This window comes from Fertoeibacter niger, from assembly GCF_009380135.2.
In the GTDB taxonomy this organism is placed as follows: Bacteria; Pseudomonadota; Alphaproteobacteria; order Rhodobacterales; family Rhodobacteraceae; genus Fertoeibacter; species Fertoeibacter niger.
On record NZ_WHUT02000002.1, the window covers coordinates 1 to 442,308 of the forward strand.

Here is a 442,308-nt window from a genome sequence, read left to right on the forward strand (position 1 = left end):
AGTCCTCAAGACGGTCCGGAAACAGCGTCACCTGATCCCGGTCTACCCCTTCAATGAAACCTGACATAAATGCACTCCTGTATCGCAGGAAGCATACCATATCTGGAGGTTTTCACACAGCCTCGGCTCTTTGCTACATGCTGATCACCGCTGTTCATCCGATCCTCTGGAACCCTGCATTTTGTCTGTGTCGGCGGGGTCGCCTCCTCAAGCCCCCCTCTTTTTCCCCCCGCCCCCCTCCTACCCCTCTTAGTTTGGCTCGATTTGCTGGAACTTTGCTTCGATCACCGTGGGCGGGCTGTCTCCACCGAGATTGATGCTGATCGACACGCCGCCTGTCGGCGTCGACGGGCTGTCGCCCTGCGCGCGGTGGTCCTGCTTCTTTGTGAACCCTGCTCTATCCAGCAGGTCAGCCGCTGCAAGCTGCCGCACATTCTCGCTTTTCGCCTTCTGCGCGAGCTCTATCATCGTGTGCAAAGCGATCCGTGCAGCGGGTAATAAGTGCTGTCTGAGGCAGGCTTCCACCCCAGCCCGTCCCTTTGCCGATTGCAGAAACCCTCGCACGCTTGAGCCGCTTGCGTATCCGGCTTGGACTGCGATCAGGTCGAAAGACATGTGCTGTTCGGTTGCGTGCAGATATGCGGCGATTGACTGCGCTTGCGAGAGTTCTGTGCCATCGTGCAGGGTGATCTGATCGACTGTGACGGCTTCGCGCTGTTCATCTGTGATGATTGCGGGCTGTCTGCTGGTTTTTCTGGTCATATGACGGGCTGTCCTTTAGTGAGCAATGCGGGCCATGGAGGCGTACCTCTGTTGCCGCGTCGGTGCTGTGATGCTCATTTCGGGCAAGCCTCCGAAAGCTGCGCTTCTCAAGCTTGTGGGGCCGCAGGCCCCCCCCAACCCCCAAGGCGTGAGCTAGATTTCGCGAACCTGTCAATTCGGTTTTTTCGCCACAATGACGATTATTCGTCCCATGTGCCTTCGGGCCGGGGCAGCTTTGCGGCCTGATCGGCATTGGCGGGGCGGCAGAGCTGGCCGAAGTCGGCCTTGGTCATGTCGGCTGCGGATGTGACCACATCTTCCAGCACGGCTTGCACCAGGGCTATGCCTTTCAGAGCTTCGGCGCTGTGAGCCATGGCCTCGCGGGCGACGTTGATGGACCGTGCAATGTCCTCGGCTTCTTCGCGTGTCATGTGGGCTTCCTTCTTTGGCTAGAGGCAAGACAATGAACGCTTTTCACCGCCTTGCGCAAGCATTCCGCCATGGCTGCGTGCCCGCGTCCAGTAGGGCGCGGTCCCTTGCGCGATCTTCCGCCATCACACCCGGCCCTGCGTTACGGGCTGCGCTGGCCTGCGCCCTGGCGGGCTTGTCTGCATCTTGCCCTGCACTTCGGACCTCACCCGCTCGGTCGCTATGCCGCTCCCTCGCTAGGACGCTTGCGCCTGCGGCGGCGCGTGTCATGCATTCCCCAGCCGGGCTTGTGACCACTCCGATCCTGCTGTGCGCTGGCGCGCGCAGGATGCGTCGGGGCCACGCCCTGCCGTTGGACACACACACACATGAACCCCCGTGGGCAGGATAACCTCCGGTATGGCCCCCGAATAAGCCCGCCTCAAGGACTGCGGCCCATCATCGAAAAGCCCTGCGTGCTTTTAGACAATGGGCCTTGCGGGCTGTGCCCGCGCCTGCGGCGTCCTTGACCCGGGCTCATTCGGTGTCCGTGTCAACGGCATCCGCCACAGGTGCATGTGCGCGGATTTCACCCTCACCGCAGAAAGGACAGACCATGCAGATGCGTGACGCCTACGCTTACGAATCGTCCCAATGCCTGGCCCCGTTGCCATTGAACGGCTGCTGCACCACGAACTCGGCAGGGACACGCCCGTCGATCTGGCCGTTGTCGCACGGGCTGCGGCAGGGAAAACACCTGCGGAAATCGTCGGGGCGATCCGCAAAGCAAAAGCTGCGGCGCGGACGGGCACCCTGCCGCTCGGCACCGACCAGATCACCGCCATCCTGAAGGGAAAGGTCGTCAACCTCGGGCCGTTGGCGTGGAGGATTGCGGTGCATGAGGCAGGCCATGCCCTCTATGCCCACATCGCGGGGATGGGTGAGGTCATGTCCATGAAGATCCAGGGCGGAGGGGGAGAAATCCTGCTCGATCGTCATGCCAATGAGGGGAAGGTGTCGGACTATGAGAACCAGATTGCATACACGTTGGCCGGTCGCGCCGCAGAAATCCTGACCCTCGGCACTCCATCCGCAGGCGCGGGCGGCCCGGCGAACTCCGATCTTGCCATCGCAACGAGGCTCGCCCTGCAGATCGAACGCTCGACAGGGCTCGGTCGCAACGGTCTAGTGTGGGAGCCTGATGACTACGGCGGGCTGATCGGTCAAGCAGAGCGCCAGAGCGTCTCTGCACGTCTGGAGGCGCAGGCGGAACGCGCGAACACCCTGCTTGAGCCACATCTGCAGATATTGGAGAATCTCGCCCGGGCGCTTCTTGATTGCGGGCATTTGTCACGGAAAGATATCGAATACCTGCTTTCAGGTCCGGATTGCGCTATCCGGCAAGCCTCGGTCGCAGCATAGCAATGCAGCTTGCGCAAGATGTGTTGCCGATCCACTTTTCGGTTGGCAACACATATGATTTTGGTATCTTTCAGGCCGACGCTGTCCGATCAAAAATCGGCGAGAGTACTCCACCGGTACTCCACCAGAAAAAAAACCTACCCAACCCCTTGAAAAACAAGTGATTATTCAGACCGCCGTCCAATCCATCATCGGGGCGACGGACAGCTTGTGAGCGTTGTCTTTATTGGTTTTCTCTGCTGTTCTGCTCACTTCGCCGCACCCCGTCTCGATTCCATTTCCGGAGAGCTTTCAATGGTTTGCGCTTTTTCCGATTTTCGAGTTGCTACAATGTAGCAAAATATCGGGGGCTTGTTCGCAGACCATGGGCACGATCACCGGACGCCGCAGGAAGCACGGCAGCACGTCCTATACCGCACAACTGCGGATCATGCGAGACGGCAGCGCGGCATCCGTTGCCCCAACCTTCAAGCGGCGCGCGCGGTGGTGATGGGCGGGACGCTGGGCGATGACATCACCACATACATCTGCGAGAGCGAGAGGAAGATTGGCAGCACCAAGGCGCAGGTGCTGAACACAGTGCCCGGCCATGATATCAGCCGAGGCTACACACGAAGCAACAGAATAGGGATCATGTTCAGGCGCCTGAAGAACTGGCGCATGGTCGCAACCCGCGACGCCGATGGCCGAAGGTCTTCGATTCCGCCGTCGCTTTGGCTGCCACAGTCATGTTCTGGCTATGAACCGGGAACGGGCCCTTACCCTGGGCGCGCGAAGTCTTGCGGGATGAGCGCGTATTGAGACAATGCACCATGTGGTCCACCCGCCCCGATTGAGCAGCTTTCGGCACAGGAGTGACGCGGGGGTGAGTCTTAGTCCTGCAAAGACACTGGCCGAAGCACAGCTCTCACAATAATGGAATAAAAATCAATGCAGTGCGCGCCATTCTGAAGGCGACACTTGAAGGGGCTACAGCATGACACGACAAGACCGCGTCTTACGCCTCGTCCTTCCGGCTACCCGATTGGCCAAGGCCAGGCGATTCATCGCGACCTTCGCCAAGCTGACGCGCCCCACACGCCACGTCGCGGGGCGCGCGTATGCGCCCCGCCTCTTGTGACACCGGCTTCCGGCGTGCGGCCGGTCTGGTAGCCGCGCCGTTCCTCAGGCTGCCGGTGCAATGGCGCAAGCCGCCAGCCCTGCTACCAATCCACATCGTCCATGCCGCCGCCCTCATCAAAGCCGGGCTCGTCTTCCGGTGCCGCCTCTTCGGCAGCTGCCGGGCCTGCCAACATCCCGCCAAGCACATTGGCCAGCATCATGCCGCCCGCAACCCCCATCGCGGTCTGCGCAGCGCCGGCCAGAAACCCGCCCGGGGCACCCTGCCGCATCGGCTGGGCCGCGGGTGTGGCCTGCCGGGGCGCGGCACCGGCACCGAACAGGCCCGACAGGAACCCACCGCCCTGTGGCGCTTGGCGCGCCCCGGCAAGCTCTGCCTCCAGTTCTTCGATGCGCGTCTGCGCCACGTTCAGCGCATGTTCCTGCACCACCACCGTCTGCGCCATGTAATAGGGCGCGCCCGGCTGCCGGGCGATGGCGGCATTGATGTAGTTCTCCGCCTCGGCATCGCGTGCGGGCATCTGCCGCTCGACATTGGCGAGCTTGTCGAAAAGGTTGCGGATCGCCTGCTGGTCGTTGGTATCCATGTCTGGCTCCTTGGTCTGACACAGATCCACAGATAGGATCGGCCAGCCCCTTGCGAAAGGGCCGGGCACAATGCGGTGGTGGCGAAGGTCCATGGCCTGACCCGCGCCGGATCAGCCACGAAACGCCCGCAACAGCGACAGCGCGACATCCCACAGATCGAAGGTGCGGGGCAGCAAATGTTCCTGCGCGGCAAAGGGTGTGGCGCGGGTGCCGTCCATTTCCGCATCCAGTGTGGCGAACAGGCGTTCCAGCCTGCGGCGATGGATGCCAAGCCGCACCTGCACCGGATCGGCCAGCACGCCGGCAAAGGCGGCGACCACCGACCCCACGAGCATCAGCACGGCAACGGTGGCGGCAACAAGCCCCGGCGACGGCCCGACGGGAAATACCCCATACCATACCCCGCCCAGACCCCGCCCCAGCGGGAAATCCGCAACGGCATTGCCATGTGACACCGCCTCTGCAACGCCGGGGGCCATCGACATCATGCCCGGGGTCAGCGCCTGGAACACGATGGCCCCGATGGCGAGTGTGACGAGGCCCGTGGTGAACTCGGCGATCGAGGATCGCGTGGCGGTGTAATCGCCCACCGCGCCAATGATCCGCTCCGCCGTAGCCTCGGCCGCGGCAACAGTGCCCCGGCTGCGCATCATCTCGCGGAACCGTGGCGCTGCCAGGATGGCCCGCGCCATCGACGCGCGGTCGGGGATCGCGCGGCCGGGGGCAAGCGAGACATCCAGCAGATCGGTCAGTATGGCAGCCTCGACCCGCGCCGACACGGCCGTCCGCAGCAACAGCCGCAACGCCAGCAACCTCTCGGCCACGCGCGGCATGCGCAGCTTTCGGCACATCCACGCCACGCTCCGCACCAGCACAAGCACGGGCGACAGCATAACATTGACCGGGGCCCGCAGAATATCCCAGCCGAAGGCGGCGCCATGCAGATGCAGCGTTCCCGGCCAGGTGAAATGACGCCGCGCGAAGGCATCCACCCGCGCGCGCCGCGCAGCCCGGTCCGGTTGATCCGCGGGCCGTTGTGACTGACGCGCACGGTGTCTGGCGGGTTCCGCTGTCAGGAGCCGCACTCCGATCCTGTTGATTTGCTTTCGCAAACGATGGTTTTCATGGCAGTATGATCATGTTCCGATCGCATCAGCCTGCGCAAAGGGCTTTGCCCGGGGGCCGACACAATCCCCTTTCCGGCAATGTAGGGTGCACCGGCGCGCCTGAAAACCCGTCCACCCCCGCAAGGGCACCCGATCAGCACAACTTTCAGCAGTCGGTCCGGCGGGCGCATGCCGGCAAATCGTCAGCAGGTGCGACAAAGCCCTGCCTGCCGGACGTTTCGCCCCTCTGCACCGCAAAGACGCAAAGGGAAACGGGTGGCCGCCGGCCACCCGCCCCGTGTTCAGTCGTAGCGTTTGATCTCGCTGTAGGCACCGCTGACGCGCAACGTCACGGTGACGGGGGGCGTCGCCACGGTTGCGCCAGAACCAGCCATGGTTGCCGGTGAAGGCGGCCGTCAACTCGCCCGCGTCGGCGGGAACGGCGCGGCCCTTTTCATAGCTGATGCTGTTGCCTGATCCGTCGCCGTGGGTGTCCTTCATCTTGTAGAGAAAGAAGATCACACCCAGCAGGAACAGGATGTGGTCGTATCCGGTCACCATGTGCTTGGCCCCCAGATAGATGAACGGGATGGGCAGGAAGCCGGAAACCTCCTGCACGTAACCGGCGTCGCCTTCGGTCACGTTATGGGCCAGTGCTGCACCCGCCAGCAGCAGGGAAGGCAGCAGCGTGGCAAGAACTATCCAGATACGCGCTGGCATCCGGTCGGATCGGGCATGATATGTGGTCCTGTCAGGAAAGTCTCTGTTCTGGCCGCGCGCCCGGGGGCGAGGGCCGGTTCAGGCCGTCAGGTCTGCGGCTCGCGGCGGGCGTCGCGGCCCGTCGCGGATCACACCCGCCATCTGTGACAGCTTGGCCGGCTCGACAGGCGCCACGATTTCAACGCGCGTCGCATCGCGGCTTTCCAGAATGGCGGGCGAGGCGTGATCATGAACGGAGGCATCGTGATGTGTGTGGTCGGCGGCCGACCAGTGCCCGCCACGCTCGGCATGGAAGGCCGCGTGTTCGGCCTCGGCCACAAGGGTGGCGGGGCCATGCGTGACCGCATCCGTCACCGGCGCGATAGCCAGTGACAGCAGCAGCATAAGTGCGGCCAGCGCCTGCATGATCCTGCCGAAACCCGGCATCTGCCCCTTTCAGGCGCGGCACGCCGCGCCGCCAACTTGATTTATCCCCCTAGGGGGGTTACGCCTTGTCTATGTCAGAACCCCATACCCATGCAAGCCACCCCGCCATCGCCGCCCGGCTGAAACGCGCCGAGGGGCATCTGCGCCGGGTCATCGCGATGATCGAGGAAGGGCGCCCCTGCGTGGACCTCGCGACTCAGTTGCACGCCGTCGAACGCGCGGTGGCCGAGGCGAAGCGGGCGCTGATCCACGATCACATCGACCATTGCGTGGCCGCCGGTGGCGCGCAGGATCTGGCCGAAATCAAATCCCTGACGAAGTTGCTGTAAATGCTGGGCACCCTGCGCAACACGACCTTCCGCCACCTGTTCGCCGCGCAGATCGTGGCGCTTCTGGGCACGGGCCTTGCCACTGTGGCGCTGGGGCTGCTGGCCTGGCAGCTTGCGGGTGACAATGCGGGCGCGGTGCTGGGCACGGCACTGGCGATCAAGATGGTGGCCTATGTGACACTGGCCCCGGTGGCCGCAGCCATTGCCGAACGCCTGCCGCGCCGGGCCTTTCTGGTGGCGCTGGACCTGATCCGTGCAGGTGTCATCGCCTGTCTGCCGTTTGCCGATCAGGTCTGGCAGATCTACGTACTGATCTTCTTTCTGCAAGCCGCTTCGGCGGGGTTCACCCCGGCGTTTCAGGCGGTGATCCCGGATGTGCTGCCGGACGAGGACGATTACACCAACGCCCTGTCGCTGCTGCGGCTGGCCGAGGATCTGGAACAGCTGGCCTCGCCCATGCTCGCGGCGCTGCTGCTGACGGTGGTCAGCTTTCCGGTGCTGTTTGCGGGGACGGTGCTGGGCTTTGCCGCATCCGCCCTGCTGGTCCTGACCACGCGCCTGCCGGACAGGGCTCGGGGTGAACCGGGGCGGTTCTGGGCCGACGTGACCAAAGGCATCCGCATCTATGCCCGCACGCCGCGTCTGCGCGGGCTGATGGTTATGGAGGCTGCCGTCGCCGCTGCAGGGGCGATGGTCTATGTCAACACCGTGGTTCTGGTGCAGGCCCGGCTGGGTCTGGGCGAGGAATCGGTGGCGCTGGCCTTTGCGGGTTTCGGGGCAGGCTCGATTCTGGCGGCGTTTCTGCTGCCCCGCATCCTGGCGCGGCTGACCGACCGCCCGGTGATGATCGGGGGCGCAGGCCTGATGGTGGCGGGCGTGGCGCTGGTGCCGCTGGTGGGAAGCCTTGTGGGTCTGGTGGCGCTCTGGGCGCTGATCGGCTTCGGGTTTTCGCTGACGCAGGCCCCCATCGGCCGCATCATCAACCGTTCCGCCCGCAAGACCGACCGGGGCGCCGTCTTTGCCGCGCAATTCGCGCTGAGCCATGCCTGCTGGCTTGTGACCTATCCGCTGGCCGGATGGATCGGGGCTGGGGCGGGGCTGACTGCCGCCGCGCTGGTGCTGGCCGCCATTGGCGCTGCGGGGCTGGTGGCCGTGCTGCGCCTTTGGCCCACACGGGATGCCGCTGAACTGCCACATGACCACGCCGATCTGCCACCGGACCACCCGCATCTGGCAGACCATGGCCCACGCCATGCCCATGCCTTTGTCATCGACGACCTGCATAGCCGCTGGCCGCGCGCCGCCTGAGCCGCAGAGCCGGCCCTCAGACATGTCGGCGTCGCGCAGGCCATTGTGCTGCGCGTAAGGAATCGCAGGGCAGCGGCCAAGCCCACCCCACGGGCCAACCGTTCGCACGCCACCTGATCGCGCGCAGGCATCTGGCTTTCCCCCGGAAAAGCCACGGCGGAAGCGCCATCTTTGGCTGGCCCCCCGTGGGGTGGCTGCGCGCCCCCCTTGCCACGCATCGCAGATTCTGACACCACCCGTCGGGGACAGGGCGGCTGCACAACCCAAGCGCGAACAGCGCGCAGCGCGCGGCCCCCCGAAGCTGTGATCGTGGCAAATCACCTTAAAAAAGCCACAATCTGCCCCAATTTCCGCCTGTTCCTTGCAGCAACTGTGCTAACGAACGGTTCAAACACGGCGGCATCATGATGAACACAGCTGGCGATTACTCTGCCCTCTTCGAAGCCTTCCGCGATGCGCGGACGGCCTATGTCCGTCTGTCGGAAAAGGGGCATGGCCGGTCTGACCGTGATCTGGCACGCGACCCCGACTACATCCAGCTGTATCGCTCGGGCGTGCAGATTGCGGTGATCGGCGGACAGGCCGCCATTGCGGGGGCCATCGACTCGCTGTGTGAAACGGATGCAGCGCCGCGCGAGGCGACACGGGCGGAATTGCAGCGCTTCTGGTCCGGCATGGGCACCTGGCAGCAGACGGCGGGCCAGCGGCTGATGTGACCCGGGCGGGCAAGCGCCCGCCGATGTTTCACAAATCGAGCGGATCGCGCTTGCCATTTTCCGGCGGTGGCGCACCTATGGGGCCGCGCCGCAACCTGCCGGAGACTTCCATGACCCGCATTACCCTTGCAACGCTGGCGCTTGGCCTTGCCGCCACGGCTGCCAGCGCCCAGACCGCGATCGACCGCACCCGCCCCGATGCACCCGCGCTGGCCGCGTTCGGCCCTTACGGCGTGGGCGTGCGCGAGATGGTGTTCACCCGCCCCGACCAGATCAATGTGGCCCATGCCACCGCTGACGATCTGCCGCGCTATGACCGGCGGCTGACGGTGGAAATCTGGTATCCTGCGGCCGAGGGGGCCGAGCCGGGCATCGCCTACCGCACCCTGCTGCGCGACGGTGTGACGCCGGTGGCGCTGGTGGGCCGGGCCACGCGCGATGCCGCCCCCAGCGATTCCGGCCCGTTCCCGCTGGTGGTTCTGTCGCATGGCTATCCGGGAAACCGCTTTCTTCTCAGCCATCTGGGCGAGAATCTTGCGTCAAAGGGCTATGTGGTGGCGTCCATCGACCACCCCGACAGCACCTATGACGACCAGACGGCTTTTGGCTCCACCCTCTACAACCGCCCGCGCGACCAGACATTCGTGGTGGAACAGATGGCGGGCCTTGCCGATGCCCTGCCCGACATGGCGGGCGTGGTGGATGCCGGCAATACCGCCGTCATCGGCTATTCGATGGGCGGCTATGGCGCGCTGATCCTTGGCGGCGCAGGCGTGACCGAGGCCGCCGTGGCGCTGGATTATGCCCCGCCGCAGCGCCTGCTGGCCGAGCATCTGGCGGGCAGCGCCAGCCACGCCGCCCTGCCCGACCCGCGCATCAAGGCGATCATCGCCATCGGCCCCTGGGGCCGCAACACCGGCTTTTGGGATGCGGGCGGGCTGGCGGGCGTGCAAACGCCGCTGATGCTGATTGCGGGCAGCGTGGATGACGTGTCGCAGTATCCGGCGATACGCCAGATATTCGCGGAAACCACCGGCACAACGCGGCACCTTCTGACCTTCACCAACGCCAACCACAATGCCGCCGCCCCGATCCCCGCGCCGCTGGAAGGGTGGAAAGTGTCGGAAACCCTGGGCTGGGCCCCGTTCGACCAATACGCCGATCCGGTCTGGGATACGCTGCGCATGAACAACATCGCCCAGCATTTCGCCACGGCCTTTCTTGACCTGCATCTGAAGGGCATGGCGGACCGGGCAGATTACCTGAACCTCGTGCCCGACGCGGCCGAGGGGGTCTGGTCCATGGCCGAGGATGGCACGCAACAGGCCGACCACAGCTATTGGCGGGGCTTCCAGAACCGCACGGCGGTGGGGCTTTTGTTCGAGACGCTGCCTGCCGAGTAGAATGCGCCACTGTCACCTGGCTATTCTTGCTGGCACAAGTATCCCACGGGGGTCTGGGGGTGTGAAACCCCCAGCCGCCAGCCGCCAGCTCCCGGCTAGCTGAACAGCTCCTGCCCGATGGCCCAGACGAACCGCGCCGAGACCAGCAGCAGGAAGATGCCAAAGCCCAGCTCCAGCCGCCGGCGCGACAGGTTATGCGCCAGCCGCACCCCAAGCCCGGCGGTCAGCAGCGTGGTGGGCACGAACAGCGCCACGCCCAGCAAGGACACGAAACCGATGCTGCCGGGCGGAATGTCGCCGCGCCCCAGCCCGGCGAACACATAGCCGATGGCCCCGGGCACCGAGATCAGCACACCGATGCCCGCCGATGTGGCCACCGCGTTCAGCATGCTGCGCCCGTGCAGCGTCATGATGATATTGGCGATCTGCCCGCCGCCGATGCCCATCAGCGACGACAGAAGCCCGATCACCGCGCCATAGGCCCGCAGCGCCCAGCCGCCGGGCAGTTCGGTGCCGATGTTCCACTTCACCGTGCCCGAGATCAGCTTGACCGCGTTTACCCCCGCCACCACCACAAAGATGCCCTGCATCAGCAATGTGGGCGCGAAACGCGCGATGCCCGCCCCCACCAGCACGCCCAGCACGATCGGCACCGCCCAGGCGCGCAACAGCGCGTCATCCACCGCCCCCCTGGCCCGGTGCGCCCGGTAGGACCGGATGGATGTGGGGATGATGATGGCCAACGAGGTGCCCACCGCCAGCGGCATGCGCACCTCTTCGGCATAGCCCATGAAGCCGAAGGTTTCATACAGCACCGGCACCATCAGCGCGCCGCCACCCACGCCGAACACGCCCGCCAGCACGCCGGTCAGCGCGCCCGCGACCAGCAACAGCCCGGCCAGCAGCAAAAGTTCGGGGGTCAGTTCCATCATGCTCTCCCTTGGTGCAACCGGCCCGCCTTGTTCGCCCGCCTGCCTGCCAAGAGCAAGGGCTTTCGCCTTGCGCGCTTTACGCCCGGCCCGCCCTCGTCTAATCAGGGGGCACCAGCAAGCAAAGGCGGCTTCATGCGCATTCTGATCACCAATGACGATGGCATCAACGCCCCGGGGCTGGAGGTGCTGACCGCCATCGCCACCGATCTGGCTGGGCCGGAGGGCGAGGTCTGGACCGTGGCCCCCGCGTTCGAGCAATCGGGCGTGGGCCATTGCATCAGCTACACCCATCCGATGATGATCGCCAAACTGGCCCCGCGCCGCTTTGCCGCCGAGGGCAGCCCGGCCGATTGCGTGCTGGCGGCACTCTATGACGTGTTGCAGGGCGCGAAGCCCGATCTGGTGCTGTCGGGCGTGAACCGGGGCAACAACGCCGCCGAAAACGTGCTTTATTCCGGCACCATCGGCGGCGCGATGGAGGCGGCCTTGCAGGGCCTGCCCGCCATTGCCCTGTCGCAGTTCATGGGCCCCGACACCGCCGAACTGGATGACCCGTTCGAGGCCGCCCGCGTGCACGGCGGGGCCGTGATCCGCGCGCTGCTGGACAAGGGCCTGTGGGACACCGAGGATTACCGCTTGTTCTACAACGTGAATTTCCCGCCCGTCGCGGCGGCGCAGGTCGCGGGCACCCGGGTGGCCCCGCAGGGTTTCCGCCGCGACACCGCCTTTTCGGTGGAACCGCACATGTCGCCTTCGGGCCGCAAATTCCTGTGGATCAAGGGCGGCCCGCAACAGTCGCCCACCCTGCCCGGCACCGATGCGGCGGTGAACCTGCAAGGCTTCATCTCGGTCACGCCGATGCGCGCCGATCTGACGGCGCATGACCGGCTGGCCGAACTGCAAGCGGCGCTGGGATGACGGCAGGCGCATCGGGCGACAGTATCGCGGAACGCAAGATGCGCTTTCTTTATGCGCTGCGCTCGCGTGGCGTCACCGATGCCCGGGTGCTGACGGCAATGGAAAAGATCGACCGCGGGGCCTTTGTGAAAGGCCTGTTCGCCGACCGCGCCTATGAAGACATGCCCCTGCCCATCGCCTGTGGCCAGACCATCAGCCAACCCTCGGTCGTGGGGCTTATGACGCAGGCGCTGGCCGTCACCCCGCGCGACAAGGTGCTGGAGGTGGGCACGGGATCAGGCTATCAGGCGGCGATCCTCAGCCAGCTTGCCCGCCGCGTCTATACGGTGGACCGTCACCGCCGTCTGGTGCGCGAGGCGAACGAGGTGTTTCAGCGCCTTGCCCTGCCCAATATCACGGCGTTTTCCGCCGATGGCAGCCGCGGCCTGCCCGATCAGGCCCCGTTTGACCGCATACTTGTGACCGCCGCCGCCGAAGACCCGCCGGGCCCCCTCTTGGCGCAGTTGCGGATCGGCGGTATCATGGTGTTGCCGGTGGGCCAGAACGATGCGGTGCAGAACCTGATCAAGGTGACACGGATCGAGGACAAGGTGACACCGGCGCAGGGTGACAAGCCCGAAAAGCGCGAGCCGCGCTATGATTACGAGGAACTTCGCCCGGTGCGTTTCGTGCCGCTGGTCGAAGGCATGGCCGCCGACTGACCGGCCGATGATGACAGAACCGGGGCCAACCCGGACAAGACAATGAGGCCGAGCCATGACCAATGCCCCCCTGCGCCTGCGCGCCGTCACGCTGACTTCGGTGCTTGTGCTGCTGTCGGCCTGCGGCGGTGGCCCGATCACCGACTGGGATCTGCGCCGCTCTGGCAGCCTGAACACATCCGAGGCGGCACGGCAGGCCACGGCGGACCGCCCGCAGGCCGACCAGCGCGGCGTGCTGTCCTATCCCGGCTATCAGGTGGCGGTGGCGCAGCGCGGCGATACGGTGGCCACGCTGGCGCAGCGCGTGGGGCTGAATGTCGATGAGGTGGCCCGCTTCAACGCGCTGATACCGACGGATACCCTGCGCCCTGGCGAGGTTCTGGCCCTGCCCAGCCGCGTGGCGGCGGCCCCCGCGGCGGCCAGCCCGGCACCTGCGCCGGCGGCCGGCGGGCTGGATGTGGGGGCCATCGCAACTACCGCGCTGGACCGCGTGCCCGCCAGCGCCGCCCCGGCCCCGGCAACCCCCGGCGTGGCCGAACCCGTGCGGCACCGCGTGGCGCGGGGCGAAACCGCCTATTCCATCGCCCGCACCTACAATGTCTCGGCCAAGGCGCTGGCCGACTGGAACGGGCTGGCAGGCGATCTGGCGCTGCGTGAGGGCCAGTATCTGATCATCCCGGTGGCCTTGCCCGGCCAGCCCGCACCCGCAGCCCCGGTAGCGCCGCCAGGCAGCGGCTCACCCACGCCCGAGCCGCCCTCGGCCGCCCGCCCCCTGCCGGATGAACAGCCCGAGATCGCCGCCGCCCCGGTGAAGAACACCCCGGCCTCGCCCGATCTGGGGGCCAGCCGCACGGCGGCCTCGGCGGCGAAAATGGCCTTTCCGGTGCAGGGCTCGATCATCCGCGGCTATGCGCCGAAAAAGAACGAAGGCATCGACATTGCCGCCGCAGCGGGCACCCCGGTGCAGGCCGCCGCCGATGGCACGGTGGCGGCAATTACCGTGGATACCGATCAGGTGCCCATCGTGGTCATCCGCCACGCTGACAACATCCTGACCGTCTATGCCAATATCGACGGCATCACGGTGGCCAAGGGGGCACCGGTGAAACGCGGCCAGACCATCGCCGTGGTGCGCAACGCCAACCCGGCTTTCGTGCATTTCGAGGTGCGCAAGGGCTTTGACAGCACCGATCCGATGCCGTTCCTGCAATAATTGCACTGGCGATTTTTCTGCGAAAAATCAGGCAACTGCGGCAGGTTTCTGACGCGCCACATGAAGATTTGCCGGATTTTTCGCAGAAAAATCGCCGCCTAAATCCGCACGCCCTGCCGCGCCGCCAGATCGGTGAAGAATTGCCAGGCCACCCGGCCTGACCGCGCGCCGCGTGTGGCCTGCCACTCGATCGCCTCGGCGCGCAGCACATCCTCGGCCACAGCTACACCATAGGCCTCGCAATAACCCGCGATCATTGCCAGATAGTCATCCTGCGAACAGGGGTGAAAGCCCAGCCACAACCCGAAACGGTCGGACAGCGATACCTTTTCCTCTACCGCCTCGGACGGTGAAATTGCGGTGGAGCGTTCGTTCTCGATCATGTCGCGCGGCATCAGGTGGCGGCGGTTCGACGTGGCATAAAGCACCACATTCGCGGGCCGCCCCTCGATGCCGCCATCAAGAACGGCCTTCAAAGCCTTGTAATGCTGGTCATCATGGCTGAAGCTGAGATCGTCGCAGAACAGCAAAAACCGCGCATCCGACCCGCGCAGCAGGTTCAACAGCCGCCCCACCGAGGGCAGATCCTCGCGGCTGAGCTCCACTATCTTCAGATCATGGCCCTCTGCGCGAACAGCGGCATGCACAGCCTTGACAAGGCTTGATTTTCCCATGCCCCGCGCGCCCCAGAGCAGCGCGTTGTTGGCCGGCAGGCCCGCCGCGAAATGCCGGGTGTTTTCCAGCAGCGTATCGCGAGAGCGGTTCACCCCGATCAGCAAGCCGATATCCACCCGCGACACCTGCGCCACAGGTTCCAGCCGGTCAGGGCCGGTGTGCCAGACAAACGCCTCGGCGGTGAAATCGGGCGGCGGCGGCGCGGCCGGGCTCATCCGCTCCAGCGCCGCCGCGATGCGGTGCAATGCGTCGCTCATGCCTTTGCGTCTTCCTCGTCGTCTTCGTCCTCGTCCACCCATAGGCCCTGGGCCCGCAGTTCCGCCTCGCGCTTTTTCTCGATGCGCGAGATCAGCAGGATCGACACTTCATACAGCGGGTAGACCGCCGCAAACAGGATAAGCTGCGACATGACATCGGGCGGCGTGACCACGGCGGCCACCAGCAAGATCAGCACGACGGCGTATTTGCGCATGCCTTTCAGCCCGCGCGACGACACAAGCCCCGCCTTGCCCATCAGGGTCAGCAGAACCGGCAACTGGAAACACAGGCCGAAGGCGATGATCAGCTTCAGCGAAATATCCAGCGTTTCGTTGACCTTGCCCTGAAAGACGATTGCAATCCCCTCGCTGTCGGCGGGTGGTGCCAAAGTATCAGCCGGCACCTCGCCAAGGTTCGGCAGCAAGGCGGCCACGATCGAGGACGCATCGGCAAAGCCCAGGAAAAAGGTCATCGCCATCGGGGTCACGATGTAATGCGAAAACCCGGCCCCGGCCAGAAACAGCGCGGGCGACGCCAAGAGGAACGGCAGGAACGCCGCCTTTTCGTTGCGGTAAAGCCCCGGCGCGATAAAGCGCCACATCTGATAGCCGATCACCGGAAAGGAAATCGCCAGCCCCGCCACCACGGAAATCCGCACCAGGGTAAAGAAATATTCCTGCGGTGCGGTGTATTGCATCACAGGGTTCGGGTCGCCCAGCCCGCGCATCGCCTGCTCGATCGGCACCAGCAGGAAATTCAGGATCGGTTCGGCCACCACGAAACACAGGATCATGCCCACCAGAAAGGCAGAAACCGCCCAGAGGATGCGGGTGCGCAGTTCGGCCAGATGCTCGATCAGCGGGGCAGAGCTGTTGTCGATTTCATCGGTGCTCATGCGTCATCCTTTTTCGCAGCCTTGCGCGTGGCCTTTTTCGGGGCCTCGGCTGCGGGCGATTTGGCGGCTTTGGCTGCCTTGGTGGCTGTGGTCTTGGCGGGCGCAGATTTGGCGGGTTTTGCCGCAACGTCACTGGCAGCCTTTGCCTTTGCGCCGCCGGGCTTGGCTGCGGCAGGCGGCGGGGCGGCAGGCGGCGGGGCGGCAGGCGGCGGAGAGGCGGCGGGCGGCGGGGCGACATGTTCCGGCGGCACCGGTGCCAGTATCACCGGGTCGGCGGGCACAGCCGCGGGTTCTGCAAGCGGGGCGGCATCAGCAACCGCGGCAGGGGCGGCCTGCGCCACCGGTGCCGGGTCAGCGGCCGCCTTCTTGGCCGCCTGCGCATCGGCCAAGGCCTGCGTCGCCGGGCCTTTCGGCAGCGTGGGGCGCGATTTCAGCGGATCCCAGCTTTCGAATTTGGTCGCGGCATCCTTCACCGCATCCAGCCCCATGCCTTTGGCCGAGGTGGCGGCCTTCAGATCCTTGGCCACATCCTTCACACCGGCCTGGTCGGCCGCATTGTCCATGGCGCGCGAAAATTCGCGGGCCATGCCACGCGCCTTGGCCGTGAACCGGCCCAGCGTGCGGAACATTTCCGGCAGATCCTTGGGGCCGATGACGATCAGCGCCACCACCCCGATCACCAGAAGCTCGGACATTCCGATATCAAGCATGTGCGGGGCACTCCGTCGGCGTCAGCCCTGTCACACCTTGTCTTTTTCGGTGCCCGGCATTGCGGTTCCGGGCGTCACATCGCGCGTGGCGACATCCTGTTCGATCGTGGTGGTTTCTTCCTTCACGCCTTTCTTGAAGGCGGTAATGCCCTTGCCGACCTCGCCCATCAGCGAGGAGATCTTGCCGCGCCCGAACAGCACCAGCACGACGACAGCGATAAGCAGAAGGCCCGGCAGGCCGATATTGTTGAGCATGATAGTCTCCCTCGGCGGGGCGGCGGGTCGCCGCGTTATGGTTCATGCCTCACTTAAGGCCTACGCGCCGGGCGTTCAAAGGCAGAATCGCCTTGGCCCGCGCGCAACTGACAGTATTTTGTCAGTAAGTCCGGCTTGACCCTGCCACCGCCGCCCCGCAGGCTGTGGCCATGAAACGCGATGACCGGCTGTTCGACCTGATCCAGATGATGCGCGACGGGCGGCTGCACACGGCTGCCGAACTGGCGCGCGCGCTGGGGGTATCAACCCGCACGATCTGGCGCGACATGGCGGTGATGGCGGCCACCGGCCTGCCGGTGACGGGCGAACGCGGGCTGGGCTACATCCTGCGCTCGCCCATCGTGCTGCCGCCGATGATGATGACGCATGACGAGCTGGAGGCGCTGGCCGAGGGCTTGCGCCACGTGGGCGAGGATGAGGCCAACCCCCGCGCACGCGCCGCAAAAAGCCTGCTGGTGAAGGTGACAACCCTGCTGCCGCAAGCGGGAATAGAGGGCGAAGGCTGACCCAGAGCATGTCCGATGCTGATAGAAGCATCACACATGCTCTGGTTCTTTGTTTGTCGCCTGTCTTTCGACAAAACCGGCTTCCACTTTTGTCGGACAGGCTCTACCGCCCTGCCGGAAACACGAAACAGCGGTCGCGGCGGATCATCAGCCACAGCGCGGTGCCCGGTTTGGGCAGGAACACGTTGGGCACCGAGGCGGTCAGCCGTGATCCGTCGAAATCCATCGCGAAATCGACCAGACTTTCGCGGCCCAGAAAACGCGCGCGGGTGACAGTGCCGCGCGCCGCCGTACCATCCTGCGGCGTGGGGTTGGGGCCACGGCCCGCGCGGTCAAAGTCGATCTTGAGATGCTGCGGGCGGATCACGATTTCCACCTCTGCGCCCTCGGCATGGCCGGGGGTCAGGAAGGCGCCAAAGGGCGTGTTGGTCAGCGCACCGCGCGACGTGCCGCGTATCACGTTGATGTCGCTGAAGAACGCCGCCGCTGCCCGGTCCACCGGCGCGTTGTAGACATTGTAGGGCGAGCCGCGCTGCACGATGCGGCCCGCGCGCATCAGGGCGATTTCATCACCCATACGCAAAGCCTCGTCGGGTTCATGCGTCACCAGCAGCACGGCGGTTCCCTCGTCCTTCAGCACCTCCAGCGTGGTGTCGCGGATGCCGTCGCGCAGCCGGTTGTCGAGGCCGGAAAACGGCTCGTCCATCAGCATGACACGGGGGCGCGGGGCCAGCGCACGGGCCAGCGCCACGCGCTGCTGTTCCCCCCCCGACAGTTGATGCGGGTGTTTGGGGCCAAAGCCGGTCAGGTTCACCCGCTCCAGCAGCGCATCCACCCGGCGGGCCTTGTAATCGCGCGCGTCGCGCAGGCCGAACCCCACATTCTGCGCCACGGTCATGTGCGGAAACAGCGCGAAATCCTGAAACATCAGCCCGACAGACCGGGCCTCGGGCGGCAGATGCAGGCCCTGGTCAGCCACCACGCGCCCGTCGATCACCACCCGGCCATTGTCCAGCGGCTCTACCCCCGCGATCATGCGCAGCGTGGTGGATTTGCCGCAGCCCGACGGTCCGAGAAGGCACGTCACCTGCCCCGCCGCAATCGTCAGTGACAGGTCATCCACCACCGGCTGCCCGCCAAAGGCGCGGGTCAGGCCGGTGACATGCAGGCGGACAGGCGGGGGCGACATGGCAGGCCTTCAATTCTGACGGAAAGCATCGGCTATCAGCCGCCGCTTGTGCCGCCATTCACCGGCAAAGGCAAGGCTGCGGCACCGTTGTGCCCGCCCGGATGCCCTGCCCCATCGCAAGACCGGTCGCGCATCAGAGGGTGACCATCGAGGCCCCGCCATCCAGCAGGATGTTCTGGCCCACGATGAACCCGGCATGCTGCGAGCAAAGGAAAGCGCAGGCCGCACCGAATTCGGCCGCCGTGCCATAGCGGCGGGCGGGAATGCCGGCCTCGCGCTGCTTGCGCGCCTCGTCCAGCGTGATGCCCTGCGCCTTGGTCACGCCGGTATCCAGCGACAACGCGCGGTCAGTGTCATGGATGCCTGGCAACAGGTTGTTGATATTCACACCCAGCGGGGCCACTTGCCGCGCCGTGCCCGCCACATAGCCGGTCAGCCCGGCGCGGGCCGCGTTCGACAGGCCCAGTTGCGGGATCGGCGATTTCACCGATTGCGAAGTGATGTTCACCACCCTGCCCCAGCCGCGGTCGATCATCCCCGGCATCAGCGCGGTCATCAGCGCGATGGGGGTCAGCATGTTGGCATCCAGCGCGCGGATGAAATCATCGCGCGTCCAGTTCTGCCAGGTGCCGGGGGGCGGGCCACCGGCATTCGTCACCAGAATATCCACCGCGCCCGCCGCCGCCAGAACCTCGGCCCGGCCTGCCTCGGTGGTGATGTCGGCGGCTGCCGTGGTCACCTGCACGTTCCAGCGGCTGCGGATCTCGGCGGCCGTCGCCTCCAGCGCATCAACCCCGCGCGCGTTCAGCACCAGATCGACGCCCGCCTCGGCCAGTGCCATGGCGCAACCGCGCCCCAGACCCTTGGAGGCTGCCGTGACCAGCCCCCGTTTGCCGCGAATTCCCAGATCCATGCCCATCCCCTTTGCCGGTTGCAGCCATGGCATACCAGCCCGCGCGACCGGGCGAAAGCCGACCCTCCCGCGCGGCACGGCGATTCGCCCCGCAGGGGTTCGGCCTTGGCCATCGCCCAAGCGAGAAACAATACCGGCTGCCGGGCCGGCCCGTTTCCGGGTGCTGCGCAGTCGGCGGCATTGCTTGACGGACCAATCAATTTCTTGCTAACCGTTTTCAGGCTTGGTGGGGACCGGGCTGTCGGGTAACGACGGCCTGTATCGCTTTCCCGGATCGCCCCGCATGAAGATCGACACCGCATTGACCGACAACGCCAACCTTCCCGGACATGCCTGCCAGCTGTTCCGGGCGGAAGACATCTATGTCTGCGCCGGGGCCAACATGGGCGATGTGCTGGGCGAGGCCGATGATGTCTGCCCGGGTGACAGTTACGAGCTTGCCGACGATGCCAGCCCGCAGCGGCTGGTGGTGGCATGGACGCATGACAGCGGCACCCCCCGCGTGGCCCAGCAATCCGGTATCGGCAGCCCCGGCGACCCTGTGACGCTGTCGGGCCGTTACACGCTGATGGCCCCCGATGGCGACAAGGTGGAACTGGTGCTCTTGCGGCTGGAAGGGGCGCGCGGGGGCCTCTATGTGCTGCCGCTGTCGCCGATGGGCGCGCGCACCGAATACACATTGCTGAAGGTGGAGGAGGCTCCCAGCGCCACCCGCCTGTCTGATCTTTTGTGCGTGTCCTTTGCACGCGGCACGATGATCACCCTGGCCGATGGCAGCCAGCGCATGATCGACACGCTGGAGCCGGGGCAAAAGCTGCTGACCCGCGACCATGGCGCGCAGCCGATCCGCTGGGTGGGGCGGGCGACCCTGCGCGCCGTGGGGGCTTTTGCCCCAGTGGTGATTTCACGCGGGGCTTTGGGCAATGCGGGCGACCTGATCGTCAGCCAACACCACCGGATGTTCCTTTACCAGCGCGACCGGCTGGTGGGGCAGCGCACCTCTGAACTGCTGGTGCAGGCCAAGCATCTGGTGAACCGCGACACGATTTTCCTGCGCGAGGGCGGGTTTGTCGATTACTTCAGCCTGGTGTTCGACCGGCACGAGATCATCTATGCCGAGGGCATCCCCGCCGAAAGCCTGATGGTGAACGACGCGACGGTGTCACGCCTGCCCCCCGAGCTGGCGGATGAGGTAAAGGCCCGCTTCCCTGGCCTCAGCCAGAACCAGCATTTCGGAACGGAAGCGACGCGGCAGTTGCTCGACATGATCTGGGCAGCCCCGACGCGGCAGTTTGGAAGGGGTGGGGGGCGGTAGAGGGCTTTCTGCCTGAGCGCTATTCGCCGTCGTCAAATGCACCCTCGAAAAAGGTGCCTTTAGTCCCCGTTTCTTTCCGCGTGCACAAAAAAGACTCGCGGGTTCTCACGATCCTACCGCTAACTTGGCTGGGCTTGTCAGTGAAAATCTGTAATTCGCTTTTGTTGTATGCTTTAATAGCGGCGAGGCAAGCCTGCATTGTCGCAAATTCACCTCTACGCCAATCTGCATGGGCAGTTCCCGCAAGCGCAGCAAGCCCAATCAGCGCGGCAACCATCACAATAAAAATCCGATCCATAATGATCCTAAAGGTTTTCGCCATTTGAAAGACGGTCAATAGTAGAATGTAGCCCCGTTTATGTCCTATGTCGCGTTAAAAAGTTTAATTGGCTGAGATTCCTGTCGTATAGTAACTGTTCAATTAACTAACGGTGTTGTCCCCCCTTCACCCCGGCAACGTCACCACAATCGCCCCCCGGTCCGTCGCCACCACCGTATGCTCATACTGCACCACCGGCGCGGGCGGGTCGCTGTAAAGCGTCCAGTCGTCGGCCCCGCCCCTCGCCCAGACCCCGCCGCGCGAGAGGAAGGGTTCCACCGTCAGCACCAGACCCCGGTGCATGCGGCGTTTGTCGCCGCGGGTGGGCCAGGTGGGCACCTCTGCCGGGTCTTCGTGCAGCGCGCGGCCGACGCCGTGGCTGGCGAGGTTCCGGATCAGCGTATAGCCCTGCGCCTGTGCGAACCGCCCGATGGCATGGCCGATGCCTGCCAGCGGCCTGTCATGGCCCACCTGCGCAATGCCGATCTGCATGGCGCGCTTGCCATCCCGGCACAGCCGGTCAAGCGAGGGGCGCACTGGCCCCAGCCGGAATGTGGCCCCGGTATCGGCGAAAAAACCGTCCTTGCTGGCCGACACGTCGATGTTCACCAGATCGCCCACCGCAAGAACGCGGTCGCCCGGAATGCCATGGGCAATCTCCTCGTTCACGCTGATGCAGGTGGCGCCGGGGAAATCATAGGTGGCCTCGGGCGCAGACACCGCGCCCTCGCGCTCCAGCAGCGCGCGGCCGATGTCATCCAGTTCCCGCGTGGTCATGCCGGGCTCCATCGCGCGGGCCATGGCCTGCATGGTATTGGCCACGATGCGGCCAATGGCGCGCAGCCCGTGCAGTTCGTCGTCATGGTTGATCGTCATTCCCGGCCTCGTCGCAAAAGCAGCAGGCTGGCTGCATACCATCATCGCGCGGGATTGTCCCGCACAACCAAGGCCATGCACCACCCCCCGAATCACAGCCCGTTCCTGAACATGCAAACGGGCAGCCCTGCCAAGGCTGCCCGGCACTGTGGGTTCATGCGGCGAAGCGATCAGTTGTAGAAAAATTCCTCACGCACGATCTTGCCGTCCTTGACGTGGTAGATCGCCACTTCGTGCATGCTGAAGGGCTTGTTGTCGGCCTTGCTGATGCCCTCGGCGGTGAAGATCACGGCAAAGCTGCTGTCCCCATGCAGGAACGGCCCTTCAACCGTGCCGCCGGTCATGGTGTTTTCGTCATCCCACCACTGGTGCTTGGCGTCGATCCCGGCAAGGCCATGGATTTCGCGACCATCGCCCATATCGATCGCCTCGACCGAAACGGCATCGGCGGCATAGAGTTTCTGCAGATTGGCGCGGACGCGGCCCTCGCGGCAACCCGCGACCAGTTCATTGGCGATTTCTGAAAGTGTCATGTGAACCTCCATTGATGTTCCGTTAATGTTCTCATGCTACCCTTGTCAGATAACGGTTTCAAGACAGTTGGCAGAGTTGCGCAGAAAGTTGCGCCGCCCTATACGACGCGCATGCTTGACAACCGCCCCCCCCTGCCGCCCGAGATTGCCCGCCGCCGGACCTTTGCGATCATCTCGCATCCCGACGCCGGGAAAACCACGCTGACCGAAAAGTTCCTGCTGTTTGGCGGCGCGATCCAGATGGCGGGCCAGGTGCGCGCCAAGGGCGAGGCGCGGCGCACGCGGTCAGACTTCATGCAGATGGAAAAGGACCGGGGCATTTCGGTGTCGGCCTCGGCCATGTCGTTCGATTTCCGGCAGTATCGCTTCAATCTGGTCGACACACCCGGCCACAGCGACTTTTCCGAGGATACCTATCGCACGCTGACCGCCGTGGATGCCGCGATCATGGTGATCGACGGGGCCAAGGGGGTGGAGAGCCAGACGCGCAAGCTGTTCGAGGTCTGCCGCCTGCGCGACCTGCCGATCCTGACCTTCTGCAACAAGATGGACCGCGAATCGCGCGACACGTTCGAGATCATTGACGAGATCCAGCAGAACCTGGCCATCGACGTGGCCCCGGCCTCGTGGCCCATAGGCACGGGCCGCGAGTTCATCGGCTGCTATGACATCCTGCATGACCGGCTGGAACTGATGGACCGCGCCGACCGCAACCGCGTGGCCGAAACCATCGCCATCAACGGCCTGGCCGACCCCAAGCTGGCCGAACACATCCCCGCCGACCTGTTGGCCAAATTGCTGGAGGATCTGGAGATGGTCAGCGCCCTGCTGCCCGCCTTCAACCGCCAGAGCTTCCTTGAAGGGCACATGACGCCGATCTGGTTCGGTTCTGCCATCAATTCCTTCGGTGTGAAGGAACTGATGGACGGTATGGGCGAATACGGCCCCGAACCGCAGGTGCAAAAGGCCAAGGAGCGCGGCGTGGCGCCCGAGGAGGAATCCGTCACAGGCTTCGTGTTCAAGGTGCAGGCCAACATGGACCCCAAGCACCGCGACCGCGTGGCCTTCGTGCGCCTGTCGTCCGGGCATTTCGAGCGTGGCATGAAGCTGGTGCATGTGCGGTCAAAGAAACCCATGGCCGTCAGCAACCCCGTGATGTTCCTGGCCGCCGACCGCGAACTGGCCGAAGAGGCCTGGGCGGGTGACATCATCGGCATCCCGAACCACGGGCAATTGCGCATCGGTGATGCGCTGACCGAAGGCGAGGCGCTGCACTTCACCGGCATTCCGTCTTTCGCGCCGGAACTGTTGCAAAACATCCGCGCGGGCGACCCGATGAAGGCCAAGCATCTGGAAAAGGCGCTGATGCAATTTGCCGAGGAAGGGGCCGCCAAGGTGTTCAAGCCGATGATCGGCTCGGGCTATATCGTGGGGGTCGTGGGCGCGCTGCAATTCGACGTGCTGGCCAGCCGGATCGAACTGGAATATTCGCTGCCCGTGCGGTTCGAGGGGTCAAACTTCACCTCGGCCCGCTGGGTGACGGGTCCGCGCGCGGCGGTGGATGCGTTCATCAACGTGAACAAGGGCCACATCGCGCAGGACAGCGATGGCGACACCGTGTTCCTGACCCGCCTGCAATGGGATATCGACCGGGTGGGCCGCGACCACCCCGAGGTGCGGCTGACGGCGACGAAAGAGATGATGGTGTAACGTCGGGCTTCAGCGGGCGTTAAGACAGCGGGGCGTAACGTGAACGGGCGGGCGATTCTGCCCCCCGCCACCGGACTGCAACCGTGACCGCCGATCTTGCCAGCCCTGCGCCTTTTGCCGCCGTGATGCCCCGCTGGCGGCAGCGCCGCAGGCTGCTGGGGTTGGCGCAGGGCGAGGCTTTGCCGGCCATCACAGCCGATCTGGCCGCTCTGGCCCGGCAACGCGTGCCGGTCACGATCGCGCCCCTGCCCCGTCCCGCAAGCGGCCACGCGCGCAAACAGCACGAACTGATGGTCGAATTCGCCGGGCAGAGCGAACTCGCGCTGCTGAACGGGCTGCTAGTGGCGCATCTGCGCAAGCGGCGGCAGCCCGCCCATGCGGCGCGCCTGTTCCAGCGGATCTGGGCGGAACAGGGTGTGTTGCTGCGTGGCGAATTGTCGGCGCGCTGGCTGATCTCTTCTGTCGTCACCTTTGCCGACCATGGCGTGACCGAACGCCAGCGGCGCATCGGCCAATCACTGAACATGCTGTTCGGGCTGATCAAACTTTATGAAACCGAACGTTTGTATTCCGGTCTTGCCCCCGACAGGCCGTTTCAGCGGCGGCGGCCCAGCACGGCCCCGCTGCCGCTTGATCTGGCAAAATATTCGCTGCGGGATGGCGGAATCGAGGTGAACCTGCTGGCCCCGCTGTGGGTGCTGGCGCAGCGCGATGCCGTTGCGGGGCCGCTGGCTTGCCACCTTCTTGAACGGCTGGCCGCAGATCCCGCCGGTTTGTTTCACCGACTGGCGCTGATGCGCGCCGCGCGGGCAGAGTGGCACGCCCCTGCGCCACCCCGGGGCAGCAACCTTGACCCTCCGGCCAATATCCTGTAACGCCTGTTCAGGCTTTCGGGCCAAGACGCCGGGACGCCCGGTATGATCAGCGTCCCCTTTTCTTACATGCGGTCCGATACCGCATTCACAGGACGCAGATGACCAAATTTTCCGACCTCGCGCTGGACCCCCGCGTGCTTCAGGCCGTGCTCGAAGCTGGCTACGAAACCCCCACACCGATTCAGGCACAGGCGATACCGCATGCGCTGGAAGGCCGCGATGTGCTGGGCATTGCCCAGACCGGCACCGGCAAGACCGCCAGTTTCGTGCTGCCGATGATCACATTGCTGGGCAAGGGCCGCGCCAAGGCGCGCATGCCGCGTTCACTGGTGCTGGCCCCCACGCGCGAACTGGCCGCACAGGTGGCCGAAAACTTCGACACCTACGCCAAGCACACCAAGCTGACCAAGGCGCTGCTGATCGGCGGCGTGAGTTTCGGTGAACAGGACAAGCTGATTGACCGCGGCGTCGATGTGCTGATTGCCACGCCGGGCCGCCTGCTGGACCATCACGAGCGTGGCAAGCTGCTGTTGACCGGCGTGCAGATCATGGTGGTGGACGAGGCTGACCGCATGCTCGACATGGGGTTCATCCCCGACATCGAACGCATCTTCAGCCTGACCCCGTTCACCCGGCAGACGTTCTTCTACTCGGCCACCATGGCACCCGAGATTGAGCGGATCACCAACACCTTCCTGTCGAACGCGGTGAAGATCGAGGTTGCGCGGCAATCCACCACCTCGGCCACCATCGAACAGGCGCTGATCCAGATCACCCCCAGCCGCAAGGACCGCAGCTTTGCCGACAAACGCTCGGTCCTGCGCGCGCTGATCCGGCAGGAAGGCGAGGCCTGCACCAACGCCATCATCTTCTGCAACCGCAAGATGGATGTGGATGTGGTGGCCAAGTCGCTGAAACAGCACGGTTTCAACGCCTCGCCGATCCATGGCGACCTTGACCAGTCGGTGCGCACCAAGACGCTGGACGGCTTCCGCGACGGGTCGGTGCATCTGCTGGTGGCGTCAGACGTGGCGGCGCGCGGGCTGGATATTCCCGCCGTCAGCCATGTGTTCAACTTTGACGTGCCATCGCACCCTGAGGATTATGTGCACCGCATCGGCCGCACGGGGCGCGCCGGGCGCAAGGGCAAGGCCTATACCATTGCCACGCCCTATGACGAAAAATACCTTGCGGCGATCGAGGCACTGGTGAAACAGCCGATCCCGCGCGGTTCGGTGCCCGAGGGCTTCACCCTGACCGAAGGTGATGATGCCCCCGCGCCGCGCGGCGAGCAGCGTGGCGAGCGGGCCGAGCGTGACGGCAAGTCCAGCCGCAGCCGCAGCCGTGGTGGCCGCAGCGGCTCCGCCAGCCCGCGCGAGACCGCCCCGCGCGAGGCGATGCCGCGAGAGCCCGTGGCCCCGGTGATCGAGCTGGAAGATGACGTTGTGGCCGAGGCACCCGCCGCAGCGGTGCGCGAGGAGCGCGCGCCCTATGTGCGCCGCGATGACCGGCGAGACGACCGCCGCGATGAGCGTGGCCCCCGCCCGCAGGCACAGCGCGACTATGGCCGTGACCGCCGAGACAATGACCGTGTGCTGGGTCTGGGCGACCATGTGCCCGATTTCATCCTGCGCAGCTTCAACTTGGCCAGCCTTGGCAACACCACGGATGATGCCGAAGAGGCGATGGACAGCGCCGAGGGCTGAGACACCCGACTTTCCAGCAGAAAGGGGGCCAACCGGCCCCCTTTTTCATGGCACAGCCGTGCCGATGCGGCACACCGGGGGGCGGCCCCCCCGGCACGCCGGGCGAATCAGCCCTCTTGCAAGCGGCTGACCACCACTGTCACCTCGGGCTTCTTGCCGATCTCTTCCATGGCGACCTGCCGCACGATGCGGCGGATCGCCTCTTCCAGCTTGTCGTCATCGGCCAGCACCTTGGTTCCGGCGCGGCCCAGATAGTCGCCCAGCTCCGCCTCCAGCGTTTCGGCCAGAACGGCGCCGGTCTTGCCACGCTCGGGCAGGCCCATCAGTTCCACCCAGGCATCGCCCATCACATCATCGGATTCGTCCAGAATGAGGGTGGCCAGCGCATGCCCGTTCAGCCCCATGCGGATACGGTCGCGCACCACGCCATCCATTGCGCCGATCAGCACCGACCCATCCAGATAGGTGCGGCCAGTCTCGATGTATTCGCACACGTCGATGCTGTTGCCGCTGAGGTCGATCATCATGCCATTGGTCACAACCTCGGCCCCGATGCCCTTGGACAGGCCGATGCGGGCATGTTCGCGCAGGTGGCGATGCTCGCCATGCATCGGGATCAGAAAGCTGGGCTTCAGCAGGGTATGCACCGCCTCCAGATCGGGGCGGTTGGCATGGCCGGACACATGGTAAAGGCCGCCCGCATCATCCTGCACATCCACGCCCATCTCGCTGAAGGCGTTCATGATCTTGATCACGCCGCGTTCATTGCCGGGAATGGTCTTGGACGAGAACAGGAACAGATCGCCCTCCTTCATCTCCAGCCCCAGATATTTGCCGCGCGCCAGTTGGGCACTGGCCGCACGGCGTTCGCCCTGCGATCCGGTGACGATCAGCATCAGATTGCCGCGCGGCACCTCCAGCGCCTGTTCCGGGCTGACGATGGGCGGGAAATCCTTCAGCACGCCCGATTCCTGCGCCGCCGCCACCATGCGCCGCATCGCCCGGCCCAGAAGGCAGACCGACCGTTCGGCGGCACGCGCCGCCTCGGCCAGCGTTTTCAGCCGCGCCACGTTTGACGCGAATGTGGTGGCCACCACCATGCCGCGCGACCGCATGATCAGGTCGCGCAACGGCTCGCCCAGCGTGGCCTCGGACCGGCCCTGATGGGTGGAAAACACGTTGGTGCTGTCGCACATCAGCGCCTTGACCGGGCGTTCTGCGGCGATGTCGCGGAACATCTCGTCATTCCACGGCTCACCCACCACCGGGCTGCGGTCCAGCTTGAAATCGCCGGAATGCACGATGCGGCCCGCCGGCGTGTCGATCACGAGGCCCGAGCTTTCGGGCACCGAATGCGCCACCGGGATGAACTGCACCTTGAACGGCCCGGCCTCGACGGTTTCCGGGCGCGGGGCCACCACGGTAATCGCATCGGCGGGGTGGCCGAATTCGTCGAACTTCAGCCGCCCGATGGTCGCGGTAAACCGGCGCGCGTAGATTTTCGATTTCAGCTTGGGCCACAGATGCCCCAGCGCGCCAATGTGATCCTCATGCGCATGGGTGATGAAGATCGCCTCGATCCGATCTTTGCGCGCCTCCAGCCACGAAATGTCGGGCAAGATCAGATCGACGCCGGGCGTCGTATCCATGTCGGGGAAGGTCACGCCCAGATCGACGACGATCAGCCGTTCCTTGTCCACCGGGCCATAGCCGTAGACATAGCAGTTCATCCCGATCTCGCCCGCGCCGCCGAGGGGGAGGTAGATCAGACGGTTCTTACTCATACCGTTTCCAGTTCCTTGTTGTAACGGTGGATAAGGACGAGACCATGCATGGTCAGATCGTCCTCCACCTTGTTGAAAAGATTAAATCCCTGGTCGAAAAGGGCGGCCAGTCCCCCTGTTGCGATGACCTTCATCGGGCGTTCGCGCTCCAGCCGGATCTGGCGCACGATGCCTTCGACAAGGCCGATGTAGCCCCAATACACGCCCGATTGCATGCAGGCCACCGTATTCGTGCCAATCGCCGACTGCGGTTTCGTGACATCGACGTGAGGCAGGGCGGCGGCGGCCATATGCAGCGCCTCCAGCGAAAGGTTCACGCCGGGGGCGATGACGCCGCCGATATAGGCCCCGTCGATATCCACCACGTCAAATGTGGTGGCGGTGCCGAAATCCACCACGATCAGATCGCCGCCGTGCCGGTCAAACCCCGCCACCGTGTTCACCAGCCGGTCAGGGCCCACCGTGGTGCCCTGATCCACGCGGGGGGCCACCGGCAGGCGGCATTCCGGCTTGCCCACCACCAGCGGGCGGCAGTCGAAATAACGGCTGCACAGAACCCGCAGGTTGAACACCACCCGCGGCACGGTGGAGGATATGATCGCCTCTGTCACATGCGCCTCGGTCTTCGTCAGCATCATCAGGGATGACAGCCAGACGAAATACTCGTCCGCCGTGCGCTTGTGGTCGGTGGCGATGCGCCAGGTGGCAATGAAGCGCGCGCCATCCCAGATGGAAAACACGGTGTTGGTGTTGCCGCAGTCGATGGCCAGAAGCATGCCCGCCCCCCTAAAAGAATACCTCGGCGGCGGGGATCGCCACGCGCCCCGCAGCCGTCATCAGCACCAGCGCGCCCTGCGCATCCACGGTTTCAAACATGCCTTCGCGCGTGTGGCTACCGCTGCGCGCGGTGATAGGTTCGCCCAGACGCGCAGCATGGGCCAGCCATTCCGCCCGCAAGGGGGCAAAGCCCTGCGTGGTGAACACAGCCTCCCACCGCGCATAGGCCGGGGCCAGCGTGTCGAGAAAAACCGAGGGTTCGATGCGCTTGCCGGTTTCGGCCAGCAGGCTGACAGGGCGCAGCGCACCGGGTTCCACCGCGTCAGGCTCGGGCGCACCGATCAGGTTCACCCCGATGCCGATGGCCAGATGCGACACACCACCACCCTGCCCCGCGCTTTCCAGCAGTATCCCGGCCAGCTTGCCGCCGTTCACCAGCACATCATTGGGCCATTTCAGCGCAAAGGCCCCGGGCAGGCCGGTCAACGCGACACAGGCCTCGCGCAGCGCCAGCGCGGCGGCAAAGGACCGCAGCGCCACCACCTCGGCCCGCTCGGTGGGCCGCATCACATAGGTGCCATAAAAGTTGCCGCGCGGGCTGCGCCAGTCGCGCCCGCGCCGCCCCTTGCCCGCCGTCTGTTCCGCCGCCACGATCCATGCCGGGCCGGACAGCCCCCGGGCCAGCCGGGCGGCGTGGGCATTGGTGCTGTCCACACTGTCCAGCAGGTGCCGGGCGACGCCCAAAGGCCAATCAGCGGACAAGCGTTTCCGCCGCCACCGCCGCCAGCGCCTCGATCCCGAACAGGTTCACCACGCCCAGCAGCATCACCGCCGCAGCGCCCATCAGCATCACCCATTGCGCCACGGGCATGCCGCTGTCCAGCGCCTCGGATTCCTTGCCGAAATACATGTAGAACACGATGCGCAGGTAGTAATAGGCCCCGATCACCGAAGCCACCACCCCCGCCACCGCCAGCCAGACCATGTTGGCATCGACGGCGGCCTTCAGCACATAGAACTTGCCAAAGAACCCCACCATCGGCGGCACGCCCGCTAGGCTGAACATCAAGACCAGCATGGCCAGCGCCTTCAGCGGCTCACGCTTGGCATACATGTTCAGCGAGTCGATGGTGGTGACGGGCCGCCCGTCGCGGCTCATCGACAGGATGAAGGCGAAGGTGCCCACGTTCATCGTCACATAGATGGCCATGTAAACCAGCATGGCCTGCACGCCACCCGCGTTGCCCGCCGCCAGCCCCATCAGCGCAAAACCCATATGCGCGATCGAGGAATAGGCCATCAGCCGCTTGATGTCGCGCTGCCCGATGGCGGCAATGGCACCAAGGAACATCGAGGCCACGGCCAGCGCCGCCAGAACCTGGCTCCAGTCGCCCGGAATGCCGCCAAAGGCGTCATGCACCAGCCGCGCAAACAGCGCCATCGCCGCCACCTTGGGCGCGGTGGCGAAGAAAGCGGTCACGGGGGTGGGCGAGCCTTCATAGACATCCGGCGTCCACATGTGGAACGGTGCCGCCGACACCTTGAAGGCCAGACCGGCCAGCATGAACACCAGCCCGAACAGCAGGCCCAGCGGCACGCCATCATTTAGTGTCGAAAGGATGCCCGAAAACAACGTGGTCCCGGCATAGCCATAGGTCAGCGACGCGCCATACAGCAGCAGCCCCGACGACAACGCGCCCAGCACGAAATACTTCAACCCCGCCTCGGTGGATTTTGCCGAGTCGCGCCGCAGGCTGGCCACCACATACAGCGCAAGGCTTTGCAGCTCCAACCCCATATAAAGCGCCATCAGGTCGCCCGCCGACACCATCATCATCATGCCGATGACCGACAGGGTGATGAGGATCGGGTATTCAAAGCGCAAAAGATCGCGCCGGGTCATGTAATCCTGGCTCATCGCCAATACGGCGGCGGCCGACAGCAGGATCGTCACCTTGGCGAACCGCGCGAAAGGGTCATCGGTGAACATGCCGCCAAAGGCGGTGCGCGCACCCGTGCCACCGGTGCCAATCCACAGCGCGGCCAGCACGAAGGCCGCCACCGTGGCCCAGAGCATCATCGGGGCGGATTTGTCCTTGCCGGTGTAGACGGCGGCCAGCAGCCCCGCCATGGCAAAGATGGCGAGGGCCAGTTCGGGAAAGACGGCGGAGAAATCGGCGGAGGTCATCGGTCGTCCCTCATTCCATGGCCAGTTGCGTATCGCCCGAAACGGGGATCGCGGCCTGATAGTCGGCGGTCAGCTGGGCCACGGAGGGCCCGATGATATCGGTCACAAGGCTGGGGTAAATGCCCAGCAGCAGGGTCATGGCCACCAGCGGCGCAAAGATCGCGCGCTCGCGCCGGTCCATGTCGGTGATGCTGCGCAGGCCTTCCTTCACCAGATCGCCGAACACGACGCGGCGGTAAAGCCACAGCGCATAGGCAGCTGACAGGATGACGCCACTGGTCGCCACGGCGGCGACCCAGGTGTTCACCTGGAAAATCCCCATCAGCGTCAGAAATTCGCCGACAAAACCCGAGGTACCCGGCAGGCCCACATTGGCCATGGTGAAGAACATGAAGATCAGCGCATAGGCCGGCATCCGGGTGACAAGGCCGCCATAAGCGTCAATGTCCCGCGTGTGCATCCGGTCATAGATCACCCCCACGCACAGGAACAGCGCGCCCGAGATGAAGCCGTGGCTGATCATCTGGAAAATCGCGCCGTCGATGCCCTGCTGGTTGGCGGCAAAGATGCCCATGGTGACGTAACCCATGTGGGCCACCGAACTGTAAGCGATCAGCTTTTTCATGTCCTGCTGCGCCAGTGCCACCAGCGAGGTATAAACGATGGCAATCGCCGACATCCACAGCACCAGCGGGCTTAGAAGATCCGCCCCGACCGGGAACATCGGCAGGCTGAAGCGCAGGAAGCCATAGCCCCCCATCTTCAGCAGGATCGCCGCCAGAACCACCGACCCGGCGGTCGGGGCCTGAACGTGGGCATCCGGCAGCCAGGTATGCACCGGCCACATCGGCATCTTCACCGCAAAGCTGGCAAAGAACGCAAGGAACATAAGCGTCTGCATGCCGCCCACAATCTGGAAGCCCGCGAGGTTCAGCGTCTCCGATGCGAAATTGTGTTGCAGCAGCACGGCAATGTCGGTGGTGCCTGCGTCGAAATACATGGCGATCATCGCCACCAGCATCAGCACCGACCCCAGGAAGGTGTAGAGGAAGAACTTGAAGCTGGCATAGATCCGCTCCTTGCCACCCCAGATGCCGATGATCAGGAACATCGGGATCAGGCCGGCCTCGAAGAACAGGTAGAATAGCACCAGATCCAGCGCGCAGAACACGCCCAGCATCAGCGTTTCCAGCACCAGAAACGCGATCATGTATTCCTTGACGCGGCTTTCCACGCCCCAGCAGCTTGCGATGGTGATCGGCATCAGGAAGGTGGTCAGCATCACGAACAGCACCGAGATGCCATCGACGCCCATCTTGTATTTCAGCCCGACGATCCAGTCATACTCCTCGACAAACTGGAATCCGGTATCCGACGGATCGAACCCGGTCAGGATGGCCAGTGACACAAGGAACGTGGCCGAGGTCGCCAGCAGCGCCACCCATTTGGCGTTGCGCTGTGCGGCGGCATCCTCGCCCCGCAGGAACAGCGCCAGAATGGCCGCCGCGACCAGCGGGATGAAGGTGACGATGGAGAGAAGGTTATCCATTATTCCGCTCCTCCGCCGAGCGACATCCAGGTGACGAGGATCGCGATCCCCAGAACCATGGCAAAAGCGTAGTGGAAGATGTAGCCAGACTGCGCCCGGCCAGCCAGCCGCGTCAGCATCGGTATCAGACCCATCGCCACGCCGTTGATCGACCCGTCGATGACATTGCCGTCACCGCGTTTCCACAGGAAGCCCCCCAGCCATTTGGCGGGCTGCACGAAAATCACGTCGTAAAGCTCGTCGAAATACCATTTGTTCAACAGGAACAGGTAAAGCGGGCGCTGCTGTGCGGCGAGTTTGCCCGGCAGGTCGGGGCGGCGGATATAGAACTGGAAGGCCAGTGCAAGGCCCAGGATCATGGCGATGAAGGGCGATACCTTGACCCATTTCGGCACCTCATGCGCGGCGGCGATGATGGTGGTCGGCTCGTGATGGCCCTCGCCCTCGACATAGCCGATACGCTCTTTCACCAAGGCCAGTTCCTCGGGGCCGTAGGGCAGGATGCTGACGGCGCCCTTGTGCGGGGCGGCGGCGGCAAGCGGTGCTACCTCTGCCCCGGCGGCGGTTTCTGGTGCGGGTGCATCAGCGGTCGTCGCGGCCTGACCTTCGGTCGTGGTGGCCGCGTGATCATCGTTGGCCCCTGCCGCGTGATCTCCGGCTTCGGCATGCCCCGCGTCGCCGTGATGGGCGGCGGCGGTTTCCATACCGAACCAGTCGTTCATCTTGGCTTCGTCGCCGAAGAAGCTGTCATACCAGATCATCCCGGAAAACACCGCACCCAGCGCCAAAGCGCCCAGCGGGATCAGCATCACCCTGGGGCTTTCATGCGGCTCGTGGTGGCCATGATTGTCATGCCCGTGACCATGGGCATCAGGCCCGTGCGCTGCATGCCCGTGTGCCGCGTGACCGTGATCATCATGGCCATGCGCGGCATGCCCGCCCGCCCGGCTTTCCCCGTAAAACGTCAGGAACATCAGCCGCCAGGAATAGAACGAGGTCATGCAGGCCGCGATGACCAGCAGCCAGAAGGCATAGTTCGACCCGACATAGGCGCTTTCAATAACCGCGTCCTTCGACAGGAAACCGGCAAAACCGATATGCGTCAGCGGAATGCCCACGCCGGTAATGGCCAGCGTGCCGATCATCATCGCCCAGAAGGTCAGCGGGATTTTCTTTCGCAGGCCGCCATAGTTGCGCATGTCCTGCTCGTGATGCGTGGCGTGGATCACCGAACCCGCGCCAAGGAACAGCATCGCCTTGAAGAACGCATGGGTGAACAGGTGGAACATGGCCACCGGATAGGCCCCCACCCCTGCCGCCACGAACATGTAGCCAAGCTGCGACATGGTGGAATAGGCGATCACGCGCTTGATGTCGTTCTGCACAAGGCCGATGGTCGCCGCGACAAAGGCGGTGGTGGCCCCGATGACGGTTACGAAAACCATCGCCTGCGGTGCATATTCCATCACCGGCGACATGCGGCAGACCAGAAACACTCCGGCAGTCACCATGGTGGCCGCATGGATCAGGGCCGACACCGGCGTGGGGCCTTCCATCGCGTCGGGCAGCCAGGTGTGCAGCCCAAGCTGGGCCGATTTCCCCATCGCACCGATGAACAGCAGCACGGCCACCAGATTGGCGGCGTTCCATTCCGTCCAGAGGAACGAAAGCTGCGTCTGCGCCAATTCGGGTGCTGCGGCGAACACATCGTCAAAGCGGATCGAGTCGGTCAGGAAGAACAGCGCAAAGATGCCAAGCGCAAAGCCGAAATCGCCCACCCGGTTGACAATGAACGCCTTCATCGCGGCGGCATTGGCCGATGGTTTCTTGTAGTAGAACCCGATCAGCAGATACGACGCGACCCCCACACCTTCCCAGCCGAAGAACATCTGCACCAGATTGTCGGATGTCACCAGCATCAGCATGGTGAAGGTGAAGAACGACAGATAGGCAAAGAACCGCGCCTTGTAATGCTCGCGCGCGGTCCAGTTGTCGTCATGCGCCATGTAGCCAAAGCTGTAGAGGTGAACCAGCGCCGATACCGTGTTCACCACCACCAGCATGATGGCGGTCAGCCGGTCCAGCCGGATGGCCCATTCGGTGCTGAGCGAACCGGATTCGATCCAGCGCATCAGGATGATCTGTTCGGTCACGCCGTCATGGGTGAAAAAGATGATCCACGACAGGAAGGCGGCCAGAAACACCAGCCCGGTGGTGATGACCTGCCCGGCAAATTCGCCGATCAGACGCCAGCCGAAGCCGCAGATCAGCGCGCCGATAAGCGGCGCGAAAAGGATGATCGTTGCCATGGCTTCAGCCCTTCATCACGTTGACGTCTTCGACGTCGATGGTCCCGCGGGTGCGGAAGAAACTCACAAGGATGGCAAGGCCGATGGCCGCCTCGGCGGCTGCCACGGTCAGCACGAACATCGTGAACACCTGCCCGGTCAGATCGCCAAGGAAGCTGGAAAAGGCGACAAGGTTGATGTTCACCGCCAACAGCATCAGCTCGATCGACATCAGGATGACGATCACGTTCTTCCGGTTCAGGAAGATGCCGAAGATGCCAATGACAAAAAGCGCCGCCGCCACCGTCAGGTAATGTTCAAGTCCCACCATCGTCGTTCCCTCCGGGTCGTTGCCCGTTTTCGTTCCGTTTGCCCGTCGCTTTCCGCTGCGCCGGGCTGTCTTTGCCGCCTTAGTGCAAGGCGGGATAAAATGTCTTGCAGGCGCAGCCGAGGCCAAAGGTCTGCGTGACAGGGCGCGCGGCACCCGCCGGCCGGATGCTGCCCACCGTGATGCGCGAGCGCGTGGTCAGCGCCACCACACCCGCCGGGTCCACCGCCTGCGCCAGCGCGGTGATCGCGTCAATTGTCATCGGCTGGCCTGCTGCCGCAGCCTTTGCGACCCGGTTGGCCAGTTGTTCAACCGGGTCGGGGGGCGTATCGGCAAGCATAGGGTCATGCAGGGCAGAGCCCAGAACCACCGCCCTGCCGGTGTTGCAATCCATGATGATCGGATCATGGGTGCTGGTGCAGCCCGCGCTTTCATAGGCGTCCTGCCGGACAAGACCGTGGCCCAGATCCTTCGCCTTTGACAGGCCGATCCTGATGAAATCCGTGGCCTGATAGACCACGCCACATTGCGCCATGCGCTGCGGCACGGGTGAAGGAGTTCCGGGCACAAGCTCGCAGGCCAGCGCCGGCGCCCCCCACATCACACAGACCGCTGCCAGGGCGCGTTGCATCAGAGCCCCTGCCCCGGTTTCACGTCTTTCAACTCCATCGCCTCGGCCGGGTCGCGCCACATCTGGTGCAGGATGTTCTGGCGTTTCACGTTGGTGCGGTGGCGCAGGGTCAGCACGATGGCCCCGATCATGGCGACCAGCAGGATCAGCCCCGAAAGCTGGAACAGCAGGATGTATTTGTCATAGATCAGCAGCCCCAGCGCGCGGGTGTTTTCCACCTCGGCCATGTCGGGCGTCACAGCCTGCCGCAGGCCCATCGCACCCTCGGCCTGCACCCAGGCGCCCAGCCCCAGCGACAATTGCATCAGGATGATAACCCCGATCAGCATGGCCAGCGGCATGTATTTGGCCATCTCGCCCTTCAACTCGGCAAAGTCGATGTCCAGCATCATCACCACGAACAGGAACAGCACCGCCACCGCGCCCACATAGACGATGATCAGCAGCATGGCGACAAATTCCGCCCCCAGCAGAACGAACAGCCCGGCCGAGGACAGGAAGGCCAGGATCAGCCACAGCACCGAATGCACCGGGTTTTTCGACACTGTCACCAGCAGGCCCGCCGTCACGGTGACAAGTGCAAAGGCGTAAAAAGCCAGATCGGCAACGGTCATTCCTTGGTCTCCTCGGTTTCGGCGAACACGCTTTGCGCGATTTCCAGCGCCTTCTGCATGGCGGGCAGGCCGCCGAACATGCTCATCTGATAGATCACTTCGGCAATCTCGCGTTTCGTGGCCCCCGCCTCCAGCGCATGCCGGATCGACAGGCGCAGTTGCGGGTCGGCATGCGCGCCCAGCACGGTCAGCGCGGCCACCGTCACCAGCAGGCGGGTCTTGGCATCCAGACCTTCACGGTTGAAGGTCTTGCCGAACCACATTTCCAGCATGTCCTTCGACATGGTTGGGAACATCTTCTCGAAGCCCTTCACCTGAAAGTTCTCCAGCGCAGGGTTGAAGGCGCGGGCCATTTCCTGACCCTGCTCCATCATCGCCTTGAACATCCTGGTGAATTCGTCGTTCATCTGCGCCCCTCTTTCCGTTTCCGACCCCGTTCGCTGCCGTTCGTCACACCCTCAGCGGTAGGGTGCGTCCATTTCCAGATTGCGGGCGATCTCGGCTTCCCAGCGCGCGCCGTTTTCCAGGAGCTTGTCCTTGTTGTAAAACAGTTCCTCGCGCGTCTCAGTGGAGAATTCGAAGTTCGGGCCCTCGACGATCGCATCCACCGGGCATGCCTCCTGGCAGAAACCGCAGTAGATGCATTTCGTCATGTCGATGTCATAGCGGGTGGTACGGCGGCTGCCATCCTCGCGCGGTTCGGCGTCGATGGTGATGGCCTGCGCCGGGCAGATCGCCTCGCACAATTTGCAGGCGATGCAGCGTTCCTCGCCATTGGCATAGCGGCGCAGCGCATGTTCGCCCCGGAAACGCGGCGAAAGCGGGCCCTTTTCATGCGGGTAGTTCACCGTTTCCTTGGGCGCGAAGAAGTATTTCATGCCAAGGGCGAAACCCTTGATGAAATCGACCATCAGGAAATACTTGGCGGCGCGGGTGTAGTCGGTCTTTTGCACGAAAGCCATCACGCGATCCCCAGTTTCTGTTCGATATGTTCGACGCGCTTGTCGATCTGGCCTATCACGCTGCTCAGCCCGAAAATCATCATCGTGTGGCCGTGCAACTCGGTTTTGACCGAGTCAAATTCTTCAATCATCTTGGCCTCAACCTCGTCAAAACGCTTGTCCATCCGTCGAAAATCCTCGCGGATCGGACGAAGCTGTTCGAGCATCATGTTGTTGACGTTCTCGCTCATCTCAGCCCCCCACGGCCCAACGTGCCCAGGCCCCGCCCAGCACTTCGAACTTGGCAAGGAAGGCCACCAGAACCACCCAGCCCAGCGACATCGGCAGGAACACCTTCCAGCCGATCCGCATCAGCTGGTCATAGCGGTAGCGCGGCACGATGGCCTTCACCATGGCGAAGAGGAAGAAGAACACCGACATCTTCAGCACCATCCACAGCGCGCCATCGGGCAGGCCGGGAATGGGCGACAGCCAGCCGCCGAAGAACAGCAGGCTCATCAGCGCGCACATCAGGAAGATGGCGATGTATTCGCCCGCCATGAACAGAAGGTAAGGGGTCGAGGAATATTCCACCATGAACCCCGCCACCAGTTCCGATTCCGCCTCGGGCAGATCGAAGGGCGGGCGGTTGGTTTCGGCCAGCGCGGATATGAAGAACAGCGCCACCATCGGCAGATGCGGCAGCCAATACCAGTTGAACAGCCCCAGATCACCGCGCTGCGCCTCGACAATCGCGCCGAAGTTCATCGAGCCGGTGGAAATGATGATGCCGATGATGATCAGACCCAGCGACACCTCATAGGAAATCATCTGCGCCGCCGACCGCAAGGAGCCGAGGAACGGGTATTTGGAGTTTGACGCCCAGCCCCCCATGATCACGCCATACACCTCCAGCGAGGATACGGCGAAGACGAACAGGATGGCCACGTTGATATCCGACAGCACCCAGCCATCCGAGAACGGGATCACCGCCCAGGCCAGCACCGCCAGCACAAACGACAGCATCGGCGCCAGGAAGAACACCGCGCGGTCGGCCCCGGCGGGCACCACGATTTCCTTGACCACATACTTCAGCGCATCGGCCACCGATTGCAGCAGGCCAAAGGCCCCCACCACGTTCGGGCCCTTGCGCAGCTGCACGGCGGCCCAGATCTTGCGGTCGCCGTAGACCAGGAACAGCAGGCTGATCATCACGAAGGCGATCACCAGCAGGCCCTGCGCCGCGATCAGCAGCGTGATGCCCAAGCCCGTTTGCAGAAAATCAGCCATGATGCCCTTTGTCCCTCAGCCTTCGTCTGGCTCTGTATCAGCCGTTCGTCACAGTTCTCAGATGGTCGGAATGCCCAATGCGCCGCAGTCGCGCACCGTCACTTCGGCGTCAATCGTCCTTATGCCCGGCGGCAGCGCCGCCGAGATGGTGTAAACCGCATCGCCGCGCCAAACACCACCCGCCTGCTGCACATTGGTGCGCACATGGCGGGCAAATCCAAAGCCCCGGATCAGCGCATATTGCGCCGCCGCACAGCGGGCATAGGTCGCCACATCTTCGTTGTCGCGCGCGCCGCGCATGGCTACCCGGAAATTCACCAGATCGCCATCCAGCAGGATCGTCTCGATCCCGGCATAGCCGGGTGCATAATTGCCCTGCCCCGGCTGTTCCACCGGCGCACAGGCCACCGCGCCCAGAAGGGCGGTGGCTGCGGCAAGGGGGAACAGGCGGGCCATGGTCACTCGGCCGCCAGCGGGGGCTGCTGCCGCGCGGCCTGCGCCGCCGACAGTTCCGCCATCAGCGCCGAGGCACGGGCAATCGGGTTGGTCAGGTAGAAATCCGACACCGCCGTGCGGAAATCGGCCTTTGCCGCATCGCGCAGCGGGATGCGGAGCCATTCATTCGCCACCACCTCGTCGATCCGGCCCAGATGCGGATGCGTTTTGACCAGGGCGGTGCGCAGTGCCGCAAGCGAATCATAGGGCAGCGTCGCCCCCAGTTCCGCCGACAGCGCGCGCAGGATGGCCCAGTTTTCCTTGGCCTCGCCCGGGGCGAAGCCTGCGCGGAACGCGAGTTGCGGGCGGCCCTCAAGGTTCACGAACAACCCGTTTTCTTCGGTATAGGCGGCGGCGGGCAGGATGATGTCGGCCCGGTGCGCGCCCCGGTCGCCATGGCTGCCCTGATAGATCACGAATGCGCCTTTCGCGATCTCCACCTCATCAGCACCCAGATTATAGACCACCTGAGCCCCGTCCAGTGCCGCAGTCAGCCCGCCGTCCGTCACAGCGCCCACATCCAGCGCGCCCACTCGGGCGGCAGCGGTGTGCAGGATCAGCAGGCCCGCGCCGGTCGCCTCGGCCAGTTTCATGGTCTGGCTCAGCACCGCCTCCCCATCCGCCTCGATCAGCGCGCCCATGCCGATGATGATCACGGCGGGCTTGCCGTCAGGCTCCTTGCCCCCGGCCTCGCTGACCAGCGCGGCCAAAGCGGCGCGGTCGGTGCCTGAATGATGGTAATCATAGGTCAGATCGGCCGCCGGGCCGATTAACGCCACCTCGGCACCGGCCAACCAGGCCTTGCGGATGCGGGCGTTCAGCACCGCCGCCTCGACCCGCGGGTTGGTGCCGATCAGCAGGATCGACTTTGCGCTGTCGATATCCTCGATCCGCGCCGTGCCCGCATAGGCCGAACGGTTGCCCGCCGGCAGTTTGGCATTGTCGGTGCGGCATTCCACACGGCCGCCCAGCCCCTCGATCAGCGATTTCAGCGCAAAGGCCGCTTCCACCGGCACCAGATCGCCCACCAGACCGGCAATCTTCTTGCCCTTCATCGCGGTGGCAGCGGCCACCAGAGCCTCGCCCCAGCCCGCCTTGCGCAACCGGCCATTCTCCCGGATGTAGGGAGTATCAAGGCGTTGACGGCGCAGGCCGTCCCACACGAAACGGGTCTTGTCGGAAATCCATTCCTCGTTCACGCCGTCATGGTTGCGCGGCAGGATGCGCATCACTTCGCGGCCCTTGGTATCGACGCGGATGTTCGACCCCAGCGCATCCATCACGTCGATGGTCTCGGTCTTGGTCAGTTCCCAGGGCCGTGCGGTAAAGGCATAGGGTTTCGAGGTCAGCGCGCCCACCGGGCACAGGTCGATGATGTTGCCTTGCAGGTTGCTGTCCAGCGTTTCGTTCAGATAGCTGGTAATCTCGCTGTCCTCGCCGCGGCCGGTCTGGCCCATCTGCGTGATGCCCGCGACCTCGGTGGTAAAGCGCACGCAGCGGGTGCAGGAAATGCAGCGCGTCATCTTGGTTTCGACCAGCGGGCCCAGGTTCAGGTCTTCGCTGGCGCGTTTCGGCTCGCGGTAGCGGCTGAAATCGACGCCGTAAGCCATCGCCTGATCCTGCAAGTCACACTCGCCGCCCTGATCGCAGATCGGGCAATCCAGCGGGTGGTTGATCAGCAGAAACTCCATCACGCCCTCGCGGGCCTTCTTCACCATGGGCGAGTTGGTTTTGACAACCGGCGGCTCACCATTCGGGCCGGGCCGCAGGTCGCGCACCTGCATGGCGCAGGAGGCCGTGGGCTTCGGCGGCCCGCCCACCACTTCGACCAGACACATGCGGCAGTTGCCCGCAATCGTCAGCCGCTCGTGGTAGCAGAAGCGCGGAATTTCCACGCCCGCCGCCTCGCAGGCCTGGATCAGCGTCATGCCGCCATCCACCTCGACCACCGTGCCGTCGATGCTGATTTTCTTGAGGTTGGTCATGTCCGCATCTCCAGTTCCGCCACGCGACGCCGCAGCGCCTCCAGTTGATCGCGGATTTCATCCATTCCTTCGGCGTGCTTTTCGGTGGCCACATTCGCAAGCCCTGCAAGACCCATCGCAGCGACCACACCTTCGTGCAGTTCATCAAGCCGACGCTCAACCTTGGTCATACGCTGCCGCGTGTCCTGCGTGTCGCTGCGGATCTCACGCAGCAGGCGCAATACAAGGTTGTCCTCTGTCTCTGCCATCGCCCCTACTCCGCCGCCACCCCGGTGCAGCCGTGGTCTTTCCACAGATGCGCCTCTTGCAGATACGACCAGCCAAAGGCGTGGTCCGTATCGCCATGTTCCTCTTTGTGGGCCAGCCGCGCCAGCGCCTCGTCCAGCTTGGGGCGGTGGCCCTGAGGCACCCACCACATGACGAAATGCATCTTGCCCAGCACCTCGAACCATTCTGCGCGGCGTTCGTAGAATGCGCGGTGCACGGTGTTCCAGACGAAATTCTCCAGCGTGGCCACGCTTTCCCAAACGGTCAGGTTCGACACGAACTGCGGATCGCCGCCGATCTTGGCTTCGGTATTCCCCGTTCCCGGCTCGCCCGAACCTTCCATCATCCACACGAAACCCGGCATCCGCTTGCCCAGACCATTCACCCGGTCCAGGGCACCCATGAATTCCGCCACGCGCGGGTCATCGGTGGGGGCCAGCAAGCGCCCGATGTTCAGCTCGGCAAGGTGCATTCCGTTCATGTGCAGGCCCCCGCAAATCGCCATTCGCCCGCCCCGGCAAAGCTACCGATGGCGCGCGGGTTGAATGTCATGCCCTGCTGTTCGCAGGCGGCACGCGCCACGCCCTTGGCCAGCCCGCCCTGATCCTGCGCCAGCGGGGTTACGGTGCGCCACACGGCCACTGTCATGCCCGGCACCGGCAAGGCACCGCCGCTGGTCAGCATCGCGCCCGGCCTGCCCGGTGCCACATCGGCAAGATACGCCACGCCCTCATGTGTCACATGCTGCTGCAAGGCGGCGGGTGATGGCGTGCTCCGGTCGGGGGCCATGGTGCAGGCGGGCAGCGCCGCCACGGCGGCAAGGCCAGCGATGCGGGCGGCGGACAGGGCAAAGGTCATGGGCATGGCCAATAGACCCCCCAGACACCGTTTTCCAGATAGGCCTCGGCCCGGCCCGGATGCACCACGCGCGCACGTTCCAGATGCGCGCCGCGCAGGTCGCAGATCACCCGCGCCATCGCAATCGCCCGGCCCCGGTCGCCCGCGCCCATTGCCAGCCCGTCGCTGCGCCGCACCACCGCCTTGACCGCCGGATTGCCCCGCGTCATCGGCCCGTCTTGCCGCCCGTCGATCACGATCAGCGTGCCGGCAATGTCGCGGGTGAACACATGCTCCACCGCCGCTGGCAGCAGAGCCACGTCATAGGTCTGCCCCGACACCTGATAGCGGTCAGTGATCACCCCACGCTCTGCCCGTGCGAAAGCGGGGGCCGCAAGGCCCGCCACCAGCGCCACAGACACGAGCATGCGCGTGATCATTCTGCCGCCATCGCCCCCATGCGCCCGGTTTTCTTGGCCTTGATGCGGTCTTCGATCTCTTCGCGGAAATGCCGCACCAGCCCCTGAATGGGCCAGGCCGCCGCATCACCCAGCGCGCAGATCGTGTGGCCTTCGACCTGCTTTGTCACCGACAGCAGCATGTCGATTTCCTCGACCTCGGCCTCGCCCTTTACCAAGCGGTCCATCACCCGCATCATCCAGCCGGTGCCTTCGCGGCAGGGCGTGCACTGGCCGCAGCTTTCATGCTTGTAGAATTTCGACAGCCGCCAGATCGCCTTGATCACATCGGTCGATTGATCCATCACGATCACCGCCGCCGTGCCCAGACCGGACCGCTGCTCGCGCAGCCAGTCGAAATCCATGATCGCGTCATTGCATTGGTCAAAGTTCAGCATCGGCACCGATGACCCGCCGGGGATCACGGCCTTCAGGTTCTTCCAGCCGCCGCGCACGCCGCCGCAATGCCGCTCCAGCAGTTCCTGCAACGGGATCGACATCGCCTCTTCCACCACGCAGGGGTTGTTCACATGGCCCGAGATGCCGAACAGCTTGGTGCCCGCATTGTTCGGGCGACCGAAACCGGCAAACCAGCCCGCGCCACGGCGCAGGATGGTGGGCACAACGGCAATGGATTCCACGTTGTTCACCGTTGTCGGGCAGCCATAGAGGCCCGCCCCCGCCGGGAACGGCGGCTTCATGCGCGGCATGCCCTTCTTGCCCTCAAGGCTTTCCAGAAGCGCGGTTTCCTCGCCGCAGATATAGGCCCCGGCCCCGTGGTGCAGATACAGGTCATAGTCATAACCCGACCCGCAGGCGTTCTTGCCCAGAAGGCCCGCGTCATAAGCCTCGTCAATGGCGATCTGCAACGCCTCGCGTTCGCGGATGTATTCGCCACGGATGTAGATATAGCCCGCCACCGCGTTCATCGCGAAACCGGCGATCAGGCAGCCTTCGACCAGCGTATGCGGGTCATGGCGCATGATCTCGCGGTCCTTGCAGGTGCCGGGCTCGGATTCGTCGGCATTCACCACCAGATAGGACGGGCGGCCATCGGATTGCTTGGGCATGAAGGACCATTTCAGCCCGGTCGGAAAGCCCGCGCCCCCGCGCCCGCGCAGACCCGACGCCTTCACCTCGTTCACCAGCCAGTCGCGGCCATTGGCAAGGAAACCCGCCGTGCCATCCCAATGCCCGCGCTTGCGCGCCCCCGCAAGGCTGCGGTCGTGCATGCCGTAAAGGTTGGTGAAGATCCGGTCCTGATCTTTCAGCATCGCGTCATCCTCAATTGCCCCGGCGTTTCCGCCAGATCTGATAGGTTACGACCAGCGCCCAGAAGAACGCGGCCAATGCGGCCAGATCGAACAGAAAGACAAAGCGGGTATCCCACCCCATCTGCCCGCCCAGCCATTGCGCCCCCATCCACAGGATCATCGTGGCGGCCAGCACCAGCGCGACCATCCGCGCCTGCGCCGCCAATTGCCGATCCTGCGGAACCGGGGCTTTCGTCATCTAGTAGTCATTCGTCTTGGCGCGGCGCAGGAATTCGGCCTCGCCCACCTCGCCGATCAGTTTCGCCTGCGCCACCCATTTGTCGCGCGTCACCCGGCCCTTGAAGCCCGGCAGGTTCGCATCGACCCAGGCCACCTCGGCCGGCGTCCAGTTGGCGATCTGGTCAAGGTGGTAAAAGCCCAGGCTGTGGCAAAGCGCCTCCATCTTGGGGCCGATGCCTTCGATGATTTGCAGGTTGTCCGGTTTGCCATCGCGCGGCCCGGCCAGCGTGGCGGGCTTTTCCGTCATGGCTTCGGCCAGCGGCGCGCCGGGTTCGCCCGTGGCCGTGCCACCCGCTTCCTCGGGCTCGGCCGGGGGCATGCCTGACGCTTGCACCGGGGCCTCCTGCACCGTGATGCCGGTTTCATCCACAACCGACCCCGCGCCAGGCGTCGGTTCCGTCATGGCACCCTCGGCCTCGGTCACGTCAGTCGCCTTGCCCTGCCACGGCGTCGTCAGCGGCACTTCGGTGCCATCGATGCGTTTGACGGTATCGCCGATGTCCACCGCCAATTGGGCAGAAGCATTGTATTGCGTGCGGCCCGATTCAAACTCGGTCAGGCTGGTCAGGCCCGACAGCGGTTCCGCCGCATAGCGCCCGTTCTGCGGGCCCGGCACCGGCACGTCGCCGTTGGAGAACCGGTCGATCAGCGCGCTGAGCTTGTCAGCCGTCAGATCCTCGTAATAATCCTTGCCGATCTGGGCCATGGGCGCATTGGCGCAGGCGCCCATGCATTCAACCTCTTCCCAGCTGAACTTGCCATCAGCCGAAAGTTGATGCGCCTTGGCCGCCACCTTGGATTTGCAGACCGCAATCAGGTCTTCCGCGCCACAGATCATGCAGCTCGTCGTGCCGCAGACCTGAATATGCGCAACAGACCCAACGGGTTGCAACTGGAACATGAAGTAGAAGGTCGCCACCTCCAGCGCGCGGATATAGGCCATGCCCAGCATCCCGGCCACATGTTCGATGGCGGGGCGGCTCAGCCAGCCCTCCTGCTCCTGCGCGCGCCACAGCAGCGGAATGATGGCCGACGCCTGACGGCCCTCGGGGTATTTGGTGATCTGGCCCTGCGCCCAGGCAAGGTTGGCCGGGGTAAAAGCGAAAGTGGCGGGCTGGACGGGGTGAAGGCGGCGAAGCATTAGCGGTCGATCTCCCCGAACACCACATCCATGGTGGCGATGATGGCCGACACATCGGCCAGTTGGTGCCCCTTGGCCAGATGGTCCATGGCTTGCAAATGCAGATAGCCCGGGGCGCGGATTTTGGCTCGGTAGGGTTTGTTGGTGCCGTCGGCCACCAGATAGACGCCGAATTCGCCCTTCGGGGCCTCCACCGCCGCATAGATCTCGCCCGCGGGCACATGGAACCCTTCGGTGTAGAGTTTGAAGTGATGGATCAGCGCCTCCATCGAGGTTTTCATCTCGGCGCGTTTCGGGGGCGTGATCTTGCCACGCGCCAGAACGTCACCCGGTTCGACCCGCAGCTTGGCCAGCGCCTGCCGGATGATCGAGGTGGATTCGCGCATTTCGGCCATGCGGCAAAGGTAGCGGTCGTAACAGTCGCCCTTGGTGCCCACGGGGATCTTGAAGTCGAATTCGTCATAGCATTCATAGGGTTGCGCGCGGCGCAGATCCCAGGCCATGCCCGACCCGCGCAGCATCACGCCCGAGAATGCCCAATCCAGCGCCTCTTGCTCGGACACAGTGGCGATATCCACCGTGCGCTGCTTGAAAATACGGTTCTCAGTCAGCAGCTCGTCGATATTGTCCAAGAGTTTCGGGAACTTGATCGCCCAGGCGTCAATATCTTCGATCAGTTGCGGCGGCAGATCCTGATGCACGCCGCCGGGGCGGAAATAGGCGGCATGCAGGCGCGCCCCGCAGGCCCGCTCATAAAACACCATCAGTTCTTCACGCGCGGTAAAGCCCCACAGCGGCGGCGTCAGCGCGCCCACATCCAAGGCACCCGTGGTCACGTTCATCAGGTGGTTCAGCACGCGGCCAATTTCGCAGAACAGCACGCGGATCAGCTGCGCGCGGCGCGGCACGACCACACCGGTCAATTTTTCAATCGCCAGACACCAGGCATGTTCCTGGTTCATCGGGGCCACATAATCCAGCCGGTCGAAATAGGGCAGGTTTTGCAGATAGGTCCGCGATTCCATCAGCTTTTCGGTGCCGCGGTGCAAGAGGCCGATATGCGGGTCGCAGCGTTCCACAATCTCGCCGTCCAGCTCCAGCACCAGACGCAGAACGCCATGCGCCGAAGGGTGTTGCGGGCCGAAGTTGATGTTGAAGTTGCGGATTTTCTGCTCGCCTGTCAGCGCGTCGTCAAAATTGCCGTCCATCATAGCAGACCCTCACCCATGTTTCTGCGCCAAGCCTCGGGCAATGCCGGGAACTGGCGGGCGACAAATTCATATTGCGGCATGAGCAGCACCTGCGCGCGGGCGCGGTGATCGGCCGTCATGGCCAGTGCCGCACCTTCATGCACGCGGTGGCCAAAGTCGGCCGCCCGCACGCCGATCCCCAGAAAGGCGCAAAGCCGCGCCAGACCGGGGGCCGTCAGCATGTCATCCTGTGTCAGCAGCATCAGCCGCTGCGGGGCCACCGCCGCGCGCAGCCGGGTGATTGCACCGACATAATCGCCGCGCGACAATGCGCCACCGGCATCCTCGCCACGCAGCACCCGCTCCATCAGCGCGAATGCCGCGTCGGGCACGGCATCGGCGGCCTTGGCGGCGCGTTCGGCCATCATGCGCACCTGGCTCCACAGCCGGGACACCGGATCGCGCAGCAGATAGACAAAGCGCACATCGCCCGCCATGCAAGCCATGTCGCGCAGCCGCGCCTCGGGCAGCAGGGCATAGGCGGGGGTGATGTCGGCCACCAGCCGCCGGGTGCCCCGCCCTTCGGCCAGATAGGCCAGATAGGCGGCCCGGTCATCGCGGCGCTGCTTCAGGATGCGGATCCAGTCCAGCACATCGCGCAGCTTTTCGGCCAGCCGGTCGGTGGCACCCGATTTCACCATGCGGCGCGACAGCTTTTCCGCCGCCGCCTGCTGCACACGCAACTGGTGGCCATAGCCGTTGTTTTCCACGGCGTCGAAGTAATGCAGTTCCTTGATGCTGCGCAGATGGCAGTCGGGATGCCCGGCCAAATGGTTGTAAAGCCAGGTTGTCCCGGCTTTCGCGGCCCCCACGCACAGCATTATGGTCGGTTCCTGCGTCACCGCACCGCCCCCGTTCAGGCCTTGGCCTTGTCGTCACCCGGCAGGATGTAATCGGCACCCTCCCACGGCGACATGAAATCGAACTGCCGGTATTCCTGCACCAGTTTCACCGGCTCATAGACCACGCGCTTTTGCGCCTCGTCATAGCGGACCTCGGTGTAACCCGTGGTCGGGAAATCCTTGCGCAGGGGATGGCCGCGAAAGCCATAATCGGTCAGGATGCGGCGCAGGTCGGGGTGGCCCGCGAACAGGATGCCGAACATGTCGAACACCTCACGCTCGAACCAGTTGGCCGAGGGGTGCAGCGTGACAATCGAAGGCACCATGTCATCGGCACGGATCGCCGCCTTCAGCCGGATGCGCTGGTTCTGATACATCGACAGCAGGTGATAGACCACGTCGAACCGCTGGCTGCGTTCGGGGTGGTCGATGGCGGTGATGTCAACCAGCGTGGAAAACCGGCAGCTGCCATCGGTTTGAAGAAAGTCGACCAGTGGCACCAGTTGCGCCGCCAGCACCTCCAGCGTCAACTCGCCATGCGAAATGGACCAGGACAGCACGGCATTGGGCCGGCGGGCCTCGATATGGGTGGCGAGTTCCGTGAGCGCGTCCGACATGGAAACTCCTTACCGCGTGATGGTGCCGGTGCGGCGGATTTTCCGCTGCAATTGCAGGATGCCGTACAGCAGCGCCTCGGCGGTGGGCGGGCAGCCGGGAACGTAGATGTCCACCGGCACGATGCGGTCGCAGCCGCGCACCACGGAATAGCTGTAGTGATAGTAGCCGCCGCCATTGGCGCAGGACCCCATCGAGATCACATAGCGCGGTTCGGGCATCTGGTCATAGACCTTGCGCAGCGCCGGGGCCATCTTGTTGGTCAGCGTGCCCGCCACGATCATCAGATCGGACTGGCGCGGGGAAGCGCGGGGTGCTGTGCCGAACCGTTCCAGATCATAGCGAGGCATGGACGTGTGGATCATCTCCACCGCGCAGCAGGCCAGGCCGAACGTCATCCAGTGCAGGCTGCCGATGCGCGCCCAGTTGATGATGTCTTCGGTCGAGGTCAGCAGAAACCCCTTGTCCTGCAACTCGGCGTTCAGCGCCAGCGTGGCCACCTCGGCGTCGCCGCCTGCGGTGTTCGCCCCTGTCATCACTCCCATTCCAGCGCCCCCTTCTTCCACTCATAGGCAAAGCCCACGGTCAGCACGCCCAGAAACACCATCATCGACCAGAAACCGGCCATCGACATTTCGCCAAAGGCCACCGCCCAGGGGAACAGGAAAGCCACTTCCAGATCGAAGATGATGAACAGGATCGACACAAGATAGAACCGCACATCGAACTTCATGCGCGCATCATCAAAGGCGTTGAAGCCGCATTCATAGGCCGACACCTTTTCGGGGTCGGGGTTGCGCACGGCAAGGATGGCGGCGGACAGCAACAGCACAAGGCCAAGCCCCACCGCCAATGCCAGAAAGATCAGGATCGGAAGATACTCTCGGAGAAGATCGTCCACGAGTGGCTCCTTCGGCTGGCGGCTGGCCGTAAGGGCTGGCGCGCGATCAGTTGCTGGCCCCCGTTTACTCTGCCCCCTCTGCGGGGTCAACCAAAGCCGGGGCCAAAACACCCCCCTGCGACAAGGGGTTTCGCCGCTTCATGCCGTTGTTCGGGAAAAATTTTTGCAGATGCAGCATGAACAGGCGCTGCAGGGGCATCGCCCTGAGTCGGCGCAGCGGCCCGGCGGGCCTGCCGGGCGATGTTAGCGCGACCACGCGGGCGGGCGGCGGGCAAAGAAGGCCGCTATCCCTTCGGCGGCCTCGGGGCTTTCCCAACGCGCGACAAGGGCCGCGATGGACGCTTCGATCACCCGGTCATCCAGCGGCGGGCCAAGGCTGCGGATCATCGCCTTGGTTGCCGCCACCGCCCCGGGGGCACAGGCCAGCAGCGGGGCCAGTTCGGCCTCGACCGCCGCATCCAGCGCATCGGCGGCCACCACCTGCGCCAGCAGGTTCAGTCGCTGCGCCTCGGCCGCGGAAAACAGCCGTGACGACAGCATCACCTGCCGCGCCGCGCCCTCGCCCATGCGGGCAAGCACATAGGGGCCGATCGTGGCTGGTATCAGCCCCAGCCGGGTTTCCGTCAGCCCGAACCGCGCGCTATCCACCGCGATGGCCAGATCGCAGACCGCCAGCATGCCCACACCGCCGCCATAGGCCGGGCCCTGCACCCGCCCGATCAGCGGTTTGGGCAGGTCGTTCAGCGCGCGCAGCATATGCGCCAGTTGCCGTGCCCCGGCGGCGCGCGTGGCGCTGTCGGCCTGCATCTGCGCCTGCATCCAGCCCAGATCGCCCCCCGCGCAGAATGTGGCCCCCGCGCCGGTCAACACAACCGCCCGCACCGCCCCGTCCGCCGCCAGCACCTGCGCCGCCTGCGTGATCTCGGCCATCATCTGCGACGACAGCGCATTGTGCTTTTCCGGCCGGTTCAGGGTCAGCCGCGCCACACCGCGCGCGTCGGTGTCCATTGTGATCGTGTGGAACATCGCGGCCTCCCAGCCAAAATTCTTCCAAGAATTTTTTCAAGAATTTTCGACAAAATTCTTGCCTCACCCGGCCCGGAACGCCCGCGCCATGTCCGCCGCCCGCGCCAGCAGCGCCGCATCCAGCCCGGTCTCAAACCCCCGCGCTGCCAGATGCGCCGCGACCTTTTCCGTGGCCACATTGCCCGCCGCACCCGGCGCATAGGGGCAGCCGCCCAGCCCCCCCACCGCCGCATCCACCACCCGCAGACCCATCTCCAGCGCCACGTCGATCACATCCAGCGCCCGCCCTGCCGTGTCGTGGCAATGCGCCGCAAGCCGCTGGGGCGGCAGTTCCTGCACCACCGCCTCCAGCATGGCGGCGAAACCATCTGGCGTGGCCTGCCCCAGCGTATCGCCCAACGACACCTCATGGCAGCCCAGATCGCGCAGCGCCGCCACCACGCCTGCCACGGCGACGGGCCGGGTCGGCCCGTCGAAAGGGCATGCCACCACCATCGACACATAGCCGCGCAGCTTTACATTTTCCTGCCTTGCGGCCTCTGCCAGTGTGGATAACCGCGCCAAACTTTCCATAATCGAACAATTCAGGTTGGCGCGCGAAAATCCCTCGCTGGCCGAGACGAACACCGCCACCTCATCGGCGCCCGCCGCCCTAGCCGCCTGATAACCGCGCAGGTTGGGGGCAAGCGCCACATAGCCCACGCCCGCCCGCCGGGTGATGCGCGCCAGCACATCCGCACCGTCGGCCATCTGCGGCACCCATTTCGGGCTGACGAAGCTGGCCACCTCGATGCGGCGAAAACCCGCGCGCGACAAAAGGTCAACCAGCGCCACCTTGTCTGCGGTGGGGATCAGCCGCGCCTCGTTCTGCAGGCCGTCGCGGGGGCCGACCTCATATATCTCCACCCGTTCAGCCATCGGCCTCCTCCAACCGCACCAGCGCCGCGCCCGCCTCTACCTGCATGCCGGGCTGCACCAGCACTTCGGCCACCACGCCGTCGCGCGCGGCAGTCAGCACATGTTCCATCTTCATCGCCTCCAGCACCGCCATGCGGTCGCCCTGCGCCACCGCCTGCCCTGCGGTCACGAACACCGCCCGCACCAGCCCCGGCATGGGCGACAGCGTCAGCCCACCCTGCCCCGCCGCCTGCGCAGCGCGCGCCAGCGGGTCGATGATGTCAAAGCGGAAGGTGCCCCGGCTGCGCCCGCTGGCAAAGACATGCACCGCATCCGCCGTCTGCACCACGGGGAACGGGCCCTCCCCCTCCACCTGCCAGCCGCCGTCGCGGCGTTCGGCGTGGTAAAGCATGCCCTCGATTTCCACCCGCGCCTGCCCCGGCCCGTCAAACCAGACCATCGCCGACACCAATTCGCCCGCATGGCGCAGCACGACATTCTGGCGCATGGCGACCCACAGGGTAAAGCCCTCCAGCAGCCCGCCCGGCCCCGGCAGCGCATGGGCCAGCACCGCCGCCACCTTGACCGGCATCCGCAACGCGGGCGGGGCAGCAAGACTGTCAATGTCGCGCGCGATCAGCCCGGTATCCACCTCGCCCTGCGCAAAGCCCGCATGCCGCGACAGCGCAGCAAGAAACGCCAGATTGGTGACAGTGCCCGCCACCTGCGTCTGGTCAAGCGCGCTTGTCAGCTTTTGCAACGCGGTGGCGCGGGTGGGGCCATGGGTGATGATCTTGGCAATCATCGGGTCATACCAGGGGCTGATCACATCGCCCGACCGCACCCCGGTATCGGCGCGGATGCCGGGGGGAAAAGCCAGATGGTCCAGCCGCCCCGTGGCTGGCAGGAACCCCGCCGCCACATCCTCGGCATAAAGCCGCGCCTCAAAGGCATGGCCATTGATCGCCAGCTGGTCCTGCCGCAGCGGCAATGCCTCACCTGCCGCTACGCGCAACTGCCATTCCACCAGATCGACGCCGGTAATGGCCTCTGTCACCGGATGTTCGACCTGAAGGCGCGTGTTCATCTCCATGAACCAGAAGCGGTCTGTGTACAGGCCGTCCGCGCCATCGACGATGAATTCCACCGTGCCCGCGCCGCTGTAACTTATCGCCTTGGCCGCCCTGACCGCCGCATCGCCCATGGCGGCGCGCATTTCCGCTGTCATGCCCGGTGCCGGGGCCTCTTCGATCACCTTCTGGTGGCGGCGTTGCAAGGAACAGTCCCGCTCGAACAGATGCACGGCATCGCGGCCATCGCCGAACACCTGCACCTCGATATGGCGGGGGCGGTCGATGTATTTTTCGATCAGCACCGCGTCATTGCCAAAGGCGTTGCGCGCCTCGGCCTGCGCCGATGCCAGCGCGTCGGGAAAATCCGCCGCCCGGTCCACACGCCGCATGCCCTTGCCGCCGCCGCCCGCCACCGCCTTGATCAGCACGGGAAAACCGATGAGGCCTGCCTGCTGCGCCAGATGGCCCGCCCGCTGGTCATCGCCCTGCCAGCCCGGCACCACCGGCACGCCCGCCTGCCGCATCAGCGCCTTGGCCGCATCCTTCAGCCCCATCGCCCTTATGGCCGCCGCCGACGGCCCGATGAACACCAGCCCCTCGGCCACCACCTGATCGACGAAATCGGGGTTCTCCGACAGGAACCCATAGCCGGGGTGAATCGCCTCGGCCCCCATGGTGATGGCCGCGCTCAGAATGGCATCGGCGTTCAGGTAACTGTCCTTCGGCGCGGGCCCGCCCAGCCAGGCCGCCTCATCCGCCATCTGCACATGCAGGGCATCGCGGTCGGCCTCGGAATAGACGGCGACCGTGGCCACCCCCATCCGGCGGCAGGTGGCGATGACCCGACAGGCAATCTCGCCCCGGTTGGCGATCAGGATTTTGCGGAACATGCGACCCCCAGCTTTTTTGCAGCATTCAACAGGTGGCGCTGGGTCCGTTGATCCAATGCCACAAGCATGACCGCGGACGGCAGGTGATGCGTGAGCAGAAAATCGGCGACTGTTGCCACGGCTATTTCGGCAGCCTTGTCATGCGGATACCCATAGGCCCCTGTTGAAATGGCCGGTATCGCAAGTGTGGCGCAGCCAAGATCCGAAGCGGCGGCCAAGACGTTTCTGTAGCAATCGGCCAGCAGGCGCGCTTCGCCTGCCTCGCCCTGTTTCCAGTATGGCCCGACCGTGTGGATGATGTGGCGCACCGGCAAGGCATGCCCGCCCGTCACCTTGACCTGCCCGACCTCGCATCCCCCCAGCGCCCTGCATTCCTCCAGCAGGCCCGGCCCGGCTGCGCGATGGATTGCGCCATCCACCCCACCACCGCCCAGCAATGACCGGTTGGCCGCATTGACGATGGCATCGACATGCAGGCGCGTGATGTCGCAGATCAGGATGTTGATGTCACCCATGGCCCATCACATCCGGAACAGACCGAACCGCGTCGGCTCGATCGGGGCATTCAGTGCCGCGCGCAGGCTTAGCGCCAGCACCTGCCGCGACTGGCGCGGGTCTATGATGCCGTCGTCCCACAGGCGCGCGGTGGCGTAGAGCGGGTGGCTTTGGCGTTCGAACATTTCCAGCGTGGGGCGTTTGAAGGCGGTTTCCTCGTCTGCCGACCATGTGCCGCCCGCCCGCTCGATCCCGTCGCGTTTCACCGTGGCCAGCACGCCCGCCGCCTGTTCGCCGCCCATCACGGAAATGCGGGAGTTTGGCCATGTCCACAGAAAGCGCGGCTGATAGGCGCGGCCCGCCATGCCGTAATTGCCCGCACCAAAGGAACCGCCGACCAGCAGGGTGATTTTGGGCACATTGGTGGTGGCCACCGCCGTTACCAGCTTGGCCCCGTGGCGCGCGATGCCCTCATTCTCGGTTTTGCGGCCCACCATGAAGCCGGTGATGTTTTGCAGGAACACCAGCGGGATGCCGCGCTGGCTGCACAGTTCCACGAAATGCGCGCCCTTCACCGCCGAGTCGGAAAACAGGACACCATTGTTGGCGATGATGCCCACCGGCATGCCCATCACATGCGCGAACCCCGTCACCAGCGTTTCACCGAAGCGCGCCTTGAATTCGTCAAGGCGTGATCCGTCCACCAGCCGGGCGATCACCTCGCGGATGTCATAGGGGGTGCGCAGGTCGGCAGGCACCACGCCCAGCATCTCGGCAGGGTCATAGGCCGGGTCTTCGGCGCTTTGCCAACCGGGGGCGACGGGGCGGTTCAGGTGGCGCACCGCCTCGCGCGCAAGGGCCAGCGCATGCGCGTCATCCTCGGCCAGATAGTCGGCGACGCCGGACAGCCGGGTATGCACATCGCCGCCGCCAAGGTCTTCGGCGCTGACCACCTCGCCGGTCGCGGCCTTCACCAGCGGCGGACCCGCCAGAAAGATCGTGCCCTGATCCCTGACGATGATGGTCACATCGCTCATGGCCGGAACATAGGCCCCGCCTGCGGTGCAGGAGCCCATGACAACGGCGATCTGCGGAATGCCCAGCGCCGACATCCGCGCCTGATTGTAGAAGATGCGCCCGAAATGGTCGCGGTCGGGGAAAACCTCATCCTGATTGGGCAAGTTGGCCCCGCCTGAATCGACCAGATAGAGGCAGGGCAACTGGCATTCCTGCGCAATTTCCTGCGCACGCAGATGTTTCTTGACCGTCATCGGGTAATAGGTGCCGCCCTTCACCGTGGCGTCGTTGCACACCACCATCACCTGACGGCCATGCACCAGCCCGACGCCCGCGATCACCCCGGCTCCGGGGGCGGCCCCGTCATACATGCCATGCGCCGCCATCGCGCCGATTTCCAGAAAGGGCGATCCGGGGTCGATGAGCGCGCCCACCCGTTCACGCGGGCTCATCTTGCCGCGCGCACGGTGCCGCGCCAGCGCCTTGTCGCCACCGCCCGCAGCAGCCAGATGGGCCGCGGCGTTGATGGCTTCCAACGCCTCCAGATGCACCTCGCGGTTCCAGCGGAAGGCTTCGGATGTGGGCAGCGCGCGGGAGATCAGACGCATGGGGGGCGGCCTTGGGCATGGTCGGGTTCAGTTGTGGGGGCCAACGGACTGGCGATGTGGGGGGTCGCCCCGCCGACACATTGATGACGGTCTGCTGACATCACGCCCCCATCAACTCGCGCCCGATCAGCATGCGCCTGATCTCGCTGGTGCCTGCGCCGATTTCCATCAGCTTGGCGTCACGGAACAGGCGGCTGACGGTGCTGTCGGCCAGAAACCCTGCCCCACCCAGCGCCTGCACCGCCTGATGCGCCTGCACCATGGCCTGCTCGCTGGCGTAAAGCACGCAGGCCGCGGCATCGGCGCGGGTGACGGTGCCCTTGTCGCAGGCTTTGGCTACCTCATAAACATAGGCCCGCGCCGTGTTCAGCCCCACATACATATCGGCAAGCTTGCCCTGCATCAGTTGGAAATCGCCGATCCGCTGGCCGAACTGGCGGCGTTCGCGCAGGTAAGGCAGCACCTCGTCCAGACAGGCGGCCATGATGCCGGTGCCGATGCCTGACAGCACCACACGCTCATAGTCGAGGCCGGACATCAGCACGCGCACGCCTTTGCCCTCAAGCCCCAAAACATTCTCGAAGGGCACCTCCACATCGTCAAAGATCAGCTCGGCGGTGTTTGACCCGCGCATGCCCAGCTTGTCGAAATGCGGCGATGTGGAAAAACCCTTCATTGTCTTTTCGACCAGAAACGCCGTGATGCCTTTCGATCCGGCCGCCGGATCGGTCTTGGCATAGACCACCAGCACATCGGCATCGGGGCCGTTGGTGATCCAGTATTTGTGGCCCCTGAGGCTGTAATAGCCGTTGCGCCGCTCGGCCCGCAGGCTCATCGCCACCACGTCAGACCCTGCCCCGGATTCCGACATGGCCAGCCCACCCACATGTTCGCCCGACACCAGACGCGGCAGATAGCGCGCCTTCTGGTCCGCCGTGCCGTTCAGCGCGATCTGGTTCACGCACAGGTTGGAATGCGCGCCATAGCTGAGCGCGACCGAGGCCGAGGCGCGTGCGATTTCCTCCACCGCGACCACATGCGCCAGATAGCCCATGGCCGCGCCGCCGTATTCCTCGGGCACCGTGACGCCCAGCAGCCCAAGATCGCCCATCTCGCGCCACAGCACTGCTGGAAAGGCATTCGTGCGGTCCACCTCGGCCGCCAGCGGTTTCAACCGGTCCTGCGCCCAGGCCTGCACCATGTCGCGCAGCACGCCCACATCCTCGCCCAGATCAAAGCGCATCGCTGCCGTGAACATGCCGTCTCCTCCCCAGGAACTGAACATATGTTCAATAAACTGGATTTCCCGAGTCGGGTCAAGCGGCGGGGTGGAACTTTGGCAACTTTCGCGCATTGTTGCCGCTGACCGGGAAAAGGGAACCGTTGATGAAAAGCAGCAGAATTCTGGCCGCCTGCGTGGCGCTGGCGGCGCTGCCCGCCACAGCACAGCAGGTGGGCGAAGTGGGCGTGGACTGGGTGGGCAATGACATAATCATTGATGCCCTGCCCGACCCCGAAGTGCAGGGGGTCACCTGCCACGTCGCCTATTTCGAACGGTCGCTGATCGACCGGGTGTCGCAGGGCAACTGGTTTGAGGATCCGTCCAACGCATCCATCGCCTGCCGCCAGACCGGGCCGATCACCATCGGCGACATCGAACGCGGCGAGGATGGCGAGGAGATTTTCCGCGAAAGCCGCTCGCTGGTGTTCAAGTCGCTGCGCGTGACGCGGATTTTCGACGAGGCGAACCAGACGCTGATCTATCTGGCGCATGCCAGCGAAGTCAGCGAAGGCTCGGCCAAGATGTCGCTTTCCACGGTGCCGCTTTATCGCGGCCAATAACCCTCAGCGCAGGGCGGAACCCTCAGCGCAGGGCCGGCAGCGCCATGGCCAGCAGCACCAGCGCCATGGGCAGCGCGAACAGAAAGCCGAAGGCGCCGTAACCCAGCGCCCCGGCAATGCCACCCACCAGAAACGCCGACATCAGCTGCGCCAGTATCACCGCCTTGCGCGGGTCATGCCCGGGCAAGGCGCGGCCCGACCCATGACGATAGGCGGCGCGGCCGATCTCGATGCCCAGATCGGTGACAATGCCGGTGACATGCGTGGTGCGGATGCGCGCGCCCGACAGTTTGGTGATCGTGGCATTCTGCACCCCCATGATGAAGCACAAAAGGCCCAGCGCCGCAGGGTTGGCCACCGGATGCGCCTGCCCCAGCAGGCCCAGCCCGGCAAAGCCCAGCAGCAGCACCCCCTGCAACGCCACGGGCAGGGCATATTGCGCGCGGGGCCGGTGGTGCCGCGCCCAGACCACCAGCACCGCCGACAGCGCCGCCCCGGACAGAAACAGTGCAATCGCCACCACGGCTTGCAGCACGGGTTGCAGGTTGGCCAGCGCGATATTGTCGGCCATCAGTGACAAATAGCCGGTCATGTGCGATGTGAACTGCCCCAGCGCCAGAAACCCGCCGGCATTGGCCCCGCCCGCGATGAAGGCCAGTATCAGCGCCAAGGCCCTGTCGGCCACCCCGGCCCTGCGATGCGCCACCAGCAGCCGCAGGCGGCGCATCAGGGGGCGGTTTCGGGATAGGGCCATGTTGTTTTGCTCGGCTGCTCGGGCAAAGTCTTGGGGCAGCGGCGGGGGGTTTGCAACAAGGATCACCGGCCTTGCGGTGATACGCGGGGCTACATCGCGCAACGCGCGCCCGCAGCGTCAATCCGCCCCGGTCACACCCGCCACAGGCCCCACCTCACCCTGCCAGACCGCCGCCACCTCGGCCCGGATGATGCGGGCGATCAGTGCGCAATCGGGCACCGAGAATGTCAGTGGCACCCGCATGTCGATCAGCCCGGCCAGCACCCGGTCGGTCTGCGGCAGCGGTGCGGGGTTGGCATAGCGCCAGTGGTCATATCGCGAGGTGAAGGCGACCGGTTCTTCAGCGCCGAACCATTTCAGCTCCACCCCCCGCGCGGCGCAGCGGGCCAGCAGCGCCTGCACGCGGGCAGGCTTCCACCCCGGCAGCAGGAACTGGAAGGATGACCCCACATAGGTTTCATGGTCCGGGCGCGGGATCAGATGCAGGCCGGGCGCATCCGCCAGACCAGACTCCAACGCCTGATACCGTTCGGCCCAGCGGGCCACCCGCTCGGCCAGTGTCGCCAGTTGCGGGCGCAGGATCGCGGCGCGCAGGTTGTCCATCCGGCCAGAGATGTTGGGCGTGTCATATTTCAGCGCGGCAAAGGCCTCGGGCGGCGGGGCGGCGCGGTGCCGGGCGTATAGCATGTAGCTGCCCGACAGCAGCACGGCCCGCGCCATGACCTCGGCATCGTCGGAAACCAGCAGCCCACCCTCGCCGGAGTTGGCGTGCTTGTAGGTTTGCGTGGAATAGCAGGCCACCCGCCCGTGCCGCCCCGAAGGCACCCCGCGCCATGCCGCCCCCATCGTATGCGCGCAATCCTCGACCACCGTGACCCCTGCCGCAGCGCACAGGCGCATCAGCGCATCCATGTCGCAGATATGGCCGCGCATATGCGACAGCAGCAGCACCCGCGCACCGCAGGCGAATTTGGCCGCCAGATCATCAAGGCAGATCGTCAGGTCTTCTGTCACCTCGACAAACACCGGCACCGCGCCGACCGAGGCGATGGCCCCCGGCACCGGCGCAAGGGTAAAGCCGTTCGACAGCACCAGATCGCCCGGCCCCACTCCCACGGCCCGCAGCGCACAGCCCATGGCATAGCCGCCCGAGGCCACCGCAAGGCAATAGCGCGCGCCGGTCAGGGCCGCGAACTCCTCCTCCAGCAGGGCGGTTTCGGCCACCTCGCCCGGGGCGGTGTTGTAGCGGTGCAGCCGGCCATGGCGCAGCACGGCCATGGCCGCGGCGATCCCGGCTTCGGGGATGGGTTCCTGTTGGGTGAAGCTTCCGCTGAAACGTTCCATGATGCCTTTCTATGCCGCCGGAGGCCACCGTCAACGGGGCAGCAGCCGTATCGCCAGTTCATGCAGGTCGTCGAAGTGATCCAGCAGCGCCTCGGGGGCCCACCGCGCCACGCCAGCGCCCTCGGGGCCGAATGTCACCAGAACCGAAGGCACATTCGCCGCAGCCGCCGTCAGCCGGTCGGTCTCGGTATCGCCCACCAGCAATGACAGAGCCACACGGCCCCCCGCCCGCTGCACCGCCGCCGCATAGGGGGCCGCGTCGGGCTTGCGCGTGGGCAGCGTGTCGGCCCCCACCAGCGCGCCGAACAGATCGCGGATGCCAAGGCTGCGGATCAGCGCCTCGGCCAGAGCTTCGGGCTTGTTGGTGCAGATCGCTGTGGCAAAACCCGCCGCGCGCAATGTCTCGACCGCCGCAACGGCCCCGGGGTAAAGCGTCGTATGAACGTTGACGGCCCCGGCATAGGCCTCCAGCAGCACCGGATACTGCCCGTCCACCATCGCCTCGTCCCACTCCACACCCAGCCGCTGAAACCCCAGCCGCAGCATCGGGCGTCCGCCCAGCAGCGCGGTAGACGCGTCACGCGAGGCATCCAGCACATCGCCGTGGCCCAGGCCGCGAAAGCAGGCATTGGCCGCCGCCACCAGATCGCCGCTGGTATCGGCCAGCGTGCCGTCCAGATCAAAGACCACCGTGCGCATGTTCATCCCCCTTGCCATTTGGGCCAGTGTAACAGCCCGAAAGGCCGCGTGATGCAGGCACCCTTGCGGCCCGCCCCCAGCGAGGTAAAACGGGGGCCTCGCAAAGGGAAGGGGTTCCATGTCTGTTTCATCGCCCGTGTCGCTGATCGTGCTGGCCGCAGGGCAAGGCAGCCGGATGAATTCCGACCTGCCCAAGGTGCTGCATCCGCTGGGCGCGGCCCCGCTCTTGCACCACGCCATGCAGGCGGGCCGCGCGCTGGACCCGGGCCGCGTGGTGGTGGTGGCGGGCCATGGCGCGGATGCCGTGCGCGCCGCCGTGCTGGCCTATGACGACACGGCCGAGGTGGTGGTGCAGGCCGAACAGCTGGGCACCGCGCATGCCGTGGCGCAGGCGGCACCCTTGCTGGCCAATACCCCCGGCGATGCGGTGGTGCTGTATGGCGACACGCCTTTCATCCGGCATGAGACGCTGGATGCGATGCGCGCCGCCCGCACCCGGCATGATGTGGTGGTGCTGGGCTTCCACGCCACGGGCCGCTACGGGCGGCTTGTGCTGGTCGATGGCATGCTGGAGCGCATCGTCGAATACAAGGACGCGACCGAGGACGAACGCGCGATCACGCTGTGCAACTCGGGCCTCGTCTGCGCCGATGCGGCGCTGCTGTTCAGCCTTGTCGCCGGGGTGGGCAACAACAACGCGGCGGGCGAGTATTACCTGACCGACATCGTGGAAATCGCCCGCAGCCGTGGCCTTTCCGCCGGGGTGGTGATCTGCGACGAGGCTGAAACGCTGGGCATCAACACCCGCGCCGAACTGGCCCGCGCCGAGGCGGCGTTCCAGACCCGTGCCCGGGCCGAGGCGCTGGAAAACGGCGTGACCCTGACCGCCCCCGATACGGTGTTCTTCGCGCTGGACACGTTCATCGGCCGTGATGCGGTGATCGCGCCCAACGTGGTGTTCGGCCCCGGCGTCACCATCGAATCCGGCGCCGAAATCAGGGCCTTCTGCCATCTGGAAGGCTGCCACATCAGCCGGGGGGCCACCGTCGGCCCCTTTGCCCGCCTGCGGCCCGGGGCCGAACTGGGCGAGGATGTGCATGTCGGCAATTTCGTGGAAATCAAGAATTCCGTGCTGGATGACGGGGTGAAGGTGGGCCATCTGACCTATCTGGGCGATGCCACGGTGGGCGAGAACACCAATATCGGCGCGGGCACCATCACCTGCAACTATGATGGCGTGAACAAACACCGCACCACCATCGGCAAGAATGCCTTCATCGGGTCCGACACCATGCTGGTCGCCCCGGTAAGCGTGGGCGCTGGGGCGATGACCGGCTCCGGCTCGGTCATCACCGCCGATGTGCCCGCCGATGCGCTGGCCATCGGGCGCGCGCGGCAGGTCACGAAACCGGGCTTCGCCACCAAACTGCGCGACATCTACAAGGCGGCACGCGCCGCGAAAAAGGGGCAGTAACATGTGCGGCATCGTTGGCGTTCTGGGCAACCACGAGGTCGCCCCCCTGCTGGTCGAGGCGCTGAAGCGGCTGGAATACCGGGGCTATGACAGCGCAGGCATCGCCACGGTGAACAAGGGCCGGCTCGACCGCCGCCGCGCCGTGGGCAAGCTGGTGAACCTGTCCGACCTTCTGGTGCATGATCCGCTGGCGGGCAAGGCGGGCATCGGCCACACCCGCTGGGCCACCCATGGCGCGGCCACGGTCGTCAATGCCCACCCCCACCGCGCGGGCCGCGTGGCCGTGGTCCACAACGGAATCATCGAAAACTTCCGCGAATTGCGCGCCGAAGTCACCGCAGCGGGCCTGACGTTCGAGACCGAGACAGATACCGAAACCGTGGCCCTGCTGGCCCGGATGTATATGGATCAGGGCCTTGCCCCGCGTGAGGCCGCTGAGGCCACCCTGCAACGGCTGCACGGCGCCTTTGCTTTGTGCTTCCTGTTTGACGGCGAGGAAGACCTGCTGATCGCCGCGCGCAAGGGCAGCCCGCTGGCCATCGGCCATGGCGACGGCGAGATGTTCGTGGGATCGGATGCCATCGCGCTGGCCCCGATGACCGACCGCATCACCTATCTTGAGGAAGGCGACCGGGCCGTCGTCACCCGCGCCGGGGCCGAGATCTTCAACGCCGAAGGCCAGCGCGCCAACCGCGCGATGACCCGCATCGCCATCGACAGCACCCGTATCGAAAAGGCGGGCTACAAGCATTTCATGGCCAAGGAAATCGCCGAACAGCCGGTGGTCATCGCCGATGCCCTGCGCCATTACATCAGTGGCGGCGCGCTGGCCCTGCCCGAGGGGCTGGATTTCACCAGCGTTGACCGGCTGACGCTGGTGGCCTGCGGCACGGCCAGCTATGCCTGCCTTGTGGCGAAATACTGGTTCGAACAGATCGCGGGCCTGCCCTGCGAGGTCGATATCGCCAGCGAATTCCGCTACCGCGAACCGCCTCTGTCCGACCGCAGTTGGGCGCTGTTCGTCAGCCAGTCGGGCGAAACCGCCGATACCCTGGCCGCCCTGCGCTATGCGTCAGGCAAGGTGGCCAAGGTGGTGTCGGTCTGCAACGTGCCCACATCCTCGATCGCGCGCGAGTCCGATCTGGCGCTGCCGATCCTCGCGGGGGTCGAGGTAGGCGTGGCCTCGACCAAGGCCTTTACCTGTCAATTGACCGTGCTGGCGCTGATGGCGCTGAAGGCGGCGGCCGACCGGGGGCGGCTGGACGGTCCCGCACTGGCCGCACATCTGGCCGATCTCGCCACCCTGCCCGGCCTGATGAACCACGCGCTGCGGCTGGCCGGTGACATCGCCCATATCGCCGAGGAACTGGCCGAGGCGCAGGACATCCTGTTCCTGGGGCGTGGCCCGATGTTCCCGCTGGCCATGGAAGGCGCGCTGAAACTCAAGGAAATCAGCTATATCCACGCCGAAGGCTATGCGTCGGGGGAACTCAAACACGGCCCCATCGCCCTGATCGACGCCCGCGTGCCGGTGATCGTGATGGCCCCCAAGGACACGCTGTTCGAGAAAACCGTCAGCAACATGCAAGAGGTGATGGCAAGGCATGGCAAGGTGCTGCTGATCTCCGACATGGCCGGTGTTCAGGCGGCGGGCATGGGCTGCTGGCAGACGCTGACCCTGCCCGCAGCCCCCGCCCTGCTGGCCCCGATCCTTTACGCCATCCCCGCGCAGTTGCTGGCCTATCACACCGCCATCGCCAAGGGCACCGATGTGGACCAGCCGCGCAACCTCGCCAAATCCGTGACGGTGGAGTGAACCGATGATCGACGCCGCAATCGCGCTGATCCGGGCGCAGGCCGAACCGGGCAATGCCGAAACCATGGCCGCCTATCACAAGGCCCCGCGCGTATATTTCGGCACGCCCAACCCCGCCATCGACGCGCTGGTGAAAGACTGGCGGGCCGAGCTTGATCTTGAGGCGCGCCTGGCGCTGGCGCAGGGCCTTTGGGCCAGTGACGTGCACGAGGCGCGGGTGGCGGCGGCCAAACTGCTGACCCAGGCCCGCATCCGCCCCGATGACAGCGCCGCCTGGGCCCTGATCTGCACCTGGGTGCCGGGGTTCGACGCCTGGGCCATCGCCGATTCGGCCTGTATCGCGGCCCAGAAACGCATCAGCGCCGATCCGGCCCGGCTGGACGACGTGGAAAGCTGGACCACCCATGAAAACATGTGGACACGGCGCGCGGCGCTGGTGGCCACCCTGCCCTTTGCCAAGCTGAACCACCTGAAACCGGCGGAACATGACGCGCGCGAACGGGTGCTGGGCTGGGCCGCATCCTATGTCGGCGACCGCGACTGGTTCATCCAGAAAAGCATCGCCTGGTGGCTGCGCGATCTGTCCAAACACGACCCGGCCCGCACGCAAAGCTTTCTGGCCGAACATGGCCCCTACATGAAATCCTTCGCCCGCAAGGAAGCCGCGCAATACCTGCCGCCCGATACAGTTGCGCCGCCCGCAGAAGACACCCCGCCCGCGTCATTTTCTGCCTGAAAATATCCTCGGGTGAGGGGTCCGGGGAGAGGGCAGACAGCCCTCTCCCCGGCCTGTTCAAACGAAACGCCGCAGGCCTACTGCGCGAATACCCGCACTTCCACCAGATCGGTCAGCCCCAGACCCAGCGCGCGATAGGCCGCCAGCGACAGTTGCGCGCTTCCCGTGCCCGGCAGCAGGTCCACCGCCACGCTTTGCCCGCCCGCCGTTTCCACCCGCCCCTTGCCGGGCGCGCTGACCAGCGACGACCGCAGCCAGAAACCCGGCTCGGCCACCGCCCCCAGTGACACGATCACCGATCCCAGCGCCGCAGCACCTGTGGGTGCGGGGGCCGCCAGCGCCGCAGCCCGTTCGGCATCGGTCGTGGTGTCCAGCGCCTCGGGCGACCCGGCCAGCGGCACTGGCAGGGTCGCGGACGGGCTTTCGGCCACAGGCGCAGCCCCGGCCCTTTCGCCACGGAGATTCTGCATCATGTCGCCACAACCCGCCAGCAGCGGAAGCGACAGCGATACGGCGATGAGTGTGCGCAATTGGGTCATGCCGGCACGATAGTCTGCCCCCGCGCGCCGTTCAACCACCGCAATGCCGCTTGCGGGGAAGACCGCCGAAGCCTACCTTACCTCCATGAACGCACCTCTGATCGACCCTTTTGCCCGCGCGATTTCCTACCTGCGCGTATCGGTCACTGACCGATGCGATTTCCGCTGCCTGTATTGCATGTCGGAAAACATGACCTTCCTGCCCAAATCCGACCTGCTGACGCTGGAGGAACTTGACCGGCTGTGTTCCACCTTCATCGGCATGGGCGTGGAAAAGCTGCGCATCACCGGGGGCGAACCTTTGGTGCGGCGCGGCATCATGACGTTTTTCCGCGCCATGCAGCGGCATCTCGAATCGGGCGCGCTGAAGGAACTGACACTGACCACCAACGGCAGCCAGCTGCGCAAATACGCACAGGAACTGGCCGATTGCGGCGTGCGGCGCATCAACGTGTCGCTGGACACGCTGGATGCCGCCAAATTCGCCCATGTCACCCGCTGGGGTCGGCTGGATCAGGTGCTGGATGGCATCGCGGCCGCACAGGCGGCGGGGATGCGGGTCAAGATCAACGCGGTGGCGCTGAAAGGCTTCAACGAGGATGAACTGATCCCGCTGGTGCGCTGGTGTGGCGACAATGGCCATGACCTGACCTTCATCGAAGTGATGCCGATGGGCGAGATGGGCACCGAAGACCGGCTTGACCAATACTGGTCGCTGAAGGATCTGCGCGCCCGGCTGGCCGCGCAATTCACCCTGACCGATCTGGCCGAACGCACGGGCGGGCCTGCCCGCTATGTGCGGCTGAATGAAACGGGGCAGAAGGTGGGCTTCATCACGCCGCTGACGCATAACTTCTGCGAAAGCTGCAACCGGGTGCGGCTGACCTGCACGGGCGAACTATACATGTGTCTGGGGCAAGAGGATATGGCCGACCTGCGCAGCCCGCTGCGCGCCAGCCCCGATGATGCGGTGCTGGGCCAGGCGATCCGCGCGGCCATACTGCGCAAGCCCAAGGGCCATGACTTCGACTATTCCCGGCAGCAGGTGGCGGGCCAGATGACGCGTCACATGAGCCATACCGGCGGCTGACCCGCCTGTCGCGGTGCGAATTTTCTGCGAAAATTCTTCCTGCCTTGATTTTTCGCAGGAAAATCGTGCCACCAGCCCGCTGCGGCAATTGCGCACGGCAGACACTGTGCAAATCTCAAAAACCCTTGTAGCGTTCAATCGGCGGCTGTTTTGCCGCAGCGTTGTGGCGCGTCGTCGCATCGGGGATGCACCGGAACCGCGCTAAGCCTATCTCTGCCCCGATTGGCAAGGACACCAAAGGCACCGTCATGGACACTCTGCTCCTCTCCCGCATCCAGTTTGGCGCGAACATCTCGTTCCACATCCTGTTTCCGACCATCACCATCGCACTGGGCTGGGTGCTGCTGTTCTTCAAGCTGCGCTACACCGTCACAGGAGACGCGAAGTGGATGCAGGCCTATGGGTTCTGGGTGAAGGTGTTTGCCCTTTCCTTTGCGTTGGGCGTGGTGTCCGGCATCACCATGTCGTTCCAGTTCGGCACCAACTGGCCGGGGTTCATGGAAACCGTGGGCAACGTGGCGGGTCCGCTGCTGGCCTATGAGGTGCTGACGGCGTTCTTCCTTGAGGCGGTGTTTCTGGGCATCATGCTGTTTGGCGCGCAGCGCGTGCCGGGCTGGCTGCACACGCTGGCAACCTTTCTGGTGGCCTTCGGCACCACGATGAGCGCGTTCTGGATCATTGTGCTGAACAGCTGGATGCACACGCCGCAGGGGTATGAACTGCGCGAGGGCGTGGTGCATGCGACCGACTGGTTCGCCATCGTCTTCAACCCCTCGATGCCTTACCGCCTGTCGCACATGCTGCTGGCCTCGGGCCTGACCGTGGCCTTCCTGATCGCGGGGCTGTCGGCGTTCCGGCGTCTGCTGGGCGACCGTTCGGCATCTGTCATGGCCAGCCTGCGCTTTGCGCTGATCCTGGGGGCGGTGCTGATCCCGATCCAGATCGTCGCGGGTGACATGCACGGGCTGAACACGCTGGAACACCAGCCGCAGAAAGTGGCCGCGATGGAAGGCAACTGGGAAACCGGGGGCAACAAGCCCCTGCTGCTGTTCGCCCTGCCGGACGAGGCGGCGCGCGAGAATCATTTCGAGATCGGCATCCCCAACGGGGCCTCGCTGATCCTGAAGCACCATGCCGATGGCGTGATCCCGGGGCTGAACGATTTCGTGGCCGAGGACGGCACAGTGCTGCACCCGCCAGTGGCCCCGGTGTTCTGGGCATTCCGCATCATGGTGGGCACGGGCATGGCGATGCTGGCGCTAAGCTGGGCCGGTGTGGCGCTGATGCTGCGCAGGCGCGGGGTGGAGGGGCTGCCGAAGCCCTATCTTTACGCCACGGTGGCGATGACCTTTGCGGGCTGGCTGGCCACGCTGGCGGGCTGGTATACGACCGAGATCGGCCGTCAGCCTTGGCTGGTCAGCGGCTTGCTGACCACCGAACAGGCGGTGGCCGATGTGCCCGCCCCGCTGGTTCTGGGCACGCTGGTGACGTATCTGGCGATCTATGCCGCGCTGATCGTGGCCTATATGGGGGTCTTGTTTTACCTCGCGCGCAAATCGGCGATGGGCGACCATGTGGCGATGATGCCCCCCTCTTCGGCGGCGCAGGTCGCCATCACGGCAGCGGAGTAACCCATGTTCAGCGATCCCGCCATCTGGCTGCCCTTTGTCTTTGCCGCCCTCATGGGCCTGTCGATCCTGATCTATGTCGTGGCCGACGGGTTCGATCTGGGCGTCGGCGTGCTGTTCCCCTTTGCCGATGATGATGAAAAGGATCTGATGATCGCCTCCATCGGCCCGTTCTGGGATGCCAACGAGACCTGGCTGGTGCTGGCGATCGGGCTGTTGCTGGTGGCGTTTCCTGCGGCGCATGGCGCGATTCTGACCGCGCTTTACCTGCCGGTGGCGGTGATGCTGGTGGGGCTGATCCTGCGCGGCGTGGCGTTCGAATTCCGCGCAAAGGCCCCGGCGCATCACAAGACGCGCTGGAACTGGGCGTTCTACACCGGGTCGATGATGGCGTCGCTGTCGCAGGGCTTCATGCTGGGCATCTACATCCTGGGGCTGGAACAGGGCTGGGCCGACCTTGGCTTTGGCCTGCTGACAGCGGTGTTCCTGACGGTGGGCTACAGCTTCATCGGGGCGGCCTGGCTGATCCTGAAGGCCGAAGGCGCGTTGCAGGTCAAGGCGGTGGCCTGGGCCAAGGGTGGCATCTGGGGGCTGGTGCTGGGGCTGGGGGCGGTGTCCGCCGCGTCTCCGCTGGTCAGCACCCGCATCTGGGACAAGTGGTTTTCCTGGCCCGAATTGCTGTGGCTTGCGCCCTTGCCCCTGTTGTCAGCGGCGCTGGTGGCGGGCCTGTGGCGGGCGTTGCGCCGCCTGCCCCGCCCTGGCGACCACGGCGCATGGGTGCCCTTTGCCGCTGCCACCGCGCTGTTCGTGCTGGCCTTTCTGGGCCTCGCCTATTCCTTCTACCCCTATGTGGTGCCGGAAAAGCTGACGATCTACGAATCCGCCAGCGCGCCCGAAAGCCTGATGATCATCCTTGTGGGCACCGCCGTGGTGCTGCCGATGATCCTGGGCTACACCGTGCTGTCCTATACCGTGTTCCGGGGCAAGGCGAGCCTGCTGAACTATGATCTCATGGCGCAGAACGCGGCCCCAGAGGCGGCGGAAACCGGCACTACAACGGAACGGTGATCTGCACCGCGCGACCGATGTCGGTGGGCACGACCTCCAGCTTGCCGCCAAACTGCGCAACCGACGCCTCGATGATAGCATTGCCGATGCCCGGTTGCGCCGCGTTTGACCCATTGGCCGCGGCGGCAAGGCCCACGCCATCATCGGCGCAGGTCAGGATGTAGGATTTGCCCGGCTCCGCCGTGCCGGTAAGGGTGACGGTGCCGCCATTGCCGTGCGGAAACGCATGTTTGAAGGCGTTGGTGCACAATTCGTTCACAATCACGGCGACAGACCCCGCCACCGCGGGCGAAAGCTGCACCCGTGCCACGTCAAGGCTCAGCGCCACGCCTTCGGGGGCCGTGCCCCGCAAAAGCCCCACGATCTGCGCCAGATATTCGGCAAGGCAGATCGTGCCTTCGGTCTTGGTCTGGTATAGCAGACCATGCAGCGCCGCGACCGTGTCAATGCGCTGCCGCACCACACCCAGCGCCGCGCGCGTTTCGTCCGATGCGGCCTGCCGGCCCTGGATGCGCACCAGCGCGGTGATCGCCGTCAGCGAGTTTTTCACCCGGTGGTCGCTTTCACGCCGCAGGGCCGCCTCGCGCCGCAGGGCAAGCCGCAGTTCAAGCTGTGTCATCACCTGCGCCGCCAGAACGCGCAGCGCATTGATCTGCAAAGGCGACAGCCGGCGCGGCGTGGTATCCAGCACGCAAAGCGTGCCCAAGGGCAGCCCATCCCCGGTGCGCAGCAGCGCCCCGGCATAATAGCGCAGCCCGGGTTCGCCCGCGCAAAGCGGGTTGGAGGCGGTGCGTTGGTCTGCCAGCGTATCCTCGATCTCCAGAAACTCTTCCTCCAGGATCGCATGCGCGCAAAGCGACGTGTCCAGCGGCGTCTCGCGCACGCCCAGCCCGACCTCGGCCTTGAACCACTGGCGGTCCTGGTCGATGAGGTTGATGACGGAAATCGGTGCGTCGCAGATTTCCGACGCCAGCGCCACGATATCGTCGAAATCACTCTCGCGCGGGGTGTCGAGCACGCCGTAACGGTGCAGGGCGGCCAGACGTTCCATCTGCTGTGGGTGCAAGGCCGCTTTCAAATTTCACCTGCCTGACGACGAATGCTGCGCAGGCAGGATAAAGGCCGCCCGCCGAAAGAACAGAGCAAATCGCCGCACCCCATGACCTTGCGTGTGATGACGCAGGGGCATGGGGCGCGGCCCCGCTTCATGCCGCAGGCATCCGCGCCTCGGCCATGCCGGCATACCAGCTTGCGCCGAACGGAATGGCGTTGTCGTCAAAGTTATAGGCAGGGTGATGCACCATCGCGGTGTCACCATTGCCAAGAAAGATATAGGCCCCCGGGCGTTCGTTCAGCATGAAGCTGAAATCCTCGGCCCCCATCAGCGCGGGTGTATCGGGGTTGACCTGCCCCGATACCGCCTGCGCCACCGCCACCGCATGTTCGGTGTTCTCGGGCGCGTTCACCGTCACCGGATAGCCGCGCTGGTAATCCACCACCGCCTGCGCGCCCAAAGCCGTGGCGGTGCCGCCAACGATCTCGGATATGCGCCGCTGCACATAATCCTGCACCGCAGGGTCCATGGTGCGCACAGTGCCCTTCATCTTGACCACCTGCGGGATCACGTTATGCGCCGTGCTGTCGGTGGCCACGGTGCACACGCTGACGACCACCTGTTTCAGCGGGTCCACGCCGCGCGAGGCGATGGTCTGCAACGCCACGATGATATGCGCGGCCACCACAGTGGTATCAATGCAGTCATGCGGCTTGGCGGCATGGCCGCCCTTGCCGGTCACGGTGATTTCAAACTGGTCAGCCGCCGCCATGATGGCACCCGGGCGGATGGCGAAATGGCCCACCGGGATGCCCGGCATGTTGTGCATGCCATAGACTTCCTGCACGCCCCAGCGGTCAAGCATGCCATCGGCCACCATCTCGCGCCCGCCGCCGCCGCCCTCTTCCGCGGGCTGGAAGATCAGCACGACCTTGCCGTCGAACTGCCGCGTCTCGGCCAGGTATTTCGCCGCCCCCAGCAGCATGGCCGTATGGCCGTCATGGCCGCAGGCATGCATCTTGCCCGGCACGGTCGAGGCATAGGCCACCCCGGTCTGTTCGGTGATCGGCAGCGCATCCATGTCGGCGCGGAGCCCGATCGCCCGGCCCACCGTATCTGTCTTGCCATGGATCACGCCCACCACGCCGGTGCGCCCGATGCCCTCCACCACCTCATCCACGCCAAAGCTGCGCAGCAGGTCGGCCACCTTGGCCGCCGTGCGGTGAACGTCGAACAGCAGTTCAGGATGGGCGTGGAAATCCTGCCGCCAGGCGGTGATCTCGGGCAGCAATTCGGCAAAGCGGTTTTTCACGGGCATGGTCAGTCTCCTTTGCCTGCCAGCCTGATCCAAAGCCGCAGGGGGTGCAAGGCGGCACGCGGCAAAAAGCAGCCTTTGGCCAGCCCCGGCGTCAGACCACCCGCAACCCGCCACGACGCGGCATGATCCGCCCGCGCGCCAGTGCCGTGCGGGCCTGCGCGGCTATATCCTCCGCTGTCAGCCCGGCATCGGCATACATCGCGGCGGGGCTGGCCTGTTCGATGAACCGGTCGGGCAGCGTCAGGGTGCGGATCGCAAGGCCGCCGTCCAGCAGCCCCGCGCCCGCCAGCCATTGCAGCACCATCGCGCCAAAGCCGCCCATGGCCCCCTGCTCCACCGTCACCAGCGCCGCATGGTGGCGCACCAGTTGCGCGATCAGCGCGGTATCCAGCGGCTTGGCGAAACGCGCATCGGCCACGGTGGCGCTGATGCCTTCCTCGGCCAGAATATCCGCCGCGCGCAGCGCCTCGTGCAGATGCGCGCCGAAACTCAGCAGCGCCACATCCGTGCCTTCACGCAGCACCCGGCCGCGGCCGATCTCCAGCGGCACACCGCGCGCAGGCAGGTCCACGCCCACGCCCTCGCCACGCGGGAAACGAAAGGCGATCGGGCCTTGGTCATGCGCCACGGCGGTGGCCACCATATGCACCAGTTCCGCCTCGTCCCCCGCCGCCATCACGGTGAACCCGGGCAGCGCCGACAGGAACCCGATGTCGAACGCCCCCGCATGGGTCGCGCCATCGGCCCCCACCAGCCCCGCGCGGTCAATGGCAAAGCGCACCGGCAGGCCCTGCAAGGCCACATCATGCACGATCTGGTCGTAACCCCGTTGCAGGAAGGTCGAGTATATCGCGCAGAACGGCCGCAGCCCCGCCGCAGCCATCCCGGCGGCAAAGGTCACGCCATGCTGTTCGGCAATGCCCACGTCGAACACGCGGCTGGCAAAGCGTTTCGCCATGATGTCGAGGCCCGTGCCCGATGGCATCGCCGCCGTCACCGCGACGATGCGCGGATCGCGGCCCGCCTCATCGGTCAGCGCATTGCCGAACACGCCGGTATAGCTGGGCGCATTCGATTTCGCCTTGGCCTGCACGCCCGACACCGGATCGAATTTGTTCACCCCGTGCCCCTTGTCGGCAGCATTTTCTGCGGGGGCATAGCCCTTGCCTTTCACCGTCACCGCGTGGATCAGCACCGGCCCCGTGGCCCGCGCCCGCGCGGCGCGCAGCGTGGCCAGCAGTGCGGGCATGTCATGGCCATCGACCGGGCCGATGTAGGAAAATCCCAGCTCCTCGAACAGCGTGGCGCCGCCCGGCAGGCCCGTCACCAGCTGCCTTGCCCGCCGCGCACCGTCGCGCAGGGGCCCGGGCAAGGCGGCCTCGAACCCCTCTGCCGCCGCCTTCAATGCCACCAGCGGCCCCGGCGCATGCAGCCCGGCCAGATAGCGCGACATCGCCCCCACGGGCGGCGCGATGCTCATGTCATTGTCGTTCAAGATCACGAACAGCCGCTTGCCCAGATGGCCCGCGTGGTTCAGCGCCTCATAGGCCATGCCGGCCGTGATGGCCCCGTCACCGATGACGGCAATCGTATCGCCCACCGGCTGCCCCATGTCGCGCCCCACCGCAAAGCCCAACGCGGCAGAGATGGAGGTGGAGGAATGCGCGGCCCCGAACGGGTCAAATTCGCTCTCCGACCGTTTGGTGAAACCGCTCAGCCCGCCCCCTTGCCGCAGGGTGCGCATCCGGTCACGCCGCCCGGTGAGTATCTTGTGCGGATAACACTGGTGGCCCACGTCGAAGATCAGCTTGTCCAGCGGCGTGTTGAACACGGCGTGTATTGCCACCGTCAGTTCCACCACCCCCAGCGACGACCCCAGATGCCCGCCGGTTTCCGACACGACAGAGATCACCTCGGCCCGCACCTCATCGGCCAGCCGTCGCAGCGCGGCATCGCCAAGACCCTTCAGGTCGGCAGGCCCGGCCACGCGGTCAAGCATGGGGGTTGAAGGCCGGGAAAGTTCGGGGCGCAGGGGTTCGGTCATGGCAGCCTCCCAAAAAAATGCCGTGTGGGCGAACCACACGGCACCAGGTTCCTGTCGCCAACAGGAAGGGAACCGGGCAGTGGTTGCGCCCCGGATCCGGGCCGGCGTTGGCCCGAATTGGTGGGGGCGGGCGACGCATCGCCCTGCCCCGTGGTATTTCAGACCAGCCGGCTGGCCAGTTCGGCCCCGCCGCGGATCACATCCAGCGCGGCATTGGGGTTCTCGGGCAGAAACCAGGCCAGCGCCCGCAGGATCACCAGAAAGCCGATGATCCCGAACACCAGAACCGCCGCCCAGCCCGCACCGCGCAGCATGTTCATCAGGATCCAGCTGCGCAGCGTCGCCTCGCGGTTTTCCTCGAAATAGGGTTTGTCACTCATGGTCTTTCCCCTCAATCCAGCGGTGCATAGCCGTGGTCCTGTGCCCAGACATACCAGTTGTCCACCACAGTGCCCGTCAGCAGGATGCCGATGCCGCCGGTCAGCGTGACCAGCACGGCAAACCACCAGGCCCAGCGGTGAATCCCCTCCATCGTGGCGTTGAAGCCCATGGTCCAGCGCCAGAACAGTGCGGCGCGTTCCGAGGCCGTGCCACGGTCCACGATCTGCTCCAGTTCGCGGTCGCCGCCAAACCGGCTGACCGCCAGGATGGTCGCCCCGTGCATGGCGAACAGCAGGGCCGAGCCATAAAGGAAGGCAATCGAAAGCGCGTGGAAGGGGTTATAGAACAGGTTGCCATAGGTCAGGCTGAACAGGTTGGTCCAATCCAGATGGCTGAAGATGCCGTAAGGCACGGCTTCCGACCATGACCCCATCAGCACCGGGCGGATCAGGCCCAGCACCAGGAACAGCCAGATGGCACTGGCAAAAGCATAGCACACATGCTTGCCCATCCCCAGCGCCTCGGCCCGCAGGTAAGTGCGGATCCACCAGCAGATGACCGAGATCAGCAGGAAGAACCCCGCCAGCAGGAACAGCCCGCCCTCGTTCATCGGCGGGATGCGCAGGCCCCATTCGGGTGCCGGCGGCTCCAGCGAGAACCAGAACAGATCACGGGCAAAGACCGCCGGGTTATAGCCCGCCTGCCCCCAGAAATGCGCGCCGACGATGAAGAACCAGATCGCCCCGGTGGCCAGTGCCACCACGCCGAAGGTGCCCAGATAGATCGGCCCCAGCTGCGCATTGCCGAACCAGCCCGCCAGCGTGGAAAACCCTGCGCTCTTGGTGCGGTTGCCAAGGTTCACATCCTCGACCATCCCCATCTCGGGTGCCGCACGCACCTGCACCTGGGTAAAGATGTTCTGATACTCAGCCATTCACGCCTCCCGCGACATTGGCCCACCAGGGCAGTTCAAGCCACCAGTCCCACCATGTGACCCATTCGTCGAACCAGATCGTGCCCGACACGATGATGCAGACCGCCGACCAGAAGGCAGCGTTCAGCGCCAGCAGCAGGCCCAGCCGGTGAATGCCCAGGGTGCCCACCGAATAGCCGATCAGGTCACGAAAGAACGTATCTTCATGATCCGGCGTGCGGATCACCTTGCCCTTTTCCGGGTTCACCGCCGACAGGATCAGCGACCCATGCAGCGCCAGCGCCAGCGCGTTGGTGAAGAAGAAGCTGACGGCAATCATATGCGCCGGATTGTAGTGGAAATTGCCATAGGTGTAGCCGGTGTTGCTGACCCAATCGAGGTGGGTCCAGATGCCATAGGGAAACGCATGGCCCCAGGCCCCCATCAGCACCGGGCGCAGCACGACCAGCGTGGTATAGGCCAGAATGGCAAAGCCAAAGGCAAAGGGCACATGAAAGCCCATGCCCAGCTTGCGGCAGATTTCAACCTCGCGCAGCAGCCAGGAAATGAACGCGCCATGTGCGCAGATGGTGATGATCTGCCACAGCCCGCCTTCGCGCAGCGGTGCCGCGGCCAGGCCCATTTCTATGGGCGGCGGGTTGATCGAGATCAGCCAGGGGTTCCAGGTGCCCTGCAAGGACGCCCCGTAGAAAATCAGCAATGTGCCGAGGGCGGCAAAGAAAAATGTCGTGACCCCGAAGAAGCCCACATAGAACGGGCCGACCCAGAAGTCGAACAGGTTCCCGCCGACCAGCGTGCCCCCCGGCACGCGATATTTACGCTCGAAGCTGAGCAGTGCCATGCTTCCCTCTCCGCTGTGCCGCAGGCCGCTCCCGCACGGGTCGCGCGGGGCAAGCTGTCTGGTGTAAGGTGATTTGTCGCGGGCGGTCTGGGCCGCCCGCAACGAGAGCGTGCCCAGTTATTCTGCCGGAGCAACGCGGTTGTATTTTTCAGCCGCGATGTCCAGCCAGTTGTAGCTGGGGGTGCTGAGCAGAACGAGGTGAATCATCGCCGCCAGCAGAAAGAGGAAAACGCCCTGCGCCACGAAGACGCGACGCGGATCGAAGATCAGCCAGATTTTGTAAAACTTGCTCATGATCTTTTTCCCCTCAGAACCACGGACGCCAGATGTAGACCGCCAGATGAGCGACAACGGCGATGGCTGTGAACAGCCAGAGCCCGCTCATGTAGACGGAATGCAGTTCCTGCGCCTGCTCGTCCGTAAGACCTGTGAAACTCAGGTCGGATTTATCAGCCATGCTATCCTCCGGATCGGTAGACTGACGCCACGTACCCCGTGGCGTGGTAGGCAAGGGTGCATGCACCCCCTCGTCATCCGCCGCCCCTGTTGGTGCGGCGAAAACTGTGTCGCGCGGTCAGGCGCGGAAAATCAGCGGCGTGATCGCCCCGGCATCGGCCCAGGCGGCGGCCAGCGGCCCCTGTTTGGGCAGGCGGCCATGGCGCAGCGCCTGCACCACCCAGCCCAGCAGGGCAAAGGGCACGGCAAAAGCCAGGATCACGGCGAAATAGGCATAGAACTCGGCACGCGGGGCGCGGTGGGCATGGCCCGCAGGCACCGGGGTGTTGGCGGTCTGGTCGCTCATCTGTTCTCTCCCTTGGTCTTGGCAAAGCCCGGCGCGCGCAGGGCTTCGACGGTCTCGCGCAGCACCCGCTCGGCGCCGCTGTCCAGCGCCGCCTTTTCCGCCGCATCGCGCAGGGTGCGCGCGGCGCTGATCCGCGTCAGGATCGGGTGTTCCTCGACAATCCGGTCAAGGGCGGCTTGCGCATCGGCATCCCAGGGGAAATCGCGGCGCAGGGTTGTGGGCGTGGCGGCGGCGCTGTCCATCTCGGTGCCCAGCGGCAGAATGTGGAACAGCGCGTCGAACAGGGCATTGCAGACCTCCTGCAAGATCCAGACCGCGCCGGAATAGCCCATTACCGGGCTGCCGGTGTGACGGCGGATCGCAGCCCCCGGAAAGCTGGCGGCGATGAAGCTGGGCTGCGGGCCGAAGCCCTTTTTCAGCTCGGCCAGATACATCTTCTCGTTGATCGACCCCATGACGATCAGCGGCCGGTGCTGGGCGATCAGCGCGCGCACCGCCTCGTTGTTGGTCTTTTTCCCACGCAGCCGCGCCACGGCAAAGGCGCAGGGCAGCCCCAGATCGGTTTCCAGATAGTTGCGGATGCCGCGCGCATAGGTCTCGGTCGCCACGATGGCGAAATTCGCCGTGCCAAAGAAATCCTGCGTCACGCTGCGCCACAGATCCCACACCGGCTTCAGCGTCGAATGCTTTTCGCGCTCGATGAAGGGTTCCACATCCAGCGACAGCATCTCGCCCAGCTTGCGCAGGAAGGCGGTCGTGCTCTCCAGCCCGATGGGGGCCTGCAGATAGGGCTTGCCCAGAACCTCGGCCAGACCCCGGCCGAATTCGCGATACATGCAGATGTTCACATCGGCATTCACCAGATTGCGCATCTCGGCCACATGCGCGCCCAGCGGCAGCACCATGTTCACCTCGGCCCCGATGCCCTCAACCAGACGGCGGATCTCGTGCAGATCCGAGGCCATGTTGAACACGCCATACATCGGCCCCAGGATGTTCACGCGGGGCTTTGCCCCTTCGGTGCGCTTGGCCTCCTGCGGCATGCGGCCCTTGGTCATGCCGAATTCGGTGAAGATCCAGGTCATCGCCCGGTCGGCGCATTCCCACTGATCCTCGTCAATCGTGCGCGGCAGAAAGCGCTGGATGTTGGTGCCCATCGGCGTGACACCACCGCCGATCATCTCGGCAATCGACCCCGTCACCACCACCGCAGGCAGCGCTGGATCAAGCGTTTTCCACGCCCGCCGCATCGCACCTTCGGTGCCGTCGCGGCCCAGTTCCTCTTCGCCCAAACCCGTCACCACGATGGGCAATTCATGCGGCGGCAACCCGTCGGTGTAATGCAGCACCGATGTCACCGGCAGGTTCTCGCAGCCCACCGGCCCGTCGATCACCACCTGCAACCCCTTGACGGCGCAAAAGGCATAGATCGCGCCCCAATAACCGCCCGCCCGGTCATGATCCTGCACTAGCATGAGGCAGCCCCCCTGCCCGCTCTTTCCAGAGACAAATATCCTCGGGGGGTCCGGGGGGCAGACAGCCCCCCGGCTCCGGCCATTGCGAAAAGACGCGTCATATCATCTCCTCCGCCTTCGCCGCCCGGGCCGCCTTGTCCAGTTTCTTTTGGTGCACCGCGCGGAAATCGGGGCGCAGGTTGGGGCTGCCTTCCCAGATGCCCGCCGTGTCGCCCCTGCCCACGCCTTCAAAGAAGCCGCGCATCCGGCTCATGCGGTCGCGGTTGCCGATGGCGGCGTTCACCACATCGGCCAGGCTCCCCGCCCCGGCCGGCCCCATCAGCGGGCGCGCCGAAATCAGGTTGGTGAAGTAAAGCGCCGGGATGCCCAGTTCCTTGCCCTTCTGCACCACCGGCGTTGTGCCGATGGCCAGATCGGGTTGGAACCCTTCCATCGCCGCGCAGTCATCTTCCAGACTGGCGCGGAATTTCACCGCCACGCCGCGCGCGGTCAGCCAGTCCAGATCCGGCGCCGACCATTCGCTTTTCGCGCAGGCCGTCCCCACATAGGGCACCTCCGCGCCGCTTTCGATCAGCAGGCGGGCCACCAGCAGTTCCGACCCTTCATAGCCGGAAATCGTGATGCGCCCGTGGATCGGCTTGGCCGCAAGTGCTGCCCGGATGCCGGGCAGGAACGCGTTCTGCGCCGCCGCCACACGTTCCGCCGAAATCCCGAAAGCCTCGCCAATCGCCGCCAGCCAGGCCGCCGTGCCGTCATGGCCGACCGGGGCCGACCCCACCACCTTGCGCCCGGCATTGCGGAACTCGCGCACCGCCGCCGTGTAGAACGGGTGGATCGCCGCCACCACGTCGCAATCCAGCGCGGCATACAACTCACGCCACTCGCGGCACGGCACCACAGGCCCGGCGGCCAGACCCATGGGCGCCAACAGCGCGCCGATCATCATCGGATCCGCCGGAAACATCTCGCCCAGCAACGCCACGGTGGGGCGGTCGCCCCGTCCCTGCGCGGGCGATGCCACCGGCCCCGCCTCGATCTCGGCCCGGGCGTATTTCAGCATGGCACCGGCCAGCACATCCTTCGCCTCGGCATGCGTCGGGATACCAAAGCCCGGAACGTCGATACCCACGATGCGCACACCGTTGATTTCATTGGGCAGCAGCTTCAGCGGCACACCGGATGCCGTGGGCACGCAGAGGTTCGTGACCACCACCGCATCATACCGGTCCGGGTCGGCCAGTTCATGCACCGCATCGCGGATGTCCTCGAACAGCTTGCCCGTCACCAGCGTCTCAGAGTTGAACGGCACATAGCCCACTGACCGGCGCGCCCCGTAGAAATGGCTGACAAAGGTCAGGCCATAGACGCAACAGGCAGAGCCTGACAGCACCGTCGCCACCCGCCGCATCCTGAGACCCACGCGCAAAGACCCAAAGGCCGGGCACATCGACTGCGGCTTGTCATGCGGGCCGGTCGGGTAATCGGCGGCATAGCCATCCAGCAGTTCGGAATTGCCCGCAGCGCGCGCCGCAGCCTCCATCCGCGTGGCACCGGAATGACAGCCCAGCCCATCCATCGGGGCATCACCGGTCAGGGGTGCCAGCTCATCCTGCGGCACCTCCAGCAGAGGTGCGGCATGGGCGCTGTCATATCCGATCTCGCCGCTCATTTGGCACCGTTGGGTGCGGGCGGCGGGGCGAGGCGCTGCAAGGCGCGGTCAATCTGGGCGAGAATGTCGAGGTCAAACATCGTCATACACCACTTCCAGCGATTTCTTCAGGACCAGGTTCTTGCCGCGCATGTCGGCGTCGGTGGCGGGGGTCAGGACAAAATCCTTGCCGGTGGATTCGGCGGAAAACAGGTTCAGCAAACCATCCTGGGTCAGCGGGGCGGGCCGCACCGGCGGGGCAATCGCCACGGCATCGGCAAGGGCGGCAAACATCGGCCCCCATTGCGATTCGTAGCTGCCAACGATCTGGTAATTCGCCGATTTCTTGCGCAGGTCATCGTCCTGTGGAATGGCGGCCAGCACCGGGATCTTGACGCTTTCGGCAAAGGCCGCCGCCTCGCCCGTGCCGTCATCCTTGTTGATCACCAGCCCCGCGATGCCCACATTGCCGCCCAGCCTGCGGAAATATTCCACCGCCGAACAGACGTTGTTGGCCACATACAGCGATTGCAGATCGTTTGACGCGACCAGGATCACCTTCTGCGCCATGTCGCGGGCAATCGGCAGGCCGAAGCCGCCGCAGACCACATCGCCCAGAAAATCCAGCAGCACATAGTCAAAGTCCCAATCATGGAACCCCAGTTTCTCCAGCAATTCAAAGCCGTGGATGATGCCGCGCCCGCCGCAGCCCCGGCCAACCTCCGGCCCGCCCAGTTCCATCGCGAACACACCGCCGCGCTTGAAGCACACATCGCCGATCTTCACCTCCTCCCCCGCCAGTTTCTTGCGGGTGGAGGTTTCGATGATCGTGGGGCAGGCTTTGCCGCCGAACAGCAGGCTGGTGGTATCCGATTTCGGGTCGCAGCCGATCAGCAGCACGCGCTTGCCCATTTCGGCCATCATGTGTGAGAGGTTGGCCAACGTGAAGGATTTGCCGATGCCGCCCTTGCCATAGATGGCGATGATCTGGGTTTTCTTGGTGGGCGTGCCCTGCGGGATTTCGAGGTTCGGCTCCTCATGCGCCTCATCGCGCAGCCTCTGGTCAAAGTCCTTGAGATTCGGAATATCCAGGGTCATGCGGTGGCCTTCCAGTCGAGGATCATTTTCAGGCAGTCAGGGTCGGTGAATGCGGTGTCATAGGCCGCTGTCGCATCGGATGCCGGGCGGCGGTGGGTAATCAGCCCGTCCAGCGACAGCGCCCCGCTGTCGATCAGCGCGCGGGTGGCGGTCATGTCATCAGGGGCCCATTCGGCGGCGATGCGCAGCCGCGCCTCTTTCATGAAGGCGGGCGGAAAGGCGAAACTGATCGGGTCGGTGTAAAACCCGGCCAGCACCACCTCGCCGCCCTTGGCGATGCGCCCGATCAGCGTGTTCAGCAGCCCAGGCGCGCCCGAGGCGTCGTAAATTGCGCGGTAATCGCGCCGCGTGTCATCCTCGGGTGCGATACAGGCATAGCCTTTGGCCCCCTGCCGCCGCGCGGGATTGGTTTCCCATACGGTCGGTGCTGGCCCGCCCGCCGCCAGGGTCAGCCGCGCCAGCAACCGGCCCAGCGTGCCATGGCCCACGATCAGATCCGGCAAGGCCGTGTCGAACCCCGCAATCGCATGCCGCGCCGTGGCCGCCAGCGCCAGCAAGGCACCCGTCGCGCCAAGGCCCGCATCCAGCCGCACGGCCCGCGCCGCCTGCGTCACCAGATTGCGCGACGCCCCGCCGAACAGGCCGCGCACCGGGCCATCGGCATTGGGGGCAAAGCAACTGGCCCCCGGCACGAACACGAAATCACCCGGGCGAAAGCCGGTGTCAGGCCCCGCCTCGACCACTTCACCCGCCGCCTCATAGCCCGGAACCAAGGGGTAACCCATGCCCGGAAAGGGCGGCATCGTGCCCGACCAGAACAGCTTTTCCGTGCCGGTAGAGATGCCGGAATGCGCCACCTCGACCACCAGATCCCCCGCGACGGGGGCGTTCAGCGACAGGTCTGCGACCTGCAACTGGCGCGGCCCTGACAGGATGACGGCACTGGTTCTCACGGTTTCCTCCCCTGGCCGCCGCCTGTCCGGCGAAACCCTCAGGGACTCGGCGGTGGCGGTGACACGTTGTCTGTAACTTTAATCAGACATTCCAGAGTGTCAACTTTATTTGACAGTTCCGGCGCCGAAAGCCACTCAGGCCCGCGTCGCCACGACAGCGCTGGTCACGAATGGCCGGTAGCCGGGCAACACCCTGATCCCGGTGAAACCCGCAGCGGCCAGCAACCCGGCGATCTCGGCCCCCGACCTTGTGCGCCCGGTCTGCATCGCCAGCGTATAAAGCGCGAAATAGGTGTCTGTGGCCCGGTCAGGCCGCGCCCCGCCCGACATGGGTTCGGCCACCAGCACCCGCCCCCCTTGCGGCAACGCGGCATGGACCCGCGCCAACAGGCCCGCCACCGTGGCATCGGCATGGTCGTAAAGCACGCGGATCAGGCTGATGACATCGGCGCCCTGCGGCAGCGCATCGGTGCGGAACGACCCGGAGTGCAGTGCAACCCGCCCGGAAATGCCAGCCGCAGCAAGGCGTTGCGGGGCGGTCTTTACCACGTCGGGCAAGTCGAACAGCCCCAGCGCCAGCGCAGGATATGCCGCCGCCACCGCCGCCAGAAACGCCCCGCTGCCGCCACCCACATCCAGCAGATGCCGCGCGTCAGACAGATCCACCAGCCGCAGCACATCCTCGGCCACCAGACTTTGGCTGTCAGCCATCAGCGCCGAATATTCCGCCGTCACCGCCGGATCAGTGGCCCCCGCACCAAAGACATAGGGCCAGAACCGCGCCAGTTCGGGGTCGGTCTGGCCACGAAAGAACGCCACCGGGTCGGCCAGATCGCGGTAAAGCACCGGGTGATGCCGGATCATCGCCACCAGCCCGGGCACCGCCAGCAGCGCCGCGCCACGCGGGGCCAGCGCGAAACGCCCGTCGCGCCGCCGATTCAGCAGCCCCATTGCCGCCCCGGCTTGCAGCAAAATCTGCATCCTTTCCGGCGGAACCTGCGCAAAAGCCGCCAGCGCCGCCACCGGCAGGGCCCCTTCCTGCAAGCGGTGCAGCACGCGCAGTTCCACGAGCGCCAGCAACGCCTGCGACTGCACGAAACCCGCCACCAGATCGAACAGCGCAGCCCCCTCGGCCCGCGCGATCCGGCGCAGCCCCGGCACCCGCGCCGCAAAGGCCTGAAACCGCCGCGACCCCGCCAGCCGCAGGATCAGCCCGGGGCGGGCGGGCGGCACCACCCCGGCAAACGGCTGATCCGTCATGTCAGGCGCGCGCCCGCACGGGGCTGGCCGACAGGGCGCCCGGCATCATCCGCTCGGCATAGCGGTTGACCATCTGCGCCAGCATCGCCTCGCCCGGGCAAGACGGGATCGAGGCGATGGCCCCGCCCAGAATATCCTTCAACCGCCCCATCGCCCCCTGCACGCCCAGTTCGCGCACCGCGTTGGGGCGGGCATGCAGCGCATCCTGCCCCACCGGCTTGCCCAGCTCATCCGCGCTGCACAAGGCATCGCGCAGATCATCGGCCACCTGAAACGCCTCGCCGATGCGCGCGCCCAGTTCTTCCCACGGTTCCGCCTCTTGCCCCGCGGCAAGGGCACCCATCTGGGTCGCGGCGATGAACAGCGCCCCGGTCTTGGCGCGGTGATAGGCCGACAGGTTGATGACTGCCTCTGATTCCCAGCCCTGGCCTGCGCAGATGCCCATCGGCATGCCGGTGCGCCGCGCCAGTGCGCCGATCAGCGCCACCGCCCGGTCGGGTGCATTGTCCGCCGCCCGCGCCAACACCTCGAACGCCATCACGATCAGGCTGTCACCCGTCAGCACCGCCAAAGGTTCGGAATAGGCGCGATGGACCGAAGGCTTGCCGCGCCGGATGTCGGCATCGTCAAAACACGGCAGGTCATCATGCACCAGACTGGCGGAATGGATCAGTTCCAGCGCCACGGCGGCGGCATCCGACAGGCCGGGCCGGTCATCCCCGCAGGCCAGCGCGACAGACAGCAGAATCGTCGGGCGGATTCGCGCGCCGCCCGGCGTCACCGCATAATCCAGCGCGCCCGCCAGCCGCGCAGGCGCATCGCCACCCTGGCCCTGCGCCACGGCCTGCGCCATCGCCGCCTCGATCCGCCTGTCCAGTGCCATGAAACGCCCTTTCGCAGATGATTGGCCGGCGGAACGGCCCGCAGCCCGGTTTGTGTAATTTATTTCTTACACCACACTGTCATTCATACTGGACACATCCGCCGGGCAAGTCAACAATCGCCGCCATGGAACAGGCGGGGATGTCAGAACCCACGCAGCCCGGACCGGGCGCGCGGGTGGTTGTGGTTGGCGCGGGCTTTGGCGGCCTTGCGGCGGCCATCCGTCTGGCGCGCGCTGGCCTTTCGGTCACGGTGATCGAGGCGCAGGCAGGCCCGGGCGGCAAGGCGCGCACCCTGCCTTCGGCGGCAGGCCCGGTGGATGCCGGGCCCACGGTGCTGACCCTGCGGGCGGTGTTCGACGATCTCTTCACCCTGTGCGGCACGCGGCTGGAGGATCATGCAACCCTGATCCCGCAGCCCCTGCTGGCCCGGCACTGGTGGCCCGATGGCAGCAGCCTTGACCTGTTCAGCGACGCCGAGGCCAGCGCCACCGCCATCGCGGCCTTTGCCGGGCCGCGCGAGGCCGCAGCCTTCCGGCGCTTTCACGCGCTGACCGCCCGGCTTTATGATGCGTTCGAGGGGCCGGTGATGCTGTCGCCCCGCCCTGACAGCGCGGCGATCCTGCGCGCGGCGCTGCGCGACCCCGGCCTTTGGCCCGCGCTGCTGCCCGGCATGACGCTGGCGCGGCTGCTGCGGCTTTACTTCCGCGACCCGCGTCTGCGGCAGTTGTTTGGCCGCTATGCCACCTATGTCGGCGGCACGCCCAGCCGCAGCCCCGCCGTGCTGGCGCTGATCTGGCAGGCCGAGGCGCGGGGCGTCTGGGCGGTGCAGGGCGGCATGCACGGGCTGGCACAGGCGCTGGCAAAGCTGGCTGCGGCGCAAGGCGTGCAGTTCCGCTATGGCACCGGGGTGGCGCGCATCATCTGGCAGGGTGGCCGCGTGTCGGGCGTGCAACTGGATGACAAGCGCAGCCTGGCCTGCGACCGGGTTGTGTTTAACGGCGACCCGGCGGCTCTGCGCGCGGGCCTGCTGGGCGGCGGAGCCAAGGCCGCCCTGCCCGCCAGCGCCGTCACCAAACGCAGCCTGTCGGCTTATGTCTGGGCCTTTGCGGCACGGGCCGAGGGCCTGCCGCTGGCCTATCACAACGTGTTCTTCGCCGCCGACCCCGCCCGCGAATTCGGCCCGATCCGCCGCGGCACCATGCCCGAAGACCCCACGCTTTACCTCTGCGCCGAGGACCGCGCCACCGGCACCGTCCCGCAGGGCGCAGAGCGGTTCGAGATCATCATGAACGGCCCGCCCCTGCGCGACGGCCAGCCCGCCCCTGAAGAGGACAGCAAGTGCCACAGCCGCACCTTCCCGCCACTGGCCCGTTTCGGGCTGACCTTCACGCCCACGCCCGACACGCGCAGCCTGACCACGCCACAGGGCTTTGCCAGGGCCTTCCCGGGCTCGCAGGGGGCGCTTTACGGCCTGTCGCCCGAAGGGATGATGGCGGCCTTTCACCGGCCGGGGGCGAAAACCCTGCTGCCGGGGCTGTATCTGGCGGGGGGCGGGGCGCATCCGGGGGCGGGGGTGCCGATGGCGGCGCTCTCCGGCAAGCACGCGGCAGGGGCGATGCTGGCGGACCTTGCTTTGCCATCGAAGTCTGCCCCGACGGCTATGCCTGGTGGTATGTCGATGGTGTCGCGGATGACGGGCGGCGGGCGGTCTCGGTCATCGGGTTCATAGGCTCGGTCTTTTCGCCTTGGTATCGCTGGTCGGGGCGGCGCGATCCGGCCAACCATTGCTGCATCAACGTGGCCACCTATGGCCCCGGCGGGCGGTTCACCATGACCGACCGCGGCCGCGCGGCGCTGCGCCAGACACCCGACACGCTGACCGTCGGCCCCAGCCGCATGCACTGGACCGGGCGGCAACTGGTGATCGAGATTGACGAGGTGGGCGCGCTGCCCATGGTCACGCCGGTCAGGGGCCGCATCGTGCTGACCCCCTCGGGCGTCACCGATGTCGAGGTGGCGCTGACCCCCGACGGGCGGCACATCTGGCGCCCCTTCGCCCCCACCGGGCGGATCGAGGTCGATCTGACGCAAGGCCACCGTTGGCAGGGCCACGGCTATTTCGACGCGAATTTCGGCACGAAGGCGCTGGAGGCGGATTTCCGGTCATGGACCTGGGGCCGCTATCCTTTGCGCGACGGGGCGGCCTGTTTCTATGACGCGATCCGCGCCGATGGCTCGCGGCTGGCACTGGGCCTGCATGTGACACCCGAAGGTGTTGCGCGCGAAATCACCCCGCCCGCCCCGGCACGCATGGCCCGGACGCTGTGGGGCATCCGGCGTGATACCCCCGCCGACCCCGGCTTTCAGCCCCGGCAGGTGATGGCCATGCTCGAGGCTCCGTTCTATTCCCGTTCACTGGTCGAAACCCGGCTGGGCGGCGAGGTGACCACCGGCGTGCATGAGGCGTTGGACCTGCGGCGTTTCCGCTCGCCGCTGTTGATGCCCATGCTGGCCGTGCGGGTGCCGCGAAGGGCGGGGTGGCAGTTTGCCGATGCGGTATAGGCTACGATCTTTCTGCGAAAGATCCCGCAGGCATTCCTGATTTTTCGCAGAAAAATCGTCCGCCCAAGCAAATCAGGCCACAACGGCCGCCCGGTTCTTCCACCAGACCGAGGCGTTCAGCGCCGTGGCGATCGTGACCCACAAAAGGTAAGGCGCGAACAAAAGCCCCGCAATGGCATCCAGCGCCCAGAAACCGCGCATCGTCATCGCCACCGCCACCCACAGCAGCACGATCACCACCAGCCCCGTGCCCATCCGCTTCAGGCCAAAGAACACCGGCGTCCACAACGTGTTCAGCGCGATCTGCACCGACCACCAGGCCAGCGCCGCCCCCGATCCCGCGATCAGCGCCACCCGCATGCCCGCGTAGGCGATGGCGATGTAAAGCACCGTCCAGACCACCGGAAACACCCAGTTCGGCGGCGTCCATGACGGCTTTTCCAGGCTTTCATACCAGGCCCCCGGCTGGATCAGCGCACCCGTGGCCGCCGCCGCCCCACAGGCAAAAAGGTAAGTCAGGAACAGGCCCCAGTCCATCATGCGATCTCCCGTTGTCCGCCTTTACTTAGGCCGGGCACGCGGGTTATCCAAGCCTTTGCCGCGCCATTCCGCCCGCATGGCCCCTGTCGCGCGCCTCCAGCTGCGCCAGAACCGCCAGCAGCGCATCAGACCGCGCCTTTTCCGGGCGCTGCCGGGCGGCGGCCTGCACCAGAAAGGCCACTTCGGGCACCGGGGCGGCATGCAGCACGGCGGCGCGGGGTGCCAGCGGCGTTGCAGCGGCACGCAGGGCCGCCAAAGCCAGCCAGCCGATCTTCTGCGCTTTTGTGGTGCGGGCGCGGCGGGTGATGCTGTCATGGCGATTGCGCGCCACCGCGCCGCCGATACCGGCATAGATGTGCCGCGCGGCAAAGATGCCCGGGCGGCAGGCCAGCGGCAGCGCGGGCACCCCGGCATCGGCGCGGGCATAAAGCCGGTCCGCCTCGGCCAGCAACCTTGCAGTCACGCGGGCGATGCGCGGGTCGGGGCGCGGATCGGCCAGGAAAGCCCCGGGGCACAGCCCCTCCTCCGCCAGCCAATTGGCGGGCAGATAAAGGCGGCCCGCCCGCGCATCCTCGCCCACATCGCGGGCGATATTGGTCAACTGCATCGCCAGCCCCAGATCGCAGGCCCGCGCCAGCGCGTCGGCGTCACGCACCCGCATCAGCACGCACATCATCGCGCCCACCGCAGCCGCCACCCGGGCGGAATAGGCCAGCACGCCGGGCAGATCGTCATAGCGCCGCCCGACCGCATCCCATGCCAGCCCCTCCAGCAGCGCCTCGGGCAGGGCGCGGGGCATGTCGAACTCCTGCACCACCGCGGCAAAGGCACGGTCGGCGGCGGCGTTGCGCGGGCGGCCCTGATAGACCAGATCCAGCCGGTCGCGCAAGGTCAGCACGGCGCGGGCCTTGGCATCGGCATCCTCCGCCCGGCCCGCGCCCACGGCGTCATCCACCGCATCATCCGCCAGCCGGCAAAAGGCATAGAGCGCCAAGGCCGGGTCACGCACTTTCGCAGGCAGCAGCCGGGATGCCGCATGAAACGACAGCGACCCCTGACGGATCGCCGCGCGGCAGGCGGCCATGTCGGCGGCAGGATCGGCGGCGGCAATCATTCGGCGGCCAGCGGCAAAGCCGCAACGTCATGGAACGGCGCATCGGGCACCAGCGTGCCCAGCACCTCGGCCGAGGCAATCACCCCCGGCAGGCCTGCGCCGGGATGCGTGCCCGCGCCGACCAGATACAGGCCCTTCGCCTCTTCGCTGACATTGTGCGGCCGGAACCAGGCCGATTGCAGAATGCGCGGCTCGATGGAAAAGCCCGATCCATAGGGCGACAGATAACGGTCACGGAAATCCTCGGGCGTGAAGACCAGACTTGATGTGATACGCGAGGATAGACCCGGAAGCAGTTGCTTTTCCAGCACAGCCAGCACTTTCTGGCGGTATGGTTCCGCCTCGGCCCGCCAGTCAACAGGGTGTTTGAACCCCAGATGCGGCACCGGCGACAGGGCATAGAACGTGTCATCGCCCGCAGGTGCCACAGAAGGGTCGGTGACAGACGGGCGGTGCACATAAAGGCTCATGTCGCCCGACAGCCGCCCCTTAATGAAGATGTCGCGCACCAGACCCTTGTAGCGCGGGCCGTTCAGGATGGTGTGATGCCCGGCATCCTTCCACATCCCCGCCGTGCCTCTGGTGCCGAAATACCAGACGAACAGCCCCATCGACCACCGCTTGCGCGCCAGTTTCGCATCTGTCCACCGCTTGCGCGGCAGGTTGCGCAGCAGGCGGGTGTAGGTATGCCCGGCATCGGCGTTCGACACCACCAGCCCCGCGCGCAAGACCGTGCCACCCACCAGCCTCACCCCCTGCGCGCGCCCGTCTTTCACAAGGATTTCATCCACTTCGGCGTTCATCCTGAACTGGCCGCCCTGCCCTTCGACCACCCGCGCCATGGCAGCGGCAATCGCGGCCACGCCGCCCATGGCATAGTGAACGCCAAATTCCTTCTCCAGATGGCTGACGAGGATATACATTGACGTGACGTGGAACGGGTCGCCGCCGATGAACAAGGGGTGAAACGACAGCGCCATGCGCAAACGTTCATCCTTCACCCGCCGCGCGGCATGGGCATAGACCGAACGGTCGGCCCGCATGCGCACGAAAGTTGGCAGCACCTTCAGCAGGTCGGTGAAACGGTGCATGGAACGGCGGCCCAGATCCTCGAACCCGAACCAATAGCGCGCCTCGCTGTCTTTCAGGAACTTCTCGTAACCCTTTGTGTCCGCAGGCGAAAGCCGCGCAACCTCGGCCCGCATCGCATCGGTGTCTTGCCGGGCGGTGAAGTGCGAGCCGTCTGGCCAGCGAATCTCATAAAAAGGATCCAGCGGGCGCAGATCGACATCGGTGGCGAAATCACGCCCGCAGGCGGCCCACAGATCGCGCAACCCCTGCGGCACGGTCACGATGGTGGGCCCCAGATCAAACCGGTGGCCGCCCTGGGTGATGGATGACCCGCGCCCGCCCGGCATGTCCAGCCGGTCGATCACCGTCACGCGCCAGCCCTTTGCCCCCAGCCGCATGGCCGAGGCAAGCCCGCCCAGCCCTGCACCGATGACAATGGCATGGCCCGCATCCTCCGCGTCACGGGTGGCAAGATGCGGGGCAAAGGCGGGGCGGGGCGCAGCATGTGTCAACATGCAGATACGATATACTGTCCATTTCAATTTACAACACGCGACTGCGCGGCGCGGCAAAATCCCGTATGCCCTTCCCCTGGCACTTGAAACCTGTAAGATCGGATTGACAGGTGCAGCAGGGGGATGCGGCAATTCAGACAGTCACGCTCAGCCTGTTCCGCTTTGACACGGCGCTTGCGCGGCTGTGGGTGCTGGGGCAGATGGCCACGGCCCGGCTGGCGCTGCGGCGCATGCAGGGCGCGGGATTCTGGAAGCTGTGCGGGTCAGGCACGGGTGAAGGGTTCACCCCCAAACCCAACTGGGGGGTCTGGGCGATTCTGGTGGTGTGGCCGGATGAGGCGACCGCCCGGCGCCAGTTGAACGATGCCGCCCTGTTCCGGCGCTGGCGCGCGAAATCCACCGAAGGGTGGACCGTGTTTCTTGCCCCGCAATCGGCACGTGGGCTGTGGGCCGGGGTGCAGCCCTTCACCGCCACGGATGCCGCCTGCGCCGCAACACCCGGCCTGGCCGTGCTGACCCGCGCCAGCCTGCGCCCGGCGAAACTCGCGCGGTTCTGGGCGCGGGTGCCGGGCATTTCCGCCGTGATTGGGGCTGACCCGCATGTGGCCTTCAAGATCGGCATCGGCGAATTGCCCCTGCTGCACCAGATCACATTCTCGCTGTGGCCCGACGCCGCCTGCATGGCGCGTTTCGCCCGGGGCGACGGGCCGCATGGCCGCGCCATAAAGGCCGTGCGCGCCGAGGGCTGGTTCCGCGAGGAGCTTTACGCCCGCTTCCACATCCTTGGCGCGACCGGCACATGGGCCGGGGCCGACCCGCTTTTACTGTTGAAGAAAGACGCCGCATGACACAGCCCTTCCCCTTCGCCGCCATCGTGGGACAGGAGGCGATGAAACAGGCCATGGTGCTGACGGCGGTAGACCCGGGCATCGGCGGGGTGCTGGTGTTCGGCGACCGGGGCACCGGCAAATCTACCGCCGTGCGCGCGCTGGCGGCGCTGCTGCCACCGATCACGGCGGTCGAGGGCTGCCCGGTGAACTCTGCCCGCCCCGACGATTGCCCGGATTGGGCGCATGTCACCTCGCGCAAGCTGGTCAGCCGCCCCACCCCTGTGATCGACCTGCCGCTGGGTGTGACCGAGGATCGGGTGGTGGGTGCCTTGGACATCGAACGTGCGCTGACCCGGGGGGAAAAGGCGTTCGAGCCCGGCCTTCTGGCCCGCGCCAACCGGGGATACCTGTATATCGACGAGGTGAACCTGCTGGAGGATCACATCGTCGATCTGCTGCTGGACGTGGCGCAGTCGGGCGAGAATGTGGTGGAACGCGAGGGCCTGTCGATCCGCCACGCCGCGCGTTTCGTGCTGGTGGGGTCTGGCAACCCCGAGGAAGGCGAGTTGCGCCCGCAATTGCTGGATCGGTTCGGCCTGTCGGTCGAGGTGGCCAGCCCGCGCGACATCGACACGCGGGTCGAGGTGATCAAACGCCGCGATGCCTATGAGAATGACCGCGAGGCCTTCTTGAAGAAATGGCTGAAGGGCGATGCCGCGTTGCGCAAGGCGATACTGGCGGCACGGGTGGCGCTGCCGGGGCTGAAGACCCCCAACACCGTGCTGCATGATTGCGCGGCCCTGTGCATCGCTTTGGGGTCAGACGGGCTGCGGGGCGAGTTGACGCTGCTGCGCACGGCGCGGGCACTGGCGGCGTTCGAGGGGGCCGCGGTGGTGGGCCGCGCCCATCTGCGCGCCGTGGCCGCGATGGCGCTGAGCCACCGCTTGCGCCGTGATCCGCTGGACGAGGCGGGTTCGGGCGCGCGCGTGGCGCGTGTGCTGGCCGAGGTGCTGCCCTGACCCCGGGCGATCAGCCGGACGTGGGGCGCGGCGGCGCACCGCAGGCCGCGCTTCTGGCTGGCGCTTTGGCCATGCCGGGTGCCGGGGTGCCGGTGTCAGCCAAAACGGGCGCGTCTGCGGCACAGGCGGGCGATCTGCCCGGGGCTGATGGCGCGGCGGCCGGTCCGGTCGCGGGGGCGCAGCGAACCGCCCCGGCAGCCGTGGCGCTGGAGCCTTGGGCACGGGTGGAAACGGCGCTGGCGCTGCTGGCGGTCGATCCGGCGGGGCTGAAGGGGCTGTGGCTGCGCGCCCGCGCGGGGCCCTTGCGTGATCGGGTGACGCTGGCCCTGTCGGCCATTCCCCTGCCTGCGCGCCGCCTGCATCCCGGCATCGAGGATCAGGCGCTGTTCGGCGGGCTTGATCTGGCGGCGACCCTGGCCGGGGGCGTGGCGGCGCGCACGACGGGGCTGCTGGCCGATCCGGCGGCGCTGGTGCTGGCGATGGCCGAACGTTGCCCGCCCGGGCTGGCGGCGCGGCTGGGGGCGGCACTGGATGCGCCCGGCCACAGCCTGATCGCGCTGGATGAGGGGGACGCGGACGAGGCCTTGCCCCCCGGCCTTGCCGACCGGCTGGCGCTGTTTGTCGATCTGGAGGGGCTGGGCTGGGGCGACTCGCAGCCCGTGGTTCCGGATCTGGCCCGGCTTTCAGCGGCGCGGGCCGCTTTGCCGCAGGTGGAATTGCCGCCGGATGCCGCCGAGACCCTTGCCCGTGTGGCGGCCACACTGGGCATCGCCAGCCTGCGCGCGCCGACGCTGGCGCTGGCGGCGGCACGGGCCGGGGCCGCGCTTGCAGGGCGCAGCGCGGTGACGGATGACGATCTGCGGCTGGCCTGCGATCTGGTCTATGCCCACCGTGCCTTGCCTGCCGCCGCCGAGGCCGAACCGCCGCCAGCCGAAGACACGCCACCCGAAGACACGCTACCCGACAATTTACCCCCCGAACCACAGGACAGCGACCGTTTCCCCGAGGAAATGCTGGTCGAGGCTGCACGCGCCGCGCTGCCCGCCGATCTGCTGGCGCGTCTGGCGGCGGCACGCGCGGCCCGGGTGGCAAAAGGGGCCACGGGCAGCGGTGCGGCCAAGGCGGGCAACCGGCGCGGCCGCCCCCTGCCATCGCGCGCAGGCCGGCTGGGCAGCGGGCAACGCATTGATCTGGTGGCCACATTGCGCGCCGCAGCCCCATGGCAGCCGCTGCGCCGCGCGCAGGCGGCTTTGGCGGCGGGCCTTGACGCAGGGCAATCGGGCGGCGTGGCAGACCTGTCGCATCCTTTGTCACCCCGGTCGCCATCCACCCTGCCCGCCCTGCTGCTGCGCCCGTCTGACATCCGGCTGAAACGGTTCATGGAAATGTCCGACCGGGTGCTTATCTTTGCCGTCGATGCCTCGGGCTCCTCCGCCATGGCGCGGCTGGCGGAAACCAAGGGCGCGGTGGAACTCTTGCTGGCGCAGGCCTATGCCCGGCGCGACCATGTGGCGCTGCTGGCGTTTCGGGGCCGCGCGGCGGAACTGATCCTGCCGCCCACCCGCAGCCTGGTGCAGACCAAGCGGCGGCTGGCGGGCCTGCCGGGCGGCGGGGCCACGCCGCTGGCGCATGGCTTGCAGATGGCGCTGGCGGTGGGGCAACAGGCCCGGGCCCGGGGGCTGACGCCCACCATCGCGCTGATGACCGACGGGCGCGGCAATATCGCGCTGGACGGCACGGCCAACCGCGCGCAGGCCGAGGCGGATGCGCTGCAACTGGCCCGCGTGATCGGCGCGGCCCGCCTGCCCGCGCTGGTGATCGACACCGCCAGCCGCCCGCAACCCGCCTTGCAGACGCTGGCCCGGGCTTTGGGTGGCACCTATCTGGCGCTTCCCCGCGCCGATGCGCATCGCATGGCGGTGGCGCTTTCGGGCGCGCTGGGGGGCTGATGGATTTCGCCCGCATCCCCCCCGACTGGCCGGGCCGTGCCAATATGCGCCGCATTTCCGCCCGCCCACATCAATGGTGCGTGCTGGAACAGGGCGCGGGCCCGGTGGTTCTGCTGCTGCACGGCGCGGGCGGGGCCTCGCATTCCTTCCGCGCGCTGCTGCCGCTGTTGGCACCGCATTACCGGCTGATCGCCCCCGACCTGCCGGGCCAAGGCTTTACCCGCGCGGGCGCGCGGCAGCGGCTGGGGCTGGATGCAATGGCCGAGGATCTGGCGCGGCTGTGTGCCGAGCAGGGCTGGCCCGTGGCTGCGATCATCGGCCATTCGGCAGGGGCGGCGGTGGCGCTGCGCATGGCCGAGATCATGGCCGCGCCCCCCCGCGCAGTGGTGGGCATCAATGCGGCCTTGGGCGCGTTCGAAGGCGTGGCGGGGTTTCTGTTTCCGCTGCTGGCCAAGGTGATGGCGCTGAACCCGCTGGTGCCGCGGCTGTTTGCCCGGCTGTGGGGGAACGAGGCACGGGTGCAGAGCCTGCTGGCCTCTACCGGCTCAACCCTCGATGCGGCGGGCGTGGCGCACTATCTGGCGCTGGTGCGCGACCCCGACCATGTGGAAGGCACCTTGGGCATGATGGCGCAATGGAAGCTCGACGGGCTGATGGCCCGCCTGCCGCAGCTGGCCCTGCCGGTTCTGCTGATCGCCGGGGCACGCGACCGTGCGGTGCCGCCGCAGGTGTCACGCGATGCGGTGGCGCGGATGCCGGGGGCGCGTTACGCCGAATTGCCCGGCCTTGGCCATCTGATGCATGAAGAGGCGGCGGATCAGACCGCAGCTCTGATCCTGCCGTTTCTGGCCGCACATACCAGGGCGGATCAGCGCCCCTGAAACTGCGGCGCGCGCTTGGCCATGAAGGCGGCCACCCCCTCGCGGAAATCATGGCTGGTGCCACATTCCCCCTGCAACCGCGCCTCCAGCGCCAGCTGGGCATCCAGATCATTGGCGGCACTGGCCCGCAGCGCCTGTTTCACGCCCCGGTAGGCCGCCGTGGGGCCGTTGGCCAATTGCGCGGCGCGGGCCTGCCAATGGGCGGCAAAACCGTCATCCGCCACCGCCTCCCAGATCATCCCCCAGTCGGCGGCCTGCCGGGCCGTCACCTTTTCGGCGAACAGACAGGCCCCCATCGCGCGGGCAAAGCCGATCTGGCGCGGCAACCAATAGGTGCCCCCGGCATCGGGGATCAGGCCGATGCGGGTAAATGCCTGGATGAAGCTGGCCTGTTCGGCGGCGATGACCACATCGGCGGCCAGTGCCAGGTTCGCCCCCGCCCCCGCCGCCGCCCCGTTCACCGCCGCAATCACCGGCACCGGACAATCATAGATGGCGCGCAGCAAGGGCTCGTATTCGTCGCGCAGCGTCGCCTCCATGTCCAGCGCCGCACCCGCATCGGCCAGATCCTGACCCGAGCAGAACGCCCGCCCCGCCCCGGTGATCACCAGCACCCGCGCCTCAGCCCCGGCAGCGCGCACTGCCGCCAGCATTTCGGTCCGCATCTGTGACGACAGGGCGTTCATCACATCGGGCCGGTTCAGCGTCAGAACCGCAACGCCCGCTTCGGCCTGATAGGTGATCGTGTCATAGCTCATCGCGCCCTCCCAAGGTTTGCGGCCAGCATAGCGGGCACAAACCTGCGGCAAAGCGGAACACTGCGTCAGTCCCTCAGGATTTCGGCAAGGCGGGCCTGTTCGTCGGGCGTCAGCGGCGCGTCGGGCGCAGATTTGCGGCGGCGCAGCGTGGCCAGAGCCAGCCCCGCACCACCCAGCAGCAAGGCAGGCCCCGCCAGCCACAGGATGATGTTCGACCCGCCGGTGGTGGGCGTCAGCAGCACATATTCGCCGTAACGCTCCACGATGAAATCCAGTGCCTCGGCATCCGTGTCGCCCGCCACCAGCCGCTCGCGCACCAGCAGACGCAGGTCGCGCGCCAGATCGGCGTTGCTGTCGTCGATATTCTCGTTGCGGCAGACCAGACAGCGCAGATTCTGCGACAGCGCCCGCGCCCGCGCCTCCAGCGCGGGGTCGGCCAGCACCTCATCCGGCTGCACCGCCAGCGCAGGTGTTGCCAGCAGCGCGCAAAGGCCCAGTGCCAGCCTCATTCCGCGGGCACCCCTGCGGGTGTGCGCCGCGCCCCCGCGGCAATGCGGTAGCGCCGGTCGGAAAGGCTGAGCATGCCGCCAAAGGCCATCAGCAGCGCCCCGCCCCAGATCCAGTTGGCAAAGGGCTTGATATAGCTGCGCACCGCCCAGCCGCCGCCCTCCTGCGGATCACCGATCACCAGATAGATGTCGCGCCAGAAGCCATAGGCGATGCCCGCCTCGGTCGTGGGCATTCCGGCCACGGGATAAAGCCGTTTCTCGGGGTAAAGGGTGGTCACGGCCTGCCCGTCCCGCGTCACCTGCAACTCGGCCATGGTGGACAGATAATTCGGCCCCTGCACATCGCGCACATCGGCCAGCGTGACTTCATAGGCGCCGATCGGGAAGCTCTGCCCCACCTGCACCACGCGAATATCCTCCAGCGCCCAGGCGTTGATCGCGGCCACGGCAAAGATCGTGACGCCAAGCCCGGCATGCGAGGTGGCCTTGCCCCAGTCGGCGCGCGGCAACCTTGTGATGCGGCCCAGCCGCCCGGCCAGATTGCCGCGCCCCGACCGTACCCAAAGCTCGGTCGCGGCGCCGAACACCACCCAGGCCCCCAGCGCCAGCCCCACCGGCCCCAGCGCCGAACGCCCGGTCTGCATGGCAAAGGCCAGCGCCCCCAGCGCCAGCGACAGCACCAGCGCCGCGCGCAGATGCGGCAGCACCCGCCCGCCCTGCCCGCGCTTCCACGGCATCAGCGCGCCGATGGGCAGCACCAGCGCCAGCCCGATCATGAAGGGCGTGAAGGCCGCGTTGAAGAACGGCGCACCGACCGACAGTTTGCGGTCCCACAGCATTTCGGCCACCAGCGGCCAGATCGTGCCGATGAACACCACGAAGCAGGCCACCGCCAGCAACAGGTTGTTCAGCACCAGCGCCGATTCGCGGCTGACCATGGAAAACACGCCCTTCGCCTCCATCGCGCCGGCGCGCAGGGCAAACAGCGTCAGCGCGCCGCCCATGAACACGGCCAGTATCAGCAGGATGAACACGCCACGCTCCGGGTCATTGGCAAAGGCATGCACCGATGTCAGCACGCCCGACCGCACGATGAACGTGCCGATCAGGGAAAAGCCAAAGGCGAGGATGGCCAGCAGGATCGTCCAGGCCTTCAACGCCTCGCGCTTTTCCACCACGATGGCGCTGTGCAGCAGGGCGGCAGCGATCAGCCAGGGCATGAAGCTGGCATTTTCCACCGGATCCCAGAACCAGAACCCGCCCCAGCCCAGTTCGTAATAGGCCCACCACGACCCCAGCGCGATGCCGATGGTCAGAAACACCCAGGCGGCCAGCGTCCACGGCCTGACCCAGCGGCCCCATGCGGCATCCACCCGCCCCTCGATCAGCGCGGCCACGGCAAAGGAAAACGCCATGCTCAGGCCCACATAGCCAAGGTAAAGGAACGGCGGGTGAAAGGCCAAACCCGGGTCTTGCAGCAGCGGGTTCAGATCCTCGCCATCAAACGGCGGTTCGGCCAGCCGCAGGAACGGGTTTGAGGTGAGAAGCAGGAACAGCAGGAACGCCACGCCGATCATCCCCTGCACCGCCAGCACACGCGCGCGCAGCGCCACCGGCAGGTTGCCGCCAAACCACGCCGCCGAGGCCCCGAACAGCGCAAGGATCAGCACCCACAGCAGCAGCGACCCTTCATGGTTGCCCCAGACGCCCGAGATTTTGTAGATCAGCGGTTTCAGCGTATGCGAATTCATCACCACCAGCCGCAGCGAGAAATCCGAGGTCACAAACGCATAGGTCAGCGCGGCAAAGGAAAAGCCGATCAGCAGGAATTGCAGCGTGGCCGCAGGCCCGGCGACCGCCATCCAACCCGCCCAGCGTTTCTCGGCCCCGATCAGCGGCACGGTTGATTGCACCAGCGCCACGGCAAGGGCGAGGATCAGGGTGAAATGGCCAAGCTCGACAATCATGCGGTGGTCCCTTTGGCTTCGGGCGAACGGCGTCCGGCTGGCGCAAGCTTAGGCGCAAACCCGCGGCGGTCCAATGGGGATGCGCGCCGATGTCGCGGCATTGTCATCTGCATCGGCCGTGCATCAGATGTGCGCGCCCCGCTTCCTACCGCCGCCCCGCCCGGCGCGTGGTCAGCATCAGGTTGGTTTCCGATGTGCTGACGCCCTCGAAACTGCGGATGCGGGCCAGCACCTCGTCAAATTCCGCCAGCGTGGCGGTGCCGATCTCGGCAATCAGATCCCACCGGCCATTGGTGGAATGCACCGCCTGCACCGCGGGCAAGCCCAGCAGGCGTGCCATGATGCGGTCGGTGCCGCGCCCCTCGATGCCGATCATCATCAGCCCGCGCACCGGCGAGGCCGTCACATCGCCGCGCGTCAGCACGGTAAAGCCCGCAATCTCGCCCCGTGCCGCCAGCCGCTCCATCCGTGCCCGCACCGTGGCGCGGCTAAGCCCCAGCCGCAGCGCCAGATCCGACAGCGCCGCCCGTCCGTCGCGGCGCAATTCGGCGATCAGTCGGTGGTCGGTATCGTCCATCATGGCCATTTCTTCCGCCGATTTGCGCAAAGCCCTGTGCAGACCGACCATAAAGCCGCTAGAATCTGCCGCAAGATGAAATCACTTTCCCCGCAAAGGAGAATGCCATGCCCAACACCATCCTGATCGGTGCCCCGATCGATTCCGGCCAGCGCCGCCCCGGCTGCCTGATGGGGCCATCCGCCTACCGCGTGGCGGGCATCGCGCAGGCGATCCGCGATCTGGGCCATGGCGTGACCGACTGGGGCGATGTGGCCTTGGGGGAACTGCCCAAAGGTGAATGCCCCAACCCCGCGGTCCACAGCCTGCGCGAAACGCTGGGCTGGACCGAGGTTCTGGCCGACAAGACCGATGACGCATTGTCGCAGGGCGGCTTTCCCATCATCCTTGGGGGCGATCATTCGCTCGCGCTGGGGTCGGTGGCCGGTGCCGCCGCCTATGCCGCGCGGCGCGATGTGCCGCTGTTCTTGTTGTGGCTGGATGCCCATTCCGATTTCCATACCCCGATGACCACCACCACCGGCAACCTGCATGGCACGCCGGTGGCCTATATCGCGGGCCGCGACGGGTTTGAGGCCTTTCCGCCCTTTCCCAAGCCCATCCCCGCCGACCGCATCTGCCTTTACGGAATCCGGTCGGTTGACCCTGCCGAACATGCGGCCTTGCTGGATCATGACATTGCGATCAATGACATGCGGGTGCTGGACGAGCATGGCATCGTGGCCCCCCTGCGCGCATTCCTGAACAAAGTGCGCGATATGGGCGGCATGCTGCATGTGTCGCTGGACGTGGATTTCCTTGACCCCTCCATCGCGCCTGCGGTGGGCACCACCGTGCCCGGCGGCACCACCTTCCGCGAGGCGCATCTGGTGATGGAACTGCTGCACGAATCCAGTCTGGTCACATCGCTGGATCTGGTGGAACTGAATCCGTTCCTGGATGAGCGCGGCCGCACCGCCCGGCTGATGGTCGATCTGGTGGCCAGCCTGATGGGCCGCAAGGTGTTTGACCGCCCGACCCGCAGCTTTGCCTGACCCTGAACCCCGGGAGATCCCATGACCGCGCCCTCACATCACGCCTATGTGCCTTTTGTCAGCGTTCACAACATGATGCGGCTGGTTCTGCATGTGGGGATCGAACGGGTGCTGGTTGATCTGGCGGCCGAGATTGCCGCCGATTTCCTGCGCTGGCCCGCGTTTGACAAGACGCCGCGCGTGGCCAGCCATTCCGACGTGGGGGTGATCGAACTGATGCCCACCTCGGACGGGCAGACCTACGGCTTCAAATATGTGAACGGCCACCCCAGCAACATGAAGCAGGGCTTGCAGACCGTCACCGCCTTTGGCCTGCTGGCCGATGTGGCCACCGGCTACCCGCTGCTCTTGTCGGAAATGACCATCCTGACCGCGCTGCGCACCGCTGCCACCAGTGCCATGGCGGCCAAATGGCTGGCACCGGCAGGGGCCACCACCATGGCGCTGATCGGCAACGGCGCGCAGGCCGAATTTCAGGCGCTGGCCTTCAAGGCGATCTGCGGGGTAGCGCAAGTGCGCCTTTACGACATCGACCCTGCGGCCACGCGGAAATGTGCAGCGAACCTGCGGGGTTACGGGCTGGGCGTGGTGTCATGCGCCACAGCGGAAGAGGCCCTGCTGGGAGCCCAGATCATCACCACCGTCACCGCCGACAAGCAATATGCCACGATCCTGACCGACAACATGGTTGGCCCCGGGGTGCATATCAACGGCGTGGGCGGCGACTGTCCCGGCAAGACAGAATTGCACCGCGACATCCTGCTGCGGTCGGCGATCTTTGTGGAATACCCGCCCCAGACGCGGATCGAGGGCGAGATCCAGCAGCTTGATGCGGATCACCCGGTGACGGAACTGTGGCAGGTGATGGCCGGGCAGGCCCCGGGCCGCACGGATGCGCGCCAGATCACCCTGTTCGACAGCGTGGGTTTCGCCATCGAAGATTTCAGCGCGCTGCGCTATGTGCTGGGCAAGCTGCGCGACACCGGGTTCTGCGAGCAACTGGACATGATCGCCGACCCGGACGACCCGCGTGATTTGTTCGGCATGCTGCTGCGGGCGGCATAGGCCGCTTCTCCGCCCTGCGGGCGACGGCGCTAGTGCAGCCGGAACTCGCCCACCACATTGCGCCACTCGCCCGGGCTGATCAGCTTGCGGTGGGTGAAGCGCACCGAATGCAGCGGGCCTTCCAGCTTTTCCTGCCAGAATTCGATGAACTTGAACAGTTGCGGGTAATCGGGGGCCAGATCGTAATCCTGCCAGATGAAGCTGTTCAGCACATGGCGGTAATCTGGCATGCGATAGTAGAATTCCGCCGTGGTCAGCCCGTAACCCTGCAACATCCGTTCCGTTTCACGCATTTGCCATACCTCTGTGGTTTCTTCTTTTCATTGATGATGCGCGATTCGCTTTAAGAATCAACGAAAACAATGTGTTGTCACTCGCAAGGCCTGGCTGCGAACAGCGGCCGGCAGCCCATTGGCGCGCCCTGCCATTGCACCCCGGATGACCGATGGTCTATAGTCCGCCCCAGCATATGCCTCAGCCGACCGAGAGAGAGCGCCACCTGTGAGCGACACCCCCGAAGACATTGATCCGCCAAGCGAAACGCCAGATCGGCCCGTCTATCACGGCCCGCAGATCTCGATCGCCGAGGAGATGAAGACCGCCTATCTGGATTACGCGATGAGCGTGATCGTCAGCCGGGCGATCCCCGATCTGCGCGACGGGCTGAAGCCGGTGCACCGCCGCGTGCTGTTCGCCATGTATGAAACCGGCAACAGCCATGACAAACCCTATCGCAAATCTGCCCGTCCGGTAGGCGATACGATGGGGAAATATCACCCGCATGGCGACAGTTCGATCTATGACGCACTGGTGCGGATGGCGCAGCCGTTTTCCATGAGCCTGAAACTGCTGGACGGTCAGGGCAATTTCGGCTCGATGGATGGCGATAACCCCGCCGCCATGCGCTATACCGAAGTGCGGATGGACAAGCCCGCCGCCTTTCTGCTGGCCGATATCGACAAGGACACGGTTGACTATCAGGACAATTACGATGGCAAGGACCGTGAGCCCACGGTGCTGCCCGCGCGTTTCCCCAACATGCTGGTCAACGGCGCGGGCGGGATTGCCGTGGGCATGGCCACCAACATCCCGCCGCACAATCTGGGTGAGGTGATTGACGGCACGCTGGCGCTGATCGCCGACCCCGACATGTCCACCGAGGCGCTGATGGAGATCATCCCCGCCCCCGATTTTCCCACCGGTGCCACGATTCTGGGCCGGGGCGGCGCGCGCAAGGCTTACCTTGAAGGCCGTGGTTCGGTCATCATCCGCGCCCGCACCCATATCGAGGAAATCCGCAAGGACCGCTGGGCGATCATCGTCGATGAGATCCCCTATCAGGTCAACAAGGCCCGGATGATCGAGATCATCGCCGAACAGGTGCGCGAGAAGAAGATCGAAGGCATCGCCCATGTGCAGGACGAATCCGACCGGATCGGCGTGCGCGTGGTGATCGAGTTGAAGCGCGATGCAACGGCGGATGTGGTGCTGAACCAGTTGTATCGCTTCAGCCCGATGCAGACCAGTTTCGGCTGCAACATGCTGGCCTTGAACGGCGGCCGCCCCGAGCAACTGACGCTGCGCGATTTCCTCAGCCATTTCATTACCTTCCGCGAGGAGGTCGTGGCGCGGCGCACGGCGTTTGAGTTGCGCAAGGCGCGGGAACGCAGCCATATCCTGTGCGGTCTGGCCGTCGCCGTGTCGAATGTGGATGAGGTGGTGGCCACCATCCGCGCCTCGGCCGACCCGGCAGAGGCGCGCGAAAAGCTGATGACCCGGCGCTGGCCTGCGGGCGAGATTGCGCCGTTCATCCGGCTGATCGACGATCCCAGCCATACGGTGAATGCCGACGGCACCTACAACCTGTCGGAGATTCAGGCCCGCGCCATTCTGGAACTGCGGCTGCAACGCCTGACCGCCCTTGGCGTCAAGGAAGTGACCGACGAGCTGGAAGAACTGGCAGGCAAGATAAAGGATTATCTGGAGATTCTGGGCAGCCGCGAGCGGATCATGGCGATCATTTCGGACGAATTGCGCGAGGTGAAGGCGCTGTTCGCCGTGCCGCGCCGGACGGAAATCGTCGATTGGGCCGGCGACATGGACGACGAGGATCTGATCGAGCGCGAGGATATGGTCGTGACCATCACCTCGGCCGGCTGGATCAAGCGCACACCCTTGGCCGAATTCCGCAGTCAGCGGCGCGGCGGCAAGGGCCTGTCATCCATGGCGACCAAGGAGGACGATGTTGTGACCACGCTGTTCGTGGCCAACACGCATACCCAGCTGTTGTTCTTCACCACCGATGGCATGGCTTACAAGCTGAAAACCTGGCGGCTGCCTTTGGCGGGGCGGCAGGCCAAGGGCAAGGCGATTGTCAACATCCTGCCGATTGACGCCGGGGTGTCGATTGCCGCGATCATGCCGGTGGATGTGCCCGAGGCGGAATGGGATGATTTGCAGATCGTCTTTGCCACGTCGGACGGTGACGTGCGCCGTAACGCGCTTTCGGATTTCACCAATGTGATGCGCAACGGCAAGATCGCCATGAAACTGCCCGAGGGCGTGCTGCTGGTGAATGCCCGCATCGCTGATGAAAACGACGATGTGATGCTGGTGACGGCTGCGGGCCGGGCGATCCGTTTCCCCACCACCGATGTGCGGGTGTTCAAGGGCCGCGATTCGACCGGCGTGCGGGGCGTGCGGCTGGCCGAGGGCGACCGCGTGGTCAGCATGGCGGTGATCCGGCATTTCGAGGCGACACCGGCGGAACGCGCGGCCTATCTGAAAATGCGCCGCGCGCAGGAGGGCGTGCTGGACGAGCCCGAGGCGGAGGATGACGAGGCCGAGGCTGTGGCCGACAGCGGCGCGGGCCTGTCGCTGGAACGCTTTGCCGAAATGTCTGCGGTGGAGGATCTGATCCTGACCATCACGGCGTCGGGCGCGGGCAAGCTCAGCTCCAGCCATGATTATCCGGTGCGCGGGCGCGGCGGACAGGGCGTCAAGGCGATGGCGGGCCGGTCGGGCGCGCTGATTGCCTGCTTCCCGGTGGAACGCAGCGATCAGGTGATGCTGGCCACATCGACCGGCCAGTCGATCCGCTGCCCGGTAGACGGGATTTCCTTCCGGTCACGCTCCGCAGGCGGGGTGAAGGTGTTCGATACCGGCGCGGGTGAGGAAGTGGTGTCAGTGGCCCGCATCGCCGAAGCCGAAGACGAGGCGTGAGCCTGCCGGGGCTAGCGGTGGCGCTAGATGATCTGGCGGCGCGTGGGGAAACAATGACCTACGGGGCATTGGCCCTCGCGCTGGCGGTGCCGGGGCCGGGCAGCATCGCCCGGCTGACAGCGGCGCTGGAGGATTTGATGGCCGAGGATGCCGCCGCTGGCCGCCCCTTCCGCGCTGCCCTTTGCGCCGGGCGGCTGGCGGGCGGGTTGCCCGCGCCGGGGTTCTTTGCCGCCGCGCGCGCCCTTGGCCGCTATGCCGGGCCGGATCAGGGCCCCGAGGCTGCGGCCTTTGCACATGCAGAACGCGCAGCCCTTTTCAACAGCGGCCCAACGGGTTAAATCCTGCCGATGGAAAAAACTTTGCATATCGTCGGCGGCGGCATGGCCGGGGCAGAGGCCGCATGGCAGGCGGCCAACATGGGTGTGCACGTGGTGATCCACGAAATGCGCCCCAAGGTCGGCACCTTCGCGCATCGCACTGGGCATCTGGCGGAAATGGTCTGCTCCAATTCCTTCCGCTCGGATGATGACCAGCAGAATGCCGTGGGCCTGTTGCATTGGGAAATGCGCGCAGCGGGTGGCATCATCATGGCGGCGGCGCATGCGCACCGCCTGCCTGCCGGTGGCGCGCTGGCGGTGGACCGTGACCCTTTCGCGGCATGGGTGACGGAAAAGCTTTTGGCGCACCCGCTGATTTCTGTCAGCTACGAGGAAATCACCGCCCTGCCCGATGATGGCCACTGGATCATCGCCACCGGCCCGCTGACATCGGGCGCGCTGGCCGAGGCGATCAGGGCCGAAACCGGCGCGGATGCGCTGGCGTTCTTCGATGCCATTGCGCCCATTGTCTATGCCGAGAGTATAGACATGTCGGTGGCCTGGATGCAGTCGCGCTATGACAAGGGCGAGACTACAGCCGAACAGACAGCCTATATGAACTGCCCGATGACCAGGGACCAGTATGAGGCCTTTATCGACGCGCTGCTGGCGGCCGAGAAGACCGAGTTCAAGGAAGGCGAGACGGCGGGCTATTTCGACGGCTGCCTGCCCATCGAGGTGATGGCCGAACGCGGCCGCGAAACGCTGCGCTTTGGCCCGATGAAACCGGTGGGCCTGACCAATGCGCATGACCCGCAGGTCAAGGCCTATGCCGTGGTGCAACTGCGCCGTGACAACAAGCTGGGCACGCTTTACAACATGGTGGGTTTCCAGACCAAGATGAAATATGGCGCGCAAACCGCTGTTTTCAAACTGATCCCGGGGTTGGAGAATGCCAGTTTCGCGCGGCTGGGCGGCATTCACCGCAATACCTTCCTGAACTCGCCCACATTGCTGGATGACCGGATGCGCCTGCGCAGCCGCCCGCATATCCGCTTTGCCGGTCAGGTCACGGGGGTGGAGGGGTATGTCGAATCCGCTGCCATGGGGTTGCTGGCCGGGCGGATGGCTGCGGCAGAGATTCTGGGCCGCGATCTGGCGCCACCGCCGCCGGAAACCGCCACCGGCGCGCTGATCACCCATATCACCGGCGGGGCCGATGCAAAGACCTTCCAGCCGATGAACGTGAATTTCGGTCTTTTCCCCCCCATCGACGCGAAAGGCGGGCGGCGCGGGCGCAAGGACCGCTACAAGGCCTATACCGACCGCGCGAAGGAGGCGTTCACAGGCTGGCTGAATGGCTGATTATGTGACCCGCTTTGCACCCTCGCCCACCGGGCCGCTGCATCTGGGGCATGCGTTTTCGGCCCTGACGGCATGGGACCGGGCACAGGCGATGGGCGGCACCGCGCTGCTGCGCATCGAGGATATCGACCGCAGCCGCGCCCGCCCGGAATGGGAGGTGCAGATTTACGACGATTTGCGCTGGCTGGGGCTGGACTGGCCCGAACCCGTGATGCGCCAGTCGGAACGCGGCGCGGCCTATCAGGCGGCGCTGGACCGGCTGGCCGACATGGGGCTGATCTATCCCTGCCGCTGCACCCGCAGCGACATCCGCGCGGCGCTGTCGGCCCCGCAGGAGGGGGTGATTCCCATGGGGCCGGACGGGCTGATCTATCCCGGCATCTGCCGGGGGCGCGGGCTGGATGATGCGGGGCCCGACGATGCGCTGCGGCTGGACATGGCGGCGGCGATGCGGGTGGCAGGCACTGTGCGCTTTGCCGAAACCGGGCCACTGCATGCCGGGCACTATGCCTTTGACGAGGGTTTCATGGTGGAACATGTAGGCGATGTGGTGCTGTCGCGCCGGGGGGTTGGCGTGGCCTATCATCTGGCTGTGGTGGTGGATGATGCCCAACAGGGCGTAACCGAAGCCGTGCGTGGTGCCGATCTGTTCGAGGCGGCGGCGGTGCATGCCCTGCTGCAACGGCTGCTGGATCTGCCGCGCACGGATTGGCACCACCATGCGCTGATCCGCGACACCGCCGGCAAGCGGCTGGCCAAGCGCGACGATGCCCGCGCGCTGGCGCAGTTCCGCGCCGAAGGGCTGGGCCCGCAGGACATCCGCCGCATGGTGGGGCTGTAGCCGCTACCTGTCGGGCGGGGTGAAGGTCAGCCCGTAACCGGCATAAAGTGCGGCCATGCGGCCATCGGCCAGCGCCGCCGTCACCGCATCATCCACCGCGTAGGCCAGATCGCGGTGGCTGTGATGCACGGCCAGCCCCACTGTCCAAGCCCCCAGCGCAAAGCCGGGCAGCGGCGGCTGGTGAACGGCCACGCCATCCGCAGCACCAAATTGCAACTGCGCGCGCGGGCCCATGGCGGCCATCACCTCGCCCGCCGCCAGCGCCGCCATCGCGGCGGCCATGGTGGGATAGCGGCGGATGTTGGGGCCGATCTGCCCGCCGGGAAAGGCCGTCAGGTAAAAATCGGCGATTGAATCATTTTCCACCGCCACCGTGTCATAGCGGAAAAACGCGGGCACCGGGCCGCCCTCGTGCCGGGGCGCATCGCTGACCACCGCATCGGGATAGGCGGCAAGGGAATAGGCAATCGCGATTTCCTCCTTGCCATATTGGCCAGTGAACACGACCTGTTCCACCAGACAGGTGAAGGTGCTGTTGTAGGGCACGCGCAGCATCACATTCGCGACCGGGTCGCGCAGCACCGAGCCGCGCCACACATAGGTCATCAGATCGGCCTGAAGGTTCTCGCCCGCCTGCACAAAGCGGAACTCGGGCTCCACCCCCAAGGCATCGGCGATGAAACGCCCCACGCCCACATCAATGCCCATCGGCTGACCGTCCTGCACAAAGGAATAGGGCGGAAATTCCTCATAGACCGCAAAGCTGATGCTGCCGCGTTCCTCGATCTCTTCCATGGTCTGCCCGACGAATTCGCGCGGCGTGTTCTGCGGGCGCTGGCCCGGCACCACATCTTCGCAACGGGCAAGGGCGGGCGCCGCAACGGCCCCCGCCAGCAACAGGGCACACAGGCCCCCGGCCAATCCGCGCCTGCGCATCACTGGGTCGCCGACAGACCGATGGTCAGCGTGTCAGACGCCGACCTTGCCCCCTCGGGCGAGCCGTCCAGCGCCAGCGCGGCGCGGTAGGGTGCTGAATCGGCCACCGGCGCACCCGATGCGGTTTTCACCTCAACCGCAATCGCCTCCAGCTCGGCCTTCAGCGCTGCCGCATTCGCTGCGCCCGCCGCCAGTTCGTCGCGGATCGCATGCAGCCGGTCCGAATGGGCATCCAGCGCGCCATCCTCGGGCCGGGTTTCGATATAGGTGCGGATCGCCCAGGCGGCCTTTTGGCCCAGCACCTCGCCAAAGGCGGGCATCTTGGTGGTGCCATCCTGCGTATAGCCGTGGATGAAGCGTTCGGCATACCATTCGTCGCCATATTCCGCCGCCTCAAGAAAACGCAGGTCGGGGGCCAGCCCGCCCGACACCACGCCAAGCCCGTGGCAGCGCGCGCAATTCTGGTTATAGCCGCTGTCACCGATGGTCACGGCGGCCCACCAGACCTCCGGCCCCGCCGTTTCGGCGCGGTAGGGGTTTTCGATCAGCCATTCCTCGCCCAGTTCGGGCAGGCTGTCGGTGTTCACCGGCTGCGGGTTCACATCGCCATGGGCATGCACGAGGCCTGCGGCAAGCAACAGGGCAGCGGCGGCAAGCGGGGCTTTGGGGGTCATCGGCATCTCCTCATCTTCTGCAACCCTGCTAATCAGGCCCGCCGGTGGCCGGTATTAGACCTTCGTGGCAAAACCGGCCCCCTTGCCACCAAGGTCGTATTGGCCTGCGTGACCACCGCGGGCCAACGTTCCGGCGAGGGAGGACCACATATGCACCGCATGACCCGAAAGGCGCTGGCGCTGTGCGCGCTGGCCCTGCCCAGCAGCCTTTTGCCCGCCACGACCGCTCAGGCCCAGACGGCGCCGGCCCAGATCGAGGTGCCCATAACCTATCTGCGGCAAGAGGTGGAATTGCCCCCCACCCTGTCAAACCTTGATCCGGTGCCCGAGGATCTGGGCATCGTGGGGGCCGAGGTGGCCCTGGCGGACAATGCCACCACCGGCGGCTTTCTGGGGCACGATTACACGCTGGATATCGTGTCGGTCGCCCCGGGCGATGATCTGCTGGCCGCTGCCGGGGCCGCACTGGCGGCATCAGGGCTGCTGCTGGTCGAGGCCGGGGCGCCCGACCTTTTGCGCATCGCCGACCTGCCCGCCGCTGCCGACGCGCTGATCTTCAACGTAGCCGCGGGCGACCGTGCCCTGCGCGATGCCGATTGCCGGGCCAATCTGCTGCACACCCTGCCCGAAGATGCGATGCGCACCGATGCGCTGATGCAGGTGCTGCAAGCCAAACGCTTTGCCGATCTGGTGATGATCACCGGCCCGCAGCCCGGTGATGCCAGCTATGCCGAGGCTTTGCGCCGGTCGGCCACCAAATTCGGGCTGACGATCCTTGCCGAAAAGCCCTGGACCTTCGACACCGACCTGCGCCGTGCCGCCCCCGCCGAAGTGCCGCTGTTCACGCAGGATTTCCCCGACCACCACATCCTGCTGATCGCGGACGAGGCCGATGATTTCGGCCGCTATGTCGAGCACAACACCTGGCTGCCCCGCCCCATCGCGGGCTCCGAAGGGCTGGAGGGGCTGGGCTGGGCGCCCGTGGTGGAACAATGGGGCGCGGTGCAGTTGCAGAACCGTTTTGAAAAACAGGCCGGGCGCGACATGGCCAGCCGCGATTACGCCGCCTGGGCAGCCGTCCGCGCGATCGGCGAGGCGGTGACGCGCACCAACGCCGCCGATCCCGCCGCCTTGCGCGCCTACATGCTGTCGGATGCCTTTGCGCTGGATGGGTTCAAGGGCCGCCCGCTGACCTTCCGCACCTGGAACGGGCAGTTGCGCCAGCCGATCCCGGTGGTGAACGCCCGCGCGCTGGTGCAACTGGCCCCGGTCGAGGGGTTCCTGCACCAGTCCAACGAACTTGACAGTCTGGGCGTGGATGCGCCCGAAAGCACCTGCACCGCCTTCGGAGGAACGCCATGACCCGCGCCAGAAACCACGCCCGCAACCGCCTTGCCGCCCTGTTGCTGACCGCCGCCCTGCCCTTTGCCGCAGGCGCCGGATTTGCCGGGGAAATCTGGATCACCAATGAAAAGGACGACACGATTTCGGTGATCGACGCCGACACGCTGGAGGTGACGCGCACCATTCCGACGGGTGAGCGCCCGCGCGGCATCGTCTTTGCGCATGATTATTCGGTGGTCTACATCTGCGCCTCCGACAGTGACACCGTGCAGGTGATGGACCCGGCCACCGGTGCGGTGCTGCACGAACTGCCCTCGGGCGAAGACCCCGAACAATTCGCATTGGCCCCCGATGGCCGCCACCTCTACATCGCCAACGAGGATGACGCGGTGACAACCGTGGTGGATACCCAGACCCGCGCTGTGGTGGCGCAGATCAACGTGGGGATCGAGCCCGAGGGCATGGCGGTGTCGCCCGATGGCCGCGTGGCGATCACAACTTCCGAAACCACCAACATGGCCCATTGGATCGACACGGCCACGCAGAAGCTTTTCGCCAACACGCTGGTTGACAGCCGGCCCCGCCATGCCGAATTCACCGCCGATGGCGCGGAAATGTGGGTCAGCTCCGAAATCGGCGGCACGGTGACGGTGTTCAACGCCGCCGACCAGACCGAAAAGGGCAAGATAAGGTTTGCGATCACCGGGGTGAACGCCGATCTGGTGCAGCCCGTGGGGTTCAAGTTCACACCCGATGGCAAGACCGTGTTCGTGGCGCTTGGCCCGTCAAACCATGTGGCCGTGGTCAATGCCGAAACCCTGGCGGTGGAAGAGTATGTCCTCGTCGGCCGCCGGGTCTGGCACATGGCGTTTTCGCCCGACAACACCCGGCTTTTCACCACCAACGGCGTGTCGGGCGACGTGACCGTGATCGACGTGGCCAGCCGCGAGGCGCTGAAATCCATCAAGGTGGGCCGCTTTCCCTGGGGGGCCGCAATGCGCCCCACCAAGGGCTGATTTTCATAACCGGAGAGAGAGATGATGAACCGCATGACCCTGCTGGCCGCGCTGCTGGCCACCGCCCTGCCCGCCGCCGCATTCGCACAAGAGGCCGAGGAAGAGGAAAACGAGCTTGGCCTCGCTGGGCTCTTGTCCTCCAACAACCGGGAAGACATGCCGGGGCTGACGCTGTCGGCGGGCCAGCCCATCGCGGCAGGCCCGATCACCCTGAAATCCGGCAAATACTACACGCTGGAAATCACCGCCGATGGCAGTCAGGAACTGGCGCTGTCTGGCCCCGAATTCTTCCGCGCGATCTGGTTGAACGAGATCGTCATCGAAGGCATCGAGATCAGGCCCATGGCCATCGACAGCCTGGAATTCGACGAGGCGGGCGAGGCGGAAGTGTCGTTCGTCGCGGTAAAGCCGGGCAGCTATTACCTTATGATCCCCGGCACCACGGGCGACAGTCAGCGCGTGGCGATCACCATCGAATGAGCATGACGGCAGGCCTCAGCCTCCAGACCGTCAGCTATGCCTTCGGCGCGAAACAGGCGTTGCGGGATGTCAGCTTTGCCGTCGAACCCGGCACGTTCTGCGCGCTGCTGGGGCCGAACGGGGCGGGGAAATCCACCCTGTTCGGCCTTTTGACCCGGCTTTTCACCACCGGGCAGGGCAGCATCACGGTGGCGGGGCATGATCTGGCCCGCCAGCCGCGCGCGGCGCTGGCCCGCATCGGCGTGGTGTTCCAGCAGCCCACGCTGGATCTGGATCTGACGGTGCGCCGCAACCTGCTGTATTTCGCGGCCCTGCACGGCCTTGCGGGGCGCGAGGCCGAAACGCGCTCCATGGCGGCGCTCGACCGGCTGGGCATGGCCGAACGCGCGGGCGAACTGGCGCGCAACCTGAACGGTGGCCACCGGCGGCGGATGGAGATTGCCCGCGCCCTGATCCACCGTCCCGCCGTGCTGCTGCTGGATGAACCCACCGTGGGCCTTGATGCCGCCGCGCGCTTTGCCATCACCGATCATGTGCACGGGCTGGCCGCCAGCGGGCTTTCGGTGCTCTGGGCCACCCACCTGACCGACGAGGTGCGCCCCGCCGACCAGCTGGTGATCCTGCACCGGGGCCGCGTGCTGGCGAACGGCACCGCGGCCGACATCAGCGCTGGCAAACCGCTGTCCGACGTGTTCCTCGCCAAGACCGGCACCCCGGCATGACGCCGCGCCTGCTCATTTTCTGTCCATAAATATCCTCGGGGGGTCCGGGGGGCAGACAGCCCCCCGGCGCCCGCCGCGTGCGCACCGCCGGAAAGGCCGCCATGACCGCAGCCCTCATCGCCCTCCGCGCCATCCTGCACCGCGAGGCGTTGCGTTTCGTCACCCAGCGCGGCCGGTTCATCGCGGCGCTGGTGCGCCCGCTGGTCTGGCTGTTCATCTTCGCCGCGGGTTTCCGCGCCGCCCTCGGCCTGTCGATCACCCCGCCTTACCAGACCTACATCACCTATGAGGTCTATATCGTCCCCGGCCTCTGCGGCATGATCCTGCTGTTCAACGGCATGCAATCGTCGCTGTCGCTGGTCTATGACCGCGAGATGGGCTCGATGCGGCTGCTATTGACTTCGCCCTTGCCGCGCTGGTGGCTGCTGACGGCCAGGCTGATCGCGTCCACCACCGTGTCGCTGCTGCAATGCGCGGCCTTTCTGGGGGTTGCGGCGCTGTGGGGCATCACCCTGCCCTGGCAGGGCTATCTGGCGGCGATCCCCGCGCTGTTCGTGGCGGGGCTGATGCTGGGCGCGCTGGGGCTGATGCTGTCATCCTTCATCAAGCAACTGGAGAATTTCGCGGGGGTGATGAATTTCGTGATCTTTCCGATGTTCTTCCTGTCATCGGCGCTTTACCCCCTGTGGAAAATGGCCGAAGCCTCGCCCCGCCTGCGCGACCTTTGCGCCGCAAACCCGTTCACCCAGGCGGTGGAACTGATCCGCTTCGCGCTTTACGGCCAGATGAACCTGCCCGCCCTGGGCTGGACGCTGCTGGCGCTGGCCTTGTTCGGCGGGGTGGCCCTGTGGGGCTATGATCCGGCGCGGGGGATGGTGCAGCGCAAGGGCTGAAGGTTCGGCCCTGGTGCCGGCACTTCCCGCCTGGCCTGCGCCCAAACGGCTGCGGCTGCGGGGAAGGAAGGGCAGCGTTGCCCGTTCTGCTGTGCAGTTTCCGGGCCATGCGGCGCGCCATCCGCTGATCCGCCACCCGCTGCTGACGCAAAACGCGCCCTCCCGTTGCCGGGAAGGCGCGCCTTGCCATGGATCAAACCCGAGGGGGTCAGTTCGCCGCGGCAAGCTGTTTTGGCAGCTTGAAGGTCCAGACCGTGCCGCCCTGGTTCAGATAGTTCACCTTCTTGGCCACCTCGCCGCCCCACAGCGGCACTGCGCCGCCCCAGCCGGAGATCACGGTGACATATTGCTCGCCGTCCTGATCCCAGGTGACGGGCTGGCCCACGATGCCCGAGCCGGTCTGGAACGACCACAGCACCTCGCCCGTCTCGTCATCCAGCGCGATGAACTCGCCTTCGGGCGTGCCGGTGAACACAAGGCCCCCCGCCGTTGTCATCACCCCGGCCCACAGTGGGGCCTCGTTCTTGTATTCCCATTTCCATTCGCCGGTCACGGGGTCGATGGCTTTCAGCGAACCGATATGGTCCTCGTAATTCGGCTTGATGGTGAAGCCGGACCCCAGATAGGCCGCGCCCTTTTTATAGGTGATCGGCTCGTTCCAGATATCCATGCCCCATTCGTTCGAGGGCACATAGAAAAGGCCGGTTTTCTGGCTGTAGGCCATCGGCATCCAGTTCTTGCCACCAAGGAACGAGGGCGAGGAGAACACGATTTCGCCCTTGGCGCCATCGGCGGCGGCGGCCGGGTCGCCGGGGCGGTTTTCCTCGACATAGACGGGCCGCCCGTCATCGCCGATGTCCGTGGCCCAGGTGATGTCTTTGACAAAGGGGAAGGCATCGACAAACTTGCCATCCTCACGGTTCAGCACATAGAAAAAGCCGTTGCGGTCGGCGGTGGCGAAACGCTTGTTGCCGTCCTTGTCGACAAAGGACACCACCTCGTTCACGCCGTCATAATCCCAGCCTTCGCGCGGCGTGGTCTGATAGTGCCATTTGATCTCGCCGGTTTTCGGGTCCAGCCCCACGCGCGACGCGGCATAAAGATTGTCGCCCGCGTTGCCCTCTACCGGCTTGCCCGCGTTGCGCAGGTGGCTGTTCCAGGGCGCGGGGTTGCCCGCACCGAACACCAGCGTATCCGTCTCGATGTCATAGGATCCGCCCAGCCAGGTCGCCCCGCCGCCGGTCTTCCACATGTCGCCCGGCCAGGTGGCGTTCAGCACGCCGGTCATGGTCGATTCCGCGCCATTCAGCGTGCCCATGTGGCCTTCGATCATCGGGCGCGTCCAGACCGTTTCGCCGGTGTTGGCGTCACGCGCCTGCACCTCGCCCACGATGCCGAATTCGCCGCCCGAATTGCCGGTGATGACCAGACCGTTCACGATCAGGGGGGCCGCGGTATAGGAATAGCCCTCCTTGTATTCGGCGATCTTCTTGTTCCAGACCACATCGCCGGTTTTCGCGTTCAGCGCCACGATGCGGGCGTCGAGCGTGCCGAAATACACCTTGTCGCCATAGATGGCGGCCCCCCGGTTCACCACGTCGCAGCAGGGCAGGATGCCCTCGGGCAGGCGGGCGTCGTATTGCCACAACTCGCGGCCGGTCTTCACGTCGATGGCGTAAAGCCGGGAATACGACCCGGTGATATACATGATGCCATCCGAAATGATCGGCTGGCTTTCCTGCCCGCGCTGCTTTTCGCCGCCAAGGCTGAAGGCCCAGGCGGGCAGCAGGTTGCCGATGTTATCCTTGTTCAGGATGGCCAGCGGGCTGAAGCGTTGCAGATCACGGCCCATGCCGTTGGTCAGCACCTGCGTGGTCTCAGCGGCGTCATTGGCAATATCGGCCTCTGTAACCTCGGCCTGCGCCATGGATGCGGCGCAGATGGCGGCGGTTACGGCGATGATGAACCGGTTCATCAGAATCCTCCCTGTGGTTTTCTGGCTGACCGATGCCACGCCCCCTCAAACGACAGCACGATCCACCGTAATACTCCGCCGCAGCGCCGCCGGGGCGAAATTGCACCATGGTCGTAAAGCCTGCCAAAGCGCGCAAAAGTGGCCCCCTGCTTTGGTCGCATTGCGCGGCCCGGTGCCGCTGTCACCCTTGGGCGCATGTCTGAGGGGGGACCGGAGATGAGCATGCGATACACGCGGCGGGGGGTGCACGGGCTGGTGGCCGCGCTGGCGCTGGCCCTGCCGGCATGGGCAGATGTGCCGCAACTGCGCATCGCCACGCAGGTCAGCGGCACGGTGAACTGGGAACTGACCACCATGACCACCCGGGGCTTTGATACCGCCAACGGGTTCACGCTGGTGGTGCAGGATGTGGCCGGATCGCCCGCCGCGCAGGTGGCGTTTCAGGGGGGCGAGGCGGATGTGATCGTGTCCGACTGGCTGTGGGTGGCCCGGCAGCGGGCGGAAGGCCAGGATTTCGTGTTCATCCCCTATTCGCGGGCCGTGGGGGCGCTGCATGTGATGGCCGACAGCCCGGCCAGGACGATAAGCGATCTGGCAGGCGGCAAGATCGGCATTGCTGGCGGGCCGGTGGACAAAAGCTGGCTGATCCTGCAAGCCTATGCGCAGCAGGCCGAAGGCATTGATATTGCCATGCAAACCGAACAGGTGTTCGGCGCGCCGCCCTTGATCATGGAAACCGCGCTGTCGGGCCAGGTGCAGGGGGCCGTCAACTTCTGGCATTTCGGTGCCAAGATGGAGGCGGCGGGCATGCGTCCGCTGATCACCGTGGCCGATGCGGCGGTGGCGCTGGGGCTGGATCCGGCGACGCCGCTGCTGGGCTATGTGGTGCGCGGTGAACTTCTGCGCGATCAGCCTCAGCTGGTGGCGGGACTGGCAGCGGCCAGCCGGGCCACCAAGGATGTGCTGGCGGCGGACGAGGCCGCGTGGGACGCGCTGCGCCCGATGATGAATGCGCAATCAGATGCCGAATTTGCCGCGTTGAAGGCCGGGTTCCGCGCGGGCATCCCCGCCCCCGGCCCGGTGGACGAGGCTGCGGCAGGGCGGATGCTGGCCATCATGGCCTCCTTGGGTGGCGAGGAACTGGTGGGCCGCATGACCACGCTGCCCCAGGGCGTCTTCGTGCAGCCGGGCAGTTGACCGGGCGGTGACGGCGGCCCTTTCCCTGACGCTGGCGACCGCCGGCCATGGCGCGGCCCCGGTTCTGGGGCCGCTGTCGCTGGCGGTGATGCCGGGTGAGACGGTGGCGATCACCGGGCCGTCGGGCATCGGCAAGACCACATTATTGCGCATCGTGGCGGGGCTGCATCGGCGTTGGCAGGGGCAGCTGGTGCTGCCGGGCCGGGTGTCGATGGTGTTTCAGGAACCCACCCTGTTGCCCTGGCGAACAGCGGTGCAGAATCTGCGGCTGACCACGGGCTGCTCGGTGGCCGGGGCCACGGCGGCGCTGGCCGATGTGGGGCTGGCCGGTCTTGGCGCGCGCTATCCTGCCGCCCTGTCACTGGGCCAGCAGCGCCGCCTGTCGCTGGTCCGCGCCTTTGCGGCCCGGCCCGATGTGCTGCTGATGGACGAGGCCTTTGTGTCGCTGGATGCGGCGCTGGTGGACGAGATGATGGCGCTGTTCGAACGCCTGCGCGCCCGCCGCCCGCTGGCCACGCTGATGGTGACACATGCCCTGCCCGAGGCGGAACGGCTGGCCAGCCGCATCATCCGGCTGGAGGGCACCCCCGCGACAATCGCCGAAGACCGTCAGAACAGCGGCGCATATTTCCAGTTGTCGGCATCCGGCGTCACCTCATCGGGGTCATAGCCCGCGCCCTGCAAGCGCCGCGCCACCGGCAGGCCCATGGCCGCCGCCCGGTCAACCAGCCTGCGCCCCTCGGCCAGATCCTGCCGCACGCCGTGGCCGCGCAGCTGCGCAAGGCCATAGTTGAACAGGCCCACCGGATCGCCCGCCTCGGCGGCCTGCCGGTCCCATTCCGCCGCGCGGTCGGGGTCGGCGTCGGCCCCCAGCCCGTTGTTGTCCAGATGGCCCATCCAGGTCATCGCGCCGGTATAGCCATCTGCCGCGCAACGCTGGAACAGCGCCCGCGCCGCCGCGTGCTGGCCGGATTTGGTCATCATGTAGCCCGAGGCGCAGGTGGTCATGGATGTTTCGCCCCGCGCGGCATTCTCCATCATGCGGCCCATGCCCATCTCGTCGGGGTTCAGCGTGCCGCCGCCTTCGGTGTCCGGCTGGGTGGTTTCGGCAAGCGCCGGACCGGGCGCAACGACGGCAAGCAGCAGGGCAAGGGCGATGTGGCGCATGGTTTTCCCGGGGTTTGGGGGGAAAGGCTAACATGCAGGGGGCCGCAGCGCGACGCGGCTATGGTCGTAGGCGGGTGACAGGATGGCCGATGTGGCAAGCACAGCGGCGCTGCGGCACAGGCGAGGCCATTTCGGCGCAGCAGCAGCGCCGGATCGTGAACGGATGGCAATCATGCCCCGCAACACTGGCCGCAGCGGCCTGGCACCTACGTGCCGTCTGGCAACTTCAGCAAAAGCTCAGCGTGACATGGCCAAAGGGGCCGAAGTCGGCGGCAAAGCGGCTTGCGGGCGGGGCCTCGACGGGCCGGATGAAACTGCCTGACAGCACGATGTCACCCGCCGCGATGCCCTGACCATAGGCGGCCAGCCGGTGCACCAGCCACAGGATGCCCGTCACCGGATCATCCAGCACGCCTGCGCCAAGGCCGGTTTCCTCGACCACGCCGCCACGTTTCACGATGGCACCGACCCAGCGCAGGTCATGGGCACCGATCGCGTGGCGCTGCGCACCCAGTACAAGGCCCGCATTGGCGGCATTGTCGGATACCGTATCGGTGATGATCCGCGCGGCACCCGTGGCGGGGTCGGCCCGCAAAACGCGGGTGTCGAGTATCTCCAGCGCCGGGGCGACATGGGCGGTTGCCGCCACCACATCGGCCCGCGTCACATGCGCGCCTTGAAGGGGGGCACGCATGACAAAGGCAATCTCGGCCTCCACCCGTGGCTGGATAAACCGGCCACGCGGCACGGTCGCGCCATCGGCAAACAGCATGTCATCCAGCAGCACGCCGGAATCGGGCGTGGTGATGTTCAGCGCCTGCTGCATGGCGCGGCTGGTCAGGCCGATCTTCCAGCCAATCCCCCTGCGCCCCTTCAGCGCGACAAAAGCCGCCTGCACGGCATAGGCATCATCCAGCGTCATGCCCGGGTAGCGCAGGCTGAGAAGCCCGCATTGCACACCTGTGCGTTCGGCGGTGAACAGGCTGGTCGCGGCCTCGGCGATCTGGTCGGGGGTCATTCGTCCACCACCCCGTTGCGCAGGGTGCCGATGCCGTCGGCCTGCACCTCTACCACGTCACCCGGCACCAGCCAGACGGGCGGATCGAACCGCGCGCCTGCCCCGGTGGGGGTGCCGGTCACGATGATGTCGCCCGGCACCAGCGTGGTGAAGGTAGAGATATAGGCGATCTGCCGCGCCACGGGGAACAGCATGCGCCCGGTGCTATCCTGCTGGCGCAGCACGCCGTTCACCCGGGTGGTCAGCCCCACATCCATGATCTGCGCAGGGTCGGTGAAGGGCACCAGCCACGGGCCCATCGCGCCCGACCCATCCCAGTTCTTGCCCTGCGTCACGTTGAATTTCGCATGGCGCACCCAGTCGCGCAAAGTGCCTTCGTTGCACAGGGTCAGGCCCGCGATATGGGCCAGCGCCTGCGCCTCGGGGATGCGCCGCCCGCCCTTGCCGATCACCACGGCAATCTCGCCCTCGTAATCCAGTTGCGGGGTTTCGGGCGGGCGGGTCAGCGGCTGGTCGTGGCCGACAAAGGACCGCGCGAAGCGGATGAACAGCGACATGTGGGGCGGGGCCTCCTGCCCGTCCTTGTATTCGGCGTTGCGGTCGGGGAAATTCACCCCCACGCAGATGATCTTTTCCGGCGCGGGCACCGGAATGGCATAGGCCATTTCGGTGATGCAGAAATCTGGGCTGCAACGCAGGGATTCCTCGGCCAGCCTTTGCAATGCCCCCGCCGTGATCACCTCGCGCAGGGTGGGATAGGTCTGGCGGTGGCGGGCGAACAGATCGACCACGCCACCGTCACGCTCCACCCCCCAGCCCGCCTGCCCCTGCCAGGTATAGCTGACGAACCGGGTCATGGCGCCACGATGGGCTGGGCGGCAAGGGTGCTGTCGCGCAGGGCGGCGCCGTCGAACACCGACCCCTCCTCGAACCAGCTTTTCGGCGCGGGGGCGCCCCACAGGGTCTGGCGCTGCGGGTCTTTCAGGTTCCAGCGGATCGGCTCCAGATCGGGGTCAACCGTCTGGTAGTCGGAGCAGTAAACCTCGGTCCGGTGGCCGTCATGGTCGCGGATATATAGGAAAAACGCGTTGGAAATGCCATGCCGCCCCGGGCCACGCTCGATATGGCCGACATAGCCGGTGGTGGCCATCAGATCCAAAAGGTCGATGATGTTCAGGGGCGTGGGCACCCAGAAGGCCAGATGGTGCAGGCGGGGGCCGCGCCCATTGGTGAAGGCGATGTCATGCACCCCGCCCTTGCGGTGCATCCATGCGGCCCAGGTGCGGCCCGTGTCCTCATCCGCCGTGTATTCGGTGACGCGAAAGCCCATCTGCGCGTAAAACGCCACTGACGCATCGACATCGGGCGAGAACAGGTTGAAATGGTCGATGCGCAGGGGTTTGACGCCCCGATACAGCGCGTAGTGCTGGTGGATCGGCGGCAGGCGGTCCATCTGCACATCGAATTCCAGCGGCACGCCCATGGGGTCGCGCGTCGCCAGCGCCCGGCCCATGAAGGGGCGTTCCACCCAGTCCACCGACAGGCCCTGCGCCGCAAACCAGGCCGCCGCCTTGTCAAGATCGGGCTGGTCATACAGTTTGAAGCCCAGCACGCCCACCGACCCGGCCGCTGCCAGTTTCAGGATCACGCAATGGTGGCCGCGTTCCTCCATCGCGCGCAGATAGATGTGGCCCGCATCCTCATGCGTGACCTGAAGACCCAGCGTATCGACGTAAAAGCCGCGCGCGCGGGCCAGATCGGTCACGCACAGTTCCACATGGCTGAGGCGCAGGATGTTGAACGGCGGGTAAAGCGTGGCTGCGGGAATGGGCATGTGTCGGGTCTCCTCCCCGTTGATGCGGTCAGACGCCAAGCCGCTGGATTTTATGCTGACCCAGCGCGAAGGCGGTGTTCTTCTGTTCCATGTAGAATTCGAACGACCATTTGGCCCCGTCGCGCCCTATGCCGGAATTCTTGACCCCGCCGAAGGGTGTGGGCAGGTGGCGCACGTTTTCGGAATTGACCCAGATCATCCCGGCCTCCAGCCCTTGCGAGAACCGCAGCGCGCGGGTCAGGTCATTGGTCCAGACATAGCCGGTCAGGCCGTAGGGCACACCATTGGCAATGGCCAGCGCCTCATCCTCATCGGCAAAGCTCAGCGAGGTGAGGACGGGGCCAAAGATTTCCTCCTGCGCGATGCGCATCTGGGGCGTGGCATGGGTGAACAGTGTGGGGCGCACGAACCAGCCCTGATCGCCCACCCGCGTGCCCCCCGCCGCAAGGGTCGCGCCATCCTGCTGGCCGATGGCGACATAGCCCGTCACCTTGTCGAAATGCGTCTTGTGGATCAGCGGGCCGATTTCGGTGGCCGGGTCCAGCGGGTGCCCGACGCGGATGGCGTTGACCCTTTCGACAAGCCGGGTGTGGAAATCATCGGCAATCGTATTCTGCACCAGCAGGCGGCTTGATGACGTGCAGCGTTCGCCGTTCAGCGAATAGATCATGAAGATCACCGCATCCAGCGCGCGGTCCAGATCGGCATCGTCAAACACCACCACCGGGTTCTTGCCGCCCAGTTCGAAATGCACGCGTTTCAGCGTATCGGCCCCCTGTTTCATGATCATGCTGCCGGTGCGGGATTCGCCGACAAAGGCAATCGCCTTGATGTCGGGATGTTCGGTCAGCGCCTTGCCCGCGCCCTCGCCCATCCCGTTCACCAGGTTCAGCACACCGGGGGGCAGGCCCGCCTCAAGACATATCTCGGCCAGCAGGCGGGCGGTCAGCGGCGAAAACTCGGCCGGTTTGTGTACGATTGTGCAGCCTGCCGCCAGCGCCGGGGCGATTTTCCAGGTGGACAGCATGAAAGGCGTGTTCCAGGGCGTGATCACCCCCACAGGGCCGATGGGGCTGCGGCTGGTCACATTCAGATGCGTGGCGGTGGGCAGCGCCTGCCCGTCGCGCGCCTGCGGCGCCAGATCGGCGAAATAGCGGAAATTCTCGGCCCCGCGCAACGCCGCCTTTGACATGAACCGCCAGGCCTGCCCGGTATCCCAGCATTCGCACAGGGCGATTTCCTCGGCGCGTTCCTCGATCAGGTCGGCGATGCGGTGCAGGATGGCCTTGCGTTTTGCGCCCTCCAGCGCGGCCCAGGCCGGGAAGGCCGCCTTGGCGGCGCGGGCGGCGGCGTCAATGTCGGCGGCATCGCCCAGCGCCACGCGGGCGATCAGCGATTCGTCCACCGGCGAGCGAGTGTCGAATGTGGCGCCCGACAGGGCCGGGCGGCTTTCGCCGCCGATCAGGTTCAGGATGCCCCTGTCGCGGAACCGGGCCAGATGGCCGTCAAGCCGGGCCAGATGGGTGGCAAGATCGGTCATGACGGATCTCCGTTCAGGTGGTTGCGGATCGAGCTGGTTTTCGGGCTGAGCGCGGGGTCGATGTCGCGCATCTCGAACGACAACAGGAAAGATGACGATTGCAGCACCGCGGCGCAGAACGCCTGGGCGGCGGCAAAGACGTGGGCGGTGGCTGCGGCTTTGGCGGCGGGGTCACGCCCGGCGCGCAGGCGGATCGACACGTCGCAGAACGCATGCGTCGGATTGCCGTCGGCGATCACCACATGATCCGCCGCCATGGCCCTGATGCGGATGCCTGCCAGCGGGAACAGCCCGGTTTCCACCATCGCATCGCGGATCACCACGCACAGCGCCGCAATATCCAGCCGTTGCGCCAGATTGGCCGAATAGTCGATATGGACATGCGGCATCGGACCCCCTTTTAATTCATTTGTTAAGCAAGTGATCGCCCATCGTCAAGTATCCCGGCGGGGGCGGCCCTGCGTTGCGGCGGCAAGATGCGGCGCGCGCCCGGCTTTTGCTTGAGCCGCCATCGAAAAACGCCGATAGAGGCGCATGGTTGATGACACCGCCCCTGCCCCGCCGCCCGTAACCCTGCGCCGCCCCGTGTCCCTGCGCCGCACGGAACGATCGCTGCCGATTGCGCTCTTGCGCGCGCGCGAGGCAGTGATGGGCCCGGTGCGCGAAATGCTTGCGCAAAGCCCGGTGAACGAACAGAAATGGCGCGTGCTGCGCGTGCTGGACGAGGAAGGCCCGCTGCCCCTGACCTTGGTGGCCGATCATGCCTGTCTGCAAGCGCCCAGCCTGACCCGCATCATGCGCGCGATGGAGGATGACGGGCTGGTCAGCCGCGTCACCGGAACCGCAGACCGGCGCACCTTCATCGTTTGTATCACCGACCGGGGCCGCCAGGTGATCGCCGACCATGCCGCCGCCAGCAACGCGTTGTTCGCCCGGCTGGAGGCGCTCTATGGCAAGGACAAGCTGGAGACGCTGCTGGACCTGCTGGAAGACCTGCAAGCGGTAAAGCTGTGACGGTTGCGCGGGCCGCGCGTCACGCCTGACGGCGATCCGCGCTGCGTTTGCACGAATACCGTCCGCTAGACCATCGTGTGCAGCCGGTAGCCGGGCGCATAGGCCAGCCGCACGGCGGTGATGGCCCTGTCGCCCGACCAGGTGCAGCGTTCGGTGATGAACAGCGCGGTGCCGGGGGCAAGGCCCAGCACCTCTGCCTCGTGCGCCGTGGCATTGGCGGCGGAAAAGGCAATGTCGCCCGTGGTATAGGGCACATGGCCCACCAGCCATTCGTTCGCGCTGATCGCGGCGAAATCGGGGGCCGGGTCGGGCAGCAGGGCGGGGTTCAGCCAGCGCACCTCATACAGAAACGGGCGGCCATCGGCCAGATGCAGCGTGCACAGGTGCAACAGTGGCGTGGCGGGGGCCAGGCCCAGTTGGGCCGCCACCGGCACCGGGGCGGGCAGCAGCGCCTGTTCCAGCAGATGAAGGCCATAGCTTTGGCCGCGCCCCTCGACCTCGCGCCGGGTCACGGGAATGTCCAGCGTCGCGCGCCGCACCGGATGCAGCGCCACGCGGGTGCCCGCCTTGCGGCGGCGTTCCAGCACACCCGCCTCGGCCAGATCGCGCAGGGCGCGGTTCACCGTGGCCCGGGCGCAGCCGAATTCCTGCGCCAGCGCCTCTTCCGTGGGGATCGTGGCACCCGGCAGCCAGAGCCGCGCGTGGATGCGGTGCAGCACCTCGGCGCGGATCGCCTCCCAGCCCTGCGGGGCGGGGCGGGGCAATGGCTTGGCGGGCGAGGATGCCGCCACAACGGGGGCTGGCCAATCCGGCATGTTCACAACCGCCCCACCAGCCGCGCCATCACCTTGCGGTAGGCTGCGGAGATCGCCTCGCGCGCCACGTGCCGCCCCCCCGTCACCACATGCCGCCCGGCAGACCAGACATCGGCCACCATCCGGTCATCCCCCGCAAAGATCCAGGCATCCAGAATGCCGTCGCCCTGCCGCCCTTCCAGATCAACGGACCCCATGTCAAGCGCCAGCATGTCCGCCCAGTCCCCCACACGGATCGCACCCGAGGCCCGGCCCCCCGCCTGCGCCCCGCCCGCTACCGCGCCATCAAACAGCACCCGCCCGGTAGAGCGTTCCGGCGTGGCGAACATCGCCCGCCCCCTGTCGCGCAGCCGCTGCGAATATTCCAGTAGCCGCAGCTCCTCGGCCAGTGCGATGCGCACATTGCTGTCAGATCCGACGCCAAAGCGCCCGCCCGCGCCCGCCCAGCGCATGCCGTCAAAGATGCCGTCGCCCAGATTGGCCTCGGTGATCGGGCAAAGGCCCGCCACCGCCCCGGTCGCCGCAAGGGCCAGCGTTTCGGCAGGCTGCATCTGCGTGGCGTGGATCAGGCACCAGCGCGCATCCACCGCGTGGTTGGCCAGCAGCCATTCCACGGGGCGCGCGCCATAGGCCGCCTGCACCTCGGCCACTTCTGCCACCTGTTCGGCCAGATGGATGTGCAGCGGCGCATCCGGGGCCAAAGCCACCGCATCGCGCAGCCCCTCGCGGCTGACCGCGCGCAGCGAATGGGGTGCCACGCCCATGCGGGCATCAGCGGCGGTCAGATGCGCCCCTGCCGCCTGCCACAGCCGCGCAAACCCGTCAAAATCATTGCCAAACCGCGCCTGCCCCGCCGTCAGCCCGCGCCCGTCGCAGCCGCCCTGCTGATACAGCACTGGCAGCAGCGTCAGCCCGATACCCGTGTCCTGCGAGGCCGCCACGATCCGCCCCGCCAGTTCCGCAGGGTCGGCATAGGCCACCCCGCCGGGCTGGTGGTGCAGATAATGAAACTCGGCCACGGCGGCATAGCCCGCCTCCAGCATTTCCATCTGCACCTGGGCGGCAATGGCCTGCACGTCGTCGGGCGTCAGCACGTCAAGGAATCGGAACATCAGCTGCCGCCATGTCCAGAAACTGTCGGTGCCTGCACCGCGCCGTTCGGTCATGCCCGCCATGGCGCGCTGAAAGGCATGCGAATGCAGGTTCACCGGTGCGGGCAGCAAACAGCCCCGCTGCGCGCCGGACGGCGCGGCCCCCGGCGTCACGGCTGCAATCCGGCCCCCCGCAACCTTCACCTGCACATCGGATGCCCAGCCACCGGGCAGCAGCGCGGTCTTGGCCCACAGAATGTGATCGGTCATGGCAGCCTCTTGACAGGGTTTATTATGTGCAGACATAATATCCTCAACACCAGACAAAAGGCAAGCGGCACGATGATGATTCTGGGCAATGCAACGGTGGCAACGATGGTGGGGGGCTATGGCCTGATCGCCGCTGGTGCCATGGTGCTGGATGGCGCGCAGGTGCTGTGGGTGGGGCCAGAGGCCGATCTGCCGCCCCGTTTCACTGGCCACAGGCACGATCTTGGCGGCCGCCTTGTCACGCCCGCCCTGATCGACTGCCACAGCCATCTGGTGTTCGGCGGCCACCGCGCCGTGGAATTCGAGATGCGGCTGCAAGGTGCCAGTTACGAGGCTGTGGCCCGCGCCGGGGGTGGCATCCTCTCTACCGTCCGCGCCACCCGGGCGGCGACCGAGGCTGATCTGCTGGCCGCAGCCCTGCCGCGCGTCGATCAGATGCTGGCCGAGGGCGTGACGACGATCGAGATCAAATCCGGCTATGGCCTTGATATTGAAACCGAACTGCGGATGCTGCGCGTCGCCCGCCGCATTGGCGTGCTGCGCCCGGTGCATGTCCGCACGACGTTCCTTGGTGCCCATGCCATCCCGCCCGATTACGTCGGCCGCCCCGATGACTATCTGGCCGAACAGGCCATCCCCGCCCTGCATGCCGCCCATGCCGAGGGGCTGGTGGATGCGGTGGACGGGTTCTGCGAGGGCATCGCCTTTTCCCCCGCCCAGATCGCCCGGGTCTTTGCGGTGGCGCAAAGCCTTGGCCTGCCGGTGAAACTGCATGCGGAACAACTGTCAAACCTGCATGGCGCGGCGCTAGCCGCCCGGCATGGCGCGCTGTCCGCCGACCATCTGGAATATCTGGATGCCGATGGCGCTGCGGCCATGGCCGATGCTGGCACGGTGGCGGTGATCCTGCCCGGGGCCTTTTATGCCATCCGCGAAACGCGGCTGCCCCCGATCCAGCTTTTGCGCGACCATGACGTGCCGATGGCCGTCGCCACCGATTGCAACCCCGGCACATCGCCCATGACCTCGCTGTGCCTTGCGATGAACATGGCCTGCACCCTGTTCCGCCTGACACCGGAAGAGGCTTTGCTGGGAACCACCACCCATGCCGCCCGCGCTCTGGGTCTGCCGGACCGGGGCAGCATCGCCCCCGGCCAGCGCGCCGATCTGGCCATCTGGCAGGCCAGCCACCCTGCCGAACTGGCCTACCGCATCGGCCCCACCCCGCTTCATTCCCGCATATTCGGAGGCCGTCTTGACGCCTGAGATCCTCACCCCCGGCGAAACCAGCCTTGCGCAGCTGGAACGCCTTTACCGCAGCGAAGCCCCCGCCACACTTGCCGCCGCGGCCCGCCCCGGCGTCGAGGCTGCTGCGGCCCGGATCGCCCAAGCCGCCGCCGGTGACGCCGCCGTTTACGGGGTGAACACCGGCTTTGGCAAACTCGCCAGCCTGAAGATCGCGGCGAAAGACACCGCCACCCTGCAACGCAACCTGATCCTGTCGCATTGCTGCGGCGTGGGCGATCCGATGCCCCGGCCCGTCGCCCGGCTGATGATGGCGCTGAAGCTGCTGTCGCTGGGCCGTGGCGCGTCCGGCGTGCGCTGGGACATCATCGCGCTGCTGGAAGGGATGCTGGCCCGCGGCGTCACCCCCGTGATCCCCGCGCAAGGCTCGGTCGGGGCCTCGGGCGACCTTGCCCCCCTGGCCCATATGGCCGCCACGATGATCGGCGCGGGCATGGCGGAGTATGAGGGCCACAGCATGCCTTCGGCCGAGGCGCTGGCCCGCGCTGGCCTCACCCCCGTTACCCTCGGCCCGAAAGAGGGGCTTGCGCTGATCAACGGCACGCAGTTCTGCACCGCCTATGCGCTGGCCGCGTTGTTCGACGGCTGGCGCGCGGCGCAATCCGCGCTGGTCACAAGCGCGCTTTCCACCGACGCGATCATGGGCTCCACCGCACCGCTTCACCCCCAGATCCACGCCCTGCGCGGCCACAAGGGCCAGATCGAGGCCGCAGCCGCCCTGCGCGCGCTGCTTGACGGGTCGGAAATCCGCGAAAGCCATCGCGACGGTGACAGCCGCGTGCAAGACCCCTATTGCATCCGCTGCCAGCCGCAGGTGACGGGCGCCGCGATGGATGTGTTGCGCATGGCCGCCGCCACGCTGGAGGTCGAGGCGAATGCCGCCACCGACAACCCGCTGGTGCTGACCGATGGCGGCATCGTCTCGGGCGGCAATTTCCACGCCGAACCCGTGGGTTTTGCCGCCGACATGATGGCGCTGGCGATCAGTGAAATCGGAGCCATCGCGCAGCGCCGCGTGGCCCTGATGGTGGACCCGACGCTCAGCTTCGACCTGCCGCCGTTCCTGACGCCGAACCCCGGCCTCAACTCCGGCCTGATGATCGCCGAAGTGACCACGGCGGCCCTGATGAGCGAGAACAAGCACCTCGCCACCCCCACCGTCACCGACAGCACCCCCACCTCCGCCAATCAGGAGGATCACGTTTCCATGGCCGCCCATGGCGCCCGCCGCCTTGGCCGCATGGTGGCGAACCTGAACATGATCCTCGGGGTCGAGGCGATCTGCGCCGCGCAGGGCATCGACTTCCGCGCGCCACTCGCCACCTCCGCACCGCTGCAACGTGTGGTCACCCGGCTGCGGCAAGACGTGGCCACGCTGGGCGAAGACCGCTACCTCGCCCCCGACCTCGAATCCGCCGCCCGCCTGATTGCCAGCGGCGCGCTGACCGAGGCCGCAGCATCGCCCCTTCCCATTCTCAGTTTCTGAATATCCCGCGGGGGTCCGGGGGCGCGAAGCCCCCGGCTCTTCCACCTGCCAACCGAGGAACGCCATGACCCGCCACAACACCCGCGACATCTACCCCGCCACCGGCACCGACATCACCGCGAAATCCTGGCTTACCGAGGCCCCGATGCGGATGCTGATGAACAACCTGCACCCCGACGTGGCCGAAAACCCGCACGAGCTGGTGGTTTACGGCGGCATCGGCCGCGCCGCCCGCACATGGGAGGATTTCGACAAGATCGTCGCCACGCTGAAAACCCTGAACGACGACGAGACTCTGCTGGTGCAATCGGGCAAACCCGTGGGCGTGTTCCGCACCCACAAGGACGCGCCGCGCGTGCTGATCGCCAATTCCAACCTGGTGCCGCATTGGGCGACATGGGATCATTTCAACGAACTGGATAAGAAGGGCCTCGCGATGTATGGCCAGATGACCGCCGGGTCATGGATCTACATCGGCACGCAGGGCATCGTGCAGGGCACCTATGAAACCTTTGCCGAGGCCGGTCGCCAGCATTACCATGGCAACCTCAAGGGCCGCTGGATCCTGACCGGCGGTCTGGGCGGCATGGGCGGCGCACAGCCGCTGGCCGCCGTGATGGCCGGGGCCTGCTGTCTGGCGGTGGAATGCGACGAGACGCGGATCGATTTCCGCATCCGCACCCGCTATGTCGATGCCAAGGCGCACAGCCTGGACGAAGCCCTTGGCATGATTGCCGAATGGACGGCAAAGGGCGAGGCGAAATCGGTGGGCCTTCTGGGCAATGCGGCCGACATCTTCCCGCAGATTTACGCCCGCATGCAGGCCGGTGGCCCCCGCCCCGACATCGTCACCGACCAGACCTCGGCGCATGACCCGCTGAACGGCTATCTGCCGCAGGGCTGGACCGTGGAACAGGCCCGCGCCGCCCGCGAGACCGATCCGAAATCGGTCGAACGCGCCGCCCGCGCCTCGATGCGAACCCATGTGGCCGCCATGGTCGATTTCTGGAATGCGGGCGTCCCCACGCTGGACTATGGCAACAACATCCGGCAGGTCGCGCAGGATGAGGGGCTGGAAAACGCCTTCGCCTTCCCCGGTTTCGTGCCCGCCTATATCCGCCCGCTGTTCTGCAAGGGCATCGGCCCGTTCCGCTGGTGCGCGCTGTCGGGCGACCCGGAAGACATCTACAAGACCGACGCCGCGATGAAGAAACTGTTCCCCGACAACGCCCATCTGCACAACTGGCTGGACATGGCGCGCGACCGCATCGCGTTTCAGGGCCTGCCCGCCCGCATCTGCTGGATCGGGCTGGGCGACCGGCACAAGGCGGGGCTGATGTTCAACGAAATGGTCCGCTCGGGTGAACTCAAGGCGCCGGTGGTGATCGGGCGTGACCACCTCGATTCAGGCTCGGTCGCCTCGCCCAACCGCGAGACGGAAGCCATGAAGGACGGCTCCGATGCCGTGTCGGACTGGCCGCTGCTGAATGCGCTGCTCAACACCGCGTCGGGGGCCACATGGGTCAGCCTGCATCACGGCGGCGGCGTGGGCATGGGGTTCAGCCAGCATTCCGGCATGGTGATCTGCGCCGATGGCACCGATGACGCCGCCCGCCGTATCCACAATGTGCTTTGGAACGACCCGGCCACCGGCGTCATGCGCCACGCCGACGCAGGATATGACGTGGCGCTGGACTGCGCGCGCGAACATGATCTGCGCCTTCCCGGCATCTTGGGCAACTGACGCCCGACCATCGCTCCACGGCACCACAGCAAGTCTTCGCGAGTGCCGTCATTCACACTGGTAAAGATATCCAAGGGGGTGATGAGCGATAAGAAACTCTCCAGTGGAGAGTTACCGCGAAGAACGCCCGGCCACTGGCCGGGCTGGGGGGGCAGTCAGCCCCCCGGCTCTGGCACTAGGCGCGCGTCTGGCGTCGCGCCACATCCAGCCAGATGCCATCCTTCGCGCGCACCGTCAGATGTGCCACCGGCACCGGCTCGCGCACCGCCACCCGCGTGAACCGGAACCCGCGCGCCAGCAGCGCCAGCAGCAAAACCCCTTCAACCATGGCGAAACCCGCCCCGGTGCAGACGCGCGGCCCGGCAGAAAACGGGATATAGGCATCGCGCGCGCAGGCGCGGCCTTCCTCGGTCTGCCAGCGGCCCGGGTCGAACTCATCGGGGCGCGGCCACAGCCGTTCATGCCTGTGCAGGTGCCAGGGCGACAGCACCACCTGCGCGCCGGGGGCAACCTTGCGGTCGCGCATCTGCTCAGTCGCGGTGTTCTCGCGCACCATCATCGGCACGGGGGGGTAAAGCCGCAGCACCTCGCGGAACACGTCGCGGGTGTATTTCAGCCGCGACAGCGCGCTGAAATCAGGGGCATCGCCCAGGGTTGCCGCCTCTGCCGCCACGCGGTCCTGCACCTCGGGGTAAAGCGCCAGCAGATACAGCGCCCAGGCCAGCGCCGAGGCGCTGGTTTCATGCCCGGCCAGAAAGAAGATTGCCACCTGATCGACCATTTCCTCGGTGCCGAACCTTTGGCCAGTCAGCGGGTCGGGCGTCGTCATGATCTTGGTGGCCAGATCATCGGGCGCGGTGCCTGCGGCAATCTCTGCCGCCCGCGCCTCGCACAGCCGGCGGATCAGCGCGCGGATCGAGCGGGCGGTTTGCCTGGTGCGGCGGCGGTGGAAACGCGGCATCCAGCGCGGCAGGGGCAGGAAGGCGGCCAGATTCAGAATGGGCTGGCTGCGCTGGTAATCGCGGAATTCGGTAAAGACGGCCGAGGCGACCTCATGCTCGATCGGAATCGAAAACAGCGTGCGAAAGATCACATCCGCCGCGGCATGGCTCATCTCGGCCTCCACCTCCACCAGACCAAGCGGCTGGCGGCCAACGGCCGCCTGCCCCGCCGCAAGGATCGCGGGGAATGTGTCACGCAGACGGCCCCCCTCGAAGGCCGGGTCGATGATGCGGCGCTGGCGCTTCCATTCCTCGCCATTGGTCACGAAGACCGACCGGCCCAGCAGGGGCCGCAGCCCCTCGCCGATACGGCCCGACTTGGGGAAATCATCGGGCCGTTCCTGCAAGACGCGGCGCACAAGGGCCGGGTCGTTGCACAGATAGCTGCGAAAGAACGGTGTGCGGAATTCGGCCATCCAGGCCCGGTAAAGCCGCTGCGGCTGCGCCGACAATACATCCGCCCGGAACAGCCGCACATAGCGCCACAGCGACACACGGTCGGCGCGCGGCACGGGTTTGGGGGGCAGCGGATGGGGGGGCGTCATGCCGCCCTGCTTACATACCCCGAAACCGCCCGGTCAATCCGGCTTTTCGACGGGGCGCGGCCCGCATAGCGCAGGGCCAGCGGCATGGGCCCGGCGGTGATGCGGAAATAGTCATAGTCCCTTGGCCGGTCAAACGCGCAAAGATACTGAAAATGCAGCCGGAAGAACCGCCAGCGCAACGCCTTCCACCGCGCGGGCGACAGGCTTTGCGTGAACGCGGCCGAGATCACAAGCGGCCAGCGTTTGCCCGGGGGCGCACAGCCCGACACCGCCACCGGATCGCACAGTGCAAAGGCGCAGCCATCGCCGGGGGCGGTGACATCCACCCAGGTCAGTTCGTCCCGCGCGGCCAGATAATGCAGGTCGGCGCGCAGCCGGGTGGCATCGGGCAGGAACGATACCATCGGCACCACCTGCCCCAGCGTCAGCAGCGCCAGCGCCGGGCGGCGGGCAGGCAAGCCCGCGCGGATGGCATCGGCAAGCACCGACACCGCGATATGCGCGCCGGATGAATGGCCGACCACCAGCACCTCGTCATAATCGCCGTGCAGCGCCTGGGTGATCTGGGCAGTGAAGGCGGCCATCCGCGCCTCCATCTCGGGGGTGTTGGCGCCCATGGTGCGGGCGGCATAGGAATAATCATGCATCAGGTAATAGGCCATGAACCGGCCATCCTGCCTGCGGAACCAGCGCAGCATCAGCCCGGCCACCGCCAGCCCCGCCAGAACGCCAAAGGCCAGACCCGCAACTGCTGGCAGGCCCAGCCAGCCCAGCCCCAGCCCCAAAAGCCCCCCAGCCCCCCAGCCGGTCAGGCAGGCCACGGCAAGTTGCCCAACCAGCATCACGATCGGGTAAAGCGCCGCGATGATCGGCCCCTTGCGCAGCCGCATCAGCCTGAACAGCGCCCCCGACCCGATATAGGCCCAGGCGGTGCGCGCCAGTTCCAGATAGGTCTGCGCGATATTTGGCTGCATCGAGCCCCTCACGATGTCAGACCAGACCAGCACCTCGACATCGGCCTCGGTCGCCTGACCCTCCATCTCGGCAGTCACGCGCCAGCCATAGGGGCCTTTCACCTTTTTCGGCGTCAGGGCCAGATCATAGCCGGATACCGCCGCCTGTGCCGCCGCCTCCTTGCGGTAAAGCTCGCGGTAGCGGCGGGGGTGGAACGGATCATAGCCGGGAATGTAGAACACCCGCCGCCGGAACGGACGGCCACCGCCACCCATCGCTGCCGCAGCGGGATGTGGAGCGGGCGGTGCGTCGTCGGTCTGCGGCATGGCGTTCATCCTGCGGGCCAGCATCAAGGTTCGCATCCTGTGCGGCAATCACGCACAGAATACGGCAGGAACATGGGCAAACTTAGCCCAATGCGCCAAGGAAGGGCAATTTTTCCAGCAGGAACCACGAAAACGCGGTGAAAGCGCCCGTCATCAGCGCCAGACCCACGACCAGCAGCAGCAGGCCCATCACCCGTTCGATCATCCGCATATGCGGCTTCAGCCGGGTCATCAGGCCCATGGCGCGTTCGATGAACACCGCCGCCAGAAAGAACGGCACACCCAGCCCCACCGCATAGACCCCCAGCAGCAGTGTGCCGCGTGTCAGGCTGGCCTCGGACGCGGCCAGCGACAGGATCGCGCCCAGTTGCGGCCCGATGCAGGGCGTCCAGCCGAACGCGAAGGCCAGCCCCAGCACATAGGCCCCCATGGCCGAGCCACCGTGATCGCCCGCATCCACCCGCGCCTCGCGGTCCAGCAGCGGTATGCGGAACACGCCCAGGAAATGCAGGCCGAACACCGTGACCACGAGCCCCGACGCCTTGGTGAACCAATCCTGATATTGCAGAAAGAACATGCCGAAGGCCGAGGCGGCAAAGCCCAGGAACAGGAATACCGTCGAAAGCCCCAAGACGAAGAACAGCGCGGGCAGGATGACCCGCCGCCGGGCTGACGCCTCACCCCGCATGTCGGACATGCTGATGCCACCCATATAGGCCAGATAGGGCGGCACGATAGGCAGCACGCAGGGGCTGAGGAAGGACAGTATCCCCCCTGTCAAGGCAATCAGCATGGCCGGCAGCAGCCCCGCGTCGATCAGATCCCATCCGGCCATGCATATCCCCTTTTGAGGATGTCATAGCGGCTTGGCGGGCATCCGTCACGTTTCAGCGCGTCACATTCGCGTGGCGCGCGGCAGAGGTGGACAAGAGGGCGGCGGCTGGCGTATCGCGGTGGGCGCGTGGCGGTGCAAGTGGCAGATGTCGGTGCCTGCGGCGGGGTATTTTTGCCGGGATGAAAGGGGCGGGCGTGGCGGACAGGGCTGAGGATGGCGTTGTCGAACTGGATTGCGCGGGCCTGCTGTGCCCCCTGCCCGTGCTGAAGGCGCGCAAGCGGCTGCTGGCGATGGCCCCCGGCGCGGTGCTGCATCTGCGCGCGACCGACCCGATGGCGGCGATTGATCTGCCACATTTCTGCGCCGGGGCCGGGCATGCGTTTCTGGGGGCCGAGGCCGAGGGCGCGGTGACGCTTTACCGCATCCGTCGCGGCTGAGGGCTTGGCGCGGTCCTGCCATTCGGGCGCGCAGGCATGATAGTGAAACCGGCCATACCCTGACAGCAGCCCGATACCGAACCGGCCCGATGCCAAGACTGGCACAGCGTAGGGTGCCCCGACCCGCTGAAATGCAACATGCCGCGCCCGAAAGCGCGGCATGTCAATGAAAGCGCCAGCCCGGATCAGCGGCCCAGCGACCACCAGCCCTTGCGTTTGGGTTTTGGCTCTTCGCTGGTTTCCGCCAGTTCCGGCTCTGCCGCCGGGGTCGGCGTTTCCGGTTCCGGCAGGGTGTCAACCGTTGCTTGGGGTGCATCGACTGCTTCGCCAAAAGCGGGCGCGGCGGCCTGCGGTTGGCTGGCAGGCTCCGGCATGGCCGCTTCGGCAGCCGCTGGCATTGCCGCGTCAACTGGCGCAGGCGTTGCCGCTTCAACAGCCGCTGGCACAATGGCCGGGGCCGCAGTCTGAGGGTCTGCCGACGCGCTGACGGTGGTTTCCGCAGCATCCGCCCCCGCTTCGGCCACCACCGTCTTGGGTTTGCGGCTGCGCGAGCGCGGCTTGGGTTTTGCCGCAGGTTCTTCTGCCACAGCCGCCGGTTCAGGGGCCGCAGCCGCCTCGGCCTTGGGCTTGCGCGGGGCACGGGTGCGTTTGGGCTTTGCCGCAGGCGCGGCCTCTGCCTCGGCCGGGGCAGGTGCCACGGTTTCAGCGGCTGCTTCGGCAACAGGCGCCGGATCAGCGCCGAAAGCCTCGGCCGCGTTTACCTCGGTTCCGTTTTCCTCGGTTCCGTTTTCTTCGTCAGCGCCGTCGTCGTCGCTGCCATCCTCGGCGCCGTCCTCGGTCGTGCCATCGGCACCGGCCAGATCGCCCGGGGCCGCACCCGGCTTGCGGCGGCGGCGGCGGCGGCGCTTCTTTTTCTGCCCGTTGCCCTCGGCTGCCGCAGGGGTCGCAACAGGTGCCGCCTCTTCGGCCTCGGCCACGTCTTCAGCCTCTTCGACCTCGTCGATGTCCTCCTCGACGAAATCATCCTCATCCTCGTCCACCGCAGCGCCCATCATCGAGGCATTGCCAGAGATCACCGACAATTGCGCTTCGGGCACGTTGCGGATCGCGGTCTTGAACTTTTCGATACTGTAATCGGGGCTGACCAGCGACGGATCGGCCTCGATGCGCACCGACATGCCGTAACGCTGTTCGATCAGCGCGATATGTTCGCGCTTCTGGTTCATCAGGAAGTTGACCACCGCGACCGGCGCGCGCAGCAGAACCTCTTTCGAGCGTTTGCGCGTGCCCTCTTCCTCCAGCGCGCGCAGGATGGTCAGCGCAAGACTGTCGTCCGAACGGATCAGGCCGGTGCCGTGGCAATGCGCGCAGGGCTGGGTGGTGCTTTCCAGCATGCCCGGGCGCAGCCGCTGGCGCGACATTTCCATCAGGCCAAAGCCCGAGATGCGGCCCACCTGAATGCGGGCGCGGTCGGTTTTCAGCTTGTCTTTCAGGCGCTTCTCGACAGCGGCGTTGTTTTTCCGCTCTTCCATGTCGATGAAGTCGATCACGATCAGACCGGCAAGGTCGCGCAGGCGCAGCTGGCGGGCCACCTCTTCGGCGGCCTCCAGGTTGGTTTTCAGCGCGGTATCCTCGATGGACCCTTCGCGGGTCGAACGGCCCGAGTTCACGTCGATCGCCACCAGCGCCTCGGTGATGCCGATCACGATGTAACCACCGGATTTCAGCTGCACCGTTGGGTTGAACATGCCGCCCAGATAGCTTTCCACCTGATAGCGGGCGAACAGCGGCATCGGTTCATCATAGCGGATGACCTGCTTGGCATGCACCGGCATGATCATGCGCATGAAATCCTTGGCGGTGCGGTAGCCCGCCTCGCCTTCGACCAGCACTTCCTCGATCTCGCGGTTGTAAAGGTCGCGGATCGAGCGTTTGATCAGATCGCCCTCTTCATAGATCGGGGCGGGGGCAAAGGATTTCAGCGCCAGTTCGCGCACCTGTTCCCACAGCCGCATCAGATATTCATAGTCGCGACGGATTTCCGGCTTGGTGCGCTTCGCGCCCGCCGTGCGGATGATCAGCCCTGCGCCTTCCGGGATCTCGATCTCGGATGCGATTTCCTTCAGCTTCTTGCGGTCGGCGGCCTGAGTGATCTTGCGGCTGATGCCGCCACCGCGCGAGGTGTTGGGCATCAGAACGCAATAGCGCCCGGCAAGGCTGAGATAGGTCGTCAGCGCTGCACCCTTGTTGCCGCGTTCTTCCTTGACCACCTGCACCAGCATGATCTGGCGGACCTTGACCACCTCTTGAATCTTGTAGCGGCGGGCGCGGGGTTTGCGCGGGGCGCGGATTTCCTCGGCCACATCCTCTTCGGCGATGGATTCGATCTCGTCATCGGTTTCGGATGCGTGATCCATGGCGCGATAGGGTTTTTCCGGCTCGTCCTGGTCGGATGCGGGCTCGGCCTCGGCCTGCGGCGCGTCAAGGGCTGCGGCAAACAGGGCATCGGCCCCGGTTTCCTCGCCCAGATCCACCACATCCATGCCGGCCACGGCGCCGGTCTGCACCGCATCGCCCGAGGTCACAGCCTCGGCCCGCGCGTCATTGCGCGGCTCGGGGCGGGGTTTGCGGCGCGGGCGGTTGTCGTCTTCATCCTCGGCGCGGTTCAGCGCGCGCTCTTCCTCCAGCAGCGCCTTACGGTCGGCCACCGGAATCTGGTAGTAGTCGGGATGAATCTCGGCAAAGGCCAGAAAGCCGTGCCGGTTGCCGCCGTAATCGACAAAGGCCGCCTGAAGCGATGGCTCGACCCGTGTTACCTTGGCGAGATAGATGTTCCCCGCAAGCTGGCGTTTGTTGACGGTTTCAAAATCGAATTCCTCAACCTTGTTTCCGTCGACCACCACAACCCGAGTTTCCTCGGTATGGGTGGCATCAATAAGCATCTTCTTGACCATTGTGTTCCATCGCACCCGGGCAGACGCGCCGCCACGGGGAACACCCCGGGTGGTCGGAACATCTGCGCGTGGTGGCTTGTTCGGGCGGCGCTGCGCATGGTGCAATGCCGTGCGGTGCCCCGAAGGCCCCTTTGGCATTGTTCTGTCATTCCTGCGCGGCGCATCGCGGTTCTATCCCGGGCACCCTGCGGCACCCAACTTAAAAGCCCGTTCCGTCAATGACTTGGCGGGCAAACTGGTGGCCTTGCGGCCTTACGTCCTGCACGGTGCAGCGCGTTCGGGGCCGTAGCCCGGTCGGCGCGCAAGGCAGCGAAACTGATGCGCGGTGAAGTGTCACAGATATGACATACCGCGTATGTGAACATTAGCGGCAGGGCCGGGCAAAAGACAATGGCCTATTTTTCCCGTGGCCCCGCACCCAGACCCGCACCCAGACATGCAGCCGGGGCCCACAGCCGGACCGGCGCGCGGTGCCGGGCGGTGCGGGCTTGCGCGCGCCGCATCCCGCGCCTATATTCGGAATGTTCCGGTTCGCCGGGACTATGGCGATAAACGCACCCGTAATACGCGGATCGGACCCGGGGGCGGTACCCGGCGGCTCCACCAACACACTCCCGCATTGGGGATGGAGGGGGCCGAAACAGGATCGACGAACGTCTAAAGGGGCCAGCTTTTGCTCGGTGAGGTACCACCGTTATCGGTCCGAAATGTACAGTTGCCAATGACAACCGTGCTCCGGCAATGGCTCTGGCAGCGTAAGCTGTTCGAGTCGCCGAAACTAAGTCCTTGCGCTTAGCAGCGTAAGGCGGGGTTCGCAGGCACCTGGCAACAGAAGCCTGCACTTTGCCTCACATAACCGCTTTGAAGCCCTCCCGCGCCGCGAGTTTTTTCCGGAAAAATTTGCAGGATACGTCGCAGGATTCCGGGCCACCATTTCCGCTTGCTCTGATGCCGCGCCCGCCGCACCCTGCATGGATGCTGCGCATTCTTGCCCTTTGCCTGTGCCTCAGCCCCGCCGCGCGGGCCTGCGAGACGGCTTTGCTGCTGGCCATCGACGTGTCGGGGTCGATCGATGCGGGCGAATATGCCTTGCAGGTGCAGGGGCTGGCGGCGGCGCTTGAGGATGCCGCCGTGGCCGAGGTGCTGGTGCAGGGGCAGGTTGCGCTGGCCGTGGTGCAATGGTCGGGTGTGGGCGCACAGGCGCTGGTGCTGCCCTGGCGGCGGATGCTGTCTGGCGGCGACGTGGCGGGCATGGCGGCGGATGCGCGCGCCCTGCCCCGCGCCTTTGCCGCGTCGGATACCGCGGTGGGTGAAGCGGTCAGCTTTGCAGCCGCGCAGTTCGCCGCCGTGCCCGATTGCGCGCGCCGCATCATCGACATATCGGGCGACGGGCCGGAAAACGCGGGCTTCACCGTGGGCCGTGCGCGGCAGGCGGCGCAGGCGGCAGGCATCACCATCAACGCAATTGCCATCGAGGACATGGGCCTATCCGCCCCGATCAGCGCGTTCTACCGGCGGCATGTGATCACACGCGACGGCTTTGTGATGATCGCGCGGGGCTTGGGCGACTACCCCCGCGCGATCCGCGAGAAACTGCTGCGCGAGCTGGCGAAGGTCACGGGGTGACGGTGCGGGCGCACGTCACACTTCTGTCGCAGTATTGTGCGACTGGCTGCTGCCCCGCCGCAAGGCAATCCCCACCAAAGGAGACCGCGCAGCATGCCCGCTTCGTTGGCTGACCTGACCCGTATCTTTGGCCGCATCGGCCTGTTGTCCTTTGGCGGGCCGGCGGCGCAGATTGCCATGATGCACCGCGAACTGGTGGACGAACGCCGCTGGCTGACCGAGGCCGAGTATCTGCGTGGTCTTTCGTTCTGCATGATGCTGCCGGGGCCGGAGGCGATGCAACTGGCCACCTGGGCGGGGTGGAAACAGCGCGGGCTGGCGGGCGGGCTGATTGCCGGGGGGCTGTTCGTGCTGCCGGGCGCGCTGGTGGTGTTGGCGCTGGCCATGGTTTACGCCAGCTTTGGCACGCTGCCGCTGGTGCAGGCGCTGTTTCTTGGCGTGCAGGCGGCGGTGGTGGTGGTGGTGGTGGAGGCGCTGCTGCGCGTGGCGAAACGCGCGCTGAAGGGGCGCATGCACTGGGCAATTGCCGTTCTGGCCTTTGCGGGGCTGTTCCTGTTCAACCTGCCCTTTCCGGTGATCATCCTTGCGGCCGGTCTCTGGGGGGCACTGGCCCTGCCCCGCGCCGCTGCCCCGGCGGATTTGCCCCCGCCGCCTGCGGGCATGGTCGCCGCCACCCTGCGCACCGCGCTGGTCTGGGCGGCCATCTGGCTGCTGCCACTGGGCCTGCTGGCGCTGGCCGAGGGTGGTATTCTGACGGATATCGGGGTGTTCTTCTCGCAACTGGCGGTGGTGACATTCGGCGGGGCCTATGCGGTGCTGGCATGGATGACGCAGGCGGTGGTGCAGGACAAGGGCTGGCTGACGCTGCCGCAGATGATCGACGGTCTGGGGCTGGCCGAGACCACGCCGGGGCCGCTGATCCTGGTGACGGAATTCGTGGGCTATCTGGCCGCGCACCGCGAGGGTGGCATCCTTTACGGCATCGCCGGGGCGCTGGTGACGCTGTGGGTTACATTCGTGCCCTGTTTCCTGTGGATCTTTGCCGGAGCGCCCTGGATCGACCGGCTGGCCGCGGCACCGCGCCTGTCGGCGGCTCTGGCGGGCATCACGGCGGCGGTGGTGGGGGTGATCGCCAATCTGGCGCTGTGGTTCACGCTGCATGTGCTGTTTGACACGGTCGAAAGCCTGACCCTTGGCCCGCTGCGGCTGGTCGCCCCGGTCTGGGCCAGCCTCGATGCGCTGGCGCTGGCGCTGGCGCTGGCGGCGGGGGTGATGTTGCTGCGGTTGCACATCAACCTGCCGCTGGTGCTGGCGGTTTGCGCGCTGGCCTCTGCCGGGCTGGGTCTGATCTGATCCGAACCCCGGTGCCCGGCGGAAAAACCGGGCCTCCGCCCCTTCCTTTCGGAGACGAATCCCCTATGCTGGCCGCAATGCAGAAAGGATCCGGCATGGCGCGTTCGATCGACTACGGCAACCTGATGCACCGCGCGATGCGGGGCCTGATCCAGACCGTGCTGACCGACGTTGCTCATAACGGCCTGCCCGGCGCGCACCATTTCTTCATCACCTTTGACACGCAGCACCCCGATGTGGCCATCGCTGACTGGCTGCGCGCGCGCTATCCCACGGAGATGACCGTGGTGATACAGCACTGGTTCGAAAACCTGAACGTCACGGACGAGGGCTTCACCGTGACGCTGAATTTCGGCAACCAGCCCGAGCCTCTGGTGATCCCCTTCGATTCCGTGCGCACCTTTGTCGATCCCTCGGTGGAATTCGGGCTGCGGTTCGAAACCCATGACGAAGATGACGACGATGAGGAAGACGATGAAGACGGTGGCGATGACGAACCGCCGCAGCACGATGCCCAGATCGTGAGCTTGGACAAGTTCCGCAAGTAACCTGCGCGGGCCCTCTGCCCCTGTCTGGCCACCCCGCCGTGCATCAGCCGCCATCTATCGCCTGCCGCGAAAGCGGGCAGCATTGCCTTGAGCTGCTTTCGCGCCGACCGATCACGCGGGCACTGGCACAGCCGTGATTGTCGCAGACTTGTAACAGGCGGCTGCTATCGCCACCTCACGCAGGGTTCCCAGACGGCAACCTTCCTGTCACACCGTTTCAGAAGGATCACCGATGCCCTCCGATCTTGCCCTGTTCGTGAAACAACTGCTGCGCCGACCGCATGAGGTTGTGGCGCTGGCCCCTTCTTCCGCCGAACTCGCGCGGGCCATGGCCGCAGGTGTGGGACCGGAAACGGGCCGCGTGGTGGAATTCGGCGCAGGCACCGGCAAGATCACCCGCGCGATCCTTGACCGTGGCCTGCCGCCCGAAAACCTGACCCTGTTCGAGATGAACCCCGATTTCGTGGCCCGCCTTCGCCAGTCCTTTCCCGGCGTGACCGTGCACCAGACCGGCGCGCAGGATGTGGCCGCATTCTGCCCGGCGGGCGTGGATGCGGTGATCTCGGGCCTGCCGCTTCTGTCGATGCAGAACGACACGCAACGCGCGATCGTGGGCGGCGCCTTTGCCGTGCTGCGCGAGGGTGGCAGCTATACCCAGTTCACCTATGGCCCGCGTCCGCCGATGGCCGAGGCCGTGCAGCGCGAACTGGGGTTGCTGGCACTGAAGGGTCCGAAGGTCTGGAACAACCTGCCACCGGCCCGGGTCTATACCTTCACGCGCGCGCTGACCTGAACGCCCTTCCGTATGCAACGGCATACCGATTGATTTTCCAGCCCCGCCGCCCTATCAACGCCCCGACGCTTGACGCGACCCAAACGGAGGCTGGCACCATGACTTCAACGCGCACCGAGACCGACAGCTTTGGCCCGCTGGAGGTGCCCGCCGACAAATACTGGGGCGCGCAGACGCAACGCTCGATCCTGAACTTTCCCATCGGCTGGGAAAAGCAGCCCGTCGCCATCATCCGCGCGCTGGGTGTGATAAAAAAGGCCTGCGCCGAGGCCAACATGGATCAGGGCGACATTCCGGTGGAACTGGGCAATGCCATTGCCGTCGCCGCGCAAGAGGTGATCGACGGGCGCTTTGACGACAATTTCCCGCTGGTCGTGTGGCAGACCGGGTCGGGCACCCAATCCAACATGAACGCCAACGAGGTGATCTCGAACCGCGCGATTGAGATGATGGGCGGGGTTATGGGGTCGAAAAAACCCGTCCACCCCAATGACCATGTGAACATGGGGCAGTCGTCGAACGACACGTTTCCCACCGCCATGCATGTGGCCATCGGCATGATGGCGCGCGACACGCTGCTGCCCGGTCTGGAAAAGCTGCATGCGGCGCTGGCGGCCAAATCGGAAGAATTCAAGCATATCATCAAGATCGGCCGCACCCATACGCAGGATGCCACGCCATTGACACTGGGGCAGGAATTCGGCGGCTATGCGCATCAGGTGGCGCAGGGCATCATGCGGGTGAAAAAGGTGCTGCCCGAGATTTATGAACTGGCACAGGGCGGCACCGCCGTGGGCACCGGGCTGAACACCCGTGTCGGCTGGGATACCCGCGTGGCGGCCCGCATTGCCGACATCACCGGCCTGCCCTTTGTCACCGCGCCCAACAAGTTCGAGGCGCTGGCGGCGCATGACGCGATGGTGATGTTTTCCGGCGCGCTGAAAACCGTGGCGGTATCGCTGTTCAAGATCGCCAATGACATGCGGCTGCTGGGCTCTGGCCCCCGGTCGGGCCTTGGTGAATTGATCCTGCCGGAGAATGAGCCCGGGTCGTCGATCATGCCGGGCAAGGTGAACCCCACACAGGCCGAGGCGCTGACCATGGTCTGCGCGCAGGTGATGGGCAATGACGCCGCCGTTGGCTTTGCCGGTTCGCAGGGGCATTTCGAGCTGAACGTCTACAACCCGATGATGTCCTACAACGTGTTGCAAAGCATGCAGCTTCTGGGCGATGCGGCGGGGTCTTTCACCGACAACATGGTGGTGGGCACGCAGGCCAACATCGCCCGCATCGACAAGCTGATGAAGGAATCGCTGATGCTGGTGACGGCGCTGGCCCCCACCATCGGCTATGATGCGGCGACCAAGGTGGCAAAGACGGCGCACAAGAACGGCACGACGCTGCGCGAAGAGGCGATTGCGCTGGGCTATGTGGACGGCGAAACCTTTGACCGCGTGGTGCGCCCCGAAGACATGATCGGCCCCAAGGGCTGATGGCCGAACTGGTCAACCTGCGCGCGGTGCGAAAGGCGAAGGCCCGAGACGTCAAGCGCGCGCAGGGCGATGAAAACGCGGTGAAATTCGGGCGCACCAAGGCACAGCGCATGGCAGAAGGGGCTGAGGCCGCAAAGGCCCGCACCATGCTTGACGGGCACAGGCGCGAGGCGGACCCGCCGGATCAGGATTAACCTTGAATTAACCGCGCCGATGCAGTCTGGGGCGAGGAGGATGTGTCATGAAACACGCGCCCTTGCCCGTCACGCCCCAGCAATGGCTGCATCAGATGTTCACCTCGCAGGCCGCAACCGAGGGCGGCGTCGTGCGGCGGAAGGTTTCTGATGTGGAGCGTCTTGTCGGGCGCGACGCCTTCTTGCAGGTCATGCGCAACCGTGGCTTTCGCGTGGTTGAAAATGCAGGGCATTTCGTGGTGTTCTGCAACGCCGAACCGCTGCATCTGCGCCTGTGACTGTGCCGCTGGCAAATTTCCTTCTGAGGAAATTTGTCAAAATCCTTGTTCAAGGATTTTATGGCGTGCTGTGCGAGGCTATGAAGCACCATGAGCAGCCGCCCCGTCAAACATTCCCTCACCCTGCGCGGGCACCGCACCTCGGTGTCGCTGGAGCAGGCGTTCTGGCAGGCGTTCCGCGCCATTGCCGAGGCGCGCGGCATTGGGCTGAACGCGCTGGCAGCGGAAATCGACGAGGGGCGCGAGGGCGATGTGGGGCTTGCATCGGCCATCCGGGTGCATGTGCTGCGCCATTATCAGGGCGCAGCACAGAACGCGGAAACGGAGCGTCAGAAGAAATAGGGGTTCGACCAGGCCTTTTTGCCCGCCCGGTCCACCACCGTGACCCGGATGAACGGCGTGTCGCGGAAACGGTCCAGCGCCATGCGCGCCGTGGTCATGGATTCGCCGTGCAGCGCCTTGGCCGCCGTGCCCGACCCCTGCACGATCACCGCCGCCGCCGCCGAGCAATCGACCTCCACCGCATCGGCGCTGATGCGGATGTCGCGGATCTCGGGGCCTTGGCTGGAATAGAACTGCCCGGCCTTCAGCGCCACCAGCAACGCCTCGGGTTCGTTCACCTCGGCCTTCACCATCACCCAGCCGCCGAAATGGTCAGGCTCGTAGAAATGCGCGTCATCGGTCGCGATCAGGCTCAGCCGCCGACCCTCGGTCAGCAGCAGGTCGGCAATCGCCGCGCCATCGGGCCGGTCGCAGCCGGTGGCGCAACCGTGGTTGTAAATCTCCACCGCATGCGCCGCTGTGATGCCGCGCGCATCGGCCAGCGTCAGCCCCGACCATTGCGGATGCGCCACGGCCACGAAGGCCCCCGCCGCAACCGCCCGCGCCGCCAGCTCGGCCCCGCTTTCCTGCCCTTCGACCACGCCGAAATGCGGGGAATGCGAGGGCGCGAAATCCGGCGGCAGGCCCACAGCCAGGATATGCCACAGCTCGCCATTAGCCATGGCCCCGGAATGCAGTTCGGCCCCCAGGATGGTGGTGAAACTGTTTGTGCGCATCGGCAGCGTATCGACAATCGGATAGCCATAGAGGCCGACGAAATGGTCGGTCAGCGCCAGGAAGTCATAGCCTTCGGCGCGGTAGCGGCGGCAGACCTCTTCGGGGGCCAGCACGCCGTCGGACCGGGTGGAATGGGTGTGCAGGTTGCCGCGCCAGAAACGGCCCGGGGCGGTGAAGGCAGGCAGGGATTGGGTCATGATGTCCTCGTGGTTTGCGGCATGCTAGCGGGCAGGCGGTAACAGGGGAATGACTGCGCGCGGCATCACCCGCGCGTTTCGCGCCACGTCGCTTTCAGGCCACGCGACGGCCCTGCACCCAGGTGCCGCGCACCACAGCCGATCCCGCCAGACGCGCCACGCGGATCACATCGGCCCGCGCGCCGATATCCAGATGCCCCCGGTCGGCAAGGCCGGTGGCCGCAGCCGGGGCCGCCGTGACCGTGGCCACCCCGCGCGGCAGATCACCCCACAGATCACCCAGCATCAGCGCCGCCTGCAACAGCGCGGCGGGCACATAGTCGGATGACACGATATCCAGCAGATCGGCCTTTGCCAGCGCTTCGGCGGCGACATTGCCGGAATGCGACCCGCCCCGGATCAGGTTCGGCGCACCCATCATCACCCTGATGTTGTGGTCGTGGCAGGCAGAGGCTGCCTCGACCGTGGTGGGAAATTCGGCGAAATGCGCGCCATGTTCGGCAGACCGGGCCACATGATCGGTGGTCGTGTCATCATGACTGGCCAGCACCGCGCCATAGCGCCGGGCCTCGGCCACGGCCACACGCTCATGCAACGCACCAAAGCGCACCTGCAATTCCTTCTGCCCCGCAATATGGCCCTCGAACTCCGCCTCGGAATAGCCGTGCTTGCCGATGACATAGTTCTTCAGCTGCGTCACATCGCGGAACTGGCGCTGGCCGGGGGTATGATCCATCAGAGAAACAATGCCGATCCGGTCGGCAGGGCCGAATTTCGCCATTTCCTCGACCAGTGTTTCGGAACAGATTTCCGCCCGCAAATGCAGGAAATGGCTGATGCGCAAGGCACCTTGCGCGCGCAGGTCAAGGATTTCATCCGCCAGCACCCGGGCATATTCGCCGTAATTGCCCTTGGATTTCGACACCACCGACCCCACCCGCAGCGCATCGAAAACCGTGGTGATGCCCACGCCCGCGAGTTCCGCATCATGGGCGATGATTGCCGCCTGATGCGGCCAGCTGACCTTGGGGCGCGGTTCGATATGGCGTTCCAGATTGTCGGTGTGCAGCTCGATCAGCCCCGGCATCACCAGATCGCCGCCGCAATCCACCGCCCCTGCGGGCACGCCCGCGCCCGACGCAATGCCGGTGATGCGGCCATCCGACAGGGTGATCGACCCGCGCAGCACTTCCCCCGGCAGGACAAGCGTGGCATTGGCAAGGATGGTGTCAGTCATGGTCATGTCCTTCGGAATCGGTGGGGTAGTCATGTCACGGCGCTGTGACGAAATGCAATTAGGCCGGGGCCATGGAAAATTTTGAACGCTACGCCATATATTATGCGCCCGCGCCCGGCGCATTCGCCGATTTCGCGGCCTGCTGGCTGGGGTGGGATGCCGCTGCCGGCCGCGAAATGCCGCATCCCGCGCTGCCCGGGCTCAGCCGTCCGCTGGCGGAACTGACAACAAGCCCGCGCAAATACGGCTTTCACGGCACGGTAAAGCCGCCGTTCTTTCTGGCCCCCGGCACCGATGTGGCCGGGCTGCACCAGGCGGCGCGGGCACTGTGCGCCGGGCTGGCCCCGGTCACGCTGCCCGGGCTGGAACTGCACCGGCTGGGCGGGTTCGTGGCCCTGACACCCGAGGGCGACCAGACGGCGCTGGCGGCGCTGGCAGCCCGCGTGGTCGAAGGGCTGGATGCGTTCCGCGCCCCGCCGACCGAGGCCGAGATTGCCCGCCGCCGCCCCGAGCGGCTGAACCCGCGCCAGCGCGGCTATCTGGCACAATGGGGCTATCCCTATGTGATGGAAGAGTTCCAGTTCCACCTGACGCTGACAGATGACATCGGCCCCGGTCTGGCGGATGAGGTGGAAACCGTGCTGGCCCCACTGTTGCCCGCCATCCTGCCCCGCCCCTTTGTGGTGGACAGCCTGTGCCTGTTCGGTCAGGCGGCGGACGGGCGTTTCCGGCTGCTGCACCGCTACACGCTTTCGGGCTGAAGGGCGGCCAGAAACGCCGCCACCGCCACGTCCAGCGGCCCGTCGTTGCGCACCACCTGCACGCCGATGCCGTAAGGGATCTCGTAGTTCGCGCGGGTCAGGCGGCGGGCGATGTCATCCTTGGTCTCGCGCCCCCGGGCGGCCAGCCGTTCGGCCAGCACCGGCACAGACGCGGTCACATGGATCACCGTCAGCCCCGGAAACGCCTCCCACGCATCGCCCAGCATGGCGCGGCTGCCGTTGAAGATCACGTCGCGCCCTTGCTCGATGGCGGTGAACACCGTGGCGGGAATGCCATAGTGCAAGCCATGCGCGGCCCAGGTCAGCGCGAAATCGCCCCGCGCGGCGCGGGCGGCAAATTCGGCCTCGGTCACACCCTCAAAGGGTTCGCCACCGGCTTCGATCGGCCGGGTGATGACCCGCCGCACGATATGCAGATCGGGCCGCCATTCACGTGCCGCCGCAATCAGCGTGTCCTTGCCGGCACCCGATGGCCCGACAACCGCAAACACCCGCCCCGGCATCAGGCCGCCAGCCCCGGGGTAAAGGCGGTCACATCCACCACCCTGTCACAGACCCGGTCGCGCGCCGCCTCGTCATGGAAAATGCCCACGATCGCCGCGCCCCGCGCCTTGGCCCCCTCGATCAGCCCCAGCACCACTTCGCGGTTGGTGGCATCCAGGCTGGCGGTAGGTTCGTCCAGCAATAGGGCGGGGTAATCATGGGCAAAACCGCGCGCGATGTTGACCCGCTGCTGCTCACCCCCGGAAAAGGTGGTGGGCGACAGACCCCACAGCCGCTGCGGGATGTTCAGCCGCGCCAGCAAGCCTTCGGCCCGCGCCCGCGCCTCGGCGGCATCCACCCCCAGCGTCAACAGCGGCTCGGCCACCACATCGACCGTGGGCACGCGGGGCACCACGCGCAGGAACTGGCTGACATAGCCCAGCACCTCGCGCCTCAGCGCGATGATCTGGCGCGGCTCGGCCCGGGCCACATCCAGATCGCCCACCATGATCGACCCGGCCTGTGCCAGATAATTGCCGTAGATCATCCGCATCAGCGTGGACTTCCCGGCCCCCGAGGCCCCCACCAGCGCCACGCATTCGCCCGGTGCCACATCCAGATGCCCACCCGCCATTACGGGAATAACCGCACCCTGCCCGTCCCGCCCGGGTTGATTGTGCAGGGTAAAACTCTTGCCCAAGCCTGTCACACGGATCATAGCCATTTCTTCCATTTGAAAAACAGATAGGTCGCGGCACCAGCGGCCACCATCAGCCCCAGCGCCATCGGATAGCCCCAGGGCTGTGCCAGTTCAGGCATCACGGCAAAGTTCATGCCATAGATGCTGGCGATCAGCGTCGGCGGCAGGAACAGCACCGCCACGACCGACACGATCCGCACGGTAGAGTTCTGTTGCAGGTTGATCATGCCCAGCGTGGCATCTGACGCCAGGCCGATGCGGTTTGACAGGAAATCGCCATGCACCTCCAATGCCGCGATGTCGCGCAGCAGCGCCTTCACCACAGCGCGGTGCAGCGCGTCATGCCCATGATCCTGCAACCGGTGCAGGAAAAACCCCACGGCCCGCTCCAGCGTCAACAGGGCCAGCCGCACCCGGCCCAGCAGATCGCCCTCGCGGCCAACCCGCTCCAGCGCGACCTGCAACCGAAGCGGGGCCAGTTGCCCGTTCTGCGGGGTGAAAACGGTGCGCGACACCTCGTCAAGGCCGCGCCCGATGCCCTCCAGCAGGTCGGCCATCCGGCCGATGATCTCTTCCATCAGCCCCAGAAATATCTCATCCGCCATGGCACAGCCGTGACCCACCTTGTCGGCCCGCGAGGGATACGTTTCAAACGGGCGCGGCGCGTGGTGGCGCACCGTCACCAGCCGCCCCGCCGCTATGATGAAACTGACCGGCCCCGATATCGGCGTCTTGGTTTCCGAAAACCCCGGCAGCACCACGGTCATGTAATCCACCCCGTTCTCGCGGTAGAGCCGGTTGGATATTTCGATCTCTTCCATATCCTCCAGCGTCGGCACATCGACGCCAAAGGCCGAGGCCACGGCAGCGGCTTGATCAGCCGTCGGCTGATACAGATCGGCCCACAACGCCGCGTCCAGCGGCGCATCAGCGGCCAGTTTCACCAGCGTTCCGCCGAATTCACTGTAGGCATAAAGCATCGGGTCACACCTGAAGCACGGAAGATACCAGCAGCTGCGTATAGCCATGCTGCGGATCATCCAAGACCTGATCGGTCAGCCCCTGTTCCACAACCTGCCCGCCCTTCATCACCATCAGCCGGTCGGCCAGCAGCCGCACCACCGCCAGATCATGCGTGACGATGATGGCGCTCAGCCCCATCTGCCGCACCAGCCCGCGCAACAAATCCAGCAGCCGCGCCTGCACCGACACGTCAAGCCCCCCGGTCGGCTCGTCCATGAACACCAGACGCGGCCCCGTCACCAGATTGCGCGCGATCTGCAAGCGCTGCTGCATGCCACCGGAAAACTGCGATGGCCGGTCGTCGATCCGGTCGGCGGCAATCTCCACCCGGCCCAGCCAGTCCGTCGCCTTTTCGCGGATGCCGCCGTAATGCCGCGCACCCACCGCCATCAGCCGCTCGCCCACATTGCCGCCGGCACTGACGCCCATCCGCAGCCCGTCACGCGGGTTCTGGTGCACAAAGGCCCAGTCGGTGCGCGCCAGCATGCGCCGCTCGGGTTCGCTCATCCGCACCGTGTCACGCGGACCAGCGGCGGTCTGAAACACCACCGACCCGGCGTCGGGCGCCATATGCCCGGCAAGGCACGACAGCAGCGTCGATTTGCCCGACCCGCTTTCCCCCACGATGCCCATGACCTCGCCCGGGTAAAGGTCGAACGACACATCCGCGCAGCCGATCCGCGCGCCATAGCGTTTCGTCAGCCCCTGCACCGACAACAAAGGTGCGGCCAAAGCTTTCTTACTGGCAAAAATATCCATCTGCTCCGCCGGCATCACACGCGCCCTTTCCGGGTTGTTGCCAAGATTTTTTCCTGAAAAATCTTGCCAAAATTCTTCCAAGAATTTTGCGGCCGCATCACGCCGCCTCGGGGGGTGACAGCCGCCCGCGCTGCCCCGCCGCCACGCGGGCACCGCAATAATCAGTGTCGGAACAGACGAACATCCGCCCGCCCTGGTCATCCACGATCACCTCGTCCAGATAGCTGACGCCCGATCCGCACAGGTCGCAGGCATGATCGGCCTTGCTGGCCACAAAGGGATGGTCGTCGAAATCAAGGCTGACCACCTTGGAATAGGGCGGCAGCGCATAGATGCGCTGCTCGCGCCCCGCGCCGAACAGCTGGATCGCCGGGCAGTCGTTCAGTTTGGGGTTGTCGAATTTCGGGATCGGTGACGGGTCCATCACATAGCGCCCCTCCACCGCCACCGGATAGGCATAGGACGTGGCAATCTGCCCGTGCCGGGCGATGTCCTCATACAATTTCACATGCATCAGCCCGTATTCCTGCAGGCTGTGCATCTTGCGCGTTTCTGTCTCGCGCGGCTCGATAAAGCGCAAAGGCTCGGGGATCGGCACCTGATAGACCAGTATCTGATCCTCGGTCAGCGCCGCTTCGGGGATGCGGTGGCGGGTCTGGATCAGCGTGGCATCGCGCGTGGCACCTGTCACCGCCACACCCGCCGTGCGCTGGAAGAAGCTGCGGATCGACACGGCATTCGTCGTGTCATCGGCGCCCTGGTCGATCACCTTCAGCCGGTCCTCGGGGGTCAGGCAGGCCGCCGTCACCTGCACGCCGCCGGTGCCCCAGCCATAGGGCATGGGCATTTCGCGGCTGGCAAAGGGCACCTGATAGCCGGGCACCGCCAAGCCTTTCAGGATGGCGCGCCTTATCATCCGCTTGGTCTGCTCGTCAAGATAGCCGAAATTATAGGCAGTTTCGGACATTTTTTTGCCCCAAATTAACAGTTTGATGACAGGGTGACAGGACACGCCGGGAGGAACCGCCATGACCGATCAACCCTTGCTGATATTCGCCATGCTGGGCTGTGGCCTGGCCTCGGCGCTTATCCTGTTCCGCGCCGCCACTGTGGTCTATCTGCGCAATCAGGCCCGCGCGGCAGAACGGGATGAGGTGTAGCACGTTCATTCCGCCGCCTCGCGCGCGGCGGCAGCCTCGCTTCGCAGCCGCCGCACCAGTTCAAGCTCCGCCTGAAAATCCACATAATGCGGCAGCTTGATATGTTCCAGAAACCCCGTGGCCTGAATGTTGTCGCTGTGGCTGAGCACGAATTCCTCGTCCTGCGCCGGTGCGCCGGTGAAATCCTCGCCCAGTTCCTTCCAGCGCAGCGCGCGGTCCACCAGTGACATGGCAATCGCCTTGCGTTCCGACTGGCCAAAGACCAGCCCGTAGCCCCGGGTGAATTGCGGCGGTTCGGTCTTTGATCCCTTGAACTGGTTCACCGTCTCGCATTCGGTGATCTCCACCTCGCCGATCTCCACCGCGAAGCCCAGCTCGGGTATCTCCATCTCCACCGCCACCGTGCCGATGCGCAGTTCGCCCACAAACGCATGGGTGCGCCCATAGCCGCGCTGGGTGGAATAGGCGAGGCCAAGGATGAACCCCTCATCCCCCCGCGCCAGCGCCTGCAACCGCAGGGCGCGTGACGCGGGCAGTTCCAGCGGTTCGCGCGTCAGGTCGGGCGGGGTGGTGTTGTCGGCAGGCTCATCCTGGATCAGCCCGTCGCGGTTCAGGAACCCGGTGATATGCGGGGTGCGCGCGGCCAGGGGTGCGGCCTCGGCGGCCAGCGGGGCCTCGCCCTCGGCCAGCAGTTTGAAATCCAGCAGGCGGTGGGTGTAATCGAACGTCGGCCCCAGCACCTGCCCGCCCGGCGCATCCTTGAACGTGGCGCTGACGCGGCGGATACAGGCCATGTCGGCGCTTTCCAGCGGCAGCGAGGCCGCCAGTCGGGGCAAGGTAGTGCGGTAGGCGCGGATCAGGAACACCGCCTCGATCATGTCGCCGCGCGCCTGCTTGATCGCCAGCGCCGCCAGATCGGGGTCGTAAAGCGAGCCTTCGGCCATCACCCGGTTCACCGCCAGTTTCAACTGCTCGCGGATCTGGGGCACCGTCAGTTCGGCTACCGCGGTATCGCCACGCCGTTCCTCGGCCAGAAAGGCATGGGCATTGGCAATCGCCCGCTCGCCGCCCTTGACTGCCACATACATCAGAGAGCCTCCACTTTGGTGGATCGCGGCAATCCGGCCAGCCGGTCGCCCGCGGTAAAGAACAGGTCGCAGCCCAGCGGGAATTGCGCATGGTTGGCCGACAGTGCCGCCAAGTCGGGCAGGTGCAGGCCCGCCTCTCCCCTGATGCCCGGGCCGGTCAGCAGGGCGGGTGTGCCAAGCATCAGGTCGGGCCGTTCCACGATCAGCGTGGTGGAACGGTCGGGATATTCCGGCGTTCCCACCGGAAAGCGGGTGATCGGCTGCAACGCGGGCCAGGTGCCGACCGCGAACACCGCCTGTTCCGGGGCCACCAGCGGGCAGCCACAGTGAAAGGTCAGCCAGTCGCGCAGGCCAGGCAGATCATGCGACGGCGCCAGATGCACCGGCGTCGTGCCATCGGCCAGCACCAGCAGCAGCACACCGGCCGCCACCGACATGGGCGCGGGCGGCGCGGCACCTGTCACCGTCTCGATCCGCCCGGGGCGGGCCAGCGCTTGCATCACCGCGCGAAAGGCGCGGGCCGATTCCACCGGCGCATCGGCGAAACCGCCGGTCAGGGCATCCACGGCCATGGTCATTGGTCTTCCCCCCGCACCAGCGTGAAAAATTCGACTTTGGTGGCGGCGGCCCTGGCGGCGCGCGCCCTGCGCCGGGTGGCCTCTGATGCCGTCAGACCATCCAGCATGCCCTGCACATCCGATGCAGCATCCGTCTGCATCAGCGCATCCACCAGCGCCGCCCGCGTTGCATGGGCCTTGTCGCGGCCCTGCACATGGGCATGGCCCACCTCGCCCGATGCCAGGCGCAGGGTGCAGCGCGTCACCGTCATCTCGCCCAGATTGAAGGGCGCACCCGTGGCCCCGGTGCGGCCCTGCACCATCACCGCCCCCACCTCGGGCGCGCGCAGAAAGCTGTGCGCGGGCAGGTCGGGGAACAGGCCGGCCAGCCCCCGGGCCAGATCATCGGGCCGGGCGCGCGCCAGAAGGCCCATATGCGCGCGGCGGGCCTGTTGGGCCGGGGTCAGGCCCGGGGTCAGGTCCGGGGCGGGGGTTTCTGCGGCAGAAAGGCTCATCTCGACACCTTGCGGATTTGTCTAGCTTACTATACAACTAGACAAATTCTTACGCCTGAGTCGCTCCGATGGCAAGCCCCGACTGGATGAACCTTTCATGACGGCCACCACCCCCCGCCCTGCAACCCCGCGCCCCGCAATCTGGAAATCCATCGCCGACGCGCTGTCGGCCGAAATCGCCGAAGGCCATTACGCCCCAGGCGACCGCCTGCCGACCGAGGCGCAGCTTTCCGCGCGGTTCGGCGTCAACCGCCACACTGTGCGGCACGGGCTGGCGGCACTGGCCGAGACTGGCCTTGTGCATGCACGGCGCGGGGCGGGCGTGTTCGTGGCCGCAAAGCCCACCGATTACCCGCTGGGCCGCCGCGTGCGGTTTCACCAGAACCTCGCCGCCACCGGGCGCACCGCATCACGCCAGACGTTGCGGCTGGAAACCCGCAAGGCCGATGCGCGCGAGGCCGAGGCGCTGAGGCTGACGCCGGGCGCCGAGGTGCATGTGTATGAGGGGTTGTCGCTGGCCGATGGCCTGCCGCTGGCGGTGTTCCGCTCGGTCTTTCCCGCCGCGCGCTTTCCGGGGCTGCTGGCGCATCTGGGCCAGACCGCATCCGTCACCGCCGCATTGGCCGCCGAAGGGCTGGCCGATTACACCCGCGCCTCCACCCGGCTGACGGCCAAACCGGCGCAGGGCACGCTGGCGCTGCATCTGCGGCTGGCCGAAGGCGCGCCGATCCTGCGCTCGGTAGCCATCAACGTCGATCCGGCAGGCAACCCGGTGGAATATGGACACACCTGGTTTGCGGGAGACCGCGTGACGCTAACCGTAGCGCCCGAATGATCCTGCGGCCCTGTATTTATACGTGTTTTGTCACACCAGCGATACGTTCACCGTTTATCCACAACCAATCCCGCAACCCCCGAGTGCCCCAATGCCCCTGCCCCTGCCACCCCTGCGCCTGACCGGCGCCGACATTCTGCGCGACGGCGAAATGCAGCGCCGGTCCATCGCGCTGGAGGACGGGCGGCTGACGCGCGGCCCGCTGCCCGAGGTGGACCTGAGCGGTTATCTGATTCTGCCCGGCATCATCGACCTGCATGGCGACGGGTTTGAACGGCACATCTTCCCGCGCCCTTCGGCCAATTTTCCGCTGGCGGCGGGCCTCGCCTCGACCGACCGCGAGGCGGCGGCGCATGGCGTGACCACCGCCTTTCTGGCGCAGGGCTGGAGCTGGGAAGGCGCGCACCGCAGCCCGGATTTCGCCGAGGGCCTGATGGCCGCGCTGGACACCTATCGCCTGCGGGCGCTGACCGACCTGCGCATCCAGATCCGGGCCGAGGTGCATCTGGTCGATACCAGCCAGCGGCTGATCGACGCCGTGCGCCGTCATGGCATCACCTATGTGATCTTCAACGACCACATGGAAGAGGCGCTGGAGATGCAGGCCACCAAGCCCGCCGATTTCGCGCTGTGGGCGAAAAAGCTGGGCCGCACGGCGGATGAGCATGTAGCCTCGGTCGAACGGGCGCAGGCCCGCAGCCGCGAGGTGCCGCGCCACCTGTGCCGTCTGGCCGAAGCCTTTGACGAGATCGGCGTGGTTTATGGCAGCCATGACGACCCCGATGGCGAAACCCGCGAACGCTATTCGATGATCGGCGCACGGGTGGCGGAATTTCCCACCTCGCGCCGTGCCGCCGCAGCCGCCCGCGCGATGATGAGCCCGGTGATCATGGGTGCGCCCAATGTGGTGCGTGGTGGCAGCCAGTCGGGCAATGTGTCGGCTGCGGCGCTGATCGCCGAGGGGCTGGTGGATGCGCTGGTGTCGGATTACCATATCCCGGCCCTGCCGCTGGCGGTCTGGGCGCTGGTGGACAAGGGTCTGTGCACCCTGCCCCGGGCCTGGGCGATGATTTCCTCGACCCCGGCCGAGATTTTGCGCCTGCCGGATCGTGGCCGGCTTGACCCCGGGATGCGCGCCGATCTGGTGGTGGTGAATGCCGCCACGCGCGAGATCGAGGCGACGATCTGCGGCGGGCGCCTTTCGTATCTGGCGGGCGAGGCGGGCCGCCGCTTTATCGCGCAGCCGCAGGCGCTGCGGCTGGCAGCGGAATAGGTCAGCGGCACAGGGTCGCATCCATGCCAGTCGCCCCGCTGCCCCCCCCGGCAAGCGGGGCTTTTATCTTTTGCATCAAGGCTGTGCCCGCCGGCCCTTCGTGCATTTCCCTGGGCTGACGGCCTGTGACACCGGCCCTGTCACGAAAGTTTCAAATCTGTGTAACACTTCCGTCGCACCGCAGCCCTAACACCCGTTTCAACAAAGCTTGGGGGCTGCATGCTGCTGAACGTGTCGAACGTAAGCCGGGTTTTCGGCAAGAAGGCCGCTGTGGACCGGATAAGCTTCACCGTGGACAAGCCCGGTTTCGTGGGAATAATCGGGCGGTCGGGGGCGGGCAAATCGACCTTCCTGCGCATGATGAACCGGCTGACCGACGCGACATCCGGCCAGATTTTTGTCGATGGCACCGATATTCTTGCCCTGAAGGGCGCCGCAAAACGCGCGTGGCAGGGCCAGTGCGCCATGATCTTCCAGCAGTTCAACCTGGTGCCGCGGATGGATGTGGCGTCAAACGTGATGCACGGCGTTCTGAACCGCCGCTCGACGCTGGCAACCATGTTCAACCTGTGGTCCGAGGCTGACATCACCCGCGCGCTGTCGATCCTCGACCGGCTGGGCATCGCCGAACAGGCCCCGAAACGGGCCGAGGCGCTGTCGGGCGGCCAGCAGCAGCGCGTGGCGATTGCCCGGGCGCTGATGCAGGATCCCAAGATCATCCTGGCCGACGAACCCATCGCGTCGCTTGACCCGATGAACGCCCAGATCGTGATGGACGCGCTGCACCGCATCCATACCGAGGATGGCCGCATGGTCATCGCCAACCTGCACACGCTGGATACCGCGCGGCGCTACTGCGACCGGGTGATCGGCATGCGCGACGGGCGCATCGTGTTCGATGGCACCCCCGACCTGCTGACCACCAGCGCCGCGCGCGACATCTATGGCGCGGATGCAAGCTTTTCCGAGGCGGCGACATCGACCTCGATCGACACGCTGCCGCGCGATCAGAATTACGCCACCACATTGTTGGGCGCGTAACCCGAACGGCGGCCCCGGCGGTCGCCGCAGTTCATTTCCACCGGCCCTGCTGGCCATCCAACCGGAGACCACCATGAAAAAGCTGCTTGCCCTTCTGGCTGCCACCACTGCACTTGCGACCCCGGCGCTCGCTCAGGAAGCGATCACCGAATTCAACATCGGCATCCTTGGCGGCGAAAATGCCCAGGACCGTCTGACCAACCAGGAATGCTTCCGCGCCAAGATCGAGGCCGAACTGGGCGTTCCGGTGAAACTGTTCGCCCCCGCCGACTATGACGGCGTGATCCAGGGCCTGCTGGGCGGCTCGCTCGACTATGCCTGGCTGGGTGCCTCGGCCTATGCCAAGATCTACCTGACCGACCCGGAATCGGTCGAAGTGAAACTGACCAAGCAGAACGTCGACGGCTCGACCGGCTACTACTCGGTCGGCATCGCCCGCAAGGACGCAGGCATCACCGACATCATGACCGGAGCAGGCAAGGCCTTTGCCTTCGCCGATCCGAACTCGACCTCGGGCTACCTGATCCCGCTGGTGGAAATGGAAGAGATGCTGGGCAAGCCGCTGGAAGAGCACTTCTCGGAAGTGAAATTCTCGGGTGGCCATGAGCAGACCATCGTCGGCGTGATGAACGGCGACTTCGAGGCAGGCGTGACCTGGGCTGACGGCCTGGGCGCATGGGAAGACGGCTACAACTCGGGCGCGCTGCGCCGCGCGGTGGATGCCGGTCTGGCCGACATGAACGAACTGGTCGAGATCTACAAATCCGAACTGATCCCCGAAGGCCCGATGGTCGTCCGCAAGGCCCTGCCGCAGGACGTGAAAGACAAAGTCACCGCCCTGACCGCCGACCTGCACGAAACCGACAAGGACTGCGCCTACAACGTCGCCGCCGGCGAGGCCAAGGACTTCGTCGAAATCAGCCATGACGACTATCTGACGATCGTCGCCGCCCGTCAGGCGCAGGACGCCCAGTGATCGACTGACCATTCCGGCCGGACCCTGCACCCGCAGGGTCCGGCCCCTTCATTCCGGGGATCATGATGGCCGACGCCAGTCTTTCCGCACCCAGCGCCAGTCTGGCCACCACGCGAACCCGCTACCTTGAAGAGGTGCGCCGCAAGCGCATGTATTCCGGGGTTCTTCTGGCGATCTTCACATTGTTGATGGTGATGGCCTTCGGCGTGGCCGAAGCGCGCAACGCCGGCGGCTTCTGGGAAGGCCTGTCGCTTTTGGGCCAGTTCCCTTCCGAGGTGATTTCCGAAGCGTGGGAGCGGCGGGCGAATATTCCGGCCTACTTCCTGTCATTCGTGCCCTCGCTGATCGAGACGCTGAACATCGCCGCCGTGTCGACCCTGCTGGGCGCGCTGCTGGCGGTGGTCTTCGCGCTGCTGTCGACCCGTGGCCTTGCGCGGTGGCCAGCACTTGCGGGGGTTTTCCGGCGCATCACCGACACGTTCCGCGCGGTGCCCGAAATCGTGATCGCGCTGATCCTGATCTATATTCTGGGCGGCGGCCCGGTGCCCGCGATGATTGCCATCGCCATCCACACCGCCGGGGCGCTTGGCAAGCTGTTTGCCGAAGTGGCCGAGAATGCCGACCTCAAGCCAGTCGAAGGGTTGACCTCGGTCGGGGCGTCCTGGGGACAGAAGATGTGGCTTGGCATCATTCCTCAGGTAGCACCCGACTGGTTGGGCTATACCCTTCTGCGCTTCGAGATCAACGTTCGCGCCTCGGCGATCCTGGGTTTTGTCGGCGAGGGCGGCATCGGCCACGACCTGAAGATCGCCCTGCAATGGGGTTCGGGGCGGTATGACGAGGTAGTGTCGATCTTCCTTTTGCTGTTCATCACCATCGTCGCCATCGACCAGCTTTCCAGCCACTACCGCAACCGTCTGGTCAAGGGGCACTGACATGACCGATATTGCCGCATCCGCCCCTCAGACCGACCTGCGCGAGACTGTCGTCGCCAACTTCCGGCGCCGCCGCCTGCTGTCCTTCGCTGCCCCCGCGGTGGTGATGGTCTATTTCGTCTACATCTTCTTTTCGTTCGACATCATGGGGCTGGTCAACCGCATCCGTCTGGACAATGCCGCGATCCTTGCCTCGGATTTCTGGTCCTACAAGACCCACGTCACGCGCGACAACCGCAACGGCGAGGTCGAGGTGGCGATCGAAGGTGAAAACAAGGGCACCTACGCTGCGGGCGACCTGCCGGAATGGGTGACAATCGAGAACGGCGTGACGGTGATCGATCTGGGCGAAGGCCATGTCGTCACCTATGACGACGCCGGGGCGCGCTATGTGATCCCGAACTACGGCACCGTCAACATCATTCGCGAGGGGCGCGACTTCACGCTGGACGCCCCCCAGCCGCTGCCCGACTGGATCAGCGCCTCGGACACGCGCGTGAACGTTACCACCGATCAGGGACGCTTTGCCTACACCCGCGCCCGCGCGGACACCTACCGCTATCAGCCGGGATGGGAGCTGTGGTTCTTTACCCTCGACAGCCCGTTCTCGCGCAAGTCCTTTGGCGAGCTGGTGGGCCTTGCACTGTGGGAACCCCGGATCGACCCCGACCGGTCGAACTTCGGCTACATGCTGAACGAATTCTGGACCAACAAGATGTGGCAGCACAACGTCATCGCCTGGGCGATCGGCGAGACGATGCTGATGGCCTTCATCGGCACGTTCCTTGCCGCGATCATCTCGCTGCCGCTGGCTTTTCTGGCCGCGTCGAACTTCACCCCCTTCGCGCCGGTGCGCTTTGCCATTCGCCGGGTGTTCGATTTCGTGCGCGGGGTCGATGCGCTGATCTTCACCATCCTGCTGACCCGCGCCTTCGGTCCGGGGCCAATGACCGGGGCCTTGGCCATCCTGATCACCGAGATCGGATCCTTCGGCAAGATGTTCTCTGAAACACTGGAAAACATTGACGAAAAACAGGTCGAGGGCCTGCGCTCCACCGGGGCGAACAGCCTGCAACGGGCGCGGTTCGGCGTGCTGCCGCAGATCATGCCGGTGGTTCTGAGCCAGGTGCTCTATTACTTCGAGGGCAACGTCCGCTCGGCCACCATCATCGGGGCCATTGTGGGCGGCGGCATCGGCCTGATGTTGACCCAGGCCATCTCGACCCAGAAAGACTGGGAAGAGGTCGCCTATTACATGACGCTGATCATCCTGATGGTGATCGCGATGGACAGCCTGTCGGCATGGCTGCGCCGCAAGCTGATCAAGGGTGACGCGGGCGGGCATTGACCCGGCCGCGCCCGGCTTGCAGGGTGGCTGCCTGATCACAACCGGCCCGCCGGGCCACGGGGGACGCATGCCCAGACTTTCGCCGGACCACCCGCACATCCACCCCGGCTGCGCCATCACCGACAGCACCTTCGGGGCTTACGTGGAAATAGGCGAAGGCAGCCGTGTGGCCCATTCCACCTTTGATGACTACGCCTATTGCGACCGGCTGTCCGACATCGCCAACACCACCGTCGGCAAGTTCGCCAACATCGCCGCCCTGACGCGGATCGGGCCGACCGATCACCCGGTGGGCAATGCCAGCCTGCACCACTTCCTTTACCGGTCCTCCTACTACTGGGATGATGCCGCCGACGACCCCGACTTCTTCGCCCGCCGCAAGGCCCGCCGCACCATGCTGGGCCCCGATTGCTGGGTGGGGCATGGCGCGATCATCCGGCCCGATGTGGTGGTGGGGGCCGGGGCCGTGGTGGCCGCCGGGGCCGTGGTGACGAAAGACGTGGCCCCCTACATGATCGTGGCCGGGGTGCCCGCCGTGCCGCTGCGCGCGCGTTACCCCGAGGGGATTGCCGAACGCATGCTGGCGCTGGCCTGGTGGGACTGGTCGCATGACCGGCTGCGCGCCAGCCTGGAGGATTTCCGCGCCCTGCCCGCTGCCGAGTTTCTGGCGCGCTATGAAGGGGCTGATCCGGCGGGGGTCTAGGCCGCAGGCCAGCGGTGCGGCATGATCCTGTCAGACGCGTTCAGCGGATGCCTTTGGCGCAGCGCTCACCGCGCCAACCGCAGGCCCACGCCGAAGATCCGGTCCATATGTTCGGCCAGATAGATGCGCAGCCAGGGGGTGAAGCGGGCCGGATTGCGCTGCACCTCGGCCGCCAGATCGTAAAGGTCGATCCAGCGGGTTTCCCACACCTCTGCCGGGTCGGGGGCAAGGGGCAGCGCGGTGGTGGTCTGCGCCAGGAATATATCCACCACCTCGTGCTCGGTCAGCCCGCCGCCCACATCTGCGCGGTATTCCACCCGGTCGGCAAAGGCGGGGGTCAGGCCGGTGATGCCCAGTTCCTCGCGCAAGCGGCGCTGCGCGCAGGCCGCCGTATCCTCGCCCCAGCGCGGATGGGTGCAGCAGGTGTTGGCCCAGAGACCCGGCGTATGGTATTTGCCCGCCGCCCGGCGCTGGATCAGCACCAGTGGCCCCGCCATCACGAAAACCGATACCGCCAGATGCCGCAGGCCGCGCTGATGCACGGCCAGCTTTTCCACCGGCTGCAACCGGCCATCGACCCAGGCGGGCACCATCTCGGCCAGACCTGCCGCTGTCATCATCCCATCATCCACCGCGTCACGTCCAGACGGGCGAGACCAGCCGCAACAGATGCGCCATGTTCTTCATCCCTATCCTGATATGCGCCATCGGGCGCGCGGCCACCAGTTTCTTGTTCATATAGGCCTCGAACGTCAGGCGCTGCACATCGACATCATGGCACAGGCTGACAAACCGCTCCCGCCGCTCATCGGATTTGTAATAGGCGTCCTGCATCGAGCGCAGCACCTTGAACACCATCTTGTGCTCTTTCATGAACAGCTTGCGCGCCAGCGCCAGATCGCGCATCCGCCCCGAGGCCAGCGCCGCCTGCGCCGCCGTGGCGGCGACCCTGCCCCCCACCATGGCGTAATAGATGCCCTCGCCGGATGACGGTGCCACGACGCCCGCTGCATCGCCAGCCAGCACCACGTCGCGGCCATTGTCCCAGCGGTCCATCGGGCGCAGCGGAATGGGCGCGCCTTCGCGGCGGATCGTCTCGCAGCCGGTCAGGCCCGCCTGCGCGCGCAAGTCGGCGGTGGCGGCTTTCAGATCCACCCCCTCTACCCCCGTGCCCATGCCCACGCTCATCTGCGCACCATGCGGAAAGACCCAGCCATAGAAATCGGGGCTGATCTTGCCGTCATAGATCACGTCGCAGCGTGTGGGGTCATAATCATTGGCGGCGGCAAGGGTGGCGGCGGTTGCCGGTGCCTTGATGATTTCATGATAGGCGATGACATAGGGGGTCTTGTCGCCGCCCGGCACCTCGGCGCGTGCCACGTTTGACCGCGCACCATCCGCCCCGATGACAATCTTCGTGGCGCTGCGCTGTTCCGCGCCCGCCTTGTCGCGCCAGACCACATGGCTGCCCGCCATATCCCGCTCGATCCGCAGGAAAGTGCCGGTCAGCCGGTCAGCCCCCGCCCCCGCCGCCCGCAGCCGCAGGAATTCGTCGAAATGTTCGCGGTCCACCATCCCGACAAAGCCGTTCTCGATGGGAATATCCACCGCCCGCCCAGTGGGCGACACCATGCGCGCGGTGCGGATGCGCGCAACGATCTGGCTGGAGGGGATGGCGAAATCGGCGATCAGCCGGGGCGGGATGGCCCCGCCGCAGGGTTTGATGCGCCCCGCACGGTCCAGCATCGCCACCTTGTGCCCCGCGCGGGCCAGATCCTCGGCGGCCGTGGCCCCCGACGGGCCGCCCCCGACAACGAAAACGTCATAAGCCATGCTCACTCCCCCGGAACCAGCCGCCCGGCGGGGGCTGGCCCGCCCTCCATGATCCGCAGCGCCATCAGGGCTGCGGCAACAAAAATTCCGGCCTCGGCGATGAACACCAGACCAAAGGCATCGGGCGCATCCATGCCCAGCCGCAGCAGGTCAACCGCCGCAGCCCCGGTCAGCCCGCCAAAGCCCGCAGCCAGTGCCTGCGCGGCCCCCCACAGGCCCATGCGCGTGCCCTCGCGCGCGCCGCGCCCCTCGCCCGCCAGCGCCATCATCGACCCGATGGCCGCCACCGCGAACATGCCGTTGAACAGGCCCAGCATGATGGTGGCAGGCACCAGCAGGCCAAGGCCCACCTGCCCCAGTGCCGCAATCACCACCAGCGCCGCGGCCGAGCCCAGACAGCCCGCGATCACCCAGGACCGCAATGCGCCCAAGCCCAGCCCGGTGGCGGCGATGCCCACCGCCAGCATGCCCAGAAACACCCCGCCATTCTGCGCGCCCGACAGGCTGGTGGATTGCCCGGGGGTAAAGCCGAACACCAGGCCGGCATAGGGCTCCAGTATCAGTTCCTGCATGAAATAGGCGGTCATGGCGAGGAATACGAAAACCGTGAACGCACGGGCCTTTGGCTCGGCCCAGACCTCGCGCAGGCCCTGGCGGAAGGGCTGCGGTGCGGGTTCGGGCCGGGCCTGCACCCGCCGCTCTACCCCCGCCACGGCCAGCAGGGTCAGCGCCACGGCGGCAAGGCACACAGCGCCCACAACCTCCAGCAGCCGCGCGGGGTAATAGGGCTCCAGCAAACCACCCACCACACCCGCCGTCAGCGCGATGCCCAGGATCATCATCAGCCACGTGATCATCGCCGCCGCAGCCCTGCGGCGCGGATGCGTGGCCGTTGCCAGCAGCGCCAGCAATGACGTGCCCGAGGCCCCCACCCCCAGCCCGATCAGCCCGTAGGCCGCGATTGACAGCGCCAGCCCGGCCCAGAAGGCGCTTTGCAGCACAACCACCCCCAGCGCGGCGCCAAAGCCACCCAGTGCCAGCGCGGCCATGCCAAGCACGATCCAGCGTGTGCGGTTGCCGCCGGTATCTGACCGGTAGCCCCATGAAGGCCGCGTGATCTGGATGCCGTAATGCAGCGCCACCAGCGCGCCGGGCAGCACGGCGGGCAAGGCCAGTTCGACCACCATCAGCCGGTTCAGCGTCGATGTGGTCAGCACCACCACCGCGCCAAGGCACATCTGCACCAGACCCAGGCGGAAGATGGCGAACCACGACAGCATCAGCCCAGCCCCCGCACCGCAAAGGCGGCGATCAACATGCCCGAGACATAAAGCAGCACGCCGGTGCCGTTATACCACGGGGCCTTGGCCTTGGGGTCGCGCAGCAGCACCCGCATGGCGGCGATCTGCGACGCCAGCAGCGCAGCAATGGCCAGCGCGTGCCAAGGCTTGCCCCAGACCAGCAGCATGACGATCACCAGCAGTTGCGCCATGGCCATCACGGTGCAGGCGATCTTTGCCGCCACCTCTGGCCCCAATGTCACCGGAAGCGAGCGCACGCCATGCTGGCGATCCCCTTCCAGCGCCTTGAAATCGTTCAGCGTCATGATGCCATGCGCACCAAAGGCGTAAAGCGCGGCCAGCACCACCACCTCGAATGTCGGCAAGCCCCCCGCCAGCACGGCAGCGCCCGTGAACCAAGGCAGGCCCTCATAGCACAGGCCCACCAGCCCCGGCCCCCACCAGCCCGAGCGTTTCAGCCGCACCGGTTCGGCGGAATAGGCCCAGGCCGCCAGCACGCCAAACACCGTGGCGGCAAAGCCCCATGGCCCCAGCGCCCAGCCCACGGCCAGCGACAGCACCGTCATCGCCAGCGCGATCCACAGCCCCCAGCGGCCCGGAATGCGGCCTGACGGGATCGGGCGGTTGGGTTCGTTCACCGCATCGACATGCCGGTCGCACCAGTCATTCGCGGCCTGGCTCATGCCGCAGACGATGGGACCGGCCAGCACCATGCCCAAAAGCACCATGGGCCAGCCCGTGCCGGGCCAGACGCCTGCGGAAACCGCCCCGCACAGATAGGCCCAGACCGGCGGAAACCAGGTGATCGGCTTTATCAGCTCCAGCATCGCGGCGGGCTGCGGCAGGCGGGGATGTAAGGTAAGGTTTACACTCATGTGTAAACTAAACACTACAGCGTCGAGTCGATCAAGCGCAGAATCCACCCGCCTGGGTTTACAGCGCGCCTACTCGCCGTCGCGGTTCAAAAGGCCGAACTTGCGCAGCTTCACATACAGCGACTGGCGCGACAGGCTCAGCATCTCTGCCGCCGCCACCCGGTTGTTGCGGGTCAGCTCCAGCGCGGTTTCGATGCACATCTTTTCCACCACATCGGTGGTTTCGGCCACGATGTCTTTCAGCGTGGAATTTCCCACCAGTTCCATCACATTGCGCACGGGTTCTTCGGCACCCGTCGCCGGGGCGGCGGGGCGGCGCAGGGTTTCGGCGCGGCTGGCGTCGCGGATCACCAGCGCCAGCAGCGGCTGCGCGCGGTCATCCAGCCATGTGGCCGACACTTCGGCGGCAATCTGGCCCGCGAAATCGGTGGTCAGCCGGGTGGCATACAGCCGCAACTGCCCGGTGCGTTTCACCGAATCCAGCAACACCCGCAGATCGACCGTGCCACGCACCAGAAAATCGGCCAGCGACCGGCCCCGCACGGCGGCCAGGTTGGAACTGTCGGTCAGATTCAGGAAAGCCTCGTTCGCGCCGCGGATCACGCCCTCGGCATCGGTGAACACGATGCCATCCACGCCCTCATGGTAAAGTCGTGACAGGTTGTCGCTCAGCTCGTCGCTGCTGCTGGCCACGGCCTCGGCCGGATCAAGCTGGCACAACAGCAGCCGTTCACCCGCCGCGCGGAACACCTTGGGCGTCACCAAAAGCCGCTGCTGCGACCGCCGCGCCGAAAGCTCGATCGGGCCCGCCGCCTCGGCCACCGCCAGATTGGCCATGGTTTCCATGAATTCGCCGCGCCGCCGCCCCTCGAACTCCTGCGCGATGGCGGCGCCCAGCAGATCGGCCCGCGCCCCGCCCAGCAGGCTGGCTGCCGCCGGGTTCAGGTCGGTGATCCGCCCGGTGGCCATCGAGATCAGCACCATCGGGTCGCGCGATACCTCCATGATCACACGGTAGCGCGTTTCCATCTCGCGCTGGCTTTCATACTCGCGCTCCATGGCCAGCTGGGCCGACACAAGCTGCTGCTGCACTTCGGCAATCGGGCGCAGGTCACGGCCCAGCATCAGCACCGACTGGTCGGCGTCGATCAGGTGCATGGCATAGCGCACGGGAAATTCGAAATTGCCGGGGTCGGCGTGGTTCAGCTCCACCGCCACAGACCCTTGGGTGCCGCTGCGCAGGCTGGCCAGCCGCGTCACCAGCTTGCGCTGGCTTTCCTCGGTCAGCACGGCGTCGATCTGCGCCCCCGCCCAGGCATCCAACTGGCCGAACGACCGGTGGTGCGGGTTCACGATCAGCGAGTCGATATTCCCGCTGGCGCTGACCACCAGCGCGATGTCGGCGGCCGTGGAAATGACATCGCTCAAAAGATCGGGCGAGAGGGGCGGAACGCGGCCGCCGCGAAGAAGATGTCGTCCGTCTGATGTCACGGGAATACCGATGGGTGGTGCCGTCTACCCGCAGCGCGGGACAACGGGTGTTACGCGCGATGGGCCGCGCCGGTGACACTGCTGGCCAGCCCAAGGCTGCGCAGCGCCGTTTCCAGGTCGTTCGTCACAATATCAGCACCAAGGCATGTCAACGCGTCCTCATCCTGCAACAGCACCGCCCCGCCAGCCGCAACAGGAAGCGCGTTCCGTGTCAGCTCTTTCAGGGTTTTCACCAACTTCGTCCCAAGCGCAACCCTCTCCGCGCAGGGCAAGGAGATCAGGGCCGCGTCAAATCCGCGCTGCGCAAATAGGTCGCGGAGACTGGCGAAATCCGCGCCGGTGCGCAGGCAGACCGAAACACCCGCGCGCCGCAGCCGCCCCATCACCACCATCGCGCCCAAAGTGTGCTGTTCATGCTCGGGCACCAGCAGCAGAACCGTGGGGCCGTCGCGCGCACCGTCCTCATCTGCCGACCAGCCGGAACCGATGTCGCGCAGGATCGCCTGAAGCCGGGCCGTGCCGATGGACACCTCGGCAAAGCTGGCCTTGTCATCGGTCCAGTCCTGCCCCAGGCAGCGCGCCGCCGCAGGGATGTAGTGATCGGCCAATGTCGCGACACTGACGCGGGCACGGCGCATCTCGGGGCGCAACGCCTCGACCGGCGCGGCATGGGCGCCACGCGCCACCTCCAGCAGCCTTGCCAGCAGCGGCGCATGCAGCCCGCCCGGCCCGGTGCCACGCAGGGTCGACTCGCCGGCCACCAGCCGGGCCACGACCTCGGCCGCGAAATCGGTGACGACGGCAGGCTTGCCGACCGGCCGCCCCACCATGCCCCTGTGCCGCTCGTCCTGCATCGACACCACCCCACGCCGCCCCATTGGCTGCGCCCCATCGCACTGGCCGCCCGATACTCCGCAGCCTCCCCGGGCAGGCGCCAAAGGCAGGCCACGCCAAGAGGCCGGACGCTTGCCCCTCAAATCTCTGTCAGCGGGAAAAGAATGTCAAAGAAAATAGACAGCCCCGGTTTTTGGCGCATTCTTGCGCAGCGCCAGCGCGCCGCACCTACTGTATTCACACAATAATCTTGGCGGAGTGACAGCAGGAAGCCCCGGATTCCGCAGTCAGTGTAACGGCAAAACTTGTAAGTTTTAGTTGACACTTTCGGAATCGGGACGCTAGATTTGTCTATCAGCAGGCCCCCGACAGGCCCCTTCCTGGAAGGCAGACACCCATGCAGCGCGCCACAGGCCACACCCCTCGCCCCCGGCTTTACACGCCCGCCCAGCGCGCGCGCCGCGATGCGACGGTGTGGACACTGGTGCAGGGCCTGCTGGCCCCGGTGCAGTTTCTGGCCTTTGCCGTGTCGCTGGTTCTGGTGTTGTGGTTCCTGACCACCGGCACCGGCTTTGCCGCCGCCACCGTCTCGATCCTGATCAAGACCGGCCTGCTTTACACAATCATGATCACCGGGGCGATCTGGGAAAAGGTGGTGTTCGGCCAGTATCTGTTCGCGCCCGCATTCTTCTGGGAGGATGTGTTTTCCTTTGTCGTCATAGGCTTGCATACCGCCTATCTCTGGGCGCTGTTCACGGGCGCGCTTGATCCGGCTGGGCTGATGGTGCTGGCGCTGGCCGCCTATGCGGCCTATGCCGTCAATGCCGGGCAGTTCTTGTGGAAGCTGCGCCTCGCCCGGCTGGACGCGGAGCCCGCCCAATGAACGCGCCCGCACCCGTCAAAGGCTGCCGCGACGTGCCCGTGTTGAAACAGCGCGGCCAGCGCGAGGTGTTCTGCGGCCTGACCGGGATCATCTGGCTCCACCGCAAGATGCAGGATGCTTTCTTTCTGGTTGTGGGCTCGCGCACCTGCGCGCATCTGCTGCAATCGGCCGCCGGGGTGATGATCTTTGCCGAACCCCGCTTCGGCACCGCGATTCTCGAAGAGAAAGACCTTGCCGGCCTGGCCGATGCCAATACCGAACTGGACCGTGAGGTGGCGCGGCTGCTGTCACGCAGGCCTGACATACGCCAGCTGTTTCTGGTCGGCTCCTGCCCGTCCGAAGTGATCAAGCTTGATCTGGCCCGCGCGGCGGAGCGGCTGTCGGCAATGCACGCGCCTGCGGTGCGGGTCTACAATTATTCCGGTTCCGGCATCGAGACCACCTTCACCCAGGGCGAGGATGCCTGCCTTGCCGCCATGGTGCCCGCCCTGCCCGTGACCGATGCGCGCGAATTGCTGCTGGTGGGTGCCCTGCCCGATGTCGTGGAGGATCAGGCGCTTGCGTTGCTGGCGGCGATGGGCATTGGCCCTGTGCGCTGCCTGCCCGCCCGCCGTGCCGCCGCCCTGACCGGCGTGGGGCCGAACACGGTTTTCGCCCTGACCCAGCCGTTTCTGGGCGACACCCATGCGGCACTTGTCCGCCGGGGGGCCACGCATATCGCCGCCCCCTTCCCCTTTGGCGAGGAAGGCACGACCCTGTGGCTGCGCGCCGTGGCCGATGCCTTCGGCGTCAGCGACGCGGTGTTCGAGGCCGTCACCGCCGCCCCCCGCGCCCGTGCCCGCCGGGCCGTCGCCGCCCATGCCGCCACGCTCACCGGCAAGTCGGTGTTCTTCTTCCCCGACAGCCAGATGGAGCCCTGCCTCGCCCGCTTCCTCACGCGCGAATGCGGCATGACGGCGCTGGAGGTGGGCACGCCCTATCTGCACACCGGCCTGCTGGGCCCCGACCTTGACCTGCTGGCCGAAGGCCCGGTGATTTCCGAAGGCCAGGATGTGGACCTGCAACTTGACCGCGTCCGTTCCCTGCGCCCCGACCTGACGGTTTGCGGCCTCGGCCTCGCCAACCCGCTGGAGGCCGAGGGGCTGACAACCAAATGGGCCATCGAACTGGTGTTCACGCCGGTGCATTTCTACGAACAGGCGGGCGATCTGGCCGGGCTGTTCTCGCGCCCCTTGCGGCGCAAGGCCCTGCTGCACCGCGAGGCTGCGGAATGACGCGCCAATCCCTCATTTTCTGTCTGAAAATATCCTCGGGGGTCCGGGGGCAGACAGCCCCCGGCGCCCGGCAAACGCAGGGGGGCCGGCCATGAAGCTCACCCTGTGGACCTACGAGGGCCCCACCCATGTCGGCGCGATGCGCGTGGCGACCGGCATGCAGGGCCTGCATTATGTGCTGCACGCCCCGCAAGGCGATACCTATGCCGACCTTCTGTTCACGATGATCGAGCGGCGCAATGCCCGCCCGCCCGTCACCTACACCACATTCCAGGCCCGCGATCTGGGCGGCGACACGGCCAACCTGTTCAAGGACGCCTGCCGCGAGGCCTATGCCCGGTTCCAGCCCGAGGCGATGATCGTGGGCGCATCCTGCACCGCCGAGCTGATCCAGGATGATCCGGGTGGGCTGGCCGAGGCGATCGGCCTGCCGATCCCGGTCATCGCGCTGGACCTGCCCAGCTATCAGCGCAAGGAAAACTTCGGCGCGGACGAGACGTTTTTCCAGATCTGCCGGGCCTTGGCCAAACCGGTGGCCCGCACCGCAGCGATCAGTTGCAACCTCCTGGGGGCCACCGGGCTGGGCTTTCGCCACCGTGATGACGTGGCCGAGATCACCACCCTGCTGGGCCAGATGGGCGTTGCAGTGAATGTCTGTGCCCCGATGGGTGCGCGCCCGTCCGACATCGCCCGCATGGGGGCCGCGCATTTCAACGTGCTGCTTTACCCCGAAACCGGCGAGGCGGCTGCCCGCTGGTGCGAAAAGACGCATGGCCAGCCCTATACCAGAACCATCCCGATCGGCGTGCAGGCCACCCGTGATTTTCTGGCCGAAGTGGCGGGGCTGACCGGCCTATCGCCCCGCATTGATGAGACCCGCCTGCGCCAGCCCTGGTGGTCTGCCAGCGTCGACAGCACCTATCTGACCGGCAAGCGGGTGTTCCTGTTCGGTGACGCCACGCATGTGATGGCCGCCGCCCGCATCGCGCGCGACGAGATCGGCTTCGATGTGGTGGGCATGGGCTGCTACAACCGCGAACAGGCCCGGCCGATGCGCACCGCTGCCAAGTCCTACGGGCTGGAGGCGCTGATCACCGACGATTATCTGGAGGTGGAGGACGCGATAGCCGCCCTTGCCCCGGAACTGATCCTCGGCACCCAGATGGAACGCCATATCGCCAAGCGGCTGGGCATCCCCTGCGCGGTGATCTCCGCCCCGGTGCATGTGCAGGATTTCCCGGCGCGCTATTCGCCCCAGATGGGGTTCGAAGGCGCGAATGTGATCTTTGACACCTGGATCCATCCGCTGGTCATGGGGCTGGAAGAGCACCTTCTGACCATGTTCCGCGAGGATTTCGAGTTTCACGATGCCGCCGGCGCCTCGCATCACGGCGGGCATGCGCAGGCTTTGGCACCGCAAGAGGTGGCCCAGCCCGCGCCCTTGCCCGAACCGCTGGTGGCGGCAGAACCGGCAGAGGCCTCCGGCGGGGATATTTTTGCCAGCAAGAATGGGCAGGAAGCGCCTTCCGCCGAGGTGATCTGGCTGTCCGAGGCCGAGCGCGAATTGCGCAAGATCCCGTTCTTCGTGCGCGGCAAGGCCAAGCGGAACACCGAAAAATTCGCCGCTGACAAGGGCCTGACCCGGATCAGCATCGACACACTTTATGAGGCAAAGGCCCATTATGCGCGGTGATGACATCCTCACGGGCCAGCCAGCCCCCGCCATCGGCGGCAAGGCGGGCTATTGCGTGGTGATCGTCACGCTGGACGCGCATGCGGCGGGTCCGACCGCGCGTATCGCGCCCCGGTTGCAGGCGGCATTCCCCGGCATCACCGTGGCAGTGCATGCCGCCGCCGAATGGGCGGAAAACCCGGCGTCGCTGGCGCGCGCCAAGGCCGATGTGGCCAAGGCCGACATGATCGTGGCGAACCTTCTGTTCATCGAGGAACATATCGCCGCCATCCTGCCCGATCTTCAGGCCGCCCGCGCGCGGGTCGATGCCTTTGTCGGCGTCATCGCCGATCCGCAGATCGTGAAGCTGACGCGGATGGGCGATCTGGACATGTCAAAGCCCGCCTCGGGGGCCATGGCGCTGCTGAAAAAGCTGCGCGGCACCAAGGCGCCTTCGGCATCCTCGGGGCAAAAGCAGATGACCATGCTGCGCCGCCTGCCCAAAATCCTGAAATACATCCCCGGCACGTCGCAGGATGTGCGGGCGTGGTTTCTGGCCATGCAATATTGGCTGGGCGGGTCGGATGACAATCTGGAACAGATGCTACGCTATCTGGTGTCGCGCTATTCCCGCCATGCGGCCTGGCACAAGGTGACGGCCAAGGCCCCGATCGACTATCCCGATGTGGGGCTTTACCACCCGTCACTGGCCGCCCGGATCACCACACATGCCGCCGACCTGCCGCGCCCGGCGGGTGCGGTGGCCACGGTGGGGCTGCTGATGCTGCGCAGCTATATCTTGGCCGCTGATACCGCGCATTATGATGCCGTGATCGCGGCGTTCGAGGCCAAGGGCATTGCGGTGCTGCCCGCCTTTGCCGGTGGGCTGGATGGCCGCCCTGCGATTGACGCCTATTTCGGTGGCAAGATCGACGCGATGGTATCGCTGACCGGGTTCAGCCTGGTGGGCGGCCCGGCCTATAACGACAGCCCGGCGGCGGTTGCGGCGCTGGCCGCGTTGGACGTGCCCTATGTCGCGGCGCATCCGCTGGAGTTTCAGACCCTGGGGCAATGGGCCAGTTCGGGCACCGGGCTTGGCCCGGTGGAAACCACGATGCTGATCGCCCTGCCCGAGATTGACGGCGCGACCAACCCCACCGTCTTTGCCGGGCGGCACGATGGCAATGGCTGCACCGGCTGCGCGCACCGCTGCCAGCCCTCTGCCGTCACCGCCGACACCCGCACCATGGCGCCCTGCCACGAGCGGATCGCCGTGCTGGCCGACAAGGTGCTGCGCCTGTCGCGGCTGCGTCGCAGCCGGGTGGCCGCGCGCCGGGTGGGGATTGTTCTGTATGGGTTTCCGCCGAATGCCGGGGCCGTGGGCACGGCGGCCTATCTGGCGGTGTTCGAAAGCCTGTTCAACACGCTGCACGCGATGAAAGCCCAGGGCTATCACCTGTCGCCCCCGGAAAGCGTCGCGGCGCTGCGCGAGATGGTGCTGGGCGGCAGCGCCGCGCGCCATGGCCAGGTGGCCAATGTGGCCGCCCATGTGCCCGCCGCCGACATCGTGGCGAAAACCCCATGGCTGGCCGAAATCGAGGCCGCATGGGGCCCCGCACCGGGGCGCGCGCAGTCTGACGGGCGCGGCGTGTTCGTGCTGGGCCACCAGTTTGACAATGTGTTCGTCGGCATTCAGCCCTTGTTCGGTTATGAGGGCGACCCGATGCGCCTGCTGTTCGAGAAGGGCTTCGCGCCGACCCATGCCTTCAGCACCTTCTACCGCTGGATGCGCGAGGATTTCGGCGCAGATGTGCTCTTGCATTTCGGCATGCATGGCGCGCTGGAATTCATGCCGGGCAAGCAGGCGGGGCTCTCGGGGCAATGCTGGCCCGACCGGCTGATCGGCGGGCTGCCGAATGTGTATCTTTATGCCGCCAACAACCCGTCCGAGGCGACGCTGGCCAAGCGCCGCAGCAACGCGATCACCGTCACGCATCTGACGCCGCCGCTGGCGCAATCGGGCCTTTATCGCGGGCTGGCCGATCTGAAGGACAGTCTGGGCCGCTGGCGCAGCCTGCCCGTGGATGCGCCCGACCGGGCCGATCTGGAGGCGCTGATTGCCGAACAGGCGGCGGCGGTGGACATGGCGGGCACGGCACCTGCCGCGATGTGGCAAAAGCTGCTGGAAACCGAAGGCGCGCTTATCACCGACGGGCTGCATGTCGTGGGCCGCCCGATGACGCCCTCGCAACGCGCCGATAACATCGCCCTGATGCCCGCGATGGAGCGCGGGGCCGAAACCCGGGTGGCCAAACTGCTTTCCGAGGATCATGAAACGCCTGCCTTGCTGCGCGCGCTGGCCGGCCGCTTCATCGCACCGGTGCCGGGGGGTGATCTGATCCGCGCGCCGGAAATTCTGCCCACAGGCCGCAACATCCATGCCTTCGATCCGTTCCGCATGCCCACCGCCTTTGCCCTGCGTGACGGGGCGGCACAGGCGGCGCGGCTGCTGGAGGCGCATCCCCGCTTGCCGCGCACGGTGGCGCTGGTGCTGTGGGGGTCTGACAACATCAAATCAGATGGCGGGCCCATTGCGCAGGCGCTGGCGCTGATGGGGGCGACCCCGCGCTTTGACCACTACGGGCGGCTTTGCGGGGCAGACCTCATCCCGCTGGCCGAACTGGGCCGCCCCCGGATCGACGTGGTGATGACGCTGTCGGGCATCTTCCGTGACCTGCTGCCATTGCAGACCCGGATGCTGGCCGAAGCCGCGTGGAAATGCGCCACGGCGGATGAGCCGCTGGTGCAGAACTTCATCCGCGCCCATGCGCTTGGCTATGCCGCCGAGATGGGGGTGGATATGGAAACCGCGTCGCTGCGCGTGTTTTCCAACGCCGAAGGGGCGTATGGGTCCAACGTCAACACGCTGGTCGGGCAATCGGCGTTCGGGGCCGAAGATGAACTGGCCGATGCCTATGAGGCGCGCAAAAGCTTTGCCTACGGGCGTCTGGGCAAGCCGGTGCAGAACGCGGCGCTGCTGCAAAAGACGCTGAAAACCGTGGATGTCGCCTATCAGAACCTTGAATCGGTGGAACTGGGGGTCACATCGGTGGATCATTATTTTGACACGCTGGGCGGCATTGCCCGCGCGGTCAAGCGGGCGCGGGGCGGCGAGGATGCCGCCGTCTATATCGGCGACCAGACCCGTGGCGCGGGCGTGGTGCGCACGCTGAAAGACCAGATCGCGCTGGAAACCCGGTCGCGCAGCCTGAACCCCAAATTCTATGAGGGCCTGCTGCGCCATGGCGCCGAGGGCGTGCGGCTGATCGAATCGCATGTGACGAACACTCTGGGTTGGTCGGCCACCACGGCGCAGGTGGATCCATGGGTCTACCAGCGCCTGTCGGAAACATTCGTGCTGGATGACGCGATGCGGCGGCGGCTTTCGGACCTGAACCCGCAGGCCAGCGCCAAGATGGCCGAGCGCCTGCTGGAAGCCTCGCACCGCAACTACTGGGCCCCGGATGCGGCCACGCTGGCAGCCCTGCAAGGCGCGGCAGATGAGCTGGAAGACCGGATGGAAGGGATTGCGGCGGAATGAGCGTGATGTTCCGCCACAAGACAGCCCGTGGAAGCGGGGGGCCAGCCCCCCGCCCCCCCCGGGATACTTGCAGACAGAAAATGAAGAGGGGCGTTGGCCTTCTTGGAAAGGACAGATCATGAGCCCGAGAGACGAAATTCCGCTGCTGCGCGGGCAGGATGGCGAAGGTTCGGTGCAGGTGCATCTGGATGCCGACACCCGGATCGAGGGCGCCAAGGTGTTTTCGGTCTATGGCAAGGGCGGGATCGGGAAATCGACCACCTCGTCGAACCTGTCGGCGGCGTTTTCGATGATGGGCAAACGGGTGTTGCAGATCGGCTGCGACCCCAAGCATGACTCGACATTCACATTGACGGGGCGGTTGCAGGCCACGGTGATCGACATTCTGAAGGATGTGGATTTCCACGCCGAGGAACTGCGGCCCGAAGATTATGTGGCCGTGGGTTTCAACGGCGTGAAATGCGTGGAGGCGGGCGGGCCCCCGGCGGGCACCGGCTGTGGCGGCTATGTGGTGGGGCAGACGGTGAAGCTGTTGAAGCAGCATCACCTGCTGGAAGACACCGATGTGGTGATTTTCGATGTGCTGGGCGATGTGGTCTGCGGCGGGTTTGCCGCGCCGTTGCAGCATGCCGACCGTGCGGTGATCGTGACGGCCAACGACTTTGACAGCATCTATGCGATGAACCGGATCATCGCGGCGGTGCAGGCGAAATCGGGCAATTACAAGGTGCAGCTTGCGGGCTGCGTGGCGAACCGAAGCCGCGAGACGGATGAGGTTGACCGCTACTGCGCCCGTGTGGGGTTCAACCGGCTGGCGCATATGCCGGATATTGACGCGATCCGCCGCAGCCGCCTGAAGAAAAAGACCCTGTTCGAGATGGATGATGCCGAGGACGTGGTGATGGCCCGGGCCGAATACATGCAGCTGGCCAACACGCTGTGGCAATCGGTGCTGCGCCCCGGCACCACCCCGGCCCCCCTGCCCGACCGCGAGATTTTCGAGCTGCTGGGGTTTGACTGACCGCCTGCCGCCACCAACCGCCAGACCTGAACCGAGACCGCCATGACCGATTATTCCACCACACGCGACCGGGTTGAAACCTACTTTGACCGCACCGCCACGACGGTCTGGGAACGGCTGACCTCGGATGCCCCCGTCAGCCGCATCCGCCAGACGGTGCGGGCGGGGCGCGACCGCATGCGCGCGCTGATGCTGTCGCGCCTGCCCGCTGATCTGCGCGGCTGCCGCGTGCTGGATGCCGGCTGCGGTGCCGGGCAGATGACGGCGGAACTGGCGGCGCGCGGGGCCGATGTGCTGGCGGTGGATATCTCGCCCGCGCTGGTGGAGATCGCGGCGCGGCGGCTGCCCGAGGCTGACCGGGCGCGTGTGACCTTTGCCAGCGGCGACATGCTGAGTGCTGCGCATGGCGGGTTTGACTTCGTTCTGGCGATGGACAGCCTGATTTACTACACGACGCCCGATATTGTTGCCGCCTTGGAAACACTGGGCGCGCGCAGCCGGGCGGCTGTGGTGTTCACCGTGGCCCCGCGCACCCCTTTCCTGATGACGTTCTTCACGTTGGGCAAGGCCTTTCCCCGCGCTGACCGCTCGCCCGTGATGATCCCGCAGGCACATGTGGCGTTGACCCGGGCGACACATGGCCGGGTGGCGAAGATCGACCGTGTGACCAGCGGTTTCTACATCTCGGAATGTCTGGAGTATCGGCCATGATCCTGGGGCGGGGCCAGATCAAACGCCTGACCATCGGCTCGTTGCCCTTCATGGATGCGGCCTCGGAAGGGTTGCCGCTGGGCCAACTGCTGCGCCTGTCGTTGTTTCAGGTGTCGGTCGGCATGTGTGCGGTGCTGCTGTTGGGCACGCTGAACCGGGTGATGATTGTCGAGTTGTCGGTGCCTGCCGTGATCGTGGCGCTGATGATCGCGCTGCCGGTTCTGTCGGCCCCGTTCCGCGCGCTGCTGGGCCACCGCAGCGACACGCACCGTTCCGCGATCGGATGGAAGCGCGTGCCCTATCTGTGGTTCGGCAGCCTGTGGCAGATGGGCGGGCTGGCCATCATGCCCTTTGCGCTGATCGTGCTGTCGGGCGACCAGTATCTTGGCCCGGCCTGGGCGGGCGAGGTGCTGGCGGCGCTGGCATTCCTGATGGCGGGGCTGGGCATGCACATGACCCAGACGGCGGGGCTGGCGCTGGCCGCCGACCGCGCGACGGATGAGACGCGGCCCCGCGTGGTGGCGCTGCTGTATGTGATGTTCCTGTTGGGCATGGCGGTGTCATCCGTCATCGTGGGCACATTGCTGCGCGATTACGACCCGATCACCCTGATCCGCGTGGTGCAGGGCTGCGGCGTGGCGACCATGGTGCTGAACATCATCGCATTGTGGAAACAGGAAAAGGTGCGCCCGATGACCCGGGCCGAACGCGCCGAACCGCGCCCGAAGTTTGCCGATGCCTGGCGCGATCTGATGTCGGGCGGCACGGCGGGGCGGCTCTTGGCGGTGGTGTGTCTGGGCACGCTGGCCTTCCAGATGCAGGATGTGCTGCTGGAACCCTATGGCGGCGAGATCCTTGGCCTTTCGGTGGGGGCGACCACGCTTTTGACCGCGATGTGGGCCAGCGGGGCGCTGCTGGGTTTTGGGCTTGCGGCGCGCTGGCTGGCGCGGGGGATGGACCCTTACCGCATGGCCGCACGCGGCATTCTGATCGGCATCGCCGCGTTTTCCTGCGTGGTCTTTGCCGCGCCGCTGGCATCGACGGTGATCTTTTACGCCGGTGCCGGGCTGATCGGTCTGGGCGGCGGGCTTTTTTCGGTGGCCACCCTGACCGCCGCGATGACCATGCCTGCGGGCGGGCGGGCAGGACGCGGGCTGGCGCTGGGGGCTTGGGGCGCTGCACAGGCCACGGCGGCGGGGCTGGCGATCTTTGCGGGCGGCGCACTGCGCGACACGATCGGGCACTGGGCCATGGCGGGCCATCTGGGGGCCGCGCTGCAAACCCCGGCCTTCGGCTACAGCTTTGTTTATCATCTTGAAATCGGGCTGCTGTTTGCAACCCTCATCGTGCTTGGCCCGCTGGTGCGGACCGCAATCCTTCATCCTGAACCGCTCGTGCGCGGCCCGATGGGCATCGCCGATTTCCCCACCTGACCCTTCGGAGGACCGCAACATGGTTGGTGTGACTTTCTTTGGCAACTTTGATCTGGCCAGCCTTGCCATCTGGCTGTTCTGGGGCTTTTTCGCCCTGCTGATCGTTTATCTGCAAACCGAAAACATGCGCGAAGGCTATCCGCTGGAAACCGAGGATGGCGGCGCCGCCCCCAACCAGGGGCCGTTTTTCCTGCCGAAAGCCAAGACCTTTCTGCTGCCGCATGGCCGGGGTGAGGTGACAGTGCCCAATGGCGCGCGCGAGGCGCGTGACCTGGCGCTGGGGCGCACCGCCGCATCGGACGGCTTTCCGCATGCGCCCACGGGCGACCCGATGGTGGATGGCGTGGGCCCGGCAAGCTGGGCACCGCGCCGCGATCTGCCGGAACTTGACGGCCATGGCCATAACAAGCTGGTGCCGATGGCGCGTGCCGAAGGCTTCATCGTGTCGGCCGGGCGTGACCCGCGCGGCCTGCCGGTGCAGGCGGGCGATCTGGAGGTTGTGGGCACCATTTCCGACATGTGGGTCGATGCGCCGGAACAACTGGTGCGTTATCTGGAGGTTGATCTGAACACCGGCGGCAAGCGGCTGGTGCCGATGCCGATGGTCAAGATCTGGGGTGACAGGGTGCGCGTCAACGCGCTGTCATCAGACCTGTTCGCGGGCATCCCGATGACCCGTTCGACCACCGAAGTCACCATGCTGGAAGAAGAAAAGATCGCGGGCTACGTCGGCGGCGGCACGCTTTATGCCGCCGGCAAGCGCAAGCGCGGCTTCTGATCCGGTGACGTGATCCCGGCTGCGGCCCCGCGCGGGCCGCACCATTACCGGCAGACCCATGGTTGCGCAGGGGCCTGCCGGAACCGGAACTGACAACCCACCCGGTTGCGCGGGGGGCTGGCAGAAACAAGAAACGACAGGGAGGGCCTGACCATGACTGACCATGACGATTTCGCCTTTGAACCGCTGCCGGGCCTGCCCGCCCTTCCGCCGCCGGGCGAAGAGGTGCTGTGGCAGGGCCGCCCCGCGACCTGGGCCCTGGCGCGCGAGGCGTTTGGCCTGCACTGGGTCGCGGGTTACTTCGTGCTGATCGCATTCTGGCGCGGCTGGGTCGGCGCGGTGGAGGGGGGTGCGGCGCTGGCGCTGGCCATGGCCATTCCCTATCTGCTGCTGGGGCTGGCCGCCTGCGGTCTGGTGCTGCTGCTGGCCTTCGCGCAGGCACGGGCCACTGTCTACACCGTCACCACGAACCGCGTGGCGCTGCGCATCGGCGCGGCTTTGAGCATCACGCTGAACCTGCCGTTCCCCCAGATCGGCACGGCGCGACTGGCACTGGGCCGCAACGGCACCGGCACGATCGCGCTGGATACGCTGGGCGGGGCGCGCGTGTCCTATCTGGTGTGCTGGCCCCATGTGCGGCCCTGGCACCTGCGCAAATGCCAGCCCGCGCTGCGCTGCATTCCCGATGCGGCGCGGGTGGCCCGTCTGGTGGCAGATGCCGCCGAACAAAGGCTGAGCCTGCCCGTGGTGCGGCTGGCCAGTGCTTCGGCCCCGGCCCCGTCCAACGCCATCGCGGCCGAGTGAGGAGGACAGCATGACCACAGATACCCGCCGTCAACCCGAACTGCGCTACACGAAACCCGACATGATCCCCAAGGTGCTGCTGCGCGCCATGCTGGCGCTGCCGCTGGCAGCCCTGGCCATCGTGGGCGCGAATGCCGTGTCAGGCCGCCCCCAGGTGGGTGTGCCGCATGCGGCCGAGGTGGTGCAGCAACGCAGCCTTGTGCTGGAGGGCCGGGGGGCCAAGGCCGTGGCGCTGCGCGACGCGGATGGCACCCTGCTGGCCGAGATGGAGAATGGCGGCTTCATCACCGTGGTGCAGAACGGGTTGCAACGCGCCCGTCTGGTGCGCGGTGTGGATCAGGCACTGCCGGTGCGGCTGGTGCGCTTTGACAACGGGCGGCTGTCCCTGATCGACGACGCCTCGGGCTGGAGCGTGGAACTGCACGCCTTCGGCGATCTGAACCAGGCGGCATTCGACCGCCTGTTGTCTGAATAAAACAAAAAAAACCAAGGGAACCAAAATGATGGCCATTTTTACAAGGAAAGCGGAAAAGGTGCCCTGCACCGTCGAGGTCAGTCACCGTTTCGAATCTCTGCATGCGCATGTGCGCTTCAACAACGGGGCCGTGGTGCATCCGGGCGACGAGGTGCTGGTGCATGGCGCCCCGGTGCTGGCGGCCTATGGCGAGGTGATCGTCGAAGACCGCATCGCCACCATCACCCGCGCCACGGCGCTGGAACGGCTGTGGACCCGGATGACCGGGGATTTCGATTTCATGGAACTCTGCGAGTTTTCCTTTTCCGAGGAGGTCCGGCTGTGAACGCGCAAAGCCCCGTCACCCCCGTTCCCGTAACCGCGCAGGCCGTGTCGGAAACCACCGCCATGGCGCAGGAAACCACCCTGCTCAACCCGCGCTTCTACACCACCGATTTCGACGAGATGGACAAGATCGACGTGACCCCGGTGCGCGCCGAATGGGACAAGCTGATTGCCCAGATGAGATCGGACCCGAACCGCGGCCATTTCAAGAAGACCGCCGAATGGGATGCCGACTGGGAGAATATGGACCCCGCCTTGCGGGTGGAGTTCATTGATTTTCTGGTATCGTCCTGCACCGCCGAGTTTTCGGGCTGCGTGCTTTACAAGGAAATGAAGCGGCGCGGCAACAACCCCGACATCTGCGAATTGTTCAACTACATGGCGCGAGACGAGGCCCGGCATGCCGGTTTCATCAATGACGCGCTGCGCGAGGCGGGCGTTGCGGTGAACCTGGGCTTTCTGACCAAGGCCAAGAAATACACCTATTTCCGGCCCAAATTCATCTACTACGCCACCTATCTGTCGGAAAAGATCGGTTACGCCCGCTACATCACCATATTCCGCCATCTGGAGGCGCATCCCGAACATCGGTTCCACCCGATCTTCAAGTGGTTCCGCGAATGGTGCAACGACGAGTTCAGCCATGGCGAGGCCTTTGCCCTGCTGATGAAGACCGACCCCAAGCTGACCACCAGCTTTGGCAACAAGCTGTGGATACGGTTCTTCCTGACCGCCGTCTATTCGACCATGTGGGTGCGTGACCATGCCCGGCCCGAGTTTCACAAGGCGTTGGGGGTGGATATCGACTGGTATGACCAGGAGGTGTTTCGCAAGACATCAGCCATCGCGCGCCAGATCTTCCCGGTGGAGATCGACATCGACCACCCGCGCTGGATCCCCAACCTGCGGCGGATGAACGCGGCGTTTCTGGCGATGGACGCGGCCAAGCGGCGCGGCGGCATCGGCGGGGCGATTGGCAAGTTCACCGCCGGGGCGCGAGCGATGGCGGCCTTTGCGGCACTTTACACCATCCCGGTGATCAAGCACGACCTGCCCGCCTCGGTGCGGATGGAGCCGGTGTATTGACCCTGCACCACGATAAATCCGGGGCGGCAACGCCCCGGCTGCCTGCCGGTCCGGGGCATGTGGGCGCTTGCCTGCCCCAGGGCGGAGGGCGCGGGTGATGCTGGCAAACCCCTGGATCGCAGCCCTGTCGGCCCTGTTCCTGTGGTGGTTTTCCACCGGCATCCTGCTGTGGCGGGTGCGGCAGGCCGACAATGCCGGGCGCGAGGCGCATCTGTGGTCGGTGCTTCTGGGCCTGCCCCTGCTGTTCGCCGGGGTCTTGGGTTTTCTGCACACGCGGGGCGATGCGTCGCTGACCGGCATCTATGGCGCGTTCCTGTCGGCGCTGGCGATCTGGGGCTGGATCGAACTGGCCTTTCTGTCGGGCGTCATCACCGGGCCGAACCGCAGTCCCTGCCCGCGCCATGCCACGCCCATGCAGCGTTTCCTGCGCGCCACCGGCACGATCCTGTGGCACGAATGCCTGCTGATTGCCACTTTGGCCATCATGGCCATGCAGGCGCAGGGCGCGGCGAACCGTTTTGCCTTCTACACCTTCATGGTGCTGTTCTTTGCCCGCATCTCGGCCAAGCTGAACCTGTTTTTCGGCGTGCCGCATATCAATACCGAATTCCTGCCCACCACGCTGGCGCATCTGCCCAGCCATTTCCGCCATGCGCGGATGAACGCGCTGTTCCCGCTGTCGATCACCGCGCTGACCTTTGCCACCGCCTGCTGGGTGGAACGCGCCGTCACCGCAACCGACCCGGGCCAAAGCACCGGCTTCTGGCTGCTGACCGCGCTGACCGCGCTGGCGGCGCTGGAACATTGGTTTATGGTGCTGCCCCTGCCCGACCAGAAACTCTGGCGCTGGATGATGCCCGCGCCCGCCCCGTCCCTCGCCACACCCCAGCCAGACTTACGGAAAGAGCCGACACATGGACTTTGACACGATCTTCCAGGGCCAGCTTGACGCGCTGAAAGCCGAAGGCAACTACCGCAGCTTCGCCGACCTTGAACGCAGGCGCGGGTCTTTCCCCACCGCGACCAACCACTGCGCGGGCGGCACGCGGGATGTGACGGTGTGGTGTTCCAACGACTATCTGGGCATGGGCCAGCATCCCGCGGTGGTGCAGGCGATGGTCGATACGGTGCAAAGCTGCGGCACGGGCGCGGGCGGCACGCGCAACATCTCGGGCAACACCCACCACCACCTGCTGCTGGAGGCCGAACTGGCCGACCTGCATGGCAAGGAATCGGCGCTGCTGTTCACCTCGGGCTATGTGTCGAACTGGGCCGCGCTGTCCACGCTGGGCTCGCGCATCCCGAATGCGGTGATCCTGTCGGATGCGGGCAACCATGCCTCGATGATCGAAGGCATCCGCCACAGCCGGGCTGACAAGGTGCTGTGGAAGCACAACGACTGGCGCGACCTTGACCGCAAGCTATATGCGGTCGGCGACCGGCCCAAGATCGTGGCGTTTGAATCGGTCTATTCCATGGATGGCGACGTGGCCCCGATCCGCGAGATCGTCGAGGTTTGCGAGGCGCATGGCGCGCTCAGCTACATCGACGAGGTGCATGCCGTGGGCATGTATGGCCCGCGCGGCGGCGGCGTGACAGAGCGCGAAGGGCTGGCCCACCGCATCAGCCTGATCGAGGGCACGCTGGGCAAAGCCTTTGGCGTGGTTGGCGGATATATCACCGGATCGGCGTCCCTGTGCGATTTCATCCGCAGCTTTGCCAGCGGGTTCATCTTTACCACTGCCCTGCCGCCCGCCGTGGCCGCGGCTGCCACCGCGTCGATCCGCCATCTGAAGAGATCGGATGCCGAACGGATGGCGCAGCGCGACCGCGTGGCACATCTGCGCGCGCGGCTTGACCGGCTGGGCATTCCGCATCTGGCCAATGAAAGCCACATCATCCCGGTGATGATCGGCGATCCGGTGAAATGCCGCATGATCAGCGACATATTGCTGAACGACTGGGGCATCTATGTGCAGCCGATCAACTATCCCACCGTGCCCAAGGGCACCGAACGGCTGCGCATCACCCCCGGCCCGCTGCATTCCGATGCCGACATCGACCGCCTGGTTTCCGCGCTGGGAACCTTGTGGAAACATTGCGCATTGGCACATGCGGTGGCCTGAGCGCCGCAGCGGGCTATATTCTTTTCACGGGCATTGCCACAGATGTGAACCATCCGGCGTGCGCCATCGTATACAGATGAAATACCCAGGGAGGACCCTCATGAAGATCTACCTAAGCATTCTCGCCGCCACCGCCTTTGCCGCAGCACCGGCCCTTGCCGAAGGCGACGCCGCCGCTGGCGAAAAAGCCTTCAGCCAGTGCCAGACCTGCCATGTGGTCGTGAATGACGCAGGCGAAACTCTGGCCGGGCGCAATGCCAAGACCGGGCCGAACCTGTTCGGCGTGATCGGGCGTCAGGCCGGTTCGCTGGAAGGTTTCAAGGGCTACGGCGATTCGCTGGTCGAAGCGGGCGCTGCCGGCCTCGTGTGGAACGAAGAGCAGTTCGTGGCCTATGTGCAAGACCCGACCGCCTATCTGAAAGAGGTGACGGGCGACAGCAAGGCGCGCGGCAAGATGACCTACAAGGTGCGCAAGGCCGAAGATGCGGCCAATCTTTACGCGTTCCTGTCCACCTTCAGCGCCGCACCAGCCGAAGGCGCAGCTGCCGAGGGCGAGGCTCCGGCCGCGACCAACTGACAACCGTCAGCTTGAAAAGCCCCGGCAACACAGCGTTGCCGGGGCTTTTGTTTGCCCGGGCGACGGATTGCAACAGCGATGCAACGCATGCCGCCCGGTCCGTGGGCCCTAGACCGACACCGCCTGTTTCATCCGTTCACGCCCCAGTTCCGCCTTGGTGCCCGACACCTCTACCGCGCCACGCCGCAGCACATAGAAACGGTCGGCAAGATCAAAGGCAAAGTCGAAATACTGCTCTACCAGCACGATCGCCATGTCACCCTTTGACCGCAGATAGGAAATCACCCGGCCGATCTGCTGGATGATGTTGGGCTGAATGCCTTCGGTCGGCTCGTCCAGCAGCAGAAGTTTGGGCTTCATGATCATCGCACGCGCGATGGCCAGCTGCTGCTGCTGCCCGCCCGAAAGGTCGCCGCCGCGGCGGTAGCCCATATCCTTCAGAACCGGAAACAATTCATAGATCTCATCCGGGATGAAATGCTCGGATTTCGGCAAGGTGGCAAAGGCCGTCTGCATGTTTTCCGTGACCGTCAGCAACGGAAAGATCATCCGCCCCTGTGGCACGAACCCCAAACCCCGCACCGCCATGCCCTCGGGGCGCAGTTTCGGCAGTTCCTCGCCGTTGAAGGTGATCTTGCCGCCCGAGCGCGGATGCACCCCGGCGATGGCCTTCAAGAGGCTGGTCTTGCCCACGCCGTTTGTGCCCATCACGCAGGTGACTTCGCCCACCCTCGCCTCGAAATCAATGCCGTGCAGGATCTGCGATCCGCCGTAATGCAATGTAAGCCCTTCGGTTTTCAGCATCAGCCCCGCCCCAGATAGACTTCGATCACCGAAGGATTCTTCGTCACATGTTCAAGGCTGCCCTCGGCCAGCACAGACCCTTCGTGCAGCACCGTCACCTTGCAGTTCAGGCGGCGAACGAATTCCATGTCATGCTCCACCACCACCACCGCCCGGGTTTTCGCCATTTCCACCAGCAGCGCCGTGGTCTGTTCGCGTTCCTGCAATGTCATCCCCGCCGCCGGTTCATCGACCAGCAAAAGGCGCGGTTCCTGCGCCAGAAGCATGCCGATCTCCAGCCATTGTTTCTGCCCGTGCGACAATTCCCCGGATTTGCGGGCCAGTTGGTCGCCCAGCCCCACCTCTGCCGCCAATGCCTCGACCTTGGACGCATCCTCGGCCTTGGGACGGAACAGCAGGACCGCCAGCGGCCCGCGCGGCTTTTTCAGCGCCATCATCAGGTTGTCGAACACCGACTGATCCTCGAACACCGTGGGGCGCTGGAATTTCCGGCCCACGCCCGCCTGCGCGATCTTGGCCTCGGACAAAGACAGCAAGGATACCGACCGTTCGCCGAATGTGACGCTGCCCTTGTCAGGCCGGGTCTTGCCGGTCACGATATCCATGAAGGTGGTCTTGCCCGCGCCATTCGGCCCGATGATCGCGCGCAGTTCCTGCGGGCCGATGTTGAACGACAGGTTGTTGATGGCGCGGAACCCGTCGAATGTGACGGATACGCCGGACACTTCCAGCAGCGCGCTCATTGCACCGCCTCCTTTTCCTGCAGCGACGAGTCGTCGGGGCCAAGGTCTGCGCCCTTGCGGTCGGGCAACCTGCGGCCCTGATAAAGGTCGAACAGCCCGCCGATGCCCTTGGGTGCCAGCAATGTGACCAGCACGAAAGCGATACCCAGCAGCACCTGCCACCAGTCCACCCATTTCACGACGTAGATGCCAAGGTTGATGTCCGGCGCCCGCCCGCCGGTGAACCAGCTTGACAGCAAGGACACGAAGGCCGCCCCGATCACCGCACCATAGAGCCTGCCCCGCCCGCCGATGGCGACCCAGACCGCCAGATAGATCGAGGCAATGGGTGCCAGTTCCGCCGGGTTGATGATGCCCGCCTGCGGGTAATACAGCGCCCCGGCGATGGCGGCGATGATAGCCGTCAGCGTGAACACCGCCAGCTTGTAGTTTTCCACCGAATAACCCAGAAAGCGCACGCGCTGTTCGTCATCCCGTATCGCGCGGATGACCGAGCCGAACTTGCCCGACACCACCCAGGCGCACAGCAGATAGCCCAGCCCCAGCGCCAGCGCCGAGGCCCACAGGAACCAGACCGACAGCGCATCCTGTGAAACCTCGTCCAGACCCGGCAGGTTCTGCAAGCCCGACAACCCGTTGTTACCGCGCAGGCCGGAATCGTTCTGGAACAGATACAGCGCCAGCGCCAGCGTCATCGCCTGCGTCAGGATCGACAGATACACCCCCGTCACCCGGCTGCGGAACGCCAGCCAGCCGAACACCAGCGCCAGAAGGCCCGGCACCAGCACCACCAGCACCAGTTGCGCCGTCAGACTGTGGGCAAAGAACCAGACCAGCGGCACCTCGGCCCCGCCCACGACGCCGAAAATCTGCGTGCCGATGCCGGTCACGATCTCCTCGGGCGTGGGGGGCAAGGGGCCACCTGCCAGCGCCTGCACCACGATCTCCTCGGTGCGGGCATACATCAGCCACATGCCGATCATGTAGCCGCCCAGCCCGAAAAAGGCGAAATGGCCAAGCGAAAGGATACCGCAATAGCCCCAGATCAGATCCATGGCCAGCGCGACCAGACACAGGCACAGCGTCTTGCCCAATGTCTTGACGAAGGAGGTGGACAGGAACGAAACCCCGTAAGCCTCGGACAGCAGCGTGACCGCCAGGGTGAACGCGGCCAGGCACAGCAGGAAGATCAGGACCGAGGGGTTCTTGGCAAGGAAACCTTTTTTCATTGATTGGGTCTCCAGCGCAGCAGGCGTGTCATCCAGTCAGGGGCATCCGCAGCGGCCAAGGCGGGAAGCAATGCGGGTGTGGCAAGCAACATGCGGCTCATGGTCAATCCCCCGCGGCTCGGCCCTTGAGGGCGATGATGCCCCTTGGCCGGAACTGGATGAAGATGATGATGAAGATGATCATGTAGGTCTGGGCGGCCAGCGTGTTCGACGGGTTCAACCATTCGATGCCCTTTTGCAGCCCGCCGATCATCGCGGCCCCGGCCAGCGCACCCCAGATGTTGCCCACCCCGCCTACCACCACGGTCATGAAGCTTTGCACGATATAGGCCTGGCCGATTTCCGATGTGACCTGCGCAAAAAGGCCGATGGCCACCCCCGCCACCCCGGCGATGCCGGAACCGAGGCCAAAGGTCAGCATGTTGATCCGGTCGGGGTTGATGCCCATGCTGGCGGCCATGGTGGGGTTTTGCGTCACCGCACGCACCTCCAGCCCCAACCGGGTGCGCTTCATGATGAACAGGAACACGCCCAGAAACAGCATGGCCAGCACGAAAATGGCGATGCGGATATAGCTGATCGCCACTACATCGTTCAGCACCCACGCGCCATCCAGCCAGCCCGGGGCGGTCAGCGGGCGGGCTTGCGTGCCGAAGATGTTCTTGGCGATCTGTTGCAGCGCGATGGAGATGCCGAAGGTCGCCAGCAGCGTTTCCAGCGGGCGCTTGTAAAGATGCCGGATCACCAGCCGTTCCATCGCCACTCCGGCGGCAAAGGTGACGGCAAAGGCCAGCGGCAGCGCGATCAGGATCGAGATGGTGTAGTCAGCGATGACCTGCTGCACCACATAGCCGGTATAGGCCCCCAGCATGATGAACTCGCCATGCGCCATGTTGATCACCCGCATCACGCCGAAGGTGATGGCAAGCCCGATGGCGGCCAGGAAGTAGATCGAGGCCAGCGACAGCGCATCCAGCCCCAGATCGGCGGCCTGCATCGCGCCCACCGTCATGCCGATGCGGTCAAGCGCATCCCGCGCGGCGCGTGTCACGTCGGGGTCAGGCTCGGCATAGACATCATAGAAACTGTGCGCGGCCAGTGCCGCCGTCACCTCATCCTCGGTCGCGGCAGAAGGGGCCAGACCCGCCGCTTCCAGCGCGGTATAGGCGCGGTCGCGGGCGGATTGGTCGTCAAGCTGGACCAGGGGGATGCCACCCACCGCGCCATCGGCGATATTGGCCACCAATGAGGCGCGCTGATCGGCCACGGTCAACCGTGCGGGGGCCATGCCAGCGGCCACCAGAATGTCATAAGCCTCTTCCCGTGGCAGGTCGTTGCCGGGGGTCAGGGTCGCCGCCACATTGGCGCTTTCGGGCGCGCCAGTGCCCGCCACCGCCAGCCGCCGCGTGGCGACCAGCGGGTTCAGCGCCCCGCGCAGATCAAGCCCCAGATCGGCCCCGAAACCCTCGATGGCAGCCACACGGGCCGCAGGGTCAGGGTCAAAGCGCAGGGTCAGCAGCCGCTCCAGCCGCGTCATCGCGGGGTCGGGGGAATTGGCGATGGCGGCGCGCAGCGGTGCCAGGTTCTCCGGCGCCGGGTCACGCGCGATGGATTCCAGCGCCACCCGGCGCTTGGCGGGATCAGGGTCGGCCAGTTGAAACTGCACCAGCGCGGTGGCGATCAGGCCGCGCACCCCGGCATTGGGGCGCAGCTGGGTGATGTCGGCCTTGGGGGCCGTGCCCGCATCGGCCCCGGTGATGTCGCGCAGCGCATAGCTGTCGCCCGACTCGGCAATCAGAAAGAACGTGCCATCCGCCTCTCTCAGGCCCAGCGAACGGTTGGCCCAGGCGTCCAGCACCATGGCGGCGGCAGGATCACCGCTGGCCGCCAGCGCGTCGATCACCGGGCCGATGGTGGTGCGCGAGGATCGTTCGATCAGCGCGGTATTGTCGGCGAGTATCTGTGCCACGGGGCCGGGTGTGGTCGGCTCGGTCGTCTGGGCGACACCCGGCAGCGCCAGCCACAGCAGCGCCAGGAAAGTCAGAAATAAATGCCGCATCGTGCCCCCGGGGTCTGCGTCGGAAAGATCTGGGCGCAAAAAGGGGGCGGTGTGCCCGCCCCCTGATCGCATCAGTAGTTCGACTTGATCTGCACGCAGGTCTTGGTTTCGGTGTTGTACATCCCGCAGTCCAGTTCGGCCCAGTCAGCCTCCAGCACGGCCGATTCCGGCAGGAAGTCGGTCCAGGCATCGCCGGGCACCGGCTCGGTCTGGCTGATGATGTCAAACTGGCCATCGGCGCGGATTTCGCCGATCAGCACCGGCTTGGTCAGGTGGTGGTTCGGCAGCATCTTGGCGGTGCCGCCGGTCAGGTTCGGCACTTCCAGGCCATACATCGCCTCGCGCACGGCATCGACATCGGTGGTGCCCGCCTTTTCAACGGCCTGCACCCACATGTTGAAGCCGATGACATGGGCTTCCATCGGATCGTTGGTCACGCGGTTTTCACCGGCGAAGGCTTTCCACTTGGTGATGAATTCAGCGTTGATCGGCGCTTCGGCGGACTGGAAGTAGTTCCAGGCGGCCAGGTGGCCCACCAGGTTCGACGTGTCGAGGCCCGAGAGTTCCTCTTCACCGACCGAGAAGGCCACAACCGGAATGTCGTCGGCCGAAATGCCCGCCGCCGCCAGTTCCTTGTAAAAACCGATGTTGGCATCGCCGTTGATGGTGGAGATCACGCCCACCTTCTTGCCGTCAGCACCCAATGCCACCACATCAGCCACAATCTTGGACCAGTCCGAATGGCCAAAGGGTGTGTAGTTTACAAAAATGTCCTCGGCGGCAACGCCCTTGCCCTTCAGGTAGCTGTCAAGAATGTTGTTCGTGGTGCGCGGATAGACATAGTCGGTGCCCAGCAGCGCGAATTTCTCCACGCCCAGCTCGTCGATCAGGTAATCGGTGGCCGGAATGGCCTGCTGGTTGGGTGCAGCACCGGTGTAGAACACGTTTTTCGACGATTCTTCGCCCTCATACTGCACCGGGTAGAACAGCAGCCCGTTCAGCTCCTCGATCACCGGCAGCACGGATTTGCGGCTTACCGATGTCCAGCAGCCGAACATCACGTCCACCTCGGATACAGTCATCAACTCGCGCGCCTTTTCGGCAAACAGCGGCCAGTCGGATGCGGGGTCGACCACCACCGCCTCAAGCTGCTGGCCCAGAAGGCCACCTTTGGCGTTCTGTTCGGCGATCAGCATCAGCATCACGTCTTTCAGCGTGGTTTCCGAAATCGCCATCGAGCCCGACAGCGAATGCAGCACGCCCACCTTGATGGTTTCCTGTGCCGCAGCGGCACCGGCCAGCGCCAGGCCAAGGCCCGCGCCGATCACATAATTCTTCAATCCGGTCATCATCTTCCCTCTCACGAGGCCACCCCCCTACTGGGCTGCGTCCGTCACGGCGCAGCCATCTGGATCAGAGGCGGCAACGGCTGTTGCACCCCATGCGGCGGACTGACTGTCCAGGTCAGCGGCTGCCGCACAATCTCCTGCGGGCCCTTGGTTCGGCCTTCGCCGGATCAGAAGACCGGGACTGCCGCAGCGCAGCAAGCATGGGCCGATTGTGGCGGAAACTTGGCAGGGGGCTTGCCCGGTAATTGGGCGCAGTGGGAAATTGCGGCGCAGAAATAGGCAACGAATATGTGACGCAGGGGCAGAAAGCGGCGATTGTCAGGTGGCGGGCGCCAATTGCAAGCCGCCTTCGCGTTCCAGAAAGGCCACGATGGCCCCGATTCCCTCGCCCTGCCTGAGCCGCGCCATCACATAGGGCCGCACAGTGCGGGCGCGTTGGGTATCCGCCTCCAGCAGCGCCAGATCGACGCCCACATAAGGCGCCAGGTCGGTCTTGTTCACCACCAGAAGGTCAGACCGCGTGACGCCGGGCCCGCGTTTGCGCGGAATGTCCTGCCCCGCCGCCGTGTCGATGACATAGATCGTCAGATCGGCCAGTTCGGGGCTGAAGGTGGCCGCCAGATTGTCACCGCCGGATTCGATCAGGATCAGGTCCAGCCCCGGGAAATGGTGGTTCAGATCGGCAATCGCGGCCAGGTTGATGCTGGCATCCTCACGGATCGCGGTATGCGGGCAGCCGCCGGTTTCCACCCCCCGGATGCGGTCGATCGGCAGCACCTGCGCGCGCATCAGATATTCGGCATCCTCGCGGGTGTAGATGTCATTGGTGATCACCGCCATGTTGCAGCGATGCGCCAAGGCGCGGCACAGATGCTCGGTCAGCGTGGTCTTGCCCACACCCACCGGGCCGCCGATGCCGACACGCAGGGGGCCATGTGCGCTCATGTCTTGAATATCCTTACGTCGAGGGTTTCGTGCAGCATCGACGCCATGTCGGCGCGAAAGGCTGATGTGGTGATGCTGTCCAGCGGGGCCATGGCCGCCTCTTGTGCGATGGTCTGGATCAGCGGGTGCAAGGCGGCCAGCACCCGCTGCCCCTCGTTCTGGCCAAGCGGCACGAACCGCGTGGCACAGGACACCAGATTTGCCGCGAATGCATGCAGATACAGGGTGATGACCTGCGCTTTCGGCAGGCCGAGGGTGCAGGCCGCCTGCCCCACCGCCAATGGCAAGGGGCGCGGCGCAAGGGCCACCCCCAGCACCGCGCCCGTGGCCAGCGCAAAGGCCGCGCCCTGCTGTTCCGTCTCGGCCAACCGCTCGGCCGAGGGGGCCAGCGCGCGCGCCAGATCGGTCAGCGCCGCCATGTCCGCCCCCGGTTCCAACGCATGTGCCAGAAGAATGCCATCCGCCCGCCCCGCGCCATGGCGCAGCACATCAGCCAGCCAATGTTCCACCCCCGCGCCATCTGCCACCTCGCCCTGCGCCACGGCCCATTCCAGCCCGTGCGAATAGGCATAACCGCCCGTTGGAAAGGCCGGCGACAGCCATTGCACCAGGCTGAGCAGCCCGGCGTCGGGAAAGGCGTCGCTCATCGCTTCAGGGCTGCATGGCTGTGCAGAATGCCGTCGCCATGGTGGTGCAGCCCAAAGGCCTGCGCCAGATCGGGGCCATGGTCATCCCCCCCATGCGCATGTCCCATCGTGCGGCCATGGCCATAGGCCCCGCCCTCAGGCGTGAAAGGCTCCACCGCGCGCTGCACCTGCGCGCCAAGGCCGCGCAACATGCCCTCCAGCACATGATCCTGCCGGATCAACAGCTTGCCCGGCAAGATCTGGCATGGCGTGTGCCGGTTGCCGATGTGCCAGGCCAGCCGCACCAGATCGCCCGTCACCACCAGCACCTCCTCTGCCGCAGCCTCCACCGCGATCAGCCGACCGTCGGCCAGTTCCAGCGCATCGCCGTCGTCCAGACTGACCGTTTCCGGCAGATCAACCAGAAACCCCTGCCCCTGCACCGTCACCAGCCGCTTGCGCCGCAAAAAGCGGTCTTCATAGCCAAGCCGCACCTGCCCCAGCGCCATCCGGGTCCAGGCACCACGACGGTGCAGAAGCTGAGCGGGCGGAAGATCGGGCATGGCTGGCCTTTCTTGGCGATTCGTTAGGGAAGTGGCGGCAATCTGTGCGGGGAACTTGTGGCAACCGGAGGATCCATGCGCAACCTTGGCCCCGCCGACGAACTGGCCGCCATCCGGGCCGAAATCGCGCGGCTTGAGGCGCGGGCCGATACGCTGCGCGCTTTGCTGCAAACTGCGGCCGCACCCCTGTCACCCACCCGCCCCGGTTGGCCGATCCGCCGGGACGCGGGTCAGGAAGGGGCGCTACATTGATGCCTCAGAACAGGAAATAGCGTTGCGCCAAGGGCAGTTCCGCCATCGGTGCGCAAGTCAGCAGCTCACCATCCGCGCGCACCTCATAGGTTTCTGGATTTACCTCCATCTCCGGGCGATGCGCGTTGTGGATCATGTCGGCCTTGCCGATGCCGCGCGTGCCCTGCACGGGCAGGGTATCCTTGGCCAGACCAAGGCGGTGCTTCACATCCTCCTCCTGCGCGGCACGGCTGACAAATACCGCCGCCGAGCGGTGCAAGGCCCCGCCGAAGGCCCCGAACATCGGGCGGCTGTAATAGGGCTGCGCGGGGATCGAGCCGTTGGGGTCGCCCATCTGCGCGCAGACGATCATGCCGCCCAGCAGCACCATATCCGGCTTGGCCCCGAAAAACGCCGGTTGCCACAGCACCAGATCGGCGCGCTTGCCCACCTCGACGCTGCCGGTATGGGCGGAAATACCGTGCGTTATCGCAGGGTTGATGGTGTATTTGGCAATGTAGCGCCGCACCCGGATATTGTCGTTCGCCCCCATTTCTTCGGCCAGCCGCCCCCGCTGCACCTTCATCTTGTGCGCTGTCTGCCAGGTGCGGATGATCACCTCGCCCACCCGCCCCATCGCCTGACTGTCCGACGACAGGATCGACAGCGCCCCCATGTCATGCAGGATATCCTCGGCGGCAATCGTCTCGCGCCGGATGCGGGATTCCGCAAAGGCCACATCCTCGGGGATCGAGCGGTCAAGGTGGTGGCAGACCATCAGCATGTCCAGATGCTCCTCCACCGTGTTCACGGTGTAGGGCATGGTGGGGTTGGTCGACGACGGGATGATGTTGGCATGCCCGACCACCTTCAGAATGTCAGGCGCATGGCCACCGCCCGCCCCTTCGGTGTGGAACGCGTGGATGGTGCGGCCCTTGATGGCGGCAAGGGTATTCTCGACAAAGCCCGATTCATTGAGCGTGTCGGTGTGGATCATCACCTGCACATCCATCGCGTCAGCCACCGTCAGGCAGCAGTCGATTGCGGCGGGGGTGGTGCCCCAATCCTCGTGCAGTTTGAGCGCCGAGGCCCCTGCGCGCACCATCTCCTCCAGCCCCTCGGGCAGGCTGGCATTGCCCTTGCCCGCGATCAGCAGGTTCATCGGGAAGGCGTCGAAGCTTTGCAGCATCCGCCCGATGTGCCATGGCCCCGGCGTGCAGGTGGTGGCCAGCGTGCCATGCGACGGGCCGGTGCCGCCGCCCAGCATGGTGGTGATGCCGGAATGCAGCGCATCATCAATCTGTTGCGGGCAGATGAAATGGATATGCGCATCCATGCCCCCCGCCGTCAGTATCCGCCCCTCGCCCGCGATCACATCGGTGCCCGGCCCGATGATGATGGTGACGCCGGGCTGCGTATCGGGGTTGCCCGCCTTGCCGATGGCGTGGATCAGCCCGTCACGCAGGCCCACATCGGCCTTGTAGATGCCCGAATGGTCAACGATCAGCGCATTGGTGATCACGGTGTCCACCGCCCCCCCGGCCCGGGTGATCTGGCTTTGCCCCATCCCGTCGCGGATCACCTTGCCGCCGCCGAACTTCACCTCCTCGCCATAAGTTGTGAAATCCTGCTCCACCTCGATGATCAGATCGGTGTCGCCCAGACGCAGCCGGTCGCCCGTCGTGGGGCCGAACATTGCAGCATAGGTGGCGCGAGAGATCTGGGCGGGCATCGGTCATCCTCGTTCGTTTCGTTGGAAAAGCGGCCTGGCACGGCGCCGCGCCATTCAGCCTTTGGTCTTTGGCCCGCGCCCGGCCAGTCGCCGGGCATTGGCACGGGTTTTCGCCCGCAGGGGTGCGATGGCGGCCAGGGCCACATGGCCCGCCTCGTCACCCGCTGCGAGGGACCGCCCCGCCGCGCGCCCCGAGGCCAGCGCCGCCACGCCCTTTTCCGCGATCATCCGGCGGTTTTCGCCCGGTGCCGTGTTCCAAAGACCCATCATCCCCCAAAGGCGCAGGGTGATGACCGTCTGGGCCTCCAGCGTCATCAAGCCCATCTGCGCCGACAGCCGCAGCGCGTCTGCGGGCGAAAAAACCTTGGCCATCACGTCACTCCTTTGCCTCTGACACTGGGGTCAGAGCTTGCCCATCACATGACCGTTGAAGCCATAAACTGCATGGCCGCCGCCAAAAGGCACCAGCCGAACCTCGCGGGTCTGGCCCGGTTCAAACCGCACCGCCGTTCCCGCAGCGATATCCAGCCGCATCCCGCGCGCGGCCGCACGGTCAAAGGCCAGCCCAGCATTGGTCTCGGCAAAGTGGTAATGCGAGCCGACCTGCACCGGCCTGTCGCCGGTATTGGCCACCGTCAGCGTGCACACAGGCAACCCCGCGTTCAGGGTGATGGTTCCCTCGGCGGGAAAAACCTCTCCCGGCGTCATTTGCGCCCGCCACGGATGCGCGCCACGGCCATGCCGCCGATGAAACACACGGCGCAGGCAATCACCCAGCCATATTGGATGCCATGCGGATGCAGATGCGCACCCTCATGCGCAAGCGCCGGCAGGGGCAGCAGGATAAGGGCGGCAATACTGGTTTTCATGGGTGCCTCAGCGGATCGGATGGTGAACGGTGACAAGTTTCGTGCCATCGGGAAAGGTGGCCTCGACCTGGATGGAATGGATCATCTCGGGGATCCCGGGCATGCACTGGGCGGCGGAAATCACATGCGCCCCGGCCTGCATCAGATCGGCGACCGTGCGGCCGTCGCGCGCGCCCTCCACCACGAAATCGCTGACCAGCGCGATGGCCTCGGGGTGGTTCAGCTTGACCCCCCGGGCCAGCCGCCCCCGCGCCACCATGGCGGCAACGCTGATGAGGAGTTTGTCTTTTTCGCGTGGCGTCAGATTCATGTCATCTCCCGTCAGTTTTGCCAGACGCGGGGCAGCGCCTGCCCGCGCAGCGCCGCCAGCACCCGCGCCACCTGCCGCCGCAGCGGCCAACCATCGGCGGCCAGAAGCCGCAGCACCAGTTTGCCGTCAAAGGCCGAGGCCGAGCCCTCGACCCCCGGTTCCCCCAAAGCGGCGCGCGCCGGGCCCAGCGCGTCCTGCACAGCCGGCCCGACCATTGCAAGCGTGGCAAAGGCCCGCGCCCCGCCCAGAATGGCCGTGCCGCCCGCCGCCGCGAGTGCATCGTCGCCAAAGGCCAGCGGATCAAGCAGCGCCAGCCGGCCATCGCGCCGCACAATGCGCGTGTCGCGAAAGGCAAGCCCGGTCACGGTTTCGCCCATGGCGGCGCGCCCCAGCACCACCGATTCCAGCAGCAGGCAGCCTGCGCCCGGGGCAAGGTCGATCACCGTGCGCCTGTCGAGTGCAGCCCCTTGATAAAGAATGGTTTCCTGGGGCAGCCAATCCAGCCAGCCACCGGCGCCGACGCTGTGCGCCACCTCAACCAACGCGCTGCCCTGCCCTGCCCTATAGGCCCGTTCCGCTGTCTGGGTCGTCGCCACGGCCCGGCAGCCAGCACTCAGGGTCAGCGCAAAGCGCAGGCGGTCGCCTCCGGTCAGCCCGCCCGACGTGTTCAGGAACACCACTTCGGGCACCGCACCGTCAACCCGCGGCAAAAATGCCTTGGCCGAGCCTTGCTGGCGCAGGTCGGCCAGCCGGGTGCGGCCCGCCCTGTGCTGCATGGCGACGCTGGCCTCACCATGGCTGCGCTGCATCACCTGCGGGGGGGGGACGTGGGCGTTCATCGGGACTCCTCGGGCGCAGTCCAGCACCGGGGCGCGGGGCGGGCAATCCGGCGGAGGCCAGTCGCAGGTTGCGACGGCTGCGGCAGGCGGGAAACGCCCGTTTTCTTCGCAGCATGCGCGAAAAGCAGGCGCTACAGAGATCCCTTAGGCAAAGCTGCGGATGGTCTGCAAGGCCCCGTCCAGCGCCAGCCCGGCCTCGTCCTGCAAGGCGGCATCGCGCAGGCGGCGGGCCCAGTCGGCGGCATCGGGGCGGCCCGCCACCAAAGCGATGCCCGCCAGCACCCGGTCGAATTTCGACTGGCCGCGCGCATGGGTGTCGGAATAGCCCTTTATCAGGCGTCGGCAGCGGATCACCTCGACCGCCAGCGCGTAATCCTGTGGCAGATGCGCCAGCGCCGTTGCCAGCCACCGGTCCAGATGCACCACCTCTTCGGCATGGCGCAGGGTGCGCGGGCGCCAGCGCCGCAGACCGCCCAGCACATACAGCATCAAAAAAGCGCGCAGACTGTCGCTGCGCAGCCGGCGGCCCTTGTTGAACAGGCGGTCGATGCGCGCCACCGCACGCGGGTTGGCCTGCCAGCGCGCGCCCAGCCGGGCAGGCAGAAGGCCGATAATTTCCTCGGCCCTTGGGTGGAAAAACTCGGTCAGTTGCAGCAGATGGGCATCCGTCACGCCCATTTCACCGCGTATCCGCGCCAGCCGGGCGGGCCGGGTTTTCAGGTCGGCCACGCGGATCATGTCATCATAAGCCATTGCACTGGCGACGTATTTCGCGGCCTGCGCGGTCAGGGCATGGTCTTGGGCCGGGGTGTCGCGGGCCAGAACGGCCTCCACCCGATCCAGATATTCCGCGCCATAGGCGATGTCCTGAAAATCCACCACTTTGTGCAGGCCGGGGCTGGCAAATGCGGCCACGGGCGCGGGCAAGGCTGCCACCCGCGCCTCCAGCGCGCGCCAGGCGGCCAGCAGTTTCGGCGGGCCGGACAGGGGGCGTGGCGCAGCTTTTGCCGGGGCGGCGACGGGCGCTGCACCTTCCGCCGCAGCAAACCCCGCCGCAAAGGCCCGCAGCGAGGGTTGCACCCCCTTGCCCTGCGCCGCGATCGCCGCCTCGAACGCCGGGCGCGGGAAGGGCAGCGCGCCAGACCCGGCCAGCGCGCCGAACAGGCTGGCGGAAATCACCGACCCATTGGCCAGCGCCAGCGCCTCCAGATCCGCAAAGACCACCCGCCGCGCGGCGATTTCCGCGGCGGCAACCACCTCGGCGGCATTGGCGATGCCATCGCCGGGCGTGGATTTTTCCGACACCGCCAGCGCCCGGTGGGTGGAGGCGATCAACACCGTGCGGTCAGGTGTCACGAAACCGCGCATGATGGCGCGGCCCGCCTCCATCATTTCCGCCGCGATCAGGATATCCACATCGCCCGCCGCCGGGGCAAGCGAGAACACCGGGGCCAGCGCCCCCATCGGGGCCATTTCGATGTAATAGATCGTGGCCCCGGTGCGCTGCGCCACCCCGGCCACCGATGTGGATTGGCAGGCATAGCCATTGGCGCGGGCCATCGCCTCGATCCAGCCCGACAGCACGCCACCGCCTTGCCCGCCCACCGCCATCACCGCCAGCTTGATGATGCCCGCCAGCGCCGGGTCGGGGCTGCGGGGGGTCAGCAGCGGCAGGTTCATGCGGCACCGCCAAAATCGAGCCGCGTGGCGCTGCGGCGGCGTTGCAGCCAGCCGATGATCCGGGCGCGGAACGCCGCGCGCCGCCGCTCCCACCGCCCCGGGTTGTGCACCACATCGGCCCGGTAGAAGCTGGGGCACAGCACGGCGGCATCGGCCACCTCGCCGCAATTGCCGCAGCCCACGCAGGATTGGTCGATGCTGGCCACGGGGTCGTCGCGCAGCGGGTCGTCCAGCCGTTTCAGGCTCAGCGAGGGGCAACCCGACAGGCGGATGCAGGCATGGTCGCCCGTGCAGACATCGGCGTCGACGCCGAAGCGGGGGGCCTCGACCCGCCGGCCGTCCTTTATCGCCTTGGCGCGCAATGGTTTTTCGCGGCGCTGCTTGTTCAGCATGCATTCGGATGACGCAACAATAACCTTTGGGCCTGTGTAGTCCGTGGTCAGCGCCTCGCGCAGCACGTCGCGCATTTTCGCCACGTCATAGGTATGGTCCACCTGCCGCACCCAGTTCACCCCCACGCCGTTCAGCGCCTTGGCAATCGGGTTGCCGGTGGATTTGGTGCCGTTTTCGGCGCGTGAGGATGGAATATCCTGCCCGCCCGTGGCCGCCGAATAGTAGTTGTCAACGATCAGCGCGACGGAATCGGCCTTGTTGAACACCATGTTGCCGATCGAGGACGACAGCCCGTTGTGCCAGAACCCCCCGTCGCCCAGAATGGAAATCGCCCGCTTTTCCCCGCCGCCATCAAAGGCCGCATTCGACGCAGGGCCAAGGCCGTAGCCCATGGTCTGCCCGCCGATCTCGAACGGCGGCAGCGACCCGAACAGGTGGCAACCGATGTCGGCGCTGATCTGGTGCTTGCCCAGTTCCTGTTCCACCAGCTTCATCGCCGCGAAAATCGGCCGCTCCGGGCAGCCGGTGCAGAACCCCGGCGGGCGCAGCGGCACGGTTTTTGACAGGTCAGGTATCTTCAGCCCCTCGGCATTGGGCGCGCGCACCTGCCCAGGCAGCAGCCCCGGCGCCGTCTGGCGCAGGAAGGCGGTCAGACTGTCCAGCAGCACGGCACCCGTATACTCGCCCGCCATCGGCAAGATGCCCTTGCCGTGCAGTTTCACCGTGCTGCCCGCGCGGTAAAGGAAGGTGGTCAGCCCCTGTTCGATGAATTCGGGCTGGCCTTCTTCGATCACCAGCACCGCATCCTTGCCCGCGCAAAACGACAGAAATTCCGATGAAACAAGCGGATAGGTCACGTTCAGCACATACAGCGGCACTTGCGTTGTGCCATGCAGATCGGCCAGGCCCAGCCGCTGCAAGGCGCGGATCACCGCATTATACATGCCGCCCTGCACCACCAGCCCGACCGGAGCATCGGCAGGGCCGAAACGCTCGTTCAGCCCGTGATCCACGATATAGCGTTCGGCTGCGGGCCAGCGCACCTTCACCTTGTCCTGTTCGTGCAGGTAGGACATCGGTGGCAGCACCACGCGGCTGAAATCGCGGCGGGGTGACGCCAAGGCATCGCGCACCGTCAGCGCGGGCCGCCGGTTGTCGCGCGTGGCAAAGCTGCCTGTCACATGGCAGGACCGGATGCGCACCATCAGCATGACCGGCGTATTCGTCGCCTCTGACAGCGCGAAACCGTCGCCCACCGCCCTGGTGATCGACGGAAGGTTCGGGCGGGGGTCCAGCAGCCAGAACTGTGATTTCATCGCAAAGGCATGGCTGCGCTCCTGCATGATGGAACTGCCTTCGCCGTAATCCTCGCCCACGATGATCAGCGCGCCGCCCGTAACCCCCGATGACGCCAGATTGGCCAAAGCATCCGACGCCACGTTGACACCCACAGAGCCCTTGAACGTCACCGCGCCGCGAATGGGGTAATGCACCGATGCCGCCAGCATTGCCGCCGCCGCCGCCTCGGATGCGTTCGCCTCGAACCGCACGCCCAGTTCGGCCAGCAGATCCTCGGCATCGGCCAGCACATCCATCAGATGCGAAATCGGCGCACCCTGATAGCCGCCGACATAGCCCACGCCGTTTTCCAGCAGCGCCTTGGTGATGGCCAGAATGCCCTCGCCGGTGAAGGTGTCGCCCTCACCCAGCCGCAGATGCTGCACCTCTGCCTTGAAGGACCGTTCGGCCATGCTGCGCTCCTAGAATTCGTGCTTGCGGATATTGGCCAGAATCTTTTGCAACGTGGCCACAAAGGTCGCGCGTTCACCCGGCGCGATGCCCCGGAACATCCGCGCATAGCTTTGCGCCATGCGGGGCCACAGGGTTTCAAACGCCGCCCGGCCCGCATCGGTGATCTGGATCAGCGTGGCGCGGCTGTCGGCAGGGTCGGCCACCCGGCGCACAAGTCCATCTGCGGCCAGCACATCCAGCGCGCGGCTGAGGGTGGATTGCTCGACCACCGCATAGACGGCCAGTTGCTTGATCTGGATGCCGTCGATCACCGACAGCACCGCCAGCGCCCGCATCTGCGGGGTGGAAAGCCCCAGCGCGGCCATTTCCTCGCGCAGCGATGCGTTGTAGCGGCCCATGATGCGGTTCATCAGATAGGGTGCGAAACTGTTCAACCCGATCTCGCCCAGCCGGGGCTGGTCAAGCCCGGCCTCGGTGGCATCATCCAATGGGGTCTGTTCGTTCATGCCCCCAGCCCCTTGGCCGCCAGATAGCCTGACCCGCCGCCCAGCCCCGGCCCGGGGTGGGCAGAGGCCCCGATATGGTGCAGATTGCGTATCGACGTGCCGTGGTTTGTGCTGTGCGCAAACGGCCGCCAGATGAAGAACTGGTCGATGCTGCACGCCCCGCCATAGGGGTCGCCGCCCGAAAGGTTCATGTTCATGGCTTGCAGGTCGGCAGGCGAATAGGCCCGCCGCGCCAGTTTGATGGCGGCAAAGTTGCGGATATGGCGGGCAAGAATCGCCTCGATCCGGTCGGCAAAGGCCTCGCGCAGCGCCTCGGTCCAGTCCGGGCCACCCGCGATTTCGCCCGCCGCATCGCCCTTGATGACGCGGGGCGCGTCGGGGATCTGCAACCACAGCACAGCCTTGCCCGGCGGGCAGCGCGAAGGGTCCAGCCGGTGCGGCTGGCCCACGCAGATCGTGGGGGTTTCGGGCAGCATGCCACGCTCGGCCTCATTGGCGGATTTCGACACGGAATCAATGCCATCGGCCAGATGGATCAGGGCCACATCCTCCAGCCCCTTGCCGATCCAGTCGGGTTCGCCGTCCAGCGCGTAATGCAGCTGGAAATTGCCGCGCCCGTGGCGAAAGGCCTTTGCCGCCACCCGGTCGGCAGGGGCCGCATCGTCACGCAACAGTTGCCCGTAAAGCTGCCCGGGCGTCACCGAGGCCAGCACGTTCTTTGCCGCAATCACCTCGCCGCCCGCAAGCACCACGCCGGTCGCGCGGCCAGCCTCGACGGTGATCCGGTCCACCTCGGCCCCGCTGCGCAGCTCACCGCCGCGTTCCGCGATCAGCCGCCGGAACGCCTCCACCGCCTGCCCCGCACCGCCCTTGACCACCGGGGCACCCGCCGCCTCCAGCGCAAAGGCAATCACCTTGCCCATTTGGGCGGAATAGGCGCTTTCCGGCGTCAGCCCGCAATGCAGCACCCATGGCGCATAAAGCGCCTGCACATCGGGGCTGTCATACCCCTGCAACCAGCCGCGCGCCGGGGCCAGCGCCTGCCCCATCCACGCCGCCAGCCCGCGCGGCCCGCGCCGCCACGCCTGCCCGGCCAGCAGCCGCAGCGTGGGCCAGGACCACAGCCGCCCACCCAGCAGCGCGAACAGGAACGGCGCGTCAGCCTCGATGCCCCCCACATCCGCAGCATGCCTGTCGCCGTCACCCGGTGCGGCCAGGTTCAGCGCGGCGATATTGGCCTGCCGGTTAGTGGCCAGCACCAGCGCCGAACCATCCGGGCGCAAGACCCCGGTGGGCAGGGTCGAGTGGCAGAATTCCAGCCCGTGCCGCGCCAGATCGGCCCCCAGCGCCGCATGCGCCGGGCCGGTCAGGAACAGAACAAACGTCGCCGCCATCACGTCATGGCTAAAGCCCGGCAGGGTGATCTGGTCGCTGCGCATGCAGCCGCCGAAACGGTCCTCCCGCTCCAGCACCAGCACCCGGCCCTTGGCCGACAGCAGCGCCGCCGCCACAAGGGCATTGATGCCCGACCCGATGATGACGTGATCGTAGCCCATGCCTCAGCCCTTGGGCACCAGCGCCAGCGCGCGGATCGGGCTGCCGGTGCCGTTCACGATCTTCAGGGGCGCCGCGATCAGGATGGCCCCCTTGGGCGGCAGCTTGTCAAGATTGGCAAGGCTAGCAAGGCCATAGCGGTTGGCGGCATGCAGAAGGTTGTGCGCCGGGTAGGGCGGCGTCATGCCCCCCGCCTGCCCCGCATCGGTGCCGATGCACTGGTTGCCCCAGCCCACGATGCCCTTGTCGATGAGATAAGCAATGACCTCGGCCGTCGGGCCGGGGGTATGGGGGCCGGTTTCATTGGCGTTCAGGAACGCCTCGGCATTGTCGGCGCGCTTGTCCCAATCAGACCGCAGCACCACCCATTCGCCCGCGTTGATCGCGCCATGGCGGCCTTCCCAGACTTTCAGATCGTCGATGGTCAGCAGGAAATCCGGGTTCACCGCACATTCGGCGGAAAAATCCAGCACATTGACCGGGGCCACCAGTTTCTGCACCGGCAGCGTATCGGTATAGCCATCGGCATAATCCTTGCCGGTGATCCAGTGGTGCGGCGCGTCGAAATGCGTGCCGGAATGTTCACCCAGCTTCAGCCAGTTCCAGGCCCAGAACGGCCCGTCCTTGTCATATTCGGAAATGCGGTGAATCTCGATCGCTGGCGTGTCGCGCGCAAAATCCGGCGGCAGTTTCAGCAACGGCGTGTCGGGGCCCAGCGTGCCCGAGCAATCCACCACCTCGATCCCGCCCGCCAGCAGCATCGCACCCAGGTTTTCCAGCACCGCATCCGCGTTCATTTTCAGCACTCCCTGCATCCGCGGGTCTGAAGCCCGCATTCATGTCATGAATCATGCTAGACAGATTTAGATGCATTTGCAAATATCCTGGCGTAACCTGCGGGGGCTGATGATGGCCGATACCTATGATGCGGTTCTGATCGGGGCCGGGCACAACGCCCTGGCTGCGGCGCTGCATCTGGCGGCGAAAGGCTGGAAGGTTGCGCTGTTCGAGGGCGCGGCCAGCCCGGGCGGCGCGGTGAAAACGGGGGAATATACGCTGCCCGGCTTCCGCCATGACTGGGCGGCGATGAACCTGTCGCTTTTCGCCGGATCGCCGTTTTTCAAGGCCTATGGCGCAGAGCTGGGCACTTTGGGGCTGGAATTCGCGCCAGTGGCCGATTGTTTCGCCTCGGCCTTTGCTGACGGGTCATGGCTGGGTGTCTCGACCGATCTGGCGACCACCACGGCGCGCATTGCGGCGCTGTCACCCGCCGATGCGGCGACATGGCAGCGGCTGGTGCAGGCTTTCCCGGGCGAGGCGGCGCATATATTTGCCCTGCTGGGCAGCCCCATGAATTTGCGTGCATTTGCATCCTTTGGCTGGAAACTGTGGCGGGCCAAGGGGGCGCGCGGCAGCCTTGATCTGGCCCGGTTTCTGGCGCAGTCGCCCCGCGCCTGGCTGGAGGAAACATTTGAATCGCCGCAGGTCCGTGCCCTGCTGGGGGCGTGGGGCATGCATCTGGATTTCGCGCCCGATGTCGCCGGGGGCGCGCTGTTTCCCTATCTGGAAGGGATGGCGAACCAGAGTTTCGGCATGGTTCTGGGCAAGGGCGGGGCCGATACGGTGATCCGCGCGCTGGTGGCGGCGGTGCAGGCGCGCGGTGGCGTGGTGGAATGCAACGCGCCCGTGGCCCGCATCATCCACCACGGGGCGCATGCGACAGGGGTGGAACTGCGCGATGGCCGCCGCATCACCGCCACCCGCGCGGTCATCGCCGGGGTGGCCCCGCAGGCGCTGCGCAGGCTTGCCGGGGCCACGCCCGATGCGGCCTTCGATGCGCGGATGGCGGGGTTCGCCCATGCGCCGGGCACGATGATGATCCATCTGGCCACATCCGCCCTGCCCCATTGGCCCGATACGGCGCTGCAACGCTTTGCCTATGTGCATCTTGCCCCCAGCCTTGACCAGATGGCGCGCACCTATCAGCAGGCCAAGGCGGGCCTTCTGCCGGACGAGCCGGTGATCGTGGTGGGCCAGCCTACCGCCATCGACCCTGGGCGCGCGCCGGACGGCCAGCATGTGCTGTGGTTGCAGGTGCGCATGGCCCCCGGCACCATTCTGGGCGATGCGGCGGGCCAGATCAGTGCGCGTGACTGGCCGACCGCCGCCCAGCCCTTCGCCAACCGCGCGCTGGACATACTGGAGCGTTACGCCCCCGGCACCCGCGCCAGCATCCTGGGCCAGCGCATCGTGACCCCGGCGGAGCTGGAGGCCGAGAACCCCAACCTCGTGGGCGGCGATCAGGTGTGCGGCAGCCACCATCTGCACCAGCATTTCCTTTACCGCCCCGCGCGCGGCCATGCCGACGGATCGACCCCGATCACCAACCTGCACCTGACCGGGGCCGCCGTCTGGCCGGGGGCGGGCACCGGGGCGGGATCAGGCTACCTTCTGGCGCAAAAACTCGCCGGACGCTGAAAACCATAACAAAACCAACAGGGATACCGCCATGAACCTCAACCGCCGCAGCCTGCTGCAAGCCACCGCCGCCAGCTTTGCCCTGCCCGCTTTGCCCGCCTTCGCGCAAGGCATCGAAGAACTGGTGATCGCGTATAACGTGCCGCTGCCATCATGGGATCCGACCGTGGGCCTGTCGGCGGTAAACCCCACCATTCAGGGCTTCTATCTGTCGGTGTTCGACCGTTTCATCGGCCAGAACCCCGACCTGACGCCCACCCCCGGCCTGCTGACCGACTGGGGCTGGAACGAAGACCGCACCAAGGTATCCATGACCGTGCGCGAGGGTGTCACCTGGCACGACGGCAGCCCCTTTACCGCCGAGGATGTGGCCTGGTCCCTTGCCCGCGCGGCGGATGAGAAAACCGGCAACCCCATACAATTCATCTGGTCAACGCTGGGCAATTTCGTGGCCGAGGGCAACACCGTGACCGCCGATGTGGTGCGGTTCGAACCCACGGTGTTCAAGTGGATGTATTTCCTGACCGGCTTCGTGCTGCCGAAAGCCTATTACGAAAAGGTCGGCGCTGAAGGGTTCGAGGCGGCGCCCATCGGCACCGGCCCCTATATGGTTGACAGCTTTGAGCGCAACGCCTTCGTGCGGCTGAAGGCCAATGCGAACTACTGGGGCGGCAAGCCGGAATTCGACACGGTGACGATCAAATTCGTGACCGACGCCACCAGCCGCGTGGCCGAGATTGAATCGGGCAATTCCCATGTCACGCTTGAAATGCCCTATGAGGAATATGACCGGCTGAAAGGCACGGCAGGGCTGGCGGGCATCGCCGCGCCGATTTCCGACATCGGGATGATCTTCTTCAACGACATCGACGCCATGCTGGACCCCAATGTGCGCAAGGCCGCCGTCATGGCGGTGGACAAGAAGCTGATCGTGGAACGGCTGCTGTCGGGCTACGGCGTTCCGATCGACACACTGGAGACGCCGGAATATCTGGCCTTTGACGCCAGCATCACCACGCCCTATGACCCCGATGGCGCCATGGCCCTGCTGGCGGCATCTGGTTTCAGCCCCGAAAACCCGGTGAAATTCACCATCCAGACCACGCGCGGCTTCAAGCCCAAGGATTACGAGATCATTCAGGCCATCGTCGGCCTGTGGCGCAAGGTGGGGATCGAGGCGGAAATCGAAGTCTATGAAATCGCCAAGCATTTTGAGCTGCGCGCAGCCGACCAACTGGCACCGGCCGCCTTCTACAACTGGGGCAATTCGGTGGGCGACCCCACCACATCGACCGGCTTTGCCATGTTCGGCCCCTCGCCCCATTCCGTCTGGGATCAGCCCGATCTGATCGAAAAGATCGCCCCGCTGTGGGGTGAGGCCGATGAGGAAAAGCGCATCGCAGGCTGGAAGGATGTCAGCCGCTATATCGCCGACAACGCGCTTGTGCTGCCCCTGATGCAATATGTGCAGCCGATCCTGCATGTGGAGGGGGTCAAGGTGCAGCCGCATGCCTCGGGTGCGCTTTTGCCCTATCTGATGACCCGCGCCTGAACAGGACTGGGCTGGCGCAAACCGCCAGCCCACCCCGCATGGCCCTGTTGCGCACAATCCTGCTGCGGTTGCTGACCACCGCCATCACGCTGATCGGCGTGGCGGTGATCGTGTTTGTCGTGATCCGCGTGGTGCCCGGCAACCCTATTGCCATGATGCTGCCCCCGGGCGCGACCGAGGCCGACATCGACCGGCTGAAGGCGCTTTACGGCTTTGACAAATCCATCCCCGCGCAATTCGTGATCTGGGTGCAGGGGGTGATGCAGGGCAATTTCGGCACATCCATTTCCAGCCGCCAGCCAGTGCTGGGGCTGGTGCTGGGCCGCCTGCCCGCCACGCTGGAGCTTTCGCTGATGGCGCTGGTGATGGCGGTCATCGGCGGCGGGCTGGCCGCGCTGACCGGCACGCGCCTGCGTGGCGGGCGGGTGGAGGGCGCGATTGACGTGGCCAATGGCATGGCGCTGTCAGTGCCCGATTTCCTGTGGGGGCTGGTGCTGATCCTGCTGTTCGGGGTGCTCTGGCCGGTGTTCCACATCTCGGGGCGCATCTCGCCCGCGCTGGATTTGCCCTTTGCCACCAACTTCTACCTGATCGAAAGCATTCTGCGCCTGCGGTTTGATCTGTTGGCCGACCTCTTGGCACATATGCTGCTGCCCGCGCTGGCGCTGGCGATCCCGCTGGCGGCAATCATCGCGCAGTTGCTGAAACAGTCGCTGAAGGAAACCATGCATCTGGATTACGTCACGCTGGCCCGCACGCGCGGCTATTCCGAATCCGCCGTGATCTGGCGTGAGGCTTTGCCGAATGCCCTCTTGCCCACGCTGACGCTGGTGGGGGTGCAGTTCACCTTTCTGATCGGCGGCACGGTGATCATCGAGCGGCTGTTTTCCTACGAGGGCTTGGGCAACATGGCCATTGATGCGGTCATCAACCGCGACCTGCCGCTGATCCAGGGGATCGTGATCCTGTTTGCGGTCATTTTCACCGGGGTCAATCTGGTGGTTGACCTCGCCTATGCGGCGCTGAACCCCCGGCTGCGCCATGGTTGACGGGCGCAGCATGGTGAAGCGCCGGACGGGGCTGCGCCTGTGGCTGTCCGGCGGATGGATCATGCTGCTGGTTCTGGCGGCCCTGCTGGCCCCCTGGATCAGCCCGCAAGACCCCCTTGCGCAAGACCTGTTCATGGGCCGCCTGCCGCCTTTCTGGGCCGCGGGGGCCGAACCGGGCTATCCCTTGGGCACCGACAGCCTTGGCCGCGATGTGCTGTCGCGCATGCTGCACGGCGCGCGCATCGCCGTGCTGGTGGCGCTGATCGCGGGCATCTGCACCGGGATCATCGGCGCGACCCTTGGCCTGATCGCCGGCTATTTCCGCGGCTGGCCCGATCTGGTCATCTCGCGCCTGATCGACATCTGGATGGCCTTTCCGCCCGTGCTTTTCGCCATATTGCTGGTGGCGGTAGTCGGCCCCGGCCTGACGTCGATCATCCTTGCCATTGTCATCATCGACTGGACCCGCTTTGCCCGCGTCATCCGCGCCGAGGCGATGGCCCAAGGCGCGATGGATTACACCGCATCGGCGCGCGTCGCAGGGCAAAGCCGCATCGGCACCATGCTGACCGAGATTTTGCCCAACGTCCTGCCCACCATTGTGGTGCTGCTGACGCTGGAAATGGGCATCGCGGTGATCGTCGAGGCGATCCTTTCCTTCGTCAACCTCTCGATCTCCACCGACGACCCGACATGGGGCGGCATGATTGCCGAGGGCCGCGCCTCGGTGCATCAGGCGTGGTGGGTGCTGGTATTCCCGCTGGTGGCGCTGTTCCTGACCGTTCTCAGCTTTTCGCAACTGGGCGAGGGGCTGAAAGACCGGTTCGATCCGGTGCTGCGATGAGCTTTCTGTCCATCCGCAACCTTTCCGCCGTGCTGGAGGGTGGGCCGCGCCTGCTGCGGTCGGTGTCGCTGGACCTTGCGGCGGGCGAGGTGCGTGGGCTGGTGGGCGAAAGCGGTGCCGGCAAGTCGATGATCGGCAAGGCGATTCTGGGCACCCTGCCCCGGGCGGTTTCCATCGTTGAAGGCGAGATCTGGCTGGATGGTGTTGACCTGCTGCGCCTGCCCCCCGCCCGCCGCCGCCAGATCATCGGCGCCAGCGCCGCGCTGATCCCGCAAGACCCGCTGACCGCGCTGAACCCTTCGCGCCGCATCGGCCCGCAGATCACCGACCGTCTGGTGCATATTCTGGGCTGGCCCCGCGCCCGCGCCGAGGCCCGCGCGCTTGATCTGCTGGCCGAGGTGCAGATCGACAACGCGCCCCGCGTGCTGCGCAGCTACCCGCATGAGCTGTCGGGCGGCATGCGCCAGCGCATCCTGATCGCCGCCGCCTTCGCCGCCGAGCCGAAACTGATCGTGGCCGATGAACCCACAACCGCGCTGGATGTGACGGTGCAGAAACAAATCCTGCGGCTGATCAAGGGCATGCAGGAACGGCACAGCACGGCGATCCTGTTCGTGACGCATGATCTGGGCGTGGTGTCCAAGGTCTGCGACCATCTGAGCGTGCTTTATCAGGGCAAGGTGGTGGAAGACGCCCCGATGCGCCGGTTCTTTGCCGCGCCCGCCCATCCCTATGCCCGCGCCCTTCTGGCCGCGACGCCACAATACACCGACCCGGAGGGTTCGTTGCTGCCCGTGCCCGATGCGGTCATTGCCCAGGTGCGCGCCGAGGTGGCAAAGGCCGATGCCGGGTGGTCACATGGATAAGCCCCTGTTCCAGATCGAAAACTTGCACCTGTCGCTGGCCGACATGACGCGCAAGCCGCTGCTCGGCCCCGCCCCGCGCATCCCCATCCTGCGCGGCCTCAGCTTCAGCATCGCAAGGGGCGAGGTGCTGGGCATCGTCGGTGGTTCCGGTTCCGGCAAATCCACCCTGGGGCGCACGCTGCTGCGTCTGCTGGAACCTTCCTGCGGCACGATCCATTTTGACGGGCAGGACATCACCCACCTGCCCGAACCCGCGCTGCGCCCGCTGCGCCCCCGCATGCAGATGATCTTTCAAGACCCCATGTCATCACTGAATCCGCGCCGCCGCATCGGTGCCATCATCGCGGCCCCCCTTCATCTGCACGGGTTCAGCGGCATCCCTGCCCGCGTCGATCAGGCGCTGGATCAGGTGGGCCTGCCCCGCGCCTTTCGCCACCGCTATCCGCATGAACTGTCGGGCGGCCAGCGCCAGCGCATCGGCATCGCCCGCGCCATCGCCCTGAATCCTGCTTTCATCCTGGCCGATGAAATCGTGTCGGGCCTTGATGTGTCCTCACAGGCCCAAGTGCTGAACCTGCTGGAAAGCCTCGTGAAAGACCTGGGCCTTACCCTCGCCTTCATCAGCCACGACCTCAGCGTGATCCGCCGCCTTTGCAGCCGCATCATCGTGCTGCACCGGGGGGAAATCGTGGAAAACGCCCCCGCCACCCAGCTTTTCGCGCATCCGCAGGCCGATTATACGCGCGAGTTGTTGTCAGCGATCCCGCTGCCGGACCCCGATCAGGTCTGGGTATGACTGGCACGGCATGCCGCCCTTGTTGCCTCTTTCCAGACCCAAATATCCCACGGGGGTCCGGGGGTGTGAAACCCCCGGCGCTCGGCCAGTCTCATGCCGCGTCCCACCCCGCACGGATGAACCGATATCCGTCCCGATACACCGCCTCGGGGCTTTCCGCGAAATCGCGCCAGACTTTCGTGGCCGCCGCCAGTGCCGGCAAGCCCCGGCCAAAGGCCTCGATGGTCAGCCAGCCGTCATAACCGCTGGCCTTGATCCCGCGAAAGGTCTGATCCCACGGGATATTGCCGCGCCCCGGCACACCCCGGTCATTTTCCGACAGATGCACATGCACGATGTTGCGCAGATTGCCGGTGAAGGCGGCAATCGGGTCTGCCTCCTCGATATTGGCATGGAATGTGTCATACATAGCGCGGATATGCGGGTGGCCGATGGCATCGACATGCGCCGAAAGGTCGGCCATCGTGTTCAGCAGATAGCATTCGAACCGGTTCAGCGCCTCCAGCCCCACGGTCACGCCGCGCGTCCCCGCATGGTCGCCGATGGCGCGCTGTGACGCAACCGACCGCGCCAGTTCCTCGGCCGTCGGCCCTTGCCCGGAAAAATGCCCCAATGTGGAATGCAGCGGCCCTGACAGCGTACCCGCCCCCAAAGCCGCCGCGCAATCAATCGCGTGGCGCATATAGGCCACGCCCGCCGCCCGCGCCTGATTGTCACCGATCAGGTTCATCGCGGGGTCGCCCATGGCCGACACGGCGGTGCGCGCCAGCCCGATCTCATCCAGCAGCGCGCCGAGGCGGGTGTAATGGTCCACCTCGCCCTCGAAAACCGGGATCTCCACCCCGTCAAAGCCGGTGGCCTTCAGATCGCGCAGCAGGTTTGCGTGATCTTCGGTCACATGGGTCGTCCACAAAAACAGGCACATCCCGATTTTCATCATGACCTCATGGGGTTACAGGCCCAGCTTCACCCAGGAAGCATTGGCCCTGGACGATTCCACACAGGCCGCCACAAAGGCCACGCCTTCCAGCCCGTCCGTCACCGAAGGATAGATCACCTCCGGGTCCACTGCACCGGTCCGCGCGGCGCGGATGGCGCGGGCGGCCTCGGCATAGATATTGGCGAAACCCTCCAGATAGCCCTCGGGATGGCCGGGCGGAATGCGCGACATGCGCGCTGCGGCGGGGCCAGACCCCGCACCGCCCCGGGTGATACGCTGGCGCGGCTGGCCAAAGGGGGTGAACCACAGGTAATTCGGGTCTTCTTGCGACCATTCAATGCCGCCCTTGGTGCCGTAAACCCGCAGCTTCAAACCGTTTTCATGGCCAACGGCCACCTGCGAAGCCCAGAGCATGCCCCGTGCCCCGCCCTGAAACCGCAGCATCACATGGGCGTTGTCATCCACCCGCCGCCCCGGCACGAAAGCCTGCAAGTCTGCCGCCAGCATATCCAGTTCCAGCCCCGTCACGAACCGCGCGAGGTTGTAGGCATGGGTGCCGATATCGCCCGTGGCCCCGCCCACCCCGGTTTTCGCGGGGTCGGTGCGCCATTCGGCCTGTTTCGACCCGGTGGATTCCACATCCTCGGTCAGCCAGTCCTGCGCGTATTCGGCCTGCACCAGCCGCAGATCACCCAGCAGCCCGTCAGCCACCATCGCCCGCGCCTGCCGGATCATCGGATAGCCGGTGTAGTTGTGCGTGAGTATGAACAACCGGCCCGAAGCCTTTGCCAGATCTGACAATTTGCGCGCATCTTCAAGCGTGGCGGTCAGCGGCTTGTCGCAGATCACATGGATGCCCGCGTTCAGGAACGCCGCTGCGGCGGGGTAATGCATGTGGTTCGGCGTCACGATCGACACCACCTCGATGCCATCCTCCCGCGCCGCTTCGGCCACCGCCATGTCGGCGAAACTGGCATAGCTGCGCTCTGCCGCGATGCCCAATGCCGCGGCCGATGCCGCCGCGCGGGCGGGGTCAGAGCTTAGCGCCCCCGCCACCAAAGTGAATTCGCCATCAATACGCGCGGCGATGCGGTGGACGCCGCCGATGAACGCACCCTGCCCGCCGCCCACCATGCCATAGCGGATCGGCCCTGCGCCCGCGTCTGTCGTGCCCGTGATTGCCATGTCAGATCCCCATCAGCCGTTTCAACAGCGCCATGTCAGACCCGCCACCCGCGAAATCGTCAAATGCCCTTTCCGTCAGCCGGATGATGTGGTTGGCGATGAAGGGGGCCCCTTCGGCTGCGCCATCCTCGGGGTGTTTCAGGCAGCATTCCCATTCCAGCACGGCCCAGCGGTCATAGCCGTATTGCGCGAGTTTGGAAAAGATGCCCACAAAATCAACCTGCCCGTCACCAAGGCTGCGGAAGCGCCCGGCCCGGTTCGTCCAGTTCTGATAGCCGGAATAGACACCCTGCCGCCCCGTCGGGTTGAACTCGGCATCCTTGACGTGGAAGGCGGAAATGCGTTCGTGGTAGATGTCGATGAAGGCCAGATAATCCAGCTGTTGCAGCAGGAAGTGGCTGGGGTCGTAGTTGATGGTGCAGCGTTTGTGCCCGCCCACGGCATCAAGGAACATCTCGAATGTCGTGCCGTCGAACACATCCTCGCCGGGATGGATTTCATAGCCCAGGTCCACCCCCGCTTCCTCATACGCGTTCAGTATCGGCGTCCAGCGGCGGCCAAGCTCGGCGAAGGCCTCTTCGATCAGGCCCTGGGGCCGCTGCGGCCAGGGATAAAGATAGGGGAAGGCGAGGCTGCCGGTGAAGGACACCGAGGCTTTCAGACCCAGATGGGCCGAGGCTTTGGCCGCCTTCATCATCTGGTCCACCGCCCATTCCTGCCGGGCCTTGGGGTTGCCATGCACATGGGCGGGGGCAAAGCCATCAAACTGCGCGTCATAGGCGGGGTTTACCGCCACAAGCTGCCCTTGCAGGTGTGTCGAAAGCTCGGTGATCTCCACCCCGTTCTGCGCGCAGATGCCTGCCACCTCGTCGCAGTAATCTTTCGATTCCGCCGCACGCGCCAGATCGAACAACCGCCCGTCCCATGTGGGGATCTGCACGCCCTTGTAGCCCAGACCACCCGCCCAGGCGGTGATGGAATCGAGGCTGTTGAACGGGGCCTGATCCCCCGCGAACTGTGCCAGGAAGATGCCCGGCCCTTTCATTGTGGCTGCCATTGCGGTCGTGCCCCCCCTTTTGTCATGCGCTAACAGGCCCAGTCTGCCCGATTGCGCATCGGGAAGGGAAGGCGCTGCATTGGTCTTACCAAATTTTCTGTGCCCGAGGCAATCCTGCTGTCAGTCGAACGGGGCCGGGCAGCGGAATTCCGGCAAAACCGCCATATAATCATATTTATTAACGAAAAACCGACCAGTCACCATCCATCTTGCGCGCCAAATCACTTTGCGATAGCTGTTGAGCGAGCGCATCTGGTCGAACCAGATCCGCAAAAATCCGGCCCGCCGCGTGCTGGCCTGCTTCGCAACACGGGAGGATAGCGAATGCATCTGTCAACGCACAACTGGATGCGGGCCGAACCGCTGGAGGTCACGCTGCGCCGGATCAAGAAGTATGGCTACGAATCCATCGAGATCTCGGGCGAGCCTGCGCAATACGAGGTCACGGAAACGCGGCGGCTGCTGAAGGAACATGGCATCCGCTGCTGGGGCGCCGTCACGCTGACGCTGGGCGAGCGCAATCTGGCCGCCAAGGATGAGGGCCAGCGCGCCCGGTCGGTCGATTATGTGAAATCGGTGCTGACCATGGTGTCGGAGCTGGAGGGCGAGATCATCACCCTGGTGCCCGCGACCGTGGGCAAGGTGGTGCCGGATGCCACCGAGGAAGAGGAATGGGGCTGGGTGGTGGAGGCGACGAAAGAATGTTTCGCACATGCCCAGAAGGTTGGCGTCAAGGTGGCGATCGAGCCGCTGAACCGGTTCGAGACGTATTTCTTCAACCGCGCAGCGCAGGCGCTGGCCTTGGCCGATGCGGTTCACCCCGATTGCGGCGTGTGTCTGGATGCCTATCACCTGAACATGGAGGAAGCGAACATCCACGACGCCATCCGCCTCGCGGGCAAGCGGCTGTTTGATTTCCATGTGGCCGACAACAACCGTTTTGCGGCGGGTCTGGGCCATCTGGAATGGCCCAAGATCGTGAACACATTGCGCGAAATCGGCTATGACGGCGCGCTGACGAATGAATTCGTGGCCCCGGTGGACCGCACGCCTGCCGCGATCTATCCGCATATGGTGGAGCGCAACCCGGTGGACATCTCGCCCGAGCAGCTGAAGTTCATTCAGGATCACGGCTCATCCCTGCTGACCGAGGCGTTCTACGACGACCAGATGCGCATCACCGCCGAAACGCTGCTGCCGCTCATCAAATAAGCTGCGGCCCGGCGGGCCGGCCCTGGCAGGAGGTTGCCATGCGTATCAAGACCGTTCAGGCGTGGTGGGTCTCGATCCCGATCGAGGCGGCCCGTCAGCACCGCAGCGACTTCGGCACGCTGACCACGTTTGACGCGGCGATCCTCAGGATCGAAACCGATGACGGGCTGGTGGGCTGGGGCGAAGGCAAGAATGCCGCCGGATCGGCGGGCACCTATGCGGCCCTGGTGCATCTGCTGAACCACGAGGTCGCCCCCCTGCTGATCGGGCGGCAGGCGGGCGACATCACGGCGATCTGGGAAATGCTGTATAACGGTGTGCGTGCGGGGTCTGCCGCCAAGGCGGGCCATGCCATGCCGTCACTGGCGCGGCGCGGGCTGACGGTGGCCGCGATCAGCGCGGTGGACATCGCATTATGGGACATTCTGGGCAAGCATCTGGGCCAGCCGGTCTGGCAATTGCTGGGCGGGCGCAAGGCTGATCGGCTGCCCGCCTATGCCTCGGGTGGCTGGGCCGATGCGGCAAACATCGGCGCGCAACTGCAAGGCTATATCGACCTGGGCGGCTTCAAGGCGGTCAAGATGCGCGTGGGATCCATGGATCAGGCTGTGCATGTATCCGCCGAACGGGTGCGCGCCGCCCGCGCAGCCCTGGGCCCGGGGGTCGAGATCATGGTGGACGCCCACGGCACCTATACCGTGGCCGAGGCGAAACGGTTTGCCCATCTGACCGCCGATTGCGACCTTGCCTGGTTCGAAGAGCCGGTCATCGCCGATGACAAGCCCGGCATGGCCGAGGTGCGCGCCGCCACCACCGTGCCCATCGCCACCGGCGAATCCGAGGCCACACGCTTTGCCTTCCGCGATCTGGCGATGCTGCGCGCCTGCGACATTTTCCAGCCCGATCCGGCGTTTTGTGGCGGCATCACGGAAACCATGCGCATTGCAGCACTCGCATCCGCGTTCAACCTGCGCTTTGCGCCGCATCTGTGGGCTGGGGCGCCATGCTTTTTCGCGGGACTGCATTGCTGTGCCGCATCACCCGCCAGTTTCACCATTGAATATTCCTGCGGCGCAAACCCGATGATCCATGACCTGATCGAGGGCAGCGTCGCCGCAGCCGACGGGATGGTGGCCATCCCAGATGGACCGGGCCTTGGTTTTGCCCTATCGGAAAGGTTTCTTGCGGCCCATGTGAAGAGCGGTTGACCCCATGTCGGAAAAGAACCTGCTGACAGAGCTTGCGGCGCATCTGTATTCTTTCGGCGAAACCGAGAATGGCCGCATGCCTTCGGAACGGGAACTGGCCGAGCATTTCGCCGTCAGCCGGGGCCAGATCCGCGAAACGCTGGCGATACTGGAGGCGATGCGCATCGTCGAACGCCGCGCCAAATCGGGCATCTTCCTGACCACCCGCACCGCATCGGTCGAGGCGCTGGCGCTGTTTGCCAAGGCGGGCCTGCCGCTGGATCCGATCCAGATCTACGAGGCGGTGGAGCTGCGCAAGATACATGAGATCAAGGCGGCCGAACTGGCCTCGGCCCGTGCAACCGACGAGAATTATGACCGGCTGCGCGCGATATTGGCTGCATCCGAGCAGCGTATCGCGGCAGGCGGCACCCTCGCCGAGGAAGACCGCGATTTCCATCTGGAGATTGTGCGCGCCACGCAGAACACCGTGTTCTACCGGATTTGCAGCGTCTACTACGCCATGGGCGAACGCCGCCTGCCGATCTATTTCAGCGACCCCGACCGCAGCGCGCGATCACATGCCGAACATGTGCAAATCTTCGACGCCCTCTTGAAACGCGATGCCAATCTGGCACAAGCCCTGATGAGCGCGCATCTGCAAGGCGCGGAAAGCTACTGGAAGGGCCTGATCACAGGCAAGCCATCGGGGACTGCATGATCTTTTCCACCCATGTCCTGCACCCCGAGGTGACAGCCCGCCTGTCGGCCATGGGCGATTACCGCGTGGCAAGTGCCCCCACCGCCGCCGCGATCCTGGCCGAGGGCACCGGGGCAGAGGTGATCGTGGTGCGCACCGATGTGCCGCCCGCCTATTTCACCGCAGCCACCGGCCTGCGCGCCGCCGTGCGCCATGGCGCGGGGCTGGACATGATACCGATGGCCGATGCCACGGCCGCAGGTGTGATCGTTGCCAATGTGCCGGGGGTGAATGCCGCGACGGTGGCGGAATATGCCATCTTTGCCGCCATCGCGCTGCGCCGCCAGTTCCGCGCGATGGACCATGCGCTGCGCGACAGGGGCTGGGCGGCGGGCCGGGCCTTTGCCGATACCGGGCGCGATCTGGGCGGGGCCACGCTGGGCATTCTGGGGTTTGGCAACATCGGCCAGGCGCTGCACCGCATGGCGTTGGGGCTCGGCATGCCGGTGCTGGCCCATACGCGGCGGCCCGATACCTTGCCCGCAGGTGTGGGCGCGCGCAGCCTTGATGCGCTGGTGGCCGAGGCGGATGTGCTGGTGGTCTGCTGCCCGCTGACGGCGGAAACCCGGGGCATCATTTCGGCGGCGCGCATCGCCGCGATGAAACCTGACGCCGTGCTGATCAATGTGGCGCGCGGCCCGCTGGTCGATACCGCAGCCCTGACCGCCGCGTTGCAGGCTGGCCATCTGGCCGGCGCGGCGCTGGATGTGTTCGACGTGCAGCCCCTGCCCGCCGACAGCCCGCTGTTCGCGCTGCCGCAGGTGATCCTGACCCCGCATGCGGCGGGCATCACCGCCGACAGCATGTGGCGCATGGGCATGGGGGCTGCGGATGAGGTGGCCCGCATTCTGGCGGGCGGCCTGCCGCTGAATTTCTGCAACCCGGATGTGCTGCCCGCGTACCGCGCGCGGTTTCCGGGCTGATCCCGGCCCGATTTTCCTGCGAAAAATCCTGGCGCGCCTTTTGCAACCCGGCAGATTTTTCGCAGAAAAATCGCGGCCCTACCCTCCGTGCCGCAAGCTCCGCCCCGTGGCCTGATCGAACAGCACCACCTTGCCGGGGTTCCAGCCAAGGCCGACCGCATCACCGGCCACCACCCGCAGCGTGACCGGCACCGTGGCGCGCAGCGCCTGCGCGCCCACCTGCAGCGTCACGATCTTCTCGACCCCGTGGTTTTCCACATCGACGACGCGGGCCGGCGCACCTTCGCCGCCGAGTTCCAGATCCTCGGGGCGGATACCGAAGATCAGCGGGCGGCCAGATTCGGCCCCCTCCAACGGCAGGCGCAGACTGCCCGCCACCGCCTGCCCCCGCTCCACCGCGCCCGGCATCAGGTTCATCGCCGGGCTGCCCACGGCCCGGGCCACGAACGTATTGATCGGGTTGGTGTAAATCTCGTGCGGGGTCCCGACCTGCACCAAGACGCCCTTGTTCAAGACGCCGATCCGGTCGCCCATGCTCATCGCCTCGACCTGATCGTGGGTCACGAACAGGAATGTCTCGCCCAGGTTCATTTGCAGGTCTTTCAGCTCCGCCCGCAGCGCTTCGCGCAGTTTGGCGTCAAGCGCGGACAGGGGTTCGTCCATCAGGAAAACCTTGGGCGTGCGCACGATGGCCCGGCCGATCGACACGCGCTGCATCTCGCCGCCCGACAGCCGGTCGGTCTTGCGGTCCAAAAGATGTTCGATGCGCAGGGTTTTTGCCACCCGGGCCACACGCGCGGCAATCTCGGCGGGCGATGAGGGCCGGATCGGCGATTTCAGCGGGAATTCAAGGTTCTGCCGCACGGTATAGCGCGGATAAAGCGAGTATTGCTGCAACACCAGCGCCACATCACGCTCTGCCGCACCCCAGCCGGTCACATCCTGCCCGTCGATGAACACCCGGCCCTCGGTCGGCTTTTCCAGCCCGGCTATCAGGCGCAATGTGGTGGTCTTGCCCGCGCCGGTTTCACCCAGCAGCACGAAGAACTGGCCATCGGCGATATCAAGGCTCAGGTCGCTCAGCGCCCTTGCCGCGCCAAAGGTCTTGGTCACGCCACGAAGTTCGATATGCGCCATCAGAGTCTGATCCCCAAAGTCTGGCCCGTGGCCGTGTCGAACAGATGGGCGCGGCTGTGATCCAGCGTCACCCAGACCGGCACCCCCGGCCCCGGCACGAAACCCGCCTTGGTGCGCGCCCGCAGCGTGGCATCGCCAATGCGGAAATCCACGATGTCATGCGAACCCAGCGGTTCGATGATATGCGCCTCGGTCGCCACGGCACCGGGGGCGGGTTGCAGCGTCAGGCGCACGGCCTCGGGGCGCACGCCCAGCGTCAGGGGGCGGTTCGCCGGGCCGGTCGCCGCCACCTGCCCCAGCAGGGCGGATGGAAAGGCAAAGCCCTGCGTGGCCCCCGCCACCGTCACCCGCGCGCCACCGGCATCCTCGGCCAGCGTCACATCGGCCACGTTCATCACCGGGCTGCCCACGAATTGCGCCACGAACAGGTTGACCGGGTTGGCATAGACATCCTCGGGCGCGCCCACCTGTTGCAGCACGCCCGCATGCATCACCACGATCCGGTCGGCCAGCGCCATCGCCTCGATCTGGTCATGGGTCACATAGATCGTGGTCGAGCCCTGTTCGACATGCAGGCGCTTCAGTTCGACCCGCATTTCCTCGCGCAGCTTGGCGTCAAGGCTGCCGATGGGTTCATCCATCAGCATGGCCTTGGGGTTCCTGACCAGCGCCCGCCCGATGGCCACGCGCTGCAAATCGCCACCCGACAGCGCCGAGGGGCGGCGGTTCAGCAACCCGCCGATCTGCAACACATCCGCCACCCGGCGCACGGTGGTTTCCACCTGCGCCTTGGGCGTGCGCACGGCGCGCAGCGGGAAGGCCATGTTTTCAAACACCGTCAGATGCGGGTAAAGCGCGAAATTCTGGAAAACGAAGGCCACGTCGCGTTCTTCCACCCGCGTATCCTGCACCGGCTTGCCACCGATCAGGATCTCGCCGGAATCAATCGTCTCCAGCCCTGCAATCGCGCGCAGCGTGGTGGTCTTGCCGCAGCCCGACTGGCCCAGAAACACCACGAATTCCGTATCCTCCACCGTCAGGCTGACGTTGTTGATGACGTGGAACGCGCCAAAATGCTTGTTGATGTTGTGCAGCGCGATCTGGGTCATTCTTCAGCTTTCGGTGCGGGTATCTTGGTTGTGACCATGAAGCTGACCAGCCCCACGATGATGATGGTCAGGCCATAGCGGTGCAACGGCTCGATCCAGGGCTGGCACAGGGCGATGATGCCGAAGATCATCAGCGCCTGCGCACCGGGGATCAGATAACGCTGGTTGACGGCGCGAAAGCTCATTTCCGAATGGCTCCGAAAGACATGCCCCGCAGCAGGTGGTTGCGCAGCAGGAAGGTGAAGATGGCGACGGGCAGCAGGAACAGGAATGTGCCGGCGGCGATCACCGTCCAGTCGGGCAGGCCCGATCCGACCTGCGACGGGATGAAGGGCGGGGCCGTCTGCGCGCGCCGGTTGGTCATGATCAGCGCAAAGGCGTATTCGTTCCAGGCGGTGATGAAACAGAACACGGCGGTGGCGGCGATGCCCGTGGCGGCCTCGGGCAGCACGATCTTGAAGAACGCCTGCATGCGGGTGTAGCCATCGACCAGCGCCGCATCCTCGTATTCCTTGGGGATCTCGTCGATGAACCCCTTCATCAGCCAGACCGAGAAGGAAAGGTTGAAGGCGGTGTAAAGGATGATCAGCCCCAGATGCGTGTCGTTCAGCCCCACCGCGCGATACATCAGGAACATCGGGATGGCGACCACCACAGGCGGCAACATGCGGGTGGACAGGATGAAGAACAGCCAGTCATCCTCACCCTTCACCTTGAAGCGCGAGAAGCCATAGGCGGTGATCGTGCCCATGCTGACGGCCAGCACGGTAGAGGTGATGGCCACGATCAGCGAGTTCAGGAACCGGCTGGGATAGCCCGAGGGCTGCACCTCGCCCCGGCCCGAACGCACCACCTTTTCGCCGCCGTCAAACACCGTCTTTTCCCACCAGGGCGCGGCGTTGTAGACCTCTTCCGTCGGGGGTTCGCGCAGCTGGCTGCGCTTGGTGAACAGCTTGACGAAAGGCGAAATCTCCGGCTCGAAAAACACTGTGGGCGGCATGGTGGTGGCCAGATTGCGCGGCTTGAACGCGGTGGCGGTGATCCAGAAGATCGGCGCCAGCGTGATCAGCAAGATCACCAGCACGGCGGTGACAGACAGGCGGTGGCGGATGACCTCGCCACGGGTGCGGACGGCGGCCATCCTAACGTTCCTTCACTTTGTTCAGGTATTTGATGTAGATATTGGTGATCGCCAGCACCATGATCAGCACGATATAGGCCAGGGCGCAGCTCATCCCCGTCTGCCATTCCTGGAACGCCATCTTGTAAAGGCGGATCGAGATCACCTCGGTCGTGGGCTGCGAGGCCAGGATATAGGCCAGGTCAAAGGTCTTGAACGCCTCCATCGTGCGGAAGATGATGGCGATCATCAGGATGGGCGCGACCAGCGGCAGCGTGATGCGGAAGAAGGTGTAAAGCCCCGAGGCGCGGTCAATCGCCGCCGCCTCATACAGATGCTTCGGCACCGCCGACAGGCCAGCCAGCGACAGCAGCATCACGAAAGGCGACCACATCCAGATGTCGGCGATGGCGATGGCGTAAAGCGCCATGTCGGGGTCGGCCAGCCATTCGAACTTGCCCAGCCCCAGCGCATAGTTGATCACGCCGAAGTTGGGATCATAGAGCATCTTCCAGAACAGCCCCACCACCGCCATCGACAGCATCATCGGCAGCAGCAAGAGCGTGGTCAGCAGCCCCTTGAACGGGATCTCGCGGTTCAACAGCATGGCCACGCCAAAGCCCACGATCACCTGACCCGTCACCGACACGATCACGTATTTGGCGGTGATCGTGAAATTCCGCCAGATGAACGGGTCGGACAGAAGGGTGCGGTAATTGTCCAGCCCCACGAAATTGGCAGGCGCGTTGGTTGAGGCGCGGAAATCGGTGAACGAGTATCCCAGCGAGTAAAGCAGCGGGAAGATGTTGAAGACAATCAGGAAAACGATTGTCGGGATGATGAATAGGTTGCGGATGGCAAGGTCGCTCATGCCGCGGGAACGGGGACGGGCAGCAGCAGGGGCCGAGGCCAGCGTTCGGGTTGCCAAAGGGGGCCTCCGGTCTGTCAGATGTGGCGGGGAGAATAGAGAGAGGCGTTGCCGCCTCTCCCGCAGGTCATGAAATAGCGGGTGGCCTTACTGGCCGCGTCCGTATTTCGCGAAGGTGGCCTTCCAGTCGGCGGCCAGCGCATCCAGCGTTTCCTGCGCCGTGCCTTCGCCGCCCACGATATGCGGGTAAAGCCGGTTGTTCAGCTGGCCCAGCAGTTCGGCATATTCCGGCACCGCCCAGAAATCCTTCACGATGAACATCGTCTGGTAGAAGGCTTCGTTATAGGGCGTGGCCTGACGGAACTCCTGCGATTCCAGCACGGCGGCGCTGGCGGTATAACCACCCAGTTCGGCCCAGCGTTTCTGGGTTTCGTCCTTGATGAACCATTCGAGGAATTTCATCGCCTCTTCCTGGTTCTGGGAATAGGACACCACGGAAATCCCCTGCCCGCCCAGCGCCGCGAAACGGTCGCCCGAGGGGCCGGCCGGATTGGCAAAGAAGCCTGTGTTGGCGGCGTTCGGGTTTGTCGTCTCGTTCAGCAGGGCCGGGAAGAAGGCAAAGAAGTTCATCGACATTGCCGCCAGGTTTTCGGTGATCGCCTGGTTGTTCTCGACAAAGAAGGTCTTGGCCCAGCCGGGCGGGGTAAAGCCGTAAAGCTCGCGGTAGGCGTCCAGCGCGGCCACGGCCTTGGGCCCGTTGATGATGCCTTCCACCTCAAAGGTGTTGGGATCGCCCAGTTCGCCGCCATGGCTGAACAGCGCGTTCTCGAACCCCATGGCCAGCGCGTCATAGGAATTGTCGGTGTAGATGGCGATGCCATAACGGTTCTGGTCGGGGCGGTGGAAGAATTCGGCGATGTCGCGCAGTTGCTTCCAGTCGGCAGGCACGCCCAGCGGATAGCCGTATTTGGCCTCGAATGCGGCCATTTCCGCCGGATCCTCGAACCAGTCCTTGCGGTAGGACCAGCCCACGGCGTCGCCCTCGGCCGGGATGGCCCAGTATCTGCCGGAATTGCCGGGGTATTCCGCATAGTATTTCACGGTGGCGGGCGCCATGATGTCGCCCACCTTGTTGGCATTGAAGAACTCGGTCAGTTCAACGTAATGCCCGGCCTCCGACGCGGCACCCAGCCACTGGCTGTCGCCCACGATCAGGTCATAGGCCGAGCCCTGGGCGTTGAATTCGGTGAAGGCCTTGGTCTGGAAATCCGCCCATGGGGTCGTTTCCACCGTGACCACGACGCCGGTTTCGGCCTCGTATTCGTTCACCAGCTCCTGAAGATAGTTTGCCGGATCCCATTCGGCCCAGAAGATCGTCAATTCCTGGGAATAGGCGGATGTCGACATCAGCGTCATCCCGACACCGGCCACCAGGCCGGTCCATGTACCGCGCATAAGCTTTCCTCCCGTTCATGCACATCAAGTTCGGACCATGCGGGCATCTGACGGACCGCTGTGGTCGGCACCTTCAACTGGTATTACCAAAAGCCGAAGTGCGTCAAGAGCGATGTTTTGCCCGCCCCAGCCGCATCTGGCCCGACATCTGGGGGAAACCCTCTGCAACGCAGCAATAAACAGCGCCATATCATGGCTTTATCGCTGTGATTGCATCCTGCAGAAATCGCAGCCGCAGCAAAGCATGTTGCAAAACTGGTCGAACCAGATAGGCTGGATTGTGGTGGAAACGCGGTGGGCAAACGGGGGCCAGGGCACGACATGACACGGATCTATGCCATCGGCACCGCCGACACCAAGGCCGAGGAACTGGGCTATGTCGCGCATCTGCTGCATTTGCGCGGCTGCGCGGTGGTGACGGTGGATATCGGCACGCGCCCCGCCACCATGGCCACCAACATCGCCAACGGCGCCGTGGCGGCGCACCACCCCGATGGCGCGCAGGCGGTGCTGGGCGGCAATGACCGGGGCCGCGCGGTGGCGGCAATGGGCACGGCCTTTGCCCGGTTCATCGCCAGCCGCAGCGATGTGGCGGGGGTGATCGGCATCGGCGGCGGCGGCGGCACGGCGATGATCTGCGAGGGGATGCGCGCCCTGCCCTACGGCCTGCCCAAGCTGATGGTCTCCACCCTCGCCTCGGGCGATGTGGCGCCCTATGTGGGGATTTCCGACATCGTGATGATGCCTGCCGTTACCGATCTGGCGGGGCTGAACAGCCTGTCGCGCGTGATTCTGGCCAATGCCGCCGGGGCCATCGCGGGCATGGTGGCGCAAGGAAGCGCCGAGGCCCCGGGCAAGCCCGCCATCGGCCTGACCATGTTCGGCGTCACGACCCCCTGCGTCACCGCCATCGCCGCCGCCCTGCGCGAAAGCCATGATTGCATGGTGTTCCACGCCACCGGCACCGGTGGGCGCACGATGGAAAAACTGGCCGACAGCGGCCTGCTGACCGGGTTCATCGACATCACTACCACCGAGGTGGCCGATTACCTGTGCGGCGGCGTGCTGCCCTGCGATGCCGACCGCTTTGGTGCCGTGGCCCGCACGGGCCTGCCTTGGGTCGGGTCGCTGGGCGCGCTGGACATGGTGAATTTCGGCGCGCCCGCAACCGTGCCCACACAGCATGCCGGGCGGCTGTTCTACCACCACAACCCACAGGTGACGTTGATGCGCACCACGCCTGCCGAAAACGCCGCCATCGGCCAGTGGATCGCCGCACGGCTGAACCTGTGTGACGGCCCCGTGCATTTGCTGATCCCCGAGGGCGGGCTTTCGGCGCTGGATGCGCCCGGCGGCCCGTTCCACGACCCGGCCGCCAATGCCGCCTTGTTTCAGGCGCTGGAAAGCAATCTGCTCCAGACCGCCACCCGCCGCCTTATCCGCCTGCCCCACCATATCAACGACCCGGCCTTTGCCGCCGCCGCCATCACCGCCTTTCGCGCCCTGACCTGAGGTATCCATGCCCGCCATTCCCCGCGCCACCATCCTTGCCCACCTGCACAGCCTGATCGCCGCAGGCCAGCCCATCATCGGCGGCGGGGCAGGCACCGGCCTTTCCGCCAAATCCGAGGAGGCGGGCGGCATCGACCTGATCATCATCTACAATTCGGGCCGCTACCGCATGGCCGGGCGCGGATCAGCCTCGGGCCTGCTGGCCTATGGCAATGCCAATGACATCGTGAAGGACATGGCGCGCGAGGTGCTGCCGGTGGTCAAACACACCCCGGTTCTGGCCGGGGTGAACGGCACCGACCCGTTCCTGCTGCTCGATCCCTTCCTGCGCGAGTTGCAGGCCATGGGCTTTTCCGGCGTGCAGAACTTTCCCACCATCGGCCTGTTCGACGGGGCCATGCGGCAAAGCTTCGAGGAAACCGGCATGGGTTACGCGCTGGAGGTTGACATGATCGCCGCCGCGCACCGGCTGGATCTGCTGACCACGCCCTATGTGTTCAACCCGGCCGAGGCGACGGCCATGACACGCGCCGGGGCCGACATCATCGTGGCACATATGGGGGTGACGACCGGCGGGGCCATCGGTGCAACATCGGCCAAAAGCCTGGATGATTGCGTGGCCCAGATTGACGCCATCGCCGCCGCCGCCCGCGCGGTGCGTGATGATGTGATCGTGCTGTGCCATGGCGGCCCGATCAGCATGCCCGAGGATGCCGCCCATATCCTTGACCGCTGCGCCACCTGCCACGGTTTTTACGGCGCATCGAGCATGGAGCGGTTGCCCGTGGAACAGGCTATCGCCGCCCAGACCCGCGCCTTCAAGGCGCTGCCCCTGCGAAAGGATCAATCATGACCGCATCCCCCTATTTCATCCGCCCCGAACAGGTCTCAGCCTTTGGTTTCGACTGGGGGCAGCTTGCCCTGACGGTGGGGCCGGAGGTGAACGGCGCGCAACGGTTTTCCGGCGGCATCGTCACCGTGGCGCCGGGTGGCGGCCACAGCCGCCACAACCATCCGGGGGCCGAAGAGATCATTCTGGTCATGGCGGGCCATGGCCGCCAGATGGTCGAGGATATTGACGGCACACCCGTGGAACAGGATGTCGGCCCCGGCTGCACGATATATGTGCCCGAGAGCCGGTTTCATTCCACGCTGAACACCGGCAGCGAGCCGATGACGCTGTTTGTGGTCTATTCCCCCGCAGGCCCCGAACTGGCCCTGCGTGAGTTGCCGGATTTCAGGGTGCTGCCGCTCAGGGCGGGGTAAGAGCGGGCCGTTTCCTTCATGCGCGCATCAGCACTTTCATACTGGCGCAATCATCCAGCCTTGCATCGAACATCCACCAAGGAAATCATACACCTGAAGGCCCGATCTGGCCAGACTGCGGGCCGCTTCGTCAACAGGCTGTGAGTGGGGGCGCAGGTCATGCGCGATCAGCCGGCTGTGATGCTTGTTCACCACTCGGGCAAAGATGTTGGCAAGGGCGCGCGGGGCCACTCATCCTTGCGCGCGGCCATTGATACCGAGATCGAACTGACCCGCGACGACCTGGGCCAGATCACGGCAGAGGTGACGAAACAGCGCGACGGGCCGACCGGCTATCGGTTCAGCTATGTGCTGCAGCAAGTGGAACTGGGTCTCGACCAAGACGGCGACCCGGTGACAACCTGTCTTGTCGAACCAGCGGAGACCGCACAGGCGGGCCGTGTGGCAGTGTCAGGGGCCGCGCGGTCTGCGCTGGACCTTCTCGACAAGACAATAGCGGAAAGCGGCGTGGAAATGCGCAAGCCGCAATATCCGGCGGGGCCATGCGTCGGAGTTGACCTCTGGCGCGAGGCTTGCCTTGAACCGGGGGCCATATCGGCTTCTGACGACAAGGAAGTGAGGGCACGGGCATTCCGCAAGTGTCGGGACCATCTGACCGATGCAAAGGTGGTTCTTGTGCGGGATGATCTGGTTTGGCGGGTGCAGCCGTGACCCGGCCCGACCCGGCTGGGCCGCGTTGGGCCGGTTGGGCCGGTCAACCGGCCCGGCAACCTTGGGCCGGGTTGGGCCGGGTTGGGCCGCTTATGCGCAAGCATCTGAAATGTATGGATTATCAGCCTCTTGAGGCTTGGGCCGGTTCGGGCCGGTCCAACGATGACGGCGTACTGTGGACCGGTCTTGGCGGGGGAATGGGAAACCCCCTTAAGGGGGGTTCCCATCCCACCCCCCGGAACACGCCCAGCGGTCTTCCACTGGCCGGAAGCCCGTCTGGCGGATTGCCGATCTGGCCGCCGAAAGTCGCCGGGTCCTTCCTGCGGTTCAACCGCATGCGAGTAATTCGCACCCCGATGCTCGGGTGGGTTTGGTGAAAAAAATGGTGCAGGATTGCGTTGTAGTTGTTGTTTATCAGTGGGTTGCGCTGTGGCCTGTCGGCTTTGGCCTGAAAGCAACCTCGTTGGCCGGTGAGTGGAAAAACCCCGGCATGAACGCGGCCTGGTCCTTCCCGGGCTTGGCGTTCACAGCTGCGGCCCGGTGGGGTCCGGGCCGCAGCACTCGCAACAATCGGCCCAAGGGGTGCAGGATGGCAGATGCGACGGAAATGCGGATTCAGATGGCCATGCGCCTGGCGCTGGCGCGGCTGCACATCGAGGAAGGGCTTGACCTGCAGCTGGTGCTGGCCGTGGCGCATGCCGAAGTGGCCACCGCGATTGCGGCCGCTTGTGGTGGCGACGTGGCGGCAGACTGCCTTCGCCGCGCTGCGCAGCAGGTTGAGGGATGGCCCGCCCTCGCAGATAGCGCTCTGGCGCGCGCTGCGCCTGCTGGCAGGGCCTAGTCGGTGTTTTCCGATGCTGGGCCGGGGGGGGGTCTAGTTGGCGCTGTAGGGTGCCTTCCTGGGGTGCTGTGCGAGCAAGTGAAATCATTGGGGAGTTCGGGCGATGGAAGCGTCTTTCTCAGTCTGACTATTGCATGAAAGCTGGGAACTGGATTAACAGCTTTGCGGGGAAAAAATCTGGATACGCGAGTGCTACACGCCAGATCATCAGAAACAATGCACCGAGCACTAGGCCGTAAAGTTGCAATTTTTGCCATCTGCTGATTCGCTTCTGAATCGGATCGAAACTTGCCTCGGTTGCTATTTCAAATAGCGCAGGATGATAGCCGACAGGCACTTCATTCTGCGCTTTCAAATAACCTGCATTTGCGTAAACAAAGTGGTTGATGTTCATAATTGCCCTGATTCCAGCCCAAAAGCTGACAGCCCAAACACCTATAGCCAAGATCACTAGAATGCTTGGCCATTCTAGCGGCAGCGAGTCCCGAAGCGTGATGGCAAAGCCGATGGCGGCACCGGCGCTTGCCAGAAGAAAATAGATCAACTTCTCACGTGTAGCAAAATGCAACTTGTGAAGTTCTATTTGTTCGCTCATCCTAAATTTCCTACAGAGCTGCGTACTCGCTTGTTCGGGCTACTAGTCAAATTGAGCTTGGCGCTCAACCCTACTAAACCGCAGGCTCCTGCAGATGGGGATAATATATGAACCGAGCCTCATTTCCCGGCAGCTCAAATGGCTGATCAGGGTCAATTGTCACAAACGAAACTTCGCCGCGAATGACACTTGCTCGAAATCGTCTTCCGAAATGCTGTCTTTCCTGACCGTTGCCAACGTCCTGCCAGTCCCCGCCGAACAATCGGTCTAGTATGAATACCCCACCTCCATTGTTGCGTAAACGCTGGGCTATCGACGCGTAAGCGACTTGATACCTTTGGGTTTCTCGGTTGAGGGGGCGAAATGCCACTTTTTAGCTCCTGAGTTGCTCCAGTAGGTTGCGGATGAACTCTGGCCGCGACGGTTCGGGGTTAAGCTTTGCCCGCTCAAGGTCAAGCCATGCCAAAAGATCAGGCGGCAGTCGCAGGTTTATCGACGTGGAATTGACCGGGGGACGGCCAATCCTTTTCTTTTCTGTTTCAGGCACCAGAAACCCCTTGACCGATTAGCCTTGATGGTGCCAGAAATGAGGCGGGCGGACAAGGTGTTACCAGCACCCTGCCGCCCTAACCGAAACCCTGTTCTTAGGAGGAACAGCGAATGGCTACGCATTGCCATATCACCACCGGCTTGCCTGTGGAAACCCTGCACAAGATCCACGATTGTCTCGCCCTGGCACTAGACGCGACCGAAAGCCCGGCGGGCTATCCTCAGCCGATGCGCGAGGCCCGCAGCTACATGCGCGCCGCGCTGCGCCAGACGAACCGCCTGATCGGGGGTGCGCAATGAACCGCCGCCAGCTGATCCGCAGCGCTGCGGTACTGTCGCTTGCCACTCTGCCCGCCCTGGCCATGGCTGCTGCGGAACCCGTGCCGCTGATGGTGCAGATGTGGCAGCAGATGAAGGCGACCTTGCCGCCCGGGTACCGTATGGGCCTGATCGGCTATAGCCGTGCTGACCTGGGGGATTTGTACTGCGGCTGGGCCAAGGCCGATGATGGCTATCCGGGGCCGGACCTTGTTTTCACAGCGGATGCGATGCGCTGGGAGGTTTGGGCATGAACCGCCGCGCTGTTCTGGCCGCAGGCCCGGCGCTGGCTTTTCTGCCCGCCGCCGGTACCCATGCCGCCACCGAAGACCCGCTGTTGGCCCTGCACCGCGAATGGTGGGCCGCCCGCGTCGAGTGGTATCGCTGGGCCAATGTCGAGGGCAACGGCAACTGGGATTTTCCCGAAAGTGTCGCCGCCGCCCGGCGCGAAGATGTGGCGTTGAAGGCGATCTTGCAGGCGCGGGCCAGCGGCTTGCCCGGCATTGCCGCGCAGGTTCACGTACTTTGGACCTGTTCTGGCCCCGGCAGCGCGGAATGGCTGCCTGAATATGCAGAAGAATGCGGGCAGTATGAGTTTCAGGCGATGCTTGCCCTGTGGCGCATCGCGACGGGAAGCGACCTACCGCCGCCGATCAGTGCCTTTCGTGACGGTGCGGCTGTGCCCAATCCGATTTCCGCTGTAGCTGGTCAGTTCTTCGCCTAAAAGGTGTTGAACGTCTCAACCATTTATGTTTGTGTTGAGACGAAGAACACCTTTTGAATGCTGGAGAAGCTGAATGGACCGGATCAGACTGGGCGAATTTGTCAAATGGATCGGGGAGGAACGGGAAACCTTCCGTTCCATCCTGAATCGTGGGGAAGCCCCCATTGCGAAGGAACGCGGCGACGAAAAGCAGCGCACCTATGACGGCGCCGACCTGATGGCCTGGTGCATCTTCACCATGCTGCGCCGCATGGGGCTGACCCCGAGGCTGGCCGGAGAGACCGTGCGTCTCTCTGACGTCGTGGCGCAGTTTTTTCAGGCGATGCAGAAGGGCGAGGATGTGTCGGATTGGCACGTTTATTCCTATGCCACGCGGCGGGATCGCGGCGAAAAGGGCCAGATCGAAGTAGTCTGGCAGACGTTCGGGGGGCCGGATGAGGCGGCAAGAGTCCTGAGGGTCGAGGCCGAAGGCTACGGGAAGCCCGACCTGCAGGGTTACATTCGCTTGGGTCTGGTCGGGCTGACCAGCGTTCCGCTGTGGCCGTGCTACGAGCGCTGCGTTGCGACGGCCAAAGCCCACGGTTTCGACATGCAAGGCCCCGATCTGTTCGAGATCGAGGGCTAAGGCCATGTTTCACCAGACCATCCGTCTTCCCGCACCGTTCCACATGATCGAGGTTTTCTCGCTGGTGGAGCCGGTGGGCGAGACTGAAACCGAAGTGCATTTCGGGCACCGCCTTTACATGGTGGTGCCCCGTGCCAAGGGCGGCAAGGTTCTGCTGATGGAGGGGCATGGCTACACACTGCCCAAGAACATACTGGCGCAGGTGCCGCAAGAAACTGAGGGGCAAGACTAGCATGGCCCCCCATTTCACCCTTGAGGGCGTGATCGGGGAAGCCCCAAACACCCCTGCCGACCTGCGCCAGTTCCTGAATGCGAACAGCGCCAGCGCCGTTACCCTGTCGATCAATTCCCCCGGCGGCGATGCCTATGCCGGGGCGGCGATGATGGCCGCAGTTGAGGGGCACGGGGGCGTTACGGTGCATGTGCGCGGCATTGCCGCCTCTGCCGCTACTCTGCCGGTTGTCGCGGCGCAGAAGGTTGTCATTCATCATGCAGCTTTGCTGATGATCCATGAGCCAGCTGCGCTGGCAGACGGGCCGGCGGATACGCATCGGATGGCGGCAGATGCGCTGGACAAGATGAGCGGGGTCTATGCCGCAGCCTATGCCAAGCACACCGGCCATTCTGTCGATCGGATACTCGCATGGATGCGGGCCGAAACATGGATGACTGCCGAGGAAGCCGTTGAACTGCGCTTCGCTGATCAGATCGAGGCACTGACCGCCCCGATGATGCTGGCCGCATTTGACTACACGCGCTTTCGCTCTGCACCGGTCGCGCTGGTGCAGGCGACCCACAAGAACGGCTGGGCGGCCGGATCGCCCGATTCCAAATCCAAGGGAAAGCAAGATGCTTGACTTCAAAATGAAACACGAGGGCGAGCCGCCCGCGCGCATCGTCGCACAAGCGCGCATGAAGTTCGCTGCGGCGGGTTTGCCCAAATCCTTCGGCGACAAGGTGGCGGCTTACATGGTCGATGGCGAAGACATTGACGCCGCGCTGATTGAACAGCTCACGGCAGTTGTTGACCTGTTCAAGCTGCATGAGGTTTCCCTCGCTGAGGCAGAGAAGGCTTTCGAGAAAATTCTTGAAGACGTTTACAACGCCGCGGCGGCGGGCGGCGACGATCTGCAGATCGAAAGCGCCTGGCCCGGTCTGGAAAGCAATGGCGCAAAGTCAACTGGTGCCATTCTGGGCGCGGCGATTTCGCATTTCAGAAAAAAGGGGCCGTCGATCCGCATCGGCGCGGGGCCTGGGCCGGATCACCGTTCACCGCAAATGGCGGGGGAACGCCGCATCGAGGCGATGGCAGACGGGCTGCTGGCGCGGATTGACCGCAGGCACAAGCCGACTATCGGGCGGGAATATGCCGCTCTTTCGCTGGCGGAGCTTGCCATGACCAGTGAGCGGGCAGCGGGCAGGCGACCGCTGAACATGCAAGAAGCCGTGCGGATGGCAACACACTCGACCAGCGACTTCGCAGCTGTGCTTGAAAACGCCCTGGGCAAATCAGTTGCCCGTCAGATGGAACAAATTACACCGGCGCTGCAGCGCGCGGCGCATGACATTCCGGCGGAAGACTACCGGGGAGGCAAGCTGATCGGGCTGTCGGGTTCCGGCATGCCGCAGGAAGTCGGCGAGGGTGGCGAGATCAAGCACGTCACCATTGATGAATCGGGCGAGAGGAAACCGGCACCGCGCGACTTTGGCGCTTTGTTCAGTCTCTCGAACAAGGCAATTTACAACGACGATACCGGGATCTTCGGTGAGATCAGCAAGAAGATGGTCGCCGGTTCCACCGAACGTTTCCGGCGGGTGCTGCTGGAACCCGTGCTGGCAAATGCGGGTCTTGGCAACCTGATGGCGGATGGCAACCCGGTTTTCCACGCCAGCCACGGCAACCTTGCCGCCAGTGGGGCAGCGCTGGACGTTACCTCGCTGTCGGCGGCGCGTGTGGCGCTGCGCAGCCAGCGGGGCACCCAAGGCGAATACTATGCGATTGAGCCTTGGGCCCTTGTGGTGCCGCCGCAGCTGGAAACCAAGGCACAGCAGCTGATGGCCGAAATCAACGCCACCAAGTTCAGCGATGCAAACCCGTTCTCCGGCGCGCTGGAAATCATCGTCGAAGTGGGTCTGACAGACCCGCTGGCCTGGTACCTGATCGGCAACCCGGCTTCGCATGACGGGCTGGCCTATTCCTATCTGGACGGGCAGGCCGCGCCGCGAGTCGAAAGCAAACCCGGCTGGAATACGCTTGGAGTCGAGTTCCGCCTGGTCTGGGCTGTGGATGCCCGGTTTGTCTCGTGGGCCTCGTGGTACAAGAACCCCGGCGCATGATGACGACCGCAGGGCGCTGATGGCGCCAAAAGCATTCTTCGGGGCGGTTCTGGGATTGCCCGCCCCGAAGTTCAACCCGGTGCAAGGCTGATCGAGAACATGGCTTCCCTTCCCCCTCTCTTGGCAAGCGAAACGGTTGCGGCGCAGCTTCTGGACATGAAGCCTGCCGAGTTTCGCGCACTGGTCAAGGCTGGGCACCTGCCGAAGGGGCGGGAAATCGCGCCGGGCTATGTGCGCTGGGTGACGGATGATCTGCGAGCCATCGCCAGCGGTGCCGCGATAGATGGAGGGATTGACTGGTGAGGAAGCAAGGCCGCAAGCCCTACGTTTTTGAGGCGAAACTCGGATACGTCTATTTCCGCAAGGGTGGCAAATATCTCCACCGCTTCACCGCACCCGAGGGCACCGCCGAATTCGACCGGCAGTATTGGGAAGTGCGAACCGGCAAGACGCAGACCGCCAAGCGTGGGTGGAGCGCCGCCATGAAAATCCTGCGGGAATCCGACCGCTGGGCGGCAAAGTCGGTGCGCTACCGGCAGGACCTTGAGCCTGTGCTTGCTTATCTGGAGGAAAAGATCGGCAAGAGCGATGTGACGCGCCTGACACAGGCCGACATTTACGCTTCGATGGACAAGAACAAGCACCGCGTCCGGTTCGCAAACTACATCCCGGTGGCAGTGTCCATGATAGCCAAGGAACTGATCCGTCGCCGTTGGCTGACCGAGAATCCCGCCATCGGCATCGAGCGCCTTGTGGTGCCGAAGGAACGGCAACAGCCGCATGTGCCATGGCCGGATGCGGCTGTTGCCAAATTCCGCGCCGAGGCTGGCCCGTTGGAGCGCCTGATCTTCGAGATTGGCGTGGGCACTGTCCAGCGCCCGAGCGACTGGCTGCAATTCACTTGGGGGGACTATGACGGAGACAGCCTCAAGCTGCGTCAGGGCAAAACCGACAAGCCGCTGACCCTTCCCTGCACTGGCGCGCTTAAGGCCGCGCTGGATACCGCCAAGGCAGCCCTGCCCTTCTCGCCCATGCCCAACCTGCACATCATCAGGAAGCAGGACGGCAGCCGCATGGTCTATCGCCGCCTCGCTGAAATCATGCGGGCAGAGCGGGTGCGCCTTGATCTTGTGACCTACGATCTGCACGCCCTGCGCTATCGGGGCGTGATGGAACTGGCATGGGCAGGCTGCGACGATGACGAAATCATGAGCTACAGCGGCCATGCCACCAAGGCCATGGTTCTCAAGTATGCGGGCGAAGCCCGCCAGATCATGCGGGCACGTCAGGCGCGGGAGAAGCGCCAATGAACAGAACGGAAGCGAAACAGGAACGTGATAACCGGAGTGATAACTGCTTGACGCCACTTTCCAGAAAACTTAATGAAGTCAGCACCGAGGCGGGTGGGCAGGCAGGCTATGCACCGGATTGCAAATCCGAGTAGACCGGTTCGATTCCGGTACCCGCCTCCAGCGAATTCAATGGATTAGTGATGTGTTCGGCCATCAGGGTATCACCTTGGGTATCACGTTTCTGTTCTGTGCCTGTTCTGTTCATCGCCGTTTTGCCGCCGCCTGACGCGCCCGCATGATTTGCCGCGCCTCGCCTGCATATTTCGTGATCATCGCTTTGGTCGTGTGGCCGCTGTAGCTTGCAATCTCGTCATCGTCGCACCCTGCCCAAGCCAGTTCCATGACGCCAGGCTAGCGCAGTGCATGCTGATCGAATTCCATCATCCCCAGCCGCTTGCGTTCCTTGATCATGTGATCGGCCATGGTGCGGTAAATCATTGGCCCACCGTAAGAATTTGTAAGGATATGGCGGTTCGGCATGGGCGCGAGCCTCAGGGCCCGCCTTGGCCGCATCCAGCGCCGCCCTGAGCGCAGCGGTGCAAGGAAGGGTAAGCGGCACATCCGCTTGATGCGGCGCAGCTTAAGCATCTGGCCATCATGGTCGCCCCGGGTGAAGCCGATCCGGTTGCCCGGGCGCTGCCCACTGCCGATCCCGGTTTCAAGGATCAGCCTCGCCACCGAGTCGCCTTCGGCCCGCATCTTCACAACTGCCCGGTGAGGCCACGGCACATGCGGCTTTTTCTTTGCTTTCGGCATGGCCTTGGGCAACACGCCGATTGTTGGATCGAAGAACCAAGGGTGCCTTGATCATCAGGCCCTCTCCCGGCTATGCGCGTTTGTCAGATACGGTCGCAGATCTCGGCGCCGGAGGCTTCACCGGGACAGGACAGGCCACCGACGGCCCGGTTTGCCCAAAAATCTTTAAAGATTTTTGCCAAGAATTTTACGTAAAATTCTTGGGCAGCGCAGGCTGCGGCGGCGGTGGCGATCTGTGAAACTCAGCGCCGACCGCCAGTGGCGGAGGCCTGCGGCGCGGATATTTGTGCCAGCAAGAAACCATCAGGGCGGGACGGGCACGATGCCGCGCTTGCTTGCCCATGGCGATGATCGTTTGCGCGTTCCTTCACAGACCGGGCTCAGATTCCGCCACGGTTCCAGCCCCGCCCGCGATCACCGAACATCTCATGCCCCGTGGCCGTCACAGCCAGCGTATCCTCCAGCTTGATGAAGCCGCGCGTCGGGTGCAGCATCGTCGTCTCGACCGAGATCACCATGCCCTCTTGCAGCGCGCGCGTGGCGTCGACGCCTTCATAGGCGACCGGGTGGTTGGTCATCAGGAACGGCACCTCATGGCTGATCAATCCCATGCCATGCGCGAAGAAATCGGTGAAGGGTGCCGCGGGCAGGCCACGCAGCACCGCTTCGGCTTCGGCTATCATCACGCCGCCGGGGATGCCGGGTTTCACATGGGCAAAGGCCGCCTGCTGCACAGCCTCCACCTGCGCCAGCAGATCCTGCAATTCGCCGTCCGGGTCGCCCAGCAGGCCCATGCGGCAGAGGTCGCCGATATAGCCGTGGTAATTGCCGCCGGAATCAATCGACAAGACCTCGCCCGCCCGCCAGACCTGATCCGATGACGCGCGGTTGTGGCTGGCCCCCAGCGTCAGCAGGCAATAGTCGAAATGCAGGCCGCGCATGGTTTCCTGCCGGCGCAGTTCCTCGATGATGCGGGTCTTGGTCCAGCCGTCCTGCGCCGCGCCGATCGTCGCCATCATGGCATCGGTGATCAGTTCCGACGCCTGCCGCAGCAGCGCCAGTTCGGCGGGCGTCTTGATGGCACGCATCTGTTCCAGCATGGTGGTGGCATCGGCCAGCCCCGGGCAGGCGGCCAGCACCTGATGCGCATTCACCGGCAGGAAAGACGGCTCGATGCCGATGCGCAGGCCCGCAGCGCCGATCTTTTGCAGATGCTCCAGCGCCAGCGCCGCCGCATCCACCGCGCCCCAGGTGGCGGGCAGCACCGTCGGCGTCCAGAACGGGTGGTTGGCATGTTCGGCCCCCTCCATCCGGTTGCCGATATAGGCGGCCTGATCGGGCTGGCCCCGCCGGTAGATCACCACCGGCAGATACCGGCTGTGCCCGATGGCATCCATCGCGGCAAAGAAGATGAAGCGGTAGCCGCCCAGCAGATATTGCACATTGTGTTTCGAGGTGACGAGCAGCACATCCAGCCCCGCCGCCTCCATCAGCCGGTCGATCCGGGCCAGATCGGGTCGCAACAATGCCGGGCGTGCTGGATCGGGGCTGGCCGGTTCTGCCTGTTGTGCCGACGGATGCGACTCGGACGCGGACATTGGTCGGACAAGATCGGCGGGCGATGGGGGCATGGCGGGGCCTCTGGCTGGTGTCCGGCACAGGGAAAGACGCGCTGTCCGGATTCCGGGTGAATGTGGTCCGACCAGAGTGCCGCGATTGTGCTGGCCGGGCAAGGCTTGCTTTTGCCGCCGATACTGTATACCGATGTATGCAATATGGCCCAGCCTTGGATCGCCGCCATGCCCTTCACCCGCCCCCGCCTGTTGACCGTCGCCCTTGCCATCGGCGGTGCCGCGCTGTTCCAATGGGCGGGCCTGCCGTTGGCGTTTCTGTTCGGGCCGATGGCGGTCTGCCTGGTTGCGGCGCTGGCGGGGGCCCGGCTGCAGGGGCTGGGCCAGGTGTCGGTGGCGGCGCGCACCATTCTGGGCGTGGCGGTGGGGGCCTCTGTCACCCCCGCGCTGATCGGGCAATTGCCGCTGATGGGCCTGTCGCTGGCGCTGATCCCGGTTTATGTGGCGCTGATCGCGCTGGTGGGCGTGCCGTTCTTTCACCGCATCTGCGGCTTTGACCGGGTGACGGCCTATTACGCCGCCATGCCCGGCGGTTTGCAGGACATGGTGACATTCGGGGCCGAGGCGGGGGGCGATGTGCGCGCCCTGTCGCTGGTGCATGCCACGCGCGTTCTGATCATCGTCACCATCGCGCCTTTGCTGCTGACCACGCTCTACGGCGTGGCGCTGACCAACCCCATCGGCGCACCGCTGGCCGATGTGCCACTGGACCAGCTGGCGCTGATGGTGCTGGCGGCTCTGGTGGGCTGGAAGGGCGGCGAGCGGATCGGGCTGTTCGGCGCGGCCATTCTGGGGCCGCTGATCGTGACGGCGGCGCTGTCACTGGCCGGAGTGATCCACATGCGCCCGCCGGCCGAGGCGGTGCTGATGTCACAACTGCTGATCGGGATGAGCATCGGCGTTTATTATGTGGGCGTCACCCTGCGCGAATTGCGCAATGTCGTGGCGGCGGGCGTGGCCTTTGTGCTGTTGCTGGCACTGATGGCGGCAGCCTTTACCGAGCTTGTGGTGCTGACCGGCCTTGCACCGCCGGTCGAGGGCTTTCTGGCCTTTGCCCCCGGCGGGCAGGCGGAAATGACCGTGCTGGCCATCGTGGCCGGGGCCGATCTGGGGTTTGTCGTGACGCATCACCTGATGCGGATCATCGTGGTGATCACCGGTGCGCCCGTTCTGGCCCATCTGCTGCGGCTGGGCGGCAGGGGTGGCTAACTGTCCGGTCGCGGCATCTGGTGGATCGGGACGATGTTGAACCTGCAAGGCTCTGATGTCGCGAAACTGCGGACAGTTGGCTGGGCGTCGGGCCATTCAGGGTGTTGAGCCTGCGCGCGGCCTGTCGCCGATCAGCCATCCAGATCCAGCGCCAGCGCGTGAATGCGCCCCACCAGATCGGGGCCAAGCGCCGCATGCACCGCGCGGTGCCGCGCCAGCCGGGACAGCGGGGCCAGCGCCGCCGCCCGCATCACCACGTTGAAATGCGTCTGGCCGCCCTCGCGCCAGCCGCCATGGCCGCGGTGCGACTCGCTGTCGTCCTGCACCTCCAGCACGCGGGGCGCAAAGGCCGCCTCCAGCCGATCACGAATTTCCGCCGATATGCTCATTTTGTCCCGTGCCCCCTTCTGTTCCGCGCCAGAACCCCTAAACTCTCGCCTCCGAGTCGGAAAGGCCAGCAGAATGACAAACCGCCCCCCCTTTGAGTTCGATATCCGGGTGTCCTCGGACAAGAAGCGGCGCAAGACGGGCCGGCGCGGCATGTCGGGCGCGTTCGAAACCTCGACCCGGGGGTGTGATTATCCCGGCTGTCAGGAACCCGGCACCTACCGCGCGCCGAAATCGCCCGAATTGCTGGATGAATTCCTGTGGTTCTGCAAGGATCACGTGCGCGAATACAACCTGAAATGGAATTTCTTCCAGGGCACCACGGATGAGGATTTCCAGAAGTTTCTGGAAAAAGATCGCCTGTGGGGCCGCGAAACCCAGCCCTTCACCAAACGCCCCGACGAGGGCCGGGTGTGGTCGCGCCTGGGTGTGAACGACCCGATCGAGATATTGGGCGAAAAGGCCACGCAGAACCCCGGCAAGCAGCCGCTGAACCAGGCCACCCGCAAACTGCCGCCGCCCGAACGCAAGGCGCTGGAGATTCTGGATGCCCGCGACACGTGGACCAAACCCGAGATCCGCAAGCAATACAAATCGCTGGTCAAAGACCTGCACCCCGACATGAACGGCGGCAACCGCGACGACGAGGACAGGTTGCAAGAGGTTGTCTGGGCCTGGGACCAGATCAAGGACAGCCGGTTTTTCCGGGATTGAGTGGCAAATCCGACTTTCGGCCTTGCATCAAACCCCGGATGCCCAAGCGCATCCATCCTCTGTGGAGCTACCTATGCCCTGCCTTGGTGTCCTGTTCGCGCTGACCGAAACCGAAGCCACCGCATTGTCGGCTCTGCCCGGGCATGTCGCGCGGGTGAACCATGTGAAGGAAGTGCTGGAGCCCGCGGCCTTCGACGGCCATCCTTCACGCCTTGCGGAAGTTGATCAGGCCTGGGATCCGATTCACCGCAGCCTCACTGACGGGCGGCTGGCCAATGACAACGGCGCATACCCGCTGAACGCAACAATCCTGGGCGGCGAACCGCTGCATGAGCGTGGTGACTACATCATGTGGCTGAAGCCACCCGGGATGGTGCACGATGTTGCCGAGGCGCTGCGGCAGCTATCGGTCGACAGGCTGCACGCAGGCTATGCCAAGATCACGCCGGATGACTATGGCATGCCCACCAGCGCCGACGACCTCAGCTTTACCCTGCAATGGTTTGACGGCCTGCCCGCCTTTTATGCCCGCGCAGCGGCGGCGGGCGACTGGGTGCTGTTCACCGTCGATCAGTAGGCGCTCACGCCGCCCGGAACTCCAGCGCCAGCCCGTTCAGGCAATGGCGCTTGCCGGTGGGCGCCGGGCCATCGTCAAAGATATGGCCGAAATGCCCGCCGCAATTGCTGCAATGCACCTCGGTGCGGGTGGCAAAAAAGCTGTTGTCCTCTTTAGTGCCGATGGCACGGGGCAGCGACCGGGTAAAGCTGGGCCAACCCGTGCCGCTGTCATACTTGTCGTCCGACGCATAGGCGGCCTGCCCGCAGCCCGCGCAATGATAGACCCCCGCCCGGGTTTCCTTGTCCAAGGGGCTGGTGAAGGGGCGTTCGGTATTCTCCTCGCGCAGCACGTCATAGGCGGCGGGGCTAAGGCGTGCGCGCCATTCCGCCTCGGTCAGGATAAAGGGAAAACTGCCCTCTGCGGCGCGCAAAGGGGCACCGAATGCGGCAAAGGCGGCGGCGGTGGCAAGCAGGTGGCGGCGGTTCATCGGCACTATCCTTTTCACGCGGCCCGAAAACCGGGCTGTTGACAACAGTAACGCAGGCCGCGGCGAAAAGTTGCAGCGCGGGCCGCTTCGCCGCCGCGCGGCCCCCCTTCCCCTTGCACCCCCGGGCGATATGTTCCATCAACGGCAGGGCACACAACATGGCGGACGGAATGCTGGACACACCTTTGAAACCCACCGAAGAGATCTCCGTGCGCGAGGTCTTCGGGATCGACACCGACATGAAGGTCAAAGGTTTCGCTGACCGCACCGACCGCGTGCCCGACATCGACCCCACCTACAAGTTCGACCCTGACACCACGCTGGCCATCCTTGCCGGTTTTACCTACAACCGGCGGGTCATGATCCAAGGCTACCACGGCACCGGCAAATCCACCCATATCGAACAGGTGGCGGCCCGGCTGAACTGGCCCTGCGTGCGGGTGAACCTTGATTCGCACATCTCTCGCATCGACCTGATCGGCAAGGACGCGATCAAGCTGGTGGACGGCAAGCAGGTGACGGCGTTTCAAGAGGGCATCCTGCCCTGGGCCTTGCGCAACGCCTGCGCCATCGTGTTCGACGAATATGATGCTGGCCGCGCCGATGTGATGTTCGTGATCCAGCGTGTGCTGGAAACCGACGGCAAGCTGACGTTGCTGGACCAGAACACCGTGATCACGCCCCACCCCAGTTTCCGGCTGTTCGCCACCGCCAACACCGTGGGTCTGGGCGACACGACCGGGCTTTACCACGGCACCCAGCAGATCAACCAGGGCCAGATGGACCGCTGGTCGCTGGTGGCCACGCTGAACTACCTTTCCCACGATGCCGAGGCAGCGATCGTGCTGGCCAAGAACCCGCATTACAACACCGAAAAAGGCCGCAAGCAGATCAACCAGATGGTCACGGTGGCCGATCTGACGCGCACCGCCTTCATGAACGGCGACCTTTCCACCGTCATGTCGCCGCGCACCGTCATCGCCTGGGCGCAGAACGCCGAGATTTTCCGCAACGTGGGCTATGCTTTCCGCCTGACCTTCCTCAACAAATGCGACGAGCTGGAGCGGCAGACCGTGGCCGAATTCTATCAGCGCTGCTTTGCCGAGGAACTGCCGGAAAGCGCCGCCTCCATGGCGATGCGGTGATGCGCCCCGGCCCGGCCCCTGCGGTGCTTCTGGCGCTGGCGGTGGGTCTGGCCGGATTCGCCCAGCCCGCACGGGCCGACGATGGCCTGAAAAAGCTGATCCCGCTGGTCGAGATCTATGACGTGCGCAAGCCCGCCCGACCCGGCTTCGATGTGGCGGGCATCCGCTGTGCCGCGCTGTTCACGGCCCAAAAACACTGGAAAGACACCCATCCGCGCACGGCCGGGCGGGGCCCGTCGCCCAAGCAACTGAAAATCGTCGCAACGCATCTGACCCGCTCCGAGATTTTCCGCCGCGAACAGGGGAAGGGCATGGTCGAATCCTATGAAACCGTGCTGGCCGACGTGCAGCGCGTCATCCAGCTTTACCTTGCCCGGTTCGAAACGCGTGCCGAAGGCGGCGCGCATCCCTGGCAGGGCGATGGCCTGATCCGCGGCGACAGCGCCTATTGCAAGGCGTTGGGCGAAGACTGACATGCGTCTGGCAACAGTGCTGGCTCTGCTGCCCGGCATCGCCATCGGCGGTGCCGCCGATCTGCTGACTGCGCAATGCGCCGCCTTCTGGCTGGGCCGCGATGACTATGCCGCGCGCTCGGCCTATCTGGACCGCACCCCCGGCGACCTGCTGCTGGCGCGGGATTTCCGCGATGCCGCCGTGCGCCTGAACAACGGCGCGGCAGCCCCGGTGGATGCCTTCATCGCGGCCGAGCGGCACAACATGGCCCTGCTGACCGAGGCGATGATCCTTGGCGACCGGCAAAGCCGCGACCTGCATGACAGGCTGGCCGCCCGCTGTGCAGGCCCCGCCAAGCCGCAGCCCTGACCCTTTAACGCTGCGCCCGCGCCAGTAGCGCCACCGCCGCCAGCCCCACCAGCATCACCAACAGCGCGGCGGGTGCGGCATCGCCCAGACGCTCAAGGCTTGCCTGTTCATGCACCCGTGTGGCCAAGGTGTTGTAGTTGAACGGCCGCAGCAACAGCGTGGCGGGCAGTTCCTTCACGCAGTCGACAAACACCACCAGCAGCGCCGTCAGCACCGACCCGCGCATCAGCGGCAGATAAACCGCGCCCAGCGTTCCCCCCGCCCCGCGCCCCAGCGACCGTGCCGCCATCGGCAGGCTGGGGGATATGCGGCCAAAGGCGGCATCCACCGCCCCCTGCGCCACGGCAAAGAACCGCACCGCATAGGCCAGCACCAGCGCCGCCGCCGTGCCGGTCAGCATCAGCCCCGGGTCATGCCCCGTGACCGCCAGCACCGCATCGGCCACCCGGTGATCCAGCGCCGCCAGCGGCACCAGAAACCCCAGCGCCAGCACCGCACCGGGGGCCGCATAGCCCAGCGTCGTCAGCGGCAACACCAGACGCGGCAGCCCCCGGCCCGCCTGCCCCCGCCCCGCCAGCCGCACGCCATACACCAGAAACAGCGCCGCCCCCACCGTCAGCACCGCCGCAGCCCCGCCCACCACCAGCGTATTCACCAGCGCCCGCAACAGCCCCGGCGACACCCAGGCATCAAGGTTGCGCAACCCATGCACCAGCATCACCCCCACCGGCAGCAGAAACCCCATGGCAAAGGGCAGCAGGCAAAACATGGTCGCCGCCGCCGCCGCCCAGCCCCGCAGGCGCTGCGGCAGGACAGGCCGCTGCGACCGCGACAGCCGGTGAAACCGCGCGCCGCGCCGCGCGCCACGCTCCAGCCCCAGCAGCAGGAAGATCAGCAGCAGCACCACCCCGGCAATCTGCGCCGCGCCGCCGGCATTGCCCCCGGTCAGCCAGACCGAGAATATGCCCGTGGTCAGCGTCTGCACGCCGAAATGCTCCACCGTGCCGAAATCGGCCACCGTCTCCATCAGCGCCAGCGCCACGCCCGCCGCAATCGCGGGCCGGGCCAGCGGCAGACCGATGCGGAAAAACAGCCCCCATGGCCCCGCCCCCAGCGCCCGCGCCACCTCATAGGCGCAGCCCGATTGTTCGCGGAACGCCGCCCGCGCCAGCAGGAACACATAGGGGCACAAAGCCGCCGCCAGCACCACAATGGCCATCTCGGGCGAACGCACCTCGGGAAACCAGTAATCCAGCCGCGATTCCCACCCCGTCGCCGCGCGCAGCGCCACTTGCAGCGGCCCCGCGTAATCAAAGAAATCGGCCAGCGCATAGGCCCCCACATAGGCCGGCACCGCCAGCGGGAACAGCAGCGCATGGTCAAACAGCCGCGCCAGCGGAAAGCGGTACATCGTCACCAGCCAGGCCGCCCCGCTGCCGAACACCGCCACCAGCACCGCCACCCCCGCCATCAGGTAAAGCGTGGTCCCCAGATAGCGTGGCAGCACCGTGGCCATGAGATGCGGCCAGATATTCTCCACCGGATGAAACGCGATCCAGACCACCGACAGTATCGGCGCCAGCACCAGTGCCGCGATCAGCGCCGCGCCCAGCGACCAGCCATCCGGCCAGACCCGCCGCCAGCGCCGCGCGGGAAGATGAGTGTTTTGGTGGGTCATCACCCGGGCAGAGCTACAGGAAAGCGGTTTAACTGTCCAGAAAACCTCGTATAGTCGGGGCTTACATGGTTTCCTGACAGGCAAGGCCCGGCACCCTATGCGCATCGTCTACCACCTTGGCGCCCATTGCACCGACGAAGAACGCCTGCTCAAATGCCTGCTGAAGAACCGCGGACGGCTGGCGACCGAGGGCATCGTGGTGCCCGGCCCTGCCCGCTACCGCACGCTTCTGCGCGACACGGCGGTGACGCTGAAGGGCGAGGCCGCCACCCGCGACACGCAGGCGCTGGTGCTGGACCAGATCCTTGACGATGCCGATGCCGAACGCCTGATCCTCAGCTGGGACAGTTTCCTCAGCTATCCGCAATGGGTGCTGCGTGGCATGCTCTACCCCGCTGCGGGCAAACGGGTGCGCTCCTTCACCCAGATTTTCCCGGAGATCGAGGCTGAATTTCATCTGGCGATCCGCAACCCCGCCACGTTTCTGCCCGCGCTGTTCCAGAAACAGCGCGGCAAGACCTATGAGGAATTCACCGAAGGCACCGATCCCATGCAATTGCGCTGGTCGGATCTGATCGGCAACATCCTGTCGCTGAACCCCGATGTGCCGCTGACCATCTGGTGCGACGAGGATACGCCGCTGATCTGGCCCGAGGTGTTGCAGCGCGTCACCGATCACAGCGACGATCTGGTGCTGGAAGATACCGACGATCTGCTGGCCACCATCATGTCGCCCGACGGGATGGCGCGGCTGCGCAGCTATCTTGCCAGCCACCCGCCCGTCACCGAAATGCAGCGCCGTCGCATCGTTTCGGCATTTCTCGACAAATTCGCGCTGACCGAACAGATCGAGATGGAGCTTGAGGTGCCGGGCTGGACCGAAACCCTGGTCGCGGCCCTGACGGCGCAGTATGAGCAAGATGTCGAACGCATCGCCCGCATGCCCGGCGTGACGTTCATCGCGCCGTGAGCGGCGGTATGACGGGCCGAGACCGGCCCGCCCCCGCCCTCAGCCCATGGCCTCAGCCCATGCCCAAAGCGGCCTTGTACATCTCCATGATCGCCTCTTCCTCGGCAATTTCGTCGGGCTTGCGCTTGCGCAGGGCGATGACCTTGCGCATCACCTTGGTGTCATAGCCGCGGCCCTTGGCCTCGGCGAACAGTTCCTTTTCCTGCTCGGCGATGTCTTTCTTTTCGGCGGCAAGGGTTTCGGCGCGCTCGATGAACTGGCGCAGTTCGTCGGCGGTCACGCTGTAGCTGTCGATCGGGTCGCTCATCCGGGCCTCATGTTGTTTTCCGCGCGCCCCGTTGCCGGGCGACGCGGGCGGTTTTCTGCTCCTTCCCTACCTGCGCGACGGGGCCGGATCAAGCGGTGCCGCGGCATCCTTGGCCTTGCCAGCGCCGGGCCGCTGGGCTAGGCGGATGCCGGACAGAAAACGGGGGTGGCCGATGGATGTGCTGATCTGGGGCGGGGCGGCGCTGTCGCTGGCGGGCATCGCCGGGCTGGTCTGGTGCATCGTGGCGGCGCTGTCGGCACGCCGTGCCGGCCTGCCCGATGACGTGATGCGCACAAAGTTGCAGCGCGTGGTGGTGATGAACCTGGCCGCTCTGGGCATCTCGGCGCTGGGGCTGATGCTGGTGGTGGTGGGCATCCTGCTGGGCTGACGCCCAGACCGCCTCTAACCCTCGTTCAGGCTGCCCAGTGTCAGGCCCTGACGGAACAGCTCATCCAGCAGGGGTGCCGGGGTGTAAAGCTGCGGCGCATCCGCCGCCCACACCCGCAGGTCGCGGCGCAAAATCAGCAGGGTCTGCCGTTCGGCCCAGAACATCGGCCCGCCCTCCCAGCGTGGAAAGCCCTGCCCCAGCACCAGCGCCAGATCAATGTCCGACGGGCAGCGCGCCCCGCCCTCGCCCAGAACGCGCGCGCCCTCATTCGCCATCGCCCCCAGCAGCCGCGCCATGATGCCCGCACGGTCCAGCGGTTTGCCTGCCGCCACCGGCGCCTCGCCCCCTGGCGCCACCAGACCGTCAAAGCCGAAATGCGCCAGCGCCGCGGTGATCCGGGCGGGGTCGGTGCCGCCCGCCACCAGATGCGCCGCCGCGCGCAGGCAAGCCGCCCTGACCCGCGCGCCAATGCCGCCCGGCACCGCAGACCACACCGCCACCCGCCCCAGTTTGCGCGCCAGCGCAAGCAGTTGCGCCACCCGCGCCGGGGCGGTGCCCTGCGGCACCACCAGTTCGGCCAGCCTTTCCCCGGGCGGCAGTTGCAGCGAAAGCCCCGGCCCGCCGCCGCCCAGCGTCACTGCATCGGGCAGCGCGCCCGCATCCTCGCCCGGCAGCGCCAGCACCAGATCGGCCCCGGTCAGCGCCGCCGCCCCCAGTGCCGGTTGCAGCCGCGCCCAATCGGCATCCCGCGCAGCCGCCGTCAGCGTGCCCGCCGCCACCGCCTGTTCCTGCCGCCCGGCAATCCGCTCCAGCGCCGCCACCAGCGCCGGGCGCTCCACCCCCGCAAGCGTCACCGGCAGGCCCGCCTGCACCAGCGCCAGCGCCAGATCGGCGGCCTCATCCCCGGTGCCCAGAATACCCACCTGCGCCAGCGGCGGTGCGGCCACGCGCGCTTCGGGCATTTTGGCCGCACGGCGTTCGGCAAAGAACACATGCCGCAGCCCAATCGCCTCCGGCGAGCCCACCAGATCAAGGAAAGCCGCGCGCTCGAAGGCCAGACCCTGCGCAAAGGGCAACAGCAGCGCCGCCTCGACACAATCGATGATCCGGCCCGGCCCGGGCAGCCGCGCCGCCCCCTGCGCCTTGCGCGCCGCAGCCAGCACCGCCTGATAGCCCGCCACATCGCGCAGCCCCTCGCGCCGGTCACGGGTGGGGGGCAGGCCCAGCCCGATGGACGTCCGCGCCATGGCCAATGCCGCCGCCTCCAGCCCGTCTTCCACCACCTGATCCACCAGCCCCAGCGCCATCGCCTCGGCGGCACCGACGGGCCGGCCGGTCAGCATCAGGCGCAACGCCTCGGCCGCGCCGATCAGCCGGGGCAGGCGCTGCGTGCCGCCCGCACCGGGCAGGATGCCCAGATGCACCTCGGGCAAGCCCAGCCTTGTGCTGGCCAGTGCGACCCGGGCATGCGCGGCAAGCGCAATTTCCAGCCCGCCGCCCAGCGCCGTGCCATGCAGGGCCGCGATCACCGGCTTGGGGCTGGCCTCGATCTGGTTGCACAGGTCGGGCAACACCGGGGCGCGCGGCGGCTGGCCGAATTCCGCCAGATCGGCCCCGGCAGGAAAAGTGCGCCCCTCCGCGCGGATCACCACCGCCTGCACAGCATCATCCGCCAATGCCTCGGCCAGACCCGCCGCCAGCCCCGCACGCAGCGCATGGCCCAGCGCATTCACCGGCGGATGGTCGATGACCAGCACCATAACCTCACCCGCGCGGTGACGTTGCACCACCTGCTGCCCCGCCTCCGCCATGCCGCCCCCCTTGCCCTTTGGCGTATTTAACAGGCGGATGACGCGCTTTGGCAAGTGTTTCCGGGGGGTTGGCCGAATTCCGGGCAAAAGGGGCAGCGCAAAGCCGCGCCGCAGGCCAATTGCGGGGCGGGCCGCAGCCCCATGCCACGCGGCAATGCGCCGCCCTTTCTTCCTGCGACGGGGCTGGATATGCTGGCCGCACACCTGCCCGACCGCGGGCCTGCCGCCTGAAGGAGATTTCATGGACATCCGCCCGCTGACCCCCGGTTACGCCGTATCCCCCCAGATCGCGCTGGAGGACCTGCCCGCCATCAAGGCCGCCGGTTTCACCACGTTGATCGACAACCGCCCGGATGCCGAAATTCCCGGCCCGCTGCACACCGCGGCCATGCAGGCGGCGGCCGAGGCGCAGGGCCTGACCTTTGTCGTGAACCCGATCATCTCGGGCGGCATGACGATGGAGAATGTGGCCGCCCAGCGCGCCGCCATCGACGCGGCCACCGGCCCCGTGCTGGCCTATTGCGCCTCGGGCAACCGTTCGTCCCAGGTCTGGGCGCTGGCGCTGGCCGGGCAGATGCCTGCGGATGACCTGATCGGTATACCGGCACGCTTCGGCTATCAGCTGGAGGGCCTGCGCGGCACGATCGACCGTCTGGCGCAGCAGGGCTGACAGCGCGCGCATGGTCATCCGGCCTGCCCCACCCCGGGCAGCGCCGCCAGAGCGCCAGCGCCGGACAACACCTCAGCCCCGGGCAGCGCCAGCCGCAAGGCGCGCTGGCCGCGGTGCTGGCCAAGCCGCCCCTCGGCCAGTTTCTGCCCTGTCAGCCCCTCGCAGGCGATACGGTCCACCGTGGCCAGCGGCAGCGCCAGCACATCGCCGGGGGCCAGTGCCATGACCTGCGCCAGTGGCAGGCTGAGACGGCACAGCACGGCCTCGATCACGCAGGCCGAAGCCATGACCTGAAGCGCCAGCGCCGCCTGAAACTGTTGCGCCGCCCCGGCCTGCACCGCCGGGGGCACCACGGCAGGGGGCCGCTGGCCGCGCCCGCTGGCAGGCAGCGCCAGCAGCATCTGCCCTTGCCGCACACCCTCGGCCAGCGCCAGTTCGGCCTGCAACACCCGGTAAGCCGCATCTTCCAGCAGCAGGCCCAGCGGACGCGCATCATCGAGAAACGACGCATAGCGAAAACCACTGGCCCAGACGCGATCCGCCTCGGCCAGCAGCCCGGTTTCCAGATCGGCCAGCGCCGCGTCGATGAAGCCCGCCACCATGGCCGCATCGGTGCGGGTGGGTTTGCGCGGCAGCGGCGGCTGGGGCAGCACCCGGCCCATCGTCTGCACCTCGGTCATCGCAGCCAGCGTGCCCGGCGCGATCACCAGCAGGCCCAGCGCGTCGCCCGGCCCTTCCAGCACCGCAATCAGCGCGCGTTCGGGCGGCAGTTCCAGCAGTACCGCCAGCGAATGCACCCCGGCGGTCAGGCGCGTCACCTCAAGCCCCAGCGCGAAACTGTCGCGTGCGGCGCGGGCCAGCGCCAGAGGCCAGCCGCGTTCGGCCGCGGATGCGGGCGGCCCGGCCGGCTGCTGCACCACCGCCAGTTTCCGCCTGATACCGCCCTGTTCCGCCATGACGCCCCGCTGCCTGCCCGCCCGCCTGCCCCGTTCCAACACCGGCTTTTCCGACACTGGCCCGGCCTTCTGGCCCGCCTGCACCAGACCTGCCACGCAAGGCTTAGCAATTGGTGAATGCCGGGCGGATCAGACCCGGTTTCAGGCTGCTTTTTCCAGCCGCAGCGGCAAGGTCACGCGAAAGGCGGCACCGCCCTGCCCCGGCAGATAGCCGATTGTGCCGCCCAGACTGCCCATCACCTCGCGGCAGATCGCCAGCCCCAGACCGGCGCCCCCCGCCCGGGTCTGGTCGGTCAGCCGCGCGAATTTTTCAAACACCAGCGCCTGACTGGCCTTGGGGATGCCCGACCCGTTGTCGATCACATCCACCATCACCCGCCCGCCCCGGTGCCGCACCACGATGCGCAACTCGGGCCGCGCGGCATCGCAATATTTGCGCGCGTTGGAGATCAGGTTGATGAACACCTGCGCCAGCCGGTCGCCATCGGTGCGGATGAACATGTTTTCCGCCGCCGGGTTGCGGTGCAGCGTGAATTCGCGTTCCGGCCGCGTGTGGCTGGCCGCCTGCACCGCGCGGTCAAGCAATTGTTGCAGGTTGGTCAGGCCCAGATTCAACTGCACCGAGCCGTTTTCCAGCACCGACAGATCCAAGAGATCATCCAGCAACCGCGTCAGCCTGATCGCCTCGTCATGCACGATGCGGGCGTATTGCCCGGCCATTTCGGGCGGAACACCCTCCATCAAAATCTCGGAAAACGCGCGGATCGAGGTCATCGGCGTGCGCAATTCATGGCTTATCTGCGACAGGAAGGCATCCTTCTGCACCGAAAGCTGGGTCAGCTTTTCGTTCACCTCGCGCAGCTGGCGCGCGGTGCGGGTCAGTTCCTCGCGCTGCGCCTCAAGCTGTTGCGAATACTCCATGATCTGCGCGGTCTCGTTCGCCACCGCCATCAGATCTTCCACCGTCACTGCCACCCGCCCGGCCAATTGCGAAATCATCGCATGCGCCGTGGCGGCCCCGACCGAGCCCGCAAGCCGCCGCTCCAGCCCCTCGACGAAACCGGGCGTCGCATCGGGCAGATATCCCGCCTTGCCCTGCATGCGCGCCTCGGCCTCAAACAGCGCCAGCGCCGCCTCTTCGCCCAGTATGCGCTGCGCCATGATCAGCAGATCCTCGGCCTCGGCCTTGCCACCGGCCCAGCCCTGCGGCCCCGCCGCCCCGGCATCGAAGACGTTGACAAAGGCGGCACCCTGCATCCGCTCCACCGGCCCCGGAAATGTCAGGATCGAGCCTATGCAAAACGCGGTGGCGTTCAGCACCAGCGACCAGAAGGTCGCGTGCAGCAACGGGTCCAGCCCCTCGACCCCGAACAAGGCCCGGGGGCGCAGCCAGTGCAACCCGAACGGCCCCTCGGCAAACACCCCCGCCGCAATCACCGCATCCGGGCCGAACGAGGGCAGGAACAGCGTATAGGCCCAGACCGCGAAACCGATGGTCAGCCCCAGCGCCGCCCCCACCCGCGTGGCCCCGCGCCAGAAGATGCCGCCCATCATCGCAGGCAATATCTGCGCCACCCCCACAAAGGAGATCAGCCCGATGGACGCCAGCGAGGATGACCCGCCCGACAGCCGGTAATAGGCATAGCCCAGCCCCAGCACCCCCGCGATACTGAACCGCCGCGCCAGCAGAACCACGCGCCGCACATCGCCCGACACCGCCGCACCCGCCACCGCCTGCGCGGGCCGCAGACGCAGCCACAGCGGCATGACGATATGGTTCGACACCATCGTGGCCAGCGCGATCGCCGCCACGATCACCATGGATGTGGCGCTGGAAAACCCGCCCAGAAAGGCCAGCATCGCCAGCCCGCCCTGCCCCTGTGACAAGGGCAGGGTCAGCACGAACAGATCGGGGTTCGACCCTTCAGGCATCATCTGAAGGCCCACCACGGCAATCGGCACCACGAACAGGCTCATGGCAAACAGATACAGCGGAAACGCCCAGCTTGCCGTGGCCAGATGCCGTTCATCGGCGTTTTCCACCACCAGCACCTGAAACATGCGCGGCAGGCAGATCACCGCCGCGGCCGACAGGAACATCAGCCCGGCCCAGCGCCCCGGTTGCAGATCCCATGTGGCGATGCGCGAGGCGTCAATGCGGGCGAAAATGTCGGCCGGGCCATCGGCCAGCCCCCAGACCACGAATATCCCCACGGCCAGCAAGGCCACCAGTTTCACCACCGCCTCTACCGCAATGGCCGTCACCACGCCGGTATGCTGTTCCTTCGCATCCAGATTGCGCGTGCCGAACAGGATGGTGAACAGCGCCAGCCCGCAGGCCACCCAAAGCGAGGTGCTGTCATTGCCCTCGACCACCCAACCCTCGGGCGGCGCACTGGCAAACACCCCGAAGGACAGCGTGACCGACTGCAATTGCAGCGCGATATAGGGCGTGGCCGCCACCACCGCTATCACCGTGACGATCACCCCCAGAAGGTTCGACTTGCCATAGCGGCTGGAAATCAGGTCGGCGATCGAGGTGACGCGCTGCTGCCGCCCGATCCTGACCAGCTTCCTCAGCACCCACCACCAGCCCACGAACACCAGCGTCGGCCCCAGATAGATCGTCAGAAACTCCAGCCCCGACCGCGCCGCATAGCCCACGGCCCCGTAAAACGTCCAGGCCGTGCAATAGATGCTGAGGCTCAGCGTATAGACCAGCGGTGAACGCAGCCAGGGCAGCGCCCCCGCCATCGACCGCCGCTCCACCATGAAGGCCACCAGAAACAGCACGATCACATAGGCAAGGCAGGCCAGCACCAGGATGTTGAACGGCATCAGCCCTCATCCTCCGCCCGGCCCTGATCCTCGTCCGCCGCCGACAGGCCGGGGGCCAGCACAAAGGCCACCGCAACCAGCCCGCCCCAGATCACGAACAGATAGACACCCTTCCAGGCCGTATCCGGCAGGCCGGGCGTCGCCGGCAGCCACAGCATCGGCAGCAGGAAAAAGAACAGCCCCAGCACCGGCAACAGCCGCGCCGCATCGCGCAGCCTGCGGCGGCGGTAGCTGCGCCGCGCCAGAAACAGCGGGGCACGCGGCCGCCTCACCGCGCCACCAGATCCCGGACCGAGGCGATGATCTCGGCATTGGAAAACGGCTTCGACATGAACCGGCTGGCCCCCGCCCGCTCCGCCGCCTCGCGGTCGCGGTCCTGCCCTTTGGCGGTCAGCATCAGCACTGGCAACGCCTCCGTCGCCGGATCGGCGCGCAACGTGGCCAGAATGTCCAGCCCGCTGACACCCGGCAGCATCAGGTCAAGGATCAAAAGGTCGGGCCGCGCCGCATGCACCGCCGCCACCGCATCCACCCCCCCGCCATGCGTGGACACCCGGCAGCCGTCACGGGTCAGGATGAAACGGATCGCCTCGGCGATATTGGGCTCGTCCTCGATCAGCAAGACATGCGCCGTCATGCGCCCCCTCCTCCCCGGTCCTGATGGCCGGTTACTCCCCCTTTGCGGTCTTCCGCCGCCCGCTATGACTATCAGGCCAAATCTCGCCCCTGTCAAAAGCCCTGTGTCCCCACGACATCCGCCAAGGCGTCACACCCCTTCGCTGAGGATCGACGGTTCGCGCCGCGCGGCACAGGCCCCGCGCGCGCAGATGCGGCAGGTGCTGCCCACCGGCACCGCGCCCCCCGTCATCCCCCCCGTCACTCCCCCCGTCATCCCCCCCGCCATCCCTGCGGCCATCCCGTCCTGCGGCGCGATCAGCATGGCCGCATGGCGCAACTCCGGCCCGGCAAAGCCCTGCGGAAATTCCACCTCGCAGAACGCCTGAACAAGGTAGCTGCGCGGCATGCGCCCCTCGGTCTCGACCAGCGCCCTGACCGGGCTGCCCGGCCGCCCCAGCGCAGTATAGAGCGGCCACAGCGGGCAGGCCGCGCCGAAACGCGGCAGCGCAAAACCCTCGGCGGGCTTGCGAAACAGCAAGGTGCCCGAGGCGTCGCAGATCACCAGCCCCGCCACCGACCCCGGCAGCGTCGCCGCCCGCCGCAGCACCGCCAGCACGCCCACGCCAAACTGCCGCGCCACCGCCGCCGCATCGCCGCCCGCCCCCCAGGCCGCGCGAAACGCCGCCTCCGGCATGGCCGCGGCCTCCGCCGCCGCGCGCTCTGCCCAGGCCCCCGCCATGCTGCGCGCCGCCGCCGAGGCAAGATCCCCCGCCGCAGCCAAATCCGCTTGCCAGCCCCGCACCGCCAGCCAAGCCTCCACCTCCTCCTGCGGCGCGGCGATGCCCTGTTCCTCGGCCTGTTCAGACCCGTCCAGATAGGCCACCAGCGCCTCTGCCCCCACCGCCAGCCGCTCGCTGTCCTGATGCAGGTTGCCGTGAAACCGCGCGCGCCAGACCGGGTCAATATCCTCGGTCTCGGCCAGGATCGCGGCGGTGGAGCGCACCGAGCTGACCGCCGACAGCACCTCATGCAGCGCCTGGCTCAGATGCGGGTCATGCGTCATGCGGTCGTTCAGCGCATTCACCGCGCGCTCCAGCTGCCCCAGCCGCCGGTGCTGCGCGGCCAGCAGCCCCGCCCAGCCAGGAAACCGCCCGGCGAAATCCTCGGTCTTGTCCAGTTCCGGCCCCGCAGCCCCTGCCCCGGCCTCAGCTTCCGCCGCCGCCGCACGCAGATCATCCCGCAACGCGCCCCCGGCTCCCTCGGACAGTGCCTCCGCCCCGATGCCCAAAGCCTCCGCCAGCCGCGCCAGCACATCCGCCCCGATCCGCCGCCGGTTGTGCTCGATCAGGTTCAGATACGACGCCGACACCCCCGCCGCCCGCGCAAGATCGGCCTGCCTCAGCCCCAGCGCCAGCCGCCGCTCGCGCAACCGGCTGCCGGTCAACCCGGTCATCGGCATTGAAACCTCCCATGATTTACAAGCCTGCAAGAACTTTACAGCAATCTGAAAACTCGTTCTTCCTTATTTTCCGTCAAGAAATATCCTCGGGGTGGGGTGATGAGCGATCAGAAATCGTCCAGTGGACGATTTCCGCGAAGAACACCCGGCCCGTGGCCGGGCTAGGGGGGGGCAGACAGCCCCTCCCCGGCGGCCAGCCACATGCGCCACCGCTGCATGACATCGCATGAAAAAGGCGCGTCCCGCAGGACGCGCCCCCTTCCGATCAGCGCCAGAAATTCAGTTCAGCGCCTTGTCCGTGACCGCGCTCGTCCAGGCCCCTTCCGGCACCTTCGAAATCACCGGGTCCGACCCGCCGCCCATCAGCGCCGCCACCGTGGCATCGAAATCCGCCACATCCAGCGCGCCGTTCGACCCTGCGGTCAGCTTGGCAATCTCGCCCATCATCCGCTTCTGATGCGCCTCGGTCTGCGCCCCCGTGTCGTCATTTTCCAGCACGATCATCGCCGCCTCGTCGGGGTTCTCCTCGGCATATTTCCAGCCCTTCATCGAGGCGCGGACAAATTTCACCATCTTCTCTTCGAAAGCCGGATCGGCCAGCTTGTCCTCCATCGCATAAAGCCCATCCTCCAGCGTCGCCACGCCCTCGGTGGTGTAGTTGAAGTTCACCAGTTGCTCCGGCGTGATCCCGGCGTCGATCACCTGCCAGTATTCGTTGTAGGTCATGGTCGAAATGCAGGCCGCCTGTTTCTGCAACAGCGGATCCACGTTGAACCCCTGCTTCAGCACCGTCACCCCGTCGCCGCCATCGGTCGACAGGCCCAGCTTCGACATCCAGTTCAGGAACGGGTATTCATTGCCGCCGAACCACACGCCCAGTGTCTTGCCCGCGAAATCGGCAGGCGTCGCCACACCGGATTCCTTCAGGCAGGTCAGTTGCATGCCCGAGGATTTGAACGGCTGCGCGATGTTCACGATCGCCGCCCCCTGTTCCCGCGCCGCCAGCGCCGAGGGCAGCCAGTCCACCATCACATCCGCGCCGCCGCCCAGCAGCACCTGCACCGGGGCCACATCGGGGCCGCCCGGCTTGATCGTCACATCAAGGCCTTCCTCAGTGTAAAACCCCTTGTCCTTGGCCACGTAATAGCCGGCAAACTGCGCCTGCGTGACCCATTTCAGTTGCAGCGTCACCGCGTCCTGCGCGCTTGCGCCAGTAGCGGCCAGCACGGCCAGCGCCGCGCCTGTCAGAATCGTTTTCATCGTCAACCTCCGAGTTGCGCCCCTTGCCGGGGCTTTGTTAATGCCGTTGCGACGGGTGCCAGAACGTCACCCCCCGTTCGATCAGCGCGACCAGCCCATAGAACGCCGATCCCGCCAAAGCCGCCACCGTGATCTCGGCCCAGACCATGTCCAGCCCCAGCCGCCCGACCTCGGTGGAAATCCGAAACCCCATGCCGCGAATAGGGCTGCCGAAAAACTCCGCCACAATCGCACCGATCAGCGCCAGCGTGGTGGCAATCTTTAACCCGTTGAAAATGAACGGCATCGCGGCGGGCAGGCGCAGCTTCCACAGCGTCTGCCAGTAGCTTGCCGAATATGTCGCCATCAGGTCGCGCTGCATCACCTCTGATGCCGCCAGCCCCGCCACCGTGTTCACCAGGACCGGAAAGAACACCATCACCACCACGACCGCCGCCTTGGAATGCCAGTCAAAGCCGAACCACATCACCAGAATGGGCGCGATTCCCACAATCGGCAAGGCCGCCACGAAATTGCCCACCGGCAGCAGCCCGCGCTGCAAGAACGGGCTGCGGTCGATGGCAATCGCCACCAGCACCGCCGCCCCGCAGCCCATGATGTAGCCCGACAGCGCCCCTTTCACGAAGGTCTGCACGAAATCCAGCCACAGTGTCGGCACCTCGGCCGCGATCCGGGCCGCAATCGCCGTGGGGGGCGGCAATATCACCCCCGGCACCGCCAGCCCGCGCACCACGCCTTCCCAGACCACCAGCAATGTGATGCCGAAAATCGCAGGCACCGCCAGCCGCCCGGCCCGGCTGCGCATCAGCGATGACGCCGCCAGCCGCACGTTCAGCGCCCATGCCGCCGCCCAGAAGCCAAAGGCGAACACCAGCCAGATCATCGCGCCATCCCCATCCGCCGCAATGTCACCCGCTGCACCGCGCCGATCAGCGCCACCAGTGCCGCCGCCGCAAAGGCCGCCGTGAAAAGCGCCGCCCAGATCTGCACCGTCTGCCCGTAATAGCTGCCTTGCAGCAGCCGGGCCCCCAGCCCCGCCACCGCCCCGGTCGGCAATTCCCCCACAATCGCCCCCACCAGCGCCGCCGCAATCCCCACCTTCAGCGAGGTGAAGAGATAAGGCATCGACGCGGGCAGCCGCAGCTTCCAGAAGGTCGCGGCCCGGCTGGCGTTATAGGTGCGCAACAGGTCAAGCTGCATCGCATCGGGGCTGCGCAGCCCCTTCACCATGCCCACCACCACCGGAAAGAAGCTCAAGTAGGCGCTGATGATCGCTTTCGGCAGCAGGCCCGACACGCCCACCGAATTCAGCACCACGATGATCATCGGCGCAATCGCCAGAATGGGAATGGTCTGCGACGCAATGGCCCAGGGCATCACGCTCAGATCCATCGCGCGGTTGTGCACGATGCCCACCGCCAGAAGCACACCCGCCGTCGTGCCGATGGCAAAGCCCAGCAGGGTCGCGCTCAGCGTCACCCACCCATGATAGACCAGACTGCGTTTCGACGTGATCGCCTGCCCCGCCAACCCCTCCCACAGCCCCACGGCCACCTGATGCGGCGCAGGCAGCACCGGCCGCTCCTGCACCATGGTAAGCGGCAGAAGTTGCGCAAAGGTTATCGCCGTCCCGGCCCGCGCTGCCTGATCCCGCTCCCACGGCGCGTTCATCCAGACGGCGGCGGCATACCACAGCGCCACGATCACGGCCAATACGGTGAGGATCGGCACCACCGCTTTCATGCACATATCCCCTTGCCGCGCGTGCTTGGGTGCGCCCGCAAGATAGGCATCCCCTGTCCATGCCCTGTGCATCGGTTGTGCATGGCGTCAAACCTCATAGGAATGGCCCGCCCGCAGCCCTTCGCGCACGCGGTGGGCAATCGCAATGAACTCCGCGCTGTCGCGGATATCCAGCGGACGCTCCTTCGGCAAAGGGCTGTCGATCACATCGGTGATCCGCCCCGGGCGGGGGCTCATCACTACGATCCGGGTGGAAAGATACACCGCCTCGGGGATGGAATGTGTAACAAAACCAATGGTCTTGCCAGTCCGCGCCCAAAGCTTCAGCAATTCCTCGTTCAGCCTGTCGCGCACGATCTCGTCCAGCGCGCCAAAGGGTTCGTCCATCAACAAAATATCCGCATCAAAAGCCAGCGCCCGCGCAATCGAGGCCCGCTGCTGCATCCCGCCCGACAACTGCCAGGGAAACTTCTTGCCAAACCCTTCCAGATCAACCAGTTGCAGTACGTTGTTCACGCGCGCTTCCTGCTCGACCTTCGAAAACCCCATGATCTCCAGCGGCAGCCTGACATTCCCCGCAATCGTGCGCCACGGATAAAGCCCCGCCGCCTGGAACACATAGCCATAAGCCCTTGATTTGCGCGCCTGTTCCGGCGTCATCCCATTGACCGTCAAGGTGCCTTCGGTGGGCTGTTCCAGTGCCGCGATCGCCCGCAGGAAGGTGGTTTTGCCGCAACCCGACGGCCCGATGAAGCTGACAAAATCCCCCCGCCCGATGGTCAGGTTCACATCCTTCAGCGCATGCACCGGCCCGTCGCCGGTCTGAAACGTCAGCCCCAGCCCCCGCGCCTCGATCACTGGACCGGCCATGTTCAACCTGTCTTTCATCATGCCCCGCACCGCCACGCGCCTTCACAAAGCCGTGTCCCGGCGCCGTTACTCTGGGCGGGAATCGGCACTGCCCGCTTCATCACCCCAACAGGAGATCTGACATGTCCACCGACCAGGAAGTGCCCGAAATGATAGAAGAAACGACCGATGCGCCGCTGGCCGACATGCCCGCTGAAATGACCGACGCGCCGGTCGACATGGCCGACGAGGACATGGCTGAAGAAGACATGGCCGAAGCGGATGACGCGGACGAAGCCGAGGCGGAAGAAGCCGAGGCCGACGAAGCGGAAGAAGATGAAGACGACGAGGACGACGAGGACGACGAAGACGAGGATGATGAAGACGACGAAGATGGCGACGACGAAGAGGAAGCCGAGGCTTCCGAAGAAGAAACCGTCTGATCCACTGACTGGCATGGCAGACCCGCTGCCCGCAGATTGCTGCGGGTGGCGGGAACCCAATGTCGCTGCGGCGACCGTCATGCCGATTCCCCCGCGCAAGCTGGGGCTGTGCGTGCTAGCCTTGCCTTGCCATTCTTCACCACAGCGAGCCTGCCATGCCTGATTGCATCAAACTGCGCCCCGGCGCCACCTATGCCGGAAAACAGGGCTTTTCCTATTTTGAGGGCATCGCGCGCGAAACCACGGGCGCACAGGCCATCTGCATGCATCTGCTGACAATTCCGCCCGGCGGCCGGGCGAAGGCGCACAAACACGCCACCCATGAAACCGCGATCTACATGACCGAAGGCGTCACGGTGATGTATTGGGGCGACCAGTTGCAACACCGGATGGAGGTGGCGGCGGGCGACCTGCTGTATATCCCCGCCGACACGCCGCACCTGCCGTTCAACCCCGGCCCCGGTCCGGCCTCGGCCGTGATCGCGCGCACCGACCCGCATGAACAGGAAAGCGTGGTGCTGCTGCCCGAGCTGGAGCATCTGGTTCCCTGACACCTAGACCCCCGTGGCCGGCACGCCCGTGCGGGCAACAGCCCGCGGCGCTGTGATCTCTTTCCAGGCGCTCAAGGCACGGTTCACCGCGGGCCGCGCCTCGCGCGCGACAAACTGGCCATGGCCCTCGCCGGGCTGCACCACGCCATCCGCCACGGCCACCCGGCCGCGCGTCAGGGTATAGCGCGGCAGGCCCTTTACCGTCTTGCCTTCGAACACGTTGTAATCAATGGCCGATTGTTGTGCCGAGGCGCTGATTGTCTTGGTCTTTTCGGGATCCCAGACCACCAGATCGGCATCAGCCCCCACCAGAACCGCGCCCTTTTTCGGATAGCAGTTCAGGATTTTCGCAATATTGGTCGAGGTGACGGCGACAAATTCATTCATCGTCAACCTTCCGGTGTTAACCCCGTAAGTCCAGAGCATCGGCATCCGGTCCTCCAGCCCGCCGGTGCCATTGGGTATCTTGCTGAAATTGCCTACGCCGTTGCGCTTCTGTGCGGTGGTAAAGGCGCAATGATCGGTCGCCACGACGGAGAGTGAGCCGGATTGCAACCCGGCCCAGAGTGAATCCTGATGCGCCTTTGACCGGAACGGCGGCGACATCACGCGCCGCGCCGCATGGTCCCAGTCGGGATGGAAATATTCCGTCTCGTCCAGCGTCAGGTGCTGGATCAGTGGCTCGCCCCACACCCGCTTGCCCTGCTGGCGGGCGCGGCGGATCGCCTCATGCGCCTCTTCGCAGGAGGTATGCACGACATACAGCGGCACACCCGCCATGTCGGCGATCATGATGGCGCGGTTGGTCGCCTCGCCCTCCACCTGCGGCGGGCGGGAATAGGCGTGGGCCTCCGGCCCGGTGTTGCCTTCGGCCAGCAGGCGGGCGGTCAGTTCGGCCACCACATCGCCGTTTTCGGCATGCACCATGGCCAGCGCGCCCAGATCGGCGCAGCGGCTGAAGGAATGATACATCTCGTCATCATTCACCATCAGCGCGCCCTTGTAGGCCATGAAATGCTTGAAGCTGGTAATCCCCTGATCCACCACGCTTTTCATCTCATCGAACACCTGCTCGCCCCACCATGTCACCGCCATGTGGAACGAATAGTCGCAATGCGCGCGCCCGGTCTTGTTGTGCCACATTTGCAAGGCATCCAGCAGCCCCTGCCCCGGGCTGGGCAGCGCGAAATCCACCACCATCGTGGTGCCGCCCGACAGCGCCGCCCTTGTGCCGGATTCGAAATCATCGGCGGAATAGGTGCCCATGAAGGGCATCTCCAAGTGGGTATGCGGGTCGATCCCGCCGGGCATGATGTAGCAGCCGGTGGCATCAAGCGTGGTGTCGCCGGTCAGGTTCGGGCCGATGGCGGTGATGATGCCGTTGTCGATCAGGACATCAGCGCGATAGGTGAGGTCGGCGGTGACGATGGTGCCATTGCGGATGATTGTGGTCATGATTCCAGCCATTTTTGATATTCCACCTCAGACCCTTGAAACAGACTATCCTTCAGGTCTTTGAATTGGGAACGTGCGCTATTGATCTGAAGTATGGTTGTGGCGCCGGGCTCGTTGACCTGCAATTCGCCATCAGTGTGCACCACCCCCGCCACCTCAAGCACCGCATGCAGCAGCACATCCGTCCCCGCCGCCGCCCATTCCGGGGAAATCTCTTCGGCCTCGTTGTGCGACAACCCGTCTACACAGGGGCACATCACCATCACCGTCGGCGCGACGCGGTTGATCCAGCAGGCGTCGTGGCCGGCGCCTGACACGATATCCATGTGGGAATAGCCCAGCCGTTCCGCCGCATCGCGCACCACCGTGACCAAGCCCGGATCGAATGTCACCGGGTCGAAATGGCCCACGGGCTCGATGTCGATGCCAAGGCCCAGTTCGGCGGCGATGGCGGGGGCCTCATCCTCCAGCCGTTCGCGCATCGCGGTCAGCTTGGCCAGATCGGGGCTGCGGAAGTCGATGGTGAACACCGCACGCCCCGGGATCACGTTGCGTGAATTGGGGTAGACATTGGCCTGCCCCACCGCGCCCACGGCCCCCGGCTGGTGATCCATCGCGATGCGGTGCACCAGTTCGATGATCCGCGCCATGCCAAGCCCCGCATTCACCCGCATGTTCATGGGGGTCGATCCGGTATGTGCGTCGCGCCCGGTCAGCGTGACCTGCAACCACCACAACCCCTGCCCGTGGGTCACAACGCCGATCTCTTTGCCCTCGGCCTCCAGAATAGGCCCCTGTTCGATATGCAGTTCCAGCATGGCGTGGATTTTCCGCGCGCCCACAGGCTCATCCCCCACCCAGCCGATGCGGGCAAGCTCGTCGCCAAAGGCCTTGCCCTCGGCGTCCACGCGGCCATAGGCGTAATCTTGCGTGTGGATGCCCGCGAACACGCCCGAAGCCAGCATGGCGGGGGCATAGCGCGTGCCCTCTTCATTCGTCCAGTTCACCAGAACGATCGGGTGGCGGGTGCGGATGCCCGCGTCATTCATCGAGCGCAGCACCTCAAGGCCCCCCAGCACGCCCAGCACGCCATCATATTTCCCGCCCGTGGGCTGGGTATCCAGATGCGAACCCATGTAGACCGGCGGCAGATCCTCGGCTCCTGCGCGGGTGGCGAACATGTTGCCCATCGTGTCCACGCCCATGGTGCAGCCTGCATCCAGACACCATTGCTGGAACAGCGCGCGGCCCCTGGCGTCATCATCGGTCAGGGTCTGGCGGTTGTTGCCGCCCGCAATGCCGGGGCCGATCGTGGCCATCTCCATCAGGCTGTCCCACAGCCGTGCGGAATCAATGCGCAGGTTCTGGCCCGGTGCCGGCATCTGATTTCTCCCTGGCGGGCGGGGGTCTTGATGCCCCTTGCCCGGAATCTCGGTCTGACCGTATGGTCAGGTTGAAGGCATCACAAGCTGACCAACCGGTCAAGATTATTCTTCGGGAACACCTTTGGCCATGACCGACGCCGCCCCCCTGCCCGACACGTCCCGCCCCCGCACCCGCGAGGAAACCCGGCGCGGGAATGAGCGTGCGATTCTGGCAGCGGCGGAAAAAGTCTTTGCCGAGGCGGGGTTTGGCGGGGCCACGATGCAGCTTATCGCCGATATGGCGGGGCTGCCGAAGGCCAATCTGCATTATTATTTCCCCACCAAAGAGGCGCTATACCGGCGCGTCGTGCAGAACATATTCGAGATCTGGCTGCATGCGGCCGATGTGTTTGACGGCGCGGATGGCCCTGTGGAGGGCATCGGTGCCTATATTGACGCCAAAATGGAAATTTCCCGGCGGCATCCGGCGGGCTCGAAAGTCTGGGCGTCCGAGGTGATGCATGGGGCGCCGGTGATTCAGGATTATCTGGAAACCACGCTGCGGGAATGGACCGGGGGGCGCGCCGCGGTGATCCAGGGCTGGATCGACGCAGGCAAGATGGCCCCGGTGGATCCGGCGCATCTGCTGTATATGCTCTGGGCCACCACGCAGCATTACGCCGATTTCGGCCACCAGATCGAGACGCTGAACGGCGGCAAGGCGCTGTCAGACCGGCAATGGAAGGCGGCCAAGGACAGCGTGAAGGCGATCATCCTGCGCGGTATCGGCGCGGTGTGACGGGGCATGGTGCGCTTGCATTCCCGTCAGGCTTTGCGCGCGGCCAAAGCCCGGCTATCATGCGTGCTGCGCCCGCAGGCGTAAACCGCCCCTGTCCCGCTTCCGCAAGGCCATGATCACAGACATAGAAGAATACTTCACCCTAGGCTGCGGACGCTGCGCGCGCTTTGCCACAGCAGATTGTTCCACCCGGCACTGGGCGGGCGGTCTGGCGGCGTTGCGGCAGCTTTGCCTTGCGGCGGGGCTGACCGAGACGGTGAAATGGGGCCATCCCTGCTATATGCACGCGGGCCGCAACATCGCGATCTTCGGGGCGTTCCGCGACGATTTTCGCCTCACGTTCTTCAACGCCGCGCTGATGCGGGATCCGGCAGGCGTTATGGAAAAGCAGGGCGCAAACACGCAGCATGCCGACATGATCCGCTTTACCGATGCGGAACAGGTGGCGCGGATTGCCCCCGTCATCGCCAGTTATCTGGCCGAGGCCATGGGCTACGCCGCACAGGGCAACAAGCCGCCCAAGGTGGAATCGGTGATCGACCTGCCCGATACGCTGACCGATGCGCTGGATGCCGACCCGGATCTGGCCGAAGCCTTTCACGGCCTGACCCCGGGGCGGCAGAAAAGCTATGTCATCGCGCTGAGCGGGGCAAAAACCGTGGCGACACAGGTGGCCCGTGTCACCCGGTTCCGTGACCGCATATTGGCGGGCAAGGGCGCGAACGAACGCTAGGCGGTCAATACGGCAGGCCGGTGTAATTCTCGGCCAGCAGGCGCCGCGCTGCGGGGGATGACGCGATCTGCGCCAGTTCCGCCTCTTGCATGCGGCGGTCGAAACCGGATTGTTCGGGAAAGCGGTGCAGCAACGTGGTCATCTGCCAGCTGAACCGCATCGCACCCCAGACCCGGGCCAGCGCATCGGCGGAATAGCTTTCCAGCCCCGCCGCATCGCCCTGCCCATAGAACCGGATCAGCGCCGCCGACAGGTAATGCACATCCGATACGGCCAGATTAAGCCCCTTGGCCCCGGTGGGCGGCACGATATGCGCGGCATCCCCGCACAGGAACAGCCTGCCCCAGCGCATCGGTTCGCTGACGAAACTGCGCAGCGGTGCGATGGATTTCTCGATGGTGGGGCCGGTGATCAGGCTGGCGGCCACCTCGGCGGGCAGGCGGCGTTTCAGCTCGTCCCAGAAGGCGGCATCGCTCCAGTCCTCTACCCGGTCGGTCAGGGGCACCTGGATGTAATAGCGCGAGAGCATTGGGTTGCGCATCGAGGCCAGCGCAAAGCCGCGCTCGTGGTTGGCATAGATCAGCTCATGCGCAGCGGGCGGGGTTTCCGACAGAACACCAAGCCAGCCAAAGGGATAGACCTTTTCAAACTCGCGCCGGATGTCGGACGGGATGGTGGGGCGGCTGACGCCGTGGAAGCCGTCGCAGCCCGCGATATAGTCGCAGTCCAGCCGGTGTTCGTGGCCATCCTTCGTCCAGGTGACATGCGGCGTGTCGCCATCCACGCCGTGCAGCGCCACATCGGCGGCATCGTGGATGATCGTGGTGCCCACGGCATCCTGTGCGGCGTAAAGATCGCGCGTCACCTCGGTCTGGCCATAGACCATCACCTGTTTGCCGCAGGATTCGTGGAAATCCAGCCGGATCATCCGGTCACCCGAGGTCAGATAGCAGCCCTCATGCACCTGGCCCTCGCGGTCCATCCGGTCGCCCACGCCCGCCGCGCGCAGCATTTCCACCGTGCCCCATTCCAGCACCCCGGCGCGGATGCGGGCCAGCACATAGGCGCGGTCCTTGCGTTCCAGCACCACCGTGGCGACGCCCGCCCGGTTCAGCACCTGCGACAACAAAAGCCCCGCCGGGCCGCCACCGATGATCGCCACCTGAGTTTTCATGACACCCTCCGTCCCAGGCCGTGATATGGGGCGGGGACCGCACCGGGGAATGGACGATCAGGGGTTTGTCTGGCACTATCACGACATGCAAAGCCAAATCCCCGCCTGGCAGCTTTATGGTGAAAGCCGGGTTTTCCCCGATATTCTGCATATCGAACGCATCACCGACCGGGCTGCGGGGCTGGATTGGGTGATTGCCCCGCACCGGCATCTGCACCTGCACCAGATCCTGCTGATCGCCAGCGGCGATGCGGTGCTGGAGGCGGACGGCACCCGGCATGTGGCAGACACGCCCGCGCTGATCAGCCTGCCGCGCGGCGTGGTGCATGGCTTTGCCTTTGCCAAAGGCACCGAAGGCTATGTGCTGACCCTGCCGTTGCAGGAATTTCCATCGCTGTTCGGCGAGACTGCGCCTCTGGCGGCGGCGGCAGGCCAGTTCCGGCTGGGGCGGGCCTGCGCGGCCACGGCGGCGCTGTTCGACCTTCTGCATGCCGAATATCAGGCGGCAGGCCCCTTGCGCAACGCGCTGGTCGGGGCGCTGGCGGTGCAGATCATCTGCCACGCGCTGCGCGATCTGGCGGCGACGGGCGCGGCCCCGCCCGCGCAGGATGCCCGTCTGGCGCGGTTTGACAGCCTGATACTGGCACATTTCCGCCAGAAATGGCAGGTGGCCGACTATGCCCGCGCGCTGGGTCTTTCGCCCCGGCATCTGAGCAGGCTGTGTCAGGCGGCCACCGGCCTGACGGCCGCGCGGCAGATCGAGGCTGCGACCTTCCGCGAGGCGCGGCGCCTGCTGGTCTATACCCGCATGCCGGTGGCGGCGGTGGGCTATCATCTGGGGTTTGATGACCCGTCCTATTTCTCGCGCGCGTTCCAGCGCCATGCGGGGCTTGCGCCTGCCGCCTATCGCGCGCGGTTCGAGGGCTGACCGGGTTTTACCCCTGCGACAAGGGCTTGACCGCCACCGCGGCACGCGCTTTGCTGCGCCATGACCGCTGATGTCCGTATCTGGCTGTTGCCCACCGAAAGTTGCGACGCGGCCACGCTTGACGCCGCGCAAAGGCTGCTGGACGGGGCCGAGGCGGCGCGCGCGGCGCGGTTCCATTTTGCCAGCGACCGGCGTGATTTCGTGCTGGCGCATGCGCTGCTGCGGCTGGCGCTGTCGGATGCCGCGCCTGCCCCGCCGCAAAGCTGGTGCTTCACCGCCGATGCCGATGGCAAGCCCCGGCTGAACCCGGGCCGTGCGGGGCTGCATTTCAACCTGTCGCACACGCGCGGCATGGTGGGCTGTGTGGTGGGGGCAATGCCCGGTCTGGGGTTTGATGTTGAACATCTGGGGCGTGGTCCGGCGCGCGATCTGGCCGACACCGTGCTGTCGCCTGCCGAACGTGCAACGCTGCGCGCGCTTGGCCCCGAGGCGCGGGCCGAACGGTTCCTGCGGCACTGGACGCTGAAAGAGGCGCTGCTGAAGGCCACAGGCCATGCGCTGCGCCTGCCCCTGACGCAATTCGGTTTCGCGCTGGAGCCGATACGCCTTGACCCCGGCGGGCTGGAGCCGTTGGCGGGCCGCTGGCATTTCGAACAGCGGCTGCTGGCCCCCGGCCATGTGGCGGCGGTGGCACTGGCGGGCGGGGCGGCGTTGGTCGAATGGCGGGTGCTGGCGGCGCTGCCGGTCTAGGTCTCCTCCGGCTCGCCTTTGGCGGCCTTTTCCAGTCGTGCGGCAATCTCGCGCCGCAGCCCCCGGCGCAGTTCGGCGGCACGGAAGCGGCGCTGGTCAGTGGGCCCCAGCGGCACATAGGGCGGCACCGGCGCCGGTTTGCCCTGATCATCGACCGCGACCATGGTGAAATAGCACGAATTGGTGTGCCGCCTTGTGCCGGTGCGGATGTTTTCCGCCTCCACCCTGATGCCCACCTCCATCGAGGTGCGGCCCGCCATGTTGACCGAGGCACGGAACGTCACCAGTTCGCCCACGTTGATCGGTTCCTTGAACACCACCTGATCGACCGAAAGCGTAACCGCATATTGCCCCGAATAGCGCGAGGCGCAGGAAAACGCCACGCGGTCCAGCAGGTTCAAGAGCGCCCCGCCATGCACCTTGCCGCTGAAATTGGCCATGTCGGGGGTCATCAGCACCGTCATCTCAAGGCGTCGCGGGTCCATGCTTTTCTCCTCAGGCAGCATCGGCAGAAAAGCGGTTTTGCCACCGCGCCGCAATGGAATGTTGCCCGTCAGGGCGCAGATCCCGGCTGACATCGCCCTCTGTGGCAGACCGCGCTGTTTCCCACACCGTTGCCCAGCGGGAAGCGTGAACATGCATCTGAGGCGATGCTGGATTGCATACGCATTCAATTCATGCAAACGTCATGGGAATCTGACCCCGACCCCCAGAACGGCGATGGAGCCACCATGAAATCCGCAGAGACCCCCAACAGCCCCGCCACGCCCCCTGCCCGGCAAAAGCCTGCCGGTGTGATGCAGGTGGAACGCCATGATTACGTCGATCTGGCCCCCACCAACCGGGCTCGCGCGCAGCCGATGCAGGGGTTTGACGACATCTATACCGACATCGTGGATTACATCGTGCGCTGCACCCACCGCATCTGGGATGAGCGTGACGTGGGCCTGATCTACACGCATTACACCCACAATTGCGTGCTCTACGGTTCGGCAGGCACGCTTTACACCCGCGAAGAGGTTGTGCGCGACACGATCCAACGGCTGGTATCGCTGCCCGAACGGCGCGGTATGGCAACCCATGTGATCTGGAACGGCGATGACCAGCAGGGATTTTATACCTCGCATCTGGTGACGGGCACCGGGCGGCACAGCCAGCCGGGGCTTTATGGCCCGCCCACCGGGCGCGGCTTTACCTCGCGCACCGTGGCGGATTGCATGATATTCGAGAACAAGATCTACCGCGAATGGGTGGTGGCCGACCCGCTGTCAGTGATGAAGCAACTAGGCCTCGATACGCAGGCTTATGCGCGGCAGATGGCGCAGACCTATTTCGACAAGGGCCTGCTGGCGATCGACATCGGCGAAAACCGCCGGATGATCGGGCAATACCCGCCGGATTCCACCCCCGACCTTTCCATCGCCCATAATGACCTGGAACGTGAAACGCTGACATGGCTGCATGAGGTGTTCAACAAGCGCATGTTCGGCATGATCAAGGATGTCTATGCGCCCACCGTGCAGTATCACGGCCCGCTGATGGCCGAACTTTACGGCGTGGCGGCGGTGATGCACCAGACCATCGGGCTGGTGGGATCCTTGCCCGATTGCAGCTATCAGCCGCAGCACATCTGTTCGACCCCCTGCGAGGAAGGCGGCACCAAGGTCGCCGTGCGCTGGATCATGGAGGGGCACCACACCGGCTGGGGCCTGCTGCACGAACTGGGCGCGCCCACGGGCAAGCGGGTGCAGGTGATGGGCATGACGCATTACCATGTGAAGAACGGCAAGATCGTGGATGAATGGCGCGTCTATGACGAACTGTCGCTGTCGATGCAGGTGAAACTGGCGCAAATGGCCGACAAGCCTTCTGTTCTGGCGTAAAGCGCGGATGGGCGGGGCGGTCAGCCGCCCCGCCTGCCCCTTTCACGCCCCCCGGCGAAAGATCGGCTGCATCCGCGCCAGCACATCCACGCCCATCTGCAACAGCAGGTCCAGCACATCCAGCGGCACCCAGTTTTCGCGGATAAGCCCTTCGTGGTGCAGGTAGAAATCCATCACCCGCATGGTCACGGGCTTGCCGGTGGCAGGCACGCCCAGAAAATCGGGGCCGACATGCATGGCAAAGACCGACGGCCAGCCGCCGGTGACGGAATAAGGCCCGTCACCTATGCGGATGTAATGCCCGCCGCCGTGCTGCGCCTTCATGTCGGCGATCTCATCCCATTGCCCGCCGCCCTTGCGTTTGGGAAAGGCGCGGCGGAATGGCAGTTGGTGGTAATCGACAAAGCCCTGCAAGCCGCGCGTCGTGCCGATGCCGCTGGGGCCATACCACATCATCTTCGGGTGCCAGTGGTCGCGCTGCGGCATGGCCAGCAGGCCCTCGCGCCCCTCGCCCCTCAGATCGTCATAGGCCCCAAGGGTGGCATGCATCGCCAGCGTCTGTGCAAGGCTGGCCGCCGATTGCACAGGGTCGGTGTCGTGGAACACCAGCCCGTCGCCGGTGATGGGGCCGGGCCACATGCCCTCGGTGCCCAGGCTGGGGGCCAAGGGCCAGAACCCGGCCTGGCGGATCACATCCAGCACATCCCACAGGCAGTTTGACTGCACGATGCGGCCATCCACCACCTGATGCACCTCGCCATAGCGGATGTAGACGGGCCGCCCGGTGGCGGGAATGCCCAGCCAGTCGCGGCGCATGGTGCCGCAGTAATGGCCCACCATCGCCACATAATCGCGGCCCGCGTAAGCACCGCCCACAACGATCAGGTCACGCCGTTCCAGATCGGGAAAGGCGGCGTGCAGCGGTGCCCAGGCCTGCGCGGCAATCGCCGCCGTGCCCGACAGGGTGTTGATCGGATGCGCGCCGCGCCAGACGGCATCCGGCGCGTAAAGCGAATCGATCAGCCGGGGCACATCGGCGGGCCGGGCCTCGGCCAGCGATTGCAGGGCGGCGGTGATGCGGCGCTTGTGGGTCAGATGCGGGCTGTCCATCGGTCATGCTCCTGGCGCTGTGGTGGTGGCAGAAAACGCGCTGCCGCATCAAATTGCAAGCCTATGCAGAAAAATATTGCAAGCGTATTCACGCCCTGTTAGCGTCTTTGCATGCCCCTTGCGGGGCCGCTGTCACAGCAAGGAATGCATGGCCACCCGGCCCAAAAGCACGCGGCGCAAAAGCCGCCACCCAAGAAACACTCTCAACAGGAGATGGATGTGAAACATACCCTCAGATATACGGCGGCGCTGGCCGCGCTGCTGGCCTCGGCAAGTCTGGCCCATGCCGATTGCGGCATCGAGAAAGGCTCGGTGCGGATTCTGTCGAACGACTTTCTGGCGCTGCAACTGGTCAGCGCCGCAGCAACCGCCTGCGCCAGCGACACGGTGACTGTGACCAGCAACCTGACCGCCGAGCACAAGAACATCCAGGTGCCCGCGCTGTCGACCAACCCGTCATCCTACACCATCGCGGTGGTGGCCAACGGGTCGCTGGTGCCGCTGCTGAATGACGGGCTGGTGCGCCCTATGGATGATCTGGTGGCGAAATACGGCCAGCAGTTGCAGCCCAACCAGCTGATCAAGATCGACGGCAAGGTGATGGCGATTGCCTTCATGGCCAACGCCCAGCACCTGATGTATCGCAAATCCGTTCTGGATGCGGCGGGCATCGCCGAGCCGAAAACCTATGAAGACATGGTGGCGGCGGCGGTTACGCTGAAGGAAAAGGGCGGCATCGCCAGCCCGCTGGTGGCCAATTTCAAACCCGGCTGGGATCTGGGGCAGGAATTCGTCAACATGTTCAGCGGCTACGGCGGCGAGTTCTTTGAACCGGGCACCGCCAATCTGGCTATCAACGGCGAGGCCGGGCTGAAGGCGCTGGCGATGATGAAGGCCATGGCCGACACGATGGCCCCCGAATACATGACCTATGACACCAACAGCCTTGATCCGGTCTGGACCGGCAGCGGGGCGGCGATGATGAACATGTGGGGCTCGCGCGCCAGCGCCATCATCGACACGGCCGGGGCCGCGCCCGATGTGGCCGCCGATACCGTTCTGGCGGCTGCCCCCACGGTGGGCGGTGGCACCATTCCCGCCACGACCCTGTGGTGGGATGGTTTTGCCATGGCCAAGAACATCACCGACGAAGACGCCGAAGCCTCGTTCCAGGCGATGATGGCGGGCATCGCGCCCGAGGTGGCCGCAGCCAATCCGGCGGCGGCAGCATGGCTGATCAAGGGGTATGAACCCACACCGGCAGCAGTCGGCGTGTTCGCCACCGTGGCGGCGGGGGCCAAACCCTATCCGATGCTGCCCTATATGGGGCTTTTGCACACGGCACTGGGCAACAACCTGGCCGAGTTCATGCAGGGGCAGGAATCAGCCGAACAGGCGCTGGCCGATGTGACCACCGCCTACAACACGGCGGCCACCGAAGCGGGCTTTCTGAAGTAAAGCCTGCCTGAAGCCGGGCGCGGCCTGTGCCGCGCCCCCTTTCCCGCCGCCCCCGCCCGCCTTCGGACAGGATCAGCCATGCGCCACCGCACGTTCTTTGCGTTCATACTGCCGTCGCTTGTGGTGATGCTGCTGTTCATCGCGCTTCCCATCCTGTCGGTGGCTTATCAGTCGCTGTTCATCGAGCATGAACAGGCGATGACCGCCGTGGAAACTTGCGACCCGTTCGGCTGCAAGACCGAGCTTCGGGTGGATGCGGCGGCGATGGAGGCCCTGCGCGAGGCCGAGCCCATGGGCAAGTTCAACGGCCTGGGCACCTATGCCAATTCCAGCCATCTGGCGTTTGACGAACTGGCGGCGATCTGGCGCGACAGCCCGTCGCTGGGGGTCGCCTTCACGCGCATGCTGAACCTGCCGCTTTACAAGGCGCTGTCGTTCACGCTGGCCTACACGTTCATCGTGACGCCGCTGGTCATCATCACCGGGTTTTTCATCGCGCTGGGTGTGAATGCCATACCGGGGCTGATCAAGGGCCCGGTCATCTTCTTTTCGCTGCTGCCGATGATCGTGACCCCGCTGATCGGGTCGCTGGTGCTGTTCTGGATGATCGATTCCAACGGCATTCTGGGCGCATCCTTGCAGCGGCTGCTGGGCGATCCCAGCCTGACGCTGAAAGCCTCGCCCACGCTGACCTGGACGGTGCTGATGGTCTATGGCGTGTGGCATTCCGCGCCGTTCAGCTTCATCGTCTATTACGCAGGCCTGCAAAGTGTGCCGAAAGACACGCTGGAATCGGCGATGATCGACGGGGCAAGCCGCTGGGAACGGGTGCGCTATGTCATCATCCCGCATCTGCTGCCGCTGACTACATTCATCGCGCTGATGCAGTTGATGGACAATTTCCGCGTGCTGGAGCCGATCGTGGGCTTTTCCGCCGCGGCCAATGCCACATCGCTGAGCTATCTGATCTACAACGACCTGCGCGGGGCTGAAACGCCGCTGTTCGGGTCAGCCGGGGCCACGTCGATGCTGACAATCTGCGGCGTGATCATCCTGTTGTCACCGGTGCTGCTGCGCACCTGGCGCGATTTCAACCGCAAGACGCATTGAGGGGGCAAAATGAAAAACCGTGCCGAACGCCAACCCCTGCCCCTGATGCTGCTGTGCTGGGGTTTCGTGCTTATCTGGCTGATCACCGCCGCCTTCCCGTTTCTGTGGACGCTGTGGGGATCGTTCAAGGTCGAGGCTGATTTCTTTTCCTATGCCGACTGGATGAATGCCGTCACCGGCACCCGCACCATCCAGCAGACGGGCAGCGCCTTTACCGGCGCGGGGTATGAGGGCGCCTGGGTGGAACAGCGGTTCTGGCTGGCGGTCATCAACACGGCCATCGTGACGGTCTGCGTGGTGGTGATCTCGCTGACCATCGGCACGCTGGGCGGCTATGCGCTGGCGCGGTCGGGGTTCCGCTATACGTTCTGGATCCTGATCGCCGCGCTGATCTTTCGCGCCATGCCGCATGTCACGCTGGTGTCGGGCTATCTGCTGCCGTTCTTCCAGTTGAACATCTGGGGCTATCTGCCCACCACGATCATCGTGCTGGTGGCGATCAACCAGCCTTTCACCCTCTGGATGCTGCATTCGTTCTTCCTCAGCATTCCCAAGGATCTGGACGAATCCGCCATGGTCGATGGCTGCACGCGGTTTCAGGCGTTCCGGCTGGTCATCATTCCGGTGATGTGGCCGGGCGTGGTCACGACGGGGCTGTTCAGCTTTCTTCTGGCCTACAATGATTTCACCGTCACCTCGATGCTGCTGACGCAGGAAAACCAGACCATGGTGCCCAAGATCGCCAGCTTCCTTGGCACGGTGCAGGCTGAAAACAAGGTGATGTATGCGGTGGCCGCCGTGGTGTCGGCCATGGGCCCGCTGTTCGTGCTGGTCTTGTTCTTTCAACGACAGATCGTCAGCGGCCTGACCGCCGGCGCGGTAAAGGGGTAGGTCATGGCACAATTGCGGCTGGTCAATGTCACCAAAGCCTATGGCGATTATGTGGGCGTGCGGGGCTTCAGCCTCGACATAAAGGATCAGGAATTTCTGGTGCTGCTGGGGCCGTCGGGCTGCGGCAAATCCACCACCATGCGGATGATCGCCGGGCTGGAGGATGTGACCAGTGGCGAGATCTGGCTGGGCGACCGGATGGTGAACAATCTGGAGCCCAAGGACCGCGACATATCCATGGTGTTCCAGTCCTACGGGCTTTACCCCAACATGACGGTCTACGAGAACATCCGCTTTCCGCTGAAGGTGCGCCGCGTGCCCGCCGCCCAGCAGCATGACATGGTGATGCGGGCGGCGCAGATGGTGGAACTGACCGAGTATCTTGACCGCCGCCCCGCCGCGCTGTCGGGGGGCCAGCGGCAGCGCGTGGCCTTGGGCCGGGCCATCGTGCGCAAACCCACCGTGTTCCTGATGGATGAACCGCTGTCGAACCTGGACGCCAAGCTGCGTGTGTCGACCCGCGCGCAGATCAAGAACCTGCAACACACGCTGAAAACCACCACCGTCTATGTGACCCATGACCAGATCGAGGCGATGACACTGGCCGACCGGGTGGTGGTGATGAACAGGGGCGAGATCCAGCAGGTCGGCACCCCCACCGACATCTATGACATGCCCGCCAACACCTTTGTCGCGGGTTTCATCGGCAGCCCGGCCATGAACCTGATCGAAGGCACGCTGGCAAACGGCAGTTTCACCGCCGAGGGGCTGCGCATCGACGGGCTGACCACCGCACATTCCGGAAATGTGACGCTGGGCTTTCGGGCCGAGGATGCCACGATCACCCGGCAGGGCGGCCAGATCGCGGCACCCGTCTATTCGATCGAACTGCTGGGCGAGGCGTCGATGATCAGCTACCGCATCGGCGGCGCGCTGGTGTCGGTGAAGGCCGCCAAGGATTACCGCGCCGCGATTGGCGAGATCGTCGAGGCCAGCATTCCCGCCGGCATCTGCCATCTGTTCGATACCGCCAGCGGCAAACGGCTGGGTGCGGCATGACACCCGAAGAACGCTCTGAGGCCTCACGCCAGGTCATCACGCGGATGGAGGCGGCGCTGGCCGCCAATTCCAACGACATGGCCGCCCATTTCCATGAGGATTTCCGCTGGATCGGCAACACGGGCTGCGGCACCAAACCGGGGCTGCAGGCGTTTCGCAACAACTGGCAACTGCCGCTGCGCGCGGCATTCACCGAACGCACCTACAACACCGTGCAGTTCATCGCCGAAGGCGATTGGGTATCGTGCTTTGGCCATATCGAGGCCACGCATTCCGGCCCGTTCATGGGCATCGCCGCAACCCAAAAGCGGGTGATCATCCCCTACATGGATTTCTGGCGCATCGCGGACGGCCGGATCAAGGACAACTGGGTATCGGTCGATTTCGCGCATGTGCTGGCCCAGCTGGGCCGCGATGTTTTCGACGGCATGGGATGGGAGGCTTACGACCGTGGCGACATGGTTCCGCCCAGACCCTGACAGCGCCAGACCACCGGAACGAACGGCGGGGTTCACCCCGTCATGCCCGCAGGGGCAAGGAGGATAGAATGACCATCACCCATCTTAAACGCGGCAAATCGGATGCCGACCGCGCCACCGACGATGCCGCCGTGCGCGCCACGGTCGAAACCACGCTGGCCGACATTGCCGCGCGTGGTGACGCAGCGGTGCGCGAGTTGAGCCAGAAGTTTGACGGCTATGCGCGTGACAGTTTCCTGCTGACCGCGTCGGAAGTTGAGGCGGCGATGCAAAAGGTATCGGCCCGCGATATGGACGACATCCGTTTCGCACAAGACCAGATCCGCCGCTTTGCCATGGCGCAGCGCGCCAGCATCACCGATATCGAGGTGGAAACTCTGCCCGGCGTGATCCTGGGGCACCGCACGATACCCGTGCAGTCGGTGGGCTGCTATGTGCCCGGTGGCAAGTTTCCCATGGTGGCCTCGGCGCATATGTCGGTGCTGACGGCGGCGGTGGCGGGTGTGCCGCGCATCGTGGCTGCGGCCCCGCCGGTGAAGGGCGAGCCGCATCCCGCCATTGTCGCCGCCATGCAACTGGGCGGCGCGCACGAGATTTATGTGCTGGGCGGCATGCAGGCCGTGGGGGCCATGGCGCTTGGAACCCAGACGCTGAAACCGGTGGATATGCTGGTCGGCCCCGGCAATGCCTTTGTCGCCGAGGCGAAGCGCCAGCTTTATGGCCGGGTCGGGATCGACCTGTTCGCAGGCCCCACCGAAACCATGGTCATCGCCGATGACACCGTGGATGCCGAGTTGTGCGCCACCGATCTGCTGGGGCAGGCCGAACATGGCTACAACTCGCCCGCCGTGCTGCTGACCACCAGCCGCAAGCTGGCCGAGGCGACGCTGGCCGAGATTGACCGCCTGCTGAAAATCCTGCCCACCGCCGCCACCGCCGCCGTATCATGGCGCGACTATGGCGAGGTGATCGTCTGTGATACGCATGACGAAATGCTGGCCATGGCGAATGATATCGCATCGGAACATGTGCAGGTGATGACCGACCGTGACGACTGGTATCTGGAAAACATGCACAGCTATGGCGCGCTGTTTCTGGGGCCGCGCACCAATGTGGCCAATGGCGACAAGGTGATCGGCACCAACCACACGCTGCCCACCAAGAAGGCAGGGCGCTATACTGGCGGCCTGTGGGTGGGCAAGTTCCTGAAAACCCACAGCTATCAGCGCATCACCACCGATGCGGCGGCGGCGATGATCGGCGAATACGGATCACGCCTGTGCATGCTGGAAGGTTTCGTCGGCCATGCCGAACAATGCAACATCCGCGTGCGCCGCTATGGCGGTCGCAACGTGGCTTACGGGACGGCGGCGGAATGACCCTGCCCCGCACCCCCAGCTTTCGCCTTGATGGCCGCCGTGCGCTGGTGGCGGGCGCGTCGTCGGGCATCGGGCTGGGGGCTGCCGTGGCGCTGGCCGAACAGGGTGCCGATGTGGTTCTGGCGGCGCGGGGGGCGGCGGCTTTGGCCGCCGTTGTCGATGACATGCGGGCGGCGGGGTTTCGTGCCAGTGCATTGGCGCTGGATGTCACCGATATAGACGCGACGGCGGCGGCGGTGGCAGAACATGGCCCGTTCGACGTGCTGGTAAACTCTGCCGGTCTGGCGCGGCACAGCCCCGCCACCGCCACAACCCCCGCCGATTATGACGCGGTGATGGGCGTGAACGTGCGCGCCGCCTACTTTCTGGCGCAGGCCGTTGCGCGCGGGCTGATCGCGGCGGGCAAGCCCGGGTCGATCATCACGATCTCCAGCCAGATGGGCCATGTCGGCGGCATCGACCGCGCGGTCTATGCCGCCACCAAACACGCGGTGGAGGGGATGACCAAATCCATGGCGATCGAATGGGGTCAACATGGCATCCGCGTCAATACGCTGTGCCCCACCTTCATCCGCACGCCGCTGGCCGAACAGACGCTGAAAATCCCCGAACGCAAGGCCTGGATCCTGTCAAAGATCAAACTGGGCCGGGTGGGCGAGGTGGAGGATATCATGGGTGCCGTGGCGTTTCTCGCCTCGGATGCGGCTGCGCTGATCACAGGGGCGGCCTTGCTGGTGGATGGAGGTTGGACGGCAGACTGATGGCCAATGACAAAGTCACATCGCTGGAGGTTGCCAAACGCGCGGGCGTCAGCCAGTCGGCGGTCAGCCGGGTGTTCACGCCCGGCGCGTCAGCCTCGAAATCCACCGTGCAGAAGGTGCGGCAGGCCGCCGAAGAGCTGGGCTATCGCCCCAATGTTCTGGCGCGCAGCCTGATCACCGGGCGCACCCGCATCATCGGGCTGGTGGTGGCCTATCTGGAAAACCAGTTCTACCCCGTTGTGATGGAACTGCTCAGCCGCGCCTTGCAGAACAAGGGCTATCACATCCTGATCTTCATGGCCGAGAATTCGACCGAAAAGGTCGCGCAGGTGATGGAGGAACTGCTGGATTATCAGGTGGATGGCATCATCACCGCATCGGTTGCCATGACCAACGACCTGACGGCGCGCTGCACCGCCGTGGGCATTCCGGTGGTGATGTTCAACCGGGGCCAGGATGACGAGCGCCTGTCCGAGGTCACATCCGACAATATCGCGGGCGGGCGGCGGGCCACGGAATTCCTGATAGCCGGGGGCCATCGCCGCATCGCGCATGTGATGGGTTGGCAGGGCGCATCCACCGGGCGCGACCGGGCCACAGGCTTTCGTCTGGCGATGGATGCGGCGGGGCTGGCCCCGCATGCGATGATCGACGGCATGTATTCGCGCGAGGTGGCGGCCGAGGTGGCCCGCGACCTGTGCCGCGGCCCCGACCGACCCGACGCGATCTTTGTGGGCAACGATCACATGGCCTTTGCGGTGATGGATGCGCTGCGCCATGACCTTGGCCTGTCGGTGCCCGGCGACGTTTCCATCGTGGGCTATGACGATGTGCCGCTGGCCGCCTGGCCCGCCTATGGCCTGACCACTATCCGCCAGCCGGTGAACCGCATGGTCGAGGCCACGGTCGAGGCGCTGCTGAGCCAGATCGAATCCGGCGACAGCGCCCCCCGCAAAATCCGCATCGACGGCCCGCTGGTGATCCGCACCTCGGTCCGCAAACCAGAGTAGACCCATGCACGGCTTTGACCCGAAGTTCCGCGACTTTCCCGATTACATCATCGGCATCACCAAAGAGATATGGGAGGATCGCGGCCTTGCCACTTTGCACCGCTATTACAGCCCCGATATCGTGGTGCGCTCGCCCGGTAGCGTGGTGGTGGGCAATGACCGGGTGATTGCCGCCACCATGGCGACGCTGGCCGAATTTCCCGACCGCAAGCTGCTGGCCGAGGATGTGATCTGGTCGGGCACGCCGGAACAGGGGATGCTGTCATCGCACCGGATATTGTCCACCGCGACGCATCTGGGCGACGGTGCCTATGGTGCGGCCACGGGCAAGAAGCTGACCTACCGCATCATGGCCGACTGCCACGCCATCGCCAACCAGATCAACGACGAATGGCTGATCCGCGATCAGGGCGCCATCGTGCGGCAGATGGGCTGGGATCCGCAGGCCTTTGCCCGTGACCAGATCGCGCGCGAAGGCGGGCCGGAGGCTTGCGTGAAACCCCTGACCCCCGGCAATGACCGGCCCGGCCCCTATGCCGGGCGCGGCAATGACAACCCCTGGGGCCAGCGGCATGCCGACATGTTGACACGCATCATGGCTGCCGATTTTACCGTGATCCCGCAGGCCTATGACCGCGCGGCGCAGCTGGAATATCCGGGCGGCGTCACCGCCCACGGGCCTGCGGCTGCCGACCGGTTCTGGATGGGCCTGCGCGCCGCGCTGCCGGATGCCACCTTCACAATCCACCACCAGATCGGGCGCGACGACCCGCTGATGCCACCCCGTTCCGCGCTGCGCTGGAGCCTGCATGGCACCCATGCCGGTTGGGGGGCTTTTGGTCCGCCCAGCGGTGCGCCGGTCTATCTTTTGGGCATCAGCCATGCCGAATTCGGCCCCTTTGGCGCGCAAGGCTGGGGCCTGCGCCGCGAATTCACGCTGTTCGATGAAACAGCCGTCTGGAAACAAATCCTTCTGCATAAAGGTGCCCTATGACCACTTTGACCATGGCCGAAATGGACGCCCGCATCGTGCGCTACGGCGATTTGCGGCCCTGCAAGACCGCCTTCATCGACGCGCATACCCCGGGGTCCGACCAGAAGGAAAACTTCACCATCATCGGCGGCGGCGTGTCCGAATCCGCCGATCAGCATGTGCATATCGTCGATACGCCCGGCTTCAACATCGGCGCGGCGGGCCAGCCGCCGAAATGCCGCAACAGCCTGCATTCCCACCGCACGGCTGAAGTGTTCTTCGCGCTGAAGGGCCGCTGGCGGTTCTTCTGGGGGCGCTGGGGCACGGCGGGCGAAGTGGTGCTGGAGGAAGGCGACATCATCAACATCCCCACCGGCATCTTTCGCGGGTTCGAGAATGTAGGCACCGATTACGGGATGATCATGGCCATTCTGGGCGGTGATGACGCGGGCGGCGGGGTGATCTGGGCGCCGCAGGTCATTCAGGATGCCGCAGGGCACGGGCTGGTGCTGGGCCAGAACGGCAAACTCTATGACAGCAAGAAGGGCCAGAGCCTGCCCGCAGGCGTGGCCCCGATGCCGCTGCTGACCGAGGCAGAACTGGCGGCCTTTCCCGAACCCACCACAGCCGAGGTCGTGCCGCATCATGTGGCCCGGTATTGGGACATGATGGCGCTGTCTGACCGCCAGCCCGCCCGGGTGATCGGCCCCGATGCCATTTTGCGCGACCGGCCCGGGTTCGATGTGGAACTGCTGTCGCGCCAGTCGATCCCCGCCACCCCCTACAGCCTTGACGCGCATGAGGTGCTGATGCCGATGCGCGGACACTGGCGGCTGACATGGGATGCGGGGGCCGGCACCGAAGGCACGACCGCGCTGAACCCCGGTGACACCTGCGCCATCCCGCCCGGCCTGTCGCATGCGCTGGCCCCGGCGATGACCGGCGAGGCCAGCCTTTACCGGGTGCGCGCAACCACCGACAAGGCCGGGCCAACGTGGAGGGGCTGACCAGCGCCCAGCCCCGGTCTTGGCCCGCCGCCGTGGCCTGCGCAACATGATGCCGCTGGTGCTGATCCCCGGCATGATGTGCGATGCGCGGCTGTTCGCGCCGCAGATGGCCGCCTTTGCCCGCTGCCCCCTGCTGCACGCCCCCTGCACCGAGGCGGACAGTGTCGAGGGCTTGGCGGCGGCCGTGCTGGCGGTGGCCCCGCCCCGTTTCGCGCTGGCCGGGCTGTCGATGGGTGGCATCGTGGCGATGGAGGTGCTGCGTCAGGCCCCCGGACGGGTGGCGAAACTGGCGCTGCTGGATACCAATCCCCTGGCCGAGACCGCGCAGGTGCAGGCACGCCGCCCCGCCCAGATCGCCGAGGCGATTGCAGGCGGGCTGGACCGCGTGATGCAGCGCGACATGATCCCGCACTATCTGGCCGATGCGGAAAGCCAGCCGGGCATTGCTGCGCTGTGCCTTGACATGGCGCTGGGGCTTGGCCCCGAGGTGTTCGCCCGTCAGTCCCGCGCGCTGGCCACACGGCCCGACCAGACCGCCACGCTGGCCGCCTTCCATGGCCCCGCGCTGGTGCTGACCGGCGCGCATGACCGGCTTTGTCCGATGGAAAGACACGCCCTGATGCACCGCCTGATGCCGCAATCGCGGCTGGTGGTGATCGACGGCGCGGGCCACCTGCCCGTGCTGGAAAAACCGATGGAAACGACAGCGGCCCTGCGCCGCTGGTGGGAGGAATGATGGACGCCGCCTTGCTGACCCAGCTGCGATCCGTGGATACGCCGACCGTGTGCAACGCCATCGAGGTGGTGCAGGGCAAGCGCGGCTTTGCCGCATTCACCCGGGGCACGATGCTGTGTTCAGCGCCCGATGCGCCTGCCGTCGTCGGCTATTCCGTCACCGCGACCATCGCCGCCCTGCACCCTGCGGAAGAACCGCCCGCCGTGATCCGCGCGCGCCGCATGGCCTATTACCGCGCCATGGCCGATGCCACGAAACCGGCCGTCGCGGTGATCGAGGATCTGGATTACCCGCATGCCATCGGCGCCTATTGGGGCGAGGTGAACACCACGATCCACAAGGGCTTTGGCCTGTCGGGCGCGCTGACCAATGGCGTGATGCGCGATCTGGGCGACATGGCCCCCGGTTTTCCGGTCATCGCGGGGTCGGTCGGCCCCAGCCATGGGTTCGTGCATGTCCGTTCACTGGGCCAGCCGGTGACGATCTTTGGCCTGACCGTGGCGCAGGGCGATCTGATTCACGCCGACCGGCACGGCGCGCTGGTGATACCGCCCGAAGTGGTGCCGCATCTGGCCGCCGCGATTGACCGGATGCGCGCGACGGAACGGCTGATCATTGACCCCGCCCGCGCCCCCGGCTTCGACTTTGCAGCGTTCGAGGTGGCATGGGCAGCGTTCGAGGCGGCGCGCACCTGATGGAAGACGCCCCTCAACCCGATCCGGATGCGGCACTGGACACCACCGGCATTGCCCTGACCGCCGCTGAACGTGACGGCATCCGCCAGACTGCGGCGTTTCTGGCGCAATCGCGTGCCTTGGTGCAGGCCTATCTTGCCGCGCGCGAGGCCCCGGATGCCTGACCGCAGCATTGCCGAGGCAGGCGCGCAGATGCGGGCGGGGCGGCTGACCGCCCGCGCGCTGGCCGAGGCGCATCTTGACCGGATCGCGGCGGAAAACCCCGCCATCCGCGCCTTTGTTGCCGTGACACCTGACCGGGCGCTGGCCTGCGCCGCGCAGGCAGATGCCGATTTTGCCGCAGGGATCGACCGTGGCCCGATGCAGGGTATTCCCTTTGCCATCAAGGATCTGGTTGACATGGCGGGCCTGCCCACCACCTGCGGATCACGGGCGGCACCCGCCACCCCCGCCGCCACCGATGCCGCCGTGGTGGAACGCCTTTTGGCAGCCGGCGCGGTGCCGCTGGGCAAGGTGGCGACCTATGAATATGCGCTGGTCGGGCCATCGTTCGACGGCCCCCACCCGCCCCCGGTGAACCCCTGGAACCCCGACCATATCACCGGCGGGTCATCCTCTGGCTCGGCTGCGGCGGTGGCGGCGGGGCTGGTGCGCGTGGCCGTCGGCACCGATACCGGCGGGTCGATCCGCAGCCCGGCCTGTTATTGCGGCGTGGTGGGGCTGAAGCCCACGCACGGGCTGGTGTCGCGGCACGGCATCTTTCCTTTGTCGCCCGATCTGGATCATGCGGGCCCGCTGGCGGCATCGGTGGCCGAGGCCGCGCTGATGCTGGATGCCATGGCGGGGTTTGATGCCCGCGACCCGGCCAGCCGCGCCTGCGCCGGGCCTGCGGCGGCTGAACTGGGCCAACCCATTGCCGGAATGCACGTCGGCTATGCCCGCGACTGGTTCGCCACTGACCCCGCGCTGAATCCCGCCGTGCTGGTCGCCATGGACGATGCGGTGTCGGCCTTGTCGCTGCTGGGCGCGCGGATCAGCCTGATCGCCCTGCCCGACTATGCGGTGATGGAGGCCGCTGGGGCCATCATCCTGCACCATCGGGCGCTGACCATCCACCGTCACCGGCTGCACGCCTATGGGCGGCAGGCGCTGCAAAGCCTGCTGGCCGGGCTGGGGCTGACCGGGGCTGATCTGGCCGATGCCCGCACAGCCGCCCGCCATCTGCGGGATGAAACCGATGCCATCCTTTCGCGGTTTGACGCGGTGGTGACGGCCAATGTTCTGGCCCCCGCCCCGCCCTTTGCCGCCTTTGCCGGGAACAAGGCGGTGTGGACGGCGATGCGCACCCTGCCGTTCAACCTGACGGGCCACCCGGCACTGGCCCTGCCCATCGGCTTTGCCGGTGGGTTGCCGATGGGCATGCAACTGATCGGGCGCGCATTCAGCGAGGCGCGGCTCTGCCGCATCGGCCATGCGTTCGAGGCGGCCACCGACCATGCCGCACAGCGCCCGCCCCGTCAGACGGGCGGGCGCTGAGGCGGGTCAGCCCTTGACCTGCATCCGGTCCAGCCGCAGCTGGGCCGCGCGGCGGTGCCCCTCCAGCCCCTCGCTGGCGCTTTGCCGGGCGGCGGGCGGGGCCACGGCGGCCACGCCACGTTCATCAAGCCATTGGTGCGTCGCGATTTTCACATAGGCCCCGACCCACAGCCCACCGGTATAGCGGCCCGCCGCCATGGTGGGCAGCGTGTGGTTGGTGCCCGAACATTTGTCGGAATAGACAACGCTGGCCAGTTCACCGATGAACAGTGACCCATAGTTGCGCAGCCGTTTCGCCATGGCATGCGGATCGGCGGTATGCACCTGCAGATGCTCGGCCGCGATCAGGTCGGAATAGGCGATCATCGCCGCCTCGTCGTCGCAGATGGCAATCTCGCCAAAGTCGCGCCAGGCGGGGGCGGCCACATGCGCGGTGCTGAGGGTTTCCAACTGCGCCTCCACCTCGGCCAGCACGGCGGCGGCAAGGCCTGCATCGGTGGTAATCAGCCCGACCCGCGTGCGCACGTCATGCTCGGCCTGCGCCAAAAGATCGGTGGCGATCATCTGCGCATCGCCGGTGCTGTCGGCCAGAATGAAAATCTCGGACGGGCCGGCCAGCTGGTCGATGCCCACCGGGCCGAAGACCTGCCGTTTCGCCTCGTTCACAAAGGCATTGCCGGGGCCGACGATCTTGACCACCTGCGGCACGGTTTCGGTGCCGTAAGCCATGGCCGCAATCGCCTGCGCGCCGCCGATGCGGAAAATCCGGTCAGCCCCCGACAGATGGCAGCCCGCGATCATCGCGCGGTGGGCGTTGGGTGGCAGGCAGGCCACCACCTCATCCACACCCGCCACCTTGGCGGGAACGATGGTCATCACCGGGGCGGACAGCAGCGGAAACCGCCCGCCCGGCACATAGCAGCCCACCCGCTCGATCGGAATCACCCGGTGCCCCATGAACACGCCGGGGCGGATTTCGGTTTCCAGCGGCAGGATGGTGGCCAGCTGCGCCTGGGCAAAGGCGCGCACATTGGCGATGGCAAATTCGGTATCGGCCCGGGTTTGCGGATCAAGCTCGGCGACCGCCGCCAGGCGGTCCTCCATCGGCACCTCAAACGCCGCGAGTTCCGCCTTGTCAAATTCCAGCGCAAAGCGCGCCACCGCCGCATCGCCCGATTGCCGCACCTCGCGCAATACCTCGGCCACCAGCGCCTCGATCCGGGCGGTGTCGCCCGAGGTCGCGGGTGCGGGGGCCTTCAGCCAGGTGACGCCGGGGACCGAAGACGGGGTGGGATTCATGTTGCAAATGCTCCGCGCTGCCAGTTGTGCCGGCATTCCGCGCCGGTGCCAGCGGGAAATATCACAGATGCGGCGCGGGGCCAATGATTTTTGCATTCGTTTGCAAAACTGTTCACCACGCTGTCTGTGCCGTGCAAGTCAGGCGACCGGCCAGTTGAACCACCCGGTTTCAGCGTTCCGCGCCCCCGAAGCATGGGACGCGGCTATTGCCGCACAGGTTTGCCCAACAGGATTGCGCAAAGCAGTTTCTGCACACAGGAAGCTGTGTCAGCCCGCCATCACCCACACCGCACTGCGGCGGCAATGGCAAGGCAGCCGCAGCAATCCGGGCTGCGCTGTCGCGACGTGCCACGCGAGGCGCGGACTGCCGGATTTTCAGAAGGTTGCGATGAAATGGTGCCCCCAGAGAGACTCGAACTCCCGACCCTCTGATTACAAATCAGACGCTCTACCAGCTGAGCTATAGGGGCACGCGCCCGCTATAGCGTCAGGCGCAGGGGCTGGCAAGAGCAGGCGAAACGGGGTGGCAGGTGGTAACGGCGCATCAACCGGTCTGGCCGCCAAAGACGGGCGGGCCGGGGATTGGCCCGCCCCGGGGTCAGAAGGGCGGTCCACACACGCCCCCCCGCCCCGTTTCCATGTGCCGCTGCACATGCTGACAAGATGTGCACCAGCCCGGCACTTGTCCCCCGGCCTGACCGCCGGGGTGCGGCAAACCCGTTGCAAGCCGCATAGGTATCGTTGACCCCGCGTCACAACCTGTCAAATGAAATGTGGCTTTATGTTTCTTTCCTTTGCCTGTATGTTGTTTTCGGCAGTGTTTGCCCTCCATTCGTCGCAAAACCAACAGTCCAATCCCACATGCCCGGCCATTTTCCTGCCAGCCACCGCGAACGCGAAATCCTTGACCTGCTGGATGATTCTGGCTCGGCCCGGGTGCAGGATCTGGCGCAGCGGCTGGCGGTGACGGAGGAAACCATCCGCCGCAACGTCAAACGGCTGGAAGCGCAGGGCCTTGTGACCAAGGTGCATGGCGGCGTGCATCTGAAGGATTGGGGGCCGGAGCCCAGCTTTGCCCAGCGTTTCGTGCAGAACCCCACCGCCAAGCGCCGTATCGCGCGCCATCTGGCGGGGATGATCGGCAACGGCGCCTCGCTGATCCTCGACATCGGCACGACCACCGCCCATGTGGCCGAGGCGCTGCGCAACCACCGCGATCTGCTGGTTGTCACCAATTCGCTGGCGGTGGCGCAGGCGCTGGCGGCGCGCAACGGCAACCGGGTGTTCATGGCGGGCGGCGAATTGCGCAGCCATGATGGCGGGGCCTTTGGTGCCGAGGCGCTGGCCTTTGTGCGGCAGTTTCAGGTGCGCCATGCCGTGCTGTCGGCGGCGGCAATCAACGCCCGCGCCGGATTCATGTTGCAGGATCTGCGCGAGGCCGAATTGTCCCGCGCCATCATCGAACAGGCCGAAGAGGTCATTATCGCCGCCGATGCCACCAAGTTCGGCCGCACCGCCCCGATCCGCATCGCCGATCCGTCACTGGTGCGCCGTCTGGTCACGGATGCGCCACCACCCGCAGATCTGGCCCACGCATTGGCCTTGGCGGGGGTAGAGGTGGAGGTTGCCGGGGCCTGAGGGCCGCAGCCGCTGGTCCAGAAAAACCGCGCCTCAGCCCCAGTCCAGCACCACCTTGCCCGATTGCCCCGACCGCATGGCGGCAAAACCCGTCTCGAAATCATCCACGCCAAAACGGTGGGTTATGACGCGGCGCACGTCCAGCCCGTTTTCCAGCATGGCGATCATCTTGTACCAGGTCTCGAAAATCTCGCGGCCATAGACGCCCTTGATGGTGATGGCCTTGAACACAATCCGGCTCCAGTCCACCGGGGATTTGCCGGTCGGAATGCCCAGCATGGCGATGCGCCCGCCCATCACCAGCGATTCCACCATCTGATCCAGCGCCATCTGGTTGCCCGACATCTCCATGCCCACGTCAAAACCCTGCACGATCTTCAGCCGGGCCATCACATCGCGCAGATCCTCCGTCGCCACATTCACCGGCGTCACATCGGTGACTTCCGCCGCCAGCGCCAGCCGCGCCGGGTTCACATCGGTGATCACCACATGCCGCGCGCCCACATGCCGCGCCACCGCCGCCGCCATGATGCCGATGGGGCCTGCGCCGGTGATCAGCACATCTTCCCCCACCAGATCAAAGCTCAAGGCGGTGTGAACGGCATTTCCCAAAGGGTCCAGTATCGCGCCGATCTCATCATCAATGCTGTCGGGCAGAGGCACGACGTTGAACGCAGGCAGCCGCAGATATTGCGCGAAAGCCCCCGGTTCGTTCACGCCGATGCCCCGCGTTGCCGGATCCAGATGGAATTTCCCCGCGCGTGACTGCCGCGACAGCTTGCCGATCAGATGCCCCTCGCCCGACACGCGCTGACCGATGGCCAGGCCTTCGACATTGCGGCCCAGTTCCACGATCTCGCCCGCAAACTCATGCCCCGTCACCAGCGGCACCGGCACGGTTTTCGCCGCCCATTCATCCCAGTTCCAGATGTGGATGTCGGTGCCGCAGATGCCGGTTTTCCTGATGCGGATCAACACGTCATCCGGCCCGATGTCGGGCACGGGGCGCGTCTCCATCCACAGCCCCGGCTCGGGGCGGGCCTTTACCAGTGCTTTCATTTCATTGGTCATTGCAAAGCCCCCACGTGCTTGCCCGCCGCACGGAAGGCATCAAGTGCAAAATCCAGATCGGCCCGCGTCAGCGCCGCATTCATCTGCGTGCGGATGCGCGCCTGCCCTTTCGGCACCACGGGGAAAAAGAACCCCGCGACATACACCCCACGCTCGTAAAGCGCCTGCGCCATCCGCTGCGCCAGAACCGCCTCGTCCAGCATCACCGGGATGATCGGATGTTCCCCCGGCAGCAGCCGGAACCCCGCGTCGGCCAGACCCGCCCGCCAATAAGCCGCATTTTCCAACAGTTGCGCCCGCAGGTCATCCGCCGCCTCCACCAGATCCAGCGCCGCCAGACCAGCCGCCACCACAGCAGGCGGCAGCGCGTTGGAAAACAGATAGGGCCGCGCCCGCTGCCGCAGCAGATCAACCACCGCCTGCGGCCCGGCGATATAGCCGCCAAGCGCCCCGCCCAAGGCCTTGCCCAGGGTGCCGGTAAGAATGTCCACATCCACCGCGAAATGTGCGGGCGTGCCGCGCCCCTCCGGTCCCATGAACCCCGTGGCATGGCAGTCATCCACCATCACCAGCGCGCCGTATTGCGTGGCAAGCCGCGTCACCTCGGGCAGTTTCGCCAGAGTGCCGTCCATGGAAAACACGCCATCCGTCGCCACCATGATGAACCGCGCGCCATCGGCCCGCGCCTGCACCAGTTGCGCCTCCAGATCCGCCATGTCGGAATTGGCATAGCGATAGCGTTTCGCCTTGCACAGCCGGATGCCGTCGATGATCGAGGCATGGTTCAGGCTGTCGGAAATCACCGCATCCTCGGGGCCCAGCAGCGGCTCGAACAGCCCGCCATTGGCGTCGAAACAGGCGGCGAACAGGATGCTGTCATCCTTGCCCAGATAGGCCGCGATCCGCGCCTCCAGCTCCCGGTGCAGATCCTGCGTGCCGCAGATGAATCGGACGGATGCCATGCCATAGCCATGGCCATCCAGCGCCGTCTTGGCCGCCGCCACCAGCGCCGGATGATCGGCCAGCCCCAGATAATTGTTGGCGCAGAGGTTGATCATCCCGCGCCCGGCCACCGTCACATGCGCACCCTGGGCCGAGGTGATCAGCCGTTCACGCTTCAACAGGCCATCGGCCTCGATGCCCGCCAGAGTGTCGGCCATATGGCCCAGAAATGCCGCCTTGTCCGCCATGACAGATGCTCCTCCGTTTTGGCGGAATATGCCGCCATCAGCCCGCTGTGTCAATATAGCGGACAGAAATCCGCTGTCACGGAATCTGCCCCCCCCTCTTTCCAGAGGCAAGTATCCTCGGGGGGTCCGGGGGGCAGACAGCCCCCCGGCGCCGGCAAGCCTTGGTCCGCTAACTGTCCTGCACGATCAGAATGGCCCGCGCAGCCCCCTCGACCGCCGAAATCGCATGCGGCCGGTCCGCCGGGTAGCGCGCGGTGTCGCCCGCCGCCAGCAGCGAGTCGTCGGGCCCCGATACCACGCGCAGCACGCCGTCGATCACCGTCAGATGCTCGCGGCATCCCGGTGAATGCGCCTCGCTGATCAATGCGCCCCCGACCGCGAAGGTCAGGTCATAAACCTCATGCTCGCCCACCGCCTCGGCCGGTGACAGGATGCGGATCCGCACCCCCTGCCCGCGCCCCTCGATCACCGGGGCGGCACTGGCGCGGGTCACGTCGATGCCGGGCACGGGTTTTGCCTCCAGCAGGCCCGCGAAATCCACCTGAAGCGCCTGCGTCAGGTTCCACAGCGTCGCCACTGTGGGCGAGGATTCGCCGCGCTCGATCTGGCTGACCATCGACCGGCTGACGCCTGACAGCTTGGCCACGGCATCAAGGCTGAGGCCGCGCGCCTTGCGCGCCTCGCGCAGGGACAGGGCCAGCCTATCATGTATGTCGGAGCGCGGGTTCATGGCGCCACTTTGCGGGGCTGGCAGGCCCGCGTCAATGCCCGCGCCGGGGGAGCCGCCCTCGGCCCCATCGAGGGGCCTCGGGCGGCGTTGCCACGGCTGGGCTGGAGGCCGGTCACGGAGGGCCGGGCGGCGCAGGCCTCCGGCGGGGATATTTGGGCCAGTGTGAATGTTTGTTGGTGTGAATGTCTGCCGATGTGAATGTCGGGCAGCAGGGCAGTTGGCCTTGCGGGGGCATTCGAGGGGCTGTCCGCCGCAGGCCCGCCAGTCAGGTGCCGCAGAAGGTGCGGTAGCGCCCGAAGCCTGCGGGCGCGGGAAGGGCATAGCCCTCGCGCCCGGGCTGGTCGGTGAAGGGGGTGGCCAGCACCGAAAGCAGGGTTTCAAACGGTCCCATGTCGCCGTGTTGGGCGGCGGCCAGCGCCTCTTCGACGCGGTGGTTGCGGGGGATACAGGCGGGGTTCACCGCGTTCATGGCCTGACCCGCACCCGGGGCGAGGCGCGCGCGCCAGCGGGGCAGCCAATCGTCAAGCGCCGTCGCATCGGCGAACAGGGGGCGCAGCAGGCCCGCATCGCCCCCGACTGCCGTGGCAAGGCGGCGGAAGGTCAGCGTCCAGTCCGCGGCCTGCCCGTCCATGGCGGCAAGCAGGCCCTGCGCCAGCGCGGCATCGCCGGCATCTTCACCCGCCAGCCCCAGCTTGGCGCGCATCACCGCCAGCCAGGCGGATTCGTAGGCGGGCATCAGATCCCCCAGCGCCTCGGTTGCCAATGCCACGGCGCGATCCTCGTCCGCATCCAGCAGCGGCAGCAGCGCCTCGGCAAAGCGCGCCATGTTCCAGCCCAGCAGCAGCGGCTGGTTGGCATAGGCATAGCGCCCGCCGCTGTCGATCGAGGAAAACACCGTGCCCGGCGCATAGGCCTCCATGAAGGCGCAGGGGCCATAGTCGATCGTCTCACCGGAGATGGCCACATTGTCGGTGTTCATCACGCCATGGATGAAGCCAAGGCCCATCCATTGCGCCACCAGCCGCGCCTGCGCCCCGGCGACCGCGCGGAAAAAGCCAAGGTAATCGCCCTGTTCCAGTGCCGGGTAGTGCCGCGCCATGCTGTAGTCGGCCAGTTGGCGCAGCTTTGCCACCTCGCCCCGCGCCGCGAAATACTGGAATGTGCCGACGCGGATATGGCTGGCGGCCACGCGGGTCAGCACGGCCCCCGGCAGCGGGCCGGTGTCGCGCAGGATCGACTGGCCGGTCGTCACCGCCGCCAGCGCCCGGGTGGTGGGCACGCCCAGCGCATGCATCGCCTCGCCGATCAGATATTCGCGCAGCACCGGGCCGATGGCGGCCTTGCCATCGCCCGAGCGGGAAAACGGCGTGCGGCCCGAGCCTTTCAACTGGATGTCACGCCGCGCGCCGTTGCGGTCGATCACCTCGCCCAGGAGCAGCGCGCGCCCGTCGCCCAGTTGCGGCGAGAACCCGCCGAACTGGTGCCCGGCATAGACCTGCGCCAGCGGATGCGCGCCCGTGGGCAGCAGGTTGCCGGAAAACACGCCGGCGGCGACAGGCTCCAGCGCCGCCGGATCCAGCCCCAGTTCCGCCGCCAGCGCATGGTTCAACCGCAAGAGCCGGGGGGCCGGAGCCTCTGCCGCCTGCCAGTCGACATAGAATCCGGGCAGATCGCGGGCATAGCTGTTGTCAAAGCCAAAGGCGGGCAGCGGGACGGCGGAGGCAGGCAGGGTCATGGCATGTTCCGGGCTTGGTCATGGCAGATATGGGGTATCGCCGGGGCCGGGGCAACGGGCGGGTCTGACCGGATGGCCGCTGGTGCCGTGCGGGACAACGGGGCGTCCGTGCCGTGACGGGTGCAAACAGGCAGCAACGCCATGGTCTGCAAATGGTCGGAGCGAGAGGATTCGAACCTCCGGCCCTCGGTTCCCAAAACCGATGCGCTACCAGACTGCGCTACGCTCCGACACAGCGCCTACCTAACCGGGATCGTGGCGGTTGAAAAGCGGGTAATCGGGGGTTTGCGGCAAAGCACTGGCGCGCGCATCGCCTATTCGGCGCAGGGCCAAGCCGCCTGCGCCTGATCCAGCGCGGGATGGCGCAGTTCCGCCCCCGGCACGATGCCCAGCCGGGCCGCCAGCCCACCGTTGATTTCCAGCACCGCCAGCACATTCGGCCCGCCCGGGATCGGCGTTTCATCGCCCGGCACGGCATTGGCATGCACATGCGTCACCAGCCCGGTCGGATCGGCAAAGATCATGTCCAGCGGGATCAGCGTGTTCTTCATCCAGAAACTCGCCGTCTGGGGCCGTTCATAGATGAACAGCATCCCCGCCGCCGATGGCATGCTTTCGCGGTGCATCAGGCCCTGCGCCCGTTCGGCCACCGTATCGGCCAGTTCCACCGTAAAGCGCGCAACGCCGCCCGGGCCGCGAAGATCGACCTGATCGTCACGGCAGGCCGCTGCGGCCACGCCGGGCAGCAGCAGCATGCAGATGGCCAGCGCCGCCCGCATCAGTCGGCCGACCGCGCAGCGGCCTCCCACGACAGCACCTGCACGGCCATGCGGCCACGCTTGCCGTCGATGATGCGCAGCGCCACCGCCTCGCCCGCGCCCAGATCGGCAAAACCCGACAGGCGCAGCACCTCGACATGGATGAAAACATCCTCGGGGCGCCCGAACACGTTGGCAAAGCCAAAGCCCTTGCCCTTGTCGAACCATTTCACCCGCGCCGGTTCCATCGGGCGGGCGGCGATCTCTTCCGGAGAGGCCAGTTCGCTGTCATCGCTCAGCTGAAATCCGGTGCCGGCGGGCGGCTCGATCTTGAGCACCTCCACCGCCTGCACACCGCGCTGCGTCATCTGCACCTTGACGGAAATCCCGGCGCCATCGGCGACCGAACTCTGCCCATAGTTGCGTAACACATTGGCATGCAACAGAATATCAGATCCAGCTTCTTCGGTCACAATGAAACCGAAGCCCTTGGCAGGATCAAACCACTTCACGCGACCATGCACTATCTGCAAGGCCTTATCATCATCTTCCATGTCCAGAGCCGTTTCCCCAGATAGAGCCCCACGAGCGCAGTCTTGCATGCAAACGATACAAAGGTTCAAGCACAAATTATCTGCCACTGTCGCGCCGGACCGTCCGTGCCGGACGAATTACAGGCGCCAAACCCGCACAACGCGCATTGCCGCCGCTGGAACCGCGCAACGGCGCTGCGCAAACGCCGCAACCCGAAACCAACCCGCCGGTTTCGCGGCGTGCATCAGGGGTTCAGCCGTGTGACCTGCCACGCTTCGCCGGGGGTGGAACGCCGCCAGCAGAAACGGTCGTGCAGCCGGAACGCGCCGTCCGCCCAGAACTCAATCTCCAAGGGGATGATGCGGATGCCGCCCCAAAACGACGGGCGGGGCGGGTTCGGCCCCTTGGCCGCCGTCATTTTCGCCACCGCCGCCATCAGCGTCAGGCGCGAGTCGAGTGGTTGCGACTGGTCCGAAGCCCAGGCCCCCAACCGGCTTTTCAGACTGCGCGAGGCGTAATAGGCATCTGCCGCCGGCCCTTCCTCGCGTTCTGTCAGGCCCCTCACGCGGATCTGGCGGCGCAGCGATTTCCAGTGCAGCACGAAGGCCGCCTTGCCGCTGGCGGCAATCTCCTGCCCCTTGGCGCTGCCGTAGTTGGTGTAGAACACGAAGGCCGCCGGTTCGATGTCCTTCAGCAGCACCATCCGCGCATTGGGCAGGCCATCGGCATCCACCGTGGCCAGGGCAATGGCGTTGGGGTCGTTCGGCTCCAGCGGCGTGGCCTCGTCCAGCCAGGCGCTGGCGATGGCAAAGGGGTCTTCGCCCGCGAAAATTCCGGTTCTGTCCATCTTGTTCCTTCCGGCCCGGTGCGCGCCAGATGCGGTTTCCCGGCCCTTGTGCAGATTTGCAACGGAACCTAGCCCCCGGCCCGGCCCCCGGCAAGCCTGCCCGCAGTTTTGCCACATGCAACCAGAGGTGTTTACCCGCACCCTTGATGCGCCCCGCCTGATCGCCTACAGCTTTGGCCTGAAGAAAAACCTGGGCGAGGGACGCCATATGTCGAACGGATTGCTGGCCGGAAAACGCGGGCTGATCATGGGGCTTGCCAATGACAAGTCGATTGCCTGGGGCATTGCCAAGGCCTGTGCAGATCAGGGCGCGGAACTGGCGTTCTCTTACCAGGGAGAGGCGCTGAAAAAGCGGGTCGAACCCTTGATGGCCACCATCGGGTCCACCGTCATCCACGAATGCGATGTGGGCAACCCGGCCAGCCTTGACGCATTGTTTGCACATATCGGCGAGGTCTGGGGGCATCTGGATTTCGTGGTGCATGCCATCGGTTTTTCCGACAAGAACGAGCTGCGCGGGCGTTACGTCGATACCACTTCCGCGAATTTCGCCATGACGATGGATATCTCGGTCTATTCGTTCACCGCCGTCTGCCAGCGTGCTGAAAAGATGATGGGCCCGGGCGGCAGCCTGCTGACACTGACCTATTTCGGCGCTGAAAAGGTGATGCCGCATTACAACGTGATGGGCGTGGCCAAGGCGGCGCTGGAGGCGTCGGTGATGTATCTGGCCGAGGATCTGGGCAAGGACGGCATCCGCGTGAACGCGATCTCGGCCGGCCCGATCAAGACGCTGGCGGCATCTGGCATCGGCGATTTCCGCTACATCATGAAATGGAACGAGCTGAACTCGCCCCTACGCCGCAACGTGACGCAGGAAGAGGTGGGCAAGGCCGCGCTTTACCTGCTGTCAGACCTGGGGTCGGGCACCACGGGCGAGGTGCTGCATGTCGATGCCGGCTATCATGTGGTTGGCATGAAGGCGGTGGATGCGCCCGACATTGATGTGGTGACAGGGCGCGGGGCCAAGGCGGGCAGCGAATGACGCTGGCGGCCTTTCTGGCCTTTGCACTGCTGTCGCTGTTTGCCGCCGTGTCCCCCGGCCCCGCCGTGCTGATGGCCGCGCGCACCGGCCTGACCGAAGGCTTCCGCACCGGGGCCCTGCTGGCGGCGGGCATCGGCGCGGGGGCCGTGGTCTGGGCCTCTGCCGCAATGTTCGGGCTGAACCTGCTGTTTGCCGCGGCCCCGGCCCTGCTTTGGGCGCTGAAAATTTTGGGCGGCGGCTATCTGGTCTGGATGGGCGTGAAGCTGTGGCGCGGCGCATCCCAGCCCTTCATCACCGCCGATGCCCGCCCGGTGCCGCGTTCGGGGGCCTCGGCCTTCCGTCTGGGGCTGTTCACCCAACTGGCAAACCCGAAACCCGCCGTGATGTTTTCGGCCATCTTCCTTGGCACCGTGCCGCAGGGCACGCCTGCCCCGGTCTATGCCGCCCTGCTGGCCGTGGTGTTTTTCAACGAAACTGTCTGGAACATCGCCGTCGCGCGCATCTTCTCGCTTGACCGCACGCGCGCCGCCTATATCAGCCTGAAAACCATCATCGACCGCAGCTTTGGCGGGCTGCTGGCCTTGCTTGGCCTGAAAATCGCCGCGACCTGAGGGGGACACCATGAAAGACCGCCTGCCGCATGAAAAGGGTTTCCATGTGTCCTGGGACCAGATCCACCGCGACGGGCGCGCGCTGGCCTGGCGGCTGGACGGGCACGGGCCGGATGGCGGGCCGTGGAAGGCCGTGGTCGGCATCACCCGCGGCGGTCTGGTGCCCGCGATGATCGTGGCGCGCGAACTGGACATCCGCATCGTCGATACGATCAGCGTGAAAAGCTACAACCATCAGGCCCAGACCGCGCCCAAGGTGATCAAGGCCCCGCAGGCCAGCATCATGGGCGACGGCAGCGGCATATTGATCGTCGATGATCTGGTCGATACCGGCAAGACGCTGGAACTGGTGCGCGCGCTTTACCCCAAGGCGCATTTCGCCACGGTCTATGCCAAGCCCTCGGGGCGGCCCATGGTGGATACCTATATCACCGAGGTCAGCCAGGACACCTGGATATTCTTTCCCTGGGACATGGCCCTGCAATATGTGGAGCCGTATCGGGGGAAGGACTGAGGCGCTTTCGCGCCTCAGGTAGTATCATCACTTCTTGCTGTCGGGTGTGGTGTGAATGGGTTTCCATTCGTGTCCGGGCTTTGTCGTCGGTGGCAGCCGAGTATTGTCCGGCACCGCAGCAAAGTTGGGTTTCGCGCCGCCGCGCGGACCAACCTCTTGGAAGATACCACCATTGCGGCCAGTGCCCGCCCCAGGTTTTTGTGTCATGTTCAATCACCTCCTTTCCGGTGAAGGATCACCTTTCCGCGAGATGGGAACAAAAGACGATCATTCAATATGTGGCTGATTTTTTTTTATCACGACGAAATACAGTGTCAGTTTCGAGATATAGTGTGAAAGTGGAGGTGTTGCGTCTTATGTTGAGCCTTTCAGTTACAATGAAGGGTCGCTAGGCTGAATTGAGATCATATAAATCGGTGAAGTAGCATGACCCTGCCCCTGAACCCCGCCATGGCCGCCACCTTCCCGCCTCCGGTGATGGAGGCGCGGCGCTGGTTGCAGGGGGCCACCTTCCCGCCTGACCGCCCGCTAATCAACGTGAGCCAGGCGGCGCCGGTCGAAAGCCCGCCGCTGGGCCTCCGGCAGGCGCTGGCGGAGGCCGCGCTGAACGACCCGCAGGCGCATCTTTACGGACCTGTGCTGGGCATGCCTGCCTTGCGGGCAGAGATTGCCGCGCAATGGTCGCTGGCCTATGGCGGCAGCATTGCGCCCGAGCAGGTGGCGATAACCCAGGGCTGCAATCAGGCCTTCACCGCCGTCATGTCCACCCTCGCCGGGGCGGGGGATGCGGTGATCCTGCCGACGCCGTGGTATTTCAACCACAAGATGTGGCTGGACATGCAGGGCGTCACCACCACGCCACTGGCCACCGGGCCGGGCCTGATCCCCGATGCGGATCAGACGGCGGCGCTCATCACCCCCGCCACAAAGGCCATCGTTCTGGTCAGCCCCAACAACCCGGGCGGGGTGGAATACCCGGCCGAGACGCTGCTGGCCTTCCTGACGCTGGCGCGGGCCCATGGCATCGCGCTGATCGTTGATGAAACCTACCGCGATTTCGACAGCCGCACCGGCGCGCCGCACGCCCTGTTCACCGACCCCGACTGGACCGATACGCTGATCCACCTTTACAGCTTTTCCAAGGCCTACCGGCTGACCGGGCACCGCGTGGGCGCGGTGGTGGCCAGCACCGGCCGGCTGGCCGAGGTAGAGAAATTTCTGGATACCGTGGCCATCTGCCCCAGCCAGCTGGGCCAGATCGGCGCGTTGTGGGGGATGCGCAACCTTGCGCAATGGGTGGCGGGCGAGCGGGCGGAAATTCTGGCCCGCCGCACTGCCATGCACAGCGGCTTTCACGCGCTGCCCGACTGGCGGCTTCTGGGCTGCGGGGCCTATTTCGCCTATGTCGAGCACCCCTTTGCCATGGATTCCGACGTGCTTGCCAAGCGGCTGGTGCAGGAGGCGGGCCTGTTGATGCTGCCCGGCACCATGTTCCAGCCCGCCGGATCGGCCGAGGGCAAACGCCAGTTGCGCATCGCTTTTGCCAATGTGGACGCGGCGGGCATCGGCCAGCTGTTTGCCCGGTTGGCGGCGCTGCGGCTGTAGCCACGGGTGGCTTGTTCTTCCTGTGCCGGTTTCTGCCCCCGTGCTTGCCTCTGCCCCCGTGACCGCTTACAGAAACGCGGGGTATAGCGGGAGACGGCCATGGCACAGAACAGCGACGAGATCGTGCGCAAGCGCAAGGGCAAGGGTGCATCGGTTGTCGTCTGGGTGCTGATGGCCATGCTGGTGCTGGGGCTTGGCGGCTTTGGCGTCACGAATTTCGGCGGCGGGTTGACCTCGATCGGGCAGGTGGGCGACCGCGACATCGACGTGAACACCTATGCCCGCGCGTTGCAGCAGGAAATCGCGGCCTTTGGCGCGCAGATCGGCCAGCCGGTGACGGCCGAGCAGGCGCTGGCGCTGGGGCTTGATTCCCGCGTGCGCCAGCAACTTGTTGCCACCGCAGCACTGGACAACGAGGCTGACCGCGTGGGCCTGTCGGCGGGCGATGCCCGCGTCGCCGAGGAAATCGCGGCGATGCGCCAGTTTCAGGGCACGGCAGGGCAGTTTGATGCCGAAACCTACCGCCTGACGCTGCAACAGAACAACCTGACCCCTGCTGAGTTCGAGCGTGACCTGCGCGCCGATGTGGCCCGGTCGCTGCTGCAAGGCGCTGTGGCGGGCGGATTTGTCGCCCCTGCCCCGCTGACCGACACGCTTTACGCCTATATCGCCGAACGGCGCGGCTTTTCGCTGCTGGCGCTGGCCGAGGCCGATCTGCCCAGCCCGCTGCCCGAACCCACACCGGAAGAGCTGAAGGCGCATTACGACGCGAATATTGCCGCCTTCACCCGGCCCGAGGCGCGGCGCATCACCTATGCGGCCCTGCTGCCCGATACGCTGGCCCCCACCATGGCGGTGGATGAGGCCGCCGTGCGCGCGATCTATGACGACCGTATCGACGAATTCGTGCAGCCGGAACGGCGGCTGGTGGAACGGCTGGTGTTCCCCGACGAGGCTGCGGCCGCCGCCGCCAAGGCCCGCATCGACGCGGGCGAGACGTTTGAGGCTATCGTGGCGGAGCGCGGCCTGTCGCTGCTGGATATCGACATGGGCGACCAGAGCCGCGCCGATCTGGGCGCTGCGGGCGAAGCTGTGTTTGCCCTGACAGAACCCGGCGTGGTGGGCCCGCTGCCATCGGATCTTGGCCCGGCGCTGTTTCGCATGAACGCGATCCTTGCCGCGCAGGAAACCCCGTTCGAGGATGTGCGCGACGATCTGGTGGCCGAGTTTTCGCAGGATGCCGCGCGCCGCGCCATCGGCGACCGGGTGGAAGAGATCGACGACATGCTGGCCAGCGGCACCACGCTGGAGGATCTGGCCGAAACGGCGGGCCTAGAGCTGGGCACGCTCGATTTCACCGCCACATCAGATTCGGGCATGGCCGCCTATCCTGCCTTCCGCGAGGCCGCCGCCGCCGTGGGCGAAGGCGATTTCCCCGAGGTGATCACCCTGAACGACGGCGGCCTTGCCACCATCCGCCTGGATGAAATCGTGCCCCCAACCCCCATCCCGCTGGACGAGGCGACCGAGGACGTGACCGCATCCTGGCGCGCCGAGGCGCTGGCCAAGGCGCTGGCCGACCGTGCCGCCGCCATCAAGGCCGAGGTCGAGGGTGGCGCTTCGCTGGGCGCCTATGGCATTGTGGCGGTGACGCCCGAGATTGCCCGCGACGGATTTGTCGAGGATGCCCCCGCCGATCTGCTGCCCGCCGTGTTCCAGATGGCCGAGGGTGAATTGCGGGTGATCAGCGGGCCGGGCTTTACCGGCCTTGTGCGGCTTGACAGCATCCGCCCCGGCGCTGCCGAGGGCGATGATGCGGCAGCGCTGAAAGGCGCGATTGCCGGTCAGGCCGAACAGGCGCTGGCGCAGGATGCACTGACGCTGTTCACAAATGCGCTGACCGCCGAGGCGGGCATCAGGCTGGACCAGACGGCCATCGACGCCGTGCATGCGCAGTTCAGGTAAGGCGGCACCATGGCCCTGACATCGACTTTCGAAGCCTTCGAGGCGGGCTGGAACGCGGGCCGCAACCAGATCGTGCATGCAAGGCTGGCCGCCGATCTGGATACGCCCGTCAGCCTGATGCTGAAACTGGCCGAGGCGCGCACCGACACGTTCATGCTGGAATCGGTAACGGGCGGCGAGGTGCGGGGCCGCTATTCGGTGGTGGGCATGAAGCCCGACCTGATCTGGCAATGCCACGGCACCGCCAGCCGCATCAACCGGCAGGCCCGGTTTGACCCGGCGGCCTTCGTGCCGCTGGACGGGCATCCGCTGGATACGCTGCGCGCGCTGATCGCCGAAAGCCGCATCGACCTGCCCGCCGATCTGCCGCCCATCGCGGCGGGGCTGTTCGGCTATCTGGGCTATGACATGATCCGGCTGGTGGAAGCCCTGCCCAATGTGAACCCCGACCCGCTGGGCCTGCCCGATGCGGTGCTGATGCGCCCCTCGGTCGTGGCGGTGCTGGACGGGGTGAAGGGCGAGGTGACGATCGTGGCCCCCGCCTGGCAAAGCCCCGGCCTGTCGGCCCGCGCCGCCTATGCCCAGGCCGCCGAGCGGGTGATGGATGCGCTGCGCGATCTTGACCGCGCCCCCCCCGCCCAGCGGGATTTTGGCGAGCCGACGCCGGTGGGCGAGATGCGGTCGAACTTCACGCATGAGGGCTACAAGGCGGCGGTGGAAAAGGCCAAGGATTACATCCGCGCGGGCGACATCTTTCAGGTGGTGCCCAGCCAGCGGTGGGCGCAAAGCTTTGCCCATCCGCCCTTTGCCCTGTATCGCAGCCTGCGCCGCACGAACCCTTCGCCCTTCATGTTCTTCTTCAACTTTGGCGGTTTTCAGGTGGTCGGGGCCAGCCCGGAAATCCTGGTGCGGCTGCGCGATGGCGAAGTGACGGTGCGCCCCATCGCAGGCACCCGCAAGCGCGGTGCCACCCCGGAAGAGGACCGCACGCTGGAGGCCGACCTGCTGGCCGACCCCAAGGAGCGCGCCGAACATCTGATGCTGCTGGATCTGGGCCGCAATGACGTGGGCCGTGTGGCACGGGTGGGCACGGTTCGCCCGACCGAGCAGTTCATCATCGAACGCTATTCCCACGTCATGCATATCGTCAGCAATGTGGTGGGCCAGATCGCCGAAGGCCAGGATGCGCTGTCGGCCCTGCTGGCGGGCCTGCCCGCGGGCACGGTATCGGGCGCGCCAAAGGTGCGCGCGATGCAGATCATTGATGAGCTGGAACCGGAAAAGCGCGGCGTCTATGGTGGCGGTGTCGGCTATTTCGCGGCCAATGGCGAGATGGATTTCTGCATCGCTTTGCGCACCGCCGTGCTGAAGGACGAGGTGCTGTATATCCAGGCCGGGGGTGGCGTGGTCTATGACAGCGACCCCGAGGCGGAATATCAGGAAACGGTGAACAAATCCCGCGCCCTGCGGCGCGCGGCCGAGGATGCGGGCCTGTTCGCCCGGCGTGGCAACGGCTGAACCTGCGGCAGCGGGGGTTTCACACCCCCGCACCCCCGTGGGATACTTGGGCCAGCAAGAAAGCGAGGCAGAGCGGTCGTCCGCTTTGGCAGGTCATTGCACCGCCAGCACGGCCGAGGCGGGGGCCAGTGCCACGGATGACGCCCGCCCCTCGACCGACCATTCCAGCAGGGCGGCCACAGTCTCGGGCCGCGTGGTGCCGATCACGGCAACCCGCCCCTCCTGCGCCGCCTTGAAGGCCGCGCGGTCAAGATAGCGGCGGATGGCCGGGCTGGCTTCGTCTTCGGCATCGAGCGTGCGGAACACGGTAGCCGCAGGCACGCCCTGGCGGCGGGCCACCTGATCGGCGGGGTTCAAACCGCGTTCATAGGTCATCAGGCCCCGGCCCTGCGCCTGCACCAGCGTGGCCACTTCGCCCGCCAGCTGGGCGCTGTCCTGAAACCCGTCGTCGGGCAGGTCGATCACCGCCACCGCCTCGGGCAGGGCCGTGGCATGGGCAGCAAAGGTCACTTCCAGATCGGCGGCGGTGGCCCCTGCGGGAATGCCCGTGGCCAGCATCAGCACCTCTTGCCCCGCCGCGCGGTAGATGGCGGCGGCGGTGCCCGCATCGGGGGCCAGCGGGTCGATCACGAAGCTGACCGGGAACGGCAGGGCGGCCAGTGCCGTGCGGTCTACATCCGGCCCGCCGGTATCGCGCAACAGCAGGGCAAACAGCGGCTTGGCGACCGGATTCTCGAAGGGTCGCGAATACCGCTCGACCGGGGGGCGGGTGTCATCCCCGGGGGCGATGACAGGCGCGGGTGCCACAGCAGCAGACTCACCGATGCGCGGCAGGCGGCCCACGGTGACACCGGATGCATCGCCGTCAAGCCCGGGGATCGGCAATGTGGGATCAAGCGCCAAGGCGGCCAGCCGGGCCTCTTCTGCGGCGCTTAGCGGCGGTGGCGGCGGCAGATCGGCGCCGCCGGGCGCAACCTCGGGGGAGGGTTCGGCGGGGGGGGCCAGGTCGGCTGTGGCTGCGGTGCCGCCGTCAGGCCCCGGCAGGGCGGCGGGCCCGGCGCCAGCCGGGGGTGCGACGGGTGCGGCGGGCGGTTCCAGCGCGGCGGGCGCGGCGGCGCTGGCGGTGTCGGGTTGCGGCGGCGGCGTCGTTGCAGCATCAGCGGCAGGGGCCGCCGGGGAATCGCCCAGGGCCACCGCACCTTCGGCGGCGGGTGGCAGCGGTTGGGGTTCGGGCGCGGAAGGGGCGCTATCGGGCGCGCGCGGTGGCACGGGATCGACCGCCGGCGGAACCGCCTCGGCGGTGGACCCGGACGGTGTCTCTGCGGGCGTGACCGCAGAGGGTTCGCCAACGGCCCCGGCGGCGGGCAGATCTGCAGCCACTGGGGGCTGCGTTGCAGCGGTGTCAGGCGCTGGCGCAGCGTCAGATTGGCTGACAGTGCCACCACCGGCCACTTCCGGCGCGGCAGCGACATCCGGCGTATCGGCAGTCTCGGGCAGCGCCACGCGATCCTTGGCCGCGTCTTCGGGCGCGGCGCTTTGGGCAGGGGCCTGATCCGCACCGCGTTCGGCGGCGGTCCCCGTTTCGGCGGCAGGCTGATCGCCCGCGGCAGGCTCTGCCGCTGCAACGGGCCCTGCGTCAGCGGCACCGGGTTCGGAGGGCAGGGCTGCGCCTGCTTCGGCCTCGGGCGTGGCTGGAAGGGAAGGCGCGGGCACCTCTGGCGCGGGCGGCGTGGCCTGCGGCGGGGTGGCCAGAGGCGGTGTGGCTGCGGGCGGGGTGGCTGCGGGAAGGGTGCCGGGGCCCGGTGGCGCATCCGCGGGCGCAACCTTTTCCTGCGCCGGGATGGCCACGGCCACCGGCCCGCCCTGTCCCGGCGGCACGGCCACCTGCGAGGCCACAACCAGCCCCAGCGCCGCCACGACACTGCCCCAGACCACCCCAGCCACGAATCCCCGGATCACGCGCGTTCCCTTCCTCTGCCCGGCCACGGGGCGCATCCCGGGCTGCCTGCCCGCGAACGAGCGGGTTTCCCTTGACGCCCCCGCGTGGCTCTGCCCATGTATAGCGTGACCGCAAGCGGGGTTCACCCCCAAACCCACCCAAAAGCCATCGGGCCTGCAAGATGTTGCTTCTGATAGATAACTACGACAGCTTCACCTACAATCTCGTGCATTATCTGGGCGAGCTGGGGGCGGATGTGCAGGTCAGGCGCAATGATGCGCTGGATGTGCAGGCGGCCATGGCGCTGAACCCTTCGGCCATCGTGCTGTCACCCGGGCCCTGCGACCCGGCGCAGGCGGGCATCTGCCTTGCGCTCACGGCGGCGGCGGCGGAAACGCGCACGCCCTTGCTGGGTGTATGCCTGGGGCACCAGACCATCGGCCAGGCCTTTGGCGGCAATGTCATGCGCTGCCATGAGATCGTGCATGGCAAGATGGGCGTGATGCACCACGCGGGTCTGGGCATGTTCGCGGGCCTGCCCTCGCCCTTCCTTGCCACCCGCTATCACAGCCTGATCGTCGAACGTGCCAGCCTGCCCGATTGTCTGGAGGTCACGGCCTGGCTGGAGGATGGCACGATCATGGGCCTGCGCCACCGCGAGTTGCCCATCGAAGGCGTGCAGTTCCACCCCGAAAGCATCGCGTCGGAACACGGCCACCGGATGTTGCGGAATTTTCTGGAAACCGCCCGCGTGCCGCTGAAGGCTGTGGCATGAGCGACCGTCTGCGCCCGCTGATCGGGCTGGCCGCCGAACGTCCGCTGACACGGGACGAGGCCGAAGTGGCCTTTACCGCCCTGTTCGAGGGTGAGGCGACACCGGCCCAGATGGGCGGGCTATTGATGGCCTTGCGCACCCGTGGCGAAACGGTCGATGAATATGCCGCCGCCGCCGCCGTGATGCGCGCCAAATGCCACAAGGTGCGTGCCCCCGATGGCGCGATGGACATTGTGGGCACCGGCGGCGACGGCAAGGGCACGCTGAACATTTCCACTGCCACGGCCTTTGTGGTGGCGGGGGCCGGGGTGGTGGTGGCCAAGCATGGCAACCGCAACCTTTCGTCCAAATCGGGTGCCGCCGATGCGCTGACCGAACTGGGCCTGAACGTGATGGTGGGGCCCGATGTGGTGGAACGCTGTCTGGCCGAGGCGGGCATCGGCTTCATGATGGCACCCATGCACCACCCGGCCACGCGGCATGTGATGCCGGTGCGGATGGAACTGGGCACGCGCACCCTGTTCAATATTCTGGGGCCGTTGACCAACCCTGCCGGGGTGAAACGGCAGCTTACGGGTGCGTTTTCGCCCGCGCTGATCCGCCCGATGGCCGAGGTGCTGCTGGCCTTGGGGTCGGAAAAGGCCTGGCTGGTGCATGGCGGCGACGGCACGGATGAATTGTCCATCGCGGCGCCGTCACAGGTGGCGGCGCTGGAAAACGGCGCTGTGCGCGAGTTTACCATTCACCCCGAGGATGCGGGCCTGCCCGTCCACCCGTTTGCCGCCATTCTGGGCGGCACGCCCGCCGAAAACGCCACCGCCTTTCGCGCGCTGCTGGATGGCGCAACCGGCGCCTACCGCGACGCCGTGCTGCTGAACGCCGCAGCAGCACTGATCGTGGCCGACCGCGTGGCCACCTTGCCCGAAGGCGTGGCCATGGCGCGGGCAAGTCTTGACTCCGGGGCCGCGAAAGCCAAAGTCGCGGCGCTTGCCCGGATCACCCAGGGCGGGTGAACACCCCTCAGGAGGCCCCGATGAGCACCATTCTTGACCGCATCAAGGCCTACAAGCTGGAAGATGTCGCCACACGCAAGGCCGCCCGCCCGCTGGCGGCGGTAGAGGATGCCGCACGCGCGGCCCCCGCCCCGCGCGGCTTTGCCAAGGCGCTGGCCGAGGCCGCCACCACCGGCTATGGCCTGATCGCCGAAATCAAGAAAGCCAGCCCTTCCAAGGGCCTGATCCGCGCCGATTTCGATCCGCCCGCGCTGGCACAGGCCTATGAGGCCGGCGGGGCCACCTGCCTGTCGGTGCTGACTGATGGCCCCAGCTTTCAGGGCGATGACCTTTTCCTGACGGCGGCCCATGCGGCGGTGAAACTGCCCTGCCTGCGCAAGGATTTCCTTTATGACCCCTGGCAAGTCGCTGAATCGCGCGCGCTGCATGCCGATTGCATCCTGATCATCCTGGCCTCGGTATCCGACGCGCAGGCGGCAGAGCTGGAGGCGGCGGCAACCCAATGGGGCATGGATTGCCTGATCGAGGTGCATGACAGGGCGGAACTGGAACGCGCGGCCCTGCTGAAATCCAGGATGATCGGCATCAACAACCGCAACCTCAATACATTCGAGGTGACGCTGGACACCACGCGTGATCTGGCCCGCCGTGTGCCCGAAGATAGGTTGATCGTGGCGGAAAGCGGGCTTTACACCCCGGCCGATCTGGCCGATCTGGCGGCCTATGGCGCGCGCTGCTTCCTGATTGGTGAAAGCCTGATGCGGCAGGCCGATGTGACCGCCGCCACCCGCGCCATTCTGGCGGCTCCCTTGACCGCGCAGGGGGGTATTTGATGCCGCTTTCGCATTTCGATGCGCAGGGCCATGCCCATATGGTCGACGTGTCCGACAAGCCCGTGACGGCGCGTGTCGCCGTGGCGCGCGGCGCGGTGAAGATGACGGCGGAAACGCTGGCGCTGATCACCGAAGGCCGGGCAAGGAAGGGCGATGTGCTGGGTGTGGCGCGGCTGGCGGGCATCATGGGAGCCAAGAAAACCGCCGAACTGATTCCGCTGTGCCATCCTCTGCCGATCACCAAGGTCGCGGTGGAACTGACCGCCGATGCCACCTTGCCCGGCATCGTCATCGAGGCCACGGTGAAAACCGGCGGCCAGACCGGGGTAGAGATGGAGGCGCTGACCGCCGTGACCGTGGCCGCCCTGACCATCTATGACATGGTGAAGGCGGTTGAGAAATCTATGGTTATCACCGACATTCGCCTGATCCTGAAAGATGGCGGCAAATCAGGACTTTACGAGGCAAAGCTGTGATTTCGGTCGAAGAGGCGCTGGCCCGGGTGCTGGCCCTCGCCGCCCCGCTGGGGGCGGAGTCCGTGCCACTGGCCCGCGCCGCTGGCCGCGCCATGTGCGCCCCCGCTGTGGCGGGGCGCGACCAGCCGCCGTTTGCCGCCTCGGCGATGGATGGCTATGCCGTGGCGGGCGACGCGCCCGAAGGGGCCAGCTTATCCGTCGTCGGCATGGCGGCGGCGGGCCATGCCTTTGCCGGTGCTGTCGGCCCTGGCCAGGCGGTGCGCATTTTCACCGGCGCGCCCTTGCCCGCTGGCGCAAACCGCGTGGTTATTCAAGAGGATGTGCTGGCGGCGGGCGACCGGATCACCATCCGCGCCAATGCCGATACCGGCACCAACATCCGCCCGCAGGGGCAGGATTTCCGCGCCGGGGCCAGCCTGTCGCCCCGCCGCCTGCGCCCCAATGATCTGGCGCTGCTGGCCGCGATGAACGTGGCAGCCGTGCCCGTCACCCGCCGCCCGGTCGTGGCCTTGATCGCGACGGGCGATGAACTGGTGATGCCCGGCGAAGACCCCCGGCCCGACCAGATCATCGCCTCCAACACCTTCGCGCTGAAGGCGCTGGCCGAGGCCGAGGGCGCCGAAGCCCGCCTTCTGCCCATCGCCCGCGACACCGGGGCAGAGCTGGAGGCGGTGCTGACCCTGGCACTGGACGCAGACCTGATCGTGACCATCGGCGGGGCGTCGGTCGGCGACCATGATCTTGTGGAGCGCGTGGCCGGGAAGATGGGGCTGGAACGCGCCTTCTACAAGATCGCCATGCGGCCCGGAAAACCCTTGATGGCCGGGCGGTTGCGCGGCGTGCCGATGCTGGGGCTGCCGGGCAATCCGGTATCCTCAATCGTCTGCGCGCATCTGTTCCTGCTGCCAATGATCCGCGCGATGCTGGGGCTGGCGGGCCCTGCCCCCGTGCCGCGCCGAGCGACTCTCGCCTGCGATGTGCCCGCCAACGGCCCCCGCACCCATTACATGCGCGCCCGTCTGGCCCCCGGCGATGGCCTGCCCGGCATCACACCGTTTGACCGGCAGGATTCGGCGCTGCTTTCGATCCTGACCGAGGCTGACGCGCTGCTGATCCGCCCCCTGGGCGACGGGCCGCGCCCCGCCGGGCATGTGGTGGACTATCTGCCGCTTTGACACAGGCACTTGACACAAATCGGGAACGCGGGCAGAACAAGGGGGGAACTGATGCCCCACCCGCCCGGAGGATGGCCGATGCTGACGCGCAAACAAATGGAACTTCTTGATTTCATCAAGACACGGATGGACCGCGACGGTGTGCCACCCTCGTTTGACGAGATGAAGGAAGCCCTTGATCTGCGGTCGAAATCCGGCATTCACCGGCTGATCACGGCGCTGGAGGAGCGGGGCTTCATCCGCCGTCTGGCCCACCGCGCCCGCGCCATCGAGATCATGAAACTGCCCGAGGCGATGGAAAAACCCGGCTTTTCGCCCCGCGTGATCGCGGGCGACCGGGTTGATCCGCCGCGCGGCGCGATCCCGCTGGAGGCGGTCTATGCGCTGGAACTGCCGGTGATGGGCCGCATCGCCGCCGGTGTGCCGATCGAGGCGATTTCCGAGGTTTCGCATCACATCGCCGTGCCGGGGGCGATGCTGTCGGGCAAGGGCCAGCATTACGCGCTGGAGGTAAAGGGCGATTCGATGATCGAAGCCGGGATCAACGATGGCGACATCGTGGTGATCCGCGAACAGACCACCGCCGAGAATGGTGATATCGTCGTGGCGCTGGTCGAGGATACCGAGGCCACGCTGAAACGCTTCCGCCGCCGTGGCGGCATGATCGCGCTTGAGGCGGCGAACCCCGCCTACGAGACGCGCATGCTGGCGGATCATCAGGTCAAGGTGCAGGGCCGCCTGGTCGGGCTGATCCGCAGCTATTGAACGGGCGACTGGCCTGCACCCACGCATCCAAGGGCCTTTCCATGCCGTTGCAGAGCCGGTCCAGGCGCGCTGCCCCCCGGTTTTCCTGGTGGCCCGGGTATCTGCCATCCCGGCCATCTTGGCGCGTGCCTGGGGCAAAGACCGGCGCGGGCAGTCATTCCGCGCGGGCCAGGCGTTGCGGTCTGGCTTTTGCCTGAGTCTGGGGCGACCACAATCGCGTGCCCTGACGCGCGGCCTCCATGCGCAGCGTGCCATCCTTTTCCGGCCACAGTGCCATCCCGCCTGTGCGGGCCAGCAGGGTCTGGTCGATCAGGCGGCACCCTTCGGGCACGGTTTCGGCTTCGGCAGCCAGGATGACCAAGCCCGCCGTGGCGCAGGCCCCGGCCAGTGCCTTCGGGGCGGATTTGCCCTTCAGATGCACCGCCTCAACCCCGCCGATGCGGAAGGCGCGTGCGCCCTGTGGCCCGGAAAATCCAGGCCGGGCCGCCGCCGCCGCAGGCTCTGCCAGGTCGCCGTCATTCTCCAACCAGCTTTGCGCGGCAAATCCTGCCCCGCGCGGCGATGCCAGGGCCCGCCCTTCGGCCCCCAACAGCCCTACCTGGGCACCGTCAGCACTGATCAGTACCGGCGCACGTTCGGTCTGCACCCAAAGCAGCAAGGCCAGGGCAACCGGCGCCAGCCCGGGCAGGCGTAGCCATCTGCGCCAGACAACGGCCCACAGCACACCCAATGTCATCAGCGGCAACACCCACGGCCCCGGCATGGGAATGCCCGTCACAGCCCCATCCCACCCGGCAACCCACGCAGCCACCAGCAAAATCCAGCGCGATCCCAGATCCATCAGCCATAGGCCCGGCGCAGCCAGCCCAAGGGGGGCAAGCAAGGCCGCCACGACAGCCCCGGGCATGATGCACAGGCCCATCGCGGGCACTGTCAACAGATTGGCCAGCAGGCCGTAGTCGGTGAAACGGTTGAAATGCGCGGCGGCAAAGGGCGCCGTGGCCGCCCCCGCCAGCACCGACGACAGGACCAGCGTGAACAGGGGCATCGTCCAGCGCGGCAGCTTTTCCCGCAGAACCTGCCCCTCCAGCGCGCCAAAACCGGCGATAAGCACCACCGTGGCCGCAAACGACATCTGAAACCCCGCATTCAGCAGGCTTTCGGGTTTCCAGATCAGCAGCACGCAAGCCGAAAGCGCCACACTGCGCAGGCTCAGCGCGCGGCGGTCCAGCAGCACCGCGCCCAGCATGACGGCGGCCATCAGGAAGGCGCGTTCGGTCGCCAGATTGCCACCCGACAGCAGCAGGTAGAACCCGGCCACCGCCAGCGCGACCAGTGCCGCCAGCTTCTTCGCATTCACCCGCAGCGCCACCGCAGGCACCAGCGCGACCCCATAACGCAGGGCGGCAAAGACAAATCCGGTCAGGAAAGCGAGGTTCATGCCGGAAATCGCCAGCAGATGCGCAAGGTTGCTGTCGCGCAGGTCGGCCACGGTCGCCTCGGTGATGCCGGAACGGTCGCCAGTCACGGCCCCGGCGGCAAAGGCCCCGGCCTGTCCGTCGATCCGCGCGGTGATTGCGGCAGACAGATGGGCGCGCAGACGGTTGATCGCCTGCTGCCCCGGCTCCGGCGGGCCGAGGATCAGCACCGGCGTGCGGGTATAGCCCACCGCCCCAAGCCGCTCGAAATAGGCGATGCGCTGGAAGTCGAGACCGCGAGGCTCGGACGGGGCCTGCGGCGGGGCCAGATGGCCGGTCAGAATCACCGTCGGGCCGGGTTCGGGCACGAATTCCGGTGGGCCATGCAGCGACAGGCGCACCGTGGCGGGCGTGCGGTCGGGTGGCAGGCGTTCCAGCACCACCCGGTCAAGCGTGATGCGGATATGGTCCGAGGACGAGCGGTCAACCTCGATGATCCGGCCTTCCACCGGGCCGTAGTAGCGAAACGCCAGCACCGGGGCGGCTTGCAGATGGCCCCGCGCCCCGGCGGCCAACAGGCCAAAGGCCATGCAGGCCAAGGCGATGGCCAGCGGATGCCAACCCTCGGGCCCCCACAGGCGCAAGGCGACCATGGCCAGAAACACTGCCAGTGCGACAGCATAGAAGGCCGCCCCCGGCTCGTCCCGCAGCCCGAACCACAGGCCAATGCCCAGCGCCAGAAAGACCGGCACCCAGGGAAAAAGCATGCCCCGCGCCTCGGCCAGCGCCTGCAACGGGTGCGCCCAGCCCGTTACCCCGGCCCGCATCTTGTTTCCCGCCCCGCGATTGCCTAGACACAGGCCGAGCCTAGCGCCGGATGGTTGCCGAAAGGTTAAGCAGACCGGCCCGCCTGAAAGGTAATGCCATGTCCCGCCCCGTTGTCACCCGCTTTGCCCCCTCGCCCACCGGCTATCTGCATATCGGCGGCGCGCGCACGGCGCTGTTCAACTGGCTTTACGCGCGGGGCCGGGGCGGCAAATTCCTGCTGCGGATCGAGGATACCGACCGCGAGCGTTCCACGCCCGAGGCGACGGCGGCGATCCTGCAAGGGCTGGCCTGGCTGGGGCTGGACTGGGACGGCGAGGTGGTCAGCCAGTTCGACCGCAAGGACCGGCATGCCGAGGTGGCGCATGAAATGCTGGCGCGCGGCACGGCCTATAAATGCTTCGCGACGGCAGCCGAGATCGCGGCCTTCCGCGAGGCCGAAAGCGCAAAGGGCGTGTCCTATCCCGTGTTCCTCAGCCCCTGGCGCGACGCCGATCCGGCGACGCATCCCGACGCGCCCTTTGCAATCCGCATGAAGGCCCCGCGGAGCGGCGATACGGTGATCGACGACCAGGTGCAGGGCCACGTCACGATCCAGAACGCGACGCTAGATGACATGATCGTGCTGCGGTCCGACGGCGTGCCCACCTATATGCTGGCCGTGGTGGTGGATGATCACGACATGGGCGTGACCCATGTGATCCGGGGCGACGACCATCTGAACAACGCGGCGCGGCAGGCGATGGTTTATGATGCGATGGGCTGGGACATTCCGGTCTGGGCGCATATCCCGCTGATTTTCGGGCCGGACGGCAAGAAGCTGTCGAAACGCCACGGCGCGGTGGGTGTGCATGAGTATCAGGCGATGGGCTATCCGGCGGCGGGCATGCGCAATTATCTGACACGGCTGGGTTGGGCGCATGGCGATGCCGAGTTCTTTACCGATCAGCAAGCAAGGGCGTGGTTTGATCTGGCGGGAATCGGCCGCGCCCCTGCGCGACTCGATTTCAAGAAACTGGAGAATATCTGCGGCCAGCATATCGCCGCAGCCGATGATGCTGCGCTGCTGCATGAAATTGTGGCGTATCGGGCTGCGGCGGGGTTGGAAGCCTTGACCGGGGGGCAGGAAAACGGACTGTTGCGGGCAATGTATTGCCTGAAAGACCGCGCAAAGACCTTGCCGGAGCTGCTTGAAAAGGCTGAATTTGTTCTGGCATCGCGGCCGATTTCCCGGGACGAGGCGGCACAGAAGGCCCTTGATCCGGTATCCCGTGGTATACTGCACGAATTGACGCCGCGACTGCAAAATGTTAGCTGGTCGAAGGAAAATCTGGAGTCTATCCTGACCGGAACGGCCACGGCCCATGGCCTGAACTTCGGCAAGATGGCAGCGCCCCTGCGTTCTGCGCTGGCCGGGCGGATGGTGACGCCGAGCGTTTACGACATGATGCTTGTCATCGGTCAGATTGAGACGATTGCGCGGCTGGAGGATGCTGCGGCCTGAAACGCCGCCTTGTCCTTCCTCGCGGGCCCCATCCGGGGCGCTGAAGCTTTGGCCTGCACCGGCCGCCACAGGAGAGGGATGAGAATGACCAAAACCGCGACCCTGACCTTCGATGACAAGGTGATCGAACTGCCCGTCCATTCCCCCACCCTTGGGCCGGATGTGCTGGATATCCGCAAGCTCTATGCGCAGGGCGATGTGTTCACCTACGACCCCGGCTTCACCTCGACCGCCGCCTGCGAAAGCGCCATCACCTATATCGACGGCGATGTGGGCGAATTGCTGCACCGGGGTTATCCGATCGAGCAACTGGCCGAGCATTCGCATTTCCTTGAGGTCTGCTATCTGCTGCTTTACGGCGAACTGCCCAGTGCCGAGAAGCTGGCGCATTTCGAGCGCACCGTCACCCGGCATACGATGGTGCATGAACAGATGCACAACTTCTTCCGCGGGTTCCGGCGCGATGCGCATCCGATGGCCACGATGGTGGGTGTGGTTGGCGCGATGTCGGCCTTCTACCATGACAGCACCGACATCAATGATCCCTGGCAGCGCGAGGTTGCGGCCTTCCGCCTGATCGCCAAGCTGCCGACCATTGCCGCGATGGCTTATAAATATTCGGTGGGCCAGCCCTTCGTCTACCCGAAGAACTCGTTGGATTATGCGGGCAATTTCCTGCACATGTGTTTTTCGGTGCCTGCCGAGGAATATGTGGTGAACCCGGTTCTGGCCAAGGCGATGGACCGGATCATGATGCTGCATGCCGACCACGAGCAGAACGCATCGACCAGCACCGTGCGGCTGGCAGGTTCGTCGGGGGCCAACCCCTTTGCCTGCATTGCCGCCGGTATTGCCTGCCTCTGGGGTCCGGCGCATGGCGGGGCCAATCAGGCCTGTCTGGAAATGCTGCGCGAAATCGGCACGGTTGACCGTATTCCCGAATACATCCGCCGCGCCAAGGACAAGGATGACAGCTTCCGTCTGATGGGCTTTGGCCACCGGGTCTACAAGAACTTCGACCCCCGCGCCAAGGTGATGAAGGAAAGCGCCGACGAGGTGCTGGAACTTCTGGGCGTGCACAACAACCCGACGCTGCAAGTGGCCAAGGAGTTGGAGCGGATCGCGCTGGAAGACGAGTATTTCGTCTCGAAAAAGCTGTATCCGAACGTCGATTTCTATTCGGGCATCATTCTGGATGCCATCGGTTTCCCCACCGCCATGTTCACGCCGATCTTTGCTCTCAGCCGCACGGTGGGCTGGATCAGCCAGTGGAAGGAAATGATCGCCGACCCGACGCAGAAGATCGGCCGCCCGCGCCAGCTTTACACCGGTGCCGCAAAGCGCGACTATCTGGCTGTGGAAAAGCGCTGATTTCAGCGAGGTTTACGAAGAACGGCGGCTCCGCGGGGCCGCCGTTCTGCTTTGGACGGTTGATCGCTTCGATCCGGTCGCGCATCGCCATGGGAACAGCGAAGCAAGCCGTCAGGCTTGATGAGCGGGGCCCACTACACCATCCAGCGTGCCGACAACGCCATAAACCTCGGGCCGCCGGTCGCGGAACAGGCCCCAGGTGGCGCGCAGGCTGGCTATTGCATCCAGATCCAGCGTGGCGACCAGCACTTCCTCGGCATCGCGGCTGGCCTTGGCCAGCAACTGCCCGGTATGGTCGGCAATGAAGGACGACCCGTAGAACGTCACCTCGGTGCCTTCGGGGGCCTTTTCGGTGCCGATGCGGTTGGCGGCGATCACCGGCAGGATATTGGCCGCCGCATGGCCGCGCATCGCCATTTCCCAATGCGGCTGGCTGTCATAGCCGGGGCTTGGCGGTTCCGACCCGATGGCGGTGGGATACAGGATCATCTCGGCCCCCAGCAGCGCCATGACGCGGGCCGCTTCGGGAAACCACTGGTCCCAGCAGATGCCGACGCCGATCCTGCCAAAGCGCGTGTCCCAGACCCGGAACCCGGTATCGCCGGGCGAGAAATAGTATTTCTCCTCATACCCCGGGCCCTGCGGGATATGGGTCTTGCGGTAAATCCCCAGCACTGCGCCATCGGCGTCGATCATCGCCATGGAATTGAAATGCGCCTGCCCGGCACGTTCAAAGAACGACAGCGGCAGCACCACGCCCAGTTCCTTTGCCAATGCCGCAAAGCGCGCGATCAGCGGGTGGCCCGCCAGCGGCTGCGCCAGCCCGAAATATTCCGGGCGCTGGGTGATGCAGAAATAGGGGGTGGCGAACAGTTCCTGTATCAGGATCACCTGCGCGCCCTGTGCTGCGGCCTGGCGCACCAGCGCCTCGGCCCAGTCGGCATTGGCGGCCAGATCCCATGAACAGGCAAATTGCGTGGCGGCGACGGTGACGTTGCGCATCGAATCCTCCGTTGCGGTCGGGCAGAGCTTGCCCTTTGGTCACGCATCCGGGCAAGCCCCCTCGACACCGCGCCCGCCGATTGGCAGAACGGGCGGGCCGCCGGAGGATCAGATGCCACGCCACGCCCAAAGCCCTGCCGACCTGCCCGATCAGGCCACCGTGCTGTCAATGCCGGGGCTGGACTACATGCGCGCCATGCTGGAGGGCAGATTGCCCGAACATACCATCGGCGCGGTGATGAATTTCCACCTTGATCTGGTGGCGCCCGGCCATGTGCGGTTTCGTGGCACGCCATTGTTTCAACACACCAACCCTTTCGGCGCGCTGCATGGCGGCTGGTATGGCACGCTGCTGGATTCGGCGCTGGCCGGGGCGGTGATGACGATGGTGCCACAGGGGCGCTGGTATACCACGCTGGAATACAAGGTGAACATCACCCGGGCGCTGGCCATCGGGGTCGAGGTGGTGGCCGAGGCCCATACCGCGCATTGCGGGCGCAGCACCGGCGTATCCACCGCCGAGCTGCGCGGCGTGGCGGACGGGCGGCTCTATGCCACGGGATCGACGACCTGCATCATATTGGAGTGACATGGCAAGTGGCCGACGGCAGAGGCCTGCGGCGCGGATATTTGGGCCAGCAAGAAAGCGCGCGGTCTGAGCAGATGGCCGGCCGGGTCATTGCGGCGGGCGCACCACGCTGGTCACGCCGCCCTGCCACCAGCGCGGTGGGGCGGTCAATGCCGAGGGGTGCAGCGTTTCCGAGCGGTCCTGCCCGATGCGGCGACGGCGACGCAGCAGGAACAGCTTGCTCCACCCCCGCCGGGTGCCGACCATCGGCGCGGCGGGGTCGCAGGGAAAGCGCGCGCGCCAGCCCTGCGGCAGGGCCAGACCGCAGCTTTCGGCGCGTTCCAGCATCCAGACCAGCGGGATGTTCGACAGGGGCCGGGCCCGGTCAAACCCGCCCAGATGGCCGCCGATGTCGCCATGCGCGCCGCGGAACCAGACCTGTTCCACCGCGCAGGGGCCGTCGGGCGGGCATTCCCACAGCACGGGCGCGAACACGGCCCGGGTTTCGTGCAGCGCCAGCGCCTGATAGCCATGGCGGATCATGCCCCCCAGCCGGTGACTGTGAAACGCATGCTGGTTTTCCGTCAGCATCCACAACAGCGGCAGGCGGATGCCCAGCGCCTTGACCGTATCCCAGACGCCGATCATTTCCACCCAGACCGCCGGATGGCAGAAGCGGCGGGCAAAGGCGCGGGCGGCGGGGCGGTCGGGGTCGCGCTGGTAGTGGCGGTAGGCAAGCTGCACGTTTCGTTCCGTCGCGGCGTCGCGGGTCAACAACCCGACGCGGTCGATCACCCCGGCCAGTGAGCGCACCGCATAGGCCCCGCGCGAGTAGCCGAACAGGTAAATCCGGTCGCCCGGCTGGTAGTGGCTGGCCAGATAGCCATAGGCGCGGCGGATCTGGCGGTTCAGACCACGGCCCTGTGCCAGTTCATGCGCCTGCCGCCAGCCTTCCCATTGCAGGCCGGGCTCATAATAGACCGACCTGTGCCGCGTGCGCCCCGCCTCATGCAGCAGGCGCCAGGTGAGGCCCGCGTTCGTCTCCTCCCCGGGTTCGAGGGATGACAGGGTGCCATCGAGGATGATCACATGATCGACCGCGCCGCGTCTTGTGCCGGGGGCGGGTGGCATGGCCGGTTCGGCCGCCACCACCAGTTCGGGGCGGGTCCACCAGCGGCGAAGGCGGTCAATCAGATACAGCCGCCGCCTCCTGCAACCAGTGCCACACGCGCTGCGGCGTGAAGGGCATGTCGATATGGGTGACACCACGCGGCGCAAGCGCATCCAGCACGGCGTTTGACACCGCCGCCAGCGCACCCACGGTGCCCGCCTCGCCACAGCCCTTCATCCCCAGAGGGTTGGCGGTGGAGGGCACGGGTTCGGTGGAAAAGCCGATCATCGGCATATCTGAGGCGCGCGGCATCGCATAGTCCATGAAACTTGCCGTGAGAAGCTGGCCGGTAGCGTCATACCCCGCCACCTCGCAGAGCGCCTGCCCTATGCCCTGCGCCACGCCGCCATGCACCTGCCCCTCGGCCAGCTGCGGGTTTATCAGCACGCCGAAATCATCGGTCACGGTATAGCGCACCACGCTGACCTGCCCGGTCTCGGGGTCCACCTCCACCTCGGCCAGATGCGCGCCGTTGGGGTAGGACCGGCCCGGCAGGCGGGTAGTTTTCGCGTGGTCGCCGAGGTCGCTGCGGCCCTTTTCGCGGGCCAGCGCCACAGCCTCGATCAGCGTGAGCCGGGTGTTCGACCCCGGGGCACCGAACGTATGTTCGCTGAACGTCACGCCCGGACCGATCTCACCCTCAAGGAAAGCCGCGATATCGGCCAGCATTGCCTGCACCGTCGCCCGCGTGGCGGTGCCCTGCACAGTGACAGACCGGGAGCCACCCGTGCCGCCGCCGGTGGCGATACGGTCGCTGTCGCCCTGCACGATGCGGATCAGGTGTTCGGGAATGCCGGTCGCCTCATGCAGCATGCGGGTATAGACGGTTTCGTGCCCCTGCCCGTTCGACTGCGTGCCGACATAGAGCGATACCGTGCCATCCGCGTGGAATTCGACCCGCGCGGTTTCGGACGGGTCGCCCAGAATGGCCTCGATATAGGTGGCCAGACCCATACCGCGCAGCAGCCCCTTGGCCCCGGATGCCGCACGCCGCGCGGCAAAGCCTGCAACGTCACCCTCGGCCTGCACACGGTGCAACACGCGGGGAAAATCGCCGACGTCGATATGTTCGCCCGCCACGGTGGTATAGGGAAAGGCCTTGATGAAATTCTTTTGCCGCAGCGCAAAGGGGTCCACCCCCAGCACCCGCGCCGCGTAGTCCATCACCCGTTCCAGCGTCATGATCGCCTCGGGGCGTCCCGCACCGCGATAGGCATCGACCGGGGTGGTGTTGGTGTAAACCCCCTTGGCCCCAAGGAATGCCGTCTGAATGTCATACACGCCGGTCAGCACCTTGGAAAACAGGTCAGACTGGATCGCCTGCCCGAATTGGGAATTGTAGGCCCCGAGGTTTGACACAAGGTTGACGCGGTAGGCCGTGATGCGGTGATCGGCGTCAAAGCCCATGTCGGCCACCGCCACCAGATCACGCCCGCCATTGTCGGTCAGCATACTTTCGGTGCGGTCGGCGATCCAGCGCACGGGGCGGGCCAGCATCCGCGATGCAGCGGCGATCACCACATATTCGGGATAGGTCATCGCCTTCATGCCGAAACCGCCGCCGACATCGGGGTTGGTCACGCGCACCGCGTCAGGGGGCAGGCCCAGCATGCGCGCCAGTTCCGCCTTCTGGTTCCACACGCCCTGCCCGTTCACGCACAGATGCAGCCGTTCGCCATCCCATTCGGCAAAGGCCGCGCGGGGTTCCATCGCGTTCACGATGATGCGGTTGTGCAGCACATCAAGGCTGACGCGGTGGGCGGATGCGGCCAATGCGGCCTCGGTCGCGTCGGCATCGCCAAGCCCGTAGTCGAAGGCCAGATTGCCGGGTGCTGCGGGGTGAATCTCTGGCCCGCCCGTGGCCAGTTCCAGCGCCACCGGCAGGTCGTCGGTATCCAGGCTGATCGCCTCCAGTGCGTCGCGCGCCTGGGCCAGCGTATCGGCGATCACCACCGCCACAGCCTCGCCCACGAAACGCAGGCGGTCGCGCGCCAGCACCGGACGTTCGGGCGACGCCCCGCGTGACCCGTCACGGTTCTTTACCGTGGTGCCTTTCATTCCCAGCGTGACGCCTGCCGTCTTCAGATCGGCCGCAGCCAGCACCAGATGCACCCCGGGCATGGCGCGGGCCGCGTCCAGATCCAGCGCGGTGATCGTGGCATGCGCCACGTTGCTGCGCAAAAACAGCGCATGCAGCGAGTCCGGGGGGGCGATGTCATCGACATAGCGTCCCGCCCCGGTCAGAAATCGCTGATCCTCGATCCGCCCCTGTTTTCCGAAAGCTGACATGCGTGCTGTCCCTGTTTGCTGGCACGGCAACGCTAAACGCCCGGCGGAAGATTTTCCAGCCGGGCGTTCGGGATAGCGCAGGTTTTGGCTGTCAGAGCTTCAGCGACAGCACGGTGGCAAGGCTCAACTCGCCAAAGCCGTTGAAGCGGCTGTTGGTGACTGTCGAATAGGCACCCATGCCCTGAAACACCACGAAGTCACCCTCTTCGATCTCCGCCGACAGGGCCACTTCGCCCGGCAGACGGTCCACCGAATCGCAGGTCGGGCCAAAGATGATGCGGTCGGCCTTGTCGCCGGCCCGCTTGACGCCCGCAGGGGTCAGCACTTCGGTCCGGTCGATCACGCCGATCAGCGGCAGTTCGGCCAGCGATCCATAGACGCCATCGTTCAGGAACACATGGTTGTCGTCGCGCACCGCCTTGACCCGGGCAGCCAGCGTGAAGGCATCACCGCACAGGGCGCGGCCCGGCTCGCACACCAGCATCGGGCGGTTTTCACCAAAAGCTTCGGTCGCCACGCGGTCGATCAGGGCAAAGGTTTCCTCGATCTGCGGCAGCACGCCGTTCAGTCGGTGCGACGGGAAACCGCCGCCCACGTTCAGCCGGGCAATCGTGACACCCGCATCGCGCGCGATGTCGGCGGCGGTGCGGATGTAGGATTCCCACGCCGCCGGATCGGTGCATTGCGTGCCGGGGTGGAAGGTGATCGACGGGATGAACCCAGCAGCCGCCACGGTTTTCAGCAGTTCGGTCGCCACTTCGGCGGTCGCGCCGAATTTGGCACCGAAGTTATAGGCGGCACCCGACACCGGCAGCTTGAAGCGCACCGAAATCTCGCAGCCGTCCGCCGGAACCATCTCGATCAGTTTCGCCAGTTCGCTATGCGAATCAACGGAGTAGGATTTCACGCCCAGTTCGACCGCCGTGGCGATTTCATGCCGCGCGCGCACCGGGTTGTTGTAGTGCAGCGCCGCATCGGGGGCCAGACGGCGGATCATCCGCATCTCGAAGGGCGAGGCCACATCATAGCCACGCACCCCGGCGGCCGAAAAGTTCTCGATCACCACTTCTTCGGGGTTGGACTTGACGGCGTAAGTCACCATGCCCGGGAAACCGTCGATGAAACGGCGGGCAGCAGCCTGCAAGGCGGCGGGCGAAAAGAACAGCACGGGGGTTTCCGGCTGGATGGTGCGGAGGTATTCGGACGGGTTCGTCCAGATCGTTTTCGAGAGTCCCATCGGCGCATTTCCCTTCTGCCAACAAGACGCAAGCCCTCAGCCCACTCGGGGATGGGAGGCACCTGCGCGGTTATCTAAAACCAGGCCAGGTGCGTATGAGCCGCCCTTTCCCTGAAAACTCGGATGCTTGAAATGGACCACATATTCACCGATCAAAAGTGTATATATGTATGGTATGATCGTTATAATGACGAAAGAACGAGGCAAACTGCATGGATGAGCTGGATCGGAGCATAATGGGCCTGCTGGGGGCCGATGCGCGTATGTCGGTGGCCACATTGGCGCGGCGGCTGAAGGTGGCGCGGTCCACCATCCAGGCCCGGCTGGAGCGGCTGGAGACCACGGGCATCATCGCGGGCTATACGCTGAAGCTGGGCGAGAATGCCCGGCAGGGGCGGTTGCGGGCGTCGGTTCTGCTGACGATCGAGCCCCGGGCGCAGGCGGGAATCCTGACCCGGCTCAAGGCAATAGCCGAGGTGGAGCGCGCCTATACCACCTCGGGGCGGTTCGATCTGCTGTTGCAGATCGCAGCTCCCAGCACGCAGGTGCTGGATCAGGTGCTGGACCAGATCGGCGCGCTGACGGGTGTGCTGTCGTCGGAAAGCCTGATCCACCTCAGCACGCGGATCGACCGGGCGGTGTGACATTGCCCGGTCGGGCCGATGCAGAACCCGTGTGCGGGGGATGCACAGCCGATGCAGCACGATCATGCGCGCGGCAGGGTGCGGCGCAGCATTTCTGCGATCACCGCATCCCGCTCGGCCGGGGGAAAAGCGCCGACCGCGCGCATCCGTCCGGCTGCCAGCAGGTCAGCCAGGCCGTGTGCCATGGCCCAGACGGCGGCTGTGTCGGCCACTGACAGCCCACCTGCCGCAGTCACTTGATCCACCAGATGCTGATAGGCCGCGCGTGACGCCTGACCCAGATCGGCACTGGCGAAATCGGTTCGCTGCGAGCCCCAGAGCAGGCGGAACAGCGCGGGGCGTTGCAGGGCGAAGTCCACATAGCCCAGCCCTGCCGCCACCAGTTGCGATGCGGGGTCGGGGTTGGCCACCGCCTCTCGCGCGGCCTGTGCGGCCAGAAACTGCCGGAACCCGTCGGCGGCCAGCGCGGTCAGCAGGCCGTTGGCATCGCCGAAGTGATGCGCCGGCGCGGCATGGCTGACGCCCGCGCGTTTTGCCACCTGCCGCAGCGAGAACGCTTCGATACCGCGCTCGGCAATCTCGGCCTCGGCAGCGGCCAGCAAGGCGGCGCGCAGATCGCCGTGGTGATAGGGCTTGGGCGTTTCATCGGGCATGCGGCGATTCTAGACCGCCATCTTGCCACTGTCAAATTTCGCTTGACAGACTCGCAGTCCCGCATATCCTGCCACTGTCAAGATCAGGAGCAGGCCATGCCCCCCGACCCCCATGTGCTTTTCGGATATTCCGGCCCGCTGGTGATGTTGGGCTGGGCCGCGCTGCTGGCCACCCCGCTGGCCCCGCGTGTGGCCGATGCGGTGGCCAGCCTGCTGATCCCGCTGCTGCTGTCGCTGGCCTATACCGCGCTGGTCATGGCGCATTGGGCGGGGGCCGAGGGCGGGTTTGACAGCCTTGCCAATGTGATGCTGCTGTTCGACAACCCGGCCATCGCACTCGCGGGCTGGCTGCATTACCTGGCCTTCGATCTGTTCGTGGGTGCGTGGATCGCCCGCACCGCCCGGGCCGAGGGGATTGCCCATCTGTTCATCCTGCCCTGCCTTGTGCTGGCCTTCCTGTTCGGCCCGGCGGGCTATCTTGCCTTCACCGGCCTGCGTGCCGTGCAGCGCCTGCGCCACCTTTCGGTCGGAGCCGTGACATGACCCCTGCCCTGTCCCGCGCCGCCCCACGCCGCGATCCGGCCCGCCTGCTGGCCCCGCTGTGGCAGCACGCCCCCGGATTTACCGCCACCGGGCTGCTGGCCGCCCTTGCCCTGCTGCCGCTCTATGCCGCCATGGCGCTGGACATGCGGCTGTTTCAGGGCGAATCCGTCTGGCTGAAACCGATAAAGTTCCATATCGCGCTGGCGATCTATCTGCTGACGCTGGCGTTCTTTGCCCGCTGGCTGCCCGCCACGATGCTGGCCCGGCGCGACTGGCGGGTGTTTGTCTGGGCGGTGAACTTTGCGGTGGTGGCCGAGCTGGTCTGGGTGGGGGCCGCCGCCGCGATCAACACGGCATCGCATTTCAACACCACCATTCCGGCCTTTGCCGCCATCTATGGCCTGATGGGCGTGTTCGCCGTGCTGCTGACCTCGGCCAGCCTGGTGATGGGTGTTGCCATCTGGCGCAACCGGGCCACAGGTCTGGACCCTGCGCTGCATCTTGGCATCGCCTTGGGCCTGATCCTGACCTTCGCGCTGACCCTGCCGGTGGCGGGCACGCTGTCCAGCCTTGGTGCGCATCTGGTGGGGCCCAGCGATGGCAGCCGGTTGTGGCTGATGGGCTGGTCGCGCGATGCGGGCGACCCGCGCGTGGCGCATTTCCTGGCCACCCATGCGCTGCATGCCGTGCCGCTGGCGGGGCTGCTGGCCAGCCGCCTGCTGCCGCCCGCAGCCGCCCGCGGCGCGGTCATCCTGGCGGCGGTGGCGTTCAGCCTGCTGGTGGCGGGCACGTTCTGGCAGGCGATGCAGGGCCGCCCCTTCCTGCCCTGGATGGGCTGATCCGCAAACCGCTTTTCCTTGGGCCTGCCAACGGCTACACAGCCTGCAAATCAAGCGGGACGCCACAAGATGCCGATGGAAAAGACCTTCAACACCGCCGAGGCCGAAGCGCGGCTTTACGCCATGTGGGAGGCTGCGGGCGCCTTCGCCGCCGGGGCCAATGCGCAACGCCCCGAGACGTTCAGCGTGATGATCCCGCCGCCGAACGTGACAGGCTCGCTGCACATGGGCCATGCATTCAACAACACCTTGCAGGATATCCTGACGCGCTGGCACCGGATGCGGGGGTTCGACACGCTGTGGCAGCCCGGCACCGACCATGCGGGCATCGCCACGCAGATGGTGACGGAGCGCGACATGGCGGCGCATCAGGAGCCTTCGCGCCGCGAGATGGGGCGCGATGCGTTTCTGGCCCGGGTCTGGCAGCAGAAACAAGCCTCGCGCGGCACGATCATCGGCCAGTTGAAACGGCTGGGGGCCTCCTGCGACTGGTCGCGTGAGGCTTTCACCATGTCGGGCGCGCCCAATGCGCCTGCGGGGGAGGAGGGCAATTTCCACGATGCCGTGATCAAGGTGTTCGTGGAGATGTATAACAAGGGCCTGATCTACCGCGGCAAGCGGCTGGTGAACTGGGATCCGCATTTTGAAACCGCGATTTCCGACCTTGAGGTCGAGAATACCGAGGTTGCGGGCCATATGTGGCATTTCAAATACCGTCTGGCGGGCGGTGAAACCTATGAATACATTGAAAAAGACGACGAAGGCCGCGTGATCTTGCGCGAAACGCGCGATTACGTCGCCATTGCCACCACCCGCCCCGAAACCATGCTGGGCGACGGTGCCGTGGCCGTGCATCCGTCGGACAGCCGCTATGCGCCCATTCTGGGCAAGATGGTGCATCTGCCGCTCTGCGACCGCCTGATCCCGATCATCGCCGATGAATACCCCGACCCCGCCTTCGGCTCGGGTGCCGTGAAAATCACCGGCGCGCATGATTTCAACGATTATGCCGTGGCGAAACGCGCGGGCCTGCCCTGCTACCGCCTGATGGACACGAAAGGCGCGATGCGGGCCGATGGCGCGCCCTATGCGCAGGCGGTGGAGCGGGCGCGGGCCATCGCCGCCGGTTCGCCCGCCGATGAGAATGAGGTGGACAGCCTGAACCTCGTGCCCGAAAAATACCGGGGGCTTGATCGTTTCGAGGCCCGCAAGCAGGTGGTGGCCGACATCACCGCCGCCGGTCTGGCCGTGACCACGCTGGAAAAATCCATCGACGCCGAGACCGGCAGCGAACACCTGACCCGCGTGCCGGTGGTCGAGGCGAAGAAGATCATGCAACCCTTCGGCGACCGATCGGGCGTGGTGATCGAGCCGATGCTGACCGACCAGTGGTTTGTCGATACCGCCAAGATCGTGGGGCCTGCGCTTGAGGCCGTGCGGTCCGGGGCGACCAAGATCATCCCGGAGTCGGGCGAGAAGACCTATTTCCACTGGCTGGAGAATATCGAGCCATGGTGCATTTCCCGTCAGTTGTGGTGGGGGCATCAGATACCCGTGTGGTATGGGCCGACATGGGGTGAAGGTGAACTAGCAGTTGCGGTCAACAATTCAGACGCGTTTGGCGGTCGTGTTCTCAAGTCATTCTGTGCTGCGACTGAACAAGACGCTTTGCAGATGATGAGAGAGTATTATCCCGCTGATATCATGATGAAACCGGCACCAACGTCGGACCACACATCGTGTGGATACACACTTGACAGCGCAACCGGCCAAAAGTTCGCTACCTACTACCGCGACCCCGACGTTCTCGACACATGGTTCTCCTCCGGCCTCTGGCCCATCGGCACCCTTGGCTGGCCCGAGCAAACCCCGGAACTGCAAAAGTATTTTCCCACCTCCACCCTGATCACCGGGGCGGATATCATCTTCTTCTGGGTCGCCCGGATGATGATGATGCAACTGGCCGTGGTCGATCAGGTGCCGTTCAAGACCGTCTACCTGCATGGCCTCGTCCGCGACGCCAAGGGCAAGAAGATGTCGAAATCCCTCGGCAACGTCATCGACCCGCTGGAGATCATTGACGAATACGGCGCCGACGCGCTGCGGTTCTCCAACGCGGCGATGGCATCCTTGGGCGGTGTGCTGAAACTCGACACCGCGCGCATCGCGGGCTACCGCAACTTCGGCACGAAACTGTGGAACGCCTGCCGTTTCGCCGAAATGAACGGCGTGTGGCAGGGGCATGTGACCAACCCCACCCCGCCCGCCGCCACCGCCACTGTGAACCGCTGGATCATCGGTGAATGCGCCAAGACCGTGGCCGAGGTGGATGCCGCCCTCGCCGGATACCGCTTCGATCAGGCCGCCGATGCGCTGTATAAATTCGTCTGGGGCAAGGTCTGCGACTGGTATGTCGAATTCGCCAAGCCGCTGTTCGACTGCGATCAGGCGGCGGAAACCCGCGCCACGATGGGCTGGGTGTTGGATCAGTGCATGATCCTTCTGCACCCGATCATGCCCTTTGTGACCGAGGAATTGTGGCAGACCACCGGCCAGCGCGCCAAGATGCTGATCCACGCCGACTGGCCTACCCTTGGCAGCGATCTCATCGACCCCGCCGCTGACCGCGAAATGAACTGGGTCACGGGGCTGATCGACGCCATCCGGTCGGCCCGCGCGCAGATGCATGTGCCGGTGGGGCTGAAACTGGCGATGCTGCACAGCGGTCTGGATGAAACCGCCAGCGCCGCCTGGGCGCGCAACGAGGCGCTGATCCAGCGGCTTGCCCGGATCGAGAGCCTGACGGCGGCCGAGAGCATCCCCAAGGGTGCCATCACCGTCGCGGCCGAGGGCGGCACATTCGCCATCCCGCTGGCGGGCATCATCGACATTGCCGCCGAAAAGGCGCGGCTTGGCAAGTCTCTGGAAAAACTCGCCAAGGAAATCAACGGGCTGAAAGGCCGCCTGAACAACCCCGCCTTCGCGACCTCGGCCCCCGAGGATGTGGTGGACGAATGCCGCGCCAATCTGGAGGCCCGCAGCGACGAGGCCGCCAAACTGCAAGCCGCCTTTGACCGGCTGGCGGAGATCGGGTGATGGCCGCACCCGTCATCCGCCGCCATGGGCGCTATAACCTGCGGGCGGGCAAGCTGGGCGCAGCCTTTACCGCCCGCGCCTTTCTGGCCGATGCCAAGGCGGGCAGCGGCATCGTGGCCGAAACCACCGGACCCACGGCCGAGGCCGCGCTGGAGGCAATGGTGGCGCTGCTGACCGCACGCGACAATGACCAGCGCAGCCAGCGGCGCGCGCATCCCGATGTGGATCTGGTGATCCCCACCAGCGCCGAATATGCCGATGCGCTGGCGGCCCTGCCCGTCACGCCGGGGCAGCGGGCGATGCTGGCCGCGCACCGCGTTGCGGGTGACGCCGGGCTGACCGCCACCCAGATCGCCGATGCGGCCTCTTATGCCAGCTTTGCATCGGCCAATCTGCATTACGGCAAGCTGGGCCGGATGATCGCGGATTACTTTTCCATCGCCCTGCCCAAGGACAGCGCAGGACGCGCCGACCATGTGGCCACCAACATTCTGGCCTTTTCGGGCGCGGAACAGGTCAACGGGCACTGGCTGTGGATCATGCACCCGGAACTGCGCGCCGCCCTGGCCGAAGGGGCCTGACGCGGGGTTTTGCCCCCTAGCCCACGCTGTGCTATGGTGATGCCGCAAGACAGAGAGGCCCGATGTCCTGGCTCAGCCGCATGGCCGAACGACAGATGCTGCGCGCCCGCGCGCAGGGCCGGTTACAGGGGCTGGAGGGCGAGGGCAAACCCCTGCCCGACCGGCCCGGCGATGCCTTTGTGTCGGCGGGTGATGCCGTGGGCTTTCGCATCATGGCCGAGGCCGGGGTGCTGCCCGAAGAGATCGTGCTGAAAAAGCAGGTGATCGCGCAGCGCGCGCATCTGGCGACGCTGACCGATGCGGCGGAACGCAAGTCGGCGATGGCGGAACTGGCCCGGCTGGAAATGCGGCAGGCGATTGCCGAAGAATCGCGCCGGCGTTTCATGAAGGGCTGATCCCTGATCTTGCCAGCTCTCCGGCGAGTCTGGCCAGCCACCCGGCATGCGCCACCCCAGATTCACTCACAGGATTTTGCCCTTCGGCCAGCGCTTGAAAAGCCGGCCCCGATGACCCACAACAGGCCACCCCCAAGCCCGAGGCCCATGTGACCCATCCCCGTTTCACCCCGCTTGCCGACAGCCTGCCCGCCACCGTGCCCTTCGTCGGGCCTGAAACGCAGGAACGCGCCCGGGGGGCCGCCTTCGCCGCGCGGCTGGGCGCGAATGAAAGCCTTTTCGGCCCCTCGCCGCTGGCCGTGGCGGCGATGGCGCAGGCGGCGGCGGATGTCTGGATGTATGGCGACCCCGAAAACCACGACCTGCGGGCGGCACTGGCGGCGCATCATGGCGCAGGGCCGGAAAACATCGTGGTGGCCGAGGGGATCGACGGGTTGCTGGGCTATCTGGTGCGGCTGCTGGTGGCCCCCGGCGATGCGGTGGTGACATCGGATGGCGCCTATCCCACCTTAAACTTTCACGTCGCGGGCTTTGGCGGGCATTTGCACAAGGTGCCCTACCGGGGCGACCACGAAGACCCCGATGCGCTGCTGGACCGCGCCGCGGCCGTGGATGCCAAACTGATCTACCTTGCCAATCCCGACAACCCGATGGGCAGCCACCACCCCGGCTCCACCATTGCGGCGATCATCGAAAGGCTGCCCCCCGGCACGCTGTTGGCGCTGGACGAGGCCTATGTGGAACTGGCCCCCGAAGGCACCGCGCCGGTCATTGCCGCCGATGACCCCCGGGTGATCCGCCTGCGCACCTTTTCAAAGGCTTACGGCATGGCGGGCGCGCGGGTGGGCTATGCCATGGGTGCCGCCCCGCTGATCGCGGCCTTCAACAAGGTGCGCAACCATTTCGGCGTGGGGCGGATCGTGCAGGCCGGGGCTTTGGCGGCATTGGCAGATACCGCACATCTGGCATGGGTGCAGGCCGAGGTTGCCGCGTCACGCGCAGCGCTGGGGCGGATTGCTGTGCAGAATGGCCTGACCCCCCTGCCTTCGGCCACCAATTTCGTGACGATGGATTGCGGCGCTGACGGCGCCTTTGCCCGCAGGGTGCTGGAGGCGCTGATCGCGCGCGGCATTTTCGTGCGCATGCCCTTTGTCGCGCCGCAGAACCGCTGCATCCGCGTCAGCACCGGACCGGCGGCCGAGATGCGGGCCTTTGCCGATGCCTTGCCGCAGGCGCTGGCCGCCGCGCGGGGCTAGGCGTCAAAGGCCCGCCACAGCGGGGCTATCAGCCAGCCGCCACACCGTTGCGCGCGGGCCCCAGCGCGGGCGCTGTGCCTTCGGGTGTCAGCACCAAGGGGGCGGCGCGCACCATGTCGGGCACGGCCTTCGGCGCGGCAAAGGCTACGGGCATCGGCTCGGGCATCACCTCGGCCACCGGCAGAACCGCGCCATCCTCCAGCGGCCGGCGGAACACCAGCATGTTCTGGAACTGCGTGGCCTTGCCGGTCAGCCCCACCCGTTCGTCGCAGGGCAGCGTGTCGGCGCGCAGATATTCCCAGCCCTCGCGGCCCATCTCGTTCATCAGCGTGGTCAGCGTCAGCGCAAAGCGTTCGGGCGTGGTTTTCGCACCACGGGCCTTTTCACCACGCCGGGGTGCCGGCACCACCTTGTATTCAAACCGCTGCATCTCTGCCCCCAGGTTGCGTTTGGCGGCAGATTAGCCAGATTCGCGCGCCAAGGCCATGCAAGGAAAGGATAATCCGGCAAACCGGGGGTTTTCCGCCACAACCCGGCCTTTCGCCCCATATCTGGTGGCTCGTGCGGGCCGGACCCCTAGCCTTGCGTGGCGATCAGCGCATGCAACCGGCCCTGCAGGCTGAGGATCAGCGCCACGCTGTCGTCTGGCCAACCGCCCGGCTGCGGGGGCAATGCCCGGGCCGTGGTCAACAGGGCGGCAAGTTGCGGGCCAAGGCTGTCACAGACCGCCGCGCGGTCGGGGCAGAGCGGATGTTCCGCCCGCCTGACCGCGCAGGCGGCAAGCTGCACCTGCGCACCCAGCAGCGCGGGCCCCGCCGGGCAGGCGGCCACAGCGCGCGCCTGCGCATCCCGCGCGCGGGTCATGCGCGACAGCGCTTCGGGGCTATCCTGCGGCTCATCCGGCAAAGGCTCCCACGCGGCCGAAAGCAGGGTGGCCAGCGCAAAGGCCATATCGCCCGGTCTGGCTTCGAACCGCGCCAGTTCCGGTTGCAGCAGCGCCACCGCGCGGGCGCGCAGGGCCATGCGATCCTGCGGGGCGACGACCTGCATCTTTTCGATCAGCGCCGAGGCCAGCAGGGCCGCCACCCGAGGATCAGACGCGCGGGCCGCGCGCAGGGCGCCGAAAGCCGCAATCGCCCGGTCAAGGTGCAGCAGTTTCGCGGTGCCGTAGAAACCCGCCGCCCGCTCCATCGCCTTTTGCCCGCGCGCCAGATGGGCGGGGCGGCCCCCGTTCAGCGCCAGCAACAGGGCGCCGATCAGGCTCACAGCCCCAGCTTGGCCGCGACCATCGCATTGACCACGGCGGGGTTGGCCTTGCCGCCCGTGGCCTTCAGCACCTGCCCGGTGAACCAGCCCGCCAATTTGGCGTTCTGCTGCGCCTTGGCCACCTGATCGGGGTTGGCCGCGATCAGCGCATCCAGCGCCGCCTCGATGGCCCCGGTATCCGTCACCTGCTGCATGCCGCGTGCTGCCGCCACTTCGGCAGGGTCGCCGCCCTCGGTCCACAGGATGTCGAACAGATCCTTGGCCATCTTGCCGCTGATCGTGCCCGCTGCGATCAGGTCAAGCACGCCGCCCAGCTGCGCTGCTGACAAGGGGGTGTCGGCAATGGTCAGCCCTTCCTTGTTCAGCCGCCCGAAAAGCTCGTTGATCACCCAGTTCGCCGCCTGTTTGCCATCGCGGCCTTGCGCCACAGCCTCGAAGAAGCCAGCCGATTCCAGATCGGCGGTCAACACATTGGCGTCATAATCCGTCAGGCCGAAACCGGACATGAAGCGCGCCTTCTTGGCATCGGGCAGTTCGGGCATGCTGGCGCGGATGTCATCGACCCAGGCCTGCTCGATCTCCAGCGGCAGCAGGTCGGGGTCGGGGAAATAGCGGTAATCATGCGCCTCCTCCTTGGACCGCATGCTGCGCGTTTCGCCCTTGTCGGGGTCGTAAAGCCGGGTTTCCTGCGTGATCGTGCCGCCATCCTCCAGAATGGCGATCTGGCGACGGGCCTCATAGTCAATCGCCTGCGTCATGAAACGCATTGAGTTCATGTTCTTGATCTCGCAGCGCGTGCCCAAATGGCTGAAATCCTGCGTGGCCTGAAACTTCTCATACTGGCCGGGCGGGCAGACCGACACGTTCACATCGGCGCGCAGGTTGCCGTTCTGCATGTTGCCATCGCAGGTGCCCAGATAGCGCAGGATCTGGCGCAGCTTGGTCACATAGGCCGTCGCCTCTTCGGCGCTGCGGATGTCGGGGCGGCTGACAATCTCCATCAGGGCCACGCCGGTGCGGTTGAAATCGACGAAGCTTTGCGTCGGGTCCATGTCGTGAATGCTTTTGCCTGCGTCCTGCTCCAGATGGATGCGCTCGATCCTGACCAGCCGGGCCACACCCGGGGCCAGTTCCACCAGCACCTCGCCCTCGCCCACGATGGGGTGATAAAGCTGGCTGATCTGATAGCCTTGCGGCAGGTCGGGGTAGAAGTAATTCTTGCGGTCAAAGGCCGAGCGCAGGTTGATCGCGGCCTTCAACCCCAGCCCGGTGCGCACCGCCAGTTCCACGCAGAATTCGTTGATCACCGGCAGCATGCCCGGCATCGCCGCATCGACAAAGGCCACATTGCTGTTGGGCTCGGCCCCGAACTGCGTCGAGGCCCCCGAAAACAGCTTGGCGTTTGACGCCACCTGCGCGTGAATCTCCATGCCGATGACCAGTTCCCAATCCTGCCTCGCCCCGGCGATCACCTTGGGTTTCGGGGGGCTGTAAGTCACATCGAGCATGGCGTTTTTCCTTGCGGCATTGGGCCGGTGTTGCGCCTTTCTAGGCATCCGGCAGGCCATGGGCAAGGGTCAGGCTGGCGGATTTCGGCCTATACGACTTTGCCGGGCTGGACTCGCGGGGGGGTGGTTCGGCAAAAGGCCTATGTCGTGCAACATGTGCGATGCCACCATGTCAGGTTCCATGCAGATCAAAACCATCCTCATCGGCTGTCTTCTGGCCCTTCCCCTCGCCTGCACCAAGGCCCCTGTCGCCGAAGATACCGGCGAGTTGCCCGTGATGCGCTGGGATCACCGCCCCGAAGCCCCGGTCTGGACGGAACAGACCCTGCTGGCGATCCAGTCGAATGACGCGGCCCTGACCAGCCTCGTGCCCAATGACATCGCCACCTGGTGCCCCGCCTATCCCGAGGCCGATGCGGATCAGCGCCGGGCCTTCTGGTCGGGCATCATCTCGGCCCTGGCCAAGCACGAAAGCACCTGGAACCCGCTGGCCGCCGGTGGCGGTGGCCGCTGGATCGGGCTGACGCAAATTTCCCCCCGCACCGCCGCCGCCTATGGCTGCGATGCGACCAGCGTGGGTGCGCTGAAAGACGGGGCCGCGAACCTGTCCTGCGCGGTGGAAATTGCCGCCGAACAGGTGGCGCGCGACGGCATGGTTGCAGGCAACGGCAAGCAAGGCATGGGCCGCGACTGGGCCCCGTTCCGCAGCGCGGCCAAGCGCGAGGACATGGCCGCCTGGACCCGTTCGCAAAGCTATTGCCAGAAGATCTGACACCAGCCTGAATTTTCGCAGAAAATTCGTAACTTGACGATTTTTCTGCGAAAAATCCCGCCCGACCCTACAGCACCCGGTCCAGCGCCGACATCAGCTGCGCCACCTCGGCCTCTGACGTGTAATGCACGAAGCTGAGCCGCAGCACGCCGCGCTCCAGATCCACGCCCATTGCGGTCAGCGGGCGCACGGCATAGAAATCGCCGCCCCCCGCCATCACACCAAACGGCGCCAGCGCCGCCGCCACAGGCTCTGCCGCGCGGTCCAGCGCCACGGCCACAGTGGGCGCGCGCCCTTCGGCCCGGCGCGGGCCGATCAGCCGCAGGTCATTGCGCGCCGCCAGATGGTCCAGCACAGGCTGCAACAGTGCCACCTCATGCGCGCGCATCAGGTCATGCACCGCATTGTTGCGCAGCCTTGCATCAGGCTCCGCCGCAAAGTGGTGCGCATGCAGGGCGTCGATGTAATCGGCCATGCCCGCGCAAGCCGCGATCTGCGCATGGTCCGGCCCGGCGGGGGTGAAGCGTTTGTAAAGCGTTCCGGCGTTGAAATAGTGGCCCTGCGCGGGCAGAAGATCACCAAAGCCGCGCCGGATCACCATGATGCCCTGGTGCGGGCCATAGGTCTTGTAGGCTGAAAACAGATACACATCCGCCCCCAGCGCGCCCATGTCGGGAAAGCCATGCGGCGCATAGCTGACGCCATCGACGCAAGTATAGGCCCCCGCCCCGCGCGCCATGGCGCAGACTTCCGCCACCGGGTTGATTTCGGCCACCACGTTGGAACAATGCGGAAAGCACACCAGCCGCACGCGGCCATCGGCCAGCAGGGTGGCCAGACCGGCCGGGTCAAGATGCCCGGTCTCGGGGTCGATCTGCCATTCGCGAATCTCTATCCCGTCATCAGCCAGCCTGCGCCAGACGCCGGAATTCGCCTCATGGTCCTGATTGGTCACGACAATCGCGCCATCGGTGCCGCGCAGCCATTGCCGCACCGCCTGCGCCAGAACAAATGTATTGGCGCTAGTCGAGGGGCCGAATGACAACTCGTCCCGGTCGATGCCCATCATCGCGGCCAGCCGGTCGCGCGCCTCGTCCATTTCCGCCCCGCCCAGTTGCGACGCGGCATAGGGTGCATAGGGCTGCACCTTGCGCTGGTGGTAGAACCGGGTCAGCCGGTCGATCACCGGCTTTGCAGTATAGGAACCGCCGGCGTTTTCAAAAAACGCCTGCCCCTGAAGCGAGGCTTCGGCAAAGGCGGGAAACTGGCTGCGGACAAAGGCAAGGTCAAGCGTGGTCATGCGGCACCCCAGGGTGATGTTGCGAACGACGGCACGGCGAAAACCTGACCAATGCGGGAAAGCGCCCCGTGCCGTGGCAGGTCTTCCAGCCGAGCCGCAGCCCGCCCGTCGAAAAGGGCGCGATCACGGCAGACCCCGGCAGGCCAGATGCCCGCCGGATTCGCCGAAAGATTAGCCGCCGCCCTGTGCAGCGGCAAGCCCCGCCGCTCAGGCGTTCACATCCACCACCACGCGGCCCTGCACCGCGCCTTGCAGGATGTCCGCCCCCAGCCCCGGCAGATCGGCCAGCGTTGCGGGGCGGATCATCGCCTCCAGCTTCGCCATCGGCAGATCGCGCGCGATGCGGTCCCAGGCGCGCAGGCGGTCGGGCGTGGGGCGCATCACCGAATCGATGCCCAGCAGATTCACGCCGCGCAACAGAAAGGGCACCACCGTGGCGGGCAGCGCCGCCCCCCCGGCCAGCCCCACAGCGGCCACCGAGGCACCGTATTTCATCTGCCCCAGCACCCGCGCCAGCATCGCACCGCCCACGGCATCGACACAGCCCGCCCAGGTTTCCGCCTCCAGCGGGCGCTTGACCGTCTCGGCCAGTTCCGCGCGCGCGATCAGCCGGGCCGCCCCCAGCCCGCGCAGATAATCCTCGGTCTCGGGCCGCCCGGTCACGGCGGCAACGCTGTAGCCCAGATGCGCCAGAATCGCCGTGGCCACCGACCCCACGCCACCCGCAGCGCCCGTCACCAGCACCTCGCCCTTGTCAGGCGTCAGGCCGTGATCCTCCAGCGCCATCACCGCCAGCATCGCGGTAAAGCCCGCGGTGCCCACCGCCATCGCCTGACGGGTGGTCAGCCCCGCTGGCAGCGGCACCAGCATGTCGGCCTTCACCCGCGCGCGCGTGGCATAGCCGCCCCATTGCGCCTCGCCCACGCGCCAGCCGGTCAGCACCACCGCATCGCCGGGCGCATAGCGTGCATCATCCGAGGCCAAGACCCGGCCTGCAAAATCGATGCCCGGCACATGCGGCCAGACGCGCACCAGCCCGCCGCCCGCCCCCAGACACAGCCCATCCTTGTAGTTCAGCGTGGAATATTCCACCGCCACCGTCACATCACCGGGCGGCAGCCGGTCATCCGCCACATCCTGCACCGAGGCGCTTGTGGCCCCATCCGCATCCTTTTCCACCACCAAAGCCCTGAACATCGCCCACTCCCCTTTTGTGGCACCCGCCGTCATTCCCATGTTCTGCCCAGAAAAGCGGCAGACCGCCAGTTGTCCCCTGAGCCTGCACGAAAGCCCGCGGCGCCGCACTTGCCTTGCCGTCACCCCAATCCCATTTTGCATTAAGGGCTTGAGCGAGCACCAGAGCTATTCTAGCCTTTTCAACGTTGCCGGCGGCCTCGGGGGAGGGATGACCGGCACTCCAACAGCCGAGGAGCATCCATGATCCACCGCACCACATTGCTGGCCAGCGCCGCACTGGCCCTTGCCCTGCCCGCTTTCGCCGCCGATCCCGACCTGCTGGTATTCGACTGGGCCGGGTTCGAAGATGAAAACCTGATCAAGGGCTATGTCGAAAAGCATGGCAGCCTTCCCACATATGCGTTTTACGGCGATGATGACGAGGCGTTCCAGAAGATCGCCTCCGGCTTCAAGGCCGATGTGGCGCATCCCTGTTCGCAGATGGTGTCGAAGTACCGCGATGCCGGGCTGATCGAGCCCTGGGATGTCAGCCGCATCCCGAACTTCGCCGAAATCGCCCCGCGTTTCCTTGATTCGCCGATTTTCAAGGATGACACCGGCGTCTGGTATATCCCGACCGACTACGCCTATACCGCCGTGGCCTACAACACCAATGACGTGCCTGCCGAAGATGTGGCCTCGCTTTCGGTGTTCCATAACCCGAAATATGCGGGCCGCGTGTCGCTGCCTGACAACACCGATGATGTCTGGGCGCTGGCGCTTCTGGCCACGGGTGTCACCAACTGGTCGGAAGTCAGCGAGGAACAGTTTCAGGCCGCCGCCGCATGGCTGCGCACCGCACACCAGAACGTCGTTGCCTATTGGGCCGACCCGTCGGAACTGGCGCAGCTGATGGCGGGCGGGCAGGTGCAGGTGGCCTGGTCGTGGAACGATTCCATCGCGCTGATGCGTGAGGAAGGCTTCCCCGTGGGCTTCCAGCGGCAGGCCACCGAGGGCGCATCGTCGTGGTTCTGCGGCTATGTCAACTTCAAGGACGCGCCGGGCAGCGAAGACAAGGCCTATGATTTCATCAACGCCTGGCTGGACCATGGCTCGGCCCAGGGCCTGCTGGACGGTTTCGGCTATGCCCATGCCAATGACGCGGCCATGGCGGCCATTCCGGCCGATGCGCTGGTCGCGGCCGATGTGAACCCGATCGAGGGCACCTTGCTGGCCCAGACCCCGATTGCCGCCGAAGTGCGCGACCGGATGCTGGAAGAGTTCGAGCAGATCAAGGCCGGTTTCTGACCCGCCCTCCGGTCTGATCAGCACCCCAGAACGACAAACGCCCGGGCCATGCGCCCGGGCGTCTTGCATTGCGGGCCGGGCCTGTTGCGGCCCCTGCCCCGGTCAGACGTAATCCGACCGCGTCAGCCCATACTTGGCCATCTTTTCATTCAGCGTGCGGCGCGGCAGGCACAGCTCTTCCATCACGGCCACGATGCTGCCCTTGTGGCGGCGCATGGTGTTGTCGATCAGCATCCGCTCGAACGCCTCGACATAATCCTTCAGGGGTTTGCCCTCGGTGGTCAGCGCCGGGCCGGACGCCTCGTTGTCGGCCATCAGCAGGCTGGCGATCGACCCCGACCCCCGCCGGTTCTGCAACACCGCGCGTTCGGCGATGTTCACCAGCTGCCGCACATTGCCCGGCCAGGGCGCCTGCAACAGTTGCGCCGCCTCTTGCGCCGTCACCTGCGGCGCGTCGCAGCCGTATTCCTCGGCGAATTGTTCCGACAACCGGGTGAACAGCGTCAGAATATCCTCGCCCCGGGTGCGCAGCGGCGGCAACAGGATGGTCATCGCCCCCAGCCGATAGAACAGATCCGACCGCAGCGCATCTTCCAGCGTCTTGTCAGGCGTGTGTTCGTTGCAGATCGCGATGATGCGGGTTTCGGGCGGCGTTCCCTGATCGTTTATCAGCGTCAGAAGCCGCGATTGCAGCGGGTGGCTCAGCGCCTCGATATCCTCCAGACACAAGGTGCCGCCCCGCGCCTCTTCCACCAGAGGGATCGCGCCCTCTTCCGACGGACCAAACAGCTTGGCCGCCAGTTGATCCTCTGACCAGGCCGCGCAGGAAATCGTCACGAACTTGCGCCCGGCCCGCGCGCCCACCGCATGCAAGGCATGCGCCACCAGCGTCTTGCCGGTGCCGGTCTCACCGTCGATCAGAACGTGGCTGTCCGCCTGCCCCAGATCAAGGATATCCTCGCGCAGCCGTTCCATCACCGCCGATCCGCCGATCAGCTTTTTCATCAGCACCGTGCCATCGGAAAGTTCCCGCCGCAGCGCGCGGTTGTCCAGCGTCAGGCGGCGCACCTGGGTGGCCTTCTTGGCCAGTTCCGTCATCCGGTCGGGGTTGAACGGCTTTTCCAGAAAGTCATAGGCCCCCACGCGCATCGCCTCGACCGCCATCGGCACATCGCCATGCCCGGTGATCAGGATCACCGGCAGACCGGAATCAAGGCTCATCAGCCGCTTCAGAAAAGCCATGCCATCCATGCCCGGCATCTTGATGTCGCTGACCACCACGCCGGGAAACTCGGCCCCGATGCCCTTCAGCGCCTCTTCGGCCGATGCATAGGTTTCGGTGTCGAACCCCGACAGCGCCAGCCACTGGCTGATCGACTGCCGCATGTCCGCCTCGTCATCCACGATGGCGACTTTCATAGCACGGGCCATTCATACCTCATTCGGCTGCTTCTACCTCTTTGCCCAATATGGGCAGCTGCACCTCGAATACAGCCCCCCCGCCTTCGGCATTGCGTGCGGTCAACCGGCCGCCAAGATCCTTCACGATGCCCCACGAGATGGCCAGGCCCAGCCCCACCCCCTCGCCCGGCTTTTTCGTCGTATAGAACGGCTCGAACAGGTGATCGAGATCGACAATTCCGTGGCCGTTGTCGCGCACCCCCAGCATCGCCGTGTCGCCCAGCGACAAAAGGATGTCGATCTGGGGCGTCGCCACATCCTTGGTCGCATCCAGCGCATTGCGCAACAGGTTGATGATCACCTGCTCCAGCCGCAGCCGGTCGGCCATCACCATCACCGGTGCGCGCGGCAGGGTGCGGGTGATGCGCACCACCCGCTGTTTCAACTGCGGCTCCATCATCGACAGCGCCGATGACACGCACAGCCGCACATCCACCGGCTCGAACGCCTCGCCACCCTTGCGAGCATAGGATTTCAACTGCCGGGTGATCGCCGTCATCCGCTCGATCAGATCGTCGATCCGCTGGAAACTCGACAGCGCCTCGTCCTGCCGCCGGCGCTGGATCAGCAGCCGCGCGCCCGCCAGATAGGTCTTCATCGCGGCCAGAGGCTGATTGAGCTCATGGCTGACAGCCGCCGACATCTCGCCCAAAGCGGCCAGTTTCGACGATTGCGCCAGCGTCAGCTCGGCCACTTCCAGATCCTTCTGCACCTTCTTGCGTTCGGCAATCTCTCGCTGCAAACGCGCGTTCAGCAGGCGAAGTTCCGCAGATTCGCGCTGAAACGACACGCTCTGCGACCAGGCCCGCCGCGACAGCAGGTAAAAGGTCATCGCCAGCAGGATGGCAAAGCCCATGATCTCCAGCGCCAGAATGCCGTTCACCCGGTCGCGCACGGAATCGTAGGCGGTAAAGGTCACGATGCGCCAGCCGCGGAACGGCACACGCGCATCGGTGCGCATCACCGCCTCGCCGCGCAGATAGGCGTCGGGCGGGTTCTGCGCCCAGTCTGCCGTCACCCGCAAGGCGCGCGAAATGGCCGAAGGCGGGTCGCGGAGGGTCAACGCCTCGTCCAGCGGCAGGCCCCGCCAGCGCGGCTCGGTCGCCAGAATAACCGTGCCCTCGCTGTTCGTGACCAGCACCGCGTCCTGCAACCCCGCCCAGGCGCGTTCGTATTTCATCAGATCCACCGCCACCACGATCACGCCGATGGTCTTGTTGTCCTGCGACACAGCGCGCGAATAGGTGAAATCATAGCCACCCGCCTCGCGCCGGGCCGCCGTGAACACGGTATCCTTCACCCGCTGCGCATCGACGAAAAACGCATCCGCCCGGTGGTTGGTGCCCAGAAGGTTGCGGTTCGTCGCCCCCACCGTGCGCCCGTCACGGTCCAAGAGCAGGATCGAGGCCGCGCCGATCTCGGCCTGAAACGAGATCAGCCGCGCCGAGGTGGCTGAAAAATCGCCCGTCATCAGCGCTTCGATCAGCGCGGGGTCACGCGCCAGCAACAAGGGCACCACGGATGTGCGCTGCAATTCGGTCAACAGGTTGCCGGAATACAGCGCCAGCCGCACTTCGGAACGGTTGCGCGTGGTCTCGGTGAACCGCTCGCTCATCCAGCGGTTCGTGACCAGCACGACGACCACCGCCAGCAGCACCAAAGCCACAACCACCAGCTTCAGCCGCCAGGTGATGCCCGGCGCCGCGGAAGTGTCATCGGGGGAAGGCGCGCTGTCCTGCATCAAAACAGATTACGCCCCGCGCCGCGCCACCTCAAGCGGGCCCGGTTCACGCAAGCGCCATCTTGCCCAGCAGGCTGTGAAACAGGCCCAGCCCGTCGCTGCCGCCCAGATGCGGGTCGATCACCCGCTCGGGATGCGGCATCAGCCCCAGCACGCGGCGGTTTTCCGACAGCACTCCGGCAATATCCGCCGCAGCGCCGTTGGGGTTGTCGACATAGGTGAATGCCACCCGGTCGTCACCCTGCACGCGCGCCAGCGTTTCGGCATCCAGCGTGTAATTGCCATCGTGATGCGCCACGGGAAACCGCACCAGCGCCCCCCGGCCCCAGCCTTCGGTAAAGGCGCTGTCCTGCGTCTCCACCCGCAGTTCGACCATCTTGCAGATGAATTTCAGCCCGGCATTGCGCATCAGCGCGCCAGGCAGCAGCCCCGTCTCGGTCAGCACCTGAAAGCCGTTGCAGATCCCCAGCACGAAACCGCCGCGCTGCGCATGATCCACCACCGCCGCAGCAATCGGCGAACGTGCCGCGATGGCCCCGCAGCGCAGATAATCGCCAAAGGAAAATCCGCCCGGCAGCCCCACCACATCGACACCCGGCGGCAACGCCGTGTCCTTGTGCCAGACCTTCACCACATCGGCCCCGGCGGCGGCAAAGGCCACGGCCAGATCACGGTCGCAGTTCGACCCGGGAAAGGTGATGACGGCGGCTTTCATGGACAGGCTCCGGTGCTTTGGCGGGGTGAAGATCGCTTAACGCAAAGGGCAGACGCCTTCCAGCCCCCGCCCATTCTTACTGGCTCAAATATCCACGGCGCAACGCCTGGCATCGGCGCCACGACGGGCAAGCTGCCGCTCAAAAAATCTTTGAAGATTTTTTCAAGATTTTTCCTTAAAAATCTTGGGCCCGGCGCCGCGGCGCGGGCTTCAGGCGATCGCGACGGTGTATTTCTCGATCACGGTATTGGCCAGCAGCTTGTCGCACATCGCGCGCACTTCGGCCTCGGCCTCTGCGCGGTCGGTCGCCGCCAGATCCAGCTCGATCACCTTGCCCTGCCGCACCGCCTGCACCCCCGCAAAGCCCAACGTGCCAAGCGCATGGCGCACCGCATCGCCCTGCGGGTCAAGAACGCCGTCTTTCAGCATGACATGGACGATTGCTTTCATGGCAGGGCCTTTCAGTTGATCAGCGTCGGTTTGGTCGTATGCGTCACATTCGAGGGCAGAACGCCCAGGCGCCGCGCCAGTTCGGTATAGACATCGGCCAGGGGCCCGGGCTCGCGCACCATACCTTCGCGGTCGGGGGCCTCAAGGCCCCGCGTGTCCCACAGCCGGCACGAATCCGGGCTGATCTCGTCGGCCACGATCAGGCGCATGAAATCGCCCTCCCAGATCCGGCCCACCTCGATGCGGAAATCGGCCAGCCGGATGCCCACGCCCATCATCACGCCGGAAAGGAAATCATTCACCCGCAGCGCCAGCGCCACCATGTCATCCAGATCCTGCTGGCTGGCCCAGCCAAAGGCGATGATATGCTCTTCGGCCACCATCGGATTGCCCAGCTTTTCATCCTTGAAGTAATATTCCACGATCGGGCGCGGCAGCGCCGTGCCTTCGGGAATGCCCAGCCGCGCGGTGATCTCGCCTGCGGCGAAATTGCGCACCACCACCTCCAGCGGCACGATTTCGGCCATGCGCACCAGTTGCTCGCGCATGTTCAGGCGGCGGATGAAATGGGTGGGCACCCCGATGGAATTCAGGCCGGTCATGAAAAATTCGGACAGCCGGTTGTTCAGCACGCCCTTGCCTTCGACGGCGGCCTGCGGCGGGGTGGCCGCGGCACTGCCGTCATCCTTGAAATACTGGATCAGCGTGCCCGGTTCGGGGCCTTCGTAGAGGATCTTGGCCTTGCCTTCATAGACCTTCTTGCGACGTGCCATGAACTCTCCGATCACACGACGAAACGGGGCGGCCAGCGCCCCCCGTTTCCTTACCGTCGCGCTATATGCCAAGCCGGGGCCTGTCGCAAGGCGCGCGATGCGCATGGCCGCCTTGCTCGGGGGCAGCAATCGGCCCGCCGCCCCCTTGCGGCACGGATTGCGGCAGGGCATATGAATGGCCAGAGGAACCACAGCCAAGGGCCCCGCCATGAACAGCTTTGACGACCGCGAACGCGCCTTCGAGTCGAAATTCGCGCATGACGCCGACATGCAGTTCCGCGCCGAGGCGCGGCGCAACAAATTGGTCGGCCTCTGGGCGGCGGACCTGCTGGGCAAGGCGGGCGATGACGCCGCCGAATATGCCATGACCGTGGTGCAGGCCGATTTCGAAGAGGCGGGCATCGAGGATGTGGTGCGCAAGGTCGCGGGCGATCTGGGTGCCCTGTCCTCGCCCGAGGCGGTGCGCGCCAAGATGGCGGAACTGCTGCCCGTCGCCAAGGCGCAGCTGATGGACGAGGTCTGACCCAACCCCGCCACCACATGATGCAGGGCCGCCTTCGGGCGGCCTTTTGTCTGGCAACCCCGGCCGCCGGAAAAAGAACGCGCCGCGATCCGTCCGTTCTTTCAAGATCATCATGAAGATTATGAATTTGCCTCTGCTTGCCACCCATGGCACAGGGGTTGATCAGCCGTGCGGCCTGCCGCGCGGCCCCCGTTCCCTGCCGCTTCCCCTGTCCTTTGCTGCTTGAGGTTTGCCATGTCCGACGCCCTGACCCGCCTGCTGTCCACCCGCGACTGGCTGATGGCCGATGGCGCCACTGGCACCAACCTGTTCAACATGGGTCTGTCGTCGGGCGACGCGCCGGAAATGTGGAACATCGAACAGCCGGACAATATCCGCAAACTCTACAAGGGCGCGGTGGATGCGGGGTCCGACATTTTTCTGACCAACACCTTCGGCGGCAATGCCAGCCGGTTGAAGCTGCACAACGCCCAGTCGCAGGTGCATGAGCTGAACCGCGTGGGTGCGGCGCTGGGTCGCGAGATTGCCGATGCCTCGGGGCGCGATGTGATCGTGGCGGGGTCTGTCGGCCCCACCGGCGACATTTTCGTGCCGATGGGCACGCTGACCCATGAACTTGCCGTGGAAATGTTCCACGAACAGGCCGAGGGGCTGAAAGCGGGCGGCGCCGATGTGCTGTGGGTCGAAACCATCTCTGCCCCCGAGGAATACAAGGCCGCCGCCGAGGCCGCGCGTCTGGCCGGCATGCCCTGGTGCGGCACGATGAGCTTTGACACCGCAGGCCGCACGATGATGGGCGTGACTTCGGCGGCCATGGTGGACATGGTGGAAAAGCTGCCGAACCCGCCGCTGGGCTTTGGTGCCAACTGCGGCGTGGGCGCGTCCGACCTGTTGCGCACCGTGCTGGGCTTTGTGGCACAGGGCACCGAGCGCCCGATCATCGCCAAGGGCAATGCGGGGATCCCGAAATACCACGACGGTCACATCCACTATGACGGCACGCCCGAACTGATGGCAGAATATGCCGTGCTGGCGCGGGATGCCGGTGTGCGCATCATCGGCGGCTGCTGCGGCACCATGCCCGAACACCTGCGCGCCATGCGCAACGCGCTGGAAAACCGCGCCCCCGGTCCCCGCCCCTCGCTGGAGGTGATCACGGCGGCGCTGGGCGGCTTTTCCTCGGCGTCCGATGGCACGGGGGATGACGCCAATGCACCGCGCCGCGAACGCCGCCGGGGCCGCTGATCACGGGGGCAAGCTGCCGGCCGCCGGGGCGGGGGCTGTCTGCCCCCGCCCCGGACCCCACCCCCGAGGATATTTCCGTCTGGGAAGCACGGCAAAGCCGGGGGGCGGGCCGATGTCAGAACAACGTCATCTGATCGCCCGGCTGTGGCGGCGGGCGGAACAGGTCGCAGCGCAGCGGCGGTTGCGGCACGCTCAGCCCCAGCCGCGCCACCGCCAGCCTGAACCGCTGGTCGATCAGCGCGGCCCATATCCCCTCGCCCCGCATCCGTTTGCCCCAGGCGGGGTCATAGTCGCGCCCGCCATGCACCTCGCGCACCCGGGCCATGATCTTGGCGGCCCGGTCGGGAAAGCGCGCCTCGACCCAGTCGCGGAACAGGCCCGCCACCTCAAGCGGCAGGCGCAGCATGATCCAGCTGGCGGCCGTGGCCCCGGCGTCGCGGGCGGCGGCAAGGATGTGATCCAGCTCGGGGTCGGTCAGCCCGGGCACCACGGGCGATACCATCACCCGCACCGGAACGCCCGCTGCGGCCAGCCTGCGGATGGTTTCCAGCCGCCGGGCGGGCGGGGGGCAGCGCGGCTCCATCGCGCGGGAAATCGCGGGGTCCAGCGTGGTGACGGACAGGCCCACCCGCGCCAGCCCCTCGGCCGCCATGGGGGCCAGAATGTCGATGTCACGCTCCACCAGCGCGCCCTTGGTCACGATGGCGACCGGGTGGTTGAAATCGCGCAGCACCTCCAGCACCTCGCGCATCACGCGGTATTCGGCCTCGATCGGTTGATAGGGGTCGGTGTTGGTGCCCAAAGCCACCACCTGCGGCACATAGCGTCTGGCCCGCAGTTCTGCCGCCAGCACTGCGCCGATGCCGGGCCGCGCGATCAGCTTCGTCTCGAAATCCAGCCCCGGCGACAGGTTGAGATAGGCATGCGAGGGCCGGGCAAAGCAATAGATGCAGCCGTGTTCGCATCCCCGGTAGGGGTTGATCGATCGGTCGAACGGCAGATCGGGCGAGCGGTTGTAGGAAAGCGCGGAGCGTGGCCGTTCCAGCCGCACTTCGGTGGCCACCAGCCTGTCATCATGCGGAATGTCCCAGCCATCGTGATGCGCCACCCGCGCCGTGCCGTCATACCGGCCCGTGGCATTGCCCAACGCCCCGCGCGCCCTTGCGCGCTGGCCGGGCATCAGCGTGTCATCCCTGGGGTCGGGCGTGGGGTCGGGTGGCGTTTCCATGTGACCAATCTAGAACACATGCGGAACATTCGCCAGCGCAAAGCCCCCGCCCCCGGGCCCCTGTCGGCTTTCACCGCGCTTGTGTCGCAATCAAAACAGTGTGGCCCGGGCTTTGGCCGCATTCCATCCACATATCCAGCGGCAGGAGGCCAGCATGGCTGACGATGACGAGATCATCCTTTCCGAACTTTCCGACGACGAGCTTGTGCTGCAAATGCACGACGATCTCTATGACGGGATGAAGGAGGAGATCGAGGAAGGCGTGAACATCCTGATCGCCCGGGGATGGACGCCTTATGACGTGCTGACCAAGGCGCTGGTAGCGGGCATGACCATCGTGGGCGCCGATTTCCGCGACGGCATCCTGTTCGTGCCCGAGGTGCTGCTGGCCGCCAATGCGATGAAGGCCGGGATGTTCATCCTGAAACCGCTGCTGGTGGAAACCGGTGCGCCCCGCATGGGCAAGATGGTGATCGGCACGGTGAAGGGCGACATCCACGACATCGGCAAGAATCTGGTGGCGATGATGATGGAAGGGGCCGGGTTCGAGGTGCTGGACTTGGGGATCAACAACTCGGTCGAGAAATACCTTGAGGCGCTGGAGCGGGAACGCCCCGACATCCTGGGCATGTCGGCCCTGCTGACCACGACGATGCCCTATATGAAGGTCGTGATCGACACGATGAAGGAAAAGGGCATGCGCGAGGATTACATCGTGCTGGTTGGCGGCGCGCCGCTGAACGAGGAATTCGGCCGCGCCATCGGGGCCGATGCCTATTGCCGCGACGCCGCTGTGGCGGTGGAAACCGCCAAGATGTATGTGGCGCGCAAGCACAACCAGCTGAGCGCCTGACGCTTTCGGTGGATGACCCGCAAAGGCCCCGGTTCAGCGCCGGGGCCTTTTGCCTGTCTCCGGCCTTGATCGGGCGCTGCCGATACTGCGCGCCCCCTTGGCAAAGCGACAGCAAGTAAGCATCTTTTGTGCATGCCCCGTGCATCCGCCGTGCATCACCCGAAAAGGCCCGCCATGCCCGCCCGCACCTTCGTCTCGCTTCTGCTGATCGTGATCGCCGCCGCCGGGGCCACGATCTTTGCGGCGTCGCAGATCGGCATTCCCTTTGCCGCGCTGGGGCTGGTGGCGGTGGTGGCCTCGCTGGCGCTGCGCGTCTGGATCGACCGCCGATGATCCCGTCTGACACCATGTTGACCGAGGCCGGCCTGCCCCCCGCCCATACCGGCCGCATCCTGCTGGTCGCCTGCGGTGCGCTGGCGCATGAGATACTGGCGCTGAAGCGGCTGAACGGCTGGGATCATATGGATCTGCAATGCCTGCCCGCCAATCTGCACCTGTGGCCCGACCGCATCACCCCTGCCGTGGCGGCGGCGGTGGCCGAACACCGCGACCGCTATGACCAGATCTTCGTGGTTTATGCCGATTGCGGCACGGGCGGGCAATTGTTTGAAAAGTGCAAGGAACTGGGCGTCGAGATGATCGAAGGCCCGCATTGTTATTCGTTTTTTGAAGGCAACGCCGCCTTCGCCACCAAGGCGGATGCCGAATTCACCGCCTTCTACCTGACGGATTTTCTGGTGCGGCAGTTCGATGCCTTTGTCTGGCGGCCCATGGGGCTGGACCGTCACCCCGAATTGCGCGCCATGTATTTCGGCAATTACACCGATCTGATCTATCAGGCGCAGACCGATGACCCGGTGCTGGATGCCAAGGCGCGCGACTGCGCCGCGCGGCTGGGGCTGGCCTACACCCGGCGCTTCACCGGCTATGGCGATCTGGCACGGGTGCTTGCCCAGGTTTCAGGCACGGCGGCGCAGGATGTGTCACCCGACTGACCTTTGCGCGCGCAGAACACTTTCGCCGCGCGACTGTTTACCTTAGGGTAAGGCGGGGATGGCAGGCGGGGTGCGGCAAGTGACGGAACAGCGACAGGTACAGACCGCCCCGCCCGAGGATTTCATCCGCCATTTCATTGCCTTCTGGACCGCACGCGATGCCGCGCGGCTGGCGCATCTGCTGGCAGAGGATGCCGATGTGCTGACCCTGACCGGCGCGTGGTGCGAAGGCCGCGTGGCTGCCGAGGCCACGTTGCGCGCCGAACTGACCGGGGCATTTGCCCGATCAAGGCTGGTCACGGGCCGGATGCGGTTGCAACCCCTGCCCGGCGGGGCGGTGGTTCTGCACCAGCGGTTCGTTCTGTCGGGGATGGTCGATGCGGCAGGCCAGAACGCGGGCCAGGTGGCGGCGTTGCTGACGGCGGTGCTGCGCCCGCATGGCGCGGTCTGGCAGGCGGTCAGCCTGCATTTCACCGGAATGAAGGGCTAGCGCCTGTCCGTGCGGGCCAATGTCGCCGCGCGGATCGCGGCTTTTGGCCCGGCACGGTGGGCGTCACGGGTGGCGGCACGTTCAGAACTGCGCAACCTGTTGGCTGTAAGACGTACGGAACATGCCCCGGTCGATCTGGCGCTGACGAAATTCAAGGTCGTAGCGGTCGATGGACCCGTTCAGATAGCGCAACTCGCGCTCGGCGGTGGTGGGCATGTGGAACATGCCGATCAGTTTATGCAACATGGCAAACCTCTTTCGTTTACCCTCCCTGCGCAGAAGATAGGCCCGCCGCAGCACAGAAACCACCGCGATTGCCGCCGTGGAGCCATGCGTTGAGCGCATAGGTTGCACGGCATTTTTGACGTTTGTGTGACGGGGTCGGGGCTGGCCACAGGGGGAAACTGAATTTCCCTGCCTTTTCAGGCGCTTCAGCCCGCCAGCAATTCCCGCGCGGCATCCCGCGCTGCCGGGCTGACGGTATCGCCCGACAGCATGCGCGCAATCTCCTCTACCCGGGCCGGGGCATCCAGCGGGATCACGGTAGAGGTGGTCACATCAGCCATCACCCGCTTTTCCACCCGCCAGTGATGCGCCCCCAGTGCCGCCACCTGCGGCGAATGGGTGACGACCAGCACCTGCGCGCCCGCCGCCAACGCCTGCAACCGCCGCCCCACGGCATTGGCGGTGGCCCCGCCCACGCCCCGGTCAATCTCGTCAAAGATCAGTGTCAGGCCGGGGGCGTCGCCGGTCAGGCAGACCTTCAGCGCCAGCAGGAAACGGCTGAGCTCGCCCCCCGAGGCGATCTTGTTCAGCGGCCCCGCCGGGGCACCCGGGTTGGTGGCAACGGTAAAGGCCACGGCATCGCGGCCTTCCGGCCCCGGATCGGCAGGCGCGACGCCGGTGGAAAACACCGCGCGTTCCATTTTCAGCGGCGCAAGTTCCGCCGCCATTGCGGCGTCCAGCCGGGCCGCAGCCCCGGCGCGCTGCGCGGTCAGCGCCGCCGCCTGCGCCTCATACGCAGCCTCGGCCGCCGCAACCGCTTGTGCCAGCACGGATATATGCCGCGCGCCGCCATCCAGCGCCGCCAACCTGCGCCGCAAGTCATCGGCAAAGCCGCCCAGATCATCGGGCAAGACGCCGTGCTTTCGGGCCAGCGCGCGGATGGCGAACAGCCGTTCTTCCAGCGCCTCCAGCTCGGCCGGGTCAAAATCCAGCGCGGCAATGCAGGTTTCCACCCCCTGCTGAGCCTCGCCCAGTTCCACCATCGCCCGCCCCAGCGCCGCCAAAGCGCCCTCCAGCCGCCCCTCGGCGCGGTCGGCAGCCCCTTCCAGCCAGCGTGTCGCGTCAGCCAGCAGCGCCTCGGCCCCTTCTTCTGACAGGGCCTTGTGGGCGCGCGCGATGTCGGACCGGATGCGTTCGGCAGCCTGCATGCTGCGGCGGCGGGCGTCCAGCGTGGCCTCTTCGCCCGGTTTGGGGTCAAGCTTGTCAAGCTCCGCCACCGCATGCCGCAGGAAATCCTCCTCGGCCTTCACCGCCGCCAGGGCCGACTGCGCGTCCGCCAGTGCCCGCCGTGTCTGCCCCAGCGCGCCCCAGGCCCCCCGCACCCCCGCCAGATCGACACCGGCAAAGGCATCCAGCATCTGCCGGTGGCCGCGCGGGTTCAACAGGCCCCGGTCATCATGCTGACCATGCAGTTCCACCAGCACATCCGACAGATCGCGCAGCACCTCGCCCGACACGCGGCGGTCGTTCACCCAGGCGGTCTTGCGGCCATCGGCATGGTTCACCCGGCGCAGGATCAGGTCATCCTCGGCCCCGATGCCGGCCGCCTCCAGCACGCCACGGGCAGCGTGATCGGGGGGCAGGTCGAACACCGCCGTCACCTCGCCCTGATCGGCCCCGGCGCGCACCAGTTCGGCCCGGCCCCGCCAGCCCAGCACGAAACCCAAGCTGTCCAGCAATATGGATTTGCCCGCCCCGGTTTCGCCGGTCAGCACATTCAGGCCGGGACGGAAGGTCAATGACAGCCGATCAATGATCAGCATGTCGCGGATATCAAGACTACGCAGCATGTCAGACCCTGCAGCGGTGCGTGCGAGCACGCACCCTACCCCCCGACAGCCACGCTGTAGGGTGCGTGCTTGCACGCACCGGCGTCACAACCACTCGCCCCGCACCACCTGCCGGTAGACAGTGCGCAGCCAGCTTTCGCCAGACGCCTCGGGGCTCAGCCCCCGGCCTTTCAGCAGGCGGAAGCTGTCGTCATAAAATGGGCTGGACTGGTAGTTGTATCCCAGAATGGCCCCCGCTGTCTGAGCCTCGTTCGTCAGGCCAAGCGCCAGATACGCCTCGACCAGCCGGTGCAGCGCCTCGGCGGTGTGGGTGGTGGTCTGGAAATCCTGCACCACCACGCGGAACCGGTTGATGGCCGAGGTGTAGTGGCCTTTTTTCAGGTAATAACGCCCGATTTCCATTTCCTTGCCGGCCAGATGGTCAAAGGCCAGATCGAATTTCAGGATGGCGGACCGCGCATATTCGCTGTCGGGATATGTCTCGATCACCACGCGCATCGCCTGCAACGCCTGGAAGGTCAGGCCCTGGTCGCGGCCCACTTCGTCGATCTGGTCGTAATAGCTCAGCGCCATCAGATATTGCGCATAGGCGGCGTCTTCGTCACCCGGGTAGAAATCAAGGAACCGCTGGGCGGCAGACCGGGCAGATTCGTATTCCTGCGCCTTGTGATAGCTGAAAGCCTGCATGATCAGCGCGCGCTTGGCCCATTCGGAATAGGGGTAAAGCCGCTCCACCTCGGAAAAATAGCGGATCGCCTCTTCGGGTTCGCCGGTGGATTCCAGCTCGAACTCGCCGCGCTTGTAGATTTCCTCGGCGGTGAATGTGTCCAGTGGCGGCTCCTCCGACCCGCTGCCCGCACAACCGGCCAGCATCGCTGCAACCAGCGCCGCCCCAAGGATCCGCGCGCCTGACGTTCCGCCTGCCATCTTCCGCCTACCCTATGCCTGCCTCTGCCGCCCGGGGACCACGCCCTGAACCGGCTCGTTCACCGTGTCCTAACACAGAAAAATCCGGGGCGCAAAACGCCTTTCGTGCGACAGGCAGGGTTCAGGACAGGGCCGGGATGTCAGAGCGCAGCACGCCCACGCCCGGCAGCTTGCAGCCGGTCATCAGCCCGCAATCGACCATGCGAAACGCATCGGGCCGCGCGAACAGCGCACGCAGCAGGCGGTTGGTCAGCGCATGGCCCGCGCGGATGCCGGTATAGCGGCCCAGGATCGGGCCACCCGCCAGATACAGATCGCCCAGCGCATCCAGCATCTTGTGGCGCACGGGTTCATCGGCATGGCGCAGCCCGCCGGGGCTCAGCACGCGGTCGCCTTCGAACACCACAGCGTTTTCCAGCGTGCCACCCAGCGCAAGGCCATTGGCCTGCATGATTTCGACATCCTGCTGGCGGCAGAAGGTGCGGCTGTCACACAGCTCGCGCACGAAAGCGCCGTTGGACATGTTCAGATGCTTTTCCTGCCGCCCGATGGCCGCATCGGCAAAGTCGATGGCAAAATCGATTTCCAGCATGTCGGAAGGGTCAAACCGCGCCACAGCCTCGCCTTCGCGCACCTCGACCGCCTCCAGAATGCGGATCGCGCGCACCGGGGCCGCTTGTTCGCGCAGCCCCCGCGCCAGAAAGCCCTGCACGAAGGGCACCGAAGATCCGTCAAGGATCGGCACTTCGGGTCCGTCAATCTCGATCAGCGCGTTATGGATGCCGCAACCGGCCAGCGCCGCCATCACATGTTCGATGGTCGAGACCGTGGCCCCTGCCCCGTTGGCAATCAGCGTGCAGAGTTTGGACGGCACCACCGCATCCCAGCGCGCCGGGATCATCGCATCGCCCGAACGAAGGTCGGTGCGGCGGAACCAGATGCCGTAATCGGCCGAGGCAGGTTTCACCACCATGCGGACAGCGCCGCCGGAGTGAAGGCCACGCCCGGTAAAGACGGCAGCGGATTTCAAGGTGCTTTGCACGATCAGACCCCAATCAGGTGAACAGGGATTTACCCTTTGTTGGGAATTTAGATAAGCGCAGCGGGGCTGTGGCTCAACTCACTCTTTGTGACGGGATGTGACAGTCGCCAAAGCGCAAGGTTCGGCCTGCAATTTGCTGATATAACAAAGAAAAAGGCCCGGACAAGCCGGGCCTTTCACAGATTTCTGCAACAGTGTTTCAGTTCGCCTGACGGCGCAGGAAGGCCGGGATCTCGATGCGTTCCTGATCCGCGCTCAGCTCCGGCTCGTCATCATAGCTGGTGACGGGCGGCTGCATGCGGGCCAAAGGTGCCTGCGGGCGTTCGGTGTGCGGCTCGGCGTGGCCTGCCATCCGGTTGATCAGCGACCCGATGCCAAAGCGCGGCTTTTCCTGCGGGGCGCGCAGTTGCGGGGCCGCCGGGGCCGCTGCCGCAGCGCGCGGTTGCTGGTGTGGCGCGGGTGTCTTGGTCACAGCGGCCTGCAAACGGGCAAGCGCCTCGGGCGAGGGCGCACCGGCAGCGCGCGGGCGCGGGGCAACGAAAGCCCCGGCGTCGGCGTCATGTGCGGCCGCCATCGGGCGGGCGGCAGGCTGCGGGCGGTAGGCGGGCGGCGGCATGTCATCCACCGCTTCGTCCTCATACTCGGGCGCTGCGTCGAACTCGGGCTGCTCATCCTCCACCGTGTCGAACAGGGTGGGGGCCGGGGCCTGCGGGGCCGGTTTCAGCACGATCGGGGCCGGGGCAACCATGGCGGCAACCGCCGGGGCGGCGCGGCTCGGCTCGGGTGCCTGATAGGCGGGCGCGCTGAACGTGGGGGCGGCAAAGGTCGGCGCGGTCAGCGGTGCGGCCATCGAACGGCGGGCGACCGGGGTTTCCATGCGCGCCTGGCTGGCGTCGATGCCGGTGGCCACGACCGACACGCGGATCGCGCCTTCCATCGAGGTATCCAGCGTGGAACCCACGATGATGTTCGCATCCGGATCCACCTTTTCGCGGATGATGTTCGCCGCCTCGTCCAGTTCGAACAGGGTCAGGTCATAGCCGCCGGTGATGTTGATCAGCACGCCTTTGGCCCCGTGCAGGCTGATTTCATCCAGCAGCGGGTTGGCGATGGCCTTTTCAGCGGCCTGCACGGCGCGGTCTTCGCCCGTGGCCTCACCGGTGCCCATCATGGCCTTGCCCATCTCGTCCATCACCGCGCGCACATCGGCAAAATCGAGGTTGATCAGGCCGGGGCGCACCATCAGGTCGGTCACGCCCTTGACGCCCTGATACAGCACGTCATCGGCCATGGCGAAGGCTTCGGTAAAGGTGGTGCGTTCGTTGGCCAGGCGGAACAGGTTCTGGTTCGGGATGATGATCAGCGTATCCACGACCTTTTGCAGGGCTTCGATACCCTCCTCGGCCTGCTTCATCCGCTTGTTGCCCTCGAACTGGAAGGGCTTGGTCACGACGCCCACCGTCAGCACGCCCAGTTCCCGCGCGGCCTGCGCGATGATCGGGGCAGCGCCGGTGCCGGTGCCGCCGCCCATGCCGGCGGTGATGAAGCACATATGCGCGCCGGCCAGATGATCGACGATTTCCTCGATGGTTTCCTCGGCCGCAGCCGCGCCCACCGTCGGACGTGCGCCCGCACCCAGGCCTTCGGTCACTTTCAGACCCATCTGGATCTTCGACGTGGCCCGGCTTTGCTGCAAGGCCTGCGCGTCGGTGTTTGCCACCACGAACTCCACGCCCTCAAGCTGCTGGTCGATCATGTTGTTGACGGCATTGCCGCCTGCCCCACCGACACCAAATACCGTGATGCGCGGCTTCAGTTCTTCGCGCGGCGTGTTCATCGTAAGGTTGAGTGCCATTGCCAATCCGCCTGTTTATCGTTGCCTGTGGGGCCTTCAAGGGTGCCCTTGTCCCAAACTTATCCCGGATTCTATCCACAGACGCCGGAAACGTCATCAAAAAAACGCGACATCGCCACAAAATATGGAGATATTGTGGCCGTGATCAGCGGTATTTCGCCCTTCACACCGCATCCTGTGTTTACCAGTTGTCCTTGAACCATTTGATCGCCCGTTTCAGCGACCGCGCCGGATAGCGTTCCGCCGGAATGTCGAAATCCCACCATTCGTCCTGCGGATGCGCCGCGAACAGGCACAGCCCCACGGCGCTGGCAAAGGCCGGGCCGGTGACGGCCTGCGGCAGGCCCTGCACGCGCAGCGGGCGGCCAAGGCGCACCCGTTGACCCAGGATACGCGCCGCCAGACCGTCCAGCCCGGGGATCTGCGACGCGCCGCCGGTCAGCACGATCTGCTGGCTGGGCAGGCTGTCGAAACCCGCCGCATCCAGCCTCGCGCGGGCCTCTTCCAGTATTTCCTCGACGCGCGGGCGCATGATGCCGATCAGCTCGGTGCGGCTGACGGTGCGGCGGTCTTTTTCCCAATCACCGCTGTCGGCGCTGATCTCGATCATATCGCGGTCATCCATGCCGGTCGCATGCACGCCGCCATGTTTGGTCTTGATCTTTTCGGCCACCGCCAGCGGCACTTGCAGGCCCTTGGAGATGTCGGAGGTCACATGGTCGCCGCCCATGCGCACCGCATCGGCATAGATCATGTGCTTCTTGATGAAGACCGAAATCCCGGTGGAACCGCCGCCCATGTCGATGCAGGCGGCACCCAGTTCCTGTTCATCCTCGACCAGCGACGACACGCCCGACACATAGGCCGACGACGCCACACCGGCCAGTTCAAGATCGCAGCGCTTTATGCAATAGAGCAGGTTCTGGATCACCGTCGCCTCGACCGACAAAAGGTGCATGTCGCAGGCCAGCCGGTTGCCGATCTGGCCACGCGGGTCGCCCAGGCCGGTGCGGTGGTCCAGCGCGAAGTTCACCGGCTGGGCATGCAGCACCTCGCGCCCCTCGCCAATATCGGGCACGTCGCAGGCGGCCAGCACGCGGGCCACATCCTGTTCGGTCACGACCGAATCCTGCAAATCCCACTCGCCCGCCAGCCCGTAGCTGCGCGGTTCCGCCCCGGAAAAACAGGCGATCACATGATCCACCCGCACATTGGCCATTTTCTGCGCGGCCTGCACGGCGGTGCGGATCGCGCGCTCCGTCTCGTTCATCACCGAGATTTCGCCGAACCGCACGCCACGCGACCGGGTGGTGGCCGCCCCGATGACGCGGAACTGCGATTGGCCCGCCATCGACCCCACACCATCGGCTTCGCGCAGCCGTTCGGGCCCGTCAAACCGCAGGATCAGGCAGGCGATCTTGGATGACCCCACGTCGAGGATGGCGATCACGCCGCGCTGCATGGCGGCCCGCCGCATGTGGCGCATGGCGCGCTGCGATTGATAGAGATCGGTCATAGGTCGCTCTCACTTGTGTCTATGCCGCGGGCGCGGCGCATTTCACTCAGCGCGTAGGGGGCAAGGCGCAGCACGGGGCGGTCCTGCAACCGCAGGTCGATGGCCAGAACGTCGCGTTTCAGCAGGTCTTCGGCCTGATCCAGCGCGATCAGCCGTTCCAGCGCACGCACCGGGGCTTCGGTCGGCAAAAGAATGCGCTGGCCACGGTCCAGCACCAGATCCCAGCGGCGTTCACCCATCCGCACAAGGCCGCGCATGCGCGGCATCACCGGCCCGGCGGCGGCCAGAATCTGCAGGGCTTCGGGCACCGCCTTGTCAGCCCCCTCGCCCGCCACCAGCGGCAGATCGGCCCGGTCAGTGCGTGCCGCGACCAGCCGCACCCGGCGGCCGGTTTCATCCAGCAGTTCCACATTGGCCAGCCCGCGCCAGACCACGGCGGGCACCCGTTCGGTGATGTCGGCCTGCAAGATTCCGCCCGCCTTGATGCGCAGGTCGGCGCTGGCCACGCCGTCCAGCGCCTCGATCTGCGCGCGCGTGGCGTCAAGGTCGATGTCGAACGAGCTTTGCGGCAGGGCCAGGTTCAGCGTGGCGCGGATGGTCGCGGCCAGCGCCGGGGATGCTCCGTCGATTGCCAGCAGGCCCACCATGAACTGCGGCCGTTCCTGAAACGAATCACGCAGGCTGGCAAAGCCGCCGCTCAGCGCGTCGCGGCGGCTCTCGCTGGACAGATAGATGCCCAGCACCATCATGATGGCAAAGGCGGGCAGACCCACCCGCATCAGCGCGCGGAACAGGGGCGTCAGCCACAGCCGCTGCATGCGGTAGGCTGCGCGGCTTGGTGCGGGGTCGCGGCGCGGTGGAATGGCGCTCAGCGGTTGCATGACGCATCCTCCACGATCCAGCGGCAAAGCTCGGGGAATGTGATACCGCAGAACGCCGCCTGCTCGGGCGACAGCGACGTGGGCGTCATCCCCGGCTGGGTGTTGGTTTCCAGCAGGATCAGCCCTTCCATCCCCCGCGTTTCATCCCAGCGGAAATCGGTGCGGCTAAGGCCCCTGCACCCCAGCGCGCGGTGGGCGCGCAGGGCGTAATCAAGGCAGGCCTCGGTCACGGCATCCGGCACATTCGCGGGCAGTTGATGCCGGCTGCCCCCCGGCTTGTATTTCGCGTCGTAGTCATACCAGCCGTCGGTGATGATGTCGGTCACGCACAAAGCGCGGTCGCCCAGCACCGAAACCGTCAGCTCGCGCCCGGGCACATAGGTTTCCACCATCACCACCGGCGGCATGCTGGCGGCCAGACGCGGGGCATTGGCCCCTTCGCGCACGATATAGACGCCGACCGAAGAGCCTTCGTTGTAGGGTTTCACCACATAGGGCGCGGGCAGCACATGGCCTGCCTCCACGTCTTCGCGCGTGGCCAGTACCGAATCCACCACCGGCAGGCCGGCGGCCATGTAAACCTCTTTGGTTTTCTGCTTGTCCATCGCCAGCGCCGAGGCCAGCACGCCCGAATGGGTATAGGGGATGCCCAGCCATTCCAGCACGCCCTGCACGCAGCCATCCTCGCCCCAGCGGCCATGCAGGGCGTTGAACACCACGTCGGGGGCAATATCGGTCAGACGTGCGGCCAGATCGCGGCCCGCATCCAGCGTGACCACGTCAAAACCTGCGTCCCTCAAGGCTGCCGCGCATTCGCGCCCGGTGACCAGCGAAACCTCCCGCTCTGCGGAAGGCCCACCCATCATGACTGCTACCCTGGGGGATGCCTTGCCAAGCATTCCCGCCATATTCTACTGCCTCACCGCGCCATATTTGGCTGCGTTATTCTTGTGGCCCGCATCGCTGCGGGATCGTCTTTATTCTTCTTTGTTTGCCGGTGCTTCGCCCACCCGCATGATTTCCCACTCTAGCCTTATTCCCGCCGTATCGAAAACCCTTTTTCGCACCATCTCGCCCAATTCTTCCAGATCTGCGGCAGTTGCGCCACCGGCGTTGATCAGGAAGTTGGAATGCATCTCGCTCATCTGCGCGCCGCCATGCCGCGCGCCGCGCATCCCCGCCGCGTCGATCACCGCCCAGGCCTTCAGCTCATGCGTGTCATCGGCCCGGCCGGTGCTGGAGTAGCCCGCCGGGTTGCGGAAGGTGGACCCCGCGCTGCGGTCCTTGGTGGGTTGGCTGGCGTCGCGGCGGGCGATCTGGTCAGCCATCCGGGCCTCCAGCGCGGCAGGGTCGGCGGGGGTGGCGCGGAAGGTCGCGGCGGTGATGATCCAGCCTTCGGGCAGGGTTGACTGGCGGTAGCGCAGGTTGAGGTCGGCGGCGGGGATGGTGACGGTCTGCCCTGCCCGCGTCACGGCCTGCACCGAGATCAGGTGATCGGCCACATAACTGCCATAGCAGCCCGCGTTCATGCGCACCGCGCCGCCGATGCTGCCGGGAATGGTGCGCAGAAAGGTCAGGTCAAGCCCCGCCTCGGCCGCGCGGCGCGCCACATGGGCATCCAGTGCCGCCGCCCCCGCCGTGACGGTTTCTCCAGCAATATCAATACCGTTGAACCCCCGCCCCAGCCGGATCACAACGGCGCGCAGGCCGCCGTCGCGCACGATCAGGTTGCTGCCGACGCCCATGGGAAAGACCGCCATGGCCGGGTCAAGCGCCGCCAGAAACGCAGCCAGATCCTCGGCATCCGCAGGCTGGAACAGCCAATCCGCCGGCCCGCCCACGCGCAGCCAGGTCAGATCGGCAAGTGATCGGTTCGGGGTCAGCGCGCCGCGCGGGGTGGGAAGATGGTGCATGACGCCGTGGTAGCCGCGCAAAACGCGAGGGGCAAGTGGGCAGAGCGGGGCGGGGCAACTCTGTGGTTTCGGCTGAATCGGGGTATGCACACCCGATGCACACGGCATGCAGAGGGTTTTGCGGGGTCGGGCACCTGCGGAGAACAGGCAGAACAGTGCCTTCCCCTAGTCCGCTGCGCGGCCCGTCACCTTTTCCCGCAGCCAGCGCAGCAGGTAGATCAGTGGCCAGCGCAGCACGCTGGCGCCGGCGGCCAGCAGCAACAGGCCCAGCACGGGGCCGCCTGCCCATGTGACCCAGCCGATCAGCGGGATGCCGATGGCGATCAGCACAGAGGCCGCGCGCCAGTGGTGGTCGCGGCTGGGGAACATGGCGATGACATTGGCCGCGACAAGCCAGACCAGCGCCAGGGTCAGCGGCGCGGTCATGGCTCTTCCGGGCGGTGGGCGGGCTGGCCTGCCAGGCGTCTGGCCAGATAGATCAGCGGGTTGCGGAACATCGACAGGAAGGCCAGCAGCGCCAGCGCAAAGACCAGTCCGCCATGCTGCCAGCCGATCCAGCCCAGCAGCAGCGGGGCCGCCACCAGCAGGGTGATGCCCGGAGCATATTGGCGGCGCATGGGCAGGAGCGCCGTGGCGGTGGCGGCCAGCACCCAAAGGCAAGCGGCGATCAGGGATGCGGACATGGTTTGCCCCACCAATTTTCTGCGAAAATTCTGCATGAACGGCCGGGGTTGCCTGAATTTTCGCAGGAAATTCGTTGGCCGCTCACGCCGCGGCCCCCATCAGCCGGGCGGGCAGGCTGTTGGCCCAGCCCGAGATCGTGCCCGCGCCAAGGCAGACCACCATGTCGCCGGGCCGGGCCTGTTCGCGCACCAGCCGTTCCAGATCACCCTCGTCCAGAATGGCGCGGGCGTGGCGGTGGCCATGGGCGATGAGCCCCGCCACCAGATCATCGCGCGACGCGCCGGGGATCGGGTCTTCGCCCGCCGCATAAACCTCGGCAATCGCCACCACATCGGCCTCGTTGAAGCAGGTGCAGAAATCCTCGAACAGGCTGCTGAGGCGGGTGTAGCGGTGCGGCTGGTGCACGGCGATGACACGGCCTTTGGTGGATTGCCGCGCGGCGCGCAGCACGGCGGCGATTTCAACCGGGTGGTGGCCGTAATCGTCGATGATGGTGACGCCGCCCACCTCGCCCACCTTGGTGAAGCGGCGGTTGACACCGCCGAAGGCTGCCAGAGCCTCGCGGATTTCCGCCTTTTTCATGCCAAGGTGGCGGGCGACGGCGATGGCGGACAGCGCGTTCGACACGTTGTGATCGCCGGGCATCGGCAGGGTCATGCCCTCGATCACCGCACCCTCACCCTCGCCCTGCAAGGCCACGTCGAAATGCGCCACGCCGTTTTCATAGGTCAGGTTCGTCGCGCGCACATCGGCCTGCGCGTTGAAGCCGAAGGTCACGATGCGCCGGTCGGTGACTTTGCCCACCAGAATCTGCACCTCGGGGTGGTCGGTGCAGCAGACCGCCAGACCATAGAACGGGATGTTCGACACGAAATCGAGGAAGCCCTTGCGCAGGGCGTCGAAGCTGCCCCAATGCTCCATATGTTCCGGGTCGATGTTGGTCACGATGGCGATGGTGGCGGGCAGACGGTTGAACGATCCGTCGGATTCGTCGGCCTCCACCACCATCCACTCCCCTGCCCCGGCGCGGGCGTTGGAGCCGTAGGCGTGGATCACCCCGCCGTTGATCACCGTAGGGTCGAAATTGCCCTTGTCGAGCAGGGTGGCCACCATGGTGGTTGTGGTGGTCTTGCCATGGGTGCCCGCGATGGCGATGTTGGATTTCAGGCGCATCAGCTCGGCCAGCATTTCGGCACGGCGCACCACGGGCAGGCCGCGCATGCGGGCCTCTTCCAGTTCCGGGTTGCCCTTTTTGATCGCGGAGGAGATCACAACCACCGCCGCATCGCCGATGTTGCCGGCCTTCTGGCCTTCAAAGAACGTGGCGCCCAGTGTGACCAGCCGGTCGGTGATCTTGGACGCTTTCGCATCCGAGCCCTGCACGCGGTAGCCCAGCGTCATCAGCACTTCGGCGATGCCCGACATGCCGATGCCGCCGATGCCGACGAAATGGATGGGGCCGAGTTCGCCCGGCAGTTTGGTGGCAGCGTTCATGGATTTTCTTTCTTTGCGAGGCCCAGCACGAGTTCCGTCAGCCTTTCGGTGGCGTCGGGGCGGCCATGGGCAAGCGCATTGCGCGCCATTTGCGCCGCAGCCTGCGGTTGGCCCAGCACGGCGGCCATTTGCGCGGCCAGCGCGGCGGGGTCAAGGGCGGATTCGGGGATCAGGATGGCCGCCTGCCCCTCGACCAGCCCGCGCGCATTGGCGGTCTGGTGGTCTCCGGCGGCCACGGCATAGGGGATGAGGATGGCAGGCCGCCCGATGACCGAGATGTCGGCGACCGAGGAGGCACCGGAGCGGGAAATCACAAGCTGCGCCTCGGACAGGCGGCGGGGGATGTCGGTGAAGAAGGGTTGCACATCGGCGGAAATCCCCGCCTGCGCATAGGCCTCGGTCACGCGGGCGGCGTCCTCGTCCCGCGCCTGATGGGCCACGCGCAGGTTGCGCCGCAGGTCGCCGGGCAGCAGGGCCATGGCAGCGGGCACCATGTCGGACAGGATCCGCGCGCCTTGCGATCCGCCGATGACGAGGAGGCTCATCGGGTAATCGCCGGGGGGGATGTAGCCTGCGCCAGACCGGTCGAGCACCGCCTGCCGCACCGGGTTTCCGGTGTGGATGCCCTCGACCCCCGCCGGCAGGGTGGTGGGCCAGGTGCCGCAGGCCACCGCATCGACCCGGGTGGCAAAAATGGTGTTGACCCGGCCCAGCACGCCGTTCTGTTCGTGGATCATCCGGGGCTGGCGCAATATCACCGCCGCCGCCAGTGCCGGAATCGATGGGTAGCCGCCGAAGCCTACCACCACGGCGGGCCGGTCGCGCCACTGGCCCAGCACCGCGCCGATCACGCCCCCGGCAATGCGCAAAGGCACCAGCGCCCTGGCCAGCATCCCGCCCCGCGCGAAGGTGGCCGAGGCCACCTGTTCCACCTGCACCACATGGGGAAAACCGCCCGCATAGCGCGCGCCCCGGGCGTCGGTGGACAGTTTCACCCGCCAGCCGCGCCGCACCATCGCCTCGGCCAGCGCCTGCGCGGGAAACATGTGGCCCCCGGTGCCCCCGGCAGCGATCAGCAGCAGGGGCTGCGCGTTGCGGGCCATCAGCGGCCCCGCTTGAACAATATGTCGCCGATCTGCCCCTGCGGCCGCGAGCGGGTGAAGGCCAAAAGCATGCCCAGCGTGATGCCCGCCGCGATGACCGACGAGCCGCCATAGCTGACAAAGGGCAGCGTCATGCCCTTGGCGGGCAGCAGGCGCACGGCTACGCCCATGTTGATCATCGCCTGCACGCCGAAGATGCAGGCAAGGCCGGTGCCGCCCAGCCGGATGAAGGGATCACGTTCGCGCATCAGGCGGAACAGGCTGCGCACCACGACCGTGCCGTAAAGCGCGATGATGCACAGCACCAGCACCAGACCGTATTCCTCGGCCGCGACGGCGATGATGAAATCGGTATGCGCGTCGGGCAGCGACCATTTCACCTGCCCCTCGCCCACGCCGACGCCGAAAAACCCGCCCTCCTGTATCGCATTGGCGGCATAGCCAAGCTGGGTGCGGGGGTCGAGGTCGGGGGTCAGGAAGCCGTCGATGCGGCGGGCGAAATGCTCGGACGAGTTATAGGCGAACATCGCGCCGAAACCCACCAGCCCCACCACCATGATGATCAGGATCATCGGCGCACCGGCAATGAAATACATCACCCCCCAGGCAAACAGGATCAGCGCCGCCTGCCCGAAATCGGGTTGCAGCGCCAGAAAGCCCACGATGGTCAGTGTGATGGCAAAGGAAATAGTCTTGCCCGGCGGGCCGTTCAGATCCTGCGATGCGGCCATCAGCCAGGCGCAGAGGATGACGAAACCGGGTTTCAGGAATTCCGACGGCTGGACCGAGGCGAAGCCAAGGCTGAACCAGCGCACCGCGCCCTTGCCGAAATCGGTGCCGAAGACCGGCAGCAGCGCCAGTGCAAAGAACGCACCCGCAAAGCCGATGACACCCAGACGGCGCACCATGTCGGGCGACAGCATCGAGGTGCCCAGCATGGCGATCACCGCCATGCCGCCAAAGAAGGCCTGCCGCTGGACGTAATAGAACGGCTCCAGCCCGTTGCGGGTGGCAAGGGGGACCGAGGCGGCGAGGCCCAGCAACAGCCCGATGCCGAACAGCACCAGGATGCAGGTCATCGACCACTTGTCGATGGTGCGCCACCAACGGGGAAGAACCGGCTCCGTCGCCGCCATGGGCATGGAACCATAGACCATCTCTGTCATGGGAATACCGCCTGATACTGCCGAACTGCCTCGATCGCCCGGTTATCCGGGTCTCGATGCAAGTCTAGCGAAGATTCCGCCGCATGGCTAGAGGGAGTGCGGCGGAAACCAGGCAAAGTGGCGGCAAAGGCGGCATCGCTGCGGATGTGTCGCCCAGCAGACAGCCGGGCGGGCGGAGCGTTGATTTTTCGCAGAAAAATCGCAGGGTGCGGGGTGCGATTTTTCTGCGAAAAATCATGTGATGCCGATCAGGCTTGCAGCAGCGTCTGCACCCGTGCCGTGAAATCCTCGCCCCGCTTTTCGAAATTGGGATACTGGTCGAAACTGGCCGCTGCCGGGGCCAGCAGCACCACGTCGCCCGGTTCCGCCTCGGCCGCCGCGCTTGCCACGGCGCGCTCCATCGTTTCGCAGATCTCATGCGGGGTGTTGCCCAGTTGCAGGGCAAAGTCGCGGGCGGAGTGGCCGATGAGATAGGCCTTGGCCACCGCGCCCAGATGCGGGGCCAGCGCCGCGATGCCACCGTCCTTGCCCAGCCCCCCTGCGATCCAGCGGATGCGGGGAAAGGCCTGCAGCGCCTTGGCCGCGCTGTCCACATTGGTGGCCTTGCTGTCGTTCACGAACCGCACACCGGCCCGTTCGCCGACGGTCTGGCTGCGGTGCGGCAGGCCGGTGAAGGAATGCAGCGCCTCTTCGATCAGTTTTGGGGCAATGCCCAGCGTGCGCACGGCGGCATAGGCCGCGCAGGCGTTCTGGTGGTTATGCGCGCCGGGCAGGCCGCCCATGCCGCGCAGGTCGATGGCCGCCACCTGCTTGCCGCGCCGCCATTCGGCCAGAAACCCCTTGCGGGCAAAGACCGCCCAGCCGAAATCATCCAGCTTTTGCCCGGATGAGATGCGGATCACCCGGTCATCGCCCGGCCCTTCGGACAATTGGTTGGCCAGATAGCGGCCCTCAACCTCGTCCACGCCGATGATCGCGCGGTCGGGGCCGCCTTCGGCAAAGAGCCGCCGCTTGGCCGCGAAATAGCCGCCCATGCCGCCGTGCCGGTCCAGATGATCGGGCGAGAGATTGGTAAACACCGCCACATCGGGCGTCAGCGCGCGCGCCAGATCGGTCTGGTAGCTGGAAAGCTCCAGCACCACGACGCCGCCATCCTGCGCCGGGTCGATGTCAAGCACGCCGCGCCCGATGTTGCCCGCCATCTGGCTGGGGCGGCCTGCGGCGTCAAGCAGATGGTGGATCAGGGCGGTGGTGGTGGATTTGCCGTTGGACCCGGTGACGCAGATCACCCGCGGGGCCTGATCGAAGTCATCCCAGTCGGGCGTGGCAAAGCTGCGGAAGAACAGGCCTATGTCATTGTCCACCGGCACGCCCGCCGCCATGGCGCGGGCGATGATGGGGTTGGGCGCGGGGTAAAGGTGGGGGATGCCGGGGCTGACGATCAGCGCGGCCACATCGGCAAAGGCATTGGCGCGGGTCAGATCGACGGGGGCGAAGCCTTCGGCTTCGGCCTTGGCGCGGGCCTCGGGGCTGTCATCCCAGACCAGCGGAATGGCCCCGCCTTCCCTGAGCGCCCGCGCGGTGGCAAGGCCGGAGCGGCCGAGGCCCAGGACGGCGACATTGCGGGCGTCAAAACCTTTGACTGGGATCATGGCGTTCTCCGTCGGTCGGACACCGCGCAACTGCCGGTGTCGAAGCCGGGGGTTTCACACCCCGTTGCCAGCGGTTCTTGAACCGGTGGCGATCCGTTGGCAACCCCCGTGGGATATTTGAGCCAGTGTGAAAGGGGACGGGGGTATTGTGGGTGAAAGGCCCGCGAGCAGATCGGCCACGCCCGGCTGCTGATCGTGCAATGCGGCCTGCCCCTTGGGTGAAAGGGCATAAAGCCCGCGCGCGGGACGGTCGAACCAGCCGTAGTGGTCGGCGCGCAGCAGGGTGGCCGCGCGGGCCGTGCCGGTGGCCTTTGCAATTCTGGCCGGTGTGGCAGGGCCATGCGCCGCCAGATGCGCGGCACAGCGCAAGGCATCCTGCCGGTAGGCGGTCATGCGCGGGGTTTTCGTGGTGCCGCCGGTGTTGGGGTCGCCGACGCGGCGCTCGAACTCTCGCAGCAGGCGGGTGGCCTTGGCGGTGTTCTTGCGCGGGGCATAGGGGGCCGGGTCGAGATGGGCCGTCACCAGGCCCTGCCCCGGATCCACGGCCAGCAGGCCAAGGCCAAGGCGGCGGCAGAGCGCCAGTATGTCGCGGTAGCGCAGCGACCAGCCGCGTTCGGACGACACCGGCACGGCCAGATAGACCGTATCGGCCACCGCCAGCCGGGCCACGCCCTGCATCACAAGGGCCAGCGAGAAGGTCAGCTTCATTTCCACCACCACGGGCGGCTCGTCGCCGCGCCGGGCGAAGATGTCGCAATCGCCGATTTCGGCTTTCACCTCATAGCCCTGGGCCTGAAGATAGGCCTTCAGCGGAGCGTAAAGATCTGCCTCGCGCAGCGCGGACCGACCCCCGCTGCCCCCGTCTTTTGGCATCACCGCACCTTCAGCGTGGCCAGCCCGATCAGCGCGAGGATCAGCGAAATGATCCAGAACCGGATCACGATCTGCGGTTCGGCCCAGCCCTTTTTCTCGAAATGGTGGTGGATCGGGGCCATCAGGAACACCCGTTTGCCGGTGCGCTTGTAATACAGCACCTGGATGATGACGCTGAGCGCCTCGACCACGAAGAGCCCGCCGATCACCGCCAGCACGATTTCATGCTTGGTGCAGACCGCGATGGCCCCCAGCGCACCGCCCAGTGCCAGCGACCCGGTGTCGCCCATGAAGACGGCGGCGGGCGGGGCGTTATACCACAGGAAACCCAGGCCACCACCCACCAGAGCGGCGGAGAAGATCAGCAACTCGCCGGTGCCCGGCACGAAATGCACGCCCAGATATTCGGTGTAATTGAAGTTGCCGACCACATAGGCGATGATCCCCAGCGCTGCGGCGGCGATCATCACCGGCATGATGGCCAGCCCATCCAGCCCGTCGGTCAGGTTCACCGCATTGGCGGCGCCCACGATCACGATCATGCCGAAGGGCACGAAGAACAGGCCAAGGTTGATCAGCGCGTTCTTGAACAGCGGCAGGGCCAACTGGTCGGTCAGCGCCTCGGGGTGAAAGCGCGCGGCGGCATAGGCGGCCAGACCGGCGATCAGCAACCCGGCGATGAAACGCACGCGGCTGCTGACGCCCTTGGTGTTCTGTTTTGTGACCTTGGCATAGTCATCGGCAAAGCCGATCAGGCCGAAGGCCAGCGTGACCAGCAGCACGATCCAGACATAGGGGTTGTCGAGCCGCGCCCACATCAGCGTGGAGAACAGCAGCGCCGACAGGATCAGAAGACCGCCCATCGTGGGGGTGCCCGCCTTGGCGAAATGCGTGGCCGGGCCGTCGCTGCGGATGGGCTGGCCCTTTTTCTGCTTGCGGCGCAACAGGTTGATCAGCGGCTTGCCAAAGATGAAGCCGAACACCAGCGCGGTGAAGAATGCCCCGCCCGCCCGGAAGGTAAGATAGCGGAACAGGTTGAAGACATCGCCCCCGTCCGAAAAGCCGGTCAGCAGATACAGCATTCATTCAGCCCCTTGGTGTGGTGGTGCGTGCCTCTGCCCCAACTTGCGCAGCGCGTCAACAACTAGGCTGACCTTGATGCCCTTGGAACCCTTGACCAGCAGGATGTCGCCCGCATCGGGCAGAAGATGCGCGCGCGCCACCAGTTCGGCGGCACTGGCCACCCATTCGCCGCGCTGGCGGCGGGGCAGCGCGTCATAAAGCACGCGCATCCTGTGGCCCACGCAATGCACCAGAGTGACCGAAGCCAGCGCCGGATGGTCGGCGATGGCGCGGTGCAGCGCCAGTTCGGTGGGGCCAAGCTCCAGCATGTCACCCAGAATGGCGATGCGGCGGCCCTGCGCGCGGCGGCCCACGCCATCGGTGGGCTGCATCGCGGCCAGCACCTCGAGGCTGGCGGCCATCGAGGCGGGGTTGGCGTTGAAGGCGTCGTCGATCAGGTCGAACCCGTGATCCTCGACCGGGTCGAGCAGGATATGTTCGCGCGTGCCCCGGCCTTCGGGCGGCAGCCATTGGCCGATGTCGCAAGCGGCAATGCCGGGGTCGAGGCCCAGAGCATCGGCCACGGCCAGCACGGCCAGCGCGTTGGCGGCAAAATGGCGCCCCGGGCTGCGCACCTTGTAAAGCAATGGCTGGCCGTTGCGGGTGGCGCGGATGATGGTTGCCTCGGGGGTAAGCTGCACGTCGGTCATGCGCCAGGGGGCCTCGGCCACGGTGCCGAACAGCACTGGCTGGGCGCGGGCCGCCGCCGCCCGCGCCAGCAGGATCGGCGTGACGGCAAGGTCGGCGGGCAGGATGGCGGTGCCGCCGGGTTCCAGCCCGTCCATGATCGCGGCCTTTTCCTGGGCGATGCCGGCAAGGTCGGCAAAAGCCTCCAGATGTGCGGGGGCGATGGTGGTGATCAGGGCGACATGCGGGCGGGCGAGCCGAGCCAGCGGGCCGATCTCGCCGGGGTGGTTCATGCCGATCTCGATCACCGCGAAATCGCAGTCGGCGGGCATGCGGGCCAGGGTCAGCGGCACGCCCCAGTGGTTGTTGTAGCTGGCCTCGGCGGCATGCACCCGGCCCTGCCCGCCCAAAGTGGCGCGCAGCATTTCCTTGGTGGAGGTCTTGCCGACCGAACCCGTCACGCCGATGACGCGGGCCCTTGTGCGGGCGCGGGCAGCGGTGCCCAGCATTTCCAGTGCCCGCAGCACATCGGGCACCACCAGCAGCGGGGCGTTTTCGGGCAGGCCGTCGGGGATGCGGCTGACAAGTGCGGCGGCGGCACCCTTTTGTAGCGCCTGCGCCACGAAATCATGGCCGTCACGGATATCCTGCAAGGCCACGAACAGATCGCCGGGGCGCAGCGTGCGGGTGTCGATGGAGACACCGCTGGCCGACCAGTCGGCGGTGTTGCGTCCCCCGGTGGCGGTGGCGGCGTCGGTTGAGGTCCAGAGGATTGGGGGCATCGCGATCATGCTCAATGGCGGGAGGCGGGGGGCCAGCCCCCCGCACCCCCCGGGATATTTGGGTCTGGAAAGAGGATCACAAGAGCAAGGACGGGCAGAGGGGGTGCGGCCATCATATCACCCCGTCCAGTGCGGCAACGGCGATGCTGGCCTGTTCCACGTCGTCGAACGGATAGATGTCGCCCTTGATGATCTGGCCGGTTTCATGGCCCTTGCCCGCGATCAGCAGGGCGTCGCCGGGTTGCAGGGCATCGACGCCGCGCAGGATGGCCTCGGCGCGGTCGCCCACCTCGTTCGCCTGCGGGCAGGCGGCCATGATGGCGGCGCGGATGCTGGCGGGGTCTTCGGACCTGGGGTTGTCGTCGGTGACATAAAGCACATCGGCATGGGCCTGCGCCGCCGCGCCCATCAAGGGCCGCTTGCCACGGTCGCGGTCACCGCCCGCGCCGAAGACCACGATGATGCGGCCCATGACATGCGGGCGCAGCGCCTGAAGGGCGGTGGCTATGGCATCTGGCGTATGGGCGTAGTCGACGAACACCGCCGCGCCATTGGCCCGTGTGGCGGCGCGCTGCATGCGGCCGCGCACGCCGGTCAGCTGCGGCAACACGCTGAACACATTGGCCGGGCTTGCCCCCGCGCCGATGGCAAGGCCTGCGGCCAGCGCCACATTCTCGGCCTGAAATCCGCCGATCAGGTCAAGCCGCAGCTGCTGCGGGCGGCCCTGCCATTCCAGCCGCAGATCCTGCCCGGTGGCGTCGAAACGTTGGCCCAGGATGCGCAACTCGGCCGCGTCGGAATGGCCCACGCCAAGCACCTGCACCCCACGGTCGCGGGCGATGGCGGCCATATCCGCGCCGCGCGGGTCGTTGAGGTTGATGACCGCCACACCGTCGTCGGGCAGAACGCGGGCAAAGAGCCCCGCCTTGGCCGCGAAATAGGCGTCGAATGTGGCGTGATAATCCAGATGGTCCTGCGTGAAATTGGTGAAACCCGCCGCGCGCAGCCGCACGCCATCCATCCGGTGCTGGTCGAGGCCATGCGAGGAAGCTTCCATCGCCGCATGGGTCACGCCCGCCGCCGCCGCATCGCGCAGCAGGCGGTGCAGGGTGATCGGTTCGGGCGTGGTATGGGCCGAGGGCGCGTGCCACGCCCCCTCGACCCCGGTGGTGCCGATGTTGATCGCGGCATGGCCCAGTGCCATCCAGATTTGCCGGGTAAAGCTGGCGACCGAGGTTTTGCCATTGGTGCCGGTGACGGCGACCATGGTGGCGGGCTGCGCGCCGAACCACAGGGCTGCGGCAGAGGCCAGGGCCTGACGCGGATCCTCGGCCACCACAAGGGCGGCATCGGACCCCGCCAGCGCATCCTGCGCCAGAGCCGCCCCCGCCGCATCGGTCAGGATCGCCGTGGCCCCCATGCGCAGGGCCGTGGGAATGTAGTCAGCCCCGTGGGCCACCGACCCCGGCAGGGCGGCAAACAGAAACCCGGGCTGCACCTGCCGGCTGTCCACCGCGAGGCCCGTAACCTGCGCATCGCGCCCGCCCCGGGCGGTCAGACCCAGCGCCAGAAGTGTTTTTGCCTGATCCGGCATGCTGTGCCCTTGCCCCCGCCGTCACTCGTCAATCGCGTTGGCAGCCAGTAGCGCATCGGGGGCAACAAATTCAACTGCCGGACGCAGGCCCAGCAGCGGGGCGGTGCGGCGGATCACCTCGGCGGCGACGGGAACCGCCGTCCAGCCTGCGGTGCGGCGCGGTTCGGGGCCGCTGGTTTCCACGGGTTCATCCAGCGTCACGATCAGCACATATTTCGGGTCATTGGCCGGAAAGACCGAGGCGAAGGTGTTGATCACCTTGTCCTTGTAATAGCCGCCGCCCAGTTCCTTGGGGCGCGGCTTGTCGGCGGTGCCGGTCTTGCCCGCCACAGCATAGCCCGGAACCTCGCCCATCGAGGCGGTGCCCTTGGTCACAACCTGGCGCAGCATCGACACCGCCGCATCGGCGGACTTTTCCGACATGATGCGGTTGCCGGGGCCGGGCCTGTCCTGGCGCAGCAGCGTGGGCGTGACCGACAGGCCGCCATTGGCGATGGTGGCATAGGCGGCGGCCAGATGCATCGGGCTGGCCGACATGCCGTGGCCGTAAGAGGTGGTGATCGTGACGATTTCCGGCCAGCGCGCGGGGATCAGCGGCTTGGCGCCCGGAGCCTCGACCAGTTCCAGCGGGGTTGCGTCGAAAAAGCCCAGCGATTTCAGAAAAGCCTGCTGGCGCAGCCCGCCGATCTGCAAGGCCAGCCGCGCGGTGCCGACGTTGGAGGATTTCACGATCACATCGGTGACGGACAGCAGCGGGCCATAGTTCTTGCCCTGAAACTCCTTGATCTTGTGCTTGCCCCATTGCATCGGCGCATTGGCATCGACCATGGTTTCGGGGTTCACAAGGCCCAGTTCCAGCGCCTGCGCGGCGGTGAAGATCTTGAAGGTGGAGCCGAGTTCATAGACCCCCTGCACCGCGCGGTTGAACAGCGGGCTGTCGGCCGGGTCATCCTTGGCCCCGACAAGGGGCTGCGGGCGGTCGTTTGGGTCAAAATCGGGCAGCGAGACCAGGCTGAGGATCTCGCCCGATGTCACATCCATCAGGATGGCGGCGGCCCCCTTGGCGTTCATCATCTTCATGCCCGCCTCCAGCACCTCATGCGTGGCGGCCTGCACGGTCATGTCGATGGACAGGGTCAGCGGTTCGGTGCCTTTGGCGGGGTCGCGCAGGCGGGCATCCAGCGCCTTTTCGATGCCGGCGGTGCCGATCACCTCGGCGGAATGCACGCCTTCCGCGCCAAAGGACGCACCGCCCAGCACATGCGCGGCCAGCCGCCCGTTGGGGTAAAGCCGCATCTCGCGCGGGCCAAACAGCAGGCCCGGATCGCCGATGTCATGCACGGCCTGCATCTGTTCGGGGCTCAGCTTGCGGCGCACCCACAGGAAGCTGCGCCCGTCGGTAAAGCGTTTTTGCAGCGCTTCGGCATCCAGTTCGGGGAAAATCGCGGCCAGTTCGCGCGCCACGCGACCCGGATCGACCATATCCTTGGGATGGGCATACAGCGAATGGGTCAGCAGGTTGGTGGCCAGCACGCGGCCGTTGCGGTCGGTGATGTCGGCGCGCTGGTTCAGGATCTCGGCCCCGGTCGCCGCCGCGCGCGGTTCTTCGGGCTGCGAGGCGGCCAGCAGGCCCATGCGCCCGCCGATGATGGTGAAGGCCATGAAGAAGGCGACCCCCAGCAGCAGCAGACGCCCTTCGGCCCGGTTGCGCGAACGGTCGCGCAGTTCCTCGTGCCGCAGGCGCAGGTTTTCACGCTCGATCGTGTCGGGGTTTTCGCCATTGGCGCGGGCCGACAGGATGCGCGCCAGCGGGCGCAGGGGGGTGCGTGTCACAGCGGTTCCTCCTCGCCGGAGACATTCACCGGCTGCTCGATGTTGAATAGCGGTTCGGGCGGATAGGCCACCTGCTTGGGGTCGCCGAATTGTTCCGGCTCCAGCGGCAGAAGGCCCAGCCGGTCAAAGTTCAGCGTGGCCAGTTCGCGCAGCCGGTCGGGGCGGTTCAGATAGGCCCATTCGGCACGCTGCACCGACAGCGCCTCGCGCAGGCCCGCAATCTCGCGGTTCAGCCCCGACACTTCGCGCAGGGCCTGCTGGGTGGCGTAATTCTCGCGGTAGGCCCAGAAGGCCAATGCCATGACAGCCAGAAACGACAGCACATAGATCACGGGGCGCATTCAGCGGCGTCCTTTCCTTGGCGGGGTCTGGGGAAGCGAGGGCATGGCCAGCGCGGCAGGGTCGGTGTGGTCTGCGGGGGCATCGGTGCGGATGCCCACGCGCAGCTTGGCCGAACGGGCGCGCGGGTTGTCGGCCAGTTCGGCCTCATCCGGCGGAATCGCGCGTTTCGACACAAGGGTGAATCGCGGCGCGTCAGCCTCGGTGGCCGGGGCATAGCGGTTGGCATTCGCCTCCCCCCCCGAGCGCAGTTGAAAGAACCGTTTCACGATGCGGTCTTCGAGGCTGTGAAAGGTCACGACGGCCAGCTTGCCGCCGGGCTTCAGCACGGCCTCGGCGGCTTCGAGCCCCTGCACCAGTTCGGTAAACTCGGTGTTCACGGCGATGCGGATCGCCTGAAAGCTGCGGGTGGCGGGGTGGCTTTGGCCGGGTTTGGGGCGTGGCAGGCAGCCCGAGACGATTTCCGCCAGCCGCAGGGTGGTGGTGATGGGTTGCTGCGCACGGGCGGCGACGATGGCCTTTGCGATGCGGCGCGCGGCGCGTTCCTCGCCGAAGTGATACAGGATGTCGGCCAGATGATCCTCGGCGGCGGCATTCACGATGTCTTCGGCGGATTCGCCCTGCTGGCTCATCCGCATGTCCAAGGGGCCGTCCTTGGCAAAGGAAAAGCCGCGTTCGGCCTGATCCAGCTGCATCGACGACACGCCCAGATCCAGCACCACGCCATCCAGCAGCGTGGGCGCGATATGGGCAATGTCAGAGAAGTTGCCCTGCACCAGATCCAGCCGCCCGGCATAATCGCCGATCCAGCCCGCCGCCATCTGCAAGGCCAAAGGGTCACGGTCCACCCCGATCACCCGCCCTGCCCCGGCATCAAGCAGCCCGCGCGCATAGCCGCCCGCGCCGAATGTGCCATCCAGCCACAGGCCCGACACCGGCGCCACAGCGGCCAGCAAGGGGCGCAGCAGCACCGGAACATGGGTGTGGCGACCGGAAAGGGGATCGCTGGGGGCCATCGGATCAGGCCGCCGGCCTGGGCGGCAACAGCGACAGGATGTCGGCCCCACCCTTCAGTTCTTCGATCTCTTCTTCGGCCTGGCGGCTGATGGCGGCCTCGAACGTGTCAGCACGCCAGATCTGAAACGTGTCCAGGGTGCCGGCAAACACCGTTTCCACGCCATCCTTCAGCAGGTCGGCGGTCAGTTCGATCTTGTCACGCGCCTTTGAAGGCAAGACGATACGGCCGTCGCTGTCGATTTCCAGCGTGACGGTCAGGGTGATCATGTTGCGTTCAAGAATGCGCCGCTCTTTTGTGCCCTTGGGCATGGCGACGATCTGCTTTTCCAGTTCGCGCATCTCGGCCACGGTGTAGCATTCCAGAAACTCGCGCTTGTCGCCGCCATAGACCAGCACGAATTTCGCCCGCGCTTCCTTGCCCAGATCAGGGTTGAAATCGGGGTCGCCCGCCTCCAGAATACGGCGGAAGGCCGCAGGGATCGACACCCTCGCCTTGCTGTCAACCTTCTGGTTGAACTCGCCTCTGAACGCCTCGGACACGGCCTTGCGGCTCCTTCTTGTTCCCGGTGCGGGTGGACCCGGCGGGAAACGGCGGCCTGAAATGAAAACGGCGGATCGAGCGGCTGCCACTGCCCGATCCGCCGGTCTGTCCCATCGCTGGGTGCCCAACTGCGCGCGCCACCTGGGGGGATGTCTGCTCGCTCGCGCGTCGGATCTCTTTGTTTCGGGAACGAAGGCGGGTGCCTGTATGAAACTGCCGATTTCGCCTGTTCGGGGTCTTTGCCGCCCCTAGCTTGGTGTGCCCGTCTTCGCTTCCGTGAGCAAGGGATGCCATGGGATCAGATGGGAAGCAAAGGGTTTTTTTGGGATGAACTGGGGGCACAGGGGCAAGAGGTGGAAACCGGAGGGACAAATGCGATGCGCCGCGCCCGCCGCACTACCAATTGTGGCGAAAGTTGTGATCGGGACACCCTAAATGTAGGGGGCACAGGCCGATGCCACCTGATCCCAAGATTTCCCATTTTTTCCCGGCGGTTCCGGCACGTCCCGCATGCGCCATGGGAACAAGTCAAGAACCCGGTGCAAACGCCCCGGGTTCACAGCCGATTCGCGGATAAGTGATTCGCAGAGACGGCGCGTGAGCGCCCCTTTTCCCATGATTTCCCACCCCCGTCCGGGGCGGGAAACCGGGCCGGTTCAGGCCATGCCGCCCGCGACCAGCCGGGCGGCCAGGGCGGCATAGGCCTGGGCCAAGGGCCCCTCGCCCGCCGCCACTGGCGTGCCGGAATCGCCTGCCAGCCGCACATCCAGATGCAGCGGCAGTTCGCCCAGAAACGGCAGGCCCAGCCGCACCGCATCGGCGGCTACCCCGCCATGGCCAAAGATGTGCGCCTCGTGCCCGCAGGCGGGGCATATGTAGGACGACATGTTCTCGATCAGCCCCAGCACCGGGGTTTTCAGCTTCTGAAACATGTCCAGCGCCTTCCTCGCATCCAGCAGCGCCACATCCTGCGGCGTGCTGACGACAATCGCGCCGGTCAGGTGGGTGCGCTGGCACAGGGTCAGTTGAATGTCGCCCGTGCCCGGTGGCAGGTCGATGATCAAGATATCCAGCCCGCCCCATTCCACCTGCCCCAGCAGTTGCTGCAAGGCCCCCATGATCATCGGGCCGCGCCAGATCACCGCCTCGTCCTCTTTCAGCATCAGGCCGATCGACATCATGGTGACGCCATGGGCCTGCAAGGGGATGATCGTCTTGCCATCGGGGCTGGCCGGGCGTTTGGACACGCCCATCATGCGCGGCTGGCTGGGGCCGTAGATGTCGGCATCCAGAAGGCCCACGAGCCGCCCCTGCCGCGCCAGCGCGACTGCAAGGTTGGAGGCGACGGTGGATTTGCCCACCCCGCCCTTGCCCGAAGCAATGGCGATGATGCGGTCGATGCCCGATATTCGCTGCGGGCCTGCGGGCGCGGGCGTGGGATGCTGGCCGATCTTCAGCCCGGGCGCGGGGCCGTGGGAATGCGCCGCCTTGGGTGCCGCCGGGCCATGCGCGGTCAACACCACGGCCACATCGGTTACACCCGGCACGGCGCGCACCGCCGCCTCGGCCGCGATGCGCGCGGGCTCCAGCATGCGGGCCTGTTCGGGATTCTCGGCCTCGATCACGAAACGCACTTTTCCGCCCTCAAACGAAAGCGCGCGAATCAAGTCGCGTCCGGTCAGGCTGCCGCCACCGGGGATTTCGATCCGGCCCAGAGCCTCCAGCACGCTGTCCCGCAGATCCGGCATCATCTCTCCTTCGCCCAAAGCCCGGGCACAGCTTCAACGCTTTGCACCAAAGGGCAAGCCCGTGTTTACCATTTGCTCAAAATTCAGACGAAGCGCCTGTTTCCCATTGGTTATTTCACCTGTGCAGTCATGCATTCGCCGCATGGCAGCATTGCGGGGAAAGGACATTGTGCAGTTGCAGCAATTGCCCCATGTTACCCCTAACAGCGCAACGGACAGCCAGATGGCCAACCGCAGAAGCGCCGGATATAACTTGAGGCTAAAGACAATGGCTTATGTAAACACCACCCGCGTTGCGAACAACGGTCTTGCTGACCGCGTGGCAACCCTTGTGAAATCGGTGAAGGATGGCCTGCAGCGCCGCCGGATCTACAGCCAGACAGTCCGCGAACTGAACGCCCTGACGGCGCGCGAACTGGCTGACCTTGGCATTCACCGCTCGTCGATCGCCCGCATCGCCATGGAAGCGGCCTACGGCAAATAAGTTTCTTGCGAGACCCCACCTCCTCCCGGGGTCTGTAGCAAAAGCGGCGGCACTTCTCCTCCTCCCTGGTGCCGCCGCCCTTTACACCGAAGCTACGGCTCAGACCTGACCCGGCTTCACCCAGCTTCGAAAGGCCCCTCCTCCTCCCTGGGCCTGACGAAAGCGCGGCGGCCCCCTCCTCCTCCCTGGGGTCGCCGCACCAGTTTCCGGCCCGGGCCCTGCGCTCCGGCCACATGGGCTTCAGCCGCCCTACCTCCTCCCGGGGTTGGCTGACGACCAGGGCGGCGCCTCTGATCCTCCTCCCCGGGGGTGCCGCCATTGAGATACGGAAACCGGGCCTGGCCCGTTTCCACCGGCCTGCGGTGCCCTACCTCCTCCCGGGGTGCCGTTGACCAGAGCGGCGGCTTCGACCTCCTCCCCGGAGCCGCCGCGCCTGAATTCGGGAACGGGCGCTGCCCTGTCCCACAACCGCTTCGGTCGCCCCACCTCCTCCCGGGGTCAGGCCGAGGATAAGACCGGCGGCCCCCTCCTCCTCCCTGGGGTTGCCGTGTCGTCATACCGGCGCAGGCACAGCCGCGCCGAGGATACGGATGGCCCCTCCTCCTCCCTGGGCCGGATGTTGATCAAGACGGCGGTGCCCAACCTCCTCCCTGGGCACCGCCGTTGCTTTTTCAGCGCCCCGATCCACAGCTTGCATCCGCCACGCCACGCGCCATAGTCGCCGCGCAATCGACGGGGGTCTTGCCTTGCGCGCATCACTGATTTCGGCAGCCCTTGTGGCGGCACTGGTCGGCTTTGGCAGCACGATCGCGCTGGTGCTGGCCGCGGCCGCCGCCCTGGGCGCGACACCGGCGCAGACAACCTCCTGGGTGCTGGCGGTGTGTCTGGCCAAGGCGGCAGGTTCGGCGTTTCTGAGCATGCAGGCGCGGGTGCCGGTGGTGCTGGCCTGGTCCACCCCCGGCGCGGCACTGATGGCGGCGACCCAGGGCGTGACGATGGCCGAGGCTGTGGGCGCATTTCTGCTGGCGGGCGGGCTGATCGCGCTGACCGGCGCGCTGCGCCCGCTGGGCCGGGTGGTGGCGATGATCCCCGACGGGATTGCGGCGGGCATGCTGGCCGGGGTGCTGCTGCCGTTCTGCCTGCGGGTGGCGGGCGCGGCCGAGGCTTTGCCCCTGCTGGTGCTGCCGGTGGTTCTGGTCTTTGCGCTGGTGCGGCTGGTGAACCCCGCGCTGGCGGTGCTGGCAGCGCTGGCCTGTGGCGTGGCACTGGCCTTTGCCGGCCCGGCCACGCTGCCCGACCTGCGGTTTTCGCTGCCCGCGCTGACCTTCATCGCCCCCGAATTCCGCCCGGGCGTGCTGCTGGGGCTGGGCGTGCCGCTGTATCTGGTGACGATGGCGTCGCAGAACCTGCCCGGCTTTGCCACCCTGCGCGCGGCGGGGTATGAGCCGCCCGTGCGCGCGGCGCTGGGGGTGACGGGCGGGCTGTCGGCGCTGGCGGCACTGTTCGGCGGCCACACCGTCAACATGGCCGCGATCACCGCCGCGATCTGTCTGGGCGACGAGGTGCATCCCGACCGCAACCAGCGCTGGAAGGTGGGGCTGGTCTACGGCGCGGCGTGGCTGGCATTGGGTCTGCTGGGCCCGGTCCTGCTGATGATCATTACCGCCTTGCCCGGCCCGCTGGTCACGGCGATTGTCGGCCTTGCCCTGCTGGCCGCGCTGACCGGCGCGCTGACCGCCGCCTTTGCGCAGCCTTCACAGCGTTTTGCCGCGGTGGTCACGCTGACGGTCAGCGCCTCGGGCGTCGCGGCCTTTGGCATCGGCGCGGCGTTCTGGGGGCTGCTGGCGGGGCTGGCCGTGTTCGGCATCGAACAGGTCAAGGCTCGCCGCGCCCTTTGACGCCGCATCGTCATTTTCTGTCTCCAAATATCCCCGCCGGAGGCCTCCCCGGCCAGCCAGCCTCAGAACGGCACGTCATCCGCGGCGGCGGCCGCTACAACGAATCGCGCGACGATCTTTTTCAGCCCGGCCTGTTCGAAATCGACATCCAGCTTGTCGCCCTCGATCGCCACCACCGCGCCATAGCCGAATTTGACATGGAACACCCGGTCGCCCAGCGTGAAGGATGACACCGCATCCAGATCAATCGTCACATGCCGCGTCTCGCGCGGCTGCGATACCGGGCGTGTGGCGGCGCGGTCCTGCATGCGTTTCCAGCCGGGGGAATTGTAGACATCGGCCGATGCCACCCGCGCATCCATGGCCGAGGCCATCCCAGCCGCGCCAAAACCGCCGCCGTAAAGCCCGGGCGGCGTCAGCACATCCACATGATCGGCAGGCAGTTCGTCGATGAAGCGTGACGGAAGCGCCGATTGCCACTGGCCATAGACGCGGCGGTTGGCGGCGAAAGACACGGTGCACAGCACCTCGGCCCGGGTGATGCCCACATAGGCCAGCCGACGCTCCTCCTCCAGCCCCTTCAGACCCGATTCGTCCATGGACCGTTGCGAGGGGAACAGGCCATCCTCCCAGCCCGGCAGAAAGACCACGGGAAATTCCAGCCCCTTGGCGGCATGCAGGGTCATGATGCTGACCTTCTGCGCGGCCTCTTCGGTCTCGTTTTCCATGATGAGGCTGACATGTTCGAGGAACCCTTGCAGATTTTCGAACTGTTCCAGCGCCTTGACCAGTTCCTTCAGGTTTTCCAGCCGGCCCGGGGCCTCGGGCGTCTTGTCCTGCTGCCACATGGCGGTATAGCCGGATTCCTCCAGAATCGTCTCGGCCAGCGCGATGTGGTTGTGGCCCTGCTGGTGGGTGACGCGGTGCCAGCGGTCCATCCCTTCGACAAAGGCGCGCAGCTGCCCGGCCCCCTTGCCGCCGATGGCCCCCCGCGCCAGCAGCGCGCGCGCGCCGTCCAGCAGCGGCAGGCCCTGCGCCCGCGCCTCGCGCTGGATGTCTTGTTGCGCCTTGTCGCCAAGTCCCCGTTTGGGCGTGTTCACCACCCGTTCAAAGGCCAGATCATCCTCGGGCGACACGGCCAGGCGGAAATAGGCCATCGCATCGCGAATCTCCAGCCGTTCATAGAATCGCGGGCCGCCAATGACGCGGTAAGGCAGGCCGATGGTCAGGAACCGATCCTCGAACGCGCGCATCTGGTGGCTGGCGCGCACCAGAATGGCCATGCTGTCCAGCCCCTGCGGGTCAATCCGCCGGGTGCCCTTTTGCAGCGCCTCAACCTCGTCACCGATCCAGCGCGCCTCTTCCTCGCCATCCCAATGGCCGATCAGGCGGACCTTTTCACCTTCGTCGCGTTCGGTCCACAGCGTCTTGCCCAGCCGGTTGGCATTGGCCGCAATGATGCCCGATGCGGCGGCAAGGATATGCGGGGTGGAGCGGTAGTTCTGTTCCAGCCGGATCACCACCGCGCCCGGAAAATCCTTTTCGAACCGCAGGATATTGCCCACCTCGGCGCCGCGCCAGCCATAGATCGACTGATCGTCGTCACCCACGCAGCAGATGTTCTTGTGGGCCTGCGCCAGCAGACGCAGCCACAGATACTGCGCCACGTTGGTATCCTGATACTCATCCACCAGAATGAATTTCAGCCAGCGCTGGTATTGCGCCAGCACATCCGGATGCGCCTGAAAGATCGTCACCACATGCAGCAGCAGATCGCCGAAATCGGTGGCGTTCAGCGCCTTGAGCCGGTCCTGATACTGTTCATAAAGCTCCGTGCCGCGGTTGTTGTAGGCTGACGCCTCGGACGCGGGCACTTTGGCGGGCGTCCATGCCCGGTTTTTCCAGCCGTCGATCAGGCCTGCCAACATGCGGGCGGGCCAGCGTTTTTCGTCGATGTTGGCGGCCACGATCAGCTGTTTCAAGAGGCGCAGCTGGTCGTCGGTATCCAGAATGGTGAAGTTGGATTTCAGCCCGACCAGTTCGGCATGGCGGCGCAGGATTTTCACGCTGATCGAATGGAAGGTGCCCATCCATTGCAGCCCCTCCACCTGCCCCAGCATGCGGCCCACGCGGTCTTTCATCTCGCGCGCGGCCTTGTTGGTGAAGGTCACGGCCAGAATCTCGTTCGGTCTGGCGCGCCCCGTGGTCAGCAGATGCACGATGCGGGCGGTCAGCGCCTTGGTCTTGCCGGTGCCTGCGCCCGCCAGCATCAAGACCGGGCCATCCAGCGCCAGCACAGCCTCGCGCTGCGCGGGGTTCAGATCGTCCAGATAGGGCGTGGGCCGCGCGGCCATGGCACGCTGGCTAAGGGGCACGGCGGCCGCGAAGGCATCATGTTCATCGAAACTGTTCATGGGGCAAGGATAGCGGGCTTTGGGCCGCAGTTAAAGAATTGTTCCCAGTCTGTTCCGAATTTTTTGACGGATCGGCGCTATTTGGTGGCGTCAGCCGCGATGGCCTCGAAAACCGCATCCAGCTCGGCGGCAATACCGGCAAGCGCGTCGCCGCCGTCGTCCATATAGGGCGCAAAGACATGCGAGGGCGTTTTCCACGACAGGGTGGCGGTGCCATCGGCGTCTTCGGTCACGTAAAGGCGGATGGGCGCCTCTATCATCGCGGCGGTGGACAGCGGCAGAACCCGGATCGCATAGCGGGCGTGAAAGGCGCCGATCACCCGGTTGCCGGGCAGCGTCGTGCCCAGCGCTGCGGCGGCCGCTGTCGGGCCTGCCTCTGTCACCACGTTCAGCCCGTGGGCCGGGATGGCCAGTTTCACCGCATCAACCAGTTCCGCATAAGGGGTGTCGGTGTCGATCAGCCGCCAGCCGGGCCGCTCGGTCAGCGGTTCGGCCAGCATTGGCAGGGGCAGCAGGGCGAGAGTAGCGGCAAGCAGACTGCGGCGCATCGGGATCCTCCATTTTCCGTGGCAGGGTGCGGTGCGATTGACAACCGCGCAACCGGATATCGGCGCAGGCGCGGCTGGATCACGGGCTTGTCAGGCGGCGTGTGCCAATTCGTCAGGCCTGCGCGGCGGCAGGTGCCGCAGCGGGTCACAAATAATTCATTCCGGCTTGCGAGAGGGATTGCGCTGCACCGCAGCACCCCTAAAGTGCGACCAACAGCCACGCATCCGGGGGAACAACAATGGCCGAATTCCGCAAGATCCTGATTGCCAACCGGGGCGAGATTGCCATCCGCGTGATGCGCGCGGCGAACGAGATGGGCAAAAAGACGGTCGCCGTCTTTGCCGAGGAAGACAAGCTGAGCCTGCACCGCTTCAAGGCTGACGAGGCTTACCGCATCGGTGAAGGGCTGTCACCGGTGGGTGCCTATCTGTCGATCCCCGAGATCATCCGCGTGGCGAAAATGGCCGGGGCGGATGCCATTCACCCCGGTTACGGCCTGCTGTCGGAAAACCCCGATTTCGTGGATGCCTGCGATGCGGCGGGCATCACCTTCATCGGCCCCAAGGCCGCGACCATGCGCGCGCTGGGTGACAAGGCCTCGGCCCGCCGTGTGGCGATCGAGGCAGGGGTGCCGGTGATCCCCGCCACCGAAGTGTTGGGCGACGACATGGACGAGGTGAAGCGGCAGGCGGCCGAAGTGGGCTATCCGCTGATGCTGAAAGCGTCCTGGGGCGGCGGCGGGCGCGGCATGCGCCCGATCAACAACCCCGAGGAACTGCCCGAAAAGGTGCGCGAAGGGCGGCGCGAGGCCGAGGCGGCATTCGGCAATGGCGAGGGTTATCTGGAAAAGATGATCCTGCGCGCCCGCCATGTCGAGGTGCAGATCCTCGGCGACAAGATGGGCGAGATTTATCACCTGTATGAACGTGACTGCACGGTGCAGCGCCGCAACCAGAAGGTCGTGGAACGTGCCCCCGCCCCCTATCTGACCGACGCCCAGCGCGCCGAGGTCTGCGATCTGGGCCGCCGCATCTGCGCCCATGTCGGCTATGAATGCGCGGGGACCGTCGAATTCCTGATGGATATGGACGATGAGAAATTCTATTTCATCGAGGTGAACCCCCGCGTGCAGGTGGAACATACGGTGACAGAGGAAGTCACCGGCATCGACATCGTGCAGGCGCAGATCCGGATTGCCGAGGGCAAATCGCTGGCCGAGGCCACCGGCGTCGCCAGCCAAGATGAGGTGCGCCTGTCGGGCCATGCGGTGCAATGCCGTGTGACAACCGAAGACCCGCAGAACAACTTCATCCCCGATTATGGCCGGCTGACCGCTTACCGTTCAGCCACCGGCATGGGCATTCGTCTGGATGGCGGCACGGCCTATGCGGGCGGGGTCATCACGCGGTATTACGACTCGCTGTTGGTGAAGGTCACCGCCTGGGCGCAGACGCCGGAAAAGGCGATTGCGCGGATGGACCGGGCCTTGCGCGAATTCCGCATCCGGGGCGTATCCACCAACATCGCCTTTGTGGAAAACCTGCTGAAACACCCGACCTTCCTGAACAACACCTACACCACCAAATTCATCGACACGACGCCCGAGCTGTTCACCTTCAAGAAACGCCGAGACCGGGCGACGAAGATTCTTACCTATATCGCCGACATCACGGTGAACGGGCACCCGGAAACGGCGGGCCGGGCCAAGCCTGCCGCCGACATCAAGGTGCCCAAGCCCCCGGCGCTGCGTGGCGAGCCGATGATGGGCACCCGCAACCTGCTGGAACAGCAGGGCCCGCAGGCGGTGGCCGACTGGATGGCGGCGCAGACCAAACTGCTGATTACCGACACCACGATGCGCGACGGGCATCAAAGCCTGCTGGCCACCCGGATGCGGTCGATCGACATGATCCGGGTGACGCCGGCCTATGCCGCGAACATGGGCAGCCTGTTTTCGGTCGAATGCTGGGGCGGGGCCACGTTCGACGTGGCCTACCGGTTCTTGCAGGAATGCCCCTGGCAACGGCTGCGCGACATCCGCGCGGCCCTGCCCAATGTGATGACGCAGATGCTGCTGCGCGGGTCGAACGGCGTGGGTTACACCAACTATCCCGACAATGTGGTGCAGGCCTTTGTGGCCCGCGCGGCGGAAACCGGGGTGGATGTGTTCCGCGTGTTCGATTCGCTGAACTGGGTGGAAAACATGCGCGTCGCCATGGATGCGGTGGTCGAGGCGAACAAGCTGTGCGAAGGCTCGATCTGCTATACCGGCGACATTCTGGACCCGAACCGCGCGAAATATGACCTGGCCTATTATGTGGGGCTGGGCAAAGAGCTGAAGGCGGCAGGCGCGCATGTGCTGGGGCTGAAGGACATGGCGGGCCTGTTGAAACCCGCCGCCGCCCGCGTGCTGGTCAAGGCGCTGAAGGAAGAGGTGGGCCTGCCGATCCATTTCCACACGCATGACACCTCGGGCCTTGGCGGGGCCACGATTCTGGCCGCTGCCGAGGTGGGGGTGGATGTGGTCGATTGCGCGATGGACAGCCTGTCGGGCAACACCAGCCAGCCCACGCTGGGCTCCATCGTCGAGGCGCTGCGCAACACCGACCGCGACACGGGGCTGGATGTGGGCGTGATCCGCGAAATCTCGAACTACTGGGAGGCGGTGCGCGCGCATTACGCGGCCTTCGAATCCGGCCTGCAAGCCCCCGCGTCCGAGGTCTATCTGCACGAGATGCCCGGCGGGCAGTTCACCAACCTCAAGGCGCAGGCGCGTTCGCTGGGCCTTGAGGAACGCTGGCACGAGGTGGCACAGGCCTATGCCGATGCCAACCAGATGTTCGGCGACATCGTAAAGGTCACGCCGTCATCGAAAGTGGTGGGCGACATGGCGCTGATGATGGTGGCCCAAGGGCTGACCCGCGCGCAGGTCGAGGATCCGGCGGTCGAGGTGTCGTTCCCCGATTCGGTGGTGGACATGCTGCGCGGCAACCTTGGCCAGCCCCATGGCGGCTGGCCTGAGGCGATCACGAAAAAGGCGCTGAAGGGCGAAGTCCCCAGCACCGCCCGCCCCGGCGCGCATCTGCCGCCCGTGGATATGGAGGCGGCGCGCATGAAACTGGCCACCGACCTGCATGTGGGCTCGGACGAGGCCGAAGAGGAAACCGTGGATGACGAGGATCTGAACGGATACCTGATGTATCCCAAGGTGTTCATGGATTACCGCACCCGGCACCGCATCTATGGCCCGGTGCGCACTCTGCCCACGCGCACGTTCTTTTACGGCATGGAACCGGGCGAAGAGATCACGGCGGAAATCGACCCCGGCAAGACGCTGGAACTGCGGCTGCAAGCTGTTGGCGAAACCACCGATGATGGCGACGCGCGGGTGTTCTTTGAACTGAACGGCCAGCCCCGGGTCATCCGGGTGCCGAACCGCGCGATCAAGGCCAAGACCGCCGCCCGCCCCAAGGCTGCCGAGGGCAACCCCGGCCATATCGGCGCGCCGATGCCGGGGGCTGTGGCCTCGGTCGGCGTCAGCGTGGGGCAGAAGGTGAATGCGGGTGATCTGCTTTTGACCATCGAGGCGATGAAGATGGAAACCGGCCTGCATGCCGACCGCGCGGCGGTGATCAAGGCGGTGCATGTGCAGCCGGGCAGCCAGATTGACGCCAAGGATCTGCTGATCGAACTGGAATAGGCGGGTTGGCCCGGGTGGAACGCACCCTGGCCAACCCGCATCAGACCCTTCCGCCCGAGGTTGCGCCGCCTCAGACCTCGCTGACCTGATAGCTGGCCTTGTCCAGCCAGTCGGGGTTGATATCGACCCCCCAGCCGGGCGTGTCGGGGATGGTCACATGGCCGCCGTCGACCGCAAAGGGATCACCCAGGAACAGGCCCTCCTGCCACGGGTAGTAATCCGGCCCCTCGATCGACAGTTCCAGATACTTGCCGGCGTTGGGAATCGCCCGCAGCAGGTGCATGGTGCACATCGTCACCAACCCCAGATTGGCGGCGTGCGGCGTCACCGGCAGGCCCGCCGCCTGCGCCATGGCGCAGACCTGCAAGGTGCGTGACAGCCCGCCCAGATACATCACATCGGGCTGCACGATATCCACCGCGCGCATGCCGATCATGGTCTGCCATGCGGTGAATTCGCAATCCTGCTCGCCGCCTGTCACGTCCAGCGAAAGGGCATCGGTAACTTCCTTGGTCTGCTGAAATTCCCAATAGGGGCAGGGTTCCTCGAAATGGCCGATGCCCTCGGCCTCCAGCATGCGGCCCACTTGAATCGCGCGCGCGGGGGAATAGCACGAATTGGCATCCACCAGCTTGTCCACCCCGTCACCCAGCGCGCGGGCGACCAGCGGCACAATCTCTTCCGTTCGGCCCGGCCATTCATCGGCGTCACGGCCGCATTCAGACCCTACGCGCCACTTGAAGGCGTCAAAGCCCTTTTCGTCGCGCAGCCGCAGGAATCGGTCACGCTCATCCTGCGGCGTGATGTCGCGCTTCATCGAACTGGCATAGGCGCGCAGCCGCCCCGGCCTGCCGCCGATCAGTTCGACCACCGGCTTGCCCTCGACACGCCCGCGCAGATCCCACAGCGCGGTATCCAGCCCGGTTGTGGCCCGGCGCAGATACGAGCCGGGAAACTTGTGCTCACGCTCATTGATGCGCAGCAATGTATCCGCGAAATCAAGCGCATCGGTGCCCAGCGCATGCGGGGCGATCTGGCGGTGGAACACCGTGCAGGTGATGTCGGCATGGTAGGTGGATACCTGCCCCCAGCCCTGCGCCCCGGTGTCGGTCGTCACCCGCACGAAGCCTACATAGGGATTGCAGAAGGTTTCCAGCCTGCGGATTTTCATCATCTGATTCTTGCCCTTTTGGCGGCGATCTGCCCCCGGGGGCGACGAAAAACACGCGCCAGTTGCGCCGCGCAACCGACTTGCACAGGTTAGATCAGCCCCCCCGGCTTTCCAAGGCCCCGCCCCCGCAAACGACGCAGCCATTTGTTGACAGACAAATGGTTTGCGGGAAATGTCTGAGGCAAGGCGCGCGGAAGCCGACACCGTGGCGTCACCGTAATTTTGCAATTGTGACATAACCGTAAAATCAACCTGCGCACACAGAACGCGCAGGTGCGGACCGGACAGAAAAGATCGGCATTCCAATGGGAGACGACAAGATGACGAAATCCAAATCCACACTCAGCCGGCGCACGTTCCTGCAAGGCTCGGCGATTGGCGCGGGCCTGCTGGCCGCCCCGGCGCTGGTGTCGAAACAGGCGCTGGCCTCGTCGGGCGAGCTGAACTTCATGGGCTGGGCCGGCTATCCGGCGCTGGCCGAAAAGGCCTTCCCGGCGTTCGAAGCCAAAACCGGCATCAAGGTGAACTTTGTCGAACAGCCGGGCCAGGACGACATGTTCGCCCAGGCCAAGCTGGCGCTGCAAACCGGCAGCCTTGACGTGGTGGAACCTACCGTTGACCGCATCGGCGGCTGGGCCAGCAACGGCCTTGTGCAGGGCTGGGACACATCGAAACTGGACATGAACGCCTATCTGCCCGGCCTTGCCGACGGCACCATGGGCGAGATGGCCACCGTGGACGGCGCACGCATGATCGTGCTGTCGGTCTGGGGCACCGAGGCGCTGGTCTATAGCAAGGCCGATGCGAAACTCAGCACCCCGCCGTCGCTGGGCGACCTGTTCTCGGGCGACAACATGGCCTGCGTGCGCCCGCATTCGGCACTGGCCGCGATGGGCCGCTATCTGGACGCGACCGGCAAGCTGCCGCGCCCGTGGCTGGACGGCTACAAGGACGAGGCCGCCATGGTCGAGCTGTGGGATATTGCCCTGGCCGAGGCCATCGCAGCCAAGGGCAGCATCGTGCAGTGGTGGACAGGCGAGAACGAGGCGCAGGCCGGTTTCCTGACCAATGGCGCGACCATCGGCCTGTGCTGGGATTCGACCGGCTTCAACCTGGCCTCGCAGGGCTTTGGCTATGCCCCCCCGGCGGAAGGCGCCTTTGCCTGGAACCAGGGTCTTGCCCTGATGTCGAACGCGGTGAACGTGGAACAGGCGCATGAATTTGCGAAATGGCTGGCCACGCCCGAAGGGTCGTCGATCTGGGCCACCGCCTTTGCCGCCAACCCGGTGGCCAAGGGCGCCATCGACCTGATGGACCCGGCGATTGCCGAATACTACAATTCGGCCTTCAACGACGAGGCGCTGGCGAAACTGTGGTGGTGGCCGGCACAAGAGGCCTGGTTCATCGCCAAGCGCGGCGAATATGCCGACAAGTTCAAAGCTGCCTGATTTGGTGGCACGACTGTCCGCCGGAGCTTGAAAAAGCTCCGGCGGATTGCGTTCGGGGGGCCAGGCTGCAAGGCTGGCCACAGATAAAAAGGCCAAAGGCCGGAAGACAACGGGGAACGGAAAGACAATGACGGCAGGCGTCGATCTTGACAATGTATGCGCGGATTTCGGCACGTTCCGCGCTGTGGACCGGGTGAATGTGAATATCCAGCCGGGCGAGTTCTTTTCGTTTCTGGGGCCGTCAGGCTGCGGCAAGACCACGATCCTGCGGATGATTTCCGGTTTTACCAACCCCAGCGAAGGCGTGATCCGCATCGGCGGCAAGGACATGAAGAACACGCGGCCAAACCAGCGGCCCACGGCGCTGATATTCCAGAACCTCGCGCTGTTTCCGCTGATGCCGGTGTGGGAAAACATCGCCTTTGGCCTTGAGGTGCGGGGAGTTGACAAGAATACCCGCCGCGCCAAGGCTGAAGAGCTGTTGCGGCTGGTCGATCTGCCAGATGCCGCCGACAAGCGCGTCAGCCAGCTTTCCGGCGGCCAGAAGCAGCGCGTGGCCATCGCCCGCGCGCTGGCGGTGGAACCTGATGTGATGCTGCTGGACGAACCCTTGTCGGCGCTGGACCTGAAGTTGCGCCAGCACATGAGGGCGGAACTTCGCGCCATTCAGAAACGCACGCAGGTGACGTTCATCTACATCACCCATGACCAGGGCGAGGCTTTGGCCATGTCAGACCGCGTGGGCGTGATGAGCCAGGGCAAGCTGCAACAGGTGGCCACCCCGAGAGAGATCTATGATGCGCCAGCCAACGGGTTTGTCGCGTCTTTCGTGGGCGAAAACAACATCTTCAGCGGCGAGGTTGCCGGGGCCGAAGGGGCCTTTGCCACTTTCCGCACCGCCAGCGGCACGTTTCAGGCGCGGCTGGGGCCGAACACCACCGGCGCGAAGACCCGGCTGTTCCTGCGCCCTGAACATGTGACGCTGCAAGCCGGCCCGGGTGCCTTGAACTCCATCCCGGTCGAGGTCACGGATGTGGCCTTCGAGGGCAACTTCATCTCGATCCAGTCGCGCGATTCCAGCGGGCAGATGCTGGTGGCCGAGGCGCGCAATGACGGCGCGGCAACAGTGCCGAAACCGGGCGAAAAGCTGCATATGGTGTTCGATCCGGCGCATGCGCTGATCCTGGCCGGTGACACGGCGGCAAAGGATCCTGACGCATGAAGGATCTTCTCAACCGCTATGGCCCCGTGCTGACAAGCATTTTCATCCTGCTGACCGCCTTCTGGCTGCTGGCGCTGGTGATCCTGCCCAACATCTACCTGTTCGAAAACTCGTTCCGCCCCTATCTGCCGATTGCCGAGGTGGGCGGGCCGAATGACACCTACAGCTTTGACAACTATCTGAAATTCTTTGAAAGCCCGATCCATATCCGGGTGTTCATCTGGACCATCCTTTATTCCAGCATCGTGACGGTGATCTGTTTCATCATCGCCTATCCCTTGGCCTATTATCTGGCCAAGGTGGCCGATCTGAAACTGGTGCCGACACTGTTCCTTCTGCTGTTCATCCCGCTGTGGGTGTCAGAGATTCTGCGGTCTTTCGCGTGGTTCATCATCCTGTCACTGAAGGGCCCGCTGAATTTCGGCCTGATCGGGCTGGGGATCATCGAAGACCCGATCCGCTGGATGACAGGGTTCCGGTCGGTGATGATCGGGCTGGTCTATACCTATGTGCTGTTCATGCTTTTCCCGGTCTATAACGCCGTGCAGTCGCTGGACACCAACCAGATCGAGGCGTCGGAGGATCTGGGCGCGCCCTGGTGGCGCACGCATTGGCGGGTGATCCTGCCGCATTGCAAGCCCGGCATCGCCTCGGGGTCGGTGACGGTGTTCATGCTGTCGGCGGGGTCCATTCTGGTGCCCACGCTGCTGGCCTCGACCAATTCGCGCTGGTTCACCGAGATCATCCAGCAATGGATGTTTGAATCGCAGGACTGGAACACCGGCTCGGCCTACGCCTTCTTGCTGCTGATCATCTGCACGGTCTTCGTGTCGCTGGTGATGCGCATCTTCAAGGTCAAGCTGTCGGACATTGCGAAATAGGGGGATGACATGAAACAGACCCGCAAATCCGACTGGCTGTTCCACACCTATATGGTGCTGTTCCTGGCCTATATGCTGCTGCCGCTGGTGGTCATGGGCGGCGCGGCCTTCAACGACTCGCGCTTTCCGTCGGTTTACCCCTGGGTGGGCTGGACTGACCGCTGGTTTGTCGAACTGTGGGCCGATGCGCGCATGTGGAACGCCTTCCGCAACACGATCTATGTGGCGCTGGCGGTGGTAGCCATCTCGGTGCCCATCGGCACGGCGGCGGCGATTCTGGTGAACTCCATCGCCGGCACCACCCGCTCGGTGCTTTACGGGCTGATGATCGCGCCGATCCTGACACCCGGCGCGGTGATCGGCATTTCCACCCTGCTGTTCTGGAACACGCTGTCGGTGCCTGCGGGCCTGCATCTGGCGGTGCTGGGGCAAGTGTCCTACATCGCGGCCTTTGTCATGCTTTTGGTGCTGGCGCGGCTGCAAAGCTTTGACCGGGGGCTGGAAGAGGCGGCACTGGATCTGGGTGCGTCGCACATGCAGGTGATGCGCCGCATCCTGCTGCCGCATCTTTACCCGGCCATCGGGGCGGGGGCGGCCATCGGGTTTTTCCAGTCGATCGAAAACTTCAACGTCACGCTGTTCACCCGGGGCACCTATGACACGCTGACGGTCTATGTGTTTTCAAAGGTGCGGTCGGGCATTACACCTACGATCAACGCGCTGGCGCTGATCCTGATCTCGGTCACGCTGGTCTGCGCGATCATCTACGAAGTGCGCCGCCGCCGCGCCGCAAGGGCCGAACGCATGCTGCTGGCCAAGGGATAACCCCTTGGCCGCGCGCCTGAAAAACGCGCGCCTCAAAAGCAAAAGGACCGCCGAGGCGGTCCTTTGCATTCACCGAAATTGGAGCGGGCGATGAGATTCGAACTCACGACCCTAACCTTGGCAAGCAATTGGTCCGGTGCTGTATAAGGTAACCCATTGAAAAACATAGAGCAGAAAACTTGTGGCTCCGGCGGTTCTGGCCGATTTGTGGTTCAATTGGGCCCCGGATCGGCACGGAAATGGCAAATTTGGCAACATCGTTGGCCCTCTGGACACCCGATGTAGAAGCCGAAACATGCTAGGGGTTCCGACCGTAAAAACTGGCTTTTACCAACTCTCGATAACGTTCCGGGTCGAACTTGCCCTCAAGTCGTTGGTCAAAATCGTCTCGTGTCAGCCGGAGCAGTTGAGTTACCACAGTTGACACTTGGGATGGTGACGGACGCTGGGGTAGTTCGTGAAGAACCTCTTCCACCATCTGCACGACCGCATGAACTTGCCGATAGTCGGGTTCGGGTGGGCGATCTGTGAAGGTATCGTCCACTAGGTCAGCCACGGTGGTGCCGTATGCACGCGCAATCACCGGCAACCTTGCAGCCGCTATCGGTGCTTCACCAGCCTCCAGTCGGAACAGCGTGGTCTTGCCGACACCTATCCGGTCCGCTGCTGATGCCAGTGACAAACCCGCACGTTCACGAGCGGCCTTGATATTATCATGAAGCATGGTAATCCCACGAAAACTTCATCGCAGTGTTCCATACAGCGGAACACTTGGGAAGAAAAAATCTGCCATAATAACACATTTTTGTGGCGAATCGTTCCGTTTAAAGGAATAGATGCGCCGCATGACACTGCATGATTTCTTGATCACATCGAAGATTTCCGTCCGTGAACTCGCACGTCGATGCTCGACGAGTGCTTCAACCATCGTTCGGTTACGAGATTTCAAGACGATCCCAAGCCGACGGGTGATCGATGCCGTTCATCGGGAGACAGGGGGGCAGGTTGGGATCGACGAAATGATCAAACTTGCACCCAGATCGGAAGCGACTGGTTCAACCCCGGCGATCACGTCCACCAAACGCGATGTCACTTCACCATCGGCGGGAGGTGACAGAGATCGATCCATGGAGGGCTATTGATGGGATTCTGGTCGGTCTTTTGGGAAGCAGCACTCACCGGGAAGGTCATCCTGGTCATGTCGTTCAGCATCATCGGCGGCTACTTTGTCGGCTTTGGAATCGCCAGCGTCGTTGGTCGCATCCTTGCATTCTGCGGGTTCTTCGTCATCGCAATGGTCATGTTGGCCACGTCCACAGCATTTGGCATGCTCACCCAATTGCACCGCGTCGGGGCGATTTCCTACAGCGGAAGCATCATGGCAACGCTGCAAGCCACGATGGCCGTGCTGTTCGTTTTGTGCATGTGGTTCGGGGTTTTCGCCCGTAAGAATGAGGAGAGCGAACTGGAGGGTCGAGTTGCCATCCTGGGGCCGGAGCATTTTTTCGAACAGATTTCCATTTTGTATGCCAACCCCCGAATGGCGACGGGTGGCTGGTTCACCGACCGCTGGGCCCCCATGTCCCGACAGGAAAGACTAGAATGGTGCGATCAGCATCTTGCAGGCTTGCGGGCCTTGCAGCGGGTTCACCCGGACGGGTTTGGCGCTTTCAACCCGATCCTGGCTTCTCAACTGGCACAACTCGATTTGGAGAAAAAACCATGACCAAATACTACACCGTAAGGCTCCAGAAGGGATCGGTCGGGCGCACGGTCCGCGTCTCAGCGACCAGCGAGACGAATGCACGATACCTGGCAGAGAAGGCCAATGCAGGGTTCACCGCGATTGATGTCCGTTCAGCATAGGGATCACCCTCATGCGGCAACCAGGTAGCGGCAGTTCAATGCCGTTGGTTCTGTGCCCGGGAAGACGGGTTGTATCGCCGGGTTCGGCATGGGGGGTGAAAGAGGTCTCGACCAGTGATCACAAGGGCAACAGCGTAATGCTGGAGCGTTCACGTGTCGGCTCATCGTTGATGGAAAAACCTATGGCGACGACCCTAGCAACTATCAGTAAGACGCAGACGGAAGCCTTCGATTCGACTGTCCATCTGATCCACGGATGTTCGTATATGTCAGCCGAAACCCAGATGGGACTGCGCATGGCTCCTGGCCGGGACCCCAGGGTGGGTCCCATGCCCACGGTAACCTCGGACAGCTTTCTCGTAACGGTGCATGCTGGGTGAATACCGCCGCATCGGCTTGCGCCTGGAGATAAGTCCGTGCTGCCATCACTTGGGCCCCAGCCACCACGCCCGACTTCCCGGTGAACCTATTCTGGTAGATATCGGCCCAGGTATCACACTCGGGGATCATCCCCACCCGGACTGACGTAACCCAACGATTCCAACATCTGGATATGCTCCATCAGAGCAGCAGAAACGAGGTCTCCCAGGCTGATGCGATGTTCCCGCATGATTTTGCGGATGCCCTCAATTGCATCAGGATCGACATTCCTGACCGTCAGTCTCGATTTCTTCACCGTATTATCCCCCCAAAAAGCTCTCCTGTATTTAATGTTCCGATGGCCTCGTCGTGTTTGTTTCCTCATGAACGAACTTGAATGCCAACGCGGCAGTCAATGCTGAAAATGGCATTATGCATCCGGCGGCGGGTGGGTTGTGCTCACGTATTGGTCGTGTTGAGCGAAGGTCCAACTCGTATCCAGCGGGTGATGTGCCAGGGTTCCATCAGCCTCTGTCTGCTTCATCGACATGGAATATTCATCGGTGTGGCAGCCGTTCTGCTAAATACATTGGAGTATCAATTATGGAGATGATTATGGGACTGATACCGAAAAAGATATCCGAGCGTCCGTGGCCCGTTCAGACAGCGATGGGTAGTTCTGAAATGAGACTGACATCAAAGTTTGTGGAATCCGGGATCGGAACGTTCGATCCACGTCGTGAGCTTTGGGATGATCGAGGGCTTGATGTCCCGGCCCCAGATGGTTTTGTTTATGTCACCGTGCATGATGCCAATGCGAATGATCTCGCCGTAGGTCGTGCGATGTTTGGGATCGATGGGGTTTCAGCCTGGTGTGATTTCCTGGTCGTTGATGCAGCGTATCGCGGGTATCGTCTGGGTGAACAGATGATCCGATACGTCAACCATCTCGGATGGTCGGTTCATGGACAATCAAATCAGGATAATCTTCCGGAGGCATTCTGGTCGTCCCCTATCGGGAGTTGATTGTCTAATAGGGTATCCCCGCACGAGACGACAAGGTGGGACAAATGCTCCGCCTCATATGGGTCTGCAATTGACTTTCGAGGCACAAACCGCTAATGGTCTAGACCCATCCGATACAGGAGGCCGAGACAGTGCTTGTGGCATATCGCCGAGTCAGTTCAATCGAGCAATGCTTGGACCGCCAGCTTGACGGCGTGAACGGGGTGGAACGGGTTTTCGAAGAGAAGATTGGTGGCTCAGTGCGGGACCGCCCGGCGTTGAAAGAGATGATTTCATTCGTTCGGGATGGCGATACCGTGCTGGTCCACTCGCTCGACCGATTGGGACGTGACCTCCGTGATCTCCTCAACATCGTCGAGGAACTGAACCGGAAACGGGTCACGGTCGAGTTCGTTTCGGAACGTCTGCGGTTCGGCACCGGTGACGATGATCCGATGGCCCGGTTGCAACTCCACTGTCTTGCAGCGTTTGCCCAGTGGGAACGTGCCATCTCCAAGCGTCGCCAAATTGAAGGTATAGCGGTAGCCAAAGCCAAGAACCCGGAAAAATATCGTGGCCGTCCGGCAAAGATCGATGTGGGTCGAGTCAAGTCGATGCATCTGGCTGGCGTCGGTGCGACTGAGATTGCCAAGAAAATGGGAATCGGTCGGGCTAGCGTCTACCGGGTGTTGAACGAACCCGCTTAACTGGAAATGCCTTACCAGCGGTGCGGGGCAGCGCGGTTTTATCCTCAGCCTATAGGAACTGGCAACTCAGATACGCCTTTACATGAAACGCTGATCCCGTTCGCGGTGGGCAACAAGATCGGGCATGCAGGTGAAAGGTTTGGTCAAGGGGTAGTGAGTCATGATCAGGCCACTCTGGAATGCGCCAGTTGCGGCGTAGTTGTCCCGGGGACCATTCCTACGGCCTGGAGATATGATTGAAGAGCGGCAGTTGCTTCCACGTTGAAACCAGACTGGGTAATCTTCGAGATCAGTGCTTCATGCTTGGCATTGCTGCGCCCGTAGGTCCCCAAGATATCCCAGCGATAGGCTTTAACCATCAACGCGATCTGGCCGTAAAGCTGAGATTCAGCCAGTTGGAACTGTAAATCGTTTGGCTTACCAGCGTGGTCGAAGTAGGGTTGGTAGTAGGACTTGTTGTGCTTCTTCCGTGCCGTGGTCATCATTCGGAAGTCTTGAACGAACGTGATCATCACATCGCGTTTTGGAACCACCTGCTTGTTGAATCCGCTCCGAACGATAGCCGATGCCTTCTTCGGATTGGTTCCCAGATAAGGCTGGCCGATATCTATCCACTCAGGCTCAACCAGAGGCTTATGATAGCCCTCCTTGGTCTTATGGTGGTGGTGCTGGACGATATCAATAAGGTTCATACCTTCGACGATGTATTTGCAATCCGTGAACAGATCAGACGGTATCCTTGGGTTCTGATCTACCACGATGGCATGCAGTAGTTCACTGAGCTTGGCGACGTTGGCGGGCTTGGTGGACTCGCTGATGGCTCTGATCAGCACGAATACCGTGATGGTGAGTTCCCGCTGTGTGAATCGAGCGGTTTCTCCTAGAAACATGATGGAATCCCTTTCCTGTAGGGTATGATTTTAATTGATTTCACCTAGATATGACTCTTGTGCGGTCGTTCTGGCGGAGTTCTTTGAAGTCCTCGAAGTGCCGATGTGGGAAGGTTTTTATGCAGCCATTGCTTTGATTTTGGTGGTGAAGCCAAAGATCATGGCCTTCACATTTGGCGTAACCCAAGCTCTACAATTCACATACCTTTCACCGTTTTGATCTCTCATGTGGCGATCCTTGCGGCTTTTGATTCCGGGATTCTGGGTGCTTTCGGTTTCATGATGGGGCTCCTCTGCTCCATCAGAATCTAGGTAGAAACTTGAAAAAGTGCCCATCGGTTTCGGAAAAATCTTGACTATGAAATAATTCGTGATCCAATTCGATTCAGATCGATATCCAGGATCATCCAAACAAAGCCCGCCAGAGGGGTTATCGGCGAACTTGGGGTATGGTCCGCAGAAAACCCTTAGCCCCCCTAGAATCGCGCCCTATGAGCGATACGGTCCATTCGATCAATACATGGACTGGTGGCGGCTGATAGGATGTATTGGGGATGGGTTGCGCGGCAGCGCCCATCGCTGTTTTTTGGCGATGGGCTGCGGAGCAGCCCGAGGTTCGGGCGTCAGCCCTTATGAAAGAATTGCCCATGAGCGATTGCTACTTCGAACCATCCGCGTAGCGGCCCACCGGGCCATGCTGGTCACCGAGAAAACTGGGAGCGTAGCGACCGGTTTTCTTGGTGCAAGCTCAACCGGTGTGGTTTTTAGATTCAAAAAGAAGAAGGAGTGTAACGACTTCTTCTTTTTGAATCTAAAACAGATTGCCCTGTGTCTGAAAGAATGGGTGAAAGTATGCTTTTATAGGCGAGGCTAGAACGTTGCCAATCACGCAAGACATTGATTTTTAACAAATAAGCGTCGTCTAAAGCGGGGGAAATTATTACACAGAGAAAGTGGCCCTCAACTGCCCCAGCAAGTGTCGTTCGGCGATATGATATGGCTCAAGGGCGACACTGTTGTATCTCGTTTGTGACAAACAAACATCGGGATGAAGTATTGCTGCTATCATAAATTCGGTCCAGTCGGGGTCCGACTATGCTATGCTGCCCATACCGTGATGTCACGGCGGAGCGTATCCGGCGGCTCAACGCCTCGATCAACTGCAAGGATGACGGGCCGGTGGCTGGGTTTGTTTAGTTGCGGACCGACAGTATACCCATCGAGGACCTCGCACTGGAAATGGACCCGGCAACAGAATTGTCGAGCCTGGAGGCTCTGCATGGGCTACCGCTGAAACCCCATGACCCAGACCTGCCTTGGAGCAGCCATGTGACGGTGGCGTATACGCTGGTGCTCATGGATCGGTTTGAACTTGCCCTGTTGGATTGACTGCGAACAAGCCAGTCGCCTACCCACCTGTGTATGTGGGCCAAGGAGTGGATGCGGGACCAGCCTGTTCGACCAGACACGCAGGAATCGCTGGTGGTGCGAACCCTGGTGGATGCGTTCATCGATTGAGCCTTGGAGATCACTGCCTTGAACCGCGCCGGATTTGCCGGAGGCTCCAACTCTTGAGACGGATGGAGCATCATGAGCAAGACGGCGAACAAATTTTCCCCTGAGGTCCGCGAACGGGCCGTGCGGCAGGGTTTCAGATTGATGAGGTCTTGGCTGATTATGGTGCGAGCGGCGTGAAGTTTCGACTGGCCGAGCGCCCTGAGGGTCGCCGTCTGTTCGACAAGCACCGGTCAGGCGATACGCTAGTTGTCCGTCGGCTGGACCGCTTGGGTCGTTCCTATCAGGATGTGGTCGATTGTATGCGTCACTTCGTTCGGGGTGGTGTCATCGTCCGGACGGTCATCAACAACATGACGTTTGATGGGGCAACGACTGATCCAGTTCAGCAGGCGGTCCGTGACGCCATGATCGCGTTCCTGGCAGCGACGGCACAAGCCCAAGCCGAGGCGACCAAGATCGCACAGCAGGCTGGGATTGCAGCGGCTAAGGATGATCCACGGAAGTATGCCGGGCGGAAGCCTAGCTACCGCCGTGCTGCGGTAGAGGCCGTCCGTGGACTCCTGTTGCAGGGCCAGGGAGCCAGCGCCATCGCCAAGGCGACCAGGTTATCGCGACAGACTGTGGTTCGCATCCAACAAGACAGCGGCACTGTAGAGCAGGCCCTAGCTCGTTGGGGAATGTGAGCAAAGGCATAAACTTCATGCGCTGATGCTCCATCAGGTAATCCTCTTGGTCGCACCCATAAAATATGGCAATACTCCTTCCGCAAAATCGTCAAAAGCCGTCCGCCAGTCGATATCATGAACATGCTTTTGGAAAAGCTCTTGAAGGTCCGGATCAGCTTTCAATTGATCAACAACTCTTGAGCCATAACCCGGTATATACTTATTGTCAGTAAAATCAGGGCTTATACTTATCCCAGAAATATTCAATTTTTCATTGAGCCAGGATATCTCATCAGCGGTGAGTTTGTGGACCTTCTCGGAAACGACGCCATTCTTCACATCGAAGAAGTGCCAGAATCGATTCCGAAACGATTTGGAATCTTCTTCATGGCTGCATATGGCGCTGAGCACTGGATTGGCTGAATTGTTGAGTGCGCACTGCATTGATAGAACCACTGGAAATGGCACGAGATTCTCCATTTCATGACATGGAGGGGTGTCGCACACGCTAAGTGGCCAACCGCTCCTGCGATTTGCCTTTCTCACGAGTTTCATTTTGTTATTTCCAACACTTATAGGTGTAAGGCGGTCTGAATCGACGAGTGTCACAACAACACGCTTTCTAGCGATACAGGTCTCCAGAACACCAACGATATCGTCACCACCACCGTGCCGAGGTTCCACTCGGCAAAGTCCTCTGCCGCGTTTGGCACTGATTGAGCTAAAAAGGAAACTATAGAACCAACCATCTGATTGGGCGTTCTCAACAAGCAGGAGTGGTTCTTCCAGAATCTCAGTATTCGAAAATAAATCGAGAGATACGCCTATATGTCTTCCCAGAACTTCTATACGGGAGTCGCGGCGTGTTAAGACCCGGATAATTGCGGTGTCTTCCTTCGGCAACCCACCAGTTTGTGAGTATTCACTCTCAAGACGAATCAACTGGGCTCTGTCGCGTTCAGAAAGTTGGAGTGTCTGGAGTTTTCTACATAGGCTCCGCTCAATTACTACAACATGATTGCCTTTTCGTGACGATCTCAAAAGTTCAGTTACGTCGGATAGGAGTCCGGCGTCTTTGTCTATATTGTCGAAATCAATACCATCGGCCCAGTATATGATCAATTAAATCACCGGCGGCTGAAAGAAGCCGAAAGGCCAATTAACAAGACTGCCGTTATTGTCAAAAGGAACAACGCGAACGTCAGTCATCAACCCATCTTCGGATGGTTCGAACAGCACAACCTGAACATCGTCTGGGCTCAAGCGGCCTGCTGCAATAAACTCACCCAGCCTATTCACCAATGTTTCGCTGTGAGTTTCTATCAGATAGTGGATGGTCCGAGCATTGGTGTTTCTTGCTCGGGATGCTTTGGCTTCCTCCACCAGCGCATCGGCCAGAAGTGCCTGGTGGGCTGGATGCAAGTGAAGTTCAGGTTGCTCGATAGCCAATATTGATATGCTGGCATTTCGCGCACGTGGAGATGTTCTTTCCCGAGCCCACCAAATCTGACCAAGCACTGGCAAAACCTGTGAAACACCATATCCAACATCCACTATGTTGGTTTCGATCCCTCTATCAATGAGGCTGATGCTGATGTGGCCGGTTTTCTGGGTTACTGAGACCCCATATCCAAAAAGAGACTCAACCCAGTTGGAGAATGCTTCGAGCTTTGACCTAGATAAAGAATTAAGGAACATTGCAAAGTTCTGGCCATCCGGATCGATTTCATCGACCGCTAGGTCTTGATAGCGATAGTAACGCTCACTTCGGGCACGTGCTGGGCCGATGTATAGCACTGAACTGAGGATTGGCTTAAAATGATTTCCAATTGAGCGCGATAGGAGCGGAATATTCGAAAGAGTGATCGTCGTGAAAATCCGATCTCGCAGATTAGAGTTCTGCAAAAGCATATAACGCATTCGCTCTCCCACCATCTTACCTGATGAACGTGCGACAGCCAGAAGTGCTTCTGTGTCTGGAAAGCCAGATGAAATCATTCGCCGAGCCAACTCTTGCAATGAAGGGTCCCGAACACGACCGTCAATATTCTGCCTTAGAATCTTGAACAGCGGTGCCACAAGTGCAGAAGACGAAAGGTGCCTCCAGGGTGCCCCAACAGGAACTTGCTCTTTGTTAGGAATTATACGTAGCTCTGGAAACAGCGATGCCCCAGAACTCACCATTTTTGCACCCTCTAAAAATTTCGATGACTCGACGCCATTGATATAGATTTCTTGAACTAAGCCTTCGTCTGTCATTTGAATTTTGACTTTGATGTCTTTGTCGGAGACGTGATATTCTAGGATTGAAAGTCTATTTTTTTCTTGTCGCCGAACGATTGTTGGCGTGAAAGAAGCTGAAATCAACCGCGCCTTCTGGCTTGATCTTTGCACAACTGGAAAGTCATCGATAAAGTAGTAGTATTCCTGCTCTTCAAACCCGATGCCGCTCGCTGAGAAAGTGAACGTTACTTCATCGGCTTTGTTGAATCTGGACACCGAGGCATCAAATGACCCAAAATCAACCAAGTCACCGAACCATAGGATTGGCGAACTAGTTCTAGTCAGTAACGATTGCCGGAAAAGTGGGAAAGATCGGAGGAAGGAGCTTTTTCCACCACTGTTCTTTCCAACAAGTAGGGTAATCGGCTTAATATCGATAGGGGCGACATTTCTTAATCTTCTGAGATTTGTTACACCGAACTTCATGTGTTGGCCTCCGCTTTGCGTCTCAGATCGAGACCATGGCGCGTGTGGGTCGCCGTTTGTTTCATACTTCTGGCTCCGCATCGGGGTGACCAGCGGCTAGTGTGTTGCAGTAGGCCAGGGCCAGGTCGCGGCTGAGGTAGCGACCATGGGCTTCCATCTCTTGTCGTTCGACAATTGGGAAGGTGCTGTAGATGTAGGCGATGTCGTCGCGGCTTTGGGCGCGGTCAGCGGTGTCGAATATGCCATAAAGGTGGAAGTAGACGGCATCGAGTTTTGCCCGAAGACGCAAGCGTCGGGCTTCATCCCAAGGGAATGGTGGCAGGACCTCACCAGACGCTCCCATATGGCCCATATCGTGGGCGAAGGGTGCCATGTCATGTGCTGTGTAGGTGAGTTCCAGCACTGCCTGCCTTACAATCTGTGCAGCACTTCGGGGGCCGAACATGTGCCCGCGTAGAACATCTGCCGTGATTACTGGAATCTGTTCCAGAACATACCATGTGAAATGCGTGGTGGGCACCTTCTGCCGGGAAACATAGTCGAACGGGATCGAGTTGATGTTGGCCAATACCGCCGCAGCAATCCCAGCCCGGTCAGTGGTGATCTCCTTGTCGATTGGCAGCACCGGGAAGGTATGTGCCACACCCGACTTTGGCAGGATGGTGGCGATCATGGTCCGCATATTTGTGGTGGCAGTGATGTCCTTGAACGCGATGATCCACTCGTCTGTCGTGGGCCACCAGTCACCATCATTCTTCACGAAGAAACGTGGAGCGGGGTATCGATCCGGACGCACCTTCTCATCCAGTGCGATGGTTTCTTGTTGCCCTGGGCGAAACACGTTCTCAGGGTTTACCACAACATCTGATGCCCGGTGATCATACGCTTGTGCCATCTTACCCTCATAGAGGGGCAACCAGTCACCGCTGGCTGATCGGTAACGACCGGCCCCAATCATATAGGCACCCTCGTCGTTCACAAGTTGCTCCGGCGTGCGGAACAGGTGAGACGAGGTGGTCATGTTCAACATCTGGCTGTAGCTGATCGGCCAGTTCTTACCGGTCGGAGCAACGGTGAGAGAGTTCAGGATCGGGCGGCGATCATAGATATCCGTGACGATCTTTGCGTCACGCCGGAACCGGAAGGTGGGGGCGGTGCCGGTGTTGGGATTGACCCGTGCAAAATCGGTCGAATCCAACCTGTATACGCGGTCCGGGTCGTTAACATCTGCGACGGATTGCAGGAAGAAGCCACATGCCGAGTCGTCAAACCGGCGGCCAGGCGACATGACAAATGAACAGAACTTGAATGAAGCATGAACGTCTTCGAAGAACACCTTCTTGTTCTCGAAATCGAAGATGGACTTGATGTTTCCAGCGGTCGCAAATTTTGAGAAGAACTTCGCCGAATACTTGTCCAAACAGATGCCGGATGGCACCAACAACCCAACCAGCCCACCCGGATGCACAAGCTTCACTGACCGTTCCACAAAGAGCTTGTAGAGGTTCAGTTTGCCGGTGTTGAGCCACTCATAGCCAATGCGGGCCATCCTGGTCGCGTCGTCCATCCGGGCGTTAGCCTGCACGAACTCCAGCCATAGGGGATGTCCCGCATCCCGCAAGTTCTTGATGAGTTTCTCTCTCGCGGGCGTTGAGGTGGCCAAGGCAACATCACGATTGCGGGCCTCAAACCACGGAACATCTTCGAACTCCATCACGTCCCATGGCGGATTGCCGACCACGGCATCGAAACCTCCAGATCGACGACCTTCCCAGTCATCCCACACCCCGGGGAACGCCACCTCCCAATTCAGAAAGCGTTCCTCGTCCATCAACACGCGCGCACGTTCAATGATGGATGTGATGCGACCAGCCTCGGCTGTCTTGTTCAGAGTGAGGTCTAGCTTACCGGTTGAGATTTCCACTGGGTCACCGAACACGCCGTCGAGGAAATGGTCACGGGCGGCACGGTCGGTCTTTTCGGTTAGGTTCAACCAGTCGATGGCGTGGATCATCGACAAAAACCGGTCAAGTGGTTTGGTCATCAGCACGATGCCATCGAACATCTTGGCCGAACGATGGGCTTCGGCGATTTCAGCGTCGGTCAAGCCTTCGATGGCGTTCATAGATGCAGCAGAACCAACCGCTTTGGCCAGTGCTTCACGAAGAAAGCCATCATGGCGGCCCTTCCGTAGTCGTTCCAGAACCCGTCCGACACTCTCACCAAACAGACTATCACCGCACCGCAGGTGGTGGTCGAGGAACGACAGGGGTGCCCCTACAGTGAACGTGTGCAGCCACAGCGACACTTTGGCCAGTTCCACCGCCATCTGGTTCTTATCGACACCATAGACGCAGCGTTTCAGGACCATCCGCCGGATGATGTGACGGTCATCCAGTTGATCCTTGTCCACGGTCCAATTGTTGGCATCGGCATTGGCCTGGATGGTTGACCGGATCGTGGCGATGCGGTCGGCCAGAGGGGAGATGTATTCCACACCCTCCCATTCTACCACGGCGGTAGCCTCGGCCATGGCGTCGATCACTGTGTCGGCCAGGAAGTCCACCAGGTTGACCAAGAAGTGCCCTGAGCCCATGGCGGGGTCACACACCCGCAGCGTCAAGATGGCCTCGGCGGGGTCCAAACGGCGGATGGTTTGTAGCCGGGTTTCCTCATCCGTATCGGATGTGTTCAGTTCGGCCACCTTCTCGCGGAAAGCTATCAGCCGCTCGGAGATCAACGGTTCCAGGGTTTCCCGCAGGACAAGCTGCACCAGTTCATCGGGTGTGTAGTAGGAGCCAGAGTTTTTCCGAGCAAACAGGTTGGGCCGAACGATCAACCCCTCCACCGGATCGCGGGTCAGTTCGAACTCCAGCAGGCGTTCATAGATCGAGCCGAGTTGTTGAACTGACAGATCGCGGTAGTTGATGTAACGTCGCAGGCCGTCGATCCGTTCGAACGACAGCAGGTCGATCACCTCAGCCATCACGCTGTCTGGTAGCCGAACGTTGGCTAACACTGGCGTGGCATCACGGTTGAAGAGACCACCATTGTAGGCGGGCAGGCCGATGGAGGTATCACCTTTGTCGATGGCACGGGAAAGGTCATCGACGACAGACCAATATCGTGCCGCTGATGTGGAGAAGGTGTCGTTGGTATCCTTCCGACGCCCGATTTCACCCCGGACCTTTTCCCGCAGTGAATAGTCATCATATCGGGGGTCACGGACCGGCAGCAGGTTACGATCTTCGGCAAACAGAAGAAACAGCAGCCGGTAAAGCAGGATCAGGGCGGCATTCCGAACTACGTCCAGGCTTTCAGTCGGTGCTTGTTCTGCGATGGATTTCGCCAGGGTTGGGAAAACCCGGGTGAACACCATGTCCGACAGGTTCTTGGCGACCCGTTCCTCATAGAACCTGCCCTCTTCCAACGCGCGTTGGTGAAAGGTCCGGCTGTCAGATGGGGAATGGGCAAAGGCTTCCCGCCGGAACATCAGCAAGAAGACTTTCAGCCAATGCTGGCGTTCAGCCTCGGCCTCAGTGGACTCATCGGCATCGAACAATTCACCTCTTACCCGGAACAAGGCGGCGAGATCGATCTCCAGAAACTGCTCCGAGACCGATCTGGCTCCCTGGTAGTAGAGTCGCCATGTTTCCCCGTTGGTCAGGATGCCCCACCGCAGCTTGCCCTTGGTCAGGTCCTCGACCCGACGGAGATATCGCAACATCTGGGTCGAGGGGGCGTTGGTCTCACCCCTCTTACCGGATCGACGGTCCAATGGACGACGCCAACGCTTGGCTTCCACGACGGCCACACCGTGCTCATATCGTTTCCAGTCCTCGATGTGACGGTCAGCCTTGGTCTTGGCCGCTTCGTCGAGAAACAACAATCCATCGGGAACATCATCCCGGCCCTTCGCAGTGAGGTTCTGCTGGGTCAACGAGAACTGCCACCCCAGAGCCGACAGGATCGGCCAGATCAGGTCGCTTTCGGTCTGTGCTTCGTTCGGGGAACGTTCGATCGGGAAGTTTGCGAAGACCTCGCCGATGCGGGCGGCGATGTCATCCAGATCGGCAGCGTTCCATACAGCCTCCGAGGTGATCGCCTCCTCCAAGTAGTCGCGTGTGAAGAGTGATCCACTGGAAATCATGGCGGTTCCGGTCGTGCTGGGGTTACTGCTCTAAGTTGCTGAACCTTTGCAGTTTTTGTCAACGATGGTCCACCACAAACATCCGGCGTCTAATGCAGACTTGCTGGTTCTGGCGTCTGCAACCGCAGCAAACAGCATCAATCCAGAACGTCGGCCCCGCCTTTGGCGATGAAAACGCATGAGTCAGGCTGTCATACTTGCACGCCATCGTTGGGTGCGCCCTGTGGTTTTGCTCTCGTTTCAAATCTGTTCAATGCAAACTACAAATCTCTATATTCCGTTCCTACGCGCGATTCTGCAATTTATCGAATGTTCCCGCCGACTTGTGGGCCGCACAGAATAATCTCTTTGCCACGACTGATCTCTTTCATTCTTCATGAAGAATTCTCCAACTGCTAAAATATGTGACAAATCTGCTACTCGCAGCTTGCGTCATTTATTTGGACTGAGTTGCAGATGAATTGGCTCTTGCATATTTTAAGGTTTGCCATTACTTGCCGCCCTGTCAGATGATCTGACGAAAATCCAATCAGCACCGAAGACGGGTTTACCACGGTCGGGCCTCAAGAGGGGTCTGTCCTATGAGTATGAATACCACAAACGATTTCGATGATATCCGGTCTGATCTGATATCCTATGAACCACAAGAGACGACTGTCTCCAGGGATTTTTCCGACCGAGAAATCTACAACCCGGCGGGCGATGTTTTGCGAGCAGCAATCATCTCGGCAGCATCCGGAATTCTGTCCCTTCATGATGCGGCCAAGCTGCTGAATTGCAGCGTGGATTCACTGCGTCGTGTTCCGATTGAGCAACTGCCGACCTATGCAGGCCCGGGCCGATGTGTGTTGTATATGCTGGACGATATCCGCAGCTACCTCCGCAATCAGAAGCGCGTCGAACGGCGTGGATCGGGACTGGGCATCAATTCCAAACGCCCGCTTCCGGAGCCGTATCGTGCCATCAGCAATCCGGCAGAAATTGCACTGCGCAACCTGGGCAAGGGGGTGTTGTGATGAAGAAGAATACCCTCCACATCGGCGATGTGACAATCACGGAAGAGATCAAGTCTGGTGTTCCCACGGGAAGCTGGAGGATCGATCTTGCACCTGCACTCAGCCCCACCGGAAAACGTGTCCGATACCGGTATCCGTCAAAGACTGCGGCACAGAACGCCGCCCGGAAATTCATGAAGGATCGGGAAATTGCCGATCATCTGGGACGGCAGGGGACGCCCAGTTTTACACTGAACGATGTCTTTACCCAGTTTGTCGATCACGAGACGGTTAAGATCAAAGCCGGGCGAAAACGCGAGGGATCGTTCCGGACTGATCTGAATGCTCTGAAACATGTTCTGACCCACCTTGGCGACCATGAACTGCGGAAGATCGACGATAGTGCTGTGGCACGCTACCAGGCAACGCGGAAGGATGCCGGGATGGCTGAGGTCACCATCAACACCGAAGTGCGAAAGCTGCGGCTGTTGCTCAACTGGTGCCGAGAGAAACGCATGATCGACCTGGTGCCCAAGTTCATCGACTTGGTGGAACCGCCTACCCATACGGAGGTCCCGACGCTTCCAGAGATGATGTTGATTCTGGATCAGTTGAAATATCGGCACCGGGTGCTGGTGCGGTTGATGTGTGAAACCGGACTGCGGGCGTCAGAGGCTTACCGGTTGCGGTGGGAGAACGTCGATCTTGTCCGCCGCACCGTTCGCGTCGTGTCGCAGGGCAGGATCACACCAAAGACACGCTACAGCACGCGGGAGGTGCATATCGGTGCCGGGCTTGCGGCTGATCTGCGTGAGGTGAGCATGTGCTCTGACTGGGTTTTCCCACAGGACATCAACCCGGCGAGGCCAATGGTCTGTTTCAAGAAATCCCTCAGGTCTGCGGTCAAACGCTCTGGGGTAAAAAGATATGGCGGGCCCATCCGGTTCACACCCAAGTATGGCCGCAAGGCGTTTACGAGCTATCAGTGGATACGTGGCACACCGTTGGAACTGATCCGGAAGATGGTCGGACACTCCCCCAACTCGCGCGTCACAGAGCAGAACTACCTTCACATCCCCGCTGAGTCGGCGCGTGAAGCGGTTCTCGACCTCGACCTGATGGCCGCTGGCGGCAAATGAAAATGGCAACGGATGGCAACAACAGAAAGGCCGCCCGAAGGCGGCCTTGTCTAAGTGTCTGTAAACACTGACCAAATTGGAGCGGGCGATGAGATTCGAACTCACGACCCTAACCTTGGCAAGGTTATGCTCTACCCCTGAGCTACGCCCGCCCCGTTTCGGTAAGCGGTGATTTATAAAGTCGCGCGGGGGGCCGCAAGGGGAAAATGCAGCGGCCCGCGAAATTTCCGGTGGCGGGGTTCCGGTTGGTACGTGAATGCCCGTGCTCCTGCGCCATGGCCGCTACAGCAGCGACCGCGCCAGCCCCATCAGCGCCAGCCCCGCCAGCAAATAGATCGCAAAGCGCCGGAAGCTTTGCGGTTCGGTGCGCAGGAAATGCCGGCCGCCCAACCAGACCCCCAGCCCGACGACCGGCAGCGAAGCCGCCGTAACGATCAACGTATCGCGCGTCACAAGGCCATGGCCCCACATCACCGGTAAGGTGAAGATGTCCAGCGCGGCGAAATAGGCGATCAGCGTGGCGCGGAACACCGCTGCGGCAATGGGTTGTGCGGCAAAGAACACCGCCACCGGCAGCCCGCCCATGCCCGCCGCATTGGCAAGGCCGGAAATCAGCCCCGCCCCCACATGCGCCACCCGGCCCGCCTCGGCCCGCAGCGTCCAGCCTGCCAGCAGGGCCGCGCACATCACCAGCACATAGATGGCAACCACCGCCCGCGCGGCCTCGGCCCCGATGCCGGTCAGCGCCCACAGGCCCAGCGGCACGCCTACCATCGCCCCCAGCATCAGCGTGACCACCCGCCACCAGCTGACCCGCGCCATGGCAGGCCCGATCAGCTGGAATGTCATCAGGAATTCGCAGATCATCACCACAGCGACGAAGTTCAGCGGGTTGGTGACAACCCCCGAGGCCGCGACGACCAGCGCGGAGAAACCGAAACCGGAATAGCCGCGCACAAAGGCCGCGACCAGAAAGGCCAGCGCCATGAAGGCCATGGCGCCGGGTGACAGGTCATAGGGCATCAGACGCGCTGCAAGCGCATGTCGGCGGGGTCGATGCCCGCCACAGCCACGGGTTTCTTCATCGCATCGCGGCGGAAGGGCTCGCCCAGTTCCTGATTCAGCAACACCTCGATGAACGTGGTGGTGCCCGCCTTTTGCGCGGTGATGGCCTTGTGCAGCGTGTCGGTCAGTTCCTGCATGCTGGCCACCTGCACCCCTTCCAGCCCGCAGGCGCGGGCGATGGCGGCATAGCTGACCTTGGTATCCAGTTCGGTGCCCACGAAATTGTCGTCATACCACAGCGTCGTGTTGCGCTTTTCCGCGCCCCATTGGTAGTTGCGGAAGATCACCATGGTGATGGCTGGCCATTCGTCACGGCCGATTGCCGTCATTTCATTCATCGAAATGCCGAAGGCCCCGTCGCCCGCGAAACCCACCACCGGAACATCGGGGCAGCCGATCTTGGCCCCCATGATGGCGGGCAGGCCATAGCCGCAGGGGCCGAACAGGCCGGGGGCCAGATATTTGCGGCCCTGCTCAAACGTCGGATAGGCGTTGCCGATGGCGCAGTTGTTGCCGATGTCGGAAGAGATGATCGCATCCTTCGGCAGCGCCGATTGTATCGCGCGCCACGCCATGCGCGGGCTCATCCGTTCCGGCTCACGCGAACGCGCGCGGGCGTTCCATGTGGTGCCGGGGTCGTCATCCTCGTGATCCATGGATGACAGCGCCTGCGCCCAGGCAGATTTCGTCTGCGCGATCAGGGCCTTGCGGTCAGCCCGGCCCGCATCGCCCGCCTGTGCGCCAAGGCCTGCCAATATCTGTTCCGCCACCTGCCGCGCGTCGCCCACGATGCCCACGGTCACGGGTTTGGTCAGGCCGATCCGGTCAGGGTTCAGATCGACCTGGATGATCGCGGCACCCTTGGGCCAATAGTCGATGCCATAGCCCGGCAGGGTGGAAAACGGGTTCAGCCTTGTGCCCAGCGCCAGCACCACATCGGCCTGCGCGATCAGCTCCATCGCCGCTTTCGATCCGTTGTAGCCCAGGGGCCCCGCGAACAGCGGGTGAGAACCGGGGAAGGCATCGTTGTGCTGGTAGCCGCAGCAGACCGGGGCATCCAGCCGTTCGGCCAGTGCCATGGCGGCGGGGATCGCGCCCGCCAGCACCACACCCGCGCCGTTCAGGATCACTGGGAATTTGGCCTGCGACAGCAGGGCTGCCGCTTCGGCAATCGCATCGGCCCCGCCTGCTGGCCGTTCAAACTCCACGATCCTAGGCAAGGTGATGTCGATCACCTGAGTCCAGAAATCACGCGGCACGTTGATCTGCGCGGGGGCAGAGGCGCGTTTGGCCTTCAGGATCACCCGGTTCAGCACCTCGGCAATGCGGGTGGGGTCGCGCACCTCCTCCTGATAGGCCACCATATCCTTGAACAGGGCCATCTGTTCCACCTCTTGAAAGCCGCCCTGCCCGATGGTCTTGTTGGCGGCCTGCGGCGTCACCAGCAACAGCGGCGTGTGGTTCCAGTAGGCGGTTTTCACCGGGGTCACGAAATTGGTGATGCCGGGGCCGTTCTGCGCCACCATCATCGCCATCTGCCCGGTGGTCCGGGCATAGCCATCGGCCATCATGCCCGCGTTGCATTCATGCGCGCAGTCCCAGAATGTGATGCCCGCCTTGGGGAACAGATCCGAGATCGGCATCATGGCCGATCCGATGATGCCAAAGGCATGGGCGATGCCGTGCATTTGCAGGACTTTGACGAAAGCCTCTTCGGTGGTCATCTTCATCGGGTATCTCCTTGCGCTTGGCGCAATCTATCGCCGTGGCGGGGCTAGGCTTAGGGCCAGATGGATGGCCCGCTTAGGTCCAGTTGCGCAGGGTGCGCGCCATGGCCCGGGCGCGGGCGGGTTCGGCCCGCCAGCAGGCCAGAACCTCGACCGCCGCATGCAGGCGGCGCTGGCCGGCAAAACCCGCCAGGGCGGCCCGGTCTATGGCAGGGGCATCGCGCCGCGCCTCCTCCCAATCCAGCAGGGCAAGGCGGCCACAGGGCAGGCGCAGCACATTGCCCGCATGCAGATCACCGTGAATCACCGCCTGACGGCCCTCTGGCCAGACCCGCCGCACCTGCGCGCCCACCCCCTGCGGCAGGCCCGGCGGGTGCCAGCCGGGGCGCTGGGGAAAGCCCGCCGTGCGGCGGTGGAACCGGGCCAAAGGGGCGGCCAGTGCGGGCAGCTCGGCGGGCAGCGCGGACTGGCCGGCCAGATAGGGCTCTACCGTCCAGCCAGCCACGGCCAGCCGCCCATCGCGCGCCGGGCACGGCATCGGCACCACCAGCCCCGACGCTTGCGCCGCAGCCAGCACGCGGGCCAGCCAGCGCAGGGCGGCCACGCCTTCCGCGTTGCGCCGCGCCACGCAGGCCTGGCCGTTCACCTCCACCCGCCACAGGGCGGACCTCGCGCCACCTGCCAGCGGCCCCTGCACCGCCACATCGCCCCATGCCGCCAAACCCGTGAAATCCGTCATCTGGCCAGCGCCGCTGCGATGCGTGCGACACCTTCGGCAATCCGCCCCGGGGGAATCGACGAAAACGCCAGACGGTAGAAATTGCCCGGTGCATCGGCGGGGCCAAAGAACACCCGCCCGGGTTCGATCAGCACCCCCTGCCCGCGCAAATTCAGCGCCAGCGCGTCGCAATCCACGCCATCCGGCGCGCGCATCCAGACGCTTGATCCGCCAAAGCCGCCCTGCCCGGCCATGGTCAGGCCGTGGGCCGCTATCGCCTCGTCCATCGCCATGCGGCGGCGGCGGAAGGCGGTTTTCATCCGCGCGATCAGCGCATCATAATGCCCCAGCGACAGGAAATAGGCCGCCGTGCGCTGCACATGGCCCGGCGGGTGGCGCAGCACCGTGGCGCGCAGCGCCCGCGCCTCGGCAATAAAGCCCTCGGGCCCCACCAGATAGCCCAGCCGCAGCCCCGGAAACAGTGATTTGGAGAATGATCCCGCATAGATCACCCGCCCCTCGCGGTCCAACGACTTCAGCGAGGGCGCGGCGGGGGCCAGGAATGACATCTCGAATTCGTAGTCATCCTCGACGATGACGAAATCCCTGGCACTGGCCGCCGCCAGCAGCGCGACCCGCCGGGCCAGCGGCATGGTGGCGTTGGTGGGGCAATGGTGGCTGGCGGTGGTGAACACCACATCGGCGGGTGGCAGCCGGTCGGGGGGCAGCCCGTCCTCATCCACATCGACATACAGCGTTTCGCCGCCGCTTTGCGCAAGCACCGCGCGCAGGCCGGGATAGCCGGGGTTTTCCATCACCATCCGCCGCCCCGGCCCGCCCAGCACCTGTGCGGCCAGCCACAGCGCATTCTGCGCGCCAAGGGTCAGCAGAACCTCGGCCGGTGCCGCGTCGATACCCCGGCGCGGCAGGATATGGCGCAGGATGTATTCGATCAGCAAGGGATCATCGCGTTCATAGTAATCGCTGGTCAGCGTATCGAAATCGCGCCGCCCCAGCGCACGCAGGGCGCATAGCCGCCAGTTCTGGTGATCGAAAAGCTGCGCATCCGCCTGGCCATAGATGAAGGGAAAGGGGTAGCTGGCCCAATCCTGCGGCTTTTCCGCCCGTGCGTTGCGGCTGAACCGGCGGTCGGTCAGGGCGGCATAGTCCACCTGACGCCCCGGGGGCGCGGCGGCCTGCGGAAAGAGCGGCTGCTGCGGGGCGGTGGCCGACACGAAATAGCCCGACCGTCCGGCCGGTGTCAGAAAGTCCTGCGCCACCAGATCGGCATAGGCCAAGGTCACGGTAATGCGGCTGATGCCCAGATGCGCCGCCAGCCCGCGCGAGGATGGCATCTTGTCACCCGCGCGGAACCGCCCCGCCAGAATACCCTCGGCCACCCGTGCCCGGATCTGCTGCTGCAACGTGCCCGCAGCACCGGGTGCAAGGCGAAAACTTTCATGCGGGATCTGCATCTGGCCCTATCCGGCGTTGACGCTGGATATAAGCACGGCCCGGGCGCGGCGTCAAAAGCCGCGGCGGATGGGACAGCAGGTGGCAGACATGCCAAAGCAACCTGCCGACAGAGACAAATGTCTATTACTTCATATGCTTGATTGATTTTTGGCGCACCCGAAGGGATTCGAACCCCTGGCCTCTGCCTTCGGAGGGCAGCGCTCTATCCAGCTGAGCTACGGGTGCAGCAGGGGTCGTATAGCGGGTTCGCGCGCGGGCTGCAACATCGGGAATGCAACGCGCGCTGATGATTGGCGGGGCTGTGGCCCGTGCAAAGGCGCTGCCTGTCAGGCAAACAGATCGTGGCACAGCTCCAGCGCGTCAACCAGCGCGTCAACCTCGCCCGGCGTGTTGTAAAGGCCAAACGACGCGCGGCAAGTGGCGCCCACGCCCATATGCGCCATCAGCGGCATGGCGCAATGCGTGCCCGCGCGCACGGCCACGCCCTTTTTGTCCAGCACGGTGGATATGTCATGCGCATGGGCGGCCCCCTGCAGGATGAACGAGAATATCGCCCCCTTGCCCGCCGAATTTCCCTGCACGTTCAACCAGTTCAGTCCGGCCAGCCGGTCACGGGCATAGTCGCGCAGGGCACGCTCATGGGCCGCCACATTCTGCATGCCAAGGCCGGTCAGATAATCCAGCGCCACACCCATGCCGATCTGCTGCACGATGCCGGGGGTGCCCGCTTCGAACTTCATCGGTGCGGAATTGTAGCTGACGGTATCGCGCGACACCTCGCGGATCATGTCACCACCGCCGAGAAAGGGGCGCATCTCTTCCATCCGCTCGGCCTTGATGAAGATCGCGCCCGACCCGCTGGGGCCGTAAAGTTTGTGCCCGGTGATGGCGTAGAAATCGCAGCCGATGGCCGCCACATCCACCGGCATGTGCACGGCGGCTTGTGATCCGTCCACCAGCACCGGCACGCCCAGCGCCTTTGCCCCCGCGCAGATCGCCGCCACATCCACCACCGTGCCCAGCACGTTCGACATATGCGTGACTGCCACCAACCGGGTGCGCGGGCCGATGGCAGCCAGCACAGCCTGCGGATCAAGATCGCCATTCGCGTCGCAATCCACCCATTTCAGCACCACACCCTGCCTTTCGCGCAGGAAATGCCAGGGCACGATATTGGCATGATGCTCCATGATGCTCAGAACGATCTCGTCGCCCGGTTGCAGGCGCGGCGCGGCCCAGGCATAGGACACCAGATTTATCGCCTCGGTCGTGCCGGTGGTGAACACGATCTCATCCTCGGAGGGCGCGTTCAGGAAACGCGCCACTTTGCCGCGGACCGCCTCGTAATTCTCGGTGGCGACGGTGGAGAGGTAATGCAACCCCCTGTGGACATTGGCATATTCGTGGGAATAAGCCTGCGTCATCGCGTCAATCACCACCTGCGGCTTTTGTGCCGATGCCCCGTTGTCAAGGTAAACCAGCGGCCTGCCGTTCACCTGCCGCGACAGGATCGGGAAATCGCGGCGGATGGCGTCAACATCATACATCGTCAGACTCCGGGCGGCAGGGCAGGCATGAAGGGGATCAGAAGGATCGCCAGCGCGAAGGCCAGCAGCACCGTCACCGCGATGATGCCGCCGAACACGGCCAGCCGCGACCGGAAGCCATGCAACGCGGTCACGAAATTCGTCAGCAGCCAGAAAAACAGCACCAGCGCGAAAATGCCCACCATATCGGCCAGCGGCGGCAGCAGCACCTGCGCCACCAGTTGCACCGCTTGCAGGCACAGCAGGATGAACTGCAACCAGACCACCAGCAGCAACGCATCGGCAAATGTGCCGGTGCCGCCGCGCCAGCGCCCGACATGGTGGATCGCCTGCACCGCCAGCAACAAAACCCCCGCCTGCAGGGCGGCGCTGACCAGCGGGTTGGCCAGTTGCCCGCCCATCGCCGCGCGCAGGTCAGGCGGCAGCAGCGCCACACTCAGCGCCGTCATGATCGCCGACAGCGCCGCCGTCAGCAGAAACGCCAGCCAGCGCGCCTGATCGGGCGGGTTGATCGCCAGCACCGCCTGCGCACCGCGCTGTGGATTCTGCACGGTAAAACGCGCCAGCCGCAGCAGATTGCCAAGGTTCAGTTCCATGTTTCCGCCCCGATCAGCATCTGCACCCAGATCCAGCCAAATGCCGCCAGCACCACCAGCCCGATGGCCAGAAACGCAGGCCCCGGCCCGATGAACCCGCCCACCAGCCCCTGCAACAACATCAGCGGCGTCACCGCCAGCAGCGCCTGAAACAGCGCCAGCCGCGCGCCGAAAAAGCTGCCTTTGCCACCCAGCGCCCGCGCGACAAGGTGACTGCCTGCCGCCACCAGATAGCAGAGCGGCGGCAACAGAAAGATGACCCCCATCAGCGCGCCGCCGATCCGCGCATCCAGCGGCACCGAAGGCTCCAGATGCGCGGCCCGCGCCAGCCCCGGCCATTGCGCCACGAAGATCAGCCCGCAGGCCCCCATCAGCGTGGCCAGCGCCCGGTCCTCACGCAGCCCCGCTGCCAGTTTCCGCGCGATCACGGCACGCGGGCGGCGGTAGCTTTCCAGAATATCCGCTGTGACCGGCATTCAATGCTCGTGCCGTGCCAGCCAGCTTTCCAGCCGGGCGCGGATGTCTTCGGCAATGTCGGCGTCGTCAATTTCGGCCATCGCCTCGGCCAGAAAGGCCAGCACCAGCAGCGATTGCGCCGCCTTTTCCGGCACCCCGCGCGAGCGCAGATAGAACAGCGCGGTATCGTCGATCGCGCCCGAGGTGGAGCCGTGGCTGCATTTCACGTCATCAGCGTAGATCTCAAGCTCGGGCTTGGCCAGAAACTGGCTGTCGTCATCCAGCAGCAGCGCCTGGCTGATCTGGTAGCCGTCGGTTTTCTGCGCGCCTTTCTTGACAAGGATCTTGCCCTGAAACACGCCGGTCGCGCCGTTTTTCAGCACTTTCTTGAACACTTGCCGGCTTTCGCAGCGCAGGCCCTGATGGGTGACAAACACGGTGTCGTCGTGGTGAAACGCCCCGTCACCCACGGCGGCCCCCGCCACATGGGCCACGGCATCGTCGCCCACCAGTTCAATCACCGCATCATTCCGTGTCAGCGCGCCATTCGCCGTGACGGTGAAGGATTTGAACAGCGCCTTGGCCCCCAGCCGCGCGAAGACGTGCGTGGCTGCGTGGCGCTGATGCGCCCGGCCCTGCGCCCGGATGTGGTGGAAGCGGCCACCGGCGGCCACCTCAACCTCCATCACCATGGTCAGGCGGGCGGCGGCATTGCCGTTTTCCAGCAAGGTCAGTTCGGCACCGGATTCCACCTTGATGCAGTGGTGCAGGATCACATCGGAAGTGTCTGAACCCTGAAGGTAAATCAGCGACACGGGCTTGGCCGCCTTCCCCGTGGCGCGGATCAGCAGGCCACCCGTGGCAAAGGCTGTGGCCAGCGTGGCCAAGGGGCGCTGCACCGGGGTCTGGCCCCGCGTTTCCAGCACGCCGTAAACCTCGCGCGCCCAGTGGATGTCGGCGGCACCGGCATCGGCCAGATGCTCGATCTCCACCCCCGCAAGAGCCGGATCATCCGATTGCGCGGTATCGAACACGCCATTGACAAAGACCAGCTTCACCCGGTCGATGCCGGAAAACGCCACCGCTTCATCGCTTTCGTCAAACAGGGCGGCGGCCAGCGGCACAGCCCCGGTCAGCGCAGCAGGGTCGGTATAGCGCCAGTATTCATCGCGCTTGCCCGGCAGGCCCATGGCCGCCAGCCGGTCCAGCGCATCGGCCCGCGCGGCACCCAGCCAGCCAGCCACGGGGAATGACAGGCCCGCGATGCGCGCCGCCAGCGCGTCCAGCTTTGCCTGCGGCGCGGCCATCACTCCACCTCCGCCAGAATGCCGGCATAGCCGTTGTTCTCAACCTCCAGCGCCAGTTCCGGGCCGCCCGATTTCACGATGCGCCCGTCAGCCATGATATGCACCACATCCGGCGCGATATGGTCCAGCAGGCGCTGGTAGTGGGTGATGACAAGGAATGACCGCCCGGCCCCGCGCAGCGCGTTCACACCGTCAGCCACCAGTTTCATCGCATCCACGTCAAGCCCGCTGTCGGTTTCGTCCAGCACGCACATCTTGGGTTCCAGCATCGCCATTTGCAGGATTTCGTTGCGCTTTTTCTCACCGCCCGAAAAGCCCACATTGACCGGGCGCTTCATCATCTCGGCGTCGATCTGCAAGGCCTTGGCCTTGGCCCGCACCACTTTCAGGAAATCGCCCGCCGACATTTCATCTTCGCCGCGCGCCTTGCGCTGTGCGTTCACCGCCGTGCGCAGGAAGGTCATGTTGCCCACGCCCGGGATTTCCACCGGATACTGGAACGCCAGAAACAGCCCTACCGCCGCGCGTTCCTCGGGCTCCATCTCCAGCAGTTCCGTGCCTTCCAGCAGCGCCGAACCTTCGGTCACGGCATAGCCCTCGCGCCCCGCCAGCACATAGGACAGGGTCGATTTGCCCGACCCGTTCGGCCCCATGATGGCATGCACCTGCCCCGCACCGATCGACAGGTTCACCCCTTTCAGGATGATCTTGTCCTCTTCTTCAAGTTTCACGTGCAGGTTCTTGATCTCAAGCATGTTTTGTCTTTCGTCTCATGTTCCGTGATGCCGCCCGGGGCGGCCATGTTTCCTAGCGGTCAGCCGATCCGCACTGCGGTGCCCGAAGCCGACACCATCAGCATCTGGCCGATCACCTCGTAATCCAGATCGACGCCGACCACCGCATTGGCACCCTTTTCCTTCGCGCGCTCTTCCAGCTCGCGCAGCGCGGTTTCGCGGGCGAGGCCCAATTGCTGCTCATAGGCCCCCGACCGACCGCCGAAAATGTCGGTGATCCCGGCAAATAGATCGCGCACGATGTTCGCGCCAAAGATCGCCTCGCCCGCCACGATGCCGAAATACTCGGCAATCTGGTAGCCTTCGACCGAAGGGGTGGTTGTGATGATCACGATGCAATTCGCCCGCTATTTCAAGACGACATACTTGGCCAAGCGCATGCCTTTGTGGATCTCTGCTCCGTAAGAGCGGTGTCCCGTCGCACGCTCGGCAATGTCATGCACGGAGTGACCGACGAGTTGATCGGCGAATGCAATCCCGAATAAGTGAATGCTTAGCGCAACCTCACTCTTGGGTGCACTTTCATAACGCTTTTTCAGCTCAGCGATCAAAGCATCAGAGGTCATTTACCCCACACTCCCCTCAAGCGAAATCGCCACCAGCGCCTGCGCCTCCATGGCAAACTCCATCGGCAGAGCTTGCAGCACGTCCTTGCAGAAGCCGTTCACCACCAGCGCCACGGCCTCTTCCTCGTCCATGCCGCGCGACCGGCAATAGAACAGCTGATCCTCATCCACCTTGGAAGTGGTCGCCTCATGCTCGACCCGGGATGAATTGTTCTTCACCTCGATGTAGGGCACGGTATGCGCCCCGCACTGGTCACCGATCAGCAGGCTGTCGCATTGGGTGTAGTTGCGGCTGTTGGTGGCCTTGGGGTGCATGCTGACCAGCCCGCGATAGGTGTTCTGCGCCCGCCCCGCCGAAATCCCCTTGGACACGATCCGCGACCGGGTGTTCTTGCCCAGATGGATCATCTTGGTGCCGGTATCGGCCTGCTGGGCATTGTTGGCGATGGCGATGGAATAGAACTCGCCCTGCGACCCCTCGCCCCGCAGGATGCAGGAGGGGTATTTCCAGGTGATCGCCGACCCGGTTTCCACCTGCGTCCACATCACGCGGGCGCGGTCGCCCCGGCAATCGGCGCGCTTGGTCACAAAGTTGTAGATGCCGCCCAGCCCGTTCTCATCGCCCGGATACCAGTTCTGCACCGTGGAATATTTCACCTCGGCATCTTCCTGGATCACGATCTCCACCACCGCCGCGTGCAACTGGTTGGTGTCGCGCTTGGGCGCGGTGCAGCCTTCCAGATAGCTGACATAGCTGCCTTTTTCGGCAATGATCAGCGTGCGTTCAAACTGGCCGGTATTCTCGGCATTGATGCGGAAATAGGTGGAAAGCTCCATCGGGCAGCGCACGCCCTCGGGTATGTAGACGAACGAGCCATCCGAAAACACCGCGCAGTTCAGCGTGGCAAAGAAATTGTCCGACGGCGGCACGACCGACCCGATGTATTTCTTCACCAGCTCCGGATGTTCGCGCACCGCCTCGGAGATCGAGCAGAAGATCACCCCCGCCTTGGCCAGTTCCGCCTTGAAGGTCGTGCCAACAGATACGCTGTCAAACACCGCATCCACCGCCACCTGGCGCGGTTGATCGGCAGCCTCCACCCCGGCCAGCAGCGCCTGTTCCTTCAACGGGATGCCCAGCTTGGCATAGGTCGCCAGCAGTTTGGGGTCCACATCGGCCAGGCTTTTGGGCTTTTCGGCCATGCTCTTGGGCTTGGCGTAATAATAGATGTCCTGATAGTCGATGTCGGGATAGTTCACCATCGCCCAGCGCGGCTCGGTCATCTTCAGCCAGCGGCGATAGGCGGCCAGGCGCCATTCCAGCATCCATTCCGGCTCGTCATTCTTGGCCGAGATCAACCGCACGATGTCTTCCGACAGGCCCTTGGGCGCGAAATCCATCTCGATCTCGGTATCCCAGCCGTATTTGTATTTGCCCGCCATGGCGGTGACGGTTTCGATGGTCTCGCGGTCCACGCCGTCGCGCACGTCAAGCGGCGCGTCAAGGCTGCCCGTCACCTCCAGCACATCGGCCACGTCATCAAATCCCGCCATCAGTGTCACATCCTTCATCGCTGTCAAGGGCTTGCGCCCTTCCGTTCTGCCTACGCCACCCGGGCGAAATGCCGTTTGCGTGCCGCCTGCCAAACCTCGGCAAAGCGCAACACCTCGTTTTCGGTCGTCGTGGGCCCCAGCGACACGCGTATCGCCGAAGCCGCCGCGCCCTCGTCAAAGCCCATCGCCCGCAGCACGCGGCTGGCGCGCACCTTGCCGCTGGAACAGGCAGAGCCTGCCGATACCGCAAACCCCGCCAGATCCATCTGCATCACCTGCGTCTCGCCCTTCCAGCCCGGCGTCACAAGGCACAGGGTGTTGGGCAGGCGCGCAACGTTCCGACCTACGGAAATAGTCGCATTTTCCGCATCGGACAATGCCGCATCTAGAATATTTCTAAGTTGCGCCACCCGATCCCAGACCCCATCGGCCAGATCCCGCGCCGCCGCTTCGGCCGCTGCGCCAAAGCCCGCGATGCCGATGATGTTCTCGGTGCCCGCGCGCCGCCCCATTTCCTGCCGGCCGCCTTTCAGTTGCGGGGGCAGGTCCAGCCCGCGCCGCAGCACCACCGCGCCCACGCCCTTCGGCCCGCCCAGCTTGTGCGCCGACACCAGCCCCACGGCACAGCCCAGCCAGTTGAAGGCCAGCGGCACCTTGCCAAACCCCTGCGTCAGATCGCTGACCGCAAGCCCGTCGGGCAGCGCCTGAATCACGCCGGTTTCCGAATTGGCCAGTTGCAATGCCGTCCGCGCCGGATCGGCAACCGCCACCGCCCCTGCCGCATCCACCGGCAGGCTTGCATCGCACCAGGCCGAAACCGCCTCATGTTCCACATCCGCGCAGATCAGACCGCGCCCCGCCAGCGCCAAAGCCGCGCCCTCGGTTGCGCCCGAGGTGAACACCATATCCGCCCCTTCGGCCCCCAAAGCCGCCGCCACCTGCGCCCGCGCCCGCTCGACCAATGCCTTGGCCGCCCGCCCCTCGGCATGCACCGACGACGGGTTGCCCACCAGATCCATGGCCGCCACCATCGCCGCCCGCGCCTCGGGGCGCAGCGGTGTCGTGGCGTTCCAGTCAAGATAGACACGCGGCTTCACGGCTTCATTCTCATTTTCTGTCTGAAAATATCCCACGGGCGGGGTCCGGGGAGGGTGTGAAACCCTCCCCGGCGCTTGGCCATCACGCGCCGCTCAAAGGTCTTCATCCACCACCCGGAACAGCGCCGGCACCGCCGGGCAGGGCCGCATCTCGTTCTTGATCACATCCGACAGCCGGGTCTGGTGCAGGAACACATAGACATGTGCCGACAGCCCCTCCCAAAGCCGGTTGGTCAGCGATTGCGCGCGCGACCCCGACACGCCGCCGCTGGCCCCCGCCCCCGCATGCATGGCGCTGACGGTTTCCTCCACCGCTTCCATGATCTCGGATATCCGTATCGCATCGGGGCTGCGCGCCAGACGATAGCCGCCACCCGGGCCGCGCACCGCCTCGACCAGCCCCGCCCGGCGCAGCTTCACGAACAGCTGCTCCAGATACGGCAGCGATATGTCCTGCCGTTTGGACACTTCGGCCAGCGACACCAGGTCATCGCCGCGCACAAGCGCCAGATCGGCCAGTGCCACCATGGCATAGCGACCCTTGGTTGACAGTTTCATGGCCCGCTTCCCCCAAATCCATTGACGTTATGCGGCAGGCCGCTTAACTCACAACAACCCCGGGGTGGCTTTCGCTGCCCCTTTGGAATTGTTCTAAGTTCTCCGAGTGATTTTGTCAACAATCACCGGAAAAGAAAGAGACAGGCAGAACGCATGCCCGAAGTGATTTTCGCAGGCCCCGAGGGCCGGCTTGAAGGCCGCTACCATCCGCAAAAGGAACGTGACGCCCCGATCGCCATCGTGCTGCATCCGCATCCGCAGTTCGGCGGGTCGATGAACAACAAGGTCGTCTACAACCTGCATTACGCCTTTTACCGGCTGGGTTTCACCGTGCTGCGGTTCAACTTCCGCGGTGTGGGCCGGTCGCAGGGCGAATATGATCAGGGCATCGGCGAATTGTCCGATGCCGCCTCGGCGCTGGACTACCTGCAAAGCATGAACCAGAACGCCAAGCATTGCTGGGTGGCGGGGTTCAGCTTCGGTGCCTGGATCGGCATGCAACTGTTGATGCGGCGGCCGGAAATCACCGGCTTCATCTCGGTCGCGCCGCCGGCAAACATGTATGATTTCAGCTTCCTCGCGCCCTGCCCCTCGTCCGGCCTGATCATCAACGGATCAGCCGACCGGGTGGCGCAGCCGAAAGACACGGTCAATCTGGTGAACAAACTGCACGAGCAGAAGGGCATCAAGATCACGCATGAGGTTATCGAAGGCGCTGACCATTTCTTCAAGGATGAAGAAAGCCACATGAACCCGATGATCGCCAGCGTGTCGTCCTATGTGAAGCGGCGGCTGACCGAGGTGTCGCGCTGACATGGGCATCACCGAGGATCTGGCCGATCAGCTTGCCCGCGACACGATCGCGGCGGTGGATCGGACGGGCGATGATTCGCTGATTTCGCAGGTGTCAAAGATACTGGCATCCAGCTCGATCGCCGCGCAGGAGGCGTTCATGGTCGCGGTGCGTGCCATGCAGGCCGAGCGGCGCGCCCGCAAGTTTCTGGAAGAGCGGCTGGCAGCGGCAGCAGACCGAGGCCCCCCGGCGTGACGGAAAGGCTGGCGGCGCAGTTTGCCTTTCTGGCCGAGGCCGACCGGCTGAAACAGGTGCTGCGCGCCAGCACTTTGGGCGACGGGTCGCGGCGCGAAAACGCGGGTGAACATTCCTGGCATCTGGCGCTTTACGCGCTGGTGCTGGCCGATCAGGCAGTGCCAGGGGTGAACATCGACCGGGTCATCCGCATGCTGACCCTGCATGATCTGGTCGAGATCGACGTAGGGGATGTGCCGATCCACTCCGCAGGTGGGCTGGCGCATGGTTCCGCCAAGACACTGGCCGCCGAAGCCCGCGCGGCCGACCGCATTTTTGGTCTGTTGCCGCCCGACCTGGCGCGTGAGTTGCGCGCGCTGTGGGATGAATTCGAGGCCTCTGAGACACCCGATGCTGTCTTTGCCAAGGCGCTGGACCGGGTGCAGCCTGTCATGCAGAACATCGCATCGGGCGGAGGGACATGGACGCAATACCAGGTGACGGCCGCCCAGCTTGAGGCACGGGTGGGCGTGAAGGTCGGGCGCGGCGCACCTGCGCTTTGGGCCTATGTGCGCGAGCGGACGCGGGCGTTTTTCACCTGACCGCGGTCGCGCGGAACATCTGGTCAAGCCTATGAAAACGGGCGCAGTTTTTCAACTGCGCCCACTTCTTTCGGCAATGATGGTGGGAGATAAGGGATTTGAACCCCTGACATCTTCGATGTGAACGAAGCGCTCTACCACTGAGCTAATCTCCCGGTGGCGGCGGTTTAGCCTTAGTCTTCGGCCTCTGCAAGGGTCTCTTTGCGTTGTTTTTTCACCGAACTGTCATCCGCCGGCTTTTCCGGTGCGCGGCGCAGTTTCAGCACCATCATCTCGCCCGATGCCAGGTCTTTCTGGCGGTTCACCTTGGCGCGGCCCAAGGGCGGCAGGTTCAGCTCTTCGCCTTTGGACAGCGCATCGCCCAGAACTGCCAGCGTCGCCTCGACGATTTCCTTCACGTCCTTTTTCTTGCCGCCAGCCGCCTTGCTGACCCGCTCGATCAGTTCCTTTTTCTTCAGAACGGTTGCGGGCGTCACCACGACGGGATCAGGTGCAACCGGGGCGGTCACGGGCGCAGGCACTGGAACGGGCGCAGGCATCAGATCGGTGGTGGTCACAGCCTTGGGGGCAGCCTTCTTTTTCGTGGTGGTGCCTGCGGTCTTTGACCGCGTAGCGCGTGGTTTCGGGGCTGCTTTTTCGGGCGTGTCGCTGGGCATGGTCTGGATGGTCCCTGTATGGTTGTTACATTCAGATTAGCCACGCTTGCGCGACAAAGCCACCGGATTGCAGGGAATTCTTCCCGATTTTCGCGCCAGTTCAGGCTATGGGTTGACGTAACGTAAATGTGAGGTCACGCTAAGCCATCTGTCATGAAGGAGGGGTGTGATGCGGAACGTGTTGCTTTCCACCGGTGCGGCGCTTGCCATGATGGCGGCACCCATGGCGCAGGCCGAAAGCCATGCGCAGATGGAGGCCGGCGTGATCGAAGAGGCCGTGGTGTCATCGGCCGATGAGGGCGTTCTGGTGCCGTTGATGTTGCTGCTGGTGATCCTTGCGGTGATCGGGACAGGGCCGGGGAACCATTACCCCTACTGACCCGTGCCGTCGCCGGGGAACGGGCCGCACCGGCCCCATGTGCCATACCAGGCATCTGCCGCCCGGGATGAGAAGATTGAACAGCGTGAAATCGGATGCATGTGCCAGCGGGCGCAACTGTATTTCCGCCCGTCACTGTGCCTGTGAACCAACTGGGCTGTGCCATGTCAGGCTGTGCGGCGGCTGAAGCCACCGAATGAAAAGACGCGCCCGCGAAGGCGCGTCCTTGTCACTGTCAGGCGTGCGCGCTCAATGCGCGGTTTGCGCCGGGGCGGATTCCTGTGCAAGTTTTCTGGCCGCCGCAGCGGCCTCTTCCGCCGCCTCGTCCCATTCCACCGGCTCGGGCTGGCGCACCAGAGCCTCGGCCAGCACTTCGCGCACGTGGCTGACCGGGATGATGCGCAGGCCCTGCTTCACGTTGTCGGGGATCTCGGTCAGATCCTTGGCGTTTTCCTGCGGGATCAGCACGGTCTTGATGCCCCCGCGCAACGCCGCCAGCAGTTTCTCCTTCAACCCGCCGATGGGCAGCGCGTTGCCGCGCAGCGTCACCTCGCCGGTCATCGCCACATCCTTGCGCACCGGAATGCCGGTCAGCACCGACACGATGGATGTCACCATGGCCAGACCGGCCGACGGCCCGTCCTTGGGCGTGGCGCCTTCGGGAACGTGAACGTGGATATCCAGCGTCTCGAACCGCGGCGGCTTGATGCCCAGTTCGGGGCTGACCGAACGCACATATGACGATGCCGCCTCGATGCTTTCCTTCATCACATCGCCCAGCTTGCCGGTGGTCTTCATCCGGCCCTTGCCCGGCAGGCGCAAAGCCTCGATCGACAGCAACTCGCCGCCCACCGACGTCCAGGCCAGCCCGGTCACAACGCCCACCTGATCGGTCGCCTCGGCCAGACCATAGCGGTAGCGTTTCACCCCAAGGAAGCCTTCCAGCTTGTCCTCGGTCACTTCCACGGTTTTCGACGTGCCCTTGACGATCTCGGTCACGGCTTTCCGCGCCAGCTTGGCAATCTCGCGTTCCAGGTTCCGCACGCCCGCCTCGCGGGTGTAGGTGCGGATCATTTCGGTCAGCGCCGCATCGGTGACGGTGAACTCGCCCTTTTTCAGCGCGTGGTTGGTCTTTTGCTTGGGGATCAGGTGGCCCTTGGCAATCTCGCGCTTCTCGTCCTCGGTGTAGCCCGACAGGGGGATGATCTCCATCCGGTCCAGCAGGGGCGAGGGCATGTTGTAGCTGTTGGCCGTGGTGATGAACATCACGTTCGACAGGTCGTATTCCACCTCAAGATAGTGGTCCACGAACGTCGCGTTCTGTTCCGGGTCCAGCACCTCCAACATGGCGGATGCGGGATCGCCCCGGAAATCCTGACCCATCTTGTCAATCTCATCCAGCAGGATCAGCGGGTTGGTGGTTTTCGCCTTTTTCAGCGCCTGGATGATCTTGCCGGGCATCGAGCCGATATAGGTGCGCCGGTGGCCGCGGATCTCGGATTCGTCGCGCACGCCGCCAAGGCTGATGCGGATGAACTCGCGCCCCGTGGCCTTGGCCACCGACCGGCCAAGCGAGGTCTTGCCCACGCCGGGAGGGCCGACGAGGCACAGGATCGGGCCTTTCAGCTTGGCCGAACGGGCCTGCACCGCCAGATATTCGACGATGCGTTCCTTGACCTTCTCAAGCCCGTGATGGTCGGCATCCAGCACTTTTTGCGCGGCACCCAGATCGCGTTTCGTGCGGCTTTTCACGCCCCATGGCACGCCCAGCAGCCAGTCGAGATAGTTGCGCACAACGGTCGCCTCGGCGCTCATCGGTGACATGCTTTTCAGCTTTTTCACCTCGGCCTCGGCCTTGTCGCGCGCCTCTTTGGAAAGCGCGGTCTTTGCGATGCGCATTTCCAGCTCGGCAATCTCGTTCTGGCCGTCCTCGCCGTCACCCAGCTCCTTCTGAATGGCCTTCATCTGCTCGTTCAGATAATATTCGCGCTGCGTGCGCTCCATCTGGCTTTTCACGCGGGTCTTGATCTTTTTCTCGACCTGCAGGACAGACATTTCCCCCTGCATGTGGCCGTAAACCTTCTCCAGCCGCTCGGCCACGTCGAGGGTTTCCAGCAGCGCCTGTTTCTGCGCCACGTCGATGCCCAGATGGCCTGCCACAAGGTCAGCCAACCGCGCGGATTCGCGGGTTTCCGACACGGCCGACAGCGCCTCTTCGGGGATGTTCTTCTTGATCTTGGCGTAGCGTTCGAATTCATCGGCCACGGCGCGGATCAGCGCATTCACCGATTCCGCATCGCCCGGCAGTTCGGTCAGGGCCACGGCCCGCGCCTCGAAGAAACTGTCGTTTTTCAGGAATTCGGTGATGCGCACCCGTGCCTTGCCCTCGACCAGCACCTTCACGGTGCCGTCGGGCAATTTCAGCAGTTGCAACACATTGGCCAGCACGCCCGCGCGGTAGATGCCATCGGTGGCCGGGTCATCGACCGACGGGTCGATCTGCGACGACAGCAGGATCTGGCGATCCTCGGCCATCACCTCTTCCAGCGCCCGCACCGATTTTTCACGGCCCACGAACAGCGGCACGATCATGTGGGGGAACACCACGATGTCGCGCAGCGGCAACACGGGATAGCTGTCTGCAAGGATTTCGTTCATGTTTTTTCCTTGATTGGCAGGAAGGCTCTGGCCCCGGTCATTCGGCAGCTCTCGGCCCTCCCCGGTCTTGGCATCAATATCTGGTGGTGCCTTGGGGTGGTGTCAACCAGCCGGTAACGTGCTGTTACAATTTGCGCCCCTTGGGTGCCGGAGGCAAGTGACCAATGGCAGCATTTTCCACCGAATGCCACAGATCCAGCCACGGCGCGCGTCGCGGCCGCGAGGCATGTCGTGCTTGACGGGAATCGTCTCGGGGATGACATTCTGCGCATCAAAGACATTTTACGAGGCAAGGGGCATTTCATGGCGACCTTCACCGGAAACGGCACAGACAACTTCATTTCGGCACCCGCCGGCATCATCAACGGCTTCACCGGCGGAACTCTGGCCGAACTGAATGACCTGATCGGCGACCGGATCGACGGGGCCGGAGGCAACGACACCATCATAGGCGGTGCTGGTGCGGACACGATCATTGGCGGCAACGGGAATGACGTTCTGACGGGCGGCGGCACCCCCAACCTGGCGTTCGATCAGCTTTACGGCGGCAGCGGCAATGACCGGCTGACGGCCGGAGGCACCTATGGCGATCTGTATGGCGGCATCGGCAATGACACGATCATCGCCAATGCCAGCTTTGGCGTGGCCGAGGGCGGTGCAGGCGCTGACCGGATCATCGGCAGTGGCGGCTTTATCGGCATGACGCTGTCCTACCGCGACTCGTCAGCTGGCGTATCCATCAACCTGACAACAAACGCAGCATCAGGCGGCGATGCCACGGGCGACATCATCTCTGGTTTCCTCAATGTGTTCGGGTCGGCCCATGATGACACTTTGGTCGGCAGTCTGAACAATCGCAGCACATTGCGGGGCCTTGCCGGGAATGACCGGATATCCGGGCGCAACCAGGATGACGGGCTTTATGGCGGGGAAGGCAACGACACGCTGCTGGGGGGCGACGGCAATGACACGCTTCAGGGCGGCCTGGGCAATGACCTGATGAACGGCGGCAACGGGATAGACACCGTCAGTTATGATGACCAGTCGATCCCGGTGCAGGTGGACCTGCAAACGCAGGTTGGCGGCCTTGGCGCGGCAGGCGACACATATATCAGCATCGAGAACGTGCGCGGTTCAAACGGTGCAGACCTGCTGTTCGGTTCATCCCGCGGTGAAACGCTGGATGGCGACTTTGGTCATGACCGCATCGTGGCGCGCGACGGTGACGATTCCCTGCGCGGAAGTTTCGGCGACGACTCGCTCTATGGCGGAAATGGCAATGATACGCTTGCCCCCGGTTCGGGCATGGATCATGCCTTCGGCGGCAACGGGCGCGATCTGCTGGATTACAGCTCCGCCTATCTGGCGATAGAGGTCGATCTTGAAGCGGGCACCGTGACCGGCTCGCAGGAAAATGCGATCGTAGGCGGGTTCGAGGATGCGCGCAGCGGATCGGGGCATGACCGGTTGGTTGGCAATGCGCTTGGCAATTCGCTGGTTTCGGGCAGCGGCAATGACGTTGTCGATGGGCGCGACGGCGATGACATACTGAACGGCGGCAACGGATCTGACACGCTTTTTGGCGGCGAGGGCAACGACACGCTGGTGTTCAACTATCTTTTCGGTGCGGCCGTGATCAATCTGGACAATGGCCGTGGCAGCGGGGCTGGCACAGAAGCGGACGGCGACCGCTACCGCCAGATCGAGAATGTCGATCTGTCCGGCTCAGCCTCAGTCGGGCAGGTCGTGATCGGCTCGGCGGTGGCCAATTCCCTGACGGGGGCCGGCGGCAATGACACGTTGTTCGGCGGCGGCGGTGCTGACACGCTGATCGGCGGCGACGGTGCCGACAGGCTGACAGGGGGGACGGGGCCTGACAGTTTCGTGTTCCTTCGCATTCCGTTCATACCGGCGTCCGACGTGATCACAGACTTCCAGTCAAACGACCTGATCGTGCTGGAGCGTGACGGGTTCGGGGCGCTCGGGCCTAGCGTCACCGCGTCGGAACTGGGTTTCGGCACGGCGGCACAGGATGCCGATGACTACCTGATCTACAACACCGCCAACGGCCAGTTGCGCTATGATGCGGATGGCAACGGCAGCATCGCGGCGGTCCTCATTGCCACGCTGACGGGGGCGCCGACGCTGACCTATCAGGATTTCAGCATGGTCTAGGCAAAGGGCGACGGCGCAAGGCCGTCGCCCCAACCGTCACGCCGCCATGTCGGCAAGTGTCGGATAGTCTGTGTAGCCCTGCCGGCCGCCGCCATAAAGCCCGTCGGTGGGCAGCGGGTTCAGCACGGCATCTTCTGCCAGCCGTTCTGCCAGATCGGGGTTGGAGATGTAGAGCTTGCCGAAAGCCACCATGTCCACCTTGCCACCATTGACCGCCGCGATGGCCGTAGCGCGGTCATAACCGTTGTTGGCCATGTAGGTGCCGTTGAAACGGTCGCGCAGCGCCTCCAGCGCGCCTGCGGGCCAATCGCGCGGGCCGCCGGTCTGGCCCTCGACCATGTGCAGGAACGCCACGTCATGCCGGTTCATCACGTCGATGGCGGCCGCGAACACTTCGGCGGTATCGCTGGAAAGGCCCACGTTGTTGGCGTTGGAAAACGGGCTGATGCGCACACCCACCCGGCCCTTGCCCATGGCTTCGGTCACGGCGCCGATCACTTCATCCAGCAGGCGCACGCGGTTTTCGACAGACCCGCCATAAGCGTCGCTGCGGTGGTTCGACGTGTCGCGCAGGAACTGGTCGATCAGATAGCCATTGGCGGCGTGAATTTCCACCGCGTCAAAGCCGGCGGCCTTGGCGTTCCGCGCGGCCTTGCGGTAGTCGTCAACCACCCGGGCAATTTCGGCCAGCTCCAGCGCGCGTGGCACCGAGGTTTCCACAAATTTCTCACCGTCAAAGGTTTTTGACGCCGCCCCGATGGCCGAAGGCGCAACGGGTGCCTTGCCGCCTTCCTGCAACGAAACGTGGCTGATCCGGCCCACATGCCAGATCTGGATGGCGATATGCCCGCCTTTGGCATGCACGGCGTCGGTCACGGCCTTCCAGCCCTCGATCTGGGCGGGCGAATAGATGCCCGGCGTCCAGGCATAGCCCTTGCCCTCGGGCGAGATCTGCGAGCCTTCGGTGATGATCAGGCCCGCCCCGGCGCGCTGCGCGTAATATTCGGCGTGGATGGCATAGGGTGTGTCATCTTCGGGCCGCGCGCGGTTGCGGGTCAGCGGTGCCATGGCGATGCGGTTTTTCAGGGTCAGCGCCCCGACGGTGACGGGGGTGAAAAGGGTTTCGGTCATGTCGCGCGTTCCTTGAACTGATCGGTTTAGTTCCAGGAGATATGCCCAATGCTGCCGCGTGCAACCCTTGCGCGCCGGGAAGGCCGCAAAACACAGCGACTGACAGCCATGCACTCAGCGCATGGCTCAGGCGATCGGTTCGATGTCGCCTTCGGCCCGCAGCGCGTGGAAATCGGCCACGAATTGCGCCAGCCGCCCGGCGGCGATGGCATCGCGCAGGCCCTGCATCAGCTCCTGATAATAGTGCAGGTTGTGCCAGGTCAGCAGCATGGATGCGATGATTTCCTGCGCGCGGTTCACATGGTGCAGATAGGCGCGCGAATAATTGGTGCAGGCCGGGCAGGTGCAGCTTTCATCCAGTGGGCGGGGGTCATCCTGATGCCGCGCGTTGCGGATGTTGATCTGGCCGCGCCGCGTCCAGGCCTGCCCGGTGCGCCCCGACCGTGACGGCAGCACGCAATCCATCATGTCGATGCCGCGTTCCACAGCACCCACGATGTCATCGGGCTTGCCCACCCCCATCAGATAGCGCGGCTTTTCGTCGGGCAGCATGCCCGGCGCATAGTCAAGCACGCCGAACATCGCCTCTTGCCCCTCGCCCACGGCCAGACCGCCGACGGCGTAACCATCAAACCCGATGGCGCGCAAAGCCTCGGCGCTTTCCGCCCGCAGGTCGCGCGTGACACCGCCCTGCATGATGCCGAACAGCGCATGTCCCGGCCGGTCGCCAAAGGCGTCGCGCGACCGTTGCGCCCAGCGCATCGACAGCGCCATGGATTTCGCCACCTCGGCATCCGTCGCAGGCAGCGCCGGGCATTCGTCGAAACACATGACGATGTCAGATCCCAGCAGGCGCTGGATCTCCATGCTGCGCTCGGGCGTCAACACATGCCGCGACCCGTCGATGTGCGATTTGAAGGTCACGCCTTCCTCGGTCAGCTTGCGCAACCCTGCGAGACTCATCACCTGAAACCCGCCGGAGTCTGTCAGGATCGGGCGCTGCCAATCCATGAAAGTATGCAGGCCGCCGAGCCGGGCAATGCGTTCGGCGGTGGGTCGCAGCATCAGGTGATAGGTGTTGCCCAGCAGGATGTCGGCCCCGGTGGCCCGCACCGACCCCGGCAGCATCGCCTTGACCGTGGCCGCCGTGCCCACCGGCATGAAGGCCGGGGTGCGGATGTCGCCGCGCGGGGTGGAAATCACGCCCGTGCGCGCCCGCCCGTCGGTTGCCGCCACCTGAAACCCGAATGCCTGTGCCATCGCCCTGCCCTTGCCAGATCGTCCCGCCCTTGCGAGCCAGCGGCCCTTCTGCGGCTTTTCGGCCCGAAAGCCAAGTCCCGCGCCACTTTGGCCGCAGTTGGTCAGTTTTCGCGTTTGCCGGAGTGTTTGTCGGCCCCTGCCCCTTGCAATTCCGCCATCGTGCGCAAAGTGGAGGGCACACCCGGAACGGAGCATGCCTTTGACCTATATCCTGTTTACCATCGGCCTGATCGGCCTGTTTTTTGGCGGAGAGTTTCTGGTGCGCGGTGCCAGCAACATCGCGCGCGCCTACCGCATCAGCCCCATGGTGATCGGGCTCACCATCGTGGGTTTCGGCACATCCACACCCGAACTACTGGTGTCGCTGAACGCGGCGCTGGACGGCGCGCCCGCCATTGCCATCGGCAACGTGCTGGGCTCCAACATTGCCAATATCCTGCTGATCCTGGGCCTTTCTGCGCTGATCACCCCGATCATTGCGCCATTGTCGCGCCTTTGGCGTGATCTCGCTGTCATGATGGGGGCCTCGGCGCTGATCTGGTTGATGCTGCTGGACGGTGCCGTATCGCGGCTGGATGGCGCGGTGCTGTTCGCGGGCCTGATTGGGTTTCTGGTCATGTCTTTCATGACGGTCCGGGTTGATCCCCCGCAGGACGCGCCATCGCCCCCGCCGATGTGGCAATCGCTGCTGTTCACCATCGGCGGTCTGGTGATCCTGATGGTGGGCGCGCGGCTGCTGGTGGACAGCGCGACCGAGATCGCCCGCACCTTCGGCATATCCGAGGCGGTGATCGGCCTGACCATCGTGGCGGTGGGCACGTCGTTGCCCGAACTGGCCACCTCGCTGATCGCGGCTTGGAGGAAGCAGATGGATATTGCGGTGGGCAATATCATCGGCTCCAACATCTTCAACATCCTGGGCATTCTGGGGCTGACCACGCTGATCGCGCCGATCACCACCGTCGATCCGCGCTTTGCCGGGGTGGATATGCTGTGGGTCGCCGGGTCCGCGGCAGCGGTGGTCGTCTTTGTGGTGCTGGCGGGCCGCATTCCGCGGCTGGGCGGGGCGGCCTTGCTGGCGGCTTATGCGGGCTATGTGGCCCTGATGAACGTCTGACGGATGGGGCGGGCCTTGCGCCCGCCCCCACCCTTTACCCCAGCAGACCTTCGGCCTGCATGGCCTGCTGCACCGCAGGGCGGCCAGCCACACGTCCGGTCATCGCCTGCAACCGGGGATAGGCCGCCAGATCCACCCCCAGCCTGCCCGACCAGCCCGTCACCACAAAGGCATAGGCATCGGGCAGCGTGAAATCGGCACCGGTCAGATAGTCGCGGCCATCGGCCAGCGTCGCCTCCAGTATGCCCAGTTTGCGGTGCAGGTTGGCCATGGCGGCGCTGCGGCCCTCTTCTGTGATCGCGGGGTTGAACAGCGGCGAATAGCCTTTGTGCACCTCGGCGGATACGAAATTCAGCGCCTCCTGCACCCGGGCGCGGGCCATCGTGCCGGGGGCCGGGGCCAGCGTGGTGGCGCCGTGGCTGTCGGCCAGATACTGCATGATCGCCACACCTTCGGTCAGCACGCCATCGCCCGTATCCAGCGCAGGCACCGCACCCTTGGGGTTGATCGCCCAGTAATCGGCCCCGGTTTCCGTGACCTTGGCGCGTATATCGACCTTTTCGATGCTGAAATCGGCCCCGACCTCATGCAGCACGATATGCGAGGCCAGCGAGCAGGCACCGGGGGAGTAGTAAAGTTTCATGGTCTCTCCTGTAGCTGTGACCCGGCGCAATCGAAGCCGGGCTTGCCCGCTGCTTTTAGCCGAAGTCAGCCGCCGGTCCAGCGCCGAACGTGGATCCCTGCGATTCGGGCGCGCACAGCCCCTGTTCGATTTTCGGTAAGTTGCGAAAGCAGCGCAGCAAGCGAAAGAAATGTTCCGAAAACCTGCCTCAAGCGACATTTTCAAAACGCTTTTGCCATTGACGGGCTGCAAGTGCGGTCATAATGTCCCCGGCAATCGCAGCAAGGGGCCAGCCATGACGGGGCTTGTAGGCATTGTAGGGAAAACGCGCTTGGGCCGGTAACGGTTGACCATCACGGTTCCCATGCGCCCCCGCCGAAAACCGGGGGCTTTTTGTTGCGCTAAAGGCCGCGAAGGCGGCAACCGATGGAGACGACGATGACCAATGTGATGAGCGGCGCGCGGATGGTGGTGCAGGCCCTGAAGGATCAGGGTGTGGAGGTGGTCTTCGGCTATCCCGGCGGCGCGGTGCTGCCGATCTATGACGAGATTTTCCAGCAGAACGACATCCGCCACATCCTCGTGCGCCACGAACAGGGCGCGGTGCATGCCGCCGAGGGCTATGCCCGGTCCACCGGCAAGCCGGGCGTTGTGCTGGTGACCTCCGGCCCCGGGGCCACGAATGCGGTGACGGGTCTGGTCGATGCGCTGATGGACAGCATTCCTCTGGTCGTGCTGACCGGCCAGGTGCCGACCTTCATGATCGGCACCGACGGGTTTCAAGAGGCTGACACAGTGGGCATCACCCGCCCCTGCACCAAGCACAACTGGCTGGTGAAGGATACGGCCAAGCTCAGCGAAACCATCCATCAGGCGTTCCACGTCGCCACCCATGGCCGCCCCGGCCCGGTGCTGATCGACATTCCGAAAGATGTGCAATTCGCCACGGCGGAATACACACCGATGCAGAAGGCGAAAGTCTCGCATTACCAGCCGAAGGTGAAAGGCGATATCGAGGCCATCACCCGTATGGTCGAGCTGATGGAAACGGCCGAACGCCCGATCTTCTACACCGGCGGCGGCGTCATCAACTCTGGCCCTGCCGCAAGCCAGTTGCTGCGCGAATTCGTGGCGGCCACCGATTTCCCCATCACCTCGACGCTGATGGGTCTGGGGGCCTATCCGGCCTCGGGCAAGAACTGGCTGGGCATGCTGGGCATGCATGGGCTTTACGAGGCCAATCTGGCGATGCATGGCTGCGACCTGATGATCAACATCGGCGCGCGGTTCGATGACCGCATCACCGGGCGGATCAAGGATTTCAGCCCGGGCTCGCGCAAGGTGCATGTCGACATCGACGCGTCATCCCTGAACAAGGTGATCCGCGTGGATGTGCCGATCCTTGGTGATGTGGGGCATGTGCTGGAAGATGCGCTGCGCCTGTGGAAGGCGCGGGGCCGCAAGGTCAACAAGGCCGGGCTGGCGAAATGGTGGAAACAGATCGAGGAATGGCGCGCCGTGCGCTGCCTGACCTTCACCAACTCGTCGAAAGTCATCAAGCCGCAGCACGCCCTGCAACGGCTGGAGGCGCTGACCAAGGGGATGGACCGCTACATCACCACCGAAGTGGGCCAGCACCAGATGTGGGCGGCGCAATTCCTTGGCTTTGAAGACCCGAACCGCTGGATGACGAGCGGAGGCCTGGGCACCATGGGCTATGGCCTGCCCGCATCGGTGGGTGTGCAGGTGGCCCATCCCGACGCGCTGGTGATCAACGTGGCGGGTGAGGCATCCTGGCTGATGAACATGCAGGAAATGGGCACCGCGATGCAGTTCCGCCTGCCGGTCAAGCAGTTCATTCTGAACAATGAACGGCTGGGCATGGTGCGCCAGTGGCAGGAGCTGCTGCATGGCGAGCGCTATTCGCAAAGCTGGTCGGAGGCCCTGCCCGATTTCGTGAAACTGGCCGAGGCCTTTGGCTGCAAGGGCCTGAAAGTCTCGGACCCCGCCGATCTGGATGACGCGATCATGGAGATGATCCGCTATGACGGGCCGGTGATCTTCGATTGCCTTGTCGAGAAGCACGAGAACTGCTTCCCCATGATCCCGTCCGGCAAGCCGCATAACGAGATGCTGTTGGGCGATGCGGATACGCAGGGCGTGATCGGGGCGAAGGGGGCGGTGTTGGTCTGAGCGATCATGTGTTGCCAGCGCCGGGGGTTTCACACCCCCGGACCCCCGTGGGATATTTAGAGACAGAAAATGAAGGGAGCCGGTCGCATGTCACCGCTCAATATCACCAAAGGCTCCACCAGCCATTCCGCCTATGACCTGCGCGACCCCAATGCCGAGGTGATCGAGACGCATACCCTTGCGGTGCTGGTCGACAACGAGGCGGGTGTGCTGGCCCGCGTGATCGGGCTGTTTTCCGGCCGGGGCTACAACATCGACAGCCTGACCGTGGCCGAGGTGGATCACACCGGCCACCGCAGCCGCATCACGGTCGTGACCACCGGCACGCCGCAGGTGATCGACCAGATCAAGGCGCAGCTGGGCCGCATGGTGCCGGTGCATGAGGTGCATGACCTGACGGTCGATGGCCCCGCAGTGCAGCGCGAACTGGCGCTGTTCAAGGTAGCGGGCAAGGGCGATGCGCGGATCGAAGCCTTGCGGCTGGCCGAGATTTTCCGCGCCAATGTGGTGGATTCGACGCTGGAGAGTTTCGTGTTCGAGATCACCGGCACGCCGGAAAAGATCGACGCCTTTGCCGAGCTGATGCGCCCGCTGGGCCTGCGCGAAATGGCGCGGACCGGGGTGGCGGCCCTGGCGCGCGGGGCCTGAGCGCGCCCCGGGCGGCCACGTTCTGCCCAGCGCGGGTGATGGGTGTGACGTGGCCCCGGATGCTGATTTTGAACCGTGCCGGGTTTGCCCGGGGCTGATTTCGGTTGGTTGCGCCGCCATGGGTTCGGTTTCCAGCGCTGCGTGGCGTAGTTACAAAACTCTGTCTACCAAGGATTCACATCGCGAATCCATGCGGTTAGACGGGGCGCATGAGCAAGCCAACACCCGCCCGTTACCGCACGACGAACTGGTCCAGTTCCACGGCGTCTCTGCACAGGCGCGAATCCCTGCTGATCTGGCAGGACAAGGACATGTCCTGGCTTGCGCCGCATGACGGCAGCCCCGGTCGGCCGGCGGTGTTTGCGGAATGAGGAGGATCAGAAATCAGTCCGGGGGACGGTTTTCCCGACGAATGCGATCCAGTTCTGCCTGACGATAAAGGTCTTGTTCAAGCTGCCGCTCAGGCAGATCGAGCCATGGGAACGCCACTGGTCCGAGCGACCATGGCGAGGGGCATCAGGTTCCTCGGTGATGACAAGAGGCAGGCCCGAAAGCATGGTGTTCAGGGCCGACGCCAGTGGCGCAAGGTGCATCTGGCTGTGGACATCGCCACCTCGGACATCCGCGCGGTAGAGTTCACCTCCAGTAGCGATGGCGACAGTCCGGCCCTGCCGGAACCGCTCAACCAGATTCCCAAGGGCGAAGACATCGGCACCGTGACCGCCGATGGTGCCCATGACACCCGTCGCTGTCACACCGCCATCATCGACCGCCAGGCCACCGCGATCATTCCGATCCGCAAGAACGGTCGACCCTGGAAAGCGAACTGCCCGGCCGCAATCGCCAGAAATGAAACCCTGCGTGCCACCCGGCACTATGGCCGGGCATTCTGGAGGCGCTGGACGGGATACCATGTCCGTAGCCGCATCGAGGCGAAGATGCGGCGCCTGAAGGCCTTCGGTGAACGCATCGCAGCAAGAGGCTCTGACCGCCAGACCGCTGAAATCCAGATCCGCGTCGCACTGATGAACCGCTTCTCCGGCCCTCGGAACGGCCGAGATCGTTCGCGTGGCCTGATGCTGACGAGGAAAGGGGCCTTAATGCCTCAGGCATGAGTTACGCAACAGTGCCTCTGTCGCCGACAGAAGGGGGCGTACCGAACATCGGCGATAACCCCTGCGGGCGCGCTATCCCTCGACAGGCAATCAGCCCGAAGAATAGCGCGCCCATCTGGCATCGCAGGCATCCAGCCACCTGAACAACCGCGTAGTCGGCCACATGTCGGCCGACCGTGGTGGGCCTCTAACGGGTTCGCCGCCATCCCCACCCCGCGCTTGATCCGACCCCCATTTTTCGCGCTCGGGCCGGCGTCTCCCGCGGTCGCCGCGCTTTCGGATCCGGGCCCCCTTCGTCACTTGCAAGGCATTGGGCGAGCTATGCGCTCTCGCCGTTTTGTGCCTCCGCTGTGGGCACATGCTGTGACAGCTGGGCCACGATCTGCCGAAACTCACTCAGGATTTCGCCATGACTCCTGTCGAGGTAACGTGCGAGGCGATCATTCTGAAGAAGCCGCTCGACAAACCGGCCTGCCACAACGAGGCGGAGGTGATCCGGTCCAAGCGCGCCCTCGATCAGCTTGATATTCTTCTGGAGATTGGCCATCTCCGAGCGCATCAGTTCAGCCTGTTCGCGTGACACACCCGCCGGTGCCTTCTTTGCTGTCGGGTCAACCAGGTCAGCGGAGTCGGTCGCCGCCAGAATGGCCTCTACATAGGGCACCGTGTAATTGTTTGCGGCGATCATCAGTTCTGCTGCCTGAATCTGCCGCAAGGGCTTCATCTTGCGCAGGGATCGGAAACTGTTGATTGGACAATGCCGGGCTTTCAGCAGTTCGGCCGCCTCCGGACAAATGCCGTTCAGCAAGGTGCGCTTTTGCCGGATCAGCGCGATGTTCACATTCAACGCGGCAGCAATGCGGGCTTCCGACACGCCGCGTTCGACGGCACGCAGGATCATCTTGTGCTCCTGGATGGTGGCGAGGCGGCTGATGCGCTTGTTATAGGTGAAGGACTCGTCATCGGTGGCCACCAGGCAGATGACAGACGTCTCGCCCATTTCCTTCAACACATGCAGGCGAACATGGCCGTCGAGAAGGATGAAGGATCCGTCCTGCCCCGCGGTGTGGGCGACCACCGGCGGTTCGATCAGGCCGACCTCGCGGATCGACGCGGCGATTTGCCCATACTTCTGACTTTTGGGCACGGTGGTTGACAGCTGCTTCACCGGCAGGATTGCGGCAATCGGGATCAGTCGCAGGCTTGCCTCGAACCCGGGACTCTTTGGGATCGGCATTTTCCCCATGAGTGTCATGCCCGAGGCTCCTGCAGCCCTTCAACGATGATGCTCGGAAGGCTACCCAGCCCTTCCGCGCGAAGCAGGGTCAGAAAGGTCTCGTCCTTCAAGAGCGATTGAAAGGCCGCGTCCAGAAACAGAAGGCTGCTGCGCGTCGCTTGTGCCGCGATTTCGGTTTCTGACCGGCCGTGTTTCAGGAAACGGCTGTAGATCCAGCGGACGGTTTTCACCTCGGCCTCGGGCCCGGGCACAAGGATCACCCGATCAGTCTGCAGGCTTTTGTGTTCGCCGCGCTTCAGTTCGACCTTCACCTCGCCGCGTTCGTCAAGCAGGACACGGCGAAGGCCAAAACCCGCCGGGCCGCCCTGTCGATAGCCGAGTTCGATCAGGCGGCACTGCCCGGTGAATACCTTGTGGGACAACTCACGACTGTACTCGCCTGCCATGGCGCGCTTGACGCTCTTGACGATAGTGGCAACCGGGCCGCCGTCATTTTCGAATTGCTCGGCGCAGTATTCCACCTGCTTGTTGGCGCGACGGCAGATGTATTCGTAATAGGCGGATTCATCGGCATCCTGAAACCGGCCCCAGCGGCTGACGTCATAGACGAGGATCACCTCAAAATCGGCCGTGCCGTCCTGCACATCCTGGATCAGTTGTTGCAGGGCTTCGCGGCCCTCGATCCTGAGGCCGCTTTTTCCGGCATCAGCATAGGAGCGAACCAGTTCGAAACCACGTTCGGCGGCATATCTGCGGATGACGTCGGATTGGTTTTCGGTCGAGTATTTCTGGTGGTCGGTCGACATGCGGACGTATTCGACCGCCCTTCGCATTGGCAGGGTCTTGGCCGGTCCTTTCAATGCGGGCGGATCGCTTCCGGCCATTTCCGTCTCCCGGTCAATTCATGCAGGCGTCTCCGTCTGGTTGGACCCGGGATGATGTCTGGGGCGCAAAATGGATTCTGCCGCTGTGATGTCTTCTCCACAGGTTTATCGGAGGAGAACGCAGCGATGCGGATCAAGATGGGCACGTTTGTGCCGAAAATGGGCACAACTGTGCACGTGGTGGCAGATCAGACCCGCTATCGCGAGGCCGTGGCGGCCGCGTTGCGGGCCGAACTGGGCCCGACGCACCAGGCCATCAAGATGGCGATGCGCTGGACAGGGGCGAGCGAACGCACCGTGAAGTACTGGCTTTCAGCAGAACGGGGGCCAAGTGGAGAACATCTGATCCTGTTGGCGCAACATTCCGACGCGGTGCTGTTGACGGTTTTGACAATGGCCGAGCGGCTGTCAGAGCCGCGGCACAGATGTGCCGGTTGTCCTGCGCATGAACTGGTGTTGCAAAACCTCGGACAGGAGCTGAAATTGTTCAGGGGTTCATGACATGTTCAGAACGGCCTCACGCTTCTCCACCCGGTCGTTCAGGACACAGATCGCGACATCGTTCGTGCGGGGGGCAGATCAACCATTCTCCGCAAAGGGCGCGGCGGGTGACAACAGATCAGGCTTTGATGGCAGTTTTCTTGGCTCCTCTATCATCAATCGCGCTTGATGGCAGGCCGCTGGCGGCAACGCACGTTGATGTCAGATTTGACCCCAATTCTGTTGCCAAGCGGTTTTGGCGTGACTAGGTTAGCGTCAAACCGCGTTGATGACAGAATCGGCATACGCATGGTCACCAAATACTACGATCTTACAGATGCCGTTACCTATCACATCGGCAGCTTTCCCCCATCTGCCCTCGACTATGAGGTGCTGCTTGGGCCGCTAGAAGAGGCTGCGACCTCGCTTGCGCGCTACGATACGAAGATGTCGGGCATGGTGAACAGTGAACTTTTCCTCGCCCCCCTGCGCCGCCAGGACGCGGTCACATCGTCCCGGATGGAAGGGACGATCTCGACCATCGAGGAGTTGTACCGAATTGAAGCCGAAGAGGATGCAGGCAGCGCTGACCCATACCGGGAGGCGCGAAACGACGACGTCGAGACCTACCTTTACTCGCGCGCGCTGCGCAATGCCCAGCAGGCGCTTGCCGAAGGCGCGCCGCTTGGCGAGCATCTGATCCGCACCGCGCACCAGCAGATGCTGTCCTTTGGCCGGGGAGCCCTCAAGCGCCCGGGAAGCTACAAAGTTGAACAGAACTACATCGGGGACGAACGCCGAGGAAAGATCTACTACGTTCCGATCGCCCCTGAGCAGCTTGACCCGGCGATGGCCGAACTGGTCCGCTACATCAACGAAAGCTCGATGCGGCCCCTTATCCGCACCGCCATTGCGCATGTCGAGTTCGAGGCCCTGCACCCTTTCGAAGACGGCAATGGCAGGATCGGTCGCATGCTGATCACCCTGATGCTGTGGAAGCTTGGCATCCTGCATCAGCCGAACTTTTTCGTGTCGGGTTACTTCGAGGCGCACAAGGACGAGTATATCGAACGGATGCGGGCCGTTTCCGCCACAGGCGATTGGACCGGCTGGGTGGTGTTCTTCCTCCAGGCGATGCACGCCCAGGCGACGGTCAACATCCAGACTGCCGACGCGATCTTCCGCCTGCACGGCGAGATGCGGGAACGGTTCCGCGAGGTGCTGAACTCGCAGTTCCACGATCAGGCGTTGGACTTCGTCTTTGCTAGTCCGGTGTTCCGCAACGACCGCTTCGTCGAACGATCAGGAATTCCACCATCGTCCGCTCGTGCACTTTCGCGACGCTTGGTCGAGGCCGGGCTTCTGCGCACGATCGAAGGAGCCTCGGGCCGTCGCGCAGCGATGTACGCCTTCGATCCCCTGCTTGATCTGCTGAAAGTCTGAAAAGCAAAAAGCCCCCGCGTTTCAGGGGGGACTCGTCATACGTTGACGTGGCGTTGAGGTAAAACGTTGGTGTCTATACACAAGTGTTTTTGCCTGATTCCAAGTATTTGCTATCCAACGGTAAATTGGTTGCGGGGACAGGATTTGGCCTATGCCGAACCGTTGGACGGCTGGATAGGAATGATGGTCCGCACAGTCAGCGTTCCAATCCCGCGACCTTCAGGTTATGAGCCTCATCTCCCGGAGAATCGGCTTGCCTTTGATTTCAACAGGTTACGCGATAACCCCTTGAACTGTCGCCGCTTTCTAGCCGCATCGCGCCGCAACCAACCGCAGCGGGCGGGGCCAAACGGGGAACGAGGTAGTTAGACAGGTTGACCTATTGTTGACCCGCTTTTGGTTCTTCTGGCTTCACGGCACCGCTGCCACGATCCGGTGCATCATTTCAGATACGTAAGTCGGCTTATCTTCTTCCTGGAAGAGGATGTTTCGCGCGCCCATTTCGATCTTGTCGACGCTCCATAGAAGCCGCATCGCGTGCGAGGGCGTGTTCGAAATGATGAAGCTGCTGAGCGAAACTGAAGGCTCAGCAAGGCGGCGTTCGATGTCCTTGATCGTCTGGAAGAACTGGATTTTTGGGTCATTGAACCCCAAGTTTCGGATGCCCTTGGGATCGATGAACGTGATGAATTGGCGGCCTCCAACGATCAACCAAAGGATGAAGTCGGGATGGAAGTTACCCGCCTCGAAGAAGCCAACCCCGCGCCCTTTGCTAAGATTGCGAAGCAAATACAGCTCCTTGTCGGAGAAAAAAGTCGCCGCGCTGTCGTGAAATGCTTTCACGTCCTCAACCAGATTACGCTCACCTTTGTTGAGCGCCACCGGGCTGACTTCGACAATATTCTGATCGAGGTATAACAAAGGCTCATACAGGTGCCTGTCGAACCAAATCGCCTTCATCCCACTGAATTCCCACGGTGTGAGAGCTTTACTTTCGATCAAGCTTTTCAACTCGTTCAGCTTAGCGACGATTTCCTCTTGGGATCGGTCTAGAAGAATCCGATAATAACCTTCGCCGTCTTCATCCTTGCCTTTCGGGAAGTTCGAATCATTGTCCGTTAGCTCCTGAAACTCCAGATGAGGCAACTCCCATTCCCGCTTTCGGAAGGTGTAGTAGCGCTCGGTGAACTTCTTGAGCAGGGATAACGCGATCTCCTCCCAAAGCCGAACTTTTGCAAACGAGTCGCACGCAAGCTCTTCGGCTGGGATCAAGAGCTGATACCAAGTCTGATCAGCCAGCAGTTCGCCGATCCCGTCCGCCGTAATGTTGAGATTATACCAACCACGTTCCGCCTTGAAACGCTCGAGATCGAAGAAAATCCTCTCAAGATCAAGGAATGCAATGTGACTCTTCGTCAAGTGCGCCTGATTAGGGGCAGCCTCGATATCACCTCCGGCGACGCCGCCCGACTTCATTGCCTGGATTTTCGGATACCAATTCAGGACCACTTGGTTCTTCTGAAGATAGGCAGTCGCCTCATCCTTCGATGGGTCTGGCGTTGCGAGCGTTGGAATTGGGCCCAACCTGCGGAACGCATCCCCGAATTCGGTATTGACTCCATTGATGGTATTCTTGAGCCGAATAGTTTTCAGCTTTTGCGTCCCAAGGTTCTTGATGATCGGCATCAGGAATTCAATGCGATCATCATTGGCCGGTAGGTCCTCCTCTTCCAGGAAGTCGCGGAACTGGGCCATGTAGTCGGCTCGGATACCGAAGATCGAAAGGGTTTCCAGCACACTGATATGCTTCGGGCGGGTCATATCTTCGGGCAGTTGGGCTTTTCCGCTGCGCTTCAAACTTGATCCGTAACCTTTCAGACGAACCCCGCGGCCGAACAGCTGAATGATCTGCGAACCTTCAGTCTGGCCGACATTCATCAGGCCCATCGTGCTTACACGCCAGCTATTCCAGCCCTCCGTGAACTTCTTGGAACCAATCAGCAGGTTAACGCTGGACTGTGGGGTGTTGATCTGATGGAAAAGCGAACCGGCAAACTCGCTATCACCGGTCGAAATCTTGTTTTCGTCGCATAGCTTGACCAGCTTCGCATCATCCCCGACGTTGATCACGCCGAATGGCTCGTTGTCGCCGATGCGGAGCGCTATCTCACCTGTCGCACCCTTCAGGTTCTCAACATGGAGTGTACCACCCCCCGCCGCGTTGAACATTAAGGCCAAGGTTTCGTCGAATACCTGTGCTGCTGAAAGGCCAGCGGTATTGAGATAGCTAAAACGGCCAGCAAACAGGTTTCTTCCTCCGGCCGTTACAAGCCCTTGATTTAGAACGCGATCAATTCTCTGAATGCTTCCGGTGCGATCCGAGACGTATCGTGCAAGGAATTTCAGGATCTGAATGATGTCCGACGCGTCTTTCGATGCGAGTGTCTTGGTAACGCTCCCGCCGACGAAAATCCAAAGCGGTTTGTCGATGTTGTAGGACCTGAACGCCGCGCCCTGCTCCTTAAACAGCCTCTGCTGCTGAAAGAATGCCAGAAGGCATGCCACGAGATAAGAATCCAGATGGTTGGCCTGAGTGCCTTCGTCCAAGTTGAGAATCTGGTAGTCCTTGCCGAACCCATCGCCGTAGAAATAGCGGTAGGAATAGTCGAATAGGATGCTCTTGGCATAGAGGTCGGTAAGAGGTTTGCTCCCCTTAACCGCCTGGCCAAAAGTGGCCGAGTATTCGAACGAGAACCCCTTTTCGCAAAGGGCGTTGCGGAAGCGCATCCATGCACCCTCCTCGCCGCCAGACGCACCGCGGTGGCCTTCATCGACCAGCACAAGGTTGTTGCCTTCAAACGCATCGATGGCGATGGTCTTGTCGCCCATCTCATCCTTGAGCTTGTGGATGTCGAGGATTTCGATCCGCTGCCCGGAGAACAGCCCTGCGCCGTCCTTCTGAAACAACTCTGCAGCAAGCCCGGCGGCCTCGAATTCGCGCAAATGCTGTTGGCTCAGCCCTTCGTTTGGTGTCAACAGGATGATCCGGTTCAGGTCTCGCCGACGGCCGTGCTTGTCGAGGTAGAATTGGAACTGCAAGATGTTCGCGTGCATCAGCAGGGTCTTGCCGCTACCAGTGGCGCTCCAATAGGCGATCTTGTTGATCTGCGACCAAGCTTCGCTGCCATCCTTGAATGGCGCGATATGATCGCCCTCCGGCCGGTCCGTGTTGCAGACAGCCACTTGCCCATTGATCGCGGCCAGCAGCGCGTCGGGGTCACGAAAGTAGCGGTCGAGGTAAATCTCGGTGAACAGCAGGGTCAGGTACTGGAAGTACTTCCAGACAATCGGGGCCTCGCCGCGAGTGATCCGGCGCTCGTTCAGGCGCTGGGTGTGCTTCACGATGTTCTGGTCATAGTCCAGCAACACATCGGTCGACAGTTGCGTCAGGTTGAAAAGCTGCGCAGTCAATGCATGGTGAAAATGGTGGACGTTGTTCTCGTCCATGCCTTCCAGCTTTTCGTTGCGCAGATGCTCAGCCAGCTGCTCAAACTTCGTCACGTTGAACAGCGACAGCAGCCACTGGTTCAGGATCAATTTGTGAACAAACGGGATCTGCGGTCGGCCGTTAGCACGCGCGCGCGGGGCGGTGGCGCGGGCCATCACAATCCCTCCGTGTCAAACATCAACCGGTGGAAATCCTCTTCGATCAGGCGAACCTTCCACGTATCGTCAAGCGCCTTCAGATTATCAAGATTGTTGTCACCGTTCACATAGATCAGTCCGAACTCGCTATCCTTGGCGGAATAGCCCGCTCGGGTGAACCAAGTGTCGAGTACCAGGTTGTCTTGCTCGGGATCGCCGGTCAGCTTGCGCCAGACGATCAGGGTGCGGCGGCCGTCAGGTGTGGTGCCAGTCACAGTACGGAACCACCAAGGGCCGGTCGCGTCCTGCCGCATCCGGCCTTTCAGGATCAAACGCCCCTCCGCATCGCGCTCAAACTCCGCAGCAAAAGTCTGCGGCGCTGCGATGCCTTGGACTGTGAGGCCGACCAGCCAGTTGAACGTTTCCAGCAGGTCGACATTGACCTCGCTGCTTTCATCCGAGCCAGGGCGCTTGACCTTCAGCTTGTAGACCGTCGGATCATCGAATGCTTTTATGTTCAGAAGCGATTGACTGCCGCGCGTTTCAACGTCGAGCATGTAGTTAAGCAGGTACTGCTCCCTTAAACGATCAGCACCCTGTGCCTCCGGAGAGGCCAGCAAGTCAGCTTGGGAGGGCTGGCGATACGTATCGAGATTGTTCAGCGCGTCCTCATAGGACTCCAGCCTCAAGACTTTAATCATAATTGAAGAGCGTTCCGCCTCTTGAACACTCAGACGCGCCGCTGGCTTGCCAGTTTTCCATTCCGCAGCAAATACAGCCTTCTTGACACGCGCCAAAAGAAGATCATCGAAATGTGCCCCGCTCTCCATAAGAATGAATTTCCGCTGTCCGCCATCAAAGCGATTTGCGTCAATTACTGCATGCGCTGAAGTACCTGTGCCGCCGAAGAAATCAAGAAGCGTCAGATATTCATCGCCGCTTGCATCAAGAACTCTTCTAACTAAGCGAGTGGGTTTAACCGTTTGAAACTTATTCCCGGGAAGAAGTGCTTTTAACTCTTCAGCTGCTTCATGAGTTGACCCCACATCTTCATAGTCCCAAAGAGTTTCGACTGGCCTCCAATCGCTCTTTTCGGCATACTGACGGACATACGGCTGAAGACCATTTCCCTTATCCAACCAGTCAAGCTCATTGTACCTATCGTTTACGGTCGTTTTCTGCCATCTCCAGCAACCCTCAGTGCCATCCGGCTTGATCGGCCAAACCTCAATTCCGCCAGGAGAGTTAATCGGGAACCAAAGGTTTTGCCGATCTGTTCGCAGTGAATTCTTTCCCCATTTCCTCAAAGGGTCGCTGCGATAGCGCATCCCATCCTCATCGACATGAGAAAACTGATCTAAGTTTGGAACAATCTTAAGATGCTTTGGCGACCAATTGGAGACGCCAGAGTAGACGAATATGAAATCAATTGAACTAGAAAACTGCGTCGCGTCCATCCTCGGGCTGTAGACCTTCTCCCAAGCAATTGTATCCTTCCATCCAATAGTATCAACAAAGTGATCACTTCCAAAAATTCCGTCGGCCACTTTAGGAAAGTTTGCTGCCTCATTTATATCGAGGGTAGTCCAACATGCACCATCCGGCCTCATTATGTTCGCGGCCAATGTATATCTATCATTGATCATCGACATCCAAGTCGAATGCCGGAAGTTGTCACGGTACAAAAAGTCCCCTAAGCCCGTATTGTACGGAGGGTCACAGAAAACGCATTCAACTGACTTTGACAGACTCTTTTGAATAAGACTCAGGCCAGCAAAATTGTCCGCATGTAGGAGCAAACCACTACGAGCAGTCGACCCAATATCGACTGCAGACAAAAGGCGGACCACAAAATCCAACCCAAAATGTCTTGTGTCAACTGTAAGCGTTTGAAATGCCCTCAAGAAGTCGACTGAAAGTGGGACCCCGTATGCTGGAGACGTTAAGTCTCCTTTCACCAGATCAATTGAGTGCAAGTTTACCCACTCAAGACGTTGGGCATCGTTTGCAGCGATTTCAGGATAATACTCTTCAGGAATTCGATCTAGTGTAATGCAATATTGGGTGTCGACAACGAACTTCTTTTTCAGCCACAGCTTCTTTTGAAAATCCTCCAACTGAGTCAGAAAGTCGATCACCTTACCCGCAATTCGTCGGATCACCTTGATCTTGGACAGATATTGCTCGACCCGGGGGGCGGTTTCACTTTCGATGTCGTCAAGGTGCATCACCTCGTTCTTGACATAGAAATCCAGTTCACGCCGCAGGAAGCCATCAAGGTCTTTGTGGATGAAATAGTCAAACGTGTTTCGGGCGGCATACCGTCTCAGATGCCCTTCCAATCTGGAATGGCCAGCGACCTCTCCGCCAACTGTTACATGCGGCTTCGCAAGTTCGTTGATCCAAACTGCGAGCAAGGGATCGACTACCGCTAGAATTCGTTCAACCGCCATCGCGCTCAGGTCTTTCTGGGCGGGTGGCTTAGGCTTCTTCTTTTCCAGCTCGAGTATGCGGCGATCCTCTGGCCAATCATTCAAACTTGACGGACGGTACGCGAAATTGATGAACAGTTCGCCGCCCTCTTCGGCGATGAAATCCTTAGACGCCAAGATGAACACGCGGTCCTTGCCTTCAACGGCCTTGGCGTTGCCATGCTCACCTTCAGCCACATCGACCAGCCGGAAATGCACACGCATCGGGGCCTTCGCATCATCCGGGCGCAGACGGAACGCGTAGTCGCGCAGATACTCGCTGGTCTTGATGTAATATTGATCCCGGTTGGCCCAATGGAGTTTGACCTCCTCTCCCTCGTAGGGGATCGCATAAACGCCGGGCCGGTAAACCCGCTTGGCCAGAAAGTCGCCCTCCAAGTAGTACCGCCGGAAGAAGCTGAACAAATGGTCGTAAACCTCATTTTCCAGCCCGTTGATATCGACCGCCTCATTGGCAATCCGTGCGCGCAGATCCTTCACCTTGGGCATGGTTTCGGGATCGGCGCCCAGCGCGTTCGCCTGCTCGATTGCTTTCTGGAGTTCCTTCTCCAACTCAGCCTTGTCGGACGTCTTGTAGAGGCCAAATGCCTGCCTGACTTGCGGCAACAAGTCCTTGTCGAGGAACTGGGTCACCTCATCACTTTTCGCGTGCATAATCCGGTAGAGGCCGAAATCGAGATCGGGCTGGTCAAGCTGAAACAACTCCTTGAGCAGGGTTTTCAGCTTCTCGAATTTCTGGCTCATCACGCGTCTCGTTTCTTGTTCAGATTGCATTCGCAGCGGATCAAACGACCCGCCAGCGGATAGTAAACAGGGTTTCGGCTTCCGTTCGCTGCGCGAGCCGTCGCTCGAGCTGATCGATCAGCGTGTCTCGCTTCTCCATGATCTCGTCTTCAACCGCAAAGATTTCCTGCCTCTGGCGGCGTTGCTGGCGCTCAACCTTCTGAAGCTTCTCTTGGATTGCGTGCTGTTCTTCAAGGGTCACAACTTGCCGCGCCTCACGCCGCAGCGCTTTGATCTGTTCCTTTGTGTCTGCCAGAGCTTTTTCGGCGGAAAGGACCATATCGTCGGCCCACTTTTCCAGCTTTTCGCGAGCCTGGTGGAAATGGACACTGTTCTGCTCCAAGGACAGGCTGATCGTTGCCTTGGCATGGCGCTCGGCCTGGGCGTTCAAACGGTCAACAATTACGGGGGCAATCACAGCCTGTTCCTCAGAGTGGCCCGAGCAAGCGAAGAGCTTTTCCATCGTTTCTTGATCGAGCGATGCGCCATCGTCATCAAAGCCTGAGAACAGAAGGTGCTCTTCGCGTTCGTAGGACTCGATCTGGAGTCGCGTCAACACGAGGTAGCCCGCCTTGCCACTGAGCGCCTCGACATCATGGATGCGAGACGGGTGGTTCGTTACGTCGAAAACGACGGCCGCGTCGGGGGTGGACAACGATTTTCCATTGAGGACGACATTCTCGCCCAGCGGATGCGACAGCCGGTAAAGGAACTGGCCCTGCTCGTCCCGCCGATCTGACCCCGGTTCTGGCTGCGATTTCGAAATCAGATGGTAGCGCCCCTTGGCAATCTCCGGGCTCGGCGGAGCCTTGAGGTCAAACGCCAGGGCATCATCGTCGAAACGAGCACGCCCGGCCAATATAAAGCGGGTCAGCGACCAGAAGCGCTGCCCGACGCGATCGAGCTGAGCTTTCGTGTCTGCAAGCTTGACTCGGAGGCGCTGGTGAACGTCTTCATCGAAACGCTCAAAAAGCTTTCGCCGCGTGTCATCCATTCGAGCACGGATGCTTTCGTCCATTTCCTCCTGAAGCTTCAGAAATGCAGCCTCGATTTCTTCGGATGTCCTGCATTCTTGGTAGATGCTGAGAATGCGTTTTTCGAAATCGACGCCGGACTCAATGCTGCCGAGCACGTCGTCTGATGCACCGAACACACCGTTGAAAAGGCTAAACTTTTCACCGAGAAGCTCAAGAACGCGCCGATCAGCTTCGTTCCGTTCGTTTAAGAAGTTGATGACCACAACGTCATGCTTTTGGCCATAGCGATGGCAGCGCCCTATACGCTGTTCGATCCTCTGCGGGTTCCAAGGCAGATCATAGTTGACTACCAAAGAGCAAAACTGAAGGTTCACACCCTCGGAGGCAGCCTCAGTAGCCAAAAGAATAGTTGCCTCGTCCCGAAACTGCTCCACCAAAGCCGCACGAACATCGATTGCACGTGAGCCTGAGGATCGTCCAGTATCGCGGTTCTTGGCGAGCCAGCCCTCGTAGATCGCCGTAGCTTCTGGGCCTCCATTCGTCCCGTTGAACAGAACGACCTGTCCTTGGTAGCCGTGATCTTCGAGAAAGCCCTTCAGATACTCTTGCGTCCTGCGCGACTCTGTAAAAATCAGGGCTTTTCGCGCGGCACCGGTTTCCGCCATCTGCGCGAAACCGATATCGAGCGCTTTGAGGAGCGTGTCCGTCTTTGTGTCGACTGGTATGCTCCGCGCTCGATCTGCAAGTTGTTGAAGAAGAGCTATTTCTTCTTTCAGCTTTTCCCGGTCCACCGCCTCTGGCTTAAAGGCCTCATCCTCAGAAGGTTCGTCTTCAGCAAGGATATCATCGAGCAGATCGCCCTCGATATCCTCAGCATCGATCAGGCGTTCGGCAAATTCGGGGTCATCCGCCACTTGTTCATCACGCAATGTTTCCAAGCGCGCCCGAAGGGTGTCGAGCGTGCCAGCGATAGCCTGAGATGACGATGCCAGAAGTTTTCTCAGAATGAGCGCCGTTAGGTGGCGTTGGCGCTGCGGGAGCGCATAGCTATTCGGACGCTGCAAGAAAGCCGACACCGCCTCATACAGAGATTGCTCAACGTCATTCGGAGTGAACGGCCGGGTGATTGCCCGACGTTCCGTATAGCGAACAAATTCAGTAACTTGATTTCGAAGTGTCCTCTTGCAGAACGTCGCAAGTCGTTGGCGGAGATCAGTTATGCTGCTCCCGGCGCTGGCATAGCGCGCACGGAACGCATTGACGTCACCAAACAAGTGTTCGTCGATCAAGGTCGAAAGACCGTAAAGTTCGATCAGCGAATTTTGCAACGGTGTCGCAGTGAGCAGCAGCTTGCGACAGTCCTCGGTTGCCCAGCGAATTCCCTGCCCGACCTTGTTGCTCGCCCGATAGGCGTTACGAATCTTATGGGCTTCGTCAATGACGACTAAATCCCAGGCAATAGCTTTGATCTCTTCACGAAGCGCCGAGGCAAAATTGAACGAGACAATCAGGACTGACTTTTCAGTCAGTGGTGATTTACCTTGCCGCTTGGCATCCTTGAAGGTCTTCGCATCCAATACCTGCGACGGGAGATTGAACTTTTCTAAGAGTTCTAGGGCCCATTGCTTTCGCAGGGATGCTGGACAGATTACGATCAAGCGCCGCTTCCGCTCGGCCCAAAACTGACAAAGCACTATCCCGGCCTCGATGGTCTTTCCAAGACCAACTTCATCGGCGAGTAGCACACCTTTTGAGAGCGGAGATTCCAATGCAAAGAGTGCTGCCTCAATTTGGTGAGGATTGAGATCAACAGCCGCATCGAAGAGCGACATCGAAAGACGATCAAGGCCTGTCGCTGCGCGGCGGGTTAATTCATAGGCGTAGAATCTTGCATGATAGGCTGTGAGGGTGATTGCGGAGCTCCCGGTGTGACGCTGCCCTTCAAAATTTGAGCCTGCACGATCAGCTGCAACTTCCTTCACGTGGCATTCCAGGGGTTGATGACGTCGATCCCACAGTCCTCAAAATCACCTACATTTCGGGTGGCAATCGGGGCATTGCAAGCCCGGGCAATCGCAGCGATCTGGCAATCGGCATCCATGATCGGCTTGCCCACTGTACGGCGCGAAGCCGCAATCTCGGCGTAGCTACGTGCAGCGGAGCTGTCGAAGGGCAGGATGCGGCCTGCGAAATCCTGATCGATCATGGCGTTGATCGCGTCGACCAAGCGATCGCGCCGCTGCCCGGCTGGCAAGATGGCCGCACCTGTCCGAAGTTCCGCTTCGCTGACCGCAGTCAGAAATAGCGCGTTAGCGCCGTGACCGGCAAACCACGTCAAGACCGCGGGGTCCGGGCTGGCACGCATCAACTCGGACACGGCATTAGTATCGATGATGATCATAGGTTACTCGAAGTCTGGCGAAGCGCGCATCGGCGTTCGTGCGGGTAGATCGAGTTCGACACCGCCCAGCGCAGCAAATCGTGCGTGGATGGCCTCGCCGAGGTTGCGAGGCACGCTGGGCTGTCCGACAACCTGCCGCAGGATATCTCGCGCCTCTTCTTCCATCGACCGGCCATGCTCGGCCGCCCGTACGCGCAGGCGGCGCTTCACATCATCGTCGAGATTTCGAATCGTTATGCTGGCCATGGCACCCTCCGGTTGCGATGCCAAAGCTAGGCAATGATTGCAGTGCAATCAAGCGACGTTTGCCCGATTGACTGCTGAACCATTATCGGTTGCCACCACTTTTAACCTCGGCTTCAGCATTTCCCCGACAGCGTTAACCCCAGCCCGCAGGGGCGAGTCGATCAGGTGGGCGTAGCGCTGGGTGGTGCCGATCTGGGTGTGGCCGAGCAGACGCCCTATCATTTCGAGCGAGGCCCCACCGGAAACCAGCAAGGAGGCAAACGTGTGGCGCAGATCGTGGATGCGGACGTCGGGGATATCGGCCTGCAGGCGCATCCGGTCCCAGAACCGTTTCAGGTTTACAACTGGTTGCCCAACAACATCGCCCGGGAATAGGTATGCGCAGCCTTTTGGCACTGCGTCGCCACGGAGACGGATCAAGGCAACCGCCTCGTGGGAGATCGGCACGCGGTGGACGCGGCGCTGCTTCGTGTAGGCCGCTTGCTTGGTCCAGATGGCCAGATCGAGGTTGAACTGGTCGAAGGTGGCGGTGCGGGCTTCGCCGCAGCGGGCGCCGGTGAGCATGCAGAGCCGGATGATCCCGGCGGCGCGCTGATCGGGATCGGCGCAGAGGGCGTCGGCGAGGCGCTGGATTTCCTCGAAGGACAAGAACCGCTCCCGGGCGGTCTCGGGGCGCTTACGAAAGCTGGTCGCCGGATTGTCGGCGCGCATTTTCCACGTAACTGCCAGGCTGAACATCTTGCGCAGCACCTCTCCCACCCGGTTGGCTCGTACGGGCGTCGGCTTGAAGGTCTTCGGCGGAGACTTTGGTTTCGGCCGCTTTGCTTTGATGGCCCGGGGAGCAGGGACCGGCTTCACGGTTTTCTTCCAGACCCGCGGCCGTCCTGCCGCGACCTTGGTCAGCAACCGGTCGACATCGGTCGGCGTGATATCGGTGACCTTCCGCGATCGCCACTCTGGCAGGACCAGCGTTCTGACCATGCTGGCCTGATCCTTGCCACTGGATGCGGACAGTTTCGGCAGATGCTCGTCGATGTATCGCTCGATCAGTTCGTCAACGGTTGGCGCGTGCCGGGCATTGGTCCGCGTGTCCATCGGGTCTTCACCCCGATCGATGTTGCGCTTTAGGCGCTTGGCCTCCTCCCGGGCGGCGATCACCGACCAGCTGGGCCATGTGCCGATCGTCATGCGCCGCTGTCGTCCGGCGGCGCGGTAAATCAGGATGAATGTCTTGCGCCCGGACTCGAACACGCAAATCCCGAAGCCCGCGCAGACCTCGTCAAAGATCACATACTTGCGCGTGCCGATTTCGGCTGCCTTTACAACACGTTCGGTCAGATGCGTTCCCATGCGGGCCCTCCAGTTCAGGCCGACTGAGGATCGAGAATCGGCAAAGAGCAACCTGCTCCACGCACGGGACCGGCGAAGAGGCGTAAACCGGCGGAAACAAATCGGGCAATTATTCCGGACGCGCGAACACCGCGCTAAGGCGGCTTCAGGCAGGGTTCAACTCCTTCCAGACCGCCTGAATCCTGCGGCGAATTGTGCTTTCGTCCGGCGCATCACCCTCGGCGGAATTCGCGATGAACCACTCCTGCATTTCCACCACGAGATCGCGCTGGCGGGCAGGGAAGCCATTGGAATAGATGCGTTTTAGAACAGCAATATAGAAACCGTCCCAGTCGTATTTCAGCGGGGCTCCAGGCCCGACGCTCCGGGTTCGGCCGATGCCATGATCCTCTTCAAAACGGTCGATCTCCTTGGCAGTGATCATGATGTCGGCCGCAGTCAGCCGCACGCCGCGGGCTGGCTTGTTGATTGTCTGCCAAGGGCCGAGGCTGTGTGAAAACCTCCAGATATGGTATGCTTCCTGCGATACAGGAGTGCATTTATGTCAGGTTTCATTGAAGGGGTAGACCGGGATCAGGTGACGCTGTTTCCGGACCGTCTTGAGGACT

At 64.9% G+C, this 442,308-nt stretch carries 430 protein-coding genes, 6 tRNA genes, 1 other RNA gene and 4 pseudogenes; 190 read left to right on the forward strand and 251 right to left on the reverse strand.

Features of this window, described 5'->3' with window-relative positions; genetic code table 11:
• Window positions 1-249 precede the first annotated feature (249 nt).
• Window positions 250-762, reverse strand: a complete 513-nt coding sequence (locus GEU84_RS03395) for a hypothetical protein (protein WP_152824494.1) — start codon at window positions 760-762, stop codon at window positions 250-252.
• A 200-nt stretch (window positions 763-962) separates the two neighbouring features.
• Window positions 963-1,193, reverse strand: coding sequence for a hypothetical protein (locus GEU84_RS03400; protein WP_152824493.1), 231 nt, complete (start codon window positions 1,191-1,193; stop codon window positions 963-965).
• A gap of 631 nt (window positions 1,194-1,824) precedes the next feature.
• Here GEU84_RS03400 and GEU84_RS03405 point away from each other — a divergent pair.
• Both GEU84_RS03405 and GEU84_RS03410 read left to right on the forward strand, forming a co-directional pair.
• Window positions 1,825-2,592 carry an ATP-dependent metallopeptidase FtsH/Yme1/Tma family protein gene (locus GEU84_RS03405; protein WP_152824492.1) on the forward strand — a complete coding sequence of 256 codons (768 nt, stop codon included), beginning with the start codon at window positions 1,825-1,827 and terminating at the stop codon, window positions 2,590-2,592.
• Between the two features lie 600 nt (window positions 2,593-3,192).
• Window positions 3,193-3,335, forward strand: a pseudogene (locus tag GEU84_RS03410) (IS5/IS1182 family transposase); the annotation flags it as partial.
• Between the two features lie 459 nt (window positions 3,336-3,794).
• Here GEU84_RS03410 and GEU84_RS03415 read toward each other — a convergent pair.
• The 4 genes from GEU84_RS03415 to GEU84_RS03435 form a co-directional block, all read right to left on the reverse strand.
• Complete coding sequence (locus GEU84_RS03415) at window positions 3,795-4,298, reverse strand: DUF2076 domain-containing protein (protein ID WP_152824491.1); 504 nt, start codon at window positions 4,296-4,298, stop codon at window positions 3,795-3,797.
• A gap of 111 nt (window positions 4,299-4,409) precedes the next feature.
• Complete coding sequence (locus GEU84_RS03420; RefSeq protein ID WP_338144750.1) at window positions 4,410-5,384, reverse strand: DUF6635 family protein; 975 nt, start codon at window positions 5,382-5,384, stop codon at window positions 4,410-4,412.
• Between the two features lie 51 nt (window positions 5,385-5,435).
• Window positions 5,436-6,125, reverse strand: a complete 690-nt coding sequence (locus GEU84_RS21015; RefSeq protein ID WP_241427577.1) for a HupE/UreJ family protein — start codon at window positions 6,123-6,125, stop codon at window positions 5,436-5,438.
• Between the two features lie 78 nt (window positions 6,126-6,203).
• Window positions 6,204-6,551, reverse strand: coding sequence for a hypothetical protein (locus tag GEU84_RS03435; RefSeq protein ID WP_152824489.1), 348 nt, complete (start codon window positions 6,549-6,551; stop codon window positions 6,204-6,206).
• A 71-nt stretch (window positions 6,552-6,622) separates the two neighbouring features.
• Here GEU84_RS03435 and GEU84_RS03440 point away from each other — a divergent pair, with 71 nt between their 5' ends.
• The 4 genes from GEU84_RS03440 (at window position 6,623) to GEU84_RS03455 (ending at window position 10,307) form a co-directional block, all read left to right on the forward strand.
• Window positions 6,623-6,880 (forward strand): metal-sensing transcriptional repressor, encoded by a 258-nt coding sequence (locus GEU84_RS03440; RefSeq protein WP_152824488.1) that lies wholly within the window; start codon window positions 6,623-6,625, stop codon window positions 6,878-6,880.
• Complete coding sequence (locus GEU84_RS03445) at window positions 6,881-8,188, forward strand: MFS transporter (RefSeq protein ID WP_152824487.1); 1,308 nt, start codon at window positions 6,881-6,883, stop codon at window positions 8,186-8,188.
• Between the two features lie 404 nt (window positions 8,189-8,592).
• Entirely contained in the window at window positions 8,593-8,904 is a 312-nt protein-coding gene (locus GEU84_RS03450; protein ID WP_152824486.1) for a hypothetical protein, read from the forward strand.
• Window positions 8,905-9,014: 110 nt separating this feature from the next.
• On the forward strand, window positions 9,015-10,307 hold the full coding sequence (locus tag GEU84_RS03455; RefSeq protein ID WP_152824485.1) for an alpha/beta hydrolase family protein: 1,293 nt from the start codon (window positions 9,015-9,017) through the stop codon (window positions 10,305-10,307).
• 95 nt (window positions 10,308-10,402) lie between these two features.
• On the opposite strand, the gene GEU84_RS03460 is transcribed toward GEU84_RS03455, so the two are convergent.
• Entirely contained in the window at window positions 10,403-11,239 is an 837-nt protein-coding gene (locus GEU84_RS03460; protein WP_152824484.1) for a sulfite exporter TauE/SafE family protein, read from the reverse strand.
• A gap of 132 nt (window positions 11,240-11,371) precedes the next feature.
• On the opposite strand from GEU84_RS03460, the gene surE reads away from it, so the two are divergent.
• From surE to GEU84_RS03475, 3 genes are read left to right on the forward strand one after another with little or no spacing between them, the layout of a single operon-like run.
• Complete coding sequence (surE, locus tag GEU84_RS03465) at window positions 11,372-12,157, forward strand: 5'/3'-nucleotidase SurE (protein WP_152824483.1); 786 nt, start codon at window positions 11,372-11,374, stop codon at window positions 12,155-12,157.
• Window positions 12,154-12,858 carry a protein-L-isoaspartate(D-aspartate) O-methyltransferase gene (locus GEU84_RS03470; RefSeq protein WP_152824482.1) on the forward strand — a complete coding sequence of 235 codons (705 nt, stop codon included), beginning with the start codon at window positions 12,154-12,156 and terminating at the stop codon, window positions 12,856-12,858. Before surE ends, GEU84_RS03470 begins: the two co-directional genes overlap by 4 nt.
• 55 nt (window positions 12,859-12,913) lie before the next feature.
• Window positions 12,914-14,071 (forward strand): peptidoglycan DD-metalloendopeptidase family protein, encoded by a 1,158-nt coding sequence (locus tag GEU84_RS03475; protein ID WP_152824481.1) that lies wholly within the window; start codon window positions 12,914-12,916, stop codon window positions 14,069-14,071.
• Between the two features lie 98 nt (window positions 14,072-14,169).
• Here the strand turns inward: GEU84_RS03475 and GEU84_RS03480 are convergent, their stop codons facing one another.
• From GEU84_RS03480 to tatA, 4 genes are read right to left on the reverse strand one after another with little or no spacing between them, the layout of a single operon-like run.
• The gene (locus GEU84_RS03480; RefSeq protein WP_152824480.1) at window positions 14,170-15,003 is read right to left on the reverse strand and encodes an ATP-binding protein; all 834 of its coding nucleotides are present in this window, start codon (window positions 15,001-15,003) and stop codon (window positions 14,170-14,172) included.
• Entirely contained in the window at window positions 15,000-15,899 is a 900-nt protein-coding gene (tatC, locus tag GEU84_RS03485) for a twin-arginine translocase subunit TatC (protein WP_152824479.1), read from the reverse strand. Before tatC ends, GEU84_RS03480 begins: the two co-directional genes overlap by 4 nt.
• The gene (tatB, locus tag GEU84_RS03490) at window positions 15,896-16,609 is read right to left on the reverse strand and encodes a Sec-independent protein translocase protein TatB (RefSeq protein WP_152824478.1); all 714 of its coding nucleotides are present in this window, start codon (window positions 16,607-16,609) and stop codon (window positions 15,896-15,898) included. The genes tatC and tatB overlap by 4 nt, the downstream gene beginning before the upstream one ends.
• Before the next feature lie 30 nt (window positions 16,610-16,639).
• Complete coding sequence (gene tatA, locus GEU84_RS03495; protein ID WP_152824477.1) at window positions 16,640-16,864, reverse strand: twin-arginine translocase TatA/TatE family subunit; 225 nt, start codon at window positions 16,862-16,864, stop codon at window positions 16,640-16,642.
• 170 nt (window positions 16,865-17,034) lie between these two features.
• Here tatA and GEU84_RS03500 point away from each other — a divergent pair, with 170 nt between their 5' ends.
• Window positions 17,035-17,391 (forward strand): helix-turn-helix transcriptional regulator, encoded by a 357-nt coding sequence (locus GEU84_RS03500; protein ID WP_152824476.1) that lies wholly within the window; start codon window positions 17,035-17,037, stop codon window positions 17,389-17,391.
• 103 nt (window positions 17,392-17,494) lie between these two features.
• Here the strand turns inward: GEU84_RS03500 and GEU84_RS03505 are convergent, their stop codons facing one another.
• Together GEU84_RS03505 and GEU84_RS03510 are read right to left on the reverse strand one after the other, a co-directional pair.
• Window positions 17,495-18,580, reverse strand: a complete 1,086-nt coding sequence (locus GEU84_RS03505; protein WP_152824475.1) for an ABC transporter ATP-binding protein — start codon at window positions 18,578-18,580, stop codon at window positions 17,495-17,497.
• Between the two features lie 133 nt (window positions 18,581-18,713).
• Window positions 18,714-19,493, reverse strand: a complete 780-nt coding sequence (locus tag GEU84_RS03510) for an SDR family oxidoreductase (protein WP_152824474.1) — start codon at window positions 19,491-19,493, stop codon at window positions 18,714-18,716.
• Between the two features lie 283 nt (window positions 19,494-19,776).
• Between GEU84_RS03510 and GEU84_RS03515 the strand changes: the two genes are divergently transcribed.
• The gene (locus GEU84_RS03515) at window positions 19,777-20,808 is read left to right on the forward strand and encodes a Hint domain-containing protein (protein WP_152824473.1); all 1,032 of its coding nucleotides are present in this window, start codon (window positions 19,777-19,779) and stop codon (window positions 20,806-20,808) included.
• A gap of 19 nt (window positions 20,809-20,827) precedes the next feature.
• Here the strand turns inward: GEU84_RS03515 and GEU84_RS03520 are convergent, their stop codons facing one another.
• The 3 genes from GEU84_RS03520 to GEU84_RS03530 all read right to left on the reverse strand — a co-directional run bounded on the left by GEU84_RS03520 (window position 20,828) and on the right by GEU84_RS03530 (window position 22,536).
• Window positions 20,828-21,130: a hypothetical protein gene (locus GEU84_RS03520; RefSeq protein ID WP_152824472.1), complete on the reverse strand. Its 303-nt coding sequence runs from the start codon at window positions 21,128-21,130 to the stop codon at window positions 20,828-20,830.
• 123 nt (window positions 21,131-21,253) lie between these two features.
• Window positions 21,254-22,003, reverse strand: a complete 750-nt coding sequence (map, locus tag GEU84_RS03525; protein WP_152824471.1) for a type I methionyl aminopeptidase — start codon at window positions 22,001-22,003, stop codon at window positions 21,254-21,256.
• Between the two features lie 170 nt (window positions 22,004-22,173).
• Window positions 22,174-22,536, reverse strand: a complete 363-nt coding sequence (locus tag GEU84_RS03530; protein ID WP_152824470.1) for a SnoaL-like domain-containing protein — start codon at window positions 22,534-22,536, stop codon at window positions 22,174-22,176.
• Between the two features lie 111 nt (window positions 22,537-22,647).
• Between GEU84_RS03530 and GEU84_RS03535 the strand changes: the two genes are divergently transcribed.
• The 3 genes from GEU84_RS03535 to GEU84_RS03545 all read left to right on the forward strand — a co-directional run bounded on the left by GEU84_RS03535 (window position 22,648) and on the right by GEU84_RS03545 (window position 26,827).
• Window positions 22,648-24,246 (forward strand): peptide chain release factor 3, encoded by a 1,599-nt coding sequence (locus GEU84_RS03535; protein WP_152824469.1) that lies wholly within the window; start codon window positions 22,648-22,650, stop codon window positions 24,244-24,246.
• An 83-nt stretch (window positions 24,247-24,329) separates the two neighbouring features.
• Window positions 24,330-25,121, forward strand: coding sequence for a hypothetical protein (locus GEU84_RS03540; RefSeq protein ID WP_152824468.1), 792 nt, complete (start codon window positions 24,330-24,332; stop codon window positions 25,119-25,121).
• A 98-nt stretch (window positions 25,122-25,219) separates the two neighbouring features.
• Window positions 25,220-26,827, forward strand: a complete 1,608-nt coding sequence (locus GEU84_RS03545) for a DEAD/DEAH box helicase (RefSeq protein WP_152824467.1) — start codon at window positions 25,220-25,222, stop codon at window positions 26,825-26,827.
• 107 nt (window positions 26,828-26,934) lie between these two features.
• Here GEU84_RS03545 and GEU84_RS03550 read toward each other — a convergent pair whose 3' ends face one another.
• The 33 genes from GEU84_RS03550 to GEU84_RS03710 form a co-directional block, all read right to left on the reverse strand.
• A complete protein-coding gene (locus GEU84_RS03550) occupies window positions 26,935-28,611 on the reverse strand; it encodes a ribonuclease J (protein ID WP_152824466.1) in 1,677 nt (558 codons plus the stop codon).
• Window positions 28,608-29,387, reverse strand: a complete 780-nt coding sequence (locus tag GEU84_RS03555; RefSeq protein WP_152824465.1) for a type III pantothenate kinase — start codon at window positions 29,385-29,387, stop codon at window positions 28,608-28,610. The genes GEU84_RS03550 and GEU84_RS03555 overlap by 4 nt, the downstream gene beginning before the upstream one ends.
• Before the next feature lie 10 nt (window positions 29,388-29,397).
• Complete coding sequence (locus GEU84_RS03560; protein ID WP_152824464.1) at window positions 29,398-30,150, reverse strand: biotin--[acetyl-CoA-carboxylase] ligase; 753 nt, start codon at window positions 30,148-30,150, stop codon at window positions 29,398-29,400.
• The gene (nuoN, locus tag GEU84_RS03565) at window positions 30,140-31,576 is read right to left on the reverse strand and encodes an NADH-quinone oxidoreductase subunit NuoN (RefSeq protein ID WP_152824463.1); all 1,437 of its coding nucleotides are present in this window, start codon (window positions 31,574-31,576) and stop codon (window positions 30,140-30,142) included. Before nuoN ends, GEU84_RS03560 begins: the two co-directional genes overlap by 11 nt.
• A 10-nt stretch (window positions 31,577-31,586) precedes the next feature.
• A complete protein-coding gene (locus tag GEU84_RS03570) occupies window positions 31,587-33,125 on the reverse strand; it encodes an NADH-quinone oxidoreductase subunit M (RefSeq protein WP_152824462.1) in 1,539 nt (512 codons plus the stop codon).
• Window positions 33,125-35,434, reverse strand: a complete 2,310-nt coding sequence (nuoL, locus tag GEU84_RS03575; RefSeq protein ID WP_152824461.1) for an NADH-quinone oxidoreductase subunit L — start codon at window positions 35,432-35,434, stop codon at window positions 33,125-33,127. Before nuoL ends, GEU84_RS03570 begins: the two co-directional genes overlap by 1 nt.
• A gap of 4 nt (window positions 35,435-35,438) precedes the next feature.
• The gene (gene nuoK, locus GEU84_RS03580; protein ID WP_152824460.1) at window positions 35,439-35,744 is read right to left on the reverse strand and encodes an NADH-quinone oxidoreductase subunit NuoK; all 306 of its coding nucleotides are present in this window, start codon (window positions 35,742-35,744) and stop codon (window positions 35,439-35,441) included.
• A gap of 79 nt (window positions 35,745-35,823) precedes the next feature.
• Complete coding sequence (locus tag GEU84_RS03585) at window positions 35,824-36,372, reverse strand: hypothetical protein (protein WP_152824459.1); 549 nt, start codon at window positions 36,370-36,372, stop codon at window positions 35,824-35,826.
• Window positions 36,372-36,986 carry an NADH-quinone oxidoreductase subunit J gene (locus GEU84_RS03590; RefSeq protein WP_152824458.1) on the reverse strand — a complete coding sequence of 205 codons (615 nt, stop codon included), beginning with the start codon at window positions 36,984-36,986 and terminating at the stop codon, window positions 36,372-36,374. The genes GEU84_RS03585 and GEU84_RS03590 overlap by 1 nt, the downstream gene beginning before the upstream one ends.
• On the reverse strand, window positions 36,983-37,393 hold the full coding sequence (locus GEU84_RS03595) for a carboxymuconolactone decarboxylase family protein (RefSeq protein WP_152824457.1): 411 nt from the start codon (window positions 37,391-37,393) through the stop codon (window positions 36,983-36,985). The genes GEU84_RS03590 and GEU84_RS03595 overlap by 4 nt, the downstream gene beginning before the upstream one ends.
• Before the next feature lie 51 nt (window positions 37,394-37,444).
• Window positions 37,445-37,948 carry an NADH-quinone oxidoreductase subunit NuoI gene (gene nuoI / locus GEU84_RS03600; protein ID WP_152824456.1) on the reverse strand — a complete coding sequence of 168 codons (504 nt, stop codon included), beginning with the start codon at window positions 37,946-37,948 and terminating at the stop codon, window positions 37,445-37,447.
• Complete coding sequence (locus GEU84_RS03605) at window positions 37,948-38,178, reverse strand: hypothetical protein (RefSeq protein ID WP_152824455.1); 231 nt, start codon at window positions 38,176-38,178, stop codon at window positions 37,948-37,950. The genes nuoI and GEU84_RS03605 overlap by 1 nt, the downstream gene beginning before the upstream one ends.
• Window position 38,179: 1 nt before the next feature.
• Window positions 38,180-39,217, reverse strand: coding sequence for an NADH-quinone oxidoreductase subunit NuoH (gene nuoH / locus GEU84_RS03610; protein WP_152824454.1), 1,038 nt, complete (start codon window positions 39,215-39,217; stop codon window positions 38,180-38,182).
• Window positions 39,218-39,274: 57 nt separating this feature from the next.
• A complete protein-coding gene (locus tag GEU84_RS03615) occupies window positions 39,275-39,679 on the reverse strand; it encodes a hypothetical protein (protein ID WP_174539302.1) in 405 nt (134 codons plus the stop codon).
• Entirely contained in the window at window positions 39,676-41,697 is a 2,022-nt protein-coding gene (gene nuoG, locus GEU84_RS03620; RefSeq protein WP_152824452.1) for an NADH-quinone oxidoreductase subunit NuoG, read from the reverse strand. The genes GEU84_RS03615 and nuoG overlap by 4 nt, the downstream gene beginning before the upstream one ends.
• Window positions 41,694-41,945 carry a hypothetical protein gene (locus GEU84_RS03625; protein WP_152824451.1) on the reverse strand — a complete coding sequence of 84 codons (252 nt, stop codon included), beginning with the start codon at window positions 41,943-41,945 and terminating at the stop codon, window positions 41,694-41,696. Before GEU84_RS03625 ends, nuoG begins: the two co-directional genes overlap by 4 nt.
• A gap of 5 nt (window positions 41,946-41,950) precedes the next feature.
• On the reverse strand, window positions 41,951-42,445 hold the full coding sequence (locus GEU84_RS03630; protein ID WP_152824450.1) for a DUF3291 domain-containing protein: 495 nt from the start codon (window positions 42,443-42,445) through the stop codon (window positions 41,951-41,953).
• A complete protein-coding gene (locus GEU84_RS03635; protein WP_152824449.1) occupies window positions 42,442-42,828 on the reverse strand; it encodes a hypothetical protein in 387 nt (128 codons plus the stop codon). Before GEU84_RS03635 ends, GEU84_RS03630 begins: the two co-directional genes overlap by 4 nt.
• Window positions 42,819-43,241 (reverse strand): hypothetical protein, encoded by a 423-nt coding sequence (locus GEU84_RS03640; protein WP_152824448.1) that lies wholly within the window; start codon window positions 43,239-43,241, stop codon window positions 42,819-42,821. The genes GEU84_RS03635 and GEU84_RS03640 overlap by 10 nt, the downstream gene beginning before the upstream one ends.
• A complete protein-coding gene (nuoF, locus tag GEU84_RS03645) occupies window positions 43,238-44,533 on the reverse strand; it encodes an NADH-quinone oxidoreductase subunit NuoF (protein WP_152824447.1) in 1,296 nt (431 codons plus the stop codon). The genes GEU84_RS03640 and nuoF overlap by 4 nt, the downstream gene beginning before the upstream one ends.
• 10 nt (window positions 44,534-44,543) lie before the next feature.
• Complete coding sequence (locus GEU84_RS03650; protein ID WP_152824446.1) at window positions 44,544-44,771, reverse strand: DUF5337 domain-containing protein; 228 nt, start codon at window positions 44,769-44,771, stop codon at window positions 44,544-44,546.
• Complete coding sequence (locus GEU84_RS03655) at window positions 44,772-45,953, reverse strand: NADH-quinone oxidoreductase subunit E (RefSeq protein WP_152824445.1); 1,182 nt, start codon at window positions 45,951-45,953, stop codon at window positions 44,772-44,774.
• Complete coding sequence (locus tag GEU84_RS03660) at window positions 45,953-47,161, reverse strand: NADH-quinone oxidoreductase subunit D (RefSeq protein ID WP_174539339.1); 1,209 nt, start codon at window positions 47,159-47,161, stop codon at window positions 45,953-45,955. The genes GEU84_RS03655 and GEU84_RS03660 overlap by 1 nt, the downstream gene beginning before the upstream one ends.
• Window positions 47,161-48,045 carry a sulfotransferase gene (locus tag GEU84_RS03665; RefSeq protein WP_152824443.1) on the reverse strand — a complete coding sequence of 295 codons (885 nt, stop codon included), beginning with the start codon at window positions 48,043-48,045 and terminating at the stop codon, window positions 47,161-47,163. The genes GEU84_RS03660 and GEU84_RS03665 overlap by 1 nt, the downstream gene beginning before the upstream one ends.
• Before the next feature lie 14 nt (window positions 48,046-48,059).
• Window positions 48,060-48,662, reverse strand: a complete 603-nt coding sequence (locus GEU84_RS03670) for an NADH-quinone oxidoreductase subunit C (RefSeq protein ID WP_152824442.1) — start codon at window positions 48,660-48,662, stop codon at window positions 48,060-48,062.
• Between the two features lie 9 nt (window positions 48,663-48,671).
• Complete coding sequence (locus GEU84_RS03675; protein WP_277604822.1) at window positions 48,672-49,205, reverse strand: NuoB/complex I 20 kDa subunit family protein; 534 nt, start codon at window positions 49,203-49,205, stop codon at window positions 48,672-48,674.
• Entirely contained in the window at window positions 49,196-49,561 is a 366-nt protein-coding gene (locus GEU84_RS03680; RefSeq protein ID WP_174539303.1) for an NADH-quinone oxidoreductase subunit A, read from the reverse strand. The genes GEU84_RS03675 and GEU84_RS03680 overlap by 10 nt, the downstream gene beginning before the upstream one ends.
• A 243-nt stretch (window positions 49,562-49,804) precedes the next feature.
• A complete protein-coding gene (locus GEU84_RS03685) occupies window positions 49,805-50,587 on the reverse strand; it encodes a crotonase/enoyl-CoA hydratase family protein (RefSeq protein ID WP_152824440.1) in 783 nt (260 codons plus the stop codon).
• 63 nt (window positions 50,588-50,650) lie between these two features.
• Window positions 50,651-51,505, reverse strand: coding sequence for a hydroxymethylglutaryl-CoA lyase (locus GEU84_RS03690; protein WP_152824439.1), 855 nt, complete (start codon window positions 51,503-51,505; stop codon window positions 50,651-50,653).
• Complete coding sequence (locus GEU84_RS03695) at window positions 51,498-53,447, reverse strand: acetyl-CoA carboxylase biotin carboxylase subunit (protein ID WP_152824438.1); 1,950 nt, start codon at window positions 53,445-53,447, stop codon at window positions 51,498-51,500. Before GEU84_RS03695 ends, GEU84_RS03690 begins: the two co-directional genes overlap by 8 nt.
• Window positions 53,429-53,962 carry a macro domain-containing protein gene (locus GEU84_RS03700; RefSeq protein ID WP_152824437.1) on the reverse strand — a complete coding sequence of 178 codons (534 nt, stop codon included), beginning with the start codon at window positions 53,960-53,962 and terminating at the stop codon, window positions 53,429-53,431. The genes GEU84_RS03695 and GEU84_RS03700 overlap by 19 nt, the downstream gene beginning before the upstream one ends.
• A gap of 6 nt (window positions 53,963-53,968) precedes the next feature.
• Window positions 53,969-55,567: a carboxyl transferase domain-containing protein gene (locus tag GEU84_RS03705; RefSeq protein WP_152824436.1), complete on the reverse strand. Its 1,599-nt coding sequence runs from the start codon at window positions 55,565-55,567 to the stop codon at window positions 53,969-53,971.
• Between the two features lie 100 nt (window positions 55,568-55,667).
• Window positions 55,668-56,825 carry an acyl-CoA dehydrogenase family protein gene (locus GEU84_RS03710; RefSeq protein WP_152824435.1) on the reverse strand — a complete coding sequence of 386 codons (1,158 nt, stop codon included), beginning with the start codon at window positions 56,823-56,825 and terminating at the stop codon, window positions 55,668-55,670.
• A gap of 128 nt (window positions 56,826-56,953) precedes the next feature.
• On the opposite strand from GEU84_RS03710, the gene GEU84_RS03715 reads away from it, so the two are divergent.
• Window positions 56,954-57,409, forward strand: coding sequence for a CreA family protein (locus GEU84_RS03715; RefSeq protein ID WP_152824434.1), 456 nt, complete (start codon window positions 56,954-56,956; stop codon window positions 57,407-57,409).
• A gap of 22 nt (window positions 57,410-57,431) precedes the next feature.
• On the opposite strand, the gene GEU84_RS03720 is transcribed toward GEU84_RS03715, so the two are convergent.
• From GEU84_RS03720 to GEU84_RS03730, 3 genes are all read right to left on the reverse strand, one after another.
• Window positions 57,432-58,163, reverse strand: a complete 732-nt coding sequence (locus GEU84_RS03720) for a YoaK family protein (protein WP_217438505.1) — start codon at window positions 58,161-58,163, stop codon at window positions 57,432-57,434.
• 117 nt (window positions 58,164-58,280) lie between these two features.
• Complete coding sequence (locus GEU84_RS03725; protein WP_152824433.1) at window positions 58,281-59,507, reverse strand: DegT/DnrJ/EryC1/StrS family aminotransferase; 1,227 nt, start codon at window positions 59,505-59,507, stop codon at window positions 58,281-58,283.
• 30 nt (window positions 59,508-59,537) lie between these two features.
• Window positions 59,538-60,224, reverse strand: a complete 687-nt coding sequence (locus tag GEU84_RS03730; RefSeq protein WP_420899264.1) for an HAD family hydrolase — start codon at window positions 60,222-60,224, stop codon at window positions 59,538-59,540.
• A 100-nt stretch (window positions 60,225-60,324) separates the two neighbouring features.
• On the opposite strand from GEU84_RS03730, the gene glmU reads away from it, so the two are divergent.
• Genes glmU through GEU84_RS03745 form a run of 3 tightly spaced genes read left to right on the forward strand, consistent with a single transcriptional unit; the run spans window position 60,325 to window position 64,232 of the window.
• Window positions 60,325-61,680 carry a bifunctional UDP-N-acetylglucosamine diphosphorylase/glucosamine-1-phosphate N-acetyltransferase GlmU gene (gene glmU / locus GEU84_RS03735; RefSeq protein WP_152824431.1) on the forward strand — a complete coding sequence of 452 codons (1,356 nt, stop codon included), beginning with the start codon at window positions 60,325-60,327 and terminating at the stop codon, window positions 61,678-61,680.
• 1 nt (window position 61,681) lies between these two features.
• Window positions 61,682-63,496, forward strand: a complete 1,815-nt coding sequence (gene glmS / locus GEU84_RS03740) for a glutamine--fructose-6-phosphate transaminase (isomerizing) (RefSeq protein WP_152824430.1) — start codon at window positions 61,682-61,684, stop codon at window positions 63,494-63,496.
• 4 nt (window positions 63,497-63,500) lie between these two features.
• A complete protein-coding gene (locus GEU84_RS03745) occupies window positions 63,501-64,232 on the forward strand; it encodes a DNA alkylation repair protein (protein ID WP_152824429.1) in 732 nt (243 codons plus the stop codon).
• Window positions 64,233-64,309: 77 nt separating this feature from the next.
• On the opposite strand, the gene GEU84_RS03750 is transcribed toward GEU84_RS03745, so the two are convergent.
• Window positions 64,310-64,771 carry a hypothetical protein gene (locus GEU84_RS03750; protein ID WP_420899265.1) on the reverse strand — a complete coding sequence of 154 codons (462 nt, stop codon included), beginning with the start codon at window positions 64,769-64,771 and terminating at the stop codon, window positions 64,310-64,312.
• Window positions 64,772-64,856: 85 nt separating this feature from the next.
• On the opposite strand from GEU84_RS03750, the gene moaA reads away from it, so the two are divergent.
• The 3 genes from moaA (at window position 64,857) to GEU84_RS03765 (ending at window position 68,557) form a co-directional block, all read left to right on the forward strand.
• A complete protein-coding gene (gene moaA / locus GEU84_RS03755; RefSeq protein WP_217438506.1) occupies window positions 64,857-65,861 on the forward strand; it encodes a GTP 3',8-cyclase MoaA in 1,005 nt (334 codons plus the stop codon).
• 248 nt (window positions 65,862-66,109) lie between these two features.
• Complete coding sequence (locus GEU84_RS03760; protein ID WP_152824427.1) at window positions 66,110-67,492, forward strand: cytochrome ubiquinol oxidase subunit I; 1,383 nt, start codon at window positions 66,110-66,112, stop codon at window positions 67,490-67,492.
• A 3-nt stretch (window positions 67,493-67,495) separates the two neighbouring features.
• Window positions 67,496-68,557: a cytochrome d ubiquinol oxidase subunit II gene (locus tag GEU84_RS03765; protein WP_152824426.1), complete on the forward strand. Its 1,062-nt coding sequence runs from the start codon at window positions 67,496-67,498 to the stop codon at window positions 68,555-68,557.
• On the opposite strand, the gene GEU84_RS03770 is transcribed toward GEU84_RS03765, so the two are convergent.
• The 15 genes from GEU84_RS03770 to GEU84_RS03840 all read right to left on the reverse strand — a co-directional run bounded on the left by GEU84_RS03770 (window position 68,541) and on the right by GEU84_RS03840 (window position 83,248).
• Window positions 68,541-69,608 carry a histidine kinase dimerization/phosphoacceptor domain -containing protein gene (locus GEU84_RS03770; RefSeq protein WP_152824425.1) on the reverse strand — a complete coding sequence of 356 codons (1,068 nt, stop codon included), beginning with the start codon at window positions 69,606-69,608 and terminating at the stop codon, window positions 68,541-68,543. The two genes, GEU84_RS03765 and GEU84_RS03770, sit on opposite strands and share 17 nt — an antisense overlap.
• Window positions 69,609-69,762: 154 nt before the next feature.
• On the reverse strand, window positions 69,763-70,929 hold the full coding sequence (locus GEU84_RS03775) for a M20 aminoacylase family protein (RefSeq protein ID WP_152824424.1): 1,167 nt from the start codon (window positions 70,927-70,929) through the stop codon (window positions 69,763-69,765).
• Between the two features lie 91 nt (window positions 70,930-71,020).
• The gene (gene dxs / locus GEU84_RS03780; protein ID WP_152824423.1) at window positions 71,021-72,973 is read right to left on the reverse strand and encodes a 1-deoxy-D-xylulose-5-phosphate synthase; all 1,953 of its coding nucleotides are present in this window, start codon (window positions 72,971-72,973) and stop codon (window positions 71,021-71,023) included.
• Between the two features lie 158 nt (window positions 72,974-73,131).
• A complete protein-coding gene (gene pufX, locus GEU84_RS03785) occupies window positions 73,132-73,353 on the reverse strand; it encodes an RC-LH1 core complex protein PufX (protein WP_152824422.1) in 222 nt (73 codons plus the stop codon).
• Window positions 73,354-73,364: 11 nt separating this feature from the next.
• A complete protein-coding gene (gene pufM, locus GEU84_RS03790) occupies window positions 73,365-74,288 on the reverse strand; it encodes a photosynthetic reaction center subunit M (protein WP_152824421.1) in 924 nt (307 codons plus the stop codon).
• Complete coding sequence (gene pufL, locus GEU84_RS03795; RefSeq protein WP_152824420.1) at window positions 74,281-75,129, reverse strand: photosynthetic reaction center subunit L; 849 nt, start codon at window positions 75,127-75,129, stop codon at window positions 74,281-74,283. Before pufL ends, pufM begins: the two co-directional genes overlap by 8 nt.
• Window positions 75,130-75,246: 117 nt before the next feature.
• On the reverse strand, window positions 75,247-75,423 hold the full coding sequence (gene pufA / locus GEU84_RS03800; protein WP_152824419.1) for a light-harvesting antenna LH1, alpha subunit: 177 nt from the start codon (window positions 75,421-75,423) through the stop codon (window positions 75,247-75,249).
• A gap of 13 nt (window positions 75,424-75,436) precedes the next feature.
• On the reverse strand, window positions 75,437-75,586 hold the full coding sequence (pufB, locus tag GEU84_RS03805; protein ID WP_128514097.1) for a light-harvesting antenna LH1, beta subunit: 150 nt from the start codon (window positions 75,584-75,586) through the stop codon (window positions 75,437-75,439).
• A gap of 117 nt (window positions 75,587-75,703) precedes the next feature.
• Window positions 75,704-75,931: a cytochrome PufQ gene (pufQ, locus tag GEU84_RS03810; protein ID WP_152824418.1), complete on the reverse strand. Its 228-nt coding sequence runs from the start codon at window positions 75,929-75,931 to the stop codon at window positions 75,704-75,706.
• Window positions 75,928-77,406, reverse strand: coding sequence for a chlorophyllide a reductase subunit Z (gene bchZ / locus GEU84_RS03815; protein ID WP_152824417.1), 1,479 nt, complete (start codon window positions 77,404-77,406; stop codon window positions 75,928-75,930). The genes pufQ and bchZ overlap by 4 nt, the downstream gene beginning before the upstream one ends.
• A 97-nt stretch (window positions 77,407-77,503) precedes the next feature.
• Window positions 77,504-78,982: a chlorophyllide a reductase subunit Y gene (gene bchY, locus GEU84_RS03820; protein WP_420899269.1), complete on the reverse strand. Its 1,479-nt coding sequence runs from the start codon at window positions 78,980-78,982 to the stop codon at window positions 77,504-77,506.
• A 165-nt stretch (window positions 78,983-79,147) separates the two neighbouring features.
• A complete protein-coding gene (locus GEU84_RS03825; RefSeq protein ID WP_152824416.1) occupies window positions 79,148-80,152 on the reverse strand; it encodes a chlorophyllide a reductase iron protein subunit X in 1,005 nt (334 codons plus the stop codon).
• Window positions 80,149-81,105 (reverse strand): chlorophyll synthesis pathway protein BchC, encoded by a 957-nt coding sequence (bchC, locus tag GEU84_RS03830; protein ID WP_174539305.1) that lies wholly within the window; start codon window positions 81,103-81,105, stop codon window positions 80,149-80,151. The genes GEU84_RS03825 and bchC overlap by 4 nt, the downstream gene beginning before the upstream one ends.
• Before the next feature lie 135 nt (window positions 81,106-81,240).
• A complete protein-coding gene (locus tag GEU84_RS03835) occupies window positions 81,241-82,365 on the reverse strand; it encodes a methyltransferase (RefSeq protein WP_152824414.1) in 1,125 nt (374 codons plus the stop codon).
• Window position 82,366: 1 nt separating this feature from the next.
• Window positions 82,367-83,248: a polyprenyl synthetase family protein gene (locus GEU84_RS03840; protein WP_174539306.1), complete on the reverse strand. Its 882-nt coding sequence runs from the start codon at window positions 83,246-83,248 to the stop codon at window positions 82,367-82,369.
• Between the two features lie 125 nt (window positions 83,249-83,373).
• Here GEU84_RS03840 and crtD point away from each other — a divergent pair, with 125 nt between their 5' ends.
• Together crtD and crtC are read left to right on the forward strand one after the other, a co-directional pair.
• Window positions 83,374-84,978, forward strand: a complete 1,605-nt coding sequence (gene crtD / locus GEU84_RS03845) for a 1-hydroxycarotenoid 3,4-desaturase CrtD (protein WP_241427578.1) — start codon at window positions 83,374-83,376, stop codon at window positions 84,976-84,978.
• Window positions 84,966-85,811, forward strand: a complete 846-nt coding sequence (gene crtC, locus GEU84_RS03850; RefSeq protein WP_174539341.1) for a carotenoid 1,2-hydratase — start codon at window positions 84,966-84,968, stop codon at window positions 85,809-85,811. Before crtD ends, crtC begins: the two co-directional genes overlap by 13 nt.
• A 72-nt stretch (window positions 85,812-85,883) precedes the next feature.
• Here the strand turns inward: crtC and tspO are convergent, their stop codons facing one another.
• From tspO to GEU84_RS03865, 3 genes are read right to left on the reverse strand one after another with little or no spacing between them, the layout of a single operon-like run.
• On the reverse strand, window positions 85,884-86,348 hold the full coding sequence (tspO, locus tag GEU84_RS03855; RefSeq protein ID WP_152824530.1) for a tryptophan-rich sensory protein TspO: 465 nt from the start codon (window positions 86,346-86,348) through the stop codon (window positions 85,884-85,886).
• A gap of 46 nt (window positions 86,349-86,394) precedes the next feature.
• Window positions 86,395-87,465 carry a 15-cis-phytoene synthase gene (crtB, locus tag GEU84_RS03860; protein ID WP_152824413.1) on the reverse strand — a complete coding sequence of 357 codons (1,071 nt, stop codon included), beginning with the start codon at window positions 87,463-87,465 and terminating at the stop codon, window positions 86,395-86,397.
• The gene (locus GEU84_RS03865; protein ID WP_152824412.1) at window positions 87,462-89,051 is read right to left on the reverse strand and encodes a phytoene desaturase; all 1,590 of its coding nucleotides are present in this window, start codon (window positions 89,049-89,051) and stop codon (window positions 87,462-87,464) included. The genes crtB and GEU84_RS03865 overlap by 4 nt, the downstream gene beginning before the upstream one ends.
• A 110-nt stretch (window positions 89,052-89,161) precedes the next feature.
• Here GEU84_RS03865 and crtA point away from each other — a divergent pair, with 110 nt between their 5' ends.
• The 4 genes from crtA (at window position 89,162) to bchO (ending at window position 93,730) form a co-directional block, all read left to right on the forward strand.
• On the forward strand, window positions 89,162-89,899 hold the full coding sequence (gene crtA / locus GEU84_RS03870) for a spheroidene monooxygenase (RefSeq protein WP_338144752.1): 738 nt from the start codon (window positions 89,162-89,164) through the stop codon (window positions 89,897-89,899).
• Window positions 89,896-90,900 (forward strand): magnesium chelatase ATPase subunit I, encoded by a 1,005-nt coding sequence (bchI, locus tag GEU84_RS03875; RefSeq protein ID WP_152824411.1) that lies wholly within the window; start codon window positions 89,896-89,898, stop codon window positions 90,898-90,900. Before crtA ends, bchI begins: the two co-directional genes overlap by 4 nt.
• Window positions 90,901-91,100: 200 nt before the next feature.
• Entirely contained in the window at window positions 91,101-92,849 is a 1,749-nt protein-coding gene (locus GEU84_RS03880) for a magnesium chelatase subunit D (protein WP_174539343.1), read from the forward strand.
• Window positions 92,849-93,730 carry an alpha/beta fold hydrolase BchO gene (bchO, locus tag GEU84_RS03885; protein WP_152824410.1) on the forward strand — a complete coding sequence of 294 codons (882 nt, stop codon included), beginning with the start codon at window positions 92,849-92,851 and terminating at the stop codon, window positions 93,728-93,730. Before GEU84_RS03880 ends, bchO begins: the two co-directional genes overlap by 1 nt.
• Here the strand turns inward: bchO and GEU84_RS03890 are convergent.
• From GEU84_RS03890 to GEU84_RS03905, 4 genes are all read right to left on the reverse strand, one after another.
• Complete coding sequence (locus GEU84_RS03890) at window positions 93,718-94,488, reverse strand: enoyl-CoA hydratase-related protein (RefSeq protein ID WP_152824409.1); 771 nt, start codon at window positions 94,486-94,488, stop codon at window positions 93,718-93,720. The genes bchO and GEU84_RS03890 overlap by 13 nt on opposite strands.
• A 65-nt stretch (window positions 94,489-94,553) precedes the next feature.
• Entirely contained in the window at window positions 94,554-94,997 is a 444-nt protein-coding gene (locus tag GEU84_RS03895; protein ID WP_152824408.1) for a cytochrome c-type biogenesis protein, read from the reverse strand.
• Window positions 94,994-96,964 (reverse strand): heme lyase CcmF/NrfE family subunit, encoded by a 1,971-nt coding sequence (locus GEU84_RS03900; protein WP_152824407.1) that lies wholly within the window; start codon window positions 96,962-96,964, stop codon window positions 94,994-94,996. Before GEU84_RS03900 ends, GEU84_RS03895 begins: the two co-directional genes overlap by 4 nt.
• 145 nt (window positions 96,965-97,109) lie before the next feature.
• Window positions 97,110-97,541 (reverse strand): Lrp/AsnC family transcriptional regulator, encoded by a 432-nt coding sequence (locus tag GEU84_RS03905; protein ID WP_152824527.1) that lies wholly within the window; start codon window positions 97,539-97,541, stop codon window positions 97,110-97,112.
• 107 nt (window positions 97,542-97,648) lie between these two features.
• On the opposite strand from GEU84_RS03905, the gene rocF reads away from it, so the two are divergent.
• Both rocF and GEU84_RS03915 read left to right on the forward strand, forming a co-directional pair.
• Complete coding sequence (gene rocF / locus GEU84_RS03910; RefSeq protein ID WP_152824406.1) at window positions 97,649-98,575, forward strand: arginase; 927 nt, start codon at window positions 97,649-97,651, stop codon at window positions 98,573-98,575.
• A 21-nt stretch (window positions 98,576-98,596) separates the two neighbouring features.
• Window positions 98,597-99,640: an ornithine cyclodeaminase gene (locus GEU84_RS03915; protein WP_152824405.1), complete on the forward strand. Its 1,044-nt coding sequence runs from the start codon at window positions 98,597-98,599 to the stop codon at window positions 99,638-99,640.
• A 29-nt stretch (window positions 99,641-99,669) separates the two neighbouring features.
• Here the strand turns inward: GEU84_RS03915 and GEU84_RS03920 are convergent, their stop codons facing one another.
• A complete protein-coding gene (locus GEU84_RS03920; protein ID WP_152824404.1) occupies window positions 99,670-99,933 on the reverse strand; it encodes an usg protein in 264 nt (87 codons plus the stop codon).
• 208 nt (window positions 99,934-100,141) lie between these two features.
• Between GEU84_RS03920 and gyrA the strand changes: the two genes are divergently transcribed.
• The 4 genes from gyrA to gluQRS are packed head-to-tail and all read left to right on the forward strand — an operon-like array spanning window position 100,142 to window position 105,385.
• Window positions 100,142-102,862: a DNA gyrase subunit A gene (gene gyrA, locus GEU84_RS03925; RefSeq protein ID WP_174539307.1), complete on the forward strand. Its 2,721-nt coding sequence runs from the start codon at window positions 100,142-100,144 to the stop codon at window positions 102,860-102,862.
• Window positions 102,863-102,915: 53 nt separating this feature from the next.
• Window positions 102,916-103,200, forward strand: coding sequence for a hypothetical protein (locus tag GEU84_RS03930; RefSeq protein WP_152824403.1), 285 nt, complete (start codon window positions 102,916-102,918; stop codon window positions 103,198-103,200).
• A gap of 9 nt (window positions 103,201-103,209) precedes the next feature.
• On the forward strand, window positions 103,210-104,544 hold the full coding sequence (gene trmFO / locus GEU84_RS03935) for a methylenetetrahydrofolate--tRNA-(uracil(54)-C(5))-methyltransferase (FADH(2)-oxidizing) TrmFO (RefSeq protein WP_152824402.1): 1,335 nt from the start codon (window positions 103,210-103,212) through the stop codon (window positions 104,542-104,544).
• Entirely contained in the window at window positions 104,537-105,385 is an 849-nt protein-coding gene (gene gluQRS / locus GEU84_RS03940) for a tRNA glutamyl-Q(34) synthetase GluQRS (RefSeq protein ID WP_152824401.1), read from the forward strand. Before trmFO ends, gluQRS begins: the two co-directional genes overlap by 8 nt.
• Window positions 105,386-105,388: 3 nt before the next feature.
• Here gluQRS and GEU84_RS03945 read toward each other — a convergent pair whose 3' ends face one another.
• The gene (locus tag GEU84_RS03945; RefSeq protein WP_152824400.1) at window positions 105,389-106,321 is read right to left on the reverse strand and encodes a substrate-binding periplasmic protein; all 933 of its coding nucleotides are present in this window, start codon (window positions 106,319-106,321) and stop codon (window positions 105,389-105,391) included.
• Entirely contained in the window at window positions 106,321-106,995 is a 675-nt protein-coding gene (gene pedF, locus GEU84_RS03950; RefSeq protein ID WP_152824399.1) for a cytochrome c-550 PedF, read from the reverse strand. Before pedF ends, GEU84_RS03945 begins: the two co-directional genes overlap by 1 nt.
• 159 nt (window positions 106,996-107,154) lie before the next feature.
• Between pedF and GEU84_RS03955 the strand changes: the two genes are divergently transcribed.
• The 5 genes from GEU84_RS03955 to GEU84_RS03975 all read left to right on the forward strand — a co-directional run bounded on the left by GEU84_RS03955 (window position 107,155) and on the right by GEU84_RS03975 (window position 111,450).
• Window positions 107,155-108,357: an ABC transporter substrate-binding protein gene (locus GEU84_RS03955; protein ID WP_420899270.1), complete on the forward strand. Its 1,203-nt coding sequence runs from the start codon at window positions 107,155-107,157 to the stop codon at window positions 108,355-108,357.
• A complete protein-coding gene (locus tag GEU84_RS03960) occupies window positions 108,354-109,355 on the forward strand; it encodes a YVTN family beta-propeller repeat protein (RefSeq protein ID WP_152824397.1) in 1,002 nt (333 codons plus the stop codon). Before GEU84_RS03955 ends, GEU84_RS03960 begins: the two co-directional genes overlap by 4 nt.
• A gap of 24 nt (window positions 109,356-109,379) precedes the next feature.
• Window positions 109,380-109,835 (forward strand): cupredoxin domain-containing protein, encoded by a 456-nt coding sequence (locus GEU84_RS03965; protein ID WP_152824525.1) that lies wholly within the window; start codon window positions 109,380-109,382, stop codon window positions 109,833-109,835.
• A gap of 2 nt (window positions 109,836-109,837) precedes the next feature.
• Window positions 109,838-110,557 (forward strand): ABC transporter ATP-binding protein, encoded by a 720-nt coding sequence (locus tag GEU84_RS03970; protein WP_152824524.1) that lies wholly within the window; start codon window positions 109,838-109,840, stop codon window positions 110,555-110,557.
• A 101-nt stretch (window positions 110,558-110,658) separates the two neighbouring features.
• Window positions 110,659-111,450 carry an ABC transporter permease gene (locus GEU84_RS03975; protein ID WP_152824396.1) on the forward strand — a complete coding sequence of 264 codons (792 nt, stop codon included), beginning with the start codon at window positions 110,659-110,661 and terminating at the stop codon, window positions 111,448-111,450.
• A 208-nt stretch (window positions 111,451-111,658) separates the two neighbouring features.
• Here the strand turns inward: GEU84_RS03975 and GEU84_RS03980 are convergent, their stop codons facing one another.
• Window positions 111,659-113,425 carry a PQQ-dependent methanol/ethanol family dehydrogenase gene (locus GEU84_RS03980; RefSeq protein WP_152824395.1) on the reverse strand — a complete coding sequence of 589 codons (1,767 nt, stop codon included), beginning with the start codon at window positions 113,423-113,425 and terminating at the stop codon, window positions 111,659-111,661.
• A 222-nt stretch (window positions 113,426-113,647) separates the two neighbouring features.
• Here GEU84_RS03980 and GEU84_RS03985 point away from each other — a divergent pair, with 222 nt between their 5' ends.
• Window positions 113,648-114,622 carry an ABC transporter substrate-binding protein gene (locus tag GEU84_RS03985; protein WP_152824523.1) on the forward strand — a complete coding sequence of 325 codons (975 nt, stop codon included), beginning with the start codon at window positions 113,648-113,650 and terminating at the stop codon, window positions 114,620-114,622.
• A 7-nt stretch (window positions 114,623-114,629) separates the two neighbouring features.
• Window positions 114,630-115,292 carry an ABC transporter ATP-binding protein gene (locus tag GEU84_RS03990; protein WP_338144753.1) on the forward strand — a complete coding sequence of 221 codons (663 nt, stop codon included), beginning with the start codon at window positions 114,630-114,632 and terminating at the stop codon, window positions 115,290-115,292.
• Here GEU84_RS03990 and GEU84_RS03995 read toward each other — a convergent pair.
• From GEU84_RS03995 to GEU84_RS04020, 6 genes are all read right to left on the reverse strand, one after another.
• Window positions 115,232-115,789 carry a tetratricopeptide repeat protein gene (locus tag GEU84_RS03995; RefSeq protein ID WP_152824394.1) on the reverse strand — a complete coding sequence of 186 codons (558 nt, stop codon included), beginning with the start codon at window positions 115,787-115,789 and terminating at the stop codon, window positions 115,232-115,234. The two genes, GEU84_RS03990 and GEU84_RS03995, sit on opposite strands and share 61 nt — an antisense overlap.
• A 226-nt stretch (window positions 115,790-116,015) precedes the next feature.
• Window positions 116,016-116,807, reverse strand: coding sequence for a 2-oxo-hept-4-ene-1,7-dioate hydratase (gene hpaH, locus GEU84_RS04000; protein ID WP_152824393.1), 792 nt, complete (start codon window positions 116,805-116,807; stop codon window positions 116,016-116,018).
• Window positions 116,804-117,664, reverse strand: coding sequence for a fumarylacetoacetate hydrolase family protein (locus tag GEU84_RS04005; RefSeq protein WP_152824392.1), 861 nt, complete (start codon window positions 117,662-117,664; stop codon window positions 116,804-116,806). Before GEU84_RS04005 ends, hpaH begins: the two co-directional genes overlap by 4 nt.
• Complete coding sequence (hpaD, locus tag GEU84_RS04010; protein WP_152824391.1) at window positions 117,661-118,641, reverse strand: 3,4-dihydroxyphenylacetate 2,3-dioxygenase; 981 nt, start codon at window positions 118,639-118,641, stop codon at window positions 117,661-117,663. The genes GEU84_RS04005 and hpaD overlap by 4 nt, the downstream gene beginning before the upstream one ends.
• 28 nt (window positions 118,642-118,669) lie before the next feature.
• A complete protein-coding gene (hpaE, locus tag GEU84_RS04015) occupies window positions 118,670-120,181 on the reverse strand; it encodes a 5-carboxymethyl-2-hydroxymuconate semialdehyde dehydrogenase (protein ID WP_152824390.1) in 1,512 nt (503 codons plus the stop codon).
• On the reverse strand, window positions 120,178-120,570 hold the full coding sequence (locus GEU84_RS04020) for a 5-carboxymethyl-2-hydroxymuconate isomerase (RefSeq protein WP_152824389.1): 393 nt from the start codon (window positions 120,568-120,570) through the stop codon (window positions 120,178-120,180). Before GEU84_RS04020 ends, hpaE begins: the two co-directional genes overlap by 4 nt.
• Before the next feature lie 145 nt (window positions 120,571-120,715).
• Between GEU84_RS04020 and hpaR the strand changes: the two genes are divergently transcribed.
• Window positions 120,716-121,195 (forward strand): homoprotocatechuate degradation operon regulator HpaR, encoded by a 480-nt coding sequence (hpaR, locus tag GEU84_RS04025; protein WP_152824388.1) that lies wholly within the window; start codon window positions 120,716-120,718, stop codon window positions 121,193-121,195.
• Between the two features lie 65 nt (window positions 121,196-121,260).
• Here hpaR and GEU84_RS04030 read toward each other — a convergent pair whose 3' ends face one another.
• The gene (locus GEU84_RS04030) at window positions 121,261-122,010 is read right to left on the reverse strand and encodes a GntR family transcriptional regulator (protein WP_152824387.1); all 750 of its coding nucleotides are present in this window, start codon (window positions 122,008-122,010) and stop codon (window positions 121,261-121,263) included.
• A gap of 2 nt (window positions 122,011-122,012) precedes the next feature.
• Entirely contained in the window at window positions 122,013-123,371 is a 1,359-nt protein-coding gene (locus GEU84_RS04035) for a formimidoylglutamate deiminase (RefSeq protein WP_152824386.1), read from the reverse strand.
• Window positions 123,372-123,443: 72 nt separating this feature from the next.
• On the opposite strand from GEU84_RS04035, the gene hutI reads away from it, so the two are divergent.
• The 3 genes from hutI to hutU all read left to right on the forward strand — a co-directional run bounded on the left by hutI (window position 123,444) and on the right by hutU (window position 127,906).
• Window positions 123,444-124,637, forward strand: a complete 1,194-nt coding sequence (gene hutI / locus GEU84_RS04040; RefSeq protein ID WP_152824385.1) for an imidazolonepropionase — start codon at window positions 123,444-123,446, stop codon at window positions 124,635-124,637.
• Entirely contained in the window at window positions 124,627-126,162 is a 1,536-nt protein-coding gene (gene hutH / locus GEU84_RS04045; protein ID WP_152824384.1) for a histidine ammonia-lyase, read from the forward strand. Before hutI ends, hutH begins: the two co-directional genes overlap by 11 nt.
• Before the next feature lie 64 nt (window positions 126,163-126,226).
• Complete coding sequence (gene hutU / locus GEU84_RS04050; RefSeq protein ID WP_152824383.1) at window positions 126,227-127,906, forward strand: urocanate hydratase; 1,680 nt, start codon at window positions 126,227-126,229, stop codon at window positions 127,904-127,906.
• 175 nt (window positions 127,907-128,081) lie between these two features.
• On the opposite strand, the gene GEU84_RS04055 is transcribed toward hutU, so the two are convergent.
• From GEU84_RS04055 to GEU84_RS04065, 3 genes are all read right to left on the reverse strand, one after another.
• The gene (locus GEU84_RS04055; RefSeq protein ID WP_152824382.1) at window positions 128,082-129,452 is read right to left on the reverse strand and encodes a cytochrome P450; all 1,371 of its coding nucleotides are present in this window, start codon (window positions 129,450-129,452) and stop codon (window positions 128,082-128,084) included.
• Entirely contained in the window at window positions 129,449-130,681 is a 1,233-nt protein-coding gene (locus GEU84_RS04060; RefSeq protein ID WP_152824521.1) for a hypothetical protein, read from the reverse strand. The genes GEU84_RS04055 and GEU84_RS04060 overlap by 4 nt, the downstream gene beginning before the upstream one ends.
• Window positions 130,682-130,814: 133 nt before the next feature.
• Window positions 130,815-131,567 (reverse strand): cytochrome c biogenesis CcdA family protein, encoded by a 753-nt coding sequence (locus tag GEU84_RS04065; RefSeq protein ID WP_152824381.1) that lies wholly within the window; start codon window positions 131,565-131,567, stop codon window positions 130,815-130,817.
• Window positions 131,568-131,761: 194 nt separating this feature from the next.
• Here GEU84_RS04065 and GEU84_RS04070 point away from each other — a divergent pair, with 194 nt between their 5' ends.
• Window positions 131,762-132,004, forward strand: a complete 243-nt coding sequence (locus tag GEU84_RS04070; protein ID WP_338144754.1) for a sulfurtransferase TusA family protein — start codon at window positions 131,762-131,764, stop codon at window positions 132,002-132,004.
• A gap of 185 nt (window positions 132,005-132,189) precedes the next feature.
• On the opposite strand, the gene GEU84_RS04075 is transcribed toward GEU84_RS04070, so the two are convergent.
• Complete coding sequence (locus tag GEU84_RS04075) at window positions 132,190-134,958, reverse strand: Rne/Rng family ribonuclease (protein ID WP_152824379.1); 2,769 nt, start codon at window positions 134,956-134,958, stop codon at window positions 132,190-132,192.
• Between the two features lie 484 nt (window positions 134,959-135,442).
• Between GEU84_RS04075 and ssrA the strand changes: the two genes are divergently transcribed.
• From ssrA to GEU84_RS04120, 9 genes are all read left to right on the forward strand, one after another.
• Window positions 135,443-135,801: a transfer-messenger RNA gene (gene ssrA / locus GEU84_RS04080) on the forward strand.
• Window positions 135,802-135,933: 132 nt separating this feature from the next.
• The gene (locus tag GEU84_RS04085; protein WP_152824378.1) at window positions 135,934-136,584 is read left to right on the forward strand and encodes a DUF1194 domain-containing protein; all 651 of its coding nucleotides are present in this window, start codon (window positions 135,934-135,936) and stop codon (window positions 136,582-136,584) included.
• A gap of 93 nt (window positions 136,585-136,677) precedes the next feature.
• On the forward strand, window positions 136,678-137,937 hold the full coding sequence (gene chrA / locus GEU84_RS04090; RefSeq protein WP_152824377.1) for a chromate efflux transporter: 1,260 nt from the start codon (window positions 136,678-136,680) through the stop codon (window positions 137,935-137,937).
• A 95-nt stretch (window positions 137,938-138,032) separates the two neighbouring features.
• On the forward strand, window positions 138,033-138,485 hold the full coding sequence (locus GEU84_RS04095) for an SspB family protein (RefSeq protein ID WP_152824376.1): 453 nt from the start codon (window positions 138,033-138,035) through the stop codon (window positions 138,483-138,485).
• A gap of 232 nt (window positions 138,486-138,717) precedes the next feature.
• A complete protein-coding gene (locus GEU84_RS04100) occupies window positions 138,718-139,278 on the forward strand; it encodes a class I SAM-dependent methyltransferase (RefSeq protein ID WP_152824375.1) in 561 nt (186 codons plus the stop codon).
• Between the two features lie 98 nt (window positions 139,279-139,376).
• On the forward strand, window positions 139,377-140,771 hold the full coding sequence (gene fumC / locus GEU84_RS04105) for a class II fumarate hydratase (protein WP_152824374.1): 1,395 nt from the start codon (window positions 139,377-139,379) through the stop codon (window positions 140,769-140,771).
• On the forward strand, window positions 140,771-140,965 hold the full coding sequence (locus tag GEU84_RS04110; RefSeq protein ID WP_152824373.1) for a DUF4169 family protein: 195 nt from the start codon (window positions 140,771-140,773) through the stop codon (window positions 140,963-140,965). Before fumC ends, GEU84_RS04110 begins: the two co-directional genes overlap by 1 nt.
• A 47-nt stretch (window positions 140,966-141,012) precedes the next feature.
• Window positions 141,013-141,243, forward strand: coding sequence for an N-(5'-phosphoribosyl)anthranilate isomerase (locus GEU84_RS04115; RefSeq protein WP_152824372.1), 231 nt, complete (start codon window positions 141,013-141,015; stop codon window positions 141,241-141,243).
• 90 nt (window positions 141,244-141,333) lie between these two features.
• Window positions 141,334-141,585, forward strand: coding sequence for a ribbon-helix-helix domain-containing protein (locus GEU84_RS04120; RefSeq protein WP_152824371.1), 252 nt, complete (start codon window positions 141,334-141,336; stop codon window positions 141,583-141,585).
• Here GEU84_RS04120 and GEU84_RS04125 read toward each other — a convergent pair.
• Both GEU84_RS04125 and GEU84_RS04130 read right to left on the reverse strand, forming a co-directional pair.
• Entirely contained in the window at window positions 141,573-142,499 is a 927-nt protein-coding gene (locus GEU84_RS04125; protein ID WP_152824370.1) for a PHP domain-containing protein, read from the reverse strand. The two genes, GEU84_RS04120 and GEU84_RS04125, sit on opposite strands and share 13 nt — an antisense overlap.
• Window positions 142,500-142,593: 94 nt before the next feature.
• Window positions 142,594-143,736: an alpha-D-ribose 1-methylphosphonate 5-triphosphate diphosphatase gene (locus GEU84_RS04130; RefSeq protein WP_152824369.1), complete on the reverse strand. Its 1,143-nt coding sequence runs from the start codon at window positions 143,734-143,736 to the stop codon at window positions 142,594-142,596.
• A gap of 71 nt (window positions 143,737-143,807) precedes the next feature.
• Here GEU84_RS04130 and GEU84_RS04135 point away from each other — a divergent pair, with 71 nt between their 5' ends.
• Window positions 143,808-144,497: a DUF1045 domain-containing protein gene (locus tag GEU84_RS04135; RefSeq protein ID WP_152824368.1), complete on the forward strand. Its 690-nt coding sequence runs from the start codon at window positions 143,808-143,810 to the stop codon at window positions 144,495-144,497.
• Here GEU84_RS04135 and phnN read toward each other — a convergent pair.
• The 5 genes from phnN to GEU84_RS04160 form a co-directional block, all read right to left on the reverse strand.
• Window positions 144,479-145,021, reverse strand: coding sequence for a phosphonate metabolism protein/1,5-bisphosphokinase (PRPP-forming) PhnN (gene phnN, locus GEU84_RS04140; RefSeq protein WP_152824367.1), 543 nt, complete (start codon window positions 145,019-145,021; stop codon window positions 144,479-144,481). The genes GEU84_RS04135 and phnN overlap by 19 nt on opposite strands.
• Window positions 145,021-145,725 (reverse strand): phosphonate C-P lyase system protein PhnL, encoded by a 705-nt coding sequence (phnL, locus tag GEU84_RS04145; RefSeq protein ID WP_420899266.1) that lies wholly within the window; start codon window positions 145,723-145,725, stop codon window positions 145,021-145,023. Before phnL ends, phnN begins: the two co-directional genes overlap by 1 nt.
• Window positions 145,716-146,681, reverse strand: coding sequence for a magnesium transporter CorA family protein (locus tag GEU84_RS04150; RefSeq protein WP_152824366.1), 966 nt, complete (start codon window positions 146,679-146,681; stop codon window positions 145,716-145,718). The genes phnL and GEU84_RS04150 overlap by 10 nt, the downstream gene beginning before the upstream one ends.
• A gap of 4 nt (window positions 146,682-146,685) precedes the next feature.
• Complete coding sequence (gene phnK / locus GEU84_RS04155; protein ID WP_152824365.1) at window positions 146,686-147,483, reverse strand: phosphonate C-P lyase system protein PhnK; 798 nt, start codon at window positions 147,481-147,483, stop codon at window positions 146,686-146,688.
• 97 nt (window positions 147,484-147,580) lie between these two features.
• Window positions 147,581-148,450: an alpha-D-ribose 1-methylphosphonate 5-phosphate C-P-lyase PhnJ gene (locus GEU84_RS04160; protein WP_152824364.1), complete on the reverse strand. Its 870-nt coding sequence runs from the start codon at window positions 148,448-148,450 to the stop codon at window positions 147,581-147,583.
• 61 nt (window positions 148,451-148,511) lie between these two features.
• Here GEU84_RS04160 and GEU84_RS21310 point away from each other — a divergent pair, with 61 nt between their 5' ends.
• Window positions 148,512-148,643, forward strand: coding sequence for a hypothetical protein (locus tag GEU84_RS21310; protein ID WP_277604828.1), 132 nt, complete (start codon window positions 148,512-148,514; stop codon window positions 148,641-148,643).
• Between the two features lie 5 nt (window positions 148,644-148,648).
• Here the strand turns inward: GEU84_RS21310 and GEU84_RS04165 are convergent, their stop codons facing one another.
• From GEU84_RS04165 to phnG, 3 genes are read right to left on the reverse strand one after another with little or no spacing between them, the layout of a single operon-like run.
• A complete protein-coding gene (locus GEU84_RS04165; protein WP_152824363.1) occupies window positions 148,649-149,731 on the reverse strand; it encodes a carbon-phosphorus lyase complex subunit in 1,083 nt (360 codons plus the stop codon).
• Window positions 149,731-150,309, reverse strand: coding sequence for a phosphonate C-P lyase system protein PhnH (gene phnH / locus GEU84_RS04170; RefSeq protein WP_338144755.1), 579 nt, complete (start codon window positions 150,307-150,309; stop codon window positions 149,731-149,733). Before phnH ends, GEU84_RS04165 begins: the two co-directional genes overlap by 1 nt.
• Window positions 150,306-150,803 carry a phosphonate C-P lyase system protein PhnG gene (gene phnG / locus GEU84_RS04175; protein WP_152824362.1) on the reverse strand — a complete coding sequence of 166 codons (498 nt, stop codon included), beginning with the start codon at window positions 150,801-150,803 and terminating at the stop codon, window positions 150,306-150,308. The genes phnH and phnG overlap by 4 nt, the downstream gene beginning before the upstream one ends.
• A 97-nt stretch (window positions 150,804-150,900) precedes the next feature.
• Here phnG and phnF point away from each other — a divergent pair, with 97 nt between their 5' ends.
• The 7 genes from phnF (at window position 150,901) to GEU84_RS04210 (ending at window position 157,914) form a co-directional block, all read left to right on the forward strand.
• Entirely contained in the window at window positions 150,901-151,638 is a 738-nt protein-coding gene (gene phnF / locus GEU84_RS04180) for a phosphonate metabolism transcriptional regulator PhnF (RefSeq protein WP_152824361.1), read from the forward strand.
• Window positions 151,639-151,729: 91 nt separating this feature from the next.
• Window positions 151,730-152,911: an alpha-D-ribose 1-methylphosphonate 5-triphosphate diphosphatase gene (locus tag GEU84_RS04185; protein ID WP_152824360.1), complete on the forward strand. Its 1,182-nt coding sequence runs from the start codon at window positions 151,730-151,732 to the stop codon at window positions 152,909-152,911.
• 219 nt (window positions 152,912-153,130) lie between these two features.
• Window positions 153,131-153,952: a phosphonate ABC transporter ATP-binding protein gene (phnC, locus tag GEU84_RS04190; protein WP_420899267.1), complete on the forward strand. Its 822-nt coding sequence runs from the start codon at window positions 153,131-153,133 to the stop codon at window positions 153,950-153,952.
• 73 nt (window positions 153,953-154,025) lie between these two features.
• Window positions 154,026-154,928, forward strand: coding sequence for a phosphonate ABC transporter substrate-binding protein (phnD, locus tag GEU84_RS04195; protein WP_152824359.1), 903 nt, complete (start codon window positions 154,026-154,028; stop codon window positions 154,926-154,928).
• A gap of 65 nt (window positions 154,929-154,993) precedes the next feature.
• Window positions 154,994-155,863 carry a phosphonate ABC transporter, permease protein PhnE gene (gene phnE, locus GEU84_RS04200; protein WP_152824358.1) on the forward strand — a complete coding sequence of 290 codons (870 nt, stop codon included), beginning with the start codon at window positions 154,994-154,996 and terminating at the stop codon, window positions 155,861-155,863.
• Window position 155,864: 1 nt separating this feature from the next.
• Window positions 155,865-157,211 carry a phosphonate ABC transporter, permease protein PhnE gene (phnE, locus tag GEU84_RS04205; RefSeq protein WP_152824357.1) on the forward strand — a complete coding sequence of 449 codons (1,347 nt, stop codon included), beginning with the start codon at window positions 155,865-155,867 and terminating at the stop codon, window positions 157,209-157,211.
• 67 nt (window positions 157,212-157,278) lie between these two features.
• Window positions 157,279-157,914 carry an LbetaH domain-containing protein gene (locus GEU84_RS04210; protein ID WP_152824356.1) on the forward strand — a complete coding sequence of 212 codons (636 nt, stop codon included), beginning with the start codon at window positions 157,279-157,281 and terminating at the stop codon, window positions 157,912-157,914.
• 65 nt (window positions 157,915-157,979) lie between these two features.
• Here the strand turns inward: GEU84_RS04210 and idi are convergent, their stop codons facing one another.
• From idi to GEU84_RS04240, 6 genes are all read right to left on the reverse strand, one after another.
• A complete protein-coding gene (gene idi, locus GEU84_RS04215; RefSeq protein WP_152824517.1) occupies window positions 157,980-158,516 on the reverse strand; it encodes an isopentenyl-diphosphate Delta-isomerase in 537 nt (178 codons plus the stop codon).
• Between the two features lie 34 nt (window positions 158,517-158,550).
• Complete coding sequence (locus GEU84_RS04220) at window positions 158,551-159,747, reverse strand: geranylgeranyl diphosphate reductase (RefSeq protein WP_152824355.1); 1,197 nt, start codon at window positions 159,745-159,747, stop codon at window positions 158,551-158,553.
• Window positions 159,748-159,749: 2 nt separating this feature from the next.
• Complete coding sequence (locus GEU84_RS04225; RefSeq protein WP_420899271.1) at window positions 159,750-161,030, reverse strand: BCD family MFS transporter; 1,281 nt, start codon at window positions 161,028-161,030, stop codon at window positions 159,750-159,752.
• The gene (gene chlG, locus GEU84_RS04230; protein WP_152824353.1) at window positions 161,027-161,923 is read right to left on the reverse strand and encodes a chlorophyll synthase ChlG; all 897 of its coding nucleotides are present in this window, start codon (window positions 161,921-161,923) and stop codon (window positions 161,027-161,029) included. Before chlG ends, GEU84_RS04225 begins: the two co-directional genes overlap by 4 nt.
• Window positions 161,924-161,992: 69 nt before the next feature.
• Complete coding sequence (gene ppsR / locus GEU84_RS04235) at window positions 161,993-163,414, reverse strand: transcriptional regulator PpsR (protein WP_174539309.1); 1,422 nt, start codon at window positions 163,412-163,414, stop codon at window positions 161,993-161,995.
• Between the two features lie 50 nt (window positions 163,415-163,464).
• Window positions 163,465-164,292, reverse strand: a complete 828-nt coding sequence (locus tag GEU84_RS04240) for a cobalamin B12-binding domain-containing protein (RefSeq protein WP_277604831.1) — start codon at window positions 164,290-164,292, stop codon at window positions 163,465-163,467.
• A 353-nt stretch (window positions 164,293-164,645) separates the two neighbouring features.
• Between GEU84_RS04240 and bchF the strand changes: the two genes are divergently transcribed.
• The 15 genes from bchF to GEU84_RS04315 all read left to right on the forward strand — a co-directional run bounded on the left by bchF (window position 164,646) and on the right by GEU84_RS04315 (window position 181,013).
• Window positions 164,646-165,131 carry a 2-vinyl bacteriochlorophyllide hydratase gene (gene bchF / locus GEU84_RS04245; protein WP_152824351.1) on the forward strand — a complete coding sequence of 162 codons (486 nt, stop codon included), beginning with the start codon at window positions 164,646-164,648 and terminating at the stop codon, window positions 165,129-165,131.
• The gene (locus tag GEU84_RS04250) at window positions 165,128-166,405 is read left to right on the forward strand and encodes a ferredoxin:protochlorophyllide reductase (ATP-dependent) subunit N (RefSeq protein WP_152824350.1); all 1,278 of its coding nucleotides are present in this window, start codon (window positions 165,128-165,130) and stop codon (window positions 166,403-166,405) included. Before bchF ends, GEU84_RS04250 begins: the two co-directional genes overlap by 4 nt.
• Before the next feature lie 91 nt (window positions 166,406-166,496).
• Window positions 166,497-168,098: a ferredoxin:protochlorophyllide reductase (ATP-dependent) subunit B gene (gene bchB / locus GEU84_RS04255; protein ID WP_152824349.1), complete on the forward strand. Its 1,602-nt coding sequence runs from the start codon at window positions 166,497-166,499 to the stop codon at window positions 168,096-168,098.
• Window positions 168,088-171,678 (forward strand): magnesium chelatase subunit H, encoded by a 3,591-nt coding sequence (locus GEU84_RS04260; RefSeq protein WP_152824348.1) that lies wholly within the window; start codon window positions 168,088-168,090, stop codon window positions 171,676-171,678. Before bchB ends, GEU84_RS04260 begins: the two co-directional genes overlap by 11 nt.
• 118 nt (window positions 171,679-171,796) lie before the next feature.
• Window positions 171,797-172,699 carry a ferredoxin:protochlorophyllide reductase (ATP-dependent) iron-sulfur ATP-binding protein gene (gene bchL / locus GEU84_RS04265; RefSeq protein WP_152824347.1) on the forward strand — a complete coding sequence of 301 codons (903 nt, stop codon included), beginning with the start codon at window positions 171,797-171,799 and terminating at the stop codon, window positions 172,697-172,699.
• Between the two features lie 42 nt (window positions 172,700-172,741).
• Window positions 172,742-173,410: a magnesium protoporphyrin IX methyltransferase gene (gene bchM / locus GEU84_RS04270; RefSeq protein ID WP_152824346.1), complete on the forward strand. Its 669-nt coding sequence runs from the start codon at window positions 172,742-172,744 to the stop codon at window positions 173,408-173,410.
• Window positions 173,407-174,843, forward strand: coding sequence for a PucC family protein (locus GEU84_RS04275; protein ID WP_152824345.1), 1,437 nt, complete (start codon window positions 173,407-173,409; stop codon window positions 174,841-174,843). The genes bchM and GEU84_RS04275 overlap by 4 nt, the downstream gene beginning before the upstream one ends.
• A 19-nt stretch (window positions 174,844-174,862) precedes the next feature.
• A complete protein-coding gene (gene puhA, locus GEU84_RS04280; protein WP_152824344.1) occupies window positions 174,863-175,621 on the forward strand; it encodes a photosynthetic reaction center subunit H in 759 nt (252 codons plus the stop codon).
• Between the two features lie 153 nt (window positions 175,622-175,774).
• Complete coding sequence (gene puhB / locus GEU84_RS04285; protein ID WP_152824343.1) at window positions 175,775-176,425, forward strand: photosynthetic complex putative assembly protein PuhB; 651 nt, start codon at window positions 175,775-175,777, stop codon at window positions 176,423-176,425.
• Between the two features lie 10 nt (window positions 176,426-176,435).
• A complete protein-coding gene (gene puhC / locus GEU84_RS04290; RefSeq protein ID WP_152824342.1) occupies window positions 176,436-176,900 on the forward strand; it encodes a photosynthetic complex assembly protein PuhC in 465 nt (154 codons plus the stop codon).
• A gap of 28 nt (window positions 176,901-176,928) precedes the next feature.
• Window positions 176,929-177,225, forward strand: coding sequence for a hypothetical protein (locus GEU84_RS04295; RefSeq protein WP_152824341.1), 297 nt, complete (start codon window positions 176,929-176,931; stop codon window positions 177,223-177,225).
• On the forward strand, window positions 177,222-178,310 hold the full coding sequence (gene acsF / locus GEU84_RS04300) for a magnesium-protoporphyrin IX monomethyl ester (oxidative) cyclase (RefSeq protein ID WP_338144756.1): 1,089 nt from the start codon (window positions 177,222-177,224) through the stop codon (window positions 178,308-178,310). Before GEU84_RS04295 ends, acsF begins: the two co-directional genes overlap by 4 nt.
• 97 nt (window positions 178,311-178,407) lie before the next feature.
• Window positions 178,408-179,235 (forward strand): putative photosynthetic complex assembly protein PuhE, encoded by an 828-nt coding sequence (gene puhE, locus GEU84_RS04305; RefSeq protein WP_152824340.1) that lies wholly within the window; start codon window positions 178,408-178,410, stop codon window positions 179,233-179,235.
• Complete coding sequence (gene hemA / locus GEU84_RS04310) at window positions 179,225-180,436, forward strand: 5-aminolevulinate synthase (protein ID WP_152824339.1); 1,212 nt, start codon at window positions 179,225-179,227, stop codon at window positions 180,434-180,436. Before puhE ends, hemA begins: the two co-directional genes overlap by 11 nt.
• 100 nt (window positions 180,437-180,536) lie before the next feature.
• Window positions 180,537-181,013: a c-type cytochrome gene (locus GEU84_RS04315; RefSeq protein WP_152824338.1), complete on the forward strand. Its 477-nt coding sequence runs from the start codon at window positions 180,537-180,539 to the stop codon at window positions 181,011-181,013.
• A gap of 108 nt (window positions 181,014-181,121) precedes the next feature.
• On the opposite strand, the gene urtE is transcribed toward GEU84_RS04315, so the two are convergent.
• The 8 genes from urtE to ureE form a co-directional block, all read right to left on the reverse strand.
• Window positions 181,122-181,817: an urea ABC transporter ATP-binding subunit UrtE gene (urtE, locus tag GEU84_RS04320; RefSeq protein WP_174539310.1), complete on the reverse strand. Its 696-nt coding sequence runs from the start codon at window positions 181,815-181,817 to the stop codon at window positions 181,122-181,124.
• Entirely contained in the window at window positions 181,817-182,560 is a 744-nt protein-coding gene (gene urtD, locus GEU84_RS04325; RefSeq protein WP_152824336.1) for an urea ABC transporter ATP-binding protein UrtD, read from the reverse strand. The genes urtE and urtD overlap by 1 nt, the downstream gene beginning before the upstream one ends.
• Window positions 182,557-183,789 carry an urea ABC transporter permease subunit UrtC gene (urtC, locus tag GEU84_RS04330; RefSeq protein WP_152824335.1) on the reverse strand — a complete coding sequence of 411 codons (1,233 nt, stop codon included), beginning with the start codon at window positions 183,787-183,789 and terminating at the stop codon, window positions 182,557-182,559. The genes urtD and urtC overlap by 4 nt, the downstream gene beginning before the upstream one ends.
• 103 nt (window positions 183,790-183,892) lie before the next feature.
• Window positions 183,893-185,848, reverse strand: coding sequence for an urea ABC transporter permease subunit UrtB (urtB, locus tag GEU84_RS04335; protein WP_152824334.1), 1,956 nt, complete (start codon window positions 185,846-185,848; stop codon window positions 183,893-183,895).
• A 71-nt stretch (window positions 185,849-185,919) separates the two neighbouring features.
• Complete coding sequence (urtA, locus tag GEU84_RS04340) at window positions 185,920-187,197, reverse strand: urea ABC transporter substrate-binding protein (RefSeq protein WP_152824333.1); 1,278 nt, start codon at window positions 187,195-187,197, stop codon at window positions 185,920-185,922.
• 318 nt (window positions 187,198-187,515) lie between these two features.
• Window positions 187,516-188,142, reverse strand: coding sequence for an urease accessory protein UreG (ureG, locus tag GEU84_RS04345; protein WP_152824332.1), 627 nt, complete (start codon window positions 188,140-188,142; stop codon window positions 187,516-187,518).
• Window positions 188,139-188,789 (reverse strand): urease accessory protein UreF, encoded by a 651-nt coding sequence (locus tag GEU84_RS04350; RefSeq protein WP_152824331.1) that lies wholly within the window; start codon window positions 188,787-188,789, stop codon window positions 188,139-188,141. The genes ureG and GEU84_RS04350 overlap by 4 nt, the downstream gene beginning before the upstream one ends.
• Entirely contained in the window at window positions 188,786-189,331 is a 546-nt protein-coding gene (gene ureE / locus GEU84_RS04355; protein ID WP_152824330.1) for an urease accessory protein UreE, read from the reverse strand. Before ureE ends, GEU84_RS04350 begins: the two co-directional genes overlap by 4 nt.
• A 75-nt stretch (window positions 189,332-189,406) precedes the next feature.
• Here ureE and GEU84_RS04360 point away from each other — a divergent pair, with 75 nt between their 5' ends.
• A complete protein-coding gene (locus GEU84_RS04360) occupies window positions 189,407-189,583 on the forward strand; it encodes a hypothetical protein (protein WP_174539311.1) in 177 nt (58 codons plus the stop codon).
• Window positions 189,584-189,587: 4 nt separating this feature from the next.
• Here GEU84_RS04360 and ureC read toward each other — a convergent pair whose 3' ends face one another.
• The 11 genes from ureC to GEU84_RS04415 all read right to left on the reverse strand — a co-directional run bounded on the left by ureC (window position 189,588) and on the right by GEU84_RS04415 (window position 199,994).
• The gene (gene ureC, locus GEU84_RS04365; RefSeq protein WP_152824329.1) at window positions 189,588-191,294 is read right to left on the reverse strand and encodes an urease subunit alpha; all 1,707 of its coding nucleotides are present in this window, start codon (window positions 191,292-191,294) and stop codon (window positions 189,588-189,590) included.
• A 54-nt stretch (window positions 191,295-191,348) separates the two neighbouring features.
• Window positions 191,349-191,666: an antifreeze protein gene (locus tag GEU84_RS04370; RefSeq protein ID WP_152824328.1), complete on the reverse strand. Its 318-nt coding sequence runs from the start codon at window positions 191,664-191,666 to the stop codon at window positions 191,349-191,351.
• 30 nt (window positions 191,667-191,696) lie between these two features.
• Window positions 191,697-192,002, reverse strand: a complete 306-nt coding sequence (locus GEU84_RS04375; RefSeq protein ID WP_152824327.1) for an urease subunit beta — start codon at window positions 192,000-192,002, stop codon at window positions 191,697-191,699.
• Window positions 191,999-192,163, reverse strand: a complete 165-nt coding sequence (locus tag GEU84_RS04380) for a hypothetical protein (RefSeq protein ID WP_174539312.1) — start codon at window positions 192,161-192,163, stop codon at window positions 191,999-192,001. The genes GEU84_RS04375 and GEU84_RS04380 overlap by 4 nt, the downstream gene beginning before the upstream one ends.
• 7 nt (window positions 192,164-192,170) lie before the next feature.
• The gene (locus GEU84_RS04385; protein WP_152824326.1) at window positions 192,171-192,473 is read right to left on the reverse strand and encodes an urease subunit gamma; all 303 of its coding nucleotides are present in this window, start codon (window positions 192,471-192,473) and stop codon (window positions 192,171-192,173) included.
• Window positions 192,474-192,484: 11 nt separating this feature from the next.
• The gene (locus GEU84_RS04390; RefSeq protein ID WP_152824325.1) at window positions 192,485-193,312 is read right to left on the reverse strand and encodes an urease accessory protein UreD; all 828 of its coding nucleotides are present in this window, start codon (window positions 193,310-193,312) and stop codon (window positions 192,485-192,487) included.
• A gap of 144 nt (window positions 193,313-193,456) precedes the next feature.
• The gene (locus GEU84_RS04395) at window positions 193,457-194,992 is read right to left on the reverse strand and encodes an indolepyruvate oxidoreductase subunit beta family protein (protein WP_152824324.1); all 1,536 of its coding nucleotides are present in this window, start codon (window positions 194,990-194,992) and stop codon (window positions 193,457-193,459) included.
• Window positions 194,989-197,136, reverse strand: a complete 2,148-nt coding sequence (locus tag GEU84_RS04400; protein WP_152824323.1) for a thiamine pyrophosphate-dependent enzyme — start codon at window positions 197,134-197,136, stop codon at window positions 194,989-194,991. The genes GEU84_RS04395 and GEU84_RS04400 overlap by 4 nt, the downstream gene beginning before the upstream one ends.
• Before the next feature lie 9 nt (window positions 197,137-197,145).
• Window positions 197,146-197,643 carry a MarR family winged helix-turn-helix transcriptional regulator gene (locus tag GEU84_RS04405; protein WP_152824322.1) on the reverse strand — a complete coding sequence of 166 codons (498 nt, stop codon included), beginning with the start codon at window positions 197,641-197,643 and terminating at the stop codon, window positions 197,146-197,148.
• The gene (locus GEU84_RS04410) at window positions 197,640-199,199 is read right to left on the reverse strand and encodes a phytoene desaturase family protein (RefSeq protein ID WP_152824321.1); all 1,560 of its coding nucleotides are present in this window, start codon (window positions 199,197-199,199) and stop codon (window positions 197,640-197,642) included. Before GEU84_RS04410 ends, GEU84_RS04405 begins: the two co-directional genes overlap by 4 nt.
• Before the next feature lie 3 nt (window positions 199,200-199,202).
• Window positions 199,203-199,994: a cyclase family protein gene (locus GEU84_RS04415; RefSeq protein WP_152824320.1), complete on the reverse strand. Its 792-nt coding sequence runs from the start codon at window positions 199,992-199,994 to the stop codon at window positions 199,203-199,205.
• A gap of 112 nt (window positions 199,995-200,106) precedes the next feature.
• Between GEU84_RS04415 and GEU84_RS04420 the strand changes: the two genes are divergently transcribed.
• Genes GEU84_RS04420 through GEU84_RS04445 form a run of 6 tightly spaced genes read left to right on the forward strand, consistent with a single transcriptional unit; the run spans window position 200,107 to window position 206,782 of the window.
• Complete coding sequence (locus tag GEU84_RS04420; protein WP_152824319.1) at window positions 200,107-201,675, forward strand: phytoene desaturase family protein; 1,569 nt, start codon at window positions 200,107-200,109, stop codon at window positions 201,673-201,675.
• A gap of 31 nt (window positions 201,676-201,706) precedes the next feature.
• On the forward strand, window positions 201,707-203,227 hold the full coding sequence (locus GEU84_RS04425) for an ABC transporter substrate-binding protein (RefSeq protein WP_152824318.1): 1,521 nt from the start codon (window positions 201,707-201,709) through the stop codon (window positions 203,225-203,227).
• Between the two features lie 38 nt (window positions 203,228-203,265).
• Window positions 203,266-204,276 carry an ABC transporter permease gene (locus GEU84_RS04430; RefSeq protein WP_152824317.1) on the forward strand — a complete coding sequence of 337 codons (1,011 nt, stop codon included), beginning with the start codon at window positions 203,266-203,268 and terminating at the stop codon, window positions 204,274-204,276.
• Window positions 204,269-205,120: an ABC transporter permease gene (locus GEU84_RS04435; protein WP_152824316.1), complete on the forward strand. Its 852-nt coding sequence runs from the start codon at window positions 204,269-204,271 to the stop codon at window positions 205,118-205,120. The genes GEU84_RS04430 and GEU84_RS04435 overlap by 8 nt, the downstream gene beginning before the upstream one ends.
• The gene (locus GEU84_RS04440; protein WP_152824315.1) at window positions 205,117-205,986 is read left to right on the forward strand and encodes an ABC transporter ATP-binding protein; all 870 of its coding nucleotides are present in this window, start codon (window positions 205,117-205,119) and stop codon (window positions 205,984-205,986) included. Before GEU84_RS04435 ends, GEU84_RS04440 begins: the two co-directional genes overlap by 4 nt.
• On the forward strand, window positions 205,979-206,782 hold the full coding sequence (locus tag GEU84_RS04445; protein WP_152824314.1) for an ATP-binding cassette domain-containing protein: 804 nt from the start codon (window positions 205,979-205,981) through the stop codon (window positions 206,780-206,782). The genes GEU84_RS04440 and GEU84_RS04445 overlap by 8 nt, the downstream gene beginning before the upstream one ends.
• A 91-nt stretch (window positions 206,783-206,873) precedes the next feature.
• Here GEU84_RS04445 and GEU84_RS04450 read toward each other — a convergent pair whose 3' ends face one another.
• The 3 genes from GEU84_RS04450 to GEU84_RS04460 are packed head-to-tail and all read right to left on the reverse strand — an operon-like array spanning window position 206,874 to window position 209,964.
• Entirely contained in the window at window positions 206,874-207,719 is an 846-nt protein-coding gene (locus tag GEU84_RS04450) for a sugar phosphate isomerase/epimerase family protein (protein WP_152824313.1), read from the reverse strand.
• Window positions 207,720-207,734: 15 nt separating this feature from the next.
• Window positions 207,735-208,907, reverse strand: a complete 1,173-nt coding sequence (locus GEU84_RS04455; protein WP_152824312.1) for a Gfo/Idh/MocA family protein — start codon at window positions 208,905-208,907, stop codon at window positions 207,735-207,737.
• A 1-nt stretch (window position 208,908) separates the two neighbouring features.
• A complete protein-coding gene (locus GEU84_RS04460; protein WP_152824311.1) occupies window positions 208,909-209,964 on the reverse strand; it encodes a sugar phosphate isomerase/epimerase family protein in 1,056 nt (351 codons plus the stop codon).
• A gap of 324 nt (window positions 209,965-210,288) precedes the next feature.
• On the opposite strand from GEU84_RS04460, the gene GEU84_RS04465 reads away from it, so the two are divergent.
• Genes GEU84_RS04465 through GEU84_RS04480 form a run of 4 tightly spaced genes read left to right on the forward strand, consistent with a single transcriptional unit; the run spans window position 210,289 to window position 214,046 of the window.
• The gene (locus GEU84_RS04465; RefSeq protein WP_152824310.1) at window positions 210,289-211,176 is read left to right on the forward strand and encodes a sugar phosphate isomerase/epimerase family protein; all 888 of its coding nucleotides are present in this window, start codon (window positions 210,289-210,291) and stop codon (window positions 211,174-211,176) included.
• Between the two features lie 38 nt (window positions 211,177-211,214).
• Complete coding sequence (locus GEU84_RS04470) at window positions 211,215-212,384, forward strand: mandelate racemase/muconate lactonizing enzyme family protein (protein ID WP_152824309.1); 1,170 nt, start codon at window positions 211,215-211,217, stop codon at window positions 212,382-212,384.
• 4 nt (window positions 212,385-212,388) lie between these two features.
• Window positions 212,389-213,084, forward strand: a complete 696-nt coding sequence (locus GEU84_RS04475) for a FadR/GntR family transcriptional regulator (protein WP_152824308.1) — start codon at window positions 212,389-212,391, stop codon at window positions 213,082-213,084.
• Complete coding sequence (locus GEU84_RS04480) at window positions 213,081-214,046, forward strand: NAD(P)-dependent oxidoreductase (protein WP_152824307.1); 966 nt, start codon at window positions 213,081-213,083, stop codon at window positions 214,044-214,046. Before GEU84_RS04475 ends, GEU84_RS04480 begins: the two co-directional genes overlap by 4 nt.
• 78 nt (window positions 214,047-214,124) lie before the next feature.
• On the opposite strand, the gene GEU84_RS04485 is transcribed toward GEU84_RS04480, so the two are convergent.
• From GEU84_RS04485 to GEU84_RS04510, 6 genes are all read right to left on the reverse strand, one after another.
• Window positions 214,125-215,183: an ABC transporter ATP-binding protein gene (locus tag GEU84_RS04485; RefSeq protein ID WP_152824306.1), complete on the reverse strand. Its 1,059-nt coding sequence runs from the start codon at window positions 215,181-215,183 to the stop codon at window positions 214,125-214,127.
• A complete protein-coding gene (locus GEU84_RS04490) occupies window positions 215,183-216,292 on the reverse strand; it encodes an ABC transporter ATP-binding protein (protein ID WP_152824305.1) in 1,110 nt (369 codons plus the stop codon). Before GEU84_RS04490 ends, GEU84_RS04485 begins: the two co-directional genes overlap by 1 nt.
• Window positions 216,289-216,477, reverse strand: coding sequence for a hypothetical protein (locus GEU84_RS04495; RefSeq protein ID WP_152824304.1), 189 nt, complete (start codon window positions 216,475-216,477; stop codon window positions 216,289-216,291). The genes GEU84_RS04490 and GEU84_RS04495 overlap by 4 nt, the downstream gene beginning before the upstream one ends.
• On the reverse strand, window positions 216,474-217,433 hold the full coding sequence (locus GEU84_RS04500; RefSeq protein ID WP_152824303.1) for a carbohydrate ABC transporter permease: 960 nt from the start codon (window positions 217,431-217,433) through the stop codon (window positions 216,474-216,476). Before GEU84_RS04500 ends, GEU84_RS04495 begins: the two co-directional genes overlap by 4 nt.
• Before the next feature lies 1 nt (window position 217,434).
• Entirely contained in the window at window positions 217,435-218,283 is an 849-nt protein-coding gene (locus GEU84_RS04505) for a carbohydrate ABC transporter permease (protein ID WP_152824302.1), read from the reverse strand.
• A gap of 144 nt (window positions 218,284-218,427) precedes the next feature.
• Window positions 218,428-219,735: an ABC transporter substrate-binding protein gene (locus GEU84_RS04510; RefSeq protein WP_152824301.1), complete on the reverse strand. Its 1,308-nt coding sequence runs from the start codon at window positions 219,733-219,735 to the stop codon at window positions 218,428-218,430.
• A gap of 321 nt (window positions 219,736-220,056) precedes the next feature.
• Between GEU84_RS04510 and GEU84_RS04515 the strand changes: the two genes are divergently transcribed.
• The 5 genes from GEU84_RS04515 to GEU84_RS04535 all read left to right on the forward strand — a co-directional run bounded on the left by GEU84_RS04515 (window position 220,057) and on the right by GEU84_RS04535 (window position 224,065).
• Window positions 220,057-221,247 carry a Tm-1-like ATP-binding domain-containing protein gene (locus tag GEU84_RS04515; RefSeq protein ID WP_152824300.1) on the forward strand — a complete coding sequence of 397 codons (1,191 nt, stop codon included), beginning with the start codon at window positions 220,057-220,059 and terminating at the stop codon, window positions 221,245-221,247.
• Between the two features lie 7 nt (window positions 221,248-221,254).
• Window positions 221,255-222,100: a phosphoenolpyruvate hydrolase family protein gene (locus tag GEU84_RS04520; protein ID WP_152824299.1), complete on the forward strand. Its 846-nt coding sequence runs from the start codon at window positions 221,255-221,257 to the stop codon at window positions 222,098-222,100.
• Window positions 222,097-222,513, forward strand: coding sequence for a cupin domain-containing protein (locus tag GEU84_RS04525; protein WP_152824298.1), 417 nt, complete (start codon window positions 222,097-222,099; stop codon window positions 222,511-222,513). Before GEU84_RS04520 ends, GEU84_RS04525 begins: the two co-directional genes overlap by 4 nt.
• Before the next feature lie 180 nt (window positions 222,514-222,693).
• Entirely contained in the window at window positions 222,694-223,224 is a 531-nt protein-coding gene (locus GEU84_RS04530; RefSeq protein WP_152824297.1) for a hypothetical protein, read from the forward strand.
• Between the two features lie 589 nt (window positions 223,225-223,813).
• Window positions 223,814-224,065, forward strand: coding sequence for a hypothetical protein (locus GEU84_RS04535; protein WP_152824296.1), 252 nt, complete (start codon window positions 223,814-223,816; stop codon window positions 224,063-224,065).
• 127 nt (window positions 224,066-224,192) lie between these two features.
• Here GEU84_RS04535 and GEU84_RS04540 read toward each other — a convergent pair whose 3' ends face one another.
• The gene (locus GEU84_RS04540) at window positions 224,193-224,660 is read right to left on the reverse strand and encodes a hypothetical protein (protein WP_152824295.1); all 468 of its coding nucleotides are present in this window, start codon (window positions 224,658-224,660) and stop codon (window positions 224,193-224,195) included.
• A gap of 660 nt (window positions 224,661-225,320) precedes the next feature.
• Between GEU84_RS04540 and GEU84_RS04545 the strand changes: the two genes are divergently transcribed.
• From GEU84_RS04545 to GEU84_RS04590, 10 genes are all read left to right on the forward strand, one after another.
• Window positions 225,321-225,509: a hypothetical protein gene (locus GEU84_RS04545; RefSeq protein WP_152824294.1), complete on the forward strand. Its 189-nt coding sequence runs from the start codon at window positions 225,321-225,323 to the stop codon at window positions 225,507-225,509.
• The gene (locus tag GEU84_RS04550) at window positions 225,506-225,781 is read left to right on the forward strand and encodes a hypothetical protein (RefSeq protein WP_152824293.1); all 276 of its coding nucleotides are present in this window, start codon (window positions 225,506-225,508) and stop codon (window positions 225,779-225,781) included. Before GEU84_RS04545 ends, GEU84_RS04550 begins: the two co-directional genes overlap by 4 nt.
• Entirely contained in the window at window positions 225,778-226,251 is a 474-nt protein-coding gene (locus GEU84_RS04555; RefSeq protein ID WP_152824292.1) for a hypothetical protein, read from the forward strand. The genes GEU84_RS04550 and GEU84_RS04555 overlap by 4 nt, the downstream gene beginning before the upstream one ends.
• A 73-nt stretch (window positions 226,252-226,324) precedes the next feature.
• Window positions 226,325-226,876: a hypothetical protein gene (locus GEU84_RS04560; protein ID WP_152824291.1), complete on the forward strand. Its 552-nt coding sequence runs from the start codon at window positions 226,325-226,327 to the stop codon at window positions 226,874-226,876.
• A 4-nt stretch (window positions 226,877-226,880) separates the two neighbouring features.
• Window positions 226,881-227,108 (forward strand): hypothetical protein, encoded by a 228-nt coding sequence (locus GEU84_RS04565; protein ID WP_152824290.1) that lies wholly within the window; start codon window positions 226,881-226,883, stop codon window positions 227,106-227,108.
• A 1-nt stretch (window position 227,109) separates the two neighbouring features.
• Window positions 227,110-227,733 (forward strand): head maturation protease, ClpP-related, encoded by a 624-nt coding sequence (locus GEU84_RS04570; RefSeq protein WP_174539313.1) that lies wholly within the window; start codon window positions 227,110-227,112, stop codon window positions 227,731-227,733.
• A gap of 112 nt (window positions 227,734-227,845) precedes the next feature.
• Window positions 227,846-229,213 (forward strand): phage major capsid protein, encoded by a 1,368-nt coding sequence (locus GEU84_RS04575; RefSeq protein ID WP_174539314.1) that lies wholly within the window; start codon window positions 227,846-227,848, stop codon window positions 229,211-229,213.
• A gap of 99 nt (window positions 229,214-229,312) precedes the next feature.
• Window positions 229,313-229,516, forward strand: a complete 204-nt coding sequence (locus GEU84_RS04580) for a helix-turn-helix transcriptional regulator (RefSeq protein WP_152824287.1) — start codon at window positions 229,313-229,315, stop codon at window positions 229,514-229,516.
• Window positions 229,513-230,523: a tyrosine-type recombinase/integrase gene (locus GEU84_RS04585; RefSeq protein ID WP_174539315.1), complete on the forward strand. Its 1,011-nt coding sequence runs from the start codon at window positions 229,513-229,515 to the stop codon at window positions 230,521-230,523. Before GEU84_RS04580 ends, GEU84_RS04585 begins: the two co-directional genes overlap by 4 nt.
• An 88-nt stretch (window positions 230,524-230,611) precedes the next feature.
• Window positions 230,612-230,685: transfer RNA gene (locus GEU84_RS04590), tRNA-Cys, on the forward strand.
• Between the two features lie 81 nt (window positions 230,686-230,766).
• On the opposite strand, the gene GEU84_RS04595 is transcribed toward GEU84_RS04590, so the two are convergent.
• From GEU84_RS04595 to GEU84_RS04605, 3 genes are all read right to left on the reverse strand, one after another.
• A complete protein-coding gene (locus tag GEU84_RS04595) occupies window positions 230,767-230,907 on the reverse strand; it encodes a hypothetical protein (protein ID WP_174539316.1) in 141 nt (46 codons plus the stop codon).
• A 9-nt stretch (window positions 230,908-230,916) separates the two neighbouring features.
• The gene (locus GEU84_RS04600) at window positions 230,917-231,321 is read right to left on the reverse strand and encodes a hypothetical protein (RefSeq protein ID WP_174539317.1); all 405 of its coding nucleotides are present in this window, start codon (window positions 231,319-231,321) and stop codon (window positions 230,917-230,919) included.
• Between the two features lie 380 nt (window positions 231,322-231,701).
• A complete protein-coding gene (locus GEU84_RS04605; RefSeq protein ID WP_152824285.1) occupies window positions 231,702-232,919 on the reverse strand; it encodes a M24 family metallopeptidase in 1,218 nt (405 codons plus the stop codon).
• 177 nt (window positions 232,920-233,096) lie between these two features.
• Here GEU84_RS04605 and GEU84_RS04610 point away from each other — a divergent pair, with 177 nt between their 5' ends.
• Window positions 233,097-234,161, forward strand: a complete 1,065-nt coding sequence (locus GEU84_RS04610) for an AbrB family transcriptional regulator (protein ID WP_152824284.1) — start codon at window positions 233,097-233,099, stop codon at window positions 234,159-234,161.
• Between the two features lie 131 nt (window positions 234,162-234,292).
• Here the strand turns inward: GEU84_RS04610 and GEU84_RS04615 are convergent, their stop codons facing one another.
• On the reverse strand, window positions 234,293-234,550 hold the full coding sequence (locus GEU84_RS04615) for a BolA family protein (protein WP_152824283.1): 258 nt from the start codon (window positions 234,548-234,550) through the stop codon (window positions 234,293-234,295).
• A 73-nt stretch (window positions 234,551-234,623) separates the two neighbouring features.
• On the opposite strand from GEU84_RS04615, the gene GEU84_RS04620 reads away from it, so the two are divergent.
• Both GEU84_RS04620 and GEU84_RS04625 read left to right on the forward strand, forming a co-directional pair.
• On the forward strand, window positions 234,624-235,262 hold the full coding sequence (locus GEU84_RS04620; protein ID WP_152824282.1) for a J domain-containing protein: 639 nt from the start codon (window positions 234,624-234,626) through the stop codon (window positions 235,260-235,262).
• A gap of 73 nt (window positions 235,263-235,335) precedes the next feature.
• Complete coding sequence (locus GEU84_RS04625) at window positions 235,336-235,839, forward strand: DUF1877 family protein (RefSeq protein ID WP_152824281.1); 504 nt, start codon at window positions 235,336-235,338, stop codon at window positions 235,837-235,839.
• 4 nt (window positions 235,840-235,843) lie between these two features.
• On the opposite strand, the gene msrB is transcribed toward GEU84_RS04625, so the two are convergent.
• Window positions 235,844-236,308 carry a peptide-methionine (R)-S-oxide reductase MsrB gene (gene msrB, locus GEU84_RS04630; RefSeq protein ID WP_152824280.1) on the reverse strand — a complete coding sequence of 155 codons (465 nt, stop codon included), beginning with the start codon at window positions 236,306-236,308 and terminating at the stop codon, window positions 235,844-235,846.
• Window positions 236,309-236,466: 158 nt separating this feature from the next.
• Here msrB and cobS point away from each other — a divergent pair, with 158 nt between their 5' ends.
• Genes cobS through GEU84_RS04645 form a run of 3 tightly spaced genes read left to right on the forward strand, consistent with a single transcriptional unit; the run spans window position 236,467 to window position 238,275 of the window.
• Window positions 236,467-237,453 carry a cobaltochelatase subunit CobS gene (cobS, locus tag GEU84_RS04635; RefSeq protein ID WP_152824279.1) on the forward strand — a complete coding sequence of 329 codons (987 nt, stop codon included), beginning with the start codon at window positions 236,467-236,469 and terminating at the stop codon, window positions 237,451-237,453.
• Window positions 237,453-237,926: a hypothetical protein gene (locus tag GEU84_RS04640; protein ID WP_152824278.1), complete on the forward strand. Its 474-nt coding sequence runs from the start codon at window positions 237,453-237,455 to the stop codon at window positions 237,924-237,926. The genes cobS and GEU84_RS04640 overlap by 1 nt, the downstream gene beginning before the upstream one ends.
• A gap of 1 nt (window position 237,927) precedes the next feature.
• On the forward strand, window positions 237,928-238,275 hold the full coding sequence (locus GEU84_RS04645) for a hypothetical protein (RefSeq protein WP_152824277.1): 348 nt from the start codon (window positions 237,928-237,930) through the stop codon (window positions 238,273-238,275).
• Between the two features lie 4 nt (window positions 238,276-238,279).
• On the opposite strand, the gene GEU84_RS04650 is transcribed toward GEU84_RS04645, so the two are convergent.
• Window positions 238,280-239,953 carry an ABC transporter permease gene (locus tag GEU84_RS04650; protein ID WP_152824276.1) on the reverse strand — a complete coding sequence of 558 codons (1,674 nt, stop codon included), beginning with the start codon at window positions 239,951-239,953 and terminating at the stop codon, window positions 238,280-238,282.
• A 97-nt stretch (window positions 239,954-240,050) separates the two neighbouring features.
• Here GEU84_RS04650 and GEU84_RS04655 point away from each other — a divergent pair, with 97 nt between their 5' ends.
• Window positions 240,051-240,923 (forward strand): hypothetical protein, encoded by an 873-nt coding sequence (locus GEU84_RS04655; protein WP_152824275.1) that lies wholly within the window; start codon window positions 240,051-240,053, stop codon window positions 240,921-240,923.
• Between the two features lie 52 nt (window positions 240,924-240,975).
• Here the strand turns inward: GEU84_RS04655 and GEU84_RS04660 are convergent, their stop codons facing one another.
• Window positions 240,976-241,230 (reverse strand): DUF2312 domain-containing protein, encoded by a 255-nt coding sequence (locus GEU84_RS04660; protein ID WP_152824274.1) that lies wholly within the window; start codon window positions 241,228-241,230, stop codon window positions 240,976-240,978.
• Window positions 241,231-241,402: 172 nt separating this feature from the next.
• On the opposite strand from GEU84_RS04660, the gene GEU84_RS04665 reads away from it, so the two are divergent.
• Window positions 241,403-241,618 (forward strand): hypothetical protein, encoded by a 216-nt coding sequence (locus GEU84_RS04665; protein WP_152824273.1) that lies wholly within the window; start codon window positions 241,403-241,405, stop codon window positions 241,616-241,618.
• Window positions 241,619-241,632: 14 nt separating this feature from the next.
• On the opposite strand, the gene GEU84_RS21315 is transcribed toward GEU84_RS04665, so the two are convergent.
• Window positions 241,633-243,429 (reverse strand): enoyl-CoA hydratase-related protein, encoded by a 1,797-nt coding sequence (locus GEU84_RS21315; RefSeq protein ID WP_174539318.1) that lies wholly within the window; start codon window positions 243,427-243,429, stop codon window positions 241,633-241,635.
• 241 nt (window positions 243,430-243,670) lie between these two features.
• Here GEU84_RS21315 and GEU84_RS04675 point away from each other — a divergent pair, with 241 nt between their 5' ends.
• Window positions 243,671-244,099: a protein tyrosine phosphatase family protein gene (locus GEU84_RS04675; RefSeq protein ID WP_152824271.1), complete on the forward strand. Its 429-nt coding sequence runs from the start codon at window positions 243,671-243,673 to the stop codon at window positions 244,097-244,099.
• 14 nt (window positions 244,100-244,113) lie between these two features.
• Here GEU84_RS04675 and GEU84_RS04680 read toward each other — a convergent pair whose 3' ends face one another.
• From GEU84_RS04680 to GEU84_RS04720, 9 genes are all read right to left on the reverse strand, one after another.
• Complete coding sequence (locus GEU84_RS04680; RefSeq protein WP_338144757.1) at window positions 244,114-245,151, reverse strand: FliM/FliN family flagellar motor C-terminal domain-containing protein; 1,038 nt, start codon at window positions 245,149-245,151, stop codon at window positions 244,114-244,116.
• Window positions 245,152-245,196: 45 nt separating this feature from the next.
• The gene (locus tag GEU84_RS04685) at window positions 245,197-247,893 is read right to left on the reverse strand and encodes an ATP-binding protein (RefSeq protein ID WP_152824270.1); all 2,697 of its coding nucleotides are present in this window, start codon (window positions 247,891-247,893) and stop codon (window positions 245,197-245,199) included.
• Window positions 247,893-248,165, reverse strand: a complete 273-nt coding sequence (locus GEU84_RS04690) for a hypothetical protein (protein ID WP_174539319.1) — start codon at window positions 248,163-248,165, stop codon at window positions 247,893-247,895. The genes GEU84_RS04685 and GEU84_RS04690 overlap by 1 nt, the downstream gene beginning before the upstream one ends.
• Window positions 248,162-248,530 (reverse strand): response regulator transcription factor, encoded by a 369-nt coding sequence (locus tag GEU84_RS04695; protein ID WP_152824269.1) that lies wholly within the window; start codon window positions 248,528-248,530, stop codon window positions 248,162-248,164. Before GEU84_RS04695 ends, GEU84_RS04690 begins: the two co-directional genes overlap by 4 nt.
• Window positions 248,531-248,659: 129 nt before the next feature.
• Window positions 248,660-249,970 (reverse strand): short-chain fatty acyl-CoA regulator family protein, encoded by a 1,311-nt coding sequence (locus tag GEU84_RS04700; RefSeq protein ID WP_152824268.1) that lies wholly within the window; start codon window positions 249,968-249,970, stop codon window positions 248,660-248,662.
• Window positions 249,971-250,249: 279 nt separating this feature from the next.
• Window positions 250,250-251,230 carry an ABC transporter substrate-binding protein gene (locus GEU84_RS04705; protein ID WP_152824267.1) on the reverse strand — a complete coding sequence of 327 codons (981 nt, stop codon included), beginning with the start codon at window positions 251,228-251,230 and terminating at the stop codon, window positions 250,250-250,252.
• A gap of 37 nt (window positions 251,231-251,267) precedes the next feature.
• On the reverse strand, window positions 251,268-252,113 hold the full coding sequence (locus GEU84_RS04710) for an ABC transporter permease (RefSeq protein ID WP_152824266.1): 846 nt from the start codon (window positions 252,111-252,113) through the stop codon (window positions 251,268-251,270).
• The gene (locus GEU84_RS04715) at window positions 252,110-252,973 is read right to left on the reverse strand and encodes an ABC transporter permease (protein ID WP_152824265.1); all 864 of its coding nucleotides are present in this window, start codon (window positions 252,971-252,973) and stop codon (window positions 252,110-252,112) included. The genes GEU84_RS04710 and GEU84_RS04715 overlap by 4 nt, the downstream gene beginning before the upstream one ends.
• Window positions 252,974-253,060: 87 nt before the next feature.
• Window positions 253,061-253,843, reverse strand: a complete 783-nt coding sequence (locus GEU84_RS04720) for an ABC transporter ATP-binding protein (protein ID WP_241427580.1) — start codon at window positions 253,841-253,843, stop codon at window positions 253,061-253,063.
• Window positions 253,844-253,965: 122 nt separating this feature from the next.
• Between GEU84_RS04720 and GEU84_RS04725 the strand changes: the two genes are divergently transcribed.
• Together GEU84_RS04725 and GEU84_RS04730 are read left to right on the forward strand one after the other, a co-directional pair.
• Window positions 253,966-254,265 carry a hypothetical protein gene (locus GEU84_RS04725; RefSeq protein ID WP_174539320.1) on the forward strand — a complete coding sequence of 100 codons (300 nt, stop codon included), beginning with the start codon at window positions 253,966-253,968 and terminating at the stop codon, window positions 254,263-254,265.
• Between the two features lie 155 nt (window positions 254,266-254,420).
• Window positions 254,421-254,816 (forward strand): cupin domain-containing protein, encoded by a 396-nt coding sequence (locus GEU84_RS04730; protein ID WP_152824263.1) that lies wholly within the window; start codon window positions 254,421-254,423, stop codon window positions 254,814-254,816.
• Between the two features lie 3 nt (window positions 254,817-254,819).
• Here the strand turns inward: GEU84_RS04730 and hydA are convergent, their stop codons facing one another.
• Together hydA and GEU84_RS04740 are read right to left on the reverse strand one after the other, a co-directional pair.
• Window positions 254,820-256,271, reverse strand: a complete 1,452-nt coding sequence (gene hydA / locus GEU84_RS04735; protein ID WP_152824262.1) for a dihydropyrimidinase — start codon at window positions 256,269-256,271, stop codon at window positions 254,820-254,822.
• The gene (locus tag GEU84_RS04740) at window positions 256,268-257,653 is read right to left on the reverse strand and encodes a Zn-dependent hydrolase (protein ID WP_152824261.1); all 1,386 of its coding nucleotides are present in this window, start codon (window positions 257,651-257,653) and stop codon (window positions 256,268-256,270) included. The genes hydA and GEU84_RS04740 overlap by 4 nt, the downstream gene beginning before the upstream one ends.
• A 148-nt stretch (window positions 257,654-257,801) precedes the next feature.
• Here GEU84_RS04740 and GEU84_RS04745 point away from each other — a divergent pair, with 148 nt between their 5' ends.
• Complete coding sequence (locus tag GEU84_RS04745) at window positions 257,802-258,434, forward strand: TetR/AcrR family transcriptional regulator (protein WP_152824512.1); 633 nt, start codon at window positions 257,802-257,804, stop codon at window positions 258,432-258,434.
• 112 nt (window positions 258,435-258,546) lie between these two features.
• Window positions 258,547-259,167 (forward strand): YdeI/OmpD-associated family protein, encoded by a 621-nt coding sequence (locus GEU84_RS04750; RefSeq protein WP_152824260.1) that lies wholly within the window; start codon window positions 258,547-258,549, stop codon window positions 259,165-259,167.
• A gap of 4 nt (window positions 259,168-259,171) precedes the next feature.
• Here the strand turns inward: GEU84_RS04750 and pobA are convergent, their stop codons facing one another.
• Window positions 259,172-260,341, reverse strand: a complete 1,170-nt coding sequence (gene pobA / locus GEU84_RS04755; protein ID WP_152824259.1) for a 4-hydroxybenzoate 3-monooxygenase — start codon at window positions 260,339-260,341, stop codon at window positions 259,172-259,174.
• A gap of 85 nt (window positions 260,342-260,426) precedes the next feature.
• Here pobA and GEU84_RS04760 point away from each other — a divergent pair, with 85 nt between their 5' ends.
• Together GEU84_RS04760 and GEU84_RS04765 are read left to right on the forward strand one after the other, a co-directional pair.
• Window positions 260,427-261,269, forward strand: coding sequence for a helix-turn-helix domain-containing protein (locus GEU84_RS04760; RefSeq protein ID WP_174539321.1), 843 nt, complete (start codon window positions 260,427-260,429; stop codon window positions 261,267-261,269).
• A gap of 60 nt (window positions 261,270-261,329) precedes the next feature.
• Window positions 261,330-262,019, forward strand: a complete 690-nt coding sequence (locus GEU84_RS04765; RefSeq protein ID WP_152824257.1) for a 4'-phosphopantetheinyl transferase family protein — start codon at window positions 261,330-261,332, stop codon at window positions 262,017-262,019.
• On the opposite strand, the gene GEU84_RS04770 is transcribed toward GEU84_RS04765, so the two are convergent.
• Entirely contained in the window at window positions 262,016-262,504 is a 489-nt protein-coding gene (locus tag GEU84_RS04770) for an acyl-CoA thioesterase (protein ID WP_217438507.1), read from the reverse strand. The two genes, GEU84_RS04765 and GEU84_RS04770, sit on opposite strands and share 4 nt — an antisense overlap.
• A 246-nt stretch (window positions 262,505-262,750) precedes the next feature.
• Here GEU84_RS04770 and GEU84_RS04775 point away from each other — a divergent pair, with 246 nt between their 5' ends.
• On the forward strand, window positions 262,751-263,902 hold the full coding sequence (locus tag GEU84_RS04775; RefSeq protein ID WP_152824256.1) for a nuclear transport factor 2 family protein: 1,152 nt from the start codon (window positions 262,751-262,753) through the stop codon (window positions 263,900-263,902).
• A gap of 42 nt (window positions 263,903-263,944) precedes the next feature.
• Here the strand turns inward: GEU84_RS04775 and GEU84_RS04780 are convergent, their stop codons facing one another.
• A complete protein-coding gene (locus GEU84_RS04780; protein ID WP_152824255.1) occupies window positions 263,945-265,012 on the reverse strand; it encodes a nuclear transport factor 2 family protein in 1,068 nt (355 codons plus the stop codon).
• A 213-nt stretch (window positions 265,013-265,225) separates the two neighbouring features.
• Here GEU84_RS04780 and GEU84_RS04785 point away from each other — a divergent pair, with 213 nt between their 5' ends.
• The 14 genes from GEU84_RS04785 to GEU84_RS04850 all read left to right on the forward strand — a co-directional run bounded on the left by GEU84_RS04785 (window position 265,226) and on the right by GEU84_RS04850 (window position 278,106).
• Window positions 265,226-266,470 carry an ABC transporter substrate-binding protein gene (locus GEU84_RS04785; RefSeq protein WP_152824254.1) on the forward strand — a complete coding sequence of 415 codons (1,245 nt, stop codon included), beginning with the start codon at window positions 265,226-265,228 and terminating at the stop codon, window positions 266,468-266,470.
• 78 nt (window positions 266,471-266,548) lie between these two features.
• Window positions 266,549-267,580: a carbohydrate ABC transporter permease gene (locus GEU84_RS04790; protein ID WP_152824253.1), complete on the forward strand. Its 1,032-nt coding sequence runs from the start codon at window positions 266,549-266,551 to the stop codon at window positions 267,578-267,580.
• Window positions 267,581-267,589: 9 nt separating this feature from the next.
• The gene (locus GEU84_RS04795) at window positions 267,590-268,471 is read left to right on the forward strand and encodes a carbohydrate ABC transporter permease (RefSeq protein WP_152824252.1); all 882 of its coding nucleotides are present in this window, start codon (window positions 267,590-267,592) and stop codon (window positions 268,469-268,471) included.
• A 3-nt stretch (window positions 268,472-268,474) separates the two neighbouring features.
• Entirely contained in the window at window positions 268,475-269,530 is a 1,056-nt protein-coding gene (locus tag GEU84_RS04800; RefSeq protein ID WP_152824251.1) for an ABC transporter ATP-binding protein, read from the forward strand.
• On the forward strand, window positions 269,527-270,009 hold the full coding sequence (locus GEU84_RS04805; protein WP_152824250.1) for an ester cyclase: 483 nt from the start codon (window positions 269,527-269,529) through the stop codon (window positions 270,007-270,009). Before GEU84_RS04800 ends, GEU84_RS04805 begins: the two co-directional genes overlap by 4 nt.
• Window positions 270,010-270,077: 68 nt before the next feature.
• Window positions 270,078-271,388 carry a histidinol dehydrogenase gene (gene hisD, locus GEU84_RS04810; protein WP_152824249.1) on the forward strand — a complete coding sequence of 437 codons (1,311 nt, stop codon included), beginning with the start codon at window positions 270,078-270,080 and terminating at the stop codon, window positions 271,386-271,388.
• Window positions 271,385-272,149: an SDR family NAD(P)-dependent oxidoreductase gene (locus GEU84_RS04815; protein ID WP_152824248.1), complete on the forward strand. Its 765-nt coding sequence runs from the start codon at window positions 271,385-271,387 to the stop codon at window positions 272,147-272,149. The genes hisD (GEU84_RS04810) and GEU84_RS04815 overlap by 4 nt, the downstream gene beginning before the upstream one ends.
• Window positions 272,149-273,159: a LacI family DNA-binding transcriptional regulator gene (locus tag GEU84_RS04820; protein ID WP_152824247.1), complete on the forward strand. Its 1,011-nt coding sequence runs from the start codon at window positions 272,149-272,151 to the stop codon at window positions 273,157-273,159. Before GEU84_RS04815 ends, GEU84_RS04820 begins: the two co-directional genes overlap by 1 nt.
• 4 nt (window positions 273,160-273,163) lie before the next feature.
• Window positions 273,164-274,153: a nuclear transport factor 2 family protein gene (locus GEU84_RS04825; RefSeq protein WP_152824246.1), complete on the forward strand. Its 990-nt coding sequence runs from the start codon at window positions 273,164-273,166 to the stop codon at window positions 274,151-274,153.
• A gap of 5 nt (window positions 274,154-274,158) precedes the next feature.
• Window positions 274,159-275,139, forward strand: a complete 981-nt coding sequence (locus GEU84_RS04830) for a cupin domain-containing protein (protein WP_217438513.1) — start codon at window positions 274,159-274,161, stop codon at window positions 275,137-275,139.
• Between the two features lie 46 nt (window positions 275,140-275,185).
• Complete coding sequence (locus GEU84_RS04835) at window positions 275,186-275,875, forward strand: alpha/beta fold hydrolase (protein WP_152824508.1); 690 nt, start codon at window positions 275,186-275,188, stop codon at window positions 275,873-275,875.
• Entirely contained in the window at window positions 275,875-276,570 is a 696-nt protein-coding gene (locus tag GEU84_RS04840) for an RraA family protein (RefSeq protein ID WP_152824509.1), read from the forward strand. Before GEU84_RS04835 ends, GEU84_RS04840 begins: the two co-directional genes overlap by 1 nt.
• Entirely contained in the window at window positions 276,570-276,734 is a 165-nt protein-coding gene (locus GEU84_RS04845; protein ID WP_174539322.1) for a hypothetical protein, read from the forward strand. Before GEU84_RS04840 ends, GEU84_RS04845 begins: the two co-directional genes overlap by 1 nt.
• A complete protein-coding gene (locus GEU84_RS04850) occupies window positions 276,727-278,106 on the forward strand; it encodes an amidase (protein WP_152824245.1) in 1,380 nt (459 codons plus the stop codon). The genes GEU84_RS04845 and GEU84_RS04850 overlap by 8 nt, the downstream gene beginning before the upstream one ends.
• 6 nt (window positions 278,107-278,112) lie before the next feature.
• On the opposite strand, the gene hisD (GEU84_RS04855) is transcribed toward GEU84_RS04850, so the two are convergent.
• Together hisD (GEU84_RS04855) and GEU84_RS04860 are read right to left on the reverse strand one after the other, a co-directional pair.
• Complete coding sequence (hisD, locus tag GEU84_RS04855; RefSeq protein WP_152824244.1) at window positions 278,113-279,405, reverse strand: histidinol dehydrogenase; 1,293 nt, start codon at window positions 279,403-279,405, stop codon at window positions 278,113-278,115.
• Window positions 279,406-279,799: 394 nt separating this feature from the next.
• Window positions 279,800-279,875, reverse strand: a tRNA-Thr gene (locus GEU84_RS04860).
• Window positions 279,876-280,266: 391 nt separating this feature from the next.
• Between GEU84_RS04860 and GEU84_RS04865 the strand changes: the two genes are divergently transcribed.
• A complete protein-coding gene (locus GEU84_RS04865) occupies window positions 280,267-281,043 on the forward strand; it encodes a DeoR/GlpR family DNA-binding transcription regulator (RefSeq protein ID WP_152824243.1) in 777 nt (258 codons plus the stop codon).
• Window positions 281,044-281,076: 33 nt separating this feature from the next.
• On the opposite strand, the gene tdh is transcribed toward GEU84_RS04865, so the two are convergent.
• From tdh to pdxH, 8 genes are all read right to left on the reverse strand, one after another.
• Window positions 281,077-282,102, reverse strand: coding sequence for an L-threonine 3-dehydrogenase (gene tdh / locus GEU84_RS04870; protein ID WP_152824242.1), 1,026 nt, complete (start codon window positions 282,100-282,102; stop codon window positions 281,077-281,079).
• Window positions 282,103-282,110: 8 nt separating this feature from the next.
• Entirely contained in the window at window positions 282,111-283,304 is a 1,194-nt protein-coding gene (locus tag GEU84_RS04875; protein WP_152824241.1) for a glycine C-acetyltransferase, read from the reverse strand.
• Window positions 283,305-283,473: 169 nt separating this feature from the next.
• Window positions 283,474-284,034 carry a helix-turn-helix domain-containing protein gene (locus GEU84_RS04880; protein ID WP_152824240.1) on the reverse strand — a complete coding sequence of 187 codons (561 nt, stop codon included), beginning with the start codon at window positions 284,032-284,034 and terminating at the stop codon, window positions 283,474-283,476.
• Between the two features lie 265 nt (window positions 284,035-284,299).
• Window positions 284,300-285,769, reverse strand: coding sequence for a protein adenylyltransferase SelO (locus GEU84_RS04885; protein ID WP_152824239.1), 1,470 nt, complete (start codon window positions 285,767-285,769; stop codon window positions 284,300-284,302).
• 153 nt (window positions 285,770-285,922) lie between these two features.
• Window positions 285,923-285,999 (reverse strand) — tRNA-Pro (locus tag GEU84_RS04890).
• A gap of 84 nt (window positions 286,000-286,083) precedes the next feature.
• A complete protein-coding gene (locus GEU84_RS04895) occupies window positions 286,084-286,578 on the reverse strand; it encodes a DUF192 domain-containing protein (protein ID WP_420899268.1) in 495 nt (164 codons plus the stop codon).
• Complete coding sequence (locus tag GEU84_RS04900; RefSeq protein WP_152824238.1) at window positions 286,548-287,081, reverse strand: cold-shock protein; 534 nt, start codon at window positions 287,079-287,081, stop codon at window positions 286,548-286,550. Before GEU84_RS04900 ends, GEU84_RS04895 begins: the two co-directional genes overlap by 31 nt.
• A 224-nt stretch (window positions 287,082-287,305) precedes the next feature.
• Window positions 287,306-287,908 carry a pyridoxamine 5'-phosphate oxidase gene (gene pdxH, locus GEU84_RS04905; protein WP_152824237.1) on the reverse strand — a complete coding sequence of 201 codons (603 nt, stop codon included), beginning with the start codon at window positions 287,906-287,908 and terminating at the stop codon, window positions 287,306-287,308.
• Window positions 287,909-288,116: 208 nt separating this feature from the next.
• On the opposite strand from pdxH, the gene fabI reads away from it, so the two are divergent.
• From fabI to gpt, 3 genes are read left to right on the forward strand one after another with little or no spacing between them, the layout of a single operon-like run.
• Window positions 288,117-288,953 carry an enoyl-ACP reductase FabI gene (gene fabI, locus GEU84_RS04910; RefSeq protein WP_152824506.1) on the forward strand — a complete coding sequence of 279 codons (837 nt, stop codon included), beginning with the start codon at window positions 288,117-288,119 and terminating at the stop codon, window positions 288,951-288,953.
• The gene (locus GEU84_RS04915; protein ID WP_152824236.1) at window positions 288,950-289,564 is read left to right on the forward strand and encodes a LysE family translocator; all 615 of its coding nucleotides are present in this window, start codon (window positions 288,950-288,952) and stop codon (window positions 289,562-289,564) included. The genes fabI and GEU84_RS04915 overlap by 4 nt, the downstream gene beginning before the upstream one ends.
• Window positions 289,565-289,574: 10 nt before the next feature.
• Window positions 289,575-290,078, forward strand: a complete 504-nt coding sequence (gpt, locus tag GEU84_RS04920) for a xanthine phosphoribosyltransferase (RefSeq protein WP_152824235.1) — start codon at window positions 289,575-289,577, stop codon at window positions 290,076-290,078.
• A gap of 27 nt (window positions 290,079-290,105) precedes the next feature.
• Here the strand turns inward: gpt and GEU84_RS04925 are convergent, their stop codons facing one another.
• Window positions 290,106-290,285, reverse strand: coding sequence for a hypothetical protein (locus GEU84_RS04925; RefSeq protein WP_152824234.1), 180 nt, complete (start codon window positions 290,283-290,285; stop codon window positions 290,106-290,108).
• A gap of 219 nt (window positions 290,286-290,504) precedes the next feature.
• On the opposite strand from GEU84_RS04925, the gene GEU84_RS04930 reads away from it, so the two are divergent.
• The 3 genes from GEU84_RS04930 (at window position 290,505) to trpE (ending at window position 295,166) form a co-directional block, all read left to right on the forward strand.
• A complete protein-coding gene (locus GEU84_RS04930; protein ID WP_152824233.1) occupies window positions 290,505-291,683 on the forward strand; it encodes an aminotransferase in 1,179 nt (392 codons plus the stop codon).
• A gap of 99 nt (window positions 291,684-291,782) precedes the next feature.
• Window positions 291,783-293,648, forward strand: coding sequence for a peptidylprolyl isomerase (locus GEU84_RS04935; protein WP_152824232.1), 1,866 nt, complete (start codon window positions 291,783-291,785; stop codon window positions 293,646-293,648).
• Between the two features lie 9 nt (window positions 293,649-293,657).
• Window positions 293,658-295,166, forward strand: a complete 1,509-nt coding sequence (gene trpE / locus GEU84_RS04940) for an anthranilate synthase component I (protein WP_152824231.1) — start codon at window positions 293,658-293,660, stop codon at window positions 295,164-295,166.
• Window positions 295,167-295,259: 93 nt separating this feature from the next.
• On the opposite strand, the gene GEU84_RS04945 is transcribed toward trpE, so the two are convergent.
• Entirely contained in the window at window positions 295,260-297,125 is a 1,866-nt protein-coding gene (locus GEU84_RS04945; protein WP_174539323.1) for a divergent polysaccharide deacetylase family protein, read from the reverse strand.
• A 161-nt stretch (window positions 297,126-297,286) separates the two neighbouring features.
• On the opposite strand from GEU84_RS04945, the gene GEU84_RS04950 reads away from it, so the two are divergent.
• The 6 genes from GEU84_RS04950 (at window position 297,287) to lexA (ending at window position 302,142) form a co-directional block, all read left to right on the forward strand.
• Window positions 297,287-297,880, forward strand: a complete 594-nt coding sequence (locus GEU84_RS04950) for an anthranilate synthase component II (protein WP_152824228.1) — start codon at window positions 297,287-297,289, stop codon at window positions 297,878-297,880.
• On the forward strand, window positions 297,877-298,893 hold the full coding sequence (gene trpD / locus GEU84_RS04955; protein ID WP_152824227.1) for an anthranilate phosphoribosyltransferase: 1,017 nt from the start codon (window positions 297,877-297,879) through the stop codon (window positions 298,891-298,893). Before GEU84_RS04950 ends, trpD begins: the two co-directional genes overlap by 4 nt.
• Window positions 298,894-298,913: 20 nt before the next feature.
• On the forward strand, window positions 298,914-299,726 hold the full coding sequence (gene trpC / locus GEU84_RS04960) for an indole-3-glycerol phosphate synthase TrpC (RefSeq protein ID WP_152824226.1): 813 nt from the start codon (window positions 298,914-298,916) through the stop codon (window positions 299,724-299,726).
• Window positions 299,723-300,202, forward strand: a complete 480-nt coding sequence (gene moaC / locus GEU84_RS04965) for a cyclic pyranopterin monophosphate synthase MoaC (protein ID WP_152824225.1) — start codon at window positions 299,723-299,725, stop codon at window positions 300,200-300,202. The genes trpC and moaC overlap by 4 nt, the downstream gene beginning before the upstream one ends.
• Window positions 300,199-301,377: a molybdopterin-binding protein gene (locus tag GEU84_RS04970; RefSeq protein ID WP_174539324.1), complete on the forward strand. Its 1,179-nt coding sequence runs from the start codon at window positions 300,199-300,201 to the stop codon at window positions 301,375-301,377. Before moaC ends, GEU84_RS04970 begins: the two co-directional genes overlap by 4 nt.
• Before the next feature lie 78 nt (window positions 301,378-301,455).
• Entirely contained in the window at window positions 301,456-302,142 is a 687-nt protein-coding gene (gene lexA / locus GEU84_RS04975) for a transcriptional repressor LexA (RefSeq protein ID WP_152824224.1), read from the forward strand.
• 154 nt (window positions 302,143-302,296) lie between these two features.
• Here lexA and GEU84_RS04980 read toward each other — a convergent pair whose 3' ends face one another.
• Window positions 302,297-304,387 (reverse strand): ComEC/Rec2 family competence protein, encoded by a 2,091-nt coding sequence (locus tag GEU84_RS04980; RefSeq protein ID WP_152824223.1) that lies wholly within the window; start codon window positions 304,385-304,387, stop codon window positions 302,297-302,299.
• Between the two features lie 98 nt (window positions 304,388-304,485).
• Here GEU84_RS04980 and gltX point away from each other — a divergent pair, with 98 nt between their 5' ends.
• Together gltX and gltA are read left to right on the forward strand one after the other, a co-directional pair.
• Window positions 304,486-305,889: a glutamate--tRNA ligase gene (gene gltX / locus GEU84_RS04985; protein WP_152824222.1), complete on the forward strand. Its 1,404-nt coding sequence runs from the start codon at window positions 304,486-304,488 to the stop codon at window positions 305,887-305,889.
• Between the two features lie 84 nt (window positions 305,890-305,973).
• Window positions 305,974-307,260 (forward strand): citrate synthase, encoded by a 1,287-nt coding sequence (gene gltA / locus GEU84_RS04990; RefSeq protein WP_152824221.1) that lies wholly within the window; start codon window positions 305,974-305,976, stop codon window positions 307,258-307,260.
• 111 nt (window positions 307,261-307,371) lie between these two features.
• On the opposite strand, the gene aguB is transcribed toward gltA, so the two are convergent.
• Window positions 307,372-308,262 carry an N-carbamoylputrescine amidase gene (gene aguB, locus GEU84_RS04995; protein WP_152824220.1) on the reverse strand — a complete coding sequence of 297 codons (891 nt, stop codon included), beginning with the start codon at window positions 308,260-308,262 and terminating at the stop codon, window positions 307,372-307,374.
• Between the two features lie 112 nt (window positions 308,263-308,374).
• Here aguB and GEU84_RS05000 point away from each other — a divergent pair, with 112 nt between their 5' ends.
• Window positions 308,375-308,851 carry a PaaI family thioesterase gene (locus GEU84_RS05000; protein ID WP_152824219.1) on the forward strand — a complete coding sequence of 159 codons (477 nt, stop codon included), beginning with the start codon at window positions 308,375-308,377 and terminating at the stop codon, window positions 308,849-308,851.
• Between the two features lie 87 nt (window positions 308,852-308,938).
• Here GEU84_RS05000 and GEU84_RS05005 read toward each other — a convergent pair whose 3' ends face one another.
• From GEU84_RS05005 to GEU84_RS05015, 3 genes are all read right to left on the reverse strand, one after another.
• Window positions 308,939-310,030 carry a DUF2235 domain-containing protein gene (locus GEU84_RS05005; protein ID WP_241427593.1) on the reverse strand — a complete coding sequence of 364 codons (1,092 nt, stop codon included), beginning with the start codon at window positions 310,028-310,030 and terminating at the stop codon, window positions 308,939-308,941.
• Entirely contained in the window at window positions 310,017-312,290 is a 2,274-nt protein-coding gene (locus tag GEU84_RS05010) for a xanthine dehydrogenase family protein molybdopterin-binding subunit (RefSeq protein ID WP_152824217.1), read from the reverse strand. The genes GEU84_RS05005 and GEU84_RS05010 overlap by 14 nt, the downstream gene beginning before the upstream one ends.
• A 91-nt stretch (window positions 312,291-312,381) precedes the next feature.
• On the reverse strand, window positions 312,382-313,527 hold the full coding sequence (locus tag GEU84_RS05015; protein ID WP_152824216.1) for a type III PLP-dependent enzyme: 1,146 nt from the start codon (window positions 313,525-313,527) through the stop codon (window positions 312,382-312,384).
• 212 nt (window positions 313,528-313,739) lie between these two features.
• Between GEU84_RS05015 and GEU84_RS05020 the strand changes: the two genes are divergently transcribed.
• On the forward strand, window positions 313,740-314,171 hold the full coding sequence (locus tag GEU84_RS05020) for an Lrp/AsnC family transcriptional regulator (protein WP_152824215.1): 432 nt from the start codon (window positions 313,740-313,742) through the stop codon (window positions 314,169-314,171).
• Window positions 314,172-314,233: 62 nt separating this feature from the next.
• On the opposite strand, the gene GEU84_RS05025 is transcribed toward GEU84_RS05020, so the two are convergent.
• Complete coding sequence (locus GEU84_RS05025) at window positions 314,234-314,824, reverse strand: TetR/AcrR family transcriptional regulator (RefSeq protein WP_152824214.1); 591 nt, start codon at window positions 314,822-314,824, stop codon at window positions 314,234-314,236.
• 96 nt (window positions 314,825-314,920) lie between these two features.
• Between GEU84_RS05025 and GEU84_RS05030 the strand changes: the two genes are divergently transcribed.
• From GEU84_RS05030 to GEU84_RS05055, 6 genes are all read left to right on the forward strand, one after another.
• Window positions 314,921-315,367: an ABA4-like family protein gene (locus GEU84_RS05030; protein ID WP_152824213.1), complete on the forward strand. Its 447-nt coding sequence runs from the start codon at window positions 314,921-314,923 to the stop codon at window positions 315,365-315,367.
• A complete protein-coding gene (locus tag GEU84_RS05035; protein WP_152824212.1) occupies window positions 315,364-316,206 on the forward strand; it encodes a hypothetical protein in 843 nt (280 codons plus the stop codon). Before GEU84_RS05030 ends, GEU84_RS05035 begins: the two co-directional genes overlap by 4 nt.
• Window positions 316,207-316,275: 69 nt before the next feature.
• Complete coding sequence (locus tag GEU84_RS05040; RefSeq protein WP_152824211.1) at window positions 316,276-319,302, forward strand: valine--tRNA ligase; 3,027 nt, start codon at window positions 316,276-316,278, stop codon at window positions 319,300-319,302.
• Window positions 319,302-319,883, forward strand: a complete 582-nt coding sequence (locus GEU84_RS05045; protein WP_152824210.1) for a hypothetical protein — start codon at window positions 319,302-319,304, stop codon at window positions 319,881-319,883. Before GEU84_RS05040 ends, GEU84_RS05045 begins: the two co-directional genes overlap by 1 nt.
• A gap of 62 nt (window positions 319,884-319,945) precedes the next feature.
• Window positions 319,946-320,278 (forward strand): DnaJ family domain-containing protein, encoded by a 333-nt coding sequence (locus GEU84_RS05050; RefSeq protein WP_152824209.1) that lies wholly within the window; start codon window positions 319,946-319,948, stop codon window positions 320,276-320,278.
• A gap of 149 nt (window positions 320,279-320,427) precedes the next feature.
• Window positions 320,428-321,534, forward strand: coding sequence for a pyridoxal phosphate-dependent aminotransferase (locus GEU84_RS05055; RefSeq protein ID WP_174539325.1), 1,107 nt, complete (start codon window positions 320,428-320,430; stop codon window positions 321,532-321,534).
• Window positions 321,535-321,562: 28 nt separating this feature from the next.
• Here GEU84_RS05055 and GEU84_RS05060 read toward each other — a convergent pair whose 3' ends face one another.
• From GEU84_RS05060 to gatB, 3 genes are all read right to left on the reverse strand, one after another.
• A complete protein-coding gene (locus GEU84_RS05060; protein ID WP_152824208.1) occupies window positions 321,563-321,964 on the reverse strand; it encodes a DUF4177 domain-containing protein in 402 nt (133 codons plus the stop codon).
• A gap of 146 nt (window positions 321,965-322,110) precedes the next feature.
• Window positions 322,111-322,800: a hypothetical protein gene (locus GEU84_RS05065; protein WP_152824207.1), complete on the reverse strand. Its 690-nt coding sequence runs from the start codon at window positions 322,798-322,800 to the stop codon at window positions 322,111-322,113.
• Entirely contained in the window at window positions 322,797-324,308 is a 1,512-nt protein-coding gene (gene gatB, locus GEU84_RS05070; RefSeq protein ID WP_152824206.1) for an Asp-tRNA(Asn)/Glu-tRNA(Gln) amidotransferase subunit GatB, read from the reverse strand. Before gatB ends, GEU84_RS05065 begins: the two co-directional genes overlap by 4 nt.
• A gap of 181 nt (window positions 324,309-324,489) precedes the next feature.
• On the opposite strand from gatB, the gene GEU84_RS05075 reads away from it, so the two are divergent.
• Window positions 324,490-325,080, forward strand: a complete 591-nt coding sequence (locus tag GEU84_RS05075) for a transglycosylase SLT domain-containing protein (RefSeq protein ID WP_152824205.1) — start codon at window positions 324,490-324,492, stop codon at window positions 325,078-325,080.
• A 67-nt stretch (window positions 325,081-325,147) separates the two neighbouring features.
• Here GEU84_RS05075 and GEU84_RS05080 read toward each other — a convergent pair whose 3' ends face one another.
• Both GEU84_RS05080 and acuI read right to left on the reverse strand, forming a co-directional pair.
• A complete protein-coding gene (locus tag GEU84_RS05080) occupies window positions 325,148-326,380 on the reverse strand; it encodes an aminotransferase class V-fold PLP-dependent enzyme (RefSeq protein ID WP_152824204.1) in 1,233 nt (410 codons plus the stop codon).
• Window positions 326,381-326,587: 207 nt separating this feature from the next.
• Window positions 326,588-327,577 carry an acryloyl-CoA reductase gene (gene acuI / locus GEU84_RS05085; protein WP_152824203.1) on the reverse strand — a complete coding sequence of 330 codons (990 nt, stop codon included), beginning with the start codon at window positions 327,575-327,577 and terminating at the stop codon, window positions 326,588-326,590.
• Between the two features lie 240 nt (window positions 327,578-327,817).
• On the opposite strand from acuI, the gene GEU84_RS05090 reads away from it, so the two are divergent.
• The gene (locus GEU84_RS05090) at window positions 327,818-328,864 is read left to right on the forward strand and encodes an extracellular solute-binding protein (RefSeq protein WP_152824202.1); all 1,047 of its coding nucleotides are present in this window, start codon (window positions 327,818-327,820) and stop codon (window positions 328,862-328,864) included.
• A gap of 102 nt (window positions 328,865-328,966) precedes the next feature.
• Here GEU84_RS05090 and GEU84_RS05095 read toward each other — a convergent pair whose 3' ends face one another.
• The 5 genes from GEU84_RS05095 to GEU84_RS05115 all read right to left on the reverse strand — a co-directional run bounded on the left by GEU84_RS05095 (window position 328,967) and on the right by GEU84_RS05115 (window position 334,004).
• Complete coding sequence (locus tag GEU84_RS05095) at window positions 328,967-330,295, reverse strand: sigma-54-dependent transcriptional regulator (protein WP_152824201.1); 1,329 nt, start codon at window positions 330,293-330,295, stop codon at window positions 328,967-328,969.
• 7 nt (window positions 330,296-330,302) lie between these two features.
• Window positions 330,303-332,066, reverse strand: coding sequence for an ATP-binding protein (locus GEU84_RS05100; protein ID WP_152824200.1), 1,764 nt, complete (start codon window positions 332,064-332,066; stop codon window positions 330,303-330,305).
• Window positions 332,067-332,112: 46 nt separating this feature from the next.
• Complete coding sequence (gene purQ, locus GEU84_RS05105; protein WP_152824199.1) at window positions 332,113-332,781, reverse strand: phosphoribosylformylglycinamidine synthase subunit PurQ; 669 nt, start codon at window positions 332,779-332,781, stop codon at window positions 332,113-332,115.
• Window positions 332,782-332,991: 210 nt separating this feature from the next.
• Window positions 332,992-333,231 (reverse strand): phosphoribosylformylglycinamidine synthase subunit PurS, encoded by a 240-nt coding sequence (purS, locus tag GEU84_RS05110; RefSeq protein ID WP_152824198.1) that lies wholly within the window; start codon window positions 333,229-333,231, stop codon window positions 332,992-332,994.
• A gap of 11 nt (window positions 333,232-333,242) precedes the next feature.
• On the reverse strand, window positions 333,243-334,004 hold the full coding sequence (locus tag GEU84_RS05115; protein WP_152824197.1) for a phosphoribosylaminoimidazolesuccinocarboxamide synthase: 762 nt from the start codon (window positions 334,002-334,004) through the stop codon (window positions 333,243-333,245).
• A 208-nt stretch (window positions 334,005-334,212) separates the two neighbouring features.
• On the opposite strand from GEU84_RS05115, the gene GEU84_RS05120 reads away from it, so the two are divergent.
• Together GEU84_RS05120 and bmt are read left to right on the forward strand one after the other, a co-directional pair.
• On the forward strand, window positions 334,213-334,527 hold the full coding sequence (locus tag GEU84_RS05120) for a DUF1476 domain-containing protein (protein WP_152824503.1): 315 nt from the start codon (window positions 334,213-334,215) through the stop codon (window positions 334,525-334,527).
• Between the two features lie 234 nt (window positions 334,528-334,761).
• Complete coding sequence (gene bmt, locus GEU84_RS05125; protein ID WP_152824196.1) at window positions 334,762-335,772, forward strand: betaine--homocysteine S-methyltransferase; 1,011 nt, start codon at window positions 334,762-334,764, stop codon at window positions 335,770-335,772.
• Window positions 335,773-335,887: 115 nt separating this feature from the next.
• On the opposite strand, the gene GEU84_RS05130 is transcribed toward bmt, so the two are convergent.
• Complete coding sequence (locus GEU84_RS05130; RefSeq protein WP_152824195.1) at window positions 335,888-337,000, reverse strand: PA0069 family radical SAM protein; 1,113 nt, start codon at window positions 336,998-337,000, stop codon at window positions 335,888-335,890.
• 154 nt (window positions 337,001-337,154) lie between these two features.
• On the opposite strand from GEU84_RS05130, the gene GEU84_RS05135 reads away from it, so the two are divergent.
• The 4 genes from GEU84_RS05135 (at window position 337,155) to GEU84_RS05150 (ending at window position 339,338) form a co-directional block, all read left to right on the forward strand.
• A complete protein-coding gene (locus tag GEU84_RS05135; RefSeq protein ID WP_152824194.1) occupies window positions 337,155-337,853 on the forward strand; it encodes a corrinoid protein in 699 nt (232 codons plus the stop codon).
• 132 nt (window positions 337,854-337,985) lie between these two features.
• The gene (locus tag GEU84_RS05140) at window positions 337,986-338,186 is read left to right on the forward strand and encodes a hypothetical protein (protein WP_152824193.1); all 201 of its coding nucleotides are present in this window, start codon (window positions 337,986-337,988) and stop codon (window positions 338,184-338,186) included.
• Window positions 338,183-338,848 carry a DUF1638 domain-containing protein gene (locus tag GEU84_RS05145; protein ID WP_152824192.1) on the forward strand — a complete coding sequence of 222 codons (666 nt, stop codon included), beginning with the start codon at window positions 338,183-338,185 and terminating at the stop codon, window positions 338,846-338,848. Before GEU84_RS05140 ends, GEU84_RS05145 begins: the two co-directional genes overlap by 4 nt.
• Before the next feature lie 58 nt (window positions 338,849-338,906).
• A complete protein-coding gene (locus GEU84_RS05150; RefSeq protein ID WP_152824191.1) occupies window positions 338,907-339,338 on the forward strand; it encodes a Cif family virulence factor in 432 nt (143 codons plus the stop codon).
• 81 nt (window positions 339,339-339,419) lie between these two features.
• Here the strand turns inward: GEU84_RS05150 and GEU84_RS05155 are convergent, their stop codons facing one another.
• From GEU84_RS05155 to GEU84_RS05270, 24 genes are all read right to left on the reverse strand, one after another.
• A complete protein-coding gene (locus tag GEU84_RS05155) occupies window positions 339,420-339,584 on the reverse strand; it encodes a DUF3563 family protein (protein ID WP_152824190.1) in 165 nt (54 codons plus the stop codon).
• A 185-nt stretch (window positions 339,585-339,769) separates the two neighbouring features.
• The gene (gene recN / locus GEU84_RS05160) at window positions 339,770-341,413 is read right to left on the reverse strand and encodes a DNA repair protein RecN (protein ID WP_152824189.1); all 1,644 of its coding nucleotides are present in this window, start codon (window positions 341,411-341,413) and stop codon (window positions 339,770-339,772) included.
• Between the two features lie 84 nt (window positions 341,414-341,497).
• Window positions 341,498-342,340 (reverse strand): outer membrane protein assembly factor BamD, encoded by an 843-nt coding sequence (locus GEU84_RS05165; RefSeq protein WP_152824188.1) that lies wholly within the window; start codon window positions 342,338-342,340, stop codon window positions 341,498-341,500.
• Between the two features lie 121 nt (window positions 342,341-342,461).
• Window positions 342,462-343,382, reverse strand: a complete 921-nt coding sequence (lpxC, locus tag GEU84_RS05170; protein WP_174539326.1) for a UDP-3-O-acyl-N-acetylglucosamine deacetylase — start codon at window positions 343,380-343,382, stop codon at window positions 342,462-342,464.
• A gap of 199 nt (window positions 343,383-343,581) precedes the next feature.
• Window positions 343,582-345,237, reverse strand: coding sequence for a cell division protein FtsZ (ftsZ, locus tag GEU84_RS05175; RefSeq protein ID WP_152824186.1), 1,656 nt, complete (start codon window positions 345,235-345,237; stop codon window positions 343,582-343,584).
• 181 nt (window positions 345,238-345,418) lie between these two features.
• On the reverse strand, window positions 345,419-346,753 hold the full coding sequence (ftsA, locus tag GEU84_RS05180; RefSeq protein ID WP_152824185.1) for a cell division protein FtsA: 1,335 nt from the start codon (window positions 346,751-346,753) through the stop codon (window positions 345,419-345,421).
• The gene (locus tag GEU84_RS05185) at window positions 346,750-347,634 is read right to left on the reverse strand and encodes a cell division protein FtsQ/DivIB (RefSeq protein WP_152824184.1); all 885 of its coding nucleotides are present in this window, start codon (window positions 347,632-347,634) and stop codon (window positions 346,750-346,752) included. The genes ftsA and GEU84_RS05185 overlap by 4 nt, the downstream gene beginning before the upstream one ends.
• A complete protein-coding gene (locus GEU84_RS05190; protein WP_152824183.1) occupies window positions 347,622-348,542 on the reverse strand; it encodes a D-alanine--D-alanine ligase in 921 nt (306 codons plus the stop codon). Before GEU84_RS05190 ends, GEU84_RS05185 begins: the two co-directional genes overlap by 13 nt.
• Before the next feature lie 69 nt (window positions 348,543-348,611).
• Complete coding sequence (murB, locus tag GEU84_RS05195; RefSeq protein ID WP_152824182.1) at window positions 348,612-349,547, reverse strand: UDP-N-acetylmuramate dehydrogenase; 936 nt, start codon at window positions 349,545-349,547, stop codon at window positions 348,612-348,614.
• A 165-nt stretch (window positions 349,548-349,712) separates the two neighbouring features.
• Complete coding sequence (locus GEU84_RS05200; protein WP_152824181.1) at window positions 349,713-349,973, reverse strand: DUF2484 family protein; 261 nt, start codon at window positions 349,971-349,973, stop codon at window positions 349,713-349,715.
• Complete coding sequence (locus GEU84_RS05205) at window positions 349,970-350,230, reverse strand: DUF2484 family protein (protein ID WP_152824180.1); 261 nt, start codon at window positions 350,228-350,230, stop codon at window positions 349,970-349,972. Before GEU84_RS05205 ends, GEU84_RS05200 begins: the two co-directional genes overlap by 4 nt.
• 82 nt (window positions 350,231-350,312) lie before the next feature.
• On the reverse strand, window positions 350,313-351,725 hold the full coding sequence (gene murC / locus GEU84_RS05210) for a UDP-N-acetylmuramate--L-alanine ligase (protein ID WP_152824179.1): 1,413 nt from the start codon (window positions 351,723-351,725) through the stop codon (window positions 350,313-350,315).
• Window positions 351,722-352,828 (reverse strand): UDP-N-acetylglucosamine--N-acetylmuramyl-(pentapeptide) pyrophosphoryl-undecaprenol N-acetylglucosamine transferase, encoded by a 1,107-nt coding sequence (locus tag GEU84_RS05215; protein ID WP_152824178.1) that lies wholly within the window; start codon window positions 352,826-352,828, stop codon window positions 351,722-351,724. The genes murC and GEU84_RS05215 overlap by 4 nt, the downstream gene beginning before the upstream one ends.
• A complete protein-coding gene (gene ftsW, locus GEU84_RS05220) occupies window positions 352,828-353,994 on the reverse strand; it encodes a putative lipid II flippase FtsW (RefSeq protein WP_152824177.1) in 1,167 nt (388 codons plus the stop codon). Before ftsW ends, GEU84_RS05215 begins: the two co-directional genes overlap by 1 nt.
• Window positions 353,995-354,242: 248 nt before the next feature.
• Complete coding sequence (murD, locus tag GEU84_RS05225; protein ID WP_152824176.1) at window positions 354,243-355,646, reverse strand: UDP-N-acetylmuramoyl-L-alanine--D-glutamate ligase; 1,404 nt, start codon at window positions 355,644-355,646, stop codon at window positions 354,243-354,245.
• A gap of 54 nt (window positions 355,647-355,700) precedes the next feature.
• The gene (locus GEU84_RS05230) at window positions 355,701-356,519 is read right to left on the reverse strand and encodes a DUF2161 domain-containing phosphodiesterase (RefSeq protein WP_152824175.1); all 819 of its coding nucleotides are present in this window, start codon (window positions 356,517-356,519) and stop codon (window positions 355,701-355,703) included.
• On the reverse strand, window positions 356,519-357,601 hold the full coding sequence (gene mraY / locus GEU84_RS05235) for a phospho-N-acetylmuramoyl-pentapeptide-transferase (RefSeq protein WP_152824174.1): 1,083 nt from the start codon (window positions 357,599-357,601) through the stop codon (window positions 356,519-356,521). Before mraY ends, GEU84_RS05230 begins: the two co-directional genes overlap by 1 nt.
• Window positions 357,602-359,050 carry a UDP-N-acetylmuramoyl-tripeptide--D-alanyl-D-alanine ligase gene (locus GEU84_RS05240; protein ID WP_152824173.1) on the reverse strand — a complete coding sequence of 483 codons (1,449 nt, stop codon included), beginning with the start codon at window positions 359,048-359,050 and terminating at the stop codon, window positions 357,602-357,604. It abuts the gene before it with no gap.
• Window positions 359,051-359,162: 112 nt separating this feature from the next.
• Window positions 359,163-360,644, reverse strand: a complete 1,482-nt coding sequence (locus GEU84_RS05245; protein ID WP_152824172.1) for a UDP-N-acetylmuramoyl-L-alanyl-D-glutamate--2,6-diaminopimelate ligase — start codon at window positions 360,642-360,644, stop codon at window positions 359,163-359,165.
• A 21-nt stretch (window positions 360,645-360,665) separates the two neighbouring features.
• Window positions 360,666-362,477 carry a penicillin-binding transpeptidase domain-containing protein gene (locus GEU84_RS05250; RefSeq protein WP_174539327.1) on the reverse strand — a complete coding sequence of 604 codons (1,812 nt, stop codon included), beginning with the start codon at window positions 362,475-362,477 and terminating at the stop codon, window positions 360,666-360,668.
• Window positions 362,474-362,818, reverse strand: a complete 345-nt coding sequence (gene ftsL / locus GEU84_RS05255; protein ID WP_152824171.1) for a cell division protein FtsL — start codon at window positions 362,816-362,818, stop codon at window positions 362,474-362,476. The genes GEU84_RS05250 and ftsL overlap by 4 nt, the downstream gene beginning before the upstream one ends.
• Complete coding sequence (gene rsmH / locus GEU84_RS05260; protein WP_152824170.1) at window positions 362,819-363,832, reverse strand: 16S rRNA (cytosine(1402)-N(4))-methyltransferase RsmH; 1,014 nt, start codon at window positions 363,830-363,832, stop codon at window positions 362,819-362,821.
• Window positions 363,833-363,836: 4 nt separating this feature from the next.
• Window positions 363,837-364,373, reverse strand: coding sequence for a division/cell wall cluster transcriptional repressor MraZ (gene mraZ, locus GEU84_RS05265; RefSeq protein WP_174539328.1), 537 nt, complete (start codon window positions 364,371-364,373; stop codon window positions 363,837-363,839).
• A gap of 657 nt (window positions 364,374-365,030) precedes the next feature.
• Window positions 365,031-366,122 carry an Mrp/NBP35 family ATP-binding protein gene (locus GEU84_RS05270; protein WP_152824168.1) on the reverse strand — a complete coding sequence of 364 codons (1,092 nt, stop codon included), beginning with the start codon at window positions 366,120-366,122 and terminating at the stop codon, window positions 365,031-365,033.
• 268 nt (window positions 366,123-366,390) lie between these two features.
• Between GEU84_RS05270 and GEU84_RS05275 the strand changes: the two genes are divergently transcribed.
• Both GEU84_RS05275 and GEU84_RS05280 read left to right on the forward strand, forming a co-directional pair.
• Complete coding sequence (locus GEU84_RS05275; protein ID WP_152824167.1) at window positions 366,391-366,606, forward strand: DUF1127 domain-containing protein; 216 nt, start codon at window positions 366,391-366,393, stop codon at window positions 366,604-366,606.
• Window positions 366,607-367,352: 746 nt separating this feature from the next.
• Window positions 367,353-368,504 (forward strand): benzoate/H(+) symporter BenE family transporter, encoded by a 1,152-nt coding sequence (locus GEU84_RS05280; RefSeq protein WP_152824166.1) that lies wholly within the window; start codon window positions 367,353-367,355, stop codon window positions 368,502-368,504.
• 62 nt (window positions 368,505-368,566) lie between these two features.
• Here GEU84_RS05280 and GEU84_RS05285 read toward each other — a convergent pair whose 3' ends face one another.
• On the reverse strand, window positions 368,567-370,918 hold the full coding sequence (locus GEU84_RS05285) for an ATP-dependent helicase (protein ID WP_152824165.1): 2,352 nt from the start codon (window positions 370,916-370,918) through the stop codon (window positions 368,567-368,569).
• A 77-nt stretch (window positions 370,919-370,995) separates the two neighbouring features.
• Window positions 370,996-371,466, reverse strand: a complete 471-nt coding sequence (locus GEU84_RS05290; protein ID WP_152824164.1) for a DUF302 domain-containing protein — start codon at window positions 371,464-371,466, stop codon at window positions 370,996-370,998.
• 239 nt (window positions 371,467-371,705) lie between these two features.
• On the opposite strand from GEU84_RS05290, the gene GEU84_RS05295 reads away from it, so the two are divergent.
• Complete coding sequence (locus GEU84_RS05295) at window positions 371,706-375,167, forward strand: pyruvate carboxylase (protein WP_152824163.1); 3,462 nt, start codon at window positions 371,706-371,708, stop codon at window positions 375,165-375,167.
• A gap of 70 nt (window positions 375,168-375,237) precedes the next feature.
• Here the strand turns inward: GEU84_RS05295 and GEU84_RS05300 are convergent, their stop codons facing one another.
• Window positions 375,238-376,338 (reverse strand): mandelate racemase/muconate lactonizing enzyme family protein, encoded by a 1,101-nt coding sequence (locus GEU84_RS05300; RefSeq protein WP_152824162.1) that lies wholly within the window; start codon window positions 376,336-376,338, stop codon window positions 375,238-375,240.
• Window positions 376,339-376,643: 305 nt separating this feature from the next.
• Between GEU84_RS05300 and GEU84_RS05305 the strand changes: the two genes are divergently transcribed.
• The 4 genes from GEU84_RS05305 (at window position 376,644) to GEU84_RS05320 (ending at window position 380,714) form a co-directional block, all read left to right on the forward strand.
• Window positions 376,644-377,786, forward strand: a complete 1,143-nt coding sequence (locus GEU84_RS05305) for an extracellular solute-binding protein (RefSeq protein WP_152824161.1) — start codon at window positions 376,644-376,646, stop codon at window positions 377,784-377,786.
• A 127-nt stretch (window positions 377,787-377,913) separates the two neighbouring features.
• Complete coding sequence (locus GEU84_RS05310; protein ID WP_152824160.1) at window positions 377,914-379,008, forward strand: ABC transporter ATP-binding protein; 1,095 nt, start codon at window positions 377,914-377,916, stop codon at window positions 379,006-379,008.
• Window positions 379,005-379,889: an ABC transporter permease gene (locus tag GEU84_RS05315; RefSeq protein ID WP_152824159.1), complete on the forward strand. Its 885-nt coding sequence runs from the start codon at window positions 379,005-379,007 to the stop codon at window positions 379,887-379,889. Before GEU84_RS05310 ends, GEU84_RS05315 begins: the two co-directional genes overlap by 4 nt.
• Before the next feature lie 9 nt (window positions 379,890-379,898).
• On the forward strand, window positions 379,899-380,714 hold the full coding sequence (locus GEU84_RS05320; RefSeq protein WP_152824158.1) for an ABC transporter permease: 816 nt from the start codon (window positions 379,899-379,901) through the stop codon (window positions 380,712-380,714).
• 298 nt (window positions 380,715-381,012) lie between these two features.
• On the opposite strand, the gene GEU84_RS05325 is transcribed toward GEU84_RS05320, so the two are convergent.
• Window positions 381,013-381,438 carry a helix-turn-helix domain-containing protein gene (locus GEU84_RS05325; protein ID WP_152824157.1) on the reverse strand — a complete coding sequence of 142 codons (426 nt, stop codon included), beginning with the start codon at window positions 381,436-381,438 and terminating at the stop codon, window positions 381,013-381,015.
• Window positions 381,439-381,855: 417 nt separating this feature from the next.
• On the opposite strand from GEU84_RS05325, the gene GEU84_RS05330 reads away from it, so the two are divergent.
• Window positions 381,856-382,440, forward strand: coding sequence for a hypothetical protein (locus tag GEU84_RS05330; RefSeq protein WP_152824156.1), 585 nt, complete (start codon window positions 381,856-381,858; stop codon window positions 382,438-382,440).
• 633 nt (window positions 382,441-383,073) lie between these two features.
• Here the strand turns inward: GEU84_RS05330 and GEU84_RS05335 are convergent.
• Window positions 383,074-383,325, reverse strand: a complete 252-nt coding sequence (locus tag GEU84_RS05335; protein WP_174539329.1) for a hypothetical protein — start codon at window positions 383,323-383,325, stop codon at window positions 383,074-383,076.
• A gap of 230 nt (window positions 383,326-383,555) precedes the next feature.
• Between GEU84_RS05335 and GEU84_RS05340 the strand changes: the two genes are divergently transcribed.
• Together GEU84_RS05340 and GEU84_RS05345 are read left to right on the forward strand one after the other, a co-directional pair.
• Window positions 383,556-383,966, forward strand: a complete 411-nt coding sequence (locus tag GEU84_RS05340) for a GNAT family N-acetyltransferase (protein WP_152824154.1) — start codon at window positions 383,556-383,558, stop codon at window positions 383,964-383,966.
• A gap of 137 nt (window positions 383,967-384,103) precedes the next feature.
• On the forward strand, window positions 384,104-384,652 hold the full coding sequence (locus GEU84_RS05345; RefSeq protein WP_338144760.1) for a recombinase family protein: 549 nt from the start codon (window positions 384,104-384,106) through the stop codon (window positions 384,650-384,652).
• Between the two features lie 164 nt (window positions 384,653-384,816).
• Here GEU84_RS05345 and GEU84_RS05350 read toward each other — a convergent pair whose 3' ends face one another.
• A complete protein-coding gene (locus GEU84_RS05350; protein ID WP_152824152.1) occupies window positions 384,817-385,542 on the reverse strand; it encodes a hypothetical protein in 726 nt (241 codons plus the stop codon).
• Window positions 385,543-387,188: 1,646 nt separating this feature from the next.
• Here GEU84_RS05350 and GEU84_RS21415 point away from each other — a divergent pair.
• Together GEU84_RS21415 and GEU84_RS21420 are read left to right on the forward strand one after the other, a co-directional pair.
• Window positions 387,189-387,539: pseudogene (locus GEU84_RS21415) on the forward strand (recombinase family protein); the annotation flags it as partial.
• On the forward strand, window positions 387,534-387,743 hold the full coding sequence (locus GEU84_RS21420) for a helix-turn-helix domain-containing protein (RefSeq protein WP_338144761.1): 210 nt from the start codon (window positions 387,534-387,536) through the stop codon (window positions 387,741-387,743). The pseudogene GEU84_RS21415 and the gene GEU84_RS21420, both read left to right, overlap by 6 nt.
• Before the next feature lie 33 nt (window positions 387,744-387,776).
• Here GEU84_RS21420 and GEU84_RS05360 read toward each other — a convergent pair whose 3' ends face one another.
• From GEU84_RS05360 to GEU84_RS05370, 3 genes are all read right to left on the reverse strand, one after another.
• Complete coding sequence (locus GEU84_RS05360; RefSeq protein ID WP_174539331.1) at window positions 387,777-388,667, reverse strand: hypothetical protein; 891 nt, start codon at window positions 388,665-388,667, stop codon at window positions 387,777-387,779.
• Between the two features lie 180 nt (window positions 388,668-388,847).
• Complete coding sequence (locus GEU84_RS05365) at window positions 388,848-390,434, reverse strand: AAA family ATPase (protein ID WP_174539332.1); 1,587 nt, start codon at window positions 390,432-390,434, stop codon at window positions 388,848-388,850.
• Window positions 390,435-390,495: 61 nt separating this feature from the next.
• On the reverse strand, window positions 390,496-394,584 hold the full coding sequence (locus tag GEU84_RS05370) for an Eco57I restriction-modification methylase domain-containing protein (RefSeq protein ID WP_152824147.1): 4,089 nt from the start codon (window positions 394,582-394,584) through the stop codon (window positions 390,496-390,498).
• A 581-nt stretch (window positions 394,585-395,165) separates the two neighbouring features.
• On the opposite strand from GEU84_RS05370, the gene GEU84_RS05375 reads away from it, so the two are divergent.
• Both GEU84_RS05375 and GEU84_RS05380 read left to right on the forward strand, forming a co-directional pair.
• Window positions 395,166-395,600 (forward strand): hypothetical protein, encoded by a 435-nt coding sequence (locus GEU84_RS05375; RefSeq protein ID WP_174539333.1) that lies wholly within the window; start codon window positions 395,166-395,168, stop codon window positions 395,598-395,600.
• On the forward strand, window positions 395,600-396,718 hold the full coding sequence (locus GEU84_RS05380; RefSeq protein ID WP_174539334.1) for a tyrosine-type recombinase/integrase: 1,119 nt from the start codon (window positions 395,600-395,602) through the stop codon (window positions 396,716-396,718). Before GEU84_RS05375 ends, GEU84_RS05380 begins: the two co-directional genes overlap by 1 nt.
• Before the next feature lie 77 nt (window positions 396,719-396,795).
• Here GEU84_RS05380 and GEU84_RS05385 read toward each other — a convergent pair.
• From GEU84_RS05385 to iscR, 16 genes are all read right to left on the reverse strand, one after another.
• Window positions 396,796-396,870: transfer RNA gene (locus tag GEU84_RS05385), tRNA-Gly, on the reverse strand.
• A gap of 130 nt (window positions 396,871-397,000) precedes the next feature.
• Window positions 397,001-397,741, reverse strand: coding sequence for a TSUP family transporter (locus GEU84_RS05390; RefSeq protein WP_152824145.1), 741 nt, complete (start codon window positions 397,739-397,741; stop codon window positions 397,001-397,003).
• Window positions 397,741-399,513, reverse strand: a complete 1,773-nt coding sequence (gene xsc / locus GEU84_RS05395; protein ID WP_152824144.1) for a sulfoacetaldehyde acetyltransferase — start codon at window positions 399,511-399,513, stop codon at window positions 397,741-397,743. Before xsc ends, GEU84_RS05390 begins: the two co-directional genes overlap by 1 nt.
• Window positions 399,514-399,586: 73 nt before the next feature.
• Window positions 399,587-400,249, reverse strand: coding sequence for a phosphotransferase (locus GEU84_RS05400; protein WP_152824143.1), 663 nt, complete (start codon window positions 400,247-400,249; stop codon window positions 399,587-399,589).
• The gene (pdxR, locus tag GEU84_RS05405) at window positions 400,246-401,703 is read right to left on the reverse strand and encodes a MocR-like pyridoxine biosynthesis transcription factor PdxR (protein WP_152824142.1); all 1,458 of its coding nucleotides are present in this window, start codon (window positions 401,701-401,703) and stop codon (window positions 400,246-400,248) included. Before pdxR ends, GEU84_RS05400 begins: the two co-directional genes overlap by 4 nt.
• Window positions 401,704-401,852: 149 nt before the next feature.
• Window positions 401,853-401,929 (reverse strand) — tRNA-Arg (locus GEU84_RS05410).
• A gap of 101 nt (window positions 401,930-402,030) precedes the next feature.
• Window positions 402,031-403,251 carry a cysteine desulfurase gene (locus tag GEU84_RS05415; RefSeq protein WP_152824141.1) on the reverse strand — a complete coding sequence of 407 codons (1,221 nt, stop codon included), beginning with the start codon at window positions 403,249-403,251 and terminating at the stop codon, window positions 402,031-402,033.
• A gap of 2 nt (window positions 403,252-403,253) precedes the next feature.
• Entirely contained in the window at window positions 403,254-403,847 is a 594-nt protein-coding gene (locus GEU84_RS05420) for a Yip1 family protein (RefSeq protein ID WP_152824140.1), read from the reverse strand.
• Window positions 403,838-404,323 (reverse strand): YIP1 family protein, encoded by a 486-nt coding sequence (locus tag GEU84_RS05425; RefSeq protein WP_152824139.1) that lies wholly within the window; start codon window positions 404,321-404,323, stop codon window positions 403,838-403,840. Before GEU84_RS05425 ends, GEU84_RS05420 begins: the two co-directional genes overlap by 10 nt.
• Window positions 404,324-405,610, reverse strand: coding sequence for a Fe-S cluster assembly protein SufD (gene sufD / locus GEU84_RS05430; RefSeq protein ID WP_152824138.1), 1,287 nt, complete (start codon window positions 405,608-405,610; stop codon window positions 404,324-404,326).
• Complete coding sequence (sufC, locus tag GEU84_RS05435; protein WP_152824137.1) at window positions 405,610-406,365, reverse strand: Fe-S cluster assembly ATPase SufC; 756 nt, start codon at window positions 406,363-406,365, stop codon at window positions 405,610-405,612. The genes sufD and sufC overlap by 1 nt, the downstream gene beginning before the upstream one ends.
• A 59-nt stretch (window positions 406,366-406,424) precedes the next feature.
• Window positions 406,425-406,736 (reverse strand): heavy metal-binding domain-containing protein, encoded by a 312-nt coding sequence (locus tag GEU84_RS05440; RefSeq protein ID WP_174539335.1) that lies wholly within the window; start codon window positions 406,734-406,736, stop codon window positions 406,425-406,427.
• Window positions 406,737-406,751: 15 nt separating this feature from the next.
• On the reverse strand, window positions 406,752-406,970 hold the full coding sequence (locus GEU84_RS05445) for an HTH-like domain-containing protein (protein WP_152824136.1): 219 nt from the start codon (window positions 406,968-406,970) through the stop codon (window positions 406,752-406,754).
• Entirely contained in the window at window positions 406,971-408,524 is a 1,554-nt protein-coding gene (gene sufB / locus GEU84_RS05450; protein ID WP_241427594.1) for a Fe-S cluster assembly protein SufB, read from the reverse strand.
• A gap of 50 nt (window positions 408,525-408,574) precedes the next feature.
• The gene (locus GEU84_RS05455) at window positions 408,575-409,621 is read right to left on the reverse strand and encodes an aminotransferase class V-fold PLP-dependent enzyme (RefSeq protein WP_174539336.1); all 1,047 of its coding nucleotides are present in this window, start codon (window positions 409,619-409,621) and stop codon (window positions 408,575-408,577) included.
• A 93-nt stretch (window positions 409,622-409,714) separates the two neighbouring features.
• Window positions 409,715-410,179 (reverse strand): Fe-S cluster assembly transcriptional regulator IscR, encoded by a 465-nt coding sequence (iscR, locus tag GEU84_RS05460; RefSeq protein ID WP_152824135.1) that lies wholly within the window; start codon window positions 410,177-410,179, stop codon window positions 409,715-409,717.
• Between the two features lie 153 nt (window positions 410,180-410,332).
• On the opposite strand from iscR, the gene GEU84_RS05465 reads away from it, so the two are divergent.
• From GEU84_RS05465 to GEU84_RS05475, 3 genes are read left to right on the forward strand one after another with little or no spacing between them, the layout of a single operon-like run.
• Window positions 410,333-410,992 (forward strand): alpha/beta hydrolase, encoded by a 660-nt coding sequence (locus tag GEU84_RS05465; protein WP_152824134.1) that lies wholly within the window; start codon window positions 410,333-410,335, stop codon window positions 410,990-410,992.
• 1 nt (window position 410,993) lies between these two features.
• Window positions 410,994-411,227: a hypothetical protein gene (locus tag GEU84_RS05470; protein ID WP_152824133.1), complete on the forward strand. Its 234-nt coding sequence runs from the start codon at window positions 410,994-410,996 to the stop codon at window positions 411,225-411,227.
• Window positions 411,224-411,808 carry an HD domain-containing protein gene (locus GEU84_RS05475; RefSeq protein ID WP_174539337.1) on the forward strand — a complete coding sequence of 195 codons (585 nt, stop codon included), beginning with the start codon at window positions 411,224-411,226 and terminating at the stop codon, window positions 411,806-411,808. Before GEU84_RS05470 ends, GEU84_RS05475 begins: the two co-directional genes overlap by 4 nt.
• An 80-nt stretch (window positions 411,809-411,888) precedes the next feature.
• On the opposite strand, the gene GEU84_RS05480 is transcribed toward GEU84_RS05475, so the two are convergent.
• Window positions 411,889-411,963 (reverse strand) — tRNA-Val (locus GEU84_RS05480).
• A gap of 18 nt (window positions 411,964-411,981) precedes the next feature.
• A complete protein-coding gene (locus GEU84_RS05485; RefSeq protein WP_241427582.1) occupies window positions 411,982-412,464 on the reverse strand; it encodes an HU family DNA-binding protein in 483 nt (160 codons plus the stop codon).
• Window positions 412,465-412,633: 169 nt separating this feature from the next.
• On the opposite strand from GEU84_RS05485, the gene GEU84_RS05490 reads away from it, so the two are divergent.
• Complete coding sequence (locus tag GEU84_RS05490) at window positions 412,634-412,843, forward strand: hypothetical protein (protein ID WP_152824132.1); 210 nt, start codon at window positions 412,634-412,636, stop codon at window positions 412,841-412,843.
• 249 nt (window positions 412,844-413,092) lie between these two features.
• Here the strand turns inward: GEU84_RS05490 and lon are convergent, their stop codons facing one another.
• A complete protein-coding gene (gene lon, locus GEU84_RS05495) occupies window positions 413,093-415,501 on the reverse strand; it encodes an endopeptidase La (protein WP_152824131.1) in 2,409 nt (802 codons plus the stop codon).
• 303 nt (window positions 415,502-415,804) lie between these two features.
• On the opposite strand from lon, the gene GEU84_RS21320 reads away from it, so the two are divergent.
• Window positions 415,805-417,676 carry a calcium-binding protein gene (locus tag GEU84_RS21320; protein WP_152824130.1) on the forward strand — a complete coding sequence of 624 codons (1,872 nt, stop codon included), beginning with the start codon at window positions 415,805-415,807 and terminating at the stop codon, window positions 417,674-417,676.
• A gap of 36 nt (window positions 417,677-417,712) precedes the next feature.
• Here GEU84_RS21320 and GEU84_RS05505 read toward each other — a convergent pair whose 3' ends face one another.
• Window positions 417,713-418,807 (reverse strand): alkene reductase, encoded by a 1,095-nt coding sequence (locus GEU84_RS05505; RefSeq protein WP_152824129.1) that lies wholly within the window; start codon window positions 418,805-418,807, stop codon window positions 417,713-417,715.
• A 126-nt stretch (window positions 418,808-418,933) separates the two neighbouring features.
• Window positions 418,934-420,067, reverse strand: a complete 1,134-nt coding sequence (gene tgt, locus GEU84_RS05510) for a tRNA guanosine(34) transglycosylase Tgt (protein WP_152824128.1) — start codon at window positions 420,065-420,067, stop codon at window positions 418,934-418,936.
• Window positions 420,068-420,266: 199 nt separating this feature from the next.
• On the opposite strand from tgt, the gene GEU84_RS05515 reads away from it, so the two are divergent.
• Window positions 420,267-421,184 (forward strand): calcium/sodium antiporter, encoded by a 918-nt coding sequence (locus GEU84_RS05515; RefSeq protein ID WP_152824497.1) that lies wholly within the window; start codon window positions 420,267-420,269, stop codon window positions 421,182-421,184.
• A 34-nt stretch (window positions 421,185-421,218) separates the two neighbouring features.
• On the opposite strand, the gene gstA is transcribed toward GEU84_RS05515, so the two are convergent.
• Complete coding sequence (gstA, locus tag GEU84_RS05520; protein WP_152824127.1) at window positions 421,219-421,827, reverse strand: glutathione transferase GstA; 609 nt, start codon at window positions 421,825-421,827, stop codon at window positions 421,219-421,221.
• Window positions 421,828-422,232: 405 nt separating this feature from the next.
• Between gstA and GEU84_RS05525 the strand changes: the two genes are divergently transcribed.
• The 3 genes and pseudogenes from GEU84_RS05525 to GEU84_RS05535 all read left to right on the forward strand — a co-directional run bounded on the left by GEU84_RS05525 (window position 422,233) and on the right by GEU84_RS05535 (window position 425,724).
• Window positions 422,233-423,999 (forward strand): acetolactate synthase 3 large subunit, encoded by a 1,767-nt coding sequence (locus GEU84_RS05525; RefSeq protein ID WP_152824126.1) that lies wholly within the window; start codon window positions 422,233-422,235, stop codon window positions 423,997-423,999.
• 87 nt (window positions 424,000-424,086) lie between these two features.
• Window positions 424,087-424,647 (forward strand): acetolactate synthase small subunit, encoded by a 561-nt coding sequence (gene ilvN / locus GEU84_RS05530; RefSeq protein ID WP_152824125.1) that lies wholly within the window; start codon window positions 424,087-424,089, stop codon window positions 424,645-424,647.
• Between the two features lie 209 nt (window positions 424,648-424,856).
• Window positions 424,857-425,724: pseudogene (locus GEU84_RS05535) on the forward strand (IS5 family transposase).
• A 357-nt stretch (window positions 425,725-426,081) separates the two neighbouring features.
• On the opposite strand, the gene GEU84_RS05540 reads toward GEU84_RS05535, so the two are convergent.
• Both GEU84_RS05540 and GEU84_RS05545 read right to left on the reverse strand, forming a co-directional pair.
• Window positions 426,082-427,017, reverse strand: coding sequence for a plasmid partitioning protein RepB C-terminal domain-containing protein (locus GEU84_RS05540; RefSeq protein ID WP_152824124.1), 936 nt, complete (start codon window positions 427,015-427,017; stop codon window positions 426,082-426,084).
• Between the two features lie 146 nt (window positions 427,018-427,163).
• Window positions 427,164-427,883: pseudogene (locus GEU84_RS05545) on the reverse strand (recombinase family protein); the annotation flags it as partial.
• Window positions 427,884-428,009: 126 nt separating this feature from the next.
• On the opposite strand from GEU84_RS05545, the gene GEU84_RS05550 reads away from it, so the two are divergent.
• Together GEU84_RS05550 and GEU84_RS05555 are read left to right on the forward strand one after the other, a co-directional pair.
• Window positions 428,010-428,384 (forward strand): XRE family transcriptional regulator, encoded by a 375-nt coding sequence (locus GEU84_RS05550; RefSeq protein WP_152824123.1) that lies wholly within the window; start codon window positions 428,010-428,012, stop codon window positions 428,382-428,384.
• Window positions 428,385-428,672: 288 nt separating this feature from the next.
• Window positions 428,673-429,806 carry a Fic family protein gene (locus tag GEU84_RS05555; protein ID WP_152824122.1) on the forward strand — a complete coding sequence of 378 codons (1,134 nt, stop codon included), beginning with the start codon at window positions 428,673-428,675 and terminating at the stop codon, window positions 429,804-429,806.
• A gap of 411 nt (window positions 429,807-430,217) precedes the next feature.
• Here the strand turns inward: GEU84_RS05555 and GEU84_RS05560 are convergent, their stop codons facing one another.
• The 7 genes from GEU84_RS05560 to GEU84_RS05590 all read right to left on the reverse strand — a co-directional run bounded on the left by GEU84_RS05560 (window position 430,218) and on the right by GEU84_RS05590 (window position 442,124).
• A complete protein-coding gene (locus tag GEU84_RS05560; protein ID WP_152824121.1) occupies window positions 430,218-433,469 on the reverse strand; it encodes a DEAD/DEAH box helicase family protein in 3,252 nt (1,083 codons plus the stop codon).
• Entirely contained in the window at window positions 433,469-436,687 is a 3,219-nt protein-coding gene (locus GEU84_RS05565) for a site-specific DNA-methyltransferase (RefSeq protein ID WP_152824120.1), read from the reverse strand. The genes GEU84_RS05560 and GEU84_RS05565 overlap by 1 nt, the downstream gene beginning before the upstream one ends.
• A gap of 40 nt (window positions 436,688-436,727) precedes the next feature.
• Window positions 436,728-439,685 carry an SNF2-related protein gene (locus GEU84_RS05570; protein ID WP_217438509.1) on the reverse strand — a complete coding sequence of 986 codons (2,958 nt, stop codon included), beginning with the start codon at window positions 439,683-439,685 and terminating at the stop codon, window positions 436,728-436,730.
• On the reverse strand, window positions 439,682-440,104 hold the full coding sequence (locus GEU84_RS05575; RefSeq protein ID WP_152824119.1) for a type II toxin-antitoxin system VapC family toxin: 423 nt from the start codon (window positions 440,102-440,104) through the stop codon (window positions 439,682-439,684). The genes GEU84_RS05570 and GEU84_RS05575 overlap by 4 nt, the downstream gene beginning before the upstream one ends.
• A gap of 3 nt (window positions 440,105-440,107) precedes the next feature.
• Complete coding sequence (locus tag GEU84_RS05580; protein WP_152824118.1) at window positions 440,108-440,350, reverse strand: FitA-like ribbon-helix-helix domain-containing protein; 243 nt, start codon at window positions 440,348-440,350, stop codon at window positions 440,108-440,110.
• A 48-nt stretch (window positions 440,351-440,398) separates the two neighbouring features.
• Complete coding sequence (locus tag GEU84_RS05585; protein WP_152824117.1) at window positions 440,399-441,700, reverse strand: tyrosine-type recombinase/integrase; 1,302 nt, start codon at window positions 441,698-441,700, stop codon at window positions 440,399-440,401.
• 145 nt (window positions 441,701-441,845) lie between these two features.
• Window positions 441,846-442,124 carry a hypothetical protein gene (locus tag GEU84_RS05590; RefSeq protein ID WP_174539338.1) on the reverse strand — a complete coding sequence of 93 codons (279 nt, stop codon included), beginning with the start codon at window positions 442,122-442,124 and terminating at the stop codon, window positions 441,846-441,848.
• Window positions 442,125-442,308 lie beyond the last annotated feature (184 nt).

What these genes read in the sequence shown, in the direction of transcription:
- GEU84_RS03395 (WP_152824494.1), bottom strand. Translation starts at nt 762, where the DNA reads ATGACCAGAAAAACCAGCAGACAGCCCGCAATCATCACAGATGAACAG.
- GEU84_RS03400 (WP_152824493.1), bottom strand. Translation starts at nt 1,193, where the DNA reads ATGACACGCGAAGAAGCCGAGGACATTGCACGGTCCATCAACGTCGCC.
- GEU84_RS03405 (WP_152824492.1), top strand. Translation starts at nt 1,825, where the DNA reads ATGCCTGGCCCCGTTGCCATTGAACGGCTGCTGCACCACGAACTCGGC.
- GEU84_RS03415 (WP_152824491.1), bottom strand. Translation starts at nt 4,298, where the DNA reads ATGGATACCAACGACCAGCAGGCGATCCGCAACCTTTTCGACAAGCTC.
- GEU84_RS21015 (WP_241427577.1), bottom strand. Translation starts at nt 6,125, where the DNA reads ATGCCAGCGCGTATCTGGATAGTTCTTGCCACGCTGCTGCCTTCCCTG.
- GEU84_RS03435 (WP_152824489.1), bottom strand. Translation starts at nt 6,551, where the DNA reads ATGCCGGGTTTCGGCAGGATCATGCAGGCGCTGGCCGCACTTATGCTG.
- GEU84_RS03440 (WP_152824488.1), top strand. Translation starts at nt 6,623, where the DNA reads ATGTCAGAACCCCATACCCATGCAAGCCACCCCGCCATCGCCGCCCGG.
- GEU84_RS03445 (WP_152824487.1), top strand. Translation starts at nt 6,881, where the DNA reads ATGCTGGGCACCCTGCGCAACACGACCTTCCGCCACCTGTTCGCCGCG.
- GEU84_RS03450 (WP_152824486.1), top strand. Translation starts at nt 8,593, where the DNA reads ATGATGAACACAGCTGGCGATTACTCTGCCCTCTTCGAAGCCTTCCGC.
- GEU84_RS03455 (WP_152824485.1), top strand. Translation starts at nt 9,015, where the DNA reads ATGACCCGCATTACCCTTGCAACGCTGGCGCTTGGCCTTGCCGCCACG.
- GEU84_RS03460 (WP_152824484.1), bottom strand. Translation starts at nt 11,239, where the DNA reads ATGATGGAACTGACCCCCGAACTTTTGCTGCTGGCCGGGCTGTTGCTG.
- surE (WP_152824483.1), top strand. Translation starts at nt 11,372, where the DNA reads ATGCGCATTCTGATCACCAATGACGATGGCATCAACGCCCCGGGGCTG.
- GEU84_RS03470 (WP_152824482.1), top strand. Translation starts at nt 12,154, where the DNA reads ATGACGGCAGGCGCATCGGGCGACAGTATCGCGGAACGCAAGATGCGC.
- GEU84_RS03475 (WP_152824481.1), top strand. Translation starts at nt 12,914, where the DNA reads ATGACCAATGCCCCCCTGCGCCTGCGCGCCGTCACGCTGACTTCGGTG.
- GEU84_RS03480 (WP_152824480.1), bottom strand. Translation starts at nt 15,003, where the DNA reads ATGAGCGACGCATTGCACCGCATCGCGGCGGCGCTGGAGCGGATGAGC.
- tatC (WP_152824479.1), bottom strand. Translation starts at nt 15,899, where the DNA reads ATGAGCACCGATGAAATCGACAACAGCTCTGCCCCGCTGATCGAGCAT.
- tatB (WP_152824478.1), bottom strand. Translation starts at nt 16,609, where the DNA reads ATGCTTGATATCGGAATGTCCGAGCTTCTGGTGATCGGGGTGGTGGCG.
- tatA (WP_152824477.1), bottom strand. Translation starts at nt 16,864, where the DNA reads ATGCTCAACAATATCGGCCTGCCGGGCCTTCTGCTTATCGCTGTCGTC.
- GEU84_RS03500 (WP_152824476.1), top strand. Translation starts at nt 17,035, where the DNA reads ATGAAACGCGATGACCGGCTGTTCGACCTGATCCAGATGATGCGCGAC.
- GEU84_RS03505 (WP_152824475.1), bottom strand. Translation starts at nt 18,580, where the DNA reads ATGTCGCCCCCGCCTGTCCGCCTGCATGTCACCGGCCTGACCCGCGCC.
- GEU84_RS03510 (WP_152824474.1), bottom strand. Translation starts at nt 19,493, where the DNA reads ATGGATCTGGGAATTCGCGGCAAACGGGGGCTGGTCACGGCAGCCTCC.
- GEU84_RS03515 (WP_152824473.1), top strand. Translation starts at nt 19,777, where the DNA reads ATGAAGATCGACACCGCATTGACCGACAACGCCAACCTTCCCGGACAT.
- GEU84_RS03520 (WP_152824472.1), bottom strand. Translation starts at nt 21,130, where the DNA reads ATGGCGAAAACCTTTAGGATCATTATGGATCGGATTTTTATTGTGATG.
- map (WP_152824471.1), bottom strand. Translation starts at nt 22,003, where the DNA reads ATGACGATCAACCATGACGACGAACTGCACGGGCTGCGCGCCATTGGC.
- GEU84_RS03530 (WP_152824470.1), bottom strand. Translation starts at nt 22,536, where the DNA reads ATGACACTTTCAGAAATCGCCAATGAACTGGTCGCGGGTTGCCGCGAG.
- GEU84_RS03535 (WP_152824469.1), top strand. Translation starts at nt 22,648, where the DNA reads ATGCTTGACAACCGCCCCCCCCTGCCGCCCGAGATTGCCCGCCGCCGG.
- GEU84_RS03545 (WP_152824467.1), top strand. Translation starts at nt 25,220, where the DNA reads ATGACCAAATTTTCCGACCTCGCGCTGGACCCCCGCGTGCTTCAGGCC.
- GEU84_RS03550 (WP_152824466.1), bottom strand. Translation starts at nt 28,611, where the DNA reads ATGAGTAAGAACCGTCTGATCTACCTCCCCCTCGGCGGCGCGGGCGAG.
- GEU84_RS03555 (WP_152824465.1), bottom strand. Translation starts at nt 29,387, where the DNA reads ATGCTTCTGGCCATCGACTGCGGCAACACCAACACCGTGTTTTCCATC.
- nuoN (WP_152824463.1), bottom strand. Translation starts at nt 31,576, where the DNA reads ATGACCTCCGCCGATTTCTCCGCCGTCTTTCCCGAACTGGCCCTCGCC.
- GEU84_RS03570 (WP_152824462.1), bottom strand. Translation starts at nt 33,125, where the DNA reads ATGGATAACCTTCTCTCCATCGTCACCTTCATCCCGCTGGTCGCGGCG.
- nuoL (WP_152824461.1), bottom strand. Translation starts at nt 35,434, where the DNA reads ATGGCAACGATCATCCTTTTCGCGCCGCTTATCGGCGCGCTGATCTGC.
- nuoK (WP_152824460.1), bottom strand. Translation starts at nt 35,744, where the DNA reads ATGGTGGGACTTGAACATTACCTGACGGTGGCGGCGGCGCTTTTTGTC.
- GEU84_RS03585 (WP_152824459.1), bottom strand. Translation starts at nt 36,372, where the DNA reads ATGCAACGCGCCCTGGCAGCGGTCTGTGTGATGTGGGGGGCGCCGGCG.
- GEU84_RS03590 (WP_152824458.1), bottom strand. Translation starts at nt 36,986, where the DNA reads ATGACCGTTGCCGATCTGGCTTTTTACGCCTTTGCACTTGTCACCGTG.
- GEU84_RS03595 (WP_152824457.1), bottom strand. Translation starts at nt 37,393, where the DNA reads ATGAACGACGAATTCACCAGGATGTTCAAGGCGATGATGGAGCAGGGT.
- nuoI (WP_152824456.1), bottom strand. Translation starts at nt 37,948, where the DNA reads ATGGCTTTCGTGCAAAAGACCGACTACACCCGCGCCGCCAAGTATTTC.
- GEU84_RS03605 (WP_152824455.1), bottom strand. Translation starts at nt 38,178, where the DNA reads ATGAGCGAGAACGTCAACAACATGATGCTCGAACAGCTTCGTCCGATC.
- nuoH (WP_152824454.1), bottom strand. Translation starts at nt 39,217, where the DNA reads ATGGCTGATTTTCTGCAAACGGGCTTGGGCATCACGCTGCTGATCGCG.
- nuoG (WP_152824452.1), bottom strand. Translation starts at nt 41,697, where the DNA reads ATGACCAACCTCAAGAAAATCAGCATCGACGGCACGGTGGTCGAGGTG.
- GEU84_RS03625 (WP_152824451.1), bottom strand. Translation starts at nt 41,945, where the DNA reads ATGGCAGAGACAGAGGACAACCTTGTATTGCGCCTGCTGCGTGAGATC.
- GEU84_RS03630 (WP_152824450.1), bottom strand. Translation starts at nt 42,445, where the DNA reads ATGAACGGAATGCACCTTGCCGAGCTGAACATCGGGCGCTTGCTGGCC.
- GEU84_RS03635 (WP_152824449.1), bottom strand. Translation starts at nt 42,828, where the DNA reads ATGCCCATGACCTTTGCCCTGTCCGCCGCCCGCATCGCTGGCCTTGCC.
- GEU84_RS03640 (WP_152824448.1), bottom strand. Translation starts at nt 43,241, where the DNA reads ATGATCACGCGCATGCTCGTGTCTGTGGCGCTGGTGGCGGGCCTTGCG.
- nuoF (WP_152824447.1), bottom strand. Translation starts at nt 44,533, where the DNA reads ATGCTGAAAGATCAGGACCGGATCTTCACCAACCTTTACGGCATGCAC.
- GEU84_RS03650 (WP_152824446.1), bottom strand. Translation starts at nt 44,771, where the DNA reads ATGACGAAAGCCCCGGTTCCGCAGGATCGGCAATTGGCGGCGCAGGCG.
- GEU84_RS03655 (WP_152824445.1), bottom strand. Translation starts at nt 45,953, where the DNA reads ATGCTTCGCCGCCTTCACCCCGTCCAGCCCGCCACTTTCGCTTTTACC.
- GEU84_RS03660 (WP_174539339.1), bottom strand. Translation starts at nt 47,161, where the DNA reads ATGGACGGCAATTTTGACGACGCGCTGACAGGCGAGCAGAAAATCCGC.
- GEU84_RS03670 (WP_152824442.1), bottom strand. Translation starts at nt 48,662, where the DNA reads ATGTCGGACGCGCTCACGGAACTCGCCACCCATATCGAGGCCCGCCGG.
- GEU84_RS03675 (WP_277604822.1), bottom strand. Translation starts at nt 49,205, where the DNA reads ATGGGAGTGATGACAGGGGCGAACACCGCAGGCGGCGACGCCGAGGTG.
- GEU84_RS03685 (WP_152824440.1), bottom strand. Translation starts at nt 50,587, where the DNA reads ATGTTCCACACGATCACAATGGACACCGACGCGCGCGGTGTGGCGCGG.
- GEU84_RS03690 (WP_152824439.1), bottom strand. Translation starts at nt 51,505, where the DNA reads ATGGCTGAACGGGTGGAGATATATGAGGTCGGCCCCCGCGACGGCCTG.
- GEU84_RS03695 (WP_152824438.1), bottom strand. Translation starts at nt 53,447, where the DNA reads ATGTTCCGCAAAATCCTGATCGCCAACCGGGGCGAGATTGCCTGTCGG.
- GEU84_RS03700 (WP_152824437.1), bottom strand. Translation starts at nt 53,962, where the DNA reads ATGGGTGACATCAACATCCTGATCTGCGACATCACGCGCCTGCATGTC.
- GEU84_RS03705 (WP_152824436.1), bottom strand. Translation starts at nt 55,567, where the DNA reads ATGCGTCTGATCTCCCGCGCGCTGCCCACATCCGAAGCCTTCCGCTGG.
- GEU84_RS03710 (WP_152824435.1), bottom strand. Translation starts at nt 56,825, where the DNA reads ATGTTCACGGCAGCGATGCGCTTTGATCTGGGCGAGGATGTGGGCGTG.
- GEU84_RS03715 (WP_152824434.1), top strand. Translation starts at nt 56,954, where the DNA reads ATGAAAAGCAGCAGAATTCTGGCCGCCTGCGTGGCGCTGGCGGCGCTG.
- GEU84_RS03720 (WP_217438505.1), bottom strand. Translation starts at nt 58,163, where the DNA reads ATGGCCCTATCCCGAAACCGCCCCCTGATGCGCCGCCTGCGGCTGCTG.
- GEU84_RS03725 (WP_152824433.1), bottom strand. Translation starts at nt 59,507, where the DNA reads ATGGAACGTTTCAGCGGAAGCTTCACCCAACAGGAACCCATCCCCGAA.
- GEU84_RS03730 (WP_420899264.1), bottom strand. Translation starts at nt 60,224, where the DNA reads ATGGCAAGGGGGATGAACATGCGCACGGTGGTCTTTGATCTGGACGGC.
- glmU (WP_152824431.1), top strand. Translation starts at nt 60,325, where the DNA reads ATGTCTGTTTCATCGCCCGTGTCGCTGATCGTGCTGGCCGCAGGGCAA.
- glmS (WP_152824430.1), top strand. Translation starts at nt 61,682, where the DNA reads ATGTGCGGCATCGTTGGCGTTCTGGGCAACCACGAGGTCGCCCCCCTG.
- GEU84_RS03745 (WP_152824429.1), top strand. Translation starts at nt 63,501, where the DNA reads ATGATCGACGCCGCAATCGCGCTGATCCGGGCGCAGGCCGAACCGGGC.
- GEU84_RS03750 (WP_420899265.1), bottom strand. Translation starts at nt 64,771, where the DNA reads ATGACCCAATTGCGCACACTCATCGCCGTATCGCTGTCGCTTCCGCTG.
- moaA (WP_217438506.1), top strand. Translation starts at nt 64,857, where the DNA reads ATGAACGCACCTCTGATCGACCCTTTTGCCCGCGCGATTTCCTACCTG.
- GEU84_RS03760 (WP_152824427.1), top strand. Translation starts at nt 66,110, where the DNA reads ATGGACACTCTGCTCCTCTCCCGCATCCAGTTTGGCGCGAACATCTCG.
- GEU84_RS03765 (WP_152824426.1), top strand. Translation starts at nt 67,496, where the DNA reads ATGTTCAGCGATCCCGCCATCTGGCTGCCCTTTGTCTTTGCCGCCCTC.
- GEU84_RS03770 (WP_152824425.1), bottom strand. Translation starts at nt 69,608, where the DNA reads ATGGAACGTCTGGCCGCCCTGCACCGTTACGGCGTGCTCGACACCCCG.
- GEU84_RS03775 (WP_152824424.1), bottom strand. Translation starts at nt 70,929, where the DNA reads ATGCCCGTGAAAAACCGCTTTGCCGAATTGCTGCCCGAGATCACCGCC.
- dxs (WP_152824423.1), bottom strand. Translation starts at nt 72,973, where the DNA reads ATGACCGAACCCCTGCGCCCCGAACTTTCCCGGCCTTCAACCCCCATG.
- pufX (WP_152824422.1), bottom strand. Translation starts at nt 73,353, where the DNA reads ATGAGTGACAAACCCTATTTCGAGGAAAACCGCGAGGCGACGCTGCGC.
- pufM (WP_152824421.1), bottom strand. Translation starts at nt 74,288, where the DNA reads ATGGCTGAGTATCAGAACATCTTTACCCAGGTGCAGGTGCGTGCGGCA.
- pufL (WP_152824420.1), bottom strand. Translation starts at nt 75,129, where the DNA reads ATGGCACTGCTCAGCTTCGAGCGTAAATATCGCGTGCCGGGGGGCACG.
- pufA (WP_152824419.1), bottom strand. Translation starts at nt 75,423, where the DNA reads ATGAGCAAGTTTTACAAAATCTGGCTGATCTTCGATCCGCGTCGCGTC.
- pufB (WP_128514097.1), bottom strand. Translation starts at nt 75,586, where the DNA reads ATGGCTGATAAATCCGACCTGAGTTTCACAGGTCTTACGGACGAGCAG.
- pufQ (WP_152824418.1), bottom strand. Translation starts at nt 75,931, where the DNA reads ATGAGCGACCAGACCGCCAACACCCCGGTGCCTGCGGGCCATGCCCAC.
- bchZ (WP_152824417.1), bottom strand. Translation starts at nt 77,406, where the DNA reads ATGCTAGTGCAGGATCATGACCGGGCGGGCGGTTATTGGGGCGCGATC.
- bchY (WP_420899269.1), bottom strand. Translation starts at nt 78,982, where the DNA reads ATGGATGGGCTGGGCTGTCATTCCGGTGCCACGCGGATGGAGGCTGCG.
- GEU84_RS03825 (WP_152824416.1), bottom strand. Translation starts at nt 80,152, where the DNA reads ATGACCCTGGATATTCCGAATCTCAAGGACTTTGACCAGAGGCTGCGC.
- GEU84_RS03835 (WP_152824414.1), bottom strand. Translation starts at nt 82,365, where the DNA reads ATGACGGATCAGCCGTTTGCCGGGGTGGTGCCGCCCGCCCGCCCCGGG.
- GEU84_RS03840 (WP_174539306.1), bottom strand. Translation starts at nt 83,248, where the DNA reads ATGGCACTGGACAGGCGGATCGAGGCGGCGATGGCGCAGGCCGTGGCG.
- crtD (WP_241427578.1), top strand. Translation starts at nt 83,374, where the DNA reads ATGGAACAGGCGGGGATGTCAGAACCCACGCAGCCCGGACCGGGCGCG.
- tspO (WP_152824530.1), bottom strand. Translation starts at nt 86,348, where the DNA reads ATGGACTGGGGCCTGTTCCTGACTTACCTTTTTGCCTGTGGGGCGGCG.
- crtB (WP_152824413.1), bottom strand. Translation starts at nt 87,465, where the DNA reads ATGATTGCCGCCGCCGATCCTGCCGCCGACATGGCCGCCTGCCGCGCG.
- GEU84_RS03865 (WP_152824412.1), bottom strand. Translation starts at nt 89,051, where the DNA reads ATGTTGACACATGCTGCGCCCCGCCCCGCCTTTGCCCCGCATCTTGCC.
- bchI (WP_152824411.1), top strand. Translation starts at nt 89,896, where the DNA reads ATGACACAGCCCTTCCCCTTCGCCGCCATCGTGGGACAGGAGGCGATG.
- bchO (WP_152824410.1), top strand. Translation starts at nt 92,849, where the DNA reads ATGGATTTCGCCCGCATCCCCCCCGACTGGCCGGGCCGTGCCAATATG.
- GEU84_RS03890 (WP_152824409.1), bottom strand. Translation starts at nt 94,488, where the DNA reads ATGAGCTATGACACGATCACCTATCAGGCCGAAGCGGGCGTTGCGGTT.
- GEU84_RS03895 (WP_152824408.1), bottom strand. Translation starts at nt 94,997, where the DNA reads ATGAGGCTGGCACTGGGCCTTTGCGCGCTGCTGGCAACACCTGCGCTG.
- GEU84_RS03900 (WP_152824407.1), bottom strand. Translation starts at nt 96,964, where the DNA reads ATGATTGTCGAGCTTGGCCATTTCACCCTGATCCTCGCCCTTGCCGTG.
- GEU84_RS03905 (WP_152824527.1), bottom strand. Translation starts at nt 97,541, where the DNA reads ATGGACGATACCGACCACCGACTGATCGCCGAATTGCGCCGCGACGGA.
- rocF (WP_152824406.1), top strand. Translation starts at nt 97,649, where the DNA reads ATGCCCAACACCATCCTGATCGGTGCCCCGATCGATTCCGGCCAGCGC.
- GEU84_RS03915 (WP_152824405.1), top strand. Translation starts at nt 98,597, where the DNA reads ATGACCGCGCCCTCACATCACGCCTATGTGCCTTTTGTCAGCGTTCAC.
- GEU84_RS03920 (WP_152824404.1), bottom strand. Translation starts at nt 99,933, where the DNA reads ATGCGTGAAACGGAACGGATGTTGCAGGGTTACGGGCTGACCACGGCG.
- GEU84_RS03930 (WP_152824403.1), top strand. Translation starts at nt 102,916, where the DNA reads ATGACCTACGGGGCATTGGCCCTCGCGCTGGCGGTGCCGGGGCCGGGC.
- trmFO (WP_152824402.1), top strand. Translation starts at nt 103,210, where the DNA reads ATGGAAAAAACTTTGCATATCGTCGGCGGCGGCATGGCCGGGGCAGAG.
- gluQRS (WP_152824401.1), top strand. Translation starts at nt 104,537, where the DNA reads ATGGCTGATTATGTGACCCGCTTTGCACCCTCGCCCACCGGGCCGCTG.
- GEU84_RS03945 (WP_152824400.1), bottom strand. Translation starts at nt 106,321, where the DNA reads ATGCGCAGGCGCGGATTGGCCGGGGGCCTGTGTGCCCTGTTGCTGGCG.
- pedF (WP_152824399.1), bottom strand. Translation starts at nt 106,995, where the DNA reads ATGACCCCCAAAGCCCCGCTTGCCGCCGCTGCCCTGTTGCTTGCCGCA.
- GEU84_RS03955 (WP_420899270.1), top strand. Translation starts at nt 107,155, where the DNA reads ATGACCCGAAAGGCGCTGGCGCTGTGCGCGCTGGCCCTGCCCAGCAGC.
- GEU84_RS03960 (WP_152824397.1), top strand. Translation starts at nt 108,354, where the DNA reads ATGACCCGCGCCAGAAACCACGCCCGCAACCGCCTTGCCGCCCTGTTG.
- GEU84_RS03965 (WP_152824525.1), top strand. Translation starts at nt 109,380, where the DNA reads ATGAACCGCATGACCCTGCTGGCCGCGCTGCTGGCCACCGCCCTGCCC.
- GEU84_RS03970 (WP_152824524.1), top strand. Translation starts at nt 109,838, where the DNA reads ATGACGGCAGGCCTCAGCCTCCAGACCGTCAGCTATGCCTTCGGCGCG.
- GEU84_RS03975 (WP_152824396.1), top strand. Translation starts at nt 110,659, where the DNA reads ATGACCGCAGCCCTCATCGCCCTCCGCGCCATCCTGCACCGCGAGGCG.
- GEU84_RS03980 (WP_152824395.1), bottom strand. Translation starts at nt 113,425, where the DNA reads ATGAACCGGTTCATCATCGCCGTAACCGCCGCCATCTGCGCCGCATCC.
- GEU84_RS03985 (WP_152824523.1), top strand. Translation starts at nt 113,648, where the DNA reads ATGCGATACACGCGGCGGGGGGTGCACGGGCTGGTGGCCGCGCTGGCG.
- GEU84_RS03995 (WP_152824394.1), bottom strand. Translation starts at nt 115,789, where the DNA reads ATGCGCCACATCGCCCTTGCCCTGCTGCTTGCCGTCGTTGCGCCCGGT.
- hpaH (WP_152824393.1), bottom strand. Translation starts at nt 116,807, where the DNA reads ATGACCCCCGACCAGATCGCCGAGGCCGCGACCAGCCTGTTCACCGCC.
- GEU84_RS04005 (WP_152824392.1), bottom strand. Translation starts at nt 117,664, where the DNA reads ATGACCCGGTTCGTCAGCTATACCTGGCAGGGGCAGGCGGGCTGGGGG.
- hpaD (WP_152824391.1), bottom strand. Translation starts at nt 118,641, where the DNA reads ATGCCCATTCCCGCAGCCACGCTTTACCCGCCGTTCAACATCCTGCGC.
- hpaE (WP_152824390.1), bottom strand. Translation starts at nt 120,181, where the DNA reads ATGACCGATCTTGCCACCCATCTGGCCCGGCTTGACGGCCATCTGGCC.
- GEU84_RS04020 (WP_152824389.1), bottom strand. Translation starts at nt 120,570, where the DNA reads ATGCCGCATGTCCATATCGACTATTCGGCCAATCTGGCGCAACGGCTG.
- hpaR (WP_152824388.1), top strand. Translation starts at nt 120,716, where the DNA reads ATGGTTGATGACACCGCCCCTGCCCCGCCGCCCGTAACCCTGCGCCGC.
- GEU84_RS04030 (WP_152824387.1), bottom strand. Translation starts at nt 122,010, where the DNA reads ATGCCGGATTGGCCAGCCCCCGTTGTGGCGGCATCCTCGCCCGCCAAG.
- GEU84_RS04035 (WP_152824386.1), bottom strand. Translation starts at nt 123,371, where the DNA reads ATGACCGATCACATTCTGTGGGCCAAGACCGCGCTGCTGCCCGGTGGC.
- hutI (WP_152824385.1), top strand. Translation starts at nt 123,444, where the DNA reads ATGATGATTCTGGGCAATGCAACGGTGGCAACGATGGTGGGGGGCTAT.
- hutU (WP_152824383.1), top strand. Translation starts at nt 126,227, where the DNA reads ATGACCCGCCACAACACCCGCGACATCTACCCCGCCACCGGCACCGAC.
- GEU84_RS04055 (WP_152824382.1), bottom strand. Translation starts at nt 129,452, where the DNA reads ATGACGCCCCCCCATCCGCTGCCCCCCAAACCCGTGCCGCGCGCCGAC.
- GEU84_RS04060 (WP_152824521.1), bottom strand. Translation starts at nt 130,681, where the DNA reads ATGGGTGGCGGTGGCCGTCCGTTCCGGCGGCGGGTGTTCTACATTCCC.
- GEU84_RS04065 (WP_152824381.1), bottom strand. Translation starts at nt 131,567, where the DNA reads ATGGCCGGATGGGATCTGATCGACGCGGGGCTGCTGCCGGCCATGCTG.
- GEU84_RS04075 (WP_152824379.1), bottom strand. Translation starts at nt 134,958, where the DNA reads ATGGTCAAGAAGATGCTTATTGATGCCACCCATACCGAGGAAACTCGG.
- GEU84_RS04085 (WP_152824378.1), top strand. Translation starts at nt 135,934, where the DNA reads ATGCTGCGCATTCTTGCCCTTTGCCTGTGCCTCAGCCCCGCCGCGCGG.
- chrA (WP_152824377.1), top strand. Translation starts at nt 136,678, where the DNA reads ATGCCCGCTTCGTTGGCTGACCTGACCCGTATCTTTGGCCGCATCGGC.
- GEU84_RS04095 (WP_152824376.1), top strand. Translation starts at nt 138,033, where the DNA reads ATGGCGCGTTCGATCGACTACGGCAACCTGATGCACCGCGCGATGCGG.
- GEU84_RS04100 (WP_152824375.1), top strand. Translation starts at nt 138,718, where the DNA reads ATGCCCTCCGATCTTGCCCTGTTCGTGAAACAACTGCTGCGCCGACCG.
- fumC (WP_152824374.1), top strand. Translation starts at nt 139,377, where the DNA reads ATGACTTCAACGCGCACCGAGACCGACAGCTTTGGCCCGCTGGAGGTG.
- GEU84_RS04110 (WP_152824373.1), top strand. Translation starts at nt 140,771, where the DNA reads ATGGCCGAACTGGTCAACCTGCGCGCGGTGCGAAAGGCGAAGGCCCGA.
- GEU84_RS04115 (WP_152824372.1), top strand. Translation starts at nt 141,013, where the DNA reads ATGAAACACGCGCCCTTGCCCGTCACGCCCCAGCAATGGCTGCATCAG.
- GEU84_RS04120 (WP_152824371.1), top strand. Translation starts at nt 141,334, where the DNA reads ATGAGCAGCCGCCCCGTCAAACATTCCCTCACCCTGCGCGGGCACCGC.
- GEU84_RS04125 (WP_152824370.1), bottom strand. Translation starts at nt 142,499, where the DNA reads ATGACCCAATCCCTGCCTGCCTTCACCGCCCCGGGCCGTTTCTGGCGC.
- GEU84_RS04130 (WP_152824369.1), bottom strand. Translation starts at nt 143,736, where the DNA reads ATGACTGACACCATCCTTGCCAATGCCACGCTTGTCCTGCCGGGGGAA.
- GEU84_RS04135 (WP_152824368.1), top strand. Translation starts at nt 143,808, where the DNA reads ATGGAAAATTTTGAACGCTACGCCATATATTATGCGCCCGCGCCCGGC.
- phnN (WP_152824367.1), bottom strand. Translation starts at nt 145,021, where the DNA reads ATGCCGGGGCGGGTGTTTGCGGTTGTCGGGCCATCGGGTGCCGGCAAG.
- phnL (WP_420899266.1), bottom strand. Translation starts at nt 145,725, where the DNA reads ATGGCTATGATCCGTGTGACAGGCTTGGGCAAGAGTTTTACCCTGCAC.
- GEU84_RS04150 (WP_152824366.1), bottom strand. Translation starts at nt 146,681, where the DNA reads ATGCTTTATGCCTACAGTGAATTCGGCGGAACGCTGGTGAAACTGGCC.
- phnK (WP_152824365.1), bottom strand. Translation starts at nt 147,483, where the DNA reads ATGGATATTTTTGCCAGTAAGAAAGCTTTGGCCGCACCTTTGTTGTCG.
- GEU84_RS04160 (WP_152824364.1), bottom strand. Translation starts at nt 148,450, where the DNA reads ATGTCCGAAACTGCCTATAATTTCGGCTATCTTGACGAGCAGACCAAG.
- GEU84_RS21310 (WP_277604828.1), top strand. Translation starts at nt 148,512, where the DNA reads ATGACCGATCAACCCTTGCTGATATTCGCCATGCTGGGCTGTGGCCTG.
- GEU84_RS04165 (WP_152824363.1), bottom strand. Translation starts at nt 149,731, where the DNA reads ATGTATGTGGCAGTCAAGGGCGGCGAGCGGGCGATTGCCAATGCCCAT.
- phnH (WP_338144755.1), bottom strand. Translation starts at nt 150,309, where the DNA reads ATGACCATGGCCGTGGATGCCCTGACCGGCGGTTTCGCCGATGCGCCG.
- phnG (WP_152824362.1), bottom strand. Translation starts at nt 150,803, where the DNA reads ATGAGCCTTTCTGCCGCAGAAACCCCCGCCCCGGACCTGACCCCGGGC.
- phnF (WP_152824361.1), top strand. Translation starts at nt 150,901, where the DNA reads ATGACGGCCACCACCCCCCGCCCTGCAACCCCGCGCCCCGCAATCTGG.
- GEU84_RS04185 (WP_152824360.1), top strand. Translation starts at nt 151,730, where the DNA reads ATGCCCCTGCCCCTGCCACCCCTGCGCCTGACCGGCGCCGACATTCTG.
- phnC (WP_420899267.1), top strand. Translation starts at nt 153,131, where the DNA reads ATGCTGCTGAACGTGTCGAACGTAAGCCGGGTTTTCGGCAAGAAGGCC.
- phnD (WP_152824359.1), top strand. Translation starts at nt 154,026, where the DNA reads ATGAAAAAGCTGCTTGCCCTTCTGGCTGCCACCACTGCACTTGCGACC.
- phnE (WP_152824358.1), top strand. Translation starts at nt 154,994, where the DNA reads ATGGCCGACGCCAGTCTTTCCGCACCCAGCGCCAGTCTGGCCACCACG.
- phnE (WP_152824357.1), top strand. Translation starts at nt 155,865, where the DNA reads ATGACCGATATTGCCGCATCCGCCCCTCAGACCGACCTGCGCGAGACT.
- GEU84_RS04210 (WP_152824356.1), top strand. Translation starts at nt 157,279, where the DNA reads ATGCCCAGACTTTCGCCGGACCACCCGCACATCCACCCCGGCTGCGCC.
- GEU84_RS04220 (WP_152824355.1), bottom strand. Translation starts at nt 159,747, where the DNA reads ATGGCTTATGACGTTTTCGTTGTCGGGGGCGGCCCGTCGGGGGCCACG.
- chlG (WP_152824353.1), bottom strand. Translation starts at nt 161,923, where the DNA reads ATGAGTGTAAACCTTACCTTACATCCCCGCCTGCCGCAGCCCGCCGCG.
- GEU84_RS04240 (WP_277604831.1), bottom strand. Translation starts at nt 164,292, where the DNA reads ATGGGGCGGCGTGGGGTGGTGTCGATGCAGGACGAGCGGCACAGGGGC.
- bchF (WP_152824351.1), top strand. Translation starts at nt 164,646, where the DNA reads ATGCAGCGCGCCACAGGCCACACCCCTCGCCCCCGGCTTTACACGCCC.
- GEU84_RS04250 (WP_152824350.1), top strand. Translation starts at nt 165,128, where the DNA reads ATGAACGCGCCCGCACCCGTCAAAGGCTGCCGCGACGTGCCCGTGTTG.
- bchB (WP_152824349.1), top strand. Translation starts at nt 166,497, where the DNA reads ATGAAGCTCACCCTGTGGACCTACGAGGGCCCCACCCATGTCGGCGCG.
- GEU84_RS04260 (WP_152824348.1), top strand. Translation starts at nt 168,088, where the DNA reads ATGCGCGGTGATGACATCCTCACGGGCCAGCCAGCCCCCGCCATCGGC.
- bchL (WP_152824347.1), top strand. Translation starts at nt 171,797, where the DNA reads ATGAGCCCGAGAGACGAAATTCCGCTGCTGCGCGGGCAGGATGGCGAA.
- bchM (WP_152824346.1), top strand. Translation starts at nt 172,742, where the DNA reads ATGACCGATTATTCCACCACACGCGACCGGGTTGAAACCTACTTTGAC.
- GEU84_RS04275 (WP_152824345.1), top strand. Translation starts at nt 173,407, where the DNA reads ATGATCCTGGGGCGGGGCCAGATCAAACGCCTGACCATCGGCTCGTTG.
- puhA (WP_152824344.1), top strand. Translation starts at nt 174,863, where the DNA reads ATGGTTGGTGTGACTTTCTTTGGCAACTTTGATCTGGCCAGCCTTGCC.
- puhB (WP_152824343.1), top strand. Translation starts at nt 175,775, where the DNA reads ATGACTGACCATGACGATTTCGCCTTTGAACCGCTGCCGGGCCTGCCC.
- puhC (WP_152824342.1), top strand. Translation starts at nt 176,436, where the DNA reads ATGACCACAGATACCCGCCGTCAACCCGAACTGCGCTACACGAAACCC.
- GEU84_RS04295 (WP_152824341.1), top strand. Translation starts at nt 176,929, where the DNA reads ATGGCCATTTTTACAAGGAAAGCGGAAAAGGTGCCCTGCACCGTCGAG.
- puhE (WP_152824340.1), top strand. Translation starts at nt 178,408, where the DNA reads ATGCTGGCAAACCCCTGGATCGCAGCCCTGTCGGCCCTGTTCCTGTGG.
- hemA (WP_152824339.1), top strand. Translation starts at nt 179,225, where the DNA reads ATGGACTTTGACACGATCTTCCAGGGCCAGCTTGACGCGCTGAAAGCC.
- GEU84_RS04315 (WP_152824338.1), top strand. Translation starts at nt 180,537, where the DNA reads ATGAAGATCTACCTAAGCATTCTCGCCGCCACCGCCTTTGCCGCAGCA.
- urtE (WP_174539310.1), bottom strand. Translation starts at nt 181,817, where the DNA reads ATGCTGAAAACCGAAGGGCTTACATTGCATTACGGCGGATCGCAGATC.
- urtD (WP_152824336.1), bottom strand. Translation starts at nt 182,560, where the DNA reads ATGAGCGCGCTGCTGGAAGTGTCCGGCGTATCCGTCACATTCGACGGG.
- urtC (WP_152824335.1), bottom strand. Translation starts at nt 183,789, where the DNA reads ATGAAAAAAGGTTTCCTTGCCAAGAACCCCTCGGTCCTGATCTTCCTG.
- urtB (WP_152824334.1), bottom strand. Translation starts at nt 185,848, where the DNA reads ATGCGGCATTTATTTCTGACTTTCCTGGCGCTGCTGTGGCTGGCGCTG.
- urtA (WP_152824333.1), bottom strand. Translation starts at nt 187,197, where the DNA reads ATGACCGGATTGAAGAATTATGTGATCGGCGCGGGCCTTGGCCTGGCG.
- ureG (WP_152824332.1), bottom strand. Translation starts at nt 188,142, where the DNA reads ATGAGCGCACATGGCCCCCTGCGTGTCGGCATCGGCGGCCCGGTGGGT.
- GEU84_RS04350 (WP_152824331.1), bottom strand. Translation starts at nt 188,789, where the DNA reads ATGAGCGACGCCTTTCCCGACGCCGGGCTGCTCAGCCTGGTGCAATGG.
- ureE (WP_152824330.1), bottom strand. Translation starts at nt 189,331, where the DNA reads ATGCCCGATCTTCCGCCCGCTCAGCTTCTGCACCGTCGTGGTGCCTGG.
- GEU84_RS04360 (WP_174539311.1), top strand. Translation starts at nt 189,407, where the DNA reads ATGCGCAACCTTGGCCCCGCCGACGAACTGGCCGCCATCCGGGCCGAA.
- ureC (WP_152824329.1), bottom strand. Translation starts at nt 191,294, where the DNA reads ATGCCCGCCCAGATCTCTCGCGCCACCTATGCTGCAATGTTCGGCCCC.
- GEU84_RS04370 (WP_152824328.1), bottom strand. Translation starts at nt 191,666, where the DNA reads ATGGCCAAGGTTTTTTCGCCCGCAGACGCGCTGCGGCTGTCGGCGCAG.
- GEU84_RS04375 (WP_152824327.1), bottom strand. Translation starts at nt 192,002, where the DNA reads ATGACGCCGGGAGAGGTTTTTCCCGCCGAGGGAACCATCACCCTGAAC.
- GEU84_RS04380 (WP_174539312.1), bottom strand. Translation starts at nt 192,163, where the DNA reads ATGAAAACCAGTATTGCCGCCCTTATCCTGCTGCCCCTGCCGGCGCTT.
- GEU84_RS04385 (WP_152824326.1), bottom strand. Translation starts at nt 192,473, where the DNA reads ATGAATCTGACGCCACGCGAAAAAGACAAACTCCTCATCAGCGTTGCC.
- GEU84_RS04390 (WP_152824325.1), bottom strand. Translation starts at nt 193,312, where the DNA reads ATGAACGCCCACGTCCCCCCCCCGCAGGTGATGCAGCGCAGCCATGGT.
- GEU84_RS04395 (WP_152824324.1), bottom strand. Translation starts at nt 194,992, where the DNA reads ATGAACCTGCCGCTGCTGACCCCCCGCAGCCCCGACCCGGCGCTGGCG.
- GEU84_RS04400 (WP_152824323.1), bottom strand. Translation starts at nt 197,136, where the DNA reads ATGGCCGAACGGTCCTTCAAGGCAGAGGTGCAGCATCTGCGGCTGGGT.
- GEU84_RS04405 (WP_152824322.1), bottom strand. Translation starts at nt 197,643, where the DNA reads ATGAACGAACAGACCCCATTGGATGATGCCACCGAGGCCGGGCTTGAC.
- GEU84_RS04410 (WP_152824321.1), bottom strand. Translation starts at nt 199,199, where the DNA reads ATGGGCTACGATCACGTCATCATCGGGTCGGGCATCAATGCCCTTGTG.
- GEU84_RS04415 (WP_152824320.1), bottom strand. Translation starts at nt 199,994, where the DNA reads ATGAACGCGGATGCGGTGCTGGAAAACCTGGGTGCGATGCTGCTGGCG.
- GEU84_RS04420 (WP_152824319.1), top strand. Translation starts at nt 200,107, where the DNA reads ATGGCCGATACCTATGATGCGGTTCTGATCGGGGCCGGGCACAACGCC.
- GEU84_RS04425 (WP_152824318.1), top strand. Translation starts at nt 201,707, where the DNA reads ATGAACCTCAACCGCCGCAGCCTGCTGCAAGCCACCGCCGCCAGCTTT.
- GEU84_RS04430 (WP_152824317.1), top strand. Translation starts at nt 203,266, where the DNA reads ATGGCCCTGTTGCGCACAATCCTGCTGCGGTTGCTGACCACCGCCATC.
- GEU84_RS04435 (WP_152824316.1), top strand. Translation starts at nt 204,269, where the DNA reads ATGGTTGACGGGCGCAGCATGGTGAAGCGCCGGACGGGGCTGCGCCTG.
- GEU84_RS04440 (WP_152824315.1), top strand. Translation starts at nt 205,117, where the DNA reads ATGAGCTTTCTGTCCATCCGCAACCTTTCCGCCGTGCTGGAGGGTGGG.
- GEU84_RS04445 (WP_152824314.1), top strand. Translation starts at nt 205,979, where the DNA reads ATGGATAAGCCCCTGTTCCAGATCGAAAACTTGCACCTGTCGCTGGCC.
- GEU84_RS04450 (WP_152824313.1), bottom strand. Translation starts at nt 207,719, where the DNA reads ATGAAAATCGGGATGTGCCTGTTTTTGTGGACGACCCATGTGACCGAA.
- GEU84_RS04455 (WP_152824312.1), bottom strand. Translation starts at nt 208,907, where the DNA reads ATGGCAATCACGGGCACGACAGACGCGGGCGCAGGGCCGATCCGCTAT.
- GEU84_RS04460 (WP_152824311.1), bottom strand. Translation starts at nt 209,964, where the DNA reads ATGGCAGCCACAATGAAAGGGCCGGGCATCTTCCTGGCACAGTTCGCG.
- GEU84_RS04465 (WP_152824310.1), top strand. Translation starts at nt 210,289, where the DNA reads ATGCATCTGTCAACGCACAACTGGATGCGGGCCGAACCGCTGGAGGTC.
- GEU84_RS04470 (WP_152824309.1), top strand. Translation starts at nt 211,215, where the DNA reads ATGCGTATCAAGACCGTTCAGGCGTGGTGGGTCTCGATCCCGATCGAG.
- GEU84_RS04475 (WP_152824308.1), top strand. Translation starts at nt 212,389, where the DNA reads ATGTCGGAAAAGAACCTGCTGACAGAGCTTGCGGCGCATCTGTATTCT.
- GEU84_RS04480 (WP_152824307.1), top strand. Translation starts at nt 213,081, where the DNA reads ATGATCTTTTCCACCCATGTCCTGCACCCCGAGGTGACAGCCCGCCTG.
- GEU84_RS04485 (WP_152824306.1), bottom strand. Translation starts at nt 215,183, where the DNA reads ATGGCGCATATCGAACTTCGTGGCGTGACCAAGACCTTTGGCGCGGCA.
- GEU84_RS04490 (WP_152824305.1), bottom strand. Translation starts at nt 216,292, where the DNA reads ATGACCCAGATCGCGCTGCACAACATCAACAAGCATTTTGGCGCGTTC.
- GEU84_RS04495 (WP_152824304.1), bottom strand. Translation starts at nt 216,477, where the DNA reads ATGAGCTTTCGCGCCGTCAACCAGCGTTATCTGATCCCCGGTGCGCAG.
- GEU84_RS04500 (WP_152824303.1), bottom strand. Translation starts at nt 217,433, where the DNA reads ATGGCCGCCGTCCGCACCCGTGGCGAGGTCATCCGCCACCGCCTGTCT.
- GEU84_RS04505 (WP_152824302.1), bottom strand. Translation starts at nt 218,283, where the DNA reads ATGAGCGACCTTGCCATCCGCAACCTATTCATCATCCCGACAATCGTT.
- GEU84_RS04510 (WP_152824301.1), bottom strand. Translation starts at nt 219,735, where the DNA reads ATGCGCGGTACATGGACCGGCCTGGTGGCCGGTGTCGGGATGACGCTG.
- GEU84_RS04515 (WP_152824300.1), top strand. Translation starts at nt 220,057, where the DNA reads ATGACACGGATCTATGCCATCGGCACCGCCGACACCAAGGCCGAGGAA.
- GEU84_RS04520 (WP_152824299.1), top strand. Translation starts at nt 221,255, where the DNA reads ATGCCCGCCATTCCCCGCGCCACCATCCTTGCCCACCTGCACAGCCTG.
- GEU84_RS04525 (WP_152824298.1), top strand. Translation starts at nt 222,097, where the DNA reads ATGACCGCATCCCCCTATTTCATCCGCCCCGAACAGGTCTCAGCCTTT.
- GEU84_RS04530 (WP_152824297.1), top strand. Translation starts at nt 222,694, where the DNA reads ATGCTTGTTCACCACTCGGGCAAAGATGTTGGCAAGGGCGCGCGGGGC.
- GEU84_RS04535 (WP_152824296.1), top strand. Translation starts at nt 223,814, where the DNA reads ATGGCAGATGCGACGGAAATGCGGATTCAGATGGCCATGCGCCTGGCG.
- GEU84_RS04540 (WP_152824295.1), bottom strand. Translation starts at nt 224,660, where the DNA reads ATGAGCGAACAAATAGAACTTCACAAGTTGCATTTTGCTACACGTGAG.
- GEU84_RS04545 (WP_152824294.1), top strand. Translation starts at nt 225,321, where the DNA reads ATGGCTACGCATTGCCATATCACCACCGGCTTGCCTGTGGAAACCCTG.
- GEU84_RS04550 (WP_152824293.1), top strand. Translation starts at nt 225,506, where the DNA reads ATGAACCGCCGCCAGCTGATCCGCAGCGCTGCGGTACTGTCGCTTGCC.
- GEU84_RS04555 (WP_152824292.1), top strand. Translation starts at nt 225,778, where the DNA reads ATGAACCGCCGCGCTGTTCTGGCCGCAGGCCCGGCGCTGGCTTTTCTG.
- GEU84_RS04560 (WP_152824291.1), top strand. Translation starts at nt 226,325, where the DNA reads ATGGACCGGATCAGACTGGGCGAATTTGTCAAATGGATCGGGGAGGAA.
- GEU84_RS04565 (WP_152824290.1), top strand. Translation starts at nt 226,881, where the DNA reads ATGTTTCACCAGACCATCCGTCTTCCCGCACCGTTCCACATGATCGAG.
- GEU84_RS04570 (WP_174539313.1), top strand. Translation starts at nt 227,110, where the DNA reads ATGGCCCCCCATTTCACCCTTGAGGGCGTGATCGGGGAAGCCCCAAAC.
- GEU84_RS04575 (WP_174539314.1), top strand. Translation starts at nt 227,846, where the DNA reads ATGGTCGATGGCGAAGACATTGACGCCGCGCTGATTGAACAGCTCACG.
- GEU84_RS04580 (WP_152824287.1), top strand. Translation starts at nt 229,313, where the DNA reads ATGGCTTCCCTTCCCCCTCTCTTGGCAAGCGAAACGGTTGCGGCGCAG.
- GEU84_RS04595 (WP_174539316.1), bottom strand. Translation starts at nt 230,907, where the DNA reads ATGGAACTGGCTTGGGCAGGGTGCGACGATGACGAGATTGCAAGCTAC.
- GEU84_RS04600 (WP_174539317.1), bottom strand. Translation starts at nt 231,321, where the DNA reads ATGCCGAAAGCAAAGAAAAAGCCGCATGTGCCGTGGCCTCACCGGGCA.
- GEU84_RS04605 (WP_152824285.1), bottom strand. Translation starts at nt 232,919, where the DNA reads ATGTCCGCGTCCGAGTCGCATCCGTCGGCACAACAGGCAGAACCGGCC.
- GEU84_RS04610 (WP_152824284.1), top strand. Translation starts at nt 233,097, where the DNA reads ATGGCCCAGCCTTGGATCGCCGCCATGCCCTTCACCCGCCCCCGCCTG.
- GEU84_RS04615 (WP_152824283.1), bottom strand. Translation starts at nt 234,550, where the DNA reads ATGAGCATATCGGCGGAAATTCGTGATCGGCTGGAGGCGGCCTTTGCG.
- GEU84_RS04620 (WP_152824282.1), top strand. Translation starts at nt 234,624, where the DNA reads ATGACAAACCGCCCCCCCTTTGAGTTCGATATCCGGGTGTCCTCGGAC.
- GEU84_RS04625 (WP_152824281.1), top strand. Translation starts at nt 235,336, where the DNA reads ATGCCCTGCCTTGGTGTCCTGTTCGCGCTGACCGAAACCGAAGCCACC.
- msrB (WP_152824280.1), bottom strand. Translation starts at nt 236,308, where the DNA reads ATGAACCGCCGCCACCTGCTTGCCACCGCCGCCGCCTTTGCCGCATTC.
- cobS (WP_152824279.1), top strand. Translation starts at nt 236,467, where the DNA reads ATGGCGGACGGAATGCTGGACACACCTTTGAAACCCACCGAAGAGATC.
- GEU84_RS04640 (WP_152824278.1), top strand. Translation starts at nt 237,453, where the DNA reads ATGCGCCCCGGCCCGGCCCCTGCGGTGCTTCTGGCGCTGGCGGTGGGT.
- GEU84_RS04645 (WP_152824277.1), top strand. Translation starts at nt 237,928, where the DNA reads ATGCGTCTGGCAACAGTGCTGGCTCTGCTGCCCGGCATCGCCATCGGC.
- GEU84_RS04650 (WP_152824276.1), bottom strand. Translation starts at nt 239,953, where the DNA reads ATGACCCACCAAAACACTCATCTTCCCGCGCGGCGCTGGCGGCGGGTC.
- GEU84_RS04655 (WP_152824275.1), top strand. Translation starts at nt 240,051, where the DNA reads ATGCGCATCGTCTACCACCTTGGCGCCCATTGCACCGACGAAGAACGC.
- GEU84_RS04660 (WP_152824274.1), bottom strand. Translation starts at nt 241,230, where the DNA reads ATGAGCGACCCGATCGACAGCTACAGCGTGACCGCCGACGAACTGCGC.
- GEU84_RS04665 (WP_152824273.1), top strand. Translation starts at nt 241,403, where the DNA reads ATGGATGTGCTGATCTGGGGCGGGGCGGCGCTGTCGCTGGCGGGCATC.
- GEU84_RS21315 (WP_174539318.1), bottom strand. Translation starts at nt 243,429, where the DNA reads ATGGCGGAGGCGGGGCAGCAGGTGGTGCAACGTCACCGCGCGGGTGAG.
- GEU84_RS04675 (WP_152824271.1), top strand. Translation starts at nt 243,671, where the DNA reads ATGGACATCCGCCCGCTGACCCCCGGTTACGCCGTATCCCCCCAGATC.
- GEU84_RS04685 (WP_152824270.1), bottom strand. Translation starts at nt 247,893, where the DNA reads ATGCCGTTCAACATCCTGGTGCTGGCCTGCCTTGCCTATGTGATCGTG.
- GEU84_RS04695 (WP_152824269.1), bottom strand. Translation starts at nt 248,530, where the DNA reads ATGACGGCGCATGTCTTGCTGATCGAGGACGAGCCCAATATCGCCGAG.
- GEU84_RS04700 (WP_152824268.1), bottom strand. Translation starts at nt 249,970, where the DNA reads ATGCCGATGACCGGGTTGACCGGCAGCCGGTTGCGCGAGCGGCGGCTG.
- GEU84_RS04705 (WP_152824267.1), bottom strand. Translation starts at nt 251,230, where the DNA reads ATGAAAACGATTCTGACAGGCGCGGCGCTGGCCGTGCTGGCCGCTACT.
- GEU84_RS04710 (WP_152824266.1), bottom strand. Translation starts at nt 252,113, where the DNA reads ATGATCTGGCTGGTGTTCGCCTTTGGCTTCTGGGCGGCGGCATGGGCG.
- GEU84_RS04715 (WP_152824265.1), bottom strand. Translation starts at nt 252,973, where the DNA reads ATGAAAGCGGTGGTGCCGATCCTCACCGTATTGGCCGTGATCGTGGCG.
- GEU84_RS04720 (WP_241427580.1), bottom strand. Translation starts at nt 253,843, where the DNA reads ATGGCCGGTCCAGTGATCGAGGCGCGGGGGCTGGGGCTGACGTTTCAG.
- GEU84_RS04725 (WP_174539320.1), top strand. Translation starts at nt 253,966, where the DNA reads ATGTCCACCGACCAGGAAGTGCCCGAAATGATAGAAGAAACGACCGAT.
- GEU84_RS04730 (WP_152824263.1), top strand. Translation starts at nt 254,421, where the DNA reads ATGCCTGATTGCATCAAACTGCGCCCCGGCGCCACCTATGCCGGAAAA.
- hydA (WP_152824262.1), bottom strand. Translation starts at nt 256,271, where the DNA reads ATGACCACAATCATCCGCAATGGCACCATCGTCACCGCCGACCTCACC.
- GEU84_RS04740 (WP_152824261.1), bottom strand. Translation starts at nt 257,653, where the DNA reads ATGCCGGCACCGGGCCAGAACCTGCGCATTGATTCCGCACGGCTGTGG.
- GEU84_RS04750 (WP_152824260.1), top strand. Translation starts at nt 258,547, where the DNA reads ATGATCACAGACATAGAAGAATACTTCACCCTAGGCTGCGGACGCTGC.
- pobA (WP_152824259.1), bottom strand. Translation starts at nt 260,341, where the DNA reads ATGAAAACTCAGGTGGCGATCATCGGTGGCGGCCCGGCGGGGCTTTTG.
- GEU84_RS04760 (WP_174539321.1), top strand. Translation starts at nt 260,427, where the DNA reads ATGCAAAGCCAAATCCCCGCCTGGCAGCTTTATGGTGAAAGCCGGGTT.
- GEU84_RS04765 (WP_152824257.1), top strand. Translation starts at nt 261,330, where the DNA reads ATGACCGCTGATGTCCGTATCTGGCTGTTGCCCACCGAAAGTTGCGAC.
- GEU84_RS04770 (WP_217438507.1), bottom strand. Translation starts at nt 262,504, where the DNA reads ATGGACCCGCGACGCCTTGAGATGACGGTGCTGATGACCCCCGACATG.
- GEU84_RS04775 (WP_152824256.1), top strand. Translation starts at nt 262,751, where the DNA reads ATGAAATCCGCAGAGACCCCCAACAGCCCCGCCACGCCCCCTGCCCGG.
- GEU84_RS04780 (WP_152824255.1), bottom strand. Translation starts at nt 265,012, where the DNA reads ATGGACAGCCCGCATCTGACCCACAAGCGCCGCATCACCGCCGCCCTG.
- GEU84_RS04785 (WP_152824254.1), top strand. Translation starts at nt 265,226, where the DNA reads ATGGATGTGAAACATACCCTCAGATATACGGCGGCGCTGGCCGCGCTG.
- GEU84_RS04790 (WP_152824253.1), top strand. Translation starts at nt 266,549, where the DNA reads ATGCGCCACCGCACGTTCTTTGCGTTCATACTGCCGTCGCTTGTGGTG.
- GEU84_RS04795 (WP_152824252.1), top strand. Translation starts at nt 267,590, where the DNA reads ATGAAAAACCGTGCCGAACGCCAACCCCTGCCCCTGATGCTGCTGTGC.
- GEU84_RS04800 (WP_152824251.1), top strand. Translation starts at nt 268,475, where the DNA reads ATGGCACAATTGCGGCTGGTCAATGTCACCAAAGCCTATGGCGATTAT.
- GEU84_RS04805 (WP_152824250.1), top strand. Translation starts at nt 269,527, where the DNA reads ATGACACCCGAAGAACGCTCTGAGGCCTCACGCCAGGTCATCACGCGG.
- hisD (WP_152824249.1), top strand. Translation starts at nt 270,078, where the DNA reads ATGACCATCACCCATCTTAAACGCGGCAAATCGGATGCCGACCGCGCC.
- GEU84_RS04815 (WP_152824248.1), top strand. Translation starts at nt 271,385, where the DNA reads ATGACCCTGCCCCGCACCCCCAGCTTTCGCCTTGATGGCCGCCGTGCG.
- GEU84_RS04820 (WP_152824247.1), top strand. Translation starts at nt 272,149, where the DNA reads ATGGCCAATGACAAAGTCACATCGCTGGAGGTTGCCAAACGCGCGGGC.
- GEU84_RS04825 (WP_152824246.1), top strand. Translation starts at nt 273,164, where the DNA reads ATGCACGGCTTTGACCCGAAGTTCCGCGACTTTCCCGATTACATCATC.
- GEU84_RS04835 (WP_152824508.1), top strand. Translation starts at nt 275,186, where the DNA reads ATGATGCCGCTGGTGCTGATCCCCGGCATGATGTGCGATGCGCGGCTG.
- GEU84_RS04840 (WP_152824509.1), top strand. Translation starts at nt 275,875, where the DNA reads ATGGACGCCGCCTTGCTGACCCAGCTGCGATCCGTGGATACGCCGACC.
- GEU84_RS04845 (WP_174539322.1), top strand. Translation starts at nt 276,570, where the DNA reads ATGGAAGACGCCCCTCAACCCGATCCGGATGCGGCACTGGACACCACC.
- GEU84_RS04850 (WP_152824245.1), top strand. Translation starts at nt 276,727, where the DNA reads ATGCCTGACCGCAGCATTGCCGAGGCAGGCGCGCAGATGCGGGCGGGG.
- hisD (WP_152824244.1), bottom strand. Translation starts at nt 279,405, where the DNA reads ATGAATCCCACCCCGTCTTCGGTCCCCGGCGTCACCTGGCTGAAGGCC.
- GEU84_RS04865 (WP_152824243.1), top strand. Translation starts at nt 280,267, where the DNA reads ATGCCCGGCCATTTTCCTGCCAGCCACCGCGAACGCGAAATCCTTGAC.
- tdh (WP_152824242.1), bottom strand. Translation starts at nt 282,102, where the DNA reads ATGAAAGCACTGGTAAAGGCCCGCCCCGAGCCGGGGCTGTGGATGGAG.
- GEU84_RS04875 (WP_152824241.1), bottom strand. Translation starts at nt 283,304, where the DNA reads ATGGCGGACAAGGCGGCATTTCTGGGCCATATGGCCGACACTCTGGCG.
- GEU84_RS04880 (WP_152824240.1), bottom strand. Translation starts at nt 284,034, where the DNA reads ATGAACCCGCGCTCCGACATACATGATAGGCTGGCCCTGTCCCTGCGC.
- GEU84_RS04885 (WP_152824239.1), bottom strand. Translation starts at nt 285,769, where the DNA reads ATGACCCTGCCTGCCTCCGCCGTCCCGCTGCCCGCCTTTGGCTTTGAC.
- GEU84_RS04900 (WP_152824238.1), bottom strand. Translation starts at nt 287,081, where the DNA reads ATGGAAGATGATGATAAGGCCTTGCAGATAGTGCATGGTCGCGTGAAG.
- pdxH (WP_152824237.1), bottom strand. Translation starts at nt 287,908, where the DNA reads ATGGACAGAACCGGAATTTTCGCGGGCGAAGACCCCTTTGCCATCGCC.
- fabI (WP_152824506.1), top strand. Translation starts at nt 288,117, where the DNA reads ATGTCGAACGGATTGCTGGCCGGAAAACGCGGGCTGATCATGGGGCTT.
- GEU84_RS04915 (WP_152824236.1), top strand. Translation starts at nt 288,950, where the DNA reads ATGACGCTGGCGGCCTTTCTGGCCTTTGCACTGCTGTCGCTGTTTGCC.
- gpt (WP_152824235.1), top strand. Translation starts at nt 289,575, where the DNA reads ATGAAAGACCGCCTGCCGCATGAAAAGGGTTTCCATGTGTCCTGGGAC.
- GEU84_RS04925 (WP_152824234.1), bottom strand. Translation starts at nt 290,285, where the DNA reads ATGACACAAAAACCTGGGGCGGGCACTGGCCGCAATGGTGGTATCTTC.
- GEU84_RS04930 (WP_152824233.1), top strand. Translation starts at nt 290,505, where the DNA reads ATGACCCTGCCCCTGAACCCCGCCATGGCCGCCACCTTCCCGCCTCCG.
- GEU84_RS04935 (WP_152824232.1), top strand. Translation starts at nt 291,783, where the DNA reads ATGGCACAGAACAGCGACGAGATCGTGCGCAAGCGCAAGGGCAAGGGT.
- trpE (WP_152824231.1), top strand. Translation starts at nt 293,658, where the DNA reads ATGGCCCTGACATCGACTTTCGAAGCCTTCGAGGCGGGCTGGAACGCG.
- GEU84_RS04950 (WP_152824228.1), top strand. Translation starts at nt 297,287, where the DNA reads ATGTTGCTTCTGATAGATAACTACGACAGCTTCACCTACAATCTCGTG.
- trpD (WP_152824227.1), top strand. Translation starts at nt 297,877, where the DNA reads ATGAGCGACCGTCTGCGCCCGCTGATCGGGCTGGCCGCCGAACGTCCG.
- trpC (WP_152824226.1), top strand. Translation starts at nt 298,914, where the DNA reads ATGAGCACCATTCTTGACCGCATCAAGGCCTACAAGCTGGAAGATGTC.
- lexA (WP_152824224.1), top strand. Translation starts at nt 301,456, where the DNA reads ATGCTGACGCGCAAACAAATGGAACTTCTTGATTTCATCAAGACACGG.
- GEU84_RS04980 (WP_152824223.1), bottom strand. Translation starts at nt 304,387, where the DNA reads ATGCGGGCCGGGGTAACGGGCTGGGCGCACCCGTTGCAGGCGCTGGCC.
- gltX (WP_152824222.1), top strand. Translation starts at nt 304,486, where the DNA reads ATGTCCCGCCCCGTTGTCACCCGCTTTGCCCCCTCGCCCACCGGCTAT.
- gltA (WP_152824221.1), top strand. Translation starts at nt 305,974, where the DNA reads ATGACCAAAACCGCGACCCTGACCTTCGATGACAAGGTGATCGAACTG.
- aguB (WP_152824220.1), bottom strand. Translation starts at nt 308,262, where the DNA reads ATGCGCAACGTCACCGTCGCCGCCACGCAATTTGCCTGTTCATGGGAT.
- GEU84_RS05000 (WP_152824219.1), top strand. Translation starts at nt 308,375, where the DNA reads ATGCCACGCCACGCCCAAAGCCCTGCCGACCTGCCCGATCAGGCCACC.
- GEU84_RS05010 (WP_152824217.1), bottom strand. Translation starts at nt 312,290, where the DNA reads ATGTCAGCTTTCGGAAAACAGGGGCGGATCGAGGATCAGCGATTTCTG.
- GEU84_RS05015 (WP_152824216.1), bottom strand. Translation starts at nt 313,527, where the DNA reads ATGGGACTCTCGAAAACGATCTGGACGAACCCGTCCGAATACCTCCGC.
- GEU84_RS05020 (WP_152824215.1), top strand. Translation starts at nt 313,740, where the DNA reads ATGGATGAGCTGGATCGGAGCATAATGGGCCTGCTGGGGGCCGATGCG.
- GEU84_RS05025 (WP_152824214.1), bottom strand. Translation starts at nt 314,824, where the DNA reads ATGCCCGATGAAACGCCCAAGCCCTATCACCACGGCGATCTGCGCGCC.
- GEU84_RS05030 (WP_152824213.1), top strand. Translation starts at nt 314,921, where the DNA reads ATGCCCCCCGACCCCCATGTGCTTTTCGGATATTCCGGCCCGCTGGTG.
- GEU84_RS05035 (WP_152824212.1), top strand. Translation starts at nt 315,364, where the DNA reads ATGACCCCTGCCCTGTCCCGCGCCGCCCCACGCCGCGATCCGGCCCGC.
- GEU84_RS05040 (WP_152824211.1), top strand. Translation starts at nt 316,276, where the DNA reads ATGCCGATGGAAAAGACCTTCAACACCGCCGAGGCCGAAGCGCGGCTT.
- GEU84_RS05045 (WP_152824210.1), top strand. Translation starts at nt 319,302, where the DNA reads ATGGCCGCACCCGTCATCCGCCGCCATGGGCGCTATAACCTGCGGGCG.
- GEU84_RS05050 (WP_152824209.1), top strand. Translation starts at nt 319,946, where the DNA reads ATGTCCTGGCTCAGCCGCATGGCCGAACGACAGATGCTGCGCGCCCGC.
- GEU84_RS05060 (WP_152824208.1), bottom strand. Translation starts at nt 321,964, where the DNA reads ATGCAGCGGTTTGAATACAAGGTGGTGCCGGCACCCCGGCGTGGTGAA.
- gatB (WP_152824206.1), bottom strand. Translation starts at nt 324,308, where the DNA reads ATGCTCGATGTGACTTACAGCCCCCCGAAACCCAAGGTGATCGCCGGG.
- GEU84_RS05075 (WP_152824205.1), top strand. Translation starts at nt 324,490, where the DNA reads ATGCAGATCAAAACCATCCTCATCGGCTGTCTTCTGGCCCTTCCCCTC.
- GEU84_RS05080 (WP_152824204.1), bottom strand. Translation starts at nt 326,380, where the DNA reads ATGACCACGCTTGACCTTGCCTTTGTCCGCAGCCAGTTTCCCGCCTTT.
- acuI (WP_152824203.1), bottom strand. Translation starts at nt 327,577, where the DNA reads ATGTTCAGGGCTTTGGTGGTGGAAAAGGATGCGGATGGGGCCACAAGC.
- GEU84_RS05090 (WP_152824202.1), top strand. Translation starts at nt 327,818, where the DNA reads ATGATCCACCGCACCACATTGCTGGCCAGCGCCGCACTGGCCCTTGCC.
- GEU84_RS05095 (WP_152824201.1), bottom strand. Translation starts at nt 330,295, where the DNA reads ATGGCCCGTGCTATGAAAGTCGCCATCGTGGATGACGAGGCGGACATG.
- GEU84_RS05100 (WP_152824200.1), bottom strand. Translation starts at nt 332,066, where the DNA reads ATGCAGGACAGCGCGCCTTCCCCCGATGACACTTCCGCGGCGCCGGGC.
- purQ (WP_152824199.1), bottom strand. Translation starts at nt 332,781, where the DNA reads ATGAAAGCCGCCGTCATCACCTTTCCCGGGTCGAACTGCGACCGTGAT.
- purS (WP_152824198.1), bottom strand. Translation starts at nt 333,231, where the DNA reads ATGAAAGCAATCGTCCATGTCATGCTGAAAGACGGCGTTCTTGACCCG.
- GEU84_RS05115 (WP_152824197.1), bottom strand. Translation starts at nt 334,004, where the DNA reads ATGGCACGTCGCAAGAAGGTCTATGAAGGCAAGGCCAAGATCCTCTAC.
- GEU84_RS05120 (WP_152824503.1), top strand. Translation starts at nt 334,213, where the DNA reads ATGAACAGCTTTGACGACCGCGAACGCGCCTTCGAGTCGAAATTCGCG.
- bmt (WP_152824196.1), top strand. Translation starts at nt 334,762, where the DNA reads ATGTCCGACGCCCTGACCCGCCTGCTGTCCACCCGCGACTGGCTGATG.
- GEU84_RS05130 (WP_152824195.1), bottom strand. Translation starts at nt 337,000, where the DNA reads ATGGAAACGCCACCCGACCCCACGCCCGACCCCAGGGATGACACGCTG.
- GEU84_RS05135 (WP_152824194.1), top strand. Translation starts at nt 337,155, where the DNA reads ATGGCTGACGATGACGAGATCATCCTTTCCGAACTTTCCGACGACGAG.
- GEU84_RS05140 (WP_152824193.1), top strand. Translation starts at nt 337,986, where the DNA reads ATGCCCCGTGCATCCGCCGTGCATCACCCGAAAAGGCCCGCCATGCCC.
- GEU84_RS05145 (WP_152824192.1), top strand. Translation starts at nt 338,183, where the DNA reads ATGATCCCGTCTGACACCATGTTGACCGAGGCCGGCCTGCCCCCCGCC.
- GEU84_RS05150 (WP_152824191.1), top strand. Translation starts at nt 338,907, where the DNA reads ATGGCAGGCGGGGTGCGGCAAGTGACGGAACAGCGACAGGTACAGACC.
- GEU84_RS05155 (WP_152824190.1), bottom strand. Translation starts at nt 339,584, where the DNA reads ATGTTGCATAAACTGATCGGCATGTTCCACATGCCCACCACCGCCGAG.
- recN (WP_152824189.1), bottom strand. Translation starts at nt 341,413, where the DNA reads ATGCTGCGTAGTCTTGATATCCGCGACATGCTGATCATTGATCGGCTG.
- GEU84_RS05165 (WP_152824188.1), bottom strand. Translation starts at nt 342,340, where the DNA reads ATGGCAGGCGGAACGTCAGGCGCGCGGATCCTTGGGGCGGCGCTGGTT.
- ftsZ (WP_152824186.1), bottom strand. Translation starts at nt 345,237, where the DNA reads ATGGCACTCAACCTTACGATGAACACGCCGCGCGAAGAACTGAAGCCG.
- ftsA (WP_152824185.1), bottom strand. Translation starts at nt 346,753, where the DNA reads ATGACCGATCTCTATCAATCGCAGCGCGCCATGCGCCACATGCGGCGG.
- GEU84_RS05185 (WP_152824184.1), bottom strand. Translation starts at nt 347,634, where the DNA reads ATGCAACCGCTGAGCGCCATTCCACCGCGCCGCGACCCCGCACCAAGC.
- GEU84_RS05190 (WP_152824183.1), bottom strand. Translation starts at nt 348,542, where the DNA reads ATGGCGGGAATGCTTGGCAAGGCATCCCCCAGGGTAGCAGTCATGATG.
- murB (WP_152824182.1), bottom strand. Translation starts at nt 349,547, where the DNA reads ATGCACCATCTTCCCACCCCGCGCGGCGCGCTGACCCCGAACCGATCA.
- GEU84_RS05200 (WP_152824181.1), bottom strand. Translation starts at nt 349,973, where the DNA reads ATGACCGCGCCGCTGACCCTGGCGCTGGTCTGGCTTGTCGCGGCCAAT.
- GEU84_RS05205 (WP_152824180.1), bottom strand. Translation starts at nt 350,230, where the DNA reads ATGTCCGCATCCCTGATCGCCGCTTGCCTTTGGGTGCTGGCCGCCACC.
- murC (WP_152824179.1), bottom strand. Translation starts at nt 351,725, where the DNA reads ATGAACGCTGCCACCAAACTGCCGGGCGAACTCGGCCCCATCCATTTC.
- GEU84_RS05215 (WP_152824178.1), bottom strand. Translation starts at nt 352,828, where the DNA reads ATGGCCCGCAACGCGCAGCCCCTGCTGCTGATCGCTGCCGGGGGCACC.
- ftsW (WP_152824177.1), bottom strand. Translation starts at nt 353,994, where the DNA reads ATGACAGAGATGGTCTATGGTTCCATGCCCATGGCGGCGACGGAGCCG.
- murD (WP_152824176.1), bottom strand. Translation starts at nt 355,646, where the DNA reads ATGATCCCAGTCAAAGGTTTTGACGCCCGCAATGTCGCCGTCCTGGGC.
- GEU84_RS05230 (WP_152824175.1), bottom strand. Translation starts at nt 356,519, where the DNA reads ATGCCAAAAGACGGGGGCAGCGGGGGTCGGTCCGCGCTGCGCGAGGCA.
- mraY (WP_152824174.1), bottom strand. Translation starts at nt 357,601, where the DNA reads ATGCTGTATCTGCTGACCGGCTTTTCGGACGGGGGCGATGTCTTCAAC.
- GEU84_RS05240 (WP_152824173.1), bottom strand. Translation starts at nt 359,050, where the DNA reads ATGCCCCCAATCCTCTGGACCTCAACCGACGCCGCCACCGCCACCGGG.
- GEU84_RS05245 (WP_152824172.1), bottom strand. Translation starts at nt 360,644, where the DNA reads ATGCCGGATCAGGCAAAAACACTTCTGGCGCTGGGTCTGACCGCCCGG.
- ftsL (WP_152824171.1), bottom strand. Translation starts at nt 362,818, where the DNA reads ATGCGCCCCGTGATCTATGTGCTGTCGTTTCTGGCTGTCATGGCATTG.
- rsmH (WP_152824170.1), bottom strand. Translation starts at nt 363,832, where the DNA reads ATGGCCCCCAGCGATCCCCTTTCCGGTCGCCACACCCATGTTCCGGTG.
- GEU84_RS05270 (WP_152824168.1), bottom strand. Translation starts at nt 366,122, where the DNA reads ATGCCGGATCTGCGGGACAGCGTGCTGGAGGCTCTGGGCCGGATCGAA.
- GEU84_RS05275 (WP_152824167.1), top strand. Translation starts at nt 366,391, where the DNA reads ATGGCTTATGTAAACACCACCCGCGTTGCGAACAACGGTCTTGCTGAC.
- GEU84_RS05285 (WP_152824165.1), bottom strand. Translation starts at nt 370,918, where the DNA reads ATGAACAGTTTCGATGAACATGATGCCTTCGCGGCCGCCGTGCCCCTT.
- GEU84_RS05290 (WP_152824164.1), bottom strand. Translation starts at nt 371,466, where the DNA reads ATGCGCCGCAGTCTGCTTGCCGCTACTCTCGCCCTGCTGCCCCTGCCA.
- GEU84_RS05295 (WP_152824163.1), top strand. Translation starts at nt 371,706, where the DNA reads ATGGCCGAATTCCGCAAGATCCTGATTGCCAACCGGGGCGAGATTGCC.
- GEU84_RS05300 (WP_152824162.1), bottom strand. Translation starts at nt 376,338, where the DNA reads ATGAAAATCCGCAGGCTGGAAACCTTCTGCAATCCCTATGTAGGCTTC.
- GEU84_RS05305 (WP_152824161.1), top strand. Translation starts at nt 376,644, where the DNA reads ATGGGAGACGACAAGATGACGAAATCCAAATCCACACTCAGCCGGCGC.
- GEU84_RS05310 (WP_152824160.1), top strand. Translation starts at nt 377,914, where the DNA reads ATGACGGCAGGCGTCGATCTTGACAATGTATGCGCGGATTTCGGCACG.
- GEU84_RS05315 (WP_152824159.1), top strand. Translation starts at nt 379,005, where the DNA reads ATGAAGGATCTTCTCAACCGCTATGGCCCCGTGCTGACAAGCATTTTC.
- GEU84_RS05320 (WP_152824158.1), top strand. Translation starts at nt 379,899, where the DNA reads ATGAAACAGACCCGCAAATCCGACTGGCTGTTCCACACCTATATGGTG.
- GEU84_RS05325 (WP_152824157.1), bottom strand. Translation starts at nt 381,438, where the DNA reads ATGCTTCATGATAATATCAAGGCCGCTCGTGAACGTGCGGGTTTGTCA.
- GEU84_RS05330 (WP_152824156.1), top strand. Translation starts at nt 381,856, where the DNA reads ATGGGATTCTGGTCGGTCTTTTGGGAAGCAGCACTCACCGGGAAGGTC.
- GEU84_RS05335 (WP_174539329.1), bottom strand. Translation starts at nt 383,325, where the DNA reads ATGAGGAAACAAACACGACGAGGCCATCGGAACATTAAATACAGGAGA.
- GEU84_RS05340 (WP_152824154.1), top strand. Translation starts at nt 383,556, where the DNA reads ATGGGACTGATACCGAAAAAGATATCCGAGCGTCCGTGGCCCGTTCAG.
- GEU84_RS05350 (WP_152824152.1), bottom strand. Translation starts at nt 385,542, where the DNA reads ATGTTTCTAGGAGAAACCGCTCGATTCACACAGCGGGAACTCACCATC.
- GEU84_RS05365 (WP_174539332.1), bottom strand. Translation starts at nt 390,434, where the DNA reads ATGAAGTTCGGTGTAACAAATCTCAGAAGATTAAGAAATGTCGCCCCT.
- GEU84_RS05370 (WP_152824147.1), bottom strand. Translation starts at nt 394,584, where the DNA reads ATGATTTCCAGTGGATCACTCTTCACACGCGACTACTTGGAGGAGGCG.
- GEU84_RS05375 (WP_174539333.1), top strand. Translation starts at nt 395,166, where the DNA reads ATGAGTATGAATACCACAAACGATTTCGATGATATCCGGTCTGATCTG.
- GEU84_RS05380 (WP_174539334.1), top strand. Translation starts at nt 395,600, where the DNA reads ATGAAGAAGAATACCCTCCACATCGGCGATGTGACAATCACGGAAGAG.
- GEU84_RS05390 (WP_152824145.1), bottom strand. Translation starts at nt 397,741, where the DNA reads ATGCCCTATGACCTGTCACCCGGCGCCATGGCCTTCATGGCGCTGGCC.
- xsc (WP_152824144.1), bottom strand. Translation starts at nt 399,513, where the DNA reads ATGAAGATGACCACCGAAGAGGCTTTCGTCAAAGTCCTGCAAATGCAC.
- GEU84_RS05400 (WP_152824143.1), bottom strand. Translation starts at nt 400,249, where the DNA reads ATGACGGATTTCACGGGTTTGGCGGCATGGGGCGATGTGGCGGTGCAG.
- pdxR (WP_152824142.1), bottom strand. Translation starts at nt 401,703, where the DNA reads ATGCAGATCCCGCATGAAAGTTTTCGCCTTGCACCCGGTGCTGCGGGC.
- GEU84_RS05415 (WP_152824141.1), bottom strand. Translation starts at nt 403,251, where the DNA reads ATGTATGATGTTGACGCCATCCGCCGCGATTTCCCGATCCTGTCGCGG.
- GEU84_RS05420 (WP_152824140.1), bottom strand. Translation starts at nt 403,847, where the DNA reads ATGGAACTGAACCTTGGCAATCTGCTGCGGCTGGCGCGTTTTACCGTG.
- GEU84_RS05425 (WP_152824139.1), bottom strand. Translation starts at nt 404,323, where the DNA reads ATGCCGGTCACAGCGGATATTCTGGAAAGCTACCGCCGCCCGCGTGCC.
- sufD (WP_152824138.1), bottom strand. Translation starts at nt 405,610, where the DNA reads ATGGCCGCGCCGCAGGCAAAGCTGGACGCGCTGGCGGCGCGCATCGCG.
- sufC (WP_152824137.1), bottom strand. Translation starts at nt 406,365, where the DNA reads ATGCTTGAGATCAAGAACCTGCACGTGAAACTTGAAGAAGAGGACAAG.
- GEU84_RS05445 (WP_152824136.1), bottom strand. Translation starts at nt 406,970, where the DNA reads ATGACCTCTGATGCTTTGATCGCTGAGCTGAAAAAGCGTTATGAAAGT.
- sufB (WP_241427594.1), bottom strand. Translation starts at nt 408,524, where the DNA reads ATGGCGGGATTTGATGACGTGGCCGATGTGCTGGAGGTGACGGGCAGC.
- iscR (WP_152824135.1), bottom strand. Translation starts at nt 410,179, where the DNA reads ATGAAACTGTCAACCAAGGGTCGCTATGCCATGGTGGCACTGGCCGAT.
- GEU84_RS05465 (WP_152824134.1), top strand. Translation starts at nt 410,333, where the DNA reads ATGCCCGAAGTGATTTTCGCAGGCCCCGAGGGCCGGCTTGAAGGCCGC.
- GEU84_RS05470 (WP_152824133.1), top strand. Translation starts at nt 410,994, where the DNA reads ATGGGCATCACCGAGGATCTGGCCGATCAGCTTGCCCGCGACACGATC.
- GEU84_RS05485 (WP_241427582.1), bottom strand. Translation starts at nt 412,464, where the DNA reads ATGCCCAGCGACACGCCCGAAAAAGCAGCCCCGAAACCACGCGCTACG.
- GEU84_RS05490 (WP_152824132.1), top strand. Translation starts at nt 412,634, where the DNA reads ATGCGGAACGTGTTGCTTTCCACCGGTGCGGCGCTTGCCATGATGGCG.
- lon (WP_152824131.1), bottom strand. Translation starts at nt 415,501, where the DNA reads ATGAACGAAATCCTTGCAGACAGCTATCCCGTGTTGCCGCTGCGCGAC.
- GEU84_RS21320 (WP_152824130.1), top strand. Translation starts at nt 415,805, where the DNA reads ATGGCGACCTTCACCGGAAACGGCACAGACAACTTCATTTCGGCACCC.
- GEU84_RS05505 (WP_152824129.1), bottom strand. Translation starts at nt 418,807, where the DNA reads ATGACCGAAACCCTTTTCACCCCCGTCACCGTCGGGGCGCTGACCCTG.
- tgt (WP_152824128.1), bottom strand. Translation starts at nt 420,067, where the DNA reads ATGGCACAGGCATTCGGGTTTCAGGTGGCGGCAACCGACGGGCGGGCG.
- gstA (WP_152824127.1), bottom strand. Translation starts at nt 421,827, where the DNA reads ATGAAACTTTACTACTCCCCCGGTGCCTGCTCGCTGGCCTCGCATATC.
- GEU84_RS05525 (WP_152824126.1), top strand. Translation starts at nt 422,233, where the DNA reads ATGGAGACGACGATGACCAATGTGATGAGCGGCGCGCGGATGGTGGTG.
- ilvN (WP_152824125.1), top strand. Translation starts at nt 424,087, where the DNA reads ATGTCACCGCTCAATATCACCAAAGGCTCCACCAGCCATTCCGCCTAT.
- GEU84_RS05540 (WP_152824124.1), bottom strand. Translation starts at nt 427,017, where the DNA reads ATGACACTCATGGGGAAAATGCCGATCCCAAAGAGTCCCGGGTTCGAG.
- GEU84_RS05550 (WP_152824123.1), top strand. Translation starts at nt 428,010, where the DNA reads ATGCGGATCAAGATGGGCACGTTTGTGCCGAAAATGGGCACAACTGTG.
- GEU84_RS05555 (WP_152824122.1), top strand. Translation starts at nt 428,673, where the DNA reads ATGGTCACCAAATACTACGATCTTACAGATGCCGTTACCTATCACATC.
- GEU84_RS05560 (WP_152824121.1), bottom strand. Translation starts at nt 433,469, where the DNA reads ATGGCCCGCGCCACCGCCCCGCGCGCGCGTGCTAACGGCCGACCGCAG.
- GEU84_RS05565 (WP_152824120.1), bottom strand. Translation starts at nt 436,687, where the DNA reads ATGAGCCAGAAATTCGAGAAGCTGAAAACCCTGCTCAAGGAGTTGTTT.
- GEU84_RS05575 (WP_152824119.1), bottom strand. Translation starts at nt 440,104, where the DNA reads ATGATCATCATCGATACTAATGCCGTGTCCGAGTTGATGCGTGCCAGC.
- GEU84_RS05580 (WP_152824118.1), bottom strand. Translation starts at nt 440,350, where the DNA reads ATGGCCAGCATAACGATTCGAAATCTCGACGATGATGTGAAGCGCCGC.
- GEU84_RS05585 (WP_152824117.1), bottom strand. Translation starts at nt 441,700, where the DNA reads ATGGGAACGCATCTGACCGAACGTGTTGTAAAGGCAGCCGAAATCGGC.
- GEU84_RS05590 (WP_174539338.1), bottom strand. Translation starts at nt 442,124, where the DNA reads ATGATCACTGCCAAGGAGATCGACCGTTTTGAAGAGGATCATGGCATC.